The organism is Pandoraea communis, assembly GCF_902459745.1.
Classification (GTDB): Bacteria; Pseudomonadota; Gammaproteobacteria; order Burkholderiales; family Burkholderiaceae; genus Pandoraea; species Pandoraea communis.
The window spans coordinates 171,576-629,915 of the sequence record NZ_CABPSJ010000003.1; the positions used below are offsets into that span (position 1 = coordinate 171,576).

421 protein-coding genes, 8 tRNA genes, 2 other RNA genes and 5 pseudogenes (2 of these 436 running past the window's edge) are annotated in these 458,340 nt (G+C 62.4%); 266 read left to right on the forward strand and 170 right to left on the reverse strand.

All coding sequences use genetic code 11. The features are described 5' to 3' along the window. Nucleotides 1-53, forward strand: the 3' portion of a protein-coding gene (locus PCO31110_RS11560; protein WP_150690503.1) for a hypothetical protein. 415 nt of this gene lie to the left of the window's left edge; 53 of the gene's 468 nt are visible here — the last part of the coding sequence; its start codon lies off the left edge, out of view; it ends in the stop codon at nt 51-53. 28 nt (nt 54-81) lie between these two features. Here PCO31110_RS11560 and PCO31110_RS11565 read toward each other — a convergent pair whose 3' ends face one another. Together PCO31110_RS11565 and PCO31110_RS11570 are read right to left on the reverse strand one after the other, a co-directional pair. Continuing rightward, nucleotides 82-1,371, reverse strand: a complete 1,290-nt coding sequence (locus tag PCO31110_RS11565; protein WP_150690504.1) for an MFS transporter — start codon at nt 1,369-1,371, stop codon at nt 82-84. Between the two features lie 83 nt (nt 1,372-1,454). Then, nucleotides 1,455-2,348: a LysR substrate-binding domain-containing protein gene (locus PCO31110_RS11570; protein WP_150690735.1), complete on the reverse strand. Its 894-nt coding sequence runs from the start codon at nt 2,346-2,348 to the stop codon at nt 1,455-1,457. Nucleotides 2,349-2,649: 301 nt separating this feature from the next. On the opposite strand from PCO31110_RS11570, the gene PCO31110_RS11575 reads away from it, so the two are divergent. After that, nucleotides 2,650-3,249, forward strand: a complete 600-nt coding sequence (locus PCO31110_RS11575) for a LysE family translocator (RefSeq protein ID WP_010806866.1) — start codon at nt 2,650-2,652, stop codon at nt 3,247-3,249. Between the two features lie 120 nt (nt 3,250-3,369). After that, nucleotides 3,370-4,440 carry a linear amide C-N hydrolase gene (locus PCO31110_RS11580; RefSeq protein ID WP_010806867.1) on the forward strand — a complete coding sequence of 357 codons (1,071 nt, stop codon included), beginning with the start codon at nt 3,370-3,372 and terminating at the stop codon, nt 4,438-4,440. Between the two features lie 107 nt (nt 4,441-4,547). Here the strand turns inward: PCO31110_RS11580 and PCO31110_RS11585 are convergent, their stop codons facing one another. From PCO31110_RS11585 to ubiG, 5 genes are all read right to left on the reverse strand, one after another. Continuing rightward, nucleotides 4,548-6,137: a sensor domain-containing diguanylate cyclase gene (locus PCO31110_RS11585; RefSeq protein ID WP_246189816.1), complete on the reverse strand. Its 1,590-nt coding sequence runs from the start codon at nt 6,135-6,137 to the stop codon at nt 4,548-4,550. Between the two features lie 189 nt (nt 6,138-6,326). Beyond that, nucleotides 6,327-6,684: a transfer-messenger RNA gene (ssrA, locus tag PCO31110_RS11590) on the reverse strand. Between the two features lie 29 nt (nt 6,685-6,713). Beyond that, nucleotides 6,714-10,697, reverse strand: a complete 3,984-nt coding sequence (locus tag PCO31110_RS11595) for a DUF748 domain-containing protein (RefSeq protein ID WP_150690505.1) — start codon at nt 10,695-10,697, stop codon at nt 6,714-6,716. 117 nt (nt 10,698-10,814) lie between these two features. After that, nucleotides 10,815-11,540 carry an HAD-IA family hydrolase gene (locus PCO31110_RS11600; RefSeq protein ID WP_150586439.1) on the reverse strand — a complete coding sequence of 242 codons (726 nt, stop codon included), beginning with the start codon at nt 11,538-11,540 and terminating at the stop codon, nt 10,815-10,817. A 1-nt stretch (nt 11,541) separates the two neighbouring features. Continuing rightward, the gene (gene ubiG / locus PCO31110_RS11605) at nt 11,542-12,240 is read right to left on the reverse strand and encodes a bifunctional 2-polyprenyl-6-hydroxyphenol methylase/3-demethylubiquinol 3-O-methyltransferase UbiG (RefSeq protein WP_150586468.1); all 699 of its coding nucleotides are present in this window, start codon (nt 12,238-12,240) and stop codon (nt 11,542-11,544) included. A 444-nt stretch (nt 12,241-12,684) separates the two neighbouring features. Between ubiG and PCO31110_RS11610 the strand changes: the two genes are divergently transcribed. Continuing rightward, a complete protein-coding gene (locus PCO31110_RS11610) occupies nt 12,685-13,947 on the forward strand; it encodes an efflux RND transporter periplasmic adaptor subunit (RefSeq protein ID WP_150690506.1) in 1,263 nt (420 codons plus the stop codon). 27 nt (nt 13,948-13,974) lie between these two features. Continuing rightward, nucleotides 13,975-17,115, forward strand: coding sequence for an efflux RND transporter permease subunit (locus tag PCO31110_RS11615; RefSeq protein ID WP_010805125.1), 3,141 nt, complete (start codon nt 13,975-13,977; stop codon nt 17,113-17,115). A gap of 59 nt (nt 17,116-17,174) precedes the next feature. Here PCO31110_RS11615 and ald read toward each other — a convergent pair whose 3' ends face one another. Continuing rightward, nucleotides 17,175-18,308 carry an alanine dehydrogenase gene (gene ald / locus PCO31110_RS11620; RefSeq protein WP_010805126.1) on the reverse strand — a complete coding sequence of 378 codons (1,134 nt, stop codon included), beginning with the start codon at nt 18,306-18,308 and terminating at the stop codon, nt 17,175-17,177. 108 nt (nt 18,309-18,416) lie between these two features. Further along, nucleotides 18,417-19,703: a D-amino acid dehydrogenase gene (locus tag PCO31110_RS11625; protein ID WP_010805127.1), complete on the reverse strand. Its 1,287-nt coding sequence runs from the start codon at nt 19,701-19,703 to the stop codon at nt 18,417-18,419. Between the two features lie 104 nt (nt 19,704-19,807). Between PCO31110_RS11625 and PCO31110_RS11630 the strand changes: the two genes are divergently transcribed. Beyond that, nucleotides 19,808-20,296 carry an Lrp/AsnC ligand binding domain-containing protein gene (locus tag PCO31110_RS11630; protein ID WP_010805128.1) on the forward strand — a complete coding sequence of 163 codons (489 nt, stop codon included), beginning with the start codon at nt 19,808-19,810 and terminating at the stop codon, nt 20,294-20,296. 92 nt (nt 20,297-20,388) lie between these two features. Further along, nucleotides 20,389-21,474: a PA0069 family radical SAM protein gene (locus tag PCO31110_RS11635; protein WP_150690507.1), complete on the forward strand. Its 1,086-nt coding sequence runs from the start codon at nt 20,389-20,391 to the stop codon at nt 21,472-21,474. Between the two features lie 43 nt (nt 21,475-21,517). On the opposite strand, the gene PCO31110_RS11640 is transcribed toward PCO31110_RS11635, so the two are convergent. Together PCO31110_RS11640 and PCO31110_RS11645 are read right to left on the reverse strand one after the other, a co-directional pair. Beyond that, nucleotides 21,518-21,778 carry a hypothetical protein gene (locus PCO31110_RS11640; RefSeq protein WP_150690508.1) on the reverse strand — a complete coding sequence of 87 codons (261 nt, stop codon included), beginning with the start codon at nt 21,776-21,778 and terminating at the stop codon, nt 21,518-21,520. A gap of 63 nt (nt 21,779-21,841) precedes the next feature. Next, nucleotides 21,842-22,117, reverse strand: coding sequence for a hypothetical protein (locus tag PCO31110_RS11645; protein ID WP_150690509.1), 276 nt, complete (start codon nt 22,115-22,117; stop codon nt 21,842-21,844). A 12-nt stretch (nt 22,118-22,129) separates the two neighbouring features. Here PCO31110_RS11645 and PCO31110_RS11650 point away from each other — a divergent pair, with 12 nt between their 5' ends. Both PCO31110_RS11650 and PCO31110_RS11655 read left to right on the forward strand, forming a co-directional pair. Continuing rightward, nucleotides 22,130-23,050 carry an AraC family transcriptional regulator gene (locus tag PCO31110_RS11650; protein WP_246189817.1) on the forward strand — a complete coding sequence of 307 codons (921 nt, stop codon included), beginning with the start codon at nt 22,130-22,132 and terminating at the stop codon, nt 23,048-23,050. A 210-nt stretch (nt 23,051-23,260) separates the two neighbouring features. Further along, nucleotides 23,261-23,968 carry a response regulator transcription factor gene (locus tag PCO31110_RS11655; protein ID WP_150690738.1) on the forward strand — a complete coding sequence of 236 codons (708 nt, stop codon included), beginning with the start codon at nt 23,261-23,263 and terminating at the stop codon, nt 23,966-23,968. A gap of 65 nt (nt 23,969-24,033) precedes the next feature. Here the strand turns inward: PCO31110_RS11655 and PCO31110_RS11660 are convergent, their stop codons facing one another. From PCO31110_RS11660 to PCO31110_RS11705, 10 genes are all read right to left on the reverse strand, one after another. Then, on the reverse strand, nt 24,034-24,426 hold the full coding sequence (locus PCO31110_RS11660; RefSeq protein ID WP_150690510.1) for a response regulator: 393 nt from the start codon (nt 24,424-24,426) through the stop codon (nt 24,034-24,036). Nucleotides 24,427-24,941: 515 nt separating this feature from the next. Continuing rightward, nucleotides 24,942-26,384 (reverse strand): catalase, encoded by a 1,443-nt coding sequence (locus tag PCO31110_RS11665; RefSeq protein ID WP_010805135.1) that lies wholly within the window; start codon nt 26,382-26,384, stop codon nt 24,942-24,944. Nucleotides 26,385-26,734: 350 nt separating this feature from the next. Continuing rightward, a complete protein-coding gene (locus PCO31110_RS11670; protein WP_150690511.1) occupies nt 26,735-27,463 on the reverse strand; it encodes a YoaK family protein in 729 nt (242 codons plus the stop codon). Nucleotides 27,464-27,496: 33 nt separating this feature from the next. After that, the gene (locus PCO31110_RS11675; protein ID WP_081636263.1) at nt 27,497-28,645 is read right to left on the reverse strand and encodes a porin; all 1,149 of its coding nucleotides are present in this window, start codon (nt 28,643-28,645) and stop codon (nt 27,497-27,499) included. 4 nt (nt 28,646-28,649) lie between these two features. Then, nucleotides 28,650-28,943 (reverse strand): XapX domain-containing protein, encoded by a 294-nt coding sequence (locus PCO31110_RS11680; protein ID WP_010805138.1) that lies wholly within the window; start codon nt 28,941-28,943, stop codon nt 28,650-28,652. A 37-nt stretch (nt 28,944-28,980) separates the two neighbouring features. Continuing rightward, on the reverse strand, nt 28,981-30,594 hold the full coding sequence (locus PCO31110_RS11685) for an MFS transporter (RefSeq protein ID WP_150690512.1): 1,614 nt from the start codon (nt 30,592-30,594) through the stop codon (nt 28,981-28,983). Further along, entirely contained in the window at nt 30,591-31,025 is a 435-nt protein-coding gene (locus PCO31110_RS11690; RefSeq protein ID WP_150690513.1) for a DoxX family protein, read from the reverse strand. The genes PCO31110_RS11685 and PCO31110_RS11690 overlap by 4 nt, the downstream gene beginning before the upstream one ends. 79 nt (nt 31,026-31,104) lie before the next feature. Then, nucleotides 31,105-32,976 carry an amidohydrolase gene (locus PCO31110_RS11695; RefSeq protein WP_217427283.1) on the reverse strand — a complete coding sequence of 624 codons (1,872 nt, stop codon included), beginning with the start codon at nt 32,974-32,976 and terminating at the stop codon, nt 31,105-31,107. An 81-nt stretch (nt 32,977-33,057) separates the two neighbouring features. Further along, nucleotides 33,058-34,038, reverse strand: coding sequence for an alpha/beta fold hydrolase (locus tag PCO31110_RS11700; protein WP_010807547.1), 981 nt, complete (start codon nt 34,036-34,038; stop codon nt 33,058-33,060). A gap of 115 nt (nt 34,039-34,153) precedes the next feature. Continuing rightward, nucleotides 34,154-34,840, reverse strand: a complete 687-nt coding sequence (locus PCO31110_RS11705; RefSeq protein WP_010807546.1) for a hydrolase — start codon at nt 34,838-34,840, stop codon at nt 34,154-34,156. Between the two features lie 520 nt (nt 34,841-35,360). Between PCO31110_RS11705 and PCO31110_RS11710 the strand changes: the two genes are divergently transcribed. Then, a complete protein-coding gene (locus PCO31110_RS11710; protein WP_051126111.1) occupies nt 35,361-35,969 on the forward strand; it encodes a response regulator transcription factor in 609 nt (202 codons plus the stop codon). Between the two features lie 36 nt (nt 35,970-36,005). Here PCO31110_RS11710 and PCO31110_RS11715 read toward each other — a convergent pair whose 3' ends face one another. Both PCO31110_RS11715 and PCO31110_RS26020 read right to left on the reverse strand, forming a co-directional pair. Then, entirely contained in the window at nt 36,006-41,513 is a 5,508-nt protein-coding gene (locus PCO31110_RS11715) for a trifunctional serine/threonine-protein kinase/ATP-binding protein/sensor histidine kinase (protein ID WP_150690515.1), read from the reverse strand. 156 nt (nt 41,514-41,669) lie between these two features. Continuing rightward, a pseudogene (locus PCO31110_RS26020) lies at nt 41,670-41,966 on the reverse strand (integrase core domain-containing protein); the annotation flags it as partial. A 265-nt stretch (nt 41,967-42,231) separates the two neighbouring features. Between PCO31110_RS26020 and PCO31110_RS11725 the strand changes: the two are divergent. Further along, nucleotides 42,232-42,690 carry an SgcJ/EcaC family oxidoreductase gene (locus tag PCO31110_RS11725; RefSeq protein WP_150690516.1) on the forward strand — a complete coding sequence of 153 codons (459 nt, stop codon included), beginning with the start codon at nt 42,232-42,234 and terminating at the stop codon, nt 42,688-42,690. 414 nt (nt 42,691-43,104) lie between these two features. Here PCO31110_RS11725 and PCO31110_RS11730 read toward each other — a convergent pair whose 3' ends face one another. The 4 genes from PCO31110_RS11730 to PCO31110_RS11745 all read right to left on the reverse strand — a co-directional run bounded on the left by PCO31110_RS11730 (nt 43,105) and on the right by PCO31110_RS11745 (nt 46,718). Then, the gene (locus PCO31110_RS11730) at nt 43,105-44,037 is read right to left on the reverse strand and encodes a Rossmann-like and DUF2520 domain-containing protein (protein WP_150690517.1); all 933 of its coding nucleotides are present in this window, start codon (nt 44,035-44,037) and stop codon (nt 43,105-43,107) included. Nucleotides 44,038-44,052: 15 nt separating this feature from the next. Next, nucleotides 44,053-44,502, reverse strand: a complete 450-nt coding sequence (locus PCO31110_RS11735) for a TM2 domain-containing protein (protein ID WP_010807540.1) — start codon at nt 44,500-44,502, stop codon at nt 44,053-44,055. A 9-nt stretch (nt 44,503-44,511) separates the two neighbouring features. Beyond that, on the reverse strand, nt 44,512-45,324 hold the full coding sequence (locus PCO31110_RS11740; RefSeq protein ID WP_010807539.1) for an META and DUF4377 domain-containing protein: 813 nt from the start codon (nt 45,322-45,324) through the stop codon (nt 44,512-44,514). Between the two features lie 185 nt (nt 45,325-45,509). Next, a complete protein-coding gene (locus tag PCO31110_RS11745; RefSeq protein WP_150690518.1) occupies nt 45,510-46,718 on the reverse strand; it encodes a PQQ-dependent sugar dehydrogenase in 1,209 nt (402 codons plus the stop codon). Nucleotides 46,719-46,920: 202 nt separating this feature from the next. On the opposite strand from PCO31110_RS11745, the gene rpsP reads away from it, so the two are divergent. The 6 genes from rpsP (at nt 46,921) to PCO31110_RS11775 (ending at nt 51,270) form a co-directional block, all read left to right on the forward strand. After that, nucleotides 46,921-47,172: a 30S ribosomal protein S16 gene (gene rpsP / locus PCO31110_RS11750; protein WP_010807537.1), complete on the forward strand. Its 252-nt coding sequence runs from the start codon at nt 46,921-46,923 to the stop codon at nt 47,170-47,172. Nucleotides 47,173-47,301: 129 nt separating this feature from the next. After that, complete coding sequence (gene rimM, locus PCO31110_RS11755; protein WP_246189819.1) at nt 47,302-47,952, forward strand: ribosome maturation factor RimM; 651 nt, start codon at nt 47,302-47,304, stop codon at nt 47,950-47,952. A 60-nt stretch (nt 47,953-48,012) separates the two neighbouring features. Then, nucleotides 48,013-48,783, forward strand: coding sequence for a tRNA (guanosine(37)-N1)-methyltransferase TrmD (gene trmD, locus PCO31110_RS11760; RefSeq protein ID WP_010807535.1), 771 nt, complete (start codon nt 48,013-48,015; stop codon nt 48,781-48,783). A 103-nt stretch (nt 48,784-48,886) separates the two neighbouring features. After that, nucleotides 48,887-49,276, forward strand: coding sequence for a 50S ribosomal protein L19 (gene rplS, locus PCO31110_RS11765; protein WP_010807534.1), 390 nt, complete (start codon nt 48,887-48,889; stop codon nt 49,274-49,276). Between the two features lie 233 nt (nt 49,277-49,509). Beyond that, nucleotides 49,510-50,196, forward strand: a complete 687-nt coding sequence (locus PCO31110_RS11770; RefSeq protein WP_036660987.1) for a CoA pyrophosphatase — start codon at nt 49,510-49,512, stop codon at nt 50,194-50,196. Between the two features lie 135 nt (nt 50,197-50,331). After that, nucleotides 50,332-51,270: a CobD/CbiB family protein gene (locus PCO31110_RS11775; RefSeq protein WP_010807532.1), complete on the forward strand. Its 939-nt coding sequence runs from the start codon at nt 50,332-50,334 to the stop codon at nt 51,268-51,270. Nucleotides 51,271-51,345: 75 nt separating this feature from the next. On the opposite strand, the gene rsgA is transcribed toward PCO31110_RS11775, so the two are convergent. Next, complete coding sequence (rsgA, locus tag PCO31110_RS11780; protein ID WP_010807531.1) at nt 51,346-52,287, reverse strand: ribosome small subunit-dependent GTPase A; 942 nt, start codon at nt 52,285-52,287, stop codon at nt 51,346-51,348. After that, on the reverse strand, nt 52,284-53,531 hold the full coding sequence (locus tag PCO31110_RS11785; RefSeq protein WP_010807530.1) for a M48 family metallopeptidase: 1,248 nt from the start codon (nt 53,529-53,531) through the stop codon (nt 52,284-52,286). Before PCO31110_RS11785 ends, rsgA begins: the two co-directional genes overlap by 4 nt. A 102-nt stretch (nt 53,532-53,633) precedes the next feature. Between PCO31110_RS11785 and orn the strand changes: the two genes are divergently transcribed. Then, on the forward strand, nt 53,634-54,272 hold the full coding sequence (gene orn / locus PCO31110_RS11790; protein ID WP_150690519.1) for an oligoribonuclease: 639 nt from the start codon (nt 53,634-53,636) through the stop codon (nt 54,270-54,272). A gap of 95 nt (nt 54,273-54,367) precedes the next feature. Here the strand turns inward: orn and mog are convergent, their stop codons facing one another. Both mog and yjgA read right to left on the reverse strand, forming a co-directional pair. After that, entirely contained in the window at nt 54,368-54,988 is a 621-nt protein-coding gene (gene mog / locus PCO31110_RS11795) for a molybdopterin adenylyltransferase (protein WP_010807528.1), read from the reverse strand. After that, a complete protein-coding gene (gene yjgA, locus PCO31110_RS11800; protein ID WP_150690520.1) occupies nt 54,988-55,596 on the reverse strand; it encodes a ribosome biogenesis factor YjgA in 609 nt (202 codons plus the stop codon). The genes mog and yjgA overlap by 1 nt, the downstream gene beginning before the upstream one ends. 115 nt (nt 55,597-55,711) lie before the next feature. Here yjgA and pmbA point away from each other — a divergent pair, with 115 nt between their 5' ends. From pmbA to PCO31110_RS11835, 7 genes are all read left to right on the forward strand, one after another. After that, complete coding sequence (gene pmbA / locus PCO31110_RS11805; RefSeq protein WP_010807526.1) at nt 55,712-57,070, forward strand: metalloprotease PmbA; 1,359 nt, start codon at nt 55,712-55,714, stop codon at nt 57,068-57,070. Nucleotides 57,071-57,290: 220 nt separating this feature from the next. Continuing rightward, nucleotides 57,291-58,442 (forward strand): ABC transporter substrate-binding protein, encoded by a 1,152-nt coding sequence (locus tag PCO31110_RS11810; RefSeq protein WP_010807525.1) that lies wholly within the window; start codon nt 57,291-57,293, stop codon nt 58,440-58,442. A gap of 130 nt (nt 58,443-58,572) precedes the next feature. Next, a complete protein-coding gene (locus tag PCO31110_RS11815) occupies nt 58,573-59,454 on the forward strand; it encodes a branched-chain amino acid ABC transporter permease (RefSeq protein WP_010807524.1) in 882 nt (293 codons plus the stop codon). Nucleotides 59,455-59,467: 13 nt separating this feature from the next. Continuing rightward, nucleotides 59,468-60,343: a branched-chain amino acid ABC transporter permease gene (locus tag PCO31110_RS11820; RefSeq protein WP_010807523.1), complete on the forward strand. Its 876-nt coding sequence runs from the start codon at nt 59,468-59,470 to the stop codon at nt 60,341-60,343. A gap of 18 nt (nt 60,344-60,361) precedes the next feature. Beyond that, complete coding sequence (locus tag PCO31110_RS11825) at nt 60,362-61,162, forward strand: ABC transporter ATP-binding protein (protein ID WP_010807522.1); 801 nt, start codon at nt 60,362-60,364, stop codon at nt 61,160-61,162. Beyond that, complete coding sequence (locus tag PCO31110_RS11830; protein WP_010807521.1) at nt 61,159-61,872, forward strand: ABC transporter ATP-binding protein; 714 nt, start codon at nt 61,159-61,161, stop codon at nt 61,870-61,872. Before PCO31110_RS11825 ends, PCO31110_RS11830 begins: the two co-directional genes overlap by 4 nt. A gap of 407 nt (nt 61,873-62,279) precedes the next feature. After that, entirely contained in the window at nt 62,280-63,719 is a 1,440-nt protein-coding gene (locus PCO31110_RS11835) for a sensor domain-containing diguanylate cyclase (RefSeq protein WP_150690740.1), read from the forward strand. Between the two features lie 52 nt (nt 63,720-63,771). Here the strand turns inward: PCO31110_RS11835 and PCO31110_RS11840 are convergent, their stop codons facing one another. The 3 genes from PCO31110_RS11840 to PCO31110_RS11850 are packed head-to-tail and all read right to left on the reverse strand — an operon-like array spanning nt 63,772 to nt 66,220. Beyond that, entirely contained in the window at nt 63,772-64,260 is a 489-nt protein-coding gene (locus PCO31110_RS11840; protein WP_010807519.1) for a dihydrofolate reductase, read from the reverse strand. After that, nucleotides 64,257-65,051: a thymidylate synthase gene (locus PCO31110_RS11845; protein WP_010807518.1), complete on the reverse strand. Its 795-nt coding sequence runs from the start codon at nt 65,049-65,051 to the stop codon at nt 64,257-64,259. Before PCO31110_RS11845 ends, PCO31110_RS11840 begins: the two co-directional genes overlap by 4 nt. A gap of 59 nt (nt 65,052-65,110) precedes the next feature. Beyond that, nucleotides 65,111-66,220 (reverse strand): ABC transporter ATP-binding protein, encoded by a 1,110-nt coding sequence (locus tag PCO31110_RS11850; protein ID WP_150690521.1) that lies wholly within the window; start codon nt 66,218-66,220, stop codon nt 65,111-65,113. 274 nt (nt 66,221-66,494) lie between these two features. On the opposite strand from PCO31110_RS11850, the gene PCO31110_RS11855 reads away from it, so the two are divergent. The 9 genes from PCO31110_RS11855 to PCO31110_RS11895 all read left to right on the forward strand — a co-directional run bounded on the left by PCO31110_RS11855 (nt 66,495) and on the right by PCO31110_RS11895 (nt 78,272). Then, nucleotides 66,495-68,294 carry an ABC transporter permease gene (locus tag PCO31110_RS11855; protein WP_081636115.1) on the forward strand — a complete coding sequence of 600 codons (1,800 nt, stop codon included), beginning with the start codon at nt 66,495-66,497 and terminating at the stop codon, nt 68,292-68,294. A gap of 558 nt (nt 68,295-68,852) precedes the next feature. After that, entirely contained in the window at nt 68,853-69,776 is a 924-nt protein-coding gene (locus PCO31110_RS11860) for a LysR family transcriptional regulator (protein WP_010807515.1), read from the forward strand. A gap of 162 nt (nt 69,777-69,938) precedes the next feature. Beyond that, a complete protein-coding gene (locus PCO31110_RS11865; protein ID WP_174979533.1) occupies nt 69,939-71,015 on the forward strand; it encodes an ABC transporter substrate-binding protein in 1,077 nt (358 codons plus the stop codon). A gap of 128 nt (nt 71,016-71,143) precedes the next feature. Then, nucleotides 71,144-73,171: an aconitase family protein gene (locus tag PCO31110_RS11870; protein ID WP_150690522.1), complete on the forward strand. Its 2,028-nt coding sequence runs from the start codon at nt 71,144-71,146 to the stop codon at nt 73,169-73,171. Nucleotides 73,172-73,174: 3 nt separating this feature from the next. Beyond that, complete coding sequence (locus PCO31110_RS11875; protein ID WP_150690523.1) at nt 73,175-74,458, forward strand: CaiB/BaiF CoA transferase family protein; 1,284 nt, start codon at nt 73,175-73,177, stop codon at nt 74,456-74,458. Between the two features lie 102 nt (nt 74,459-74,560). Continuing rightward, the gene (locus tag PCO31110_RS11880) at nt 74,561-75,643 is read left to right on the forward strand and encodes a CaiB/BaiF CoA transferase family protein (protein WP_150690524.1); all 1,083 of its coding nucleotides are present in this window, start codon (nt 74,561-74,563) and stop codon (nt 75,641-75,643) included. A 209-nt stretch (nt 75,644-75,852) separates the two neighbouring features. Beyond that, complete coding sequence (locus PCO31110_RS11885; RefSeq protein ID WP_144265685.1) at nt 75,853-76,539, forward strand: hypothetical protein; 687 nt, start codon at nt 75,853-75,855, stop codon at nt 76,537-76,539. Between the two features lie 71 nt (nt 76,540-76,610). Then, on the forward strand, nt 76,611-77,741 hold the full coding sequence (gene dinB, locus PCO31110_RS11890; protein ID WP_036661192.1) for a DNA polymerase IV: 1,131 nt from the start codon (nt 76,611-76,613) through the stop codon (nt 77,739-77,741). Between the two features lie 21 nt (nt 77,742-77,762). Then, on the forward strand, nt 77,763-78,272 hold the full coding sequence (locus PCO31110_RS11895) for an MgtC/SapB family protein (RefSeq protein ID WP_150690525.1): 510 nt from the start codon (nt 77,763-77,765) through the stop codon (nt 78,270-78,272). Nucleotides 78,273-78,524: 252 nt separating this feature from the next. On the opposite strand, the gene PCO31110_RS11900 is transcribed toward PCO31110_RS11895, so the two are convergent. Then, the gene (locus PCO31110_RS11900) at nt 78,525-78,980 is read right to left on the reverse strand and encodes a hypothetical protein (protein WP_010807507.1); all 456 of its coding nucleotides are present in this window, start codon (nt 78,978-78,980) and stop codon (nt 78,525-78,527) included. A gap of 111 nt (nt 78,981-79,091) precedes the next feature. Here PCO31110_RS11900 and PCO31110_RS11905 point away from each other — a divergent pair, with 111 nt between their 5' ends. After that, nucleotides 79,092-80,588, forward strand: coding sequence for a cryptochrome/photolyase family protein (locus PCO31110_RS11905; protein WP_150690526.1), 1,497 nt, complete (start codon nt 79,092-79,094; stop codon nt 80,586-80,588). A gap of 280 nt (nt 80,589-80,868) precedes the next feature. On the opposite strand, the gene PCO31110_RS11910 is transcribed toward PCO31110_RS11905, so the two are convergent. The 3 genes from PCO31110_RS11910 to PCO31110_RS11920 all read right to left on the reverse strand — a co-directional run bounded on the left by PCO31110_RS11910 (nt 80,869) and on the right by PCO31110_RS11920 (nt 84,194). Beyond that, nucleotides 80,869-81,786, reverse strand: coding sequence for an urea transporter (locus PCO31110_RS11910; protein ID WP_174979535.1), 918 nt, complete (start codon nt 81,784-81,786; stop codon nt 80,869-80,871). Nucleotides 81,787-82,057: 271 nt separating this feature from the next. Beyond that, nucleotides 82,058-83,776 (reverse strand): glutamine--tRNA ligase/YqeY domain fusion protein, encoded by a 1,719-nt coding sequence (locus PCO31110_RS11915; protein ID WP_150690528.1) that lies wholly within the window; start codon nt 83,774-83,776, stop codon nt 82,058-82,060. A 220-nt stretch (nt 83,777-83,996) separates the two neighbouring features. After that, entirely contained in the window at nt 83,997-84,194 is a 198-nt protein-coding gene (locus PCO31110_RS11920) for a hypothetical protein (RefSeq protein ID WP_010807503.1), read from the reverse strand. A 147-nt stretch (nt 84,195-84,341) separates the two neighbouring features. Here PCO31110_RS11920 and PCO31110_RS11925 point away from each other — a divergent pair, with 147 nt between their 5' ends. From PCO31110_RS11925 to PCO31110_RS11965, 9 genes are all read left to right on the forward strand, one after another. Continuing rightward, nucleotides 84,342-84,857: a hypothetical protein gene (locus tag PCO31110_RS11925; RefSeq protein WP_010807502.1), complete on the forward strand. Its 516-nt coding sequence runs from the start codon at nt 84,342-84,344 to the stop codon at nt 84,855-84,857. Between the two features lie 558 nt (nt 84,858-85,415). Next, a complete protein-coding gene (locus PCO31110_RS11930) occupies nt 85,416-85,649 on the forward strand; it encodes a hypothetical protein (RefSeq protein ID WP_010807501.1) in 234 nt (77 codons plus the stop codon). A gap of 103 nt (nt 85,650-85,752) precedes the next feature. Beyond that, on the forward strand, nt 85,753-86,220 hold the full coding sequence (locus tag PCO31110_RS11935; RefSeq protein ID WP_010807500.1) for a GNAT family N-acetyltransferase: 468 nt from the start codon (nt 85,753-85,755) through the stop codon (nt 86,218-86,220). 96 nt (nt 86,221-86,316) lie between these two features. Beyond that, on the forward strand, nt 86,317-88,248 hold the full coding sequence (locus tag PCO31110_RS11940) for an ATP-binding cassette domain-containing protein (protein ID WP_150690529.1): 1,932 nt from the start codon (nt 86,317-86,319) through the stop codon (nt 88,246-88,248). Between the two features lie 294 nt (nt 88,249-88,542). Continuing rightward, entirely contained in the window at nt 88,543-90,522 is a 1,980-nt protein-coding gene (locus PCO31110_RS11945; RefSeq protein ID WP_010807498.1) for a DNA topoisomerase IV subunit B, read from the forward strand. Between the two features lie 110 nt (nt 90,523-90,632). Further along, nucleotides 90,633-91,052, forward strand: a complete 420-nt coding sequence (locus PCO31110_RS11950) for a DUF4399 domain-containing protein (RefSeq protein ID WP_217427189.1) — start codon at nt 90,633-90,635, stop codon at nt 91,050-91,052. A 10-nt stretch (nt 91,053-91,062) separates the two neighbouring features. After that, nucleotides 91,063-91,977 carry a lytic transglycosylase domain-containing protein gene (locus PCO31110_RS11955; protein WP_150690742.1) on the forward strand — a complete coding sequence of 305 codons (915 nt, stop codon included), beginning with the start codon at nt 91,063-91,065 and terminating at the stop codon, nt 91,975-91,977. Nucleotides 91,978-92,241: 264 nt separating this feature from the next. Then, nucleotides 92,242-94,578: a DNA topoisomerase IV subunit A gene (gene parC / locus PCO31110_RS11960; RefSeq protein WP_150690530.1), complete on the forward strand. Its 2,337-nt coding sequence runs from the start codon at nt 92,242-92,244 to the stop codon at nt 94,576-94,578. Between the two features lie 12 nt (nt 94,579-94,590). Continuing rightward, a complete protein-coding gene (locus tag PCO31110_RS11965; RefSeq protein WP_150690531.1) occupies nt 94,591-95,043 on the forward strand; it encodes a CopD family protein in 453 nt (150 codons plus the stop codon). Between the two features lie 7 nt (nt 95,044-95,050). On the opposite strand, the gene PCO31110_RS11970 is transcribed toward PCO31110_RS11965, so the two are convergent. Further along, the gene (locus PCO31110_RS11970) at nt 95,051-95,974 is read right to left on the reverse strand and encodes a LysR substrate-binding domain-containing protein (protein WP_150690532.1); all 924 of its coding nucleotides are present in this window, start codon (nt 95,972-95,974) and stop codon (nt 95,051-95,053) included. A gap of 131 nt (nt 95,975-96,105) precedes the next feature. Between PCO31110_RS11970 and PCO31110_RS11975 the strand changes: the two genes are divergently transcribed. Then, nucleotides 96,106-97,371: an MFS transporter gene (locus tag PCO31110_RS11975; RefSeq protein WP_010807492.1), complete on the forward strand. Its 1,266-nt coding sequence runs from the start codon at nt 96,106-96,108 to the stop codon at nt 97,369-97,371. A gap of 127 nt (nt 97,372-97,498) precedes the next feature. On the opposite strand, the gene PCO31110_RS11980 is transcribed toward PCO31110_RS11975, so the two are convergent. From PCO31110_RS11980 to PCO31110_RS12000, 5 genes are all read right to left on the reverse strand, one after another. Then, nucleotides 97,499-97,954: a RidA family protein gene (locus PCO31110_RS11980; RefSeq protein ID WP_010807491.1), complete on the reverse strand. Its 456-nt coding sequence runs from the start codon at nt 97,952-97,954 to the stop codon at nt 97,499-97,501. A 152-nt stretch (nt 97,955-98,106) separates the two neighbouring features. Continuing rightward, the gene (locus PCO31110_RS11985; RefSeq protein ID WP_150690533.1) at nt 98,107-99,297 is read right to left on the reverse strand and encodes an aminotransferase-like domain-containing protein; all 1,191 of its coding nucleotides are present in this window, start codon (nt 99,295-99,297) and stop codon (nt 98,107-98,109) included. A 143-nt stretch (nt 99,298-99,440) separates the two neighbouring features. After that, nucleotides 99,441-100,337, reverse strand: coding sequence for a DMT family transporter (locus PCO31110_RS11990; protein ID WP_010807489.1), 897 nt, complete (start codon nt 100,335-100,337; stop codon nt 99,441-99,443). Between the two features lie 85 nt (nt 100,338-100,422). Further along, nucleotides 100,423-101,109: a VOC family protein gene (locus PCO31110_RS11995; protein WP_150690534.1), complete on the reverse strand. Its 687-nt coding sequence runs from the start codon at nt 101,107-101,109 to the stop codon at nt 100,423-100,425. Nucleotides 101,110-101,183: 74 nt separating this feature from the next. Then, nucleotides 101,184-101,549 (reverse strand): DUF2917 domain-containing protein, encoded by a 366-nt coding sequence (locus PCO31110_RS12000; protein WP_150690535.1) that lies wholly within the window; start codon nt 101,547-101,549, stop codon nt 101,184-101,186. A 190-nt stretch (nt 101,550-101,739) separates the two neighbouring features. On the opposite strand from PCO31110_RS12000, the gene PCO31110_RS12005 reads away from it, so the two are divergent. The 5 genes from PCO31110_RS12005 to PCO31110_RS12025 all read left to right on the forward strand — a co-directional run bounded on the left by PCO31110_RS12005 (nt 101,740) and on the right by PCO31110_RS12025 (nt 107,566). Then, on the forward strand, nt 101,740-103,182 hold the full coding sequence (locus PCO31110_RS12005) for an aminotransferase-like domain-containing protein (protein ID WP_010807486.1): 1,443 nt from the start codon (nt 101,740-101,742) through the stop codon (nt 103,180-103,182). A gap of 255 nt (nt 103,183-103,437) precedes the next feature. After that, a complete protein-coding gene (gene htpG / locus PCO31110_RS12010; protein ID WP_010807485.1) occupies nt 103,438-105,324 on the forward strand; it encodes a molecular chaperone HtpG in 1,887 nt (628 codons plus the stop codon). A gap of 165 nt (nt 105,325-105,489) precedes the next feature. After that, on the forward strand, nt 105,490-106,086 hold the full coding sequence (locus PCO31110_RS12015; protein WP_010807484.1) for a chorismate--pyruvate lyase family protein: 597 nt from the start codon (nt 105,490-105,492) through the stop codon (nt 106,084-106,086). Between the two features lie 5 nt (nt 106,087-106,091). Further along, nucleotides 106,092-106,619 (forward strand): DNA-deoxyinosine glycosylase, encoded by a 528-nt coding sequence (locus tag PCO31110_RS12020; protein ID WP_150690536.1) that lies wholly within the window; start codon nt 106,092-106,094, stop codon nt 106,617-106,619. A 104-nt stretch (nt 106,620-106,723) separates the two neighbouring features. After that, on the forward strand, nt 106,724-107,566 hold the full coding sequence (locus PCO31110_RS12025) for a class I SAM-dependent methyltransferase (protein WP_010807482.1): 843 nt from the start codon (nt 106,724-106,726) through the stop codon (nt 107,564-107,566). A gap of 100 nt (nt 107,567-107,666) precedes the next feature. Here PCO31110_RS12025 and PCO31110_RS12030 read toward each other — a convergent pair whose 3' ends face one another. The 4 genes from PCO31110_RS12030 to PCO31110_RS12045 all read right to left on the reverse strand — a co-directional run bounded on the left by PCO31110_RS12030 (nt 107,667) and on the right by PCO31110_RS12045 (nt 111,480). Continuing rightward, nucleotides 107,667-108,005: a DUF2322 family protein gene (locus PCO31110_RS12030; protein WP_010807481.1), complete on the reverse strand. Its 339-nt coding sequence runs from the start codon at nt 108,003-108,005 to the stop codon at nt 107,667-107,669. A 106-nt stretch (nt 108,006-108,111) separates the two neighbouring features. Further along, nucleotides 108,112-109,308 (reverse strand): benzoate/H(+) symporter BenE family transporter, encoded by a 1,197-nt coding sequence (locus tag PCO31110_RS12035; protein ID WP_150690537.1) that lies wholly within the window; start codon nt 109,306-109,308, stop codon nt 108,112-108,114. A gap of 140 nt (nt 109,309-109,448) precedes the next feature. Then, the gene (locus tag PCO31110_RS12040) at nt 109,449-110,624 is read right to left on the reverse strand and encodes a vWA domain-containing protein (protein WP_010807479.1); all 1,176 of its coding nucleotides are present in this window, start codon (nt 110,622-110,624) and stop codon (nt 109,449-109,451) included. A 13-nt stretch (nt 110,625-110,637) separates the two neighbouring features. After that, entirely contained in the window at nt 110,638-111,480 is an 843-nt protein-coding gene (locus PCO31110_RS12045; protein ID WP_150619454.1) for an AAA family ATPase, read from the reverse strand. A gap of 281 nt (nt 111,481-111,761) precedes the next feature. Here PCO31110_RS12045 and PCO31110_RS12050 point away from each other — a divergent pair, with 281 nt between their 5' ends. Both PCO31110_RS12050 and PCO31110_RS12055 read left to right on the forward strand, forming a co-directional pair. Next, entirely contained in the window at nt 111,762-112,127 is a 366-nt protein-coding gene (locus PCO31110_RS12050; protein WP_010807477.1) for a c-type cytochrome, read from the forward strand. A 25-nt stretch (nt 112,128-112,152) separates the two neighbouring features. Next, nucleotides 112,153-112,566, forward strand: a complete 414-nt coding sequence (locus tag PCO31110_RS12055) for a c-type cytochrome (RefSeq protein WP_246189822.1) — start codon at nt 112,153-112,155, stop codon at nt 112,564-112,566. A 100-nt stretch (nt 112,567-112,666) separates the two neighbouring features. On the opposite strand, the gene PCO31110_RS12060 is transcribed toward PCO31110_RS12055, so the two are convergent. After that, the gene (locus PCO31110_RS12060) at nt 112,667-113,098 is read right to left on the reverse strand and encodes a DUF1841 family protein (protein ID WP_010807475.1); all 432 of its coding nucleotides are present in this window, start codon (nt 113,096-113,098) and stop codon (nt 112,667-112,669) included. A gap of 204 nt (nt 113,099-113,302) precedes the next feature. On the opposite strand from PCO31110_RS12060, the gene PCO31110_RS12065 reads away from it, so the two are divergent. Both PCO31110_RS12065 and PCO31110_RS12070 read left to right on the forward strand, forming a co-directional pair. Beyond that, entirely contained in the window at nt 113,303-114,208 is a 906-nt protein-coding gene (locus PCO31110_RS12065) for a DMT family transporter (protein ID WP_150690744.1), read from the forward strand. Between the two features lie 91 nt (nt 114,209-114,299). Then, complete coding sequence (locus tag PCO31110_RS12070; RefSeq protein ID WP_010807473.1) at nt 114,300-114,893, forward strand: malonic semialdehyde reductase; 594 nt, start codon at nt 114,300-114,302, stop codon at nt 114,891-114,893. A 119-nt stretch (nt 114,894-115,012) separates the two neighbouring features. On the opposite strand, the gene nth is transcribed toward PCO31110_RS12070, so the two are convergent. Next, a complete protein-coding gene (gene nth, locus PCO31110_RS12075) occupies nt 115,013-115,657 on the reverse strand; it encodes an endonuclease III (RefSeq protein ID WP_010807472.1) in 645 nt (214 codons plus the stop codon). Nucleotides 115,658-115,720: 63 nt separating this feature from the next. After that, on the reverse strand, nt 115,721-116,614 hold the full coding sequence (rsxB, locus tag PCO31110_RS12080) for an electron transport complex subunit RsxB (RefSeq protein WP_150690538.1): 894 nt from the start codon (nt 116,612-116,614) through the stop codon (nt 115,721-115,723). Nucleotides 116,615-116,718: 104 nt separating this feature from the next. Between rsxB and PCO31110_RS12085 the strand changes: the two genes are divergently transcribed. Continuing rightward, a complete protein-coding gene (locus tag PCO31110_RS12085) occupies nt 116,719-117,357 on the forward strand; it encodes a TetR family transcriptional regulator (protein WP_010807470.1) in 639 nt (212 codons plus the stop codon). Between the two features lie 112 nt (nt 117,358-117,469). Here PCO31110_RS12085 and PCO31110_RS12090 read toward each other — a convergent pair whose 3' ends face one another. Both PCO31110_RS12090 and PCO31110_RS12095 read right to left on the reverse strand, forming a co-directional pair. Next, a complete protein-coding gene (locus PCO31110_RS12090; RefSeq protein ID WP_010807469.1) occupies nt 117,470-118,711 on the reverse strand; it encodes a polyhydroxyalkanoate depolymerase in 1,242 nt (413 codons plus the stop codon). A 219-nt stretch (nt 118,712-118,930) separates the two neighbouring features. Next, on the reverse strand, nt 118,931-120,130 hold the full coding sequence (locus PCO31110_RS12095) for an amino acid aminotransferase (protein WP_010807468.1): 1,200 nt from the start codon (nt 120,128-120,130) through the stop codon (nt 118,931-118,933). Nucleotides 120,131-120,450: 320 nt separating this feature from the next. On the opposite strand from PCO31110_RS12095, the gene uvrB reads away from it, so the two are divergent. Beyond that, nucleotides 120,451-122,538, forward strand: a complete 2,088-nt coding sequence (gene uvrB / locus PCO31110_RS12100) for an excinuclease ABC subunit UvrB (protein ID WP_010807467.1) — start codon at nt 120,451-120,453, stop codon at nt 122,536-122,538. Between the two features lie 237 nt (nt 122,539-122,775). Here the strand turns inward: uvrB and PCO31110_RS12105 are convergent, their stop codons facing one another. Next, entirely contained in the window at nt 122,776-124,332 is a 1,557-nt protein-coding gene (locus PCO31110_RS12105) for an efflux transporter outer membrane subunit (protein WP_246189823.1), read from the reverse strand. Between the two features lie 76 nt (nt 124,333-124,408). Here PCO31110_RS12105 and PCO31110_RS12110 point away from each other — a divergent pair, with 76 nt between their 5' ends. The 4 genes from PCO31110_RS12110 (at nt 124,409) to PCO31110_RS12125 (ending at nt 130,195) form a co-directional block, all read left to right on the forward strand. Then, the gene (locus PCO31110_RS12110; RefSeq protein WP_150690539.1) at nt 124,409-125,026 is read left to right on the forward strand and encodes a TetR/AcrR family transcriptional regulator; all 618 of its coding nucleotides are present in this window, start codon (nt 124,409-124,411) and stop codon (nt 125,024-125,026) included. An 81-nt stretch (nt 125,027-125,107) separates the two neighbouring features. After that, nucleotides 125,108-126,223: an efflux RND transporter periplasmic adaptor subunit gene (locus tag PCO31110_RS12115; protein WP_150690540.1), complete on the forward strand. Its 1,116-nt coding sequence runs from the start codon at nt 125,108-125,110 to the stop codon at nt 126,221-126,223. Next, nucleotides 126,220-129,357, forward strand: a complete 3,138-nt coding sequence (locus PCO31110_RS12120) for an efflux RND transporter permease subunit (RefSeq protein ID WP_150690745.1) — start codon at nt 126,220-126,222, stop codon at nt 129,355-129,357. Before PCO31110_RS12115 ends, PCO31110_RS12120 begins: the two co-directional genes overlap by 4 nt. A 31-nt stretch (nt 129,358-129,388) precedes the next feature. Further along, nucleotides 129,389-130,195, forward strand: a complete 807-nt coding sequence (locus PCO31110_RS12125) for an oxidoreductase (RefSeq protein WP_150690541.1) — start codon at nt 129,389-129,391, stop codon at nt 130,193-130,195. 230 nt (nt 130,196-130,425) lie between these two features. Here PCO31110_RS12125 and PCO31110_RS12130 read toward each other — a convergent pair whose 3' ends face one another. Beyond that, nucleotides 130,426-130,701 carry a hypothetical protein gene (locus PCO31110_RS12130; RefSeq protein ID WP_150690542.1) on the reverse strand — a complete coding sequence of 92 codons (276 nt, stop codon included), beginning with the start codon at nt 130,699-130,701 and terminating at the stop codon, nt 130,426-130,428. Between the two features lie 240 nt (nt 130,702-130,941). On the opposite strand from PCO31110_RS12130, the gene PCO31110_RS12135 reads away from it, so the two are divergent. Both PCO31110_RS12135 and PCO31110_RS12140 read left to right on the forward strand, forming a co-directional pair. Continuing rightward, the gene (locus tag PCO31110_RS12135) at nt 130,942-131,235 is read left to right on the forward strand and encodes a hypothetical protein (RefSeq protein WP_150690543.1); all 294 of its coding nucleotides are present in this window, start codon (nt 130,942-130,944) and stop codon (nt 131,233-131,235) included. A gap of 282 nt (nt 131,236-131,517) precedes the next feature. Then, nucleotides 131,518-131,718, forward strand: coding sequence for a hypothetical protein (locus PCO31110_RS12140; RefSeq protein WP_150690544.1), 201 nt, complete (start codon nt 131,518-131,520; stop codon nt 131,716-131,718). A 165-nt stretch (nt 131,719-131,883) separates the two neighbouring features. On the opposite strand, the gene PCO31110_RS12145 is transcribed toward PCO31110_RS12140, so the two are convergent. After that, the gene (locus PCO31110_RS12145) at nt 131,884-132,483 is read right to left on the reverse strand and encodes a plasmid pRiA4b ORF-3 family protein (protein WP_150690545.1); all 600 of its coding nucleotides are present in this window, start codon (nt 132,481-132,483) and stop codon (nt 131,884-131,886) included. A 30-nt stretch (nt 132,484-132,513) separates the two neighbouring features. Continuing rightward, nucleotides 132,514-132,876, reverse strand: a pseudogene (locus PCO31110_RS12150) (transposase domain-containing protein); the annotation flags it as partial. A gap of 267 nt (nt 132,877-133,143) precedes the next feature. On the opposite strand from PCO31110_RS12150, the pseudogene PCO31110_RS12155 reads away from it, so the two are divergent. From PCO31110_RS12155 to iscX, 11 genes and pseudogenes are all read left to right on the forward strand, one after another. Continuing rightward, a pseudogene (locus tag PCO31110_RS12155) lies at nt 133,144-133,302 on the forward strand (arsenate reductase/protein-tyrosine-phosphatase family protein); the annotation flags it as partial. Between the two features lie 169 nt (nt 133,303-133,471). After that, nucleotides 133,472-135,583 (forward strand): site-specific recombinase, encoded by a 2,112-nt coding sequence (locus PCO31110_RS12160; RefSeq protein ID WP_150690546.1) that lies wholly within the window; start codon nt 133,472-133,474, stop codon nt 135,581-135,583. 116 nt (nt 135,584-135,699) lie between these two features. Beyond that, a complete protein-coding gene (gene iscR, locus PCO31110_RS12165) occupies nt 135,700-136,227 on the forward strand; it encodes a Fe-S cluster assembly transcriptional regulator IscR (RefSeq protein ID WP_010807464.1) in 528 nt (175 codons plus the stop codon). A gap of 31 nt (nt 136,228-136,258) precedes the next feature. Continuing rightward, nucleotides 136,259-137,482 (forward strand): IscS subfamily cysteine desulfurase, encoded by a 1,224-nt coding sequence (locus PCO31110_RS12170; RefSeq protein ID WP_010807463.1) that lies wholly within the window; start codon nt 136,259-136,261, stop codon nt 137,480-137,482. Between the two features lie 18 nt (nt 137,483-137,500). Beyond that, the gene (gene iscU, locus PCO31110_RS12175; protein WP_010807462.1) at nt 137,501-137,908 is read left to right on the forward strand and encodes a Fe-S cluster assembly scaffold IscU; all 408 of its coding nucleotides are present in this window, start codon (nt 137,501-137,503) and stop codon (nt 137,906-137,908) included. A 29-nt stretch (nt 137,909-137,937) separates the two neighbouring features. After that, on the forward strand, nt 137,938-138,261 hold the full coding sequence (gene iscA, locus PCO31110_RS12180) for an iron-sulfur cluster assembly protein IscA (RefSeq protein ID WP_010807461.1): 324 nt from the start codon (nt 137,938-137,940) through the stop codon (nt 138,259-138,261). Beyond that, nucleotides 138,227-138,472, forward strand: a complete 246-nt coding sequence (locus PCO31110_RS12185) for a DUF3565 domain-containing protein (protein WP_081636112.1) — start codon at nt 138,227-138,229, stop codon at nt 138,470-138,472. Before iscA ends, PCO31110_RS12185 begins: the two co-directional genes overlap by 35 nt. 209 nt (nt 138,473-138,681) lie before the next feature. Then, nucleotides 138,682-139,212 carry a Fe-S protein assembly co-chaperone HscB gene (gene hscB / locus PCO31110_RS12190; RefSeq protein WP_010807459.1) on the forward strand — a complete coding sequence of 177 codons (531 nt, stop codon included), beginning with the start codon at nt 138,682-138,684 and terminating at the stop codon, nt 139,210-139,212. Between the two features lie 86 nt (nt 139,213-139,298). Next, nucleotides 139,299-141,176 (forward strand): Fe-S protein assembly chaperone HscA, encoded by a 1,878-nt coding sequence (hscA, locus tag PCO31110_RS12195; protein ID WP_150690547.1) that lies wholly within the window; start codon nt 139,299-139,301, stop codon nt 141,174-141,176. A gap of 23 nt (nt 141,177-141,199) precedes the next feature. Further along, nucleotides 141,200-141,541, forward strand: a complete 342-nt coding sequence (fdx, locus tag PCO31110_RS12200; RefSeq protein ID WP_010807457.1) for an ISC system 2Fe-2S type ferredoxin — start codon at nt 141,200-141,202, stop codon at nt 141,539-141,541. Nucleotides 141,542-141,593: 52 nt separating this feature from the next. Further along, nucleotides 141,594-141,785, forward strand: a complete 192-nt coding sequence (iscX, locus tag PCO31110_RS12205; protein ID WP_010807456.1) for a Fe-S cluster assembly protein IscX — start codon at nt 141,594-141,596, stop codon at nt 141,783-141,785. 124 nt (nt 141,786-141,909) lie between these two features. Here iscX and PCO31110_RS12210 read toward each other — a convergent pair whose 3' ends face one another. Continuing rightward, on the reverse strand, nt 141,910-142,644 hold the full coding sequence (locus tag PCO31110_RS12210) for a glycine zipper 2TM domain-containing protein (protein WP_150690548.1): 735 nt from the start codon (nt 142,642-142,644) through the stop codon (nt 141,910-141,912). 449 nt (nt 142,645-143,093) lie between these two features. On the opposite strand from PCO31110_RS12210, the gene PCO31110_RS12215 reads away from it, so the two are divergent. After that, nucleotides 143,094-143,696 carry a hypothetical protein gene (locus PCO31110_RS12215; protein WP_150690549.1) on the forward strand — a complete coding sequence of 201 codons (603 nt, stop codon included), beginning with the start codon at nt 143,094-143,096 and terminating at the stop codon, nt 143,694-143,696. 333 nt (nt 143,697-144,029) lie between these two features. Here PCO31110_RS12215 and lysS read toward each other — a convergent pair whose 3' ends face one another. From lysS to PCO31110_RS12235, 4 genes are all read right to left on the reverse strand, one after another. Beyond that, nucleotides 144,030-145,574: a lysine--tRNA ligase gene (lysS, locus tag PCO31110_RS12220; protein ID WP_010807452.1), complete on the reverse strand. Its 1,545-nt coding sequence runs from the start codon at nt 145,572-145,574 to the stop codon at nt 144,030-144,032. A 16-nt stretch (nt 145,575-145,590) separates the two neighbouring features. Beyond that, nucleotides 145,591-146,070 carry an Ivy family c-type lysozyme inhibitor gene (locus PCO31110_RS12225; RefSeq protein WP_010807451.1) on the reverse strand — a complete coding sequence of 160 codons (480 nt, stop codon included), beginning with the start codon at nt 146,068-146,070 and terminating at the stop codon, nt 145,591-145,593. A gap of 3 nt (nt 146,071-146,073) precedes the next feature. Continuing rightward, nucleotides 146,074-147,178 (reverse strand): peptide chain release factor 2 gene (gene prfB / locus PCO31110_RS12230; RefSeq protein ID WP_174977150.1). Its coding sequence is split into 2 segments (ribosomal slippage): nt 146,074-147,105 and nt 147,107-147,178, totalling 1,104 coding nucleotides; the frame shifts between segments, so codons are not numbered across the junction. An 81-nt stretch (nt 147,179-147,259) separates the two neighbouring features. Further along, nucleotides 147,260-147,481 carry a hypothetical protein gene (locus PCO31110_RS12235; RefSeq protein WP_010807449.1) on the reverse strand — a complete coding sequence of 74 codons (222 nt, stop codon included), beginning with the start codon at nt 147,479-147,481 and terminating at the stop codon, nt 147,260-147,262. A 221-nt stretch (nt 147,482-147,702) separates the two neighbouring features. On the opposite strand from PCO31110_RS12235, the gene PCO31110_RS12240 reads away from it, so the two are divergent. Continuing rightward, nucleotides 147,703-148,599, forward strand: coding sequence for a LysR family transcriptional regulator (locus tag PCO31110_RS12240; RefSeq protein ID WP_174979537.1), 897 nt, complete (start codon nt 147,703-147,705; stop codon nt 148,597-148,599). 107 nt (nt 148,600-148,706) lie between these two features. Here PCO31110_RS12240 and recJ read toward each other — a convergent pair whose 3' ends face one another. Together recJ and PCO31110_RS12250 are read right to left on the reverse strand one after the other, a co-directional pair. Then, the gene (gene recJ / locus PCO31110_RS12245; RefSeq protein ID WP_010807447.1) at nt 148,707-150,404 is read right to left on the reverse strand and encodes a single-stranded-DNA-specific exonuclease RecJ; all 1,698 of its coding nucleotides are present in this window, start codon (nt 150,402-150,404) and stop codon (nt 148,707-148,709) included. Continuing rightward, the gene (locus PCO31110_RS12250) at nt 150,401-151,480 is read right to left on the reverse strand and encodes a hypothetical protein (protein WP_010807446.1); all 1,080 of its coding nucleotides are present in this window, start codon (nt 151,478-151,480) and stop codon (nt 150,401-150,403) included. The genes recJ and PCO31110_RS12250 overlap by 4 nt, the downstream gene beginning before the upstream one ends. 171 nt (nt 151,481-151,651) lie before the next feature. Here PCO31110_RS12250 and PCO31110_RS12255 point away from each other — a divergent pair, with 171 nt between their 5' ends. From PCO31110_RS12255 to ftsB, 9 genes are all read left to right on the forward strand, one after another. Then, on the forward strand, nt 151,652-152,905 hold the full coding sequence (locus PCO31110_RS12255; RefSeq protein ID WP_010807445.1) for a lipoprotein-releasing ABC transporter permease subunit: 1,254 nt from the start codon (nt 151,652-151,654) through the stop codon (nt 152,903-152,905). Continuing rightward, nucleotides 152,898-153,623, forward strand: a complete 726-nt coding sequence (gene lolD, locus PCO31110_RS12260) for a lipoprotein-releasing ABC transporter ATP-binding protein LolD (RefSeq protein WP_010807444.1) — start codon at nt 152,898-152,900, stop codon at nt 153,621-153,623. Before PCO31110_RS12255 ends, lolD begins: the two co-directional genes overlap by 8 nt. Before the next feature lie 210 nt (nt 153,624-153,833). Continuing rightward, on the forward strand, nt 153,834-154,682 hold the full coding sequence (locus tag PCO31110_RS12265) for a TatD family hydrolase (protein ID WP_150690551.1): 849 nt from the start codon (nt 153,834-153,836) through the stop codon (nt 154,680-154,682). Nucleotides 154,683-154,726: 44 nt separating this feature from the next. Next, nucleotides 154,727-157,627, forward strand: coding sequence for a DNA internalization-related competence protein ComEC/Rec2 (locus PCO31110_RS12270; RefSeq protein WP_150690552.1), 2,901 nt, complete (start codon nt 154,727-154,729; stop codon nt 157,625-157,627). A gap of 254 nt (nt 157,628-157,881) precedes the next feature. Further along, nucleotides 157,882-158,712: an alpha/beta fold hydrolase gene (locus PCO31110_RS12275; RefSeq protein ID WP_150690553.1), complete on the forward strand. Its 831-nt coding sequence runs from the start codon at nt 157,882-157,884 to the stop codon at nt 158,710-158,712. Between the two features lie 180 nt (nt 158,713-158,892). Beyond that, on the forward strand, nt 158,893-160,551 hold the full coding sequence (gene pyrG, locus PCO31110_RS12280; RefSeq protein ID WP_150690554.1) for a CTP synthase: 1,659 nt from the start codon (nt 158,893-158,895) through the stop codon (nt 160,549-160,551). A gap of 36 nt (nt 160,552-160,587) precedes the next feature. Beyond that, the gene (gene kdsA / locus PCO31110_RS12285) at nt 160,588-161,442 is read left to right on the forward strand and encodes a 3-deoxy-8-phosphooctulonate synthase (RefSeq protein ID WP_150690555.1); all 855 of its coding nucleotides are present in this window, start codon (nt 160,588-160,590) and stop codon (nt 161,440-161,442) included. Between the two features lie 145 nt (nt 161,443-161,587). Continuing rightward, nucleotides 161,588-162,871 carry a phosphopyruvate hydratase gene (eno, locus tag PCO31110_RS12290; RefSeq protein ID WP_010807438.1) on the forward strand — a complete coding sequence of 428 codons (1,284 nt, stop codon included), beginning with the start codon at nt 161,588-161,590 and terminating at the stop codon, nt 162,869-162,871. Between the two features lie 73 nt (nt 162,872-162,944). Next, nucleotides 162,945-163,376: a cell division protein FtsB gene (gene ftsB / locus PCO31110_RS12295; protein ID WP_150690556.1), complete on the forward strand. Its 432-nt coding sequence runs from the start codon at nt 162,945-162,947 to the stop codon at nt 163,374-163,376. A gap of 82 nt (nt 163,377-163,458) precedes the next feature. Here the strand turns inward: ftsB and PCO31110_RS12300 are convergent, their stop codons facing one another. The 3 genes from PCO31110_RS12300 to PCO31110_RS12310 all read right to left on the reverse strand — a co-directional run bounded on the left by PCO31110_RS12300 (nt 163,459) and on the right by PCO31110_RS12310 (nt 165,677). Beyond that, entirely contained in the window at nt 163,459-163,890 is a 432-nt protein-coding gene (locus PCO31110_RS12300; protein ID WP_150690557.1) for a hypothetical protein, read from the reverse strand. A gap of 110 nt (nt 163,891-164,000) precedes the next feature. Then, entirely contained in the window at nt 164,001-164,936 is a 936-nt protein-coding gene (gene hslO, locus PCO31110_RS12305) for an Hsp33 family molecular chaperone HslO (protein WP_010807435.1), read from the reverse strand. Nucleotides 164,937-165,152: 216 nt separating this feature from the next. Continuing rightward, nucleotides 165,153-165,677, reverse strand: coding sequence for a gamma carbonic anhydrase family protein (locus PCO31110_RS12310; RefSeq protein ID WP_010807434.1), 525 nt, complete (start codon nt 165,675-165,677; stop codon nt 165,153-165,155). 49 nt (nt 165,678-165,726) lie between these two features. Here PCO31110_RS12310 and PCO31110_RS12315 point away from each other — a divergent pair, with 49 nt between their 5' ends. The 10 genes from PCO31110_RS12315 to PCO31110_RS12360 all read left to right on the forward strand — a co-directional run bounded on the left by PCO31110_RS12315 (nt 165,727) and on the right by PCO31110_RS12360 (nt 174,795). Beyond that, complete coding sequence (locus PCO31110_RS12315; RefSeq protein WP_150690558.1) at nt 165,727-166,698, forward strand: ferritin-like domain-containing protein; 972 nt, start codon at nt 165,727-165,729, stop codon at nt 166,696-166,698. An 81-nt stretch (nt 166,699-166,779) separates the two neighbouring features. Further along, a complete protein-coding gene (locus PCO31110_RS12320) occupies nt 166,780-167,670 on the forward strand; it encodes an alpha/beta fold hydrolase (protein WP_150690559.1) in 891 nt (296 codons plus the stop codon). A gap of 141 nt (nt 167,671-167,811) precedes the next feature. After that, nucleotides 167,812-168,645 carry a 3',5'-nucleoside bisphosphate phosphatase gene (locus PCO31110_RS12325; RefSeq protein ID WP_010807431.1) on the forward strand — a complete coding sequence of 278 codons (834 nt, stop codon included), beginning with the start codon at nt 167,812-167,814 and terminating at the stop codon, nt 168,643-168,645. Nucleotides 168,646-168,657: 12 nt separating this feature from the next. Next, the gene (locus tag PCO31110_RS12330) at nt 168,658-169,284 is read left to right on the forward strand and encodes an L-threonylcarbamoyladenylate synthase (protein WP_150690560.1); all 627 of its coding nucleotides are present in this window, start codon (nt 168,658-168,660) and stop codon (nt 169,282-169,284) included. Nucleotides 169,285-169,356: 72 nt separating this feature from the next. Continuing rightward, nucleotides 169,357-170,022, forward strand: a complete 666-nt coding sequence (locus PCO31110_RS12335) for a site-2 protease family protein (protein ID WP_010807429.1) — start codon at nt 169,357-169,359, stop codon at nt 170,020-170,022. Nucleotides 170,023-170,047: 25 nt separating this feature from the next. Next, nucleotides 170,048-171,250 (forward strand): tryptophan--tRNA ligase, encoded by a 1,203-nt coding sequence (locus PCO31110_RS12340; RefSeq protein ID WP_010807428.1) that lies wholly within the window; start codon nt 170,048-170,050, stop codon nt 171,248-171,250. Continuing rightward, nucleotides 171,247-171,843 (forward strand): class I SAM-dependent methyltransferase, encoded by a 597-nt coding sequence (locus PCO31110_RS12345; RefSeq protein WP_150690561.1) that lies wholly within the window; start codon nt 171,247-171,249, stop codon nt 171,841-171,843. Before PCO31110_RS12340 ends, PCO31110_RS12345 begins: the two co-directional genes overlap by 4 nt. 42 nt (nt 171,844-171,885) lie before the next feature. Beyond that, the gene (gene dapA, locus PCO31110_RS12350) at nt 171,886-172,803 is read left to right on the forward strand and encodes a 4-hydroxy-tetrahydrodipicolinate synthase (RefSeq protein ID WP_010807426.1); all 918 of its coding nucleotides are present in this window, start codon (nt 171,886-171,888) and stop codon (nt 172,801-172,803) included. Between the two features lie 49 nt (nt 172,804-172,852). Continuing rightward, nucleotides 172,853-173,995 (forward strand): NlpB/DapX family lipoprotein, encoded by a 1,143-nt coding sequence (bamC, locus tag PCO31110_RS12355; RefSeq protein WP_036660962.1) that lies wholly within the window; start codon nt 172,853-172,855, stop codon nt 173,993-173,995. An 8-nt stretch (nt 173,996-174,003) separates the two neighbouring features. Next, the gene (locus PCO31110_RS12360) at nt 174,004-174,795 is read left to right on the forward strand and encodes an MBL fold metallo-hydrolase (protein ID WP_150690562.1); all 792 of its coding nucleotides are present in this window, start codon (nt 174,004-174,006) and stop codon (nt 174,793-174,795) included. A gap of 133 nt (nt 174,796-174,928) precedes the next feature. On the opposite strand, the gene PCO31110_RS25680 is transcribed toward PCO31110_RS12360, so the two are convergent. Together PCO31110_RS25680 and PCO31110_RS12370 are read right to left on the reverse strand one after the other, a co-directional pair. Beyond that, nucleotides 174,929-175,189, reverse strand: coding sequence for a hypothetical protein (locus tag PCO31110_RS25680; protein WP_081636109.1), 261 nt, complete (start codon nt 175,187-175,189; stop codon nt 174,929-174,931). Between the two features lie 178 nt (nt 175,190-175,367). Continuing rightward, nucleotides 175,368-176,588, reverse strand: a complete 1,221-nt coding sequence (locus PCO31110_RS12370) for a cupin domain-containing protein (protein ID WP_150690563.1) — start codon at nt 176,586-176,588, stop codon at nt 175,368-175,370. A gap of 215 nt (nt 176,589-176,803) precedes the next feature. Between PCO31110_RS12370 and PCO31110_RS12375 the strand changes: the two genes are divergently transcribed. Continuing rightward, entirely contained in the window at nt 176,804-177,331 is a 528-nt protein-coding gene (locus tag PCO31110_RS12375) for an FKBP-type peptidyl-prolyl cis-trans isomerase (protein ID WP_010807422.1), read from the forward strand. Nucleotides 177,332-177,469: 138 nt separating this feature from the next. On the opposite strand, the gene PCO31110_RS12380 is transcribed toward PCO31110_RS12375, so the two are convergent. Together PCO31110_RS12380 and mutS are read right to left on the reverse strand one after the other, a co-directional pair. Beyond that, complete coding sequence (locus PCO31110_RS12380; protein ID WP_010807421.1) at nt 177,470-178,819, reverse strand: hypothetical protein; 1,350 nt, start codon at nt 178,817-178,819, stop codon at nt 177,470-177,472. Nucleotides 178,820-178,825: 6 nt separating this feature from the next. Next, nucleotides 178,826-181,528 (reverse strand): DNA mismatch repair protein MutS, encoded by a 2,703-nt coding sequence (gene mutS, locus PCO31110_RS12385; RefSeq protein ID WP_150690564.1) that lies wholly within the window; start codon nt 181,526-181,528, stop codon nt 178,826-178,828. A gap of 308 nt (nt 181,529-181,836) precedes the next feature. Here mutS and PCO31110_RS12390 point away from each other — a divergent pair, with 308 nt between their 5' ends. The 24 genes from PCO31110_RS12390 to PCO31110_RS12505 all read left to right on the forward strand — a co-directional run bounded on the left by PCO31110_RS12390 (nt 181,837) and on the right by PCO31110_RS12505 (nt 204,622). After that, a complete protein-coding gene (locus PCO31110_RS12390) occupies nt 181,837-183,810 on the forward strand; it encodes a sensor domain-containing diguanylate cyclase (protein WP_010807419.1) in 1,974 nt (657 codons plus the stop codon). A gap of 246 nt (nt 183,811-184,056) precedes the next feature. After that, nucleotides 184,057-184,428, forward strand: a complete 372-nt coding sequence (locus PCO31110_RS26160; RefSeq protein ID WP_010807418.1) for a response regulator transcription factor — start codon at nt 184,057-184,059, stop codon at nt 184,426-184,428. Between the two features lie 417 nt (nt 184,429-184,845). Next, entirely contained in the window at nt 184,846-185,850 is a 1,005-nt protein-coding gene (locus tag PCO31110_RS12400; RefSeq protein ID WP_150690565.1) for an NAD(P)H-quinone oxidoreductase, read from the forward strand. Between the two features lie 181 nt (nt 185,851-186,031). Beyond that, nucleotides 186,032-186,799: a triose-phosphate isomerase gene (gene tpiA / locus PCO31110_RS12405; RefSeq protein ID WP_036661143.1), complete on the forward strand. Its 768-nt coding sequence runs from the start codon at nt 186,032-186,034 to the stop codon at nt 186,797-186,799. A 94-nt stretch (nt 186,800-186,893) separates the two neighbouring features. Then, nucleotides 186,894-187,262 carry a preprotein translocase subunit SecG gene (gene secG, locus PCO31110_RS12410; RefSeq protein ID WP_036661140.1) on the forward strand — a complete coding sequence of 123 codons (369 nt, stop codon included), beginning with the start codon at nt 186,894-186,896 and terminating at the stop codon, nt 187,260-187,262. Between the two features lie 142 nt (nt 187,263-187,404). Further along, nucleotides 187,405-187,489, forward strand: a tRNA-Leu gene (locus PCO31110_RS12415). 130 nt (nt 187,490-187,619) lie between these two features. After that, nucleotides 187,620-187,979 (forward strand): NADH-quinone oxidoreductase subunit A, encoded by a 360-nt coding sequence (locus tag PCO31110_RS12420; RefSeq protein ID WP_010807414.1) that lies wholly within the window; start codon nt 187,620-187,622, stop codon nt 187,977-187,979. 47 nt (nt 187,980-188,026) lie between these two features. Continuing rightward, complete coding sequence (locus tag PCO31110_RS12425; protein WP_010807413.1) at nt 188,027-188,506, forward strand: NuoB/complex I 20 kDa subunit family protein; 480 nt, start codon at nt 188,027-188,029, stop codon at nt 188,504-188,506. 12 nt (nt 188,507-188,518) lie between these two features. Continuing rightward, entirely contained in the window at nt 188,519-189,118 is a 600-nt protein-coding gene (locus PCO31110_RS12430; RefSeq protein ID WP_010807412.1) for an NADH-quinone oxidoreductase subunit C, read from the forward strand. A 9-nt stretch (nt 189,119-189,127) separates the two neighbouring features. Continuing rightward, complete coding sequence (locus PCO31110_RS12435; protein WP_010807411.1) at nt 189,128-190,381, forward strand: NADH-quinone oxidoreductase subunit D; 1,254 nt, start codon at nt 189,128-189,130, stop codon at nt 190,379-190,381. Nucleotides 190,382-190,551: 170 nt separating this feature from the next. Further along, nucleotides 190,552-191,052: an NADH-quinone oxidoreductase subunit NuoE gene (gene nuoE, locus PCO31110_RS12440; protein ID WP_010807410.1), complete on the forward strand. Its 501-nt coding sequence runs from the start codon at nt 190,552-190,554 to the stop codon at nt 191,050-191,052. Further along, nucleotides 191,049-192,341, forward strand: a complete 1,293-nt coding sequence (gene nuoF, locus PCO31110_RS12445) for an NADH-quinone oxidoreductase subunit NuoF (protein ID WP_010807409.1) — start codon at nt 191,049-191,051, stop codon at nt 192,339-192,341. The genes nuoE and nuoF overlap by 4 nt, the downstream gene beginning before the upstream one ends. Before the next feature lie 29 nt (nt 192,342-192,370). Further along, the gene (nuoG, locus tag PCO31110_RS12450) at nt 192,371-194,683 is read left to right on the forward strand and encodes an NADH-quinone oxidoreductase subunit NuoG (RefSeq protein ID WP_010807408.1); all 2,313 of its coding nucleotides are present in this window, start codon (nt 192,371-192,373) and stop codon (nt 194,681-194,683) included. After that, nucleotides 194,684-195,748, forward strand: coding sequence for an NADH-quinone oxidoreductase subunit NuoH (gene nuoH / locus PCO31110_RS12455; protein WP_010807407.1), 1,065 nt, complete (start codon nt 194,684-194,686; stop codon nt 195,746-195,748). Nucleotides 195,749-195,771: 23 nt separating this feature from the next. Continuing rightward, complete coding sequence (nuoI, locus tag PCO31110_RS12460) at nt 195,772-196,263, forward strand: NADH-quinone oxidoreductase subunit NuoI (protein ID WP_010807406.1); 492 nt, start codon at nt 195,772-195,774, stop codon at nt 196,261-196,263. A 79-nt stretch (nt 196,264-196,342) separates the two neighbouring features. Next, the gene (locus PCO31110_RS12465; RefSeq protein ID WP_010807405.1) at nt 196,343-196,978 is read left to right on the forward strand and encodes an NADH-quinone oxidoreductase subunit J; all 636 of its coding nucleotides are present in this window, start codon (nt 196,343-196,345) and stop codon (nt 196,976-196,978) included. 9 nt (nt 196,979-196,987) lie between these two features. Continuing rightward, nucleotides 196,988-197,299, forward strand: a complete 312-nt coding sequence (nuoK, locus tag PCO31110_RS12470) for an NADH-quinone oxidoreductase subunit NuoK (RefSeq protein WP_023596640.1) — start codon at nt 196,988-196,990, stop codon at nt 197,297-197,299. A 17-nt stretch (nt 197,300-197,316) separates the two neighbouring features. Beyond that, nucleotides 197,317-199,368 (forward strand): NADH-quinone oxidoreductase subunit L, encoded by a 2,052-nt coding sequence (nuoL, locus tag PCO31110_RS12475; RefSeq protein ID WP_010807403.1) that lies wholly within the window; start codon nt 197,317-197,319, stop codon nt 199,366-199,368. A gap of 18 nt (nt 199,369-199,386) precedes the next feature. After that, nucleotides 199,387-200,868: an NADH-quinone oxidoreductase subunit M gene (locus tag PCO31110_RS12480; RefSeq protein WP_010807402.1), complete on the forward strand. Its 1,482-nt coding sequence runs from the start codon at nt 199,387-199,389 to the stop codon at nt 200,866-200,868. Between the two features lie 20 nt (nt 200,869-200,888). Continuing rightward, nucleotides 200,889-202,358 (forward strand): NADH-quinone oxidoreductase subunit NuoN, encoded by a 1,470-nt coding sequence (gene nuoN, locus PCO31110_RS12485; protein WP_010807401.1) that lies wholly within the window; start codon nt 200,889-200,891, stop codon nt 202,356-202,358. Nucleotides 202,359-202,480: 122 nt separating this feature from the next. Further along, nucleotides 202,481-202,798, forward strand: coding sequence for a DUF2818 family protein (locus PCO31110_RS12490; RefSeq protein WP_010807400.1), 318 nt, complete (start codon nt 202,481-202,483; stop codon nt 202,796-202,798). Between the two features lie 76 nt (nt 202,799-202,874). Next, a complete protein-coding gene (locus tag PCO31110_RS12495; RefSeq protein ID WP_010807399.1) occupies nt 202,875-203,468 on the forward strand; it encodes an NUDIX domain-containing protein in 594 nt (197 codons plus the stop codon). 63 nt (nt 203,469-203,531) lie between these two features. Continuing rightward, nucleotides 203,532-204,008 carry a DUF1178 family protein gene (locus PCO31110_RS12500; protein ID WP_150690566.1) on the forward strand — a complete coding sequence of 159 codons (477 nt, stop codon included), beginning with the start codon at nt 203,532-203,534 and terminating at the stop codon, nt 204,006-204,008. 158 nt (nt 204,009-204,166) lie between these two features. Next, nucleotides 204,167-204,622, forward strand: coding sequence for a MaoC family dehydratase (locus PCO31110_RS12505; RefSeq protein WP_010807397.1), 456 nt, complete (start codon nt 204,167-204,169; stop codon nt 204,620-204,622). Nucleotides 204,623-204,685: 63 nt separating this feature from the next. Here the strand turns inward: PCO31110_RS12505 and PCO31110_RS12510 are convergent, their stop codons facing one another. The 7 genes from PCO31110_RS12510 to PCO31110_RS12540 all read right to left on the reverse strand — a co-directional run bounded on the left by PCO31110_RS12510 (nt 204,686) and on the right by PCO31110_RS12540 (nt 211,894). Then, a complete protein-coding gene (locus tag PCO31110_RS12510; RefSeq protein WP_010807396.1) occupies nt 204,686-205,021 on the reverse strand; it encodes a YegP family protein in 336 nt (111 codons plus the stop codon). 287 nt (nt 205,022-205,308) lie between these two features. Further along, entirely contained in the window at nt 205,309-206,001 is a 693-nt protein-coding gene (locus PCO31110_RS12515) for a glutathione binding-like protein (RefSeq protein WP_150690567.1), read from the reverse strand. A 206-nt stretch (nt 206,002-206,207) separates the two neighbouring features. Next, a complete protein-coding gene (locus PCO31110_RS12520) occupies nt 206,208-207,428 on the reverse strand; it encodes an acyl-CoA dehydrogenase family protein (protein WP_010807394.1) in 1,221 nt (406 codons plus the stop codon). 11 nt (nt 207,429-207,439) lie between these two features. Continuing rightward, the gene (locus tag PCO31110_RS12525; RefSeq protein WP_150690568.1) at nt 207,440-208,564 is read right to left on the reverse strand and encodes a phosphotransferase; all 1,125 of its coding nucleotides are present in this window, start codon (nt 208,562-208,564) and stop codon (nt 207,440-207,442) included. A 116-nt stretch (nt 208,565-208,680) separates the two neighbouring features. Then, nucleotides 208,681-209,397: a histidine phosphatase family protein gene (locus PCO31110_RS12530; protein WP_010807392.1), complete on the reverse strand. Its 717-nt coding sequence runs from the start codon at nt 209,395-209,397 to the stop codon at nt 208,681-208,683. 144 nt (nt 209,398-209,541) lie between these two features. After that, nucleotides 209,542-210,321 carry an oxepin-CoA hydrolase, alternative type gene (locus PCO31110_RS12535; RefSeq protein WP_010807391.1) on the reverse strand — a complete coding sequence of 260 codons (780 nt, stop codon included), beginning with the start codon at nt 210,319-210,321 and terminating at the stop codon, nt 209,542-209,544. Nucleotides 210,322-210,337: 16 nt separating this feature from the next. Beyond that, nucleotides 210,338-211,894, reverse strand: coding sequence for a 3-hydroxyacyl-CoA dehydrogenase (locus tag PCO31110_RS12540; RefSeq protein WP_051126089.1), 1,557 nt, complete (start codon nt 211,892-211,894; stop codon nt 210,338-210,340). 550 nt (nt 211,895-212,444) lie between these two features. On the opposite strand from PCO31110_RS12540, the gene PCO31110_RS12545 reads away from it, so the two are divergent. Then, entirely contained in the window at nt 212,445-213,101 is a 657-nt protein-coding gene (locus PCO31110_RS12545; protein ID WP_150690569.1) for a glutathione S-transferase, read from the forward strand. A 149-nt stretch (nt 213,102-213,250) separates the two neighbouring features. Here PCO31110_RS12545 and PCO31110_RS12550 read toward each other — a convergent pair whose 3' ends face one another. Together PCO31110_RS12550 and PCO31110_RS12555 are read right to left on the reverse strand one after the other, a co-directional pair. Next, nucleotides 213,251-214,456, reverse strand: a complete 1,206-nt coding sequence (locus PCO31110_RS12550) for a pyridoxal phosphate-dependent aminotransferase (RefSeq protein ID WP_036660947.1) — start codon at nt 214,454-214,456, stop codon at nt 213,251-213,253. A 141-nt stretch (nt 214,457-214,597) separates the two neighbouring features. Beyond that, the gene (locus tag PCO31110_RS12555; RefSeq protein WP_150690570.1) at nt 214,598-215,110 is read right to left on the reverse strand and encodes a putative toxin-antitoxin system toxin component, PIN family; all 513 of its coding nucleotides are present in this window, start codon (nt 215,108-215,110) and stop codon (nt 214,598-214,600) included. Nucleotides 215,111-215,157: 47 nt separating this feature from the next. On the opposite strand from PCO31110_RS12555, the gene yaaA reads away from it, so the two are divergent. Continuing rightward, nucleotides 215,158-215,937 carry a peroxide stress protein YaaA gene (gene yaaA / locus PCO31110_RS12560; RefSeq protein ID WP_010807386.1) on the forward strand — a complete coding sequence of 260 codons (780 nt, stop codon included), beginning with the start codon at nt 215,158-215,160 and terminating at the stop codon, nt 215,935-215,937. A 65-nt stretch (nt 215,938-216,002) separates the two neighbouring features. Then, nucleotides 216,003-217,151, forward strand: coding sequence for a M14 family metallopeptidase (locus tag PCO31110_RS12565; protein ID WP_150690571.1), 1,149 nt, complete (start codon nt 216,003-216,005; stop codon nt 217,149-217,151). Between the two features lie 83 nt (nt 217,152-217,234). Here the strand turns inward: PCO31110_RS12565 and PCO31110_RS12570 are convergent, their stop codons facing one another. Then, nucleotides 217,235-217,891: a BspC domain-containing protein gene (locus tag PCO31110_RS12570; protein WP_010807384.1), complete on the reverse strand. Its 657-nt coding sequence runs from the start codon at nt 217,889-217,891 to the stop codon at nt 217,235-217,237. 433 nt (nt 217,892-218,324) lie between these two features. On the opposite strand from PCO31110_RS12570, the gene trmB reads away from it, so the two are divergent. Further along, nucleotides 218,325-219,035 (forward strand): tRNA (guanine(46)-N(7))-methyltransferase TrmB, encoded by a 711-nt coding sequence (gene trmB / locus PCO31110_RS12575; protein ID WP_150690572.1) that lies wholly within the window; start codon nt 218,325-218,327, stop codon nt 219,033-219,035. Nucleotides 219,036-219,131: 96 nt separating this feature from the next. Here the strand turns inward: trmB and PCO31110_RS12580 are convergent, their stop codons facing one another. The 7 genes from PCO31110_RS12580 to PCO31110_RS12610 form a co-directional block, all read right to left on the reverse strand. Continuing rightward, complete coding sequence (locus tag PCO31110_RS12580) at nt 219,132-220,310, reverse strand: DUF2863 family protein (protein WP_150690573.1); 1,179 nt, start codon at nt 220,308-220,310, stop codon at nt 219,132-219,134. A 135-nt stretch (nt 220,311-220,445) separates the two neighbouring features. Further along, nucleotides 220,446-221,009 carry a methylated-DNA--[protein]-cysteine S-methyltransferase gene (locus PCO31110_RS12585; protein WP_010807381.1) on the reverse strand — a complete coding sequence of 188 codons (564 nt, stop codon included), beginning with the start codon at nt 221,007-221,009 and terminating at the stop codon, nt 220,446-220,448. Continuing rightward, the gene (locus tag PCO31110_RS12590) at nt 221,006-222,493 is read right to left on the reverse strand and encodes a DNA-3-methyladenine glycosylase 2 family protein (RefSeq protein ID WP_150690574.1); all 1,488 of its coding nucleotides are present in this window, start codon (nt 222,491-222,493) and stop codon (nt 221,006-221,008) included. The genes PCO31110_RS12585 and PCO31110_RS12590 overlap by 4 nt, the downstream gene beginning before the upstream one ends. Before the next feature lie 166 nt (nt 222,494-222,659). Next, on the reverse strand, nt 222,660-225,368 hold the full coding sequence (gene acnA, locus PCO31110_RS12595; protein ID WP_010807379.1) for an aconitate hydratase AcnA: 2,709 nt from the start codon (nt 225,366-225,368) through the stop codon (nt 222,660-222,662). 206 nt (nt 225,369-225,574) lie between these two features. After that, entirely contained in the window at nt 225,575-226,063 is a 489-nt protein-coding gene (locus PCO31110_RS12600; protein WP_010807378.1) for a hypothetical protein, read from the reverse strand. A gap of 72 nt (nt 226,064-226,135) precedes the next feature. After that, entirely contained in the window at nt 226,136-226,537 is a 402-nt protein-coding gene (locus tag PCO31110_RS12605) for a hypothetical protein (RefSeq protein WP_144265674.1), read from the reverse strand. Between the two features lie 137 nt (nt 226,538-226,674). Then, a complete protein-coding gene (locus PCO31110_RS12610) occupies nt 226,675-227,658 on the reverse strand; it encodes a malate dehydrogenase (RefSeq protein WP_010807377.1) in 984 nt (327 codons plus the stop codon). Between the two features lie 342 nt (nt 227,659-228,000). Between PCO31110_RS12610 and PCO31110_RS12615 the strand changes: the two genes are divergently transcribed. The 26 genes from PCO31110_RS12615 (at nt 228,001) to PCO31110_RS12740 (ending at nt 256,773) form a co-directional block, all read left to right on the forward strand. Then, on the forward strand, nt 228,001-228,843 hold the full coding sequence (locus PCO31110_RS12615; RefSeq protein ID WP_010807376.1) for a GntR family transcriptional regulator: 843 nt from the start codon (nt 228,001-228,003) through the stop codon (nt 228,841-228,843). Nucleotides 228,844-229,027: 184 nt separating this feature from the next. Further along, on the forward strand, nt 229,028-229,441 hold the full coding sequence (sdhC, locus tag PCO31110_RS12620; protein ID WP_010807375.1) for a succinate dehydrogenase, cytochrome b556 subunit: 414 nt from the start codon (nt 229,028-229,030) through the stop codon (nt 229,439-229,441). Between the two features lies 1 nt (nt 229,442). Continuing rightward, nucleotides 229,443-229,808 carry a succinate dehydrogenase, hydrophobic membrane anchor protein gene (gene sdhD, locus PCO31110_RS12625; RefSeq protein WP_010807374.1) on the forward strand — a complete coding sequence of 122 codons (366 nt, stop codon included), beginning with the start codon at nt 229,443-229,445 and terminating at the stop codon, nt 229,806-229,808. 3 nt (nt 229,809-229,811) lie between these two features. Then, nucleotides 229,812-231,587 carry a succinate dehydrogenase flavoprotein subunit gene (gene sdhA / locus PCO31110_RS12630; RefSeq protein ID WP_010807373.1) on the forward strand — a complete coding sequence of 592 codons (1,776 nt, stop codon included), beginning with the start codon at nt 229,812-229,814 and terminating at the stop codon, nt 231,585-231,587. A gap of 12 nt (nt 231,588-231,599) precedes the next feature. Then, complete coding sequence (locus PCO31110_RS12635; protein ID WP_023873897.1) at nt 231,600-232,304, forward strand: succinate dehydrogenase iron-sulfur subunit; 705 nt, start codon at nt 231,600-231,602, stop codon at nt 232,302-232,304. 10 nt (nt 232,305-232,314) lie between these two features. Further along, nucleotides 232,315-232,587, forward strand: a complete 273-nt coding sequence (locus PCO31110_RS12640; protein ID WP_010807371.1) for an FAD assembly factor SdhE — start codon at nt 232,315-232,317, stop codon at nt 232,585-232,587. A 29-nt stretch (nt 232,588-232,616) separates the two neighbouring features. After that, entirely contained in the window at nt 232,617-233,918 is a 1,302-nt protein-coding gene (gltA, locus tag PCO31110_RS12645) for a citrate synthase (protein WP_010807370.1), read from the forward strand. Between the two features lie 280 nt (nt 233,919-234,198). Further along, entirely contained in the window at nt 234,199-235,608 is a 1,410-nt protein-coding gene (gene leuC, locus PCO31110_RS12650) for a 3-isopropylmalate dehydratase large subunit (RefSeq protein ID WP_150690575.1), read from the forward strand. A 55-nt stretch (nt 235,609-235,663) separates the two neighbouring features. Continuing rightward, nucleotides 235,664-235,792 (forward strand): entericidin A/B family lipoprotein, encoded by a 129-nt coding sequence (locus PCO31110_RS12655; protein WP_010807368.1) that lies wholly within the window; start codon nt 235,664-235,666, stop codon nt 235,790-235,792. Nucleotides 235,793-235,911: 119 nt separating this feature from the next. Next, the gene (leuD, locus tag PCO31110_RS12660) at nt 235,912-236,562 is read left to right on the forward strand and encodes a 3-isopropylmalate dehydratase small subunit (protein ID WP_010807367.1); all 651 of its coding nucleotides are present in this window, start codon (nt 235,912-235,914) and stop codon (nt 236,560-236,562) included. Between the two features lie 35 nt (nt 236,563-236,597). After that, nucleotides 236,598-237,665 carry a 3-isopropylmalate dehydrogenase gene (gene leuB / locus PCO31110_RS12665; RefSeq protein WP_150690576.1) on the forward strand — a complete coding sequence of 356 codons (1,068 nt, stop codon included), beginning with the start codon at nt 236,598-236,600 and terminating at the stop codon, nt 237,663-237,665. Nucleotides 237,666-237,725: 60 nt separating this feature from the next. Then, nucleotides 237,726-238,856 (forward strand): aspartate-semialdehyde dehydrogenase, encoded by a 1,131-nt coding sequence (asd, locus tag PCO31110_RS12670; protein WP_010807365.1) that lies wholly within the window; start codon nt 237,726-237,728, stop codon nt 238,854-238,856. 125 nt (nt 238,857-238,981) lie between these two features. Beyond that, the gene (locus PCO31110_RS12675; RefSeq protein ID WP_150690577.1) at nt 238,982-242,041 is read left to right on the forward strand and encodes a motility hub landmark protein FimV; all 3,060 of its coding nucleotides are present in this window, start codon (nt 238,982-238,984) and stop codon (nt 242,039-242,041) included. Between the two features lie 83 nt (nt 242,042-242,124). After that, complete coding sequence (gene truA / locus PCO31110_RS12680; protein WP_010807363.1) at nt 242,125-242,925, forward strand: tRNA pseudouridine(38-40) synthase TruA; 801 nt, start codon at nt 242,125-242,127, stop codon at nt 242,923-242,925. Beyond that, nucleotides 242,922-243,578 (forward strand): phosphoribosylanthranilate isomerase, encoded by a 657-nt coding sequence (locus tag PCO31110_RS12685; protein ID WP_010807362.1) that lies wholly within the window; start codon nt 242,922-242,924, stop codon nt 243,576-243,578. The genes truA and PCO31110_RS12685 overlap by 4 nt, the downstream gene beginning before the upstream one ends. A gap of 57 nt (nt 243,579-243,635) precedes the next feature. Next, complete coding sequence (trpB, locus tag PCO31110_RS12690) at nt 243,636-244,838, forward strand: tryptophan synthase subunit beta (protein WP_010807361.1); 1,203 nt, start codon at nt 243,636-243,638, stop codon at nt 244,836-244,838. A gap of 165 nt (nt 244,839-245,003) precedes the next feature. Next, nucleotides 245,004-245,837: a DNA-methyltransferase gene (locus PCO31110_RS12695; RefSeq protein WP_144265684.1), complete on the forward strand. Its 834-nt coding sequence runs from the start codon at nt 245,004-245,006 to the stop codon at nt 245,835-245,837. Continuing rightward, the gene (trpA, locus tag PCO31110_RS12700) at nt 245,791-246,615 is read left to right on the forward strand and encodes a tryptophan synthase subunit alpha (protein ID WP_010807359.1); all 825 of its coding nucleotides are present in this window, start codon (nt 245,791-245,793) and stop codon (nt 246,613-246,615) included. Before PCO31110_RS12695 ends, trpA begins: the two co-directional genes overlap by 47 nt. Nucleotides 246,616-246,732: 117 nt before the next feature. Then, entirely contained in the window at nt 246,733-247,608 is an 876-nt protein-coding gene (accD, locus tag PCO31110_RS12705) for an acetyl-CoA carboxylase, carboxyltransferase subunit beta (RefSeq protein ID WP_010807358.1), read from the forward strand. A 188-nt stretch (nt 247,609-247,796) separates the two neighbouring features. After that, a complete protein-coding gene (gene folC / locus PCO31110_RS12710) occupies nt 247,797-249,095 on the forward strand; it encodes a bifunctional tetrahydrofolate synthase/dihydrofolate synthase (protein ID WP_150690578.1) in 1,299 nt (432 codons plus the stop codon). A 45-nt stretch (nt 249,096-249,140) separates the two neighbouring features. Beyond that, a complete protein-coding gene (locus PCO31110_RS12715; RefSeq protein WP_010807356.1) occupies nt 249,141-250,187 on the forward strand; it encodes an SPOR domain-containing protein in 1,047 nt (348 codons plus the stop codon). A 1-nt stretch (nt 250,188) separates the two neighbouring features. Further along, on the forward strand, nt 250,189-251,013 hold the full coding sequence (locus PCO31110_RS12720) for a CvpA family protein (protein WP_246189824.1): 825 nt from the start codon (nt 250,189-250,191) through the stop codon (nt 251,011-251,013). A gap of 58 nt (nt 251,014-251,071) precedes the next feature. After that, complete coding sequence (gene purF, locus PCO31110_RS12725) at nt 251,072-252,592, forward strand: amidophosphoribosyltransferase (protein WP_010807354.1); 1,521 nt, start codon at nt 251,072-251,074, stop codon at nt 252,590-252,592. Between the two features lie 247 nt (nt 252,593-252,839). Beyond that, entirely contained in the window at nt 252,840-254,027 is a 1,188-nt protein-coding gene (locus tag PCO31110_RS12730) for an O-succinylhomoserine sulfhydrylase (protein WP_036660939.1), read from the forward strand. 14 nt (nt 254,028-254,041) lie between these two features. Continuing rightward, a complete protein-coding gene (gene hisC / locus PCO31110_RS12735; RefSeq protein WP_150690579.1) occupies nt 254,042-255,112 on the forward strand; it encodes a histidinol-phosphate transaminase in 1,071 nt (356 codons plus the stop codon). Between the two features lie 227 nt (nt 255,113-255,339). Beyond that, on the forward strand, nt 255,340-256,773 hold the full coding sequence (locus PCO31110_RS12740; protein WP_150690580.1) for an NAD-dependent succinate-semialdehyde dehydrogenase: 1,434 nt from the start codon (nt 255,340-255,342) through the stop codon (nt 256,771-256,773). Nucleotides 256,774-256,862: 89 nt separating this feature from the next. Here PCO31110_RS12740 and PCO31110_RS12745 read toward each other — a convergent pair whose 3' ends face one another. The 4 genes from PCO31110_RS12745 to PCO31110_RS12760 all read right to left on the reverse strand — a co-directional run bounded on the left by PCO31110_RS12745 (nt 256,863) and on the right by PCO31110_RS12760 (nt 261,327). Beyond that, entirely contained in the window at nt 256,863-258,149 is a 1,287-nt protein-coding gene (locus tag PCO31110_RS12745) for an MFS transporter (protein WP_150690581.1), read from the reverse strand. 114 nt (nt 258,150-258,263) lie between these two features. Next, nucleotides 258,264-259,874 (reverse strand): phosphoethanolamine transferase, encoded by a 1,611-nt coding sequence (locus tag PCO31110_RS12750; RefSeq protein ID WP_144265673.1) that lies wholly within the window; start codon nt 259,872-259,874, stop codon nt 258,264-258,266. A 202-nt stretch (nt 259,875-260,076) separates the two neighbouring features. Then, nucleotides 260,077-260,415 carry a tRNA-binding protein gene (locus PCO31110_RS12755; protein WP_010807348.1) on the reverse strand — a complete coding sequence of 113 codons (339 nt, stop codon included), beginning with the start codon at nt 260,413-260,415 and terminating at the stop codon, nt 260,077-260,079. A gap of 126 nt (nt 260,416-260,541) precedes the next feature. Further along, on the reverse strand, nt 260,542-261,327 hold the full coding sequence (locus PCO31110_RS12760; protein WP_150690582.1) for a helix-turn-helix domain-containing protein: 786 nt from the start codon (nt 261,325-261,327) through the stop codon (nt 260,542-260,544). Nucleotides 261,328-261,616: 289 nt separating this feature from the next. Here PCO31110_RS12760 and ssuE point away from each other — a divergent pair, with 289 nt between their 5' ends. The 6 genes from ssuE to gltX all read left to right on the forward strand — a co-directional run bounded on the left by ssuE (nt 261,617) and on the right by gltX (nt 267,255). Continuing rightward, a complete protein-coding gene (gene ssuE, locus PCO31110_RS12765) occupies nt 261,617-262,219 on the forward strand; it encodes an NADPH-dependent FMN reductase (protein ID WP_150690583.1) in 603 nt (200 codons plus the stop codon). A gap of 14 nt (nt 262,220-262,233) precedes the next feature. Continuing rightward, nucleotides 262,234-263,385 (forward strand): FMNH2-dependent alkanesulfonate monooxygenase, encoded by a 1,152-nt coding sequence (ssuD, locus tag PCO31110_RS12770; RefSeq protein WP_010807345.1) that lies wholly within the window; start codon nt 262,234-262,236, stop codon nt 263,383-263,385. A 91-nt stretch (nt 263,386-263,476) separates the two neighbouring features. Then, nucleotides 263,477-264,328 carry an aliphatic sulfonate ABC transporter permease SsuC gene (gene ssuC, locus PCO31110_RS12775; RefSeq protein ID WP_150690584.1) on the forward strand — a complete coding sequence of 284 codons (852 nt, stop codon included), beginning with the start codon at nt 263,477-263,479 and terminating at the stop codon, nt 264,326-264,328. Further along, complete coding sequence (locus PCO31110_RS12780; RefSeq protein WP_010807343.1) at nt 264,325-265,338, forward strand: ATP-binding cassette domain-containing protein; 1,014 nt, start codon at nt 264,325-264,327, stop codon at nt 265,336-265,338. Before ssuC ends, PCO31110_RS12780 begins: the two co-directional genes overlap by 4 nt. Before the next feature lie 53 nt (nt 265,339-265,391). Further along, complete coding sequence (locus PCO31110_RS12785) at nt 265,392-265,607, forward strand: TOBE domain-containing protein (RefSeq protein ID WP_010807342.1); 216 nt, start codon at nt 265,392-265,394, stop codon at nt 265,605-265,607. 256 nt (nt 265,608-265,863) lie between these two features. Then, nucleotides 265,864-267,255, forward strand: a complete 1,392-nt coding sequence (gene gltX / locus PCO31110_RS12790) for a glutamate--tRNA ligase (protein ID WP_010807341.1) — start codon at nt 265,864-265,866, stop codon at nt 267,253-267,255. Between the two features lie 121 nt (nt 267,256-267,376). On the opposite strand, the gene PCO31110_RS12795 is transcribed toward gltX, so the two are convergent. Continuing rightward, nucleotides 267,377-268,234 (reverse strand): inositol monophosphatase family protein, encoded by an 858-nt coding sequence (locus PCO31110_RS12795; protein ID WP_150690585.1) that lies wholly within the window; start codon nt 268,232-268,234, stop codon nt 267,377-267,379. Between the two features lie 398 nt (nt 268,235-268,632). On the opposite strand from PCO31110_RS12795, the gene PCO31110_RS12800 reads away from it, so the two are divergent. After that, complete coding sequence (locus PCO31110_RS12800) at nt 268,633-269,460, forward strand: RNA methyltransferase (RefSeq protein ID WP_150690586.1); 828 nt, start codon at nt 268,633-268,635, stop codon at nt 269,458-269,460. A gap of 92 nt (nt 269,461-269,552) precedes the next feature. After that, entirely contained in the window at nt 269,553-270,332 is a 780-nt protein-coding gene (gene cysE / locus PCO31110_RS12805; protein WP_150690587.1) for a serine O-acetyltransferase, read from the forward strand. A 79-nt stretch (nt 270,333-270,411) separates the two neighbouring features. Here the strand turns inward: cysE and PCO31110_RS12810 are convergent, their stop codons facing one another. From PCO31110_RS12810 to PCO31110_RS12825, 4 genes are read right to left on the reverse strand one after another with little or no spacing between them, the layout of a single operon-like run. Then, nucleotides 270,412-271,284 carry a UDP-2,3-diacylglucosamine diphosphatase gene (locus PCO31110_RS12810; protein WP_256380687.1) on the reverse strand — a complete coding sequence of 291 codons (873 nt, stop codon included), beginning with the start codon at nt 271,282-271,284 and terminating at the stop codon, nt 270,412-270,414. Between the two features lie 28 nt (nt 271,285-271,312). Continuing rightward, nucleotides 271,313-271,807: a peptidylprolyl isomerase gene (locus tag PCO31110_RS12815; protein ID WP_010807336.1), complete on the reverse strand. Its 495-nt coding sequence runs from the start codon at nt 271,805-271,807 to the stop codon at nt 271,313-271,315. 44 nt (nt 271,808-271,851) lie between these two features. Next, nucleotides 271,852-272,448 (reverse strand): peptidylprolyl isomerase, encoded by a 597-nt coding sequence (locus tag PCO31110_RS12820; protein WP_010807335.1) that lies wholly within the window; start codon nt 272,446-272,448, stop codon nt 271,852-271,854. 52 nt (nt 272,449-272,500) lie between these two features. Beyond that, nucleotides 272,501-273,139, reverse strand: coding sequence for a tetratricopeptide repeat protein (locus PCO31110_RS12825; RefSeq protein WP_010807334.1), 639 nt, complete (start codon nt 273,137-273,139; stop codon nt 272,501-272,503). Nucleotides 273,140-273,475: 336 nt separating this feature from the next. On the opposite strand from PCO31110_RS12825, the gene cysS reads away from it, so the two are divergent. The 8 genes from cysS to PCO31110_RS12865 all read left to right on the forward strand — a co-directional run bounded on the left by cysS (nt 273,476) and on the right by PCO31110_RS12865 (nt 282,240). Next, nucleotides 273,476-274,879 (forward strand): cysteine--tRNA ligase, encoded by a 1,404-nt coding sequence (gene cysS / locus PCO31110_RS12830; protein ID WP_150690588.1) that lies wholly within the window; start codon nt 273,476-273,478, stop codon nt 274,877-274,879. 24 nt (nt 274,880-274,903) lie between these two features. Beyond that, the gene (locus tag PCO31110_RS12835) at nt 274,904-275,974 is read left to right on the forward strand and encodes a DNA-3-methyladenine glycosylase family protein (protein ID WP_010807332.1); all 1,071 of its coding nucleotides are present in this window, start codon (nt 274,904-274,906) and stop codon (nt 275,972-275,974) included. Nucleotides 275,975-276,128: 154 nt separating this feature from the next. Next, entirely contained in the window at nt 276,129-277,097 is a 969-nt protein-coding gene (locus tag PCO31110_RS12840) for an acetyl-CoA carboxylase carboxyltransferase subunit alpha (RefSeq protein WP_010807331.1), read from the forward strand. A 115-nt stretch (nt 277,098-277,212) separates the two neighbouring features. Continuing rightward, nucleotides 277,213-278,652 (forward strand): tRNA lysidine(34) synthetase TilS, encoded by a 1,440-nt coding sequence (gene tilS / locus PCO31110_RS12845; protein WP_174979540.1) that lies wholly within the window; start codon nt 277,213-277,215, stop codon nt 278,650-278,652. Nucleotides 278,653-278,848: 196 nt separating this feature from the next. Continuing rightward, nucleotides 278,849-280,099: an aspartate kinase gene (locus PCO31110_RS12850; protein ID WP_150584754.1), complete on the forward strand. Its 1,251-nt coding sequence runs from the start codon at nt 278,849-278,851 to the stop codon at nt 280,097-280,099. A 226-nt stretch (nt 280,100-280,325) separates the two neighbouring features. After that, nucleotides 280,326-280,419, forward strand: a tRNA-Ser gene (locus PCO31110_RS12855). A 121-nt stretch (nt 280,420-280,540) separates the two neighbouring features. Next, nucleotides 280,541-280,882, forward strand: a complete 342-nt coding sequence (locus PCO31110_RS12860; RefSeq protein ID WP_010807328.1) for an FKBP-type peptidyl-prolyl cis-trans isomerase — start codon at nt 280,541-280,543, stop codon at nt 280,880-280,882. A gap of 131 nt (nt 280,883-281,013) precedes the next feature. Then, nucleotides 281,014-282,240: an MFS transporter gene (locus PCO31110_RS12865; RefSeq protein ID WP_010807327.1), complete on the forward strand. Its 1,227-nt coding sequence runs from the start codon at nt 281,014-281,016 to the stop codon at nt 282,238-282,240. A gap of 68 nt (nt 282,241-282,308) precedes the next feature. Here the strand turns inward: PCO31110_RS12865 and PCO31110_RS12870 are convergent, their stop codons facing one another. After that, nucleotides 282,309-283,199, reverse strand: a complete 891-nt coding sequence (locus PCO31110_RS12870) for an aspartyl/asparaginyl beta-hydroxylase domain-containing protein (protein WP_246189825.1) — start codon at nt 283,197-283,199, stop codon at nt 282,309-282,311. 246 nt (nt 283,200-283,445) lie between these two features. On the opposite strand from PCO31110_RS12870, the gene PCO31110_RS12875 reads away from it, so the two are divergent. From PCO31110_RS12875 to PCO31110_RS12895, 5 genes are all read left to right on the forward strand, one after another. Further along, complete coding sequence (locus PCO31110_RS12875) at nt 283,446-285,413, forward strand: extracellular solute-binding protein (protein WP_150690591.1); 1,968 nt, start codon at nt 283,446-283,448, stop codon at nt 285,411-285,413. Nucleotides 285,414-285,457: 44 nt separating this feature from the next. Next, on the forward strand, nt 285,458-286,513 hold the full coding sequence (locus PCO31110_RS12880; RefSeq protein ID WP_010807324.1) for a microcin C ABC transporter permease YejB: 1,056 nt from the start codon (nt 285,458-285,460) through the stop codon (nt 286,511-286,513). A gap of 1 nt (nt 286,514) precedes the next feature. Next, nucleotides 286,515-287,621 (forward strand): ABC transporter permease, encoded by a 1,107-nt coding sequence (locus tag PCO31110_RS12885; protein ID WP_150690592.1) that lies wholly within the window; start codon nt 286,515-286,517, stop codon nt 287,619-287,621. Beyond that, nucleotides 287,618-289,213, forward strand: a complete 1,596-nt coding sequence (locus PCO31110_RS12890; protein ID WP_010807322.1) for an ABC transporter ATP-binding protein — start codon at nt 287,618-287,620, stop codon at nt 289,211-289,213. Before PCO31110_RS12885 ends, PCO31110_RS12890 begins: the two co-directional genes overlap by 4 nt. A gap of 311 nt (nt 289,214-289,524) precedes the next feature. Continuing rightward, entirely contained in the window at nt 289,525-290,235 is a 711-nt protein-coding gene (locus PCO31110_RS12895; RefSeq protein ID WP_010807321.1) for a C40 family peptidase, read from the forward strand. A gap of 160 nt (nt 290,236-290,395) precedes the next feature. Here the strand turns inward: PCO31110_RS12895 and PCO31110_RS12900 are convergent, their stop codons facing one another. Then, entirely contained in the window at nt 290,396-291,361 is a 966-nt protein-coding gene (locus PCO31110_RS12900; RefSeq protein ID WP_010807320.1) for a patatin-like phospholipase family protein, read from the reverse strand. A 577-nt stretch (nt 291,362-291,938) separates the two neighbouring features. Here PCO31110_RS12900 and PCO31110_RS12905 point away from each other — a divergent pair. Beyond that, nucleotides 291,939-292,994 (forward strand): extracellular solute-binding protein, encoded by a 1,056-nt coding sequence (locus PCO31110_RS12905; protein ID WP_010807319.1) that lies wholly within the window; start codon nt 291,939-291,941, stop codon nt 292,992-292,994. Nucleotides 292,995-293,148: 154 nt separating this feature from the next. On the opposite strand, the gene PCO31110_RS12910 is transcribed toward PCO31110_RS12905, so the two are convergent. The 3 genes from PCO31110_RS12910 to trxA all read right to left on the reverse strand — a co-directional run bounded on the left by PCO31110_RS12910 (nt 293,149) and on the right by trxA (nt 296,169). Continuing rightward, nucleotides 293,149-294,156 (reverse strand): tetratricopeptide repeat protein, encoded by a 1,008-nt coding sequence (locus tag PCO31110_RS12910; protein ID WP_150690593.1) that lies wholly within the window; start codon nt 294,154-294,156, stop codon nt 293,149-293,151. A gap of 233 nt (nt 294,157-294,389) precedes the next feature. Beyond that, nucleotides 294,390-295,652 carry a transcription termination factor Rho gene (gene rho / locus PCO31110_RS12915; protein ID WP_010807317.1) on the reverse strand — a complete coding sequence of 421 codons (1,263 nt, stop codon included), beginning with the start codon at nt 295,650-295,652 and terminating at the stop codon, nt 294,390-294,392. A gap of 190 nt (nt 295,653-295,842) precedes the next feature. After that, nucleotides 295,843-296,169 carry a thioredoxin TrxA gene (trxA, locus tag PCO31110_RS12920; protein ID WP_010807316.1) on the reverse strand — a complete coding sequence of 109 codons (327 nt, stop codon included), beginning with the start codon at nt 296,167-296,169 and terminating at the stop codon, nt 295,843-295,845. Between the two features lie 292 nt (nt 296,170-296,461). Here trxA and ffs point away from each other — a divergent pair. From ffs to PCO31110_RS12980, 12 genes are all read left to right on the forward strand, one after another. Continuing rightward, nucleotides 296,462-296,560: signal recognition particle sRNA small type (ffs, locus tag PCO31110_RS12925), an RNA gene on the forward strand. Between the two features lie 302 nt (nt 296,561-296,862). Beyond that, complete coding sequence (gene dnaX / locus PCO31110_RS12930; protein WP_150690594.1) at nt 296,863-298,758, forward strand: DNA polymerase III subunit gamma/tau; 1,896 nt, start codon at nt 296,863-296,865, stop codon at nt 298,756-298,758. Between the two features lie 101 nt (nt 298,759-298,859). After that, nucleotides 298,860-299,186, forward strand: coding sequence for a YbaB/EbfC family nucleoid-associated protein (locus PCO31110_RS12935; protein WP_010807314.1), 327 nt, complete (start codon nt 298,860-298,862; stop codon nt 299,184-299,186). A 34-nt stretch (nt 299,187-299,220) separates the two neighbouring features. Further along, complete coding sequence (gene recR, locus PCO31110_RS12940; RefSeq protein WP_010807313.1) at nt 299,221-299,817, forward strand: recombination mediator RecR; 597 nt, start codon at nt 299,221-299,223, stop codon at nt 299,815-299,817. 248 nt (nt 299,818-300,065) lie between these two features. Beyond that, nucleotides 300,066-301,424, forward strand: coding sequence for a sigma-54 dependent transcriptional regulator (locus PCO31110_RS12945; RefSeq protein WP_010807312.1), 1,359 nt, complete (start codon nt 300,066-300,068; stop codon nt 301,422-301,424). A 742-nt stretch (nt 301,425-302,166) separates the two neighbouring features. After that, on the forward strand, nt 302,167-302,724 hold the full coding sequence (locus PCO31110_RS12950) for a hypothetical protein (RefSeq protein WP_010807311.1): 558 nt from the start codon (nt 302,167-302,169) through the stop codon (nt 302,722-302,724). Between the two features lie 5 nt (nt 302,725-302,729). Further along, on the forward strand, nt 302,730-303,236 hold the full coding sequence (locus PCO31110_RS12955) for a FapA family amyloid fibril periplasmic chaperone (RefSeq protein WP_150690595.1): 507 nt from the start codon (nt 302,730-302,732) through the stop codon (nt 303,234-303,236). Continuing rightward, nucleotides 303,233-303,883, forward strand: coding sequence for a FapB/FapC family functional amyloid domain-containing protein (locus PCO31110_RS12960; RefSeq protein WP_010807309.1), 651 nt, complete (start codon nt 303,233-303,235; stop codon nt 303,881-303,883). Before PCO31110_RS12955 ends, PCO31110_RS12960 begins: the two co-directional genes overlap by 4 nt. A 30-nt stretch (nt 303,884-303,913) precedes the next feature. Then, nucleotides 303,914-305,293 (forward strand): FapB/FapC family functional amyloid domain-containing protein, encoded by a 1,380-nt coding sequence (locus tag PCO31110_RS12965; RefSeq protein WP_010807308.1) that lies wholly within the window; start codon nt 303,914-303,916, stop codon nt 305,291-305,293. Nucleotides 305,294-305,345: 52 nt separating this feature from the next. Continuing rightward, entirely contained in the window at nt 305,346-306,056 is a 711-nt protein-coding gene (locus PCO31110_RS12970; protein ID WP_246189826.1) for a C39 family peptidase, read from the forward strand. A 12-nt stretch (nt 306,057-306,068) separates the two neighbouring features. Then, complete coding sequence (locus PCO31110_RS12975; protein ID WP_010807306.1) at nt 306,069-306,830, forward strand: hypothetical protein; 762 nt, start codon at nt 306,069-306,071, stop codon at nt 306,828-306,830. Between the two features lie 306 nt (nt 306,831-307,136). Continuing rightward, the gene (locus PCO31110_RS12980) at nt 307,137-308,468 is read left to right on the forward strand and encodes a hypothetical protein (protein ID WP_036660917.1); all 1,332 of its coding nucleotides are present in this window, start codon (nt 307,137-307,139) and stop codon (nt 308,466-308,468) included. A 139-nt stretch (nt 308,469-308,607) separates the two neighbouring features. Here the strand turns inward: PCO31110_RS12980 and PCO31110_RS12985 are convergent, their stop codons facing one another. After that, entirely contained in the window at nt 308,608-309,357 is a 750-nt protein-coding gene (locus PCO31110_RS12985) for a hypothetical protein (protein ID WP_150690596.1), read from the reverse strand. 93 nt (nt 309,358-309,450) lie between these two features. Between PCO31110_RS12985 and PCO31110_RS26025 the strand changes: the two genes are divergently transcribed. The 11 genes from PCO31110_RS26025 (at nt 309,451) to rlmD (ending at nt 321,208) form a co-directional block, all read left to right on the forward strand. Continuing rightward, complete coding sequence (locus PCO31110_RS26025; RefSeq protein ID WP_010807303.1) at nt 309,451-310,176, forward strand: helix-turn-helix transcriptional regulator; 726 nt, start codon at nt 309,451-309,453, stop codon at nt 310,174-310,176. 326 nt (nt 310,177-310,502) lie between these two features. Then, nucleotides 310,503-311,705, forward strand: a complete 1,203-nt coding sequence (locus PCO31110_RS12995) for a CaiB/BaiF CoA transferase family protein (protein WP_036661091.1) — start codon at nt 310,503-310,505, stop codon at nt 311,703-311,705. A 107-nt stretch (nt 311,706-311,812) separates the two neighbouring features. Continuing rightward, nucleotides 311,813-312,844: an ABC transporter substrate-binding protein gene (locus PCO31110_RS13000; protein ID WP_010807301.1), complete on the forward strand. Its 1,032-nt coding sequence runs from the start codon at nt 311,813-311,815 to the stop codon at nt 312,842-312,844. Further along, entirely contained in the window at nt 312,844-313,656 is an 813-nt protein-coding gene (locus PCO31110_RS13005) for an ABC transporter ATP-binding protein (RefSeq protein ID WP_010807300.1), read from the forward strand. The genes PCO31110_RS13000 and PCO31110_RS13005 overlap by 1 nt, the downstream gene beginning before the upstream one ends. A 162-nt stretch (nt 313,657-313,818) precedes the next feature. After that, entirely contained in the window at nt 313,819-314,637 is an 819-nt protein-coding gene (locus tag PCO31110_RS13010) for an ABC transporter permease (protein WP_150690597.1), read from the forward strand. Nucleotides 314,638-314,810: 173 nt separating this feature from the next. Next, entirely contained in the window at nt 314,811-315,572 is a 762-nt protein-coding gene (gene surE, locus PCO31110_RS13015) for a 5'/3'-nucleotidase SurE (protein WP_010807298.1), read from the forward strand. Continuing rightward, the gene (locus tag PCO31110_RS13020) at nt 315,569-316,717 is read left to right on the forward strand and encodes a protein-L-isoaspartate(D-aspartate) O-methyltransferase (protein ID WP_010807297.1); all 1,149 of its coding nucleotides are present in this window, start codon (nt 315,569-315,571) and stop codon (nt 316,715-316,717) included. The genes surE and PCO31110_RS13020 overlap by 4 nt, the downstream gene beginning before the upstream one ends. 85 nt (nt 316,718-316,802) lie before the next feature. Next, nucleotides 316,803-317,585: a peptidoglycan DD-metalloendopeptidase family protein gene (locus PCO31110_RS13025; RefSeq protein WP_246189846.1), complete on the forward strand. Its 783-nt coding sequence runs from the start codon at nt 316,803-316,805 to the stop codon at nt 317,583-317,585. Nucleotides 317,586-317,600: 15 nt separating this feature from the next. Continuing rightward, on the forward strand, nt 317,601-318,698 hold the full coding sequence (gene rpoS / locus PCO31110_RS13030; RefSeq protein WP_010807295.1) for an RNA polymerase sigma factor RpoS: 1,098 nt from the start codon (nt 317,601-317,603) through the stop codon (nt 318,696-318,698). A 95-nt stretch (nt 318,699-318,793) separates the two neighbouring features. Then, nucleotides 318,794-319,570: a 3'-5' exonuclease gene (locus tag PCO31110_RS13035; protein ID WP_036661088.1), complete on the forward strand. Its 777-nt coding sequence runs from the start codon at nt 318,794-318,796 to the stop codon at nt 319,568-319,570. A gap of 108 nt (nt 319,571-319,678) precedes the next feature. Further along, nucleotides 319,679-321,208 carry a 23S rRNA (uracil(1939)-C(5))-methyltransferase RlmD gene (rlmD, locus tag PCO31110_RS13040; protein WP_281350622.1) on the forward strand — a complete coding sequence of 510 codons (1,530 nt, stop codon included), beginning with the start codon at nt 319,679-319,681 and terminating at the stop codon, nt 321,206-321,208. A gap of 191 nt (nt 321,209-321,399) precedes the next feature. On the opposite strand, the gene PCO31110_RS13045 is transcribed toward rlmD, so the two are convergent. Further along, nucleotides 321,400-322,101 (reverse strand): Bax inhibitor-1/YccA family protein, encoded by a 702-nt coding sequence (locus PCO31110_RS13045; RefSeq protein ID WP_010807292.1) that lies wholly within the window; start codon nt 322,099-322,101, stop codon nt 321,400-321,402. A gap of 408 nt (nt 322,102-322,509) precedes the next feature. On the opposite strand from PCO31110_RS13045, the gene ndk reads away from it, so the two are divergent. From ndk to PCO31110_RS26255, 17 genes are all read left to right on the forward strand, one after another. Then, nucleotides 322,510-322,935, forward strand: a complete 426-nt coding sequence (ndk, locus tag PCO31110_RS13050) for a nucleoside-diphosphate kinase (protein ID WP_010807291.1) — start codon at nt 322,510-322,512, stop codon at nt 322,933-322,935. Between the two features lie 59 nt (nt 322,936-322,994). After that, nucleotides 322,995-324,116 carry a dual-specificity RNA methyltransferase RlmN gene (rlmN, locus tag PCO31110_RS13055; RefSeq protein ID WP_010807290.1) on the forward strand — a complete coding sequence of 374 codons (1,122 nt, stop codon included), beginning with the start codon at nt 322,995-322,997 and terminating at the stop codon, nt 324,114-324,116. Nucleotides 324,117-324,377: 261 nt separating this feature from the next. Beyond that, entirely contained in the window at nt 324,378-325,448 is a 1,071-nt protein-coding gene (locus PCO31110_RS13060; protein ID WP_150690598.1) for a helix-turn-helix domain-containing protein, read from the forward strand. A gap of 18 nt (nt 325,449-325,466) precedes the next feature. Next, on the forward strand, nt 325,467-326,747 hold the full coding sequence (ispG, locus tag PCO31110_RS13065; protein ID WP_036660915.1) for a flavodoxin-dependent (E)-4-hydroxy-3-methylbut-2-enyl-diphosphate synthase: 1,281 nt from the start codon (nt 325,467-325,469) through the stop codon (nt 326,745-326,747). Between the two features lie 23 nt (nt 326,748-326,770). Continuing rightward, the gene (gene hisS / locus PCO31110_RS13070; RefSeq protein ID WP_010807287.1) at nt 326,771-328,147 is read left to right on the forward strand and encodes a histidine--tRNA ligase; all 1,377 of its coding nucleotides are present in this window, start codon (nt 326,771-326,773) and stop codon (nt 328,145-328,147) included. A gap of 32 nt (nt 328,148-328,179) precedes the next feature. Next, nucleotides 328,180-328,809, forward strand: a complete 630-nt coding sequence (locus tag PCO31110_RS13075; protein ID WP_010807286.1) for a YfgM family protein — start codon at nt 328,180-328,182, stop codon at nt 328,807-328,809. 57 nt (nt 328,810-328,866) lie between these two features. Beyond that, complete coding sequence (gene bamB / locus PCO31110_RS13080) at nt 328,867-330,093, forward strand: outer membrane protein assembly factor BamB (protein ID WP_010807285.1); 1,227 nt, start codon at nt 328,867-328,869, stop codon at nt 330,091-330,093. 78 nt (nt 330,094-330,171) lie between these two features. Beyond that, nucleotides 330,172-331,509, forward strand: coding sequence for a ribosome biogenesis GTPase Der (gene der / locus PCO31110_RS13085; RefSeq protein WP_150690599.1), 1,338 nt, complete (start codon nt 330,172-330,174; stop codon nt 331,507-331,509). A gap of 126 nt (nt 331,510-331,635) precedes the next feature. Further along, a complete protein-coding gene (gene hfq / locus PCO31110_RS13090) occupies nt 331,636-331,872 on the forward strand; it encodes an RNA chaperone Hfq (RefSeq protein WP_010807283.1) in 237 nt (78 codons plus the stop codon). Between the two features lie 105 nt (nt 331,873-331,977). Continuing rightward, on the forward strand, nt 331,978-333,141 hold the full coding sequence (gene hflX, locus PCO31110_RS13095; protein WP_256380688.1) for a GTPase HflX: 1,164 nt from the start codon (nt 331,978-331,980) through the stop codon (nt 333,139-333,141). 218 nt (nt 333,142-333,359) lie between these two features. After that, nucleotides 333,360-334,715, forward strand: a complete 1,356-nt coding sequence (hflK, locus tag PCO31110_RS13100) for an FtsH protease activity modulator HflK (RefSeq protein WP_036660912.1) — start codon at nt 333,360-333,362, stop codon at nt 334,713-334,715. Nucleotides 334,716-334,727: 12 nt separating this feature from the next. Next, nucleotides 334,728-335,627 carry a protease modulator HflC gene (gene hflC, locus PCO31110_RS13105; protein WP_010807280.1) on the forward strand — a complete coding sequence of 300 codons (900 nt, stop codon included), beginning with the start codon at nt 334,728-334,730 and terminating at the stop codon, nt 335,625-335,627. Between the two features lie 72 nt (nt 335,628-335,699). Then, on the forward strand, nt 335,700-335,891 hold the full coding sequence (locus tag PCO31110_RS13110; protein WP_036660910.1) for a DUF2065 domain-containing protein: 192 nt from the start codon (nt 335,700-335,702) through the stop codon (nt 335,889-335,891). Nucleotides 335,892-335,929: 38 nt separating this feature from the next. Then, on the forward strand, nt 335,930-337,090 hold the full coding sequence (locus PCO31110_RS13115) for an ATP phosphoribosyltransferase regulatory subunit (RefSeq protein ID WP_150690600.1): 1,161 nt from the start codon (nt 335,930-335,932) through the stop codon (nt 337,088-337,090). Nucleotides 337,091-337,164: 74 nt separating this feature from the next. Then, nucleotides 337,165-338,505 carry an adenylosuccinate synthase gene (locus tag PCO31110_RS13120; RefSeq protein WP_010807277.1) on the forward strand — a complete coding sequence of 447 codons (1,341 nt, stop codon included), beginning with the start codon at nt 337,165-337,167 and terminating at the stop codon, nt 338,503-338,505. Nucleotides 338,506-338,533: 28 nt separating this feature from the next. Beyond that, entirely contained in the window at nt 338,534-339,070 is a 537-nt protein-coding gene (locus PCO31110_RS13125; RefSeq protein WP_010807276.1) for a phosphoribosyltransferase, read from the forward strand. A 321-nt stretch (nt 339,071-339,391) separates the two neighbouring features. After that, nucleotides 339,392-339,970 carry a DUF4189 domain-containing protein gene (locus PCO31110_RS26255; protein ID WP_370855828.1) on the forward strand — a complete coding sequence of 193 codons (579 nt, stop codon included), beginning with the start codon at nt 339,392-339,394 and terminating at the stop codon, nt 339,968-339,970. A 120-nt stretch (nt 339,971-340,090) separates the two neighbouring features. Here PCO31110_RS26255 and PCO31110_RS13135 read toward each other — a convergent pair whose 3' ends face one another. From PCO31110_RS13135 to PCO31110_RS13150, 4 genes are all read right to left on the reverse strand, one after another. Next, nucleotides 340,091-342,169: a M3 family metallopeptidase gene (locus tag PCO31110_RS13135; RefSeq protein ID WP_150690602.1), complete on the reverse strand. Its 2,079-nt coding sequence runs from the start codon at nt 342,167-342,169 to the stop codon at nt 340,091-340,093. A 333-nt stretch (nt 342,170-342,502) separates the two neighbouring features. After that, a complete protein-coding gene (gene folD / locus PCO31110_RS13140; RefSeq protein WP_150690603.1) occupies nt 342,503-343,357 on the reverse strand; it encodes a bifunctional methylenetetrahydrofolate dehydrogenase/methenyltetrahydrofolate cyclohydrolase FolD in 855 nt (284 codons plus the stop codon). A gap of 340 nt (nt 343,358-343,697) precedes the next feature. Further along, nucleotides 343,698-344,342, reverse strand: coding sequence for a response regulator transcription factor (locus PCO31110_RS13145; RefSeq protein ID WP_010807272.1), 645 nt, complete (start codon nt 344,340-344,342; stop codon nt 343,698-343,700). Beyond that, complete coding sequence (locus PCO31110_RS13150) at nt 344,339-346,822, reverse strand: PAS domain-containing sensor histidine kinase (RefSeq protein WP_036661084.1); 2,484 nt, start codon at nt 346,820-346,822, stop codon at nt 344,339-344,341. Before PCO31110_RS13150 ends, PCO31110_RS13145 begins: the two co-directional genes overlap by 4 nt. Nucleotides 346,823-347,164: 342 nt before the next feature. On the opposite strand from PCO31110_RS13150, the gene aceE reads away from it, so the two are divergent. The 4 genes from aceE (at nt 347,165) to lpdA (ending at nt 354,033) form a co-directional block, all read left to right on the forward strand. Further along, on the forward strand, nt 347,165-349,852 hold the full coding sequence (aceE, locus tag PCO31110_RS13155) for a pyruvate dehydrogenase (acetyl-transferring), homodimeric type (protein ID WP_010807270.1): 2,688 nt from the start codon (nt 347,165-347,167) through the stop codon (nt 349,850-349,852). A gap of 97 nt (nt 349,853-349,949) precedes the next feature. Then, complete coding sequence (gene aceF, locus PCO31110_RS13160; protein ID WP_010807269.1) at nt 349,950-351,593, forward strand: dihydrolipoyllysine-residue acetyltransferase; 1,644 nt, start codon at nt 349,950-349,952, stop codon at nt 351,591-351,593. A gap of 83 nt (nt 351,594-351,676) precedes the next feature. Beyond that, the gene (locus tag PCO31110_RS13165; RefSeq protein ID WP_010807268.1) at nt 351,677-352,258 is read left to right on the forward strand and encodes an Ntn hydrolase family protein; all 582 of its coding nucleotides are present in this window, start codon (nt 351,677-351,679) and stop codon (nt 352,256-352,258) included. 20 nt (nt 352,259-352,278) lie between these two features. Next, the gene (gene lpdA / locus PCO31110_RS13170) at nt 352,279-354,033 is read left to right on the forward strand and encodes a dihydrolipoyl dehydrogenase (protein ID WP_010807267.1); all 1,755 of its coding nucleotides are present in this window, start codon (nt 352,279-352,281) and stop codon (nt 354,031-354,033) included. Nucleotides 354,034-354,456: 423 nt separating this feature from the next. On the opposite strand, the gene PCO31110_RS13175 is transcribed toward lpdA, so the two are convergent. Next, entirely contained in the window at nt 354,457-355,017 is a 561-nt protein-coding gene (locus PCO31110_RS13175; RefSeq protein ID WP_010807266.1) for a phasin family protein, read from the reverse strand. A 477-nt stretch (nt 355,018-355,494) separates the two neighbouring features. Between PCO31110_RS13175 and PCO31110_RS13180 the strand changes: the two genes are divergently transcribed. The 4 genes from PCO31110_RS13180 to pbpG all read left to right on the forward strand — a co-directional run bounded on the left by PCO31110_RS13180 (nt 355,495) and on the right by pbpG (nt 359,737). Beyond that, entirely contained in the window at nt 355,495-356,436 is a 942-nt protein-coding gene (locus tag PCO31110_RS13180) for a histone deacetylase family protein (RefSeq protein ID WP_036660907.1), read from the forward strand. A gap of 92 nt (nt 356,437-356,528) precedes the next feature. Then, nucleotides 356,529-357,422, forward strand: a complete 894-nt coding sequence (locus PCO31110_RS13185) for a DMT family transporter (RefSeq protein WP_010807264.1) — start codon at nt 356,529-356,531, stop codon at nt 357,420-357,422. Between the two features lie 129 nt (nt 357,423-357,551). Beyond that, nucleotides 357,552-358,283, forward strand: coding sequence for a nitroreductase (locus tag PCO31110_RS13190; protein ID WP_051126103.1), 732 nt, complete (start codon nt 357,552-357,554; stop codon nt 358,281-358,283). Between the two features lie 188 nt (nt 358,284-358,471). Beyond that, nucleotides 358,472-359,737, forward strand: a complete 1,266-nt coding sequence (gene pbpG, locus PCO31110_RS13195) for a D-alanyl-D-alanine endopeptidase (protein WP_010807262.1) — start codon at nt 358,472-358,474, stop codon at nt 359,735-359,737. Between the two features lie 77 nt (nt 359,738-359,814). Here pbpG and PCO31110_RS13200 read toward each other — a convergent pair whose 3' ends face one another. After that, a complete protein-coding gene (locus tag PCO31110_RS13200) occupies nt 359,815-360,645 on the reverse strand; it encodes an IclR family transcriptional regulator (RefSeq protein WP_010807261.1) in 831 nt (276 codons plus the stop codon). Between the two features lie 359 nt (nt 360,646-361,004). On the opposite strand from PCO31110_RS13200, the gene PCO31110_RS13205 reads away from it, so the two are divergent. The 3 genes from PCO31110_RS13205 to PCO31110_RS13215 all read left to right on the forward strand — a co-directional run bounded on the left by PCO31110_RS13205 (nt 361,005) and on the right by PCO31110_RS13215 (nt 364,553). Further along, entirely contained in the window at nt 361,005-362,228 is a 1,224-nt protein-coding gene (locus PCO31110_RS13205; RefSeq protein WP_150690604.1) for a hypothetical protein, read from the forward strand. 110 nt (nt 362,229-362,338) lie between these two features. Continuing rightward, nucleotides 362,339-363,064, forward strand: coding sequence for a (Fe-S)-binding protein (locus PCO31110_RS13210; RefSeq protein WP_010807259.1), 726 nt, complete (start codon nt 362,339-362,341; stop codon nt 363,062-363,064). A 79-nt stretch (nt 363,065-363,143) separates the two neighbouring features. Next, nucleotides 363,144-364,553 carry a lactate utilization protein B gene (locus PCO31110_RS13215; protein ID WP_010807258.1) on the forward strand — a complete coding sequence of 470 codons (1,410 nt, stop codon included), beginning with the start codon at nt 363,144-363,146 and terminating at the stop codon, nt 364,551-364,553. A 115-nt stretch (nt 364,554-364,668) separates the two neighbouring features. On the opposite strand, the gene PCO31110_RS13220 is transcribed toward PCO31110_RS13215, so the two are convergent. From PCO31110_RS13220 to PCO31110_RS13245, 6 genes are all read right to left on the reverse strand, one after another. Further along, the gene (locus PCO31110_RS13220; RefSeq protein ID WP_010807257.1) at nt 364,669-365,328 is read right to left on the reverse strand and encodes an amino acid ABC transporter permease; all 660 of its coding nucleotides are present in this window, start codon (nt 365,326-365,328) and stop codon (nt 364,669-364,671) included. 112 nt (nt 365,329-365,440) lie between these two features. After that, nucleotides 365,441-366,238, reverse strand: coding sequence for a transporter substrate-binding domain-containing protein (locus PCO31110_RS13225; RefSeq protein WP_150690605.1), 798 nt, complete (start codon nt 366,236-366,238; stop codon nt 365,441-365,443). Nucleotides 366,239-366,285: 47 nt separating this feature from the next. Then, entirely contained in the window at nt 366,286-367,314 is a 1,029-nt protein-coding gene (locus PCO31110_RS13230) for a quinone-dependent dihydroorotate dehydrogenase (protein WP_150690606.1), read from the reverse strand. Between the two features lie 128 nt (nt 367,315-367,442). Then, nucleotides 367,443-368,237: an arginyltransferase gene (locus PCO31110_RS13235; protein WP_010807254.1), complete on the reverse strand. Its 795-nt coding sequence runs from the start codon at nt 368,235-368,237 to the stop codon at nt 367,443-367,445. Then, entirely contained in the window at nt 368,234-368,998 is a 765-nt protein-coding gene (gene aat, locus PCO31110_RS13240; RefSeq protein WP_150587079.1) for a leucyl/phenylalanyl-tRNA--protein transferase, read from the reverse strand. The genes PCO31110_RS13235 and aat overlap by 4 nt, the downstream gene beginning before the upstream one ends. Before the next feature lie 59 nt (nt 368,999-369,057). Further along, nucleotides 369,058-369,675, reverse strand: a complete 618-nt coding sequence (locus PCO31110_RS13245) for an NUDIX hydrolase (protein ID WP_246189848.1) — start codon at nt 369,673-369,675, stop codon at nt 369,058-369,060. 199 nt (nt 369,676-369,874) lie between these two features. Here PCO31110_RS13245 and PCO31110_RS13250 point away from each other — a divergent pair. Both PCO31110_RS13250 and PCO31110_RS13255 read left to right on the forward strand, forming a co-directional pair. Continuing rightward, nucleotides 369,875-369,951 (forward strand) — tRNA-Met (locus PCO31110_RS13250). Nucleotides 369,952-370,065: 114 nt separating this feature from the next. Beyond that, on the forward strand, nt 370,066-370,530 hold the full coding sequence (locus tag PCO31110_RS13255; RefSeq protein ID WP_150690607.1) for a GNAT family N-acetyltransferase: 465 nt from the start codon (nt 370,066-370,068) through the stop codon (nt 370,528-370,530). Here PCO31110_RS13255 and PCO31110_RS13260 read toward each other — a convergent pair. Beyond that, on the reverse strand, nt 370,499-371,383 hold the full coding sequence (locus PCO31110_RS13260) for an EamA family transporter (RefSeq protein ID WP_150587076.1): 885 nt from the start codon (nt 371,381-371,383) through the stop codon (nt 370,499-370,501). The genes PCO31110_RS13255 and PCO31110_RS13260 overlap by 32 nt on opposite strands. Nucleotides 371,384-371,535: 152 nt before the next feature. Between PCO31110_RS13260 and PCO31110_RS13265 the strand changes: the two are divergent. Beyond that, nucleotides 371,536-371,829, forward strand: a pseudogene (locus PCO31110_RS13265) (transposase); the annotation flags it as partial. Between the two features lie 293 nt (nt 371,830-372,122). On the opposite strand, the gene arsA reads toward PCO31110_RS13265, so the two are convergent. The 5 genes from arsA to PCO31110_RS13295 all read right to left on the reverse strand — a co-directional run bounded on the left by arsA (nt 372,123) and on the right by PCO31110_RS13295 (nt 381,427). Continuing rightward, nucleotides 372,123-374,126: an arsenical pump-driving ATPase gene (gene arsA, locus PCO31110_RS13270; protein ID WP_150690609.1), complete on the reverse strand. Its 2,004-nt coding sequence runs from the start codon at nt 374,124-374,126 to the stop codon at nt 372,123-372,125. A gap of 1,913 nt (nt 374,127-376,039) precedes the next feature. Continuing rightward, nucleotides 376,040-376,261: a hypothetical protein gene (locus PCO31110_RS13275; RefSeq protein WP_150690610.1), complete on the reverse strand. Its 222-nt coding sequence runs from the start codon at nt 376,259-376,261 to the stop codon at nt 376,040-376,042. Nucleotides 376,262-377,219: 958 nt separating this feature from the next. Continuing rightward, nucleotides 377,220-377,603, reverse strand: coding sequence for a hypothetical protein (locus tag PCO31110_RS13280; protein WP_150690611.1), 384 nt, complete (start codon nt 377,601-377,603; stop codon nt 377,220-377,222). A gap of 714 nt (nt 377,604-378,317) precedes the next feature. Beyond that, on the reverse strand, nt 378,318-379,865 hold the full coding sequence (locus PCO31110_RS13290; RefSeq protein ID WP_150690612.1) for a hypothetical protein: 1,548 nt from the start codon (nt 379,863-379,865) through the stop codon (nt 378,318-378,320). 476 nt (nt 379,866-380,341) lie between these two features. Further along, nucleotides 380,342-381,427, reverse strand: a complete 1,086-nt coding sequence (locus tag PCO31110_RS13295) for a site-specific integrase (protein ID WP_150690613.1) — start codon at nt 381,425-381,427, stop codon at nt 380,342-380,344. Nucleotides 381,428-381,569: 142 nt separating this feature from the next. Between PCO31110_RS13295 and dusA the strand changes: the two genes are divergently transcribed. Next, entirely contained in the window at nt 381,570-382,583 is a 1,014-nt protein-coding gene (gene dusA, locus PCO31110_RS13300) for a tRNA dihydrouridine(20/20a) synthase DusA (protein WP_150690614.1), read from the forward strand. A 186-nt stretch (nt 382,584-382,769) separates the two neighbouring features. After that, nucleotides 382,770-382,845 (forward strand) — tRNA-His (locus PCO31110_RS13305). Between the two features lie 84 nt (nt 382,846-382,929). On the opposite strand, the gene PCO31110_RS13310 is transcribed toward PCO31110_RS13305, so the two are convergent. Beyond that, nucleotides 382,930-383,484, reverse strand: a complete 555-nt coding sequence (locus PCO31110_RS13310) for a site-specific integrase (RefSeq protein ID WP_150690615.1) — start codon at nt 383,482-383,484, stop codon at nt 382,930-382,932. Nucleotides 383,485-383,593: 109 nt separating this feature from the next. Beyond that, nucleotides 383,594-383,887, reverse strand: a complete 294-nt coding sequence (locus PCO31110_RS13315) for a hypothetical protein (protein WP_150690616.1) — start codon at nt 383,885-383,887, stop codon at nt 383,594-383,596. Nucleotides 383,888-384,115: 228 nt separating this feature from the next. Here PCO31110_RS13315 and PCO31110_RS13320 point away from each other — a divergent pair, with 228 nt between their 5' ends. Beyond that, nucleotides 384,116-384,373: a type II toxin-antitoxin system ParD family antitoxin gene (locus PCO31110_RS13320; RefSeq protein WP_150690617.1), complete on the forward strand. Its 258-nt coding sequence runs from the start codon at nt 384,116-384,118 to the stop codon at nt 384,371-384,373. Then, nucleotides 384,370-384,669 carry a type II toxin-antitoxin system RelE/ParE family toxin gene (locus PCO31110_RS13325; protein ID WP_010807222.1) on the forward strand — a complete coding sequence of 100 codons (300 nt, stop codon included), beginning with the start codon at nt 384,370-384,372 and terminating at the stop codon, nt 384,667-384,669. Before PCO31110_RS13320 ends, PCO31110_RS13325 begins: the two co-directional genes overlap by 4 nt. Nucleotides 384,670-385,200: 531 nt before the next feature. Here PCO31110_RS13325 and PCO31110_RS13330 read toward each other — a convergent pair. After that, on the reverse strand, nt 385,201-385,569 hold the full coding sequence (locus PCO31110_RS13330) for a hypothetical protein (RefSeq protein WP_010807221.1): 369 nt from the start codon (nt 385,567-385,569) through the stop codon (nt 385,201-385,203). 403 nt (nt 385,570-385,972) lie between these two features. Here PCO31110_RS13330 and PCO31110_RS13335 point away from each other — a divergent pair, with 403 nt between their 5' ends. Both PCO31110_RS13335 and PCO31110_RS13340 read left to right on the forward strand, forming a co-directional pair. After that, nucleotides 385,973-386,227 (forward strand): DUF1488 family protein, encoded by a 255-nt coding sequence (locus PCO31110_RS13335; RefSeq protein WP_036660901.1) that lies wholly within the window; start codon nt 385,973-385,975, stop codon nt 386,225-386,227. An 86-nt stretch (nt 386,228-386,313) separates the two neighbouring features. Continuing rightward, nucleotides 386,314-386,565, forward strand: coding sequence for a hypothetical protein (locus PCO31110_RS13340; protein ID WP_010807219.1), 252 nt, complete (start codon nt 386,314-386,316; stop codon nt 386,563-386,565). A gap of 20 nt (nt 386,566-386,585) precedes the next feature. Here PCO31110_RS13340 and PCO31110_RS13345 read toward each other — a convergent pair whose 3' ends face one another. The 4 genes from PCO31110_RS13345 to PCO31110_RS13360 all read right to left on the reverse strand — a co-directional run bounded on the left by PCO31110_RS13345 (nt 386,586) and on the right by PCO31110_RS13360 (nt 392,063). Continuing rightward, on the reverse strand, nt 386,586-388,283 hold the full coding sequence (locus PCO31110_RS13345) for an MBL fold metallo-hydrolase (protein WP_150690618.1): 1,698 nt from the start codon (nt 388,281-388,283) through the stop codon (nt 386,586-386,588). Nucleotides 388,284-388,436: 153 nt separating this feature from the next. Next, nucleotides 388,437-389,456: an alpha/beta fold hydrolase gene (locus tag PCO31110_RS13350; RefSeq protein WP_150690619.1), complete on the reverse strand. Its 1,020-nt coding sequence runs from the start codon at nt 389,454-389,456 to the stop codon at nt 388,437-388,439. A 104-nt stretch (nt 389,457-389,560) separates the two neighbouring features. Continuing rightward, nucleotides 389,561-391,144 (reverse strand): flavin-containing monooxygenase, encoded by a 1,584-nt coding sequence (locus tag PCO31110_RS13355; protein WP_150690620.1) that lies wholly within the window; start codon nt 391,142-391,144, stop codon nt 389,561-389,563. A 22-nt stretch (nt 391,145-391,166) separates the two neighbouring features. After that, the gene (locus PCO31110_RS13360; RefSeq protein WP_010807215.1) at nt 391,167-392,063 is read right to left on the reverse strand and encodes an SDR family NAD(P)-dependent oxidoreductase; all 897 of its coding nucleotides are present in this window, start codon (nt 392,061-392,063) and stop codon (nt 391,167-391,169) included. Nucleotides 392,064-392,192: 129 nt separating this feature from the next. Here PCO31110_RS13360 and PCO31110_RS13365 point away from each other — a divergent pair, with 129 nt between their 5' ends. The 4 genes from PCO31110_RS13365 to PCO31110_RS13380 all read left to right on the forward strand — a co-directional run bounded on the left by PCO31110_RS13365 (nt 392,193) and on the right by PCO31110_RS13380 (nt 395,702). Then, nucleotides 392,193-392,879 carry a TetR/AcrR family transcriptional regulator gene (locus tag PCO31110_RS13365; RefSeq protein WP_246189827.1) on the forward strand — a complete coding sequence of 229 codons (687 nt, stop codon included), beginning with the start codon at nt 392,193-392,195 and terminating at the stop codon, nt 392,877-392,879. Between the two features lie 105 nt (nt 392,880-392,984). Beyond that, nucleotides 392,985-394,187 carry a formate-dependent phosphoribosylglycinamide formyltransferase gene (gene purT, locus PCO31110_RS13370; RefSeq protein WP_010807213.1) on the forward strand — a complete coding sequence of 401 codons (1,203 nt, stop codon included), beginning with the start codon at nt 392,985-392,987 and terminating at the stop codon, nt 394,185-394,187. 183 nt (nt 394,188-394,370) lie between these two features. Next, on the forward strand, nt 394,371-394,802 hold the full coding sequence (locus PCO31110_RS13375) for a MarR family winged helix-turn-helix transcriptional regulator (protein WP_010807212.1): 432 nt from the start codon (nt 394,371-394,373) through the stop codon (nt 394,800-394,802). Between the two features lie 87 nt (nt 394,803-394,889). Next, a complete protein-coding gene (locus tag PCO31110_RS13380; RefSeq protein WP_150690622.1) occupies nt 394,890-395,702 on the forward strand; it encodes an SDR family NAD(P)-dependent oxidoreductase in 813 nt (270 codons plus the stop codon). A 258-nt stretch (nt 395,703-395,960) separates the two neighbouring features. Here PCO31110_RS13380 and PCO31110_RS13385 read toward each other — a convergent pair whose 3' ends face one another. The 3 genes from PCO31110_RS13385 to PCO31110_RS13395 all read right to left on the reverse strand — a co-directional run bounded on the left by PCO31110_RS13385 (nt 395,961) and on the right by PCO31110_RS13395 (nt 397,576). Further along, nucleotides 395,961-396,164, reverse strand: a complete 204-nt coding sequence (locus PCO31110_RS13385) for a cold-shock protein (RefSeq protein WP_010807210.1) — start codon at nt 396,162-396,164, stop codon at nt 395,961-395,963. A gap of 293 nt (nt 396,165-396,457) precedes the next feature. Then, a complete protein-coding gene (locus PCO31110_RS13390; protein ID WP_010807209.1) occupies nt 396,458-396,982 on the reverse strand; it encodes a GNAT family N-acetyltransferase in 525 nt (174 codons plus the stop codon). A 255-nt stretch (nt 396,983-397,237) separates the two neighbouring features. Continuing rightward, the gene (locus tag PCO31110_RS13395) at nt 397,238-397,576 is read right to left on the reverse strand and encodes a hypothetical protein (RefSeq protein WP_150690623.1); all 339 of its coding nucleotides are present in this window, start codon (nt 397,574-397,576) and stop codon (nt 397,238-397,240) included. Between the two features lie 527 nt (nt 397,577-398,103). On the opposite strand from PCO31110_RS13395, the gene PCO31110_RS13400 reads away from it, so the two are divergent. After that, nucleotides 398,104-399,186, forward strand: a complete 1,083-nt coding sequence (locus tag PCO31110_RS13400) for a GGDEF domain-containing protein (protein ID WP_246189828.1) — start codon at nt 398,104-398,106, stop codon at nt 399,184-399,186. A gap of 60 nt (nt 399,187-399,246) precedes the next feature. On the opposite strand, the gene PCO31110_RS13405 is transcribed toward PCO31110_RS13400, so the two are convergent. From PCO31110_RS13405 to PCO31110_RS13415, 3 genes are all read right to left on the reverse strand, one after another. Next, entirely contained in the window at nt 399,247-400,194 is a 948-nt protein-coding gene (locus tag PCO31110_RS13405) for an AEC family transporter (protein WP_036661071.1), read from the reverse strand. Nucleotides 400,195-400,196: 2 nt separating this feature from the next. Beyond that, entirely contained in the window at nt 400,197-400,940 is a 744-nt protein-coding gene (locus PCO31110_RS13410) for a GntR family transcriptional regulator (protein ID WP_150690624.1), read from the reverse strand. A gap of 127 nt (nt 400,941-401,067) precedes the next feature. Further along, entirely contained in the window at nt 401,068-401,361 is a 294-nt protein-coding gene (locus PCO31110_RS13415; RefSeq protein WP_010807204.1) for a hypothetical protein, read from the reverse strand. Here PCO31110_RS13415 and PCO31110_RS13420 point away from each other — a divergent pair. Next, nucleotides 401,360-401,770, forward strand: a complete 411-nt coding sequence (locus tag PCO31110_RS13420) for a hypothetical protein (protein WP_150690625.1) — start codon at nt 401,360-401,362, stop codon at nt 401,768-401,770. The genes PCO31110_RS13415 and PCO31110_RS13420 overlap by 2 nt on opposite strands. 5 nt (nt 401,771-401,775) lie before the next feature. On the opposite strand, the gene PCO31110_RS13425 is transcribed toward PCO31110_RS13420, so the two are convergent. The 3 genes from PCO31110_RS13425 to PCO31110_RS13435 form a co-directional block, all read right to left on the reverse strand. Continuing rightward, nucleotides 401,776-401,964 carry a hypothetical protein gene (locus PCO31110_RS13425; RefSeq protein WP_010807203.1) on the reverse strand — a complete coding sequence of 63 codons (189 nt, stop codon included), beginning with the start codon at nt 401,962-401,964 and terminating at the stop codon, nt 401,776-401,778. A gap of 112 nt (nt 401,965-402,076) precedes the next feature. Beyond that, nucleotides 402,077-402,331, reverse strand: a complete 255-nt coding sequence (locus PCO31110_RS13430) for a hypothetical protein (protein WP_010807202.1) — start codon at nt 402,329-402,331, stop codon at nt 402,077-402,079. 169 nt (nt 402,332-402,500) lie between these two features. Next, a complete protein-coding gene (locus PCO31110_RS13435) occupies nt 402,501-402,875 on the reverse strand; it encodes a hypothetical protein (protein WP_150690626.1) in 375 nt (124 codons plus the stop codon). A 151-nt stretch (nt 402,876-403,026) separates the two neighbouring features. Between PCO31110_RS13435 and fghA the strand changes: the two genes are divergently transcribed. Further along, the gene (fghA, locus tag PCO31110_RS13440) at nt 403,027-403,881 is read left to right on the forward strand and encodes an S-formylglutathione hydrolase (protein ID WP_010807200.1); all 855 of its coding nucleotides are present in this window, start codon (nt 403,027-403,029) and stop codon (nt 403,879-403,881) included. A gap of 28 nt (nt 403,882-403,909) precedes the next feature. On the opposite strand, the gene pdxY is transcribed toward fghA, so the two are convergent. The 5 genes from pdxY to PCO31110_RS13465 form a co-directional block, all read right to left on the reverse strand. After that, entirely contained in the window at nt 403,910-404,767 is an 858-nt protein-coding gene (gene pdxY, locus PCO31110_RS13445; protein ID WP_010807199.1) for a pyridoxal kinase PdxY, read from the reverse strand. Between the two features lie 143 nt (nt 404,768-404,910). After that, nucleotides 404,911-407,007 carry an elongation factor G gene (gene fusA / locus PCO31110_RS13450; RefSeq protein ID WP_010807198.1) on the reverse strand — a complete coding sequence of 699 codons (2,097 nt, stop codon included), beginning with the start codon at nt 407,005-407,007 and terminating at the stop codon, nt 404,911-404,913. Nucleotides 407,008-407,252: 245 nt separating this feature from the next. After that, the gene (locus PCO31110_RS26165) at nt 407,253-408,899 is read right to left on the reverse strand and encodes a methyl-accepting chemotaxis protein (RefSeq protein WP_150690627.1); all 1,647 of its coding nucleotides are present in this window, start codon (nt 408,897-408,899) and stop codon (nt 407,253-407,255) included. Between the two features lie 305 nt (nt 408,900-409,204). Further along, nucleotides 409,205-410,320, reverse strand: coding sequence for a VPS10 domain-containing protein (locus PCO31110_RS13460; protein WP_174979543.1), 1,116 nt, complete (start codon nt 410,318-410,320; stop codon nt 409,205-409,207). A 46-nt stretch (nt 410,321-410,366) separates the two neighbouring features. Beyond that, nucleotides 410,367-410,636: a MoaD/ThiS family protein gene (locus PCO31110_RS13465; RefSeq protein WP_036661068.1), complete on the reverse strand. Its 270-nt coding sequence runs from the start codon at nt 410,634-410,636 to the stop codon at nt 410,367-410,369. A gap of 353 nt (nt 410,637-410,989) precedes the next feature. On the opposite strand from PCO31110_RS13465, the gene PCO31110_RS13470 reads away from it, so the two are divergent. Continuing rightward, entirely contained in the window at nt 410,990-411,352 is a 363-nt protein-coding gene (locus tag PCO31110_RS13470) for a hypothetical protein (RefSeq protein WP_010807194.1), read from the forward strand. 26 nt (nt 411,353-411,378) lie between these two features. Here PCO31110_RS13470 and PCO31110_RS13475 read toward each other — a convergent pair whose 3' ends face one another. The 8 genes from PCO31110_RS13475 to PCO31110_RS13510 form a co-directional block, all read right to left on the reverse strand. After that, the gene (locus PCO31110_RS13475) at nt 411,379-411,567 is read right to left on the reverse strand and encodes a glycine zipper 2TM domain-containing protein (RefSeq protein ID WP_010807193.1); all 189 of its coding nucleotides are present in this window, start codon (nt 411,565-411,567) and stop codon (nt 411,379-411,381) included. A 193-nt stretch (nt 411,568-411,760) separates the two neighbouring features. Next, a tRNA-Lys gene (locus PCO31110_RS13480) sits at nt 411,761-411,836 on the reverse strand. Between the two features lie 54 nt (nt 411,837-411,890). After that, nucleotides 411,891-411,966: transfer RNA gene (locus PCO31110_RS13485), tRNA-Lys, on the reverse strand. A 58-nt stretch (nt 411,967-412,024) separates the two neighbouring features. Then, nucleotides 412,025-412,100: transfer RNA gene (locus tag PCO31110_RS13490), tRNA-Lys, on the reverse strand. 72 nt (nt 412,101-412,172) lie between these two features. Then, entirely contained in the window at nt 412,173-412,358 is a 186-nt protein-coding gene (locus PCO31110_RS13495) for a hypothetical protein (protein WP_010804599.1), read from the reverse strand. A 174-nt stretch (nt 412,359-412,532) separates the two neighbouring features. Continuing rightward, nucleotides 412,533-412,772 (reverse strand): hypothetical protein, encoded by a 240-nt coding sequence (locus PCO31110_RS13500; RefSeq protein WP_010804600.1) that lies wholly within the window; start codon nt 412,770-412,772, stop codon nt 412,533-412,535. A gap of 638 nt (nt 412,773-413,410) precedes the next feature. Further along, nucleotides 413,411-414,028 (reverse strand): LysE family translocator, encoded by a 618-nt coding sequence (locus PCO31110_RS13505; protein WP_010804601.1) that lies wholly within the window; start codon nt 414,026-414,028, stop codon nt 413,411-413,413. Between the two features lie 50 nt (nt 414,029-414,078). Then, nucleotides 414,079-414,546, reverse strand: a complete 468-nt coding sequence (locus PCO31110_RS13510) for a rhodanese-like domain-containing protein (RefSeq protein WP_150586747.1) — start codon at nt 414,544-414,546, stop codon at nt 414,079-414,081. Nucleotides 414,547-415,029: 483 nt separating this feature from the next. Here PCO31110_RS13510 and glnA point away from each other — a divergent pair, with 483 nt between their 5' ends. From glnA to PCO31110_RS13540, 6 genes are all read left to right on the forward strand, one after another. Then, complete coding sequence (gene glnA / locus PCO31110_RS13515; protein ID WP_010804603.1) at nt 415,030-416,445, forward strand: type I glutamate--ammonia ligase; 1,416 nt, start codon at nt 415,030-415,032, stop codon at nt 416,443-416,445. Between the two features lie 274 nt (nt 416,446-416,719). After that, nucleotides 416,720-417,826 (forward strand): nitrogen regulation protein NR(II), encoded by a 1,107-nt coding sequence (glnL, locus tag PCO31110_RS13520; RefSeq protein WP_036661067.1) that lies wholly within the window; start codon nt 416,720-416,722, stop codon nt 417,824-417,826. Nucleotides 417,827-417,888: 62 nt separating this feature from the next. Continuing rightward, on the forward strand, nt 417,889-419,472 hold the full coding sequence (gene ntrC / locus PCO31110_RS13525; protein WP_150690628.1) for a nitrogen regulation protein NR(I): 1,584 nt from the start codon (nt 417,889-417,891) through the stop codon (nt 419,470-419,472). 53 nt (nt 419,473-419,525) lie between these two features. Further along, nucleotides 419,526-420,407 carry a dTDP-4-dehydrorhamnose reductase gene (gene rfbD, locus PCO31110_RS13530; RefSeq protein WP_010804606.1) on the forward strand — a complete coding sequence of 294 codons (882 nt, stop codon included), beginning with the start codon at nt 419,526-419,528 and terminating at the stop codon, nt 420,405-420,407. A 126-nt stretch (nt 420,408-420,533) separates the two neighbouring features. Further along, nucleotides 420,534-423,395, forward strand: coding sequence for a pentapeptide repeat-containing protein (locus tag PCO31110_RS13535; protein WP_150690629.1), 2,862 nt, complete (start codon nt 420,534-420,536; stop codon nt 423,393-423,395). 266 nt (nt 423,396-423,661) lie between these two features. Continuing rightward, entirely contained in the window at nt 423,662-424,645 is a 984-nt protein-coding gene (locus tag PCO31110_RS13540; RefSeq protein ID WP_010804608.1) for a flagellar brake protein, read from the forward strand. 100 nt (nt 424,646-424,745) lie between these two features. Here the strand turns inward: PCO31110_RS13540 and xth are convergent, their stop codons facing one another. Beyond that, nucleotides 424,746-425,525 carry an exodeoxyribonuclease III gene (xth, locus tag PCO31110_RS13545; protein WP_150690630.1) on the reverse strand — a complete coding sequence of 260 codons (780 nt, stop codon included), beginning with the start codon at nt 425,523-425,525 and terminating at the stop codon, nt 424,746-424,748. Between the two features lie 328 nt (nt 425,526-425,853). Between xth and PCO31110_RS13550 the strand changes: the two genes are divergently transcribed. Further along, on the forward strand, nt 425,854-426,105 hold the full coding sequence (locus PCO31110_RS13550) for a hypothetical protein (protein WP_010804610.1): 252 nt from the start codon (nt 425,854-425,856) through the stop codon (nt 426,103-426,105). 312 nt (nt 426,106-426,417) lie between these two features. On the opposite strand, the gene PCO31110_RS13555 is transcribed toward PCO31110_RS13550, so the two are convergent. From PCO31110_RS13555 to PCO31110_RS13565, 3 genes are all read right to left on the reverse strand, one after another. After that, complete coding sequence (locus tag PCO31110_RS13555; RefSeq protein ID WP_036660894.1) at nt 426,418-426,657, reverse strand: helix-turn-helix domain-containing protein; 240 nt, start codon at nt 426,655-426,657, stop codon at nt 426,418-426,420. Between the two features lie 10 nt (nt 426,658-426,667). Continuing rightward, nucleotides 426,668-427,117, reverse strand: a complete 450-nt coding sequence (locus PCO31110_RS13560; RefSeq protein WP_168162849.1) for a DUF2975 domain-containing protein — start codon at nt 427,115-427,117, stop codon at nt 426,668-426,670. Between the two features lie 532 nt (nt 427,118-427,649). Continuing rightward, nucleotides 427,650-428,387: a riboflavin synthase gene (locus PCO31110_RS13565; RefSeq protein ID WP_010804614.1), complete on the reverse strand. Its 738-nt coding sequence runs from the start codon at nt 428,385-428,387 to the stop codon at nt 427,650-427,652. 84 nt (nt 428,388-428,471) lie between these two features. On the opposite strand from PCO31110_RS13565, the gene PCO31110_RS13570 reads away from it, so the two are divergent. Both PCO31110_RS13570 and PCO31110_RS13575 read left to right on the forward strand, forming a co-directional pair. Beyond that, nucleotides 428,472-428,759 carry a hypothetical protein gene (locus PCO31110_RS13570; protein ID WP_150690631.1) on the forward strand — a complete coding sequence of 96 codons (288 nt, stop codon included), beginning with the start codon at nt 428,472-428,474 and terminating at the stop codon, nt 428,757-428,759. 69 nt (nt 428,760-428,828) lie between these two features. Then, nucleotides 428,829-429,059 carry a hypothetical protein gene (locus PCO31110_RS13575; RefSeq protein ID WP_010804616.1) on the forward strand — a complete coding sequence of 77 codons (231 nt, stop codon included), beginning with the start codon at nt 428,829-428,831 and terminating at the stop codon, nt 429,057-429,059. A 111-nt stretch (nt 429,060-429,170) separates the two neighbouring features. Here the strand turns inward: PCO31110_RS13575 and PCO31110_RS13580 are convergent, their stop codons facing one another. After that, nucleotides 429,171-430,253 (reverse strand): calcium:cation antiporter, encoded by a 1,083-nt coding sequence (locus PCO31110_RS13580; RefSeq protein WP_150690632.1) that lies wholly within the window; start codon nt 430,251-430,253, stop codon nt 429,171-429,173. Nucleotides 430,254-430,643: 390 nt separating this feature from the next. Here PCO31110_RS13580 and PCO31110_RS13585 point away from each other — a divergent pair, with 390 nt between their 5' ends. The 6 genes from PCO31110_RS13585 to PCO31110_RS13610 all read left to right on the forward strand — a co-directional run bounded on the left by PCO31110_RS13585 (nt 430,644) and on the right by PCO31110_RS13610 (nt 435,773). Next, nucleotides 430,644-431,372: a FadR/GntR family transcriptional regulator gene (locus PCO31110_RS13585; RefSeq protein ID WP_150690633.1), complete on the forward strand. Its 729-nt coding sequence runs from the start codon at nt 430,644-430,646 to the stop codon at nt 431,370-431,372. Nucleotides 431,373-431,452: 80 nt separating this feature from the next. Further along, nucleotides 431,453-432,208: an SDR family oxidoreductase gene (locus tag PCO31110_RS13590; RefSeq protein WP_150690634.1), complete on the forward strand. Its 756-nt coding sequence runs from the start codon at nt 431,453-431,455 to the stop codon at nt 432,206-432,208. 19 nt (nt 432,209-432,227) lie between these two features. Then, nucleotides 432,228-433,088 (forward strand): fumarylacetoacetate hydrolase family protein, encoded by an 861-nt coding sequence (locus PCO31110_RS13595; RefSeq protein WP_010804620.1) that lies wholly within the window; start codon nt 432,228-432,230, stop codon nt 433,086-433,088. 121 nt (nt 433,089-433,209) lie between these two features. After that, entirely contained in the window at nt 433,210-433,971 is a 762-nt protein-coding gene (locus PCO31110_RS13600; protein WP_010804621.1) for an SDR family NAD(P)-dependent oxidoreductase, read from the forward strand. Between the two features lie 267 nt (nt 433,972-434,238). Next, nucleotides 434,239-434,901, forward strand: a complete 663-nt coding sequence (locus PCO31110_RS13605) for a DNA-3-methyladenine glycosylase I (protein WP_010804622.1) — start codon at nt 434,239-434,241, stop codon at nt 434,899-434,901. Then, nucleotides 434,901-435,773: a 23S rRNA (adenine(2030)-N(6))-methyltransferase RlmJ gene (locus tag PCO31110_RS13610; protein ID WP_150690635.1), complete on the forward strand. Its 873-nt coding sequence runs from the start codon at nt 434,901-434,903 to the stop codon at nt 435,771-435,773. Before PCO31110_RS13605 ends, PCO31110_RS13610 begins: the two co-directional genes overlap by 1 nt. Nucleotides 435,774-435,806: 33 nt before the next feature. Here the strand turns inward: PCO31110_RS13610 and PCO31110_RS13615 are convergent, their stop codons facing one another. From PCO31110_RS13615 to PCO31110_RS13655, 9 genes are all read right to left on the reverse strand, one after another. Continuing rightward, nucleotides 435,807-436,526 (reverse strand): pseudouridine synthase, encoded by a 720-nt coding sequence (locus tag PCO31110_RS13615; RefSeq protein ID WP_036660888.1) that lies wholly within the window; start codon nt 436,524-436,526, stop codon nt 435,807-435,809. 109 nt (nt 436,527-436,635) lie between these two features. Continuing rightward, entirely contained in the window at nt 436,636-437,487 is an 852-nt protein-coding gene (locus PCO31110_RS13620) for an ABC transporter permease (RefSeq protein WP_010804625.1), read from the reverse strand. Further along, nucleotides 437,480-438,664, reverse strand: a complete 1,185-nt coding sequence (locus PCO31110_RS13625) for an ABC transporter substrate-binding protein (protein ID WP_150690636.1) — start codon at nt 438,662-438,664, stop codon at nt 437,480-437,482. The genes PCO31110_RS13620 and PCO31110_RS13625 overlap by 8 nt, the downstream gene beginning before the upstream one ends. 34 nt (nt 438,665-438,698) lie before the next feature. Then, on the reverse strand, nt 438,699-439,550 hold the full coding sequence (locus PCO31110_RS13630) for an ABC transporter ATP-binding protein (protein WP_010804627.1): 852 nt from the start codon (nt 439,548-439,550) through the stop codon (nt 438,699-438,701). Beyond that, on the reverse strand, nt 439,547-440,686 hold the full coding sequence (locus PCO31110_RS13635; protein ID WP_150690637.1) for an acyl-CoA dehydrogenase family protein: 1,140 nt from the start codon (nt 440,684-440,686) through the stop codon (nt 439,547-439,549). Before PCO31110_RS13635 ends, PCO31110_RS13630 begins: the two co-directional genes overlap by 4 nt. Next, nucleotides 440,683-441,249: a carboxymuconolactone decarboxylase family protein gene (locus tag PCO31110_RS13640; RefSeq protein ID WP_150690638.1), complete on the reverse strand. Its 567-nt coding sequence runs from the start codon at nt 441,247-441,249 to the stop codon at nt 440,683-440,685. The genes PCO31110_RS13635 and PCO31110_RS13640 overlap by 4 nt, the downstream gene beginning before the upstream one ends. A gap of 176 nt (nt 441,250-441,425) precedes the next feature. Next, on the reverse strand, nt 441,426-442,400 hold the full coding sequence (locus tag PCO31110_RS13645) for an AraC family transcriptional regulator (protein ID WP_246189849.1): 975 nt from the start codon (nt 442,398-442,400) through the stop codon (nt 441,426-441,428). Nucleotides 442,401-442,832: 432 nt separating this feature from the next. Then, nucleotides 442,833-442,917 (reverse strand) — tRNA-Leu (locus PCO31110_RS13650). Between the two features lie 137 nt (nt 442,918-443,054). Continuing rightward, nucleotides 443,055-443,969, reverse strand: coding sequence for a LysR family transcriptional regulator (locus PCO31110_RS13655; RefSeq protein WP_010804631.1), 915 nt, complete (start codon nt 443,967-443,969; stop codon nt 443,055-443,057). 144 nt (nt 443,970-444,113) lie between these two features. Here PCO31110_RS13655 and PCO31110_RS13660 point away from each other — a divergent pair, with 144 nt between their 5' ends. Beyond that, a complete protein-coding gene (locus PCO31110_RS13660; RefSeq protein WP_150690640.1) occupies nt 444,114-444,362 on the forward strand; it encodes an aldo/keto reductase in 249 nt (82 codons plus the stop codon). A gap of 86 nt (nt 444,363-444,448) precedes the next feature. Here PCO31110_RS13660 and PCO31110_RS13665 read toward each other — a convergent pair whose 3' ends face one another. Continuing rightward, a complete protein-coding gene (locus tag PCO31110_RS13665; RefSeq protein WP_150690641.1) occupies nt 444,449-445,042 on the reverse strand; it encodes a short chain dehydrogenase in 594 nt (197 codons plus the stop codon). Here PCO31110_RS13665 and PCO31110_RS13670 point away from each other — a divergent pair. Further along, a complete protein-coding gene (locus tag PCO31110_RS13670) occupies nt 444,997-445,686 on the forward strand; it encodes a LysR substrate-binding domain-containing protein (RefSeq protein ID WP_174979546.1) in 690 nt (229 codons plus the stop codon). The two genes, PCO31110_RS13665 and PCO31110_RS13670, sit on opposite strands and share 46 nt — an antisense overlap. 289 nt (nt 445,687-445,975) lie before the next feature. Here PCO31110_RS13670 and PCO31110_RS26260 read toward each other — a convergent pair whose 3' ends face one another. Then, a complete protein-coding gene (locus PCO31110_RS26260) occupies nt 445,976-446,434 on the reverse strand; it encodes an FCD domain-containing protein (RefSeq protein WP_370855829.1) in 459 nt (152 codons plus the stop codon). Between the two features lie 75 nt (nt 446,435-446,509). Then, a pseudogene (locus PCO31110_RS26265) lies at nt 446,510-446,695 on the reverse strand (GntR family transcriptional regulator); the annotation flags it as partial. 220 nt (nt 446,696-446,915) lie between these two features. On the opposite strand from PCO31110_RS26265, the gene PCO31110_RS13680 reads away from it, so the two are divergent. The 3 genes from PCO31110_RS13680 (at nt 446,916) to PCO31110_RS13690 (ending at nt 449,571) form a co-directional block, all read left to right on the forward strand. Further along, entirely contained in the window at nt 446,916-448,142 is a 1,227-nt protein-coding gene (locus PCO31110_RS13680; protein ID WP_150690644.1) for an NAD(P)/FAD-dependent oxidoreductase, read from the forward strand. A 65-nt stretch (nt 448,143-448,207) separates the two neighbouring features. Further along, nucleotides 448,208-448,624, forward strand: coding sequence for a VOC family protein (locus PCO31110_RS13685; RefSeq protein ID WP_150690645.1), 417 nt, complete (start codon nt 448,208-448,210; stop codon nt 448,622-448,624). An 8-nt stretch (nt 448,625-448,632) separates the two neighbouring features. Further along, nucleotides 448,633-449,571 (forward strand): 2-hydroxyacid dehydrogenase, encoded by a 939-nt coding sequence (locus tag PCO31110_RS13690; RefSeq protein WP_150690646.1) that lies wholly within the window; start codon nt 448,633-448,635, stop codon nt 449,569-449,571. Nucleotides 449,572-449,589: 18 nt separating this feature from the next. On the opposite strand, the gene PCO31110_RS13695 is transcribed toward PCO31110_RS13690, so the two are convergent. Further along, nucleotides 449,590-450,612 carry a LysR substrate-binding domain-containing protein gene (locus PCO31110_RS13695; protein ID WP_150690647.1) on the reverse strand — a complete coding sequence of 341 codons (1,023 nt, stop codon included), beginning with the start codon at nt 450,610-450,612 and terminating at the stop codon, nt 449,590-449,592. 271 nt (nt 450,613-450,883) lie between these two features. On the opposite strand from PCO31110_RS13695, the gene PCO31110_RS13700 reads away from it, so the two are divergent. Genes PCO31110_RS13700 through PCO31110_RS13715 form a run of 4 tightly spaced genes read left to right on the forward strand, consistent with a single transcriptional unit; the run spans nt 450,884 to nt 453,705 of the window. Then, on the forward strand, nt 450,884-451,696 hold the full coding sequence (locus tag PCO31110_RS13700; RefSeq protein WP_150690750.1) for an aspartate dehydrogenase: 813 nt from the start codon (nt 450,884-450,886) through the stop codon (nt 451,694-451,696). Between the two features lie 13 nt (nt 451,697-451,709). Continuing rightward, on the forward strand, nt 451,710-451,985 hold the full coding sequence (locus PCO31110_RS13705; RefSeq protein WP_150690648.1) for a hypothetical protein: 276 nt from the start codon (nt 451,710-451,712) through the stop codon (nt 451,983-451,985). 9 nt (nt 451,986-451,994) lie between these two features. Then, the gene (locus PCO31110_RS13710) at nt 451,995-452,819 is read left to right on the forward strand and encodes a DODA-type extradiol aromatic ring-opening family dioxygenase (RefSeq protein ID WP_150690649.1); all 825 of its coding nucleotides are present in this window, start codon (nt 451,995-451,997) and stop codon (nt 452,817-452,819) included. Nucleotides 452,820-452,862: 43 nt separating this feature from the next. Continuing rightward, entirely contained in the window at nt 452,863-453,705 is an 843-nt protein-coding gene (locus PCO31110_RS13715; protein WP_246189830.1) for an alpha/beta fold hydrolase, read from the forward strand. Between the two features lie 80 nt (nt 453,706-453,785). Here PCO31110_RS13715 and PCO31110_RS13720 read toward each other — a convergent pair whose 3' ends face one another. Further along, a complete protein-coding gene (locus PCO31110_RS13720) occupies nt 453,786-454,742 on the reverse strand; it encodes a VOC family protein (protein ID WP_150690651.1) in 957 nt (318 codons plus the stop codon). Between the two features lie 231 nt (nt 454,743-454,973). On the opposite strand from PCO31110_RS13720, the gene PCO31110_RS13725 reads away from it, so the two are divergent. The 3 genes from PCO31110_RS13725 to PCO31110_RS13735 form a co-directional block, all read left to right on the forward strand. Further along, nucleotides 454,974-456,458 (forward strand): NAD(P)/FAD-dependent oxidoreductase, encoded by a 1,485-nt coding sequence (locus PCO31110_RS13725; protein ID WP_150690652.1) that lies wholly within the window; start codon nt 454,974-454,976, stop codon nt 456,456-456,458. Nucleotides 456,459-456,545: 87 nt separating this feature from the next. Then, on the forward strand, nt 456,546-457,685 hold the full coding sequence (locus PCO31110_RS13730) for a porin (protein WP_246189831.1): 1,140 nt from the start codon (nt 456,546-456,548) through the stop codon (nt 457,683-457,685). A 46-nt stretch (nt 457,686-457,731) separates the two neighbouring features. Further along, on the forward strand, nt 457,732-458,340 hold the 5' portion of the coding sequence (locus PCO31110_RS13735; protein WP_174979551.1) for an APC family permease. It continues 867 nt past the right edge of the window; the window shows 609 of its 1,476 coding nt (coding positions 1-609); the start codon lies at nt 457,732-457,734; its stop codon lies beyond the right edge, outside the window.

Genomic DNA, 458,340 nt, shown 5'->3' on the forward strand with positions numbered 1-458,340 from the left:
TGGCGCAACGCTGGACGAAGATATTCCGTCTGGCGAGCGCGCATCGTCTATAAGTCGGCAGGCCCTCAGACTCTCACACACTCACGCACTGGCCGTTAGCGGCTGCCGGACCGGCGGCGCTGCGCGTTCGTCGTTGATCGGGAAGTGCAGGGCGGCTGCCACGGCACCCAGGATCGCCGTCGCGGCCCAGATCAGATTGTAGGAGCCGGTAACGTCGAGCACGTAGCCACCCAGCCACGCACCGAGGAACGAGCCGACCTGATGGCTCATGAAGCACAGGCCGAAGAGCGTTCCCAAATGCTGTGTGCCGAAGACTTTCGCCACCAGACCGCTGGTGAGCGGTACGGTGCCGAGCCACGTCAACCCCATGATAGCGGCGAAGATCACCACGCTCGTGTCGGATTTCGGCAGCAGGAAGAAGAGTGCGATGGCCGCCCCGCGAATCAGGTACAGCCAGCCAAGGACGTGATGCTGACGATACCGTCCGCCAAGCCAGCCGCATGCCCAGCTTCCCGCCATATTGAACAGACCGATCAGCGCGAGCGCAGTGGCGCCCAGGCCGGCGGGCATGTGGCACATCACCAGATAGCCGGGCAGGTGGGTGGCGATGAAGGCCAATTGAAAGCCGCAGGTGAAGAAGCCGAGCGTCAGCAACTGATAGCCGCGATGGCTGCGCGCCCGACGGAGCACTTCGCGTAGCGAGACGTGTTCGCCGTCGTTGCCCGACGCGGGGGAGGCGGCCTTGCCGGCGGTTCCCTGTGCGGCCGCATTGCCGCGCCGCTGCAGCGTCATGAAGAGGCCGAGCGGGGCGGCACAGCACAGGATCAGTGCGAGGGCGAAGAGCGACGTCGACACGCCGTAGGTCTGACGCAGGCCTTGCGCGATAGGCACCAGCGCGACCTGTCCGAGCGAGCCTCCGGCGCTCACGAGCCCCATCGCCATCGTGCGTTTCTCCGGCGTGACGGCGCGGCTGACGGCGGGCAGCACCACACCGAACGTCGTACAACTGATGCCGAGTCCGACGAGCACGCCGAGTCCGATGACAAGCCACATTCCGGACGGCGCCAGTGCCGCCATCGCCAGCCCTCCGGCGAACGCAAACGCGCCGAAAGCAACGACGGGGGCCGGGCCGTGACGGTCGGCCATCGCGCCGGCAAACGGCTGTGCGAATCCCCATACGAGGTTGTGCAGTGCGATGGCGAAGGCCACGAGGGTGACGGGCACGCCGCGATCGTACGAGAACGGATTGATGAACAGACCGAACGTCTGCCGGGTGCCCATTGCGGCACTCAGGACGAGTGCCCCGGCAACGATGATCAGGGTGACGCGGTTTTGCAGCGAGGGCGCCGCCGAAGTCGAGGGTTTTTGCATGATGGTGAGTCCTCCTCGCGGAAGTCTGGCAACGACATGCCCTTCTGGCAAACGAGTTGTGCGTTACGGCGAGTGAATTCTATTCACCCGAAGGGGCGGGCCTGTTCGATAACCCAGTCGCGGAACGCCACGCACTCGGGGTGCGATTCGATGTCTTGCGCGCAGATCAGCCAGTAGGCCCCCTGCGCAGGCGTCGTGATGTCGTGTGTCGGTACGAGGGTACCGCTCGCGAGATAGTCGTCGACCAGCGGGCGGCGTCCGATGACCACACCAAGGCCGGTCATTGCCGCGTCGAAGGCCATTTGAATGCTGTCGAAACTCAGGCCGCCCTGGGCATCGAAATCATCGATGCCTGCGCCTTCGATCCAGCCTTGCCAGTCTTCACTGGCGCTGGTCACGTGAATTCGTGTGACGGCGCGCAGGTCGAGCTTGCCGTCGGCATCGGCATGGTTCGCACGATACGCCGGACTACAGACGGGAACGAGTCGTTGGCCGAACAGCCGGTGCCAGGCGTCGCTCGCGACCGGTGCACGCGACAGGCGGATGGCGAAGTCGAAGCCGTCGGCCGGGAAGCCCACCTGTCGCTGAGACGAGTCCATCGTGATGTCGACGTTCGGCATGCGCTGCAAGAACGTGCTCAGGCGAGGGAGGAGCCAGCGCGAGGCGAGGGTTGGGGCACAGGAAATGGCGATGGCGCGCGAGGCATCCGGCGTGGGCAGACGTCGCGTGCCGGTGAGCAGCAACGAGAACGCTTCGGTCACGTAGGCGAGATAGTCGACGCCTTCCGGAGTGAGCGAGAGACCTTGCGGCGAGCGGATAAACAGGGCGACGCCAAGCGTCTGCTCCAGCCCGACGATGCCGTGGCTGACGGCGCTCGGCGTGAGATGCAGTTCGGCGGCAGCGCGTTTGAAGCTCTGGTGGCGCCCGGCGGCTTCGAACAGGCGAAGGGCGGATAGCGGTGGCAGGCGGGGCGGCATCGGATAAGGTGTCGAGCGGTCGGTGAGCGGGGGCAAGCGCGCCGGTATCGATGGCTTTGTTCGGATGGCGTCGATTTTCGCACGACGCCGGGCGTTGTGTGTCGGCGGTGCGTCGATGGGGCCGGGTGGCTGGGCCGGCGGGATGGCGACTGTCACGGTTGGCGGCCGGTACAGGCCTGTCCGGATTTGGCGAACTGTATCGGGATTCGGGCAGCGCGCGTGCCTATCCTGTGGCTCCGCGAGTCCCAAGGTGACTGCATGAGGCGGCGCCGGCGCGGGGGGGGGCTTCAGACTTTCGAACATGACGACCGAACAATTGCTGGCCTTCTGTGCTTTCGCTGTCATCACGCTGGTGACGCCGGGTCCGAACAACATGATGATCCTCGCTTCGGGGCTGAACTACGGCTTCGCGCGCACCTTGCCGCATCTGGCAGGCATCGCCTTCGGTTTCGCGCTGATGGTGTTTCTGACGGGCACGGGCCTGCATTCGATCTTCGTGCGCTTCCCCGTGATTCACACGGTGCTGAAGTACGCCGGGGCGGCATATTTGCTGTGGCTTGCATGGCATTTGGCGCGCTCGGGGCCGATTGACGGTGAGCGTCGTGAGCGCGAGCGTCCCATGGGGTTTCTCGGCGCAGCGGCGTTCCAGTGGGTGAATCCGAAGGCGTGGGTGATGGCTGTGGGTGCGATCAGCACCTATCTTCCCAAGGCGTCGCATTTGCCCGACGTGATGGTGCTCACGCTGATCTATGGTGTGCTCTGTGCGCCGTGCATTGGTCTGTGGGCGGGATTCGGCGTTGCGATGCGACGGGTGCTCACCGATGCGCGCTCGGTACGGATCTTTAATGGGTTTGCCGCAGCAATGCTGGTGGCGTCGCTGTATCCGATTCTGATCGAGTGATGACACGAAGCGTCTGACGACGTGCCGGGAAGTGATGCGCAGGAGCGAAGAGATTCCATCGTTATACTGACGGCTTCTACGAATCTCTCCCGCCAAACGTGAGGTATCGCCATGCCCCGGATGTTCGTCAAGACACTGCCTTGTCTCGTCGCTGCCGCGACACTCGCTTTCTCCCCGCTCTCGTCGTTGGCCTGCACCCGGGTGGTATATCTCGGTGCAAACGACGACGTCGTCACGGCACGTTCGATGGACTGGAGGCTCGACGTCGCCACCAATCTCTACGTGTTGCCGCGAGGCATTGCGCGTTCGGGAGAATCCGGGCCGAACTCGCTTCGCTGGACAGCGAAATATGGCAGTGTGGTCGCCACGGGTTATGACGTATCGACGACGGATGGCGTCAACGAGAAGGGGTTGTCTGCGCAGTTGCTGTGGCTGGTGGAGTCGCAATATCCGAAGTTCGACAGGGGCGCGAAACCGGGGCTGACGATCGCAGCCTGGGCGCAATACGTGCTGGACAACTTTGCGACAGTCGCCGAAGCGGTGACCGCGCTCGAGAAAGAACCGTTCACGATCGTGACGGACAACGTGCCGGGTGAGAACCGGCTCGCGACCCTGCACCTGTCGATGTCGGACAAATCGGGTGACAGCGCCATCGTCGAGTACATCAATGGCCGGCAGGTGATTCACCACGGCCGTCAGTATCAGGTGATGACGAATTCGCCGACGTTCGACGAGCAACTCGCATTGAACACGTACTGGAAGCAGATCGGGGGCACGACGTTCCTTCCGGGGACGAATCGCTCGTCGGATCGATTTGCGCGGGCGTCGTTCTACATCAATGCGATTCCGAAAAATGAAGACCCGGTCGAGGCGCTGGCGAGCGTGTTCAGTGTGATTCGCAATGTGTCGGTGCCGTACGGGATCACGACGCCGGGCGAGCCGAATATCTCGTCGACGCGCTGGCGCACGGTGGTCGATCACAAGCGCATGCTCTATTTCTTCGAGTCGGCGCTCACGCCGAATACGTTCTGGGTGGATCTGAACAAGGTGGATTTTGCGGCAGGCGCACCGGTGAAGCGGCTCGATCTCGGTAAGGATCAACGCAATACGTTTAAAGGCGAGGTGTCGGGTGAGTTCAAGGTGGCACCACCGTTCCCATTTTTGGGGGCGAATACCGGCAAGGGGAGTTGATAAAGGAAAACGGGCCCGAGGGGCCCGTTCTTTCCCGTAGGAGACGCGACTAGGCGCGCGCAGACTTCGTACGAGCTTGCAGATCTCGCAAGAGGCTTAGACTTCGCTCAATTGACTGCGAGCAATATGTCCGACTTGGCGTTGGGCGCCATTTGATTTGGACGGGAAGAGATGACACAGTTACGCCCGGCCGACTTGGCTGCATAGAGGTACTCGTCGGCGCGGCTCAAGCAATCTTGGGTGGTTTCCATGCCAAGCGCATCGCCCGAATGTACGTAAGCACCAATGCTGACGGTGACGCGGCCATGACGGCTGAATGCATGAGGCTCACCTTTTGCCTCAATCGCGCCGCGAATCTTCTCGGCCATCCGCAAGGTACCTGCTTGATCGGTGCTTGGCAGCACCACGCAAAACTCCTCCCCACCATAGCGACCAGCGATGTCGCCCGGACGTCGAACGTTGTCCAGGATGCAGCGCGAAATCATTCGGAGCGCGACATCGCCAGCAGCGTGGCCATAATGGTCGTTATATTGCTTGAACTCATCAACATCGATCATCAGGACGCCAAGTGGCTGTTGAGTTCGATTCGCCCGTCGCCATTCGGAATCGAAGGCCGCATCAAACGCGCGGCGCGTCGCCAGGCCAGTCAGTCCATCTGTATTGGCAAGCGTCTCAAGCTGCCGCTCCATCTCGAACCGCTTGCGCAACTGCTCGGCAAAGAAGACAGAAGCCGCCAGCAACAGTACGTTCAGGGTTGCGACAATTGAACCGATCACCATCGCGCGATATCTCCAATTCCGGTAGATATCTTGAGTGGGCAATCCCACCGTCACCGCCAGTGGGTAGCCTTCGATCCGGCGCGACGTCAGCAACCGTTCAACGCCATCGCGCTTGGACGTTGCCACAACAGTGAGTATTTTTGCGTTTTCCGCAAATACGGGGCTGGGCTCGGTCGGCACAATTCGCGAATCGCTTGACCAACTGGCATAGAGGGTGCCATCCAGACCCGATAGTGCGATTGTGCCTGCAGTCCCAACGTTGACACCTTCAAACAGGTGTGTGTAATAGCTGACGCGCAGTGTGCCGACCACGATGCCGGAAAATTTTCCATCCACGTCGTTCAGGCGGCGACTCAAACCTACCGTCAATCCTTCACCCCCAACGCGCGGTACGAATGGTTTGCTGACGAAGAGACCAACATCCTTGGCAGTCTTTTGCGCGGCGAAATAGTCGCGGTCTCCGACAAATACGGAGCGTGGCGGTACCGCGCGGGAATCGGCGAAAACATTTCCCTGCGCATTCGCTACGAGCAGCGAACCTAAGTCACGTGCGGCGCTCGATCGGTCAAACAAGACCAGTTGACGGATCTCCGGTGAAAGCGCCATCACGTGGGGGTTGTGAACCGCATCAACGACCGCCTGCAGCGACAGGTCATAAGTCTCTATGTTGCGGGCAATATCCCGCTCCAGAATCAACGTGATGTTCTCGGAGAACTCCTGCGCGCGCAGCATGGCATCGGAACGCATTTCATACAGTAATGCCGCTGTCAGGATTGAGATGACGCCGGCGAGAGATGCAGTGCCAGCGATGAACAACGATGGGCGTGATGCTAGGGCAATGGCAATACGACGAACAAACATACACAGAAGCACAACCAGAAGAGTTTTTGTCTGAGATGCGGTGTCTGCAACCACCATCTGCAGTCCTTGCGCTGTGCGAATTTTACGTGACTTCTTGCTGGTATAAGTCAGTTCCCTGTATGAATGAAGTCGCTTGTCGTCACCGGAAAAGCGCGAATGGGAAGAGTCGTGGGAGGAAAAAAACCCCGAAGAGGCTTGCTCTATCGGGGTTTTGAGGAAGACTGAGACAGTCTTCGGAAGTGTTGTTGGTGGAGCCGGCGGGGATCGAACCCGCGTCCGCAAGTACTCTACGACCAGTTCTACATACTTAGTTCAGTCATTTGATTTAACCGTTTTGTCGCGGACGAACACGCTACGCAACGGCGATCCATTTAATTTTCGGCCCCGGCGCCATGGCACCACCGGAGATTATCTGACGTAAATGACCTCGCGAGGTATTGCTACCCTGGCCCGTCAGCGAGCCAGTGCGAGGAAGGCGCCCTTAGGCAGCCAGTGCGTACGAGTTATCGTTAGCAGTTACTAATTTCCCATTGATTAACGAGGTGACGGGTCCTCGGTATGCCCTGAATCGCTTCGCTACCCACGTCGAAACCATGTCGGCCCCAGTGGTATGTTAATTATGACACAAATGGCTCACTTCAGTGCGAAGTCCACCCGCGTGGTCGCTCCCTTATCCTTGATGCCGTCGGCATTGAGCTTCGGCGCCACCACGAACATGCGGTCCGACGCAATCTTGCCGTCCAGCCACGACCTCACTCGCTGTGCCCGCCGTTCCGCCAACGCCCGCAGATCGTCGTCGCTCACCTTGACGTTCGTCTCCAGCAGCTTCTCCATCTCGTCGTCCGGCAACGATTTGGCAAACCCGATCATGTTGCGCGGCTTGGCAAAGTCGGCCGCCTTGTACGCTGCCGTCAAATACTTGCTGCGTTCCTCCGGACTCACCGTCACGCTTTCGACGTCGATACTCTCGCCCTTGCCGACCATCGACTTGACCTTCTGCGCCTTGATCGCGCGCTCTACCGCCACGCTGCGCAGACCGTCGGTGTCCTTCGCCGGATCGACACGACCCACGATATCCAGCTTGAGCGCGGTGCGATCCGTCAGCGCCTTCACAAGCGTCTCGAGGCGTTTCTCGTCGTCCGCTGTCAAACGTGCGCTGCCCGGCGCGAACTCGACGTAGCCCAATTCCTGATCGCCGCCGCCAAATGCCGACGCCAGCAAACTGAACGGTGCCGTCACCGCCTTGACAATCAGGTTCACGAACGCCCGGAAAATCACACCGCCAAGGCTGAACTGCGGATCGTCGAGCGAGCCGGAAATCGGGATATTCACATCGATTTCGCCTCGCGAATTCTTCAGCAGCGAGACCGCCAGCCGCACCGGCAAATTCGTGGCCGTCGGACTTTCCACCCGATCACCGAACGTCAGTTGGTCAATGAAGATGTGGTTGTTCGCCGTGAGCTTCGCCTGATCGAGCAAGTAGTGCACGTCGACCGTGAGCTTGCCCTTTTCGATGGGGTAGCCCGCGTACTTCGTGGAATACGGCGTGAGATTGGTCAGTTCGATACCGTCGGCCTTGGCCCCCAGATCCACGAACGCCATCGGCGCGAGCGGATTGATCTTGCCGTTGATGTCGATCGGTGCATTGCGATTGACCTTGCCTTGCAGCGCCACCTCCGCGGGCTCGGTCGTCGCCGTGCCGAACGCACCGATGTGCCCGCCAATATCCGTCAGGTTGGCCGTGTAGTTCGGCTTGACGAAGTTGTCGGTGAAGTTGATGTTCCCGCCTTGCAGCGTGATACGTCCGATGCGGACATCCGCAGGCAGTGCCTTGCCGGCACCGTAGCCGGGCCCGCGCTGTACCGTTGTTTCGCCCGCTTTCTGCTCCTTCTTCTCGGGTTCTGTCGGTTGCCCCGCTTCCACCGCCGACGCGGCCGCGTCGAGCGGCGGCTTGGCCGGCGTGCCGCCAAGCGGAACGCCTTCATTGGCGCGCGTGAGCGAACGAGGTGCGGTCTCCTTGTTGCCGACCACGTCCGCCAGGTTCAGGCGCCCATTGGCGTTGATGATCAAACGCGCGTAGAAGCGCGACAACGCTATGCTGCCCAACTGCACGTTGGGCTTGCCGCTGCCCACCGCCAGATTGATCTGCTGCACCGACAACGCGTTCCAGCGCATGAAGTCGTCCGCTGTCACCTTGTCGAGCAAACGGACGTTGCCGAGCGTTGCATCGCCGCGATACGTTGCCTGCGGGGTGTCGCCTTTCATGGCGAAGGTGGCGCGTCCGTTGCTGGAGAGCAGGGCGCTGGCAATGCTCGCGTTCAGTTGATCGCTCATATAGGAGTCGAACGCTGCCAGATCGAGTTGCTGCGTCTTGATCTGGAGATCGCCTGCGAGCGGTTGCGGTGTGATGTTGCCGGAGGCGTTCAGCGAACCCTTCTTGTTGAGCGTGCCGTTGACTTCGAGCTGTAACGGTTTGCTCATGTCCTGCGATGCGCCTTGTACCTTCACGTTCAGCGGCGCGAATTTCGCATTGATCGGACGGCCTTTGACGTCGCGGTCTTCGAAGCCGATGCTCGCGTTCTCGAGCGCCACCTTCCCGACCTTCCATTGCCAACCACCAGCGCTCGCCTGCGACCCCGAGGCGCCCGTGGCCGTCCGGCGGCCGCGCTCCGTGCCGACACGCGCGTTCGCGCCCTGGCTGTTACCTGAGGTGGCCTTCGGCTGACCGTCCCCGGTCAGTGCGAGCAGGTTGATCTTGCCGTCCTTTTCGCGTCGTGCCGACACGTCCAGTCCGGTGACGGTCACCTCGTCGACGACGGCTTGGCGTGCCCCCAGATCGAAGCGCGAGAGCTTCGCTTCCGCCTTGGCGAGCTTGAGCGGTGCATCGCCCTTTTGGCCGGTGAGCCACTCGACCTTCTCCAGCGTGGCCGTGGCCGGCGAGATCTGCACGTTCGGCTGCTTGTCGGGCGCAAAGGCCGCATTGAACTTGGCCTGTGCGCCAACCGAGCCGCTCTTCAGATTGCCGGCGAGCGCGCCTTGCGCCAAGGGCAGCAACGGTGCGAGGGCGATCGACTGCGCGTCGAGTTCACCACTCGCGTTGTACGCATTCAGACTGAACTGGCCGTGCGCCTTGACCGACCCGCCGCTCTGGATGCCGAGCGAGGCGTCATACGTCGCGGGGTCCTTGCCGAGCGTCGAGAACTGCTTCACGTCGATCTGGATGTTCTCCAGCGACACGCTGGCCGGTTTTGCCCCACGTTCATCGGTGAAGCGCAGCTTGCTGTCCACGAGCGAGATGTCGCCGATGAGCAGATCGAGCGGTGCGGGCTGAGCGGCGGCCTGCGCTTTCGTTTGCTCGGCTTCGGCTGCCGAGGCGGGCGTTGCGGGGCGCGCCGTCTGCTGAGCGGGAACCTGCGGTGCGCTCTTGGCCGCCTCGCTGCCCTTCGGCGACGCCGCAGCCTGATTGACCGCCCTGCCTACTGCCTTGATCACCGTGCGCTGCGGCAGCAACGCCTTCTCGACGTTGATCGACCCGCCTTTTTCCATCGTGACCTGCTGATCGAGGCCGTCGATCCGAACGCTGTCGAAGTGATAGACGTTATTGAGCGGCTCCACCTTGCCCAGCTTCACGTCGATCTGTTTGACCGCGATGAGCGGTGAGCCGTCCGGTTCGACGACCTTGGCATCGGAGAGCCCCGCCGTGCCCGTGAGCAGAACGTGATTGCCATCCTTGTCACGCGTAAAGCGCAGCTTGAGATCGGTGCTGACGGCGCCGCTCTTGATCTGTGCGGGTACGCTGACCGGCGAATAACCGAGGTACTTGGGCACGTCGAACCGATCGAGCTTGATATCGATCGTCGATTCCATCGAATTGGCGAACGGCTTGGTCTGCCCCGAAATATGCAGCGGCGAGCCGTCGATGGACGCTTGCAGCAGCGGCTGCACGAAGATATCGGTGTCGGCCGGCAGATTCGCGATGAACGGCACACCGACCTGCAAATTGTCGATGACGTGCTTCTCGTTCTGCACGGTGTCGTCGAAGCGGATCGTGCCGTTCTTGATCTGGACGTTGTTCAGTGCAAAGCGCGCGGGTTTGGACGGCTCGGGCGAGGGCGGCCCGGACGTCGCGCGATCGACGATGTCCGAGAAGTTGAAGCGTTGCGGCGCAGTGCGCACGATGTTGACGACCGGCGTGTCGACGTAAAGCTCGTCGATGACCGGCGCGAAGCGGAACAACGACCCCCACGAGGCGTTCACGCGCAGCATGCCAACATCCACGAATGGCTGCCCCGGTGTCTTGTCGCCAATATGCACCTGATGCAGATCGAGGCGCAGCGTGTAGGGATTGAAGCTGACATCGCCCACGCTCACCGGCCGTTCCAGATAGGCCGAGAGTTTGTCGATGGCGTAATGCTTGAGGACGGCCGGCACCGTGAAATAGCCGACGACACCGAACACGGCGATGACCCCGGCGGCCCACAGGCCGGTCTTGCGCGCGCGCCGGCGCACATCAGGGTTGCGTCCAAGTGCGCTTGCGCGCGCAATGCGTTGTTGCAGGCGGGTGCCGCCTGCGGATGATTCAGAAGAGGGTTTGCGATCGTTCGCTTGCTCGGCCATGCGGTCTCCCGTAAGTCGCCAGTGAAGCACGCGCCGCGCCACTGTTGCGCGGCGGGACAGACCCGGGACCGGCCGCTGCTGCGGCGGCCCTGTCCCGGCAGGTGATGACGTGGCCGTTCAGGCCGGCGGCATCACCAGCGGGGCGATCGCACCCGCGCGTTCGACGACGGCGTCGGCCTGCCATTGGGCAGGCGCCAGCGAGTCGCCGCAATAGCCGTAAGCGGCTGCGACGGTGGCCATCCCCGCCGCTTTGCCCGCCTGAATGTCACGCAGGTCGTCGCCGACATACACAACCTGGGCAGGTGAGACACCGATGCACTCGGCGGCATACAGCAACGGAGCCGGGTGTGGCTTGCTATGCGGCGTTGTGTCACCCGACACAACGCACGCGGCACCGTCGGCGAGCCCGAGCAGCCGCACGAGCGGATTCGTCAGACGCGCGGCCTTGTTGGTGACGATGCCCCACGGGACGGCGCGCTCTGCCAAGGCGGCAAGCAGCGCGGGAATCCCATCGAAAAGTTCACTCTCTACGCACAAGGCAGCTTCGTAATTGGCGAGAAATGCATCGCGCAGCGAAGGGAACGCGGCGTCGTCGGGGCCAACGCCGAACGCGCTGCCGATCAGCCCGCGCGCGCCGTGCGAGGCCTGCAAACGCAACGTCTCGTAGGCGCCCGGTGGCAGGCCGCGGTCGGTGCGCACCTTGTTGACCGCTGCAACGAGATCGGGGGCCGTGTCGGCCAGCGTGCCGTCCAGGTCGAACAGAACGGCACGCACGTTGCCGTTGAGCAGACGCAATGCGGTACCGGTGGAATAGGTGGGCACTCGGGCGGGGGGCTCGAACATATCAGGCATCGCGCGTGCACGCGATCATGTAATTGACGTCGGTGTCGCGATTGATCGCGTAACGCTTGCTCAGCGGGTTGTACGTCATGCCGCGCAGGTCGCGTACCGTCAGGCCGCTTGCGCGGGCAAACGACGCGAGTTCCGACGGGCGGATGAACTTGGCGTAATCGTGGGTGCCGCGCGGCAGCATACGCAGCACGTACTCGGCGCCGACCACGGCCAGCAACCAGGCTTTCGGGTTGCGGTTGAGCGTCGAGAAGAAGACGTGGCCGCCCGGTTTGACGAGCGTTGCGCAGGCCGCTACCACCGACGCTGGCGACGGCACGTGTTCGAGCATTTCCATGCACGTCACCACGTCGTACGTCCCCGCGTCGCGGGCGGCAAGCGCCTCGGCGGAAATTTCCTCGTAATCGATGGAGAGGCCGGCTTCCAGACTGTGCAGATCCGCCACGCCGAGCGCCTTCTTCGACAGGTCGATCCCTTTGACTCGTGCGCCCTGGCGGGCCATCGACTCGGAGAGGATGCCGCCACCGCAACCAATATCCAGTACGCGCTTGCCTTGCAACGGCACATGTTGCTCGATCCAGTCGAGGCGCAGCGGGTTGATCTCGTGCAGCGGCTTGAATTCGCTGTGCGGATCCCACCAACGGTGGGCTAGTTCACTGAATTTATTGAGTTCTTGCGGATCGGCGTTCATCACTTGCTCATGGACATTGACGGCTGACGACAGGCAGGATGCAGCGCGGCAGCGCGTGCCGGTGTACCGGGGCTGACCGGCGGGGCCGTCGAGATGGGGCAAGTATAACGAAGTGAGCGTACCCATGTCCAAAGCGCGAGGCGTGGCGCGGGCCGGCAGCCAATGCGTCGTCCGTGCGGTGCCGGTAAAACGAGCGTTTGAAACTAGGAGTGATTCGCTCGGCCGTCTACATGGCGCGAGCATGTCCGCCCGCTGTCCGTCGCGTGGCAAAGCCTTGTATAGGCAGGGAAAATGCCAACTGCGAGCCCTGCACAGATGCGACACACTCGGGGGCACATCCCGCCATGTGGCCAGGATGACATCGTGTTTGTCGCAGCGCCTGACGGCACCGGACGTCGCGGCGGCAAGCCTCCGGCCATTCTGGATCGGACTCCCCAGGGAGGCGCCATGACACAACCCACGGCGCAAGACAATTCCGGCCCCGTGCCCGACCGCCCGCGCCGGCCTGACTTGTTGCATCGCTGGCGCTGGCTCGCACTCGTCGCGTTGGTCGTCGTTGCGCTGCTGATCTGGCGTTGGGCCACGCATCGCGCACCGCCGCCTGTTGCAGCTCCTTCTCCCGTCGCCGTTGTTTCGCGCGTTGTCGTGTCTGCGGATCTGCCGCGTTACGTCGCGGGAATCGGCACCGTGCAGGCGACGACGTCCGTCACCGTGCGCGCGCGCGTCGACGGCCAGATTGAGCGGATAGCGTTCTCGGAAGGGCGGGATGTGAAGGCGGGCGATGTGCTCGTGCAAATCGACGCAAGGCCGTACCGGGCGCAACTCGAACAGGTTCGTGCCACGAAGGCGCGCGACGTCGCACAACTCGTCAATGCGCGCCTCGATTTGAAGCGCTACCAGACGCTGGCGGCGCAAGGTGCGTCGTCACAGCAGCAAGCGGATACGCAGGCCGCGCTCGTCAAACAACTCGAAGCGGCCGTGCAGACCGATCAGGCGCAAATCGACTTCGCTTCGGTGCAACTCGATTACACGACGATCCGCTCGCCCATCGACGGACGGACCGGGGTGCGGTTGATCGATGTCGGTAACATCGTGCATGCGGCCGACGCGAGCGGCATTGTCATCGTCAATCAGATCGATCCGATTACGGTGCTGTTCACCTTGCCCGAGGATGCCGTCGGCGCCGTGAACGCCGCAGTGCAAGCGGCGGGCAATGCCGGACTGGTGGTCGACGCTTACGCGAGAAATGGCGGTGAGCGTCTGGCCTCCGGCAAACTCACGCTCATCAACAATCAGATCGACAACGCGAGCGGCACCGTGCAGCTCAAGGCGACGTTCGCCAACGCCAGCCATCGGCTGTGGCCAGGCCAGTATGTCAACGCGAGGCTGACGCTGGGGGTGATAGCCCAGGCGATTGCGCTCGACGCGTCGGTCGTGCAGAGCGGCCCTGCCGGGACCTTCGTCTACGTGGTGGACGCGCAGGGCCGAGCGGCGGTTCAACCCGTGAAGGTCGGTGTCACGCAGGGTACGCAGGCCATCATCGAGAGCGGCCTGACAACGGGCGCGCGCGTGGTCGTCGACGGACAGCTCAAGCTGCGTCCGGGCACGCCGGTTACGGAGGTGCGCAACGCGTCGGGGGGCGGGGCGATGCCGCAACCGGCCGCACCCGACGGCCGCCCGGTCGGGGCGTCAGGTCCAACGGGCCGCTAGCGCGCGCCGGCCTCCGCACCCTCGCCCATGTCCCTATCCGCCACGTTCATCAAACGGCCCATCGGCACTTCGCTGCTCGCGGCCGCGCTATTTCTGGTCGGTGTCGCGGCCTGGCCGTTGCTGCCGGTCGCACCGCTGCCGCAGGTCGATTTCCCGACGATTCAGGTGTCTGTCACCCTGCCGGGCGCGGACCCATCAACGATGGCGTCGAACGTGGCCACGCCGCTCGAGCGACAATTCTCGCTCATTGCGGGACTCACGCAGATGACGTCGACAAGTGCGCTGGGCACCACGTCGATCACGTTGCAGTTCGACTTGAATCGCAATATCGATGCGGCGGCTGTCGATGTACAGGCGGCCATCAATGCGGCGGGCGGACAGTTGCCGAGCAACCTGCCGAACCCTCCGACGTACCGCAAGATCAATCCGGCCGACTCGCCGATTCTGATCATGTCCGTCAAGTCGGACACGTTGCCGCTCACCGCCGTCAACGATTACGCGGACAACGTGCTTGCGCAACAAATCTCGCAGATCGATGGCGTTGGCCTGGTCAACATCGGGGGTGTCCAGAAACCTGCCATTCGCATTCAACTGGACCCGGACAAGGTGGCCGCGCTCGGGCTCGATCTGGAGAGTGTGCGAGGCGCGCTGGTCAGCGCCACAGTCAATGCGCCGAAGGGAAGTTTCGACGGACCGCGCCAGAGCGTGACGGTCTATGACAACGGCCAACTGCTTGACCCCGTGCTCTGGAACGACGTGATCGTCGCCTATCGCGGTGGTGCGCCGGTGCGCGTCCGCGATCTGGGACGGGCGGTCGCCGGGCCGGAAAATGCGCGCTTCGCGGGATGGGCGTTCCGCGGGGCCGCGATGCCGCAAAGCGAGACGCTCAAGAGCGGGCGCTCGGTGTTTCTGGCGGTGACCAAGCAACCGGGGGCCAACGTCATTGCCACGGTCGAGCGCATCAAGGCGGCACTGCCGCGCTTGCAGGCATCGATACCGCCTGCCGTCGAGGTGAATATTCTGACCGACAGAACGCAGACGATCCGGGCGTCGGTCGAGGACGTTGAGTTCACGCTGGTGTTGACCGGCGTGCTGGTGGTGCTGGTGATCTTCCTGTTCCTGCGTAATCTGTCGGCTACGCTGATTCCGGCGGTGACGGTGCCGCTCGCCATGATGGGAACGGCGGCCGTGATGTACTTGATTGGGTTCAGCCTCGACAATTTGTCGCTCATGGCGCTCACGATCTCTGTGGGCTTCGTCGTCGACGACGCCATCGTGATGCTCGAGAACATCTATCGTCACGTGGAAGACGGGATGCCGCCGTTGGAGGCGGCCTATCGCGGGGCGGCCGAGATCGGCTTCACCATCGTGTCGATCTCGGTGTCGCTGGTCGCCGTTTTCATTCCTCTGTTGCTGATGGGCGGCATCGTTGGGCGGCTCTTCCGGGAATTCGCCATTACGGTGACGCTCACGATCGCCATCTCGGTGATCGTGTCGCTGACGCTCACGCCGATGCTGTGCTCACGATTTCTGCGCCATACGCCGCCCGAACGGCACGGCCGCCTGTATCGCTGGTTCGAAGCCGGCTTCGACCATATGCAGAGCGGCTATCGACGCGGCTTGCAGGGGGTGCTGGCGCATCAGTTCGCAACGCTGCTGGTGTTCCTGGCGACGCTCGCCCTGACGGCCGTGCTCTATATCGTGATTCCGAAAGGGTTCTTCCCGCAGCAAGACACGGGGTTCGTATTCGGTTTCGCGGAATCCGCCCAAGATACGTCGTTCACGTTGATGAGTGAGCGCGTGATTCGTGTCGCCGACGTGGTGCGTCAAGACCCCGATGTCCTGAGCTTTGTCGCGAGCACCGGCAACACCACCGCCAATACCGCCAACTTCTATATCAACCTCAAACCGAAGGCGGCCGGACGCACGCTGTCTGCGGATCAGGTTATTGCGCGATTACGGCCCAGGCTCGCGCAGCTCGAAGGCATCAACCTATTCTTGCAGGCCGGACAGGACATCAACGTGGGCGGCCGCCTTGCTCGTACGCAGTACCAGTACACGCTGACCGATGCGGACATCAACGAACTCAATCGCTGGGCGCCGCTGCTGCTCGAACGGCTGCGCCGGTTACCGCAACTCACGGATCTCGCGACCGACCAACAGAGCAACGCCGCCACAGTGACACTGACCATCGATCGTGACCGGGCGTCGAGCTTCGGCATCTCGCCGGCGCTTATCGAGGCTACGCTGTACGACGCGATCGGACAGCGACAGATCGCGCAGTACTTCACGCAGATCAACAGCTACCACGTTGTCATGGAGGTCACGCCGGCGTTGCAGGCCGATCCGGCGTTGCTCGATAAGCTCTATCTGATGTCGCCGACGACGGGTAATCGTGTGCCGCTCTCTACGTTTGTCCGCGTTGATCGTAGCAAGACCAACTACCTGCTCATCAGCCACCAGAGCCAGTTTCCGGCGGTAACGCTGTCGTTCAATCTGGCGCCGGGCGTCTCGCTTGGCGAGGCGGTCGACGCGATTCGCCGCACGCAGGCGCAGATGAATCTCCCGCTCTCGCTCAACGGCAATTTTCAGGGAACGGCACAAGCGTTCCGCGACTCGCTGTCGACACAGCCGTACTTGATTCTGGCGGCGCTGGTGGCCGTGTATATCGTGCTCGGCTTGCTCTATGAGAGCTATATCCACCCGCTCACGATTCTCTCGACGCTGCCCTCGGCCGGGGTCGGTGCGCTGCTGATTCTGATGCTCGGCGGGTACGATTTGAGCGTAATCGCGCTGATCGGCATCATCTTGCTGATCGGGATCGTGAAGAAGAACGGGATCATGATGGTCGACTTCGCGCTCACGGCTGAGCGCGACCAGGGGCTGTCGCCGCAGGAGTCGATCTATCAGGCATGCCTGTTGCGATTTCGTCCCATCATGATGACGACGATGTGCGCCTTGCTCGCCGGGTTGCCGCTGATGCTCGGCACGGGGGCCGGGTCGGAGTTGCGGCGTCCGCTGGGGTACGCAATGGTCGGCGGGTTGGTGCTGTCGCAGGCGCTTACGCTTTTTACGACCCCCGTTATTTACCTCTATCTCGACCGGGCGAGTCTCTGGTTTCAAGCGCGCAAGGCGCGTAGAGCGAAGGCGCGGGACGCAAACGCCTGAGTGAAGTGGTCGCGGTGCCGGGCATAACGTCGTCATGCACCGCGATCGGGGCCGCGAGGTTACGCTGCGGCAGGCAAGTTCGCCAACACGGCCTGCGGGTCGTGATAGACCAGACCCAGCGCGTCGGCGACGCCTTGGTTAGTCACCATGCCGCGCGCTACGTTTAGCCCTGCCAGCAGGTGCGAATCGGCAAGCATGGCCGGAACCGGTCCGTGATCGGCCAGTTGCAGAATGAATGGCAGCGTCACGTTGTTGAGGGCGAACGTCGAGGTACGCGGCACGCCGCCCGGCATATTGGCCACACAGTAGTGCACGATGCCTTCCACCACGTACACCGGATCGGCATGCGTCGTGGCATGCGACGTCTCGCAGCAACCGCCCTGATCGATCGCCACATCGACGATCACCGCGCCTTTGCGCATCAGGCCGAGCATCTTGCGGGTGACGAGTTTAGGCGCCGCCGCACCCGGAATGAGCACACCGCCGATCACGAGATCGGCTTCGCGCAAATGGGTCTCGATGGCGTGCTGCGTTGAATAGACCGTCTGTACGCGGCCACCGAACTGGGCGCTGATGCGGCGCAACGCGTCAACCGATCTGTCGATGACCGTGACCTGCGCACCCATGCCCACCGCCACCGTTGCGGCGTTGGTGCCGACGACACCGCCGCCCAGAATCACCACCTTGCCCGCTTCCACGCCAGGCACGCCGGAAAGCAGCAGTCCCAGTCCGCCGTGCGTCTTCTCAAGCGCGGTTGCCCCGGCCTGAATCGACATGCGTCCCGCAACCTCGGACATTGGCGCAAGCAACGGCAGGCCGCCATTCGCGGACGTCACAGTTTCATACGCGATGCACGTGGCGCCGCTCTTGATCAGGTCACGGGTCTGGTCGGGATCGGGGGCGAGGTGGAGATAGGTGAAGAGCGTGTGCTGAGGGCCTAGCCGGGCGCGTTCCACCGCCTGGGGCTCTTTGACCTTGACGATGAGTTCGGCGTGCTCGAACACCTCGACAGCGTTGGCGGCGATGTGCGCACCGGCGCCAGCGTAGACCGAGTCGTCCATGCCGATGCCGGCACCCGCCCGCGTCTCGACCCACACTTCGTGCCCGCGTGCCACCACTTCGCGTACGGCTGCGGGCGTCATGCCTACGCGGTATTCGTGGTTCTTGATCTCCTTCGGTACGCCGATTTTCATGATGTGTCTCCTTTGTCGTGATGTGACAGCAAAAAGCGGGTACTTCTCATACACCTGCCTTTCGGCGGCACCAACAAAAAACGGCACCCGAAGGTGCCGTTTGTGGGGTCAGGCAAAGGCCGGTTGGGCCTGGGCCTGAGACGCGCCGCTGTAGCGCGCCACCGACAGATCGTCGGCCAGAATCGCCGGCCGGCGCCCAGACATCAGATCGGCCAGTAACTGGCCGGAACCGCAGGACATCGTCCAGCCCAGCGTGCCGTGCCCCGTATTCAGGAACAGATTGCGCAGGGCGGTGGCGCCGACAATCGGCGTGCCGTCCGGGGTCATGGGGCGCAGGCCGGTCCAGAACGACGCTTCAGCCGTGTTGCCGGCGCCCGGATACAGATCGTTCACCACCATTTCGAGCGTTGCGCGGCGTGCCGGATTGAGCGTCTTGTCATAACCGACCACTTCGGCCATGCCACCGACGCGGATGCGGTCGTCGAAACGGGTGACGGCGATCTTGTAGGTCTCGTCGAGCACGGTCGACACCGGGGCGCGCGATGCGTCCACGATCGGCACAGTGATCGAGTATCCCTTGAGCGGGTAGACGGGAATGTCGACAAGGCCGCGAAGGAACGGCGTGGAATACGAACCGAGCGCGACCACGAAGGCGTCGGCGCGCTGCATCGTGCCCGCGCAGACCACGCCTTCGATCTTGTCGCCGGCGACTTGCAGGCCGTCGATCGGCATGTCGTAACGGAATTTCACACCGAGGGCTTCGGCCATTGCCGCAAGACGCGTCGTGAACAACTGGCAGTCGCCCGTCTCGTCGTTCGGCAATCGGAGGCCGCCCGTGAGTTTGTGCGACACCGTTGCCAGCGCGGGTTCTGCGCTGGCGAGCGCCGTGCTGTCGAGCAGTTCGAAAGGCACACCCGCCTCTTCGAGCACTGCAATGTCCCGTGCGGCGTTCGCCAGTTGCTCGTCGGTACGGAACAATTGCAGCGTGCCCGCTTGGCGGCCCTCGTAGGGAATGCCGGTCTCGGCACGCAGCGAACGGAAGCAGTCGCGGCTGTATTCGGCGATCCGCACCATGCGTTCCTTGTTGACGGCGTAACGCTCAGGCGTGCAATTGCGCAGCATCTGATAGAGCCACTTGAGCTGCGTGAGCGTACCGTCCGGGCGGATGGCGAGCGGGGCGTGCTTCTGGAACAACCACTTGACGGCCTTCGTCGGAATGCCCGGCGCCGCCCACGGGGAGGCGTAGCCCGGTGAAATCTGGCCGGCGTTACCGAAGCTGGTCTCGAGCGCAGGGCCGGCCTGGCGATCGAGCACCGTGACGTCGTGCCCGGCCTTGGCCAGATAGTAGGCGCTGGTGACGCCAATGACGCCGCTTCCGAGAACGATGACCTTCATTGCGTTGACTCCTGTAAAACCGTGGATATCCAGTAATAATTCGCATGCTATTCTTGGATTGCCAGGTTTAGTTAATGTATATCGTCAAGATTCAGGAATAAATCATGAGAGTCCAACAGCAATCGGTCCGGACGCTGGATCGGCTCGACCGGCGCATCCTCACATTGCTTCAGCAAGACGGTCGGATGTCGATGAAAGACCTCTCGGAACAGGTCGGTCTGTCGATCACACCCTGCATCGAGCGCGTGAAGCGCATGGAGCGCGACGGCGTGATCATGGGCTACTTCGCGCGGGTAAATCCGGCGGCGCTGGGGGCGTCGTTGCTGGTATTCGTCGAGATCACGCTCGATCACAAGTCCGGCAACATGTTCGATCAGTTCCGCAGGGAAGTGCTGAGGATTCCCGAGGTGATGGAGTGTCACTTGATCTCGGGTGACTTCGATTACCTGATCAAGGCGCGCATCCGGGAGATGTCCGAGTACCGCAAGTTGCTCGGCGACATTCTTTTACAGTTGCCCGGCGCCGTGCAGTCGAAGAGCTACGTCGTGATGGAGGAGATCAAGGAGACGCTGACCATCCACGTCGAGGAGTGAGCAGGGAGGGGGGGCGGCGGGGTGAACATTGTCTTTCATGGTGGAATACTGTATATATGTACAGTATATTGAGACCATTAGGAGAGGCGTTGATGACATCACTTCGCCGGGGACTTCGCAAAGGTCGAGGCGCGCTGTCCAATATTGAATCCAGATTCGACAATTGGAACAGAGCGCCCGACGACGATGGACTTGCCGCCATCTTGGCGCTTGAGGGTGAGCGCCCCGCGCCCAAAACAACGGTTGCATTTGAGGATGCAAAATCAATCATCTCGAGAAACCAGTCGCCAGACCTCCCATTTAATCAATCGATTAATGCTTACCGGGGGTGTGAACATGGTTGCTCGTACTGTTTTGCGCGGCCGACGCATGCCTATCTCGGGCTATCCCCCGGTCTTGATTTTGAGACCAAGCTTATTGCGAAGCCAAATGCGGCTGCATTACTCGAGAAAGAGCTTTCGAAGCGCACCTACATACCGAGCGTAATTGCCCTCGGTACGAATACCGATCCGTATCAGCCGATTGAACGAGAGCACCAACTGACTCGCAGAATCCTTGAGGTTCTCGAGGCGTTCAATCATCCGGTGGCGATCACGACCAAGTCGCATCTCGTGACACGCGACATCGACATCCTCTCGCGGATGGCGGAGAAGGGGCTCGCTCGGGTTTATCTCTCCGTCACGACGCTGGACGCGGAGCTTGCTCGGAAGATGGAGCCGCGTGCCAGCACCCCGTCGAGGCGGGTGGACGCTATTCGCCTGTTGACGGCTGCCGGGATACCTGCCGGCGTATTGGCCGCGCCGATGATTCCCGCGCTCAACGACCATGAACTGGAGAATATCCTGAGCGCAACGGCAAATGCCGGTGCGTCCGCCGCCGCTTATGTGTTGCTCAGATTACCGCTGGAGGTGCACGACATCTTTATCGAATGGCTCGAACAACACTACCCCGGGCGGAAGAATCATGTTCTGAGCATTATTGAAAGCATGAGAGACGGCAAGCATTACGACGCTGAGTTCGGGCGCAGAATGCGCGGCACGGGCATATTCTCGGAGTTGATTGCCAAACGATTCGAACTTGCATGCAAACGGCTCGGCCTCAATCAGGAACGCAGCAAGCTGCGCACCGACCTGTTCCAGGTACCCATTAAGCCTTCTGCTCAGGGAAGCTTATTCTGAGGCCAACCCCGTGAGTCGCAGCGCGTACATCGCACCGGCTCGTCTACAAGGCGCTCATTGCGCGGCAAAGGATGTAAGCGGCGCGAACTGCCAGGTCGAAGGACGGGTCGCGCGCCAACTCGCGACCGGCCACGCAAATGATCCAGTCCCCCTTTTTGCGTTCGCAGCTCATCGTCCGGTCCTCCATCTGATCCGAGAACCAGCGCCACAACGTCGCGTCTTGTTCATTGGCACGGGCCGCAGCCTGGAGCTGGGCCATCCTCAAGCGGATGTTGCCATTCGTGAAATCTCCGTGTTTGCTCATCCCGTGTCTGTCTCAAAGTGCCGGCCCCGCGCAGCCAAATGCCGACTTGGGGGCTTGTGTACTTTATTCGGATGAGTCCACGGTTTCCATCGTCTTCTGGTATGACTGGCCTACACGTTTGGCGCGTCCGTTACCGGAAAGGACGGGCGCATAAGGGCTCGGCATCGCCCGCGGCGACATGAAATCGACAGCCTTAATTCCTTCATGGTTGGCGATGATAGTATTTGCCAGGCAGCCGTTTGACTGCAGGAAGACGGGCGCTTTTCGAGCTGCCAGCGTCAATGGTGTTTTCAGTAACGCAAGGTCGCCCAGTTGTGTCTGGATTGGCGCGACGATCATGAGTACCTGGCCATGCAACTCTCCACATCGACTCACGAATCTGCCAAACCGGCCATTCAGCGCGACTCATTGGGGTGCTTGTCGGCGGCATTGCGATACGATCAGGCGCTTACCGCCGGCGATCTTCATTTCTACCGCAAGAGTTCCGTGATTGAGCGGACGAGTCAGGTCGTGAACCCAGCTTCAGCGCGAGGGTTTCTGGTTGGCGTCTCTCTGATGGAAGGCCATCGCCGACGCATTTTCCGTCCGAATCAGGCAAACATGCATGCATTCGAGGCGGGTTCCATCTATCTGCGAAACTTCCAGGACGACTACAAGGCGGATATGTATGGGACGTTCGATTTCGTACTCATCGAACTGCCGCGCCCCTTCATGGAGCGTACCGCGCTAGAACTCGGCTGCCCGGGAGGTCTCGAACTGCAACATGCCGCAGCGCAGACGGATACCGTGCTGGCCCATCTCGCTCAAGCGCTCTTACCTGCGCTCGCGCGGCCTGAAGGCGCCAGCAGGCTGTTCATCGATCAGCTCGGACACGCGATCGGTACATATCTGGTTGAACACTACGGAGGTGTCAACCCGGGACACATTCACGCCATGGGCCGCCTTTCGCCTCGCGTACTCGCGCGGGCGCAGGAGTACCTCGCGGCGCGACTTGACGACGGAAATGTGTCCATTGCAGCCGTCGCCGATGCGTGCCAATTGTCCCGAAGCCATTTTTCCCGGGCATTTCGGCAGAGTACCGGCAAAACACCGCACGAATGGCTGCTGGAGCGTCGCCTCGAGCGCGCGGCGGCGCTACTGCGCACGACTGATTTGCCGATCGCCGGGATTGCTGCGTCGTGCGGCTTTGCGGATCAGAGCCATCTCACGCGCAACTTCTCCAGGAAGCTTGGCCTGACGCCGGGTGACTGGCGGAGCGGTCGGCACGACTAGGCTCGCCTGAGTGCCAGCACATGCCAGCCATCATCCAGTTCGCGCTGAGCACAAAACGACAATAGAGCGCACACGCGTTCAAGCCAAAGGGCCGGGGTAACACTACATTGCTGTCGGGCGCGTCCCATCTCCCCAGATGTCGTCATGGGGAGATTCGCGCCTCTGATGTCGATGCTATGTGGAGGCTCTACCGTGACTGCTGTACTACCGATGCGCGCCGAACCAGCGCGGCAGGACGACGCGGTGGTCCTTGTTGTCGATGATGACTTGCAGGTGAGAAACGCGCTGGGAAGTCTGTTTCGTTCAGTCGGCATACAAGCTGTGCTGCTCGGCTCTGCGGCCGAGCTTTTCGACTTCGGCTTTCCCGATGCACCTTGTTGTCTGGTGCTCGATGTGCGCCTGAAGGGGCGAAGCGGCTTGGATGTGCAAGCCCGTATGGCAGAGCTTCGCATTCATATCCCTATCATCTTCATGAGCGGCCACGGGGATATTCCGATGACGGTTGCTGCGATGAAAGCGGGAGCGGAGCACTTTCTTTCCAAGCCGTTCCGTGAGCAGGAATTGCTCGATGCCGTCACGGAGGCACTACGCAAGGAGCGCTTGCGACGTGAGCGCATGCGCCGGTTGGCTGCGGTGCGCGACTGCTTTCGTTCGCTGACGCCACGAGAGAGTGAGGTCATGACGCATGCCGCATCGGGTTTGACAAACAAGGAGATTGCCGCCGCCATGTGCATCAGCGTGGTGACTGTCAAAGTTCATCGATGCCAGGCAATGCGAAAAATGAGGGCTCGGAGTTTCGCCGATCTGGTGCTTCTTGCGCAAACGCTGGGTCTCGTGCTGCTTTCCTCTGGGGCCGACGCTGATGAGCCGCTTGCCATCGGATTGCAGGCGCGGCGCCTCGGGGCCGCAATAGCGTAGGGCAGGCATCGGGCAGAGGACGACGATCGTCTAGGGACGTCTCGTCGATCCACTGAACGACACGCTCACGATGGAGAAGAACCCGTCTTGCGAAGATGTAATGCGCTTTCAATGCACTGGATGATGTCCGTGTCCTGGAAGGGCTTGTAAAGAACGCACGTCGCACCCAATGCCTTGGCACGCTGATCGAATCCCTCATGCGCAAAGGCAGTCATGAAAATGACCGGTATATCGAGATTGCGTGCGCGCAGGGCCTCAATCAAAGCGAAGCCGTCCATGCCGGGCATTTGCGCGTCTGTGATCACGCAGGCCAGGCAAGGCAGTGAAACGCACCGCAGTAGCTCCTGACCCCCTCCGAACAGTTGCACGCCAAGATCGAGCGAACGCAGCAGCCCCCCCATGGCATTTCTGACGGCGACATCGTCGTCGACTATGGCGATCGTGGGGCGAGCTATCACACTGACTCCTGGTATTCGCGCTGAGCGCTGGCAATGCTCTGCTGGGAGCGTAACGCCGAATCCGTGCGCACCCCATCACACGATGGTATTGCCGATTCCTCGGGGGCACGTCTCACGTGATGTTGCGATGAAGTCGCGCCGGCTGTGAAGATCAGTTCCCCTGCAATCGTGCGCGAGCCAGCCATTCCGTCCGATTCATACCAAGGTATTACATGCATATCTGCGTCGAAATGGCGCCGCATATGGAAAAGTCCCCGTAGGTGTAGGCGCCGCCGGGGCCGTTTGATGATTGAGAGTAGGCGGCGCTATTTTTATTGTCGATGCTGCCCTGGCCGGGGAGCAACATGGCGCGCTTAGCCAGCGGCCAGCCTTGTTCGCCCGCAGTGACGCGTTATCTTGCTGAAATGCTCGAAGTTTGGTACCGCTACTACAGACCGCAAGAGAGTGGCTGCCTTGTTCGTACCGCCTCAAATGCCCGCTGTCCTCCAGAGAAGGACAGCGGTGGATCGGACAGCTTACTTCAGATCGTCCAGTGCACGCCGGGTTCCTTCACCATAGGCCGGATCGGCCTTGGTGAAATGCGCAATCTGCGCACGCACGATGTCTTCGGGCACGCCCTGCATTGCCGCCGCGATGTTGGCGAACAGGCGCTGCCGCTGACCCTCGTCGAACAGGCGGAACAGTGCCCCCGGCTGACTGTAGTAGTCCGTGTCGACGCGGTGATCCCAGCGGTCTGCCGCACCCTCGAGTGCCAGTGGCGGCTCGAGTGCGCGCTCGCTCGCCGCGAAGGCGCCCTGGCGGTTCGGCTCGTAGTTGAGCTTGCCACCCTGATTGCCGTCTACGCGCATCGCGCCGTCACGATGGAAGCTGTTGTGGAACGGGCATTTTGGCGCGTTGACCGGGATCTGGTGGTGGTTGATCCCCAGACGATAACGCTGCGTGTCGCCGTACGAGAACAGCCGGCCCTGCAGCATCTTGTCCGGCGAGAAGCCGATGCCCGGCACGATGTTGGCCGGATTCATCGCTACCTGCTCCACCTCGGCGAAATAGTTCGCCGGATTACGGTTCAGCTCTAGCACGCCGACGTCGATCAGCGGGTAGTCCTTGTGCGGCCACACCTTGGTCAGATCGAAAGGATTGATGGGGTATTTCGCCGCATCGGCTTCCGGCATGATCTGCACGCGCAGGTTCCAGCGCGGGAAATTTCCATTCTCGATGTTTTCGTACAAGTCGCGCTGCGCGCTCTCGCGGTCAGCGGCCACGACCTTCGCCGCTTCGTCGTTGGTCCAGTTCGCGATGCCCTGCTGCGACTTGAAGTGGAATTTGACCCAGAAGCGCTCGTTGTTCGCGTTGACGAACGAGTACGTGTGCGAGCCGAAGCCGTGGATCTGACGGTAGTTCTGCGGCAGGCCGCGCTCGCTCATGAGGATCGTGACCTGGTGCAGCGACTCCGGATGCTTCGACCAGAAATCCCACACGGCGATCGGGTCGCGCAGGTTGGTGCGCGGATTGCGTTTCTGCGTGTGGATGAAGTCGGGAAACTTGAGCGGATCGCGTACGAAGAACACCGGCGTGTTGTTGCCGACGACATCCCAATTGCCTTCGTCCGTATAGAACTTGATCGAGAAGCCACGCACGTCTCGCTCGGCATCCGCCGCGCCACGCTCGCCGGCCACGGTCGAGAAGCGAATAAACAGCGGCGTCTCTTTGCCGATCTCGGCGAAGATCGACGCCTTCGTGTACTTCGTGATGTCGTGCGTCACGCGGAACGTGCCATACGCGCCTGAACCCTTGGCGTGCACACGGCGCTCTGGAATCACCTCGCGGTCGAAATGGGCCAGTTTCTCCAGGAACCAGACATCCTGCAGCAGCATCGGCCCGCGCGGCCCGGCGGTTTGTGAGTTCTGATTGTCGGCAACCGGGGCACCCGCAGCCGTGGTGAGAGTATCTCTGTTCATCGTGGATCTTCTAGTTGGGGAAGGATATTGGGGCGGGATCTGTCTAAGGCCAACCCTGGTCTGGGGGCGAACGCCAGGCTCGCGCAATAGGGTGACTGGCCGGTCTTCCAGGCACCGGTTCAGGTCAATGGCAGTTGCAGCGTGCCGTGAGCGTGCAAAACCAGGAGAGATTAATGGGCGGCGCAGGCCATCACTATTGTCTGTTTGTATTACCCGGCTGGATCTTCGGCCGGGGTGCGGACTTTGGAACGCTGTTTGCTCAGATCTGATCGGCTCGGCACTGACGGCGCGGATGTGAGGGGGGGAACCGCAAGAAGGCGAGGGCGTCTCGGGTTCACTCGTCTGCCGATTCACTTCTGAAGGCTGTTGGCTTCATCGCGCCAGGTCGAGAGACTGAGCGCCAGCAGCAATACGATTGGCAGAACTACACACCAGAGCGAAAGCACTGAATAGCCAAGGGCGCCGAGCGCAGCGCCCGATGCGAAACCCGCGAGCGCCGGCACCATTTTCTTGAGCCGGCCGCGTATGGCTTTGCGTTCCACCTCGGATGCGGATGGCAGGTCCACCAGATCAATGACGATTTGCGTGGTATTCCCCGTCATGATCGTAGTGGGGCCCAGGTCTGACAACGACGTCCTGGATAGTGCGTTCTGAATCCCCATGGCCACGACGGCAAGCGTCCCGGCGCCGATGGCCATCGGCGTATCCGGGTCGGAAATGGGGGAGGCTTGCAGTCCGGCAATCATGAAAAGAACCAGCGCGGTGGCCTCGGCAAATAGCAACAGCGGCGGTGCCGATTGGCTGTTCCGTACCATGCGTGACTCGGTCAGCCGGGTGGCCGCAACTGCCAGTGCGAACGTGGGCAGCGCGAGCAGTTTGGCGAGCAGGCCCGCCGAATCGCCAGCGATGTCGACGCCGATCATCACGAAGTTCCCTGTCACGTGCGCCGTGAACAGGCCGAACAGTGAAATGAACCCGACCACATCGACATAGCCTGCGACGAAAGCCAGGATGCCGCCGAACGCTGGTCCCGAAAGCGCAGGGCGGCGGCCCGTGTCTGGGAGCTGTATGGGGGTCAATGCGGTCTCCCGCGAGAGTGGGTCAACTGACGCTCAGAAGCTGTGGCGCAGCGCAATGGCGAACGTCTGCGGGTCGGCGCCGGCCTTGATGCCGACGTTATTGATGGCGAAGTCATAGGTCGCGTTGCTGCGGTTGTTGATGCGGCTGTAGTAAGCGTAAAGCCCGGTTCGCTTGGAAAGGGGGTAGTCATAGCCGACGGTTACCTGAAATGCGCCGGTCTGCGAACCGCTTCGAACGGCGCCGATGGTTTCCGTCGCCGTGCCGGTGCCGTTGCCGACGAAGGCGAGGCCTGCACGTAGGCTGCCGGTGCCAAGCTGCTGTATCAGCGAGACATAGTAGCCATTGCGCGTCAGGTCTCCCGTGGCGGTGCGATAGTGCAGGCGTTCATACACGGCACTGATGCGCGTCGACGGGAACTGGTAGGAAACGCCTGCCTTGATGGCATCGTCGTTGCGGCCGCTGGTCTGGTAGTGCTGGTGGATTTCGTAGGCCAGCGTCAGGTTCAGGTTGCCCTGGTCATAGGCAGAGGCAAAGGAATACAGCGCTGGATTGCGCGGCACCGTTGTCTTTTCCTGCGGCAGTCCCCAGGCGATGGCGCCGCTGAAGCCGTGCCACTTCGGCGACTGATAGTGCAGCGAGTTCTTCTGCCGTCGATCGAATGCGCTGGTGTTCTGAACATTGTCGCTGGTGGCCGCAGAGCCATTACCCATCAGCGCCATGTAACCCGCAGTGGTGGCGTAATACGGGTCGTAACTCTTGGTTGCACTTGTGTACGGTGTGTCCCAGTTGCCCATGAAGAGGGTGCCGTACGGGCCCTGAAGGCCAAGCCGGCTATCTCGCCCGGCAATTTCCCCGGAGCCGTTGTTGATCGACAGGGCGCTTTCAATTTGCCAGATCGCCTTGATCCCATTGCCTAGCGGTTCTTCGCCCACCATGCCGAACACGGAGCGGTTATTCGTGAGGCGCGCCGCATCGCCCAATTTGGTTCCATCGGTTGCGGGGGTCACGGTCACATACTCGACTGCCGTGTTCAGCCGGCCATAGATCGTGACGTTGCCGTCTGCCACGGCAGGTGCTGCGGCTGCGGACAACAACACCGCCAAGGCGACGTGAATGCGCCGGGGCGCGATTGCGTGAGTACGGCGGGAATGGGCCTCTGGCTGCTTTCGGGAACGACGCATGCTGTTATTGGCTCCCTTCTTTGCTACGCGCGGGGAGGGATGCCGACTGCTCGACGGCCGTGGCCGCATTGGGCGGGGTGCCCGTAATCTTAGGGACGCATTCGCCGCGGAACCATGCCATGGTGACGGGCTCTCCCGCCAGCATGCGCTTGACCGGCGGCACAACCTGCTCGCCAAGGAGCATGCCCAGCAGCCCGATCAAAGCAATTGCGGGGGGGGCAGGCGAGCGGACCTGCATCAGTGCATAGATGATGCCGACCAGAATGCCGGCGCCGAGGGAGACGATATAGAGTTTCATATAAGACCCGATGAAAAAGGGGGGAATCGGCGTGGTGCTACGCTGGCGGCAGGCCCACCCCGAGCAGGTGCCGGACGTGTGGCGGCTCGGCGCCCACGTGGAAACCGATCACGTCGCGCTGCAGATCGGCATCGGCATTGGGTACTCGCTGGTGCTGGCGCAAATGTTCGGCCCAGGACTCGACCAGAAACCACTCGGTCAGTAGTTCGGGGTCGGCCGGATCTTCCATCACGCCCCAACTGAACGCGCCGTCGCGCAGACGCTCTTCCGAGAGCTTGTGCACCACGTGCAGGAACGCATCGCGATTGGCGGGCGGGATGCAGTACTCGATCAGGATCATCACCGGACCACGGTCATGCGCAATCTCGTCGGCCATTTCCGGTTCGGGCCAGCGACGTGCGGGGCCGAGGTCCTCTTCACCGCTCGGCAGCCGCATGCGGCGCAGGATCAGCGCGGTAACGGCCAGCCCCGCCGCGGCAATCAGTAGCGCGTGCGGTGTACCCAGCGCCTGTGCCACAAAGCCCCAGATCAGGCTGCCACCGGCCAGCGCGCCGTTGAACACCATTTGGTAGACCGCCAGCGCCCGGCCGCGCACCCAGTTCGGCAGGATCGCCTGTGCCGCGCCGCCAAGCGTGGTCAGCGCAATGATCCACGCGGCGCCGAGCAGCAGCAGTAGCGGCAATGCCAACCCTATCGGGGGCGCGCTCGACAGTGCCGCCATGACAACCGCCGTGACGATCGCGGACAACAGCACCATGCCGTCGGCATCAAGCCGCTGTTGCAGTCTGGGCATCGTCAGCGCGCCGAGGATTGCGCCAGCGCCCACTGCACCCAGCAACACGCCATAGAGACTGGCACCGCCATGCAACAACTGACGGGCGACCAGCGGCAACAACGCCCACACGCCGCTGCCGAAGGCAAAGTACACGGCGGCGCGCGCCAATACGATGTGCAGCTTGCTGTGCGCGCGGGTGAAGCGTAAGCCTGCGCGGAAAGCGCTGAAGAAGTGCTCGCGCAGCGGATCGCTGGGTTGTTCGGGGCGCTTCCACCAGATCAGCGCAGCGACGACGAACACGTAGCTGATCACGTCTGCGCTATACGTGGCGGCCGCGCCGAATGCCGCGAGCAACAGACCCCCGGCAGCCGGACCGATCGCACGGGAGACGTTCACGCCCAGCGAGTTCAGCGCCACGGCCTGTCGCAGCGTGCTCGGCGGCACGAGTTCGGGCACGATCGACTGCCACGTCGGCCCCATCATCGCCGCACCCACACCGCCGACGAACGCCAGCGCAATCAGGATTTCGATGGTCAGCGCATGGCGCCATGCCAGCAGCATCAGCGTGCCGCTGACCATGGCCAGTCCGACCTGGACCACGATCAGAAAGCGGCGCCGGTCGAGGATGTCGGAGAGCACACCGGCCGGAATCGCAAGCAGGAAGACGGGTAGCGTGGCGGCCACCTGAATCGTGGCGACCGCTGCCGGTGACGTGGAAAGATCGGTTGCCAGCCAGGCGCTGGCCACGTCCCGCATGAAGCTGCCGATGTTACCGAGGATCGTGGCCACCCACATGACCGCAAACGTGGGTAGGGCCAGCGGGGCAAACGTGCCCCCCGATGCAGGCTTGGCCGCCGAGGTGGCGGGTTGCGTCATGGTTGCCTCCGCGTGCGAAGGTCATCCCACGCCACGAGCAGGAATCCACCCACCAGACCCAGATGTTCGAAGAAGGCGTTAGCCATCGCGAACTGTGCCTCGGGCGGTGCGCTCCAAAACCGGTTGGCAAGGAACGTGGCCATGAATGTGAACGCTGCCAGCGCCAGTGCACCGAGCCAGCGCCAGACGCCGGTCAGGATCGCGGCCGACGCACCAAGCTCCAGCGCAATTGTCGCCGTCGCCAGCGGCCCGGCGGGCGACAGGCCGAAGTGCTGCATTTCGGCCACTGCGCTGGAGAAGTCGAACAGCTTGACCAATCCCCCCTGCAGGTAGGCGGCGCACAGCAGGAGCAGGGCGATCCAGCGTAGCCAGCGAGGCAGCCGGTGTGTGTTGTTGCCGGCCGCACCCGGCGGGGGTGTCGAGATGGTCATGGCCGCTCTCCAATGGGGGGGGTAACGTGGATCCGTGGATCCGTGGATCTGTGGATCTGTGGATCTGTGGATCAGCGGATCAGAATGCCCAGCACGAGCAGCCCAGCGCGCCCCAGAACGTGCTTTCGTCCGACGCCGGCACGCCCGAGGTCCAGGCCTTGGCATGCGCGTGGCCATGCACGCCGCACGAACTGGCGCAGCCGCACGCGGTGTTCAGCGCCATTGCGCGCGCCTGGGTCTGCGGGCGCGGCTGGTACTGGCTGCCGTGGCGGGTCGGCGACCAGTCGGGCATCGCGGGCGGGATGTCGGGCGAATGCTTGCCGAACTCGCTGTCGCCATAGACCACCTTGCCGCCGAGCACGGTCAGCACCGACGTGATGTCCTGAATGTCGTCGCCCGGCACCGAGAAGTAGTCGGCCGACAACACGGCCAGGTCGGCCAACTGGCCCACCTTGATCTGGCCCTTCTTGCCCACTTCGGATGAGAACCACGTGTTGGCCTCGGTCCACAGGCGCAGCGCCGTGTCGCGATCGAGCAGGTTGGCCGGCGGATACATCGACATGCCGCCCACGGTCTTACCCGTGGTCAGCCAGTACAACGATACCCACGGGTTGTACGACGCCACGCGCGTGGCGTCGGTGCCGGCGCCGACCTTGACACCCTTCTCGAGCATCTTCTTGATCGGCGGCGTGGCTTCGGCCGCCCGGGCACCGTAGCGCTCGACAAAATATTCGCCCTGGTAGGCCATGCGGTGCTGCACGGCGATGCCGCCGCCAAGCGCCGCAATGCGGTCGATGTTGCGATCGGAGATGGTCTCGGCATGATCGAAGAACCAGTTCAGACCATCGAACGGGATGTCCTTGGCGACCTTCTCGTAGACATCGAGCGCGCGCGAGATGGTCTGGTCATAGGTCGCATGCAGACGCCACGGCCAGCGCTTTTCCGCCAGCAAGCGGATCACCGGCTCCAGATCGGCTTCCATCGACGGCGCCATGTCGGGACGCTCGACACGGAAGTCCTCGAAGTCGGCCGCCGTGTACACGAGCATTTCGCCGGCGCCATTGTGGCGATAGAGGTCATCGCCCTGGCCGGGCTTGACGGTCGACGTCCAGGTCTTGAAGTCGCTCAGCTCTTCCTTGGGCTTCTGCGTGAACAGGTTGTAGGCCAGGCGCACGCTCAGGTGGCCTTCCTTGTGCAGTTCCTCGATGACGTTGTAGTCGTCGGGGTAATTCTGGTAGCCGCCGCCGGCGTCGATCACGCCGGTCACACCGAGGCGGTTCACCTCGCGCATGAAGTGGCGCGTCGAGTTCTTCTGATACTCGATCGGCAGCTTCGGGCCTTTCGCCAGCGTGGCGTAGAGAATGGTCGCGTTCGGCTTGGCGAGCAGCAACCCGGTCGGATTGCCCGACGCGTCGCGCACGATCTCGCCGCCCGGCGGGTTGGGCGTGTCTTTCGTGTAGCCCACGGTGCGCAGCGCGGCGCCGTTGAGTATCGCGCGGTCGTACAGGTGCAGGATGAACACCGGCGTGTCGGGGGCGACGGCATTCAGTTCGTCGATGGTCGGCAGACGCTTCTCGGCGAATTGATGTTCGGTAAAGCCGCCCACCACGCGAACCCATTGCGGCGCCGGCGTGCGGTCGACCTGGTCTTTCAACATGCGCATGGCGTCGGCCAGCGAACGAACGCCGTCCCAGCGCAACTCCATGTTGTAGTTCAGGCCACCCCGGATGATGTGCATGTGACTGTCGATCAGTCCGGGAATGGCCCGCCGGCCATTCAGGTCGATCACCTTGGTCTGCGGTCCTGCCAGTTTCATGATGTCCTGGCGCGTACCCACTTCCACGAAGCGGCCGTCCTGGATGGCCACGGCGTCGGCCTGCGGATTGGCACGGTCGAGCGTGGTGAACTTGCCGTTAACGAGAATGAGGTCGGGAGTCAGGTTCGATGACATGGCGAAGGATTCCGAAGAGGCTGCCGCCCCGGAGGCGGCAGCCGAGGCGATGAAAGGCCGGCGGGTTGAGGACATTTCGGCTTACGTGTTCAGGAAGGCCAGCAGGTCGGCATTGACCTGGTCGGCGTTGATCACGCACATGCCGTGCGACGCACCCGGATATACCTTGAGCGTGGCGTTCTTGACGATCTTGGCCGACAGGCGGGCCGAATTATCGATGGGCACGATCTGGTCGTCGGCACCGTGCAGGATCAGCGTCGGCACGGTGATCTTCTTCAGGTCCTCGGTGTAGTCCACTTCCGAGAACTCCTTGATGCAGGCGTACTGGCCCAGAATGCCGCCGCTCATGCCCTGTGCCCAGAACGCATCGATGGTGCCTTGCGAAATCTTGGCGCCGGGCCGGTTGAAACCGAAGAACGGCGTGGTCAGGTCTTTGTAGAACTGCGAGCGGTTTTCCGCGACACCCTTGCGAATGCCGTCGAACACTTCCATCGGCAGGCCGTTCGGATACGCCGCAGTCTTGAGCATGATGGGCGGCACCGCGCCGATCAACACCGCCTTGGCCACGCGCTTCGTGCCGTGACGGCCGATGTAGTGCGCCACTTCGCCGCCGCCGGTGGAGTGACCGACCAGCGTTGCGCCTTTGATGTCGAGGGCGTCCAGCAGCGTGGCCAGGTCGTCGGCGTAGGTGTCCATGTTGTTGCCCTGCGCGGGCTGGTCCGAACGGCCATGGCCGCGACGGTCATGGGCGATCACGCGAAAACCTTTCTGCACCAGGAACAGCATCTGGGCGTCCCAGGCGTCGGCATTGAGCGGCCAGCCGTGCGAGAACACCACCGGGGTGCCCGAGCCCCAATCTTTGTAGAAGATGCGCGTGCCGTCTTTGGTCGTGACGAAGTGGTCTTGCTTCGTGGCGTGGCCGCTGGCCGGTGCGGCTTCTGCGGCCGTGGGCGTCAGTGCGGCAAGCGATGCTGCCGCAGCGCCGATAGTGCTACCTACCAGCAGTTGCCGGCGCGATGCATCGACGTTGTGACCTGATTCCTGGGTATGTTCTGTTTGCATGATTAGGGCTAGCGGAAAGTTGGCGCGAAATCCTGGAGGACGAGATCGCGGGTTGCATCGGCCCGGGCACGGACGTCGTGCGCAGGCCGATGCCTATCTCTTCTTGAACTGCTGTTTAGCGTGCGGGCACCGGGGCGATGGACTCGTGCCCCGTCGCCGTGCGCTGGGCGGCCTTGTGGACCATCGTGTAGGCGTAGTCGACACCCATGCCATAGGCGCCCGAGTGTTCCTTCGCCACCTTCATCACGGCGTCATACGTGTCGCGGTGGGCCCAGTCGCGTTGCCATTCGAGCAGCACTTGCTGCCAGGTCACCGGCACCACGCCAGCCTGAACCATGCGTTGCATGGCGTAGTCGTGGGCTTCCTTGGTGGTGCCGCCCGAAGCGTCGGCGACCATGTAGATCTCGTAGTCGCCTTCGAGCATGGCGCACAGCGCGAAGGTGGTGTTGCAGACTTCCGTCCACAGACCGGCGACGACGACCTTCTTGCGGCCGTTGGCGGCGAGCGCATCGCGCACCTTCTGGTCGTCCCACGAGTTCATCGAGGTGCGTTCCAGCGTCTTCTGGTTCGGGAACACGTCGAGCAGTTCCGGATAGGTGAAGCCCGAGAACGACTCGCTCTCGACGGTGGTGATCGTCGTCGGGATATTGAAGATCTTCGCCGCCTTGGCCAGGCCGACGACGTTGTTTTTCATTGCCTGGCGATCCATCGACTGGACGCCGAAAGCCATCTGCGGCTGATGGTCGATGAAGATCAACTGGCTGTTCTGCGGGGTGAGGACTTCAAGCTTGGGGTTCGACATTGCGTTGCTCCTGTTAGGGGGGCGAGAGTGAGGCTGCCGTGGCGTCCCCGCCGGGGCAGAGCCGCATCGGGGCGGCTTGGCATAAGGGCTGCGACCGGCGTTCGTATTCGGAGCGCAACCTGAGGCGAAGCATAGTCGGCGCTGTTGGCCGTCGCTATTGTCGAATCGTATTAGCCGCCCGCTATCTCGATTTCATCGTGACGCCGCAAGGCCGTGCTACAGCCAATAGGGAATGGCTTCGCCACCCTTGCTGTGTCGGGATGCACCGGGGCTGCGTGCGAGTTCGATGTGCGTTAGTCTGTAATGAGACCGGCTGGATCAGCCACCCACTGTCACGCCCGACTAACCCCATGGTATAAGTGGCCCACGATCCCGGCCGTGTGCTGTAATGAACAGTTTTGCGGGGTCATGGCGGCGAGAGCGAGCCTGCCCAAACCGCGCGCGCCGATGGGTGCGCTGGAGATAGACTGTGACAATCGACGGCTTCGTAACCGCAGACACCCGTGCGAGTGATGAAGCGATGGTGCTGATCGTTGATGACGACGCGATGCTTCGCGGCGCGTTGGAGAACCTCTTCCGCTCCGTCGGGATGCGCGTCACACTGTTCGCATCCGCTGCCGAACTGCTGGCGTTCGCATTCCCGGACGCACCCACTTGCCTTCTGCTCGATGTCAGGCTTCGCGGTCAGAGCGGCCTGGACCTACAGACCCGGCTGTCCCAAATGGGCATCCAGATCCCGGTCATCTTCATGACGGGTTATGGCGACATCCCGATGACGGTTGCCGCCATGAAGGCGGGTGCCGAAGATTTTCTGGCGAAGCCATTCCGCGAGCAGGACCTGCTCGATGCCGTGGCGGCCGCCTTGCAAAAGGATCAGCATCGCCGCCATGGCATGCGTAAGCTGGATGAACTGCGAGCCAGCTACCAGGGCCTGACACCGCGTGAGGCGGAGGTCATGCGCAAGGCAGTGGCCGGTTTGTTGAATAAACAGATCGCCGGCGAGCTAGGGATCAGCGAGGTCACGGTGAAAATTCATCGTGGTCAGGCCATGCGCAAGATGAAGGCGCGCACCTTCGCCGAGCTTGTCCTGATGGCACAGCAACTCGGCATTTGCGAGGCGCCGCTTTGAGTCCCCGTCGCCTCCCGCCATCGGCGTGAGGTGTATCTAGTCGTGAGGCGGCAGGGTGAACTGAAACACGGCCCCGTAAGGCACATTGGGGCTCGCCCACAGCCGCCCTCCGTGTGCCTCGACGATCAACCGGCAGATCGCCAGGCCCATACCCAGGCCCTCCGCCTTGGTCGTGAAGAAGGTTTGGAAAACCCGCTCCAGATCTTTCTGCGCCAACCCGATGCCGGCATCCTGAACGGCAACCCGCACAGCCCCCGATGCGTCGAGGTGCGAGCGAATCAACAGTTCCCGCGGCCGCCCGGTCACCGCTTTCATTGCCTCGATGCCATTCATCATCAGGTTCAGGAGCACCTGCTGCAACTGCACCCTGTCACCGACAACCGGCGGCAGGTCAGGCGCCAGCGCCGTGCGGAGCAGGACTTGATGGCGGCCGACCTCTCCCTGGATAAGGGCAATCGTGTCTTCGATCAGGGGGAGCACGTCAATGCGCGCCGTGACGGCGGCGGTCTTCTTGAGCAGCGCACGCATTCCTGAAATCACCGCGCCGGCCCGGTGGCCATCCTGAACGATGCGCCCCAACGACTCTCGCACCTCGGCGAGATCGGGGGGCTGGCGAGCAAGCCAGCGCAGGGCCGCATTGGCGTTGGTGACGATGGCGGCCAACGGCTGGTTGACCTCGTGAGCGATCGAGGCGGTCAGTGCGTTCAACGTCGTCACGCGGGTCACGTGTGCCAGCTCGGCTTGTGCCTGACGCAGCGCCTCTTCGGCGCGCTTGCGCTCGGTGAGATCCAGCGTGTAGGAAACACCTTGATCCCCACCCTCTTCGAATGTCGCACACCCTAGCAGGACGAGCACGCGGCTTCCATCCTTGCGGAAGAACTCTTTTTCGAACGGCGGCAAGGTCCCGCTGATCCGAAGGTCCTGGATCAACCTGGTATCACGCTCGCGCCAGTCGGGAGGCGTCAGGTCTGTCCAGAGCAAGGGGCCCGAGGCGAGGTCTTCGCGGTCGTAGCCCAGCATGTTGAGGAACGCGTCGTTGGCCTCGAGGATTCGGCCGTCCAGGTGCCAGATGCAGATCCCGATGATGTTGGCCTCAACCAGGCGCTGGATCTTTGCTTCGCGTTGCGCGAGATCCCGATACAAACACGTTATCTCCAGCGCGATCGCGGCCTGGGAGGCGAGCATCTTCAGCACGGCGGTCCGGCTCGGTGCGAAGACGCGTGGCGAGAGGTTGTTCTCGAGGTAGAGCACCCCGATGAGCTTGGCCCGTGTGAGCAATGGCAGGCAGAGAATCGATCGGGCATGATGCTGCCGAACGTAGGGATCGGCAGAAAACGGGTGCTGTGCCGCGGCATTGTCGAGAATGATGTTCTCGCGGGTGCGCAAGACATAGTGGAGCACCGATTCCGGCAGCGCCGTCGCAGTCACGCTCTCGTCGCGGAGCTGCACCTTGACAATATCGCCACCGGTCGTCGCCTCTGCCGCAATGCGCTGCTCGTCCCCTTGGGGCAGGATCAGCAGTCCCCGTTCCGCACCGGCCTGTTCAATCGCGGTGCGCATGAGTGTGTCGAGCAATTTGTCCAGGACGATCTCGCCGGACACCGCTTGCGAGACGGCGATCACAGTGGTGAGGTCCAGGTGATCGACCGGCGCCCCGATCGTCGTCGTCGGCGCGGGTGCCCGCTCTTCTCCACTGAGGTGCGGATACAGCGCATCGAGTTGCCGCACCTTGGCGCTGGCGCCCCAGTGGAGATAGCCATGCCGAGCATCCTGCAAATACACGCGGGCAATCTTCTCAAAACCACGTGCGGCATAAAATCGCCCGGCCAACTCGTTGGCGAGTGCCTGGTTATGGATGAAATCACTGTCCTGTGCGGCGCGGATGGCCGACTCGTAGAGGCGCATGGCATCCGCTTCGCGCCCCTCGATGCGCGCGATTTCTGCGCCAACCAATGCGGCTCGGTTCTCGAAATTCTCTGGACAATGCTCGGACCAGACAAGGAGCTGGCGATGATGTGCGGCCAGTGCCTCCCGGTGCCGGGTTCGCTCCGGTGTGGCGGCCGTGCCGCAGTATGCGGCACGCGCCAACGCCGCGTAGAAGTGGTATTCCGCCTGCTCGAAGAACGATGGCGATGTCCAGAGAAGACTCGCTGCCCTGTCTGCCGCCGTTATGGCAGTCGCGTAGTCGTCGGCGAGCAAGCGTGCCTGCAGTTTCCGGATCCAATACCAGCAGGTGGCGAGGGCAGGGCTCGGTGCCTCGTCCAGATACCGCTCGAACTGCGCTTCGTTGAATTCATCGTCATCGAAGACGCCGAATACCGGGGTCAGTCCGCGTAGCGTTCGCGCTAGCTGGCGTTGGGGGACAACCCGGTCGACGGTGAGACCGAAGCTCGCCCGGCGCGCGAAGCCGATCGTGGCCTCGGCTTCGTTCTGCACTTCCCCAAGCGGATCGCCACAGGCGAGCAATTGCGTAATGAGGTTGTTACGCGCGAAGGACGCATAGGTCAGGTCACCGGCCTTGCTGGCCACGTCGAACGCGCGCCGCACCAGACTGCGCGCGGCACGGATGGGTTGGGTCCATTGCATCACGTGGCCCGCGAAAGCCTGGTAGACACGAGCCCGGAAGCGGTCCAGGCCACGCTGCTCGACGAGGTTCAGTCCGAGCTGGCCGAAGCGGAATGCCGCTTTGTAGTCGCCGGACTGAGGCCCCAGGAGCATGCCGAGCCAGGTATAGGCGAGGCACGACGCGTCGCTGTTGCCATGCTCGAGGCTGATGTTTGCCATCCGCGCGATGATGAGAGCGCCCAGGTTCACGTCGGTGTACCAGGCCGGCAGCATCAGCGCGGTCAGGACATCCATCGTCTCGCATGCGACCGCATTGGTCATCATCGGCAGATCGAGCAGTGCCTCGATCGGCCGGTCGCCAAGTTGGCGCCACATCCGATCGTATTCTTGCAGGACCTCTTCATCTGTCGGGTGTGCCGGGCACTGGACGCCGGCGCGGTACAGGTAGTCGAGGCCCACCTCGACGGCGCGCTCGCGCTGGCCGAGGGCCAGAAACAGCTCCAGCCGCAGTTGGGTGACGGAGGCCAGGTCGGGGAGGTTCGCGGCACGGCCCGCAAGCTCGGCCAGACGTGCGTCTGCCGCAGCCACCGCGCCGGTCAGAAATTCGCATTCGGCGAGGTGGAATTCGAGCGCGAAAGCAAACTTTGGCCGGTGCTTCCAGGCGTCCCCCTGCACGAGCGCCGCGCCGGCGGTGAGATAGGTCAGCGCCGAGGCATAGGCCGAGGACGCCTTAGCACGCTGGCCGGCGAGCAGATTCAGCTCTGCCACTTGCTCCCGCTCATGGGGCGCGGTGATAAGACCGGCGCCACGGTTGAGCTGGCCGACGATCTCGAAGACACACTCCGCTATGGCCTCAGGCGGCGTGCCCGCAACGAGCCGTCTGCCAATCGCGAGGTGCGCTGTCGGCCGCGCGTCTTCAGGAATCAGGGCGTAGGCCGCCTCCTGGATACGATCGTGCAGGAATCGGTAGATATTTCCCAAACGTAATACAAGTCCGGTGCGTACCGCCAGCCACAGCGCCGCGTCCAGTTCCGCCTCGCTGGCATCCTGGACCATGGCCAGGGTAGCGATCGTCGCGTCATTCCCGAGACACGCCAACTGCTTCAGGGCGTTACGGGTCGTGGTGGGAAAGCGCCTCAGCTTGGCGAGCATAAGATCAACCACGTTGTCGGTGAAGCCCTTGGCCCGAATCTGCTCAAGGTCCCAAGACCAGCGCGCGCCACGATGATCGAAAACGAGCAGCCCCTCTTCGGTCAGAGCGGTAAGGAACTGAATGGCGAAAAACGGGTTACCTCCGGTCTTCTCATGCACCAGGCGGGCCAGAGGTGCGGCGTCTCCGGGGGCGCAATGCAAGGCATCGACGATGAGTCGGCTCACATCGTCGAGCCCAAGCGGGAAAAGTGCGATGTCATTGATTCGCCCCCCGGCCTGGCGGATGGCCGGCAATCGCAGTAGCAAAGGGTGTCCGGGCTTGACGTCGTCGTTCCGATAGGCGCCGATAAGCAGCACGTGGCGTACCTCCGGCTGGGTCGCCAGATACTCGAGCAGATCGAGGGTCGCCGCGTCCAGCCACTGCAGGTCGTCGAGAAAGAGCGCGAGCGGATGCGTGGGTTGGGCAAAGACGGCAAGCAGGCGCTGTAAAACCATCTGGAATCGGTGCTGTTCGTCGCGCGGCGGCAGCTCCGGAACCGGGGCCTGCGGCCCCAGAATTAGCTCGAGTTCGGGGATGAGCGGCACCATGAGGCCGCCGTTCGGGCCCAGCGCCTCCGCCAGTGCGGCGCGCCAGGGCGCCAAGTCGGCCTCGCTCTTGCCCAGTAGTGGGCGGATCAGACTCTGGAAAGCCTGCGCCAACGTCGCATACGGGATGTCTCGCTTGTACTGATCGAACTTGCCCGAGGCAAAGAGGCCATTCCTGTGAGCCAGTGCGCTGCGCAATGCAAGCACGGCCGAGGTCTTCCCGATACCGGCGTAGCCGGAGACCAGCACAATCTCCGGCGTGCCCTGGGTGACGACTCTGTCGAAGGCAGCGAGCAAGGTCTCAATCTCGCGTTCTCGTCCATAGAGGCGCTCTGGAATCAGTGGGCGATCAGGCAGGTCGTGTTCGCCGAGCGGGAAAGCGTCGATGCTTCCCTGGCATGCCCATGCAGCCAGACTGCGCCGTAGATCGGCCTCCAGCCCCGCTGCGGTCTGGTAGCGCTCCTCCGCCGTCTTGGAGAGCAGCTTCATTACGATGGCGCAAAGCAATGGCGGGATCGACGGTACCCGTTCCGCCAGCGGCACTGGCTGCCGGGCGAGATGGCTATGCAACAGGTCCATCGGATCGTCGGTGGCGAACGGCAGCACACCCGTGAGCATTTGATAGAGCGTGACGCCGAGCGAATAGAGGTCGCTACGCGCATCGATCGACCGGTTCATGCGTCCCGTCTGCTCGGGGGCCATGTAGGCCGGCGTGCCGGCGATCTCTTCCGGTGGCGTCAGTGCCTGACGCTTGCGCGACTGGCGCGAGGTAATGCCGAAGCCCGTGAGCCGCGCCTCGACAAGGGAATCGTTCACCAGGATGTGGACCGGCTTGATGTCCTTGTGTATAAGACCCCGCTGGTGGAGCTGGTCCAAGGCCGCCGTGATGCTGACGGCCAGGCGCAAGAAACGGCCCACCTCCATGGGGGCGCCCAGTTGCGCGGCAAGTGGATTGCCGCCGGGGTCCTCAAGCAGCAAAACAGTCCGGCCATGTTCCCGCACAAGTTCCAGCGGCCGCACTGCCCAACTGCCGTCCAACTCGCCCCTCAAGCCGTATTCGTGTGTGAGGCGAGCGAGGCTGGAGGGCATCGGGTGCTCGGCTGCGGGCCACACAGCCAACACAGCCCTCGGCACGCCATCCGGGCCGGGTCGTGAGCCCCGACCGACAACGCGATCGCCGTCCTCCCACGCGACTTGGAAGCCGGCGGCCGTCTCGTTGCCGAAAGAAAACAATGAGTTCATCTGCTGTAATTCGCTCTCAATTCCGTCACTGCTTTTGGGGTTTCTGCACCGGATGCGTCGAACAACTGTCCCCGCAACTGTCATACCGGCGAGCGGGTCACGGCGGCCGGGCGAAGCAACTTTCGCCATATCGAGGCCTCAACTGACCCGCCCCCTTCAGTAGGGCAAAAGCGCTTCCAGCAAAGTCCCATAAATCAGTTCCTGGAAAGCGGCAGGAGCATCCGCTGTCGCCCAATGTTGCGCCGCAAATGCTGCGGGCGAAAGATCGTTCAGTGCGCTGCGTGGCCTTGGCTCGTTGTCGTCCCGGCGTCGTGTCGCGACGACCGCCCGAGCCTGTGCCAGGCGCGTGAATCAGCGCTCGTTCACGCACGCATCGCGGAACTCGCCGCTGAACGATTCGATGTACGCATTCTGCGTTGTATTGCCCGTCGGAAGCAACTTCAGAGTGACGCCACTTGCCTACGCCTAGTGTTCGAGCGCGCGGCTGGTGTCAATGCCCTGGCGACATACAACGATGAGATGCCGTGGTCGATGACGATGTCGACGGGGTTATGTTCAAGGCCGCTCCCGCAGCGAGATCTCCGAGCGTAACCATTTAGAACCGCCGATGCTATTATCGGCGTTGCGTTTTCAATAGAACTTGCCCCCAGCGGCAAGAGGCACTCACGAAGTTCAGCTCTCCAACTGCAAAATCAACTTCGTTTTACTGGGGAATTTCATGCGTCTTTTGCGTTCTCTTCCTTTGGCAGCTCTTGCGCTTGTCGCGGCAACAAATGCCCATGCCAGGTCTGAGGTATGTCATGCGACTTCCAAGAAGGAAATCGCCTCCTTATTCGATCGCTGGAATACATCGTTGAAAACTGGCGATCCGAAGAAGGTTGTTGCCAACTATGCCAAAAATTCAATCCTGTTGCCGACTGTCTCTAACAAGCCGCGCCTGACAGCAGAAGAGAAGGAAGACTACTTCGCACATTTTCTCTCGGGTAAGCCAGTGGGGGCGATTGACAGCCGTTCCATCGAAATTGACTGCAATAGCGCGATCGACGCAGGCTTATACACGTTCAAATTTGCGGACGGTGCGGAAGTGAAGGCCCGCTACACATTCACCTACAAATGGAATGGTAAGCAGTGGCTTATTTCTAGCCATCACTCGTCCGCCATGCCGGAAAAGAACTAGGGGCATGGCGTAACGATGGTTGAAATGCCGGAAAGATTTAAAGGCTGAATCAATTCAATTTGTTTGAAGTGGAAATTAAGGTAATCCGTAAATATGAAATTGAGGGGTGGCTGAAGGATTGAGTTAATTCTCTGAGCGGTTTGACTTCGAGATATCCTGCTTTGCCTATTCAGAGGAGTGCTGTTTTATTGATTTTTGGAGTGAGCTGTCATCTCCGCACTCGTTGCCTATAAGCACGTCGCCAACAAAGAAAATAAATCAAAAATAGGTGCGGTGGAGCTAAGAAGATAGCCCATGTTTTTGTGCGGTATTCAGGTGGGAGGCAAGCGTGATGGTGATCGGGCTGGGATGCGTGGCAGGTTGACCCTGACGGTCGGCATCCGGCCGGTTTCGTGCTGGATGCCGGGGGTGTCGTTATGCGTCGCCTTTGGGGGCGAACGGCGGCAGATAGGGGGCGATGCTGTGCGCGATCACATCAAGTGCGGCGTTGTCCGCAGTCGGCCGCTGACGAGCGAGGTGAATGGCGCGCAGCGTCAGAAGCGAGTACAGGGTGGCGTGACTGCCGCCCATGGAGGCAAGGGCTTCGGTGTGACGTGTGACGATGCCGGCATCGCCGCGTGAGACCGGGCCCGCAAGTGCTCCGGACAGTCCGCGCTCGCGAGCCGCATTGAGGGTGCCCATGACGAGCGGCCACATGGCTTCGCGGGCGTCGTCTTCGGACATGCCGATCGCTTTCCACAGCAAGGTGGCTTCGTCGAGCAGGCAGAGCAGAAAACTGGCGGCGTAGTTGGCCCCTGCGTGATAGCGCATCCGCTCGCCGGCGGGGATCGACAGGGCGCGACAGCCGATGGCGTCCGCGAGGGCATGCAACGTGGCGCTCAGCGGCGCGTCAGCCTCGATGGTGATCGCGCTGCCTGCCATGCGCGCAGCGTCGTCGTCGAGCCCCGCGAAGAGAAACAGCGGATGAAAGCCGCCGATCTGCGCGCCTTGTTGCGTCGCGGGCGCGAGCAACTCGACCTCGGAGGCACCGCTGCAATGCACCAGCGCCTGACCGGCACGCGGGTTGAGATGCGCCGCACATATGGCGATGGCATCGTCGGGAACGGTCAGAAAAACCAGATCCGCGCGCGAGAAGACGGTATTCATATCTTCCGGACGGTGGACTGACAGTGCCTCACATCCTGGCTGTGCGGACGCGATGCGTTGCGCGGCGTCAATCCGGCGGCTTGCAACCGCCGTCACCTCATAACCGGCGCGACTGGCCGCAGCGGCAAGCGCACGAGCGACGCGACCGGCACCGATGAAACCCAGTGTCGGCCGATGGGCGAGGGCGGGGACGGGGGGCATTGTCACGGTCGCGTGTTATTGCGACAGCCGGTTGGGCGTGTCGTGTGTTTCGAAATAGGTCTGAAACGCGACGGCGAGGCCGACCATCATCAACAGCGCACCGACGAACAGCGACAGGCTGACGATGATGACGGCAATCCAGCCCGAGCGCGACTTGTGCCCGGCGCGGCTATTGAACTGGGCATCCCAGCGTTCATCGGGGCGAAGTCCGTAGACGATGGCCGCGAGGAACGCCGAGAACAACGAGATGGCACCGAGAATCGTGAGCCCCCATCCTGCCGGAGAACGCAGTTCGCTCGTCACCAGGAGCCCCCAGCCCGCCACGCCGCACGCCGAACCCGCGATGTGGGCCCAGCCGAAGCGGTCTCGCAGACCATACAGATAGAAGCGATGCAGGCCGAGCGTGCCGAACAGCATCGCCAGGCCAGCGGTCAGGGTCTTCGATTTATAGGCGACTGCGTTCATTTGTAATGGTTATCGGGCAGGCGTTTCGCGAATGACTTCGACGAGCGTCCAGCGCATGCTCGAAGCGTCGGCGGGCGGATTGGCGACGGGTTCGCCGTGAATTTTCACGCGGTATTCTACGCCGGGCTTCCACTCGAATCCATCGATGTGGGCATACCAGAGTTCCCACTGCGTCTTGCCGGAATCGTCGGCATTACGCACGCGCAGACACTTGCGTGGCGCCACGCCGACGCAATCCGCCATTTGCGAATCGACATCGAGGATGCGGTCTTCCGTCTTGCTCGAGGCGCCGGTATCCGCGACAGGACGATTGAGCAACGTCTGCGCGGCGTAGGTCAGCGTTTCGCCATTCGAGGTGCTCAGCGTCAACTGCGTGTCGCGGCGCTCGAAGCGGGTGACAAGAGGAAGTGTCTTCAGATAGCGATCTTCGAACGCCATGGAATCGGGGCACGCCATCCGGGTGGTGGCCGGGGCCTTGAGGGTGACGTTTCCATTGCCCGGGCCAATCGTGTATTGACCGAAGATGCGGTTGCATCCGCCCGTGCCCGAGAACGCTCCCTTGTCATTGAAGGTGAGGTTGATCGCGCGGCCCTCCGGCAGGCTCGGAACGTCGCTCGTGCCCTCCCATCTCACGAGTTGCCAGGTGCCGAGAATGTCGGCCGGGGCCGTTGCCGCAGCGGTGGCGCCAGACGTATCCGAAGGCGGCGTGGCGCCGCCGCCTGACGGCGCGGCACAGCCTGCCAGCATGGCCGCCGGCACCAGCAGCATAGCCATATAAGAGGCAAAGGAGGACGGCAGGAACGAGAGTGGGCGTTGGGTCATGATCTTGTGTCGACGTAGTTACGAAGATGGCGGGGACGGGGGAGGTCACGAGGGATCGGGGAGGCATGTCCGAACAGTGCCGTAAGTACCGTGAAAGATTGACCGGGCAGGGAGCGGGACAGTTCCTTGCGCAGTTGTTGCAGCCAGATTTCCGTATCGATGCCGGGGCGGGTCATCAGCATGCCTCACGGTTTTCGGTAGGTAATGCGATAAATGGCACCTGCATGATCGTCACTGACTAACAGTGAGCCGTCCGGCAAGGTGAGAAGATCGACGGGACGGCCCCAGACCGATTCGTCGTTCCCTAACCAGCCTTGCGCGAATACTTCCTGCTTCGCGACGTTGCCTTTGGCATCGAGTACGACGCGCACGACCCGGTAGCCCACCTTGCGGCTCCGGTTCCAGGAGCCATGCTCGGCAATAAAGATGCTACCGCGATAGGCATCAGGGAACTGCTTGCCGGTATAGAACTTCATGCCGAGCGCAGCAACGTGCGCGCCCAGCTTCGCCATTGGCGGTGTGAAGGCCGAACAGCGCGTCTCCTGTCCGAATTCCGGATCCGAAACGTCGCCGGCATGGCAATAGGGGAATCCGAAGTGCTCGCCAACACGAGTGAGTCGGTTGAGCTTGTCGTCGGGGATGTCGTCGCCGAGCAGGTCGCGGCCGTTGTCGGTGAACCAGAGGGCATTGGTCCCGGGTTGCCAGTCGAATCCTACGGTGTTGCGCACGCCGCGAGCGACGACTCGCCAGTCGGTGCCGTCCGGCTTTATGCTGCCGATCATCGCGTAGCGGTTCTCGTCGCGTTTGCAAACATTGCAGGGGGCGCCAACGCCAATGTATAGACGTTGATCGGGCCCGAATGCCATATACCGCCAGCCGTGATGACTCTCGCTCGGCAGCTTGTCGTAGACGACGGCTGGCTTGCCGGGATTGTCGAGACGGTTCTCGATGTCGTCGAGCTTGACGATGCGGGAAACGGCAGAGATATAGAGTGCGCCGTCACGCATGGCTACCCCAACGGGCATGTTCAGCCCGGAGGCCACGATCCGGACTTTGGCGGCATAGGCGCGAGATGGGTCAAGGGTAATGGCATAAACGTCGCCTTGCGCCCGGCTACCGACGAATAACGTGCCCTTCGGGCCGAGCACCATGCCTCGTGCGCCGGGAATCTGGTCCGAGAGAACCTCGACGTGAAATCCGGGAGGTAGCGTGAGGCGTTCGATGGGCAGGGCGTCGTCGCGTGCGGTCGCAAACTGTGGCGCGACTGCCAGAGCTGCGCCGAGAATCAGGCCGGTCCGGCGCGCGTATTGAACAAGGCGGCCGACTGGCGTGCAGACCCGCGTTGGCCCTTGCGGCCGGAAGGGGGGGCGCCATCCATCGAGAAATCGTCGCATGCCTGACTCGCTCCGCTCACAGGATGGGTGCATTGTAGTCCAGTGCCGGTGGGGCGCTTGTGTTCCCCGCGTCGGTGGCCCAATAGGGGCGTGGCTGGGCGGGATGTGGCCGGTGCCGGGGGAAGTGTTTGTTTTGACGAGGGTTTTGCGCTATAATCACGCGTTTTCTGTCCGAACACTTCTGGATTCACAAGGATTTATTATGGTCGTTATCCGCCTGGCTCGCGGCGGCGCGAAGAAGCGCCCGTTCTACAACATCGTTGCAACCGACTCGCGTAACCGTCGCGATGGCCGCTTCATCGAGCGTATTGGCTTCTACAACCCGGTCGCTGCCGAAGGCACGGAAGGTCTGCGTATTGCTCAGGACCGTCTGACCTACTGGCAAGGCGTTGGCGCACAACTGTCGCCGACCGTGGCTCGTTTGCTCAAGCAAGGCGCCAAGGCTGCTGCCTAAGCGCTTCAGCTAGTCGAGCTGTACGCATTGCTGTCGGTTTGCCGGCGGCATGAGAATTGAACGGCGGTGCCTGTTCCCGGGTGATCTGGGGCGGGCATCGCCGTGTGTTCGTCACAACGTTGGATTGGCATGGTTCGTTCCGCTCGACCCGCGCGTGAGCGGGTACCGCTGAAAATCGGTGCTGAGGCACGGCGTGCCGCTGGCATGCGCGCAGAGCAGGTGCTCGCCCCGGTGGCCGAAGTGCCCGGCGATCTCGTCGAGCTGGGTTATATCGGCGACGCCTATGGGATTCGCGGCTGGATTAAGGTGCAGCCGCACACGGGCAAGGGCGATGGGCTCTTGGCCGCGGAATGCTGGTATTTCCGTCGTCCCGGTGAGTCGGTCTACACCAAGGCCGATGTGCTGCACAGCCGGGGGCATTCGGGTACGGTCGTCGCGCAATTGCGCGGCAGCGACAGCCGGACTGCCGCCGAGGCGCTCAAGGGCCTTCAGGTCTGGGTGCCGCGCAGTGCGTTCCCGAGCGCTGGCGAAGACGAGTTCTACTGGGTGGACCTGATTGGCGCCCAGGTGACGAATTTGCAGGACGAATCGCTGGGTAAGGTCGTCGGTTTGCTCGATAACGGCGTGCACACTGTGCTGCGTGTCGTCTATGACGTGCCTGCCGTCGACGATAAGCCGGCGAAGACCGCCGAGCGGTTGATCCCGTTCGTAGGCCAATATGTGCAGACGGTCGATGTCGAGGCTGGGCGCATTGTGGCTGACTGGGGTCTCGATTACTGAGATACCGATTGATCGCCCGGCCGTTGTTGCGTCCGGGCACCTCTGGACGGAACCGGTCTGATGCAGTTTGACGTCGTCACGCTCTTTCCCGAGATGTTTCGGGCGCTGACCGACTGGGGCGTCACCAGCCGGGCGTTCAAGCAGTCGCGCTACGGTCTGCGGTTTTGGAATCCGCGTGATTTCACGCATAACAACTACCGCACGATCGACGATCGGCCCTATGGCGGCGGCCCCGGCATGGTGATGCTCGCCAAGCCGCTTGACGATGCGATCGCCGCAGCGAAAGCGGCGCAGGCCGAAGCCGGCGTGCCACGGGGGCGTGTGCTGTTGATGTCGCCCCAAGGCAAGCCGCTCACGCACCGCCGGGTTGTCGAGTTGCGCGAACAGGAGCAGGGGTTGATTCTGCTCTGTGGCCGCTACGAAGCCATCGATCAACGTTTGATTGATCGGGTGGTGGACGAAGAGGTCAGTGTTGGCGATTTCGTGCTGTCGGGTGGGGAGTTGCCCGCCATGGCATTGATGGACTCGCTGATCCGGCTGTTGCCGGGTGCGCTGAACGACGAACAGTCGGCCGAGCAGGACAGTTTCGTGAACGGACTGCTCGATTGCCCGCATTACACGCGGCCGGAAGAGTACGAAGGTGTGCGCGTGCCGGACGTGCTGTTGGGCGGGCATCACGCAGAGATTGAAAAATGGCGGCGCCGCGAGGCGTTGACCAATACCTGGCGCAAGCGCCCCGATCTGATCGAGAGTGCACGCGCCAACGGATTGCTCAGTCGTGCCGATGAGGCGTGGCTGGCAAGCCTGCGGGCCGATACGTCGGCCAAGTAGGTAGCGGGTGTCGTCATGGGGACGGCATTCGGTTTGAACCCATCCTCTGTCGGGGCCGGCATGCCGGTATATAACGCCGATACGATGGCACAAGGAGTGGTAAATGAATCTGATCGCTAAGATCGAGCAGGAAGAAATCGCGCGTCTGACCGCGAACAAGACGATCCCCGACTTCGCCCCGGGCGACACCGTGATCGTCAACGTGAACGTTGTGGAAGGCACGCGCAAGCGTGTGCAGGCTTACGAAGGCGTTGTGATCGCCAAGCGTAACCGTGGCCTGAACTCGGCGTTCATCGTTCGCAAGATTTCGTCGGGTGAAGGCGTTGAGCGTACGTTCCAGACGTACTCGCCGCTGATCGCCAGCATCGAAGTCAAGCGTCGTGGTGATGTTCGCCGCGCCAAGCTGTACTACCTGCGCGAGCGTTCGGGCAAGTCGGCACGTATCAAGGAAAAGCTCACGTTCAAGAGCAAGACCACTGCTGCTGCCGAGTAAATCGGACGCCGCTACGTCTGGCGACCTCGTGGCCGGGCGTAGCCAAAGCCGCATGGAAAAAGCACCCTTCGGGGTGCTTTTTTCATTGTGCTATGCCGCATGTATTCAAATGCGGCGGCGCGCCATCGCCATCGAATGCGTCGAATTGCCGGGGGATTGGTATTTTCTTCGCGTGTACGTCTTTCCGGCTTCCTCGCTAAAATAGCGAAGTTCTCCCTCGTTCAAAGGTCTACGTGGCGCCACCTCTCATTCTGCATCCTGAAGCGTTACCCATCGTCTCAACGGGCGAAGGGGAGCCCACGGTGCCGGCAGAGCGGTTGACCCCCGAAGCATTGCGAGACCGCCTTGCCAGTCCGCCGATCTGGACACCGGAGTCGGGTGCTATCGAAGTCGTCTCCCCGTCGCTGTTCACGCCGCGCGCCGCTGCCGTGCTCGTGCCGCTGGTCATGCGTCCGCACGGCACCACGGTATTGCTCACCAGACGAACGCAACATCTCAGCACGCATGCCGGACAGGTGAGTTTTCCTGGCGGCAGCCGCGAGCCTGATGACCCTACGCCGATCGCGACCGCCCTACGCGAATCGCGAGAAGAAATCGGGCTTGATTCGGGAGCGGTGGAAGTGATCGGCCGCTTGCCGGACTACATCACGGGAACGGGTTTTCGCGTCGCTCCGGTCGTGGGCCTGGTCAAACCGCCATTTGATCTTGTCGCCGATGCCGGTGAAGTGGACGAGATTTTCGAGGTCCCGCTCAATTTCCTGATGGACCCTGCGCATCACCAGATCCGTGTCTTCAACTATCAGGTGGGCGAGCGTCGCTTTTACGCGATGCCGTATCCGAAGCCAACAGGGGGAGAGTATTTCATCTGGGGCGCGACGGCGGGCATGTTGCGTAATTTCTACCAACTCTTGCGGGCCTGACGCGAAAGGCGAATCGTTTTTGCGCGTTGTCTGCTTGAATGGTGAAGTGAGTGCGCCGCAGAGGCGCTTGGGGCGGGCATTCGAGAGAAGCTGTGCTATCGTTACACCATTCCGTCTGGTGACCTGAACGCACGCATGACATTCTTTTCGGTACTCCTCGCGCTGATCCTCGAGCAGGTGCGTGCGCTCTCCACGCAAAACCCGATCTACAACCTGATTCGCTCCCACGCGACCCACACGTCGCAGACCTTCGATGCGGGGCAGCCGCGTCACGGTGTGCTGGCGTGGATGGTCGTCGTGTTGCCGTTTGTGCTGGCGGTTGGCGTCATCTATTACCTGCTCATGCGGGTGAATATTTTCCTGGGCTTTGCCTGGAACGTGTTCATCGTCTATCTGACGATGGGATTCCGTCAGTTCAGCCACTACTTCACTGACATTCACGTCGCACTGAACAACGACAATGTGAACGAGGCGCGTGAGATCTTGCGCCAGTGGATTGGTATCGACACGGTCGACATGCCGGTGGACGAAATCGTGCGCCACACGCTGTTGCATGCGGTCATTGCCTCACATCGCCACGTATTCGGCGTGTTCTTCTGGTTCCTGATGCCGGTGGGTCCGGCGGGGGCGGTGCTGTACCGTCTTGCGGAATACCTGTCGCGACGCTGGACGGAAAACGCGCCGGATCGTAGCCCGGCGTTCGGCGTCTTTGCACGCAAGGCGTTCTATGTCATCGATTGGGTGCCGGCACGTTTGACGGCGATCGGTTTCGCCATCGTCGGCAACTTTGAAGACGCGATTTATGCATGGCGTCACTACGCGAAGCAGTGGCCGAATGAAAACGAAGGCATTCTGTTGGCGGCGGGTAGCGGTGCTCTCGGCGCGCGACTCACGGGGCCGTTGGCGGAAGTCTCCAGCGTCGATGCGCTGAATCAGGTCGATGATGCCGTTCTGCCGGTCGGCAGCGAATGCACCCCTCGCACGCTTCAAGCGGCTGTGGGTCTGGTGTGGCGCGCTGTTCTGTTGTGGATGCTCCTGCTGTTGCTCCTGACCCTCGCTGTGTGGCTGGGCTGATAGTTCAAGCGGCAGCACCTATGAAAAACCCCGCAGAAGCGGGGTTTTTTTGCGGATCGGGTTCTGACAGACACCTCAATATGGGATCTGTTGCTCCGATTCGTGGACGAGCTGTGCATAAAGCGCATGCCGCTGTTTCGAGATCCGTCCGTCGGCGACGGCCTCGAGAATGGCGCAACCCGGCTCTTTCAGGTGATGGCAGTTGTAGAACCGGCACCCGGTGAGCAGTGGACGAAACTCGGGAAATGCGCGCTCCAGTGCCCCTTCTTTGAGGTGGTGCAGACCAAACTCCTGAAAGCCCGGTGAGTCGATGAGCAAGCCGCCTTCGGGCAGATGGAAGATGCGCGTGAAGGTGGTCGTGTGCTTGCCTGAGTTCAACACCGTGGAGATTTCGCGCGTTGCCGCGTCGGCATCGGGCACTACGAGATTCACGAGGCTGGATTTACCCATGCCCGACTGCCCAAGCAACAACGACGCCTGATGCGCGAGGCGCGGCAGCAACAATGTCTTCGAAGTGTCCGGATCGGCGCGCACGGAAAGCTCCAGCACCTCATAACCCAACGCGCGATACGGCGCCAGACGCTCGCGCGCTGCGGGCAGGGCATCCACCACATCCGTCTTGTTGAGGACGATCAACGGGCGCAACTCATTGGCTTCTGCTGCCACGAGCGCGCGGCCGAGCAGATCCTCGCTGAAATACGGCTCGGTCGCCAGCATGATGACCAACTGGTCAATGTTGGCGGCGAAGAGCTTGCTTTTGAACTGGTCCGAACGATAGAGCAGATTACGGCGCGGCAGAATCTCCTCGATGACCCCCTGATCGCCCGTGCGTGCCCAGGCAACTTCGTCGCCAACGGCAATTTCGCTTTTCTTGCCGCGCGGGAAGCACAGCACGGTTTCTCCATTGTCGGCTTCCACGACATAGTGGCGGCCGTGGGCTGCCGCCACACGGCCGTGGCGTCGTTCGTGGTCTGTCGTCTCGACCGGCGTAGCCTTACTTTTGCTGCTCCGCTTCATGCGTGCCCCAGCAGACGGTCGATGCGCTGGGATGCAGGCGGATGCGAGTAGTAGAACGCGGTGTAGACCGGGTCGGGGGTGAGCGTTGATGCGTTGTCCTGGTACAGCTTTACGAGGGCATTGATCAGATCGCTCGCTTGGGTCTGGCTGGCGGCGAACGCGTCGGCCTCGAATTCGTGCTTGCGAGACGTCAGGCTGTTCAGCGGGCTCGCGAAGAAGCCGAACACAGGCAGTACAAGGAAAAACAGCACCAGTGCCAATCCATTGTTGCTGCCGGTCATCGACGGCATCACGCCGAGTTCGGTGTAGAACCATGTGCGTCCGGCCAGCCATCCAAGCAGAGCAAGGAACGCCAGCGACAACGCGAAGGCGGCGATCAGCCGTTTCGTGATGTGGCGACGCTTGAAGTGGCCCAATTCGTGCGCCAGCACAGCTTCGATTTCTGCGGGGGAGAGTCGCTCGATCAGCGTATCGAAGAACACGATGCGCTTGGCGCGGCCGAAACCGCTGAAATACGCGTTGCCGTGTGCCGAGCGTTTCGAGCCGTCCATCACGAAGAGGCCGCGGGCTGCGAAACCGCATCGCCGCATGAGTCCTTCTATGCGTTGTGCCAGCGATGCGTCCGAGAGCGGCTCGAACTTGTTGAACATCGGGGCGATGACGTGCGGGAAGATGAACTGCACGAACAGGTTGAATGCGACCCAGACGACCCAGGTGTATAGCCACCACAGTGGCCCCGCGCGTTCCATCAGCCACAGCACGACGAAGAGCAGCGGCAGCCCGAGCACAATGCCGATGGCAGTGCCCTTGACCAGGTCGGCAATGAACAGCCCGAGCGACATGCGGTTGAAGCCGAACCGCTGTTCGATCACGAACTGCCGCACGTAAGTGAAGGGCAGGTCGACGATGCCGGAGATCAGCAGGACGGCGGCGATCAGCGCGATCTGGCCCACATAGCCTTCACCGAGCCATTCCGAGATGCCGATGTGCAGCACATTCAGCCCGCCAAGCAGCGTGAATGCGACGAGCAGCACCGCCTGAGCGAAGATCTCCGCCATGCCCAGGCGCGTGCGAGCGACCGTGTAATCGGCGGCGCGCTGGTGGTCTGTCAGCGTGATCGTGTCGGCGAACCGCTCGGGGACGGCTGCCCGATGGGCGACCACATGGCGAACCTGACGAGCGGCCAGCCAGAGCTTGGTCATGACCATCGCCAGCAGGAAGATCACGAAGAGATAAGTGAACATGCGCTTAAGAAGAATCCGAAGTATGCGAGAATTATAAGTTCTTTCGACCGGCCAGGCGCCGCGCCGGTCGCCCACCGATGCGTTTTCCAGAGTCTTCCGATCATGTCTGTCACTCCATCCCAAAATCCCACGTCTGCCGCGACAGAGACGACGCTTGCACGGGCCGAGTTCAATTTGGTCTGGCTCGACATGGAAATGACCGGTTTGCAGCCCGATAGCGACCGCATTATCGAAGTGGCGGTCGTCGTCACGGATTCTGCGCTGACGCGCCGAATCGAAGGACCGGTCTTCGCGATTCATCAGTCGGACGCCGTTCTGGACGGCATGGACGACTGGAACAAGTCGACGCATGGCCGTTCGGGGCTGATCGACCGCGTGAAGGCGTCAATCGTTGACGAAGCGTCGGCCGAAGCCCAGTTGATCGAGTTCCTGTCTCAGTACGTACCACCGAACAAGTCGCCGATGTGCGGTAACTCGATCTGTCAGGATCGCCGTTTCATGGCGCGGTACATGCCCAAGCTCGAGGCGTTTTTCCACTACCGGAATCTGGACGTCAGCACGCTCAAGGAGCTATGCCGGCGCTGGGAACCCACGGTCTATAAGGGCTTTACCAAGCGCGCGGCTCACACCGCGTTGGCCGACATCCACGAGTCGATCGACGAACTGGTGTATTACCGCGAGCATTTCCTGAAAACGGCCGTGCCCGGCGCACCTGACACTCCGAGATCGGCCCCGGCCTGATGTCCGCAGCATGACAAAGAACGCCAGCGAAATCGCTGGCGTTTTGTTTTGGATCACTGAAACGGGCGATCCGGGAAGTCTGGATGGCGGACGGGTCACGCCGATTTCGGCGCGCGAATCGCGCTCTTGGGGCGGAAGGCTTTGCAGATGCCTTCATCCGTCTCGATGTACGGCCCGCCGATCAGGTCGATGCAATACGGCACGGCGGCAAAAATGCCGGGCACGACCGATTTTCCGTCGGCGTCGCGCAGCCCTTCGAGGGTTTCCTTGATCGACTTGGGCTGACCGGGCAGGTTGACGATGAGGGCGGCGTGATCTGCCGTCTCGCGGATCACGGCCACCTGACGCGAGAGGATAGCGGTCGGTACAAAGCGAAGGCTGATCTGGCGCATCTGCTCCCCGAAGCCTGGCATTTCCTTCGTGCCCGCGCGCAGCGTGGCTTCCGGCGTAACGTCGCGCCGCGCGGGTCCTGTCCCTCCGGTGGTGAGCACCAGATCGCACGCCATGGTGTCGACAAGTTCGATCAGCGTCGCGGTGATGCCATCGGCGTCGTCGGGAATCAGGCGGGTTTCGGCCACCCACGGTGAGGCGAGCGCGCTGGCAAGCCAGTCCTTGAGCGCCGGGATGCCTTGATCCTCGTACGTGCCCTGACTCGCCCGGTCACTGATCGAGACGAGGCCTACGCGGAGTTCGTCCGGATGTGAGCGCGCGATCATCAATCTTCCTCACGGGTTGGGAATTCCGGCAATTCGTTATCCGCATCGTCCGAAGATTCGGCGGTACTGGGCGATCCGGTGCCAAGCAGGTCCTTGAGGGCCTGGAACAGTTCACGGAAGGCCTTGGGCGGCTTTTGCGCAGCCTGTTCACGGCGGGCGTTGCGAACGAGCGTGCGCAGTTGCTGGGCATCGGCCCCCGGGTGCTGGGCGAGCAGTTCGGTGAGGGCTTCGTCCTTGGCCAGCAGGCGTTCGCGCCAGCGTTCGAGCGCGTGCAGCTTGGCCGTTTCCGCCTTCGAGACACCATTGATGACGTCCAGGGCGCGACGAATTGCCTCGACTTCGGACTCATCGAGGGTACGCATTTGCTTGCCCACGTACTGCATCTGTCGACGGCGGCCTTCGTGTGCCGTGATCTTGCGGCAGTCCCGGACGGCCCGTTCAAGGTTATCGGGCATGGGCACGCGGGCGAGCGCGTCCTTGCCAAGGTTGACCAGTTCTTCGCCCAGATCCTGGAGGGCATGCGATTCGCGCTTGCGCTGGGATTTGCTCGGGCCTTCGTCGGCAAGCTCGCTGTGGGCGATACGGTTAAAGCGTTGAATGTGCGTCATGGGCGCTATTGTAACGCGGCGCGCGCCGTCCAAATAGTTGCCGGGCCCACGCACGACGGTGAGGAAGTCGCGCTAAGATGGCGGTTCCTATTCAGCCACTGACCCAATCGCGCCGATGTCCCAAGCGACCCAGCATTTCACGCATACCCAGGACCAACTCAAGGAAATCGTCAGCGACGTACTGCAATACGCCCGTTCGCTCGGCGCCACCGATGCGGCCGCCGAAATCTCCGAGGGCGACGGTCTGTCGGTCTCGGTGCGGCGCGGCAAGGTCGAGACCATCGAGCGCAACCGCGACAAGCTCGTGGGCGTGACGGTCTTCATCGGTCAGCGTCGCGGCAACGCCAGCACGTCGGACTTCTCGCGCAAGGCATTGCACGACACGGTCGACGCCGCCTACAACATCGCCCGTTTCACTGCGGAGGACGACTGTGCCGGGCTCGCCGAGTCCGAACTGCTGGAAATGCATCCGCAGGATCTGTCGCTGTTCCATCCGTGGCGCATCGCTGCGGATGAAGCGGTAGAACTGGCGCGTCGTGCCGAGAAGGCGGCGCTCGACGTGAGCCCGGTCATCCGCAATTCCGAAGGCGCGAGCGTGTCGGCGCAGCATTCGCAGTTCATGCTTGGCACGACCCGCGGTTTCCTTTCGGGCTATCCGTATTCGCGCCATTACCTGTCGGTCTCGCCGATCGCGGGTTCGGGCAGCCATATGCAGCGCGACGACTGGTATTCGTCCAAGCGCGCTGCCGAGGATCTGGCGTCGCCCGAGGCGGTGGGCCGCTACGCCGCCGAGCGTGCGCTGGCGCGCCTGCATGCCCGCAAGCTCTCCACACGCAAATGTGCGGTGCTGTTCGAGGCACCGCTCGCCGCCGGTCTGCTGGGGGCGTTCGTGCAGGGGGTGAGTGGCGGTGCGCTCTACCGCAAGGCCACGTTCCTTGTCGACACATTGGGCAAGCCGGTGTTCGCCGACCACGTGGGCATTTACGAAGATCCGCATGTGCCGCGCGCCATGGGCAGCGCCCCGTACGACGAGGAGGGTGTGAAGACGCGCGCACGGGACGTCGTGAGCGACGGCGTGGTCCAGGGCTACTTCCTTTCCACCTACTCGGCGCGCAAGCTGGGTATGCAGACGACCGGCAACGCCGGCGGCTCCCACAACCTGCGCATGTACAGCAAGCTCACGGCGCCGACGGACGACTTCCGTGCGATGTTGCGCAAGCTGGGCACGGGCCTGCTCGTCACCGAACTGATGGGGCAGGGCGTGAACTACGTGACGGGCGACTATTCGCGTGGCGCGTCGGGCTTCTGGGTCGAGAACGGTGAGATTCAATACCCGGTTGAGGAAATCACGCTGGCGGGCAACCTGAGCGACATGTTCCGCCAGATCGTTGCGATCGGGGCCGACACGCTCGTACGCGGTACCAAAGAAGTCGGGTCAATCCTGATTGAACAAATGACCATCGCCGGTCATTGATGCTGCAAAAAGCGGTTATGGCGCGATAAACGCGTTGCATTTATGCGCCATAACAAGGCAAAAACCCTTTTGCCCCGTGTCCGGCACAGGCGGTTTGCGTTATCCTTAGGAGTTTTCTTAAGCCGTGGCTTAAGAACAGACACGGTAGTTAGGGTAATGGGCGCGCTCATAAGGCGCGCCTTCTCATAACTAGAGACTAGGTATTGGAGGAAGAAGACTCATGAAAAGCACCATGACCAAGTTGCTGAGCGCGCTTGTCGCTACGGGGATGGTGGCTGCGGCCCACGCAGCCGATCTGAAGATTGGCGTGGCCGAAGCACTGTCGGGCGGCGCTGCGCAATATGGCGCGGCCATCAAGAATGGTTTCCAACTGGCCGCTGACGAAATCAACGCTGCCGGCGGTATCAATGGCAACAAGCTCGTCCTTCAGGTCGAAGATGAGCAGGGCAAGAAGGAAGAGGCGATCAACGTCTTCAAGAAGCTGATCTTCCAGGACAAGGTACTCATGGTGTTCGGCCCGACGCTGTCGAACTCGGCACAGGCTGCCGATCCGATCGCACAAGCCGGCAAGACGGTGGCTTTCGGTACGTCGAACACGGCTGACGGCATTACGTCGATCGGCGACTTCATCTTCCGCAACTCGGTGACGGAAGCCGACGTGCTGCCTGAGACCATCAAGGTGGCGGCCAAGCACACGGGTATCAAGAAGGTTGCCGTGCTGTATGGCAACGACGACGTGTTCACCAAGAGCGGCTACGACAACTTCAAGAAGGCCCTTGAGGATCTGAAGATCCCGGTCACGACGACCGAAACGTTCGCCAAGGGCGACGTGGACTTCAAGGCGCAGCTCACCAAGATCAAGGCCAGCAAGCCCGACGCCATCGTGCTGTCGGCGCTGATTGCCGAAGGTGCGCCGATCATGGTGCAGGCCCGCCAACTGGGTATCAACGTGCCCTTCATTGGTGGTAACGGCATGAACTCGGTCAAGGTGTTCGATCTGGCCAAGGGCAGCTCGGATGGCCTGTGGGTGGGTAGCCCGTGGTCGATCGAGAACAACACGCCGGCCAACACGAAGTTCATCGGTGCCTACAAGGCCAAGTACAACGTGGCTCCTGATCAGTTCGCGGCGCAGTCGTATGATGCGATGTACATTGCAGCCGCTGCCATCAAGAACGTGAAGATCTCGGGCAACCTGGAAGCTGACCGTAAGGCACTGCGCGACGCGCTGCCGAAGGTCACGCACGAAGGCGCTACGGGCAAGTTTGCGTTCCGTCAGGCCATGGGCAAGAACGGCAAGCCGGCCGGCTACGATGCGCAACAGGCGCCGATCGTCAGTGTGACGAAGGGTGGCAAGTACGTCATCGAGAAGTAAGCAGCCCGGCAGTACTTGAAGAAGTCAGCATGGGCGTAGGGCCGAAAGGCGCTACGCCCATCGGCGTTTCTGGCACACGCCGTGCCCCCAAGCGGCGCGTGCCTTTGTCCCTCAGGCTGGAATACACACCATGCTGGAACAGCAACTCGTCAACGCGCTCTCCCTCGGGTGCGTGTACGCCTTGTTCGCGCTCGGGTTCACACTCGTGTTCGGCATCCTCGGCGTCATCAATCTTTCGCACGGCGCGGTCTTCATGGTCGGTGCCTATGCGGCGCTGCAAGCCGTCGTGCGCCTTCATCTGCCGCTTTGGGCGGCCATCCTGACGGCGGTTATCGTTGCCGGCTCGCTTGGTTTGCTCATCGACGTGCTGGTGCTCAAACCGTTGCGCAAACGCGGCGCGCCTCACCTGATCCCGATGATCGCCACCATTGGCGTGGGCATTCTGCTCAACAACGGTGTACAGGGCATATTCGGTGCGGAGAATTTGCGTTTCCCGTACGACGTCGTGTCGCAGGAGACCCTGACCGTCGCTGGCGTTCACATGACGGTGCTCGAACTCGCGATCATCTTCATCTCGTTTGCGCTCATGGCCGTGCTTATCACCACGATCAAGAAGACGCAACTGGGCCGCGCGTTGCGTGCCATTGCCGAATCGCCGAAGGCAGCCTATTTGCTCGGGATCAACGTCGAGGGCCTGTTCCTGGCGACGTCGTTCGCTGCGGCGGGGCTGGGTGGCATGGCTGGCGTGCTGATCGGGTTGTACTCCAACGCGGTGTTCCCGCTGATGGGGCAGCCGATGCTGCACAAGGGTATCGCGGTGATCATTCTGGGCGGTATGGGCGACATCCGTGGTGCGATGATCGGTGGCTTGTTCCTTGGCTTTGCCGAGGTCATGTCGGTCGCGTACATCGGTTCGAACATGCGCGACGCCGTGGCGTTCGGCCTGCTGTTTCTGATCCTGCTGGTGCGTCCGCAGGGGTTGTTCGGCAAAGTGCTCGAACGCAAAGCGTAATCACGGGGGCGCAATGGACTGGTTCAATAATTTCTGGGCGGTTTACAGCAATCTGGTGTTGACGCTTGGCACCAACGCGTTGCTGGCCCTGTCGATATACCTCACGCTCTCGTGCGGCATGCTGGCCATGGCCAACGCGGCGTTCATGGGCATTGGTGCATACACTGCCGCGTTGCTCACGATGAACTACGACACGCCGTTCGCCGTGTCGCTCGCGGGTGGCATGGCGGCGCCGGCGCTTGTCGCGTTCATCATCGGCAAGCCGACGCTGCGTCTGTCGGGGGTGTATCTGGCGATGGCGACGCTCGGCTTCGGTGAAGTCGTGCGGGTGCTGATTCTCAACACCGAAGACCTGACAGGCGGTGCGTTGGGCCTGAACGGCATTCCGCAGCTCACCCAGTGGTGGCATGTGGCGGCAGCGGTGGTAATCGTACTGGCCGCGCTGTGGCGTTTGCGCCGCTCGAAGGTCGGTCGTGCCTTCGAGGCCATCAAGGAAGACGAGACGGCGGCGGGCCTCATGGGCATCAATGTCACGGGCTACAAGATGTTGGCGTTCGTGCTGGGGGCGGTGCTTGCCGGGTTGGCAGGGGCGCTCAATGCGCATCTGACGTTCTTCATCGGACCGAACGAATTCGGTTTCGACCGTGGCGTCGAGATTCTGACGATGGCAATTCTGGGCGGCATCAACGGATTGGCGGGGCCCGTACTGGGCAGCACCATTCTTACGTTGTTGCCTGAGTTGCTGCGTGCGTTCAACGACTTCCGCCTTGTGGTCAACGGCCTGATTCTGGTGCTGATCGTGCTGTTTCTGCCCAAGGGTATCTGGGATCCGATGCGATTTCGCCGCTGGTTCCGTGCCGACAAGGCGCGTTCGGCCTCTTCCACGTAAGCGGACGAGGGACACGACATGCTCAAGCTTTCCAATATTTCCAAACGATTCGGTGGATTGCACGTTCTGCAGGACGTGAACATCGAGGTGCCGCAGGGCACCATCTTCGGCCTGATTGGCCCGAACGGTGCGGGTAAGACGACCGTTTTCAACCTGATCACCGGCCTGTTGCAGCCGACGGGCGGCAGCATTACGTTCGACGGCGAGAGTCTTGTGGGGCAGAAGCCGCACAAGATCACGCAGCGGGGCATTGCCCGCACGTTCCAGAACATTCGCATCTTCAAGGAGATGACGTTGATCGAGAACGTGGTGGTTGGCATGCACCGCCATCTTTCCTACGGCCCGGCTGGCCTGCTGCTTTCGCTGCCGGGTTTTCGGGAGATGGAGAAGCGTTCGCGCGAGCGCGCCCACGAGTTGCTTTCGTGGGTAAAGCTCGATCACAAGGCGTACGACATTGCCGACAACCTCTCGTACGGCGACCAGCGCAAGCTCGAACTGGCGCGTGCGCTTGCGACCGAGCCCAAGCTGTTGCTGCTCGACGAGCCGGTGGCGGGCATGAATACGGGTGAGAAGGTCGATCTCATGAGCGAGATCGAGAACATCAAGGCGCGTGGTTACACGATCTTCATGATCGAGCACGACATGCGCTTCGTGATGGGGTTATGCGAACGCATCGCGGTGTTGAACTTCGGCCGCATCATTGCCGAGGGCAAGCCTGACGAGATCAAGCACAACCCGCAGGTCATCGAGGCATATCTTGGCCGTGATGACGACGATGATATGGCTGCGCTTGCGGCTGGCGCGGAGGACAAGGCATGAGTGTGTTGCTCGAAGTGAAGGGCCTGAAGGTGGCCTATGGGCATATCGAAGCGGTGAAGGGCGTCGATTTCTCGTTGCGCGAGCATGAGATCACCTCGCTTGTTGGGGCCAATGGCGCGGGCAAGTCGACGACGCTGCTGGCGCTGTCCGGACTCATCAAGAGGCAGGCCGGCTCGATTCTGTTCCAGGGCGAAGAGATTGGTGGTTTGGCGCCGAACAAGATCGTGCAGCGCGGTTTGGTACAGGTGGCGGAGGGCCGAGCCACGCTTACGACGATGTCGGTGCGCGAGAACCTTGAGCTAGGCGCCTACACGCGTCGAGACAAGCAGAACGTGAAGCCGGATCTGGACAAGGTGCTGGAGCGATTCCCGCGACTGGCGGAGCGAATCGACCAGATGGCGGGTAACTTGTCGGGGGGCGAGCAGCAGATGCTGGCGATTGGTCGTGCATTGATGGCGCGTCCGCGCTTGCTGTTGCTCGACGAGCCGTCGATGGGTCTTGCGCCGATCATCGTGCAGGGCATTTTCAGCACATTGAAAGAGATCAACGCGGATGGGTTGACCATCTTCCTGGTGGAGCAGAATGTGCGGCAGGCGTTGAAAATTGCGCAACATGGTTACGTGCTGGAGACGGGCAAAGTGGTGTTGGAAGACACGGGCCGCAACCTGCTGGGTAACCCTCGAGTACTGGAAGCGTACCTAGGCGGATGAGTTTCTAAGAAAGAGCACATAACCCCTCATTCATGTGGGGGAGGGGAAGAGCAGACGACGTAGCCAGCGCGGCGTCGACGGGTTATCTGACGATAGCTGGTCGACGCCGTTTTTCGTATAGGGGGGGATAGAAGGCCCCCTTCGAAGGCGAGGGTGGAGACGGATCGGGGCCCCTTTCTGCAGCGAGTTGGGTTTATGTCTGAGAGGCGGAAAGGGGCTCCGATCCGTCTGGAGGGGGGTGTTAAGGGTAAGTCAGAGCGACAATCGAAGAGAAAAAAAGGCACATTGGCAGGGGGGATGAATTGGTGCATGCTGCGGCTAAACGGTAGTCGGAAGGGGGGGGCGTTCCCGGTGCCAGATGATGCCGGGGCTGCATGGGGCTTCGAAAAAACGGCGAAGGGGGCGACATGGACGGCTTTCTGATGGAGCGGGCATCGAGGGGGCAGCGGGCATTGGCGGGCTGTCTGGCGATCGCGATCCTTGCCGCTTTGATATTGACGGCACCGCAGGCGACGGCAGCGTTGCCGGCGGTCGCGCCATTTTTGCCCATGTGCGGGTTGACCGTGTTCACGACGGCGGCGATTGCATCGTTTCTGTTGGCGGCGCAGTTTCAGGTAAGTCGGCTGCCGGTGTTCGGGCTGCTTGCCGGTGCCTATGCGTTCACGGCGTTGACTGTTGCCATGCAGTTGTTGACGCTCCCGGGCCTGTTCTCGCCGCAGGGCTTATTCGGTGCGTTTCCGACGACATCCGGCTGGATCTGGGCGATTTGGCACATGGGTTTTCCCTCGCTAGTGCTCATCGCCATGATTTCGCGGCGTCTTTTCGTGTTGCAGTCCGTGACGCAGATGCTGCCGACGGGGCGGGCGTTGTGGCTCTTCGTCGGTTTGCCGCTGGTGGTGGGGGCGTTGCTCTGCGTGACGGTATTGGCCGTGCAGTTGCCGCCTGCGCTGGCGCCGGCGACGGCACCGGGGGACTTCTCTGCGCGGGGCGCGGGCGTGGTGTTGCTGGTGGTGAATCTTGTTTCGTTGGGCGCCGTGCTGGCGATCGGCCGTCTGCGTACCGTGCTGGATTTGTGGATGGCGCTGGCAGTCCTTGCGTGCGTGACGGACACCGTGCTCAGCCTGATGAGCACCGTGCGATTCTCGCTGGGCTGGTACCTGGCGCGGCTGTTCAGCATGTCGGCGCCGGGGTTACTCGTTTGCGTGCTCGTGTGGGAAGTCTCGCGGTTGTATCGAGAACTCACGCGTGCGCATCTGAGATTGATCGAATACAGCAACCGCGATGCGCTCACCGGCATCTTCAATCGCCGCTACTTCAACGACCGGTTTCCGCAGGATTTCGAGCAGGCGCGCCGCTCTGGGCACCCGTTATCGCTGTTGATGGTCGACGTCGATTATTTCAAGCGTTACAACGACCAGTACGGCCACCCCGTGGGTGACGAGTGCCTTGAGCATGTCGCACTCGCCATCATGCGGGCGACGCATCGGCCAGCGGATATCGTGGCGCGTTACGGTGGCGAAGAGTTCGTGATCGTTCTGCCCGAAACCGACGCGAATGGCGCATATTTCGTCGCCACGCGCGTAACGGAGGGCGTGCGGGCGTTGGCGAGGCCCGCTCCGGGGCCGCAAGGGATTGTGACCGTCAGTGTCGGGTGTGCGACGCACGTGCCACAGCAGGGGAATGCCGGCGATACGCCGGAGCGCCTGATCGCATTGGCCGATGAGGCGTTGTACACGGCCAAGCGTCTCGGCCGTGACCGCGTGTATGTTTCCGAGGGCGTTGCGCTGGCGGCTGACGGCAAAGGCGGTGCGGCGGAGCATGTGCCGCACGCCAACCTGCACGCCTGATCCGGATGCCCGGCGTGAGAACGAGAACGGCGCGCGCGTGCGCGCCGTCAGATCAAATTCGCTCGTAGGTGACGAACGCGTAATCGAAGTCGTTCGGGGCGGGGGAGTGATGCGTCTCACGTGCCGTTTCCCGCCATTGGGCCGAGGGTAGATCGGGGAAGTGAGCGTCGCCCTCGAACGCTCTGGCAATCTCCGTGACGATCACCTTGTCCGCGCTCGCCAGCGACTCAGCGTACAACTGCGCGCCGCCGATCAGGCAGACTTCCTCGGTGCCCACACACAGCCGCATCGCGTCGACAAGCGAGCCGGCCACCTCGCAGCCATCGATTTTCAGATCCGGATTGCGCGACACCACGATATTGCGGCGCCCCGGCAGCGGACGGCCGATTGAATCGTAGGTCTTGCGTCCCATGACGATCGGCTTGCCGAGCGTCGTCCGCTTGAAGTGGGCGAGATCTTCCGGCAAACGCCACGGCAATTGATTGTCGCGCCCGATCACGCCGTTTTCGGCGCGGGCAACGACCAACGTGAGAATCGTCATACGGCCACCGGCGCCTTGATATGCGGATGCGCTTCGTACCCGGTGATCTGGAAATCTTCGAAACGGTAATCGAAGATCGAGTCGGGCTTGCGCGCGATCTCGAGCTTCGGCAGCGGGAGCGGCTCGCGCGCGAGTTGCGTGGCGACCTGTTCCAGATGATTGTTGTACAGATGGCAGTCGCCGCCCGTCCACACGAAGTCGCCGACATCCAGCCCGGTCTGCTGCGCCATCATGTGCGTGAGCAGTGCGTAGCTTGCGATATTGAACGGCACACCGAGGAAGATATCCGCGCTGCGCTGGTAAAGCTGGCACGACAGCTTACCGTTTGCCACGTAGAACTGGAAGAACGCGTGACACGGCGGCAACGCCATGCGCGGAATCTCTCCGACATTCCATGCAGAGACGATCAGGCGGCGGGAGTCCGGTGTGGCGCGAATTTGGTCAACGAGCTGCGTGATCTGGTCGATATGACCGCCGTCGGGCGTCGGCCACGAGCGCCACTGGGCACCGTAGACCGGACCGAGTTCGCCGTTGGCATCGGCCCATTCGTTCCAGATCGACACCCCGTTTTCCTGCAGATAGCGCACGTTCGTGCTGCCCTGCAGAAACCACAGGAGTTCATGCACGATGGACTTGATATGCACTTTCTTGGTCGTGACGAGCGGAAATCCTTCCTGCAGGTCGAAGCGCATTTGATAACCGAACACCGAGCGCGTGCCTGTGCCCGTGCGGTCGGTCTTGTCGGTGCCATGTTCGAGTACATGGCGCATGAAGTCGAGGTACTGTTTCATAGGCCCATCCGTTTTGCCGGATTCTACCAGCCTCAGCGTGAGGGTGTGCTTCAGGGGCGTCAGACCGGGGCGCCACCGACCGTGAATGCCACCGGATGCCGCACCGCCAGACGTAACCCCACGCGCTCCCCCGCCTCGTGCGCCAACTCGCCGTCGACACGTGCGATCACCTCCCGGCCCGACGCCAGACGCAGCGTATAAAGCTGGTCGGCGCCACGGAACGCACGCCTCACGAGCGTGGCTTCGAACGGACTGGCGGGGTCGTGCACAATGTCGTCCGCTCGCAGCAGAACGTCGACGTTCACCGGATAGGCGTCTTTCGCCGCCGCGCGCAACAACTTTTCCGCCAGCGCCGGCACGACGGCAATTTCCCCCAGTTCGAGTGAGATGCCGCCACCCTCGGTATTGCCCCGGAACGTGCCCGGAATCAGCGCGCCGCGGCCGATGAAGTCCGCAACCACACGATTGGCCGGCGTACGCCATAGCTCACGCGCGGGCGCCCACTGGGCAACGGCACCCGCATGCATCACCCCGATGCGATCGGCCATTGCGAAGGCTTCGTGCTGATCGTGCGTGACGAGAATCGCCGTCGCACCGCTCTCCCGGATGATCTCGCGCACCTCCACGGCCAGCCGTTCACGCAGATCGAGATCGAGATTCGAAAACGGCTCGTCGAGCAGCAGCAGGGCGGGGGAGGGCGCCAGCGCGCGCGCAAGCGCCACGCGTTGCTGCTGGCCGCCGGAGAGTTCATGCGGATACTTGCGCAACGCGCCCGCCAGACCGACCCGTTCAGCGAGTGTCTGCACCCGGTCATGACGCTCGGCCCGTGCCATGCGCCCAAGGCCGAAGCCGATATTCTGGGCCACGTTCAGATGCGGGAACAACGCGTAATCCTGAAACACCACGCCGACGTGACGACGCTCGGGCGGCTCGCTCATCTGCGCATTGGCCACCTCGTGCGCGTCGAGGACGATGCGGCCACCCGCCAGCGGCTCGAAGCCGCACACGGCACGCAGCACCGTCGTCTTGCCACAACCGGACGGGCCAAGCAGGCAGCCGATTTCGCCGCGTGCAAGCGATAACGACAGGTCGCGAACGGCCGTATGGACGTGGCCGGCGGCGTCGTAATTCACACAGATGTGGTCGAGCAGCAGATAAGGCAGAGGCATTGGCGTGGCGTAGCGTGTGTCGACGCGAGCACGTCAACGGAAACAGATGAACAGGCGCGAATCGGCGGCTTGGTTTGACGGCCGGGCACTTTCCATTTCCGGCCGCGTCAGAGTCCTAATCGCGAATGCGTATAATTTACACCGCTTTAGACCGGTGAACGCCTGCCGGTTCCCTTGCGGCGATGCAGGGCATACGGCGACTGGCCGTCACCGGCGTATTTCAAGCCGCCACCTGATCGTCCACCCATTGACTGCTACCCGTCTCGATCTGCCGATGTCATCGACGCCTCCGTCACGCGCCGCCACCGATTCTGTTTTCGTCGATACTTCGTCCGGGGCAAGTGATCCGGCTGAGGGTCTGGTCACGTCCGCCGCGCTCGCCGGTGCGGGACAGACGCCGTCACCCGGCGGTTCGTTTCATGCTTCCCCTGCCGCCCGGCGTGGGCGTGCACGCCGGCTGTGCAGCGTGTGGGCGTGGCGGTGGGTGGCGTGGGCCCCGGCGCTGATCGTGCTTGTGCCGATGTTCGGCATCGTGGCGGCGCTGGGGGCGGGAGATGCTGGCACGCGCGCCATCCTCACCCATATGCTGGATACCGTGCTGCCCGAATACGCCCTCAATTCGCTGCGCATCTCGTTGGCGGTGAGTGCCGGGGTACTCGTCATGGGCGTGGCAAGTGCATGGCTTGTCGTTCACTATGCGTTTCCCGGACGACGTCTGCTCGAGTGGGCACTGATCCTGCCGCTCGCGATGCCCGCGTACGTGACGGCCTACGCGTACACCGACTTCCTCCAGTTCGCCGGGCCGGTGCAGAGCGTATTGCGCAAGCTGCTCTCGGTCGACCGTGTGGCGTGGTTTCCGGAGGTGCGCTCATGGTATGGCGCGGCGTGGGTTTTCACGGGGGCCTTCTATCCCTACGTCTATCTGCTGGCCCGCACCGCTTTTCTGGAGCACAGCCAGCGCTTCTTCGAGGCGGCACGCTCGCTCGGGTGTACGCCCGTGCAGGCGTTTGTGCGCGTGGCATTGCCGCTCGCGCGACCCGCGTTGGTCGCGGGGGTGGCGCTCGTGCTCATGGAGACGCTCGCCGACTACGGCGCCGTCGCTTACTTCGGGGTGCCGACCTTTACGACCGGTATCTACCGTGCGTGGTTGTCGATGGGGGACCGGGTGGCAGCGGCGCAACTCTCGGCGTGCCTGCTGTTCGCCGTCCTTGTCCTGTTGATCGCGGAAGCACGCAGCCGGGCGCGGCTGCGGTATTACGGGGCGCCGGGACGCTCGCCGACGACGTCGAGACGCACTCGCCTGCGAGGCGGACGTGCGGCGCTGGCAACGCTTGCCTGTGCGCTGCCGCTCGTCATCGGCTTCCTGTTACCTGCGTTCATCATGCTGCGGCTCGCGGTCTCCGAACTGGATCAGGTGCCTTGGCCACGCTATGGCGAATGGGTCTACAACACCGTGCGTCTGGCGGGCGTGGCGGCGTTCGTCGCGAGCGCCTTTGCCATCGTGCTCGGTTACGCCCAGCGACTGGCGCCGGGACGCGTGACACGCATCGCCGTCCGGCTCGTGGGCGTTGGCTACGCGATCCCCGGTGCGGTCATCGCCTTGGGCATTCTCACGCCGGTGCTGCATCTCGACACCTGGCTGGGCAACGTATTCGGCGCGGACGGCCTGGTGCTCGCGGGCACGGGGGGCGTGCTGATCTATGCCTATGTCGTGCGATTCCTGCCGGCGGCGCTGCAAAGTGTGGATGCCGGTTTCGCTCGCATCGCCCCCAATCTCGACGCCAGCGCCCGCAGCCTCGGCGTGGGCGGCTGGTCGATGCTGCGCCGGGTGCATCTGCCGCTGCTGCGCGGCAGTGTGCTGACGGCGGCACTGCTGGTATTCGTGGACGTCATGAAAGAACTGCCTGCCACGCTCGCGCTGCGGCCGTTCAATATGGACACGCTGGCGGTCGTCACGAGCCATTTGGCGGCCGACGAGCGCCTTGCCGAGGCCGCCGTGCCGGCCTTGACGCTCGTGCTCGTGGGACTGTTGCCGGTGCTCGTACTGGCCCGTGCCATTGCGCGGCGCGGGTGAGCGTGCAACGCCCTCCGGTCCCGTAAACTCTCGACAGGATTGGTGGTTGCCGCGCCGATAGCGCCGCACTATAGTCAAAGCAGACCCGGCAACGAAGCCGGGATGATTGAGCGTCAACAAAATGATTGCGATCGTCATTTGCAAATGTTGGCTGTTCATGGCCTTGGCGTCGGCACCACCGCCCGAGGTATCGTTCGACACGGCGGACGGCGGCTGGGCTGCCGTTCTGCTCGCAGGAGCGATGCGCTAGTGGTTGTCCTGGGAGGGGCCGGCGCAGGCACTTGAGACGGATGCCCGACGTCCGATGGCAGTCTGCAACCTGCTGCCTTGAAGTCGGTTTCGTGCCGTTCGACGCCTGACGCGTTCTCCCCCCCTTGCGTCGTCGAATCACCGGTTTTTCCCGGATTCCGCGTTCGTTCACAGTCATTCATGATGGTTTGCGAACGTTCGCCGGCGGTTCGGTGTTGTTTTCCGGCGTCGTCAGGGGCGGTCGCGAGTGGCGTTTTTGCCACATGCACCGCAAAATCGCTGTCAATGCAGTGCCTTGGGGAGATAGGCATGGCGCTATGGCGGATCGATCTTGTCTCGCTGCGACTGTTCGTCGCCGTTTGCGAAGAGAGCAGCATTGCCCGCGCTGCCGAGCGCGAATTCATCGCGCCCTCGGCCGTCAGCAAGCGTATCAACGACCTCGAATCACTTGTCGGTTCCGCACTTCTTCAGCGCCACAAGTGGGGCGTGCGTGCCACTCCGGCGGGCGAGGCCTTGTTGCATCACGCGCGCAACGTGCTGCGAAGTCTGGAGAAGATGCAGGGCGATCTGTCCGAGTACACCAGCGGTGTGCGTGGCCACATCCGCATCTTCGCCAACGTTTCCTCGATCGTCGAAACCTTGCCCGATGAACTCGGTGCTTTCCTGCGCCGGCATGATGGGGTCAAAGTCGACCTCGAGGAACACACCAGTGCGCAGGTCGTGCGCGGCGTGGCCGACGGCGCCACGGACATCGGCATCTGCTGGGACGCCGTCGATACCCGCGACGTCGAAGTCTTTCCCTATCGCCACGACCAGATCGTGACCGTGCTGCACCGTGAACATCCACTGGCCAGCGCGGAGCAACTCGCATTCGTCGAAACGCTCGATTTCGATCAGGTCGGCGTGCATCCGGACAGCGCCATGTACACCGTGCTGCGGCGCCTGGCCGCCGAGCAGGGCAAGACCGTCAAATTCCGCATTCATGTATCGACGTTCGAAGCCGTGTGCCGCATGGTGCGCGCCAATCTCGGGCTGGCGGTGGCGCCGCGCGAGGCGGTCGGCATCTATTCGCAAGTGACCGACGGTGAGGCGCTGCGCATCGTGCCGCTCACCGACCCGTGGGCGCAGCGGCGTCTGATCGTGTGTGTGCGCCGCTACGATGCCTTGCCTGTGGCATCGCGCATGCTGGTCGATCATTTGTGCGCGCGTAACGTAACAGAGGGTAACGCCTGAAGCAGGGGGGAGCGGCAAGCATCGTGATTGGCGATGTCTGGCATGCCGAAACACAACTTGTCGTGGCATTGGTGGCAGCGGATGCTTTGCAGGGCCGATAGCGATTCCGGCCGACGAGCCGGAGCGCGCCTGTGTCCCGCATTGCGCGGGAGGAGACACGCGATGACACATACCGAAGCGCGCCGAGTGCGCGATGCCGTGGGACGTCTGATTTTCGTTCTCACACTGATTGCGTTAGGCCTTGTCGCATTGAGCCTGAGCGCCGGGGCATCTGCCGCCCCCGCCCAGCCGCTCGAAAAGCCGAAGATTACGATTGCCGTCGGCGGAAAGCCCGGCCTCTATTACCTGCCGTTGACCATTGCCGAACAACTCGGCTACTTCAAGGATGAAGGGCTCGACGTCACCATCGACGACTTCGCCGGCGGCTCGAAGGCCTTGCAGGCCGTTGTCGGCGGCAGTGCGGACGTGGGCACCGGCGCCTTCGAACACACGCTGCTGATGCAGACCAAGGGGCTCACCTATCAGGCGTTCGCCGTGTTGGGCGCGGCGCCGCAACTGGTGCTCGGTGTGGTGAAGGCCAAGGCCGGTGAGGTCAAGTCCGTCAAGGATCTGAAGGGGATGCGCATCGGCGTCAGCGCGCCGGGATCGAGCACGCACATGCTGGTGAACGTGGCGCTCGCGAAAGTGGGCCTCAAGCCGAGCGATGTGTCCATTGTCGGTGTCGGGAGTAATGCGACGGTGGTGGCCGCAGCCCGTGGCGGACAGGTCGACGCGATCTCCAACGTCGATCCGATGATGACGCTGTTGCAGGAGTCGGGCGACCTCAAGGTGCTCGTCGACACACGTACGCAAGCCGGCACCCGCGCCATGTTCGGCGGACCGATGCCTGCCGCCGTAATGTACGCGCCGCAGAGTTTTATCCAGAAGAATCCACGTACGGTGCAGGCACTGGCCAATGCCATCGTGCGGGCGGACAAATGGCTCCAGCACGCCTCTGCCGCCGATCTCCTGAAGACGGTGCCGGAGCCCTATCTGCTGGGCGACAAGACACTCTATCTGAAGGCCTTCGCCAACTGCCGCGAGGCGTTTTCGCCGGACGGCATGATGCCTGCCGACGGTCCCGCCACGGCGCTGAAGGCGCTTGCGTCGTTCACCCCCGAGGTCAAGCCGTCGCAGATCCGGTTGAGCGACACGTGGACCAACACTTTCGCGATACAGGCGAATCGACAGTACCCCTGAGCGTTTGCTGACGAACGCGCGTTTGGACGTCATGACTTCACATTCCCCACGTTGCCGCACGACAATTCGGCACGGAACTTGCGATCGAAACGGGTGAGCCCATGCGGGAACATTCGAGGAGCGATCTCATGCAAGCTACCGTGAAACTGAACGGACGTGTGCTGTGGTTGAGCGACCGTGCCGACGTCATGGCCCGGCAACTTGCGGGCGAATCACTGACGCGGGCCGAAGCCGGGCCCTTGCGCGACCAGATTTCCACCGACGAGATGACGCCCGCATGGGCCTGTCTGGCGTTCGACGAAACGCTGGGCGACTACGTTTACGTCGGATTGCGATGCAGTGACGACTCGGCAGATCTTGCCGGAGTGTTTCCTGTCAGGCCAAAGGCGGTGCGTGAAGGCGGTTTTGCACTCTCCGTCGCGGGGCTGCGCCGGGGTAAGGGATCGTCGCGCGAGGCCAGTCCGTTTGCCGAGTGGTGTGCAGGCATCCGCGTGGTGATTGCCGAGAGTTTCGAGCGCATCTACGCGCAGAACTGTCAAAACCTCGGGCTGCTGATGTCGACCGATGTGGCGCTTGCGGAGCGCTTGCAGGCGGGCGAAGCGGTGCCGATCGAGGTCTTTCTCGAGGACTGCGATCCGTTGGGTGAAGCCATTGTGCGCAGCGGGGGACTGTTCGGCTACACGCGGCGGCGTCTGGCGGGAGACACCGTACCGCCACGTCCCGCCCATGCGCCGGGCCCGATGACCTACGGCGAGAAGCTCATTGCCAAGGCGCTTGGCGTGGCTCGCGTGCGCGCGGGCGATGCCGTGTTCGTGCCCGCCGACTGGCGCTTCTCCCATGAATATGTGACGCCCATGGCCGTGAGCTTCCTGCGCCACGCCTTCGGCGATGCGGTGCCCGAGTTGCACGATCCGGCGTCGATATTGTGCTTCGAGGACCACCTCACCCATCTCGACGCGGTGTCCGCCGACGCCAGCCGGCCGCCGGCATTGGTGGATGCGGCGAAACGTCTTGGCACGGTGCAGCGTGAATTCTGCGCGCAGCACGATCTGCGCCTGCACGGGCGCGCGGCCGGCGGCGGCTCGGAAGGCATTTGCCACGCGCTGATGCTCGAGCGCTACGCCTTGCCGGGGCAGGTGATCGTCGGCACCGATTCGCACACGCCGCATTGCGGTGCCATTGGTGCGTTCGCCTTCGGTGTCGGGGCGACGGAAATGGCGAACGCCTGGCTGACGGGGGACGCGCGTCTGGCGGTACCCGGCACCTGCCTTGTGCAACTGCGCTCGTCTTTGCCGGCGGGCGTGGGGGCGAAGGATCTGGCGCTGCATCTGCTGCGTCTGCCGTATATCCGCGACGGCCGCGCCATCGGCCAGATCATCGAATTCGCCGGTGAGGCGGTGGCGCACCTATCGACCGACGAGCGCGCCACCCTGACCAACATGGTCGCGGAGATCGGCGGGTTGACAGGGCTGATCGTGCCTGATGCCGAGACCGTCCGGTATCTGCGCGAGCGGCGCGGCATCGACTTCTCGCTGGCGCCGTGGATGACCAACGATGCGCAGGCGTCATACGCGCACGTCATCGAGATCGATTGCGCATGTCTCGGGGCGATGGTGGCGAGTCCCGGCGATCCGGGCAACGGCGTAGCGCTGATCGATCTGACGGCGGCGGTGCCCATCGATATTGCTTACGGCGGGTCTTGTACGGGCAGCAAGCGCGACGATCTGCGGGCTTGTCACGATGTGCTCGCATGGGGGCTGTCGCATGGACATCGTGTGGCCGATGGGGTGCGCTTCTACCTGCAATACGGTAGCGAAGACGTGCGGGCATGGTGCGAGGAACAGGGTTACGCCGACGTGTTCGCGGCGGCAGGCGTGACGATGCTCTCGCCGGGGTGTGGCGCGTGTGTGAACGCCGGTCCCGGCGTGTCGCGCGCCCCGGGCGAAGTGGTCATCAGCGCGCAGAACCGGAATTTCCCCGGACGTTCCGGGCCGGGACAGATGTGGCTGGGGAGTCCGGCCACGGTGGCGGCGAGTGCCCTGGCAGGGTACATCGTCGGCTTCGATCAACTACGACGCGACGGATTCGTCCCGCATGCTGCGAGGCCGCCAGGCCGGCCGTGTGGCGAAGCGTCGAGAGTAGGTTCGGGAGGGTAGTCGATGCCGCAAGAATCTCCTGCGGCGCCAATGCCGTTGCAAGGCATTCGCGTCGTGGAGTTTTCCCATATGGTCATGGGCCCCACGTGTGGCATGGTGCTCGGCGATCTCGGCGCCGACGTCATCAAAGTGGAACCCGTGGGCGGCGACGCGACGCGGCGTCTGCTGGGCACGGGGGCGGGCTTCTTCCGCGCGTTCAATCGCAACAAGCGCAGTCTGGCCGTGGATATCACCCGGCCCGAAGGGCGCGAATTGATTCTGCGTCTGGTGGGCACGGCCGACGTGCTGACCGAGAACTTCAAGCCGGGGCGAATGCGTCAGATCGGGTTGGATTACGCGACGTTGTCGCGTCTGAATCCGGCGCTCGTCTATGTCTCGCTCAAAGGCTTCTTGCCGGGCCCTTACGCGGCGCGCACCGCGCTCGACGAAGTGGTGCAGATGATGGCCGGGCTGGCCTATATGACCGGGCCGCCCGGGCAGCCGCTGCGCGCAGGGGCGTCGGTCAACGACATCATGGGCGGTGTGTTCGGTGCCCTCGCCGCGCTGGCGGCGCTGTATGAACGCAAGACGACCGGGCGCGGGCAGGAGGTGCAAGGCGCGCTGTTCGAGAACTGCGTGCTGCTCGCGGCGCAGCACATGCAGCAGTATGCCGTGACGGGAGTGGCACCCGACCCGATGCCTGCGCGCCTGTCGGCCTGGGGGATCTACGATGTGTTCACGGCACGCGACGGCGTGCAGATCTTCCTCGCTGTCGTGAGCGACACCCAATGGCGAACGTTCTGCGACGTGTTCGGCCGTCAGGATCTGGCCGACGATGCGCGGCTCGCGACCAATAACGACCGGGTACTGGCGCGCGACTGGCTACTGCCCTTGTTGCGCGAGATGGCGCAAGGGTTCGACGCGAGCTATCTGGCGGCCGCGTTCGAGCGTCACGGTCTGCCGTTCGCGCCGATCGTCGCGCCGCAGGCGCTGTTCGACGATCCGCATCTGCTCGCGAGCGGCGGATTGGGCGATCTGGTGACTGAGAACGGCGAACACACGCAGGTGCCGCTGCTACCGATCACGATGGCGGGGCAACGCTTGCCGGCGCGCCGTGCCCTACCGGCGGCGGGTGAGCATACGGGTGAAATCCTGCGCGATCTGGGGTATCTGGATACCCAGATCGCCCGTCTGTTGAGCGAGGGGGTGGTGGCGGGACCGGTGCATGAAACCCTGCCGGACAATGCCTCCGGCGCCAATGATCACACCGGTCCCGTTTTGTGGGAAGACGGCGCCAGTCGAGGCTGAATTCGGCATTTTCCGAGCGAGGATGGCGTGTCGTCTGCTTGCGGGCGGACGGCACGGCGCGGTACGGTGTGGGCATCGCCGCTCACTCCTTCTCTGCACGCCATGACCGCATCGTTCGATCTATCTCACGCACGTGAATCGTCGGCACCGTCTGCCTTGGCCGACGCACCGCTTGCCGGCATTACCGTTCTGGATCTCACCCGTCTGTTACCCGGTCCGCTCGCCGGCCTTCGTCTCGCCGAACTGGGCGCGCAGGTCATCAAGATCGAGGACAAGGGCGCTGGCGACTACGCCCGCGAGATGATGCTCGGCGAGGACGAGCCACCGCCGAGCGCGTTCTGGCGTCTGCTCAATCGCGGCAAATCGGTGGAGCGGCTCGACCTCAAGAACGATGCCGATCGCGCGACGTTTCAGGATTGGGTGTCTCGTGCCGACGTACTGCTCGAAGGATTTCGCCCCGGCGTGATGGCACGGCTTGGCTTCGGCTATGAGACGCTTGCGCGCCTCAGACCCTCGCTGGTGATGGCGTCGATTTCGGGCTACGGGCAGCATGGACCGATGGCGCAGGCGGCGGGGCACGATATCAACTACATCGGCTATGCGGGGGTGCTCGACCAGCTGGGGGACACGGCGGACGCGCCTATCGTCCCGAACTTCCAGATTGGTGACTTGTACGGCGGCGGGCAGGCGGCGGCGCAAGCCGTGTTGGCGGCGCTCGTCTTCGCACAGCGCACAGGGCGTGGCCGGTGGCTGGATATTTCGATGACGCACGAGGTGTTTCGCGCGAACCTCGTCCCCGCCGTGGCGTTGCACCGGCAGGGGCACGTGTCGCGGGCGGGCACAGATTTGCTCAACGGCGGTGTGCCTTGCTATCAGGTGTATCGCACTCAGGACGAACGCTACATGGCCGTGGGGGCACTCGAACTCAAGTTCTGGCAGACCTTGTGCGACGTACTCGGGCGCAGCGACTGGAAGTCGCGGCACTGGTCGCTGGGCCAGGTCATTGGCGGCGACGATGCGCGCGCCCTTCAGGGTGAGCTTGCGGCGGTGTTTGCAAGCGCATCGCAGGCCGATTGGACGTTGCGCTTTGCCGATGCCGATTGCTGCGTCACGCCGGTGTTACGTCTGGAGGAAGCCATGACGCACCCGCTGTTTGTTCAGACACGCGAGGCGCTCATGCCCTGATGCCGGGGCACGGCAGGTTACCGAATGTCACAATTTTTCAGGGAGGTGAGGCGCGAGGTGCGGCCTTCCATCGCGTAGAGTCGTCGCTTACCGACACCGATACGCTCATGACTCGACGGCTCGCCTTACATCGACATCGACACTGGTTCACCCGCGCTGCGAGAGGACGATTGGCGTTCGCGCTCGTCAGTACGGTGGCAAGCGCGGCGATGACCGGATGTGTGTCCTATCAGGACGCACCGGCAGATCACGGGAAAGTTCGCTCGACAGCGATGACGGCGGCCGATCTTGCGCAGACGGATATCAATCGCATGGCGACATTGGGTATGCGGGCCAATCTCGAGAGCTTGTACGTGTTGGCCGACAAGCTCTACAGGCGTAACCCGCGCGAATGGCGCAAGAGCGGGGCCACGAGTCAGGCCCAGGCGATGACGCAATTGCGCGCTGCCGTCGAAGGGCGGCGTAGCGTGCCGGCGCTACAGGATCTGCGCGACGTGAAGGCGCTGTCTCTCTCGCTCGCCCCGACGTTCGATGGCGATCGCGTGGCCGCTTTCGTCTTCAGCCTGTCGGACACGATCATCACCGCGCACGGTGGAACGACCGTGTTTTATCTGAGCGATGGTCTCGATGCGCAGCGGATCTATAACGCGGCGCGCAACGTGGAAATTGCCGCGTGGCTGTTGGCGAGCCGTCGTGACCCCGCAGGCAATCCGTTATTGCTGGCGAACGAAATCGCTGATGTGCGCAACGTGAGCTTTGAACGGGAGTTCGGCAAGGTCATCGGCCGCCTCGACCTGCTGGCCGAGATGCTCGACGAAAAGTACCGCCGTGCGGGCATCGGCTATGCCCAGAATTTACTCGGCGCGCAGTTTCTCCAGTTCCTGCCTGTGCGATGATGGGACGTCACTGATGGGGCGCAAATGTTGCGCGAATGCTGTATATTTGCACAGTGTTTTCGCCGCCTGCCATGTCCTCCCCAATACGCAAGATCATTCACTGCGACGCCGACTGCTTTTACGCTTCTGTCGAGATGCGTGACGATCCGTCGTTGCGGGGAATTCCACTGGCCGTCGGTGGCCAGCCGGATCAGCGAGGTGTGGTCGCCACATGCAATTATGAGGCGCGCGCCTTTGGCGTGCGCTCCGCCATGCCGTCGGCTCAGGCGATCAAGCTGTGTCCGGTGCTGCGCATCATTCCCCCGAGGATGAGCCGGTATCAGGAAGCCTCGCAGCGCATCATGGCGATCTATCGCGATTACACGGATCTCGTTGAACCGCTTTCGCTGGACGAGGCGTATCTGGATGTCACAGATAGCGCGCATTGCGATGGCTCCGCGACGTTGATTGCCCGCGAGATTCGCGCTCGCGTTGCCGCAGAAGTCGGGCTGACCGTCTCGGCCGGGGTGGCGCCGAACAAGTTCATCGCCAAGATCGCCAGCGATTGGCGCAAGCCCGACGGCATGTTCGTCGTCAAGCCCGCGCAGGTCGATGCGTTCGTGGCTGCGCTGCCCGTCGAGCGCCTGTTCGGCGTGGGCAAGGTGACGGCGGAGAAGCTCCGCGCACTGGGCGTGGATTCGTGCGGTGACTTGCGAAGTCACTCGATGACCAATCTCACCGAGCGGTTCGGCGTGTTCGGCCAACGTCTGTTCGAGCGCTGCCGTGGCATCGACACGCGCGAAGTGAGTCCGGATCGCGAACGAAAATCGATCAGTGTCGAGACGACCTACACGCGCGATCTGCGAACGCTCGCCGAATGCGAGACGGCACTCGAGCCGCTGCTTCGTCAATTGTTCGAGCGCGTTGAGCGCGCGCGTCGCAGCGAGCCGCTGGCCATCGCGAAGATCTTCGTGAAAATCCGTTTCGCCGACTTCTCGCGCACGACTGCCGAAGCCGGTGCACTGGGTGTCGACCCCGTGCAATGCCGGGAGTTGCTGGCGGAAGCGGTGGGCCGCAAACGCCGCCCGGTGCGCCTGATGGGCGTGGGCGTGCGCCTGCTGGAAGCGCAGGCGGCACGCCAGTTGCGACTTTTCGACGACGAGCAGAGCTGCACCTCACTCACCGCGCCGCCGCTGGGCGATAATGCGGCATCACAGGCATAGATCGCGCGAGCGAGATGAGGGATGGCGGAGATCATCGAAGTCACATTGCGGCTGGCGGCGGCATTGATTCTTGGCGGCCTCGTCGGGCTCAATCGAAATTTGCATCACAAATCTGTCGGCTTGCGAACGCTGGCAATCGTGTCGTTCGGCTCGGCGTTGTTCGTGCTGGCGGTTGTGCCGTTTCCGGGGTCGTCGCTGAGCTACGACAACTCGTCGGTCAGCCGGGTGATACAGGGCATCGTCGCCGGCATCGGTTTTCTTGGCGCGGGTTGCATCATCCGTCCGAGTCACAGTGCGTCGGTGCATGGGTTCACCACGGCGGCGGCGTTATGGAGTACGACCGGGATCGGCATCATTTGCGGTCTGGGCCGCTGGCATATCGCGCTGGTGGCGATGCTGCTACTGCTTATCGTGTTAGCACTCGGCGGGCGGATCGAAGCGCTCGCGCACCGTTGGCTGGGGCACGACGAGTTGCAAGAGCCTTCGTCTAACGGGGACGCGCCGGCGCCGCATGAGCGCGACGGCAAGTGACATCCATCCTGCGTCTGCAGAAGATGCACATCGTAGCCTCCTCGTCCCGGACGTCACGGCCAAAATCCTGCGGATACCGAAGAAAAATGCCCGCCGAAGCGGGCAAATGACGTTGTCGCAGTACCCTCAAAAGGACGTAAGAGGGCGATTTCATTTTGGTCAGCGACGGGTCATTCGCCAATCGGGGCTTGCCCGATTAGGGAAAGCACGTCGGGGGGACTACGTAGGTTTGCCGAGAGATCGCACGCCCCCTCACCGTAGCGCGCGCAACTCCGTGGCGCGAGCCCGCGCGACCCGCAAGCCGTCGGCCTTGAGCGAGAACGTGGCGGCATCGGCTTGCTGCGAGGCGTCGGTTGCTGAGGTGTACGTCACAATGGCGGCCTGCCGCTCGCGGTGGAATCGCTCGGTGATCGGCGCGCACTCTGCGGCAGCTTCATCCGCCAGCCGGGCAGAATCGGGCACAAGATCGATATAGCGCGCGACATGGCCGTAGAGGCATGTCCGGTACTGGTCGGCCGCGGCGTCGGCGGCGGCCAGATGACGCTCACGCAAGGTGGCGGGGTCGGGCGCGGGAGGACGCGTCGCAGCAGGCGTGGTGTTCGGTTTCGATGGGGTGGCGCAGCCAGTGACAAGCAGCACGGTGGCGACACAGAACAGGGCGGGCACGACAAGGCGCGTGCGGGCCAAATTCGGAAACTTCCGAGTCATGAGGTAATCGAGGCCGATGGCATGAAGTCCGCGATCTCGCTATGGTAAGGGATTTGGCGGATTCGTCCCGAATCAACCGACAACGGCGCGCGGATGTCGCGCAAATCCGACATGAGCGAATTCGAAAAAGGGCTGGTCTGGATGCGGCGCGATCTGCGCTGCACCGATAACGCAACGTTGACGCAGGCGCTGTCAACGTGCCGCGAGGTGTATGTCGTGTTTGTTTTCGACACGACGATTCTTAAATATCTGCCGTCCGACGATCGCCGTGTCGCATTCATTCACGACAGCGTGGCCGAATTGGCTCGCACCCTGGAGGATGCCGGGGGCGCACTGATCGTGCGTCACGACGATCCCGCCGTAGCGATTCCCTCGCTGGCGAAGTCGCTTGGCGTTCAGGCCGTCTTTGCCGGCCGGGACTACGAACCGGCGGCGGTAGCGCGTGATCGTTCCGTGGCGCGCTCGCTCGACGATCTCGGCATTGCATTCGAGGCGCTCAAGGATCAGGTGATCTTCGAGGCCAGCGAGATTCTCACGGCGCAGGGTGAGCCGTACAGCGTGTTCACGCCTTACCAGCGGGCATGGTTGAAGCAGGTGCGTCCGGTCGATCTGGCGCCTCACGGGCGCACGCGTGATCTGGAACATCTGGCCGTGCCGCCGAACGGCGCCGAGGCACTTCCTTCGCTCGCGTCATTGGGTTTCGACGTGCCGGAATCTCGCCGGATGTCGGTTCCGGCCGGGGAGTCAGGCGCTCGCCAACTGCTGGACGATTTTCTGCCGCGTATGGCGCATTACCACGAGCGACGCGATTATCCCGCCGTGCGCGGACCGAGCTATCTGTCGGTGCATCTGCGTTTCGGCACGGTCTCGATTCGCACGCTCGCTCGCGAAGCCCATGCTGCAATGCTCCGGGAGGGGGATGCCGGAAGTGGCGCCCAGAAATGGCTGAGTGAACTCATCTGGCGCGAGTTCTATTTCATGATCCTGCACCATTATCCGCATGTCGCCGGGCAAGCGTTCAAACCCGCTTACGACGCTATCGAATGGGCTTCGGGGACGGCAGCCGACGCGAATTTTCAAGCCTGGTGCGAGGGCCGAACGGGGTATCCGCTGGTGGATGCCGCCATGCGTCAGATCAACCAGACGGGCTATATGCACAACCGCCTTCGCATGGTCACGGCAAGCTTTCTGGTCAAGGACCTGGGCATCGATTGGCGACGGGGCGAGGCGTATTTTGCACGCGCCCTGAACGATTTCGATTTGGCGGCGAATAACGGTGGCTGGCAATGGGCGGCGTCGACCGGGTGCGATGCGCAACCGTATTTCCGCATCTTCAATCCGACAACCCAGTCGGAGACGTTCGACCCACACGGCCGTTTCATCCGGAAGTATGTGCCGGAGCTGGCCGATCTGCCGGACAAGGCGTTGCATGCGCCGTGGCGAGCGGATGCGCAGACGCTGCTTGACGCCAAGGTCACGCTGGGGCGCGACTATCCGCAACCGGTAGTTGCTCACGACGTGGCCCGAAAGGAGACACTTGCACGGTACGCTGTCGTGAAGACACCGGCCGTTTCCGGCAAGCGCGGCGACGACATGGGCGCGGAGTGATGAAAGATCGGTGTATACCCCCGTCAACTTTTTCCGCTTCTGGCCGTTGATACGAGTAGGGCACTCAAGAGGCCTGGGCTTCGGTAGCGGTTCACAACGTCGGGGGGCGTTCGTGGGCGTCAGGGAGGAAGCAGTACAACAAGAATTGCTCGGAAACGAGCGAAGGCAGGCCAAAACCACACGGGGAAGCTGAAGAATGCTTTGCCGCACAGACGGCGGCTTCACCACACGGGGTTTGCGATGAGCGAGTGCCCGGAGCGTTAACGTTCCGGGCATTTTTTTATGGGGAGTCAGGCTGTCGGCGTTGGGCTGTTGCGCTCAGGACGATCCAGACCGCCAGATTGAACGGCAGGGTGAAGTACGGCCAGCCCAGCGAACCGAGCGTCTGGCCAAGCGTGATGCAGATGGCGCTGGCCAGAACGGCGCCGGCAAAGCGCAAGGCGGGGCACCGTGCAAACACGCCCAATCCGAGTGCCGCAAGAAACGCATTCACGCCAATCCCGCCGGCTTGTCCGGCCATCGCGGGCCATATCGTTGCCAGCGCGGAGAGACCCGACCAGACGGTGCCGCCCGCTGCCAGCGCCCACAACGTGGTGCGCACATTCCAGAGCGCGAGCACGTACCAGGTGAGCAGACCCAGTACTAGCGGTGCCATGAAGACGACCTGACCAACCGAGCAGAAGACGACGCCGGGCGTGCCGGTGTCGCACGAGAGTGCCCCGGTGCGCGGTAACAGCGCCAGCCAGGGCTGCGCCGCCCATGTGAGCGCCATGACTCCCACAAACGGGCCGGTCAGGGCAGGGAGTCTGTAGCGGGCGAGTGCGGCCGTCGTGAAGACGGTCAGGCAGACGCAAACCACCAGCCATGCGGCGCACGCGGCGTCGGGTTGCCACAGAGCGCCGAAAGCGATGCCGGTCAACGCGCCGTTGTACCCAAGTGTCCCGCTGCGGTGCTGCTCACGCGGCAGCCGTAGCATGATCGCCAGACACGATGCGGCGACACTTGCCGCCAACCCGGAAAGGGCGGCAGGTAAGTCAGCCAGCGCGAGCACGGCGAGCAACAACAGGCCGATGCCTGCCGATGGAATGAAGTAGATCTGTGCGAAGTTCGCGACCGTGCCGTGAAGCGCATCGGTCAGCCAGCGGCGCTCAATCGCAAAGTGCACCGGGGATGCCGGCATGGGCGAAGGATGAGGCATTGGCATGGTCGGACCGCGGCGGTTCGGGAGGGCATTGACGGTGAGCTCGCGACGTGAGGCGCCTGAGTGGGCGCCCCCCCCCCCCCCCCGAAAGACACACGAGCGATGAGCGCGAGCTTACGCCGAACCGGTCTGTCCTGGCGCTTCGGCGCCTTATAGTCGGTATTTCATCGCATGCGGCGGCCGCCTGCCGCGAATCAATCGCGCCCGGAAAAGCAAAACCCGCGCACGAAGGCGCGGGTCTTGTTCGGCGGGCGTCGCTATGCGGCGATTACTTGCCGCCGCCCTTTGCCGGTTTGACTGCCCAGCTATCCTTGAGCGATACGATCCGGTTGAACACCGGCTTGCCCGGCACCGAATCGTGGCGGTCGGCGACAAAGTACCCATGACGCTCGAACTGCACGCGATCTTCCGGTGCAACGTGCATCAGACCCGGTTCGACAAAGGCTTGCGTGACATGCTTCGCGTTCGGATTGATGGCGTCGAGGAAGTTCTTGTCGCCAGCATCCGGGTTCGGGTCGAGGAACAGCCGGTCGTAGATGCGCACCTCGGCGGCAACCGCATGCGGCGCACTCACCCAATGGATGTTGCCCTTGACCTTGTAGTTGTCCGCGCCTGGCGTGCCCGAACGGCTGTCTTCGAAGTAGTTGCAATGCACGGCGGTGACGTTGCCGTTGGCATCGGTATCGAAGCTCGTGCACTCCACTACGTAACCGTAGCGCAGACGCACCTTGTTACCGGGGAACAGTCGGAAGAAGCCCTTCACCGGCTCTGCCTGGAAGTCTTCGCGCTCGATCCACAACTCGCGCGAGATCGGGAACGTGCGCATGCCGCGCTCCGGGAAGTGCGGATGCACCGGTGCCTGACAGTCTTCCTGCTTGCCTTCCGGGTAGTTGTCGATGACGAGCTTGAGCGGATCGAGCACTGCCGTCGCACGCGGGGCCTTCGGATCGAGGTCGTCGCGCAGGGCCTGCTCGAGAATGCTCATATCGATCCACGACGCCGACTTCGCCACGCCGATGCGCTCGCAGAACAATTGCAAGCTTTCGGGCGAGAAGCCGCGACGGCGCAGTCCGACAAGTGTGGGCATGCGCGGATCGTCCCAACCGTCGACGTGTTTTTCGTCGACCAACTGGCGTAGCTTGCGCTTGCTCGTGATGGCATAAGTCAGTTGCAGACGCGCGAATTCGATTTGCTGCGGCGTCGGACGCGTGAACATGCCGGCATCGGCCAGTTCGCCCAGCACCCAGTCGTAGAACGGACGCTGATCTTCGAACTCCAGCGTGCACAGGCTGTGCGTGATGTTCTCGATGGCATCTTCGAGCGGGTGCGCATAGGTGTACATCGGGTAGAGGCACCAGGCGTCGCCCGTACGATGGTGATGCGCGTGACGGATGCGGTAGATGGCCGGGTCGCGCAGGTTGATGTTCGGCGAGGTCATGTCGATCTTGGCGCGCAGCACGTGCGTGCCGTCGGCAAATTCGCCTGCACGCATGCGGCGGAACAGATCGAGGTTCTCTTCGACCGAACGGTTGCGGAACGGCGAATCCTTGCCCGGCTCGGTCAGCGTGCCACGGTTGGCGCGCATGTCGTCGGCGCTTTGGCTGTCGACGTACGCCTTGCCGCGCTGAATCAGGATCTCGGCGCCCTGATACAGCTTATCGAAGTAGTCGCTTGCGAAGTAGAGGTGTTCCTTCTTCGGCGTCTGATAGCTGAAACCGAGCCACTTGACCATTTCAATGATCGAGTCGACGTATTCGGTTTCTTCCTTTTCCGGGTTTGTGTCGTCGAAGCGCAGATGGCACACGCCATCGTAGTCGCGCGCCATCCCGAAGTTCACGCAGATGGCCTTGGCGTGACCGATGTGCAGATAGCCATTGGGCTCAGGCGGGAAGCGCGTCTCAACGCGCTGGCCCCATTTGCCCGAGCGATTGTCTTCGTCAATGATATTGCGGATGAAATTGGATGCCGCGTTCAGCTCTGTGCTCATGCCTGACCAGTGTTTGGAGTTTGGCGAATATTCTACCGTACCGCATTGCACCACGGGCGAGCGTTCGCGCGGCAACACGGCGGGGATGTGGAGGCTGCGTGGAGTTGACCCCTGGAAACGCGGAGAACGTGGCGTCGGGAAGTGGTCCGGACGGGCATCCACTCGCACATGCGGGCAGGCGGCCGGTGCCTCGCGCGCGCGGGGCACCGGCGCTCAGGGGTCAGACGTTCGGTGCCTGGACTGCGGTGCGCTGTGCCGGCCAGTCGGCGTAGGACAGCAGCCAGAGAGAAATGATGTTCACGACCGGGATGAAGGCCAGTACCGTCAACCATGGCGACAGGCCGAGCCGGGTCAGAATGCGCCAGACGGGAATCCCAACGAGCACGATAGCGACGAGCAAGCCTATAAGACTGGACATGCGATATCTCCCGAAAGTCCCGCCGGCGGCGGGCTGCGACACCAAGTATATAGCGCGGGCCAGCCGTTGCCGCGCCCGGATTGTTCTATCCTGAAAAGACTGCCGGTGCTACCGGCGGCCTGTGAGTGACCCTCAAGGGAGGACATCATGGAACTGCACCTCCATTCGCATCGCTACACGCACCGCTCGCCCGACTGGGTGGCGGCCGCTATTGCCGGCTTTGTCGCCTGCGCCTTCTTCTCTGCGGTGGAAATGCTCATGGTGCTGCTGGTCTCAGGCCAGAGCCCGTGGGTGCCGCCTCGAATGGTCGCGGCCATTGTGCTGGGCCCGGGCATTCTGTCTCAGCCGGCCACGTTCGACCTTTCCATCGTCTCCATGGCGCTCCTGGTCCACGCGGCCATCGGCGTCGTGCTTGGCGTGGTGCTGGGCGCGATCATCGCGCCGTTCCGGCTGGACTCGGATGTGGTCACGGTGTCGGTTGCGGGCGGGGTCTTCGGGCTCGTCGTCTACGCCGTCAACTTTCACATCATGACGCAGTTGTTTCCGTGGTTCATCGAGTCGCGCGGCTGGACGATGGTCGCCGGGCACGTGATCTTCGGGGCGTTCGCGGGCTATATGTACTGGGTACTGGCCCAAATAGAGGACCGCACGGCCACGCCGTAGCCACAGTTCGGGATTGCGCCGCTTCGGTGCACGAGCAGGATTTTTCTGTTATCATTCGCGAACTGTACTCATTTTTCCGTCATCTTCGGATTCAATGAGTGGCAGTCCCCCGTGGCATGAATTGCCGGGCAGGTTCAGACCCCGTCCGGAAGATAGCCAACGTGTGGCACGATTATCACTACACATGTGCCGCACGACCGTGCTACCCCATGTCGCCCTGAATGATTGGCGCGATTCCACGTGACCAACGTTCTTGTTGCTGCCCTCGACCGGGCGGCAGTGCATCGTTCCCCGAAACAGGAAGTCGTACACAGAACGCCCCCCGTTGCGCCTTACGTTGCGCAATGACGGTGTGCATAGGGTCTTGTGCCGTATGCAGCGTTCAGCAGTGCCGTCTGTCGTATGTCAGTCACGCGAATGTCGTGTGCTTGTCATATTTGCCCGATAGGCTGCGTGCACTTCACGGAAACATTTGTGCAAATCTGCACTCTCATCACCGTAAGCCGATTCGAGAGGGATAGTTATTAGTCAAATTTTATGCAGTAAGAAGGATACAAAATGAAAACAACGCAATATCAAGAATTCCAGTACATCGTCCATGCCGTGGAGCGTGACAACGCCCGGTGGGACGCGTTTTACGAGATTCATCGTCCGACCCGTCAAGGCATGAAAAAAGTAGGTGCCTATCAGGTGCAGACTGCCTACGGCTTTGCTACGCAAGGTAACGCCCTTGATGACGCCGAGCGTAATGCCCGTGCCGACATCGAGCAAGGCATCGTCTACTATCAGTAAGTCGGATTCCCAGCAGTTCATTCCATGTGCGCGATGCTGGCATCGTCGCTTTGCGACGGTGCTATAGTCCGGCCTTTCACAACGAGAGGCTGGAGCGTCGGGAATGGAATGGATTTGCAAGTCGTTCGACGAGTTGGGCAGCACACTGCTTTATCGCATTCTGGCGGCGCGAAGCGCCGTATTCGTGGTCGAGCAACAGTGCCCCTATCAGGACGTCGACGGACGCGATCTCCATAGCCTGCATCTCGTCGCGCAAGTGCGCGACGCATCGGATCAGCCGCAAATTGCTGCGTATCTCCGCCTGTTGCCGCCGGGGCTTGCTTATGACGAAGCGTCGATCGGGCGCGTGATCACGGCGGCGTCGCATCGCGGCACCGGGCTCGGGCGCGAGTTGCTGACCCGGGCGATCGCCATTGCCGAGGTGCAGTGGCCGTCGGCCCCGCTGCGCATCGGCGCTCAAGCCTATCTGGAAGCGTTTTATGGCGCGTTCGGGTTCGTCAAGGTCAGCGAGCCGTATGACGAAGACGGCATCATGCATATCGAAATGCTGCGCGCGCCGGCGGCGCAATGACAGTACCGTCGCCGTGCAATAGCAGTGCAATATCGGCCGGGCCTTCGCGCCCGGCACTACAATACCTCCCATCGCAGTTCTCCCGTTCCCCGACACATGGCCTTGTATTCCATCACGGGCGCCCAACTGGCGTTCGGTCACGTGGCATTGCTCGACAATGCCGATTTTTCGCTCGAAGCCGGTGAGCGCGTCGGGCTTATCGGGCGCAACGGCGCAGGTAAATCGTCGCTGCTCAAGATCGTGGCGGGCTTGACCGTGCCCGACGACGGGCTGGTCGCTCGTCAGGCCGGGCTCAATACGGTCTATGTGCCGCAAGAACCCGAGTTCGACGCCGATCAGACGGTGTTCGACGCCGTCGCGCTCGGCCTCGGCGATTTACATCTGCTGCTCTCCGATTATGATCGCACAGCCGAGGCGCTGGCCGACGCCCCCGACGGGGCCGAGCACGATGCGCTGCTCGCGCGTCTCAATACCCTGCAGTCGTCGCTCGACGCCGCCGACGCATGGCAAGTCAAGACGCGCGTCGAGACGACCATCGCTCAGCTTGGCCTCGACGGGCACGCGCGCGTGGGAGCGCTCTCCGGCGGGATGCAAAAACGTGTCTCGCTGGCACAGGCGTGGGTAGCCAAACCCGACGTGTTGCTGCTCGACGAGCCGACCAACCACCTCGATTTCGAAGCGATCCGATGGCTGGAAGACCTGCTCATCGGTTATCGCGGTGCGCTGCTGTTCATCACTCACGATCGCAGTTTCCTCGACCGCGTTGCCACGCGTATCGTCGAACTCGACCGCGGGCGCTTGCTCTCGTACCCCGGCAACTTCACGCAGTATCAGGAGCGCAAAGCCGCGCAGCTTGAAGTCGAGCGGGTGGAGAACGAGAAGTTCGACAAGCTGCTCGCGCAGGAAGAAGTGTGGATTCGCAAGGGCGTCGAAGCGCGCCGCACGCGCAGTGTGTCGCGTATCGAGCGTTTGAAGACGATGCGCAACGAGCGCGCCGAGCGTCGTGAAATTCAAGGCAACGTGCGCATGGATGTGGCGCAGGCCGAGAAGTCCGGCAAGATCGTGGCGGAACTGACCAACGTCACAAAGTCGTATGGCGAGCGCGTCATCGTGCGCAATTTCACGGCGACCCTCATGCGTGGCGACAAAGTCGGCCTTGTCGGCCCGAACGGTGTCGGCAAGACGACGATGCTTAAGCTCATCCTCGGCGAAATCGCGCCGGATAGCGGGCAGATTCGCGTCGGCACCAATTTGCAGGTGGCGTATTTCGATCAGATGCGCGCGCAACTCGACCCCGAGAAGAGTCTGCTCGATACGATCAGTCCGGGCAGTGACTGGATCGAAATCAGCGGCGTGCGCAAGCATGTCATGAGCTATCTCGGCGACTTCCTGTTCTCGCCGGAGCGTGCCCGCTCCCCGGTGAAGTCGCTCTCGGGCGGCGAGCGGAACCGTCTGCTGCTCGCTCGATTGTTCGCGCGCCCGGCCAACGTGCTGGTGCTCGACGAACCGACCAACGATCTGGACATCCCGACCCTGGAACTGCTCGAAGAACTGCTCGAGGATTACAGCGGCACGGTGTTCCTCGTGAGCCACGATCGGACGTTCCTGGATAATGTGGTGACTTCGGTCATCGCAGCGGAAGGCGACGGCAACTGGCGCGAGTATGTCGGCGGGTTCACCGACTGGCAGGTGCAGAGTGAACGCTCCGCCGCGCTTGCTGCGCAGCGTGCGCCGGCCGACGAGGCCGCCAGGGAAGCGCCCGGCGCGTCGAAGCGCAGCGCCAATCGCACGGTCAAGCTGAGCTACAAGGAGCAGCGCGAACTCGACGGTCTTCCGGAGCGCATTGCCGCATTGGAAACGGAACAAAAGGACGCCGCTGCGAAGATTGAAGATGGCTCGATCTTTGTGAAAGATCCGGCAGCCGGGGCGGCGTTGTCCGAACGTTTCGAGGCCATCGAACTAGAGTTGCTCGAAGCGCTCGAACGCTGGGAAGTGCTCGAAGCCAAGCAGCGCGGCGAGAGCGCCTGACGATTGAACGAAGCGCTTGCGGCCGGATATCCGGCCGCATCGCGTCGACTGGCACGGGTTGTCATTCGAGCGCGTTGCGAGTGACAGTACAATAGGCCGCGATTCATCAGGCGCGGCTCGCCTCCCGGCTCACCCATGCCGGGCGCCGAGCGCGCAGAGTGCCCATTATGTGGGCGCCGCAACTCAAGTCGTTGATCCGGCGTCGCTTTTTTCATGTGTTAATGGGTTTTCCCCGTGGTTGTCCACAGGATGTGTGGATAATCACGGGGCGTCGTACCCCAATTTAGTCACGCTATGTCGAAAAAAAATACGCCTGCCCAGTACAGCGAAGCGTCCATCAAGGTCCTGAAGGGCCTTGAGCCGGTCAAGCAGCGCCCGGGCATGTACACCCGCACCGAAAATCCGCTGCACATCATTCAGGAAGTCATCGACAACGCGTCCGACGAAGCGCTTGGCGGTTTCGGCAAGCAGATTCTCGTCACGCTGAACAAGGATGGTTCGGTGAGCGTCGAGGATGACGGCCGGGGCATTCCCGTCGGCATCCACCCGGAAGAGGGCGTGCCGGTCGTTGAAATCGTGTTCACGCGTCTGCATGCAGGCGGCAAGTTCGACAAGGCTGCCGGCGGCGCCTACACCTTCTCCGGCGGTTTGCACGGCGTTGGCGTATCGGTGACGAACGCGCTGGCGACACGTCTGGCCGTGACGGTCTGGCGTGAGGGCCAGGTCTCCGAACTCGAATTTGCCAACGGCGGAAACGTCAGCGTGCCGTTGCATTCGCGCGCCGCACAACGTGGCGAGAAGAAGAGCGGTACGCGCGTCACCGTCTGGCCGGACACGAAATACTTCGACAATCCTGCGCTGCCGCTGGGTGAACTGCAACGCTTGCTGCGCTCGAAAGCCGTGCTGTTGCCGGGCGTGCGCGTCACGTTGCGTCAGGAGAAGAACGGCGAAGAACAGACGTGGTTCTACGAACATGGTCTGCGCGGCTATCTGGTCGAATCGCTGGGCGGCGCAGAGCCGCTCATCCCGTTGTTCGAGGGCGAGCGATTTGCCGATGGCAGCGAAGACAGCTTTGCCGAAGGCGAGGGCGCAGCGTGGGTCGTGGCATGGACCGAAGACGGCGCGCCGGTGCGTGAGTCGTACGTCAACCTGATTCCCACACCGGCAGGCGGTACCCACGAATCGGGGTTGCGCGAAGGGCTGTTTCAGGCCGTGCGCGGCTTCATCGAACTGCATAATCTTCAGCCCAAGGGCGTGAAGCTGCTGCCCGAGGATGTCTTTTCGCGCGTGTCGTTTGTGCTGTCCGCGAAGGTACTCGATCCGCAATTCCAGGGGCAGATCAAGGAGCGTCTGAACAGCCGCGACGCTGTGCGTCTCGTGTCGTCGTTCACGCGTCCTGCGCTTGAACTGTGGCTCAACCATCACGTCGAGCACGGCAAGAAGCTTGCCGAACTCGTGATTCGTCAGGCGCAGGCGCGCACGCGTGCAGGCCAGAAGATCGAGAAGAAAAAGAGTTCCGGTGTGGCCGTGTTGCCGGGCAAGCTGACCGATTGCGAGACCGAAGACATCACGCGCAACGAACTGTTCCTGGTTGAAGGTGATTCGGCGGGCGGCTCGGCGAAAATGGGGCGCGACAAGGAGTTCCAGGCGATTCTGCCGTTGCGCGGCAAAGTCCTCAACACCTGGGAAACCGAGCGCGACAGGCTCTTCGCGAACAACGAAGTGCATGACATCGCCGTGGCCATCGGCGTCGACCCGCACGGCGCGAACGACACGCCCGATCTGTCGAATCTACGCTACGGCAAGATCTGCATCCTCTCGGACGCCGACGTTGACGGTTCGCACATTCAGGTGTTGCTGCTCACGCTGTTCTTCCGTCATTTCCCGCAATTGATCGCGAAGGGGCACGTGTATGTGGCACGTCCGCCGCTGTACCGCGTAGACGCACCGGCACGTGGCAAGAAGCCCGCGCAGAAGCTCTACGCGCTCGACGAAGGCGAACTCGAAGCGATTCTCGACAAGTTGCGCAAGGACGGTGTGCGCGAATCCGCATGGTCGATCAGCCGCTTCAAGGGGCTGGGAGAAATGAGCGCGGCGCAGTTGTGGGAAACCACCATGAATCCCGACACTCGCCGGTTGAGCCCCGTGGCACTCGGCGGGCTCGATTTCGACGCGACCGTGGCGCGGATGAACATGCTCATGGGCAAGGGCGAAGCGGCGCAACGGCGTAGCTGGCTCGAGGCCAAGGGCAATGAAGTGGAAGCCGACATCTGAGCGTTTTTGCGGGTGTCGTTCCAATGACGGGGACCTCACGCATGTGCAGACCAGCGTGAGCGTTCACATAGTGGGATAATCCGAGTCTTACTCTTACCGGGAGTCGCGTTATGTTGCGTTCAATGCGTTGCATTTTCGTGCCGTTGCTGCTTGCGGGCGCAAGCGTTACCGCTTTGGCACAATCGCCTCAACCGCGCGTCTTTTTCGTTGCTCCGGCGGACGGGGCAACGGTGGCAAACCCGGTGGTGGTCAAGTTTGGCGTCGAGGGAATGGCGATCAAGCCGGCGGGCGATATGACGCCCAACACCGGTCATCACCACCTCATCATCGACGGCGGTTCCATTCCTGCAGGTCAGGTCGTCCCCACCGACGATACGCACCTGCATTTTGGCAAAGGCCAGACCGAGACGAGCGTCAATCTGACGCCGGGCGATCACACGTTGACGATGCAGTTCGCCAACGGTGCGCACCAGTCGTACGGTCCGGCGATGAGCCAGACGATCAAGGTGCATGTCAAAGGTCAGCAATAACCACTTCTCGATGACGTCTCGCCTTAGCGCGCTGCGCCGGCAGGTCTCTCTGCGCAAGTTCGCAGGGCTGGCGCTGGCGGCCGCGCTGCTTGGCGCGACGCCATTTGCGCACGCCGAACTCTACGGTTACGTCGACGAGAATGGCGTCGCCCATCTGGCGGCGCGCAAACTCGATGCGCGTTACCGTCTGGTCGTCGGAGCGGGCGGGAATGCCGATCTGCGGGCGTCGCAGGGCGGCGTTGTCAGCGGTACCGATCGCTCGCGTCTGTACGACGCCCTTGCGCGTCACCCCAATCTGAAAAAACTGGCGCCCCTGATCGCGCAGGCGGCGCAGCGTTTTCAAGTGGACGCTGCGTTACTCAAGGCCGTCATTGCGGCAGAGTCAGGATTCGACAGCGCGGCGGTGTCGCCCAAGGGAGCCGTCGGTCTGATGCAGGTACTTCCGGCCACGGGCGAGCGTTACGGTGTGCGTGCCGACGCGAAGCGCACGGTCGCGGAAAAACTCGCCGATCCGGATATCAACGTCCTGACCGGAGCGCGCTATCTGCGCGATCTGCAGGCGCGCTATCCCGATCGTCTCGAGCTTGTCCTCGCGTCGTACAACGCCGGCGAGGGCGCCGTGGCGCGTCACGCCGATCAGATCCCGCCTTACGCGGAGACGCGCGACTACGTGGCTGCCGTGCTCGAACTCTATCGACGTTTCAATCCCGAGGCGTCGAACGCTGCGCCCGGCAGTGGTGTGATACGGGCCAGTGGCGACGTGGGACAAGTCGGCCGCGCTCGCGTGAGCGGTTCGCGCAACGGCCGCATTCACGTCATTCTCGGTGCGCCGTCTGGCCTTCCTGTCGTGCCCGCTACCCTGCCGAACGCGTCGGTGCGTGACTCGGCGCCCAAGGTACTATCTTCCGCGCTGCCGACCGACTGAAGCACCATTCCACCGACTTTGCCACCGGAGGTTCGCGGGCGCGATGGCTGTGTTGCCGCATGTCGATTCCACGGTCTCGATGCTTGGATTCGTCTGAAATGTGAGCGGAGTCATCCCGATTCCCATCGCTTCCTCGCTGAAATCGCGTCTCGCTTTGTCAATCGGACGTGTTTTTGCCGAAATGTGCCGACGAGCTTGGTATGATCTCGCGGTCAACGTCCACCCGAACTCTCGTCAAACGTTCGCAGCAAACCCACAGGTTTTATGGAACAAGTAGAAGATCTCTTTACGCAACCGTCGGATGACGACACGCTGACGCTTGGCGCCTATGCCGAGCGCGCTTATCTGGACTACGCAATTAGCGTGGTTAAAGGCCGTGCACTGCCGGACGTCTGCGATGGCCAGAAGCCGGTGCAGCGCCGGATTCTGTTCGCGATGAACGAAATGGGCCTTGCGGCCGACGCCAAGCCGGTGAAGTCGGCGCGTGTGGTCGGCGACGTGCTCGGCAAGTTTCACCCGCACGGCGACCAGTCCGCCTATGACGCGTTGGTGCGTCTTGCGCAGGATTTCTCGATGCGCTACCCGCTCATCGACGGCCAGGGCAACTTTGGCTCGCGCGACGGCGATGGTGCGGCAGCCATGCGTTACACCGAAGCGCGTCTGACGCCGATCGCGAAACTGCTGCTCGACGAAATCGATGCGGGCACCGTGGACTTCGTGCCGAACTACGATGGCTCGACAGAAGAGCCGCGTCTGTTGCCCGCCCGCCTGCCATTCGTGCTGCTCAATGGGGCCTCGGGGATTGCTGTGGGGCTGGCGACCGAAATCCCGTCGCACAATTTACGTGAAGTCGCGTCGGCGGCGGTTGCGTTGATCCGCTACCCGAAGCTCGACGATGCCGAGTTGATGACGTACGTGCAGGGCCCGGACTTCCCGGGCGGCGGTCAGTTGATTTCGAGCGCTGCGGAGATCCGCGCCGCCTACGAGAGCGGCCGTGGCAGTCTCAAGATGCGTGCGCGCTGGAAGATCGAAGAGATGGCCCGCGGCCAGTGGCAAGCCGTCGTGTACGAGCTGCCGCCGAACACTTCGGGTCAGAAGGTGCTCGAGGAAATCGAGGAAATCACCAATCCGAAGATCAAGCTCGGCAAGAAGACGCTTACGCCGGAGCAGCAGAACCTCAAGCAGTCGGTGCTCGGCATGCTCGACACGGTTCGCGACGAATCGGGCAAAGACGCGCCCGTGCGGCTGGTGTTCGAGCCGAAGTCGAGCCGCATCGACCAGCAGGAATTCGTCACGATGCTCCTGGCGCACACGAGCCTGGAGTCGAGCGCCTCGGTCAACCTCGTCATGGTGGGCGCCGATGGCCGCCCGGCGCAGAAGTCGTTGCGCGACATCATCACCGAGTGGATCGGATTCCGCTTCGAGACGGTGACGCGCCGCTCGCGCCATCGTCTGGGCAAGGTCAATGACCGAATTCATATTCTCGAAGGCCGGATGATCGTCTTCCTGAATATCGACGAGGTCATTCGTATCATTCGCGAGTCGGACGAGCCGAAAGCCGCGCTGATGAGCGCGTTCAAGTTGAGCGAGCGGCAGGCGGAAGACATTCTGGAAATCCGGCTGCGTCAGTTGGCGCGTCTCGAAGCGATCAAGATCGAGCAGGAACTGGCCTCGTTGCGCGACGAGAAGGCAAAGCTCGAAGAGTTGCTTGCCAACGACAGCACGATGAAGCGATTGATCATCAAGGAGATCGAAACCGACGCGAAGCAGTTCGGCGACGATCGCCGTACGCTGATTCAGGAAGAAAAGCGCGCCGTCGCCGAGGCCCGCGTGGTCGATGAGCCGGTCACGGTCGTGGTGTCTGCCAAGGGCTGGGTGCGCGCCTTGAAGGGCCACGGCCTGGATGCACAAGGCTTCTCGTTCAAGCAGGGCGACGCCCTGTACGGTGCCTTCGAATGCCGCACCGTCGATCCGCTGATTGCCTGGGGCAGCAATGGCCGCGTCTATTCGGTGGCCGTGGCGCAATTGCCGGGCGGGCGCGGCGATGGTGTGCCGCTCACGTCGCTGATCGAACTGGAATCGGGTTCGCGGTTGCTGCACTACTACGCGGCATCGGGCGATCAGCAACTGTTGCTGGCCACCTCGGCGGGTTTCGGTTTCACGACGAAGCTGGGCGACATGGTCAGCCGTGTGAAGGCCGGCAAATCGTTCATGACCATTGACGACGGCGCTGAGCCGCTGGCGCCGACGCCAATCTGGCAGGGGGCGAGCGCAGTAGCCTGTCTGTCGAGTGACGGCCGTCTGCTTGTGTTTGGCATGGACGAGATGAAGTCGCTCACGGGCGGCGGACGCGGTGTCACGCTGATCGGTCTCGAAGACAAACAGACGCTGGTGTCGGCTGTGCCCATCAGCCAAGCCGGTGTCACGGTGTACGGCGAAGTTCGCGGCGGCAAGGTGCAGTCCGAGACGCTCTCGGGCGCATCTCTGGCGCCGAACATCGGCAAGCGCGCCCGCAAGGGGCGCTCGCCAGCGGTCAAGTTCGCCACATTCAAGCCACGTTCGCTCGAGCCGGTGTTGCCGGCCGCGCCCTCGGCATCCTGACGGGAGTCATGCATGAGCGTTTATGCCTTCAGCCTTTTCTTGCATCTGGTCAGCGTTGCCGTCTGGATCGGGGGGATGTTCTTTGCGCTGGCCTGTTTGCGGCCAGCGTCGTCCGAACTCTCGCCGCAGCAACGCCTGCCGTTGTGGGAGGCGGCGCTCACGCGATTTTTCACATGGGTGAGCGTGGCCATCGTGGTGATCCTGCTGTCGGGCGGTCACATGATGCTTGCGATGGGCGGTTCGTACGCCCGTTGGCCCGTGCACGCGATGGCAGGCATCGGCGTACTGATGATGCTCATCTTCGGTCACGTCCGCTTTGCCCTGTTCCCGCGTCTGCAACGTGCGGTGCAGGCGCAGTCGTGGCCTGACGGTGCGGCTGCGGTGAACGGCATCCGCCGGCTGGTGATCCTCAACCTCGTGTTGGGCGTCGTCGTTATCGGTCTGGCAGCTTCTCTGCGCGGCTGATCGCGGGTCAGCCGGCTGGCCGGCTTGTCTCGTGAAGACTACCTGCCACTTCGTGGCACATCGCGACAAACGCCAGCACTAAGGGGCTGGCGTCGTCGCGGCGCTTGGCCACCAGCAGGGGCGTGTGGGCATCGGGCTCACTGAGGTCCATGAAGCACGCCCCCTCGATCTGAATGCATCGCACGGCGGCGGGGAGCACGGCAACACCCAGCCCGCTTGCCGCGAGCGCGACGATGGTTGTCGACTCGCGCGCTTCCTGCACCACGCGTGGCGTAAACCCCGCGCGCTCGCACATCTGCCGGATTTTTCCGTCGACGGCGGTACCGACATCGTGCGGATGCATGATGAACGCTTCGTTGGCCAGATCTGCAATGGATACGCTAGTACGGCCGGATAGCGCATGCCCCTGATGCAGAACCACAACCAGCGCTTCATCGATCAACGTCTCGAAACTCAATCCCGCCACCGGGGGGGCGTTGTCCGCCTGACGCAATAGGCCAATGTCGAGCGTGCGCTCGGCGAGCGCGTCCCGCTGGCGTTCCGACGGGGATTCGCTCAGTGTCAACGTCACACGTGGATACCGCTGCCGATAGCCGGTGAGCACGCGTTTCATCAGATTCGTCATCGGTGCGGAGGTTGTGAACGCGATGCGCAATTCTCCGGCGTCGAGTCCCGCAATTTGCTGCACCTCCAGACGGGCTGCGGCGGCATCGGCCAGGATCTGACGCGCTCGCACGAGAAACGCGCGTCCGGCGGCGGTCAGGAAGACACGCCGCTGCGAGCGCTCGAAGAGCGGTACGCCAAGCGCTTCCTCCAATGCACGAATCTGCATCGAGAGCGGCGGCTGCCCAATATTGAGTTTTTGCGCCGCGCGGCTGAAATGCAACTCTTCAGCAACGGCGACGAAGTAGCGGAGATGGCGCAGTTCCATACGTCGAGCCTCGATTGATCTGTTTTATATATGGAAATATCGCTTAAATATATATTGGACGTGGGGTAACGGCAAACTTATCATTGGTTCCATACCTTTCATCCTTGGTTCGCACGAGGCGAGCCAGCATCATGGCATCAACGAACTCCCTTCCTCTTCCCAGCGGCGTACCGGCCGGTAGCGTGCCGGCATCCAAGCTCCCGGCAGGTGTTGCACGCGGCACGCGCGAATATGCCGTCATCAGCCGAGCGCTCTTTTTCGGTGGTTTTTCGACGTTTGCGCAGTTGTATTGCATGCAGTCGCTGCTACCGCTGTTGACCACCACGTTCGGCATCACGCCAGCGCAAGCGAGCTGGTCGGTGTCGGCCGCCACGATGATGATGGCACTGGGTTTGCTCGTCACGTGCGTTGCGGCAGATCGCGTGAGCCGCAAGCGGATGATGACGATTGCGCTGCTTAGCTCGTCGGTGCTGACGCTCGCGAGTGCGTTCTCCACCAACTTCGAGACGCTTGTGATTCTCGGTGCTCTCAAAGGGTTGGCGCTCTCCGGATTGCCGGCAATTGCGATGGCGTATCTGAGCGAGGAAATCGATCAGCGATCGCTTGGCATGTCGATGGGGCTGTACATCGGGGGCAACATCCTCGGCGGCATGGCCGGACGCGTGCTTGCCGCATTCGTGGCGGACATGTTCTCGTGGCGCGTGTCGGTCGCGGTGATCGGGCTGGTGTGTCTGGCGATGGGGCTGGAGTTCGCTCGCAGCCTGCCGCATTCGCGCCGCTTTACCCCGCGTCATATGACCGTGCGCGACGCCCTCGGCCATGCACGTCGCCATCTGGGCGATCCGGCGCTGTTGGGGCTGTACTTGTTCGCCGGGCTGATGATGGGCAGCTTTGTCAGTGTCTACAACTATCTGGGCTTCCATCTGTCGGCATCGCCGTTCCATTTGCCGCATGCCGCGATCGGCGCGATCTTCACGATGTATCTCATCGGCGTGGTCGGCTCGTTCATCGCCGGGCCGCTGTCGGATCGCGTGGGCCGCCCCCGCCTGTTGTGGGTGCTGGTGGCGTTGGCCTTCGTGGGACTCATCACCATGCTCTCCTCACAGGTGTTGGGGGTGGTGATCGGCTTGGCGATTTTCACGTTCGGCTTCTTCGGCGCGCATACCGTGGCCAGCAGTTGGGTGGGACGCCGCGCAACGGAAGGGCGGGCGATTGCCTCGGCACTGTACCTGTTCTTCTACTATCTGGGCTCGAGCCTCTTGGGCAGTTACTCTGGCGTGATGCTCAAGTCGCATGGCTGGCAGGGTGTCGTGGCGTTGCTCGCCGTAGCGGTGGTGTTGTCGCTTGCCGTTGCGATGGCCATGCGCCGCGCTTACGGCAGCGGTCAGCCGCGCTGATCTACGCGGACAACGCACACGCCGCACATCCCCGAGCGCCCACAAAACAACAGCCACCCGAGGGTGGCTGTTGTCATTGGGTGTGCGAGGATGGCCGCGACGCGGCGCATCTCACACGGCGCTGTCGTTACGCGAGTTCGGCGATCAGCTCGATCTCGACGCACGCGCCCAGCGGAATCTGCGCGACGCCAAAGGCCGAACGCGCATGCTTGCCGGCGTCGCCGAACACTTCCGCGATCAGTTCCGATGCGCCGTTCGTGACCAGATGCTGATCGGTGAATTCCTGCGTCGAGTTGACGAGGCTCATCAGCTTCACAACGCGCTTGACCTTGTTCAGGTCGCCCGTGTGGGCGTGCAGCGTGGCGATCAGCTCGATGGCGACGGCACGGGCGGCAGCCTTACCCTCGTCGACGCTGACGTCTTTGCCGAGCTTGCCGGTCCAGACCTTGCCGTCCTTCTTGGGCAGATGGCCCGAGAGGAATACGGTATTGCCGGTTTGTGCGCTCATCACGTAGGCGGCCGCAGGGGCGCCGGCGCTCGGCAGTTCAATACCCAGTTGCTTCAGTTTGTCGTAGACGGACATGTACGGCTTCCTTGCAGATGCGTTGAATCGGACCGATCGATCGGTCGGACAGGTCGGTATGAGGCTGGTGCGGCGACTTGCGCCAGACGCGCCGTCGATCGCCGGCCCGAATTCCCTTCAGGCCGGCAGATAAGACGCGCTGGGCAGACGATTCAGGCGGCGCGACGCGTGAGCGCTTCGGCGACGAGGGCGCCAAGGCGCGCAACGCCCGCCTCGATCTTCTCGGGCGGCACGGTGACAAACGACAGCCGCAGCGTATTCGATTGCGGCGTGCCAACGTAGAAAGGCGCACCGGGCACGAACGCCACATTCTGCGCAATCGCTTTGTCCAGCAACTGCATGGTGTCGATGCCGGCGGGCAATGTCAACCAGATGAACATTCCGCCTGCCGGCGTCGTCCAGGTGGCGTCAGCCGGCATATGCTTTGCCAGCGAGGCGAGCATCGCCTTGGCCTGTGCCGCGTAGAGCTTGCGGATCGACGGGATGTGCGTATCGAGGAAGCCGTCTTTCACCACTTCGTACACGATGCGTTGCGTGAGGCCCGGCGTGTGCAGATCGGCGGCCTGTTTGGCCTGCACGAGCTTGGAAATCACGGCCTGCGGGCCGATGATGAAGCCGAGCCGCAATCCCGGCGCGAGGACCTTCGAGAACGAACCCATATACAGCACGTGCTCAGGGGCGAGCGACATGAGACTGGGCAGACGCTGTCCTTCGTAGTCGAGTTCGCCGTACGGATCGTCTTCGATGATCGCCAGGCCGGCCCGCTTGGCAACGGCGGCCAGCGCCTCGCGGCGCGCCATGGACAAACGGCGCCCGGTCGGGTTCTGGAAGTTCGGCATAGCGTACAGAAAGCGTGCGCCATCGACGATCTCGGGCGTGAGCGCTTCGGGCAGCAGGCCTTGGTCGTCGGTCGGCACCGGCACGTACTTCGGCGCGAACAGCGAGAACGATTGCAGCGCGCCCAGATAGCTCGGCGCTTCCACCAGTACGCGGCTACCTTCATCGATGAAGATCTTGCCGATGAGGTCGAGGCCTTGTTGCGAGCCAGTCGTTATCAGGATGTTCTCGGGAACGAGCGTCAGGCCGTCGCGCGAGTAACGCTTGGCGATCCACTCACGCAGCGGCGCGAAGCCTTCGGTGGGGCTGTATTGCAGCGCAGCCTGCGGCGATTCGGTCAGTACGTGCTCGGCAGCGGCACGCATTTGGGCGATGGGGAAGGTGGCGGGGGAGGGCAGGCCGCCGGCGAACGAAATGACTTCGGGGCGTTCGGTGACCTTCAGAATTTCGCGAATGGCCGAGCTGGTCAGATTGCGGGCACGTTCGGAATATTGCCAATCATGCATGATGGTCTCGCTTTGAGGATGCGGCCTTTCTGAGCGGCCGCGAGTATCGGGCGTTGCGCGTGCCGGGCACGTGGGGGCAAGCGCAAAACGCCGGGGGGGCAGACGCGCCGCGGTGCAGGGATCACATGCACCGCGACGTGCCTTCAGACCGGTTTGCTCGTGAGTCGCGAGGCGCCGATCTTCATGTTTTTGCCGAGTGCGATGGTCAGTACGACGCCGGCGGCGAACAGCCACGTTGCCGTGTCGACCTGTTCGCCGAAAAAGAGGGCGGACAGCGCAATCGTGAAGAAAATCTGAAGCAATTGTACTTGGCCCACGCGCGCGATCCCGCCCATGGCGAGACCGGCATACCAAGCGAAAAAGCCGATGAATTGAGAGAAGAGGGTGACGTAGGCAAACGCGCCCCAGGCTTTGCCGCTCACAGGCCACGGTTGCTGCCACGCGAGCCAGCCCACTGGCAGCACCAGCACCGGCGCACACACCACGAGCGCCCAGCAGATCACCTGCCAGCCACCCATCTCGCGAGCGAGCTTGCCGCCTTCGGCATACCCGAGGGCGCCGATCACCACGGCGAGCAGCATCAGGCCGTCGGCCGCGTGCAGACTGCCGCCTCCGGCGCGCAGTGCGAACGCAATCACCAGCGCGCTGCCAGCGAGCGCAAAGACCCAGAAGCCGCGCGACGGCCGTTCACCGCCGAGCCAATAGGCGTAAATCGCGACGAAAAACGGCTGCAAGCCGTTGACCACCGCGCCGTGCGACGCCGGAATCGTCTGCATCGCCCATGCAGAGAACACGGGGAACGCGACGATCACGCCCAGCGAGGTGATGGCAAGACTCTTGAGTTGCGGCAGCGTGGGCCACGGTTCCCGGCGCCACCAGAGCAGGGCGCCCGCGAAAACGGCGGCAACCAGCGCACGTCCCAGTCCGTTGAGCAGTGGATTGACTTCCGCGACGACGATACGCGTCATCGGCAACGTCAGACTGAAGATCAGCACGCCGATCAGCCCGATCAGCATGCCCCGGGATTCGCGCGAATTCATGGTGTTGCCTCGTGTATCTCGTTCTCGGTTGTCCGCCCGGCAGGCATTGTGCCGGGCGCTCGGTGTCACTGGGTGTTGCCCGGCCCTAGCGCAGCGTGCGCGGCCCTTCGGGCGTATCGATTTCTGCTGCGAGCGACGGCTCGACCAGTGTGGCTTCGACATTGACGAGGGTGTCCGCGCCAAGCCATTGCAATTGTTCATTGATCGCTGTCGCCTGCGGATGGAAGCCGCGCAATAACGTGACGGCACAATCGGCGCTGGGCAGCATGTCGGCCGGGTGCTGCGGGGAGTCCCATTGGATCAGCGTCGGCAGTACACCGTGTCCAGCGCCTTGCCATGCGGGCAGGCTGCCGTCGTCGGGTACGCCGATCTGCCAGGTCAGCGCGCCGCGTTGCATTTCGATGACCGGCGCCAGCCGCTGCGGATATTGCGCCTGCCAGCGCGGCAGCGAGCGCGGACGGTCCACCCGGGCCACCCAATGCGCCAGATACGGTCCACGGGCGAGACGGGCCTGAACAGCCTCGTCGTCGAGCCCGAACCAGCGCGCACGGCCGGGCGGCGGGGCGTCCGGATCGATGGCGATGATCTCCAGATAGGCGCCGCCCCACAGCCCTAGCAAACTGTTATGCGTGCCCATGCGTGCGTGCTTGCCGCCACGCTGTGGCACAACGTCCGTCAGGCCGAGTTGCTCGATGACATGGGCTTCGCCCGCCTCCAGCGTTTGCGCGGCAACGACGAGATGATCCAGTTTCAGGGCGTGAGGTGCAGACATAGTGGGTTCGGGCGATAAAACCGATAGCTTACTCCGCGTCGTTCGTCGCCTTGTGCCTTTAACGGGTCATCGATTCATCCGCGCGAGAGCCGCGCCACCGTCCGATTGGCCACACGCGCCGCCAGATCGCGCAACGCGAGGCGCCAGCCGAGGCGTCCGCCCGCACGACGGGCCGGCTTGTCGGCCAGCGGCGAGAGCGTCTTCGCCGGCTGACTCACGCGCAGGCGCACGCCATCCTGCCATGTGCCGAGCCACACCCGCTGACCGTGGCGAATCTCGAAGCTCTCGCCGGCCCGCAGCCAGTGGTCGGCGGGCTCGCCTTCCACGGTCAGCCACAACACGCCCTGCAGCACCTGAAGCGATTGTGGCAACTCGGCAGCCGGACTCTGCCAGAAGACAGTCCGTTCCCGGTCCAGTTCGAAGAGTCGGATTTCACGCATAGCGGTCTCCAGTTGAGGAGACACTTTATCGTTTAACTCCGGTACAGTACCGGTACAGATGTCAATGAAATTTTCGGTACAGTTCGGGATTGACAGGGAATTTGGCTGGCGTAGAGTGGCGAGCCATGAGCGGCAATGGGCAGACACTTCGGTAGTGAGGTGCCGTCAGCCGGGCAGAGGTGGACAGACGATGACGACGAACCATATTTCTCCGTTGGCGCTGGCGGACAACGCCGCGCTCGACACCGCACGCATGACGCTCGTCGACCAGCTCGTGCACTGGGCGAGTCTGCGCATCGAGGAGCGAGTATTTCTGCCGGGCATGCGCATGCCGTCGATCCGTTCGCTCGCGGAAGACAAACGCGTGTCGCGCTTTTCTGTCGTCGAGGCGTACGAGCGGCTGGTTGCGCAGGGGTATCTCGAGGCACGCCGCGGTTCGGGGTTCTACGTGCGTGAGCGGCCCGTGATGCCGCCGCAGAACGCCGCTGTACCGATGGTGGCAAAGGGCCCCATCGACGTGGCCTGGCTCGTGCGCAGCATGCTGCACTCGGTGGCGCCGGAGCGCGGTCCCGGCATGGGCTATCTGCCGCCGGGCTGGCTCGACGCCGACATGATGACGTCGGCCATGCGTTCCATGAGCCGTCAGTCGAGTGCGCATCTGCTGCAAACCGGCAATCCGCACGGCTTCCTGCCGTTGCGTGTTCAACTTCAAACGCAACTCGCGGAACTCGAAATCGGCGCACGGCCCGAGCAGATCGTGCTGACGTCCGGCATTACGCAGGCGGTGGATTTTCTGCTGCGTCTGTACGTGCGCGCGGGCGATACCGTGCTGGTGGGAGATCCGGCCTGGTTCGTGATGTTCGGCCGCATTGCGTCGCAAGACGCCCATACCGTTGGCGTGCCGTACACGCCGGACGGGATGGATATGCAGGCACTGGAGCGTCTGGTGCAGCAGCATCGCCCCAAGTTGCTGATCATCAATTCGATTCTTCAGAATCCGACCGGCACGTCGCTGACGCCGGCGCGCGCTTTCCAGATTCTGCGTCTGGCGGAGCAGTACGACTTCATGGTGCTCGAAGACGACATCTACTGCGACCTGTGCCCGCCGCACCAGCAAGTGGCGCGTCTGGCGAGCCTCGATCAGCTCAAGCGAGTGATCTACCTGGGCAGCTTCTCGAAGACCCTTGCCGCGAATCTGCGCGTGGCGTTTGTGGCGTGTTCCCCCGAGTTGGCGAAGACCTTCATCGATCACAAGATGCTGTCGGGGTCGACCACCCCGGAGATCAACGAACGGATCGTCTACAAGGCGCTCACCGAGGGGCATTACCGGCGTCACGTGGAGCGGTTGCGCTCGCGTCTCGACGACGTGCGCGACAACACGCGGCGGCATCTCGAGCGCATCGGCCTGCGTATGTTCGGCGATCCGACCTCCGGCATGTTCCTCTGGGTCGACACCGGCGTCGATACCAGTGCGGTGGCCGCTGCCGGGCACGAAGCGGGTTTCCTGTTTGCGCCGGGGGCATTGTTCTCGCCGCGTCAGACGCCGAGTACGTGGATGCGTATGAACGTCGCCTGCTCCAGCGATCCCGCCATGCTGACATTCCTCTCGCGACAGCTCGAACTGGCCGCCTGAACGGTCGGAAGACGGCCCGCCGGCCGGCCTGGCGGATGGCCCCGACAGCCCCGGATTCCGACGGGGCCCGCTGCAATTTTCCGTATCTTCGCGCAACTCGCACCGAAATAACCCTGCTGGCGGCCTTGAAATGCCGGCTGCCTGTCCCTATGTTCCGATCTGTACCGTCGTTTTGGCAGCGCGCGCGCAAGTGCGCCGGGCGGCGGTCAGCGTCGATATTCCATTCATCTCACCGATTCATGAGGGTTCCCGACCATGGCGCAAGAAACCATGAGCTTTCAGGCAGAAGTCAAACAGCTTCTGCAACTGATGATTCATTCGCTGTACAGCAACAAGGAAATCTTCCTGCGCGAATTGATCTCCAACGCGTCGGACGCCGCTGACAAGCTTCGCTTCGAGGCCATCAACAACGCTGCGCTGTACGAGCAGGATCCGGAACTCAAGATTCGCGTGTCGTTCGACAAGAACGCCCGCACCGTCACCATCGAGGACAACGGCATCGGCATGAGCCGCGAGGAAGCGATCTCGCATCTCGGCACGATCGCCAAGTCCGGCACCAAGGAGTTCTTCTCGCGCCTGTCGGGCGATCAGCAGAAGGACGCCGCGCTCATCGGCCAGTTCGGCGTGGGCTTCTACTCGGGCTTCATCGTCGCCGACCGTATGACGGTCGAATCGCGCCGCGCCGGTTTGCCGGCGTCGGAAGGCGTGCGCTGGTCGTCGACCGGCGAGGGCGACTTCTCGGTCGAGACCATCGAGCGTGCCCCGCGCGGCACGGCCATCACGCTGCACCTGCGCGAAGGCGAAGACGAACTGCTCTCGTCGTGGCAACTTCAATCGATCATCCGCAAGTATTCCGATCACATTTCGCTGCCGATCGTCATGCGCGGCGAGACGTGGGACGAAGAGAAGAAGGAGATGGTGCCCGCCGAGACGGATGAGACCGTCAATCAGGCAAGCGCGCTGTGGACACGCAGCAAGAGCGAGATCAGCGACGAGCAGTACACGCAGTTCTACCAGCACATCGCTCACGACATGCAGGCCCCGCTGGCCTGGACGCACAACCGTGTCGAAGGCCGCAGCGAATATACGCAATTGCTGTATGTGCCGGGCCACGCCCCTTACGATCTGTGGGATCGCAATTCGCAAGGCGGCCTGAAGCTGTACGTCAAGCGCGTGTTCATCATGGACGACGCGGATCAACTGCTGCCGAACTATCTGCGCTTCGTGCGCGGGGTGGTGGACTCGGCCGATCTGCCGCTGAACGTCTCGCGCGAAATCTTGCAGGAAAGCCGCGATGTGAAGGCGATCCGGGAAGGCTGTGCGAAGCGCGTGCTCAGTCTGCTCGAAGACCTGGCAGAGAACCAGCAAGACAAGTACACGCAGTTCTGGGGCGCGTTCGGTCAGGTGCTCAAGGAAGGCACGGGCGAAGATCATGCAAACCGAGAGCGCATTGCCAAGCTGCTGCGTTTTGCCAGCACACATAACGACTCGGCCGAGCAAAGCGTATCGTTGGCCGACTACGTCAGCCGGATGAAAGCAGGTCAGGACAAGATCTACTACGTCACGGCCGAAAGCTGGGTGGCGGCAAGCCACAGCCCGCATCTGGAAGTCTTCCGCAAGAAGGGCGTGGAAGTGCTGCTGCTCACCGATCGCGTGGACGAATGGATGCTCTCGTACGTGCATGAGTTCGACGGCAAGGCACTCGTGAGCGTGGCGCGTGGCGATCTGGATCTGGGCGCGCTCGAGGATGCCGGCGAGAAGGCGGCACAGGAAAAGACCAGCGACGACCTTAAGCCGCTTGTCGAGAAGATGAAGGAAGTGCTCGGCGATAAGGCTAAGGACGTGCGCGTGACGTTCCGTCTGACCGATTCGCCGTCGTGCCTGGTGTCGGACGAGAACGATATGAGCGGCACGCTCCAGCGTTTGATGAAGGCGGCCGGGCAGAAGATGCCGGAATTCCGTCCGATTCTCGAAATCAACCCGGAGCATGCGCTGATTCAGCGCCTCAAGGCGGATAGCGCCGATCTCTCCGACTGGACCGAACTGCTGTTCGATCAGGCGTTGCTTGCCGAAGGTGGCAGCCTCGAAGATCCGGCCGCGTTTGTGAAGCGTACCAACGCGCTGCTGCTCGCCGCACGTTAATCGCAATCATCGCGTAGTTCAAAGGCCCCCGCGTCGACATGTCGCGGGGGCCTTTGTATTTTCGGTGAGCCTCCTGCTGGCCGGGTCGCAGTGGATTTCCCGCGTCGGGGGACGGCCGTTTTGTGCACGGCACGCCGTCGCGCAGCGCCTTTATAATGCCGAGCCATGACTTTTCGATTCGATGTAGGCGGGCGGCGCTGGCAGGCTGTCCCGGCACCGGCGCTCTCGCGTCGTCATAAGGACTGGCTGACCCGGGGCGGTGCGCTCACACGCCATTTGTCGGCACTTGGCCGGGTGAGTGTGCGCGTCGTGGCAGAACGGGTGATGCCCGCCGACGCCGACCAGTGCCGCGCCATCGGCGTGCCGTTGCGTACGCCGATGTGGGCTCGCGATGTCATCCTGCTGATCGATGACGAGCCCGTGGTCGTGGCGCACAGCGTCACGCCGCTCACGTATAGCCGTTCGATCTGGCAGGCGATGCGTCGTCTGCGTACGCGTCCGCTGGCCGATCTGCTCTATCACGACCCTGCGGTCATGCGTTCCATGCTGGTGTCGAGCCCGTTGGGGCCGCGCCATTTGCTGCATGGCCGTGCGCGGCACGACGCCCGCGATCCGCTCGTTGGCGCAACGCCGCACGCGCGGCTGTGGGCGCGCCGCTCGGTGTTCGTGCGGCACGGGGCGCCGCTGCTGGTGACCGAAGCGTTCCTGCCGCGATTCTGGCGGCGTCTGCAGGCTGCGCACGGTGTGCCGGCGCACGACTGAATGCCATGGCGACGTCTCCCACCCCTGATCTCAAGCGCAATTTTCCGCCCGTGGCGGACGCGCAGACGCGCGTGCTTGTTCTCGGCAGCCTGCCCGGCGAGGTGTCGCTCGCGCACCAGCAGTACTACGCGCATCCGCAGAATCGCTTCTGGCATCTGGTAGGCGAGGTGATCGGTGAGCCGTTGCCGTCACTGCCCTATGCCGCGCGGCTGGCGATGCTGCGCACGCACGGCGTCGGACTGTGGGATGTGGTGGCGGAGGCGCGCCGCGAAGGCAGTCTCGACAGCAACATACGCTTGCATGCCGGCAGCGATCTCGCGGGCCTGATCGCCACGTTGCCGTCGCTGCGTGCCGTGGCATTCAACGGCGGGACGGCAGCCCGTATCGGGCAGCGCGCGTTGGCACAAAGCCGCGTGACGATGCCGGTACTGCTGCTGCCGTCGAGCAGTCCGGCCTATACGATTCCGTATGCGACGAAACGCGACGCGTGGCTCGCATTGCGCGACTGGCTGGGGGCGAAGGCGTCTGCCTGAATCGCAGGGCGGCCGGTGGCGATACGGCAGGCCTGACGGCTGTCTTGCGCGAACCCGGTACAATGCGAACCCATCGGAATTTCCCGAGTTTCACAGAAGGACACATGACCCTCATCAAACGCAAATCCATCGAAGCCGAAGCGTTCGTCAGCGACGAGCGCACCACGCGTGCTCCCCGTCCCGCTTATAAGCCGCGCTTCGCGCCGGTGACATTCTCTGAACTGGGTGGCGTGCGTTACCTGCATTTCGGCACGGAGTGGGTGCAAGGGGCGATGCGTCTGTCCAAGCCCGACCGTATCGAGCTGGAATATGCGCAGCAGATGATGGCATGGTTGCTGTTCATGCGCGCGCCGAAGCATGTGGTGCAACTGGGTCTCGGCACGGGCTCGATCACCAAGTTTTCGCACCAGCATTTCCCGCGCACGCAGGTCACGGCCGTTGAACTGAACCCGGCCGTGGTTGTCGCCGCGCGCACGATGTTCAGCCTGCCGGACGACTCGCGTTATCTGAAGGTGGTGGAAGCGGACGCGTGGGATTTCGTCACCGATCCGGCGAATCACGGCGCGCTCGACGTGCTGCAAGTCGACCTCTACGATGCGACCGCACGCGGCCCGGTGCACGACACGCCTGCGTTCTACAAGGCTTGCCGTGCCACGCTGCGTGAGCCGGGCATGCTGACGATGAACCTGTTCGGAGATCACGACAGCTATCCGAAGAACATCCGTCGTCTGCGTCAGGCTTTCGATAACCGCGTGATCGAATTCCCGGAAGTGCACGACGGCAATGTCATCGTGCTGGCGTTCAACGGCCCGCTGCTGTCGGTCGAGTGGAAGGACGTGGAAGCTCGCGCGAAGGTGGTGGAAGCCGCCACGGGCCTGCCGGCCAAGCGTTGGGTCAAGCAGCTTCGCTCGGCCAACGGAGACGGTGGCCCGGTGTTGACGATCTGACGTCAGCCCGCCAACCTGCGCCGCACGATGCGCGCGCAGGAGACGTAAAAAAGCCAGCCGAGAGGCTGGCTTTTCTTTTGGCGCGACGCGAGCCGCTGTCTCAGGCCGCGATTTCGTTGATGCTCAGCGCTTCGCCGCCGGCCACGATGGCCAGCAGACGGTCGACGTTCGGATGCGCGCCCGGACGGTGGCGCGCGTCGGCGGTGTGCTCACCGAAGACGGTCAGGCCGTGCTCGGCAGCCTTGGCGTCGAGCGTGCCGAAGGCCTGCTTGAGATAGTGGTACACGGCGAGCGAGCCTTGCTTGCCCGGTGCGTTCTCGATGGTCGCCACGACCGCGCCCTTGCCGTCGCGCAGTTCGATACGAGCGATGCCCTCGATGCTGCCGATGGCGGCCATCTGTGCGAGGTTGTCCTTGAAGACCGGGGTCGGTTCGATCACTGCCATGGTTGCGCTGCTCCTGCGGTTACGTTGAATTCGAAAAAACGGTGCGGGCCGAATGGTATCACCTCGGCCCGCGGGGCTTGCTGCCGCGTTCACACGCCAATCATGCACGCCGCCATTGCAGGATCGCCAGCGTGAGCCCGCCCGCGATCAATCCCCAGAACGCCGAGCCGATGGACAGCAGCGTCAGGCCCGAGGCCGTCACCATGAACGTGATGAGCGCGGCTTCGCGTTGCTTCGTGTCGTGCATGGCATTGGCCAGACCGTTCATGATCGAGCCGAACAGGGCGAGGGCGGCGATCGAGACCACCAGCGCCTTCGGGAAGGCGGCGAACAGGGCGGCGATGGTCGCCCCGAACGTGCCGGCGATCAGATAGAACACACCCGACCACACGGCGGCGGTGTAACGCTTGGCCGGATCTTCGTGCGCTTCGCGTCCGGTGCAGATGGCGGCGGTGATGGCTGCCAGATGAATGCCGTGCGAGCCGAACGGCGCGAGCAGTACCGACGCGATGCCCGTCGTCGAAATGAGCGGCGACGCCGGCACTTTGTAGCCGTCTGCGCGAAGCACGGCCAGACCGGGTACGTTTTGCGACGCCATCGCCACCACGAACAACGGGATCGCGATGCTGACCGTCGCCGATAGGGAGAACGACGGCGTGGTCCACACGGGCTTGGCGAGCGAGACGTCGAAGTGACTGAAGTCGAGCAGGCCGAGCCCGCCCGCGACCGTCGTGCCCACGATCAGCGCGAGCAGAATCGCGTAGCGCGACGCAAAGCGCTTGACGACGAGATACGTGAAGAACATCGAGAGCACGAGCGCCGTCTGATGCTGGGCCGCGACGAAGATTTCCAGCCCGATGCGAAACAGAATCCCGGCGAGCAGCGCCGACGCCAGCGCGGGCGGCACGCGGCGCATGATCGTCTCGAAGCCGCCCGTAAGCCCGCACAGGGCGATGAGCGCATTGCAGACGATGAACGCGCCGATGGCTTCGCCATAGGGCACGCCGGGCAGCGAGGTAATCAGCAGGGCAGCGCCCGGCGTCGACCACGCGATGACCACCGGAGTGCGATAGCGCAGCGATAGCCCGATGGTCGTCACGCCCATGCCGATCGAGAGCGCCCAGATCCATGACGAAATCTGCGCAGCGCTGAGGTGGGCGGCCTGTCCGGCCTGGAACATCAGAACGAGCGAACTGGTGTAGCCCGTCATCATGGCCACGAAGCCGGCGACGATCGCCGACGGCGACGTATCCGCCAATGGCCGAAGGGGGGGCAAGGGAGTGGTGCTGGACGTCATGGTGGAAGGGGGCCTCTCGTTGCGTTGTTATTGTGATGCTGCGCCACGTTACGCGATGCCGGGTGGCGAGACATGCCGCCGGCAGTCTCGGGCCGGGCGTTCGATCTGCGGTGATGAGGTTGGGCGGTTTGGGTTCGGGCTCACTTGCTCAGCACGCGCATGGCCGATTCCAGCCCGGCCAGCGTCATCGGATACATGCGGCCTGCAAAGAGCTGCCGGATGACCGAGATCGACTGACGATATTGCCATATCGGCTCGGGCTCCGGATTGAGCCATGCGTGATGCGGGAAGCGGTCGATGAAGCGGCGCAGCCACACGGCGCCGGCTTCCTTGTTGTTGTACTCGACCGAGCCGCCCGGTTGCAGCACCTCGTACGGACTCATCGTGGCATCGCCCACGAAGATCAGCTTGTAGTCGGCCGGGTACTTGCGCAGCACGTCCCACGTCTCGAAGCGTTCGTTGTGACGGCGTCGATTCTGCCGCCACAGATAGTCGTAGACACAGTTGTGGAAGTAGTAGAACTCGAGATGCTTGAATTCGGATTTCGCCGCCGAAAACAACTCTTCGGTACGTGCGATGTGGTCGTCCATCGAGCCGCCGACGTCGAGCAGCATCAGCACCTTCACGTTGTTGTGACGCTCCGGCACCAGTTTCAGGTCGAGCCAGCCGGCGTTGGCCGCCGTCGAGCGAATCGTGTCGTCGAGATCCAGCTCCTGCACCGCCCCCTCGCGCGCAAACTTGCGCAGGCGCCGCAGCGCGACTTTGATGTTGCGGGTGCCGAGTTCGACGGTGTCGTCGTAGTCGCGATAGGTGCGTTGATCCCACACCTTCACCGCCGTGCGGTTGCCGTTGCTCTCGCCGCCGATGCGGATGCCTTCCGGATTGAAGCCGCCGTTGCCGAATGGCGACGTGCCGCCCGTGCCGATCCATTTGTTCCCGCCTTCGTGGCGGCCTTTCTGCTCGTCGAACAGTTGCCTGAGCCGCTCCATGAGCTTGTCGATCCCGCCCAGCGCCTGAATGCGCGCGCGGTCTTCGGGGGACAACTCACGCTGCATGCGCTTCTCGAGCCACTCGAGCGGCACCTCGCCCGAGGCGTCGACAATTTGCTGCACGCCTTTGAAATACGCACCGAACGCCTGATCGAACTTGTCGTAGTGCTTCTCGTCCTTGATGAGCGAGAGGCGCGCCAGATAGTAGAACTCGTCGAGCGAGGGCGCGATCACCTGACGGTGCAGCGCTTCGAGCAACGTCAGGTATTCCTTGACCGAGACCGGCAGTTTCGCCGCGCGCAAGGTGTAGAAGAAGTCGATCAGCATGACGGTGGCGCGCTTACCGGTTGGCGCGGTTCATGAAGACGAGGCGCTCGAACAGATGCATGTCCTGTTCGTTCTTGACCAGGGCGCCTGCAAGCGGCGGGATCGCCAGCTTGTTATCGGCGCTGCGCAACGCTTCGGGGCCGATTTCCTCGGCCATCAACAGCTTGAGCCAGTCGATAAGCTCCGACGTCGACGGCTTTTTCTTGAGCCCCGGAATCTCGCGCACCTCGAAGAACGTCGCCATTGCGGCACCCACCAGTTCGCGGCGAATGTTCGGGAAATGCACGTCGATGATCGACTGCATCGTCGCGGGATCGGGGAATTTGATGTAGTGGAAGAAGCAGCGGCGCAGGAAGGCGTCAGGCAGTTCTTTCTCGTTGTTCGACGTGATGATGACGAGCGGCCGGTGGCGCGCTTTCACGAGCTGGCGCGTCTCGTAGACGTAGAACTCCATGCGGTCGAGTTCGCGCAGCAAGTCGTTGGGGAACTCGATGTCGGCCTTGTCGATTTCGTCGATGAGCAGCACGACGGGATGATCGGCCTCGAAGGCCTGCCAGAGCACGCCCTTGACGATGTAGTTCGCGATGTCGCGCACCCGCTCGTCGCCCAGTTGCGAATCGCGCAGACGCGAGACGGCGTCGTACTCGTACAACCCTTGCTGGGCTTTTGTCGTGGACTTCACATGCCATTGCAGCAACGGCATATCGAGCGCGGCGGCGACTTCCTCAGCGAGCATGGTCTTGCCGGTGCCGGGTTCGCCCTTGATGAGCAGTGGTCGTTGCAGCGTGGCCGCCGCGTTCACGGCGAGCTTGAGGTCGTCGGTGGCGACGTACTGGGAAGAGCCTTCGAAGCGCATTGTCTGTGCCGTCCGCAAACAGCCGGCCAACCGGCCGGGCAGGGAAAAAGTTCAGTATAAGACATTGCGCATGAGCTTCGCCGTGACAGTCAAAATCTGTCTTTGCATCAAGGGCTTGCGGAAAAACTTCGGAGAACTGTGCGGGTCAGCCCCGAGTTTCCGGGGGCGGAGGTGTGGGTTACAATCGATTGCTTTTTTCACAGGTCGGCGGCCTTGGAGTCGGGACGTCGATCTGCGTGTTGCGGGCCGGTATTCCAACCAAAAACGTTCCCAAGAAGACCATGAAAAAGTTCCTCACCATGATGGCGCTGGCGCTTGGCAGCACGTCGCTCACGTCGCTTGGCGCGCTTCACGCGGCCGAACTCAAGCCCAATCTGGACGCGGCAAAGGACAAGGTGGCCATGTGTATCGGCTGCCACGGCATTCCCGACTATCGCACCGCATTTCCCGAGGTGTATCACGTGCCCCGGATCGGCGGACAGAATGCGAAGTACATCGAAAACGCGCTGAAGGAGTACGCGAAGGGCGACCGCAAGTTCCAGACGATGCATGGCATCGCAGCCACGTTGACCGATCAGGACATCGTCGACATTGCCGCGTACTACGCGGCGCAATCGGCGTCGACGCCGGTCAATCCCCAGAAGTAAAACGTGCGTGGCTGAGGAGAACACGATGAAGCATTCGATGGTAAAGGCCGCCGTTGCGGCATCCCTGGCGCTCGGCGCCATGCTCGCGGGTGGCGTCAGCCCGGCGTACGCCGCCGGCAATATCGCCAACGGCAAAGCGCTTGTCGACAAAGGCATGTGCGTAAGCTGCCACGGCGCCAATCTGAACGCGCCGATCACGCCGGAGTATCCCAAGCTGGCGGGGCAATATGCGGACTACGTGTATAACGCGCTGCGTGCCTATCAGAACGAAACCAGTCTGGTATTTGGCCGCAGTAACGCGATCATGAAGACGCAGGTCATGTCCAATCCCGCGACGCTCGGTAAGGACGGTAAGCCGCGTCCGTTCACCTCGCAGGAACTCAAGGATATTTCGGCCTATATCGAATCGCTGCCCGGCGATCTCGTGACGAAGAAGTGAGCGGTCCGGCACCGGCATAAAAAAACGACGGTTGCGCCAAGGGCAACCGTCGTCTGCTTTGGTGTCTTCGCTTGCGGGTCGGGTTCGTGCCTGTCTTCGCTCAACGCGACGCTTGCTGCTCGATGCGCTGCAGATAGGCATCGGAGTCCGGCGGCTGACCGGTGCGTTGCGCCTCCCAGAGCGTTTGCCCCAGGCATTCCATGATGCGGTGCTGTGCGTCATGCGGCGAGTCGAGGCGCTGGGTCAGCTTTTCGTACGCGGCACGAATGCCCGGCGGCTGATCGATGGAGACCTGCTCGCTGATCGCCAGATGCATCGACAGATGCAGGAACGGGTTGGTCTGCCCGGCTTCGGGCGAGTAATCGCGGGCGCTGGCTTCTTCGGTGTCGGACAGGGCGTCGTGATACTCGGGATGTTCGTGGATCCAGTCGGCGGCAATCGTCTCGAGCGGCGTGAGGATGCTGCCGCTGCGCTGCTTTTGCCAGGTGGTGCAGAAGAATTGCCGGACTTCGTCGCGGCTCGGATTGAACATGGGGACTCCGTGGGGTTCGGGTGAGGCATCTTGCGGCGCGCCATCCCATGACTACAATGGCGGATCGATGGCCGCAGTGCGCCGGGCGAGCCGTAGTGGCGGAACACGCCGATATCGCATGAAAACTGGCCGTATTGTCGCTCAATTTTCCCAATCATGTCGCAAAGCCCCCGCGTGCCGGCCGCCACCGGCGACACCCCCATCATGCACTCGGCGCCCCCGCCTTCGGCCTGGATCGGCGTCGCATTGATTGCCGTGTCGGCATCCGCATTCGGCGCCATGGCCATCTTTGCGCGAGCGGCCACGGCCTCTGGTGCGGATATCTTCGCGATGCTGCTGTTTCGCTTCTTCGTGGCCGCCATCCTGCTGCTGGTCTGGTGCCGGTTGCAGCGAGTGCGCTTCCCGTCGCGCCGCCGTGTGCTTGGCATTGTGCTCATGGGCGGCATCGGCTACGTCGGCCAGTCGCTTTGCTTCTTCGGGGCATTGCAGTACGCGCAGGCGTCGCTGGTCGCGCTACTGCTTTATCTCTACCCGGTGTTCGTGACAATACTGGCGGCCATCTTTCTGCATGAGCGCCTGACGCCCGTGAAGCTGGGCGCACTCGTGCTCTGCTCGCTTGGCACCGCGCTCACGGTTGGCGGCGGGCACGGGCAGCCGCTTGGCATGGTGCTGGCCGTGGCCTCGGCACTGATCTATTCGGGCTATATCGTGGTGGGGGCGAGGCTGACGAAGGGCGTCGATGCCCGTGCCACCGCCGCGCTCGTCTGTCTGGCGGCAACCATCTCCTTCGGTGCGATGGCCGCAGTGCGTATGTCGCAGGGGTTGCCGTTGCGGTGGCCGGCCGGGTCCGGGGGCTGGGCGGCGCTCGTTGCCATCGCGGTGTGTTCGACGGTCATTGCCATTCTGACGTTCTTCGCCGGATTGCAGCGTCTCGGGGCAGGGCGCGCCTCGATGCTCTCGACGCTGGAGCCGGTGGTCACGGTGCTGCTCGCCGCCGTGCTGCTGGGTGAAACGCTCACTGCGCCGCAGCTTGCCGGCGGCGTGCTGATTCTGGCCGGGGTGGTCTGGCTATCGGCGCGCGGGGCACGCGGCGCGTCTGCAAACGCCTGAACTCGCGGGGATTTTTATCGCGTCAGCGCGTGTTGCATGGCGACGGTACAATCGCGCATCGTTCGCCATTCATCTGCCGAGGTCTATCGTCATGAGCAGTATTGCCAAAGAAGCTATCGCCCAACTATTCACCCATGCCCGCACGCACAATGTGTGGCTCGACAAGCCCGTCAGCGACGAAACGTTGCACGAGCTGTACGACCTCATGAAATGGGGCCCGACGTCGGCCAACACCACGCCCGCGCGCATCGTCTTCGTGAAGAGTGCAGAAGCGAAGGCCAAGCTGCTCGAATGCATGGCGCCGGGTAACGTCGACAAGACCCGCACGGCGCCCGTGACGGCCATTGTCGCATTCGACCTGAAGTTCTACGAACATCTGCCCAAGCTGTTCCCGAATGGGGCCGAGAAGATGGTGCCGATGTTCTCGGGCGATGCTGCGAAGGCCGCTGGCGCTGCACATATGAACAGCTCGCTGCAAGGCGGTTACTTCATTCTTGCCGCCCGCGCGCTGGGCCTCGATTGCGGCCCGATGGCCGGTTTCGACGCACAGAAGGTCAACGACACGTTCTTCGCCGGCACTGACTGGCGTGTCAACTTCATCTGTAATCTGGGGTACGGCGATCACGACAAGCTGTTCCCGCGCAATCCGCGTCTGTCGTTCGACGAGGCGGCCCGCATCATTTAAGCCGGACACGCGACGCGCCGAGGATGTTATTACGGCGCGCCAAATAAGACGGGCGGTCCCGATGCCGGGACCGCCCGTTGTCGTTCAAGGTGTTTGCGTTTGTCTGGGGAGGGGGCGGATCAGGCCTTCGGTGCGGGCGTTTTGGGCCGGAAGTCGCACAGCGGTTCGATGGCGCAATGCCAGCACTCGGGCTTGCGCGCCTTGCACACATAGCGGCCGTGCAGGATGAGCCAGTGATGCGCGTCGTGTTTGAATTCGCGCGGGGTGACGCGTTCGAGCGCCAGTTCCACCGCCAGCGGGTCCTTACCGGGCGCGAGGCCCGTTCGGTTCGCCACGCGGAAGATGTGCGTATCGACGGCAATCGTATCCTCGCCGAACGCGGTGTTGAGCACCACGTTCGCCGTCTTCCGGCCGACGCCCGGCAGTGCTTCGAGGGCCTCACGCGAGCGAGGCACCTCACCGCCGTGCCGATCGAGCAGCAACTGACACGTCGCAATGACGTTCTTGGCCTTCGTGCGGTACAGGCCGATCGTCTTGATGTAATCGGACACCCCCGCCTCGCCGAGCGCGAGCATCTTCGCCGGCGTGTTCGCCACCGCGTAAAGCTTGCGAGTGGCTTTGTTCACGGAGACGTCGGTCGCCTGTGCCGAGAGCAGCACGGCGATCAGCAATTCGAACGGCGACGTGTACTCCAGCTCCGTTGTCGGATGCGGATTGAGTTGTTGCAGCGTCTCGAACAGGGCACGGCGTTTGGCGTCGTTCATGGCGGGTGGCGCGAGGGGTTGGGGCGGTCTTGTTGTTGGAGGACGGGGCGTGCAGCCGCGCGTCTAGGCCTTGCCCGAGGTGTCAGGGGTATCCGGGGGAGGCGCGTCAGTGTCGGTCGCAAGACCCAGCCGCTTGCGGCGTGCTTCGGCCTCGTCGATCTGCGCCTGCACGGCAGCAGAGACATTCTCCGTATTTTTCGGGCCAAGCCCTTCGGCGGCCAACGTGGCTTTCTTCTGACGTGCGCGCGCCAACGCGGCCTGAATGATGGCCTGCTTGCGGGCTGCGGCGGTCGACGCCTCGTCCAGCGCCGGCGACGAATCCGGTGTCTGTGTGCCACCCGATGAAACCGGCGAAGCCGTCGTCAGTGTCTCGGTGGCTTGCGATGCACCGGGCGCGCCCGGTGCGACGCGGGCCGCGCGCGCCGCCAGGCGCGCTTCACGTTGCGCCTTTTCCTTCTCGAGGCGTGCCTGATGAGCCTCGAAATGCGAGCGGGCCTCGTCGGCCTGTGCCTGCGACCAGGCCTGCCAACCGGTGCGCTCGCCGGTGACCGGCACCATGTCGATGCAGTCGACGGGGCAGGGCGGCACACACAGGTCGCAGCCCGTGCAGCGGTCTTCGATGACCGTATGCATCAACTTGGCGGCACCCACGATGGCGTCGACAGGGCAGGCCTGTATGCAGAGCGTGCAGCCGATACACAGCGACTCGTCGATGATGGCGCGCGGACGGGGACGCTCTGCACCATTCTCCGGATTGAGCGGAATCACGGGGCGGTCGAGCAGCCTGGCGAGACGCGCCACACCCTCGGCGCCACCCGGCGGGCACTGGTTATAGCTGGCTTGCCCGCTGGCGATGGCGTCGGCATACGGACGGCACCCTGCGTAACCGCACTTGGTGCACTGCGTCTGGGGCAATAGGGCATCGATGCGCTGCGCGAGCGCGCTGACTTCGGACACGTCTTTAGTGGGGGATTCGGCGGAAAGTCGAATTATCCTGCATTTTGCAGAAACACTGAAACCGTTGTGCCATAATTCCGCCGGTTGAGAACGACCGTCCGATCATGACGACACCAGAAACCAAGATCAAACGGGACCCCGAACGCACCCGACAGCGCATTCTTGCCGCTGCGATCGAGGAGTTTGCCGAACGTGGTTCGAGCGGTGCGCGCGTGGACAGCATCGCGCGCCGAGCGGATATCAATGAGCGCATGCTGTATTACTACTTCGGCAACAAGGACCAGCTCTATCTGGCCGTGCTCGAAGAGGTCTACGGTGAATTTAACCGTGCGGAGCACGCGCTGAAGCTCGACGTGCTTGCCCCGCTCGACGCCGTGGCCGAACTGGCTCACTTCGTGTGGGACTATTACACCGATCATCCGGAACTGATTCAGCTCATCAACAACGAGAATCTGCACGAAGCGAAGTCGATGCGTCAGTCGACGGAGATTCGTCAGCAGGTCTCGCCGATTATCGAGTTGCTCACACAGACGCTCAAGCGAGGTGAGGCCAGTGGCGAAATCCGCCTGGGCGTGGACCCTGTGGATCTGTACGTGACGATCTCGGCCATGGGCTATTACGTGATGTCGAACCGTCATACGCTCTCGATCGTGATGGGGCGCGACATGATGGCCGCCGATTCGCGCAAGACGCACTCCGCGTTCAATACACAAATGCTGCTGGATTCGCTACGAATGCGATGATCTGAGCGCCGCGGTCTGCATTAGCTGCGCTGCCAGTCAAAAACAAAACCGCCGCGTGGGCCTGAGCCCACGCGGCGGTTTTGGTATGGCAGTCGAAAAAAACGAATGCCGTTCAGGCGTGCTTCGCGATGAAGTCGCGAATCTGCGGATAGATCACGTTGCGCCAGCGGCTGCCGGAGAAGATCCCGTAATGGCCGCACGACGGCGCGGTGAAATGCGCCCGGCGCTTGACCGGGATGCCGGTGCACAGCTCGTGTGCCGCCTGCGTCTGACCGCTGCCCGAGATGTCGTCCAGCTCGCCCTCGATGGTGAAGAGCGCAGTCGTCTTGATGTCCTGCGGACGGACACGCTGGCCTGCCACATCCCACGTGCCACGCGCGAGGCTGAAGTCCTGGAACACGGTCTTGATCGTGTCGAGGTAGTACTCGGCCGCCATGTCGAGCACGGCGTTGTACTCGTCGTAGAACCGGCGATGCGAGTCGGCATCGTCGTTGTCGCCACGCATCAGGTCGAGATAGAAGTCCCAGTGCGACTTCACATGGCGATCCGGATTCATGGCGACGAACCCGGCGTGCTGCAGGAACCCCGGATAGACCAATCGGCCCGAACCCGGATAGTTGGCCGGCACCGGATGGATCACATGATTCTCGAACCACTCGTAGGACTTGTTCGTCGCGAGCGAGTTGACCGACGTCGGGCTCTTGCGCGCATCGATCGGGCCACCCATCATCGTCATGGTCTTGGGCGTCTTTTCGCCGTTCGAGGCCATGAGCGAGATGGCGCCAAGCACCGGCACGGTGGGCTGGCACACCGAAATGACGTGCAGATTTTCCGCGCCGATGTGGCGAATGAAATCCTGGATGTACGCGACGTAGTCGTCCAGATGGAACTCGCCGTCTTCAAGCGGCACCATGCGTGCATCGACCCAGTCGGTGATATAGACCTTGTGGTCCTTGAGCAGCGTCGTGACGGTGTCGCGCAACAGCGTGGCGTGGTGCCCCGACAGCGGAGCCACCACCAGCACGACCGGATCGTCCTTGAGTTGCCCCACGGCGCTCGCGTCGTCCGCGTATCGCTTGAATCGCAGCAAGCGGCAGAACGGTTTCTCCATCGCCGTCATTTCCACGACGGGGATGTTATGACCGTCGACTTCGACTGCCTTGATATTGAATTCGGGTTTTTCGTAGTCCTTGCCGAGCCGATACAGCAATTCGTATCCGGCGGCGATGCGGGGTGCGCCCGGCATCATGGCAAGCAGGCTGCCCGGGTTGACGAAAGTCGTCGCAGCCGCCTTAGCCCACGTCGTGAGGGGATTCAGCCACGCGCGGTTGTACTCATGAATCTGATACAGCATGTTATGTGCCCTGGGGCGGATGATGTAGGGAATTATGCAACCGTTTATCGCGGCGGTGCAACGCAGCATAACCCTGATATATGGCATTTCCGCATCATCGCTATAGTTTTAGCTTATTCCGCCGATTGTTATTAACTATCGTTGCTGCGGTGCAACAAACGAGGAGCAAAAAAAGCCCGCCGGATGGGGCGGGCTTTTCATCGATGACGCCAGCGGCGATCAGCGCAGCACTTTGGCGATGGCCGAAGCGACGACGTCGATGTTCTTGTCGTTGAGCGCGGCCACGCAGATACGGCCCGTGCTCACGGCATAGATGCCGAACTCTTCACGAAGACGCTCGACCTGATCGGCGGTGAGGCCTGAGTAAGAGAACATGCCGCGTTGCTTGATCACGAACGAGAAATCGCGTTGCACGCCATGGGCGCGCAGCTTCTCGACCAGTGTCAGACGCATGGCGCGGATGCGCTCGCGCATTTCGGCCAGTTCCTCTTCCCACATGGCGCGCAGTTCGGGGTTGCCCAGCACGGCGGCGACGACCGAGCCGCCGTGCGTCGGCGGGTTCGAGTAGTTGGTGCGGATCACGCGCTTGAGTTGCGAGAGCACGCGGGTCGATTCGTCCTTGCTGCCCGTCACGATGGACAGGGCGCCGACACGTTCGCCATACAGCGAGAACGACTTGGAGAACGAGCTGGACACGAAGAAGTTCAGGCCGGCGGCTGCGAACAGGCGCACCACGGCGGCGTCGGCGTCGATGCCGTCGCCGAAGCCCTGGTAGGCGATGTCAAGGAACGGCACCAGCTTGCGGGCCTTCACGACTTCCACCACCTGCGCCCACTGGTCCATCGTCAGGTCAACGCCCGTCGGGTTGTGGCAGCAAGCGTGCAGCACGACGATGGTGCCTTCCGGTTCCTTGCCGAGCATGTCGAGCATGCCCGGCAGGTTCACGCCGTGCGATTCGGCATCGTAATACGGGTACGAGACGACGTTGAAGCCGGCTTGCGTGAACAGGGCACGGTGGTTTTCCCAGCTCGGGTCGCTGATGGCGACGGTGGCGTTCGGGTTAAGTTGCTTGAGGAAGTCGGCGCCAATCTTGAGGGCGCCCGTGCCGCCCAGTGCCTGGGCGGTGATCACGCGGCCTTCGGCCAGCACGGGGGAATCCTTGCCGAACAGCATTTCCTGCACGGCCTTGTCGTACGCGGCAATGCCTTCGATCGGCAGATAGCCGCGCGGCAGACCCGCGGCGACGCGTTGTTCTTCCGCTGCTTTCACGGCCTTGAGCAGGGGCAGCTTGCCTTCCGCATTGAAATACACGCCCACACCCAGATTCACTTTTTCGGTACGGTGATCGGCGTTGTAGGCTTCGTTCAGGCCAAGGATGGGGTCGCGCGGGGCGAGTTCGACAGCGGAGAAGAGAGTCATTTCGACGGCTCGAGGCAGGTAGAAGGAAAATGCAGCGGGTCGGCCGCCACTTACGCGGGATCGGCCCAACGGGGTATTTTAGCGAAGATTGCCTGCGCTTGTGGTAAACGCCGCTTCGCAAAGCGTGAATTCATGCGATTTCGACACGAAAACTGCCACGGATTGCCAGAATTTGACGAAGTCTGAGCAAGGTGAACCGTGCGACTTCGCCGCAGGTTGCCGAGTGTGCTGCCGATGACCCCGTTGTCACCCATCGAACTCAGGGAATCGTCCGACGCGCTAGAATGCCAAATTACGTCTCTCATGCTCGCACCCCCGCCATGACCCCTGCGGCTGAACACGACCTCGACGAAAGCAAGTTCCTGACGTTCCCGGATTCTCCCTACCAACTCTATTGCCCGTTCCCGGCCGCCGGCGATCAGCCCGCGGCCATTGCGCAGTTGACCGAAGGCGTGGAGGACGGGCTCGCGTTCCAGACGTTGCTCGGCGTGACCGGTTCGGGCAAGACGTTCACGATGGCGAACGTGATCGCACGGCTTGGCCGCCCGGCCATCGTGTTTGCGCCTAACAAGACGCTTGCCGCCCAGCTTTACTCGGAGTTCCGAGAATTCTTCCCGCGAAATGCGGTGGAGTATTTCGTCTCGTACTACGACTATTACCAGCCGGAAGCGTATGTGCCGCAGCGCGATCTCTTCATCGAGAAGGATTCGTCCGTCAACGAACACATCGAGCAGATGCGTCTTTCGGCGACGAAGAGTCTGCTCGAGCGCCGCGATGTGGTGATCGTGGCCACCGTCTCCGCCATCTACGGTATCGGGAATCCGACCGAATACCACCAGATGATTTTGACGGTGCGTCAGGGCGACAAGATGGGCCAGCGCGACGTCATCGCGCGACTGATCGCCATGCAATACACGCGCAACGAAACGGACTTCGGACGGGGTACGTTCCGTGTGCGCGGCGACACCATTGATATCTTTCCGGCGGAGCACGCCGAACTGGCGTTGCGCGTCGAGCTGTTCGACGACGAAGTCGACACGCTGCAACTCTTCGACCCGCTCACCGGGCGCGTGCGGCAGAAAGTGCCACGATTCACGGTGTATCCGTCCTCACACTACGTGACCCCGCGAGATACGGTGCTGCGCGCCATCGAGACGATCAAGGCCGAATTGCGCGACCGGCTCGATTTCTTTTACAAGGAAAGCAAGCTGGTCGAGGCGCAGCGGCTGGAGCAACGCACCCGGTTCGATCTGGAGATGTTGCAGGAGCTGGGTTTCTGCAAGGGCATCGAGAACTATTCGCGGCATTTGTCCGGCGCCGCGCCGGGCGAGCCACCGCCGACGCTTGTGGACTATTTGCCGCCCGACGCGCTGATGTTTCTCGACGAGTCGCACGTCCTCATCGGGCAGTTCAACGGCATGTACAACGGCGACCGGGCGCGCAAGGAAAATCTCGTCAACTACGGCTTTCGTCTGCCGTCGGCGCTGGACAACCGCCCGCTCAAATTTGCCGAGTACGAACGCAAGATGCGTCAGGCGATCTTCGTCTCCGCAACCCCGGCAGATTACGAGGCCAAGCGCACGGGCCAGGTGGTGGAGCAGGTGGTGCGTCCGACCGGGCTGATCGATCCGATCATCATGGTGCGTCCGGCACGTACGCAGGTGGACGACGTCCTCACGGAAATCAACAAGCGAGTGGCGGTGGGAGAGCGCGTGCTCGTCACCACGCTCACGAAGCGCATGGCGGAGCAACTCACCGAGTATCTGTCCGATAACGGTGTGAAGGTCCGTTATTTGCATAGCGACATCGATACCGTCGAACGCGTAGAGATCATCCGCGATTTGCGCTTGGGCGCATTCGACGTACTGGTCGGGATCAACTTGCTGCGCGAGGGGCTGGATATTCCGGAGGTGTCGCTCGTGGCGATTCTCGACGCGGACAAGGAAGGTTTTCTGCGCGCCGAGCGGTCATTGATTCAGACGATCGGGCGTGCGGCGCGCAACGTCAATGGAACGGCCATCCTGTACGGCGACAAGATGACCGACTCGATGAAGCGTGCGATCAGCGAGACGGAGCGTCGCCGTGCCAAGCAGATGGCGCACAACGAGGCGAATGGCATCGTGCCGACGGGGGTGAAGAAGCGCATCAAGGACATCATCGACGGTGTTTACGATCCGCAGGATGCCAAGGCGGAGCTGGCCGAGGCCAAGGAGCAGGCGCACTACCAGGACATGTCGGAAAAGCAACTGGCGCGCGAGATCAAGAAGCTCGAGAAGCAGATGCAGGAGCACGCCCGGAACCTGGAATTCGAGAAGGCTGCCAAGGTGCGCGATCAATTGCTGCACGTCAAGGCGCTGGTGTTCGGGACCGACGGCGCGAGCGAGGCGGAGCTGGGGCCGAAGATCTGATGGCCGACGGTTGAATCCATCGCACCAAATACACGGAGCGGCTTGCTGAGAGCGGATTGTCTAATATCCGAGTTGATTTATCGGCGAACGCCGTGGGAAAGCACGGGATCGGTGGGTCTCGCCGATGCGTCGGTTTTCACTTAAACCCATCGACCTTCTCGAAAGCCGGGGCGATTCAAATAGTGCGCGCAGTACCCAGACGACCCACACATCTTTTTCCAGTAGGTGGGCGGGCCGTCAGGATTGCTCACGCGAGAATGCCAGAGCTTCGTACTGTTCGTTCTTGCTGAGGTCAAAGAAGTACTCAGCCACGTAACGACTCCTGCCCGATAGCCTTCGCCATCCAACGGTCTGAGGACCCGCGGGTTGCCACCCCCCGCCGAGCGCCTTGAATGCGGCGACCGCTGCGCGCGCCGACTCCGTTTTCGCCTGAACCCGCTCGTCGGATACGCGCAGCAAGTTCTGATCGGCCTGCAGGACTTCGATCAGGCTGACGACGCCTTTTTGGTAGGCCGCAAACGAGGCGGCTCGCGCCCGGCCGAGCGAATTCACTCCCTGCGCGAGAACGGCAGCCTGTTCTTCGCGCTTGACGAGTGCCGAGAAAGAATTCTCGACGTCCTCCGTTGCGTGCAATGCGGCAAGTCGGTACGCGGCGAGCATCTCGGCGTCTTGGCCTTTGGCCTCATTGATCTGCGCATTGATGCGGCCGAAATCGAACAGACGCCAGCGCAGCCCCAGCACGCCAGCGGCCTGACTGGCGCCACTGCTGAACAGGTTGCCGCTGGCCACCGAAGTGGCGCTCCCAATCAGCCCGCTGAGCGACACCTTGGGGAAATATTCAGCGATTGCCACGCCGATACGCGCGTTGGATGCAGCAAGGCGACGCTCGGCCGCGATCAGATCGGGCCGACGCCTGAGTAACTCACCGGGCGAGCCAGTACCCGCGATTCGCGGAGCGGCCGGGATATCGCCCCCCTCGATGAGTTCCGCCCGATGCGTGCCGGGCTGTGTGCCCAGCATTACATCCAGCGCGTTCATCGCCGTATCCAGCCCCGCTTCGAGGACTGGGACGGATGCCCGAACCTGCGCAAGCGCACCTTCAGCCTGGCTCACCTGAAGGTCGGCCGCCAACCCTTTGCCATAGAGGAGGTTGATGGTCGAGAGCAGATCTCGCTGCGTCTGCAACTGCTTGCGGGCCACCTGCAGGCGAGCCTGCAATCCACGAATGGTGATGTAGATGTCTGCGGTCTGTGCTGCCACAGTCAGGCGCGTGGCCACTGCGCCGGCCTCTGAAGCCTGGTAGTCGGCAAGTGCAGCTTCCCGCCCGCGACGCAGGCCACCAAATACATCCAGTTCCCAGCTTGCGCTGAAATTGGCCTCGTAGTCGTTGCCGTAGCGATCGAAACCGGGCGTTGAACTCAGGACACGTCCCAGCGGCGTTTCAACCGACTGGTGGACCCGGGCCGCCTGGCCGCCGACATTGCCGGAAGGCAGCAACGCGGCATTCGCTGCCCCGAGCCCAGCGCGCGCCTGCGAGACGCGAGCGGCGGCCTGCGCGAGGTCTAGGTTCTGTGCCAGCGCGAGCGTAACGAATCGTGTCAGTTGCGGATCGCCGAAACCGGTCCACCACGTGACTAGGTCTGCGCTCTCCACCGCCTGCCGGTGAGCTACCGCGGCCTGGCCCTGGAAATGGTTCGGCATGGCTACATCGGGCCGGACATAGTCGGGGCCGACAGCGCAGGCCGCCGAAAGGCTGGCGACAATGACCGCAGCAAGGAGGTGTTTGGGTAGCATGAGCGTCTTAGCGATGTTTCGTGTGTGACTATAATACCAAATAGTCACTTGTTGTCCATTTCTGTATGCTATGCCCATGAAAAACACCACCACTCCCTCCGCCCCCCCGCGAGGCCCGGCTGATCACGAGGTGCGGGACCAGATCGTTGCCGCCGCCACCGAGCACTTCAGCCGGTATGGCTACGAGAAAACGACGGTCTCCGACCTTGCCAGGGCGATCGGATTTTCAAAGGCTTACATCTACAAGTTCTTCGAATCGAAGCAGGCCATTGGCGAGATGATCTGCGTCAACTGTCTGCGCGAGATCGAAAACGAGGTCACGACAGCCGTCGCGGAGACGGATCTGCCGCCGGAGAAGTTACGACGGATCTTCAAGGTCTTTACCGATGCGAGCCTCAGGCTATTTTTCCGGGATCGCAAGCTATACGACATTGCCGCATCAGCCGCCACGGAAAACTGGCGGGCGGTGCAAGCCTATGAGGCACGTGTGCAGAAGTTGCTCCAGGAAGTTTTGCAGGAAGGTCGGCAAAGCGGAGACTTCGAACGCAAGACGCCGCTGGACGAAACTGCAATGGCGATATATCTGGTGCTGCGCCCCTACCTCAATCCGTTACTCCTGCAGTACAACCGCGATACCACCGATGTTGCGCCTGCGCAGCTGTCCAACCTGGTACTCCGAAGTCTGTCGCCCTGATACGTTTTGGTTGTGACTATTGACTAAAATAGTCACTGGAAACATAATGAAAGCCATCGTCACTTTATCGATGGGACTTTCATGTTCTCGCGACGCCTCACCACCTCTGCACTCGCCTGTGCGCTGCCGCTTGCGCTGGTGGCCTGCAGCGAAAAAGCACCGTCCGATCCGCGCACCGAGGTGCCGCTGGTGCGCACGGCCATCGTTCACCGCGCGGTCCCCGCGTCCCGCTCGTTTACGGGGGCCGTCGCGGCACGCGTGCAAAGCGACCTGGGTTTCCGTGTTTCCGGCAAGGTGCTGGAACGGCTGGTGGATGCCGGCCAAACTGTCAAACGCGGCCAGTTGCTGATGCGCCTCGATCCCATTGATCTCAAGCTCGCCGCGCGGGCCCGGCAGGAGGCGGTCACCGCTGCGCGGGCGCGAGCGCAGCAGACCGCGCAGGATGAGGAGCGGTATCGCGACCTGCGCGGCACGGGGGCGATCTCGGCTTCGGCCTACGATCAGGCCAAGGCGGCCGCCGATGCAGCCAGGGCGCAGCTCAGCGCGGCCCAGGCCGACGCCGACGTGGCGCGCAATGCGACGAGCTATGCCGAGCTGCTCGCGGACGGCGATGGCGTCGTAATGGAAACGCTGGCCGAACCCGGCCAGGTCGTCAGCGCCGGACAGCCCGTGGTGCGCCTGGCCCATGCCGGGCGCCGCGAGGCCATGATCCAGCTACCGGAAACCTTGCGCCCGGCCATCGGCTCGGTCGCCCAGGCAACCCTGTTCGGCAACAGCGGCGTCAGCGTGCCAGCTACGCTGCGCCAGCTCTCGGATACGGCAGATCCGCGTACCCGCACCTTCGAAGCGCGTTACGTGTTGCAGGGTGCGTTGGCCGACGCGCCGCTAGGCGCAACCGTCACGATCGAGATGCCGGACGCACGCGTGGCGCTCCAGGGCGGCATGCAGGTGCCGATCGGCGCGGTGCTCGATGCGGGCAAAGGGCCCGGCGTGTGGGTCGTCAACGGCAAGCCGGCCAGGGTTGCATGGCAGCGGGTGACGGTCCTGCACCTGGACGACGACAGCGCGCGCGTGTCTGGCACGTTGAAGCAAGGCGATCGCGTCATTGCGCTCGGCGCTCAGTTGCTGCACGAAGGCGAACAGGTCCGCGTGTCCGGTCAGGCCGTCGCGATGGCGAACGAAGGAGCACGTCCGTGAGCGAAGGCCGATTTAATCTGTCGGCGCTCGCCGTGCGCGAGCGTTCCATTACCCTGTTCCTGATCTGCCTAATCTCGCTGGCCGGGCTCCTGTCGTTCTTCAGGCTGGGTCGCGCCGAAGACCCGGCGTTCACAATCAAGGTGATGACTATCATCACCGTATGGCCAGGGGCCACTGCGCAGGAAATGCACGATCAGGTCGCAGAGAAGATCGAAAAGCGCATGCAGGAGCTGCGCTGGTACGACCGGACCGAGACCTACACGCGGCCCGGCCTCGCCTTCACGACGCTGACCTTGCTCGACAGCACGCCACCTTCGGAAGTGCAGGAGCAGTTCTACCAGGCCCGGAAAAAAATCGGCGACGAAATAGCCAACCTTCCGGCTGGCGTGGTCGGGCCGATGGTCAACGACGAATATGCTGACGTCACGTTTGCGCTCTTCGCACTGAAAGCCGCGGGCGAACCGCAACGGTTGCTCGTGCGCGATGCCGAGATGCTTCGCCAACGGTTGCTGCACGTGCCTGGCGTGAAGAAGGTCAATATCATCGGCGAGCAGGCCGAGCGCATCTACGTCCAGTTCTCGCATGACCGGCTGGCAACACTCGGTGTCAGTCCGCAGGACGTGTTCGCCGCGCTCAATGGCCAGAACGCCCTGACGCCAGCCGGCTCCGTGGAGACCAAAGGTCCGGAGGTGTTGATTCGCCTGGACGGCGCCTTTGACAACCTGCAGAAGATCCGCGACACGCCGGTCGTCGTGCAAGGTCGCACGCTGAAGCTCTCGGACATGGCCACCGTCGAGCGCGGTTATGAAGATCCGGCGACATTCATGATCCGCAACAACGGAGAACCCGCGCTGCTGCTCGGCGTCGTGATGCGCGATGGCTGGAACGGGCTCGATCTCGGCAAGGTACTGGATAGCGAGGTCGGCACAATCAACGCCGGGCTGCCGCTGGGGATGAGCCTGACCAAGGTCACCGATCAGGCCGTCAACATTCATTCGGCGGTCGACGAGTTCATGCTCAAGTTTTTTGTTGCTCTGCTGGTGGTCATGCTCGTGAGCTTCGTGAGCATGGGCTGGCGCGCAGGCCTGGTGGTTGCCGCCGCCGTGCCGTTGACGCTGGCCATCGTGTTCGTGGTGATGGCCGCAACAGGCAAGAACTTCGACCGCATCACCCTGGGGTCCCTGATCCTGGCGCTTGGCCTGCTGGTAGACGACGCGATTATCGCCATTGAAATGATGGTGGTGAAAATGGAGGAAGGCTACAGCCGTGTGGCCGCCTCTGCCTATGCCTGGAGCCATACTGCCGCACCCATGCTGTCGGGCACGCTGGTGACGGCGGTCGGCTTCATGCCTAACGGCTTCGCGAGGTCCACCGCAGGGGAATACACCAGCAACATGTTCTGGATCGTCGGCGTTGCGCTGATCGCATCCTGGGTCGTTGCCGTGGTCTTCACGCCCTACCTCGGCGTAAAGATGCTGCCCGACTTCAAAAGGGGCGAAGGCGGCCACGACGCAATCTACGACACGCCGCGCTACAACCGCTTCCGTCAGTTGCTCACACGCGTCATCGCGCGCAAATGGCTGGTCGCCGGTTCGGTCGTCGGCCTTTTTGCTCTGGCCATCCTCGGTATGGGCGTGGTCAAGAAGCAGTTCTTCCCGATCTCGGACCGTCCCGAAGTGCTGGTCGAGGTGCAGATGCCCTACGGCACGTCGATTTCACAGACCAGTGCCGCCACACATAAGGTGGAGGCATGGTTGGCTAAACAGAAGGAGGCCAGCATCGTCACCGCGTACGTCGGCCAGGGGGCACCGCGCTTTTTCCTGGCGATGGGGCCGGAACTTCCCGATCCGTCCTTCGCGAAGATCGTGATCCGCACGGACAGTCAGGAGGAACGCGATGCTTTGAAGGCGCGACTGCGGCGAGCCATTGCCGACGGTCTTGTGCCCGAAGCGCGCGTACGCGTCACGCAACTCGTGTTCGGGCCATATTCGCCGTTCCCGGTCGCCTATCGCGTCACCGGTCCGGACCCGGACAAGCTGCGCGCAATCGCGGCTGAAGTTGAGCAGTTGATGGAGGCCAGTCCGATGATGCGCACGGTCAACACCGACTGGGGCACGCGCACGCCAACGCTGCACTTCGCGTTGCAGCAGGACCGTCTGCAGGCGGTAGGGCTGACGTCCAGCGCCGTCGCCCAACAACTGCAGTTCCTGCTCACCGGCGTGCCTGTCACCGCCGTGCGCGAGGACATTCGAACCGTACAGGTTGTGGCGCGTTCGGCTGGCGATGCGCGCCTCGATCCTGCCCGGCTCGGCGATTTCACGCTGGCCGGTGCGGATGGACAACGCATCCCGCTGTCGCATGTGGGCAAGGTCGACGTGCGCATGGAGGAGCCGATCATGCGCTGGCGCGACCGCGTGCCGACGATTACGGTGCGCGGCGACATTGCCGACAACCTGCAGCCGCCGGACGTATCAGCGGCAATCACCAGGCAGCTTCAGCCGATCATCGCGAAGCTGCCCAGTGGCTATCGCATCGAGCAGGCGGGCTCCATCGAGGAATCGGCCAAGGCGACGACCGCCATGTTGCCACTGTTCCCGATCATGCTGGCGATCACGCTGGTCATCATCATTCTCCAGGTTCGGTCGATCTCGTCGATGGTGATGGTGTTCCTGACCAGCCCGCTTGGCCTGATCGGCGTGGTGCCGGCGCTGATCCTGTTCAGGCAGCCGTTTGGCATCAATGCGCTGGTCGGCCTCATCGCGCTTTCGGGGATTCTGATGCGCAACACGCTGATCCTGATCGGGCAGATTCACCAGAACGAACATGCCGGGCTGGATCCATTCGATGCGGTCGTCGAAGCCACGGTGCAACGGGCGCGCCCGGTGATCCTCACGGCTATGGCGGCGATCCTGGCCTTCATACCGCTGACGCATTCGGTGTTCTGGGGAACCCTCGCCTACACGCTAATCGGCGGCACATTGGCCGGGACAGTGCTGACGCTGGTGTTCCTGCCGGCCATGTATTCGATCTGGTTCAGGATCCGGCCCGGCAGCGCTGCGGGTTCACACAAGAGCCGGGATCACCACTCATCGCATCCCGAACCGATGACGCAGGATGCGCTCGACGCGCGTTGAAACACCATCAATTCACCAAACGGAGCTGTTCATGTCGAATTCCACGGTTGTTATTGTGACCGGCGTGTCATCGGGTATCGGACGTGCCACCGCCGAGAAGTTCGCGATGCGAGGTTGCCGCGTGTTTGGCACAGTGCGCAGCATCGCAAAAGCGGTGCCTATCTCCGGAGTCGGGCTCATCGAGATGGACGTTCGCGACGATGCTTCGGTCCAGGCTGGAATCCAGTCCGTCATCGAGCGCACCGGGCGAATTGATGTACTCGTCAATAATGCGGGAACCAGCCTGATCGGTGCCGTCGAGGAAACTTCGACTGCCGAGGCCTTGTCGCTATTCGATACCAACGTCTTCAGCGTTCTGCGCACGACGCAGGCAGTACTTCCCCATATGCGGGCACAACGCGGCGGAAGGATCGTCAATGTCAGTTCCGTGCTTGGATTCCTGCCCGCCCCCTACATGGGACTCTACTCCGCATCCAAGCATGCCATCGAAGGGCTGACCGAGACCCTGGACCATGAGGTGCGTCAGTTCGGTATCCGGGTAGCGTTGGTCGAACCATCCTTTACCAGGACCAATCTGGACACCAACGCCCCTCTGGCTCGCTCGAAAATCGCCGGCTATGATCGCGAGCGGGATCTTGCATCCAGCGCAGTCGTCAACAGTGTCAAAGGTGCCCCCGCGCCCGACGGCGTAGCGGGGACAGTAGTTGAAGCGGCGCTTGGCACCTGGCGTATGCGACGCACACCAGCCGGCGAAGCGTCCCTGTTGCGCAAGTTGCGGCGCTTCATGCCCTCCGGCCCCGTGGATGCGAGCTTGAGGAGAACATTCGGGCTCGCGTGAAGTCCTCTCGTCTGCCGCGCCGGTGGAATACTGGCAGCGCGGCGACGATCTTTCTCCCGCGATAGTCGTCTGCACGGGCAGTACCGGGGCGAGGTATTCAGCGGGCATTTCGCTGGCGTCGGCGTCAACTCAGTATTTCGCGCCACCGACGAGTAGAAAGAACACGATCGGGATGAAGAGGACGCGGCCGTAGAATGTGCCGAAGTCACGGGCCAGAAGGGCGAGGAGGCTCATACCCGCACCTCAGCTTCGGCAAAAACGTTGATCTCGACCTCGAACGCGACCTGCAGGATCTCGCCGGCGTGCTTTATGTCCTGCTTGATGAGCGCATCCTGCAATGCGCAGTAGCCGTCGTAATCGGTGTCGATCAGGCGCTGCACTGCGTTCTGGACGTCGGCTGATTCGGCGGCACGCTCGCGGGCCGCACGCTTCAACTCGTCGAGCGTTTGCTGACGAACGTGTGCGCCGGTGTTTCGCGACACCGCGCATTCGAGTTGTGTGTACATGGGGATTCCTTCTGACGTGCGGGGGGCGCCCCGGCAGAACACCGTGGCGATGCGGCTTTAACCATGTCCGCCATGGGCCTGTGAGCGGTCAGGCTCGCTCTGGTGCAATGGAACCGTCTACTGGACCGAACCGGAGTACTGGAAGGCTAGTGCGTTACTGCTCGGCCAAGCCCGCGCTTATACTTTCTTGAACTAACAACAAGGAAACTCCTGATGCGCCGGGGCACCAACGAGCATTTGATGTGGTCCATGATCGACCGTCGGCGGCGCGCCGTCTGGATCCGACTAGGCTTTTTTGCCGGCGCAGCGACGTTCCTTGGCCTCAGTTACTACCTTCTATTCCACGCGTATGAGGCGTTTGCGTTTCACAAGCCGCTGTCGTGGGGGCGTTACTCGGTCAGGACCTATCGGTTCGAGGATGGGGCCAGAGCGTACTTCTACGTGGCAAGCCTGCACGTTGTCGGTGGGGTCATATTCGTTGGATTGAGCGTCTGGTACTTGCTCAAGGGGATATTCGAACGACCATGGGTGTAAGACCCTCAAGACAGCAGACCCGAGATCCTGATCAGATCGGGGAAGGTGGGTACGGGCAATAATTTAACGTCGCCGCGCCGACGCGGATCTGCTCACTTGGAGGTATAGCCAGAATTCGAACGCGCGACTGGAGAGGGACGTCCCAAAGCTGGCGCGTATGGCGAAATCCACCTGTCGGAAAATGGCCGGATTGCGAATTACTACGCATCAATCCCTGACTGCCGTGGCCGTCATTGCGGCCGGCGCAAGGTTCGGTTGAACTGATCCACAACGGAGCTGGATATGACACGCTACGAACCGCTGATATGGCTCGCGCTATCTGTCGTTGGGCTCTATGCGCTACGCCGCTTGTACCGGCGCGGGTTCAATCTTTACGATCCTGTCCTCACCGAGAAGGAAAGCAGGCGGCGCGATATCAGATTCGCGGCATTCGTGGTGCTCTATATCGCTGCTGCGGTAGGCAGTTTTTTCGCCAAGCAATAGGGCGCCTCACTCTGTTCACCGTGAACCGCGCTTTGGCGGACTGGATACGGCAGGGGCACCGCGCAGCGCTGCGGCCATGCCCGCAGATGCGATTGAGCCGGACGAACACCCACGTAGGCGGGTGAGCAACATCGTAAGCGCGTCGTCAGTACCGTCTTGACAACGTTATCGGTTGCCCCAGCGGTTGGATGCCATACGCATTAACGTGGCGTTTGCCGCGCGCATATCGAACAGTTCGGGGTCGAAGACAGGGCCAACCCAACTACGGTAATGGTCGGCTTCTTCGCTATCTGGGTGGTCGCGTAACGCGGCGAGGAATGCCTCGTACCCAGGCGGTCCGCCCACGTCCTCGGGGGGGGGGCAAGCGCGTGCGCCGTCGATGACCTGGGCGACTCCCCAGGGCTCTCGGCCGATGGTCTCAATTTTCTCGACGACGATGTCGTGATCCCAGCCGTCGCCGAAGTCGTATCGGTAGAGGATGCGGGATCCCGGTCGCAGTGCCTTATGCACTTTGGCTTTCCGGTCGTCGAGCGTTTTGTCCAGGTTCATGAACTCCAAGCCCGCTTCAGTGTCGAGCTGGGCATAGGTCTCGTCGTCGATCAGGAAGTCGTGTAGATGGGCATCCGACCAGCCGAAGGCGGCTTGCAGGATGTGGTGCAGCTTGCGCAGTGACTCGGTTCCTTCGACGGTGATCCGGCGCCAGATCGCCGGTCTGATGTACTGCAATTGCACACGCAGGGTGTAGAGCTGGAACGACTTGGCCATCGGGTCTCCGGGGTATGGATGTCGATGGCATTATCCCTTTACTGTGCTGAGGCGGTCATGCTGCCACGGCAGTAACGCGTTGATCCGGTTGATCGGTTGATCCGCGATGCACGCCAGGACATAGCGCAGATAGGCCTCGGGATCGATGTTATTGAGTTTGCACGCGCCGATCAGGCTGTAAATCGCGGCAGCACGTTCGCCGCCCGAGTCCGCGCCAGCGAACAGGTAATTGCGCCGGCCGATGGCCACGCCACGCAATGCCCGCTCAACTGGCAGATTGTCGGTTTCCAGTTGTCTGTCGTCGCAGTAGCGCGTCGGAGCTTCCCACCGGTTCAGAGCGTAGAGAATCGCCTGACTCGTGTCGGATTTGCGCGAGAGCGTTGCCAGCGTCGCGCTCAAGCAGCAAGGCTTTGAGCGCTTCAACATCATCCGGATAGGTGTCGGCCGTGGGCATGCCCGCAGTTTACGCGGGCGCCGGCACGTTTACAGCGCCGAACTCGGCTCGGTCGTGCGCACCGGTTGCCGCCAGTCGATACCTTCGAGCAGCATTGGTAACTGTACCTGGCTCAGGCAGACCACGCTCCAGGCGCTTCATGAGTAGACACATGCCATCACCGCTCCACCACAGCACTTCTCACGGCACGTTGTCCGGTTGAGTATCGTCACAAGGTCGTGCGCCTGGTGGACTTTGCAACGTGTCACGACGCCACTGAAGTACCCGACCCATACTACGGTGGTGCGCAAGGCTTCGAAACTGTGCTCGACTATATTGAGGACGGTCTCGACGGCCTGCTTGCGCGACTGGAAAAAGAGACCTGAAGCATTGGCGTTCGACGGATGAACGGTACGGGACGAAAGACTGAGCATCTTCCGCGACACGCGTCGATGGGGATATCATTCGCCCCAGCATCGGCGCGGTTGCGCCGGTTCGGCGGGTATCCCCTGTCTTTCGTCACCTCGGTGTCTCTCATCACCCGTTCCCCAATCGATGCTCAATTCGCTCAATTCGTACTGGCGTAAATGGCGCGCCTCTCGTCACGCCGGCCATCAGCTCGACGAACTGCTTGCACACGCCGACCCATCTGCGCCGCTGGCCGTCCGTAATCAATGGCTGATCGAATTGGCGCATTGGGTGCAAAAGCGTGGCGCGCTCGTCAATGAAGTGGAAGTGCGCGAGGCGGGCGAGGCGGCGCGTTATCGTCCGCATACCCGCCTGCGCTATCTGCTGCAAATGCTCGACCGGAATCCGGCATGGCGTTTGCCTGTTGCTCGCACGCTGCGTAGTGTCATTCACGAGAGCGACGCGATTTCGTTGCTGTGCGATACGGGCTTGCCCGTGCGGCCGGGATTTTGGGGCGCGCTGGTCGAGCGTATCGAGAAGGCGCTGATTCCGCCGCCGCCGACACGACGCGATCTCTCCGCGTTGTGCTCGCTCATGTTCCCCGACGGCGACGCGGCCGATTGGATCGCCGCCATGCCCCCCGAACTGCTGGTCGATCTCATCGCGCTGCTGCATTACGGCGAGGACGAGGATGACGACGCCGACTGGAATCCGTTCGCCGACGATCTGCTTGCCGCAATGCATCACCTCGTCGACCAGATTGCGTCGACCGGGCTGTCGCAGGCGGTGCGTTCCCGTCTGACATATCCGCGTGCCACCGAATCGCCGTTCTACCGGCTCGGACGCGCCATGCAGGAACTCGAAGATGCCGGGCAGGCGTTCGCGCATGGTGCGCCGCCGTCACAGCACTTCGTGCAGCACATCAACGTGTTTCGCGCATTGCTCGACGATTGCGGCCGCGCGGCGCGTCAGGTGTATGCGCATCTCGACGAGAACGGCGTGAGCGTGGATATCGTGTTTCAGGTGGAGCGGGCCAAGGCGCGTATTCGCCGGCTCGAGCGTCTGCTCGAGGCGTGGCTGACCCAGGCCGATGAGGATCGCGCTACGGCGCGCGTGCGACTGTTCGCCGATCTGGTGCGCGCGAATCGGGCGAGCCAGAGCGTGGGTGAACTGGCACGGACCTCGTTCGGACTGCTGGCGCGCAAGGTCGTGGAGCGCAGTGCCGAGACGGGCGAGCACTACATCGCCCGCAATCGCAGCGAATACTTCGCCATGTTGAAGATGGCCTGCGGCGGTGGCCTCGTGACGGTGGTGACCGTCTACGTGAAGTTCCTGATTGTGAGCATGCACCTGCCGACCGTTGTCGAGGGCTTCCTCGCCGGTGCCAACTACGCGCTTTGCTTTCTTTTCATGCACTTTTGCCACTTCACACTGGCGACCAAGCAGCCTGCAATGACGGCACCGGCCATCGCCAGCAAGCTTGACGACGTGGACACGCCCGCTGGCATGGACGCCTTCGTCGGCGAGGTGATCGCCCTCGTGCGTACGCAGGCGGCGGCCATCTTCGGCAATCTGGCGATGGTGTTTCCGTTCTGCCTGCTGGTGCAGTGGGCGGTGTCGGCGGCGCTAGGTATGAATACGATTTCGCCCGAAAAGGCTCACGCGACGCTCACGTCGTTCTCGATTTTTGGTGTCACACCGCTCTTTGCGATCCTGACCGGGGTGCTGCTGTGGTTCTCGAGTCTGATTTCGGGCTGGGCGGACAACTGGTTCGCGCTACACGGCATCGGGGATGTGCTGGCCTACAACCGGCGTCTGCGCTTCGTCTTCGGCCGCAATGGCGCGGCGCGGCTGGCGGATGGGTGCCGTCGTCACATCGCCCCTGTGCTTGGGAATCTGACCCTCGGCTTCATGCTGGGGCTGGTGCCGGCCGTGTTGACAGCGTTCGCGCTGCCATTCGAGGTGCGCCACGTGACGTTGTCGACAGGCTCGATTGCCACCTCCATTGGGGTGCTGGGCATCCCGGTGCTGCACGATTCAGCCCTTTGGCTGGCGGTGGCTGGTGTCGGGTCGATGGCCCTGCTCAACGTTGGCGTCAGTTTTGCGTTAGCATTCCACATGGCGCTCCGATCACGTCCACTGCGATTGGGCGACCGCCGGCAAATCCATCGCGCCATCTGGCGCGCCGTGCTGCGCAATCCTCTGGTGCTGTTGTTCCCTCTGCGCTCCCCGCAGAGGGATGCCCGTCCCGAAAAATAAGAAATTTCACGAACGGGTGAGGGAACTTCCGCAAAAAATGGGCCAGAAGTACTTGACTAAATTCGTAGGGAATTTATACTTGACGAAAATAGTCGAGATTAATCCCCTGCATCATCATGAGACTTACCACGAAAGGCCGTTTCGCCGTTACGGCGATGATCGATCTGGCCATGCGCCAGGACGCGGGTCCCGTGACGCTTGCGGGCATTAGTCAGCGTCAGCGAATTTCCCTCTCTTACCTGGAACAGTTGTTCGGTAAGCTGCGTCGCCACGAGATCGTGGAGAGCGTGCGCGGGCCGGGCGGCGGTTACAGCCTTGCGCGTCGAGCGGAAGAAGTGACGGTTGCTGACATCATCATTGCGGTCGACGAACCGCTCGATGCCACCCAGTGCGGCAGCAAGGGCAACTGCGAGAAGGGCCAGGACGGCCATCGCGGCCACTGCATGACGCACGAGCTGTGGGCGACACTCAACCAGAAGATGGTCGAGTATCTCGATTCCGTTTCGCTGCGCGACCTTGTCGAGCAGCAACGTAGCAAGCAGGCCCAGCAGGCCGTTCTGCGCGACACCCGCGAGTCCGGCACCAACAGCCAGACCATCGCTACGCGCATTCCCAATTCGGTCTTCGATATGGCCCGTTCATAACAGGCGCCACGGCACGATCCTGGAGCACCCCATGAAAAACGACACCCTCAACCTCCCCATCTATATGGACTACAGCGCCACGACGCCGATTGACCCGCGCGTCGTGGACAAGATGTTGCCCTACCTGCGCGAGCAGTTCGGCAACCCGGCATCGCGCAGCCACTCGTTCGGCTGGGCTGCCGAGCAAGCCGTGGAGGAGGCGCGCGAGGAAGTCGCCAAGCTGGTGAACGCCGATCCGCGCGAGATCGTCTGGACGTCGGGCGCCACCGAGTCGAACAATCTCGCCCTCAAGGGCGCAGCGCACTTCTACCAAGGCAAGGGCAAGCACCTCGTCACGGTGAAGACCGAGCACAAGGCCGTACTCGATACGATGCGCGAGCTTGAGCGCGAGGGCTTTGAAGTCACGTATCTGGACGTGAAGGACGACGGTCTGCTCGATCTGGACGTTTTCAAGGCGGCATTGCGTCCGGACACGATCCTCGTCTCGGTCATGGCCGTGAACAACGAAATCGGCGTCATTCAGGATATCGGCACTCTCGGTGAGATCTGCCGCGAGAAGGGCATCATTTTCCACGTTGACGCCGCCCAGGCGACCGGGAAGATGCCGATCGATCTGGACAAGCTGAAGGTCGACCTGATGTCGTTCTCGGCGCACAAGACGTATGGCCCGAAGGGTATCGGCGCGCTGTATGTGCGTCGTAAGCCGCGTGTGCGTATCGAGGCACAGATTCACGGCGGCGGTCACGAACGCGGTATGCGTTCGGGCACGCTGGCCACGCACCAGATCGTCGGCATGGGCGAGGCGTTTCGTCTCGCACGTGAAGAAATGGCAGCAGAGAACGAGCGCGTGCGTATGCTGCGCGATCGTCTGCTGCGCGGTCTGACGGAAATGGAAGAGGTGTATGTGAACGGCGACATGGAACAACGTGTGCCGCACAACCTGAACATCAGCTTCAATTTTGTCGAAGGCGAATCGCTGATCATGGCGATCAAGGATGTCGCGGTGTCGTCGGGTTCGGCGTGCACGTCGGCCTCGCTGGAGCCTTCGTACGTATTGCGTGCCCTGGGTCGTAACGACGAACTGGCGCACAGCTCGATTCGCTTCACGGTGGGTCGTTTCACGACTGAGCAGGAAGTCGACTACGTGGTCGAACTGCTCAAGGGCAAGATCGGCAAGCTGCGCGATCTGTCGCCGCTGTGGGAAATGTACAAGGACGGGGTCGATCTGAAATCGATCCAGTGGGCCGCACACTGAGCATTCAAGGAGTTAGCCATGTCGTACAGCAAGGAAGTTCTGGATCACTACGAAAACCCGCGTAACGTTGGCTCGTTCGAAAAGGGCGACGACGCTGTCGGTACCGGTATGGTCGGTGCCCCGGCTTGCGGTGACGTGATGAAGCTGCAGATTCGTGTGAACGAAGCCGGCGTGATCGAAGACGCCAAGTTCAAGACCTACGGCTGCGGTTCGGCGATTGCTTCGTCGTCGCTCGTGACCGAGTGGGTCAAGGGCAAGACGCTGGATCAGGCGCTCGACATCAAGAACACCCAGATCGCGCAGGAACTGGCGCTGCCGCCGGTGAAGATTCACTGCTCGATTCTGGCCGAAGACGCCATCAAGGCGGCCGTGGCCGACTACAAGCAGAAGCACGGCCAGTCGGCCGAGCCGGCAAAAGCTGCCTGAGCGGCACGACGGATAAAGGAATCGGCACGATGGCCATTACATTGACCGAGAAGGCCGCGCAGCACGTTTCGCGTTATCTGACGCGGCGCGGCAAGGGCGTAGGCCTGCGGCTGGGCGTGAAGACGACCGGTTGCTCGGGCCTGGCCTACAAGCTGGAGTACGCCGACGACGTGGCGGGCGAAGACACGGTCTTCGAGAGCCATGGCGTGAAGGTGATCGTCGATCCGAAGAGCCTGCCGTACATCGACGGCACCGAACTGGACTTCGCGCGCGAAGGCCTGAACGAAGGGTTCCGCTTCAATAATCCGAACGTCAAGGATGAGTGCGGCTGCGGCGAGTCTTTCCGCGTCTGACGCCGCGCCGTTGCGCGAGATCGTCGGTTTTCGGCAAGACGATGAAGGCCAATGGGTCGCGCGACTGGCGTGTGGGCATGGGCAACATGTCCGGCATCTTCCCCCGTGGCAGATCCGGACGTGGACGCAAACTCCCGCAGGCCGTGAAGCGATGCTCGGCACCACACTGCCCTGTCGCAAGTGCGAACGCGGCGAGCCGGCGGAGGCGTGAAGCGCGTCGGGTGCGCTGAGTATGTTAGGCGACGCAGTGAGATCGCAGCGGACGCCGTCAACGACGGCAGACGTGGCGAGAGCCTGCCGGGCGGTGAGCAGTAGCGTAGGCAGCAAGGCGGCGCGAGCCGCTTTTTTTACGGGCCGAAGGCGGGTGGCGTGACGCGACGGCATATCGCATCGACGCCCGTGACGAATGAAGAGTGCGCGATGAGTGCGTTGACTGACAACTATTTCACGCTGTTCGATTTGCCGCAGCGCTTTGCGCTCGATACCGAGGCGCTCGAGACGGCTTACCGTGCCGTCCAATCGCGCGTGCATCCGGATCGATTCGCGAGCGCGAGCGACGCCGAACGGCGCGTGGCCATGCAATGGGCTGCGCAGGCGAACGCTGCCTATCGCACGTTACGCGACCCGTTACAGCGCGCGACGTACCTGCTTACGCTGCAAGGCATCGATGTGGGCGCGGAGAACAACACCGCGATGGCCCCCGATTTCCTGATGCAGCAGATGGAGTGGCGCGAAGCGATCGACGACGCCGTCGCTGCACGCAATATCAACGCCCTCGAAGCGCTTGCCCGGTCTCTGCGCGACGATCGTCGCGTGCGGCTCACCAAGCTGGGCGACTGGCTCGAGAGCAGCGCATGGCAGCCGTCGGCGGAAGCCGTGCGGCAACTGATGTTCATTGCGCGCGCCGAAGACGACATCGCGCAGCGCATCGAAATGCTGGAAAACGCGTGACGGCCCGGTGCGGCGCCGTCACATGTCATTGAGAACTGCTTGAGAACAGGGTGCACGCGCGAGCGCGTCGCCCGCATTGCAAAGTCATGGCCCTTCTGCAAATTTCCGAACCCGGCATGTCCCCTGCGCCGCACCAGCGGCGGCTCGCCGTGGGCATCGACCTGGGCACGACGCATTCGCTCGTGGCCTCCGTGCGCAGCGGTGTGGCCGAAGTCCTCCCCGACGACCAGGGCCGCGTGCTGCTGCCGTCCGTCGTGCGTTATCTGGGCGGTCACCGTACCCAGATCGGCCACGACGCCAAGGCGGCTGCGGCTACCGATCCGCGTAATACCATCGTCTCCGTCAAACGCTTCATGGGCCGGGGTCTGGCCGATGTCGCTCACGCCGATAATGCGCCGTACGAATTCGTCGACGCGCCCGGCATGGTGCAGATGACAACCGCAGGTGGCGTGAAGAGTCCGGTGGAAGTGTCTGCCGAAATTCTGGCCACACTGCGTCAGCGCGCCGAAGACACGCTCGGCGACGATCTGGTGGGCGCCGTGATTACCGTGCCCGCGTACTTTGACGACGCGCAGCGTCAAGCCACCAAGGACGCCGCGCGTCTGGCCGGCCTCAACGTTCTGCGTTTGCTCAATGAGCCGACGGCAGCGGCGATTGCGTACGGGCTCGACAATGGGGCGGAAGGCCTTTACGCCGTCTACGATCTGGGCGGCGGCACGTTCGATATCTCGATTCTTCGTCTGACGAAGGGCGTGTTCGAAGTGCTCGCTGCGGGCGGCGATTCCGCGCTCGGCGGCGACGACTTCGATCAGGTGATCTTCCGCTGGGTGCTGGAAGCCGCCGGTCTCGACGCCGCCTCGCTCACGCCCGAAGACGTACGCGGCCTTCTCGATCATGCGCGCACCGCGAAGGAAGCGCTGACCGATGCCGAACAGGCCCCCATCTCGCTTGCGCTGTCTGGCGGGCGCAACGTTGCGCTGCAACTCACGCGCGAGCAATTCACCGCGCTTGGCGCGCCGCTCGTGCAACGCACGATCGGCCCGATGCGCAAGGCGTTGCGTGATGCCGGCATGGGGCAGGAAGACGTGAAGGGCGTTGTCCTCGTGGGAGGCGCGACGCGCATGCCGCAAGTGCGCGCGGCCGTCGCAGGCTTCTTCGGCCGTGAGCCGCTGATCGATCTCGATCCGGATCAGGTGGTGGCGCTCGGCGCCGCCGTGCAGGCCAACTTGCTGGCCGGCAACCAGGCGGAAGGGGACGATTGGCTGCTGCTCGACGTTATTCCGCTCTCGCTCGGTGTCGAGACGATGGGCGGCCTCGTCGAAAAAATCATCCCGCGTAACGCGACGATTCCGGTGGCCCGCGCCCAGGAATTCACCACCTTCAAGGACGGCCAGACGGCGATGGCCATTCACGTGCTGCAAGGCGAGCGCGAACTGGCCTCGGATTGCCGCTCGCTGGCCCGGTTCGAGCTGCGGGGCATTCCGCCGATGACGGCCGGTGCGGCGCGTATTCGCGTGACGTATCAGGTCGACGCCGACGGGCTGCTTTCCGTCTCGGCACAAGAAGTGCATTCGGGCGTGGCGGCCTCCATCGAGGTCAAGCCGTCGTACGGTCTGGCAGACGACGACATTTCGCGCATGTTGCAGGACAGCTTCGGTTCGGCCGAACAGGACATGCGTGCACGCGCGCTGCGTGAGCAGCAGGTGGAAGCCGAGCGTCTGCTGGTGGCGATCGATAGCGCTTTGCAGGCCGACCCGGAATTGCTCGATGCCGGTGAGCGCGCCAAGATCAATGGCCTGCTGGCCGACTTGCGCCAGAAGGCCTCTGGTGACGATCAGACCGCGATCAAGGCAGCGACCGAAACGCTCTCGCACGCGACGGACGAGTTTGCCGCACGCCGCATGGACAAGAGCATCCGCGCAGCGCTGGCCGGCCGGCGCGTGGCGGACATCGACAAACTGTAAGACACACACGGAAATTCAAAGTTATGCCTCAAATCGTTGTATTGCCTCACGTCGAGCTGTGCCCGGAAGGCGCCGTGCTGGAAGTTCCGACGGGCATCTCCGTGTGCAGAGCACTGCTGGACAACGGCATCGAGATCGAGCATGCATGCGAGTTGTCGTGCGCGTGCACCACGTGTCATGTGATCGTGCGCGAGGGCTTCGAGTCGCTGGCGCCGGCGGAAGACGAAGAGGAAGATCTGCTCGACAAGGCCTGGGGCCTTGAGCCGACGTCGCGCCTGTCGTGTCAGGCGCTGGTGCCTGCCGACGGGGATCTGGTTGTCGAGATTCCGAAGTACACGATCAACCACGCCAAGGAAAATCACTAAGCAACGCCGTTGGCGTCGTGTGGTGACAAGTCAGGAGAAAAGGAGCCTGCCCATGAAATGGACTGACATTCAAGACATCGCGATTGCGCTTACCGAGGCCCATCCCGATATCGATCCGCAGTACGTTCGCTTCACCGACCTTCACCAATGGGTGATGGCGCTCGACGGTTTCGACGATTCGCCGGACCGTGCCGGTGAAAAGGTGCTGGAAGCCATTCAGATGGCGTGGATCGACGAAGTCTGACGACTGTCTATCGCGTTGGAATCAACGATTCCGCCAAAACAAAAGCCGCTCTGTCGAGCGGCTTTTGCGTTTTCTGCGATGCGGGTTACGGCAGACATCGATGATGAGGCATCGGCTGCCGCGATCATCCCGCGCGCACTAGCCCGTTGTTCTCGAGGCGCACACGGTCGCCCGGCTGCACGCCCGGTGCCGACTGATACGTCCAGTAGCGCGTCGTGCCGGTGTCCATGCGCACGTACACACGATAGACAGTCTCGGAGCGCACGCGCTTCTCGACTTCATTGCCGGCCAGACCACCGCCCAGTGCGCCGACCACCGTCATTGCGGTACGGCCGTTACCGGCGCCGAACTGATTGCCCAGCAGACCACCCGCGACTGCGCCACCGACGGCGCCCAGACCTGAAGCGCTACCCTGCGTGCGGATCGGTTCGATCGACTGCACGGTGCCGCACGTCGAACACGTTGCCGCCCGTTGCTTGGCGGGCGCTTCTGACGTTTGTGCGTACGACCGCTGCGGGGCAGGGGCACGTTGTGCCGGCGCCTGCGGCGGCGCGTACTGCGCTTGTTGGGGCGGTTGCTGCGGTGCCTGTTGCAAGGCCTGCTGCGGTGCTTGTAACGGCGCCTGTTGCGAGGCTTGCGGCTGCGCCTGCGGCGATTGCAGCGAAGGCGATGACGGTTGTGCCGCCGAGGTCAGTGCGTACTGCGAACTGTTGCTGGTCGGCGTGGGGCCATCCGTACTCTTGGCCACAGGCAGCACGCCTGTGATCGCGGCGACGCCGAGCAGACTGACGACGACGATACTGCCGGCAGCCGCAGCGGCCAGGGGATGCATGCGACGCGGTTGCAGATCGTTATCCATGTTGTTTTCTCCATCGTGCGGTTGTTGCGAACCCCTTTCTACGTGCTGGCGGGCACGGGCGTTTCGCATGAGAAAAGTTTCCGTCAAGGCAAGCGCGGCGTACGTTTCATTTTGTAACGCGATGTAAGATGTGCATCGTAGCGACACCTCCTCAGGTGCGCTGCAATGGCAGGATAAGTCTATGAGATATATGGAGATTTTCCTAGGGTGACGGCATTCATCGCACCCGTCGTGAGGGCGTGTCTTAACAAATGAAACAAGTCGTGCGGGAGGGCAGACGTGAATCGTCAGGCGACGTCATCCGATGGGGCCGTGGGCCGTGCGGCGTATAGCTGTTAGCGGTGACGTTGACGATGCAGTTGATTGCACTGCATGTGCGGCGGCGGTGGCGCGCGCATAATGGCGCGTATTGTCTGTGAACGTCATTTTCGCCTATTTGCGCCAACGTCATGATCGATACATTGCCCCCGCTGGATACTCCGTTCGATGTGGCCGCCCATCCGCACGTCTATCCGTATGTGGTGCAACGCACCTGGGTCGACACGAATGATCCGTCGGGCGACGTCAGCGAGCCGTTTTCCGACGACGTGTTCGTCACGCTCGTGCTCGATGGCCCGACAGGGCTGCGCCGGTTGCAATCCCAGGATCTGCATGACGCCGGTCTGACGTTCGAAGCGGCGTTTGCGCAAGCGGCATCGAACCTCTCGCGCGCCTGGTCGGCGCGGCACTTCGAGTTTGGCATTGCCCGGCTGGACGACGGTACCCTGATCGGTGGCTGTCGCGGTAACTGGATGGCACCTGCAGGCGGTCTGGTGCTGGGCAATCTCTACCAGTCGATGGTCGAACACTTCGACGTGGACGAGTTTGCCGCCGTCGCCGTTAATCGCACATTTCTTCTCGCATTTCCGACCGACACGAAGACGCTGTCCTCGCTCGCGCTACGCCAGTTGGTGGAGGAAGGCGCGAGCGGTGCGATTCTGCCCATCTCGCGTCGCTGGCTGCGACTGGATGGCGACTGGCCGTCCGCTTATCGCGGTGAACAGGTATTTTAGAAATATTTTGCGCCGGTTGGCGCGGGTGATGGCCTCGGCGCCGGCGCGCTCGAATTCGGCGAAGGCGCACGTGTTCGATCAGCCGGGCGGGCCATGCAATACAGCTCGCGCTGCCGCGCAAGGTCATAGGCGTGGCTATCACCCTTGGCGAGCAAGGCGAGGACGCAGAGGTCAAGCACGCCTTTTTTTAGTGCGCGGCCACGCAGCGAGACTTAACGTGCTTGGTTTTCCAAATTCCGAGGACAAAAAAATGCCGCAGCGCCCTGACGAGGGCTGCGGCATTTTCATGGTGACCGTAGTGCGAGGCGAGGGGACCCGCCTGCTGCCCTGCGATCAGTCTTCGCGGCGCAGGTGCGGGAAGAGCAGCACGTCGCGAATGTTGGGGCTGTCGGTGAGCAGCATGATCAGACGGTCGATGCCGATACCGCAGCCGCCCGTGGGGGGCATGCCGTATTCGAGCGCGCGAATGTAGTCGGCGTCGTAATACATGGCTTCTTCGTCGCCGGCGTCCTTTTGCTCGACTTGCGCCCGGAAGCGGGCAGCCTGATCTTCCGGATCGTTCAGTTCCGAGAATCCGTTTGCGATCTCGCGCCCCGTGATGAACAGCTCGAAGCGCTCGGTGATGCCCGGCAGCGTGTCCGATGCGCGTGCCAGCGGCGAGACTTCCACCGGGTAGTCGATGATGAAGGTCGGCTCCCACAATTGGCTCTCGGCCGTCTCTTCGAACAACGCCAGTTGCAGCGCGCCCAGACCGGCGTTCTTGAACTGAGGCGCATCGACCTTCACGCCGTACTTGCCCAATGCGCCGCGCACGAAGTCGATATCGGCCAGTTGCGCGTCGGTGAACTCCGGCGCGTACTTGCGGATGGCTTCGACGATCGTCAGGCGATGGAACGGCTTGGACAAGTCCAGTTCGCGACCCTGATACTGGATGGTTGCGGTGCCGCGCGCATCGATCGCCGCATTGCGGATCAGCGATTCGGTGAAGTCCATCAGCCAACGGTAGTCCGTATAGGCTGCATAAAACTCCATCATCGTGAATTCCGGATTGTGGCGCGGCGACACGCCTTCATTGCGGAAGTTACGGTTGATCTCGAACACACGCTCGAAACCGCCGACGATCAGGCGTTTCAGATACAGTTCCGGCGCGATACGCAGATACATTTGCATGTCGAGCGCGTTGTGATGCGTGATGAACGGCTTGGCTGCGGCGCCGCCCGGGATCGGGTGCAGCATCGGGGTTTCGACTTCCATGAAGTCGGCGTCCGTCATGTGCTTGCGGATCGAGGCGATGGCCTTGGCGCGAGCGCGGAACGTGCTGCGCGTCTCGGGCGAGGTGATCAGGTCGACGTAGCGTTGACGGTACTTCGTTTCCTGATCCGACAAGCCGTGGAACTTGTCCGGCAGCGGGCGCAGGGCCTTGGCGAGCAGGCGCAGCTCCTTCACCTTAACCGACAGTTCGCCGGTGCGCGTGCGGAACAGCGTGCCGGTTGCGGCGATGATGTCGCCGATGTCCCAGCCCTTGAAGGCAGCCATGGAATCGGTGCCGACGTCGTCACGGCCGATGAAGAACTGGATCTGACCGCTGCCGTCCTGCACCGTGGCGAAGGCGGCCTTGCCCATCACACGCTTGAGCATCATGCGCCCGGCCACCGACACGGGAATGGGTTCGGCTTCGAGCGTTTCGTTATCCACGTCCTGGAAGCGCGCCTGCAGATCGCCGGCCTGATTCTCGGGACGGAAATCGTTCGGGAACGCGACGCCGTTGGCGCGCAGTGCCTGCAGCTTCTCGCGACGCTCCGCGATGAGCTTGTTGTCGTCCTGCGGCAGGTCGCCAGCCGGAGTGGCCGTTTGGGCCGGAGTGTTTTGATCGGTCATGATGCGAGCGATGAGGTTATTCGGTAAAACGTAGCGTGTGCAGCAGGGCATTCTTGAGCGAGCCGTCGGGCGCGCCCAGCCAGATCAGTTCGGTGCGATCCTGATGCGCTCCGGCATTGGCCGCCGCACTCGGGTCTCGCACGAACAGCGCCGCGATCGCCTGTGAGCGCGGCTCATACAAAATGTGGACGTACTCGCTAGGGCAGTCGTGCGGCTTGCAGCTTTGCACCAGCAACCAGGGCTTGCCGGCCACACTCACGCGTTGCGACGGCGTCGACGTACCCCCCTGACGCACCCACGCGGGAACACCGCGCGGCGCGACAATGCGCGCATACGCGCCCGAGAAGTCCGGGCGCTTGAGCAGTTCATGCAGGTACGGTCCCGTCTCGGGATTTGCACCGGGTGCGCCCGGCGTGCTGGCCGGGGCAGCAATGGCGGCGCGCTGCATGCACAACGCACTCACCACCCACACGGCTAGCGTGCGGACAAACGCCATTCCTTACACTCCCTGCTTGAGACTCGCGGAGATGAAGTCGTCCAGGTCGCCGTCGAGTACCTTGCCGGTATTGCCGGTTTCCACCCCAGTGCGCAGGTCCTTGACGCGCGACTGGTCGAGCACGTACGAGCGAATCTGATGGCCCCAGCCCACATCGGTCTTGCTCGACTCCAGCTTGTCCTGCTCGGCGCGACGCTTGCGCATCTCGTGTTCGAACAGGCGCGAGCGGAGCATGTCCCATGCTTCGGCGCGGTTGCGGTGCTGCGAACGGTCGTTCTGGCAGGCCACGACGATGCCGGTCGGGATGTGCGTCAGACGAACAGCGGAGTCGGTCTTGTTGATGTGCTGACCGCCTGCACCGGAGGCGCGATACGTGTCGGTGCGCACGTCGGCCGGATTGATGTCGATGTCGATCGAATCGTCCACTTCCGGATACACGAACAGGCTGGCGAACGACGTGTGGCGACCGCCCGACGAGTCGAACGGCGACTTGCGCACCAAACGATGCACGCCGGTTTCCGTACGCAGATAGCCGTAGGCGTAGTCGCCAGTGACCTTCAGCGAGGCGCTCTTGATGCCCGCGACGTCGCCGTCCGACACTTCGAGCACTTCGGCCTTGAAGCCCTTGCGTTCGCAATAGCGCAGGTATTGGCGCAGCAGCATGCCGGCCCAGTCGTTGGCCTCGGTGCCGCCGGCGCCGGCCTGGATGTCGATGAAGCAGTTGTTCGGATCGGCCGGGTTGTTGAACATCCGGCGGAACTCCATCTCGCCCACGCGTGCGGCGAGACCCTGCGTGTCGCTCTCGAGCGCCAGCAACGAGTCTTCATCGCCCTCGTCGCGGGACATTTCGAACAGTTCCTGCGTATCGGAAAGGCTGGCGTCGAGTTCGGTCAGGTTGGTGACGATGCTGTCGAGCGCCTTCTTTTCCTTGCCCAGTGCCTGCGCACGTTTGGAATCGTTCCAGATGTTGGGGTCTTCGAGTTCTTTGTTGACTTCAATCAGGCGAGCTTGCTTGACATCGAAGTCAAAGATACCCCCTGAGCTCGCCAACGCGGGTGCGCAGGTCGGCGAGCAGGGATTCAAGGGCGTTAAGGCGTTCGGCTTCCATGAGCTATGACGGTTGCGAATTCGGGAAAACCGCAATTATAGCGCAGCGAAGCCCCCATTCCCCCTACATTTCAGGGATATCTCAGCGCGCGGCGCGACGCAGACCGAAGGCGTCGCGGGCGTAGCCGGCGTCCGCGAGCGACGTGTCGTCGAACGAGGCGAGGGCTTCCGCCTGCAACGTCTGCTCATAGTGCTGGCGCCATTGATCGACGGCGCGGAAGAACAGGCCGAGCGGCGTGACCGGCGCAGCCACCACCGGTGTGAAGGCGTTGACTTGGGCAGCGGCGGACAGAGGGCGGAGCATGATGTGACTTCCTTCGGGAGTGGCGATGGACTGACCGCGGCGGGATGCCGTGGCAGACGTCGCACTAGGGATAACCCGAAGCTTATGCCTTTCCGTTACGCTAAAAAAGTGAAATGTTGAGGCGATTTTGTTCACTATTATTGAAGTGTTGCCGCTCGTCGCTTAACATGGGTCGATTCGATCCAATTCCTGTTGTCTGCGGCCTGGCCCGGGAGACGTTCATGGATTTTCTGCAACTTCAGACCTTCAAGGCCGTCGTCGACGAAGGCGGCGTGCTTGGCGCTGCCGAAGCACTGCACTGTGTGCAGTCGAACGTCACGGCGCGCATCCGGGCGCTTGAACACACGGTAGGCGTCAAGCTCTTTCACCGGCAGGGGCGACGTCTGCAACTCACCCCGAGCGGGCGCACGCTGCTGGGCTATGCGGAGCGGATTCTGGCACTCGCGCGCGAGGCCAGCGCGGCGCTCAATCCGGCCAGCGAGCCGTCCGGCGACTTTTCGCTGGGGGCCATCGAGTCGTCGGCGACGTCGCGCTTGCCTGCGGTGCTGGCGCGGTTCCATGCCGCGTATCCGAAGGTTCGTTTGAATCTGGTGACCGATACGTCGCTCAACTTGCTCGACGAGATCCAGCACGGCCGTGTCGACGCCGCCCTGATTGCGGGCACGGCCTGCCTCGAAGCGCAGGCGCAGGCCGTTGTCGTGTCCGATGAGGTCTACCGCGAGCCGATCGTGTTGGTGGCGCCGGCGCGGGCGGGACGGGTGCTCGAAGCGTCGGACCTGTCGGGCGCCACGCTCCTGATGTGGCCGCCGGGCTGCCCGTATCGCGCCACGATGGAGCAATGGCTGGCGGCGAACGCCGTCACGCCGGGCCGCATTCTGAGCTACGGCAGTTACGCGACCATCGTAGCCTGTGTCGGCGCGGGCGTGGGTTACTCACTCGTGCCGCGCGGCATCTATCTGCGATACCGGCAGGAGGCGAACATCGTGGGACATGCGATGGAGGACCTCGCTGCCGTGCCGAACTTCTTCGTCCGGCATCGCGGTGTCGACGTGCATCCTGCGCGCGAAGCCTTCCTGCGCGTGATGCACGAGTACGTCGCCGAGGCGCAGTCCGCGTAGTTTTCCCGCCAGACGGGAACGCAGGCGAGTCGTTGCGTGAAGTGCTCGCCGGGGGGGCGGAGAGTCCGACACGGTGCGCTGCGGATCTGCAAGCGCTTCGCGTCGCGTCAGGCCTGCGCGTGCTCGACGATCATCTGCACGCGCGACACGCCGTTGAAGGTGTCTGCGGCCAGTCGATACGCGAACCGCGCACGGCTTGGCAACGTGTCGGCGTGATTGAACCAGATGGCATTGAAGCGCATGCGTCCACGACCGAGTTGCAGCTTCAGGTGCTTGTCCTTGAGGATGGCTTGCGAGAGCACATCGAACTCGCCCGAGAACACCGGTGGCGGGAAGCCTTGCCCCCACACTTGCGCGTCGAGCAACGCGACGAACGGCGGCACGAAGCACTCGTCGCCAATGTCGCCATCCGTTTCGATCACCCGAGACAGTGTCTTCTCGTCGAGCCATGCCTGTCCAACCGCCTCGAATGCCGCCTGAAAGCGCGGCAGGGCGTCGGCAGCTATCGTGAGGCCAGCGGCCATCGCATGGCCGCCAAACTTGCCGATCAGGCCCGGTTCGCGTTTCGTGACCAGATCGAGCGCGTCGCGCAGGTGGAAACCGGGAATCGAGCGGCCGGAGCCCTTGATCTGCCCGTCGTCGCCTGGGGCGAACACGATGGTCGGACGATAGAACTTCTCTTTGAGGCGCGCGGCAACGATTCCGATGACGCCCTGATGCCACGTTTCGTTGAAAGCGCAGAGCGTGGTGGCGGCGCGAGGATCGAAGCGCGCCAGGTCGGCCAGCGCTTCCTGCTGCATTCCGGCTTCGATTTCGCGGCGTTCGCGATTCATTGCATCGAGTTCTTGCGCGAGCGTCCACGCGCGGCCGTCGTCGTCCGTGAGAAGACACTCGATGCCGAGCGACATGTCGGCGAGGCGTCCGGCGGCGTTCAGGCGCGGGCCGAGGCCGAAGCCCAGATCGAAGCTGCCTGCCTGCCGTGCATTGCGGGCGGCCGCGCGAAAGAGGGCGTTGATGCCCGGATGCATGCGGCCTGCGCGCATCCGCGAAAGTCCCTGCGCCACCAGAATGCGGTTGTTGGCGTCAAGTTTGACGACGTCCGCGACCGTGCCCAGTGCGACCAGATCGAGCAATGCGTCGAGACGGGGTTGTTCGCGCGCATCGAACGCGCCGCGTGCACGCAACTCGGCCCGAAGCGCGAGCAGGACGTAGAACATCACGCCGACACCGGCCAGATTCTTGCTCGGGAATTCGCAGCCCGGCTGGTTCGGGTTGACGATGCAGCGCGCGTTGGGCAATTCGCTGCCGGGCAAGTGGTGATCCGTCACCACGACTTCGATGCCGAGCGCCTGCGCGGCAGCCACGCCGTCGAGGCTGGCAATGCCGTTGTCGACCGTGATCAATACGTCGGGTGGCCCTTGTTTGCCTCGCGCGGCCAACGCCACGATTTCGGGCGTCAGGCCGTAGCCGTATTCGAATCGGTTCGGCACCAGATACTCGACCTTCGCACCGAACATACGCAGACCGCGCACGGCCACGGCGCAGGCGGTTGCGCCGTCGCAATCGTAATCGGCCACCACCAGCATGCGTTTGCCTGCGGCGATAGCGTCGGCAAGGAAAACGGCGGCGTCTTGCGCCCCTTTGAGCTGTGCGGGCGGTATCAGGCGGGCGAGCGCCGTTTCCGTCTCGGCGCTCTCGGCCACCCCGCGCGAGGCGAACAGGCGGGCGAGTACCGGGTGGACGCCGTCGCGCGAGAGGGCGTCGGCCGTCGCGTCGTCGACATGGCGGGTGACGATGTCGGTCATGCCACTTCCTCGCCAAGCCGGGCGAGCGGCACCATGCAGGCGCCGAGCGGCTGTCGGCGCCAGAACTTGCGCAGGTCGCTGCTGCGCGAGCGGATCGTCACGCTGTGGCTGTCGCCGCACAAAGTGAGTGCGACTTCGCGCGCTTGCCCCTTGGCGATGCGCTCAAGCGCGGGTGCCAGCCACATGCGGTCGATGTCGACGAGGGCATCGCGCCAGCGCGCCCAGTCTTCCACGAGGAAATACGGCGTGAGGGTGTCGATCTGCACAAGGGTGCGGCCGTCTGCGGCGGCGAGACCGGCGTCGGTGCCGTGCAAGGCGATTTGCAGGTGGGTGGCCAGGCCGCGTGTCGCGGGGTCGTCCGCCAGAATGGTCACGCAAGGCCGGTTCAGACGCGGGGCGGCGATACGCTGGCCCCCGGCGTACAGCCAGAGGGCATTGACCGGCGGCAGGCGGCGTGCTTCGCGAGCCTGATTGGCCGGATGGTCGTACCAGGCCATCTGCACTTCGTTCTGCCACTTGCGCCACGTCAGTTCGGCCTTGCCTTGCGGCAGCCAGATATCGACGTTCCGGCCGGCAGCCCGCGCGGGCGACGCGGTGAGCAGGTCGCCCAGCGCCGGCGCGCTCAGATACCACCGGTCGGGACGCGGGGCGATCAGCTCGGCGCCTTCCTCGGCAAACAGCGCGTGCGCCGTGGTGAAGAGGGCCGCCGATTCCTCGGCGCTCAGCGCCAGTTCAGACGGGGCCGTCAGCACCAGATGGTCGGTGGCGATATGGATGTGCGCGGGCTGCGCGCAGTACCAGAAGCGGGTGTCGAGCGTGCCGCTGTCTTCCAGCAGCATGAAGGGGGCTAGTGGCGCGCGCGAGGGCCCGCCGGGCAGGCCAAAGGCGTCGGCCAGCCAGCGTTCATGCGGCAGCGTGGGAACAAACGGGTCTTCCGGCACGTCTTGCGCCGACTGGACGCCGCGCGCGAGCAACTTTTCGAGCGCGGGCAACTCCAATCCGGCCAGCAGTGCGGGCAAGTGGGCCGACGCGGGCAGCGCGAACGGCAAGAGAAAGTGCAAGGCAGGTGTATCCATGTCGAGGCGAATTGTATGGCAAACTTCGCGCTGGCAGTTGGGTGACCCTGACGTCAGGTACGGAACGTACCGTCCTTCGCGCCGGGCAGGGGCCGGGCGCGGAGCCCGGACGCCAGTGCAGACCGGCGCCGCTACGCTCCGATCGATCCTTATCAAGAATCAGGAATCCGTTTGAAATTCCCATACGAATGGCAGATCGGCTGGCGCTATACGCGCACCGGCAAGCGATCATCCGGCAACGGTTTCATTTCCTTCATTTCCTTCATCTCCATGGCTGGCATTGCGCTGGGCGTGGCAGCGCTCATTGTGGTGCTCTCGGTGATGAACGGCTTTCAGAAGGAAGTTCGGGACCGCATGCTCTCCGTGCTGGCACACATCGAGGTCTTCGCCGTCGACGGCAATCTGCCCGACTGGCAGCGCACGGCCGCCGAGGCGCTACAGAACAAGAACGTCATTGCTGCCGCTCCCTATGTGGGCGAGCAGGCCATGCTCACGCGTGACGACAACGTGCGCGGCGTGGTGCTGCGCGGTATCGTTCCCAGCGAGGAAGCCAAGGTTTCCGATCTCGGCAAGCAGATTACGGACGGCACGCTCGCCAACCTGACACCGGGCGGATTCGGTATCGTGCTCGGACGCGAACTGGCCCGGGCGCTGGGGGTGACCATCGGCGACAAGATCACACTGGTGGCGCCACAGGGAACCATTACCCCGGCCGGGGTGCTACCGCGCGTGAAGCAATTCACCGTGGTGGCCATCTTCACGGCGGGACACTATGAATACGACAGTTCGCTCGCGCTCATCGATCTGCACGACGCCGAGACGCTGTTCCGTCTTGATGGCCCGACGGGCGTGCGTCTGAAAATTCAGGACATGGAGCAGGCGCCGCTTGTCGCGCGTGACCTTGCCAAGACGCTGACCGGCAACATGTGGGTGCGCGACTGGACGCAGCAGAACAAGAACTGGTTCATCGCCGTGCAGACCGAAAAGCGCATGATGTTCATCATCCTGACGCTCATCATCGCCGTGGCCGCTTTCAATCTGGTGTCCTCGCTCGTGATGACGGTGACCGACAAGTACGCGGATATCGCTATTCTGCGCACGCTCGGTGCACAGCCCGGTTCGATCATGAAGATCTTCATCGTGCAGGGCGTGACCATCGGCTTCGCCGGGGCGTTGCTCGGGGTGGCGCTGGGCTGTCTGGTGTCGGTCAACATCGGCACCATCGTGCCGTTCATCGAGCGCTTGCTTGGCATACACTTCCTGCCGCAAGACATTTACTTCATCTCCGAATTGCCTTCGGATCTGCAATCGACGGACGTGATCCGCATCGGGGTGATTTCCTTCATCCTTTCCGCGCTCGCGACGATCTACCCGAGCTGGCGTGCTTCGCGTGTCAAGCCGGCGGAGGCCCTGCGCTATGAATGACGCCAACAAACCCATGGCTCCCGTGTCGAACCTTGCTTACGACGGCCCGGTGCTGAGCGCGCGCGATCTCCACAAGACGTTCCGGCAAGGCGAACTGAATGTGACGGTGCTCAGCGGCGCGAGTCTCGACGTGTTACCTGGTGAGAAGGTGGCGATCGTGGGCGCGTCGGGGTCGGGCAAGAGCACGCTGCTGCATGTGCTGGGCGGGCTCGACGACCCGTCGCGTGGTGAGGTGTCGCTGCTGGGCAAGCCGTTCTCGTCGCTCAAAGAGCGTGACAAGACGGCGCAGCGCAATCGGTCGCTCGGCTTTGTCTATCAGTTTCACCATCTGCTGGCCGAATTCTCGGCGCTCGATAACGTGGCGATGCCGCTGCGGATTCGTCGCTTGCCGACCGAGCAAGCGCGCAAAACGGCGCAGGCGATGCTTGAGCGCGTCGGGCTGGGCCCGCGCGTGAAGCATCGCCCGTCGGAGCTGTCGGGGGGCGAACGTCAGCGCGTGGCGATGGCGCGAGCCCTCGTGACGCAGCCGGCTTGCGTGCTGGCCGATGAGCCGACCGGCAACCTTGACGGCCATACCGCCGAGACGGTGTTCGAACTGATGCTCGAGTTGTCCGAGACGCTGAAGACCAGCTTCGTGATCGTGACGCACGATATCGATCTGGCCCGTCGTTGCGATCGCGCGTTGCGGCTGCGCGAAGGCGTGCTCGAACCGGCCTGAACATCGGGCGAGCGCGCTGGCCCCGGATGTCGGGCGAAATTGGCGAAGCGCCGGGGGATCCCCGGCGTTTTGCTTTTCAGGCGCGAGCGAAGCAACGTCAGTTTCGGCAACGTCCTAGACTGTAACGCGGTGTTTTCCGATGGTCATCAACGGCGCGGCGTGCGAGCCTTGTCATCGACCCGTAGAATTGACGCTCAAGGACACCTGACCATGTGGATCGATACCCATTGCCATCTCGATGCGGCCGAGTTTGACGCCGACCGTGCGACTGTAATTGCCGACACTGCCGCTGCGGGCGTGGTGGGGTTGGTGGTACCCGCTGTTGAATGCGCGACGTTCGACGCGGCGCGCGCTGCTGCCGGGGCGATCTCCGGCGGCGCCTATGCGCTGGGCATTCACCCGCTCTACACGCCGCGTGCGCGTGATGAAGACATTGCCACGTTGCGTCGCGCCGTCGAGCGGGCGATGGGCGATCCGCGTTTTGTCGGTATCGGCGAGATCGGGCTGGATTTTTTCGTCAGGACACTTGATCCCGAGCGTCAGCAGTTCTTCTACGTCGAGCAATTGAAGATCGCGCGCGACTTCGATTTGCCCGTCATCCTTCATGTACGCCGCTCGCAGGACGCATTGCTCAAGCAACTGCGCATCTTCACGCCGCGCGGCGGTATCGCTCACGCCTTTAACGGCAGCCGCCAGCAGGCGGATATGTTTGTCGAGCGCGGCTTCTGCCTGGGGGTTGGCGGTCAGATGACGTTCGATCGTGCCTTACAGATTCGTCGTCTCGCAGTGGACGTGGCGCTCGATGCCCTCGTGCTGGAGACCGACGCACCCGACATTGCGCCGGCGTGGCGTTACAAGCAACGCAATAGCCCGGTCGAACTGCCACGCATCGCGCAGGTGCTGGCGGATCTTCGCGGCGTGTCGATCGACGCGCTGTCGAAGGCGACGTGTGCCAATGCGTGGCGCGTGCTACCGCGTCTGCCAGGGGCCATGGCCATGACTCCCGGTGACGGGCCTGCCGCAGACACCTCCCTCATCTCCAACGAACCTGCGCGCTGACGCTGCGGCGTTGCGCGGTCTTTGAGACATGACGTGGTGACGTCATGAGAGTTGTGCTGCTTGCGTGGGTCGCGGGCGTCTGGTGGCTGCAACAGGCTTCGGCCTTGCCAGGCGGGCGGGTACTCGCTACGGCCATGGGTCTCGCCGGGGGCGTGTTGTTGGCGTGCGCACTCTGGGCGGTGACACGGAGCGGGCGCGCTGGCGCGGGCGCGTCGACGGACACTGGTGGCGCTGACCCGGCACGAAGTGCGGTGTGTGCCGTTCAAGGATGGCGTCAGCGGTGCGTGGTGACAGCGCTTGCGTTGTGTGCGGCGACGCTCGGGTATTCATGGGCGGCGCTTCGGGCAGAAGTGCGATTGAGCGATCGTTTCTCCACCGTGCTTGAGGGGGAAGACCTGTTGGTCGTCGGCACCGTGGCTGAGCTGCCCGTGTCGGCGGGCGACGGACTGCGGTTCGCGTTCGATGTGGAACACGCGTATCTCACTGGCGATGGGTGCGCGTTGCCAGTCATGGAGACGCCGGAAGCAGTGTCCGGGACGCGTGGCGAGCGACACGATTCGAAGCGCGGAGCGGCGTCGTGCGGGCCAGTGCATGTGCCGGCGCACATCGAACTGGTCTGGCCGGGGCATTCGTTTTTCGGTCGCCAGAAAGTGGTGCGAGTTGCCGACGTCGGGCAAACGCAAGGGCCTGCCGAGCGTGCGGGTCCGACAGGCCCCGGACGTCCGCGGGCAGGTGAGCGATGGCAATTGCCCGTGCGACTGACGTCCCCCAGAGGCTTTGCAAACTGGTACGGATTCGACGCCGAATTGATGGCGCTTGCACGGGGCGTCCGTGCGACAGGATATGTGCGCACTTCCTATGGCGGGGGCAGGGCGTCAAACGTAGGCGGCGCACGGCGTCTGCAATCCGGGCCGATGCCGGGATACCGTTTCGCTGCGTGGCGCGAGCGGCTGCGCGACGACTTTCGGATCGCGCTCGGACCGTCGGCGCGATATGGCGGCGTGTTGATGGCGCTTGCACTGGGAGAGCGTGGCGACATTGCAGACGACGACTGGCAGGTGTTTGCCGATACGGGGGTGAGTCACTTGCTGGCGATCTCGGGGCTGCACGTATCGCTGGTTGCCGGGGTGTTTGCCGCGCTCGCCGGCGCGCTGTGGCGTCGGGCATGCGGGAGGCATTTCGGCTTGCCACTATGGTGGCCGGCGCCGAAGGCCGCGGCGGTTGCGGGTCTGCTTGCCGCAGTGGCATATGGGGCGGTCGCCGGGTGGGGCGTGCCGGTGCGTCGGGCAGTAGGCATGGTGGCGATTCTGGTTCTGGCGCTGCTCAATGGCCGATTCGCTGCGCCGTCTTACGTGCTGATGTGGGCGCTGGCCGTCATCGTCGCGCTCGATCCGTGGGCCGTGGTCACACCGGGCCTGTGGCTCTCATTCGGCGCAGTCGCCGCGCTGGTGTTGGCCGCGAGACATCGCGACCGATGGCGGGTAGCACGGCGGCGCGGGGCGTCTGAAGGGGTGCATGCCTCCACTACGCCCGGTGCGCTCAATGCGCTGGACGCGTCAGAGGTGTCCCACCGGTCTCTTTCGTCCCTTGCGTCCGAAAGGCCGCTTAGCGCGCGAGACGCTGCGAGCAGCACGCGCAGCATCGGCGTGTTTGGCCGCTGGCGAGCCGCGGCATTTGCCTCTCTGTGGCAGGCGGCGCGCGCGCAATACGCGGTCACGATAGGACTCGTGCCGTTGACGCTTGCGTGGTTTGGTGCGGTGCCGTTGCTGGGGCCGTTGGCAAACGCCGTCGCTATTCCGCTGATGACATTGATCGTGACGCCGCTGGCGCTGGCTAGCCTGCTCTTGCCCGCGACGTTGTCACATTGGGCGTTGGCGCTGGCGCATGCGGTGGTCGTCTGGCTGGCGGATTGGCTCGGCATGCTGGCGGCATTGCCATGGGCCGTGTGGCGTGCAGGGGTTGCGCCGCCTTGGGCACAGGTGGCGGCGGTCGGCGGTGTGATCGCGTGCCTGATGCCGCTGCCTGTCGGAATGGGAATGCGCAGGGCGAAGGCTTGGCGGGGTGGTGTTCGCTTCGCGGGTTTTGCGCTGATAGTGCCGGCATGGCTCGCTTCGTCGCCGCGCCCCGGTGCCGAGGCGTTTCGCGTCACCATGCTCGATGTCGGGCAAGGCAATGCCGTGCTCGTCGAGACGGCAACGCGCACGCTGCTCTTTGACGCCGGCCCGCCGTTGGGACGGCGCAGCGATGCGGGGCGCCGTGTGATCGTCCCCTATCTCCGGGCGCAGGGTGTCGAGCGGCTCGACCGTTTCGTCGTCAGCCACGCCCACGACGATCACTTTGGCGGCGCGTTGAGTGTGTTGAGGGCGTATCCGCACGCACAGGTGTTTTCGTCGCTGCCTGCGACGCATCGGGTGCGCCGCGCCGCCGCTGCTCATCGAACTTGCCTCGCGGGACAGCAGTGGACGTGGGATGGCGTGACGTTCCGGTTTCTGCACCCGGACACTGCGACGTTGCGCGATGGCTGGGGCGGGCGCGTCGGGCCAAACGGTGTGAGCTGCGTGTTGCGCGTATCGAGCGGGAAGCACAGTGCGCTACTCGCAGCGGACGCCGAAGCACCCCAGGAGCGCACCATGCTGGCGCGCTTCGGGGCGGATTTGCACTCGGACGTCCTGCTCGTGCCGCATCACGGGAGTTTGACCTCGTCGACGTCCGAATTCGTGGAGGCGGTGTCGCCGGGCCATGTGGTGTTTCAAACGGGCTATCGGAATCGATTCGGACATCCGAGGCCGGCTGTGGTTGCGCGCTATCGGGCAGCAGGCGCTCGGATTTGGCAAACGGTGGCGCACGGAGGCGTTCGGTTCTCGATCACCGGAGATGGGATCGAGGCACTGTCCTACCGCGAGCAATACCGCCGGTACTGGCACGCCACTGATCCGGACGTGTAGGGGCGGTGCCTGACGGCGCGGGTGTGGGGACGTGGCGCCGGTCCGGCCCAGGTTTCGCGATTCGACTGAAACCTCTACCGGCACTCAATGCACTCGACGGGCGGTTCGCTAGAATGGTTCGACAAGTGCCAGACGGCCGGATTGGCCGACAGTGGATTCGGGGGGGGTAGACTGGGCGGGCAGGGGCGGTAGCGTCGCGCCTTCCGACTCCGGTGAAATTCCCATCGGGCTGGTTTGGCAACATGAAGAATTCCATGACAAGAGAGATCATCCATTTTTCGCACGGCAATGGCTTCCCCGCAGGCGTCTATCGCAAGATGCTCGGCGCGTTGGCCGACGAGTACGACGTGCGTGCCATCGACCGTATCGGTCACGACCCGCGCTATCCGGTCACGCCGGGCTGGCGCTATTTGCGCAACGAGTTGGTCGACACGCTCGAGCGCGAATATCACGGGGAGCCGGTCTGGCTCGTCGGGCATTCGCTCGGCGGCTTCCTGAGCCTCATGGCTGCGCTCAAGGCACCACAGTGCGTGCGGGGCGTGGTGATGATCGATTCCCCCATCGTTACGCCGGGGTGGCGCACGCAAATGCTGCGGCTGGGGATGCTCACCGGACTTTACGAACGGCTCTCGCCTGCCGGCGTGACCAAGCGGCGCCGCGATCGCTGGCCCGACTGGGAGGCGGCATGGCGGCATTTCGCCAGCAAGCCGGTGTTTGCCAATTGGGATCCGGACGTGCTGCGCGACTACATCGATTGCGGCACCTTGCCGACGGGGGAGGGCGAGGCCCGGCGTCTGGCATTCGCCCGCGAAATCGAATATCGAATCTATCTGACGCTGCCGCCGCAGCTTGCCGCACGGGCCATGCGCGGCGTGCCGGTGCCGGTCGGCTTTCTGGCAGGTACCGAATCGCGCGAGTTGCGGCAGGCGGGAATCGGGGCGACGCGGCGTATCGTGGGCACTCATCTGCGTTATGTCCACGGCACCCATCTCTTTCCGATGGAGCACCCGCTGGAGACCGCAGCGGCGGTGCGCGACATGCTCGCGGAGCTGCGCGGCGAACACCGGCACCCGCTCGCGGCATGAGACTTATGCGGGCGGCCCGCGCCTGAAGGTAGCCGAGCCGGGCAGATTCATGCCGTAGTGTGCCTGCCGTACCGGGGCGGTGCGCGCGATGGCCTGTCAAGGCCAAAATTTGCCGCGCCGCACCTCGAGGGCAAGGAAGCTTTCGGGTATAATCCGGCTTTCCCGCGAGCAATTACTGCGATGACCAAATTCGTTTTTGTCACGGGCGGCGTGGTTTCCTCTCTTGGTAAGGGAATTGCTGCCGCATCTCTGGCCGCGATTCTAGAATCGCGTGGCCTCAAAGTCACCCTCCTCAAGCTTGATCCCTACATCAACGTCGACCCGGGCACGATGAGCCCGTTTCAGCACGGCGAGGTGTTTGTCACTGAGGATGGTGCGGAAACCGACCTCGATCTGGGCCACTACGAGCGCTTCATCAGCGCCAAGATGCGCCGTGCGAACAACTTCACGACAGGCCAGATCTACGAATCGGTGATCCGCAAGGAGCGCCGTGGCGAATATCTCGGCAAGACCGTTCAGGTCATTCCGCACATCACCAACGAAATTCAGGCCTTCGTCGAGCGCGGCGCGCGTTCGACCTGGGACGGCCATCCGGACGTGGCCATCGTCGAAATCGGCGGCACGGTGGGCGATATCGAATCGCTGCCGTTCCTCGAGGCCGCACGTCAGATGAATCTGCGCCTGGGGCGCAACAGCGTGGCCTTCGTGCACCTGACGCTCGTGCCGTACATTGCGACGGCAGGCGAACTCAAGACCAAGCCGACGCAACACAGCGTGCAGAAGCTGCGCGAAATCGGTATTTCGCCGGACGTGCTGCTGTGCCGTGCCGACCGTCAGATTCCGGAAGACGAGTGCGCCAAGATTTCGCTGTTCGCGAACATTCCGCAGGACGCCGTGATCTCGGTCTGGGACGTCGACACGATCTACAAGATTCCGCAGATGCTTCATGACCAGGGCATGGACAAGATCATCTGCGACGAGCTGAAGATCGAAGCCAAGCCGGCCGACTTGTCCATGTGGACGCGTCTGGTGCACGCCGTCGAGAATCCGAAGCATGAGGTCACCATCGGCATGGTCGGCAAGTACGTCGATCTGACCGAGTCGTACAAGTCGCTTATCGAAGCGCTGCGTCACGCCGCCATCCACACGGAAACGCGCGTGAATATCGAGTACATCGATTCCGAACAGATCGAGAAGGACGGCACGGATGCGCTTAAGCATCTGGACGCCATTCTCGTGCCGGGCGGTTTCGGTCGCCGCGGTACCGAAGGCAAGATCAAGGCGGTCCGCTACGCTCGCGAGAATCGCGTGCCGTATCTGGGCATCTGTCTCGGCATGCAGCTCGCCGTGATCGAGTTCGCACGCGACGTGGCCAAGCTGGCCGAGGCCAACAGCACGGAGTTCGATCCGTCGACGCCGCATCCGGTCGTCGCCCTCATTACCGAGTGGCAGGGCCGCGATGGCAAGATCGAGCAGCGTACCGAAGATTCGGATCTGGGCGGCACGATGCGCCTGGGCTCGCAGCGCGTGCCGATCAAGGCCGAAACGATGGCCTCGCGCATCTATGGCGACACGGTCAACGAGCGCCACCGCCACCGCTACGAAGTCAACAACTACTACGTTCCGCAGCTCGAAGCTGCCGGCATGGTGATTTCGGCGCGTACGCCGACCGAGAACCTGCCGGAGATGATGGAACTGCCGCAGCAGGTGCACCCGTGGTTCGTGGGCGTTCAGTTCCACCCGGAATTCACCTCGACGCCGCGCGACGGCCATCCGCTCTTCAAGGCTTATGTTGAAGCGGCGCTGGCAGGTCAGCAAGCGCGCAAGAAGGCTGCCTGAGACTGAGCTGCCGCGAGCGAGAGACAAGGAGTTCCCATGAAACTGTGCGGTTTCGACGTTGGCCTGGATAAGCCGTTTTTCCTGATCGCAGGCACCTGCGTCGTCGAGTCGGAGCAAATGACCATCGACGTCGCGGGGCAGCTCAAGGAAATGACGAGCGCGCTCGGCATCCCGTTCATTTACAAGTCGTCGTTCGACAAGGCGAATCGCAGTTCGGGCAAGTCGTATCGCGGCCCTGGGCGCGAGGCTGGCCTGAAGATTCTCGAGGAAGTGCGCCGTCAACTCGGCGTGCCGGTGCTGACCGATGTGCACACCGAAGAAGACGTGGCCGTGGCCGCGCCCATCGTCGATGTGCTGCAAACGCCTGCGTTCCTGTGCCGTCAGACGGATTTCATCCGTGCCTGCGCCCAGTCCGGCAAGCCGGTGAACATCAAGAAGGGGCAGTTTCTCGCGCCGCACGACATGATCAACGTCATCGACAAGGCCCGCGACGCCGCGCGTGAAGCCGGTCTGCCCGATGACGTGTTCATGGCCTGCGAGCGAGGTGTCTCGTTCGGCTACAACAATCTGGTTTCGGACATGCGCTCGCTCGCGATCATGCGCGAGACCAGGGCGCCGGTCGTGTTCGACGCAACGCATTCGGTACAACTGCCGGGCGGTCAGGGCACCAGTTCGGGCGGCCAGCGCGAGTTCGTGCCGGTGCTGTCGCGTGCGGCCGTGGCCGTGGGCGTGTCGGGCCTGTTCATGGAAACACACCCGGACCCGGCCTGCGCCCTTTCGGACGGCCCCAATGCCGTGCCGCTCGGACGCATGCGAGAACTGCTCACCACGCTCAAGACGATTGACGCGGCGGTGAAGCAGGGTGAGTTTCTGGAAAATCATTTCAACTGAAGTTCGGCCGGTGTGCGCAGAAGTGCGGCATCGGTGCCCACGTCAGGATTCGGCGCATGCGCCCGACGTGCGCGCGGCATGTGACGGGCTGCGGCGCGATGCAGGTTCCCTTTAGCGTTTTTGTCATTCAGTTACCGAGGAATACATGAGTGCAATCGTAGATATCATCGGGCGCGAAGTGCTGGACTCGCGCGGCAATCCGACGGTCGAGTGCGACGTGCTGCTGGAGTCGGGCGTGATGGGCCGTGCGGCAGTGCCGTCGGGCGCATCGACCGGCTCGCGCGAAGCGATCGAACTGCGCGACGGCGATAAGGAGCGCTATCTCGGCAAGGGTGTGCAGAAGGCAGTCGAGCACATCAACACCGAGATTTCGGAAGCGATCATGGGCCTGGATGCAGCAGAACAAGCCTTCCTGGATAAGACCCTGATCGAACTCGACGGCACGGACAACAAGTCGCGCCTCGGCGCGAACGCCACGCTGGCCGTGTCGATGGCCGTGGCCAAGGCGGCGGCGGAAGAAGCCGGTCTGCCGCTGTACCGCTACTTCGGCGGTTCGGGCGCCATGCAAATGCCGGTGCCGATGATGAACATCGTCAACGGCGGTGCGCACGCCAACAATAGCCTGGACATCCAGGAGTTCATGGTGATGCCCGTCGGTCAGACGAGCTTCCGCGAAGCCCTGCGTTGCGGCGCCGAAATCTTTCACGCGCTGAAGAAGATCATTTCCGAGAAGGGCATGAGCACGGCCGTGGGCGATGAAGGCGGTTTCGCACCGAACTTCGCGTCGAACGAAGAGTGCCTGACGACCATTCAGCAAGCCGTCGAAAACGCAGGTTACCGCCTGGGTGACGACGTGCTGCTGGCCCTGGACTGCGCCTCGACCGAGTTCTTCAAGAACGGCAAGTACGAACTCGCCGGTGAAGGCCTGTCGCTGACCTCGGAAGAGTTCGCCGACTACCTCGCCAACCTGTGCGACAAGTTCCCGATCGTCTCGATCGAAGACGGCATGTCGGAAGACGACTGGGCCGGCTGGAAGATCCTGACCGAGAAGCTGGGCAAGAAGGTGCAACTGGTCGGTGACGATCTGTTCGTGACCAACACGAAGATCCTGAAGCAGGGTATCGAGCAAGGCGTCGCCAACTCGATCCTTATCAAGATCAACCAGATCGGTACGCTCACCGAGACCTTCGCCGCCATCGAAATGGCCAAGCGCGCCGGTTACACGGCCGTGGTGTCGCACCGTTCGGGCGAAACCGAAGACTCGACGATCGCCGACATCGCCGTCGGTACGAACGCCGGTCAGATCAAGACCGGTTCGCTCTCGCGCAGCGACCGTATCGCGAAGTACAACCAGCTGCTTCGTATCGAAGAAGATCTTGGCGATATCGCTTCGTATCCGGGTAAGGAAACGTTTTACAATCTGCGCTAATTCCGTTTCCCCGGGAAGCTGAGCCCCGCCTCCGGTCGGGACGCACTTCCCGGAATTCTTGCCAGGCGAAAGCATGCGAATGGTGACATTGGTACTGGTGCTGCTTCTGGCGGCCATCCAGTATCCGCTCTGGTTCGGCCACGGTGGTTGGTTGTACGTGCACGAACTGCGCGACGAGTTGAGCGCCGAACAGCAAAAGAACGAGCAGTTGAAGGAACGTAACGATCGCCTTGCCGGCGAAGTGCAGGATTTGCAGGAAGGCACGGCGGCGATCGAGGAACGCGCTCGTTTCGAGCTGGGCATGGTCAAGGACGGCGAAGTGTTCGTGCAGTTCGTCGCACCCGACGGCACTGGTGGTCCGCAGGCGGCATCCGGCGCCGATGCGCCGCTGGTGTCGTCGACCGAGCCGGCGCACAAGTCGGTCGCGGCTGCCCCGCCTGCCGCTACGCCATCGTCGCAAACGAAGGGCAAGGCGCAGTCGGCGCACAAGACTCAGCATCACTGATCGTCGCTGGCATGATGTGCGAACGGTAAAACGAAAAGGCGTTCCCTCGGGAACGCCTTTTTTATTTCATGCACGGTGTCGCTCAGAAGCCGATGCCGATGCCAACCGACGAGCGCGGGCCATACCATCCGGGGCCGTACCAGCCTGGCCCATACCAGCCGGGGCCGTACCACCCAGGGCTTCCCCAGCCGCCATAGAAGTAGGCGTTGCTGTTATAGCTGCGCATGGCGTCGTCAAACGCGCGTTGTGCGCGTTCGCGCTCGATGGCCGTTTCCTGCTCGTCGTAGATGCGCTTGTTCAGGCGTGTCAGGTCTTGTTTCTGCGCTTCGGTCAATGCAGGGGCGTCTTGCGTCTGCGGAAGACGCGCCGCCGGCGCGTCAGGGGGCGGTATTTGCAACGGCGCGCAGCCGGCGACGAGCATCAGCGCCGATGCGCCGAGCGCGCCGGTGACTGACCGAATTCGCCGGACGCGCAGCGAACCGGCGGCGTGTGCGTTGGGAGCGAGTCGCGACATGAACGAATCCCCGTGGATTGGCAGCGCAGCAGTGAGACCGAAGGCCTCATGACATGACGTGAGATTCACCGGCACGCGGGTCGTTCCGCGCCCGGCGATCTCAACGCCTCTCAATGCTGCACGGACGGTGCGGTGTGCGGCTGCTCGGCAAAAAGCTGCGCCGCATCCACCTTGTCGAAATGATAGGTCTGGCGGCAGAATTCGCACGCCACTTCGACGTTTGGACGCTCGTCGAACACGCTCATGACCTCCGCCTCACCTAGCGTACGCAGCATGTTGGCGACCCGCTCGCGCGAGCAAGTGCAGCGAAACGACGCGACTTGCGGCTCGAATACACGTACCGTTTCTTCCCAGAACAGGCGATGCAGCAGCGTTTCCCGATCGGTACTCAGCATTTCGTCGCGCTTGAGTGTGTTACCCAACTGACAGACGCGATTCCAGGTGTCCTCATCGAACTCGGGGGCCAGCTCGGCGCCGGCCCCTGCCGTACCGCCATGCCCCGGCAGCTTCTGCAACAGAATCCCGACCGTGTGGTTGTCGTCCGATGCCAGCCACAGGCGCGTATCGAGTTGCTCCGAATGGTGCATGTAGTGCTCGAGTACCGATGCCATGTCGGGCAGGGGGCCATGTTCGTCGGACAGCGGCACGATGCCTTGATACGGTTGCTGGCCCGGTTGTTTGACGCGGGGGTCGAGCGTGATGGCGAAGTGCGCATGGCCATTGACGTTGACGAGCGACTTGAGCGTCGCATCTTCAGGAATCTCGCCGCTGTACTTCGCCGTGGCGCGCATCGTCAGGTCGGCGTTGCATTCGACCACGATCATGGTGACGGGGCCGTCGCCGTGCAGTTGCAGAATCAGGGCGCCGTCGAATTTGACGTTGGCCGTGAGCAGCGCCGCTGCAGCCATCATTTCACCGAGCAGATGGCGTATCGGCAGCGGGTAGTCATGGCGCTCCAGCACCGCGCGCCAGGTGGCGTCGAGGCTGACGTATTCACCGCGCACCGGGGCGGCGTCGAACATGAATTTCTGAAGTTGATCGGACACGGTTGAATTCCTGAAAAATGCGGCAACGGCGGTCAATATGGCGAGTGGCGGTGTAGGGAACAAAAACCGCACGAACGGGCCAGATGTCGCACAAAAAGCCGGTGATTGGCGCGTTAATGTTGCGTTATTTGGGGGCGCGCACCGCATTTTCAACACGTCGGGCAGCCCAGGCCCGTGCGCCGGGCCGCCGGCGCGCGTTGGCGCCGGTGGTTCGCATCAGCCGATGCGCACCAGTTGTTCCTTGAAGACCTGACGGCGTGTCGCGTAGACGTCCGCGTTGCGCTTCAGGTTGGCGACTTCCTCATCGGTCAGCTCGCGTACGACCTTGGCGGGCACGCCCAGAATCAGGGAGCGGTCGGGGAAGGTCTTGCGTTCGGTGACCAGCGCCCCTGCGCCCACCAGACTGTCGCGGCCGATGACTGCGCCATTGAGCAGCACGGCCTGAATGCCGATCAGCGAGTTCTCGCCCACCGTACAGCCGTGCAGCATTGCCTGATGGCCGATGCTTACGCCGTTGGCCAGCGTGAGCGGATAGCCCGGGTCGGCATGCAGGACGGCACCTTCCTGTACGTTCGTGCCCACACCGACCTTGATCGGCTCGTTGTCGCCGCGGATCGCCACCCCGGGCCAAACGCTGCTGTTCTCTGCGAGGATCACCTCGCCGATGATGGTGGCAGTGTCGGCCACGAAAGCACTCTCGTGGATCTGCGGGGTCTTGTCTCCAAGTTTATAGATCGGCATAGCGGCTTCGGTTCGCGGTTAAAATCGACGAAATAGCTATTGTAACGTCATGGCCGACTTCACTCCCGCGCCCGGCGGCGATACCGCCTGCAACGCCTTCTCCGGCAGTTCCACCCAACACGTCCCGTCTGGCGACGCCTCCTACGCGCCCAATTGTGCCCGCGAGCGCGCGCTCGGCCTTCTGCGCCTGTGCGATCCGTATCAGAAGGCTGAGGGCGTGGCGGCGCTTCGCGATGCCGTGCGCGAAGGCGCCGCGCACTGGCGCCCCGAACGGCGCTTCGATGCGGCTGAAGCCGCTGAAGTGAACGGGGTGGCGAGGGCGTCCGATCCGGCTGGCGAGGCCGAAGCGCACGATGCGGGCATTCCGGGACGTCCGGCATTACCCCGGTTGGTGTCTCCACGTGAGCTGAAGCACCGCGCTGTCACGTCGGTGGAGGGACGCGCCGCTTTGCTGCACGCGCTCGCCCATATCGAATTTAACGCGATCAATCTCGCGCTCGACGCCCTATGGCGCTTCGATGGCCTGCCTGCCGCGTATTACGACGACTGGCTGCGGGTCGCCGCAGAGGAGGCGTATCACTTCACGCTGCTCTCGACGCATCTGAAATCGTTAGGCGATGCCTACGCCTACGGATGCTTCCCGGCGCACGACGGTCTGTGGGAGATGGCGCGCAGGACGTCCGGCGACTGGCTGGCGCGTCTCGCCCTGGTGCCGCGTACGCTGGAGGCGCGCGGATTGGACGCCAGTCCGCCGATCAAGGCGAAGCTGGCCAGCGCAGGCGACGCTGCCGGTGCGGCCATTCTCGACATCATTCTGCGCGACGAAATCGGGCATGTCGCCATCGGTAACCGTTGGTATCGCTGGGGCTGCGAGCGCGCCGGATGCGATCCCATCGAGACGTATTCCCGGCTGGCCGTCCAGTACCGTGCGCCGCGTCTGCGAGGACCGTTCAATCTGGAGGCGCGCCGGGCGGCGGGCTTCGACGATGACGAACTCGCGGCCCTTCAGGCGAGCGAGTGACGGCGCAGTCGATGCACCAATTTTGAAGCCGATATACTCGGCGTTCCCCAATCCTTTCGCTCTTCACTATCCGCCAGCGTCATGACCGATTCGCGATCCGAATTTCTGACTGTGCGCGGCCTGCGCCACCATGTCCGGCAGTGGGGCACGCCCGGTGCACCGAAGCTGTTTTTACTGCACGGGTGGATGGACGTGTCGGCGTCGTTCCAGTTCGTGGCCGAAACGCTGGCGCAGCGCTGGCATCTGCTTGCCCCCGACTGGCGCGGCTTCGGCCTCACGGACTGGCCGGTGGCCGACGGCCGCTGCGGCAGCTACTGGTTTCCCGACTATCTCGCCGATCTCGAGGCCTTGCTTGACGTCTACACCGGGCCCGGCGACGCCATTAACCTGATCGGACACAGCATGGGCGGGAACGTCGCCTGCCTGTACGCCGGGGTGCGGCCGGCGCGGGTTCGGCGGCTTGTGAATCTGGAGGGTTTCGGTCTGCCGCCGTCTCAGCCGATTGCGGCGATCCGTCAGTTGGGGCGGTGGCTCGACGATCTGCAAAGCGTGCCGACGCTGCGCCCCTACGCCACGCTTGACGCGGTGGCCGCGCGGCTGCGCAAGACGAATCCACGGCTCACTCCCGAACGGGCGGCGTGGCTGGCCCAACGGTGGGCGCGCCAGGCGCGCGACGGGCAATGGCATTTGCTTGCCGATGCGGCGCACAAGATCGCCAATCCGTATCCGTACCGGCTCGATGAAGCGATGGCGGTATGGGGCAACGTGAGCGCACCGGTGCTGCATGTGGAGGCAACGGATTCGGAAGTGCTGCAACACTTCGTCGGGGCGCAGGGGAAGGAGGCGTTCCGCGAGCGTTTTGAGGTCTTTCCGAATTTGACGGAAGCCTTCGTGGCCGATGCGGGCCACATGCTGCATCACGATCAACCGGAAGCTGTGGCACGGCTGATCGACGACTTCTGCCGGGCGTAAACGGGATATGAGCGGGACATAAGCGGGCGTCGGCGCGCGAGCAACTCGCGCAGCGTGCACTTGCGCGGTAGAATGAAGCCGTCATTACAACGTCACTCGCTGGTGTCCGGCGGGGCAGACGTGTCACAGCCTGGCCTCATCATGCTCAACGCGGATCTTCATTGTCATTCCAAAGTCTCGGACGGTACGCTTACGCCGTCTGAAGTCGCGCAGGTCGCTTTTGAGGCCGGTGTCGACCTGTGGGCATTGACGGATCACGACGAGATCGGCGGCCAGCGTGAAGCGCGTGCGGCGGCCGAGGCGCTTGGCATGCGTTACGTGAGCGGTGTGGAAATTTCCATCACATGGGCCAATCGCACGGTGCACATCGTCGGGTTGAACATCGACCCCGACAATCCCACGCTGATCGACGGCCTTGCGGCCACACGCGGCGGGCGGGCGACACGCGCCGAGCAGATGAGCGAACAACTGGCCGCGGCGGGTATTCCGAACGCCTACGAAGGGGCGCTGCGCTACGTTGGCAATCCTGACCTGATTTCGCGCACCCACTTCGCGCGGTATCTGGTGGAAATAGGCAAATGCGCGTCGGTCTCGGACGTGTTCGCGAAGTATCTTGCCGAGGGGCGTCCCGGCTATGTGCCGCACCGCTGGGCAACGCTTGAAGATTCCGTGAAATGGATTCGTGGCGCGGGCGGCATTGCCGTCGTGGCGCACCCGGGCCGTTATAAATTCTCACCGCTCGAATTCGGGGTACTGTTCGATCAGTTCCGCGAACTGGGCGGCGAAGCGATTGAAGTGATTACCGGCAGCCACACGCCGGAGCAGTACCGCGAGTATGCCGATGTCGCGCGTCAGTACGATTTTCTGGCGTCGCGCGGCTCGGATTTCCATGGACCGACCGAGAGCCGCGCGCTCCTCGGCAAGCTGCCTGCGTTGCCCGACGATCTCACCCCGGTCTGGAGCCGCTGGCAGTAACCTCCCGACGCTATGTCGCAATTCTTCCAGATTCATCCGGAAAATCCTCAGTCACGACTCATCAAGCAGGCCGCCCAGATCATCGACAAGGGCGGCATCGTGGCCTTACCGACCGATTCGAGCTACGCGATCGCCTGTCATATCGACGACAAGCAGGCCGTCGATCATCTGCGCCGCGTTCGTGGTCTTGACGAGAAGCAACTGCTGTCGCTGCTGGTGCGCGATCTGTCGGAGCTGGCGGAGTTCGCCATGGTGGACAACCGGCAGTATCGATTGATCAAGGCGACCACGCCGGGGCCGTACGTTTTCATTCTCGAGGCGACGAAGGAGGTGCCGCGCCGTCTCTCCCATCCATCGCGAAAGACGATTGGTTTGCGGGTGCCGGAGCATGCCATTACGCTCGCGTTGCTTGAGGAGCTGGGCCAGCCGCTGCTCGCCACTACGCTGATTTTGCCGGGCGAAACCGAGCCGCTGAACGACCCTGAAGAGATTCGCGAGCGGCTGGAAAAGCAACTGGATCTGGTGATCGATGGCGGCGCTTGTCCGAAAGAGCCGTCGACGGTGATCGATCTGACGGTGACGCCGCCCGAGGTGCTGCGCCGCGGGCGCGGCTCGCTGGCGCCCTTCGGGCTGTCGTGACGGGGCGCATATCGCCGCTTTGCAATGCGCGGTAATACTGGCGTGCGGGTCTGCTTGTTACAATAGCAGGCTATGAATGCAGACCTGATCCAGACCATTGCGGTCTACGCGCTCCCCGTCCTCTTTGCGATTACGTTGCACGAGGCCGCGCATGGCTACGTCGCCAAGTATTTCGGCGACCCCACGGCCTATCTGATGGGACGTGTGACGCTCAATCCCTTCAAGCATATCGACCCGATCGGTACGGTGCTCGTGCCGCTCGCGCTTTACTTCATGACGAGCGGAGCATTTCTGTTCGGCTACGCGAAGCCGGTGCCGGTGGCGTTCGGCAGCCTGCGCAATCCACGCGTCGATACGATCTGGGTGGCGCTCGCCGGCCCGCTCTGCAATTTCGTTCAGGCGATACTTTGGGCCGTGTTCGGACTAGGCTTGCAAGTGATCGGCGTTCACGAGCCGTTCTTCATGATGATGGCGCAGGCGGGCCTGCTGGTGAACCTCGTGATGTGCATGTTCAACCTGTTTCCGGTGCCGCCGCTCGATGGCGGCCGCGTGCTCGTGTCGCTGCTGCCGGCGCGCGCTGCCTACACGCTGTCGCGGGTGGAGCCCTTCGGCTTTTTCATCGTGATGGCGCTGGTGGTGAGCGGCGTGCTTGGCCGTGTGTGGCTGTGGCCGCTCATCCAGTGGGGGCGAGACCTCATCGTCTGGATGCTCACGCCGCTGTTTTTGCTGGTTTCCTGAAGCTTTTGCAGAAGACAACAAGACCATGTACCCCGAACGCGTTTTTTCCGGCATGCGACCGACCGGTCGTCTGCACCTCGGCCACTATCACGGCGTGCTCAAGAACTGGATTCGGCTTCAGTCGGAGTACCCGTGCTATTTCTGCGTGGTCGACTGGCATGCGCTCACCACGCACTATGAAACGCCGGAAGTCATCGAGCAGAACGTTTGGGACATGCTGATCGACTGGCTGGCGGCAGGCATCGATCCGAACCAGGCCACGCTCTTCATCCAGAGCAAGGTGCCCGAGCACGCCGAACTGGCGCTGCTCATCGGCATGAGCACACCGTTGGGCTGGCTCGAACGCGTGCCGACGTACAAGGAACAGATCGAGAAGCTCAAGGAAAAAGACCTGTCGACGTACGGCTTCCTGGGGTATCCCGTGCTTATGGCGGCCGACATTCTGCTTTACCGCGCGCTGCATGTGCCGGTGGGGGAGGATCAGGTGCCGCACGTGGAAATGACGCGCGAGATCGCGCGTCGTTTCAACTACCTTTACGGCCGCGAAGCCGGCTTCGAGGAGAAGGCGCTGGCGGCTGCGCGCAAGCTTGGTGGCAAGCGCTCGAAGCTGTATCTGGAACTGCGTACGGCCTATCAGGAGCAGGGGGACGACGAAGCGCTCGAGCAGGCCCGTGCGATGCTCTCCGAGTCGCAGTCGCTGTCGCTGGGAGACCGCGAACGGCTCTTCGGTTATCTCGAAGGCGCGCGCAAGCTGATTCTGGTCGAGCCGCAGGCCTTGCTCACGCCGGCGTCGCGCATGCCGGGGCTCGACGGCCAGAAGATGTCGAAATCCTATAACAACACCATCGGTCTGCGCGAAGACGCAGAATCGATCACCAAGAAAGTGCGCACCATGCCGACCGATCCGGCGCGTGTGCGTCGCACCGATCCGGGCGATCCCGAGAAGTGTCCGGTGTGGCAACTGCATCAGGTCTACAGCGACGACGATACGCGCGACTGGGTGCAGAAGGGCTGCCGCAGCGCCGGTATCGGTTGCCTCGAGTGCAAGCAGCCGGTCATCGACGGCATTCTGCGCGAGCAGCAACCGATGCTCGAGCGCGCGCAAAAATACATGGACGATCCGTCGCTGCTGCGCGCCATCGTGGCCGATGGCTGTGAGAAAGCTCGAAAATCTGCGCAGGAAATCATGCGCGACGTGCGCGAAGCCATGGGGCTGCAATATTCATGACGGATGCTGGCGTTCCCGGCATGATGCACGGCGTGGGCGCTCCGTCGCCGTGGCTGGTGCGTTGGACGCATCTGATTCCATCGGGGGCGCGTGTCCTCGATCTGGCGTGCGGCCACGGACGTCACGCGCGCTGGCTTGCGGCACGAGGTGCGCAAGTCACCGCCGTCGATCGCGACGAGGTGGCACTTGCCACCATGTCAATGCTGGCGAACGTCACGACACTGGCGGCCGATCTCGAAGGCGCGCCGTGGCCGTTGGCCGAGGGCGCAACGTTCGATGCCGTCGTTGTCACGAATTATCTGCACCGGCCGCTGCTCTCGCACATTGCCGCCAGCGTGGCACCGGGCGGCGTGCTGATTTATGAAACCTTTGCGCAGGGAAACGAAAGATACGGAAAACCGTCCAATCCACTGTTTCTGCTGGCGCCGGGTGAGTTGCTTGATACGGCGCGCACGGCGGATTTGCGCGTGGTCGCCTTCGAGGATGTCACGTTGCCTGCGCCGCGTGCGGCGTGCGTTCAGCGTTTGTGCGCGACGCGCGCTGCCCCCGGGGAAAACCCCGGCGCTGCCGCGCTGTACGAGGCGACCGCGTAATCCGCTACAATCCACCCTTATCGCTGAATTGTTCGATCAACCATGACTACCCAAACTCCGATTCAAGGCAGTATCGTCGCGATTGTCACGCCGATGGCAGAAGACGGCAGCCTTGACCGTGAAGCACTGCGTAACCTCATCAATTGGCATGTCGATGAAGGCACTGACGGCATCGTGATCGTCGGTACGTCGGGCGAATCGCCGACCGTGAACGTCGAAGAGCATTGCGAACTCATTGAGATCGCCGTGCAGCAAACGGCGGAAGCCGGTGCTTCGCGCGGGCGTAAGGTGCCGGTGATTGCCGGCACGGGCGGCAATTCGACGGCGGAAGCCATCGAACTGACGAAGCATGCGAAGCAGGTCGGTGCCGATGCATCGCTTCAGGTCGTGCCGTACTACAACAAGCCCACGCAGGAAGGCCAGTACCAGCACTTCCGCGCCATTGCCGAAGCCGTTGAGCTGCCGGTCATCCTCTATAATGTGCCCGGCCGTACCGTGGCAGATGCCAGCAACGATACGCTGCTGCGTCTGGCGCAAGTGCCCGGCATCGTCGGCGTGAAAGACGCCACGGGTAATCTGGATCGTGGTATCGACCTGATCCGGCGTGCCCCGAAGCACTTTGCCGTGTATAGCGGCGACGACCTGACGGCAGTTGCGCTCATGCTCATGGGCGGTCAGGGTAATATCTCGGTCACTGCCAACGTGGCACCGCGTGCGATGCACGAATTGTGCGTCGCTGCGCTGGCCGGCAATGTGGTCAAGGCACGGGAACTGCAATTCCAGTTGTTCGAACTGCACCGTGCCATGTTCGTCGAAGCCAATCCGATCCCCGTGAAGTGGGCGCTGCAACAAATGGGCATGATCGCGTCGGGCATCCGCCTGCCGCTCACGCCGCTTGCGCAGGCGTATCAGGACACGGTGCTGGGTGCTCTCAAGTCGGCCAACATCGCCGTTGTCTAAGCTGTCGTTCAAGCCCCCGGGTTCGATTGCCCACCTTTTTTTGCGACTCATGAAACGAATCGTCAGTAATTCCGTAGCTCGTCCCGTGCTGGCATGGGCCGCTATTGCCTCGTTGGCCCTCGTCGCCGGATGCAGCTCCCTCTCGAGTGCCTTGTCCTCCGATAAGGTGGACTACAAAAGCTCGAAGACCGGCCCCTCGCTCGACGTTCCCCCGGATCTGACGAATGTTCAGGCCGCTGATCGCAAGTACGTGACTCCGGCCGGTACCGCCACACTGTCGACCTACGAGACGCAGCAGAAGGTCGTGGCGACGAACCCGACGGACACCGTGCTGCCGGCTGTGCCTGGCATGAAGGTCGTGCGCGACGGCAACGAGCGCTGGCTGGTGATTCAGAAGGCTCCCGGCGATCTGTGGCCGACGCTGCGTGAATTCTGGCAAGAGAACGGCTTCGTGCTGACGATCGACTCGCCTGACACGGGCGTGATGGAAACCGATTGGGCAGAGAATCGTGCAAAGCTGAATCAGGACATCATCCGCGATCTGCTCGGCAAGGTGCTCGACGGTCTGTACTCGACCGGCGAACGCGACCGCTTCCGCACTCGCGTGGAACGTGATCCGAACGGCGGCACGGACATCTACATCACGCATCGCCGTATGGTGGAAGTGTTCACGAACTCGCAGAAGGACACGACCAAGTGGGAGCCGGCACCGAATGATCCGGGCCTCGAGGCGATCTTCCTGACCAAGCTGATGCAACGCTTCGGCGTGCAGGTGGAGCAGGCTCAGGCTCAGGTTGAGGGCGCCAAGACGGGCGTGCCGACGAGCCAGGTCGTGAAGACGGCAGACGCGGCCTATCTTGATATCAACGAGCCGTTCGATCGTGCATGGCGTCGCGTTGGTGTGGCGCTCGACCGCGGTAACTTCACCGTGGACGATCGCGACCGCGCGAAGGGTCTGTACTTCGTGAGCTACGTCGATCCGGCAACGCTCGCCAAGGACAATGGCTTCTTCTATAGCCTGTTCCATGCGAAGGAAGTGCAGGACAGCAAGAAGGCCAAGAAGTACAGCGTGAACGTGCAAGGGCGCGGCGACAGCCAGACGCGCGTGCAGGTGCTCGACGACAAGGGTAACGTCGACAATTCGCAGATCGCGCAGACGATCATCAGCGTAATTGGCAACCAGCTCCGTTAAGGCGGGGCGTGCGATTCGCCAGTTTAGGCAGTGGCAGCGAAGGTAATGCCCTGCTGGTGGAGGCGTCGGAAGGCGCCTCCACGACACGTATTCTTCTCGATTGCGGTTTCTCGATGCGGGAGGTCGAGCGGCGTCTTGCGGCACGCTCGATCGACGTGACGTCGCTCGACGCCATCGTCATCACGCATGAGCATGCCGACCACATCGGCAGTGCCCTTTCCCTCACGCGCAAGTACCGGATTCCTCTCATCATGAGTTGGGGAACGGGGCAGGCCGTCAAAGTACACGCAACCCTCAAGGCTGGCGACGACGATGCGCTCGTGCGCTGGTGTCGTTCCGACGAGCCTTTGGCGGTAGGCGGTATCGAGCTTCACCCCTACACCGTGCCTCACGATGCGCGTGAACCGCTTCAGTTCGTGTTTTCCGACGGCGTGCGCCGCTTGGGGGTGCTCACGGATGCCGGGTGCCCGACCGCTCACTTGATCGCCACACTGGGCGGCTGCGATGCCTTGGTGCTCGAATGCAACCATGATCGCGAGATGCTGGCCAATAGTAAGTATCCGGCGTCGCTCAAAGCGCGAATCGGTGGCATCTATGGTCATCTGGCGAACGAGGCGGCCGCAGAGATTCTGGCGGCGATCGACAGAGCGAAGCTGCAGCGCGTGATTTGCGCGCATTTGAGCGAGCAGAACAACACGCCTGAACTGGCCATGGCGGCGATGTCCGCTGTCATCGGCACCGAGACAACGGAGATACTCGTGGCGACGCAGGCAGGGGGCTTTGACTGGTTGGCGTGCTAGCGGCGTAGGCCCGTCGCATTGAGCTGTCGGCAGGGCGGGGTGGCCAGGGCGGATGCGATACGACGCGCAGGAATAAAAAAAGCCGGTCGAAAGACCGGCTTTTTTTGCTCAACTGCCTTGCGGCAGCGAGAGCTTACTTGCTGGCAGCAGCGTCAGCAGCCGAAGCAACGGCGTCAGCGGCAGCACCAGCAGCCGAAGCGACCGTGTCAGCAGCAGCACCAGCAGCCGAAGCAACCGTGTTGGCAGCAGCGCCAGCAGCCGAAGCGGCCGAATCAGCAGCAGCCGAGGCAGCCGAAGCGGCAGCGTCAGCGGCCGGAGCGGCGGCTTCTTCCTTCTTGCCGCAGGCGGTCAGGGCGATAGCCAACAACGAAGCGACGAGGAGAGACTTCTTCATGATCACGTCCTTTTATGGTAGAAGACAAGCGAATGAATATTAATTACGGTAATACGCTCTTGCCAGCGCAAAGCCGATTGCGAGACATTGGCAATTGAGGATTACCCTTGGTCATGCAAGCTGCTTGGCGAGAAATTATATTGGGTTTTCCCCAACGCGTCACGTCAATCTCGCGCATTTACCCCGCTTTTTTCCTTACAGCGCGCAACTTTCGCACGGTCTTCGAGTCTGGTTCGAGTTGCAGCCATCCCGAAGTATACCAATCGTACAGAATTTCGACGATTTCTTGGCTATTTTGCTCGAAACTCGCACATTCCTCGGCATCCAGTCGACGGAGGTCGGCGAGGCGCCGTAACGTCGATCTTGCACTGACGGGGACTTCGAGCGGCTCACCGTTGACGTAGTATCGGTTGCGTCGATACAACAATTGTGTCTTCGCCGAGAGCGCCAGGCCGCGCGACGACGCTTCGCGGACGAAACGCGTCTCTGAAAGCGGCGTTTCCGGCGGGTCGAAAAACACATGCGACTTCGGTTCGCTCAACCAGCGCCCAAGGAAGTCCTCCACCTCTTTCTGTCCCCAGCGCACCTTTTCGAGTTGCGAGACGAGTGTGTCGATCATGGCATCGGGCAGCGCGGCAGGATGCTTGACGGCAGATTGCGACGGGTCGGCGTATCGGCCAGCGAAATGACGTGCGAACGGCAATTCGGGGGCGTTCTCGGCAAGGTAGTGCAGGAAGTTCTGAAGCATCTCCTGCTCGAGCGGCGCGCGAAAACCGATCGAGTACGTCATGCACTCGCCTTCGGCGACACCGTCGTGTGCATAGCCTGGCGGCAGATACAGCATGTCGCCTGGCTCGAGCACCCATTCCTCTTCGGCTTCGAAGTGCTTCAGGATGCGCAGCGGCACACCCTCGAGCCATGTGGTGTCACGTTGCGGCCCGATGCGCCAGCGACGCTTGCCATGGGCTTGCAGCAGAAAGACATCGTAGGAGTCGAGATGCGGTCCCACACCGCCGCCATCGGTGGCGTAGCTGATCATCACGTCGTCGAGACGAGCGTCGGGAATGAAGCGAAACTGTTGCATGAGGGCATCGACGGCCGGCGCGTGCAGATTCACACCTTGCACGAGAAGCGTCCATTGTTTGCGCGTGAGCGGCGGCAAATCGGTGGCATCGAACGGGCCGTGCTCAAGTTGCCAGCGCTTGCGCGCATGGCTGATGAGTCGAGATTCGACGTCGTCCTGCGCGGCGAGTGCGAACAGCGCGTCGCGCGAGAGCGGCGCGGTAAAGCCGGGGATCGCTTGCCGGATGAGTAGCGGGCGCTTGTGCCAGTAGCGCTTCATGAAGGCCTCGGGCGCGAGACCGCCGAGCAGGGGCGATGTGGGGCGGGATGTCGTCATGCGTAGATCGATGCGTTAAAAGTGACAGCGGGAGGCAACGGCGCCGGTGTCTGTCATCCGATGGCAGCCCGGCGCGTGCTTGCGCGAGGTGCAGGAATGAACACAATGCGAACACGCGGTGCGCCCGCTTGCGGACCTCGATGTCGCTTCAGGTTACTGCCGGGGCGCTGTCATACGGCTGCGCGTATAATGCGGGCTGTTTTCCGGAGAGTTTGATGAAGATCGAAAAGAATACCGTCGTCTCGGTGACTTACAAGTTGTCGGACGCTCAGGGCAACCTGATCGAAGAAAGCGGCGCCGAGCCGATGGTTTATCTGCACGGCGGCTATGATGGCACGTTCCCCAAGATCGAGGAAGCGCTCGATGGCCAGGACGTTGGCTATGAGGCGCAACTGCAACTGGAACCGGCCGACGCGTTCGGCGACTACGATTCCGAGTTGATCAAGGTCGAAGAGCGTGGCCGTTTCCCGGAGCCGCTGGAAGTCGGCATGCAGTTCGAAGGCACGCCGGAAGATGGTGACGATGAGTCCGACACGTTGATCTACACGGTGACGGACGTTGCCGACGACAAGGTTGTGCTCGACGGCAATCATCCGCTCGCGGGCATGGCGCTGCGTTTCGATCTGAAGGTGACCGACGTGCGTCAGGCGACGGAAGAGGAAATCGAGCACCAGCACGCGCATGGTGCGTCGGGTCTCGAGGTCGTCGACGAAGACGAAGACGACGCACCGACGCTGCACTGAGTTTCGGCGTCGCACTGCTGTCTAAGGGCAGTGCAGGCGACGCACGACGCGCGAAAGCCGTATCAGGACATTCGCCGGGTCCGGCGCATTGCATATCGCGATGCGCCGGACCCGGCGTTTGCGTTTCCAGGGCCTCGCTCAGCGGCTGTGCGCGGCGGGATGTGTCGCCGTGTTGGGCGTGCGTGCGGGGCCGATGGGCGTGACGCCCTGATTGGGGTCCGAGCTGACCGAACTGGCTCCGGTGACCAGACCGGACGACGGATAGACGGCGGAGTACGGCGCGGCGTAGGGCGCAGCGCCTGAGGGGCTGGCGGACGTTCTGCCGGGTTCGGGGTTCGGCGCGACGACCGATGCCGGCGCCGCGCCACTGCTGCGCTGAGCATTGGCCGCTGCCGCGCTATTGGGGGCGAGCGCCACGCTCTCGAAGCGGAACAGTTGCGGCGTACGCGGATCGACGCGCACGCGCACCCAGCGGTCTGCCGCGGGCGAGCCATAGCTGCTCAGTTGCGTGAATGACTTGACGGGCGCGCCGTGGGTATCGCGCAGCGGTTGCGTGTGACGCATCGTCTTGCCGCTGTCGATCAACAGGATTGGCGCTTTGAAGCGATTGGCAAGGCGCAGCAACTGCGCACGGAAATCCTTATAGCCATCGATCCCGTGCCGTCCGGACCGCTCCGAGAAGATGCCGCCCAGACCACCGCTGTGCGCCGGTTCGAACTCCGGATCGGCTTGCGCGACGATGACCATGCCAATAGCGTCCTTCTGTTGTGCGTAGACCGCCGCGTGCTGCAACCAGACGCGCGTTGCAATGACCCGATCTTCGTATTCGCCGTTGCGTCCTCCGGCCGAGCGGTAATTGTTGTTGTTACCCGGAAGGTTCAGGCCGACGAACACCACGCCGCGATAGAACCACCGCACGTTCTCGTGATACTGGCGAAAGCGTGCCATGTCGCTCTGACGCGTGATGTCGAACTGTGCGTAACCCACGGGGCCCGGGCCGAGCAGCGCATCGTCGTTGAATGCGTGATCGCGCAGAAAATCGAGGCGCTCCACGGGGTTGTAGCTCCCCTCGCTGGCGCGCTGGCAATCGGCCCAGTCGTTAGCGCCGGGCACATAGAGAAGCGGCTTGGGAGAACTGGCGAGCAGACTCAGGCGCTGCGTGATGAGTTCGTCACGGCACGACTCCGTGACGTCTTTGATATTGCCCGCGTGAACGACAAATGCAGCCTGCGTGTCGCCAATGTTGGTCAGCACGCTGCGCACCACGGGCACTTCGGCATTCCCGAACGGGGTATTGCCGAGCACGGCAAAATCGAACGGCGGCGGTTTGGGTGCGCTCTTGGCCACGGCTTTCGCGGCGGGCTTCGCGTTGCCCTGCGACGCTGCTGCCAACGTTGAACCCGTCGCCAGCGCAAGTGCCACGAAGCACACCGCGAACAAGCCGACGCGGGGGTGGCGAGGGGCGCGCAGGCGACGCAGCTTCAACACGGGAAGTCAGTGGTTCGCGCGGCCGTCCATCAGGCCTCGCAGTTCATACAACAGTTCAAGCGCTTCGCGCGGACGAAGGTCGTCCGGATCGATCTGTGCCAGACGCGCCAGCGCGGCCTCGGCGTCCAGGTCGAGTGCGGCGGCCCGACGTGTCGTATCAGGTGTCCCCTGATGTGCCGCCACGCTGCCGGCATCGTCGTCGAGATCGTCCTCGATGGGCGCGCGGGGCGCGAACAGATCGAGCTGCGGTGCGGCCGGATCGAGCGCCTGCTGTTCGAGCAACGCAAGATGCTTGCGCGCCGCGCGAATGACCGGCATCGGCACCCCGGCAAGCTGCGCGACCTGCAAGCCGTAGCTCTGGCTCGCGGGGCCATCCTGAACCGCGTGCAGGAACACGATGCCTTCACCATGCTCTACGGCCGACAGATGCACGTTCGCGCATTGCGGGAATTCGTCCGGGAGTTGCGTCAGTTCGAAATAGTGCGTGGCGAACAACGTGTAGCAGCGATTGTGACCGAGCAGATGCCGCGCAATCGCCCATGCTAGCGCGAGGCCATCGAACGTCGACGTGCCGCGTCCGATTTCGTCCATCAGCACGAGGCTCTGGTCGGTTGCCGTATGCAGAATCGCCGCCGATTCGGTCATCTCGACCATGAACGTCGAGCGTCCGCCCGCGAGGTCGTCCGAGGCGCCGATACGCGTGAAGATGGCATCGAGCGGCCCGAGGCGTACGGCCTCGGCGGGCACGTAGCAGCCCACGTAAGCGAGCAGGGCGATCAGCGCGGTCTGACGCATGAACGTCGACTTACCGCCCATGTTCGGGCCGGTGATGAGCAGCAGGCGGCGGGCATCGCCCAGCGAACAATCGTTGGCGATGAAGCGCTCCACCTGTTGCTCAACGACCGGATGACGACCCTGACGAATGTCCACCACGCGATCTTGCACCAGCTCGGGCTTTACCCAGCCCAGTGTCTCGGCGCGTTCGGCCAGGGCGGAGAGAACGTCCAGTTGGGCGAGTGCCTGCGCAATGCGCTTGAACTCGGTGATGTGCGGCAGCAGGGCTTGCAGCAGCGCGTCGTAAAGCAGTTTTTCCCGGGCGAGCGAACGTTCCTGTGCAGACAGCGCCTTGTCTTCGAATGTCTTCAGTTCCGGCGTGATGTAGCGCTCGGCATTCTTGAGCGTCTGACGGCGACGATAGTCATCGGGCACCTTGTCGGTCTGGCCGCGCGTGACTTCAATATAAAAGCCATGCACCTTGTTGAACTCGACACGCAAATTGTTGATGCCGGTACGGGCACGCTCGCGCGTTTCCAGATCGATGAGGAACTGTCCGCAGTTCTCCGAGATGTCCCGCAACTCGTCGAGGTCGGCATCGTAGCCGCGCGCGATGACGCCGCCGTCGCGCACCATCGCAGCCGGGTCTTGCGCAACGGCGCTCGTGAGCAGCGCGAGCGCGGCGTCGGGAATGGCAAGGTCTTCGTGCAGGATGGCAAGCAGCGGCGAACTTGTTTCGACGGCGCGCAGTGTGGTGTGCAGCTCGGGCAGACGGCGCAAGGCATCGCGCAGGCTCGACAGATCGCGTGGACGCGCCGTGAGCAGTGCCAGACGTGCCGTAATTCGCTCGACGTCCGCCACATGTCGCAGTTCGCTGTTCAGCGCGCGCCACGTGCCGGGGCCTTCGAGCAACGTGGCGATGGCCTGTTGGCGCGACTGCGGCACCTGCTGATCGCGCATCGGGTGGTGAAGCCAGTGACGCATCAGGCGGCTGCCCATCGTGGTGCCGCAGGTGTCGAGCAACGAGAGCAGCGTTGGCGATTCGGTGCCGCGCAGCGTCTCGGTGAGTTCCAGATTGCGCCGGGTCGCGGCGTCCAGGCCAATATAGGCCGCTTCCCGCTCCACGTTCAGACTTTGCACATGGCGCAGCGACTGGCCCTGCGTAGCGGCTGCGTATTGCAGTAGCGCACCGGCCGCACCTAGCGCGGGGTTCAGGCCATCGCAGCCGAAGGCCGTCAGGCTGGCAACGCCGAGTTGATCGCGCAGTCGCTGCGTGCCGGCAGCCGTGTCGAAATGCCAGTCGGGCACCCGGGTCGTGGTGCCGAGGGAAAGGCCCTCGAACGTTTTCAAGGCGCTATCCGGCACGAGTGTCTCGGCCGGGCGGATGCGCTCCAGCTCGCGCGGCAGCTTATCGGCGGCCACTTCCATCAGGCGCAGTTCGCCGCTGGCGAGCGACAGCCACGCGAGGCCGGCGATGCATTCGCTGGCGCGCCGGGCCGGGGGTATCTGCACGGCGAGCAGATACTGATCGACCTTGTCGCTGAGCAGCGCGGCGTCGGTCAGCGTGCCGGGGGTAACGATGCGCACGACTTTGCGCTCCACGGGGCCCTTGGCGGTGGCCGGGTCGCCGATCTGCTCGCAGATGGCGACCGATTCGCCTAGCTTGACCAGCTTGCCAAGATATTGCTCCACGGCGTGATGGGGAACGCCGGCCATGCGGATCGGTTGACCGCCGGACTGGCCGCGCGCGGTAAGCGTGAGGTCGAGCAGGCGTGCCGCCTTGGCCGCGTCATCATGGAACAGCTCGTAGAAGTCGCCCATGCGATAGAAGACGAGCATGTTCGGATGCTCGGCCTTGATGCGCGTGTACTGCTGCATCATCGGCGTCATCGGTGCGGTGGAGGCGGGGGCAGGGGTAGCTTGGGTGCTCGTCATGAATGAATTCGGGTCGGGCGAGTCGGGTCACGATGCCTTGGGCAGGTGGCACCTGCCGGAGGATCTCGCGGTGAGCCGGCATGCAGCGCGCCGGTTCGCACCATCGTGGCGCGTTGGATGCGCAATTTTACGACGGGTTTGACCCGGCCCGTCATGCGACGTGCTGCGATGTTGCCTTCAGGTGTCGGTAAACATGTCACATGAAGGGGGCGAATTATTCTCAAGTTTCCCGAAAATGTGCCGTTTCGGGTGGTAAGCTCCGCAAAAATTACCAAAAAGCAGCGCAAGCTACTCTCGCACGGGTCAGTATGGTGAAGTCGTTGAAGGGACGAGTCGCGTTGGCGACAGCGCTCGTCTCGATGGTATTGATCGTCGGTGTGGCCGTTGGCATCGAGTTTTTCGTTTACGGGGAATTGCGAAACTCGATGCAGGCGCAGCTGGACTCGCAGGTCAAGCTCGTGGCCGACCAGCTCGACGACAAATTGCGGGGAAAGTTTCTCGCGCTGCATCGTATGTCCCGCCATATTGGCGATCTCCACGCCATGACGCCCGCGCAGTTCGACACCTTTGCCGGCATGTCGGTGTCGATGCCGGAGACGTTCAACACACTTTTCGTGGCCGCTCCCGACGGCCGCGTGCTCTACGACTCGACGTTCCCCGCCACGCCCTTCAATATTGCCGATCGCGATTACTTCCAGCAACTGCTCGCGGGCGCGCCGCAGGCCGCCTCAAGCGTGATTGCGGGCAAGATCACGCGCTCGCCGGGCATCGTGCTCGCTGTGCCTGTCACCGATGCGCAGGGTAAGGTGATGGCCGTGATCGGCGGGGCAGTCAATTTGCTGCGGCAGAATTTTATCGTTGATCTGGCGAGCAACGCGATCGGCGAGACGGGGCGTTACTGTCTGGTCACCAACGAGAATCCGGCGCGGTACGTCATTCAGGCCGATGTGACAAAGATTCTCACCCCGGTGGGGCCGGAGCAGACGTTGTGCGGTATACGCGATCCCGGCCAGCACGAGATCGTCCACATGCACCCGCTGGTCGCGCGCGCGACCATGACGACGACGGGGTGGTCGGTCGTGGCGGTAGTGCCCGGTGCCGAAGCTTTCGATCCGCTCGCGCGGGTGCGGCGGCGCGTCATCATGCTCGCGATCGCCGCCATCGGTATTGCGGCGTTTGCGATGTGGTGGATGGCGCGGCGCATGTTGCATCCGCTCGACACGCTGCGCAACCTCGTACAGCGCAGCGCCGGCGATATGCGTGCCGTGCAATCGCTGCCCGTGCAGCGTGCCGACGAGATCGGAGCGCTCGCGAACACGTTTCGCGACATGATGGAACAGTTGGGCGATCGTACGGAGGCGCTGGAAATATCGCGCGAGGCGGCACGCGCGCACGTGCGTCGCATGCAGGAGATCGCAGATCGCGTGCCCTATTTGGTGGCGTTTCTCGACGGTGAAGAGCGCTTCGCGTTCGTGAACCGGGCCTGTGAGCAGCGATTGCGCCACTCGCGCGAGCGCATTCTCGGCGCGACGGCGCGCGAGTTGCTTGGCCCGTCGCTGTATCGTGAATTTGCGCCTTACCTGTCGCGGGCATACGCCGGCGAGGCCGCCACCTTCGTCTGGGATTTCGGCGAAGACGCGGCGTATCGCTGCTTCGAAGTGAGTTATCAACCGGAGTGGGCGTCGCAGAATGTGCTCGCCGGCGTTCACGTATTTGTGCGCGACATCACCGTAGAGCGTTCGAACGAGCGGCGCTGGCGACGTGAATCGCACACCGATCACCTCACTGGGCTGCTCAATCGCAAGGGATTCGATCAGGCGCTGGCCAACGCCGTGCGACGTGCGCGCGAAGGCGCCGGGGCGCAGGCGCTGCTGTTCGTCGATCTGGATCGCTTCAAGGTGGTCAACGACACCTGGGGCCATGCGCTGGGTGACGAACTGCTTCGGCGGCTGGCCAAGCGGCTTGTGGCGAGCGTGCGTGAGAGCGATGCCATCGCCCGTTTCGGCGGCGACGAGTTTGCCGTCATCATGGGGGATGTTCAGGATGTCGTCGACGTCGAGCGCACGGCGATGTCGATTCTCGATCTGGCGTCGCGGCCAATGGTGCTGTCCGTCGGTGAGGTGAGTGTGGGGGCCTGTGTCGGCGTGGCGATGGTCGCGCGTGGTGAGGACAAGACGCCCGACATGCTGTTCCAGGCCGCAGACCGCGCGCTCTACAACGCGAAACACGGCGGACGCGGGCGCTTCGTGCTCGGCGATGGTGCGCCCGGCCGATTCGCGTGAGCGGGCGCTCACCGGGGCGGCGAGATGTCTCGCGGATGTCGACGGTAATGCGCTGGCGTTTGCCGGGAGGGTTGGCCTGCGGTGAGCGTCGCGTATTAGGCAACGGCAATCGAACACGCCATTGCGATGAGCTTCTGTGAAGTTACGAGCGTGAATTGTCTGTCGCACAATGAACGACGCCGTACGTTGACTGCTTACCGCAGTCGATGGAGCCGGCGAGCGAAAGTGTTCATACAGGAGGCGGGCATGAAACTCGAAGGCGGACGAAGCCGGGTAACCACGCGGGCGGCTTCCGACGCAGGGTGGCGCGAGGCTGGGGCGCGCCGTGAGCCACCGCGGGCATCGCATCGGGCGCCGCGGTCGCGGCAGCGTACCGAGGGACGCGACGACAATCCGAGGTATCTGAGTTTGTCGGTTCGCGAAAACGAAGTGTTTCATATGCTGGTCGACGGCCTGGCCGTCAATGAGATCGTTGATGTCATGCATTCGAGCGAGCGAACGATCGCAGCACACGTCGCAAATATCCTGCACAAACTCGCGCTCGACGATAGTGCAGACCTGATCGGCTACGCCATTCGGCACGGGCTGATCGACGAAGGGGGGGAAGGCGTCGCCTGACGGTCTTTCCGAGGTAGGCGTCGCTGGCTTGCCCCGAACCGCCGGCTTCTTCCTTTTGGGCACAATCCGGCGCGTCGCACAAGGTCGTTACGATCCCACGCGACGCGCCCGTCAACCAGACAGTGAGCGCGTCGGTTCACGTCGCGCAAACCAAACCAACTGCGAGCACGTTGCCAATGTCGTGCCAACGTCCCGAATAATTCCGATTGATCGAGAACGAGCGCGAGGTTCGCTTCGTCGGCCAACACGATCGCGCTGTCGGTGATAAGGTACCGGCTCGACACAATTTACCGAGGGTGCGTGTCATGGCCGGTGCGCTTGAAGGCGCGCGGCGCAGGCATCATCCTCACGACCCCAACGAGACGGGCGACCCGCTTCGATGCGAGGACTTCGCCCCCGAAACCGAGGACAGACACGATGAAGGCGATCGAGATCACGCAGTACGGCGCACCGGAAGTGCTCAAGCCCACCGAGCGGCCGCGTCCCGAACTCAAGCCGGGCGAAGTGCTTATCAAGGTGGCGGCGTCGGGAGTGAACCGTCCGGACGTGCTTCAGCGTATCGGTCAGTACCCGGTGCCGCCGGGCGCCTCGGATCTGCCCGGACTCGAAGTCGCTGGCGAGATCGTCGAAGGCGCGCTCGATGGGGCAGACAACCGCTGGGGTCTGAAGATCGGTTCGCGCGTGTGCGCGCTGGTGCAGGGCGGTGGCTATGCCGAGTATTGCGCCGCGCCGCTCGCACAGGTGCTGCCGGTGCCGGAAGGGCTGTCGGACGTGGAGGCGGCGTCGCTGCCGGAAACGTTCTTCACGGTGTGGAGCAACGTGTTCGATCGCGCTCACCTCGGTGAGACCGAGACGGGCGAGAAGGAGACGCTGCTGGTGCAAGGGGGAACGAGCGGTATCGGCGTGACGGCGATCCAGCTTGGCGTGGCGCTCGGCCATCGCGTGTTCGCAACCGCCGGTTCCGACGAGAAGGCTCGCGCATGCGAAGCACTTGGCGCGGAGCGGGGCATCAATTACAAGACCGAGGATTTCGTCGCCATCGCCAAGGAACTCACCCAGGATCGCGGCGTGGACGTCGTGCTCGATATGGTGGGCGGCGACTATCTGCCGCGTGAAGTACAGGCGCTGGCCTTTGACGGACGCATCGCCATCATCGCGCTGCTCGGCGGGAGCAAGGCCACGCTGGATATGGGCGCGCTATTGCGCCGCCGCCTGACAGTGACCGGCTCGACGCTGCGCCCGCGCTCGGTAGCATTCAAGGCGGCCATCGCGCAGCGCCTGTACGAGAACGTCTGGCCGCTGTTTGCGGCAGGCAAGATTCGTCCGGTGATTTATCAGACGTTCCCGGCCGAACAAGCGGACAAAGCCCATGCTTTGATGGAAACCAGTACGCACGTCGGCAAGATCGTGCTGACCTGGTAAGCACGCCTGCGTCGATTGATGGTGGGAATCCGCGTGAAATGCGTGTTTCATGCGGATTCTCGCGTTAGAAAGCCATCGAAATTGACCCCCATGCCCTGGACGCACTAGAATGAGAGGTTTTTCGTCCATACGCATTGGGGGATAAGGCGTGACAACTGGTACCGCAGCTTCGGCTCGCACCATCAGCCGCAAGGCTGGCAAGCTCGTCGTGGGCAATTGGAAACTGCATGGCAGTCTGGCCGGCAACGAGGCGCTTCTGGGCGACCTGCTGGCATCGCCGGTGCTGAGCGCGCCGGGCGTGATTGCGGCCGTGTGCGTGCCGTTCCCCTATCTCGCACAATGCCAGACTCGCCTCTCGGGGCAGGTGTTGGGCTTTGGTGCGCAGGATGTCTCGGCGCAGTTGAGCGGTGCCTTCACGGGCGAAGTCGCGGCGCCGATGATTGCCGAGTTCGGTGCGCAGTTCGTGATCGTGGGGCACTCGGAGCGTCGCACGTATCACGCCGAGACCGATGCGAATGTTGCTGGCAAGACGGTGCGCGTGCTCGATGCGGGCATGACGCCGATCGTATGTGTGGGTGAGACGCTTGCCGAGCGCGAGGCCGGTGAGACGACGGCGGTGGTGACGCGTCAGCTCGAGGCGGTACTCGCAGCGCTGACGGTGGAGCAGGCCGAGCGGATCGTTGTCGCTTACGAACCGGTTTGGGCGATTGGTACGGGCAAGACGGCAACCTCGGCCGAGGCGCAGGAAGTACATGCCCATCTGCGTTCGCTGTTGCGCGCGAAGGGTGAGGCGGTCACGGATGTGGCGGTGTTGTACGGTGGCAGTGTGAAGCCGGACAACGCGGCCGAGCTGTTCTCAATGGCGGACGTCGATGGCGGTCTGATCGGCGGTGCGGCATTGAAGGCGGTCGATTTTCTGGCGATTTGCGAGGCGGGACTGTCGCGCTGATTGCCAATGCCATGCTTCGTCATGGCACGAAATAGTCATGATGCGGTGCATCAAAAATGCACTGCAAATCGGATTTTTCTATACGGGTGATGAGATGGGGTTGTTGAAAACGTTGTTGATCGTGGTGCAGGTGCTTTCGGCGCTGGGCATCATCGGTCTGGTGTTGCTTCAGCATGGCAAAGGCGCCGACATGGGCGCTGCATTCGGTAGCGGTTCGTCGGGCAGTCTCTTCGGTGCATCGGGCTCTGCGAACTTCCTGTCGCGTACCACGGCAGTTCTGGCGGCCGTATTCTTCGTGACCACGCTGGGTCTCACGTATCTCGGTTCGTATAAGCCGGCAGCAAACATCGGTGTCCTTGGTAATTTGCCTGCCGCGACTTCGCCGGCAACGGCGTCGGCACCTGCTGCGGCAAGCATTCCGGCACCGGCTTCTGTGGCCAATCCGCAGGGCGTGCCCAAGTAATTGACGATAGCTTTGTGACAAGTAATAAGCTGTAAAGAAAATCGAAAAAAAATCGATTTGTGCATTGAACAAAAGGTGGAAGGGCGCTACTATAGCGGTCTTGAAGCGATTCGTAAGTGACAGCGGATTGCAGACTATGAATGCCGACGTGGTGAAATTGGTAGACACGCTATCTTGAGGGGGTAGTGGCGAAAGCTGTGCGAGTTCGAGTCTCGCCGTCGGCACCACAGTTCTACGATGCCAGCCTTGCGTTTATGCTTTGGCTGGCATTTTATTTTGTGCTCACCGTTCATCCGCTTTCCGGTCCCCACGCCATCGACGAGAGCGGTTCTTTGAACTAACCGAAAGAGGGTAGAGTTGAACCTCGGAACCTATTATCCCGTCCTGCTGTTTCTTCTGGTAGGTGGCGGTCTTGGGGCGGTACTGATTGGGGTTGGTAAATTCCTCGGCCCCAACAAACCCGACAGCGAAAAACTCTCTCCGTACGAGTGCGGCTTCGAGGCTTTCGAAGACGCGCGCATGAAGTTCGATGTGCGCTACTATCTCGTCGCCATCCTTTTCATCCTGTTCGATCTGGAAACGGCATTTCTGTTTCCGTGGGGCGTGGCCCTGCGCGATATCGGCTGGGTGGGCTTTATCTCCATGATGGGTTTCCTGCTTGAGCTGCTCGTCGGTTTCGTGTTCCTGTGGAAGCGCGGTGCGCTTGACTGGGAATAAGACCGTCAACGTATTGGCAGCATTGCAGAAGGATTCAGGGTAAGCATATGAGCATCGAAGGGGTTTTGCGCGAAGGGTTCGTCACCACCACGGCTGACAAACTCATCAACTGGACGCGCACGGGTTCGCTTTGGCCGATGACGTTCGGCCTTGCGTGTTGTGCCGTTGAAATGATGCACGCCGGCGCGGCGCGTTACGATCTGGACCGGTTTGGCGTGGTGTTCCGCCCGAGCCCGCGTCAGTCGGACGTGATGATCGTGGCCGGCACGCTGTGCAACAAGATGGCGCCCGCGCTGCGCAAGGTGTACGACCAGATGGCCGAGCCGCGTTGGGTGATCTCGATGGGGTCGTGCGCCAACGGCGGCGGTTACTATCACTATTCCTACTCGGTGGTGCGCGGTTGCGATCGCATCGTGCCAGTCGACGTCTACGTGCCGGGCTGTCCGCCCACGGCCGAGGCGCTTGTCTACGGCATCATCCAGTTGCAGTCGAAGATCAAGCGGACTGCGACGATCGCGCGTAAATAACCGCCCCCGCCCATGTCTACACTAGAACAACTCAAGACCACCCTGCAAAACGTGCTTGGCACTCGTGCCGAGCAGTTGGTGGAAGCCCTCGACGAGCTGACGTTGACCGTCAAGGCAAGCGACTATCTCGAAGTGGCGCGCACGCTGCGCGATCATCCCGAGCTGAAGTTCGAGCAATTGATGGATGTTGCCGGCCTGGACTACTCGGCCTATGGCGAGGGTGCCTACGACGGCCCGCGCTATGCCGCCGTCTCGCATCTGCTCTCGCTCACCCACAACTGGCGTCTGCGTGTGCGCGTGTTCGCACCGGAAGACGATCTGCCGGTCGTGGCATCGCTGATCGATCTGTGGAGTTCGGCCAACTGGTTCGAGCGTGAAGCCTTCGATCTGGTCGGTATCGTGTTCGAGGGTCACCCGGATCTGCGCCGTATTCTGACGGACTACGGTTTCATCGGTCACCCGTTCCGCAAGGACTTCCCGACGTCCGGTTATGTCGAGATGCGTTACGACCCGGAACAGAAGCGAGTGATCTACCAACCGGTGACGATCGAGCCGCGCGAAATTACGCCGCGCATCATCCGCGAAGAGCATTACGCCGGTCTGAAACATTAAGGTGGCCTTGTGGCAGACATCAAGAACTACACTCTGAACTTCGGTCCGCAGCACCCGGCAGCGCACGGTGTGCTGCGCCTGGTGCTGGAGCTGGACGGCGAAGTGATCCAGCGCGCCGATCCGCACATCGGCCTGTTGCACCGCGCGACCGAAAAGCTCGCCGAATCGAAGACGTTCCTGCAATCCGTGCCGTACATGGATCGTCTGGACTACGTCTCGATGATGTGCAACGAGCACGCCTATGTGATGGCGATCGAAAAGCTGCTCGGCGTCGAAGTGCCGATTCGCGCACAATACATCCGCGTGATGTTCGACGAAATTACGCGCGTTCTGAATCACCTGATGTGGATCGGTTCCCATGCGCTCGACGTGGGCGCGATGGCGGTGTTCCTGTACGCCTTCCGTGAGCGCGAAGATCTGTTCGACGTGTATGAAGCCGTTTCGGGTGCACGTATGCACGCGGCTTACTACCGTCCGGGCGGTGTGTACCGCGATCTGCCGGACACGATGCCGAAGTATCGTGCGTCGAAGTTCCACAACGAGCGTGCGATCAAGAAGATGAACGAAGCGCGCGAAGGCTCGCTGCTGGACTTCATCGAAGATTTCGCCATTCGCTTCCCGAAGTGTGTCGACGAGTACGAAACGCTGCTCACCGACAACCGTATCTGGAAGCAGCGTCTGGTCGGTATCGGCGTGGTGTCGCCCGAGCGTGCCATGCAGCTCGGCTTCTCCGGTGCGATGCTGCGCGGCTCGGGCATTGCCTGGGATTTGCGCAAAAAGCAGCCGTACGAAGTGTACGACCGCCTCGAGTTCGACATCCCGGTGGGTAAGGAAGGCGATTGTTACGACCGTTATCTGGTGCGCGTTGAAGAAATGCGCCAGTCGGCCAGCCTGATTCGCCAGTGCGTGAAATGGTTGCGTGCCAATGAAGGTCCGGTGATTACGGACAATCACAAGGTGGCGCCGCCGTCGCGAGTGGAAATGAAGTCGAACATGGAAGAGCTGATTCACCACTTCAAGCTCTTCACCGAAGGCTTCCACGTGCCCGCCGGCGAGACGTATGCCGCTATCGAGCACCCGAAGGGCGAGTTCGGCATCTATCTGGTGTCGGACGGTGCCAACAAGCCGTACCGCCTGAAAATTCGCGCGCCGGGCTTTGCCCACCTTTCTGCGCTCGACGAGATGGCAAAGGGTCACATGATTGCAGATGCTGTCGCAATCATCGGTACCCAGGACATCGTGTTCGGCGAGATTGATCGCTAAATGCGCAGCGGGCGCCCCAGGCGCCCGCAGTGTTAATTCGGCAGGGTTTCGCAGGTCGATACCATTGCCGTTCCAGTTGCCGTGCCTGTGAGTTGCGGGCAGCCGAGATGATCGGCTCGCCCGCGCTGGCACGAGCGGGGATAACGTTTTAGAGAACCGTCGGATCGGAAATGCTTTCTCCCGAAGCCCTGAAGAAAATCGACCGTGCCGTTGCCAAATACCCTGCCGAGCAGAAACAGTCGGCGGTAATGCACGCACTTGCCGTAGCGCAGGTCGAGAAAGGCTGGTTGTCGCCCGAAGTGATGCAATTCGTGGCGGACTACCTCGAGATGCCCGCAGTCGCGGTGCAAGAGGTCGCAACCTTCTACACCATGTTCAACACGAGCCCCGTGGGCAAGTTCAAGTTGACCGTGTGCACGAACCTGCCTTGCCAGCTCACGCGCGGCGAAGAGATGGCCAAGTACCTGAAGGAGAAGCTGGGTGTCGAGTACAACGACATCACGCCGGATGGTCTCTTCACGGTCAAGGAAGGTGAGTGCATGGGCGCTTGCGGCGATGCCCCCGTCATGCTGGTGAACAACCACCGCATGTGCGGCTTCATGAACGAAGCCAAGGTCGACGCGCTCATCGACGAGCTCAAGGCCAAGGGTGCCGCGGGAGAGAAAGCATGACGTCGCTGCACAACCGTCACATCAAGCCGCTGATTCTCGCTGGCCTCAATGGCGATAACTGGCATCTGGAAGATTACGTCAAGCGCGGTGGTTACCAGCAGCTCGCACGCATTCTGAAGGAAGGCCTCACGCCGGAGCAGGTCATTGCCGACGTCAAGGCATCGGGCCTGCGTGGCCGCGGAGGCGCAGGCTTCCCGACTGGTCTGAAGTGGAGCTTCATGCCGCGCGCGTTCCCGGGTCAGAAGTACCTTGTCTGTAACTCGGACGAAGGCGAACCCGGCACGTTCAAGGATCGCGACATCCTGCGCTACAACCCGCATGCGCTGATCGAAGGCATGGCCATCGGCGGTTTCGCCATGGGCATCACCGTCGGTTACAACTACATCCACGGCGAAATCTACGAAGTGTATGAACGCTTCGAAGCGGCGCTCGAGGAAGCGCGTGCCGCCGGTTATCTGGGCGAGAACATCCTCGGCACAGACTTCTCGTTCCAGTTGCACGCTCACCATGGCTATGGCGCGTACATCTGCGGCGAAGAAACCGCATTGCTCGAGTCGCTCGAGGGCAAGAAGGGCCAGCCGCGTTTCAAGCCGCCGTTCCCGGCGAGCTTCGGTCTGTACGGCAAGCCCACGACCATCAACAACACCGAGACGTTCGCGGCGGTTCCGTTCCTGCTGGCCACCGGCCCTCAGCAGTATCTGGAAATGGGCAAGCCGAACAACGGCGGCACCAAGATTTTCTCGGTGTCGGGCGACGTCGAGCTGCCGGGTAACTACGAAGTGCCGCTGGGCACACCGTTTCCCGAGTTGCTGGAACTTGCCGGTGGCATGCGCGGCGGCAAGAAGCTCAAGGCCGTGATTCCGGGCGGCTCGTCGGCACCGGTCGTGCCGGCCGGGTTGATGATGGAAACCACGATGGACTACGACAGCATCGCCAAGGCTGGATCGATGCTGGGCTCTGGCGCCGTGATCGTGATGGACGAGACACGCTGCATGGTGCGCTCGCTGCTGCGTTTGTCGTACTTCTACTACGAAGAATCGTGCGGTCAGTGCACGCCGTGCCGTGAAGGCACGGGCTGGCTGTGGCGCGTGGTCAATCGTATCGAGCACGGTGAAGGCCGCAAGGAAGATCTGGACCTGCTCAACTCGGTGGCCGAGAACATCATGGGCCGTACCATTTGCGCGCTGGGCGACGCCGCAGCGATGCCGGTGCGCGGCATGCTCAAACACTTCTGGGACGAGTTCGCCTACCACGTCGAGCACAAGCATTGCTTGGTCGGCGCTCACTAATCCCTTTTGACGCTTGGCATTGAACCGCTATGGTTGAAATCGAAATTGACGGCCAAAAGGTCGAGGTGCCCGAAGGCAGCATGGTGATCCAGGCTGCCAAGAAGAATGGCACCTATATTCCTCACTTCTGCTACCACAAGAAGCTGTCCATCGCTGCGAACTGCCGCATGTGCCTGGTCGAGGTCGAAAAGGCCCCGAAGGCCGTGCCGGCCTGTGCAACGCCGGTGGCCAACGGCATGATCGTGCGCACCAACTCCGAGAAGGCTGTGAAGGCACAGCAATCGGTGATGGAGTTCCTGCTGATCAATCACCCGCTCGACTGCCCGATCTGCGATCAGGGGGGTGAGTGCCAACTGCAGGACTTGGCCGTCGGTTACGGCAAGTCGGCGTCGCGCTATCAGGAAGAGAAGCGCGTGGTGTTCCACAAGAACGTGGGCCCGCTCATCTCGATGGAAGAGATGTCGCGCTGCATCCACTGCACCCGCTGCGTGCGTTTCGGTCAGGAAGTGGCCGGCGTCATGGAGTTCGGCATGCTGGGGCGCGGCGAGCACTCGGAAATCACGTCGTTCGTCGGCAAGACGGTCGACTCCGAACTCTCGGGCAACATGATCGACCTGTGCCCGGTCGGTGCGCTGACGTCGAAGCCGTTCCGTTACAGCGCCCGTACGTGGGAGCTGTCGCGCCGCAAGTCGGTGAGCCCTCACGATGGCGTGGGCGCGAACCTCGTGGTGCAAGTGAAGAACAACAAGGTCATGCGCGTTGTGCCGCTCGAGAACGAAGCGGTCAACGAATGCTGGATCTCGGACAAGGACCGTTTCTCGTACGAAGGTCTGAACAGCGACGATCGCCTCACCAAGCCGATGCTCAAGCAAGGCGGTGAGTGGCACGAAGTCGACTGGCAGACGGCGCTCGAATACGTCGGTCACGGTTTGACGGACATCATCCGCGACTTCGGCGCCGACGCCGTCGCCGCACTGGCCTCGCCGCATGCCACGCTCGAAGAACTGCACCTGTTGCAGAAGTTCGTGCGCGCACTGGGCAGCGAGAACGTCGACTTCCGTCTGCGTCAGACGGATGTATCGGGCGGCACCCAGGGCGCACCGTGGCTCGGCCTGCCGATCGCAGAACTCGACACGCTGCAAAGCGCACTGGTCGTCGGCTCGTTCCTGCGCAAGGATCATCCGCTGTTCGCCTCGCGTCTGCGCTCCGCTGTGAAGGCCGGTGGCCAACTCAACGTGCTGCACGGCTCGGACGACGATCTGCTGGTGAAGCTCGCCAACAAGATCATCGCCGCACCGAGCGCCTGGGTGAGCGAACTGGCCGGTATCGCCGTGGCGGCTGCCGCTGCCAAGGGCGTTGCCGCTCCGGCAGAGCTGGCCGGTGTGAGCGCTAGCGATACGGCCAAGGCCATCGCTGCGTCGTTGGTGAACGGTGAGCGTCGCGCAATTCTGCTGGGTAACGCCGCTGTGCAGCATCCGCAGTTCTCGCAACTGCACGCCATCGCGCAAGTGATCGCTGACATCACCGGCGCCACGCTGGGCTTCCTGACCGAAGGCGCCAACACGGTCGGCGGCTACGCAGTGAAGGCCACGAACGCGAAGGGCGCTGCCGCGCTGTTCGCGCAGCCGCGTCAGGCATACCTGCTGCTCAACGCCGAGCCGGAGTACGACTCGGCCGATGCGAAGCAAGCACTCACGGCTTTGAGCGCCGCGAAGATGGTTGTCTCGCTCTCGCCGTTCAAGCATGGCCTCGACTACGCCGACGTGCTGCTGCCGATCGCGCCGTTCACGGAAACCGCCGGTACGTTCGTCAACGCCGAAGGTCTGCCGCAACACTTCAACGGTGTGGTGCGTGCGCTGGGCGAAACGCGTCCGGGCTGGAAGGTGCTGCGCGTGCTGGGTAACCTGCTGAAGCTGCAAGGCTTCGAGCAAGACACGGCCGAGCAGGTTCGCGACGAAGCCCTCGCCGGTTTCTCGGCGGCCTCGCTTGATAACCGCGCCAAGGCTGCACTGACTGCGCCGAAGGCGGCGGGTCAGGGGCTGGAGCGTCTGGCCGATGTGCCGATCTACGCTGCCGATGCACTGGTGCGCCGTGCGCCGTCGCTGCAACTGACGAACGATGCCAAGGCAGCGCTGCGTGCCACGCTGCCGGCGGCACTGTTCGACAGCCTGGGCCTCGCTGCCGGCGACGCCGTGCGCGTGCGTCAGGGCGATGCCGTGGTTACGCTGCCGGCCGCTCGCTCGGAAACGCTGCCTGCCAACGTGGTGCGCGTTCCGGCAGCCACGCCGGCGTCCGCCGCGCTTGGCGCGATGTTCGGTGAAATTTCGGTGGAGAAGGCGTAAATGAGCCTGAACGAAGTCATCAATCAATACGGCACGCAACTGCTGGGCGTGGCCTGGCCGACGGTGTGGGCGCTGGTCCGCATTCTCGTTGTGGCCGTGATCCTGCTGCTGTGCGTGGCGTACCTGATTCTGTGGGAGCGTAAGCTCATCGGCTGGATGCACGTGCGTCTCGGTCCGAACCGTGTGGGTCCGGCCGGTCTGCTTCAGCCGATCGCCGACGTGTTGAAGCTCCTGCTCAAGGAAGTCATCACGCCGTCGCAAGTCAGCAAGGGCATTTACGCCATCGCTCCGGTGATGGCGGTGCTGCCGGCCTTTGCGATCTGGGCGGTGATCCCGTTCCAGCCGGGGGCGGTGCTGGCCGACGTGAACGCCGGTCTGCTGTACGCCATCGCGATCTCGTCGATCGGTGTGTACGGTGTGATTCTCGCCGGTTGGGCATCGAACTCGAAGTACGCCTTCCTCGGCGCCATGCGCGCGTCGGCCCAGATGATTTCGTACGAAATCGCCATGGGCTTCGCGCTGGTGACGGTGCTGATGACGGCTGGCTCGCTCAATCTGTCGGACATCGTGCGCTCGCAAGAGCACGGCATGTTCGCCGGCATGGGGCTGAACCTGTTGTCGTGGAACTGGCTGCCGCTGCTGCCGATGTTCCTCGTCTACTTCATCTCGGGTATTGCGGAAACGAACCGCCACCCGTTCGACGTGGTGGAAGGTGAGTCGGAAATCGTGGCCGGTCACATGATCGAGTACTCGGGCATGGGCTTCGCGCTCTTCTTCCTGGCCGAGTACATCAACATGATCATCATCTCGGCGCTGGCTTCGGTGTTGTTCCTGGGTGGCTGGAGTGCGCCGTTCGGCTTCCTGTCGTTCATCCCGGGGGTATTCTGGCTGGCGTTCAAGGTGTTCCTGCTGCTGTCGGTGTTCATCTGGGTGCGTGCGACGTTCCCGCGCTACCGCTACGACCAGATCATGCGTCTGGGCTGGAAAGTTTTCCTGCCGTTGACGATCGTTTGGGTGATCGTGGTGGGTGGCTGGATCATGTCGCCCTGGAACATCTGGGGCTGAGGCGAACGGAGTAGAGGAATCCCATGGTAAGGGCAATCAAGGACTTTTTCGGCAGTTTCCTGTTGTTGGAACTGCTCAAGGGCATGGCGCTCACGGGGCGCTACACGTTCGCTCGTAAGGTGACGGTGCAGTTTCCGGAAGAGAAGACGCCGCTGTCGCCGCGTTTTCGCGGTCTGCATGCGCTGCGCCGTTATCCGAACGGTGAAGAGCGCTGCATCGCCTGCAAGTTGTGCGAAGCGGTGTGCCCGGCAATGGCCATCACGATCGAGTCGGATGTGCGTGACGACGGCACTCGCCGTACCACGCGTTACGACATCGATCTGACCAAATGCATTTTCTGCGGCTTCTGCGAAGAAAGCTGCCCGGTGGACTCGATCGTCGAGACACACATTCTCGAGTATCACGGCGAGAAGCGTGGCGATCTGTACTTCACCAAGGAAATGTTGCTCGCGGTGGGCGATCGTTACGAAAACGAAATCGCGGCGGCCAAGGCGGCCGATGCGCCGTACCGTTAAGCAGGGCAGGGCGCGGCAGATCGATGGCGCGCCCGGTACGGCAATTGACGTTGGCTAATTCTCGCGACACCCGGTGATTATGGAATTCACAACCTTTCTTTTCTACGTGTTTGCGCTGATCCTCGTGGTCTCAGGCCTGAAGGTCGTGACCTCGCGCAACCCCGTGCAGTCGGCACTGTTCCTGGTGCTGGCCTTCTTCAACGCCGCGGCGATCTGGATGCTGCTAGAGGCCGAGTTCCTGGCGATCATGCTGGTGCTCGTCTACGTCGGCGCGGTGATGGTGCTGTTCCTGTTCGTGGTGATGATGATCGACATCAATCTCGACGAACTGCGACGGGGCTTCGGCAAGTTCATTCCGCTGGCGAGCACGGTCGGCGCGATCATGATCGTCGAAGCGTCGCTGGTGCTGATGCGCGGCTACGGCGCCACGCGCGCGCCGGTCAAGGCTGTGTCGGCCCCCGATGTGCCGAACACCAAAGCGCTCGGTATCGCGCTGTACACCGACTATATCTTTGCCTTCGAAGTGGCAGGTCTGATCCTGCTGGTGGCCGTTGTGGCAGCCGTTGCGCTCACGATGCGTACCCGTAAGGATCACAAACAGACCGACCCGAGCAAGCAGGTACGCGTGAAGGCGCGCGACCGCGTGCGTCTGGTGTCGATGCCCGCCGAAGCCCGGCAGCAATCCACCGGCACTGACAAGCCGGCGGCGGAATAAGGAGACAGCATGATGTCGTTGTCGCTAGCGCATTACCTGGTGTTGGGCGCGATTCTCTTCGCGATCAGCATTACCGGTATCTTCCTCAACCGCAGAAATGTGATTGTGCTGCTGATGGCCATCGAGCTGATGTTGCTCGCGGTCAATCTGAACTTCGTCGCGTTCTCGCACTACCTGGGCGACATTGCCGGCCAGGTATTCGTGTTCTTCATTCTTACGGTGGCCGCCGCGGAAGCCGCGATCGGTCTGGCCATTCTGGTCACGCTGTTCCGTAAGCTCGAAACGGTCAACGTCGAAGATCTCGACCGCCTTAAGGGTTAACAAAAGCGAACGCTGTTATGGCATCCACATTGAATCCCAACCTGCTGCTCGCGATCCCGCTGGCGCCGCTCGCCGGCTCCCTGATTGCCGGTCTGTTCGGCAAGCAAGTCGGACGCGCGGGCGCCCACACGGTCACGATCCTCGGCGTGCTGGTCGCGTTTGTCCTGTCGGTCATGACCTTCATCGACGTCATGAACGGTGCGAGCTTCAACGCCACCGTTTATGAATGGGCTCGCATCGGCGAACTCAAACTCGAGATCGGCTTCCTCGTCGACACGCTCACCGTCACCATGATGTGCGTGGTCACTTCCGTCTCGCTGATGGTGCACATCTACACCATCGGCTACATGGCGGAAGACCCCGGCTACCAGCGCTTCTTCTCGTACATCTCGCTGTTCACGTTCTCGATGTTGATGCTCGTGATGAGCAACAACTTCCTGCAACTGTTCTTCGGCTGGGAAGCGGTGGGTCTGGTCTCGTACCTGCTGATCGGTTTCTGGTACACGCGTCCGACCGCAATCTACGCCAACATGAAGGCGTTCCTGGTCAACCGTGTCGGTGACTTCGGCTTCCTGCTCGGTATCGGCCTGCTGCTGGCCTTCACCGGCACGCTGAATTACGGCGAAGTGTTCGCCAAGGCCAACGATGTCGCGGCCCTGTCGTTCCCGGGCACCGACTGGCGCCTGATTACGGTGGCCTGTATCTGCCTGTTCATCGGCGCGATGGGTAAGTCGGCACAGTTCCCGCTGCACGTCTGGCTGCCCGACTCGATGGAAGGCCCGACCCCGATCTCGGCACTGATTCACGCGGCCACGATGGTGACCGCAGGTATCTTCATGGTGAGCCGCATGTCGCCGCTGTTCGAGCTGTCGGACACCGCGCTGTCGTTCATCACGATCATCGGTGCGATCACGGCGCTGTTCATGGGCTTCCTGGGCATGATCCAGAACGACATCAAGCGTGTCGTGGCCTACTCGACGCTCTCGCAGCTCGGTTACATGACGGTCGCGCTCGGCGTGTCGGCCTACCCGGTGGCCATCTTCCACCTGATGACGCACGCGTTCTTCAAGGCGCTGCTGTTCCTCGGGGCCGGCTCGGTCATCATCGGTATGCACCACGATCAGGACATGCGCAACATGGGCGGCCTGTGGAAGTACATGCCGATCACGTGGATCACGTCGCTGCTCGGTTCGCTGGCGCTGATCGGCACGCCGTTCTTCTCGGGCTTCTACTCGAAGGACTCGATCATCGAAGCGGTGGCAGCCTCGCATCTGCCGGGTTCGGGCTTCGCTTACTTCGCAGTGGTCGCCAGCGTGTTCGTCACGGCGTTCTACTCGTTCCGTATGTACTTCCTGGTCTTCCACGGCAAGGAGCGTTTCGGTCTGGCGCACCATGACCATCACGACGCGCATCACGAGGAAGAGGAAGAGGATTCGCACGGCGAGCACCATGGTCTGGCACCGGGTCAGAAGCCGCACGAGTCGCCTGCTGTCGTGACGATTCCGCTGATTCTGCTGGCGATCCCGTCGGTCATCATCGGTGCGATTGCGATTGCCCCGATGCTCTTCGGCGAATTCTTCAAGCAGGGCGTGGCGTTCAAGGACGTGATCTTCATCGGCGAGAACCACCCGGCGATGGAAGAACTGAGCCATGAGTTCCACGGTTGGGTAGCGATGGCGCTGCACTCGTTCGGCACGCTGCCGATCGCGTTGTCGGCACTGGGTATCGTGCTCGCAGCCTTCTTCTACCTGAAGCGCCCGGACATTCCGGAAGCACTGAAGAACAAGTTCTCGGGTATCTACAATCTGCTCGACAACAAGTACTACATGGACAAGATCAACGAAGTGGTCTTCGCCAAGGGCGCGCTCAAGATTGGCCGCGGCCTGTGGAAGGCGGGCGATCAGGGTCTCATCGACGGTGCCGTCGTGAATGGCAGCGCGCGTCTGGTGGGCTGGTTCGCCGGTGTCATCCGCTTCGCACAATCCGGTTACATCTACCACTACGCGTTCGCCATGATCATCGGCATGCTCGGGCTCCTGACGCTGTTTGTGACGTTGAACGGCAAGTAATAGGGGGAGCCAACAATAATGCAATCGCTACCGCTTCTGAGTCTGGCCATTTGGCTGCCCATCCTGTCGGGGATCGTTGTCCTCGCAGTGGGGAATGACCGTAACCCGACGGGCGCACGCGTGCTGGCGCTCATCGGTTCGCTGGTGAGCTTCCTGGTCACGCTACCGCTGATCTCGAACTTCGACGCCAACACGCCGGCGTTCCAGTACGTCGAAAAGACGAGCTGGATCGAGCGTTTCCACATCAACTACTTCCTGGGCATCGACGGCATCTCGCTGTGGCTGGTCGTGCTGACCGCGCTCATCACGGTGATCGTGGTGATCGCGGGCTGGGAAGTGATCACGGAGCGTGTGTCGCAGTACATGGCCGCGTTCCTGATCCTCTCGGGGCTGATGATCGGTGTGTTCTCGGCGCAAGACGGCCTGCTGTTCTACGTGTTCTTCGAGGCCACGCTGATCCCGATGTACCTGATCATCGGTGTGTGGGGGGGGCCGAACCGTGTGTACGCAGCGTTCAAGTTCTTCCTGTACACGCTGCTCGGCTCGCTGCTGATGCTGGTCGCGCTGATCTATCTGTACACCGCAACGGGTTCGTTCACGCTGACCGACTGGTACGCGGTGAAGTTGCCGATGAACGTGCAGATACTGCTGTTCGTGGCGTTCTTCATGGCCTTTGCCGTGAAGGTGCCGATGTGGCCGGTGCACACCTGGTTGCCGGACGCTCACGTGGAAGCGCCGACGGGCGGCTCGGTCGTGCTGGCCGCCATCATGCTGAAGCTTGGTGCGTACGGTTTCCTGCGCTTCTCGCTGCCGATCGCCCCGGACGCCAGCCACTACCTGTCGGGCTTCATGATTGCGCTTGCGCTGATCGCCGTCGTCTACATCGGCCTCGTGGCGCTGGTGCAGACCGATATGAAGAAGCTGGTGGCATACTCGTCGATTGCGCACATGGGCTTCGTGATCCTCGGCTTCTTCATGTTCAGCGAAATCGGCATGCAGGGCGCGCTGGTTCAGATGATCTCGCACGGTTTCGTGTCGGGCGCCATGTTCCTGTGTATCGGTGTGCTGTACGACCGCATGCACTCGCGCAACATCGCCGATTACGGCGGTGTGGTGAACACGATGCCGAAGTTTGCGACGTTCTTCATGCTGTTCGCGATGGCCAACAGCGGTCTGCCGGCGACGTCGGGCTTCGTGGGTGAATTCCTGGTGATTTTGGGCGCCGTGAAGCTGAACTTCTGGGTGGGCCTGCTGGCGGCCACTTCGCTGATCACCGGTGCGGCTTACTCGCTGTGGATGTACAAGCGCGTGATCTTCGGTGCCATCGCCAACGACCATGTGCGTGAGCTGATCGATATCAACAAGCGCGAGTTCTTCATGCTGGCCGTGCTGGCTGCACTCACGCTGTTCATGGGTATCTATCCGAAGCCTTTCACGGACCTGATGCACACCTCCGTGGTTAACCTCCTCGCCCACGTGGCGCAGACCAAGCTGCCGTAATCGGGGAGGACATCTAGATCATGCAAAACATTAATCTGCTGCCTGCGTTGCCGGAGGCCATCCTGCTGCTCATGATCCTCGTGATCATGATGTGCGACGCGTTCCTCGGCCAGACGCGCAAGCTGAACTACGTTCTGGCACTCATCACGTCTGCGGTCGTGTCCGTGCTGTGGGCTTGCAATGCCGGGGACCCGGCATCGCACTACCTGTTCGGCAATATGTTCGTCGCCGATCCGATGTCGAACCTGCTCAAGGCCTTCGGTGGTCTGGCAACGTTCGTCACGTTCATCTACGGCCAGAAGTATCTGGAGGCGCGCGGCCTTGCCCGTGGCGACTTCTATGTCCTCAGCCTGTTCTCGCTGCTGGGTCTGTCGGTGATGATCTCGGGCAACAACTTCCTGACGCTGTATCTGGGTCTGGAACTGATGTCCCTGTCGCTGTACGCCCTCGCTGCCGTGTGGCGCGATTCGACGAACGCGACCGAGTCGGCCATGAAGTACTACGTGCTGGGCGCGCTCGCTTCGGGCTTCCTGCTGTACGGCATGTCGATGATGTACGGCGCGACCGGTTCGCTCGAACTGGCCAAGGTCTTCGAAGTCATCGCTTCGGGCGCCGTGAACAAGATCGTGCTCGTGTTCGGCGTGGTGTTCGTGGTCGCCGGTCTGGCGTTCAAGCTGGGCGCTGCTCCGTTCCACATGTGGGTGCCGGACGTCTACCAAGGCGCACCGACCCCGGTCACGCTGCTCATCGGTGGCGCGCCGAAGCTGGGTGCGTTTGCACTGCTGCTGCGTTTGCTCGTCGAAGGCATGCTGCCGCTGGCGATCGACTGGCAACAGATGCTGATCATCCTGGCGGTGCTCTCGCTGGTGATCGGTAACCTGACGGCCATCGTGCAGACCAACGTCAAGCGTCTGCTGGCGTATTCGACGATCTCGCACATGGGTTTCGTGCTGCTCGGCATGCTCTCGGGCGTGGTCGGCGGCAAGATCGACGGTATCGCCGACGCTTACGGTTCGTCGCTGTTCTACAGCGTGATCTACCTGCTGACGACGCTGGGCACGTTCGGTATCGTGCTGCTGCTCTCGCGCAAGGGCTTTGAAGCCGAGAACCTCACGGATCTGAAGGGCCTGAACCAGCGTAGCCCGTGGTTCGCCTTCGTCATGCTGATGCTGATGTTCTCGCTGGCCGGCATTCCGCCGCTGGCGGGCTTCTATGCCAAGCTGGCTGTGCTGCAAGCCGTGGTCAACGCCGGTATGGTGTGGCTGGCCGTCGTGGCCGTGATCGCATCGCTGATCGGCGCGTTCTACTACCTGCGTGTCGTCAAGCTGATGTACTTCGACAAGCCGGAAGACGCCAATGCGCTGGAAGGCAGCGGTACGATGCGCTTCGTGCTGTCGCTGAACGGTCTGGTGCTGGTTTATCTGGGCCTGATGCCGGGCTCGTTGATGGATTGGTGCCTGCGCACCATCAAACTGACGCTGGCCAGCTAAGCGGCCGGGGACGTTCGGAAGCGCGACGTCGGCGAAGGCAACGACGCCGACAGGAAACCGGGCAGGGCGGGCCGAGATGGCCGGCCCGGCTCAAGAGAGACAAACAGGCGGAGGCAAGAACGATGGGCATGTCGGCAGGGGGTACGCTTGTGATTCTGCTGGCCGCGCTGGGCGCGAACCTGCCGTTCGTGAATCAGCGCCTGTTCGGCCTCATTGCGCTCAAGCGGGCGATCAAGCCGCTGTGGCTGCGTCTGATCGAACTGGTGGTGGCCTATTTCGTGGTGCGCGCCCTCGGATATCTGATCGAATCGGGCATCGGCAACGTGTTTTCGCAGGGCTGGGAGTTCTACGCCGTGACGGCGAGTCTGTTTGTCGTGTTCGCGTTTCCGGGCTTCGTTTACCGATATTTGTGGCGTCATCGACCGGCGGTGGCCGCTTGAGATGTCTGCTTTGCAAAACGCCGCCCTTGGGCGGCGTTTTGTTTTGGGTTCGCCAATTTTCAGCCGTGGAGGGCTTATGACCCAACGTCAAACCGACGATCAACATCTGATTGAGACATGTGTTACGAGTGAGACGGTCTACGACGGTGCATTCCTGACCATCAAGCGCGATCGCGTCCGTCTGCCCGATGGCAAGACAGCCGTGCGCGAGTACACCACCCACCCGGGGGCGGTCATGGTGATTCCGCTTTTCGAAGACGGTCAGGTGCTCATGGAGCGTCAGTATCGTTACCCGCTCGAGCGTGTGATGACGGAATTGCCCGCAGGCAAGCTCGACGACGCCGAAGGCGGTCTGGCCTGTGGTCAGCGTGAACTGCTGGAAGAGACCGGGTACTACGCCAAGCGCTGGGACTACCTCACGCGTATTCATCCGGTGATTTCGTATTCGACGGAATTCATCGATATCTGGCTCGCACGCGACCTCACGCTTGGCGAGCAGCGTCTCGATGAAGGCGAGTTTCTCGACGTGTTCAAGATGCCTGCGACCGAACTGCTGCAGTGGGTGCGCGACGGGCGCATAACGGACGTAAAATCGATCATCGGCGCGTTCTGGCTGGAGAAGATATTATCGGGAGTCTGGCAGCCGAACGAGCGTTCGCCGCTGCGCTGATCCATCGTCATTATTTCAGCTCGTGCCTTGCGACTGGCGGGGCCGGGACACATTCATAGCGTCATGAAGGTTTTTGATTTGCGTTGTGCACACGAGCACACCTTCGAGGGCTGGTTTGGCTCGGAGGACGATTACCTTTCGCAGCAAGCGCGGGGGCTGGTGACTTGCCCCGTTTGCGGTGATACGGCGATCGTTCGCATGCCGTCTGCGCCGCGCCTGAACTTGTCGGGGGCGACCTCGCGAGCCGATGCCGCGCCGCCAGCGGCCATGCCGGGGCAGCAAGGCGCTTCGGGCGGCGCCATCGAGGCGAAACGCGAATTGCAGACGCTGTGGATGAAGGCTGTGCGCCACGTCATGGCGAACACGGAAGACGTCGGCAGCAACTTCGCGGAGGAAGCCCGCAAGATCCATTATCGGGAAGCCCCGGAGCGCAATATCCGAGGGACGGTGTCTCGGGAAGAGACCGAGGCGCTGGCGGAGGAGGGCATCGACGTGATGCCGCTCCCCATTCCCGACGGCTTCAAGGATACGTTACAGTAAGCCCATCGCCGGAGCCGGTTCGGGGTGCGGCAGCGCCGGCATCCGGTGCAGTCCTGGCTTTTGCTGGCGATCGCTGCGCTATTTCCACGCATTTGCACGCATTTCCATTCTCACGCGCCCGACAGACGACGCCGGCGCGCCGTACGGAGGAGTTCGCGATGGCAACGTTCGAGTATTACTTCGAGGATTTCGCAGTAGGCGACACCTTCGATCTGGGCGAATACACGTTCACGGCAGACGAGATCGTGCACTTTGCCCGGCAGTTCGATCCCCAGCCGTTTCACGTCGATGAGTTGGCCGGCCGCGAGTCTCATTTCGGCGGACTGGTGGCCAGTGGCTGGCACACTTGCAGCATCATGATGCGGATGAATGTCGACAAGCTGCTCTCGCGCTCGGCGAGCATGGGGTCACCGGGCGTCGAACAGATCGAATGGCTCAAGCCGGTGCGCCCAGGGGACACGATCAACGTGACGAGCAGCACGCTGGAGGTTCGCGCGTCGAAGAGTCGTCCCGATCGCGGTATCGTGCGGCAGCTCTGGACAGCCACGAACCAGCATGGCGAGGAAGTGTGCCGGTTCCGGGGAACGGGGCTCTATCTGAAGCGCGTCGTCTGAAGCCAACTGAAAAAAAACGGCAGACGGCTTGGCCGGCGGGCGTTTCGGCCCGCCGCGCAGCACTCAATGCGACAAATCGCTCACCGACGCCGCCGGGGCGTCGCGTTTGACCTGAGTGATGCCGTCTTCCATCTGCTCGGCTGTCGAGAACATCTGGCTCTGGCCGATGATCTCGCCATTGCGCGCCTTGAGCACGAAGTAGGGGCGGCCTGACGTCGATGTCTTGCGCTCGAAACGATGATCCTCGACCGAGTTTTTGCGAACGGACTCGATGCCGTTCTGCGCAGAGGCACGCGCCTTATAAGTCTCGGAAGAGAGGATGATGTGCCCGCTGTCGGCCAGCAGGTGAAAGTGAAATTCACCGTTCGGGCTACGCTTGAGTTCGAACTTGCCTGACATATGTGGATCTCCCGGATCTTCCAAAAGCCAGCGGCGAGGGACTGCGAACTGCAAGAGACGACGGCAGAGGGCCGCGTCGGAGAAACCTTGAAAACCTCTTGATATACAGACTCGGTGGCGCCTACGTATCGAGCGGATTGCGCTTAGATTAGCACCGCCCGCGTCCCGGCGATACCGCAGTTTGTTTCGAAGTGTAAACCACTTCCCGCGATGGCCTGCCGAACCGGGACTTGAGGTGCGGCAAGGCACCGGCGGGAGATTGTGGTGCCGGCGTTGCGGCGCACGCTTTAGTGGCGCGCGTACTGTGTCGCGCCGAACAGCATTTCGCGGGCCTTGTCGTCTTGCAACGGCTTGCGCGCGTCGGCCAGCACCTTGATACCGCGCTGCACCGCCGGACGTGCCTCGATGGCCTCGAACCATGTCTGCACGTTGGGGAAGTCCGAAAGCTCGACGCCCTGGTTCTTCCATGAGCGCAGCCACGGCCAGATGGCGATGTCCGCGATGGTGTACATATCGCCAGCAACATACGGATGGCTGCTCAGCCGCTTGTCGAGCACACCATACAGACGCCGCGCCTCGTTCGTGTAGCGCTTGATCGCGTAATCGATCTTCTCGGGGGCGTAGATCCGGAAATGGTGCGCCTGACCGAGCATCGGCCCCACGCTGCCCATCTGGAACATCAGCCATTCGAGGGTTTCGTACTTGCCACGCACGTCTTCCGGCAGGAAGCGGCCGGTCTTGCCCGCCAGATACAACAGAATCGCGCCCGACTCGAACAGCGAGATCGGTTTGCCGTCCGGACCGTCTTCGTCGACGATGGCCGGGATCTTGTTGTTCGGCGAGATGGCGAGAAAGGCATCCTTGAACTGATCGCCTGCGCCGATATCGACGGCATGTGCGTGGTAGGGCAACCCGCACTCTTCGAGCATGATGTGGACTTTGTGGCCGTTAGGCGTAGCCCAGGAATAGACCTGAATCAATTGCGGCTCCTCATTGGGGCGTCGGTCGACGCCGTTCCCCGTCAAGGCGTGGCGACGATCGCGTCAGGCGCCCGGCACGGTGGTGTCTCAGATGACGAAACGGGCCGGGGGGCGAGCGTCGCCCCCCGGAAAAACTGCCCGGAAATTACACCACAGAACGTTTTTCTCTGCCGGGCGCGAGGTCAGCAAGCAGTGCCGGTGTCGGCCTATGCGTTCAGGTAACGCGCCAGTTCCAGTTTGGCGATGGCATTGCGGTGAACTTCGTCCGGGCCATCCGCGAAGCGCAAGGTGCGGGCGCTGGCATAGGCGTAAGCCAGTGGGAAGTCGCCCGAAAGCCCTGCCGCGCCGTGTGCCTGCATCGCCCAGTCGAGCACCTGACATGCCATGTTCGGCGCGACAACCTTGATCATCGCGATTTCCGCCCGCGCCGCCTTGTTGCCCACCGTATCCATCATGTAAGCCGCTTTGAGCGTGAGCAGACGCGCCTGCTCGATCTGGCAGCGTGCTTCGGCGATGCGCTCTCGCGTTACGCCCTGCGCGGCGATCGGTTTGCCGAATGCCACGCGCGCGAGTGTGCGTTGACACATCAGCGACAGGGCGCGCTCTGCCAGGCCGATGAGCCGCATGCAGTGGTGGATGCGTCCCGGTCCGAGACGTCCCTGCGCGATCTCGAAACCGCGTCCTTCGCCGAGCAGGATGCTGCTCGCGGGCACGCGAACGTCGTCGAGTTCGATCTCCATGTGACCGTGCGGAGCGTCGTCGTAACCGAACACGGTGAGCGGGCGAACGCGCGAGATTCCCTTGGCATCCGAGGGCACGAGAATCATCGATTGCTGTGTGTGCTTGGGGGCATCCGGGTCGGTCTTGCCCATCACGATGTAGAGCGCACAACGCGGGTCGCCTGCGCCGGTCGACCACCATTTGCGTCCGTTGATAACGTAGTCATCACCGTCACGGCGAATCCGGCATTGCACGTTGGTGGCGTCGGACGAGGCGACGTCCGGTTCCGTCATCAGAAACGCGGAACGAATCTCGCCGCGCAGCAGCGGTTCGAGCCATTGCGCTTTTTGCGCGTCAGTCGCGTAGCGCTCGAGCGTTTCCATGTTGCCGGTGTCGGGGGCATTGCAGTTGAAGACTTCGGGGGCCCACGGCACTTGTCCCATGATCTCGCACAGGGGCGCGTACTCGACGTTGCTCAGGCCCGCACCGCGCCCGGAGTCGGGCAGGAATAGGTTCCAGAGCCCTGCCTGCCGGGCGAGCGGCTTGAGGCGTTCGATGACCTGCGACGGTTGCCACGCGTCGCCCTGACGGCGCGCGATCTCGATTTCTTCGAGATAGCGATGTTCATTCGGGAAGATGTGTTCGTCGAAGAAGGCGGAAAGGCGCGCACACAAGGCTTCGACTTTGGGGCTGTAGCTGAAATCCATGAGGTCTCCGTTCAGTGTCTGTCTGCGTGACCAGGGGCCGGGGCTGTGCTGCGTTGTGCGCGCAGTGCATATGCCCACGCGAGTTCGGCCATCGGACGCGCGCGCTTGCCTGCGTCGAGCGCTTGCTGGCTGGCCGCAGTGCCGTCGACGACGCGTTTCATGATGCCTTGCAGAATCGCGGCGATACGGAACATGTTGTATGCGAGATAGAAATGCCACTGCGCGGGCGGCTTGATGCCCGTGCGCTCGCCATATCGGGTGACGTAGGTGCTTTCGTCGGGAATGCCGAGCGCTTGCCAGTCGAGTCCGGCGATACCGCGAAACACGCCGGGGCTCACATGCCACGCCATGCAGTGGTAGCTGAAGTCGGCGAGCGGGTCGCCGAGTGTCGACAGTTCCCAGTCGAGCACAGCGAGTACACGGGGTTCGGTGGGGTGGAAGATCAGGTTGTCCAGACGGAAGTCGCCGTGCACGATGGTCGTGCGCTCGGGCACGTCGGCAGGCAGATGTGCGGGCAGCCACGCGATGAGCTGGTCCATGGCGTCGATGGTTTCAGTCTCCGACGCGCGGTACTGCTTGCTCCACCGGGCGATCTGCCGGGCGATGTAGTCGCCGGGTTTGCCGTAGGACTCAAGCCCGACGGCGCGATAGTCGACCCGGTGCAGTGCCGAGATGACGCGGTTCATTTCGTCGTAGATGGCGCTGCGCTCGGCCGCCGTCATGCCGGGCAGCGAGGGGTCCCAGAATACGCGTCCCGGCACGAAGTCCATGACGTAGAACGCCAGTCCGATCACGCTTTCGTCCTCGCATAAGCCTCGCATGCGAGCGACGGGGACGTCGGTGCCTGCGAGCGCATCCATCACGCGGTACTCACGCTCGATGGCGTGGGCAGACGGAAGGAGTTTGGCCGCCGGCGCAGGCTTGGTACGCAGCACGTAGGCGGCGCCGGGGGTGGACAGGCGATAGGTGGGGTTGGACTGGCCGCCGTTGAATTGGGTGACGGTCAACGGCCCGGCGAAGCCGCCGACGTGTGCGATGAGCCAGCGCTCGAGCGCGACGGTATCGAAGGGCGCGTGCTCGCCAAGTGCGCGTTCGCCTGCAAATGCGGAAAAGTCCTGTGGAAGCTCCTCGGCCATGCTGTCTCCTGCATTTCCGGTGCTACGTTGATCGTGACGATTCGACTGCGTGATGCACTTGCCGCGCGGCCGCCTCGAAGCGTGCGGCCGCCGAAAATCCTGAGCCTGCTGCGAACTTATCCTCGCTTTCGCGTGCGCAGGAACGACGCAAAAATCTTCTCCATGACCGTCAGCCGGTTATCGCGATGCAGCGGCTGCGGCGGCGCGAAGTTCATCAGGCGCACCACCCAGTCTTCGGGCTTGTCGCCCACGTCGAGCGCGTTGATGCACGCGGGCGTCTGGGCGAGTTGGCCCAGAAAAAGGCGTCCGAGCGGATGCATGGCATGCGACAGAATCGCGCGATTCACGCCGCCGTGCAACACCAGCAGCACGGTGTCCCATGACGTATCGGCCCGGAGTTCCGCCAGCGGCGGCACCACGCGATCGAGCAGTTCGCGCACCGACTCGCCGTTCATGAATCGGGTGTCTTCGGGCACCAGGCCGTCGAACGCACTGAGAAACGCCTGCGCGAGTTCGGCCGGCGGCAGGTCGGAAACGCTGCCGGCACGAATTTCTTCCCAGCACGACCACGTCTCGATAGCGATCTGCTGCCCAGTCTCGGCAAGCACACGCTCGGCAGTCTCGCGCGTACGCGGGAGGCCACTCACGATGACCCGGTCGAAGCGGATCTTCTCGGCGGCGAAGGCGCGTCCGGCGGCGCTGGCTTGCGTGCGCCCGAGTTCGTTGAGCGGGACGGAGTCGGCGTCGATGGGCTTGCCGCTATCGTCGAAGTAGGTGACGTCGCCATGGCGCATCAGATAGATGCGGCGGCGCTGCGGTGGTGAGAAGGTCAAGGGACCGGTATCGGGGCCCGGATGGCCGAGTGAACGCATGCGGAAATTCTCCTGAACGGACCGGCAGCCGATCGGCGACTGCGGCAAAGCGTTGACCGGCGGCGCACGTCGAAGGTTCGCGTGCGCCGCGCGTCTGTCACACGCTCAGGCGTATTTTGCCGGACGTTTCTCAAGGAAGGCACTGATACCTTCCAGACCGTCGGCGTGGTGCAGCGAGGCGACAAAGTTGTCGCGCTCCGCCCCCAACTGCGATGTCAGCGTCTCGCGGGCGCCGGTCTCGATGAGCGTCTTGATACGGCCGACGGCGTTCGGCGAGAGCTGTGCGAGATCGGTCGCCCAGTTCAGCGCTTCGGCGCGGGCTTGTCCGGGCGCGACCACGCGGTTGACGAGTCCCGCAGCAGCCAGACGCGTCGCTGCCACCGGCTTGCCCTCGAGCAGAATTTCGGTGGCGAGCGGGCGGGGCAGGGCTTGCGAGAGGAACCACGAGCCGCCGCCGTCGGGCGTGAGGCCGACCTTCACGTAGGCCATCACGAACTTGGCGTTGTCGGCCGCAACAAGCAGATCGCACGCCAGCGCGAGCGAGAAACCCGCGCCAGCGGCCGCGCCTTCGACGGCCGCGATGATCGGCTTCGGGCACGCGCGCAACGCATCGATCCATTCGGCGAGCGCATCGATGCTTGCCGCTTGCACCGACGGATCTTTCTGACGATTCTCCAGCAGCCGGTTCAGGTTGCCGCCCGCGCAGAAGAAGTTGTCGGCGCCGGTCAGCACTACGGCCCGTACGGAGGCGTCGCGCTCGGCGGTGGCCAGCGCTTCGACCCCGGCGGCATACATATCCGGATGCAGCGCATTGCGTGCTCCGGGGTTGGACAGCGTCAGCACCAGTGTCTGGTCGACGCGTTCGGCAAGCAGTTCGGCGCTCATGAGTCGAGTCTCCGGATCACTGTTCTTCGGTAAGCAGCGACACGCCAAGCTGCGCACGACGCGAAAGCCACGGCGACGGGCGATAACGCGGGTCGCCATAGAACGATTGCAGATTGCGCAGGACGGTGAGCAACTGGCGCGCACCGACCGCATCGCCGAGCGCAAGCGGCCCCTTGGCGTAGCCCAGACCCAGCGTCACGGCGCGATCGATGTCGCCCGGTGTGGCGATGCGCTGTTGCGCGATATCGGCACCGATGTTCACGATGGTGGCGATCACGCGTTGCGCGACGAAGCCTGCCGAGTCGCGGATCACCGTGACGGGTGTGCCCTCGTATGCAAAGAGCGCATGGGCGGCGTTGCGCGCGTCGGGTGTCGTGACGGGCGTGGTCATCAGGGTGTGACGCTTTGCGCCCGCGAGCGGCAGCAGCGTGTCGATAGCTACCGTGCGCGTAGCGTCAAGCCCTTGTTCGACGGCGCAGGTCGTGGCGTCGAGGCCGAGCGGCGTGACAACGATCAGTGCCGTCTCTGATGGCTTGTCGCCGTTTTCGATGGCAACGCCCGTCGTCCCCAGCAGTTCGACCACTGCGGCGAAGCCACGCGCATCGGCGCGGCTCACCCAGACGCTGGCCGGCAGGGTGTCGGGGGCGGGAGCCTCGGCCGGCACCTGTTGCTTGCCGTCGACGTAGCGATAGAAGCCTTCGCCCACTTTGCGGCCGAGCAGCCCGCCGGCGAAACGCACGGCCGTGATCGGCGACGGCCGGAAGCGCGCCTCTTCGTAGAATTGGTGGTAGATCGATTCCATCACCGGGTGCGAGACGTCGAGTGCGGTGAGGTCGAGCAGTTCGAACGTGCCGAGGCGGAAGCCCGCTTGCTCGCGCAGGATGCGATCAATGTCGGCAAAACTCGCCACCCCTTCGCTCGCGACGCGCAGGCCTTCGGTGTTCATGCCGCGTCCTGCGTGATTGACGATAAAGCCCGGCATGTCCTTGCAGCGCACGGCCGTGTGCCCCATGCGCCGGCCCAGCGCGAGCAGGGCGTCGCCGACGTCGGGGGCGGTGCGCAGGCCGTCGATGACCTCGACCACCTTCATGAGCGGCACCGGGTTGAAGAAGTGGTACCCGGCCACGCGCTCCGGACGCTCGCACGCCGCGGCAATGGCCGTGATCGACAGCGAGGAGGTGTTCGACGCGAGGATGGCATCGGCCGCGACGATACCTTCGAGCGAGCGGAACAGGTCGCGCTTGATCTCGAGCTTTTCGATGATGGCTTCGACCACGAGATGGCAGTCGGCCAGGTCCTCGAGCGCACTGCACGCCTGCAAACGGCCCATCGTCGCCTCGACGCTGGACGCTTCGATCTTGCCCTTCGCCGCGAGCTTGTCCAGCGTGTCGCGCAGGGCGTCCAGTGCGGCTTGCACGGCCTTCGCGTTGGTGTCGTACAGCTTCACGCGCAGACCGGCCTGTGCGGCGATCTGGGCGATGCCGCGGCCCATGGCGCCAGCACCGACGATGCCCAGCACGTCGATAGCCTTGGCCGGAGAGTGAGCGGATGCCGGGGAGGAAGATGCAGTCATTCGGAGTGTCTCGAAGTTGATGTCGATTGTCGTCGATCGGTGTCGTGCTGCCGGCGCGCATGGCACCGTACGGCGTGATGCGTCATTCTATCGTCCGACCGGTCGGTCGGGAAATGAATTTCCTGCCGAGTTGCGCGGCGATGCAAACCGATGCCCCTATTGTGTTGCCGCTATTGTCGCCGATCTCGTTGCGGCTGCCAGCGCTTGTTCCGCTGGGCGGTCGGCAGCGGGGCGGGAGATGGCCGGTTCGCTGGCGGATTTCGGGACGCCGTTCGCGGCGTCATTGATGCGAACGATCGTGCGATACCGTTACAATGCGCGAAGCCGCTAGTCGCACTCGCTACCCTCTCCGCCTCTGTAGACGCGGGAAACGCTAGGTCGCGACGGTGTAGCCGGGCGATGACACTGCAAGTGCGAGCCGCGACCGGCAGCCAACGAGACGCCGCCGCTGCACTGAGGCGGTGCACAAAGGACGCATCATGAAACTGCGCATGGACGGTGGCGCCTCACCGACAAACCGGGGCGCTGGTCATGCCGCATGGGAGACATCATGTTGAAGCTGTACGGCTTTCCAATCAGTAACTACTACAACAAGGTCAAGGTTGTGCTGTACGAGAAGGGCTTGCCCTTCGAGGAATCGGAATCGACCCCCTGTCAGGAAGAGTGGATGCTGCAATCGTCGCCGCTTGGCAAGGTGCCGTATCTGCAGACGGAAAACGGTTTTCTGTCCGAGTCGCAGGTGATTTGCGATTTCCTTGAGTTGGCGTATCCGTCTCCCGCGCTCTTCTCCAGCGATCCGTGGCAGCAAGCCAAGGAGCGCGAGTTGCTGGCGATGACGGAGTTGCATCTGGAACTCGTGGTGCGCGAGGTGTACACGCAGGCGTTCTTCGGCGGCACGGTGTCGGAAGGCACGCGCAATCGCACCGAGAAGCTGCTGCGCCGGAACATCGTTGCGTTCAAGCGGCTGGCGAAATTCGCCCCCTACGTGGCGGGTGACACGTTCTCGATGGTGGACATTGCCGCCGCCATCCATTTGCCTATCCTTGGCATGGCCACGCAAGCGGTCTATGGCGAAGACTTCCTGCAGGCGGCCGGCATCGACTGGAAGGCGTACAGTCAGCGGCTCGCCGAACGTGAATCGTTCCAGCGTATGCGCGCAGAACAGAAGGCCTACCAACAGGCGCAGCAGGCGAAGAAGGCGGGATAAATCAGCCGACGCCTGACAGTCAGGCAGGGTGGGGCCTCCCCCCTGATCCGCCTGCGTTACCGCGATAAAGCAAAAGGGCCGCAATGTTCCAGATTGCGGCCCTTCGTTTTTCTGACGGCTGACACCTGACAACCGGCGGTCGTTGGTGGTCAGATCTTCGCCAGTCGAGCCAGCGCTTCACGCAGCGTGTCATCCTTCTTGGCGAAGCAAAAACGCACGACGCCCGATTCGTGCGGCTCGTGATAGAACGCCGAGACGGGAATTGCCGCCACGCCGATCTCGCCGGTCAGCCACAGCGCGAAGTCGTTTTCGCTCATGTCGCTGATTGCGCTGTAATCCACGCATTGGAAGTAGGTGCCTTCGCACGGCAGCAATTTGAAGCGCGTGCCTGCCAATCCTTCGCGGAACAGGTCGCGCTTCTTCTGGTAGAAGCCCGAGAGTTCGAGATACGGAGCAGGGTCGCGCATGTAGTCCGCCAGCCCCACTTGCATCGGTGTGTTCACGGTGAACACGTTGAACTGATGCACCTTGCGGAATTCCGCCGAGAGGGCGGCCGGTGCAGCGACGAAGCCGACCTTCCAGCCCGTCACATGGTACGTCTTGCCGAAGCTCGACACGATGAAGCTGCGGCGCGCGAGTTCCGGATGGCGCGCCACGCTCTCGTGCCGCTTGCCGTCGTACACCATGTGTTCGTAGACCTCGTCAGAGATCAGCAGAATGTCGGTGCCCGCCACGATCTCGGAGAGCTTCGCGAGATCTTGCTCGTGCCACACGGTGCCACTCGGGTTGTGCGGCGTGTTGAACAGGATGAGACGCGTGCGCGGCGTGATCGCGGCGGCCAGCTTGTCGAACGGAATGCGGAACTCGGGGGCTTCGAGCGTGATGAACACCGGTTTGCCACCGGCCAACTCGATCGACGGGACGTAGCTGTCATACGTCGGCTCGAACACGATCACTTCGTCGCCCGGATGCACGCTCGCGAGAATCGCCGTGAGCAGCGCCTGCGTCGCGCCGGCCGTTACCGTGATTTCCGTGTTCCAGTCGTAATGCTGCCCGTAGAGATTGCCGATCTTGCCGGCAATGGCCTGACGCAGCGCGGGTACACCCGCCATCGGCGGGTACTGGTTGTGGCCTTCGCGCATGGCGCGCGAGACGGCGTCGACGATCTTCGGGTCGCAAGCGAAATCGGGGAAGCCCTGTCCGAGGTTCACCGCCTGTTTCTCGGCCGCCAATGCCGACATCACGGTGAAGATGGTGGTGCCGACGTTCGGCAAACGCGAGGCGAGCGGCGGGGCAACCAATGCCTGAGCGGCAGGTGTGGTGGCGGCGAGGGAGGCTGGGTGGGGCGCGTTCATTTATGCGATGGACGATGCAGTGATCAGGCCGTCATTCTAACGCCGCTGCGCGCTGCATGCGGGCGACACCCGGTCACCCGGCTTCCGATTTCGGACATTCCTTGGTCCGTTCTCCGGCCATTCCGATCGGGCTCTCGGAATTCATGCGCTCGGGACGAGCAACGACGTGAAAGCACTCGCCGTCACGATACGAAAACCGAACTGACGCGCCACGCGGCTGCGCAGCTTCAGCACGGCCTTGTCCTTGCTGACAAGCCAGTGTGCGTGCCCGTCACGGGCAGCTTCGAGGAATTTCTGATCGTCGCGGTCGCGGCATAGCGGCAATTGGGCGGGCGGCGGCGCGTCTTCCGGCACCACGATGCGCTGCGTATGGGCATCGACCCAGGCGAGGGCGGCGGCGTTGTCGATCTCGCGCGCGGAGAATTGCGGGTACGTGAGCACCACGGCGAGTTCGTCGCGGCAGCGCGGCGCCATGAGCGCGGTGAGGCGGCGCTCGACGAGGGCATCGCGCATGGGACGCACAATGGGGTCGTCGAAGACCAGCAGATCGATCCAGACATTGGTGTCGAGGACCACGCGCGGTGGGGTGGCGAGCGTATCGAGGTGCTCGGCGAAGGCCCGCTCGGCGGGCGTGGCAACAGCGTTTTGAAGCATTGGATAGAATGGCGGTTTCTCGTTTTCGCAGGAACGCTGCACCCCATATGATAATTGTTCTCTCGCCGGCCAAATCGCTCGACTACGAAACGCCGCCGCACGTGAGCACGCACACCGTGCCGCAGTTCGTCGACGACGCTGCCGAACTGATCGAAGGCCTGCGTGAACTGAGCCCCGCTCAGGTCGGCTCGCTCATGAGCATTTCCGATCAACTCGCGTCGCTGAACGCCACCCGTTATGCCGACTGGTCGCCTCGTTTCGACACGAGCAACGCCAAGCAGGCTGTGCTCGCCTTCAATGGCGACGTGTACGAAGGCCTCGCCGCCCGCTCGCTGAACGCCACGCAGCTCGACTTCGCGCAGAAGCATCTGCGAATCCTGTCAGGCCTGTATGGCGTGCTGCGTCCGCTCGATCTGCTGCAACCGTATCGACTGGAGATGGGCACGCGTTTCGTCAACAAGCGCGGGCGCGATCTGTATGCGTTCTGGGGAGAGCGCGTGACGCAGACGATCAACGCGTCGCTCGCGGAGCATGCCGAGACGCGTCGCGTGCTCGTGAATCTGGCGTCCGAAGAGTATTTCAAGGTCATCAAGCGCCGCTTGGTCGCGGCGCCGGTGATCACACCGGTGTTCGAAGACTGGAAGAGCGGCAAGTACAAGATCATCAGCTTCTACGCCAAGCGCGCACGCGGTCTGATGGCGCGTTACGCGATCGAGCGTGGTGTGACCGATGTGCAGCAGCTCAAGGCCTTCGACAGCGAGGGCTATGCGTTCGACGACAGCGTGTCGAACGATTCGCTCTGGGTGTTCCGCCGTCGCGTGGCCTGACGCCAGCCGATCCCGGCCCCGTGGCAATGTCACGGGGCTTTTCATTTCCGCCAGTGAGACAAGTCATGACCGTGCGCATCAGCAGCAGGTTCGACAGCGGCGCCATCCATGTGGTGAGCGCCGAGCGTGCCGACGACATTCACGTTCGCGTTCCGCAGGACGGCGCCGCGGAGTTTGCGCAGTGGTTCCATTTCCGCGTGCAGGGCGTGGGTGGCGCACCGTGCCGCATCGTGTTCGACAACGCGGGGCAGACGTCCTATCCGCGCGGCTGGGAGAACTACCGCGCAGTGGCATCGTACGATCGAGTGACCTGGTTCCGCGTGCCGACTTCCTACGACGCTCAGGTCATGACCGTGTCGTTCACGCCCGCGCACGACAGCGTCTATCTGGCGTATTTCGAGCCGTATCCCGAGGAGCGTCATCTGGCGCTGCTCGGCACGGCGCAGAACTCGCCACGCGTGAGTTCGCGCTCACTGGGGCAGACCGTCGACGGGCGCGATATGACGTTGCTTACCGTTGGCGAGCCGCGCGCAGGCAAGCGCAACATCTGGGTGATCGCGCGTCAGCATCCCGGCGAGACGATGGCCGAGTGGTTCGTGGAAGGGCTGCTGCGCCGTCTGCTGGGGGCAGGGGATTGGGCGGGTGATCCGCTCGCCACGGCCGTGCTTGACGAAGCCGTGCTGCACATCGTGCCGAACATGAACCCCGACGGGGCGGCGCGTGGCAATCTGCGCACGAATACGGCGGGCGCGAACCTCAATCGCGAGTGGCTCGAGCCGGATCTGCAACGCAGTCCCGAGGTGTATCACGTGCGTGCGGCCATCGAGGCGGTGGGCTGCGATATGTTTTTCGACATTCACGGCGACGAAGCGCTGCCCTATGTGTTTCTCGCCGGGAACGATGGTGTCGAGTGGGCGACCGACGCAGTGCTTGCGCGTGAGAAGGCGTTCGGCGAGCGCCTGAAAGCCGCGAGCCTCGACTTTCAGGACAAGTTCGGCTATCCGCCGGGCAAGCACGGTCTCGAGTCGCTCAAGCTCGCGTCGAAGTGGGTCGCCCGCCGCTTCGGCTGTTTGTCGCTCACGCTGGAAATGCCGTTCAAGGACAACGCAAATCGTCCGGACGCGCAGGTTGGCTGGAGCGGCGCACGAAGTGCTGCCCTGGGCGCGTCGATGCTTGCCGCGATCTGGTCGCAGATGCAGGCGGACAACGCGTAACGCCTAAGGCAATGTCGGGGCGCAGCAAAGCACGACGCGCCATGCGTCGTGCTTCCTTTGGCGAGCCGATCGCGTTGATGCGATCAGTTCGACTTCTTCTTCGCCGTGCTCTTCTTGGCCGTGCTGCCGCTCGATTTGGCCGAGGACGATTTCGCCGACGACTTACCGCTTGACGACTTGGCAGTCGTGCCACGCTTGCCCGACTTCGCGGTGGCGTGAGACGCCTTGCCGCGCGTATTCCCGCGTGTTGCCCGCTTCGCGGGTTGTTCGACCTGCGCCAGCGGCGATGTGTAATCGAAGCCCATCATGCGGCCATCGACGTAGCCACAGCGAATGTGGATGTTGTCCGTCTGACCGTTGGTGCGTTTGCCGATGCCGTCGAGTTCGACCATCTGCGTGACGTCGACGCGTTGCTTGCGGTCGCCGAACGGACCGGACCAGGGGGCGACCTTGGCATGCTCCGGGTCGAGCGCGTGCTCGCCGTACTCGACACTTTCGTAGCCGGGCAATGTGGCGACGACGAAACTGGCGTGCGCCGCGCAATCGGCCACGAGCGGATCGGCTTGGCGGGTGTTGATGAACTGCTCGACCAGCGCGCGATGCTGTTCGAGCGTGAAGGCCTGTGCGGGGGCCGTAAAGGCCGACAGGCAGAGCGGCGCGGTGACGGCGGCGATACCTGCGACCTGGCGCACGGCTCGCAACACGACGCCTGCGGCGCGTTGAAAAAATCGATTCGACATTCTGTAATGAATTCTCGGGGGCGCTAAGGCATTGCAGAGCAATGCGGGCATGCGGTGACTCACCGGGTAAGTCGCTGGCACGCGCCGCTCGCGAAGAGGCTTGACCGCATTTTGAAAAACAACGGCAAAGCGGCTCTCATCTTAACCGAAAAAAAGGCGCTGACGCCCGCCGGGTAAGCCGGTAGACGTAACACGGCGCGTCGCGAAAGTTACAGCACGCTACAATGCGTGCCTGACCGACGCTCCGATGCAGCGACGACCTCGCGGATTTCGCGCGAATCGCGGCTGTCCGGCGAGGGTAGGGGGCGCATTGTGTCATCGGCTGGCGCAGCGCAATCGCTCGAATAGCGGCGCATTTCGAGAGGTTTCGAGCGACTCGCCCAATTTGCATTCAGGTATCGACTCTGCACGCCCCACGTTTTTCTCATTTCGCATGTTCGCAAATTCGCGCACTGTCGACAGTGCTCAAACCGGCCCGCACGACAAACTGGCGGATCTCGTGAACCGTCATCGCAATGCGGTGTTTCGCAAGCCGTTGGCCGCCTATAGTGCGGGTGCGTTCGATGCCGCCGTCGCCGCGTGGCGCGACGCCGGAGCCGCACCCCTCATCATCGATGCGGGATGTGGCGTCGGTGAAAGCACCTTGCGACTGGCCACACAATTCCCCGATCACTTCGTCATCGGTATCGATCAATCGGAGAGCCGCATCGTGCGCGGCAAAGATTGGTGGGACGGCGTGTGGCCCGAGAACTTCGTGTGGGTGCGCGCCGATCTCGTCGACTTTTGGCGGCAATTGTTCGACGCCGGTATTCGTCCGGCGCGTCACTACATCCTCTATCCCAATCCGTGGCCGAAAATCGGCCAGCTCGCGCGACGCTGGCACGCTCACGCAGTCTTTCCCACCGTGGTGGCCCTTGGCGGCGTGCTGGAGTGTCGCAGTAACTGGAACATCTACATCGACGAATTCGCGCTGGCGGTCGAGTGGCTCAGCGGTGTGCGTCCGGTCGTCGAAGCGTGGTCGCCCGACGCCGCGAGCGTTGCCCCCATCACGCCGTTTGAGCGCAAGTATCTGGCATCGGGGCATGGGCTTCATCGATGCGTCGTGACGCTGCTGCCGTCGCCGCTCGCCTCATCATCGAACTGATTCGGCGGGCGCCTCGCACCAACAAAAATGGCCGGGCGCTGATAACGCACGGCCATTTTTTTACCATCGACACGCGTCATGGCGACGCGACGGCGATCAGTGGAAATGCGGACGGTTCGGTTCGGCGTCTTCCGGCATTTCCGCATGGACGACTTCGCCCACCGGGTCGGGATACAGCGGCACGCCACAATCGTCGCAATACTCCGGATCGAAACGGCCCGGATGCTTGCGAATCTCGGTCACGCCACAGGCCTTGAGCAGGTCGGTGACTTCGTCGAGTGCACCGCCTTCGACTTCGCCATTCTCACGGCCATACAGCGGCCACACGACGCCGTAGATGACGTCGTTGCTGCCGCGCTGTGTGAAGCCGATGCGGTACTCGTCGATGTTCTGCTCACCGAAGCCGGCGATGACAGCGCGCAACTCGGCCGGGGTCAGCGTCAGCACGTCTTCGAGATAGCGCAGCGCCGTGCGGATCGTGTGCGGACGAATGCGCTCGTCTGCCTCGCGGCAACTCGCGTAATACGCGTCGGGCAGCAAGCACTCGATTTCGCAACCTGGCAGTAGTGCATTCAGATTCGGCCCGCCCTGAGCCGACCATGCCTCCTGACATTGACCACGCTCTGCGTGACGTGCGCCGTCTTCTTGCCAGCGGAACATCGGCGCTCCCTTGGGGACCGTGACGGCCGCCAGCAAAAAGCGCGGGTCGGCAAGAATCGGCGCCGTCTCCGGCAGATCGTTGCTCGGCTGCTTGACTTCGGCATTATCGACGGCCGCGCGCACGAGTTGCTGCGTGACCTTCCACGATTCGCAATGCGTGCGCGGCAGTTGATCGATGCTGTAGAGATACGGCGAGATGGCCACGCGCGCCGATTCCGCGAGCACATGGGCGTGCAGATGAGCGCGAACGGGCATGAGCGCGTCGGTCTTCACGGGGCCCGAGGGGATTGCGTAACGCGTCCAGGCCAGGATCGGGATGGCGACGAGCAGACCGTCCCACACCTGACCTTCAGCTTCCGGCTCGGCGGATTCGCTTTGCGATTCGATCAGGTCCGCCAGCGCGCCATAAGCCTCGCTGTGGTTGGCCTGAAGGTGATCGAGCGCCGCGTCGATGGCCGGCTGGTTGCCGGTGCGCAGCACGCGCGTGAGCAACGTGTCGAGCTGGGCCTCCCAGAAGCGGTCTTCGATACGGCTGCCTGAGGCGGCAAGCGCAAGCGCGTGGCCGACCAGTTTTTCGGCGTCGGGAGTCAGTCGTTTGGCGGTGCGTGAGCGCATAGTGTGTAAAGCAGAAATGCATGAACTCACGATTGTACGGCATGCGTGAACGCGATTGATGGGACGCTTGCACCAATCGCGTTGTCCCCGGGGCGCGCGCCCGCCGGGCGCCATGACACCGGCGGCCGGATATCGTCAGAAATCGAACGCAAGATTGGCCGGCGCCGACAGCCTCGTGCGACGCGTCGCCCCCGTGCCTGCGCCGGCGACCGAGGCCAGCGCAGCGCCTTCGAGCGAGAGCAGCGCGAGTTTGCGCTCGACGCCGCTGGCATAGCCGGTGAGGGTGCCGTCCGCGCCGATCACGCGGTGACAAGGCACGATGATCGTTATCGGATTGCGCCCGTTGGCGGCACCGACGGCGCGTGATTTGTTCGCGTCGCCCAACGCGTGAGCGAGATCGCCATAACTGCGCGTCTCGCCGAACGGGATGCGGCAAAGCGCCGCCCAGACGCGCTGCTGGAACGGGGTGCCTTCGGGGGCCAGCGGCAGTTCGAAGGTGCGGCGTCCTTCGCGAAAATACTCGTCGAGTTGGCGCTTTGCTTCGTTGAGCAGGGCAAGATCGTCGCCCTTGCGGCGCACGTCCTCGTCTTGCGGAAAGTACTTCTGATGCGAGAAATACACGCCGGTGAGCGCGTCGCCGTTCGCGACGAGCAGCATTTCGCCCAGCGGGCTGTCGTAATACGTTTCGTAGCGGATCATGTGTCCACCTCCTGCAAAGTCTCGACCGGCTGGCCGGTCGGTCCCTGCGCCGCCGCCCGCCAGATGTGCAGCGCTGCGTACGCGCGCCACGGTGCCCACTGGGTCGTGCGTGCGGCGACGGCACGTCCATCGGCCACGCCCAGCGCCTGACGCAGTACCAGGTCGTCGACAGGTATCGCGTCGGGCGAGCCAAGGGCGCGCATGGCGATGTACTGCGCTGTCCATGGCCCAATGCCCTTGATCGCGAGCAGCGCCTTCACGGTGGCTTCTAGTGGCGCTAGCGGGTCAAGCCGCAGGTGAGCATCGACGATCGCCTGCGCGACCCCGTGAATGGCGGCAATTCGGCTTCGAATGATACCGGCTTCGCCCAGTGCCTCGGGGGGCACGGCGAGCAATTGTGCGGCACTGGGGAAGGTGTGCGTCAGACCTTGCGCCGGCACGGGCAGGGGCGTGCCGAAACGTTGCGCGAGCCGCCCGAGCAAGCGCCGGGCACCCTTGACCGTGATCTGCTGGCCGACGACGGCGCGCACGGCCATCTCGAAGCCGTCGACGGCCCCCGGCACCCGCAGGCCCGGTGTCGTTGTGGCGAGCGGCCCGAGGTGCGCGTCGATGACGTCTGGACGCGCGCCCAGATCGAACAGATGGCGCAGTTTGCCCAACACCTGCGGCACGCTGCCGGCCAGCACCGGCGGCAACGTCACTTGCAGGGCGTGACGATCCGGCAGCAGCGCGATGCGGCACCATCCGGCGACCGTTTGCCCGTCTTGTCGCTCGATACTCAGTGCGCGCGTGTAGACGTCGCCCTCTCGTAGTTCGACACCTTCAATTGCCCGGTCGCCCAGAAAGTCGAGCAGTGCGTGCCAGGCGAAGGGCGGCCGGTAGGCAAGCTGGAAGACGAGATCGCCGTCGGGCAGGGCGGCGTGACGAGCGTTCAGGCGAAGCCGGCCGGGGGCGAAACCGTAGCGTGTCTTGAACAGGCCGTTGAAGCGTCGAACGCTGCCGAAGCCGGAGGCGAGGGCGATCTCCGTGACCGGCAAGGCGGTATCGGTGAGCAGGCGCTTGGCGAGCAACAACCGTTGCGTCTGCGCGTACTCGACGGGAGAGACACCGAATTCGTCGGCAAAGATACGGCGCAGGTGGCGCTCCGTGATGCCGATGCGGGCAGCGAGGGCCGGGAGTCCGGCGCGGTTCAGGAAGCCTTCGTCGATCATGGCTGCGGCAGCATCGGCGAGTTCGCGGCTGGCATCGAAACGTGCGCCGCCGGGCGCGAGTTCGGGGCGGCACTTCAGGCAAGGGCGATAGCCGGCCTTCTCGGCAGCGGCGGCGCTGCCGTAGAACGAGCAGTTTTCAAAGCGCGGCGTGCGAACGTTACACACGGGGCGGCAGTAGATGCCGGTGGACGAGACGCCGACGAAAAACCAGCCGTCGAAACGCCGGTCGCGAGCGGAGACGGCCTTGTAACAGACTTCGGGATCGAGCGTCATGGGCAAGGCAGCCGGCAAGGCAAGGGGGAGGACATGGCTGTCACTCTACGCGCGAGACCGAAGCGGTGCTAGTCATTTTCGGACATGACAGCGCCCTGCGCGCAATCGTCTCCAATAACGACAAAACCCGGCGCGAGGCCGGGTTTTGCTTGCTACCAACCGCCAATCAGGCCGCGGCGAGCAGTTGACGCAGCACGAACGGCAGGATACCGCCGTGCTTGTAGTAATCCACTTCGATCGGCGTGTCGATGCGCAGCAGGACTTGCACCTTTTGCGTTTCGCCGTTCTTGCGATGGATCACCAGCGTGACATCCTGTTGCGGCTTGATGTCGGCCGTCAGACCTTCGATGTCGAACGTTTCTTCGCCCGTGATGCCCAGCGACTGTGCGCTGTCCGAGCCCTTGAACTGCAGGGGCAGCACGCCCATGCCGACCAGGTTCGAGCGGTGGATACGCTCGAACGAACGCGCGATGACCGCCTTCACGCCCAGCAGTTGCGTGCCCTTGGCTGCCCAGTCACGCGACGAACCCGTGCCGTACTCTTCGCCGCCGAACACCACCGTGGGGGTGTTTTCGCCGACATACTTCATGGCGGCGTCATAGATCGACAGTTGTTCGCCGCTCGGCTGGTGAATCGTCAGGCCGCCTTCGACGCGCGAACCGTCTTCCTTCGCCGGGATCATCAGGTTCTTGATACGGACGTTGGCGAACGTGCCGCGCATCATCACTTCATGGTTGCCGCGACGCGAGCCGTAGCTGTTGAAGTCGGCCTTGAGCACGCCGTTTTCGAGCAGCCACTTGCCTGCCGGCGACGTTTCCTTGATCGAACCGGCCGGGCTGATGTGGTCGGTCGTGACCGAGTCGCCGAACACGCCCAGGGCGCGTGCGCCGTGAATCGGCTCGATATCGGTCTTCGGATCCATGGAGAAACCGTCGAAGAACGGCGGCTCGGCGATGTAGGTCGACGTCGGCCAATCGTAGACCTGACCCTTCGACCCCTTGACCTTGGCCCACAGCGGGCTCGGTTCCTTCACCGAATCGTAGTTGGTCTTGAAGACCTTCGCGTTCATCGCGAACTTCATCAGTTTGTGGATTTCTTCGCTGGTCGGCCAAATGTCGCCCAGGAAGATCTCGCGGCCTCCCTTGCCCTTGCCGACCGGCTCGGTCATCAGGTCGCGACGCACATTGCCGGCAATGGCGTAGGCCACAACGAGCGGGGGCGAGGCGAGGAAGTTGGCGCGGATGTTCGGGTGAATACGCGCTTCGAAGTTACGGTTACCCGAGAGCACGGCCGCCGCGACCATATCGTTCTTCACGATCGTGTCGTTCAGTTCGGCCGTCAGATCGCCGGCGTTGCCGATACAGGTCGTGCAGCCGTAGGCCGTCACGCCGAAGCCCAGCTTCTCGAGGTACGGCAGCAGGCCGGCGGCTTCGAGATACTCGGTCACCACGCGGCTTCCCGGGGCGAGCGACGTCTTGATGTGCGGCGCCACCTTCAGACCGGCTTCCACGGCCTTCTTGGCCAGCAGACCGGCGGCGAGCAGCACGCTCGGGTTCGACGTGTTCGTGCACGACGTGATGGCCGCGATCAGCACGTCGCCGTTGTTCACGTCGATACCGCTGTCGGTCTTGTAGGTCGTGTCGAGTTGTTCTTCGGTCTTGTTGAAGCCGTTTTCAGCCACCGGCTTCGTGAACAGATCCTTGAAGGTCGATTTCACGTTACCGATTTCGATACGGTCTTGCGGACGCTTCGGACCGGCCAGCGACGGCGCGACCGTGCCCAGGTCCAGCTTGAGCGTCTTCGTGTAGTCGATGTCGTTCGACTTCGGAATGCCGAAGAGCTTCTGCGCCTTGAAGTACGATTCGAAGGCGTCGATTTCGCTCTTCGTGCGGCCCGTACCCTTGAAGTAGTCGATGGTCTTTTCGTCGACCGGGAAGAAGCCCATCGTTGCGCCGTATTCCGGCGCCATGTTCGCGATGGTGGCGCGGTCCGGCAGCGTCAGGCTGGACGTGCCTTCGCCGAAGAATTCGACGAACTTGCCGACGACCTTCTCGCGGCGCAGCATTTCCGTGATCGTGAGCACCAGATCGGTGGCGGTCACGCCTTCGCGCAGACGGCCCGTGAGTTCCACGCCGACCACGTCAGGCGTCAGGAAATACACCGGCTGACCCAGCATGCCGGCTTCGGCTTCGATGCCGCCCACCCCCCAGCCCACCACGCCGATGCCGTTGATCATGGTCGTGTGGCTGTCGGTACCCACGAGGGTATCCGGGTAGAACACGTCGTCCTTCTTGTGCACGCCACGTGCGAGGTATTCCAGGTTCACCTGGTGCACGATGCCGTAGCCCGGTTGCACGACGCCGAACGTATCGAACGCCTGCATACCCCACTTCATGAACTGATAACGCTCGTTATTGCGCTGGAATTCCAGCTTCATGTTCAGGTCGAGCGCTTTCTTCTCGCGGAAGTGATCGATCTGGACCGAGTGGTCAACCACCAGATCCACCGGCACGAGCGGCTCGATGCGCTTCGGGTTTTTGCCCTGACGCTCGGCGACATTGCGCATGGCGGCCAGGTCGGCCAGCAGCGGCACGCCGGTGAAATCCTGCAGCACGACGCGTGCCACGACGAACGGGATTTCGTCGGTACGCTCAGCGTTCGGCTTCCAGTTGGCCAGTTGCTTGACGTGCGCTTCCGTGACTTTCTTGCCGTCGCAATTGCGCAGCACGGATTCGAGCACGATACGGATCGACACCGGCAGGCGCTCGACATTCACACCCAGGGCTTTTCCCAGTTGGGGCAGCGAGTAGAACTTGCCTTTCTTGTTGCCGCTGAGTTTGAACTCTTTAAGCGTTTTGTGGAGGTTGTGGGCCATGATCTTTCCTTGAGTGATACAGAAAAACGAAGCGGTGGTGATGCGTTTAGCAGAAGGCGGCGTCGCGCGGGCACTCTCGCGGGTGCCCGCTACGACGCCAGTGCGCCGGGTGTCCGGCGTACCGGGGACTACGGGTATGGCTGAGGCTGCAGCAGGAAAGCGGCTGGCGCATCATGCAATCGGCGTCCGAGTCGACCGGACAAGCCTCAGTTGGTCACCTTGATCAGTTCGACCGATTGGGTCGGGGCGAGCTTGTTCTGCTCCGCCATCGCTTGCGTTGCGCATTCGTCAGCCAGACGGCTGCCGCCATCGCGGTGCGTGAACAGCATGGCCTTGGCCGGGATCACGACCAGGTCCATTCCGCTTGCCGCATCGTAGAAACGGTCGGCGCCAGTCGTCGTCTGTTGGCGCGGCAACTTGTAGTTGCGGCCATCAAAGAACATCGTGAGGATCTGGTCGCGCTTCATGTCGCCCTTGATGAACAGCTTCTGGTTCTCCTTGCAGCTCCACTGTTCAGACCCCTCGTCCGGTTGCACCGGCGCCGCAGCAACGGTCGCTTTCTTCTTGGCCGGTGCTTTCTTCTTCGGTGCGGGCTTCTTGGCCGTCTGGGCGGCCGATTGCTCAGCAGCAAATGCAGTCGGCACAAGGGTAGCGGAACACAGGGCGACCAGTGCGGTCAGGCAAAGCTTTTTCATGATGAATCTCCAAACAATGGGTGAGAGCCGACAAAAGCGCAGATTATCGTACGAAGTTTGCGTTGTTCGGCGTCACCATACAAATTTTTTCAATTCCCTTGCGCCAAGCACAGCGGGCGGCGGCGGTACGAACCGGCGTCGCTGGAGGGGTGTTGCAGTGTGGAATTCGGCATCACGCCGGATCGGACTACGCGAGCTCATGTTGCCGCCCTTGAGGACGGTCATGACGCGAAGGGGGCGGGATGCTTGGCGAAGCAAACGCTGAACGGGGCGCGAAACGTTGCGCCGCACGGTCGCCGCAGGCATTACGCACACGCCGGGCATCCGGTCCGGTGCGCTCTGTGCGGCAGTGAGGCGTTGCATTCGCTTGGCCAAGAAGTCGCTCGGTATTCTCGGTGTTGCTTGGGGCGGTGCCAGGGTCATGGTGCGATAGACGGCGCGGTCTTTTGCGCTAAATGTCGTCACTTCGATCATAGCTCCGGTCGACACGATGACTGCTGGAAACGTTCCCTCTGTCGGGAGGGGGTGCGCCGGCACTGGGGGTAGCCGCCGGCGCAGTTTCGGCCCCTTGCGACGCTTTTGGCATCGCGTGGGGTCGAGTCCCCGGGGGATTAGCCCAGCAGATGTGCCACGCCGGCGCGCTCTTCCTCAAGCTCGTTCAGCGTGATGTTCATCTTCTCGCGCGAGTAGGCGTCGATCTCGAGGCCTTCCACGCGCTTGTACTTGCCGTTTTCGCAGGTCACGGGCACGCCGTAGATCACGTCTTGCGGAATGCCGTACGAGCCGTCCGACGGAATACCCATCGTCACCCACTTGCCGTTCGTACCCAGCACCCAGTCATGGATGTGGTCGATAGCAGCGTTGGCAGCCGAAGCGGCCGACGACAGACCACGGGCTTCGATGATGGCGGCGCCGCGCTTGCCGACCGTCGGCAGGAACACGTCGTTGTTCCACACGTCGTCGTTGATCATCGACTTCACGTTCTTGCCGTCGATCGTGGCGAAGCGGTAGTCGGCGTACATCGTCGGCGAGTGGTTGCCCCACACGGCCAGCTTTTCGATGCTGGCGACCGGCTTGCCGGTCTTGGCGGCGATCTGCGACAGGGCACGGTTGTGATCCAGGCGCAGCATTGCGGTGAAGTTTTCCTTCGGCAGATTCGGTGCCGACTTCATGGCGATGTAGGCGTTGGTGTTGGCCGGGTTGCCGACCACGAGCACCTTGACGTCGCGCTTGGCGACTTCGTCCAGAGCCTTGCCTTGCACCGTGAAGATTGCGCCGTTGGCTTCGAGCAAATCCTTGCGCTCCATGCCCTTCGAGCGCGGACGGGCACCAACCAGCAGGGCGACGTCGGCATCCTTGAAGGCGACCTTCGGGTCGTCGGTCACAACCACGCCAGCGAGCAGCGGGAACGCGCAGTCTTCCAGCTCCATCACGACGCCCTTGACGGCGGCTTGAGCTTGCGGGAGGTCGAGCAGTTGCAGGATGACGGGCTGATCCTTGCCGAGCATGTCGCCATTGGCGATGCGGAACAGCAGGGAGTAGCCGATTTGGCCAGCGGCGCCGGTGACGGCGACACGCATTGCGGGTTTTGCCATGAGAATCTCTCCAGACGTGTACAAATTCCTGCGAAGCTTAAGGTAAGCTCGCCGTCCGGGTGGCATTTTTTTGCCAGGCTGACAGCGCCGCGTCACATGAAGCTTCTAAAATTCCTTGACCTACGGAAGCTTGCGGGCTGCGGGGTGTGCTGCCGTCGATGAGTGCGAAGCACCGGACTCTCTTATATGATAGCCGTGCTGCGGCTGCAGGCCCCTGTTAGCCCGCGCCAGTGTAGGAGCCGTCGCAACGAATGTCAACTCTATCTTATGTCTTATATAAGACATAGGATTATTGCTGTTATTCGATGGACGAGGGCCTTGATTTGTGGTCAAATCGCCGCCATGAATGCGAACGTTCGCGACACATCCAACACTACGCCGCCTGTCGATGCCCCGCAGCGACAGGACAGCACGCGCGACGCCGCACCGGCCTCCCAGGCCCCGCAGGGTGCCGCCGCCCCGGGAGCGTCGCCGACATTCAGTCCACTATATCAGCAGATCAAAGGGCTCATCACGCAGAGCCTGCAGGCCGGCGAATGGAAGCCCGGCGAGATCATTCCAAGTGAGGTCGACCTGGCTGCCCGCTATAAGGTGAGTCAGGGAACGGTGCGCAAAGCCATCGACGAGTTGGCCGCCGAGAATCTGCTGGTGCGCCGGCAAGGGCGTGGCACGTTCGTTGCGACTCACCATGAAGACCGGGTGCAATTCCGGTTTCTGCGTCTTGCGCCCGATTCGGGCGAACCCCATCACCCGCCCAGCCGCCTGATCGAGTGCCGCCGCATGCGTGCACCGGCGGAAATCGCGCGTCAGCTCGATCTGCGTGCGGGCGATGGCGTCATTCTCATTCGCCGCATGATGGATTTCTCGGACCGTCCGACGGTGCTCGATGAAATCTGGCTGCCGGGCGCGCTGTTCCGCGGACTGACGGCAGAGCGGCTCAATGATTACAAGGGGCCGATGTACGGCCTGTTCGAAGATGAATTCGGTACCCGCATGATCCGCGCCGTGGAAAAAGTCCGCGCTGTGGCCGCAGACGACGTGACTGCGGATCTGCTCAAGGTGCCGAAGGGGTTCCCGCTGCTGAGTGTGGAGCGCGTTTCCTACACTTATGGGGACAAACCGGTGGAAGTGCGCCGGGGCTGGTACGTCACCACGGAACATCACTACCAGAACGAATTGAGTTGAGAGGGCAGGGCGACTTCCCAGGTGCGAGCCGGCGTCGTGGCCGGTCAGTGCCTGAAGTCTAGGCATGAGGGGCGGCGTGTCGTGCGCCGTTGGCGGGAATTTCCGGAGCATTGGAACCGGTATGGTGCAACGCACTAGAATCGGCGCTAAAATCCGGGGCTGATGTAACTACATGGGGTCTAGCATGGCTGAAGTGGTAAAAAAAGAGCGGCCAGTCTACAGGAATATCGGTATCGGACAGATTGTCACGTACCGTCTCCCGCCGGCTGGTATCGTTTCCATTCTGCACCGTATTGCCGGTGTGATCTTGTTCCTTCTGTTGCCGTTCGCGCTTTATTTGTTCGAACAGAGCCTCACGTCGGAACTCAGCTTCGACGTTCTGCGAAGCATCGCCTCCAACTGGTTTGTCAAGCTTGTCATCCTGGCATTGTCGTGGGGCTTCCTGCACCACTTCTGCGCCGGCTTGCGCCATCTGCGCATGGACTTCAATCACGACGCGGTGAGCAAGGAAGGCGGTAAGAATTCGGCAGTGGTCGTTCTGGCCGTGTCGCTGGTGCTGACGCTGGCCGTCGCCCTCAAGCTGTTCGGAGCGTTCTAAGATGGCACAGAACAATATCGGTTCGAAGCGCCTCGTCGTGGGCGCGCACTATGGCCTGCGCGACTGGATTGCGCAGCGCATGACTGCGGTCATCATGGCCGTGTACACCGTGATCCTGTTGGTGTGGTTCTTTGCCGCCAAGGATTTCTCCTACGAAGGCTGGGCCAGCATCTTCGCGCATCAGTGGATGAAGCTGGCCACGTTCGTTACGCTGCTCGCGCTGTTCTATCACGCGTGGGTCGGCGTTCGCGACATCTGGATGGACTACGTCAAGCCCGTCGGTGTGCGACTGGCGCTGTACGCGCTGACGATCGTCTGGCTGCTGGCTTGTGCCGGCTATGCCGCACAGATTCTGTGGAGAGTGTAAAGAATGGCTGCAATTAAAAATTCGCTGCCGCGCCGCCGCTTTGACGTCGTCATCGTGGGCGCAGGTGGTTCGGGCATGCGCGCGTCGCTGCAACTGGCCAAGGCCGGTCTGTCGGTGGCTGTGCTGTCCAAGGTGTTCCCCACCCGTTCGCATACCGTCGCTGCTCAGGGCGGCATTGGCGCTTCGCTCGGCAACATGAGCGAAGACAACTGGCATTACCACTTCTACGACACGATCAAGGGTTCCGACTGGCTCGGCGACCAGGATGCGATCGAGTTTATGTGCCGTCAGGCACCGAACGCCGTCTACGAACTGGAACACTTCGGCATGCCGTTCGACCGTAACCCGGACGGCACGATTTACCAGCGCCCGTTCGGCGGCCACACGGCCAACTACGGCGAGAAGCCTGTCCAGCGCGCTTGCGCGGCTGCCGACCGTACCGGTCACGCGCTGCTGCACACGCTGTATCAGCAAAACGTGGCAGCCAAGACCCACTTCTTCGTAGAGTGGATGGCGCTCGATCTGATCCGTAACGAAGAGGGCGATGTCCTCGGCGTGTCGGCGCTGGAACTCGAAACCGGCGACGTCTACCTGCTCGAAGGCAAGTGCACGTTGTTCGCAACCGGCGGTGCCGGCCGTGTGTACGCCGCTTCGACCAACGCGTTCATCAACACCGGTGACGGTCTGGGCATGGCCGCGCGTGCGGGCATTCCGCTCGAAGACATGGAATTCTGGCAATTCCACCCGACCGGCGTGGCCGGTGCGGGCGTGCTGATCACCGAAGGCGTGCGCGGCGAAGGCGGTATTCTGCGTAACTCGAACGGCGAGCGCTTCATGGAGCGTTATGCCCCGACGCTGAAGGATCTGGCGCCGCGTGACTTCGTGTCGCGTTCGATGGACCAGGAAATCAAGGAAGGCCGTGGCTGCGGCCCGAACGGCGACTACGTGCTGCTCGACCTCTCGCACATCGGTGCCGAGACGATCATGAAGCGCCTGCCGTCGATTCGCGAAATCGCACTCAAGTTCGCCAACGTCGACGCGATCAAGGAACCGATCCCCGTCGTGCCGACCATCCACTATCAGATGGGCGGTATTCCGACGAACTACAACGGTCAGGTCGTCCTGCAGAAGGACGGCACATCGACGCCGGTCAACGGCTTCTACGCTGTGGGCGAATGCTCGTGCGTGTCGGTCCACGGTGCGAACCGTCTGGGCACGAACTCGCTGCTCGACCTGGTGGTGTTCGGCCGCGCGGCCGGTAACCACATCGTCGACTTCGTGAAGAACCACGGCGACCACAAGCCGCTGCCCGCCGATGCCGGCGAGAACGCACTGGCGCGTCTCGGCCGTCTGGAAGCCTCCAGCTCGGGCGAGTACGCACAGGACATCGCCAACGACATCCGTGCAACGATGCAGAAACATGCGGGTGTGTTCCGTACGTCGGATCTGCTCAAGGAAGGCGTGGACGAGATCAAGCAAGTGGCCGAGCGTGTGTCGCACGTCCACCTGAAGGACAAGTCGAAGGTGTTCAACACGGCGCGTATGGAAGCGCTGGAAGTCGACAACCTGATCGAAGTGGCCAAAGCCACCATGATCGCGGCCGAAGCCCGCAAGGAAAGCCGCGGGGCGCACGCGCACAGCGACTATCCGGAGCGCGACGACGCCAACTGGATGCGCCACTCGCTGTTCTTCAGCGAAGGCAACCGTCTGGATTACAAGCCGGTGCAGTTGAAGCCGCTGACCGTCGACTCGGTTCCGCCCAAGGCGCGGACGTTCTAAGGGATTCGCAAGATCATGAAACGCATTTTTGAAGTCTACCGCTACGATCCGGACAAGGATGCCGCACCGTACATGCAGACCTACGAGGTTGAACTCGACGGTCACGAGCGCATGCTGCTCGACGCCCTGGTCAAGCTCAAGAAGCTCGACGAAGGCATCGCATTCCGCCGCTCGTGCCGCGAAGGTGTGTGCGGTTCGGACGCGATGAACATCAACGGCAAGAATGGTCTGGCCTGTCTGACCAACATGAACGATCTGCCGAACAAGATCGTTCTGAAGCCGCTGCCGGGTCTGCCCGTCATTCGCGATCTGATCGTCGACATGACGCACTTCTTCAACCAGTACCACTCGATCAAGCCGTACCTGATCAACCCCGAGCCGGCACCGGAGAAGGAGCGTCTTCAGTCGCCCGAGCAACGTGATGAGCTTGATGGTCTGTACGAGTGTATTCTGTGCGCATCGTGCTCCACGTCGTGCCCGAGCTTCTGGTGGAACCCGGACAAGTTCGTCGGCCCGGCGGGTCTTCTGCAGGCCTACCGCTTCATCGCCGACAGCCGCGATACGGCAACCAGCGAGCGTCTGGACAACCTGGAAGATCCGTATCGCCTGTTCCGCTGCCACACGATCATGAACTGCGTGGATGTGTGCCCGAAGGGTCTGAACCCGACGAAGGCCATCGGCAAGATCAAGGAGCTGATGGTGCGTCGCGCCGTCTGACCAAGCGATCATGCCGGATATCAATCACCAGTCCGATCCGGTCAAGCGTGCCCGCCTTCGCTGGCGGGCACGCCGCGGTTTGCTGGAAAACGACCTCATCCTCGAACGATTCTTCGCCAGGTACGAAGCCTCGATGACTGACGAGGATGTGGGCGCCCTCACGAAGCTGCTCGATTTGAGCGACAACGATTTGATGGATCTGCTACTAGCGCGCAAAGAGCCCGAGGCGGATCTGGACGGGCCGGACGTGCGGCGCCTGTTGGCGCTTTTGCGTGCCGTGTAGGGGTTTAAGTATTTTTTTGAGGAAGCGATATGACTCCGTCTGATGTTAAAGCCACCCTATCTTTCTCTGACGGTTCGCCCAGCGTCGAACTGCCGATCTATCAGGGAACGATGGGCCCGGATGTAATCGACATCCGCAAGCTGTACGGCCAGACCGGCAAGTTTACGTATGACCCGGGCTTTATGTCGACGGCGTCGTGCAATTCCGCCATCACCTACATCGATGGCGACAAGGGTGAGCTGCTGTACCGCGGTTACCCGATCGAGCAGTTGGCCACCAACTGCGACTTCCTCGAGACGTCTTATCTGTTGCTCAAGGGCGAACTGCCCAACGCAAAGGATAAGGAAGAGTTCGTCAAGACCGTGACCCGTCACACGATGGTGCACGAGCAAATGAACTTCTTCTTCCGCGGTTTCCGTCGCGATGCTCACCCGATGGCTGTGCTGACCGGTTCGGTCGGTGCGCTGTCGGCGTTCTATCACGACTCGTTGGACATCAACAATCCGACGCACCGTGAAGTTTCGGCCATTCGCCTGATCGCCAAGCTGCCGACGCTCGTCGCCATGGCGTACAAGTACAGCATCGGCCAGCCGTTCGTGTATCCGCGTAACGACCTGTCGTACAGCGCGAACTTCATGCGCATGATGTTCGCCAACCCGTGCGAAGAGTACGAAGTCAACGACGTGCTGGTGCGCGCCCTCGACCGTATCCTGATCCTGCACGCCGATCACGAGCAGAACGCTTCGACGTCGACCGTCCGTCTGGCCGGTTCGTCGGGTGCGAACCCGTTCGCCTGTATCGCTGCCGGTATCGCATGTCTGTGGGGCCCGGCGCACGGTGGTGCGAACGAAGCCGCGCTGAACATGCTCGAGCAGATCGGTTCGCCGGACAAGATCCCCGAGTTCATCAAGCAAGTGAAGGACAAGAACTCGGGCGTGAAGCTCATGGGCTTCGGTCACCGCGTGTACAAGAACTACGACCCGCGCGCCAAGCTCATGCGCGAGACGTGCTACGAAGTGCTCAACGAACTCGGTCTGCACGACGACCCGCTGTTCAAGCTGGCCATGCAACTCGAGAAGATCGCTCTGGAAGACGAATACTTCGTGTCGCGCAAGCTGTACCCGAACGTCGACTTCTACTCGGGTATCGTTCAGCGCGCGCTCGGCATTCCGACGTCGATGTTCACCTGCATCTTCGCCCTGGCACGTACCGTGGGCTGGATCGCGCAGTGGAATGAAATGATCGGCGAGCCGGATCAGAAGATCGGCCGTCCGCGTCAGCTGTTCATCGGCCACACGCCGCGCGAAGTCGCGTCGATCGACAAGCGTTAAGCCTGTCGAGGCGTTCGGCACGGCTCCCGCTTGCCGTGCCGGCACCTCAACCTTGCCGAAACGGCAAGGCGGTGCGGCCCGCAACGAGCCCTCGTTGCGCTATATTCGAAGCCACGGCACAAGCTGCCGTGATTCGCACAAATCCCCGGTTGATCGTGCGTTTACCGCCCGGTTTCCCGGGGATTTTGTATTCCGCCGGCGCGAAAGCGCTATGGCATAATCAAAAGTTTACAGAACGATATTTGTTCTCGGAACGATAATTTAGCCCCGCGTTTTTATCATGGCCAAGACGCTGTATGACAAATTGTGGGATGCACATGTCGTGCATACCGAGGACGATGGCACTACGTTGCTCTACATCGACCGTCACCTGTTGCACGAGGTGACCAGTCCGCAGGCGTTTGAGGGGCTAAAACTCGCGCAGCGTCCGGTCTGGCGACTTTCTGCCAACCTCGCGGTGTCGGACCACAACGTGCCGACGACCGATCGTACGCAAGGCATTGCCGATCCGATTTCGCGTTTGCAGGTCGACACGCTCGACACCAACTGCGACAACTTCGGCATCACCCAATTCAAGATGAACGACGTGCGTCAGGGCATCGTGCACGTGATCGGCCCGGAGCAGGGCGCCACGCTGCCCGGCATGACGGTGGTTTGCGGCGATTCGCACACGTCCACGCATGGCGCGTTCGGCGCGCTGGCGTTCGGCATCGGCACATCGGAAGTCGAGCACACGCTCGCCACGCAAACCTTGCTCATGAAGAAGAGCAAGAACATGCTCGTGAAGGTTGAGGGCACGCTGCCGCGCGGTTGTTCCGCCAAGGATATCGTGCTCGCCGTCATCGGCCGGATCGGTACTGCGGGCGGCACGGGCTACACGATCGAATTCGCCGGATCGGCGATCCGTTCGCTCACGATGGAAGGCCGCATGACCGTGTGCAACATGGCTATCGAGGCCGGTGCACGCGCCGGTCTGGTGGCCGTGGACGATACGACGATCAACTACGTGAAGGGCCGTCCGTTTGCGCCCACGGGCGTGGAGTTCCAGCAGGCCGAAGCCTACTGGCGTACGTTCCACACCGATCCGGGGGCCCATTTCGACCATGTAGTCGAGATCGACGCGAATACGCTGGTTCCGCAGGTGAGCTGGGGAACGTCGCCGGAAATGGTCGTGAGCATCGAAGACCGCGTGCCCGATCCCGAGAAGGAGAAAGACCCGGTCAAACGCAGTGCCATGGAGCGTGCGCTCGAGTACATGGCGCTCACGCCCGACACACCGATGGCGAGCATCAGTGTCGACAAGGTGTTCATCGGCTCGTGCACCAACTCGCGCATCGAAGATATTCGTGCAGCGGCTTACGTCGTGAAGAAGCTTGGCCGTCGCGTGGCGTCGAACGTGCGTCTGGCGATGGTGGTGCCGGGCTCGGGTCTGGTGAAGCGTCAGGCCGAGCAGGAAGGGCTGGATCAGGTCTTCAAGGCCGCAGGCTTCGAATGGCGCGAACCGGGCTGCTCGATGTGTCTGGCGATGAATGCTGATCGTCTGGAGCCGGGTGAGCGCTGCGCGTCGACCTCGAACCGCAACTTCGAAGGCCGTCAGGGCGCGGGTGGGCGTACGCACCTTGTGAGCCCGGCGATGGCCGCAGCGGCTGCCATCGAAGGCCATTTCGTCGACGTGCGACGCCTCGTCTGACGCTTTAGCATCGGTTTAACCGTCGTTTGACATCGTTTTTGACAGAGAAAGAATCATGAAAAAACTGTGGATGCTGATCGGTGCGGTGCTGGTGCTGGGTGTGGCGGGGTGTAACACGATGGCAGGCCTCGGCAAGGATACTCAAGCCGCCGGCTCGGCCCTCGAGAACGCCGCGAAGAAGTGATGCGACGGTGCGTGTCGCGGGCAATCGCCTCGCGCATGCACCTACGAAATTTCCGGCTTTGACGGCTCCGGTTTTCCGGGGCCGGACGTAGCCGAACTGTTTTGATCAGGTGGTTCGTGATGGAAAAATTTACTGTCCATACGGGGTTGGTGGCACCGCTGGATCGCGAAAACGTCGATACCGACGCGATCATCCCCAAGCAATTCCTGAAGTCGATCAAGCGCACGGGTTTCGGCCAGAACCTGTTCGACGAATGGCGTTATCTCGATGTCGGTCAACCGGGTCAGGATTGCAGCGCGCGTCCGCTCAATCCGAACTTCGTGCTGAACCAGCCTCGGTATCAGGGCGCGACGATTCTGCTTGCCCGCAAGAACTTCGGCTGCGGCAGTTCACGCGAGCACGCGCCGTGGGCGTTGCAGCAATACGGCTTTCGCGCCGTCATTGCGCCGAGTTTTGCCGACATCTTCTTCAACAACTGCTACAAGAACGGGCTGCTGCCGATCGCGCTGTCCGAGTTGCAGGTTGACCATCTGTTCAATGAGACGGCGGCGTTCAACGGCTACCAGTTGACGATCGATCTGGACAAGCAGGCAGTGGTGACGTCCGATGGCCGCGCTTATGAGTTCGACATCGCACCGTTCCGCAAGTACTGCATGGTGAACGGATTCGACGATATCGGCCTGACGCTGCGTCACGCCGACAAGATTCGCGCCTACGAGGCCGAACGGCTCACGAAGCAGCCGTGGCTCGCAACGCGTCTGCCGGGCTGAGTCCCGAGCACTCAAGGCACATCCAAGGAGATTGCATGAAAATCGCTGTGTTGCCGGGTGACGGCATTGGTCCGGAAATCGTGACGGAAGCCGTCAACGTGTTGAACGCACTTGGCGAAAAGTTCGAGCTTGAAGAAGCGCCCGTCGGTGGCGCCGGCTATGCGGCCGCGGGTCATCCGCTGCCGGACACCACGCTCAAGCTCGCGAAGGAAGCGGACGCCATTCTGTTCGGCGCCGTGGGCGACTGGAAGTACGACTCGCTCGAACGCGCGCTGCGTCCCGAGCAGGCGATTCTGGGGTTGCGCAAGCATCTTCAACTGTTCGCCAACTTCCGTCCCGCCATTCTGTACAAGGAACTGGCCGACGCGTCGAGCCTGAAGCCGGAAATCGTGGCAGGGTTGGATATCCTGATCATTCGCGAGCTGAACGGTGACATTTACTTCGGTCAGCCGAAGGGTTTCCGCCAGTCGCCGGACGGTGCTTTCGAAGGCGCGCGCGAAGGTTTTGATACCATGCGCTATAGCGTGCCCGAAGTGGAGCGTATCGCGCACGTCGCATTTCAGGCCGCAGCCAAGCGTGACAAGCGTTTGTGCTCGGTCGACAAGGCCAATGTTCTCGAGACGTCGCAACTGTGGCGCGACACGATGATCGAGGTCGCGAAGCAGTATCCGGAGGTCGAACTGTCGCATATGTACGTCGATAACGCCGCGATGCAACTGGTCAAGGCGCCGAAGAACTTCGACGTGGTGGTGACTGGCAACATGTTCGGCGATATTCTCTCGGATGAGGCGGCGATGCTGACGGGGTCGATCGGCATGCTGCCGTCGGCGTCGCTCGATGCCAACAACAAGGGGCTGTACGAACCGTCGCATGGTTCGGCGCCTGATATCGCCGGCAAGGGTGTGGCCAATCCGTTGGCGACGGTTCTGTCGGCGGCCATGATGCTGCGTTACACGTTCGGCCTCGCAGAACAAGCCGACCGCGTGGAGAGCGCAGTGAAGAAGGTGCTGGCGCAAGGCCTGCGCACGCCCGACATCTGGCGGGAAGGCGCGACCAAGGTCGGTACGCGCGAAATGGGCGCGGCGGTCGTCGCCGCGCTTTAACGCGGACGGGGCGTCGTGAGACGCCCCTCTGCGCAATTGCAACGATAAGAGAGTGGATAAATGAAAACCGTAGGTCTGGTAGGTTGGCGGGGCATGGTCGGTTCGGTTCTGATGCAGCGCATGCAGCAGGAGAACGACTTTGCTTTGATCGAGCCGGTGTTTTTCAGCACCAGCAACGCGGGCGGCAAAGCCCCGTCGATGGCGAAGAACGAGACTTCGCTGAAAGACGCCAATGATGTCAATGAGCTGAAAAAATGCGACATCATCATTACCTGCCAGGGCGGTGACTACACAACCGAGATCTTCCCGAAGCTGCGCGCTGCGGGCTGGAACGGCTATTGGATCGACGCAGCCTCGACGCTGCGCATGGCGAACGATGCCATCATCGTCCTGGATCCGGTCAACCTCGATGTGATCAAGAATTCGCTGACGAAGGGCACCAGGAACTTCATCGGCGGCAATTGCACGGTGAGCTGCATGCTGATGGGCCTGGGCGGTCTGTTCCAGCATGGTCTGGTCGACTGGCTGACGTCGATGACGTATCAGGCGGCGTCGGGCGGTGGCGCACAGCACATGCGCGAGCTGCTCACGCAGTTCGGCAGCATCAACGCCGAAGTCAAGGCGCTGCTGGATGATCCGCACTCGGCCATTCTCGAGATCGACCGTAAGGTGCTCGCCAAGCAGCACGCGCTCACCGCCGACGAGACCAAACAGTTCGGCGTGCCGCTGGGCGGCAACCTGATTCCCTGGATCGACAAGGATCTGGGCAACGGCCAGTCGAAGGAAGAATGGAAGGGCGGTGCCGAGACCAACAAGATTCTGGGTCTGGGCGACGGCTTCCCTGGCACGCGTGCCATTCCGGTGGACGGTCTGTGCGTGCGCATCGGTGCAATGCGTTGCCACAGCCAGGCGCTGACTATCAAGCTTACGAAGGATGTGCCGTTAGATGAACTGACCGACATCATCGGCCAGGCCAATGACTGGGTGAAGGTGGTGCCGAACACGCGCGAGGCGTCGATGAAGGATTTGACGCCTGCCGCGGTGACCGGCACGATGACCATTCCGGTGGGGCGTCTGCGCAAGATGTCGATGGGGCCGGAGTACCTGTCGGCATTCACGGTGGGCGATCAACTGTTGTGGGGCGCAGCGGAACCGCTGCGTCGCATGCTACGCATCCTGCTCGACGCTTGAGCGTCGACGCGTATTGGTAAGGCGTGAAGAACGGCGGCCCGCGGGGCCGCCGTCCGCGCTTTGGGAGGCGCCCCATTTTGCTGGGGCGTCCAGAGAAAATCGACTGACAGGCTTGACAAGACACAGTGCGGAAATACTCGATCGGCAAGCGTGCAAACTCGTCCCGTAACTCGTTTCGCCTGAGCGCGGCGGCGGCCGTCCTGTGGAGCCTCGGGCTTCTCAATGCCGGTGCAGCAGAGTTCGGCCCGCAGCAGGTGCGCTCGGGTCCGGGCCAGCCGCTGCGCGCAGTGATCGTGCTGGGCAACGTGTCGCAAGCCGAAGCCGACGGATTGTCGGTGAAGCTCGCACCGCGCGATGCCTTCAGGCAGGCAGGTCTGCGTTACGACCCTACGCTCGAGAAGCTCTCCGTCTCGGTCACGCCGACTGCGGGACGCGAGCCGGGGTACAGCGGCACGTATCTCGTCCATGTCGATTCGGCTGAGCCGGTCAGTACCTCGTTCCTCGATCTGTTGCTGGTGCTCGAATGGCGCACCGGCCGGCAGTCCAACGCGGTCACGCTGTCCGCCATCCCGGAAGCCAGTGCTGCGCAACCGCAGGCGGTCGTGCCCGCGCAGACGTCGAATAGCGGGGCGCCCGCGACGGCTACCTCTCCCGCGTCTTCCCCGGCACCGGCACCGGCTCCTGCGGCGTCTGCTCAGCCGGGCAACGCATCGGGGGCGGCCGCAGAGGGCGCGCGTAAAGTGGGCCGGGGAGACTCGCTCTCGTCGATTGCCCGCGAATTCACGGGCGGCGAAGGTGGCGCAACGCTCGCGCAGATGATGACCGCGCTGTTTGAATCGAACCGCTCGGCGTTCATCGGTGACGATCCGAACCGGCTGCGTCAGGGGGCGACGTTGACACGCCCGGCCGATGCGCAGGTGCAAAGTATTCCTCCCGCCCAGGCACGCAAGTTCGTGTCTTCGGCGCGGGAACAGTTTGACGCGTATCGCGCGCGGCTGGCCGAATCGACGGCGCAGCAGGCAGCACCGGCCGGTGGCCGCAGTGCACAGGGCGCGATCGAAGCGGGCAAGGCACCGGAAGCGGCCGCCCCCGCCACGCGCGATGAATTGAAGCTGTCGCGACCCGGCAAGGGGGGGGCGGGCGGCAAGGCCGGTCGAACCGGCGGCAGCGAGGAAGAGCAAATCGCCCAAGGCAAGGCGCAAGCCGAGGCTCAGGGCAGGGTGAATGAGTTGCAGAAGAACGTAGCAGATCTCCAGAAGCTGTTGGCGATGAAGAATCAGGCTGTCGCCAATCTGGAGGAGCAGGCCGCCGCCGCTTCCGGGGCGACTGCGCAGGACAAGACGGCGAAATCCGCCGACGGCAAGACCACGACACCCGCGGCTGCCGCTGCGGTACCGAATACCGCGAAGGGCGCGGCTGACGTGAAGGACGCCGCCGCAGCAGACAGTCCGGCCACGGCGGCCGTAGCGTCGGAGGCTGCGGCCACCGATACTGCCTCGGCCGCATCGGCGAGTGCGACAGCATCGGACGCTACGGCCGCCGTGGCGGCACCGGCTAGCGAGGTCGCAGCGGCGTCTGCCGCCAGCGCGCCGACAGCCGAGTCGAAGCCCGCGCCCAATGCCGCCATGAATTGGCGTGCCGTGACGCAGAATCCATATGTGCTGCCGGGCGCTGGCGCGCTGGTGGTGTTGCTCGGCCTGTGGTGGCTGATGCGTCGCCGCCGTGCCGAGACACCGGCCGGGCAGCCCGGCCCGTATGACGACGGGCACGACGCGCATGCCGGCCAGGATCACGATGCGCCGCACGATGGCTCGCAGGCTGACGAGCCGGCATCAGGTGTGGCAACGGCGGGTGCCGTGGCGGCTGCCGGTGCCGTAGGTGCTGCGGCGCTATATGCCGCCAATCAGGCGGAAGCCGATGAGCATCTGCATCCGGCTGCCGAGGACACACGGTCGGCGTCGGACGATGGTGTGGCTGCCGTCGAAGACGTTCAGCCGGCCCCCGAGGCGGCCGAAGCCAGCGTGCCGGAAGAATGGGATGTCGAGCCGTCGCCTTTGGACAACACGTCGGCGGAAGCGGCTCACGCTGAAGGTTCCGACAACTCGCCGGTGACATTCGAGGCGCCGGAAGTGGCCGCTGAACCGCTCGTCGGCGAGGTGGCGTCCGATGTGCCGGATGCCTCGTCCGAAGCTGCCAGCGAGCCGGAAATCGATTGGAATGCCGCGTTTGCCGAGCAGGCGGGGGAGGCAGGCGAAGTGGCTGCCGCTCATGACGATCCGGCGGCTGCCACGTTGTCGTCGCTGGAAGCGCTTGACGCTGCGGCGGCCATCGGTGGGGTTGCGGCTGCGCACACGGCACAAGCCGAGCCGACGCCTGCCGCGCCGGTAGAAGCAGCGGAACCGGCAGAAGCCATGACGCCGATTGCCGACGCGACGCCTGACGGCGGCGTGGCAGGCATGGTGGGCGATCTGGATCTGGCGATTCCGGGGCAGCCGGCGCATGTGGGTACGATTTCGAACGATGCGTTGCCTTCCCTGAGCAAGGGGCTGGGCTCGGTACAGTTCAAGATGGAGCCTAAGGACGATCCGAGCCACCCGCAAACCAGCGCGGATGAAGCGGGCGACGATACCTATCCCGAACTGAGCGACGCCGATTTCGACGCCGCGATGGAACAGGCACATCGCCCCCCCGAGGCGCCGCGCAGCTACACCGATACTGCACACGAAGCACCGTCGCTCAAGCCGCTGTCGTTCGATCTGTCGGACTTCAGCCTCGATCTGAAGGGAGACGAGGCCTCAGCCGCACCGTCGTTCGTCAGCGCGCCGGCGCTGCCCGCCGACATCGGCGTAGAGGCGTTGGTCGAGCACGAGACGCTGGATTCGACGCCGCCGGAAACGCCGTTCGCGGCCGAACCCGCTGCGCCGCAGGTGCCGCAAGTGATCGTACCGACGCCGGAGCCGATCGTCGCGGGATCGTCTGCCGAATCTGCGGAGTCAGCCGCGCCTGCCGCGTCCGCCACGCCGAACGTGCCTGACGAATTCCATACGAAACTCGAACTGGCCGTCGCGTACCAGACCATCGGCGACGACGATGGCGCGCGAGAATTGCTTGAAGAAGTGATCGCCGGAGGGGATGCGGCACAGCAGTCGGCCGCTCGCACACGGCTGGCCGAGCTTGGCAAGTGACGCCACGGCACATCGACGATCACACCACTGATTGACCGTAGTTTGGGGCGCTCGTAGGTTGGGCGCCCATTTTTCTTTTTCATATGCGAATTGCACTGGGCATCCATTACGACGGTACGGCGTTCTCCGGCTGGCAATCGCAGCCGCATGGCAACACCGTGCAGCAAACGCTCGAGGCCGCACTGCGCGAGTTCGGCGGCGTAGCGCTGCCCACGACGGTCGCAGGACGCACCGATACCGGCGTGCATGGCATCGGTCAGGTGGTGCATTTCGATACCGAACTCGATCGCGCGATGTTCTCGTGGGTGCGAGGCGTGAACGCCTTCCTGCCCAAGACGGTTGCCGTGCAATGGGCGCAAGCCATGCCCGGCGACTTCCATGCGCGTTTTGCCGCCTTCGAGCGCACGTATTTCTACGTGCTTTACGTGCATCCCGTGCGTTCGCCCTTGCTCGACGGCCGTTGCGGCTGGCTGCACACCCCGCTCGATCTCGACGCGATGCGCACCGCGAGTCAGGCGCTGGTGGGCGAGCATGACTTCTCGGCGTTCCGCTCGTCGGAGTGTCAGGCCAAGACGCCGGTCAAGCACCTGTACGCTATCGATATCGAGCAGCAGGGACATTTCTTTGTGTTCCGCTTTCGGGCGAGCGCGTTTTTGCATCACATGGTGCGCAACATCATGGGGTGTCTGGTCGCCATTGGCCGGGGACGTCAGCCCGCGAGCTGGATGCCGCAAGTGCTCGCGAGTCTCGACCGGCGTCAGGCCGCCCCGACGTTCATGCCGGACGGCCTGTATCTGGCCCGTGTGGGGTATCCTGAGCGTTTCGCCGTACCCGAGCCCAACTGGGCCGCGTGGCCGTTCCCGATGCCGTGGGCAAGCTTATGAAATCCCGTACCCGAATCAAGATTTGCGGCCTGTCGCAGCCGGCGGATGTCGACCATGCCGTGGCGCTGGGGGTCGACGCCATCGGCCTCGTTTTCTACCCGCCGAGCCCGCGCTATGTGGATCTGGCGCGCGCGGCCGAACTCGCCCGCCGGGTGCCGCCTTACGTGAGTCTGGTCGGCTTGTTCGTCAATGTGACGGCCGACGAGATCGCGCGTACCGTCGAGGCGGTGCCGCTGACGACGCTGCAGTTCCACGGTGACGAAACTCCCGAGGAATGTGCAACGCTGTCGGCGGCGGCAGGCAACCGTCCGTACATGCGCGCCATGCGTATTGGCCCGGAGACGAAAGACAGTGGCGATTTGCTACAATTCGCCAACGCATACACCGCCGCACAAGGCATCTTGCTCGATGCTCTGGTTGAGGGCTATGGCGGTGGAGGAAAGGTTTTCGATTGGTCACTTATTCCAAAAGACATCGCGCGTCGGGCCGTTTTGAGTGGTGGCTTGAACGCACACAACGTTGCTGAAGCCATCGGCCGGGTGACGCCTTACGCCATCGACGTGTCGAGCGGTGTGGAGGCGTCGCGGGGCGTGAAGGATCACGCCCGCATGACGGCGTTCGTGCAGGCAGTGCGTGCTGCCGACGCCGAATAGGCAACCCGCCGGGGCGCCCGCCAGGGCCGCTCACCGGTAATGCGAAGAGTGACGACCATGTACGATTTACCTGACGCCCGAGGCCATTTCGGCCAGTACGGCGGTGTCTTTGTGGCTGAGACGCTGATTCACGCGCTCGACGAACTGCGCGAGGCCTATGCCAAGTATCAGAACGATCCGGCTTTCCTCGAAGAATTCCATTACGAACTGAAGCACTACGTCGGCCGTCCGTCGCCGATTTATCACGCCAAGCGCTGGAGCAGCGAGCTGGGCGGTGCGCAGGTGTATCTCAAGCGCGAAGACCTGAACCACACCGGTGCGCACAAGGTGAACAACGTGATCGGGCAGGCGCTGCTGGCGCGTCGCATGGGCAAACGCCGTGTGATCGCAGAGACCGGCGCCGGTCAGCACGGTGTGGCCACGGCGACCATCGCCGCGCGCTTCGACATGGAGTGCGTGGTGTATATGGGCGCTGAGGACGTGAAGCGTCAGGCGGCCAACGTCTATCGCATGCAACTGCTCGGTGCGACCGTGGTGCCGGTGGAGTCGGGGTCGAAAACCCTCAAGGACGCGCTCAACGAAGCCATGCGCGACTGGGTCACGAACGTCGAGAGCACGTTCTACATCATCGGCACTGTGGCCGGGCCGCATCCGTACCCGATGCTCGTGCGCGATTTCCAGAGCGTGATCGGCGAAGAGTGCAAGGTGCAGATGCCCGAACTGGCCGGACGTCAGCCGGATTACGTGCTCGCCTGCGTGGGCGGCGGCTCGAATGCCATGGGTATTTTCTATCCGTACATCGACGAGCCGAACGTGAAGCTCGTGGGGGTGGAAGCGGCCGGCGACGGCATCGAGACCGGCCGTCATGCGGCGTCGATCATCGGCGGCACGCCCGGCGTGCTGCACGGCAACCGCACCTATTTGCTCCAGGACGCCAACGGGCAGATCACCGAGACGCATTCGATCTCGGCGGGGCTGGACTACCCGGGGGTGGGGCCTGAACACGCGTGGCTGCATGACATCAAGCGCGCCGAGTACGTGGGCATTACCGATACCGAAGCGCTTCGGGCGTTCCATGACTGCTGCCGGATCGAGGGCATCATCCCGGCATTGGAGTCGAGCCATGCGCTCGCTTATGCGTGCAAGTTGGCGCCGACGCTGCCGAGCGACCAGATCGTGCTGGTCAATCTTTCGGGGCGCGGCGACAAAGACATGCACACCGTGATGGCGCTGGCCAAGCCGGCGCCTGCGGGCGCATAAGCGGCGCTGCGAGATGCCATTGATCCCTAGATCCCTGTTCCCAGATCCGTTGAGGACACCAGAACCAGCATGACCGATCTGACTGATCGCAAGGCACAAAATGACATCCTCGGGGCAGAGCGCCCCGTGGACGCCACCGAAGCCGCCGCCGCGCGTCTCGAGGCCATGGAAGCGGCCGGGGAGCTGCGCGCGCGTTGGGCGCCGGGCGACATCACATTGCGTCATGCCGACTTCCTGCATCACTTGCACGAATTGGAAGACGGCAGCGTCGACCTGATTCTTGCCGACCCGCCTTATGGACTCGGCAAGGACTACGGCAACGACTCCGACAAGCGCTCCGGCGAGGACTTCCTCGGCTGGACGTACGGCTGGCTCGAGGCGGCGGTTCCGAAGCTCGCGCCGCGCGGCTCGCTTTACCTGTTCTGCACGTGGCAGTACGCCCCGGAGCTGTTCGTATTTCTGAAGCAGCGCATGCTGATGATCAACGAGATCATCTGGGATCGCCGCGTGCCCAGCATGGGCGGCAGCACCCGGCGGTTTTCGTCGGTCCACGACAACATCGGCTTTTTCGCGGTCTCGAAGGATTACTACTTCGACCTCGATGCCGTGCGCGTGCCGTATGACGCCGCAACGAAGAAGGCGCGCTCGCGCCGTATCTTCGAGGGCAGCAAGTGGCTGGAACTGGGTTACAACCCCAAGGATCTGTGGTCGATCTCGCGATTGCACCGGCAAGACCCCGAACGCGTCGATCATCCGACGCAGAAACCGCTGCATATCATCGAGCGCATGGTGCTGGCCAGTTGTCCGCCCGGCGGTCTCGTGCTCGACCCGTTCATGGGCAGCGGCACGACTGCCGTGGCTTGCGCGCTGCATGGCCGGCGATTCGTCGGCTACGAGCTGAACGCGCATTACCACGCGCTCGCCAATCAAAGACTTCAGAGACTTTCCGATCATGTCCCGCATTCAAGCGACGTTCCAAGCCTTGCAAGCGCAGGGTAAGAAGGGCCTCATTCCGTTCATCACCGCCGGCGATCCCGAGCCGGGCTGGACGGTCAAGCTGATGCATGCGCTGGCCGACAACGGTGCCGACGTCATCGAACTCGGCGTGCCGTTCTCCGACCCGATGGCTGATGGCCCGGTGATTCAGCGCGCCTCGGAGCGTGCACTGGCCCGTGGTGTGAGCCTGGCCGAGGTGCTCGGCTATGTGGCCGTATTCCGCCAGACCAACGACCGCACGCCAGTCGTCCTCATGGGCTACGCCAATCCGATCGAGGCGATGGGCCTCGACACCTTCGCCGAGCGTGCCGCGACGGCCGGTGTGGATGGCGTGCTGGTGGTCGACTACCCGCCAGAGGAAGCCGAGGCGTATGTGAGCGCCGTGCGTGCCCGTGGCATCGATCCGATCTTCCTGCTCGCGCCGACATCGACCGATGCGCGTATCGCCGCCGTGGCGCGTCAGGCGAGTGGCTATCTGTACTACGTTTCCCTCAAGGGGGTGACGGGCGCCGCGAGCCTGGATATGGACAGCGTTGCCGCCAAAATTCCCCAGATCAAGGCCGCTGCGGCCCTGCCGGTGGGCGTGGGCTTCGGTATTCGCGACGCCGCAACGGCCCGTGCCGTGGCGAGTGTGGCGGACGCCGTGGTCATCGGCAGCGCCATCGTCCAGCGACTGGAAAACACGCCGCGTGATCTGACGGGCCAGAACGCGGTAAAATCGCTGGCTGAATTCATCGGCGGCATTCGCCAGGCGCTCGACGAGGGCGCCAAATCGGCGTAAATTCGCGGCGTAATTTTGCCGCACCGTCCGGTGAAACGCTGAATTGAAACGGCCGTGTCATACGGTCGCCCCGAAACGCCCGCCCCTGATGGTGCGGGCGTTTGCCAAGGAGAAACTATGAGCTGGCTCGATAAGCTGCTGCCCCCGAAGATCAAGCAAACCGATCCGACGCAGCGCAACAAGAGCATCCCGGAAGGGCTGTGGATCAAGTGCCCGTCGTGCGAAGCCGTGCTGTATCGCAACGACGTGGAAGCGAATCTGCACGTTTGCCCGAAGTGCGACCATCACATGCGCATTGGCGCGCGTGCACGTCTCGATGCGCTGCTCGATCCGGAAGGCCGTTACGAACTCGGCCAGGAGATCGTGCCGGTCGATGCGCTGAAGTTCAAGGACAGCCGCAAATATCCGGATCGCATCAAGGAAGCGATGGACGACACCGGCGAGACCGATGCGATGGTCGTCATGGGCGGTGCCATCCACACGCTGCCGGTCGTGGTCGCGTGCTTCGAGTTCTCGTTCATGGCCGGCTCGATGGGTTCGGTGGTCGGCGAGCGCTTCGTGCGCGGCGCGCAGAATGCGCTGGAGCAGGGCGTGCCGTTCATCTGCGTGACCGCTTCGGGCGGTGCGCGTATGCAGGAAAGCCTGCTCTCGCTCATGCAGATGGCCAAGACCACGGCCATGCTCACCAAGCTGACGAACGCCAAGCTGCCGTTCATCTCCGTGCTGACCGACCCGACGATGGGCGGTGTGTCCGCCAGCTTCGCCTTCCTCGGCGATGTGGTGATGGCCGAGCCCAAGGCGCTGATCGGCTTCGCCGGCCCGCGCGTGATCGAGCAGACCGTGCGCGAAAAGCTGCCGGAAGGCTTCCAGCGTTCGGAGTTCCTGTTGCAGAAGGGCGCGATCGACATGATCGTCGACCGTCGCAAGATGCGTGAAGAGATCGCTCGCCTGATCGCTTTGATGCAGTGCCAGCCGGCTGACGCTGTCGCCTGAGCACGGCAAATTCACGCGTGCGATGGCGCGGCGCTCGCCGTTGCAGTGCCCCCAAGGGCGGTGCAACAGCGTAGAATTACGCAACGCCACGCAGTGCCGCGCGAGCGGCGCCTGAACGCATCACTTAGCAGGAATGAAGCGCGGACGTTAGTGACGTCCGCGTTTTTGTTTTTCTGCCTCGCACATCCATGCCGATATACTCCACTCTCGACGCCTGGCTCGCCCATCTCGAAACCGCTCACCCCGTGGGCATTGATATGGGCCTCACGCGCATTGGCCGCGTGAAAGAGGCGCTCGGACTGCAATTCCCGTGCCCCGTTTTCACGATAGGCGGCACCAACGGCAAGGGTTCGACCTGCGCAATCATCGAAGCTATTCTGCTTTCTGCGGGGTACCGCGTTGGTTGCCATACGTCGCCGCATCTGCTGACCTTCAACGAACGCGCGCGCCTTAACGGCGAGGTCGTCGACGACGCCACGCTGCTGCCGCACTTCGAAGCCGTCGAAGCCGCACGCACGAGCTTCGATACGCCGGTCTCGCTCACGTACTTCGAGTTCACCACGCTTGCGATCATGCACATGTTCGCCACGGCCGGCCTCGACGCCGTGATTCTCGAAGTCGGTCTGGGCGGACGGCTCGACGCGGTGAATATCGTCGATGCCGACTGTGCCGTGATCACGAGCATCGACATCGATCACGCGCAGTATCTGGGCAATACGCGCGAGGCGATCGCCATCGAGAAGGCCGGCATTTTCCGGCCCGGGAAGCCTGCGATTTGCGGCGATCCCATGCCGCCGGCCACGCTTGTCGCCGAGGCGGAGCGCATCGGCGCAGACCTATGGCTGTTCGGCCGCGATTTCAACTATCAGGGCGACAAGCAGCAATGGAGCTACGGGGGACGTCAGATGCGCCGTCCAGCGCTGGCGTATCCGGCGCTGCGCGGCGCGAACCAGTTGCTCAACGCGTCGGCGGCGCTTGCCGCCCTCGAGTCGATGCGCGATCGGCTGCCGGTCTCGGCGCAGGACATTCGTCTGGGGCTTGCATCGGTCGAACTGCCGGGACGTTTCCAGGTGCTGCCGGGGCGTCCGGCGGTGGTGCTCGATGTCGCGCACAATCCGCATGCGGCCGCAGCGCTTGGCCACAATCTCGATGGCATGGGCTTCTTCCCGTACACGTATGCCGTGTTCGGTGCGATGGCCGACAAGGACATCGAAGGCGTGCTGCGCCATCTCGTCGACAAGGTCGATCACTGGCGTCTGTGTGCGCTGCCGACCGAGCGTGCCGCCACGCCGGCGTTGCTTGAAGAGAAGTTGCGGGCCGTGGGGTTCGTGGAAGATGCGGATCATTCGGTCGAGACCTTCGAATCCCCCGAGAAAGCCTATGCCGCCGCGCTCGAGCAGTGCGGGGAGAATGATAGAATTGTAGTTTTTGGATCGTTCTTTACGGTGGCGGGTGTGATGTCGCACCGCAAATTGCAGCGCCACTGAGGTGTGAAGGTGCGTTTGCCGTGACATTTTCTTACGAGAAATGTCATGCGTATGACGCACCACATGCGCGATGATCAGTCCAACGACGCGAGTTACGACCTGAGCCAAGGCCCTATGGGATTGTTTTCCTTCCGCAAGAAAGACGCCGAAGCCGTTCCCCCGAAGCGCGGTAGCCGCAGGAGCGGCCGAACCGGCACCCGTACGGCGGGAGGGGGCGAGTACAGCGAGCACGAGCAACTCGACCCGCTGCTGCCCGAGAAGCAACGCGCGCGCCGCCGTCTGGTCGGCGCGTTGGCGTTGGTGCTCGCGGCCGTCATCATTTTGCCGATGGTACTCGCGCCCGAACCGAAACCGGCCGCCGACGACATCGCCATCCAGATCCCCGGAAAGGATGCCAACTCGCCGCCCGTGCGCGTGAAGCCGAATGCGGCGGTTGCCGTTACGCCGCCGTCCGACGCTTCGCTCGACAAGGGTGAGGAAGCGCTCGACAGCAGCACGCTGGCCGGCGCCAACCCGGTCAAGCCCGCGCCGACGCCGGCCCCTGCACCGACGGGCGTGCCCCCGGCCACCGCCGTGGCGCCTGCTCCCGCACCGAGCGCCGTGCCGGAACCGCAGGTGGCGCAAGCAAAGCCGGAGCACAAGCCGGACGTCAAACCCGACGTCAAGAAGCCCGAGCAGCGTGCCGAGACGAAGCCTGCTGCGAAGCCGGACTCGCACGACACGGCCAAGGCGCAGGCCAAGGCGCAGCCGAACAACAACGTGGCCGACCCGATTGCGCAGTTCGCGCAGAACAATACGACGTCCAAGGCCACCAAGCCGGCCGATAGCCACGACAACACGCAGAAACCGGCGTCGTCGAGCGGCAAGTATCTGGTGCGCATCGGCGCTTTCTCGACGCAGGATCGCGCACAGGCATGGCTCGTCAAACTGAAGCTCGTGAACGTGCCGAGCTACATGGTGAAGAGCACGGTCGACGGCCGTGAGCTGTATCTGCTGCGCGCGGGGCCGTTCCCCGATCGCAACAGTGCCGAAGCGGCCGGCAAGAAGATTCGTGACGCCGGACTGACGGCGCAGGTCGCCGAGGCGGGCTGAGTTGGGCGATACGGTGCATAGCGGTCTGTTGACCGTCGTGGATTACGCGGCAATTGCCATTCTGATTGGCTCGATGCTGCTGGGCATGCTGCGCGGACTCGTGCGCGAGCTGTTCAATCTGGTGGGCTGGGTGGTGGCGTTCTTCGTGGCGCGCGCGTTCGGCCCGGCGGTGGCGCATTGGTTACCCGCCGACCTGCCCGGTGGCGAGATGACGCAGGGCGCACTCGGTTTCCTGCTGGTGCTCGTCGCGGTGGTGTTCGGCGCAGGCATCGTCAGCGCGCTCGTGGGCCGCATGACCGATATGATCGGCTTGCGCCCGGCCGATCGCGGTTTAGGGATGTTATTCGGTATCGTTCGCGGCATTCTGCTCTTGATGTTGTTGATGGTCGCCGCCAAGTTAACGGCATTGCCGCAACAACCGGTATGGCAGCACTCGTTGGTACGCCCGTGGGTGGACGCGGGGCTGGAGCGGCTCATGCCTTACCTGCCCGAGCCTGTGCAGCACTACCTGCATAAGCCTGAGGCCGCGATGCCGAGCGTCAATCCGCTGGGAACGCCAATTCCCTTGCCACAACTGGAACCCTATCGGGGAACGCCGGATGCCGGCGGGCAGGGCGGTAACGGTACGCAGGGGCATTCGGGCAGCCAGAGCGGCGGCGCGATGTCCGGCGTGTCGAGGCTGATGGGTGGCGGCACCCTGCGGGAGGGCAGCGCCGGCAACGGTTTGGCGGGCGATGGCTTGGGCGGTGCGCAGCAGCAGGGGTGGGGCATGCGCAGCAGTGGATCGGGCACGCCGTCGACCGGCCTGCACAAGGTTGCCGAATGACGGATAATACGGTCCTCCGTTTGACACAGATTTCGCTGTTTTTTGAAGGATTTATGCCATGTGTGGCATCGTCGGTGTAGTCTCCAAGTCCCCTGTCAACCAGTTCATCTACGATAGCTTGCTGCTGTTGCAGCACCGCGGGCAGGACGCCGCCGGTATCGCCACGACGGACGGCCAGTCGTTCTACATGCACAAGGGCAACGGCATGGTGCGCGACGTGTTCCGCACGCGCAACATGCGCGACTTGCCGGGCACGGTCGGCATCGGTCAGGTACGTTACCCGACGGCCGGTTCGTCGAGCGCCGCACAAGCCCAGCCGTTCTACGTGAATGCGCCCTACGGCATCGTGCTTGCGCACAACGGCAACCTGACGAACTGGGAACAGCTCAAGGACGAGATGTTCCGCGTCGACCGTCGCCATATCAACACCACCTCCGATTCCGAAGTGCTGCTCAATGTGCTCGCGCACGAATTGCAGCAAAGCGCGCGCGACGGTCTGAGCGTCGCGTCGCTGTTCGAAGCGGTGGGTAAGGTACACGGCCGTCTGCGCGGCTCGTACGCTATCGTCTCGATCATCTCCGGCTTTGGGCTGCTCGCGTTCCGCGATCCGAACGGTATCCGTCCGCTGTGCATCGGCCGCTTCGATGGCCCGAACGGCACGGAGTGGATGGTGGCGTCGGAGTCGGTGGCACTCGAAGGCATGGGCTTCGCGTTCGAGCGCGACGTCAAGCCGGGCGAGGCGATTTTCATCAGCAACGACGGCGAACTGGTGTCGCAGCAGTGTTCCGAGTCAGTGTCGATGCACCCATGCATTTTCGAACTCGTGTATCTGGCGCGTCCGGATTCGGTGCTCGACGGCGTGGCGGTCTACGACGCGCGTCTGCGCATGGGCGACTATCTGGCCGAGAAGATTCGCCGCGAGATCGACTATCAGGACATCGACGTCGTGATGCCGATTCCGGACTCGAGCCGTCCGGCGGCCATGCAGGTTGCCAAGCGACTGGGCCTGAACTATCGCGAGGGCTTCTTCAAGAACCGTTACGTTGGCCGCACCTTCATCATGCCCGGTCAGGCGATGCGCAAGAAGTCGGTGCGCCAGAAGCTCAACGCCATGCGCGTCGAGTTCAAGGACAAGAACGTACTGATCGTGGACGACTCGATCGTGCGCGGCACCACCAGCCAGGAAATCGTGCAGATGGCGCGTGACGCCGGTGCGCGCAAGGTGATCTTCGCGTCGGCTGCACCGCCGGTGAAGTTCCCGAACGTGTATGGCATCGACATGCCCACGCGCAGCGAATTGGTGGCCTATGATCGCAGCGACGAAGAAGTGGCGCGCATCATCGGTGCCGACGAACTGATTTATCAGGACGTCGAGGACATGAAGGCCGCCGTGCGTGACATCAACCCGGCGCTGTCCGATTTCGATGCGTCGTGCTTCGACGGGAAGTACATCACGGGCGATGTGACGACCGAGTACCTGAACCGCCTGGAGCAACAACGCAAGGCACGGAAGGCGCCGGTCGCGGAAGCGAATGAGGGCGACGATAACGAGCCGCGCGGGGCTCAACTTGGCCTCTGAGCGGCGCCTGAGGCCGACCAGTCGGGCGAATGCCCAGTGGGCAGGGGGGATTTTCCTTCCTCGCCTGCAACGTGCTACACTGCATTTCACGTCGATTTGATTTCAGCTTGCGGACGTGGGGGAACATCCCCGAAACAGCTAAAGCGAGGCCTAGACAGATGGATTTCGAGCCCGTTTTGCTGAACAGCGAAACGGGCTTTTCTTTTTTTTGGCCGGCGATCGGGCCAACCCAATCACGAGATACACGATGGACTCCTTCGACTTCGATACCCTGGCGGTGCGCGCGGGGACGCAGCGCTCCGAGTTTGGTGAGCATTCCGAGGCGCTTTACCTGACCTCGAGTTTCGTATTCAAGAGCGCGGCCGAGGCCGCCGAACGCTTTGCGCATTCGGAGGAGGGATTCACGTACTCGCGCTTCACCAATCCCACCGTGTCGATGTTCCAGGATCGTCTGGCGGCGCTCGAAGGCGGCGAGGCCTGCATGGCGACCGCCTCGGGCATGAGCGCCATTGTCTCGGTGGTCATGGCCACCCTCTCGGCGGGGGATCACCTCGTCAGTTCGCAGAGCATTTTCGGCTCCACGCTGAACGTCTTCTCCACGATTTTCAGCCGCTTCGGTGTCGAGACGACCTTCGTCGATCCGACCGATCCCGAGGCGTGGCGCGCCGCGATTCGTCCGAACACGAAGATGTTCTTCCTCGAAACGCCGTCCAACCCGCTCACGGATATTGCCGACATCACCGCCATCGGCAAGATTGCCAAGGAGGCGGGGGCCCTGTTCGTCGTCGATAACTGCTTCTGTACACCGGCATTGCAGCGTCCCATCGAGTATGGTGCGGACGTCGTCGTGCACTCGGCAACGAAGTACCTCGACGGGCAAGGCCGTGTGCTGGGCGGCGCGATCGTCGGCAAGAAAGACTTCATCATGGGCAAGATCTTCACGTTCGTGCGCAGTGCCGGCCCGACCCTCTCGGCGTTCAACGCCTGGGTGTTGCTCAAGGGCTTGGAGACGCTGTCGCTGCGCATCGAGAAGCAGTCGGCCAATGCGCTCGCCATTGCGCAATGGCTGGAACAGCAACCGCAAGTGGCTCGCGTGTTCTACCCCGGGCTGCCGTCGCATCCGCAATACGAACTCGCGCAGCGTCAGCAGAAGGCGGGCGGGGCGATTGTCGCGTTCGAACTCAAGGGGGCGACGCCCGCCGAGCAGCGCGAGAACGCGTGGCGCGTGATCGACAACACGCGCGTGTGCTCGATCACCGGCAACCTGGGCGATACGCGTACGACGATCACGCACCCGGCGAGCACGACGCACGGTCGCATCACGCCGGAAGCACGCGCCGCCGCGGGCATCACGGAAGGGCTGATTCGTCTGGCGGTGGGGCTGGAGTCGCCCGCCGACATTCGGGCCGATCTGGCTCGCGGTTTCGTTAGCTGAGCGGAGCCGTCTCCATGAGTCGATTCTGGAGTACGGGCGTTGCCGATCTGACGCCCTATGTTCCCGGTGAGCAGCCGCAGATGCAGCGTCTCATCAAGCTCAACACCAACGAGAATCCGTACGGTCCGTCGCCGCGTGTGCTGGCTGCGATTCGCGAGGCGCTCGGCAGCGATGCCGACGCGCTCAAGCTGTATCCCGATCCCGACGCGCGCCGTTTCAAGCAGGCCATCGCTACGCGCTTCGGGCTCGAAGTGGCCAACGTGCATGTGGGCAACGGGTCGGACGAAGTTCTGGCGAATGTCTTTCAGGGGTTGCTGAAGCACGACAAGCCGATTTTGTTTCCGGACATCACGTACAGCTTCTACCCGGTGTATTGCGGGCTTTACGGCGTGGCGTTCGAGAACGTGCCGCTGACCGAGACGTTCGAGATTCGCGTCGACGATTATCTCAAGCCGAATGGCGGCATCATTTTCCCGAATCCGAACGCGCCGACCGGCCGCGTGCTGGCCTCCGGCGAGATCGAGCGTCTGCTGGCGGGGAATCCGGATTCCGTCGTGGTGATCGACGAGGCTTATATCGACTTCGGTGGCGAGAGTGCTGCGGGGCTGATCGCGAAGTATCAGAACCTGCTGGTGGTGCAAACACTGTCGAAATCGCGCTCGCTGGCCGGCTTGCGTCTGGGTTTCGCCATCGGGCATCCGGATCTGATCGAAGCGCTCGAGCGCGTGAAGAACAGCTTCAACTCGTACCCGCTCGACCGTCTCGCGCAGGCGGCTGGTGTGGCGGCCATCGAAGACGACGCGTATTTCGAGCAGACGCGTCAGGCCGTGATCGCGAGCCGTGAGGGATTGGTGACGCGTCTGAAAGCGCTTGGCTTTGACGTGCTGCCGTCGACGGCGAACTTCGTGTTCGCGCGTCACCCGTCGCACGATGCGGCACAACTGGCCGCCGCCCTGCGGGAGCGCTCGATCATCGTGCGGCACTTCAGGCACGCGCGCGTGGCGCAGTTCCTGCGCATCACCGTGGGCACCGAGGCCGAGTGCCAGAGCTTCACGCAGGCATTGAAGGAAATTCTGGCGGGCTGAAACGTGGTCCGGGGCGATGTCTTGTCGCAGAAGGCAAGGCCGCGTAATCCGGGCCCGAGAGGGCCGGTAGCGTTGGGGGAAAATAGTCCCTGCGCCGCCGGCTTTTTTTTCGTTTTCGTGTGATGACATGGCTGCCCACGCTGCAGCGCCCGGCTGCGCGGGGAGGGCAACAGGAATCCCCAGCCTGCGTTATTCTGTCGGGCGTGTTGCCAATCGGAGACTTCAGCATGTCGCACAACGTAGAACTTTTCATCAATGGACAGTGGAAGGCGGGCGCAGAAGGCCTCACGCTGCCGATCGAGAACCCGGCGACGGGCGAAATCATCGGTACGGTGGCGCGCGCTACCCAGCCGGACCTGGACGCAGCCCTGGCCGCCGCCGAAGCCGGCTTCGCCAAGTGGCGCGAAATCGCTCCGTTCGAGCGCGCGAAACTCATGCGCAAGGCTGCGGGTCTGCTGCGCGAGCGTGTCGGCGATATCGCACGTCAGATGACGATGGAGCAGGGCAAGCCCATCGGCGAAGCCAAGGGCGAAGTGCTCTCGGCTGCCGACATCATCGAATTTTTCGCGGAAGAAGGTAAGCGTGCCTATGGGCGTTTGATCCCGGCTCGCGTGCCGAACGTCTACCAGATGGTGATCCAGTCGCCGGTCGGTGCGGTGGCGGCATTCACGCCGTGGAATTTCCCTGTCAATCAAGTCGTGCGCAAGGTCTCGGCTGCCTTGGCTGCCGGTTGCTCGGTGATCGTGAAGGCCGCGGAAGAGACGCCCGCGTCGCCGGCCGCGCTGATTCGCGCTTTCGCCGATGCCGGTCTGCCCGACGGTGTGCTTAACCTCGTGTACGGCGTGCCGGCCGAAATTTCGTCGTACCTGATTCCGCATCCGGCCGTCCGTAAGGTGTCGTTCACGGGCTCCACGCCGGTAGGCAAGCAACTGGCCGCGATGGCCGGTCTGTACATGAAGCGCGTGACGATGGAACTCGGTGGCCATGCCCCGGCGCTGATTTTCAACGACGCGGACATCGCTGCGGCCGTGCGCAACCTCGCGGCAGGCAAGTTCCGCAACGCCGGTCAGGTCTGTGTTGCCCCGACGCGTTTCCTCGTGCAACGTGGTGTCTACGATCAGTTCGTCGACGCCTTCGTGAAGGCCGCCGAATCGTTGCGCGTGGGTAACGGTCTGGACCCGGAGACGACGATGGGCCCGCTGGTCAACGGCAAGCGTTTCGAAGCGATCAGCGCCATCGTGGACGACGCCGTCGCCAACGGTGCGCAGCTCAAGACCGGTGGTAAGCGTGTGGCCGAAGGCGGCCACTTCTACGCGCCGACGGTGCTGTGCAACGTGCCAATGAGCGCGAAGATCATGCACGAAGAGCCGTTCGGCCCGGTGGCCATCGTCAACCCGTTCGATACGGAAGAGGAAGCCATCGCCGAGGCGAACCGCTTGCCGTATGGTTTGGCGGCCTATGCGTATACGACGTCGCAAGGCACGGCGCATCGTCTGTCGGCGCGCATCGAGAGCGGCATGCTGACGATCAACCATGCGGGTCTGGCGTTGCCGGAGGTGCCGTTCGGCGGCGTGAAGGATAGCGGCTACGGTTCTGAGGGTGGACCGGAAGCCCTCGAAGCGTATCTGCAGCCGAAGTTCGTGACGCGTCTGGAAGTCTGACGCGTACCCGCTAAGGGAGAAAGCCGATGCGAGTTATCGCATCGGCTTTTTTTGTCGCTCACCGCTTGCCGGTGGCGATGACGGGCCGCCTATCTGGCGGGTGCGGCGTCGAGTGAGGTGAGCCGTGCGGCGGGAGAGCACAGGATGATGCCGAGTTGTGCGGCAAATCCGGCTGACATGCCGATCAGGCAGGCCTTGGTGCCGAAGCTCGCCGCGAGCCATGCGCCGAGAAACGCACCGAGAGGACGCGCACCGAACGTCGCGGTCATGGTTGCCGCCGACACGCGGGCTACTAGTCTGACTGGCGTGACGACCTGCCGCAGCGATGTCGTCGAAATCGTCCATACGATGGGGCCGAAACCGAACAGGAAGAAGGCACCAAAAACCACGCCATAGATCGTCATGCCGCCGGACAGCGGCAACGTTCCTGCCATCAACAGCGCCGCGACAGTAGCGCAAGCCGGCCCGAGAACGATTTGTCTGCCAAATCGGAAGTGTGCTGCGATGCGCGCATAGCCAAACGCGCCGCACACCATGCCGAAGCCGTAAACGCCCAGCGCAATGCCCACCATCTGAGCCGTGAACGCGAGCGAGTGAATCGCGTAGTACGCAAAGACTGCCAGCAGCAGGTACCACGAGGTATTGAAGACGAAGGCTGTCGCGACGATGGGGCGCAGGTATCGGTTCATGGCAATGAAGCGGACACCTTCCATCAACTCATGGAAAAAGTGACGCCGCGATATCGGTCGAGGTGCCTCGTGCGGTAGCCGCGACAGGCAATAGGCGCTGGCGAGCGAGAGCAGGAAAGCGCCGGAGAAGGCGGGGGTGCCCGAGGCCCACCCCGCGAGCAGGCCGCCGAGTGCTGGGCCGGCGGTGAATGCCACGCTGCGGGCAATCTCCAACCGTCGGTTCGCGGCGAGCAAGTCCCCTTGGCCCACGAGCGCGGCGACCAGCGAAGGGGCCGCCGCACCGAACACCACCGTGCCCGTTGCCATGGCAAAGCCGAGAACGGCCAGTGCGGTGAGCGTCAGCATGCCGCTGCGGAACAGCGCAAACAGAAGCAGCAGCGCAAGAGCGCGCAGCAGTTCCGTCGCGATCATGAGCGGTTTGCGCCGGTATCGATCGGCGAGCACGCCGGCGGGCAGCGACAGCAGCAGAAACGGCAATGTCGTTGCCCCTTGCAGCAACGCCGTCTGCGCTGCCGATGCGCCTAGCGCGATAACCGCCATGATCGGTATGACAGCAAGCGTCATCTGTTCGCTGAACTGCGCCGCCAGATTGGCTTGCGAGAGATTGTTCACCAGTGACGGGATACGCGGGGCATCGACGCGTTTTCCGGGCGAGACGGTTGCTTGCTGTGGGGTGCCATCGGCCATTGCGGCTGCTCCGTTTTTTGGGGGGGAAATCCCTTTGGCGCAGTCTAGTCCGATGCACAGGCGCAAACGCTCCGCTTCTTGCGCTTGAATTCGGGCGAAAACGCGGGCTTTGCCTCAGTAGGCCCGTCCGTTGATGCTGCGCGGGCGCGGCCGAAACGCGTCGCTCAACACATCGTGCGAGGCGTCGTAGTACGCCGAGTCGATATCGAGCATGCCCAGCATCGTGTGTTCGATCTGGTCGGTCTGATACGGCCGGGATTCAAGCGCGGCGCGTGTTTGCGAATTGATCTTGTCGCGAGTCCAGACAAGCATCGGAATTTCGTAGCCCGAGGCATCGGCGACCGACTGCCCCGTGTGATTGCGCGTATGACCGACTTCCTGCGCGTGATCGGAACTGAATAGCAGGCTGGCATCGGCCGATGCCGTGGCCGACATGGTCTTGCGGATCAGACTGGCGACGACGTAATCGTTGTATGCCATGGCGTTGTCGTATTCGTTGCGCAGACGGCGTACCCATAGCGAGCGTCCTTGTGCCTCAAGCGTGGTCATGACGGCATCGTCGCTGTTGTCGAAGCGCGCGAACTCCTCGGGGTAGCGCATATCGTAGGTCGGATGCGCGCCCAGCAAATGCACGATGATGAGCTTGCGAGGCGCGTCGCTCGCGAGTGCGGCGTCGAACTCGGGCAGCAGATTGCCATCGAAATTGTTCTCGCCCCGCCCAAACCCCTTGTTGATGAAGACGCGCTCGTCGGCGCGATTGGCCACCAGTCCGAGCCAGCCGTCGTTGGGCACCTGATTCGAGATCCAATAGGTGCGATACCCGGCTTCCCGGGCGAGCATCACGAGATCGGGCTGACGCGTCCAGGCCTCGGGATCGTCGAGGCTCGCCGGCGTGAGCATCTTCATGAGCGACGCCATCGTCGCCGGCTCCGACGACACCACATCGCGGAACACGGTGAGGTCGTCGCGCATCGAGTTGAGCATCGGTGTGGTATTGCGCGCGTAGCCGTAGAGCGACATGTTATTGCGGTTCAGGCTCTCACCGATCACCCACACGACAGTCTTGCGCTCAGGCCCGTGATACTGCACGCGCCAGTCGGCGCGCTGCGCCATGTTGCGTTCGAGTTCGCGTTGCAGCTTGGCGGCGTGGGCCAGTTGTCCCTGATAGTCGAGATAGCGAATAGGCCAGTAAAGCAACGGGTTTTCCTTGGCCATCGTCGGATTCAGGTGCAGCGCGAGAAAGCCGGTGAGCAGGCTGGCAACGGCAATCTTGCCGCTGCGGCGCAGCGAAGGCGGGGCGCTCGTCGCCTCAGCGCGCGACAGGCGGCGCTCCAGCACGATCACGGCTGACATCAGTATCACGAAGACGGTGCTCGCCTCGACGATGTCGCGCCAGTTGTGACGGAAAAACTCGCCAGCCTCCGACGGGTTGGTGTTGAACACCGCCTGCAACACCAGCAGATGATTCGGACGCAGGCCGAAGTAATCGCGCAGGAACCCTTTGGTCGCCGCGTCGAGGAAGAAGGCGGCAATCACGCAGAGCGTTGTCGCGCTCAACCACGCCGCACGCGAGCGCAATAACAGGCAAAGGCCGGCGAGTCCGGGCAGGGCCGTCGCCATGAGCGCCGCACTCTTGCCGTATTCGCTGGCGCCGAGCATGCCGAATGCCCAGAACAGGGCGAGTCCGCCCAGTCCGAGACAAAGGCGATAAAGCAGTGATTTCAAGATGATGTCCCCCATGACTTCGCGCACGTCGTTGCGTGCCTGTCGATCACCGGCGGACCTGTGCCGGCCGATGTTGCGATTCGACCGAAGTTTTGGGAATTGGTGTCGCATGTCCGAAAAATTTTCGGACGAATGCCATTCGGCATTCGGATGTCTCCGACCGGCGACGCCCGGCTGTTAGCGATGCGCCGGGCGGCCCCGGTCAGTGCAGTCGCGCGCCGTTGGGGACGGGGCGTTCGACACCCGCGAGGACAATGGCGCCGCCGGTGTCGGCAAAACCGGTAATCAGGACTTCCGAGACGACCCCGGCGATGCGCTTCGGCGCGAAGTTGCACACGCACAGCACCTGCGTGCCCACCAGCGATTCCGGGGCGTAGTGCACGGTGATCTGTGCGCTTGACGTCTTTACGCCCAATTCCCCCAGATCGACTTCCAGCACATAGGCGGGCTTCTTCGCTTTCTCATTGACGCGGGCCGCCACAATCGTGCCCACGCGCAAATCGATCCTCTCGAAGTCCTGCCACTCGATGGTCTCGGCCATGTCCTGTTCCCTATTTCTTTGTCGACGGATGAATAGGCGCAAAGCGTAGCGCGTTGCCGCCGGTCCTGGCTTGTGAATTTCGGCAGACGGAAGCCGGCCCGGGGCGGCGCAACGGGTGCAGTCGGATCAGTTGACTGAGGCGGTGACGCCGCACCCGGTGTGTTCGCGACGCCAGACAGCGGGCGTTTTACCGAAGTGTCGACGGAAGGCATGGGTGAGGGCGCTCTGGTCGTTAAAGCCCACATCGAGGGCGATGTCGGCGAGCGTCGCGTCGTTCGCGGCCAGCAGAGACGCCGCGCGCGCGAGCCGAAGGCGCATCAGATGCCGATGAGGTGTCTCGCCGCTCAGCGCGACAAAGCAATCGTGAAAATGCCGCACGCTCATTCCGGCCTCTCCTGCCAGCGTGGCGATATCGGGCGGTTTCGCCAGTTCGGCTTGCAGCCGGGTGTCGATGCACGCCAGATCCAGCCGGACAGTGCGCAACGCGGGCCGCGCCGGTGCCAGGCGCGCCACAAGCGCGGTAAGCCACTCACGCACGACCGGATCGTCTGCACTCAGGGGGTGTCCGTCGTCCACGCTCGCGCTCACCTGCTGGACCAGTGCCAGCAGCTTTGCGTCGAGTGCAAAAAACGCTTCATGTGAGAACGCCCGTTCTGTGCCTGTCATTGTGGCGAGGTGCGACGGCACATCCAGCACGACCTGACGATTGGGCCCGTCGCCCCGGTAATCGTGCCGCACGCCCGCCGGGATCACAACACCGTTGCGCGCCCCCACGCGACCGGACTGCGTGGCGTCGCCATCCAGCGAAATCGACATGCGTCCCGAGAGTCCGATCACGACCTGATGAAAATCGTGCGTGTCGGTGCTGTCGGTCGGACGGTACTCGCGCAGTTCGAGGATCGGGGCAGACATGATGGAGGTGACGTGAAAACGGCAAACGCTCGGGAATCAAACGTTAGCACCGTCCTGAGGAATAAGGCGTGGAAGGTGCATGACTTCAGGTTATGAAAAAACGCGCAAAGCAATCCCGGATTCATTGGTTCGGGTGCACAGGGCGGATCGCTACACTGATTCTCCAGTAGCCGGGACGATCCGGTAAGCACTGCGCAAGCCGCCCGTCGGGCCGTTGTGCGCCCGGTGCGCTTTGATTCCTCAGGGCCAGCGTGCCAGCACGCATACGGCCCGTCTTTGGCAGGGAAGTATGACATACGCCGTCACGATCTCGGGCAGCCCGTCGGCCGCCTCGCGCAGCGCCCGTTTGCTGCGGTTTGTCGAATCCGAACTGGCTGCGGCCGGCATTGCGGTGCGCCGCATCGACATACGTGCGCTCTCGCCGGCAGCGCTACTCGCCGCCGACACGTCGCACGACGACCTTCGTCATGCGCTTGCGCAAGTCGCCGGTGCGCAAGCCGTGATTGTCGCGACGCCGGTGTACAAGGCCGCCTACAGCGGTCTGCTCAAAGCCTTTCTCGACGTGCTGCCGCAAGACGGTCTCGCCGACAAGCTGGTCGCACCGTTTGCCACCGGGGGCAGCCCTGCACATCTGCTCGCACTCGATTACGCGCTCAAGCCGGTGCTTTCCGCTCTCGGCGCGCAGCACATCCTGCGCGGCGTGTTCGCTGTCGATCAGCAGGTGCCGAAGGAAGAGGGCGCCACGCTCGATGCGTCGATCGCCCAGCGACTGGGCGCGACGGTCGATCAGCTCTCGCAGTGGCTGCATGAACGCGAGGTGATTCGTCAGTGGCCGGTCGCGGCGGCCGCTGCCGCACGCACGGCTGCGGCCCGGGCAACGCTCGCCGCCTGAGTGCCGGAGTTCGCATGCAAGTCTTCTGGTTCATTCCGACACACGGCGATACGCGTTACCTGGGGACCTCCGACGGCGGACGGGTGTTCGATTTCGATTACGCGCGGCAGATCGCCAGCGCCGTCGATTCGCTCGGATACGAGGGGGTGTTGCTGCCCACGGGACGTTCTTGCGAAGACGCCTGGGTGACGGCATCGAGCCTCATTGGCGCCACACGCCATCTGAAGTTTCTCGTCGCCGTACGGCCGGGGATCGCTTCGCCCGCGCTTACCGCGCGTATGGCGTCGACGTTCGATCGCCTGTCGGGGGGCAGGTTGTTGATCAACGTCGTCACAGGCGGTGACGCGGGCGAACTCGAAGGCGACGGCTTCTTCGCCGGCCACGCCGAGCGTTACGCCGTCACCGACGAGTTCCTGCGCATCTGGCGTTCGCTGTTCGAGAAATCGCACCGCGGCGAGCGCGTCGATTTCGAAGGCAAGCATCTGCGAGCCAAGGGCGCGAAGCTGTTTTTCCCGCCGGTACAAACGCCGCATCCGCCGCTGTACTTCGGTGGCTCGTCGGAGGTGGCGCGCCAGATCGCGGCCGAGCAACTCGACGTCTATCTGACGTGGGGTGAGCCGCTGGCCGACGTGGCCGAGAAGATCGCCGACGTGCGTGCGCGCGCCGCCAGACTCGGGCGCACGTTGCGCTTCGGCCTGCGTCTGCATGTGATCGTGCGCGAGACGGAAGACGACGCATGGCGCGCGGCCGACGCCCTTATCAGCAAGCTCGACGACGAGACCATCGCGGGTGTTCAGGCGCAGTTCGCGAAGATGGATTCGGAAGGCCAGCGGCGCATGGCGGCACTGCACGGCGGACGCCGCGACAAGCTCGTGATCGCGCCGAATCTGTGGGCGGGCGTGGGGCTCGTGCGCGGCGGGGCAGGTACGGCACTCGTGGGCGACGGGCCAACCGTGGCGCAGCGTCTGCGCGAGTACGCCGATCTGGGCATCGATACCTTCATTCTGTCGGGATATCCGCATCTCGAAGAGGCGTACCGCTTCGCCGAACTGGTGTTCCCGCATTTGCCGCGCAACGTGCGCGAACGGCTCGGCAATGTTCCGCTGGCTGGGCCGGTTGGCGAAGTCATGGCCAACAACATCGTGCCGAAGGCGTCGCAAAGCTGAGCGCGCGGAATGCGCTGCACGGCGTCGAACCCGCCTCACCATGAATTGAATTGAAGAGAAGCGAGGCTGCAATGCCTCGGGGAGAATTGGTATGACGCAAACGACCTTGACCGACACACAGGCTGCGGTCCCCCTCGCTCGCGGCGGAGGTGCGCTGCAACGCTACCGGCGCACGGTAGCGAGACGGCTTGCGCCGTGGGCCGTGCCCATCGTGCTGGTGGCGCTATGGCAATTGGCCGCGCAGCAAGGCTGGCTGTCGACACGGGTGCTGCCCGCGCCGTCGGCCGTGGTCGACGCTGCCTGGCAACTCGCCGTGAGCGGCCAGATCTGGCGCGATATCGGCGTGTCGACCGGTCGCGCAGTGATCGGCTTTCTGATCGGCGGCGGCCTCGGCCTGTTGCTCGGCATGCTGACCGGCTTGTCGCGTGTGGCGGAAACGGCACTCGATTCGTCGTTCCAGATGCTGCGCAACATCCCGCATCTGGCACTCATTCCGCTCGTGATCCTGTGGTTCGGCATCGACGAGAAGGCCAAGTTGTTCCTGGTGTCCATCGGGGTGTTCTTCCCGATGTATCTGAATACGTATGCCGGCATTCGTGCCGTCGATCCGGCGTTGGTGGAGATGGCGCGCAGTTACGGTTTGCGGGGATGGGCGCTGTATCGAGACGTGATTCTGCCGGGCGCGCTGCCGTCGATTCTGGTCGGCGTGCGCTTCTCGCTGGGCTTGATGTGGGTGACGCTGATCGTTGCGGAAACCATCTCGGCACAGTCGGGTATCGGTTATCTGACGATGAACGCTCGTGAGTTCCTCCAGACCGACATCGTGCTCGTGGGGATTTTGCTGTACGCGTTGCTCGGCAAGCTGGCCGATGTGCTGGCCAAAGCACTGGAATTTCGCTGGTTGCGTTGGCATCCGGCCTTTCAACGAGGAGCCGCCGCATGAGCGCACAACAATTGGCCCCGGTCGCGGGCGTCGACATCGAGGCCGAATGGACGGCCGAGCAGCGCGCCGCAAGCCGCTTGCCGCTCGATCCGCAAGCCGATCCGTTCGGCACGCAACTGCCGCTCGGTCCGAACGTTGCCGGCCACGCCGTGCCGCGCACTACGTCGGGGACGAATCTTAAAGTGGTGCATCCGGCGAGCGACGTGGATGCCCCGGCATCGACGGCTGGCCTGCATATCGACAGTGTCGGCAAGCGTTATGGCGCCCGTCCGGTGCTTTCCGACTTCTCGCTGACGATTCCGCGCGGCGGGTTTGCCGCCATCGTGGGGCGCAGCGGCTGCGGCAAGTCGACACTGCTGCGACTGATCGCGGGCCTCGAGACGCCCGACGCGGGGCACATCACGCTCGACGGACATGCGCTCGGTGGCGCATCCGGTGCGGTGTCCACGCGCATCATGTTTCAGGACGCGCGTCTGCTGCCATGGCGCACGGTGCTGGAAAACGTCGCGCTCGGGCTGCCGAAATCGTCGCACGCCAAGGCACTCGACGTACTGGGCGAAGTCGGTCTGGCCGAGCGCGCAAACGACTGGCCGAGCCAGTTGTCCGGCGGACAGCGCCAGCGTGTGGCGCTCGCGCGGGCCTTGGTGCATCAACCCGACTTGCTGCTGCTGGACGAACCGCTCGGTGCGCTCGACGCGCTCACGCGTATCGAAATGCACGCCCTGATCGAACGTCTGTGGCGTGCCCATGGCTTCACGGCATTGCTTGTCACGCACGATGTGCAAGAGGCGGTGGCGCTGGCCGATCGCGTGGTGCTCATCGAGCAAGGGCAGTTGGGTCTTGATCAATCGGTGCCGCTGGTGCGTCCGCGCGCCCGCGGCAGTGTCGAGTTTGCCGGACTTGAGGCCCGGGTACTCGCACGTGTGCTTCAAACCGAGCCCTTAGCCAGCGCCCACATTCCCGCACCCGAGCCGCTGTGGCCGGCGGCAACCGTGCGCTGGGCTGTCTGACGGCATTCGTTCACTCGTTTCTTCGCTCTCTTTTCCGAACACAGGAGTTCATCATGGGTATCACCGCTATCAACGTCCGTAACCAGTTCAAGGGCCGTATTCGAGAAATCCTGCGCGGCCCGGTGCTGTCCGAAGTGGATGTCGAAACGCCGAGCGGCATCGTGACGTCGGTCATCACCACGCGCTCGATCGACGAACTGCGGCTGGACGTCGGCTCCGAAGTCGTGGCCCTCGTCAAGGCGACCGAGGTCTCGCTCGCCAAGCTCTGAAACCTTGGCACAGCGTCGCGCCCGGCGGCGTTTTGCCGGCCATCGTTCCGGGGTGACGGGGCCGCATCGGACGCGCGCGCGGGGCGGCGTCCGATGCAGGTGGAGGGAAATTCCGATCCCTCGCTCGGACTGTGCCGCGAATGCACGCACTCGGCTGATATAATGACGGCTTCCGAATGTTGGCGACCCGCCTGCGCGAGACCCTCCGCCGCGGGCGTTTTTGTTTGTTGCCAACGCGATGCACCGAAGCCAAACCATGACCACTGTCCGCACCCGCTTTGCGCCTAGCCCGACCGGATTCATCCATCTGGGCAACATCCGTTCCGCTCTCTATCCGTGGGCCTTCGCGCGTCACAACAAAGGCACGTTCGTGCTGCGCATCGAAGACACCGATCTCGAGCGCTCGACCCCGGAAGCCGTGCAGGTCATTCTCGAAGGCATGGAATGGCTCGGCCTCGATTATGACGAAGGCCCGTTCTACCAGATGCAGCGCATGGATCGCTACCGCGAAGTGCTCGCGCAACTGAAGGCGGCCGGGCATGTTTATCCGTGCTACATGAGCGTGGAAGAACTCGACGAGTTGCGCGAGCAGCAGCGCGCGCGCGGTGAGAAGCCGCGTTACGACGGCCGCTGGCGCCCGGAGCCGGGCAAGGTGCTGCCCGAACCGCCCGCTGGCGTGCAGCCGGTGCTGCGCTTCAAGAACCCGCTCAGCGGCAACGTGGTGTGGGAAGACGCCGTGAAAGGCCGCATCGAGATCTCGAACGAAGAACTCGACGACCTCGTGATCGCGCGCCCGGACGGCACGCCGACGTACAACTTCTGTGTCGTGGTCGACGACATCGACATGGACATCACGCACGTGATTCGCGGCGACGACCATGTGAACAACACGCCGCGTCAGATCAACATCTTCGAAGCGCTCGGCAAGCAGCCGCCGGTGTATGCGCACTTGCCCACGGTGCTCAACGACCAGGGCGAGAAGATGTCCAAGCGCAATGGCGCCATGAGCGTGGTTCAGTATCGCGAAGAGGGGTTCCTGCCTGAAGCCGTGGTGAATTACCTGGCGCGTCTGGGCTGGGCGCACGGCGATGCGGAAGTCTTCACGCGCGAGCAGTTCGTTGCGTGGTTCGATCTCGACCACCTGGGCAAGTCGCCGGCGCAGCACAATCCCGAAAAGCTGCTGTGGCTGAACAACCAGTATCTGAAGCAGGCCGACAACGAGCGTTTGGCCGGGCTGACCGATCCGTTCTTGCAAAAGGCGGGCGTGTCGGTCGAAGGCGGTCCGTCGCTCACCGGTGTGGTTGCGCTGTTCAAGGATCGTGCGAACACGATCAAGGACATCGCGCAAAGCGCCGAAATGTTCTATCGCAAGCCTGAGCCGTCGGAAGCCGATCTGGCCCAGCACATGACGGATGCGGCGCGTGCGGCGGTGAAGGACCTGGCCATCGCACTGGCGGCGCTGCCGGAGTGGAAGAAGGAAGCGATTTCGCCCGCTTTCAAGGCTACGCTCGCGCAGCACGGCATGAAAATGCCACAGCTCGCGATGCCGGTGCGCCTGCTGGTGGTCGGCACGACGCACACGCCGGCCATCGACGCCGTACTGGAACTGCTTGGCCGCGATACGGTGCTCACGCGTCTGGGCGCGTAAGGCGTTACGTGTGAGTCGTTCCGGGGCTGCCTGCAGCCGCGCCGGAAACCAAAAAACCCCGGGATGCGTGAGCATCGCCGGGGTTTTTTTACAGGGGGCGTCGTGCCCCCGTATGCGCTTCTTACGACTGTGCGCTGTCTTGCGTGGCCGCAGTGCTGGCGCGTGCCGGCGTGGCCGGACGTTTGGCGCGCGAATAGCCTTCAAGCAGCTTGACCATCTGCGCGTAGATCTTCGGGTTGCCCGCGAGGATTTCGCCTTCGAACAGGAAGTCCGACTCGCCGGTGTAGTTACCGACCAGACCACCGGCTTCGGTAATCAGCAGGCTGCCGGCGGCCATGTCCCACGCGTTCAGGCCTTGCTCGAAGAAGCCGTCCATGCGCCCGGCAGCGACGTTGGCCAGGTCGAGTGCCGCAGCACCCGGACGGCGGATGCCGGCGCAATGCTCGGTCATCGTGCCGAACATCTTCAGATAGTTCTCAACGCCTTGCAGATCGCGGAACGGGAAACCGGTGCCGATCAGGCCGTCGGCCAGACGATCGCGGCGCGACACGCGAATACGCTTGCCGTCGAGGAATGCACCACGCCCACGCGAGGCGGTGAAGAGTTCGTTGCGGGTCGGATCGTAGACCACGGCCTGCGAGACGATACCCCTGTGCGCGAGGGCGATCGACGTGCAGTAGTAGGGCAGGCCGTGAATGAAGTTGGTGGTGCCGTCGAGCGGATCGATGATCCATTGGTATTCCGAACCCGTCTTGCCGTGCTCCTCGCCCGTTTCTTCGGCGAGGATGGCGTGGTCCGGATAGGCTTGCAGGAGGGTTTCGATGATCGCCAGCTCAGCCGCTTTGTCCACTTCCGTCACGAAGTCGTTGTGCTGCTTCTTGCTGACCTTGACGGTGTCGATGTCGAGAGAGGCGCGGCTGATGATGTTGCCGGCGCGGCGCGCGGCCTTCACCGCGATATTGAGCATGGGATGCTGCATGACAGATTCCTGTTAAGGCCATTGCCGACGGTACGCGCGACCCTTTCTGGGCCGGCCGGCAGGCATGGCAGACAAAGCGAACAAATTGAGCAAGAGCGATGCCCCGCAAGCGCCGCACACTGGGTGGCGGCTCGTTTGCGAGGACGAAAACGCGTATTTTAGCAAAAACACGGCCTATGCGCTGTGCCGTCTTTGTCTTCCGACCCTTTTTTCGTCGGAAGGATCTTCCCGCGCGTGGTGCGGTGTGACGGCACGCAGCGCTCGCGATTCAGGGCAAAATAGCGACGTTTGCCGCTGTGCCGCCCGTTGTGTTGCAATGTTGTTGCGCCGATCCAGGGCCGGCGTTTTCTGCGGTGCCATTCCGTTCACTGCCTCTGGTTTCTCATCTGCGCTGTCTCATGTCCCAATCTGCTGCTGCCGTACCTTCGCCACGGTTGTTCGATCAAGTGCGTTTCGTGCTCAACGAGACCAGCCACCCCGGCAACGTCGGTTCGGCGGCGCGTGCGATCAAGACGATGGGCTTTGGCCAGTTGGTGCTGGTCGCGCCGCGTGCCGGAGAGGCCGTGCTGGGGGATCCGGAAGCCGTGGCGCTTGCGAGCGGCGCCGACGACGTGCTGGCGAACGCGCGAATCGTGCCCGATCTGGGGGCGGCGTTGCAGGGCGTGAACTGGGCTGTGGCCCTTTCGGCGCGCTCGCGCGAATACGGCCCGCCCAATGCCGAGCCACGCGAGAGTGCCGCGATGGCCGTGCAGCATGCGGCGCAGGGCGAGGCGGTGGCGTTTGTCTTCGGCAGCGAGCGTACGGGGCTGTCGAATACGGATGTGGAGCGTTGTAATGCACTCGTGCATATTCCGGCCAACCCGGTGTACAGCTCGCTGAATCTGTCGCAGGCAGTGCAGTTGATCGCCTACGAAGTGCGCATGGCGTGTCTGGCGCGCGAGCGCGGCGAGGCAGCTCCCGTCGCGGCGATGGTGGCGATGGCGTCGCTGCCGTCAGGGCTGGATGGGCAACCCCCGGAGGCGCTCGCCACCCGTGACGACGTCGAGGGCATGCTGTCCCATCTGGAGCGAGCGCTCGTCGACCTCGATTTCCTCGATCCCGATAATCCGAAGAAGCTGATGACGCGCCTGCGCCGGCTTTTCGCGAAGAGTCATCTGGCGCGCGAGGAAGTCAACATTCTGCGCGGCATCGCGAAACACATTCTCGAGCGCAAGCGCCGGCATTGATGCGACACTCTCTCGTGCCGCCTGCTTTCCGGTAATTGCGCAGCGATCCGCCCCAAGACGGCCGGACGCAAACGACAGGATCGAATACGTTCATGTTTACCCAACTTCGCGAAGACATCGCAGCCATTCGGCAAAAGGACCCTGCGGCCCGCAGCAACTGGGAGGTCTTCACCTGCTATCCCGGCCTGCATGCGGTGATGCTGCACCGGGTGGCGCACAGCTGCTGGCAGTCCGGCTTCAAGTGGCTCGGCCGTTATGTGTCGCAGTACGCGCGCTTTCTCACGGGCATCGAGATTCATCCCGGTGCGACGCTGGGCCGCCGCGTCTTCATCGATCACGGCATGGGGGTGGTGATCGGCGAGACGGCGGTGATTGGCGACGATTGCACGATTTATCAGGGCGTCACGCTTGGCGGCACGTCGTTGTCGCGCGGTGCGAAGCGTCACCCGACACTCGAACCCGGTGTGATCGTCGGCGCCGGGGCCAAGGTGCTCGGTGGCTTCACGGTAGGCGAGGGCGCAAAGATCGGCTCGAACGCCGTGGTCGTGAAAGCGGTGCCTGCCGGTGGCACGGCGGTGGGCAATCCCGCGCGCATCATTCGTCCCGATACGCCTCGCGAGGGGGGCGAGGCCAAGCCGCAGGGCGGCGGTCGCAAGACGGAATTCTCTGCGTACGGTATCACCCCGAACGCCGACGATCCCGTCTCGCTTGCCATCCACGGGTTGATCGAAAATGCCACCGACCAGTCGCACAAGATCGACGTGATGGTGGCGGCGCTCAACCAGCTCGGTGCCCATCTCGAAGCCCTCGGGGCAAGCAAGATCGACACCGCCGAACTGCGCAAGCTCGGCAAGGAAATTCAGGATATGTGAGGCGATACGGCGTCACATCGTCGATAGATCAACGGCCCGTCATCAGCGCGGGCCGTTTTGCATCGAGACGACGCGGGCCTTAGATGCTTGACGTCGTGGAAGGGGCGAGATCGATGGCGCGCAGGCCGTGCGCGTCCCATTGCAGATACCCGCCGCGCGGCGGCTCCACGTCGAACTCCCAGTCAGGCAGCACCCAGCGCACGCGACGGCCATCGGCATGCCGCGCCGGACGATGCGTGTGCCCGTGGACGAGAGTGCGTTCGCCGGCAGCGTCGAGCAGGGCTGCGATGGCGTTCGCGTTGGCATCGGCGTAGGCCATGCGATGCGCGCCCTTGGCGGCGCTGCGTCTGCGGATGCGGTTTGCAATGGCCATGCGCAATCGCAGTGGAAGCCTCAGGAAAAACGCCTTGCCGAGCGGCGAATGGGCGACGCGGCGAAAGCGCTGATAGCCCACGTCGTCGGTACATAACTGGTCGCCGTGGCTGAGCACCAGCGCCTGCCCGAGAAACGAGAAGACGCACGGGTCGTCGAGCATGACGGCACCGGCCGCACGTGCAAATCGCTCGCCGAGCAGGAAATCGCGGTTGCCTCGCATCACGGCGATGGGCACGCCGCTCGCCGACAATTCGGCCATGGCCGCCGTCATCCGGCGGGCGAATGCACCCAGGGGTTCGGTGGCGGGCGATGGGCAGGGGGCAGCGGCGGCGTCGGTACGGTTCGGTGCGGCCGGCACGTCGACATCGAGCATGTCGTCGCCGATCCAGTATTCGAACAGATCGCCGAGGATGAACAGGACGGACGCTTCACGTGCAGGGCCGCGAAGGAAGTCCTCGAAGACTTGCACCGTGCGCGGCAGCGCCGGCGACAAGTGAAGATCGGAAATGAAAAGCGCGGGCCCGTCGCCCCGGGGTGTTATGGGGCATTGCGGGCACCGCGCAGTCGATACTGGCATCGAATGTCGCAGTTGGCGGTGGCGGCGCTTACGCGACGATCACGGCCTTTTCGATGACGACGTCGTCAACCGGCACGTCCTGGTGGAAGCCCTTCGAGCCGGTCTTCACGCCCTTGATCTGGTCGACGATGTCCTGACCTTCGACAACCTTGCCGAACACGGCGTAGCCCCAGCCTTGCGGCGTCGGTGCGCTGTGGTTCAGGAAGTCGTTGTCGCTGACATTGATGAAGAACTGTGCTGTGGCCGAGTGCGGATCGTTCGTGCGCGCCATGGCCAGGGTGTACTTGTCGTTCTTCAGGCCGTTGTTGGCCTCGTTCTCGACCGGTGCTTCGGTCGGCTTTTGCTTCATGCCAGGTTCGAAGCCGCCGCCCTGGATCATGAAGCCGTTGATCACGCGATGGAAAACGGTGTTGTCGTAGAAGCCGTTCTTGACGTAGTTGAGGAAGTTCTCGACCGTCTTCGGGGCCTTGTCTGCGTCGAGTTCGATGCGAATGACGCCGTGATTGGTGTGCAGTTCAACCATGATGCTTTCCTTCTGATGAAATGGTTCCGATGGGCCGGCGGATTTCAGTGCTTGACGACGCTGGCCGATTCGATCACGACGGGCTTGGCCGGCACGTCGTCGTACATGCCCTTGCGGGTCGTGGCAACGCCCTTGATCTTCTCGACGGTATCCATGCCGGACACCACCTTACCGAATACCGTATAGCCGTAGCCATCCGGGCTGGGGTAATCCAGTGACGCATTATCCTTCACATTGATGAAGAATTGCGCGGTCGCGGAATTCGGGTTCGACGTCCGGGCCATGGCAATGGCGCCTTTCACGTTTTTCAGGCCGTTCTGCGATTCGCTGGGAATCGGTGCGCGCGTGGTTTTTTCATTCATCTCGGGCGTGAAACCGCCGCCCTGAATCATGAAGTTGTTCATGACGCGGTGGAAGATCGTGCCGTTATAGAAGCCACTGTTGACGTATTGAAGAAAGTTCTCGACCGTCTTCGGGGCCGCCTTCGGGTTGAGTTCGACCACGAAGTTGCCGGCCGACGTCTTGAACTGCACTTGCGGCTGGGCGCTTTGCGCGAACGCGCTCAGGCTCGTGCCCGACAGGGCGGCCGCAGCGATCACGCTGCCGAGCAGTGCGCGCCGCAGGCGATTCGGAAAGGGCATGCGTGTCTCCGTATGCAATGAGGGTTCGGTTAGAGGGAAGACGCGGCGCGTCTCAGTTGCCTGACTTGCCGACATTCTTGAGCGCGGCGTCGTCGCTGGCCTTGGCCGGTGCCGGCGTCTGGCTCACGGGCGCCGCGCGCTGCGGGGCAAGCATGTTGGACAGGATTTTCTCGCGGTTCGATACGCGTGCTGTCGGCGCGAGCTTCAGCGATTTCTGGTAAGCCTGCTGGGCGAGCTTGGCATAGATGTCGCCAAGGTTCGAGTAGGCCACGGCGAAGCCCGGATTGTTGCGAATCGCGCTCTCGAGCGCGGCACGCGCCTTATCGTACTCACCTGCCTGCGCGTAGAGCGCCGCGAGGTTGTTGAACGGCTCGGGCAGTTCCGGGAAGTCCTGCGTGAGGGCGGTGAAGGCGTCGATGGCTTCGGCGTTGCGACCCATCTCCATGAGCACGCGACCGCGCGTAAAGCGCACCTGCGCGTCGCGAGGATACTGCTTGAGATGGTCGTCGATCTTCGCCAGCGCGTCGCTGAACTTGCCGGTGTCGGCCAGCTTGTTGATAGCCGATTCGCTGGCTTGCTGCGGCGTTTGCAGCGGGGCGGGCGGTGGCGGATCGGTGATGGCCTGAGCACCGGCGGGCAATGCGAACAACGTGCCCGCGAGGCCGAGGGTGGCGCCCGCAAGCGCCAGCACACGGGCGCTGCGTACAGCAGCTGCGACCGGGCGGAGTCGGGAGACAAGGCGCGTTGCGGGGGACAAAAGTGACCGGCTTCGTTGCGTCATAGTGGGTGCTTGGGATACCTGAGAGGTGCGCAAGAGATGCTATACTCGGCCGCATTCTAACAAAACACCTGCGCCCGGCCCGCGCCATTTCTCGTAGTGGCGGTGGATGCGGTTCGCAGGTTCGTTTTTTCTACCGCACGGCGCGCAGCCCGCCTCGCGATGTCGCTCTCGCCACGAAGTCCGTGACGTCCCCGAGAACATCGTCGCAGCGTCCGGCGCTGTTGCCGCCCGGTCAAGCGCTTATCTATGGATTCACTCCGTGTCTACAACTCGCTCGCGCGAGACAAACAGCCGTTCGTACCCCTCGTTCCCGGCGAAGTCCGCATGTATGTCTGCGGTATGACGGTGTATGACTACTGTCACATTGGTCATGCGCGCGTGATGGTGGTGTTCGACATGGTGCAGCGCTGGCTGCGTACGCTTGGGTATCAGGTGACCTACGTACAAAACATCACCGACATCGACGACAAGATCATCAAGCGCGCCGTCGAGAACGGCGAGACGATGCGCGAACTGACGACGCGTTTCATCGCGGCAATGCATGAAGATGCCGCCGCGCTCGGCGTCCAGCGTCCCGATCACGAGCCGCGCGCGACCGACTTCATCCCGCAGATGGTCGACATGATCGGTGCGCTGCAACGTAACGGTTACGCCTATCAGGCCGAAGACGGCGATGTGAACTATGCCGTGCGCAAGTTCTCCCGCTATGGCCAGCTTTCGGGCAAGTCCATCGAGGATCTGCGTGCCGGTGAGCGCGTTGCCGCCAATACCGCGAAGCAGGACCCGCTCGACTTCGTGTTGTGGAAGCGCGCGAAAGACACTGAGCCGGACGAGTCGAAATGGGCCTCGCCGTGGGGCGCGGGCCGTCCGGGCTGGCATATCGAATGCTCTGCGATGAGCTGCCAGTTGCTGGGCAATCATTTCGACATTCACGGCGGCGGGGCCGATCTTCAATTCCCCCATCACGAGAACGAGATTGCGCAGAGCGAAGGCGCCACGGGCGAGACGTTCGTGAATTACTGGATGCACAACGGCTTCGTGCGCGTGGACAACGAGAAGATGTCCAAGTCGCTCGGCAACTTCTTCACGATTCGCGAAGTGCTCGCGAAGTTCGATGCGGAAGTCGTACGCTTTTTCATTCTGCGCGCACAGTACCGCAGCCCGCTCAATTACAGCGATGCGCATCTGGACGACGCACGCGGCGGCCTCACACGTCTGTACACGGCGCTCAAGGATGCGGCAGGCGATGGCACACCGCTCGACTGGAACGAGTCATACGCGCAACGCTTTGCGGCGGCGATGAATGACGATTTCAACACGCCGGTGGCGATTTCCGTGCTGTTTGAACTCGCCGGTGAAATCAACAAGCAGCGCGATCCGGTGCTCGTGCGTCAGTTGCAGGGACTCGCCGGTACGCTGGGGTTGCTCGGCCGTGACCCGCAATCGTTCCTGCAAGGGGCGGCGGGCGGTGAGGGCGCGGACGATGGCGACGCGTTGCGTATCGCCGTCGAAGCGCGCATCGAAGCGCGCGCCCAGGCCAAGCGTGAACGCAATTTCGCTGAAGCCGATCGCATTCGCGCCGAACTGCTGGCCGAAGGCATCGTGCTGGAAGACCGTCCCGGAGGCGCCACCGAATGGCGTCGTGCCTGAGCGCGGCGCATCGAGGCAAATCTCATGGTGACTCGTAAATCCGTGGCCGCTAAGGTTGCAACCAAGACCGCTGCGGCCAAGACAGCGCAGAAGGCGGCCAAGGCCGTCAAATCGGCGCAGGCCGTCGAGAGCGCACGTCGCGCGCCGGCCAAGGCAGCCGTCGGCAAGCCTGCGGCCGTCAAGACCGGCAGGAAGACCGCCGCCGCCAAGACGACCGAAAAGGCGGTGAAAGCCGGTACTGCTGGCAAGGCCGCACAGCCGGCGGCATCGAAGGTCGCGCAAAAGGCGGTGCCGAAGTCCGCAACGAAGGTCGCGCGTAAAGCGCCTGCGAAGTCAGCGCCCGCGACCTCGCATCGCGTTATCGCCAAGCGCGATGGCGAGACGCGTATCGTGACGCCGGCGATCGCGCGAATCGATCACGACGTCGTCGAGCAGGTCGTGACCGGCGCCGTGCCGCTGCCGGTGGCCTCGGGCGCGACGCGTCCCGGCTTCTGGGATCAGGCGTGTGCCGATCTGATGAAGCGCGACCGCATTCTCAAAAAACTGATTCCGCAATTCGGTCCGGCGCATCTGACCGGACGCGGCGAACCGTTCGTCACGCTCGCGCGCTCGATCGTCGGTCAGCAGATCTCCGTGAAAGCGGCGCAAGCCGTGTGGGACCGTGTGGCGGCGGTCTGCCCGAAGCTCACGCCGGCCCAGTTCATTAAGGCCGGGCACGACGCGCTCGCCGGTTGCGGGCTGTCGCGCCGCAAGGCAGAGTACATCCTCGATCTGGCTACGCATTTCAAATCGGGCGCGCTGCACGTCGACGCCTGGGCGAGCATGGACGACGAGGCCGTCATCGCCGAGTTGACCGGCATTCGCGGCATCGGCCGCTGGACCGCCGAGATGTTCCTGATGTTCAACCTGGTGCGCCCCGACGTGTTGCCGCTCGACGATGTCGGCCTGATCAACGCGATCAGCGTCAACTATTTCAGCGGTGAGCCCGTCACGCGCAGCGAAGCGCGGGAAGTGGCCGCCAATTGGGAGCCGTGGCGCTCCGTCGCCACCTGGTACATGTGGCGTAGTCTCGAACCGGTGCCGGTGGAATACTGATTGTTCTGCCGAGGACGTATAATCCGCGTCCATTCCGTCTCATTCAGTCATTATTGGCGTCTATTGCGGGTTGAACGACAATGAAAGTTGTCTATCTCGGCCGGGTAGACGTTGCCGGCGGTACAATACGCTGCCGCATTTCCGGGGAAACCTGATGAAGAACACCTTTTTGGATTTTGAACAGCCGATCGCCGAACTCGAAGCGAAGATTGAAGAGCTGCGCTTTGTGCAAGACGATTCAGCCGTCGACATTTCCGAAGAGATCGAGCGCCTCTCCAAGAAGAGCCAGCAGCTCACCAAGGACATCTACACGAACCTGTCCCCGTGGCAGGTTTCGCAAATTTCGCGTCATCCGCAGCGTCCCTATACGCTCGATTATGTTCGCGACATCTTTACCGACTTTCACGAACTGCATGGCGATCGCGCCTTCTCGGACGATCACGCCATTGTGGGTGGCATGGCGCGTTTCAACGGTCAGGCCTGCATGGTCATCGGTCACCAGAAGGGCCGCGACACGAAGGAGCGCGCGCTGCGCAATTTCGGCATGCCGCGTCCCGAGGGGTATCGCAAGGCCATGCGGCTGATGAAGCTCGCCGAGAAGTTCGGTCTGCCCGTCTTCACGTTCGTCGATACGCCGGGCGCTTATCCGGGGATCGACGCCGAAGAGCGTGGCCAGTCGGAAGCCATCGGTCACAACCTGTACGTGATGGCCGAACTCAAGACGCCGATCATCACCACGATCATCGGTGAGGGCGGTTCGGGCGGTGCGCTGGCTGTCGCCGTGGCCGATACGGTCATGATGCTGCAGTTCTCGACGTACTCGGTGATCTCGCCGGAAGGTTGCGCGTCGATTCTGTGGAAGAGCGCTGCCAAGGCACCCGAGGCGGCCGAAGCGCTGGGTCTGACGGCTCACCGTCTGAAGGCGCTGGGCCTGATCGACAAGATCATCAACGAGCCGCTGGGTGGTGCGCATCGCGATCCGCTCGGCATGGCCGGCATGCTCAAGCGTGCGCTGGCCGACTCGCTGCGCCAGTTCCAGGGCATCAGCCACAAGGAGCTGCTCGAGCGTCGTTTCGAGCGTCTGATGAGCTATGGCAAATTCAAGGAAGCCGTCGCGAAGTAAAGCGTCCGTCATTGCGTCGTCGCCCGTCGTGGCGATGACGCCGAATCCGATGCCTCATCACGATTCTTCTGCTGCCGCGTTCGCATCTGTCCGATGCGACGCGGCAGTTGCACATGTGGACGTTGCTTTGCGTCTGGCGCTGGCGGCGCACGTCACCGCTTGCGACGCCCCCACACCCGCACCTGCACCCGGCAGCACCCTTGCCCTCGCGCTGAGCGGCGGCCTCGACTCGATGGTGCTGCTCGATGCGCTCGCACATTGGGTTCGGACGCGTCGTGAGGCCGGCGAGACGGTTGCGCCGCCGCTGGCCGTCCACATTCATCACGGACTGTCCGAACACGCGGACGACTGGCTAGTCGTGTGCGAGCGCGAAGCGCGTTTGCGCGGTTTTGTGTTCGAGGCGCGGCGCGTGAATGTGCCGCGCGACGCGCGTCAGGGTATAGAAGGCGCGGCACGTGCGGCGCGCTATGACGCCCTTGCGGCGTCTTGCGTCGCGCACGGCGTGGGATGGCTTTTGAGCGCTCATCACGCGAACGATCAGGCCGAGACGGTGCTGCTGCAAATGTTGCGTGGTGCTGGGCTGCCCGGTGTGGCGGCGATGGCGGTGGAAGGCGCGTTGCCGGTTGCGGGCGGCGAACCGTGTCGCGTGCGCTTGCTGCGCCCGCTGCTCGACATCTCGCGCGAGACGATGCGTGCGTATGCCAAGGCGCGTTCGCTATCGTGGGTCGAAGATCCGTCCAACGACGATCGCCACTACCTGCGTAATGCGTTGCGTCACGATGTGATGCCTGCGATCGCCGCACATGTCCCTGCGTACCGGGAGACCTTGGCGCGGTTTGCACGACATGCCGCGCAGGCGCAGTCGCTGCTCGACCAACTTGCGCAAGCCGATTTCGACATGGCGCGTTCGCCATCGGCTAACGGAGACGAGCGTTTGCAACGCAGCCGTTTGCGGACATTGGACCCATCTCGACTGGCGAATCTTCTGCGGTACTGGACTGCGCGCCGCGGGTTGGTCATGCCGCCGGAAGCGCGGCTGGAGGAGTGGGTGCGGCAGATTCGCGATGCGCAGGCCGACGCTTCGCTCGAGTTGCCGCATGGCGACGCCGTCTTGCGGTTGTATCGCGACGAATTGCAATGGACGGCGGTCTACGGTTCGGCAGATCTGGACGATGTGGCGCCTGACGCCGTATTGCGATGGTCGGGCCAGCGGGAATGGCCTTTGCCGCAATGGCAGGGGCGCATCGTGTTCGCGCCGGTCGCCGAGGGCGAGTCTGTCGAGGGCACCATCGATGAGCACATGTTGCGCGCCCATCCCCTCGTGGCAAGGTCGCGTGCGGGCGGAGAGCGATGGCGCGAGCGTGCGGGTGGCCATTCGCGCTCGCTCAAGCACTGGTACCAAAATCGCGGGGTCGCCGCGTGGTTGCGGCATGTGCCGATCGTCTGGCAGGGGAGCGAGATCGTTTTCGTTGCGCGTCTGGGGATCGATGGTGCGGCACAAAGTGACGAGAGCAGCGGCGTGCGCTGGCGGATGATGTGGTGCGACGAGGCATAAGGCGCGCAAAACAGCATAATCTGCTGCCGGATGCGGCATCTCGTGGCAACGGCAGCGCAATCTGCGCCAAACCGGCTCAGGCGCGATACATTCGTGCGATAATGAAAAGTTCCGCGAATCGAAACGTCACCGATACTCATGGCGGGTATCTGCGCAGGATTCATAAACGGTTTTAAATCAATGTGTTAGCAATGTTATGGCTCTGATCGTACACAAATACGGCGGCACGTCGATGGGCTCGGTGGAGCGCATCAAGAATGTCGCCAAGCGCGTGGCCAAGTGGCATAAGGCCGGTCACAAGATGGTGGTGGTGCCGTCGGCGATGTCCGGCGAGACCAATCGTCTGCTGGGTCTGGCCAAAGAAATTTCGGCCCATCCCGATCCGCGCGAACTCGACGCCATTGCCGCCACAGGCGAGCAAGTGAGCGTTGGCCTGCTGGCGATAGCGCTCAAGGACGCCGGCGTCGATGCCGTGAGCTACGCCGGCTGGCAAGTACCGATCAAGACCGACAGCGCTTTCACCAAAGCCCGCATTTCGGAAATCGACGACAAGCGTGTGATGGCCGATCTCAACGCCGGCCGCGTAGTGGTCATTACCGGCTTCCAGGGGATCGATCCGAACGGCAACGTGACTACGCTGGGTCGCGGGGGCTCGGACACGTCGGCAGTGGCGGTGGCTGCTGCGCTCAAGGCCGACGAGTGCCTGATCTACACCGACGTCGACGGCGTGTACACGACCGATCCGCGTGTGGTCGACGAAGCGCGCCGCCTCGACAAGGTCACTTTCGAAGAGATGCTGGAAATGGCCAGTCTCGGATCGAAGGTGCTGCAGATCCGTTCGGTGGAATTCGCAGGCAAGTACCAGGTCAAGACTCGCGTGCTCTCGAGCCTGACCGATCCGATGATTGCGCTCGACCAGGAAGCGCGCTCGGGCACGCTGATTACTTTTGAGGAAGACGAACAAATGGAAAAGGCCATCATCTCGGGTATCGCATTCCAGCGCGACGAGGCCAAGATCACCGTGCGCGGCGTGCCGGATCGTCCGGGCATCGCGTACCAGATCCTCGGCCCGATCGCCGACGCGAACATCGATGTCGACATGATCATCCAGAACCTGAGCGTGGAAGGTAAGACCGACTTCACGTTCACCGTGCCGCGCGGCGACTATCAGCGTGCCATGGCGCTGCTGCAAAACGATGTCCAAGGTCACATCGGTGCTGCTGAAGTCGTGGGCGATCCGAAGGTCTCGAAGGTGTCGATCGTCGGCGTGGGCATGCGCTCGCACGTCGGTATCGCCAGCAAGGCCTTCCGCACGCTGTCGGAAGAGGGCATCAACATCCAGCTCATCTCGACCTCGGAGATCAAGATCTCCGTGTTGATCGACGAGAAGTACATGGAACTGGCGGTGCGTGCGCTGCATAAGGCGTTCGAACTCGATCAGGCGTAAGCGCCCTCGGTGGAGTCGCGCGGCGTGTTGCATGCTTGCGTGGAGCATGCGGCGCGCAGCGCGAATTTCGCGATGTGATGCGGGGAAAACTCCCCGAACGTGTCGAGTGCATGACACCTGTGCAAAAAATGTTGGATTTTGATGCGCATAATGTTTGACGGCATCGAGAACAGTAGGTAATATCACGCCTTCGTTACATCACCTCCCTGATGTGACGACAAGTTTGGGAGACGTGGCCGAGAGGTCGAAGGCACTCCCCTGCTAAGGGAGCATCTGGGCCAAAACCTGGATCGAGGGTTCGAATCCCTCCGTCTCCGCCAAGTCGCCTTGGCGGAACACCCCCGGCTCTTCGCGGAGAGCCGGGGGTTTTTTCTTTCTCGAGTTCGCGCGTTGGCGATACCTCGCGCGTCGATACCATCTCTTCTTCCAGCGAGGACAACGATGTCGACCATCACCACCGATTCCGGCCTGCAATACGACGATCTGCAAGTGGGCGACGGCACCGAAGCCACGCCGGGCAAGACTGTCACCGTTCACTACACGGGTTGGCTGACCGACGGCAAGAAATTCGATTCGAGCAAAGACCGTAACGACCCGTTCGCCTTCGTGCTCGGTGGCGGCATGGTCATTCGCGGTTGGGACGAAGGCGTTGCCGGCATGAAGGTCGGCGGCAAGCGCAAGCTGGTCATTCCGCCCGAACTGGGCTACGGCGCGCGCGGTGCCGGCGGCGTGATTCCGCCGAACGCGACGCTGGTCTTCGAGGTCGAACTGTTGGACGTCTGAACGATCGAATGCCGTAACGCAAACGGCATCACCGGTACCACAGACACCCCCGGTGCCTCGCAGGCACCGGGGGTGTTTTTTTTCGAAGGTCATCGTCATGCGCGCTGGCCTTTCATAGGAGCCTTTACGAGGTGTCTCACTCAGTCGCGCCGGTTTCCAGATTCTGGTTTCCCTTCTCGCTTGTGCTCTTCGAGTTTGCCGTCTACATCTCGAACGACATGATCATGCCCGGCATGCCGCTGGTAACGCGCGAGTTCGGCGCGTCGGCGGACATGACCACGCTGGCGCTCACCGCCGCCATGCTCGGCAACGCCAGCCTGCAATGGCTGCTCGGACCGCTGGCCGATCGCTTCGGACGCCGTCGCGTGCTGCTCTGCGGCCTCGCGATGTTTGTCGTGGCGTGTCTGGCGATGCACTACGTACAGACGATGCCGCAATTCATCCTGCTGCGTTTCCTGCAGGGCATGGGCTGCTGCTTTGTGCTGACAGTGGGGTATCCGACCGTGCACGAAGCCTTCGAAGAGAAAACGGCAGTCCGTGTCATGGCGCTCATGGCGAACGTGTCGCTGCTCTCGCCGCTGTTCGGGCCGCTGGCGGGCGCCGCAGTTGTGTCGTATTGGCCGTGGCGCAGCATCTTCTGGCTGATCGCCATCGTGGCCGTGTTCTCGTTCATCGGGTTGTATCGCACCATGCCGGAACTCTCGCGCCATGACCGTGGTGCGTTGAACGCGAAGCAACTCTGGGCGGGCTACAAGCTGCCGCTCTCGAGTGCGCGTTTCTGGCGTGGCGCCGTGCTGACGGGGCTTGCCGTGACGCCGCTGCTCACCTGGATCGCACTGGGTCCGGTGTTCCTGATCGAGCGAGCCGGTTTGTCGCAGATGCAGTACGCCGTGTTGCAAGTGCCGGTGTTCGCGGCGTTGATTCTCGGCAACGTGTTGCTCGCGCGTCAGGTCGGCCGCTGGTCCAATGGACGGTTGCTGGCGACCGGCGTGGCGGCCATGTTGATCGGGGCGGCGGTATCGCTCATCGGCACGGCGATTCTTGCGCCGGGCTATCCGGCGTTGCTCGTCGGCACGTCGCTGCACGCGTTCGGGATGGGCATGTGCTACGGCGTGGTCTATCGGCAGTCGTTGTTCGCCGTCGACAGCCCCAATCGCGCCACGGTGGCCGGCATGCTCAGCATGATCACCATCGTTGTCGCGGTCGCCGTGATCGAGGTGATGAAGGTGGCGTATCTGCGCTTCGGGGACCCCGCGCTCGGCATTGGTGCGATGATGGCGGCGGCGCTCGTCGCGGTGCTGGCGGCGAACTTCGTGCCGCCGCCCGCGCAGGACGCGCTTGCACAACCCGGACGGTAGTCGTCAGTCAGACCTGAAATGAAAAACGTCAGCAGAAAGTTCGCTGGCGTTTTTTTGTGCGCGAGATTTCAACCGTGGGCGCGTTCGTCGGTGACGGCTTGCGCCCGATGCGAGTCCGCATGTTCGACCTGTGCCGCCGGGGTGACCTCAGGCGCGTTTGCTGCCGGTGTGCCGGCAGCGCGCTGCGTGGTTGCGGCGGGCGTGGCGTAGTAGTCGCGCTCCCACTTTTCGTGATTGGTCTTGGCCTGCTGCAACTCCGGTGTTAGCGGGGCGAAGGCGAGCAGCAATCTGTTGAGCCAGGACACCGGCGCTTTGCATGGGCGCTCGAAATCGACGAACAGCACCACGCGGGTCTCGTCGGTATCGTTATGCACCTGATGCGGGTACGCGTCGTCGAAGATTACCGCGCGATTCGCCTGCCAGACATAGCGTTGGCCATCGACTTCGATCCAGCAATTCTCGCGCTGGCGTGGCACTTTCAGCGCGAGATGCAAGCGCAGTACGCCGTTGTAAGGTCCGCGATGCAGCGGGATCTGCTTGCCGGGCGAGAGGATGGAGAAGAACGCCGTGCGCAGACCGGGAATGCCTTCGAGGGCAGCTGCCGTGGCCGGGCAGCGGGAGAGATTGCGTTCGGCACGCATGCCGTAGCCGAGAAAGACGAAGGTCTGCCACTGATGGTCTTGCGTGATGGTGGCGACGTCGGGCGAGATCTCGTGAAATGCGGGCAGGCGTCCGGGAGTGGCCAGGACGGTTTCAAGCTCTTTGGCGATTGCCGGGGCCTGTGCTTCGATGGCTTCGACCCAGGGGAACTGGGCATTATCGAAGATGGGTTTGTCGCCGACCAGCGAGCTGAGAGCAATGCGGCGTTGCGCGGCTTCAACACACTGAAAGAAAAACTTGGCGAGCCAGCGGGGAAGAGTACGGTTGGGGTTCTGCACGGGCGATCGTGTAGCACTCAACGTCGGCCTCCAGGGCGGAAATAAGGGAACCGGGCCGGCGAGCATGTGCCTTTCAGTGCGGTGAACGCCGGGCTTTTGGGTACAATTGTCGCGCGGTCCGACCGTGCCGCCAACCCTCATGCGGGAAATGTGCGTGATGGTGTGGTTACGAGACGTTACCAGATGTCGCGGCGGAGCGAAGGGGAGGGGCTGGATGCGTCCGGGCCCTGACAGTCTGGCGCACGCGCCGACCAATACAGGAGACGCATGAACGCGCGCACCACACGGCATCCACACTCAACGCGGGGCTCGCTCCGTGGCTTCGTGTTTTCTCTGACGGTTGTTCCGGTGCTTGCCGCGGGTCTGTTGCTGGCCCCTGCGGCCCACGCCAAGTACGCCATCGCGCAATACGGTGAGCCCAAGTATCCGCAGGGGTTCACGCACTTCGATTACGTCAATCCCGATGCGCCGCGTGGCGGCACGCTGACACTGGCGAACCCCGATCGCCGCACCAGCTTCGACAAGTTCAACCCGTTCACGCTGCGCGGCACATCGCCGCCGGGGGTGCTCGGTCTCATGTTCGAGACGCTCGGCATTGGCAGTGCGGACGAACCCGCGACCGTCTACGGCCTGCTCGCCGACGACATCGCTGTGGCCCCCGACGGCACCTCGGTCACGTTTCACATCAATCCGGCGGCACGTTTCAACAACGGCGATCCGGTGACGGCGCAGGACGTCAAGTATTCCTTCGATACCCTGATGAGTCCGCAGTCGGCGCCGGGCTTCAAGGTCATGCTCTCGGACGTGAAGGGTGCGACGGTCATCGACAATCGCCGCGTGCGCTTCGACTTTCGTCGTGTGAGTCCTGATCTGCCGCTGCTCGTGGCAACGGTGCCGGTTTTCTCGCCCAAGTGGGGCGCCGGCGCCGACGGCAAGCGCAAGGCATTCGACGCCCTGACGTTCGAGACACCGATTGCGAGCGGCCCCTATCTGATCGAGTCGTACGACGGCGGGCGGCGTATTACTTTCCGGCGCGATCCGAAGTACTGGGGGCGCGACCTGCCGGTGCGACGGGGCACGTACAACTTCGATCGCATCGTCTACAAGCTGTACTCCGACGACATCGTGCGACTCGAAGGCTTCAAGGCGGGCGAGTTCGACGCGATTACCGAGTTCCGCGCCCGAAGCTGGGTGCGCAGTTACGTGGGCAAGCGTTTTCGCGATGGCGAGCTGATCAAGCGCGAGTTCGCGCATCACAATGCGGCCGGCATGCAGGGCTTCATCCTGAACGTGCGGCGCGACATGTTCCGCGACGTGCGTGTGCGCCGCGCGCTGGACCTCGCGCTGGACTATCAGTGGCTCAACCGGCAACTGTTCTACAACCAGTATCAGCGCATCTACAGCTACTTCACCAACAGCGATCTCGCGGCGCGCGGCATGCCGAGCGAGGCGGAGTTGAAGCTGCTCGAGCCGTTGCGCAAGAAGCTCGATCCGGCCGTGTTCGGGCCGATGGTCGTGCAGCCCACGACGAACCCGCCTGCGAGTCTGCGCGAGAACCTGCGCGAGGCGCGGCAACTGCTGGCGCAAGCGGGCTGGACTTATCGCGATGGCGCTCTACGTAACGCGAAGGGTGAGCCGTTCGTGTTCGAGTTTCTCGACGACGGCGGTGCGATGGGACCGGTCGCGTCGGCTTACGCGCGCAATCTCGCGAAGCTCGGCATCACACTGAACTTCCGCACGAGCGACTTTGCGTTGTATCAGAAGCGTATCGAGACCTTCGACTTCGACATGATTTCGTTGCGCTATCCCGATTCGCAGATCCCCGGCACGGAGTTGATCGACCGCTTCGGCAGTCAGTCGGCCAACGTGGACGGCTCGGACAACGCCATCGGTCTGAAAGACCCGGCCGTCGATGCGCTCGTGGCTTCACTCGTGCGCGCGCATACCTACGAGGATCTCGTGGCCTCCGCGCGTGCGCTTGACCGGGTGCTGATGCACGGCTACTACATCGTCCCGAACTGGTTCTCGTCGACGCATCGCATGGCGTACCGGCAATATCTGCGGTTCCCGGAAAAATTGCCGCAGTACTACACCGCGGAAGGCTGGCTCGTGTCGATGTGGTGGGATTCGCGCATCGAGCCGGGCAAGGCGGCAACGTCCGCTGCGTCTGAGGTGCCCGTGGCGTCCGGTGCGTCCGTTCCCCCGGCCTCCGCCGCATCTGCGGCGTCCCGATAGATTCACCCTGAGCGTCAGGCACCGACAGGAGCTGTCCCCCAACCATGTGGTCCTACATACTCAAACGGCTGTTGATCATGATTCCGACGCTGCTCGGCGTGATCACGCTGACCTTCGTCGTCATTCAATTCGTGCCGGGTGGTCCGGTCGAGCAGGTGATGCTCGAACTCAAGGGCCGCGCGGGCGGTGGCGGCGAGGCGAGCGGCTCAGGCGGCAGCGATTATCGCGGGCGGCGCGGTATCGACGCGCAACAACTCGCGCAGATCAAGGCGCTCTACGGCTTTGACAAGACGCCGGCGGAGCGCTACTGGCTGATGCTCAAGCGCTTCGCGAAATTCGACCTGGGCGAGAGTTACTTCCGTCACCAGAGCGTGTGGTCGCTGATCGTCTCGAAGTTGCCGGTGTCGATTTCTCTCGGGCTGTGGACGTTTTTCCTGACGTACCTGATATCGGTGCCGTTGGGCATCGCCAAGGCGGTGCGCAACGGTTCCCGATTCGACACGCTCACGAGTCTGGTCGTGCTTGTCGGCTATGCCATCCCCGGCTTCGTGCTCGGGGTGCTGTTGCTCGTGCTCTTCGGCGGCGGCACGTTCTGGCAGTTGTTCCCGCTGCGCGAACTCGTCTCCGATAACTGGAGCGATCTGTCGTGGCCGGCGAAGATCACCGATTATCTGTGGCACATCACGCTGCCGGTGACGGCGTCGGTCGTCGGCAGTTTCGCCGTGATTACCATGCTCACGAAGAACGCCTTCCTCGACGAGATTCGCCGGCAGTACGTGCTGACCGCGCGCGCCAAAGGTCTCTCGGAGCGCAAGGTGCTGTTCAAACATGTCTTTCGCAATGCGCTGATTCCGCTGATTACCGGCTTTCCGGCGGCGTTCATCGGTGCATTCTTCGCTGGGAGTCTGCTGATCGAGACACTGTTCTCGCTCGACGGGCTCGGCCGCCTGTCGTACGAATCGGTGCAGCGCCGCGACTATCCGGTCGTGCTCGGCTCGCTGTATCTGTTCACGCTCATCGGCTTGCTGACCAAGCTCATCTCCGACCTGTGCTACGTGCTGGTCGACCCGCGCATTCAATTCGATCGACTGGAGCACTGACGTGACCCGATCTGCCACGCCATCGCCACGCCCGTCGTCGTTCGCCTCAACGCCTTCGCCATCGCGTTCGCCGCGCTGGCGCGTCTGGCGGCGCTTTCGCAGCCACCGAATGGGCTATTGGAGCCTTGTCGCGTTCGTCGTGCTGTTCGGCATCAGCCTCTTTGCCGAGGTGATTGCCAACGACAAGCCGTGGGTCGTTCGCTACGACGGGCAGTGGTATTTCCCGCTCGTGAAGACGTATCCCGAATCGACCTTCGGCGGCGACTTCCCGACGCCGACCGATTACCTCGATCCGTTCATCGAAGGCCGTATCCGCGCAGGCGAGAACTTCGCGATCTATCCGCCGGTGCGCTACAGCTACGACACCATCAACTATTTCGCGAAGGTGCCCAATCCTGCGCCGCCGTCGTCGGAGAACTGGCTGGGCACGGACGATCGCGGGCGCGACGTCTTCTCGCGGCTGCTCTATGGGTTCCGGCTATCGGTCATCTTCGCGCTGGCGCTGACCATCTCCGGCACCTTGCTTGGCGTGCTGGCGGGGGCCGTGCAGGGCTACTATGGCGGGCGCATCGACCTGACGCTGCAACGCCTCATCGAAATTTGGGGATCGCTGCCCGAGCTGTATTTGCTCATCATTTTTGCGTCGATTTTCGAGCCGCATCTGTGGCTGCTCTTCGTGCTGCTCTCGCTGTTCGGCTGGATCGGGTTGTCCGACTATGTGCGTGCCGAGTTTCTGCGCAATCGTCAGCTCGATTACGTTCGCGCGGCGCGGGCGATGGGGCTTTCGAACTGGCAGATCATCCGGCGTCACGTATTGCCCAACAGCATGACGCCCGTAATCACGTTCCTGCCATTCCGCATGAGCGGGGCGATTCTGGCGCTCACGAGTCTCGACTTTCTCGGGCTTGGCGTGCCGCCGCCCACGCCAAGCCTCGGCGAGTTGCTCAATCAAGGGAAGGCGAATCTCGACGCGTGGTGGATTTCGCTGGCCACGTTCGTCGTGCTGGTGCTCACACTTCTGTTGCTCACCTTCATGGGAGACGCCTTGCGGAATGCGCTCGACACGCGTATCGCGGACAAACAGGCCGCGGCCGGGGGGGCGATGTGACCGCGCCGCTGCTCAGTATCGAAAACCTGTCGGTGCGCTTCGGTGACACCGAAGCGGTGAAGGGCGTGAGCCTTGCTATCGAGCGCGGCGAGCGCGTCGCGCTGGTCGGTGAGTCGGGTTCCGGCAAGAGCGTGACGGCACTGGCCATCCTGCGCCTGTTGCAGGACGCACAGATCCAGGGACGCGTCATGCTCGACGGCGTGGACCTGGCGTCGTTGAGCGAGCGTGCCATGCGTGGGGTGCGCGGTAACGACGTCGCCATGATCTTTCAGGAGCCGATGACCGCGCTCAATCCGCTCTATCCGATTGGCGAGCAGATTGCCGAGGCGCTCGAACTGCACGAGGGACTCTCTTCCAGAGACGCCAAGACACGTGCGGTAGAGTTGCTGCGCCGCACGGGCATCCCTGAGCCGGAACGCCGTGTGTCCCACTTCCCGCATGAGTTGTCCGGCGGCCAGCGCCAGCGCGCCATGATCGCCATGGCGCTCGCCTGCCGTCCCAAGTTGCTGTTGGCGGACGAGCCGACCACGGCGCTCGACGTCACCATTCGCGCACAGATCATCGAGCTGCTGCTCGAATTGCAGCGCGATGCCGCCGAGAAGCGTGGCATGGCTGTGCTGCTCATCACGCACGACCTGAATCTGGTGCGGCGGTTCGCGCAACGCGTGGCGGTGATGGAGAAGGGCGTGCTCGTGGAGTGCGCAGATACCGAGACGCTTTTTGCGAATCCGCAGCATCCGTACACAAGGAAACTCATCGACAGCCGCCCGCAACGCGAGATCCATCCCGTGCTGCCGATTGCGCCGGTGTTGCTCGAAGCGCGCGGCGTCGCGGTGGATTATCCGATCTCGCTGCCCGGTATGCGCGGCTGGTTCCGGCGCGGGCAGTTCCGCGCCGTGCATCCGGTCGATCTGGCATTGCGTCAGGGAGAAACGCTCGGTGTGGTGGGTGAGTCGGGCTCCGGCAAGTCGACGCTCGCGATGGCGTTGCTCGGGCTTCAGCACGCAAGCGCCGGACAGATCGAGTTTCAGGGCGAGCCGCTTTCGTCCTATCGCGGCACCGCGCAGCGCACGTTGCGCTCGCGCATGCAGATCGTATTTCAAGACCCGTTCGGCTCGCTGTCGCCGCGTATGACTGTCGAGGAGATTGTGGGGGAGGGGCTCGCGCTGCATCGTCCGCAGCAGACGGAGGACGAGCGGCGCGCTCGCGTGGCGGGCGTGTTGCGCGAGGTGGGGATCGATGCGCGCGCCATGTCGCGTTATCCGCACGAGTTCTCGGGCGGTCAACGGCAGCGGATTGCCATCGCGCGTGCGCTCGTCGTCGAACCGCAGATTCTCGTGCTCGACGAACCAACCAGCGCACTCGACGTCTCGATTCAGCAGCAGGTGCTTCATCTGCTCGCCCAATTGCAGATCAAGTACAACCTGAGCTACCTCTTCATCAGTCACGATCTGGCGGTTATGCGAGCCATGGCGCACCGCGTTCTGGTGTTCAAGGATGGGCATCTGGTGGAGCAGGGGGATACGGAATCGGTATTTTTTGATCCGCAAAACGATTACACCCGGGAACTGGTCGCGGCGGCCATGTTGTAGGCTCATGACATGGTAGTGAAACGTCACATAACGTCGCGGAACGTCGTCTAAATCGCAAAGGCTTGATTGGAAATGAGAATTTTCTGGTTGTAGTGATTGTTTTTTTCTATTACCTTTTGACATCATGTGACGTTCACATTACTATCGCCTACCAATAAAGTTGAATATTCAACGAGTTAACAGGTCAGTTCAGACGACAAGTTCGGCGGTGGGTCTAGCCGGGCGTGACTCGAGGGTGTTCGACACGGCAGCATCCTGTTGCACCTGACGAGCTACTCATCGGCCATCCGACACACTCAACCCGGCGACCAATGCAGACGACGACCCCTTCGCGCACCCGCAAGACTCTCCTTCTCGCGTTCACTGCCGCTGGCCTCGTCACCGCTTCGTTGACAGCGAAGGCTGACGATTACAACAGTGGCCCGAGCCCCGCTGCTCGTGCTGCCGCCGCCGCCATTCAGGCCGCCAACGCTTCCCAGAATGCCACGGCCAACGCTGCCACGGCAGGCATGTCCGATGCCCCGCAGGCGGCTGTCGAAGAGTCGCGTGTGCAACGTGCGCAGAAGCTGCTCTCGAACGTTACCGACAAGGCATCAGACGTCGTACTTGGCGCGTTGAACTACATCGGCGTGCGCTACAAGTACGGCGGGAACACGCCGGACAGCGGTCTGGATTGCAGCGGCTTCGTGCGCTATGTGTTCCAGGACACGCTCAATTTCATGCTGCCGCGCCGCTCGGAAGAAATGAGCCAGGTGGGCGAGCGTATCGCCAAGACCGATCTGAAGCCGGGCGATCTGGTGTTCTTCAACACGATGCGCCGCAGCTTCTCGCACGTTGGCATCTATATCGGCGGTGACAAGTTTGTGCATGCCCCGGCCACGGGCGGCAAGATTCGCGTGGAAGACCTGCGTGAGTCGTACTGGTCGGCCCGTTACAACGGCGCTCGCCGTGTCGAAACGCTCAAAGCCAGCGCCGAACTGACGCGCGTCGAGCAACTCTTCAAGAACGACCACCCGATGTAAGCTGCGGTGTCCGCTGAGTCAGTGGACATCGACGCGAATGAGAAAGCCGCCCGATGGGCGGCTTTTCTTTTGATGCATCCGGTCCTCTATGGGGCTGGCCAAATGCGTTCTGGCGCCTGGCGGGCCGCGCGCGTGGCGGCCCGCCAGCGAGGGTACCCCTTTAGCGCGAAGCCTGAGGCATGCCGCGCGTAGCATCCGTCTGGGCGTCGGCCAGCTTGCGCTGTATCTGCGGCCACAGCTTCGCGACGGCTTCCTCACCGGCCAGAATCGCTCGGTTGCGGCCCTGGAAATCCGAGGCGGCCATCTTTGCCAGCGACGGGCGAATCACGATGTCGGCGTTCTTCTCCAGTTCGTACTGCTTGATCGACTGTCCCATGATCGTGAACGTCTGCATGAGGATGTCGAACTGGCCTTGTGTCGCCTGCGCGGTCGGATTGGCCGAGATATCGACTGCAATCACGAAGTCGGCGCCCATCTGCCGGGCGTATTCGGCCGGCACCGGGGCGACGAGACCGCCATCGACATAATCGCGTGCGCCAATGCGTACGGGTTCGAACACGCCCGGCACGCTGCTTGAGGCCCGCACTGCCTGGCCCGTGTTGCCGCGACGGAACAGGATGGGCGCGCCGCTCTGCAAGTCGGTGGCCACGATGCCCAACTGACGCGGCATCTGCTCGATCGGACGGTCCTTGAGGATCTTGTTGACGTAAGACTGCAGCGCTTCGCCTCGCAACATGCCGCGCGAGCGGAAGGGCATCGTCCAGTCGCTGATCGACGCCTCATCCATCGTGGAGGCCAGACGATTGAGCTGGAAGCCGTTCAGCCCCGAGGCGTACATCGCACCAACGACGCTGCCCGCGCTGGTGCCGACCACGATGTCTGCGTGAATGCCGCGGGCTTCCAACGCCTTGATCACACCCACATGCGCGAAGCCACGAGCCGCGCCGCCACCGAGTGCCAGGCCTATCTTCAGCGGCCGTACAACCTTGGGGGGCGCGATCGGCGTGGCGGGCACTGCCGGCGTCTGCGCAACCGGCGGTGTCGGGCTGGTGGGCGTGGCAGGTGCATTGCTGCCCTGCGAGTCGACCGGCGGGGCGCTGGCACACCCGGCCAGCACGGCAGCCATGGCGAGGGCGCTCAGGGCCGTGCGCGGGGACGTGACAAGCCGGCGGGGCACAAGGGCGGGCCGGAGGGAAGACGACATAACGGGGGCGGTATGGGTGGTCGGCGTGAGCGCGCGACGCATAACTCGAATCAACGACAACAAGAGGAAACTCCGGCTAGGCAGGACTAACGCTCGCGGTACCGTTTATCGTAGGGAAGAGAGGGCACTGGCGCGCGTCGACTTGCAATTTTACGGCGATTGGAGCGGCGCAGGCGCCATTCGGTTCACTTTTCGAGGGGGGCATCAAAGTGCGGCACCTGTTGTGGAACCCTTCGCGCCATGGCCCGTCTTATCAGCCGCAACACGCGTAATCTACGGTCGCCCACCGGTGCCTTGATGCGCAATGGCGTCAACCGCGTTGGCGAACCCGACGCCTCTTGCTCTCGCGGTGGTTATCGCGGTAAATCCCGCACTGCGCTGCATCCTTGCTCTGAATAGTGAATATCGAAATCAATGAAAATGGGAATCATTTGCGTTGATGATCGTTTTTCATTATGCTGTTCCTCTCTACGAAACTACGACTGCGGGGGAATGGCCCATGAAGGCGAAGACGATCGGCAAACTGGCACGACTGACGGTGCTCGGCATCGCGATGACGGCGGCATTCGGCGTGCAAGCGGACACCGCTGGCGTGCTGAACCTGTACTCGGCGCGCCACTATCAGACCGACGAACAGCTTTTCGGCACGTTCACCAAGCAGACCGGCATCAAGATCAATCGGATCGAAGCGGACGATGCAGCGTTGCTGGAACGCCTGAAGAGCGAGGGTGCCAAGAGTCCGGCGGATGTCATCCTGATGGTCGACGCCGCGCGTCTTGCGAAAGCCGACGAAGCGGGGCTGTTTCAGCCGACCAAGTCGGCCATACTCGATGCACGCATTCCGGCCAAGCTGCACGCCGCGAGCACCAAGGCGGGCACCGACTGGTACGGCTTTTCGACGCGCGCCCGTGTGATCGTCTACAACAAGGACAAGGTCGACCCGAAGACGGTCCAGACGTACGCGTCGCTCGCCGAGCCGTCGCACAAGGGACAGGTCTGCACGCGCTCGGGCTCGCATCCGTACATGCTTTCGCTGGTAGGCGCGCTGATCGCCCGTGAAGGGGCTCAGGCGACGCAGAAGTGGGCCGAAGGCATGGTGGCGAACTTCGCCCGCGCCCCGCGAGGTGGCGACACCGATCAGATCAAGGCAGTAGCGACCGGTGAGTGTGGCGTCGCCCTGGCGAACTCGTACTACTACGTGCGCATGGCGCGCTCGGACAAGCCGGAAGACAAGGCCCTGATGTCGAAGGTCGGCTTCATCTGGCCGGATCAGGCAGGTAAGGGCACCCATGTGAATGTGGCGGGCGCCGGCATTGCCAAGCATGCGCCGAATCATGCGAACGCCGTGAAATTCCTCGAATATCTGGCGAGCGACGAAGCCCAACAATACTTCGCAAACGGGAACAACGAGTGGCCGGCGGTGACGACGACCAAGGTCGACAATCCGGCACTTGCCGCGCTTGGCGAATTCAAGGCGGAAGACGTGCCTATCGGCACGATTGCGAAGCATCTGCCGGAAGCGCAGCGCATTCTGGATCGCGCAGGCTACAAGTAAAACGACAGGGTGACAGGGGAGGCTCCTCTGTCGCTGATGTGCGTCGTTGGCGTGAGCCAAAAAAAACCAAAAGGGCACCGGGAGAATTCAGGTGCCCTTTTGGTGTTTACGGTGTTTGCGGCGTTATCGTCCGCCGCCGGCCACGACGACCGGCTTAGCCGACTTCTTCGTCTTCGCCCGGTTGATACATGTGGTAATCGCCCGTGGCGTAGACACCCTTGTAGGGCGTGGGCGACTCGTCCTCGTGATCAATCGGATGCGTCTCGGCGATGCGCAGCGATTCGCGGACTTGCGGCGGCTCGCATTCGGCGATCAAACGCAGTGCTTCTTCTGCATCGTCGGCCACGACATCGTAGGTGGTGACGAATTCGGGCGCCGGGCCATCGGGATCTTCGTCTTCCAGCGGTTCATACCACTGACCTTCCACGATCAGATGCATCGCGCGGGCAGTGTCCGACTGGGCGTCGCGCACGGCACGCAGCGCCCACAGGGCGGCGTCGCTCCACTTGTACAGTTGCACGGCTTCCAGCGCGCTGGCGAGCGCCTTGTCGTTCTCACCCGACTGCTTGTAGGCGAGCGACAGCTCGGCAACGACGTCGGCCATCGAGACGTTGCTGCCTTCGTCGTCGGCTTCGTGCTTGTGCAGCGCCTCGTAGGTGGCGATGGCGGCTTTCGGCTCGCCTTGCGCATTGAACAGATGCATGCGCAGGGCGATAGCATTTTCGATGAAGGCGCGGCCGGCCTGTGCGAGGTGCGGGCTTTCGAGCACACGATCGAGACGCGTTTGCGCCGACGCCAAATCGCCGTGGCGGGCGAGGGCGTTGGCGTGATTGAAGTCGACGATCACGAGGTCTTCGTCCGGCGCACAGTTGCCGGCGGCCTCGTAGGCCTCGATGGCGGCGGGGAAGCGTCCGAGATCAGAGCGATAGTTGCCGAGCAGTTGCCAGAGCAGCCAGACGCCCGGCGCATGGGCGACGCCAGCTTCGAGCACGGCCACTGCCTGTTCCATTTCGTCCATATCGGCGTAGGCCATTGCCTGCACCTCATAGGCGCCCGAGTACTGCATCGACTCGAGCCGTTTGCCGACCTCCAGGGCCGATTCGGGATCGCCGGCTTCGAGGTGGGCAAAAGCTTCCGCCATCAATTCGTCTTGCTCGGACATTGCAAATTCTCCTTCGGGAACAGCTTTAGGGGGAAGGCGTACCGACGGCCAGTGCGCGGTACCGTCCCATCATATAACAGTCATCGTGACAGCCCGCACCGCCGCCGCATGGGGCCGGTGATGCCGAAACGGGCGAGACACTGGGGGGAGGGGCGGCGCCGGGAACGCGCGCCGTAAAGAAGAAAAAGCCGCGACAGGCGTCGCGGCTTTTCGCTTGATGTGCCGGGGTGGAATCAGCCGCCGCGGCGCATCAGGTCGAAGAACTCTGCGTTGTTCTTCGTCTGCTTGATCTTGCCAAGCAGGAATTCCATGGCTTCGGCCTCGTCCATATCGTAGATGAGCTTGCGCAGCACCCAGATCTTTTGCAGGATTTCCGGCTTGATGAGCAGTTCTTCGCGGCGCGTACCCGACTTGTTCAGGTTGATCGACGGGTAGACGCGCTTTTCCGCGAGGCGGCGCTCAAGGTGCACTTCCATGTTGCCCGTGCCCTTGAATTCTTCGTAGATCACGTCGTCCATGCGGCTGCCGGTTTCAATCAGCGCCGTGGCGATGATCGTGAGCGAACCGCCTTCTTCGACGTTACGCGCCGCGCCGAAGAAACGCTTCGGGCGTTGCAGCGCGTTGGCGTCCACACCGCCGGTGAGCACCTTGCCAGACGCGGGGATTACCGTGTTATAGGCGCGAGCCAGACGCGTGATCGAGTCGAGCAGAATGATGACGTCCTGCTTCATTTCGATCAGGCGCTTGGCCTTTTCGATCACCATTTCGGCGACTTGCACGTGACGCGTGGCCGGTTCGTCGAACGTCGAAGCGACCACTTCGCCCTTCACCGAGCGCTGCATTTCGGTCACTTCTTCCGGGCGCTCGTCGATGAGCAGCACGAAAAGCTTGGCTTCCGGATGGTTGGTGGCAATCGCGTGAGCGATGTGTTGCAGCATCACGGTCTTGCCCGACTTCGGCGAGGCCACGAGCAGACCGCGCTGGCCCTTGCCGATCGGGGCAATCATGTCGATGATGCGGCCCGTCACGTTCTCTTCACCGCGAATGTCGCGCTCGAGCAGCAACGGCTTGTTCGGGTGCAGCGGCGTGAGGTTCTCGAACATGATCTTATGTTTCGAGGCCTCGGGCGGATGGTCATTGACCTTGTCGACCTTCACGAGCGCGAAATAACGTTCGCCGTCCTTCGGCGTGCGCACTTCCCCTTCGATCGTGTCGCCGGTATGCAGGTTGAAACGGCGGATCTGCGACGGGCTGATATAGATATCGTCCGTGCTGGCCAGATACGACGTCTCAGGCGAGCGCAGAAAACCGAAGCCGTCCGGCAGCACCTCGAGCGTACCGTCGCCATAGATGGTTTCGCCGGTCTTTGCGCGCTTCTTCAGAATGGCGAACATCAGCTCCTGCTTGCGAAGGCGGTTGGCGTTCTCGATCTCGAGGCCATTCGCCATTTCAAGCAGTTCGGAGACGTGCTGGGACTTTAGTTCGGATAAATGCATACGGAGGTGCCGTCCGTTGGACGACAAGTGAAGTATCAGGGAAAAAAGATGAGCGAACGCTCGAAGAACTTTGAGATGCTTTCCGCCGGATTATATAGCAAGCAGCGCGGGGCGCAAGCGCTGTGCCGTGTATTGGGCGCCGGGGTGTCGCACGGCGACGACAAAGGCCCCGGCTGCCTTCGGCTCAGGATTACAGATGCTGGTCGAGGAATGCGGTCAATTGACCCTTGGCCAGGGCGCCGACCTTTTGGCCCGCGACGGCGCCGTTCTTGAACAGGATCAGCGTCGGGATGCCGCGGATGCCGAACTTGGCCGGGGTCGCCTGGTTGTCATCGACGTTCATCTTGGCGATCTGCACCTTGTCGCCGTACTCCTTGGCCACGTCTTCCAGGATCGGGGCGATCATCTTGCACGGACCACACCATTCTGCCCAGAAGTCGAGAAGGACCGGCTTGTCGGAATTCAAAACGTCCGCGTCGAAGCTGGCGTCGGAAATGTGCTTGATTTGTTCGCTCATGAGTAAAGTTGCCTCGTCTGACTATTCGGAAACGTCCGGCGAAAACGGCTCGCTTTCACCGACGCTAGAGATGTCACCCGGTTTAGCTGGGCGTGCATTCTCCATATGGAGGCTGCAATCGCGTGCTTCAATAGCGTGCGCCAATGCAGTTTGTGCCCATCTTAGCGGAAATCGCAAACGCTTGCGCGCGGTGCCTCACATGCCGCAATACCCCCCGGCGGGCGGTCATATACGATGCTCTCGCGGAAATTGAGCTTCTGTTGGAGCGGCGACTCTGGTAGAATTCGTTCCTGACGGGCCTCCTCGCATGGTGGCGCGGCCAATCTGGTCAGGTCGGGAACGAAGCAGCCACAGCCGTTTTCTACCAGTGCCGAGGGTCAGGCTCGTCACCTACCTCCTTGTTTTATCGATGTTCTCCGCGCGTTCTGCGCAAATTCTTCTCTCGTTTGGCGCTGCCGTTTATCGTCCCCATTGTGAACGGACGCGACGTGACTCTCGTTGTCTGCGGACGCTTACCGCCGATCGATATCCTCGCTGTTTCACCGCGTATCGCGTGGGCTCGATGGCCTTGGTAGAATCGCGCAACATTTTTTTCTATCGGGCCGATAGCCTGCCGGATTTGGCAGGCCGCGAACGCCTGATTGGGCGTTGACATCGGTGCTGAAGCACACCGCCGAACTGTTACAATTTGGCATGACCTATCAAGTACTCGCGCGCAAATGGCGCCCCAAAGGCTTCTCGACCCTGGTGGGCCAGGAGCATGTCGTGCGTGCGTTGACGCACGCGCTCGAGCAACAGCGTCTGCATCACGCCTATCTGTTTACCGGTACGCGCGGCGTCGGCAAGACCACGCTCTCGCGCATTCTGGCCAAGGCGCTCAATTGCGAGACGGGGATTACGGCGCAGCCGTGCGGCGTCTGCAAGGCATGCCGTGCCATTGACGAGGGGCGCTTCGTCGACTACGTCGAAATGGACGCGGCGTCGAATCGCGGCGTCGACGAGATGACGTCGCTGCTCGAGAAGGCCGTCTATGCACCGGCGGACGCGCGCTTCAAGGTCTACATGATCGACGAGGTGCACATGCTGACGGGCCACGCGTTCAACGCGATGCTCAAGACGCTGGAAGAGCCGCCCGCGCACGTCAAATTCATTCTGGCGACGACCGATCCGCAGAAGATTCCCGTCACCGTGCTGTCGCGCTGCCTGCAATTCAATCTGAAGCAGATGCCGGCCGGGCACATCGTGTCGCATCTGACGAACATCCTTGGCGAAGAAGGTATCGAGAGCGAGCCGCAGGCGTTGCGCCTGCTCGCCAAGGCGGCGGGCGGCAGCATGCGCGACGCGTTGTCGCTCACCGACCAGGCCATCGCCTACGCGGCGGGCCCGCTGAGCGAGACCGCTGTGCGCGGCATGCTGGGCGCGATCGATCAGAGCGTGCTCGTGCGTCTGCTCGATGCCCTTAAGGACGAGTCGCGCTCAGACCTGCTGGCCGTTGCCGACGAAATGGCCGAGCGCAGCTTCTCGTTTGCCGCTGGATTGCAGGATCTCGGCAGCTTGCTGCACAAAATTGCACTGGCGCAATACGCGCCGCAGGCGGTCTCCGACGACTGGCCCGAAGCGGCCGACGTGCGGCGTCTGGCCGAAGCGTTGTCTCCCGAAGCCGTGCAACTCTATTACCAGATCGCTACGCGGGCGCGCGGTGAACTGGGCCTTGCCCCCGACGAATACACCGGTTTTTCGATGGCGCTGCTGCGTATGGCAGCGTTTACGCCGTTGCTCGCGGGCGGCACGCTTGCCGAGCCGCCGACGCCGCAATCGGCTGGCGTCGCGCGCGCCGCCGCACCGTCGCGTGCGCCTGCGGGTGAGCCGACTCGCCCGTCCGCGGCATCTGCTCCCGCCGCTCCCGCTGCTCCAGCGGCACAGCCCGAAGCACGTCGGGCCCCGGCAGCTCGCGCCAGCGCGCCGACCGACGGTGCGCCGATGTCGCCCGCCCGTGCTGCGCTCGCGGCGCTCAATGCGGGCCGTAAGGGCACGGCTGGGCGTACGGGGGGCGGTGCCGCCAGCGCGAATCGCGGCAGCGCCTCGCGTGCGTCGGATGATGCGCCGGCCGGCGCCGATCCAGAGCCCGAGCCTGCCGGATCTGCGACACCACCGCTTGCACCTGCCGCGCCGCAGCGAGCCTGCGTCTACCGGGAAGCCGACGGCGTTGCACCGGTCTTTGCCGGTGAATGGCCGGCGTTGGCTGCAGAACTCCCGGCGCGAGGCCTCGCTCAGCAGCTGGCCTTCCAGAGCGAACTGACGGAAGTGGCAGGGCGCGCGCTTCGTCTGCGCGTGCCGTTGCGTCAATTGGCGGATGCGGCCACCACCGACAAGCTGCGTCAGGTGCTTACAGAGCACTTCGGCACCGAGGTGCAATTGCACGTTGAGCTCGGGCAAGTGGGCACGACGGCGGCGTCGCTCGCGGCAGAAGCGGCCGCCGCGCGTCAACGGGCGGCGGAACAGGCGATTGCCGGCGATCCGGTGGTGCGCGAATTGATCGACGAATTCGACGCGCAGATCCTGCCGGGCAGCATTCGCCCGGTACAATAGGCAAATTCGCTTTCGCGAAACGGCACGAGGTTTCGAACTATCCTCCCAAACGCGCGTTACACACGCTGCATGCCCCTCATACGATTTACTCAGGAGTCAAGATGCTGAAAGGAAACATCGCGGGTCTGATGAAACAGGCTCAGCAAATGCAGGAAAACATGAAGAAGGCGCAGGAACAGTTGGCTCAGATCGAAGTCGAGGGTCAGTCCGGCGCCGGTCTGGTCAAGGTGGTGATGACGTGCAAGAACGACGTGCGCCGCGTGACCATCGATCCGAGCCTTCTGGCGGACGACAAGGACATGCTCGAAGACCTGGTGGCGGCTGCGTTCAACGACGCCGTGCGCAAGGCTGAAGCGACCGCGCAGGAAAAGATGGGTGGCCTGACCGCCGGTCTGCCGCTGCCGCCGGGCTTCAAGATGCCGTTCTGAGCATCGCTCGCCAGTCCCCAGAGAAAGACGACGCATGCCCCAGCTCTCGAGCCTGCAGGAACTCGTCGACGCCTTGCGCGCGTTGCCGGGTGTCGGTCCGAAGTCCGCGCAGCGCATCGCTTACCACCTGCTGCAACGTGACCGCAAAGGCGCGGTGCGGCTGGGCGAAGCGCTGGTGCATGCCTCCGAGCAGATCCGCCATTGCGCGCGCTGCAATACGTTTTCCGAAGTCGAAGTCTGCGAGACGTGCCTCGATCCCGAGCGCGATACGAGCCTGTTGTGTGTCGTGGAAACGCCTGCCGACCAGAACATGCTCGAGCAGACGATGACCTTCAAGGGGCTGTATTTCGTGCTCATGGGCCATCTCTCGCCGCTCGACGGCGTGGGGCCGGGCGAAATACATTTCGAGCAGTTGATTCGCCGCGCCACCGACGGCGTGGTCAAGGAAGTGGTGCTTGCCACCAACTTCACCAACGAAGGCGAAGCCACCGCCCACTACCTCGGACAGATGCTCAAAGCCCGCGGTCTGCGCGTGAGCCGACTGGCGCGAGGCGTGCCTGTTGGGGGCGAACTGGAGTATGTGGACGCCGGCACCATCGCTCGCGCAGTCCTCGACCGGCATACGCTCTGAGCATGACGCGGACGTGACGCCGCCCGCACTTGCGCGTAGGTACTGGTACCAGTCATCCAATCGGATTAGCTGTTTTTCGCTATACCTGCGCCCACCCCTGTCTTCTAGACTGAACCTGCCGACTTGAGGACCCAGTTGCGGGGGAACACCATAACTCTCGAGCGGCGTGGGGCCGTATATCTGTTGTGCAGATCCGGTCGAAGACCAAAAAACTGTACGCAGGCACTGCTTAGGCAGGGAGTTAAGGTATGGCTAACGATACCGGGCGCACCCTGATTTACGCCTCCCGAAAGCATAACGATGGCTTGCTGTCGTTTCTGGGAGAGCAAGGCTGGCAAGTCGTGCCGGCCAAGAGCGCCAGCGACGTCGGTCGCATTTTGAATCCGGGGGTCACCAGTGCAGCACTCATTGACCTGGCGAGCGGTTATAGCGACCGCGAGATGGGGGCATTCGAGTCCTGCATGCAACCTGCCACTGTCGGTTGGGTGGCGGCCACGAATCCCGAGCAACTCACGACAACAGCCATTCGCCGGCTGATTCGCGATTACTGCTTCGACTACGTCAACGTTCCGTGTACGAACGATCAGCTCGCGCATTCGATCGGTCATGCGTGGGGCATGGCGTCGCTCTCGGAAGTGCCGACCTTCACGCCGCAAGTGGGCGGCGATCAGGAGATGGTCGGAACGTGCGAGGCGATGCAGCAACTCTTTCGCACCATTCGCAAGGTTGCCAATACCGATGCTCCCGTGTTCATCTCGGGCGAGTCGGGCACGGGCAAGGAGCTGACTGCGGTGGCTATCCACGAGCGCTCACTGCGCGCGAAGGGGCCGTTCGTGGCGATCAATTGCGGGGCGATTCCTCCGCATCTGATGCAGTCCGAACTATTTGGCTACGAGCGCGGTGCCTTTACCGGCGCGAATGCGCGCAAGATCGGCCGGGTCGAGGCTGCTAACGGCGGTACGCTGTTGCTCGACGAAATCGGGGATCTGCCGTTCGAGAGTCAGGCGAGTCTGTTGCGTTTTCTGCAGCAGGGCGCGATCGAGCGTCTGGGCGGTCACGAGGTGATTCCGGTCAATGTGCGCATCATCTCCGCAACGCACGTCGATCTGGAGGAGGCTGTCAAGGAAGGCCGTTTCCGCATGGATCTGTACCACCGCCTGTGCGTGCTGCGCGTGGAGGAACCGCCGCTGCGCGCTCGCGGACAGGACATCGAGATTCTGGCGCACCATGTGCTGCAACGCTTCAAAGGCGACAACCATCGCAAGATCCGTGGCTTCACGCAGTGCGCGGTGCAGGCGATGTACGAATATCACTGGCCGGGCAACGTGCGCGAGTTGATCAACCGCGTGCGCCGCGCCATCGTGATGGCCGACAGTCGCACAATCTCGGCGAAGGACCTTGATTTGCTGCCGTGGGTACCGACGTTGGTGCGCACGTTGGAAGAAATTCGCGCGGAGGCCGAGCGAACGGCCATCGAGCAGGCATTGCTGCGCCACTGTCACCGGCTGACGGACGTGGCAGCAGAGTTGGGCATTTCACGCATTACCCTCTATCGGCTCATGTGCCGGTACGGGATGCGTGGCGACGAATCGGGCGTGCCGGCCTGATATCTTCTGGCGAAGAGAGGGCGGCCGTCCTGTGATGAGCAGGGCGGTCGTTTCTTTTTGGGCTCCTGAGTATCGCCGTGTCGAATCCCCCGAAGGCGCCGCAAACCATCGATATGCTTCCCGCTGTCCTCTCGTTCCACGATTGTTGCCATCGCCAATAACGACGGGCGATTCGAGCGATGTCTGTGGCATTCCCAATATGTCATTCCCATACGCATTGCGTTGTCTCACGCATCGAGCGAACGCGTCCCGAGATGTCGCGCGTGCTTTCAGGCGATGGAGCATCGGGCATCTCTCCCGACGCCATCACGAGGCGATGTTCTGTGGCTTCGCCGTGCCGCGAAACCGGTGTCGAGGGGTGTCTCGCGAACACATCAAAGATGAAACATCCGGGGGAGCGCACGCCATCGTGCCACGCACGATCCCATGTGACAGCGCCATGTCGTTATCCCGTTGCCCGGCAATTTCGACGCAAATCCGTCACACGAGCCCCTTGTAAGCCGGGCCTCTTCGGCACCCGTCGCTGGTGACGTCGATATCGTTCGCAGTTCGGAAGGTCCGGCGCTCGCACGATGGTGCTGACATTCGCGGCCAGACGCAGGCTACGTATCAATGCTGAAACGTTTTCGCACACTTGCCCTCGCATGCCATCCGTTCGAAAAAACTAACGCCAATATTTTCAATCACTTAAGGCGGGTGGCACGGAAGTCGCTTTATTGAGCCGGGCAAGGAGGGCTTAGCGATGCGAATTCTCACCACCGAAATGCAGTACCGCGTACGACAAAGCGCCAGCGCACTAAGCGCAGCCGTCGTCGTGGCGCTCGGTCTGTGTGCCGTACCGGCGCACGCTCAGGACGTCTCGCGCTCGCCGCTCATGCATGTCGCGATGCTTACCGGCTCGATGGTGCCGGCATCGTTTGGCACGACGGTGCGTCCGGTCATGTCGATCTCCGACGCCGATACCAGCGTCGTGGCGCCGGTTGCTGCACAGCCGTGCGCAGACGAAGCCGCGGCTGTCGCAAGCAGCGACGACTCGGGCAACGCCGCCGATGGCAATCGTATGGGCGAAGCCGGCATGCCACTCGCTGCCGCCCGCATCGACGACGAACAACTCGGAAGCCAGCGCGGCCGCAATCTGCAAGGCGGCGCGATGGTCAAGTCACCCGGAATGGCGCTCGCCAACGGCGTTACGTTGTGGGACGAACTGCCCGGCGCCGTGACGCCGACGCCGCGTCCGCAACAACTGTCGAATGGCGTGAACAACATTCAGGTGACGCGTGTGACTTACACGACGCGGTGAACAAGATGACCCCCATTTCCATGACCCATGCCGGCAGTCTGCTCGCCACGATGATCGTGGCGCTGACACCGGCAATGTTGCCCGGACGTGCACATGCCGAACCGGCGGCGCCCGGCGACATCGTGGTCGAGCGCAGCATCGGCCCCGAGATCGCGTACCGCGGTCTGCCGCGCGTCGAGAACCCCATCGCCGTCTCGGTGCCTGCCTTCCCGACGGGGCCCTTCAATACCGCCATGGGGGCCGTCAATCAGGTCACCGATGGTGAATTGACAGGGCGCGGCAATGTGGGGCTCGTGACGAGCGCCGTGCAATCCGGCATCAACCCGGTGATGGGCGTGCTCGTGGGCAATGCCCGTGGGGGTAACGGGCTCAATACCTCGAACGGTGTCGGCGGCGGGTTCGGCGCCGGGGCCGGCGGTGGTGTCGGCAGCATCGGCACGCTCGTGCCGTCGGTGATCAACTCGGCGTTGGCACCGCTCACCAGCATCGGTGCGGCGGGAGCGGCGAAATGAGCGCACATCGCGGGTTGTGCGGCGCGCAGCGCGCCCTCCCTCTGGCCGTCGCGGCGTTACTGGCGACATTTGCCGGCGTGTCGTCGGCACAGGACGTATGGATTGTGAACGGCGAACTGGCCGGCACGCACGCCACGATCGAGAACGGTGTGGCGGTGGGCGTGACCGGGGCGCTGGGGGTGAACCAGGCGGCGGGTGTCAACAACGCCCAGGCCAACAGCGCCGTGATCGCGAACGGCGGCGGGCTGACGGTCGGTGCGTCGAGCACTAATCAGCAAGCCCTCGTCACATCGACGACCGGCGCTGCCAGCGCCGCGATTCAAGGCAACGCATTTTCAGGCACCTCGGGGCTGACGCAAGTCAACCAGGCGAGCGGTGCCGGCAATCTTCAACGCAACGCGACCGTCATTGTGACTGGCGATGCGTCTGGAGTGGCGAGCGTATCGGATACGGCACTATCCGCTGCGATCTCCAAGGGTGGCCCGGCTGGGCGCGACAACCTCAACGATCGGTTCCGCACGGCGTCGATATCCGGTGACGCTTTTCGCGGGGCGAGCGGTGTGGTCCAAGTCAACCAGTCGGCTGGGATAGGCAATGTAACCGCAAATGTTTTTGTGCTCCGTCCCCCGGCGGGCACATCTTTTTAACTGGGTAACTCTCTCGTCAAGGAGATGGTCATGAAAACGAAAGCAATTGCAGCGGCTGCACTGCTGGTTGCAACGGGTAGCGCCCTGGCGTCGCCCAATCACCAGCAATATAGCTTCTCGTTCATCGGCAACGAGACCAACGTTCTGAATCTGGTCGGCATTTTCGGGCTGATCGGCATCAGGGGCTGCGTCACGGTGGATAACACCGGCAACGCCGTCGTGCAAAGCAATCAGAGCGTAGACGTACACGGCGTGAATCTGAAGGGGCCGCTGCTTGGCAGCTTTGTGACGGGCAAGGTCACGTATGGCGTCGACTCGAAGACGACGACGGTGTCGGATCAGGGCAGCGCTTACCTGTTGGCAGGCAAGACGACCACGCACTACGACAACTCCACGTCGTGGGTGAGTGCCAGCGCGAGCGGCCACCTGAACACGAGCCAATCGTTCCAGGCCGGTGCCGCTTACGTGGCAGGGCAGTCTAGCTCGGGTTCGGGCAGTTTCATCACAGGTGGCGGGTATCAATACTCGAATATCGCTGGCGGTGCAGGTATTGTCGGCGGCGGCGTGATTCCCCTGCCGGGCGGTTGGGCCGTGTATGGCGGCTACCTCTTCGGTAACTTCGGTGCTGGTGAGCACTCGGCCTGGGGCGGCTATGCCTACCAACAGCAGTCGCAGCAGGCCGCCGGGTTCCTGGCAGCAGGCTTCCTGAACACGCAGAAGAGCTTTGATGCATCGTTCCATGCCGTCCTGAACCACGGCAATGAATCGGTCGAGAGCGATACGGTTGCCGCAGCCGCACTGTGGGGCTTCACCAACACGTTCACGAAGTCCACCGTATGGACCAAGGGAGCGATTACGTACCACTTCAACACGGCGCAGTACCAGACGATGGGCGCAACGCTCGGCCATGGTGCGCTGGCTAACGCCAACGGCAACATCGGTGTGAACGTGGCAGCAGGCGCCGACAACGCGCAGGCCAACAATGTCGCGATCGCTTCGCTCAATGCTCAGCCGGTGTATGCCTCGGCTCAGGTGTTCGCGAACCAGTCGTCGAAGGGCTCGGCCAGCATCTCGCAGTTCTATGTCAACTCCAGCGTGGGTGATGGTGCTCTCGCCGGTGCAACCGGGAACGTGGGTGTGAACGTGGCTGCGGGCGTCGGCAACGTGCAGGAGAACGGTCTGTCAGCAGCAGTCTCGCAAGGCGGCAGTGGCTGGCACAAGGGCGGCGCAGCCAACTCGACGGCGCAAACCGACCAATCGGCAAGCATGAAGGCCTCGGGTGACTTCATCGCCAACGCTTCGCTGGGTAACGGCGCACTCGCCTTTGCTAGCGGCAACGTCGGCGTGAACGTGGCTTCGGGTATCGGCAACGTGCAGGCCAACAACCTCGCCATCTCGGCAATCAAGTGATGTCGCTAACCGGTCCGGGAATTCCCGGGCCGGTTTTTTCATGAGGTGTGTCATGAGTGAAGCGCGTCGTGCCGCTGTAAGGATCGCTACGGTTTGCGCTCTGGCGTGCGCAAGCGTGGCCGGGCACGCGCAGTACGCATCGGTGAATCTCGAGTCTTCGACGGGTGTACCGGCGGTCAAGAAGATGCGTTCGTTCAAATCGATGCGCTACGTGAATCTGGTCCAGCAGGAATACGACTTCAGTTGTGGATCGGCAGCCCTGGCAACACTGCTGCGTTATGGCTACGGGATCGATATTCCCGAGCCGGAATTGATCCAGAAAATGATGGTGTTTTCCAATCCGGAAACGGTCATCAAAAATGGCTTCTCGATGCTCGACATGAAGAAATTCGTGGAGACGCTTGGACTCGAGGGCCGAGGTTTCAAAGTTGACGTGAACGCGCTTTACGACCTGAAGATCCCGGTTATCGCGCTGATCGACGTCAACGGCTATCAGCATTTTGTGGTCATCAAGGCAGCGAAGGACGGACGCGTGTTCGTATCCGATCCGGCGCTCGGCAATCGCATCATCGAGCAAGCCGATTTTGCCAAGCAATGGAACGGCTTGGTGTTGGCGGTCATCGGCAAGCCGTTTATGGAGGATTCACCGCTGCTCAAAGGAAACGAATCCCTGGCAGTCAAGCTGCGCGACAGTGCGCTGGCGACCGGGACGTCACCGACCCCGATGGTGGATTTCGGCATCATCCGGGCGGACCTGTTTTGAGATCAGACCATCATGAACCGATATGTTCCGATGCTGGCAATACCGCTGTTTGCGAGCGCCCTGCCGGCATTTGCATCGAGCGTGGTGCCCGAGACGTGGACGCCCGTGAGCGACGAAGTGCTCGCGCATGCGACCGGCAAGTACGCGCAACAAAACATGATCACCGGCTTTCAGCTCGTGATGCAGTCGCAATGGCAGATGCCGACCGGGGCGAGCCTGGCGGCCACCGGTGTGCTCGGCGTCAGCCAAGGGAGTTCCGGCTTCCAACTGCAGACTGGCGCAGCCACCGGCATCATCCCCGGCTTCGTGAGCGCGACCACACCAATCACACAAGCCGTAGCGGGTGGGATGAGCGTGCTCGTGAATGGCGTGGCTCAGATTACGCAAGTTGCGGGAGATGCAAACAATGCCTTGAACAAAGCCACAATTCAGTTCGGCCCTGGGATATTGATTACCACGCTGGTACCGGTCAGCGGGCAGGGCGCGAACAGTTCGCGCACGACGGTGGGCAACCTGAACGCGAGCGTGGCCATTACGTCCGCAGGTATGCAGATCTCGCTCAATACGCCGAACGGCAATCTCGGTCAGAGCGTGGGCGGCGGTGCCGGCGCGGCGATGAACCAGATCATGCAGGTCGTGCAGGTCGCGGGTAATGCTCAGCAGGTCATGAACACGATGCAATTGAACCTGCAGACGAGTCCGCTCACGTCGAACGCGCTGCGTCAGGCCGGCATTCAGAACGCAATGGCGAACATGGTCGCCCTGCGCCGATGAAGTGAAGAGCAAGTGAAGTAACGGCGTCGCGCTGCCGTGTGTGCACGGGGCGACGCCGGCAGCAGTGTCCGGCAATGCAAGTCGTCGCCGGACACGATGAAAACTAGAAGTGGGGCGTCGCCGCAGCAACACCCGCGGCGCAAAGCAGGTGATGTCGGCAGGGCCCGCGCATGACATATCGAGGTGAATGGCAACGGGTTTCGCACGCGTCACCCCGCAGTCGAGCAGCAAGGACAACGTTGTTGGTAATACACGTTTGTTGGATTGCGCGCGGACGCCTGTCCGCACTTTTACCCGGGGGGGATCATGAAGACTCACCGCTTTTTTCCCGTTGCCGCTATTCCGTTGGGGGTACTGCTTTTCACGCTATCGGCCCAGGCTCAGGAGCATACGAACCCATCGCCGGACGACCGTCTGCAAATGTTGATGGACATGGTCGACCGGCAGCAGCGGGAAATTTCTTCTCTGAAACAGCGCCTCACCGACATTGAGATGGCGCAACGCGGTCGCGGTTTGACCGCGTGGGACACTGCGCAGATTGCGCAGGTCTCTCCCGGCGATGGTTCGGCCGCTGGCTCTGCAGGTACCCCCGGCGGCGGTGCTGCCGGGGCTGCGGGCCCGACAACGGCCACGCCGATCGGCGAGACGCAGCAGATGCAAAAGAGCGAGAGCGACTCGCAGCGCACGCCGGCCGAAGAGGCGGTGGTGCAGGCGCAGCATGCGCCGCTGTTCGACCGCAAGCTCACTATCGACGCCGGTATCAGTTACAGCTACTACGACCGTCGCCAACTCGTGTTGAGCGGTTTTCTCGCCCTCGACGCCATCTTCCTCGGTCAGTTGAACCTCGGCCAGACCAAGGCCAATGTGTGGACGTTCGACGTCAACACGCGCTACGGTATCAACGACCGGTTGAGTGTGGCGTTCGACGTGCCGTACCTCTACCGCAATTCCGACTTCATTTCGGGTGGGGTGGGCGGCGCGGCGTCGTCGATCAGCGATATCAGCAAGAATTCGGCGAACATCGGCGACGTCAATGCATCCCTGTATTACCAGATCGTCAAGGAGAATGCGAACTGGCCCGATATCGTGGCGTCGTTGCGGGTGACCGCGCCGACCGGCACGTCGCCGTTCGGCATCAAGCTCGGTACGCCCGATCCGACCAACAACAACCTGACGACGCCCTCGCGTCTGCCCACGGGGAACGGGATCTGGGCGGTCACGGCCGGCCTGTCGTTCTTGCGCACCTACGATCCGATCGTGCTGTTTGCCAACGTGGCGTACACGTACAACGTGGCTCGCACGTTCGACGACATCTCGACCATCGAAGGCACGACGCAGCCCGCGAAGGTCAAGTTGGGCGACATCGTTCAGGTTGGCGCCGGGATGGCGTTGGCGCTCAACGACAAGACCGCGTTATCGATCTCGTACTCGACGGCGATCTCGCGTGCGACCAAGACGGCCACGCCGGGTGGCTCCTGGACCACGGTGGCGGGCAGCACGACCAACGCGGCATCGCTCAACTTCGGCATCAACTACGCGATCAACAAGCACTGGACCGTGAATGGTTACGTCAACGCCGGCATGTCGCCGGATGCACCGAACTATGTCGTCGGCCTGCGCTTCCCGTACACGTTCTGATGATGCTTTCGGCGCGTGGCGCCGAGCAGAAGTCGATTGTGCAAAGCGTGTGCTGCGCGTCACCTTGATCGGGGGCGCGCAGCAATACGAGGTAAAGAGAACGGGTCTTGAAGGTGTCGCGGTGCTACCGGCCCATCGGTCAATGTGAGATGCCGACAGGTACGCGGCCGACGCTGGCATTGACTTTCAGGCTCGTCGTCTGCAAGCCCGGCGCGAGGGACGGCGGCGAGTTGGGTGAGTAGGCCGACGCTGTCACAGTCGGGCGTGGCTGGGCCGGCAAAGTCGCTGATGCCTGAGTTGGCTTGGGTGCCGGCGCTGGAGGAATGACTTCGTCCCACAGACGAACGTTGTTGGCTGTGGTTGTGGTGGTGTTGACGGGTACGACGACGACCGGTGTCGCGCCAGACAGATTGGCGACGACACTTTGCTGCAGGTTCGCCGCACGAGTGTTGGCGAGCAGCATGTCGCTCACGGCGACCGGGACACCGGCAATGCCGGTAATGTCGGCCTGCGCAGCACTTGCAAAGCACGCAGCTGCCAAGCTGAACGTGGCACTGCGCATCGTCTTGATGGTGATCTTGAACATAGCGTGCCCCCCGGCCTCCGCGTGCTGTCCTCCCAACACTGCTTGTATTCTATTGCGCGATTTGAGAAAAGAAAGGGAAAAAAGTAATAGCGGAATCTCCGAAAATTGAGTAAATAATTTACGCAGATCGCGGTTTGTCGCGCTGAGGCAACAATGATCGGCATTATCGAGAGGGGAACGTGCCGCCATGCGGGCTTCACGCGTAAACTCGGCCGAAAGCGAGGTGACGCCTGATGCGTAAAGTATGACGAACACCTGAGGATTTCCTCGGTTTTCGTGCTGGCGACGGGGGATGTTTACCATTCCTGAGCTGGCAAATGAGGCATGCGGCGGGCGTGACAAAAAAAAGCGGGGGACGGCAGTACTACGGTGCTGACCGGAACGACAGGGGAAACCATGCGTGTGCTGGTCGTAGGTGAGGCTGCCACCTGGCTGGGCGGCCTGCAAATCGCGTTGCAAACCGAAGCGAACGCGATACCGCCGGTCTTGCGTCATGTCGGCGATGTGACGGTGCAGGACTGGCTCTGGTTACGCGAATTGCCTTCGCGGCGCGCGCTCGTACTCGAAGAATCGGTGGCCCGTACGCCGGCTGTCGACACCCTGTGTACGACGGCGGCCGAATGTGTGCCGCCGGTGCCCGTCATCGTCATCGGCGATGCGGGTTTTCCCGATGAGATCATTCGCTGGCTCCAGGCGGGCGTTGCCGCATGCCTGCCTTGGCCGAATTCGGTCGCGCGAATTCGTTCGGTCTTCGATCTTGCGTTCTCGGGGGGACGATTCGTGCCGGAGGAAGCGCTCTCGGCGTTACTCGTGCTCTGGCGGCAGGAGGCCATGGGAGAGGCGTTGCCGCTCTCGCGTTTGCCGGTGTTCCCGCTGGGGGGCGACAAGGCGACACAACTGGCCGAATCGGCGCTGCTCGGCATCTCCCAGCGGCAGTACGAAATTCTCGCGCTGCTCTCGCGCGGGTTATCCATCAAAACGATCTGCCAGCAACTGGTGATTTCCGAGGGGACCGCCAAGACGCATGTCTCCGCCCTGTATCGGCGGCTCGGCGCGCGCAATCGCGGCGAGGCCATTTATATTGCAGCGCAGCGCGGGGCGCGTCATCTGTTCGAAACATGAGATATCGCCGATGCGCCGTTCGATCGGACTTCGGATCGATTTGACTCGGAACTTTCCAGGATCTGCTGCGAGGTTATTGGCCGATAGCCGAGTGTCGAATTACTATACGAACTTCATTTGCCACCCATTTGCACAGGCGTTGCCCTCGGGCGGCGTCGCGAAGTCGATGGTGATGGCCGTCGCAAGGCACAGGAGTCTACGCGTTGTCCAAGTCGTCCAAGCCGTTTGAATCTGCATTGCCGCAAGGTCCTGCCACGGCGTCTACGGCCTTCGCCGCCGGCACGTCTCCCGAATCTTCCGCCTCGCCTGCCGCCAGTGGCGCCGGCTTGCCGGCGCGTGGTGCGCTCGCTGGCGTGAAAGTCCTTGAACTCGGCACGCTCATCGCCGGCCCGTTTGCCGCGCGCATGTTGGGCGAGTTCGGGGCCGAAGTCATCAAAATCGAAGATCCGCAGCATGGCGATCCGCTTCGCAAGTGGCGCAAGATGCACCCCGATGCAGGAGGCACATCGCTCTGGTGGGCAGTGCAGGCTCGCAACAAGAAATCGGTGACGATCAACCTCAAGTCCCCCGAGGGGCAGGAGATCGTGCGTAAGCTCGCGGCACAGGCCGACATCGTGGTCGAGAATTTCCGTCCCGGTTTGCTCGAGCGGTTCGGGTTGGGGTACGAACAACTGTCGGCCGAGAATCCGGGGCTCGTGATGGTGCGCCTGTCGGGATATGGACAGACGGGGCCGTATCGCGACCGGCCCGGCTTTGGCGCGATTGCCGAGTCGATGGGCGGGCTGCGTCACATTACGGGCTATCCCGATCTGCCGCCGCCGCGCATCGGTATCTCCATTGGCGATTCCATTGCGGCATTGCACGGCGTGATCGGCGCGATGATGGCGCTGCATCACCGCAACGTGAACGGCGGGCGAGGACAGGTGGTCGACGTCGCATTGTATGAGGCCGTCTTCAACCTGATGGAAAGCGTGGTGCCGGAATACAGCGTGGCCGGCATGGTGAGAGAACGAACGGGCGCGTCGCTGCCCGGCATCGTGCCCTCGAACACCTATCCCTGTGCCGACGGCATGATCGTCGTGGGGGGCAACAGCGACCCGATCTTCAAGCGCCTGATGCATGCCATCGGGCGCTCCGATCTGGCAGAAGATCCCGCGCTGGCGCACAACGATGGCCGTGTGCCGCGCACGCAGGAAATCGACGAGGCGATCGGCCACTGGACGCGCGGGCGCTCCATCGACGAAGCGCTGGCCGTGTTGCAAGGGGCAGATGTGCCTGCGAGCCGTATCTACACCGTAGCCGACATGTTCAAAGATCCGCAGTTCATCGCGCGTCAGATGATCCAGCGACACACGTTTCCGGATGGCACCCCTATCGATTTGCCTAACGTCACGCCGAAGCTATCGGACACGCCTGGCCAGACACAATGGCTCGGCCCGGCACTGGGTGCTCACACGGACGAAGTGCTTGGGCAACTGGGTTATGATGCCGGGCAAATCAAGGCACTGCGCGAGGGTGGCGTCATCTGAACCGACGCGATCACGCGCAGTATCACGGGGCGTGGCACTCGCCGCGATCCGCGAATAACAAGCACGTCAGACGAAGAAAGAACGCTGCAACCACGGAGACAAACACTATGCAAAGACGTCAGTTCGTCACGGCACTGGCCGCCACCGGCCTGATCGGCACGGGCATTCGCCCGGGCTTCGCCCAGGGCAAGCCTGAAAAGACCAAGGTCGCGATTGCCGTCGGCGGCAAGAATCTGTTCTATTACCTGCCGCTTACGATTGCCGAACGTCTGAATTACTTCAAGGACGAAGGGCTCGACGTCGAGATTTCCGACTTCGCTGGCGGCTCGAAGGCATTGCAAGCCCTCGTGGGCGGTAGTGCCGATGTGGTATCGGGTGCTTACGAACATACGATCCTGTTGCAGGCGAAAAATCAGTACATCCGAGCGTTTGTCCTGCAGGGACGCGCGCCGCAGATCGTCTTCGGTGTGTCGAACAAGACCATGCCGAACTACAAGTCGCTGGCCGACCTGCGCGGCAAGAAGATCGGCGTGACGGCGCCGGGTTCGTCGACGAACATCATGGCGAACTTCGTGCTTGCCAAGGGCGGTGTCAAGCCCAATGAGGTGGCGTTCGTCGGCGTCGGTGCGTCGTCCGGGGCGCTTGCTGCAATTCGCTCGGGCAATATCGACGCCATCGTCAATCTCGATCCGGTGATCACCATGCTGGAGCGCGGTAAGGAGATTCGTGTGATCTCGGACACGCGTACGCTCAAGGAAACGGTGTCGGTGTTCGGCGGAAACATGCCGGCGGGGTGTCTGTATACGAACGAATCGTTCATTCAGAAGAATCCGAACACGACGCAGGCGCTCACGAATGCCATGGTGCGTGCGCTGCGCTGGCTCCAGACGGCAGGGCCGTCGGACCTCATCAAGACGGTGCCCGACGCCTATCTGCTCGGTGACCGCGCGCTGTACCTCGATGCGTGGAGCCGCGTGAAAGAAGCCATTTCGCCGGACGGCCTGATTCCTGCGGATGGCCCGGCGACCGCGCTACGCACGTTGCAGGCGTTTGACGAGACGGTCAAGGGCAAGTCGATCGACCTGTCGAAGACGTTCACGAATGAGTTCACCAAGAAGGCCGATGCCAAGTACAAATGATGACTGCGCCGGCGCTTAGTTTCGACAGTATTTCGTGTACGTTTGTCGCGCGAGACGATCGCTCGAAACGTTACACCGCGGTGGCCGATACCTCGCTCGATATCGCGCCGGGCGAGTTTGTCTCGGTCGTTGGCCCGACGGGGTGCGGCAAATCGACGTTGCTCAACGTCGCTGCCGGGCTGTTGGCGCCATCGTCCGGCACCGTCAAGGTGTTTGGCGAAACGCTCAAAGGCATCAACTCGCGCGCGGGCTATATGTTTCAGGCCGAAGCATTGATGCCTTGGCGCAACGCCATCGACAACGTGAGCGCAGGTCTCGAATTCCGAGGCGTGACGCCCGAGGAAGCGTCGGTGCGCGCAAACGAGTGGCTCAAGCGTGTGGGGTTGGGCGGGTTCGGTGATCGTTATCCGCACCAACTCTCGGGCGGCATGCGCAAGCGTGTCGCCATGGCGCAGACGCTGATTCTCGATCCGGACATCATTTTGATGGACGAACCGTTCTCGGCACTCGATATCCAGACGCGTCAGCTCATGGAAAACGAGTTGCTCGAGTTGTGGGCAGCCAAGCGCCGTGCGGTGCTGTTCATCACGCACGATCTGGACGAAGCGATCGCGCTATCGGACCGTGTCGTGGTGCTTGCGGCAGGGCCGGGCACGCATCCCATCGGGGAATTCCGGATCGATCTGCCACGTCCGCGAGATGTGGCGGAAATTCGGAATCATCCGCGCTTCACCGAACTGCATGCTCAGATTTGGGACGTGTTGCGCGAGGAGGTGCTCAAGGGCTATGCGCAACAGTTGAAGGCTGTCTGAATCGTCATGTGTGATATCTCAGGGCTCGTGATAGGTGTGTGCGGCTGGGCGCGCTGGCTGGACTGGATGGAATGGTTCAATTTGCCGGACGGCTTTGGCTTGTTCGATTGGCCCATCTGATTCGCCTGGTGGCTTGTCTGATATTCCCGGAATTCGTTCGTCATGCGTAATCGTTCGTTCATGCGCCACCTGCGTTTGTGGCAATGGCTGCTGCTGGTGGTGGGTTTTCTCGTCTGGTACGTTCTCACGAGCCCGACGCTGCTGCCCGCGTTCTATTTCGACAGCCCCGACAAGGCGGCTTTTTTCTTCGGTGAGCCGCAGAAGGTGCTGCTCCAGATCTGGCAATGGTTTGTCAGTGGCGAGATCTATCTTCATCTTGGCGTCACGCTGGTGGAGACGGTGCTCGCCTTCGCGATCGGTACCGTGTTCGGGTTGGCTGTGGGGCTTTGGCTTGCACTCTCGCCAAGTGCGGGGGCGCTGCTCGATCCCTACATCAAGGCGGCCAACTCGATGCCTCGCGTCATCCTCGCGCCGATCTTCGGTGTGTGGTTCGGGCTTGGCATTTGGTCGAAAGTGGCGCTGGGCGTGACGCTGGTGTTCTTCATCGTGTTCTTCAACGTCTATCAGGGCGTGAAAGAGGTGAGCCCGGTCGTGCTGGCGAATGCGCGCATGCTAGGGGCGAATCAGCGTCAGTTGTTGCGTCGCGTGTACCTGCCGAGCGCTACCAGTTGGGTGTTCTCCAGTCTGCACAACTCCGTCGGACTCGCGTTCGTGGGGGCCGTGGTCGGGGAGTACCTCGGCTCGGCGCGAGGCGTCGGTTATCTGATCCTGCAAGCGGAAGGAACCTTCGACATCAACGCGGTCATCGCCGGGGTGCTGATTCTGACGGCGTTTGCGCTCGTGCTCGATGGGCTGGTGGGGGTGGTTGAGCGGCGTTTGCTTGTCTGGCAGCCGCAAGCCGGAGAGACCGAGAAGATGTAACGGCGTGTCGGGCCGTTCGGCGGGCGTAGTTTCACCGCCGGCGGCCATGACCGATTGGCGGCAAACTTGTGGCAGGACCGTGGCAAAACTGTCGACGCCGTGCCGTGGCGAAGACGCGACCGATGCCGCTATGGCGTCATATCCGAGCACCTTTCCTCGGTTACAATTGCCGCATGCGAATCCTGCTCAGCAACGACGATGGGTATCAGGCGCCGGGCCTGGCCGCGCTATATGAGGCGCTGGCACCGCTTGGCGACATTACCGTGGTGGCACCCGAACAGAACTGTAGTGGTGCGTCCAATTCTCTGACCCTGCAACGACCGCTTTCCGTGTTCAAGGCGGGCAACGGTTTCACGTTCATCAACGGCACGCCGACCGACTGTGTGCACGTGGCGCTGACCGGGCTGCTCGACGAGCGGCCCGATATCGTGGTCTCCGGCATCAACAATGGCCAGAACATGGGCGAAGACACGTTGTACTCCGGTACCGTGGCAGCGGCCACCGAGGGTTTTCTCTTCGGCGTTCCTTCGTTCGCGTTCTCGCAAGTCAACAAAGGCTGGGATCATCTGGAAAGCGCAGCGCGTGTAGCGCGCGAGATTGTCGAGCGTTATATGGAGCGCCCGCTGGGGGCCCCCTTCCTTTTGAACGTCAATATCCCCAATTTGCCGTACGACCACCTGAAGGGCTCGCTCGCGACGCGTCTTGGGAAAAGACACCAATCGCAGCCAGTGATCCGTCAGGAAAGCCCGCGCGGCGAAACGATTTACTGGATCGGTCCGGCCGGCGATGCTCGCGATAGCAGCGAAGGCACGGATTTCCATGCCGTGGCGCACGATTACGTCTCGGTCACCCCCTTGCAACTGGATCTCACGCATACCGCACGACTTGGCGTCGTGCACGATTGGCTGGCCAGCGCAGGGGTGGCCCAACGATGACGACATCGCCGAAGCGTTTTCCTCTTCCTCTTGCCGAAGTCATGACGCGCCGGCAACGCAAGGCGCCGGTGCTCGACAAGGCGTCGCGGGCCAGTCCCGCCGGTGCACCGCCTGCCGCGATGACGCGGGGCACTGCGCCTGCGAACCCGGGAAATGGAAAGCCGACGGCGAACGGAAGTGCTTCCGCCGCGACGCATAACAGCCTGCGAGCTGCTTCCACGCCGATGGCAGGGGCTTCGGCCCGGCCCGGCGGCGCGCACGCGCCGCACTCGGTCGTGCCGAAAGGACTTGCAAGACCAGCGTCGGCACCGCATGCTCAGCCAGCGTCGCATCCCACGAAAAGCGCTCCTCGGCCCGCCGCCAAGGTGCCGGGCGCGGGTGTCGCTCAGAAGGGGAGTGCGCCAGGTGCGAAGAGCGCGGTGCGCAGTGCGATGCCTGGGAAGGTTTCGACTGGCGGCACAGCCCGTGCCGGCACATCGGCCCTTGGCAGTTCGCCCGATGGCATCGGGCTGACGTCGGATCGGGTGCGGGCGCGAATGGCTGAACGCGTGGCGGCGTCGGGCGTCAAACACCCGGGCGTGCTGGCGGCGCTGGCGACGGTGCCGCGTCATGGGTTCGTGGATGCGGCGCTTGCTAATCAGGCTTATGAAGACGCCGCGTTGCCGATCGGGCACGGACAGACCATTTCGAAGCCGTCGGTCGTCGGGCGCATGATCGAATTGCTGCTTGGCGGGGGGCGTCCACTGGAGAAAGTGCTGGAAATCGGCACGGGTTGCGGCTATCAGGCGGCGGTGTTGTCATGCGTGGCACGCGACGTCTATTCCATTGAGCGCGTTCGTCCGCTGCATGAGCGGGCAAAGGCCAACCTGCGGCCCTTGCGGGTGCCCAATATTCGCCTGCACTACGGCGATGGGCGTCTGGGCCTGCCGGCCGTCGCGCCTTTCGACGGCATCGTCATCGCGGCTGCCGGACTGGAAATTCCGGACGCGCTGATCGATCAGCTTGCGGTCGGCGCACGTCTTATCGCCCCGGTGGGTGGTGAGCAACAGATTTTGACCCTCATCGAGCGCGTCGGTGCGCGCCAATGGCGCGAGACGCAGCTTGATAGGGTGTTATTCGTCCCCTTAAAATCGGGCATCATTTAAGCCCGTCGGGCCTATTCTGCGGAGGATTTGAGTGAATTTGCGAGCGGGTTTCCAACAACGCGTCGCCAGTGTCCTGTTGCTGAGCATGCTGGCAGCGTGTGCATCGCGACAAGTCGGGGCGCCGGTCGTCGACCGTACCGTAGGCGGTACGACGACCGACAGCAATGTGCCGGGCACCGCGCCCGTCATTGACAACACACCGGTGCCGGCCGGGTATTATCGCGTCAAGCCGGGTGATCGCCTCTATCGCATCGCGCTGGAGAACGGTCAGAACTATCGCGACATCGCGCGATGGAACAATATTCAAAACCCGGACCAGATCGAAGTCGGTCAGGTACTGCGTGTGAAGCCGCCGGCAGGCGACACAGGTACGCCGGTGCCGGCACCCGTGGCCAGCACGCCGTCGTCCGCGAGCAGCAATCCGGCATCGGTGCCGCCCGCTGTGGTGACACCGCCGGCCAGTTCGTCGGCATCGGCGGCACCGTCTGCCGTGTCGAGTGGCGAGTTGCAGCTTTCGTGGCCGGCCAAGGGCAGTGTCGTGGGCCGTTTCGACGATTCGAAGAATAAAGGCCTGAACATCGCTGGCAGCACCGGCGATCCCGTCTATGCGGCGGGCGCGGGTAAAGTGGTGTACTCGGGAGCCGGCCTGCGTGGCTATGGCAACCTTGTCATCATCAAACACGATGCCACCTTCTTGACGGCGTATGCGCACAACCGCACACTGTTGGTCAAGGAAGGCGACTCCGTGACGCGGGGTCAGAAAATTGCCGAAATGGGTAACTCGGATGCAGATCGTGTCATGCTGCACTTCGAGGTGCGCCGTGACGGCAAGCCAGTGGATCCGATGAAGTATTTGCCGCCTCAATAAACTAGGCAGGGTCGAATGCTCAAGAGAAAGCGTCGTACTTCGCAAGAGGAAGACCTCGCTGCCCCGGAGACCGATCAGGACGTTGACGATCGGCAATCCCGGCAGGACGAGGACGTGGACGACGCTTTCGACGAGCGCGAGGCGGAGGAGGAGGACGCCTCGCCGTCCGACACCGCCGAGGAGGGGGGAGGCACTGCCGCCACCGGCCGCAAGCGCAAAGCTGCCGCCGGCGACGACTTCGGCACCGTGTTGCAAGCCGAGCTCACCGCCGACACCGTCCAGCACTATCTTAATCGCATCAGTGTCAAGCCGCTGCTGACGCCCACCGAGGAACTTGATTTCTCCACGCGTGCGCAGGCGGGCGAGTTTGCCGCGCGCCAGGTCATGATCGAGCGCAATCTGCGCCTCGTTGTGAGCATTGCCAAGGGCTATCTCAACCGCGGAGTGCCGTTGCTCGATCTGATCGAGGAGGGCAACCTCGGCCTGATGCACGCCATCGAAAAATTCGACCCAGGGCGCGGTTTCCGTTTTTCGACGTATGCCACGTGGTGGATTCGCCAGAGCATCGAACGCGCCATCATGAATCAGGCGCGCACGGTACGCTTGCCGGTGCATGTCATTCGCGAACTCAATCAGGTACTGCGCGCAAAGCGTCACCTTGAAAAGAGTGCGGCGTATGTCGACGGCGGTGAGCAACGGGATGCGCGCGTCGAGGATATTGCCGATCTCACCGGCAAGACACCCGAGGAGATCATCGACATCCTCGCGCTCAACGAGCATGTGGCGTCGCTGGACGCACCGCTGGAAATCGATCCCGGCAGCAGTCTGCTCGACCTGCTTTCTGACGATCATAGCCAGGCCCCCGAGCAGGAGGTGCAGCATCGCGAGCTGGAAGACCTCATGCGCCTGTGGCTCTCGCGACTGTCCACCAAACATCGTTATGTCATCGAGCGCCGGTTCGGCCTCAATCGCGTGGAACCTGCCACGCTCGAGGAACTCGCCGACGAGATGGGATTGACCCGCGAGCGCGTGCGTCAGATCCAGCAAGAGGCGCTCGTCAAACTCAAACGCTATTTCGCGTCGAACGGCGTTCGTAAGGACGCGGTGCTCTGATAGATGTGGTGGCCTGTATCCCGCGTTGAATGCGAGCGGGCAGGGCGACGATGCCGAATTGCGATGCTCGCTGATTCTTTCTTTTGATTTTCATCATGCCATCTCCCGTACTCGTCTTCGACATTGAAACGATTCCCGACGTCGACGGTTTGCGCAAGCTCGAACCGGCGTACGCAGGGTTTTCCGACGACGCCGTTGCCGAAGCCGCTTTCGCCGCGCGCCGTGAAAAGGTCGGGCACGACTTCCTGCCCCTTCACCTGCATCGCATCGCCGCCATCTCGTGCGTGTTCCGCGATCGCGACGGGTTCCGCGTGAAGTCGCTAGGCACACTCGACGATGGCGAGGGAGCGCTTGTCTCGGGCTTTTATCGCACTATCGAAAAATACGCGCCGCAAATCGTGTCGTGGAATGGTGGTGGCTTCGATCTGCCGGTGTTGCATTACCGCGCGATGATTCACGGCATTGCCGCGCCCCGTTATTGGGACATGGGTGAAGACGACCGCGAGTTCAAGTGGAATAACTACATCAGCCGTTATCACCAGCGCCATCTGGATTTGATGGACTTGCTGGCGATGTATCAGGCGCGCGCGAATGCCCCGCTCGACGACCTCGCCAAGCTGTGCGGATTCCCCGGCAAGCTCGGGATGGACGGCAGTAAAGTCTGGGAGGCTTATCGCGGCGGCAAGCTCGAAGAGATTCGCAACTATTGCGAGACCGACGTCGTCAATACGTACCTTGTTTACTGTCGTTTTCAGTTGATGCGCGGTGGTTTGCGCCAGGCGGAGTACGATCAGGAAATCGAATTCGTAAAGCGCTCGCTCGAGCAGGAAGCGGCGCCGCACTGGAAGGAATATCTCGCCGCTTGGGTGTGATTCCGTTCATTTGCGACGAATTAGGCAGGATCGCCTTGCGAGTGCTGCATGAATGGCGGGCGAATCGATTAAAATGTCGGGTTTGCTGTCGCATATGAGAATGAAGACGTGACCCGCTCCTCCCGAAACTCCTCGCGCAATCGGCCCAGCGCCGAGCCCGGCATCATCGATATCGAATCGCTCGACATGGAGGCGCGCGGTGTCGGCCGCACCGCACCCGAGGGAGAGCCAGGTACGCCGGACTTTAAACCCGGTAAAGTGATTTTCGTCGAAGGCGCGCTGCCGGGCGAACGCGTCACGTATCTCAGCTATCGGCGCAAGCCCAAGTTTGAGCAGGCGGAAGCCATCAATGTGCTGCGCGCGAGTTCGATGCGCGCCAAGCCGCAATGTCCGCATTTCGGCAAGTGCGGGGGGTGCTCGATGCAGCATCTCGAACCGCGTGCGCAAATTGCCATCAAGCAACGGGTGCTCGAAGATAATCTGGCGCGCCTTGGCAAGGTGAAGGCCGAAGCCATACTTCGCCCGATTCAGGGGCCAGATTGGGGTTACCGATTCCGTGCGCGCTTGACGGTGCGCTATGTGCCGAAGAAGGGGGGGGTCCTCATCGGATTCCACGAGCGCAAGAGCAGCTATGTGGCCGACATGGACTCGTGCGAAGTGTTGCCGCGTCACGTGTCGGATATGCTTGTGCCGCTGCGGCGTCTGGTCGAATCGCTATCGATTCGCGAGCGTTTGCCGCAGATTGAGTTGGCGATTGGCGCGGACGTGACGGCACTGGTGTTGCGTATTCTCGAGCCTCTCACGCCGGCGGATGAAGACATGCTGCGCGCGTTTGCAGACGCGAATCGCGTGCAATTCTGGGTGCAGACGAAGGGGCCGGACACGGCGGTACCCTTCTATCCGCTTGAGCCGGAGTTGCACTACACGCTTCCGGAGTACCAGATCCGGATGCCGTTCAAGCCCACCGACTTCACGCAGGTCAATCACCAGATCAACCGCGTTCTCGTGCATCGCGCGCTGCGATTGCTCGCGCCGGAGTCGCATGAACGTGTGCTCGATCTGTTCTGTGGTCTGGGCAACTTCACGCTGCCTCTGGCGCGCCGTGCCGGATCGGTTGTCGGGATCGAGGGCAGTACCGCGCTGACCGAACGCGCGCTCGCCAACGCGCAGCGCAATGGGGTGGCGGACCGCACCGAGTTCGCTTGCCGCAATCTGTTCGATATCACGGCAGACGATATTCGTGCCTTGGGCGCCTTTGATCGTTACTTGATCGATCCGCCGCGAGAGGGCGCCCTGGCGGTATCGAAGGCGCTGGCCGAACTGGCGCAGCAGGGGTGCGAAGGCCTGCCTAAGCGCATCGTCTACGTTTCATGCAGTCCCGCGACGCTTGCCAGAGATGCTGGCCTTCTTGTGCATGAGGCGGGGTATCGTCTGACGCTGGCCGGTGTGGTGAATATGTTCCCGCACACCTCGCACGTCGAGTCGATGGCGGTTTTCGAGCATGAGAGCATCGGCCAGCCCTGGGTGCCGCGCATGCGAGTGTCGGAATCTGACGTCGCCGAGCATCAGGCAGATGAAGGTCTTGAGGCGATTGCCGGGGCCACCGGCGGTGAGGGCGTGATTCACGAAGCGGCCTGACGACATTGCGTGATTGGCCGCGGACTTTGCGAAATGAGTTGCGGCCGGTTGGCTGAGGTGCCGAGCAGGCAGGGCGGCGAGGCGAGCTGGAAAATCACGCCGCGTAAATAAAGAAAAAAGCCAGTCCCGAGGGACTGGCTTTTTTGCGTCTCCGGTGACGCGGGGATGTCCGCGCCGCCGCGACGGGGGCGTCAGTTGCGATTGCCGCCCAGCACACCGAGGATGGCGAGCAGGTTGGTGAAGATGTTGTACAGGTCGAGATAAATCGCGAGCGTCGCCGTGACATAGTTCGTCTCGCCGCCGTTCACGACGCGCTGCACGTCGAACAGAATGTATGCCGAGAAGATGGCGATGGCGAGGACCGAGACCGTCAGCATCAGCGCCGGCAGTTGCAGCCAGATGTTGGCAACCGAGGCCAGCAGAATCACGAGCACGCCCATGAACAGCCATTTGCCCAAGCCACTGAAGTCGCGCTTGCTGACCGTGGCGACCGTTGCCATCACGCCGAAAATCACGGCGGTTCCGCCGAACGCCAACATGATCAGCGATGCGCCGTTCGAGAAGCCGAGCACGAAGCTCAGCAGGCGCGTAAGCATGAGGCCCATGAAGAACGTGAAGCCCAGCAGCAACGCCACGCCTACGCCGCTATTCTTGAAGCGCTCGATGGCGAACATGAAGCCGAAAGCAATGGCAAGGAATGCGATCACACTGACCATCGGGCTGCCCGCGAACAGCGAGAAACCGTAATTCACGCCCAGCCAAGCCCCGGCAATCGTCGGCAGCATCGACAGCGCGAGCAGCCAGTATGTATTGCGCAGTACCTTGTTGCGCACCTGTACGGTTGTGGCGCCTTGCGTCCCACCGTAGCCGAAACGTTGGAAATCCTGGTTCATATAATGTGTTCTCCGTGGTCATTGTGCCCGCCGGCGGGGCCGGCAAGCGCCTCTTGACGCTTACGATGACCGGCTCTCGTCGCCGGCAAATCCCCCGCAGCCGTTGGTCTGGCTTGTCGTCGAAGTCAAAGGATACCGAAAGACTCCCGGGAAAGCGCTCAGACGATTCTCGAAATCTCAGGGCGAATGCCTGAATTTCAAGCCGCCGGCACGCCATCCGACCTTCCCATTTGGGTAAGGTGCCGGAATCACACCCTTACGTCAACTTCTTGAAAAGCCGGATCGTCCCGGCCGTCTTGCGTTTGAGCGGTACGCGTACCGTAGGTTCCATCACCATCATAACAGCCTTCGTGCTACAATTACGGGTTCATGTTGGTTATATAACTGCTTAATTTTTTGGAGTTTTTCATGGCAGTCGAACGCACTTTGTCGATTATCAAGCCCGATGCCGTTGCCAAGAACGTGATCGGCCAGATTTATAGCCGTTTCGAAGGCGCAGGCCTGAAGATCGCAGCCGCCAAGCTGGTGCACCTGTCGCGCGCCGAAGCCGAGCAGTTCTACGCCGTGCACAAGGAGCGCCCGTTTTTCAAGGATCTGGTCGACTTCATGATCTCCGGTCCGGTGATGATTCAGGTGCTGGAAGGTGAGAACGCCATCGCGAAGCACCGCGAACTGATGGGCGCTACCGATCCGAAGAAGGCTGAGAAGGGCACGATTCGCGCCGACTTCGCCGACAGCATCGACGCGAACGCCGTGCATGGTTCGGATGCCGCCGAAACGGCTGCTGTCGAAGTGTCGTTCTTCTTCGCCGGCCTGAACGTCTACGCGCGTTAATACGCGTTTAGCCGCTCAATCGCAGGAAGATACCGAAGGGATGTTGACGGACCAGGGCCATGACCAACCTCACGAATCTGCTTGATTACGATCCGGACGGTCTGGCCGCCTATTGCGGCACGCTCGGCGAGAAGCCGTTCCGTGCTCGCCAGCTCCAGCGCTGGATCCACCAGATGGGTGCCGCCGATTTCGACGGCATGACCGATCTTGCCAAGTCGCTGCGCGAAAAGTTGCACACACGTGCGATCATCGCTGCGCCGGCGGCCATCACCGACCACGTGTCGACCGATGGCACGCGCAAATGGCTGTTGGACGTGGGTAACGGCAACGCCGTCGAGACCGTCTACATCCCCGAAGAGACGCGTGGCACGCTTTGCGTTTCATCGCAAGCGGGCTGCGCCGTCAACTGCCGGTTCTGTTCGACCGGCAAGCAGGGTTTCTCGCGCAATCTGTCGCTTGGCGAAATCATCGGTCAATTGTGGATGGCCGAGTTTGCGTTGCGCCGCGACCTCGGGCGAGAAGGCAAGAACGAGCGTGTCATCACCAACGTGGTGATGATGGGCATGGGCGAGCCGTTGCTCAATTTCGACAATGTCGTGGGTGCAATGCGCCTGATGCTCGACGATAACGCCTATGGGCTGTCGCGTCGCCGTGTCACACTGTCGACCTCGGGTGTCGTGCCGATGATGGATCGTCTGGGGCAGGAACTCCCTGTGGCGCTGGCCGTGTCGCTGCATGCGCCGAACGACGCACTGCGCGATGTGCTCGTGCCGCTCAACAAGAAATATCCGTTACGCGAACTGATGGGCGCGTGCGAGCGTTACCTGGAAGTGGCGCCGCGCGATTTCATCACGTTCGAGTACTGCATGCTCGACGGTGTGAACGACACCGAGGCGCATGCGCGCGAGCTTGTCGCCCTGACGCGCGACGTGCCGTGCAAATTCAATCTGATCCCGTTCAATCCGTTTCCCGAATCCGGCCTGCTGCGCTCGAAAGACCCGCAGATCAAGCGCTTCGCGCAAATTCTGCTCGACGCAGGGCTCGTGACAACCGTGCGCAAGACGCGCGGCGACGACATCGATGCGGCATGCGGTCAGCTCGCTGGAGAGGTGCAGGATCGCACGCGGCTTGCGCAGCGCGGCAAATTTGGGAAAATCGCGGTCGAGGTGCGTACCGTATGAGGTTGCGCATGAGCGGGCGCGGACCGTGGCGAGGGCCGTCGGCCCCGCACGCGCCATGCCGCCCGTCGGATCAGTCTCGCACTACAGCATTCCTTGCGCGGGGCGCGTATCGTGTCCCGCGCGATTCCGTCAGTTCCTCGCTGAGTCGTCCGATGCGCCGTGCAGATCTTCACGCCGCGTGCACGGGAGGTGAGGTAGTGGAACTGTCGCCAGCATATCCTCAGCCGCTGCAGGCGGCTGTCTACGAACGGGGGCGTATCGATGGATAACCAGAATCAGGCGGATGCATGCGGGCAAGCCGGGGCCGAGAGCCAAGGATTGCCGCAGGGAGCGACCGTCGGATGGACTGAGCTGGGGGCGCAGGTGGGTGCGCAACTGGCAGCATTGCGCGAGCAGCGCGGCATGTCGATCGAAGACGTGTCGGCGCGCTTGAAAGTCTCGGTGCAAAAGCTCAAGCGTCTTGAAGCCGGCGAGTGGGATGCCTTGCCGGAAATGCCATTTATTCTGGGTGTCGTGCGCAGCTACGCACGCATGCTCGGGGCCGATCCGGAGCCGATGATCGAGCCGCTGCGCCGTTTTGGCCGCGCTGCGCCCATCGATATTCCGCAACCCCCGACGGGCCAGCCGAGTATTCCGAAGAGCCCGGTGCGCTTCCGCTCGCCGGTTGCCGCGTCGCAGGCCAAATGGCCTTGGGCGTTGGCTGCGCTCGTCGTGATCGCCGGCGCTGCCTGGTATTTCGGCAATGCCCACAAGCCGGGGCGTGGTTCCACCGAGCCGGCAGAGTTGGCCAGTGCTGCATCGGCCCAGGGAGCGACAGACGTTGCCGAACCGGCCAGTCAACCTGTGGTGGCCGATGCCAATGGCACGCCGCCCGGCGCAGACGGTACGAATAGCGTCAACACCGGCAATACCGAGGGTGCCGTCAATACTGCACCGGCCAGCGCTGCCGCAGCGGGCCCGGGCCTGATTGCGGCTACCGATCCGACGCACGTGGTTGCCGGGCTGACGGGCGCCAGCGCTGCAGCCGCGCCGGTGGCGCCGACGCCGGGAACCCCGGCCGATGGCAAGGCGTCCATCCCGGGTGCGCCAGGTAATGGCAAGATTGCGTTGCACCTGAAGGCGGATAGCTGGGTCGAAGTACGTTCGAAGGACGGCAAGGTGCTGTTCTCCCAGTTGATGCGCGCAGGTGCCGAACAGGTAATTACGGGCGATGCGCCGCTCAAGGTCGTTGTGGGTAACGTCGCGGGCGTCGAGTCGCTGGAATTCAACGGTCAACCGGTCGAGATCAAGTCCCGCAACGCGGGCAATGTGGCGCGTCTGACGCTCCAGTAAGACCGAAAGAGGGTAATCATGGCTTCTGTAGAATGCATGCCGATCATCGGCGGTCCGGCACCCCGCCGTCAGTCGCGCAAGGTCGAGATTCGCTGGGGTGGGCAACTGGTGACGGTCGGTGGCGACTCGCCGATTCGCGTGCAATCGATGACCAACACCGATACGGCAGACGTGATCGGTACGGCCATTCAGGTCAAGGAACTGGCGCAGGCAGGCTCCGAGCTGGTACGCATCACCGTGAATACACCGGAAGCCGCCGCCGCGGTGCCGGCAATTCGCGACCAACTTGACCGCATGGGTGTGATGGTGCCGCTGGTCGGCGACTTTCACTACAACGGCCATAAGCTGCTTGCCGACTATCCGGCATGCGCCGACGCGCTGTCGAAGTACCGCATCAACCCGGGTAACGTCGGGCAAGGCGCCAAACGTGATACGCAGTTCGCGCAAATGATCGAAATGGCGATCAAGTACGACAAGCCTGTGCGTATCGGCGTGAACTGGGGCAGCCTGGATCAGTCGCTGCTCGCGCGGATCATGGACGAGAACGCGGCACGTGCGACGCCCTGGGATGCACAGAGCGTGATGTACGAAGCCCTTATCACGTCGGCGCTGGAGTCGGCGGAACTGGCGCAACGCGTGGGTTTGTCGGCCAACAAGATTTTGCTCTCCTGCAAGGTGAGCGCGGTGCAGGACCTGATCGCCGTTTATCGCGAACTGGCCAAGCGTTGCGACTACGCCCTGCATCTGGGGCTGACCGAAGCCGGCATGGGGTCGAAGGGTATCGTGGCGTCGACGGCCGCACTGTCGGTGCTGCTGCAGGAAGGGATTGGCGACACGATCCGTATTTCGCTGACGCCGGAGCCCGGCGGCGCGCGTACCGGTGAGGTCGTGGTGGCGCAGGAAATCCTGCAGACGATGGGCCTGCGCGCGTTTGCGCCGATGGTCATCGCCTGCCCTGGGTGCGGCCGCACGACGAGTACGGTGTTCCAGGAACTGGCCTCGAATATTCAGGCATATCTGCGTGAACAAATGCCGATATGGAAGGCGCAATATCCGGGCGTCGAGAATATGAACGTCGCGGTGATGGGGTGTATCGTGAACGGCCCCGGAGAGTCGAAGCACGCGAACATCGGCATCAGCTTGCCGGGGTCGGGCGAATCGCCGGCGGCCCCCGTGTTCGTCGATGGTGAAAAGGTGCGCACGCTGCGCGGCGATCATATCGCCGAAGAGTTCCAGCAGATCGTCGACGCGTACGTGAAGACCCGCTACGGTCAGGCCGAAGGGGCGGTCGCCGCATAAGCAGGCAGGACACACAAGAGAATATGACTGACGCAAAGAAGAAGCGCCCCGCCAAACTGGCCGGGGTCAAAGGCATGAATGACATTCTTCCGCAGGACGAAGCCCTGTGGGAGTTCTTCGAGGAATCGGTGCGCGCCATGTTGCGTGCGTACGGCTATCAGCAGATCCGTACGCCGATTCTCGAGCACACGCAATTGTTCACGCGCGGTATCGGTGAAGTGACCGATATCGTCGAGAAGGAGATGTACAGCTTCACCGATTCGCTCAACGGCGAGCAATTGACGATGCGCCCGGAGGGCACCGCAGCCGCAGTGCGTGCGACGCTCGAACACAATCTGCTGTACGGCGGTCCGAAGCGTCTGTGGTATTTCGGCCCGATGTTCCGTCACGAGAAGCCGCAGCGCGGCCGCTATCGCCAGTTCCACCAGGTGGGCGTTGAGGCGCTCGGTCTTGCCGGTCCGGACGCGGATGTCGAAATCATTCTGATGTGCCAGCGCCTGTGGGACGATCTCGGGCTGACCGGCATTCATCTGCAACTGAACTCGCTGGGGCAGGGCGAAGAGCGTGCACGTCATCGTGCCGATCTGATCGCGTATCTCGAGAAGCATGTCGACTTGCTCGATGAAGACGGCAAGCGCCGTCTCTACACGAACCCGCTGCGCGTGCTCGATACGAAGAACCCGGCGATGCAGGAGATGGTCGAAGGGGCACCGAAGCTCATCGACTACCTCGGTGAGGACTCGATCAAGCATTTCGAAGGCGTGCAGTCGCTGCTCAAGGCGAACAACATTCCGTTCACGATCAATCCGCGTCTGGTGCGCGGGCTGGATTACTACAATCTGACCGTGTTCGAGTGGGTGACCGACAAGCTGGGTGCACAGGGCACGGTTGCCGGTGGCGGCCGTTACGATCCGCTGGTCGAACAACTGGGTGGCGATGCCACGCCGGCGTGCGGCTGGGCCATGGGAGTTGAGCGCATTCTCGAATTGCTGCGCGAAGACGATCTCGTGCCGCAGGCCGAAGGCGCCGACGTGTACGTCGTGCATCAGGGTGACGCGGCTGTCGCGCCTGCGCTGATCGCGGCCGAACGTATGCGTGATGCCGGTTTGAACGTCGTATTCCACTGCAGTCCGGACGGCAAGGGCAGCAGCTTCAAGTCGCAAATGAAGCGTGCGGACGCGAGCGGCGCGAATTTCGCAGTGATCATCGGCGAGAACGAAGTGGCTTCGGGCACGGCCGTGGTCAAGCACCTGCGTGCCGCCGATCAGGCGAACAATCAGACGAGCGTAGCGTTCGACGGCCTCGCGGAGCACTTGATCGACACGATCGTCGCCAGTGCCGACGAAAGCGTGAACGAAAGCCTGGCCGATGTCGGCGCGGGTAACGAAACCCTTCATTAATTCAAGACGCCAGACACGGAGAGCACCGGCGAATGAGCAGCTATCACGAGGAACAGGAACAGATCGAGAACGTAAAGGCCTGGTGGAAGCAGTACGGCAATTACGTTATCTGGACGCTGGTCGTCATCATGCTGGCCTATGGTGGCTGGAACCTTTGGCGCTATTACGACCGCAAGCAGACGGTCGAGGCGGGCGTACTGTATGGCGAGTTGGAGAATGCCATCGACGCGAAGGACAAGGCGAAGGTGGCCCGTATCGCGTCGGACATGGAAAGCAAGTTCAGCGGTACGCCGTACGCACAGATGACGGCAATGCTTGCAGCCAAGTCGCTTGCAGATGCGGGGGATGCGGCGGGTTCGAAGGCGCAACTGCAGTGGGCGGTGTCGAACGCGAAGGACGACGAGTACAAGCAACTTGCCAAGCTGCGTCTGGCCGGTGTGTTGCTCGACGAAAAAGCGTACGACGAAGCGCTCAAGCTGCTCGACAATCCGCCCGCCCCTTACGCCGGTCTGTTCGCCGATCGCCGTGGCGACGTGCTGGTCGCGCAGAGCAAGGTGGCCGATGCGCGTACCGCGTACAAGCTGGCACTCGAAAAGCTCGACAAGCAGGATTCGGGCATGCGCCAGTTCGTTCAGTTCAAGCTCGACGCGCTGGGGGCCTGACGCGCGTTTGGCACTCCGTTGGCAAGTATTACCCTCCCATAACGCATAACCGGGTACATGATGATCTTTAACGACTTCCGTCGATCGATGCCGCAAACGATGGCCATGTCACAGTCCGCGCAGGCGGCGTCGACGCGCCGTGGCATTTTCAAGCGCGCGGGCAGTGCCGTGCTGACGCTGGCAGTGCTGGGTACGCTGGGTGGTTGCGGAATCTTCGGCGGCAAGCCGGCGCACGAGCCGACGCCGCTCACGGAGATCAAGCAGGCGTTGACCGTCAAGCAGATCTGGACAGCCAGCGTTGGCAAGGCCGGCGCTTACAGCTTCGCACCGGTCGCGGTGGGCAACGCCGTGTTCGCCGCAGGCGCGAACGGCAGCATCGTGCGCGTGGATGCGGATACGGGGGCATCGACCTGGTCGGCCAAGGCGGATACGAACATCACCGCCGGTCCGGGCAGCGACGGCGAGACGACCGTCGTCGCCACGCACAAGGGCGATGTGATCGCGTTCGATCACGACGGCAAGCAGTTCTGGAAGGCCAACGCCGGTAGCGAGGTACTCACGGCGCCGCTGGTTGGTCGCGGCATCGTTGTCGTGCGTGCGATCAACAATCGCGTGACGGCGTTCGATTCGGGTACGGGCTCGGTGCGTTGGTCGTATTCGCAGCCGTCGTCGACGCTCACGCTGCGTACCGGCACGGGCATGACGTTCGTGGGTGACCGTGCCGTCGTGACGGGCTTCCCTGGCGGCAAGATGGTGGCGCTCGACGCCAATACCGGCAACCCGCTGTGGGTCACGCCGCTGTCGTACCCGAAGGGTGTGACGGAAGTGGAGCGTGTGAACGACGTAACCGGCTCGCCGGTCGTGTTCGGCCGTCAGGTGTGCGGTGCGACGTTCCAGGGCCGTGTGGGCTGTGCCGATGTGCAGACCGGCAATGGCTTGTGGGCGCGCGATTTCTCGTCGCCGAACGGTGTTACGCAGGATGAACGTGTGGTGGCGGCAGTGAACACCGATGGCGCCGTCTACGCCTTCAGCGCTGCCGATGGCAGTACACTGTGGCAGAACGACAAGCTCAAGTACCGCGACCTGTCGGCGCCGTTGGCGCTCGGCCGCGTGGTGGTGGTGGGCGACAAGCAGGGCTATCTGCATTTCCTGTCGCGTGACAATGGTGAGCTTCTGGCTCGCGTCAAACTGAGCGGTGCGATCGGTGCGCAACCGATCCTTGCCGGCCAGACACTGGTTGTGCAAACGCGCGACGGCAACATCTACGGCTTCCGTCCGGATTAACCGGTTACCGGCAGCACCCGGGCATTTTCCGGGAACGGCCGGCGCGCTGCCGGCCGTCTTCGTTTTTAGGGCTTATTCATGAAACCCGTGATCGCGCTCGTAGGGCGCCCCAACGTCGGCAAATCGACGCTATTCAACCGTTTGACCCGCTCGCGCGACGCGCTCGTCGCCGACATGCCCGGGCTCACGCGCGACCGTCACTATGGCGAGGGGCGCGTTGGCGAGCATCCGTACCTGCTGATTGACACCGGTGGCTTCGAACCCGTGGCCAAGGAGGGCATCTTCCACGAAATGGCCAAGCAGACGCGTCAGGCCGTGGTTGAGGCCGACGTGGTGATCTATATCGTGGACGGACGTCAGGGTCTCACGCCGCACGATCAGATCATTGCCGATTATCTGCGCAAGACAGGGCGCAAGATCATGCTCGTGGTCAATAAGGCCGAGGGCATGAAGTATTCGTCGGTCGCGAACGAATTCTACGAACTCGGTCTGGGCGACCCGCTCGCCATCTCGGCCGCGCATGGCGACGGTGTGAAGGAAGTCATCGACGAAGCCATCGCACCGTTTTACGCGAGTCAGGACGAGAGCGAAGAGGATAAGCAGAACGACGGGCGAGTGAGGATTGCCATCGTCGGGCGTCCGAACGTCGGCAAATCGACGTTGGTCAATACACTCCTCGGTGAAGAGCGCGTGATCGCATACGACATGCCGGGCACCACGCGCGACTCGATTCATATCGAATTCGAGCGTCAGGGACGCAAATACACGCTGATCGATACCGCCGGTCTACGCCGTCGCGGCAAGGTTTTCGAGGCTGTCGAGAAGTTCTCGGTTGTGAAAACGCTGCAATCGATCGCCGATGCGAACGTCGTGATCCTCATGCTGGATGCCCGTCAGGACATCTCGGATCAGGACGCACATATCGCCGGTTTTATCGTCGAATCGGGGCGTGCGCTGGTCGTTGGCGTGAACAAGTGGGATGGACTGGACGAGTACACGCGTGAGCAGACCAAGCAGGAATTGGAGCGAAAGCTCAAGTTCCTCTCTTTTGCGAACTTTCACTTCGTTTCGGCCGCGAAGGCCACGGGCATTGGCCCGCTGATGCGCTCGGTGGACGAGGCGTACGCTGCGGCGATGAGCAAACTGCCGACGCCGAAGCTGACCAAAGCCCTCATCGAGGCGGTGGAGCATCAGCAGCCGCGACGTTCGGGGTTCTCCCGTCCGAAGCTGCGCTACGCCCACCAAGGGGGCTCGAATCCGCCGATCATCGTCATTCACGGGAATAGTCTCGATGGGGTGACCGATACCTATCGGCGTTACCTCGAGAACCGTTTCCGCGAAACTTTTAAGTTGAAGGGCACTCCATTACGCATAGAGTTCCGGAACAGCGCGAACCCTTACGCCAAGGGCGAGTGAAAGCCAGTCCAGGGCGGGGTTTTGCTGGCGACGCTAGCAAAATCAGCTATAGTGTGGAAGTCAGGGTGGGAAGCGCGCACACGCCTTGGCTTACGGTCATTTGCTAAAAATACAATGGAGTAACTTATGAGCAACAAAGGGCAACTTTTACAAGACCCGTTTCTGAACGCCTTGCGTAAGGAGCATGTTCCCGTCTCGATCTATCTGGTCAACGGTATCAAGCTGCAGGGAAACATCGAGTCGTTTGACCAGTATGTCGTCCTGCTGCGCAACACGGTTACCCAAATGGTCTATAAGCATGCCATTTCGACGGTCGTACCTGCGCGTCCGGTGAATTTCCATCCGGAAGCCGAGCAGTCCTGATTCAGGCTCGCCCGACCGGGAGTCTCTCCGGCCGGGCGAATTTCTCTTCCCCACCGCCCGCTCTTGTCCAACAGCCCCAATACCCATCCCCAGCGTAGCTTGACGATCAACGCCGCGCTCGTCGGCATCGATTTCGGCAAACTCGATTTCGAAGCCAGCCTCCAGGAACTCGACCTTCTGACGCAATCCGCAGGCGCCACGCCTGTCGTGACCATTACTGGTCGCCGTCACAGCCCGGATGCAAAGCTCTTCATCGGCAGTGGTAAAGCCGAAGAGCTGCGTGCCGCCATCGAAGAGTACGACGTCGAACTGGTCATTTTCAATCACGCCCTGACGCCTGGCCAGCAGCGTAACCTCGAACACCTGTTGCAGCGTCGGGTGGTCGATCGCACCAGCCTGATCCTCGATATCTTTGCCCAACGTGCCAAGAGTCATGAGGGCAAGCTGCAGGTCGAACTCGCGCAGTTGCGGTACCTGTCCACGCGCCTGGTGCGTGCCTGGACCCACTTGGAACGTCAGAAGGGCGGTATTGGCTTGCGCGGACCGGGTGAAACGCAGTTGGAAACCGATCGCCGACTGCTCGGCGACCGCGTGAAGTCGCTCGAGGTTCGCCTCGAGAAGCTTCGACGCCAGCACGACACGCAACGTCGTGCGCGCCAGCGCAGCGGCACCGTGTCGATTTCGCTGGTGGGCTACACGAATGCGGGCAAATCCACGCTGTTCAATGCGATGACGAAGGCCAATGCCTACGCCGCAGATCAGTTGTTTGCCACGCTCGATACCACCTCCCGTCGTGTTTATCTTGGCGATGTCGGGAACATCGTGCTGTCTGATACTGTCGGATTCATCCGCGAGCTGCCGCACCAATTGGTTGCGGCATTCCGGGCGACGCTTGAGGAGACGGTACACGCCGATATGCTGCTGCATGTGGTGGATGCCTCAAGTCAGGTGCGCCAGGAGCAGATGGCCGAGGTCAACGCCGTTTTGGCAGAGATCGATGCGGCCGACATCCCGCAGATTCTCGTCTGGAACAAGATCGACGCGGTGCCGGAACTGGCCGCACAAGGGCCGAGAATCGAACGGGATGAAGCCGGGCGCATTACGCGAGTCTTTTTGAGCGCGCGCACCGGCCAGGGCCTCGACCTGCTGCGCGAGGCCATTAGCGAGGCGGTTGTGGCCGGCACTGCTGGGTTACAATCGCAGATCGAAGCGCCCGATGTCCGGCTTATCGACCGTTGGGGCGATGTGCCGCGCGCAGAAGACAGATAACACGAGACGTCACACCGTGAAGGGTGACTGCCACGGGGAACACCGGCAGCGCACAACACGGGTGACGAACTGGCAAGAGACTAGACGGAGGCCGGGCAAGGCCACCGATCGGCACACCAGAGATTCGGGAACTACGCGCGAACCGGCAGCATGCGCGCTCCGAAGTGAGGCGCGCCGGTCGCAACGCCAAGACCGCTTCAGTCACCACGCTTCTACCTATGCTTCCAAGAGCTTTGATGCGACGAGTTGGCTTGATATTCTCCCTGAACGACCCGCGCTGGGGGCGGGACGGCGGCGATACGCCGTCCGGTAATCAGGAGCCGAACCGCCCCGATCGTGCGAACAATCCGAATCCGCAGGATCCGAAGGAGCCACAGCGCGGACCGCAAGGTCCGCAGCAGGACGGCCCCCCCGATCTCGACGAACTGTGGCGCGATTTCAATCGGCGTCTTAACCGTATCTTCGGCCGCAAGAGTGGCGGAGGCGGCAATAACGGCGGTTCGAGCAATTTCTCCGGCGGCTCGCGCGGATCGAGCATCGGCGCCGGCGTTGTCATCGCGCTGGCATTCCTGATCTGGCTGGCCACCGGCGTCTTCATCGTCCAGGAAGGTCAGGTCGGCGTCGTCACGCAATTCGGCAAATACAAGTACACGACGACTTCGGGTATTCAATGGCGCCTGCCGTACCCGTTCCAATCGGTCGAGATCGTCAACATGTCGCAGATCCGTTCGGTCGAAATCGGCCGCTCGAATACGATTCGCGATACCGATCTGAAGGATTCGTCGATGCTCACGGGCGATGAAAACATCATCGACGTGCGCTTTGCCGTGCAGTACCGCATCAAGGATGCGACCGAATTCCTGTTCAATAACGTGGACGCCGAATCGTCGGTGAACTTGGCAGCGCAAACGGCGGTTCGCGAGATCGTCGGCAAGAGCAAGATGGACTTTGTGCTCTACGCCGGTCGCGAAGAGATCGCCAACGACCTGGTCACTTCGATCCAGCGCATTCTTGACGACTACAAGACCGGCATTCTGGTCACGAGCGTGACGATGCAAAGCGTGCAGCCGCCTGAGCAGGTGCAGGCCGCTTTCGACGATGCCGTGAAGGCTGGGCAGGATCTGGAGCGTGCGAAGAATGAAGCGCAGGCCTATGCCAATAACGTGATTCCGCGTGCCAAGGGTACGGCGTCGCGTCTGACGGAAGAGGCTGCCGGCTACAAGGCGCGTGTCGTGTCGCAAGCGCAGGGCGATGCCGATCGCTTCAAACTGGTGCAGGAAGCCTATGCCAAGGCGCCCGGCGTCATTCGCGAGCGGATGTACCTGGACACGATGCAGCAGATCTATTCGCGCACCACGAAGATCATGGTGGATTCGAAGAACAACAGTCTGTTGTACCTGCCGTTGGACAAGATCATGGAGCGCACCCGCAGCGGCGATGCGTCGCCGCCGGCCCCGGCCTCCGGTGCGGCAGCGAATGCAGCCACTGGATCGTCTGCTGCTGATGACAGCTCGGACGCCGACCATGATCGATCGCGCGCGGCATTGCGCAACCGCGACCGCGATTCACGCTAAGGGGATAAGCGCATGAACCGTATTGGAACCGTAATTGTTGCGCTGATCGTTCTGTTGATCGTGCTTGCCTCGACGATGTTCGTGGTGGATCAGCGCCGTTTTGCCGTGGTGTTTTCGCTGGGCGAGATCCGCGACGTATATAGCCAGCCTGGCCTGAAATTCAAGTTGCCGCCGCCGCTCCAGACCGTGCTGTATCTGGACAAGCGCATCATGACCATCGATAACCCGGAGCCGGAGCGCTTCATCACGGCCGAGAAGAAGAACCTGATCGTCGACTCGTATGTGAAGTGGCGTATCGTCGACCCGCGCAAGTTCTACGTGAGCTTCAAGGGTGAGAGCCGTCTTGCTCAGGATAGATTGACGCAGCAGATTCGCTCGGCATTGCAGGAAGCGTTCACCAAGCGCACGGTGACGGAGGTGGTGTCCTCGCAGCGTGAACAAGTAATGCAGTGGGTGAAGCAGAAGGTCGGCGAAGACGCTGCGCAAGTGGGCATCGAGATTGTCGACGTGAGGATGCGCCGCGTGGATCTGGCCGCTGGCATCAGCGATTCGGTCTATAGCCGGATGGCTGCCGAGCGTAAGCGCGTGGCGAACGAGCTGCGTTCGACTGGCGCTGCCGAGGCCGAGCAGATTCGTGCCGATGCCGACCGCCAGCGCGACGTGGTGGTGGCGGAAGCCTATGCCAAGGCCCAGCAGGTCAAGGGCGAGGGCGATGCCGCTGCGGCGGGTATATACGCGCAGGCATTTGGCCGTGATCCGCAGTTCGCGCAGTTCTATCAGAGCCTGGAAGCGTACAAGGCGACGTTCCGCGACAAGGCGGACGTCATCATTGCCGACCCGAACAGCGATTTCTTCCGATTTATGCGCGGCTCCGGTGGTGCTGGCGCGCCGAGCGGAAAAGCGGGAAAATAACGCCTTTGACATCCGAGTAGCTGCCACCGCCCGCGTCAAACGCGGGCGGTGGCGTTTTGGCCGAGTCCCCCTGTGACCAGCAGCACGATAATTCTCGCTTTGGCCCTCATGCTGATCGTCGAGGGGTTGTTTCCGTTTGTCGCTCCGGAACGGTGGCGGCAAAGTTTTCGTAAAATAACGGAAATGCCGTCCGGCCAGATTCGCTTCTTCGGCCTGGCCGCCGTCTCGTTGGGGCTGATTCTGATGCTGCTGGCCGACCACTAAAAGGTGCTTCCCTGCGCCGCCTGAGTACCGAAATATCCATGCCGAACTGGCTCCTTCCCGAAAATATCGCCGACGTGCTGCCGTCCGAGGCGCGCAAGATCGAAGATCTGCGCCGGCTCATGCTCGATCGCTTCCGTACCTACGGGTACGAACTCGTGATGCCGCCGATGCTCGAGTACGTCGAGTCGCTGCTGACCGGCACCGGCCACGACCTCGATCTGCGCACGTTCAAGCTCGTTGACCAGCTCTCGGGCCGTACGATGGGCCTGCGCGCCGACATCACCCCGCAGATCGCCCGTATCGACGCCCACTTGCTCAATCGCAAGGGCGTGACGCGTCTGTGCTATGCGGGGAGCGTTCTGTTTACGCGTCCGCGCAATTTGCTGGCAACGCGCGAACCGTTCCAGATCGGCGCTGAAATCTTCGGGCATAGCGGGCTGGAAGCCGATCTCGAGATTCAGGAGCTGTTGCTCTACTGCCTGCAACTTGCCGGCCTAAAGCAGATTCGGATCGATCTGTGCCATGCAGGCGTTCTGGAGGCGCTGATCGAGCGTGTGCCGGCTGCCGAGGCTATTGAGAGCCAGTTGTTCGGTGCCCTGGCAACCAAGGATGTGCCGCAACTCGAAGCGCTGACTCGTGACCTGCCTGTGCCCCTTCGCGACGCGCTGCTGGCGTTGACCACGTTGTATGGTGAACCGGCCGAGACACTCGCTCGCGCCCGCAAGGTGCTGCCGGATCTGCCCGGTGTGAAGGCTGCATTGGACGATCTGGCCTATCTGGCGGCGTCGCAGAGCAAGGATGGCCCGGCAGTGCTATCCATCGATCTGGCCGATCTGCGAGGCTATCAGTACCACAGTGGCGTGATGTTCGCCGCATATGTCGATGGCATCCCCAATGCGATTGCGCGCGGTGGACGCTACGACAAAGTGGGGCAGGCGTTCGGGCGAGACCGTCCGGCAACCGGTTTTTCACTTGATTTGCGTGAATTGGCAGCAATTTCGCCGGTTGAAGCGCGCAGTAACGCCATTTTGGCGCCGGCGGACGACGTCCCTGGGTTGCGTGCCAAGATCGAGAGCCTGCGAGATGCGGGCGAGGTCGTCATCCGCATGCTGCCGGGGCACGATCAGGATTTCGAGGAGTTCACAGGGGACCGTGTACTTGTCGAGAAAAATGGTCAGTGGGTTGTGACGCCCCGGTGAACTTCGCTGAAAAAAGCGGCACTAGCGCCCGTCAACACGGGTAGAATACGTTTTTAACCAAACCAACTATTGTTATGTCCGGCAATGCTTTGAATCAGGGACGCAACGTCGTCGTTATCGGAACCCAGTGGGGTGACGAGGGCAAAGGTAAGGTCGTCGACTGGCTGACCGATCACGCGCAAGGCGTGGTGCGATTCCAAGGGGGCCATAATGCCGGACATACGCTCATCATCGGTGGCAAGAAGACGATTCTGCGCCTGATCCCGTCGGGCATCATGCACAAGGACGTAACTTGCTACATCGGCAACGGCGTGGTGCTTTCGCCCGAAGCGCTGTTCAAGGAAATCGATGAGCTGGAAAGTGCCGGTCTGAATGTCTGCGGCCGTCTGCGTATTTCCGAAGCCTGTACCCTGATCCTCCCGTACCACATCGCCATCGACCAGGCGCGCGAAGCGCGTCGCGGTGCTGGCAAGATCGGCACGACCGGTCGCGGCATCGGTCCGGCGTACGAAGATAAGGTCGGCCGCCGTGCGTTGCGCGTGCAGGACCTCTTTGATCCGGAGACATTCGCCACCCGTCTGCGTGAAAACCTCGATTATCACAACTTCGTCCTGACGCAGTATCTGGGCGCGAAGGCTGTCGACTTCCAGGAAACGCTGGACACGATGCTCAGCTATGCCGCGCGTCTGAAGCCGATGATTTCAGACGTGTCGCAGATGCTCTATGCCGCCAACCGCGAAGGACAGAATCTGTTGTTCGAAGGCGCACAAGGCACGCTGCTCGATATCGATCACGGCACGTACCCGTTCGTGACCAGCAGCAACTGCGTCGCAGGTGCCGCTTCCGCTGGCGCTGGCGTGGGGCCGCAGCAATTGCACTACGTGCTGGGCATCACCAAGGCATATTGCACGCGCGTTGGCGCCGGTCCGTTCCCGAGCGAGCTGTACGATGCGGACAACCCCGCACGTCAGGAAGCCATTGGCCTGAAATTGGCGACTGTTGGCAAGGAATTCGGCTCGGTGACGGGCCGTCCGCGCCGCACGGGCTGGATGGATGCCGCAGCACTCAAGCGTTCGATCCAGATCAACGGCGTGACGGGCTTGTGCATGACGAAACTCGACGTGCTCGACGGCCTCGAGACCGTGCGTCTGTGCGTGGGCTACAAGATTGACGGCAAGATGATCGACATTCTGCCGCGCGGCGCTGTGGACGTGGCGCGCTGTGAGCCGGTGTACGAAGATTTCCCCGGTTGGACGCAGAGCACGTTTGGCGTGACGTCGTGGGATCAACTGCCGGTTCAGGCGCAAACCTACCTGAAGCGTATTGAAGAGGTGAGCGGTATTCCGATCGATATGGTGTCGACCGGACCTGACCGTGACGAAACCATTCTGTTGCGTCATCCCTTCAAGAACTGAAATACCAGTAGGACTGGCAAGGCACACCATGAATCTGCCCCAAAACGACGATAAGAACCTCTGGGTCTCGTGGGAAGAGTACCACCGGCTGATCGAGCGTCTGGCGCTCAAGGTCTATGAGTCCGACTGGAAGTTCGACAAGATCCTGTGTCTGGCCCGTGGTGGTTTGCGTGTAGGCGATCAGCTTGCACGCATCTATGACGTGCCGCTCGCGATTCTGGCGACCAGTTCGTATCGTGAAGCCGAAGGCACTGTTCGTGGCGATCTCGACATTGCCCAGTACATCACCATCACGCGCGGCGAGCTGGAAGGCCGTGTGCTGCTGGTCGACGATCTGGTCGATTCGGGGGTGACGCTCGAACGCGTTGGCAAGCACCTCAAGGAGCGTTTCCCGAAGGTGACCGATGTGCGCTCCGCAGTGCTGTGGCACAAGGCTTGCTCGAAGGTGGCTCCGGATTACGCGGTCGAATTCCTGGCAACGAATCCGTGGATTCACCAGCCCTTCGAGGAGTACGACACGCTGCGTCCGCACAACTTGTCTGCGTGGATCAAGCGCGGCACCTGAGCGATATTGGTAAGGCCGGGTGTGCTGAGAGACGCAGTTCGGCAGGGAAGCCCAACAAACAGGCGGTGACATCGAAAGATGCCCCGCCTGTTTCGTTTTGTGTGTCCGTTTCCGAAGTGCTTGCCGTGGATTTGACATGCGATAGCGCGGTGAGGCCATTTGGCGGGCAATCTCCCCTCTGCTCAAAGCTTCAGTGCCCCGGGTGACGTGATTTCATACGATATCAGTCACGACCTGTGCAGATTCTTCGACTGCGATTCCGTCACGATGAAGTGGTTTGGCCACTATTCCGCGATTTTCTCCGCATGTCTTGTTGGCGTGATGGCACTGATCAGCACGCCAAGTCTTGCCGCGTCCGCCGTGGCGGGAGTGCGTACGGCAAACGGACTTCGATATGTCTATGTGACCAACCAGACATCGATGGCCAAGGCCAAACTGGCAGTGCTGGACCGATGTAGGACCCAACTCGCGTCCGGTAGCCGGGGAGGGCAATGCGAGGTGTTGATGGCCGGGAACGGGCCCGCATACTGGGCGGTTGTGCGTGCAAGTAACGGGGAGGTTGGCGTCGCGCTCGGCGATACCCAGACATCTGCCGTTCAGGACGCATTTGTCGTTTGTCAGCGCGGGGGCGAATGCTCTGCCGATAACGCGCACATCTGGTTCGATAACGGCCAACGTCCAGGCAAGCGCTTGCCGCCGCCTCCCGCGGCTCAGGCATCGCCCGCGCAGTGCCGGATTCCTACGGGGCAGGTCGTACGCATGCAGACGCGATGTATCAACGGCGAGTGCATCCGGACGTATGAGAACGGGTGCACGGTTCGCTTCCAAGCGGCACGCTGTCTGGACCCGGAGACGAACAGCTACGTGTGGAGACCGAACGGTTGCGGCGATGGGGGCTGATGATTCTGCATGCTGCGGGCGGATCGCCCGGTGCGTGATGTGTTGTTCCGTGCATCCCGCCATCAATGAAAAATGGGCGCCTTCGAGCGCCCATTTTTCATTGAAGACTCCCGTTGGGCGTCAGCTTGCCGACATGCCGCTGTGACGCAGCAAGGCATCAACTTGCGGCGCGCGGCCCCGGAACGCGATAAACGACTCCATTGCCTCGCGGCTACCACCCACCGCGAGAATTTCATCGCGATAGCGGGCACCCGTTGCCGTGTCGAGTACCGATCCGCTGACCTGCGCGGCCTCTTCAAACGCTGCATACACGTCGGCAGACAGCACTTCGGCCCACTTGTAGCTGTAGTAGCCTGCCGCATAGCCTCCCGCAAAGATGTGGCTGAACGTATTCGGCCAACGTGAGAACTCCGCTTGCGGTGTGACGTGCAGCCGATCATTGATGCGTTTCGAAAGCGCCAGCACCGACTCGTTGCCACGCGGATCGAAGTCGTAATGCAGGTGCATGTCGAAGTCGGAGAAGACCAACTGGCGCAGCATCATCAGGCCGCTCTGGAAATTGCGCGCTGCGATCATCTTGTCGAACAGCGTGCGTGGCAACGGCGCGCCTGTATCGACGTGCGCCGTCATGTGTTCCAGTACATCCCATTCCCAGCAGAAGTTCTCCATGAACTGAGACGGCAATTCGACGGCATCCCACTCGACGCCATTGATGCCCGCCACGCCAGCATCTTCCACTTGCGTGAGCATGTGGTGCAGGCCGTGTCCGAATTCATGGAACAGCGTGATGACGTCGTCGTGCGGCAGTAGCGCGGGCTTGTCGCCAACGGGGGCGGGGAAGTTGCAAACGAGGTAGGCTACCGGTGTTTGCAGCTCGCCATCGTGCAGGCGCTTGCGGGTGCGGGCGCTGTCCATCCATGCGCCACCGCGTTTGCCTTCGCGGGCAAACAAGTCCATGTAGAACTGCGCGACCAGTTCGCCATCGCGCTCGATGCGGAAGAAGCGCACATCCGGATGCCAGGTTTCGGCATCTTGCGGACGAATCGTGACACCGAACAACGCGCCAGCGACGCGGAACAGGCCGTCAAGCACCTTGGGCAACGGGAAATATTGGCGGACTTCCGTTTCCGAGAAGGCATAGCGTTGCTGGCGCAGCTTTTCCGACGCGTAGGCTGTATCCCACTGCTGTAACTTATCGATGCCAAGCGAGGCAGCGGCGAACGCCTGCAGTTCTTCCCAATCCTTTTCGGCGTACGGACGCGCGCGGCGGGCGAGGTCTTCGAGGAACTCAAGGACTTGCGCGGGCGATTCGGCCATCTTGGGTTCGAGCGATACCTCGGCATAGTTCTTGAAGCCGAGCATGTGGGCTTCTTCGCGGCGCAGCGAGAGTTGTTCGACAACGATCTCAGTGTTGTCCCAACCGGCTTCGCCGTCGCCGAATTGCGGGCCAAGTTCAGATGCACGCGTGACGTTGGCGCGATACAGCTTCTCGCGAAGCGCACGATTGTCCGCGTATTGCAGCACAGGGAAGTACGACGGGAAGTGCAGTGTGAATTTCCAGCCTTCGAGGCCGTCGCGTTCGGCTGCGGCGCGCGCAGCGGCCTTGTCGTCGTCAGGCACGCCGGAAAGCGCCTGCTCGTCGGTCACGACAAGTGAAAACTTGTTAGTGGCGTCGAGCACGTGGTCCGAAAAACTCTTGGCCAGATATGCCTGCCGCTCCTGAATTTCGGCGAATCGCGGTTTCTGATCTTCGGGAAGTTCGGCGCCGCCGAGGCGGAAACCGCGCATCTCGTTGTCGAGAATCTTCTTGCGTGCTGGCGACAGACCTGCGAATTCCGAACCCGCAGCGATGGCCTTGTACTTTTCGAACAGCGCTAGATTCTGACCGACGCTCGCTGAGAACTCGGTGACGCGCGGCAGGTTTTCGCTGTACGCCGCGCGTAGCTCCGGTGTGTCGGCGACCGCGTTCAGGTGCCCGACGATTTCCCAGGCACGGCCCAGTCCTTCGGTACCGTCTTCCACGGCGTCGAGAATGTTGGCCCAGGTCGCCGGCGTGGATGGGGCTGCTGCCCGGTCGACGGCCACGCGCGCTTGCTCCAGCAATACGTCAACGGCGGGCGTCACGTGTTCGGGGCGGATCTCGGCGAAACGCGGGAGTCCTTCGATATCGAGCAGAGGATTGGTTTGCGGCGTATTCATGCGTTCGGTGTCCACTGGAAGGGGCTTACAAGGAGTGTGGGGGCATCCAGTCGAATTTTCCAGTCGTTTTTTTCAACTGGTACGATTGAGATGGCTGATGGGGAACCGCCTGAAACCCCCTGTCGGGCATGCGTTCGCCGGGTTTTGCTGGGTAGCGGCGACGGCGGCTGAGGACGCTGCCGATACGCGATACAGACAGGATTTTCGGGACATTCTGACCCTGGCATCGGCCCTTTCGCGTGGGGCACTGGCGCGGGGCCTGGAAAAACAATAAGGGCGCAGCCGGCCTGTCGGTCGGCTGCGCCCTGCGAGTAGCGCGGAACTGCCTGACGCTCAGGCGCCGAGCGCGCGCTCAGCTGCCTCGATGGTATTCACGAGGAGCATGGTGATTGTCATCGGACCGACACCGCCCGGCACCGGCGTGATGAAGCCGGCGACATCCTTGACGCCGTTGAAATCGACATCGCCACACAGCTTGCCTGCGTCATCGCGGTTCATGCCAACGTCGATCACCGCTGCGCCCGGCTTGACCATGTCGGCCGTGACGATGTTGCGCTTGCCCACGGCTGCGACGATCACGTCGGCGTTGCGGGTGTGAGCGGCCAGATCGCGCGTCTTGCTGTTGCAGATCGTGACGGTGGCGCCAGCCTGAAGCAGCATCATGGCCATCGGTTTGCCAACGATGTTTGATGCACCGATCACCACGGCCACTGCCCCACGCAGCGGGAAATCCACCGATTCCAGCATTTTCATGCAGCCATACGGCGTGCAGGGGCGGAACAGCGGCGCGCCGGTCATCAGGGCGCCGGCATTCGAAACGTGAAAGCCGTCGACATCCTTTTCCGGGGCGATAGCCTCTAGCACCTTGTGGCTGTCGATATGTTTCGGCAGGGGCAGTTGCACGAGGATGCCGTTGATCTTCGGATCGCGGTTGAGTTCATCGATGCGGGCGAGCAGGGCGCTCTCCGTCAGGTCGGCCGGGTAGCGGTCGAGCGACGAATGCAGGCCGTTGTCTTCGCAAGCCTTGACCTTATTGCGTACGTAGACCTGGCTGGCAGGGTCCTCACCGACCAGAACCACGGCAAGACCGGGCTGATGGCCACGGGCGGTGAGGGCGGCGGCGCGCGTGGCAACTTCGGCGCGAATGCGTTTGGCGAGGGCGTTGCCGTCGATGAGGGTGGCGGTCATGATGCGTGGGTATCGTATGAAGGAAGGGGGCTGGCCCATAGGGCCGGATACGGCAGCGACAGTCAGGCGGTGACAGACGCGAAGACCGTATTATAACGGCGCGCCGGAACGGGCGGGAGGGGGCAAGTTGCCCCGGAACGAGCATCGACGGGCATGCCTTCGGCTGTCATTCGACCGCCTGGGAAGCGAAGTGCTTCGTCGAATTGGCGTCGCTCGATATTGATGGCGAGCAACGCCATGCAAATGCGGCCGGAAGACAATCCACCGGCCGCTAATCCGACACCCCGTCAGTGGGCCGACGCGGTGCGATGCATACGGCATACGGCAGTCTACGACACGGTCAAGGGCGAGGTGAGCCGCTTGAGCGCTTGGAGAGTGCAAGGCGGAGCAAGTCGGCGACGGTATTGACGTTGAGCTTCTCCATGATGTTGGCACGGTGTGCCTCGACCGTTTTGATGCTGATGCCAAGATCATCGGCAATCTGCTTGTTCAGGCGGCCGGCAATAATGCGCTCCAGCACCTGATGCTCGCGGCTCGTGAGCTTCGAAAGCAGGTCTTCGGCAGCTTGCTGCTCACGTTGGCTGCTCGCGTCTTGCCGGGCCTTCGAGAGCATCCGTTCGACTTGAGCGCGGAGTTCCGCTTCGTCAAAAGGCTTTTCGATGAAGTCCATCGCACCTTTTTTCATCGTGTCGACCGCCATCGGCACGTCGCCGTGGCCCGTCACGAAGATGATCGGAATGTTGAACCGGTTTTCGACTAGTTTTTCCTGTAGCTCCAGCCCGCTCATGCCGGGCATGCGAACATCGAGAATCAGGCAGCCCACCTGATGTCCGTTGTAGTGCGAAAGAAACTCCTCTGCGCTTGCAAAGCCTCGCACATGGTAGCCATTGGCCTCGAGAAGCCAGCGAAGCGAGTCACGGACCGCTTCGTCGTCATCGACAACGAAGACGGTTTCTTGGTCGATATTGGTGTTGGGTGTCGTCATAGTCCTCCCCCGGATCCGGATGTCGTATCGCCTTCTAACGGTAACAGAATACAAAATGTACAACCATTCCGCACGCCATCGATTTCATTGTTTTCTACCCAAAGACGGCCGTGGTGCGATTCGATGATCGAACGGCAGATGTTCAGGCCCATGCCCATGCCGTCCGACTTAGTACTAAAAAAGGGTTCAAACAATCGTTCGATTGTCGCTTCGTCTACGCCGGGCCCGTGATCCGAGACCTGGAATTCGACCGATTTGTCGCGACGCTCCACGTGCAGACGCACCGTGGAGTCACGTCGCTGGCCTGGCGGCGGCGTGTAGCCGTGCATCGCCTCGGCGGCATTCTTGAGCAGGTTCACGATCACCTGTTCGATAAGAACCGGATCGACGTTGATCTGTGGCAAACCTGCGGGCAACTCGGTGACGATGCGAATGCGGCGTTTGCGCGCCTCGATCTCGGCGAGGCCCACGGCATCCGCCACGATCTCATAAATCGATGACGGTTGGCGCTTCGGCTCGCTGCGTTTTACGAATGCCCGGATCCGCTTGATGATCATGCCTGCGCGAACCGCCTGTTGGGATGTTTTCTCCAGGGCAGGCAATAACGTTTCCGGCGAGGTGCGGCCGGCACGCACGAGGGCCGCAGTGCCCATGCAGTAGTTATTGATGGCGGCGAGAGGCTGGTTCAGTTCGTGAGCGAGCGACGAGGCCATCTCGCCCATCGTCGTCAGACGTCCCGTGAACTGCAGGCGCTCTTCTTCCTGACGGGCCAATTCTTCCGCATGACGCCGCGCCGTAATGTCGGTTGCCACCTGCAACTGTGCCAAGTGGCCGTCCACCCACTGAATATATTGGCGTCGGACTTCGAACCATTTCTGGTGTGCGGGCAGATAGATTTCCTGCGTCTCGGCCGCCGTGTCGGTAAGCGAGGCAGCCGGCAATCCGGCAAACGCGTCGACCATGTCGATGTGGTCGAGCGAGGCCGGCGAGAGTTCGCCACCGCCCGACAACTCCAGATGGCCTTCAGGGCGCGTGCCGAACAATTGGCGGTAGTAGCGGTTCGCAAACAGCAACTCGGCCTTGTCGACGGCGAGCACGGACACCGACGCGTCAAGGCTTTCGAGCACGGTCGTAAAGCGCTCGTGGGCTGCGGCGAGTTCCTCACGTGCCCGCTTCGGTTCGCTGATGTCGGTCAGCGAGGACATCCAGCCTGTCTGGCGGCCATGCGCATCCACGAGCGGTGAGACGAACATGCGTGCGTAGAAGATCGTGCCGTCCTTGCGCTGCACACGAATTTCGAACCCGTGCGAGGGGGCCTTGCCGCGCAGCGTCATGTCAATGCGACGCTGCATCTCGTGGATGTCGTCCTTGGGCCAGTAAGGGTAGGGCGGTGCCCGGTTCATGAGGTCTTGCTCATCCCACCCCGTCATCCGGCAGAACGCCGGGTTCACATAGGTGATATGGCCCTGAAGGTCGAGCACCCGCATGCCGATCACGATGGAGTTTTCCATCGCTCGCCGGAACGATGTCTCGTTGAACAGCGCTTGTTGGGCCTCGAATCGTTGGCGCGTATGCCGCCACAGGCTCCAGAGACTCCAGAGGACGAAGCAGGACAATCCGGCAATCAACCAGACCAGTGTGTTGTTGACGAAATTGCCGACCGCCGGATACGAATAGATCCGTACGGCGAGGCTGTGGCCGGGCGGGTCGAGCAGTAACTCGTACGAGACGTCGCGCGGCAGAGGCGGTCGTGTCGATGTCGTCGCCAACTCGTTGTTGTGGGTGTCGATGAAGGACACTTTGAATTTGTCGCCAAGCTCTTGCGGCAATTCGTGAATCAGCAGGCCCTCGACGGAATACACGGCGCTGATCGTGCCGAGAAATTCACGTTCGCGCAGCACGGGGACCTGAACGACGATGTAGCTCGCGCCGGACGCGTCGTAGATCAACGTGGAATAGGCCGATCGGCGCGAATCGCGGGCGGCACGAAATGCGACCAGGAGTTCGTCCTCCATCGGATGCTGAGCCGATCCCTGCAAACGCGAAGCGAAAGGCGAGTCGGCCGGCACTGCCCACTTCGGGCGTTGCGACGCATCGAGCCAGTTCATGAAGACGATGTCCGCATGATTCTGCATCAGCTCGCTCGCCGTATTCTGGAAGTGCGCAACGTCCTGCGGCTTTGCCGCCGTATCGCGGGCAAGTGAACTGATCTGGTCCTGAATGGCCAGCATATTGAGGCGGATCTGCTGCTGCGCCCAAGCCACGTTCCGATACAGCGTGTCCTGCTGCTGCTCCGTCTCTCGCCGATTCAGGCTCCACAGGATCAAACTCATCACCACGAGGAAGATCACAATGGAGACCAGCGGGACCAGCAGGTAGTAATGCGACTCCGCGAACCCCTGCAACCAGCGATTGGAGCGGGCAGGCGCGGTGGCGGACCGGGACGGCGGAGCGGAGTTGGCAAGGCGTGGCGAAAGCATGGCGAGATTGTAGCGCAGGCGCGCCGGTTTCCCTCTGCCGCGACCTGTTAAGGATGGCTTTTCGGAAGGGTCCGATGTTTTCGGTAAGACACCAGCGCAAAGTGCAACGGAGACCGATCGGTACGCTTTCAAATCGTGGTGTGATAGTGCCCGCAACCCTTTGATTTTATGTGCACTGCAACAGAATTCCGTATTATGAAATTTGCTATCGTAATCTGAAATTTCGCTTGCGGAGGCAGGAATAACCTTCGTACAATGCCCCGGTAAAAAAGCCGGTGGGCCCGTCCATGAAGCGGGTATCGACCGTTACGCCAACCCGCTAACGACAGACAAGGAGACACCATGTCCGCCGTACCTGAAGAAGCCCTGAAGATCGTATCCCCTGCGGACGCTGATCCCCAAGAAACGCAAGAATGGCTGGCCTCGCTCGAAGGCGTGCTGGCTGCTGAGGGCCCGGAACGTGCCCACTACCTGCTCGAGAAGCTGATCGAGTTCGCTCGTATCAATGGCGAACATCACCCGTTCTCGGCCAACACCCCCTATATCAACACCATCCCCGTCGAACAGCAGGCCCGTATTCCGGGCGATCAGGATGTCGAGCACAAGATCCGCTCGTACACCCGCTGGAACGCGATCGCGATGGTGCTGCGCGCCGGGAAGGACACGAACGTCGGCGGCCACATCGCTTCGTTCGCCTCGGCGGCAACGCTTTATGACGTCGGTTTCAACCACTTCTGGCACGCACCGTCCGACAAGCACGGTGGCGATCTGGTCTTCGTGCAGGGGCACTCGTCGCCGGGTGTGTACAGCCGTGCATTCCTGCTGGGCCGTCTGGAAATGACCCAACTCGAAAACTTCCGTCAGGAAGTGGACGGTGGCGGTCTGTCGTCGTACCCGCACCCGTGGCTGATGCCGGACTTCTGGCAATTCCCGACGGTGTCGATGGGGCTGGGCCCGATCATGGCGATCTACCAGGCTCGTTTCATGAAGTACATCGAGTCGCGCAACATCGTGAAGACCGACGGCCGCAAGGTCTGGGCATTTCTTGGCGATGGCGAGACGGACGAGCCGGAGTCGCTGGGTGCCATCGGCATGGCCGGTCGCGAGCAGCTCGACAACCTCGTGTTCGTGATCAACTGTAACCTGCAGCGCCTCGATGGCCCGGTGCGCGGTAACGGCAAGATCATCCAGGAACTCGAGTCGGAATTCCGTGGTGCCGGCTGGAACGTCATCAAGGTCATCTGGGGCAGCCGCTGGGATTCACTGCTGGCCCGCGACAAGAAGGGCCTGTTGATGACGCGCATGATGGAGTGCGTGGATGGCGAGTATCAGACGTACAAGTCGAAGGATGGCGCCTATGTGCGCGAGCACTTCTTCAACACGCCGGAACTCAAGGCAATGGTCGCCGATTGGTCCGACGAGGACATTTGGGCGCTGAACCGCGGTGGCCACGACCCGCACAAGATCTACGCAGCGTATCAGTCGGCCACGCAACACAAGGGGCAGCCGACCGTTATTCTGGCCAAGACCATCAAGGGTTATGGCATGGGCGAAGCCGGCCAGGCCATGAACATCACCCACCAGCAAAAGAAGATGCCGGTGGAGTCGCTCAAGAAGTTCCGCGACCAGTTCAAGCTGCCGATTTCGGACGATCAGATTGTCGAGGTGCCGTATCTGAAGTTCGAGGAAGGCTCGAAGGAACTGGAATACATGCGCGCTCGCCGCATGGAGCTGGGTGGCTACCTGCCGCAGCGCCGTACCAAGGCCGCTTCGCTGCCGGTGCCTGCGCTGGGTGCGTTCGACGCACTGCTTAAGGCGACGGCAGAAGGCCGCGAGATTTCCACGACGATGGCGTTCGTGCGTATTCTCAACGTGCTGCTCAAGGACAAGGCGCTGGGTCAGCGTATCGTGCCGATCGTGCCGGACGAGTCGCGCACCTTCGGTATGGAAGGCCTGTTCCGCCAGATCGGTATCTGGAGCCAGGTGGGGCAGCGTTACATTCCGCAGGATCAGGATCAACTGATGTTCTACCGCGAATCCGAAAGCGGTCAGATTCTTCAGGAAGGCATCAACGAAGCCGGCGGTATGTGCGACTGGATCGCTGCCGCGACGTCGTACTCGACGCACGGCGAGACGATGATCCCGTTCTACATCTTCTATTCGATGTTCGGCTTCCAGCGTATTGGCGATCTGGCCTGGGCGGCCGGCGATATGCGTGCTCGCGGCTTCCTCGTGGGTGGCACGGCCGGTCGTACGACCCTGAACGGTGAAGGTCTGCAGCACGAAGACGGACACTCGCTGTTGTGGGCGTCGTCGATCCCGAACTGTCTGCCGTACGATCCGACGTTCGCGTACGAACTCGCCGTGATTGTTCAGGACGGTTTGCGCCGCATGGTGCAGGATCAGGAAGATGTGTACTACTACCTGACCGTGATGAACGAAAACTACGCGCATCCGGCCATGCCGGAAGGCGTGGAGCAGGACATCCTGAAGGGGATGTACGCGTTCCGTCGCGGTGCAGACAACAGCAAGGCGCCGCGCGTGCAACTGCTGGGTTCGGGCACGATCTTCAACGAAGTGATCGCCGCCGCCGAAATGCTCAAGGACGATTGGGGGGTCGAATCGGATCTGTGGGGCTGCCCGAGCTTTACGGAGCTGGCCCGCGAAGGCAACGATGTCGCGCGCTACAATCTGCTGCACCCGACCGAGACGGCGCGTCTGACGCATGTCGAGAAGTGCCTGAACGATACCCGTGGTCCGGTCATCGCATCGACCGACTACATCCGTACGTACGCTGACCAGATTCGTCCGTTCGTCCGTGGTCGTTACGTGGTGCTTGGCACCGACGGCTATGGCCGTTCGGATACGCGTGAGAAGCTGCGTCACTTCTTCGAGGTGGATCGTAACTGGGTCACGGTCGCTGCCCTCAAGGCGCTGGCCGATGAAGGCACGCTGCCGGCGAGCAAGGTCGCCGAAGCGATTGCCAAGTACAACCTGGATCCGAACAAACCCAACCCGATGACCGTCTAAAGGCCGCTTCGCGCGGTGTGCGCGACCGTCAGCCGCCCCTTGGCGGCAGGCGGGCGCACGCCGCACGTCAAGCGCAGCCTCGAGGAGACTGTGGAAAATGAGTCAAGTGATCGAAGTGAAAGTCCCGGATATCGGTGACTTCAAGGACTTGCCCGTCATCGACGTGCTGGTCAAGGCGGGCGACAAGATCGATGCCGAGCAGGCCCTGATCACGCTGGAGTCGGACAAGGCCACCATGGACGTGCCCAGCCCGGCCGCCGGTACCATCAAAGCGTTGAGCCTGAAGGTCGGCGATGAAGTATCCGAGGGTTCGCTGATTCTGACGCTCGAAACAGCGAACGGCTCGGGCGCCCAGGCAAACGGTGCCGCTGCCCCCGCGCCAGCCCCGCAGGCCGCTGCCCCGGTATCTGCACCAGCGCCGGCCGCCAGCGGCGGTACGAGCACGATCGACGTGAAGGTGCCGGACATCGGTGGTTACGACGATGTGCCCGTGATCGACGTGTTGGTCAAGGTGGGTGACACCGTGACGACCGAGCAATCGCTCGTCACGCTGGAATCCGACAAGGCATCGATGGACGTGCCGAGCCCGGCGGCAGGTGTCGTCAAGGAACTGAAGATCAAGGTTGGCGACAAGGTGTCGGAAGGCACGTTGATCGTTGTGCTCGAAGGTGCTGCCACGGTGGCTCCGGCTAAGGCCGCAGCACCGGCGCCGGCACTCACTCCGGCTGCCCAGAGCGCGGCACCGGTAGCGCCGGCTCCCGCCGCTGCTCCGGCGCCTGCCGCCGGGCCGGCGGTTGCTGCTGCGGCCGGCAATCAGCCGATCAGTCACGCCAGCCCGTCGGTGCGTAAGTTTGCCCGTGAACTGGGTGTGGACATTACGCAAGTGAAGGGCTCGGGTCCGAAGGGCCGCGTGGTCGTTGACGATGTGCGCAATTTCGTCAAGAGCGCACTCGCGGGCAACCGCCCGGCGGCTGCGGGTGCCGCACCGGCGGGGGGGGGCGAGCTGAATCTCCTGCCGTGGCCGAAGGTCGACTTCTCGAAGTTCGGCCCGGTCGAGCCGAAGGCACTTTCGCGTATCAAGAAGATTTCGGGCGCGAACCTGCATCGCAACTGGGTCATGATCCCGCACGTCACGAACAACGACGAAGCGGATATCGGCGAACTCGAAGCCTTCCGTGTGCAGTTGAACAAGGAAAACGAAAAGGCCGGTATCAAGGTGACGATGCTTGCTTTCGTTATCAAGGCCTGCGTCCTGGCCCTGAAGAAGTTCCCCACGTTCAACGCGAGCCTCGACGGCGACAACCTCGTCTTCAAGCAATACTTCCATATCGGCTTCGCGGCAGACACGCCCAACGGTCTCGTTGTGCCCGTTGTTCGCGATGCCGACAAGAAGGGGGTGTTCGAGATCGCACGTGAGACCTCGGAACTGGCCAAGCTCGCTCGCGAAGGCAAGCTCAAGCCGGATCAGATGCAGGGCGGTTGCTTCTCGATCTCGTCGCTCGGCGGTATCGGGGGCACGACCTTCACGCCGATCATCAACGCGCCGGAAGTGGCGATTCTGGGCTTGTCGCGTTCGTATCAGAAGCCGGTGTGGGACGAGCGCAAGCAGCAGTTCCTGCCGCAACTGACGCTGCCGCTGTCGTTGTCCTACGATCACCGTGTGATCGACGGCGCCGAAGCCGCACGCTTCAACGCCTACCTGGGCCAACTGTTGCAGGACTTCCGTCGCGCAATGCTGTAACAGGCGGACGCCGCCGGTAGCGCATAGGCGCAAACCGGCGGCGCTCGCGCGACAGCTTCAGGATCTGGACGGGGAGGGGCATCATGACCACCGTGGTAGTCGTCAAGAAGGCAGGCGAGATCGCCATTGCCGCCGATTCGCTCGTGACGTTCGGCGACACAAGACTCTCGCAATCGTACGAGGAGAATCGCAAGGTTTTTCTCGTGGGCGATTCCTATGTCGGCCTGGCCGGCACGACCGCGCACTTTCCGGTCATGCGCGCCATTCTTTCCGGTATGGCAGACGAGTGCCGTCTGCACTCTCGCGACGAAGTGTTCCGCACGTTCTGTCGCGTCCATCAGAAGCTCAAGGAAGAGTATTTCCTCAACACGAAGGAAGAGGAGGACGATCCGTACGAGTCGTCGCAGATCACCAGCGTGATCGCGAATCCGACGGGTATTTACGGGGTCTATTCCTACCGGGAAGTGTTTGTTTTCGATCGGTTCTGGGGGATCGGTTCGGGGCGCAACTTCGCGCTCGGTGCCATGTATGCCCTCTACGACCAGGATCTGAGCGCTAGCGCCATCGCCGAAGCGGGCGTGAAAGCGGGGGCGGAGTTCGACAAGAGTTCCGCCGGCCCGTTTCAGGTGCATGCGTTTCCGATCGATACCACCATCAAGTCATAAATGCGACAGGGAGACCCCGCATGAGTCTCATCGAAGTCAAGGTACCGGACATCGGCGCAGAGGGCGTGGATGTCATCGAAGTGATGATCAAGCCGGGCGACAAGATCGCCAAGGAAGCGTCGCTCATTACGTTGGAATCCGACAAGGCCTCCATGGAAGTGCCGTCCGAAGTGTCGGGCACGGTCAAGGAGGTGAAGATCAAGGTGGGCGACAAAGCCAGCCAGGGCACACTGATCGCGCTGATCGAAGCCGATGATGCGGGGGCCGCCAAGGTCGCCGCTCCGGCGGCTGCGCCGGCACCGGCAGCGCCCGCTGCGCCTGCGGCTCCCGCGCCGGCCGCCGCCAAGCATAGCGGCGGCGCAGATACCGAATGCGACGTGCTCGTGCTGGGTGCCGGTCCGGGAGGTTACTCGGCCGCGTTCCGCAGCGCTGACCTGGGCCGCAAGACGGTGCTCGTCGAACGCTACGCAACGCTCGGTGGTGTGTGCCTGAACGTAGGTTGTATTCCGTCGAAGGCGCTGCTCCACACGGCGGCCGTCCTCGAAGAGGCGCAATCGCTGGGTCATCACGGCATCTCGTTCGGGAAGCCCGAAGTCGATCTCGACAAGCTGCGCGCCTATAAGGAAAGCGTTGTCGGGAAGCTCACGGGCGGTCTGGCCGGCATGGCCAAGATGCGCAAGGTGGAAGTCGTTCGCGGCGTAGGCAAGTTCCTCGACCCGAACCATATGGAAGTCGTGGCCGAAGATGGCAGCAAGCGTACGGTGAAGTTCGCGCAGGCGATTATCGCTGCGGGCTCGCAGGCGGTGAAGTTGCCTTTCCTGCCGGAAGATCCGCGTATCGTCGATTCGACCGGCGCGCTCGAGTTGCGCCAATTGCCGAAGAAGATGCTGGTGATCGGCGGGGGCATTATCGGTCTGGAAATGGCGACGGTCTATAGCGCCCTGGGTACCGAGATTGACGTTGTGGAAATGCTCGATGGCCTGATGCAAGGTGCTGACCGCGATCTGGTCAAGGTTTGGGAGAAGATGAACGCGAAGCGATTCGGTCGCGTCATGCTCAAGACCAAGACGGTGGGTGCCGAGGCCAAGCCCGATGGCATCTATGTGAAGTTCGAGGGCGAAGCTGCACCGGCTGAGCCGCAGCGCTACGACCTCGTGCTGGTCGCGGTGGGCCGCAGCCCGAACGGCAAGAAGATCGGTGCCGAGAATGCGGGCGTGTCGGTGGGCGATCGCGGCTTCATCTCCGTCGACAAGCAGATGCGCACGAATGTGCCGAATATCTTCGCGATCGGCGACATCGTGGGGCAGCCGATGCTTGCGCATAAAGCCGTACACGAAGCGCATGTGGCGGCCGAAGCGGCGGCAGGAGAGAAGGCATACTTCGATGCCATCCAGATTCCGTCTGTGGCCTATACCGATCCGGAAGTGGCTTGGGCCGGCAAGACCGAGGACCAACTGAAAGCGGAAGGCGTGAAGTACGGCAAGGCCGTGTTCCCGTGGGCAGCATCGGGCCGCGCTATCGCCAATGGCCGCGACGAGGGTTTCACGAAGCTGTTGTTCGACGAAGAGACGCATCGCATCGTTGGCGGCGCGATCGTTGGCACGCATGCGGGCGATCTGATTGGTGAGCTGTGCCTGGCCGTCGAGATGGGGGCAGACGCCGTCGACATCGGCAAGACGATTCACCCGCACCCGACGCTGGCCGAATCGATCGGCATGGCAGCGGAGATCTACGAAGGCGTTTGCACCGACGTACCGCCTGCGCGCAAAAAGTAACTCGCGTCGGCACTGGCGCTTGGCATCGAGTGTCGAGCATTTGCGGTGCAAGCGTCGAAGGCCGATGCGCTGGCGGACGCCCTCAATCGCGCCGTTCGCCATTGTGGCGTCTGTCAGAAGAAAGCCGTCATCCCATTCAGGGGTGGCGGTTTTTTTATGTGCGGATGTCGGCTGCGAAATGTCTGGCGCGAACGCCTGCCGCATGCGTCGCGACTGGCGTTCGATCGACCCCGTCGCGGCGGGAAGGGCACAGGAGCGGGGGGGGGGGCGTCAAACCGCTGCCCCAAAAAGAAACCCGGCGCGGGCCGGGTTCGAAAGGTACTTAAAGTACCGAGGAGACAACTGGGTGTCGCTGTATCACTTTGAGACACAGCGACAGATTTTCAAGCGTCCCTCGCGACAGCGCTATAAAAGCGCTATCGATTACTTCTTGGTGCTGGCAGCGCGCGAAGCCTGAGCGGCAGCCTTCGATGCAACGTTGGTCGCAGCAGCGAAGTTCGTCTCAGCGATCTCCACGGCTTGCTTGGTTGCCTTCTGCACGCTGTCGAAAGCGCTATTGGCAGCCGACAGTGCCGACTTGGCGAGTGCAACCGCCGACTCGGAACCGGCCGGGGCGTTCTTGGCCAGGTTGTCGAACAGCGCTTGGACATTGTGCGAGCCTTCAGCCAGTTGGGCTTCAGCCACCTTGGTCACTTCAGCTTGCGTCGACGAAGCGATTTCATACAGGTGGCGGCCGTACGCGAGTGCCTTTTCGGCAGCCGGCTGGACGAGGTTGGCTTGCAGAGCGAGCAACTCTTGCGCGTCCTTCACAGCGAAAGCCTTCTGCGCGGTCGAAGCGGATTCGGCCAGCGATGCCTTGACGGCTTGCAGGTTCAGCTCGACCAGCTTTTCAACGCCTTCGAAGGCTTTGTTGGTCAGGCCAAACAGGGTTTCGAGGTTGGCTTTATGGGCGGCAGCGAGTTGCTCGGGGGTCAGAAACGACATGGCGTTCTCCTATGGTGTCATACACAACATATCGACCCACTCCGTGTTCGCTGGTTGGTTCTCACCTTATGTCGGTGAAAACACGGTTGGGGCCTCTCAAATCGATGCATTCTCTTTTGTGCATCGCACAATTGCAAGTGTAGAGATATTTTTGGCAGTGTCAAGTCTTTTTTGTGCGCCGCAGCAATTCAACAAAAGCTTACAAAATCAAAAGCTTGAGATCCCATCAGGGGCGAGTGACACTGCGTCGCGGCGACGTTTTCACGCTCCCCGGAGAGCCTTGATTGGTGCGGTTTTGCACTGTTTTGGCGCCCGGCGCACCATGCACGGCGATGGTACTATCAATAGGTTCCGGCACCGGCGGGACGGTAACGCATGCAAGATTGCTCTCGCTTTCGAAGGGGGCGCGTGCTGTCCGCCAGTGCCGATATTCTTCACCGCCTTTTTGCGTGCCGCATCTGCCGGCCACTCGCGTCGATGCAAGCGTTTTACAGCGACCATTTCGTCTTGCCATTGCCGCCGGGGCATCGGTTTCCCATGGAGAAGTATTCCCGTCTGCGCGAACGCGTTACCGGCGAACTCCCGGAAGTCGCGCTGGCCGAGGCCTTGCCCGCAGACGACGCGATGCTGGGTCGCGCCCATTCGCGGGAGTACGTGGCGCGCGTGAGCGCCGGTGAGCTGAATCCGAAAGAGCAGCGCGATATCGGATTTCCGTGGTCGCCGCAGATGGTCGAGCGCTCGCGCCGGTCTGCCGGGGCGACAGTGGCCGCCTGCCGTGCCGCGCTCTCCGATGGCGTGGCCGTGAATCTCGCTGGCGGCACCCATCACGCGTATGCCGATCGTGGGGAAGGGTTCTGTGTATTCAACGACGCCGCCGTCGCCGCCCGCACGATGCAGGCCGAACTCGGCCCCCACACCCGTGTCGCGATCATCGATCTCGATGTGCATCAAGGCAACGGCACCGCCGCCATTTTCGAGCGCGACCCCAGCGTCTTCACGTTGTCGCTGCACGGCGAACACAATTATCCGTTTCATAAGGCGAACGGCGACCTCGATGTGGCGCTGCCCGACGGCTGCTGTGACGACGAATATCTCGTCGCGCTCGGTCATGCGCTGACCGATCTTTTCGCGCAGTTCACGCCGTCGCTCGTGATTTATCTCGCGGGGGCCGATCCATTGGAAAACGACCGGCTCGGCCGGCTGGCCCTGACGCAAGATGGATTGCTCGCGCGCGACCGTCGTGTATTGACGGCGTGCGCCGAGCGGGGACTGCCGGTCGCTATCGCGATGGCGGGTGGCTATGGCCGAGACATCGGGCAGACGGTCGCCGCGCATTTCGCCACGATCCGGCTCGCCAGCCAATTCCAGCGCGCGAGCCGCCGTGTCTTCCGCGCGCCGGCGGGCGGCGTTCTCGTATGAGCGAACGTCAAATGGCAGCCCGGCCCCCCTCGCATTCGGCCAAGGGGCACGCAACGGCGAGCAACGCACGCCTGAGCCTCTGGAGCGCGACCATGCCATGGTGGTTCGTGCTGATCTGGAGCACGGGCTTTATTGTCGCCAAATACGGCATGCCGAATGCCGAACCGCTGACGTTTCTGGCGTTGCGCTTCGGCGGCACGCTGCTGGTCATGCTGCCCGTCGCGTTGTTGACGGGCACACCTTGGCCCATGCGGCGTGAGGGCGGCGGCGCCGGGCGCATCGACTGGCCGCTCATTGCGCATCTTGCCGTGTCCGGCATCCTGATCCAGGCGGTATATCTCGGCGGCGTGTGGGCCGCGATCAAACAGGGCGCACCGGCGGGACTGGCAGCATTGATCGTCGGTATTCAGCCATTGCTGACGGCACTTTTTGCGCGCGTGGTCGGCGAGCCGGTCTCGCGACGCCAATGGCTCGGGCTGCTGTGTGGATTTGTCGGCGTTGGGCTGGTCGTTGCCAACAAGGTCGGTGTTCGCGGCATCGGCGTGGGACCCGTGGCTTTGTGTGTGCTGAGCCTGTTCGCGATTACGGCCGGCACGCTCTATCAGAAACGTTTCTGTGCGCATTTCGATTTGCGCGTCGGTACGCTCGTGCAGTTCGGCGCGGCTTTCGTCGTGACGCTGCCCGCGGCGTGGGCGCTTGAAACCATGCAAGTGCGCTGGAACGTTGAAATGCTTGGCGCGCTCGCATGGTCGGTGCTGGCGTTGTCGATCGGTGCAATTTCTTTGCTGTTTTTGCTGATCCGGCATGGTGCCGCGACCAAGGTTTCCAGCCTTATGTATCTGACGCCGCCGACCACCGCTGTCATGGCCTGGCTGCTGTTCGGCGAGATGCTGTCACCGCTGAGTGCTGCCGGGATGGTCGTTGCGGCCCTCGGCGTTGCGCTTGTGATCGAGCGGCGGGCGGTGCCTGTCGCGTCAGCGTCTTGAGCCAGACGCCATTTCCCTTTCATTGTTTGGCGCGAGCAAAAGTCTATGAAACAAGAACACCCGCGTGCGCAAGCTGCGCAACCCTCGCAAAGCGACAACGCCCCAACATCCGGCCTGCCCATGCAACCCATGGTTGGGGAAAGTACCCATCGCCCGGCTGTCAACGATAACGCCAGGCTGCGCGTGGAATATGTTGACGAGGCGATTCGCAGCCGGCGTTCGATTCGAGCCTACCTGCCGACGCCCGTGCCGCAGGCTACCGTGGCGGACATTCTTTCGGTTGCGTCGCGTGCGCCTTCGGGCAGCAACATTCAGCCGTGGCAGACCTATGTGCTGTCCGGTGAGGCGTTGAAGTCGCTCACGACGCGGCTGTTGGACGCGTTCAACGACCCGGCCCAGCGATTGATGCACCAGGAGGAGTACGCGTATTACCCGCGCGAGTGGAGTGAGCCTTATCAGGCGCGTCGTCGCAAGGTGGGATGGGATCTGTATAGCCTGCTGGGCATCGGGCGCGCCGATAAGGAGCGCATGCACGGGCAGCACGCACGTAACTTCACGTTCTTCGGTGCGCCGGTGGGTTTGATCTTTACGATCGATCGGCATCTGGAGCAGGGCAGTTGGCTGGACTACGGCATGTTCCTGCAAAGCGTGATGGTCGCGGCGCGCGCGCGAGGGCTCGATACCTGTCCGCAGGCGGCGTTTGCCACGTTCCACCAGGTCATTTCGGCGGAACTGCGATTGCCCGAGACCCGGATGGTCGTGTGCGGTATGGCGTTGGGTTACGCAGATCCGGAGGCGGTCGAGAACCGGCTCGTCACCGAGCGTGCGCCTCTGAATGAGTGGGCGCATTTTTTGAACTGATTGATATCAAGGGGTTGGCATAATTTGGCAAATTTTGGCGATCATGTGATTTTTTGCGTTGCGTCGCACAAAACTGCCAGATGCCGGTTTAAGTATTTCCGCTAAGTCATTCATATTGCTTATTTTTTCGGAAGTTACTAAACTTCTCACAACCTCGTTGTCTGCCAACCTCACGCTACCCCCAATTTATGTACGCGATCACGACTCTTGCGCGTCTGTGCCGCTCCCGCCTCTGGGGTGCTGCCGTCGTGGCGATTTCACTCGCCGCCGGTACCCCGGCAGTCACTTACGCCGCTGGTAAGACGAGCGAATGCTCGCCCAAGACGGCCAAGACTGCTGCCCAGAAGCGCGCATGTGCCAATCCTAAAGCGACGAAAGCCGTCGCCGCTTCCAAAACCGGTGCCAAAGGTGCCGTCGCCACGACCGCCGCTCGCGATACCAAGAGCGTGAAGGCGGGCGGCAAGGCGCGTAAGCTGGCCACCGTCGACGACGACGCTGCTGCCAAGCGTGTCGCCGTCAAACGTGTCGTCTACAAAAACGGCAAGCGCCGTGTCGTGACGTCGTATCGCACCGTCAACTTTACGCCGCAAGCACCGGAGCGTCTGTCGACGGGCCGTGCGTTCGGTCTGCACGAAACGCCTGACACTCTCGCGCTGCGTTCCTCGGTGGCTTATGTGATTGACGAGCGCACCGGCGAGTCGCTGTTCGACAAGAACTCGCAAGCGGTGCTGCCGATCGCCTCGATCTCGAAGCTGATGACGGCGATGGTGTCGCTCGACGCCGGTATCCCGATGACCGACGTCATGGAAGTGACGGACGAAGATCGCGATTACGAAAAGGGCACAGGTTCGCGCCTGTCGGTGGGTTCGCGCCTGTCGCGCGAAGACATGCTGCACATTGCGCTGATGTCGTCGGAGAATCGTGCGGCCGCTGCGCTGTCGCGCTACTTCCCGGGGGGCCGTCCCGCCTTCCTGGCGGCGATGAATCGCAAGGCCAAGCAACTCGGCATGAACGACACGCACTTCAACGATCCGACGGGGTTGTCGAGCCAGAACGTGTCGAGTGCGCGTGATCTCGTGAAGATGGTCAAGGCCGCTTATCAGTACCCGATGATTCGTCGTTTCTCGACGGATACCAATTACGACGTCAATACCGGCCGCCGTGAATTGCACTACGTCAGCACGAATCACCTGATCGGTCATCCGGGCTGGGAAATCGGTCTGCAGAAGACGGGCTATATCAACGAAGCGGGTCAATGCCTCGTGATGCAGGCCAATGTCGAAGGCCGTCCGGTGATCATGATTCTGCTTGATTCGACCGGCAAGTATTCACGCTTCGCCGACGCCACGCGCGTTCGTAAGTGGCTGCTCGATGGCGGCGGCACTACGCCGCAGCGTACGGCGGGCACGACGCCGACGGCACAGGTCGCAACCAACAGCGAACACGCGCTGTAAGCCGTGTCTCGTTAAGTTGCGCGGCGCACGTCGCGCCAACTATGAAACAAAAGGCGCTCCCGAGGGAGCGCCTTTTGTTATTCGGCCGTGCTGTTCTGCGACTGACTGCTGCCGCCAGCATCCGGGTTCGGCACGTGAAAGCCCAGCGACGTCGAAATGTGCAACGCAGTCTCGTTCAGGTTGGCGAGCCACGCGTCCTGTAAGCGGTCGGCCGGCGCAGACAGCGAAAGCCCCGCAACGAGCTTGCCGCTATCGTCGTAGATCCCTGCCGCAATGCATCGCACACCCAGCTCGAGTTCCTCGTTATCGCGTGCATAGCCCGACTTACGCACGTGAGTCAGTTCACGCTCGAGCTTTTGCAGATCGGTGATGCTATTGCGTGTATGTCCAGACAGGCCGGTGCGTGCGGCGTAGGCGCGTACGCGCGAGGCTTCGTCGGCGGCGAGGAAGAGCTTGCCGACCGAGGTGAGGTGCAACGGCGCATGGCCGCCGATGGCGCGCACCACCTGCATGCCCGAGCGCTCGCTATAGGCACGCTCGATGTAGACGATTTCGTCGCCTTGACGTACCGACAGATTGACCGTTTGACCGGTAATGCGATGCAGGCCGCGCATCGGCGCGAGCGCGGCATCGCGTACCGACAGGCGCGCTTTGACCAGATTGCCGAGTTCGAGCAGACGCATGCCGAGACGGTACGTGCCCGGATCGCAACGATCGACAAAGCGGCAAGCCACCATGTCGTTCAGGATGCGGTGCGCGGTCGACGGATGAAGCTCGGTAGCTTGCGCCAGTTCCTTGAGGCTCACGGGATCGGCGTGGCCGGCAAGGGCATCGAGCAGACGCATCATGCGCTCGATTACCTGAATGGACGTGCGCGACTCCGCGCCTGGATTGCTTTCGTCTTTCATGGGGTAGGGCCGAGTTTCGTATAGAAGTGATTCTATATCATATTGTGAAAAATTCGCAGAGTTCGCATAGAGGACTTCTGCGAAAAATCCAGCCGTCCGATGCGCTGGCGCCATCGACGGTTGACGCATCTGGCGCGTCCGGCGAGCCGTAACGGGCGTGTTACAGGAAAGCGTCGTTGCCGCAGTAACTGCCGGCCTAAACCAAAAGTGGTCTTTCGCTCGCGTGCCTATCATTCCCTTGCCATTTAATTCGGTGTCTGACCGGATCGGAAGATGTGGTCGGCACCATAAAGGAGGCGCTGGGAATGTATGGGTATGTTTATGCGCCGGCGGCCCCATGGTCGCAGGGGAAGTGCGAGTTGAAGCAGAAGGCCGCCACAAGCGGAAAGTCGATTGCCGAGAAGCACGAGGAAATCGTCCGGCAGTTTCAACAGATTGCAAACACAAAGGCGCAGTTGGGATTGAGCAGTGAGTCGATCACCCGGCTGGAGAGCGCATTTGCTTCGACGTACAAGAAGGCGACCTCAGGCTACTGGGGCGGCGGGCTTTGGGACGGGTTTTATCGTTATACGTCCAACCCCAGCCGTCAGGGGTTGTACTTCCTGGTTGGCGAGCAGTTACATGACCGCGACATCGACAGTCTCACACCGTCTGCCAGGCGGTTTTCGATGATCCTGGGGCATTTGGCGGATGCGCTGCGCAAAGAAGAGGAGATGCTGCACAAATGCGGCGAGATGGTTGAACGCTCGACGGCGCTCAGGAGTGCGACTTTTGAGGACGCCGCTGCGCAAAGAGCCGAGTACGCGAAGATCGGTGCGGAGTGTATGGACGTTCTGGCCGAAGTCGAGCAGTGCCTGAACGCTGCACGCGAGACGATCAGGTGCGGGTCGAAGGAAGTGTGGCCGGAGAGGAAGCATTTCGGCAAGCGCTTTGCGATGTCGGCCGTCCTGTATTGCATCGCGGGTGGCCTTGCGATTGCGGCGCTGATTGCGTCGAGCGGCACACTCGCCATCGTCGGGGTGGTGTTGGCGATAGTGATTCGTGTCGTCAGTCTGGGAAGCATTCGCGGGTTCGACCGCGAGCGGGGGTGGAAGTCTGTCGAGAGTCTGTTGGCGAGTGCAAAACAACTTATTGAAACGGAGGGGGCAACGATGAAGACGTATTTGGATATCAGCGACCGGCGTGCTGCTTTGGCACGTGAGGACATGATGTGGAATCTGCTGCAGGATGTGAGGACCCAGACGCAAGGTACGGATGCCCGGGTCAGCGCCATGGCGGAGCAAATGAGCGGCGTCGTTTCCAGTGTGGACTCGCTGCGAGGCGATGTCAGGCGGCAATCCCAGGCATTAAACACGACGCAAGAAACGCTGGTGTCTGGCTTCAGTGCGGTTGAGCGCAAGCTCGACGATTTCAGAACCGATCTGCAGCGGCTGTCGCGTTTGCAAGAGGTCACGTCAATGCGTTCGGCGATGGTAGCGCTCTCCACATTCCCTGCGGGCGATGCATCGTACCGCAACCGGCAGATGCCCGAACGCGCGAATTCCTGGAGTCCATATACACACGCCGGCGCTCGCATGGCCTAGTCGGCGGTGAGCGTCTGCGCACATCTGCGCGAGATGCGGGAATCCACGCTGGGCCGGTTCGGCCCAGCGACTTATAATGGCGCATTATTCCCGAATAGAGGATTCCCCCAATGCGCGTCGGACTCTTTGTCACGTGTCTAATCGACATGATGCGTCCGGAGATCGGTTTCTCGACACTCAAGCTGCTCGAGACAGCCGGCTGCGAGGTCGTGATTCCCAATTCCCAGACTTGCTGCGGTCAGCCCGGCTACAACTCTGGCGAACGGGCCATCGCCCGAGATCTCGCTCAGAAATTTCTCGATGAATTCGAATCGTTCGACTATGTCGTCGTGCCGTCAGGGTCATGCGGTGGCATGGTCAAGGCGCATTACGGCGATCTCTTTGCCGACGACCCCGAACTGATGGGGCGTTACGAGCGGCTGCGTCCTCGTGTGTTCGAGCTGACCGATTTTCTCGTCAACGTGCTGCATGTCGATACGGTGCCCGGCGATTACAACGGCGAAGTCACGTATCACGACGCCTGCTCGGGGCTGCGTGAGCTTGGCGTCAAGGCACAACCGCGCGCATTGCTCGCAAAAATGCCCGGCGTGAAGATGACCGAGATGAAGGACTGCCAGGCTTGCTGCGGCTTCGGGGGTACCTTCGCGCTCAAGTACGGCAACATCTCGACGGCCATCGTCGACGAGAAGTGCGCCAATATCGCAGCGAGCGGTGCACCGGCAGTGGTGCTCGGCGACCTCGGGTGCATGCTCAACATCGAAGGGCGTCTGCGCCGCACCGGCGACACGAAGACGCGCGTGCTGCACATCGCTCAGGTACTTGCCGGCGATGCGTGAGTTCGCCGCAGTCCTCCCGACAATCACGCTTGTGCGCGCGGTGATGCGCGCCGGCGGCCATCACCTTTCGTGAGTCGCGATGCAAGTTCAATCGATGCAATTCAAGGCGCGGGCCGGGCAGAAGCTTGCCGACCAGCGTTTGCAAGCCAACCTCAAGAAGCTCTCGACCAAGTTCGTGACGGCGCGTGCTGCCGCCATCGAAGAGATCGACTTCGAGGCGACACGCGAGGCGCTCAAGGAGCGCCGCAATCGCGGGCTCGAGACGCTCGACGTCTGGCTGGAGATCTTCGAGCGCGAAGCCACGCGACGCGGTGCGACCGTGTTGTTCGCGGAATCGACGCAGGATGCAGCACGTCTGATTGCGGAGATCGCCCGCAAGCACGATGTGAAGAAGGTGATCAAATCGAAATCGATGGTCACGGAAGAGTTGCAGCTCAACAAGGTGCTCGCCGACATGGGCGTGCAGTCGGTTGAGACTGACCTTGGCGAGTACATCCTTCAGATCAACGACAACGAGCCGCCGTCGCACATCATTGCGCCGGTGGTGCACAAGGATAAGGACGAAGTCGCCGACCTGTTTGCCCGCGTTCACCACAAGCCGCGTCTGACCGAAATTCCGGCGATGACGCGTGAAGCCCGCGAGATGCTGCGCCCGCAGTTCCTTTCGGCGGACATGGGCGTGACAGGGGGCAACTTCCTCGTGGCAGAAACCGGCTCCGTGGCCGTGGTGACGAACGAGGGGAACGAAGGCATGTGCACGATCATGCCGCGTGTGCACGTGGCGGTGACGGGCATCGAGAAGGTGTTGCCGACGCTTGAGGACCTGGCGACGGCGATGCGTCTGCTACCGCGCTCGGCAACCGGGCAAGGCACATCGAACTACTTCTCGCTGCTGACCGGCACGCGAGCCGAGGGCGAGGTCGATGGCCCCGACCACATGTACTTCGTGCTGGTGGATGGCGGCCGCTCGGGTCTGATCGGCGGCGCGTTCCAGGAGATGCTGCGTTGCATCCGCTGCGGCGCGTGCATGAACCATTGCCCGGTCTATCAGAAGATCGGCGGTCATGCTTACGGATGGGTGTATCCGGGGCCGATGGGATCGGTGCTCACGCCGAGTTACGTCGGGCTCGAAAAGACGCTCGATCTGCCGCAGGCGGCGACGTTGTGTGGTGAGTGCAATCGCGTCTGCCCGGTGGGAATCCCGATTTCCGATCTGCTGCGCAAATTGCGCGAGCGTCAGGTCGATCGTGGTCTGCGGCCGTGGCAGGAGCGGGCGGCGCTCGCCGCGTGGGCATTCGCCGCGCGTCGCCCGCGTCTGTATGCAACGCTCTCGAGGCTGGGCGCTTGGGCATTGCGACGGATGGGGCGCGATCGCGGCAGCATCTCGAAGCTGCCGTTTGCCGGCGGTTGGACCGATACGCGTGAGATGCCTGCGCCGAGCGGCAAGACGTTCCGTGCGATGTATCGCGAGCGTCGCGCACCGCGATAAGTGTGGTGTGATGATGCGCTGGTGCCGTTGATGCGCCGGTGATGCAGCAAGAAGGCCGGGCCCCGGATGTCAGAGACAGGCAGCAGGGGTGCCGGCTTTTTTGTGTCCGTGAGACTTAGCTTCGGGCGGGTAACGCGAGACGCTTTTCGATGCGCCGCTGCAACGCCGACAATCCGGTCGACAGTACCCAGTAGATGGCAGCACACGCGAGATAGAGCGGCAATGGCTGATACGTCGACGCGATGACCTCCTGCGCGGAGCGCAACAGCTCCGTTACCGTAATGACCGAGACCAGCGACGTGTCCTTGATCAGGCTGATAAGGCTATTGCCGAGGCTCGGCACGGCCATGCGCAGGGCTTGCGGCGCGATGACATAGCGCAGCGTTTGCCAGTAAGACAGGCCGAGGCTGTACGCCGCCAGCCACTGGCCGCGCGGCATGCCTTCGAGGGCGCCGCGCATGCTCTCCGACAGATACGCGCCGACGTTAAGACTCAGCGTGAGAACACCGGCCGGTGTCGGCTCGAGCGAGATGCCGATGCCTGGCAAGCCGTAATAGATCACGAAGATCTGCACGAGCAGTGGGGTGCCGCGCATGACGCTGACGTAGGCGCGGGCGATACCGCGCAGCACGCGGATCTTGCCGATGCCCATGATCGCCACGATGACGCCGATCACCAGACCGAATACCATCGACAGCAATGCGAACTTGATCGTGAGCACAGTGCCTTGCAACAGCACCGGCATGGATTGGGCGGCGAGTTCGAATGGATTCATGGGGGATTTCTGGTGGTGAATCGTGAGCTGAAAAGACGACGGCCGGCACTCGCGTCATTTGCGTAGTGCCGGCCGTGATGCGACCGAAATGTGTCGCTGCGCGGCTTGCGTATTACTTCGCAGGCTTGGACACGTCCTCACCAAACCACTTTTCCGCGAGCTTCGCGAGCGTACCGTCCTGCTTCATGCTCGAGAGCGCATCGTCGATGGCCTTGGCGAACTTCGGATTGCCCTTGCGGAACGGGATGCCGACCGATTGGTTGGTGTCTTGCAGCACGGCACCGGGACGCAGCGGCAGGTTCGACGTTTTGATCAGATACGCCAGCATCAAGCGGTCGTTGAGGGCCGCATCGACGCGCCCGGCCGCAAGATCGCGCAGATACTCGGGGGCGCCCGGGTATGTACGCACATCAATGCCTGGCACCGCTTTCGCGAGCTTGTCGTAGTTGCTGCCGAGGCTGACGCCGAGCTTGTGGCCTTTGAGCGCTTCGAGCGAAGCGAATTCGCGCTTGTCGTCCTTGCGTTGAATGAGCTGGGCGGCGGAGTAGGTGTACGGCTGGCTGAAGTCGAGCGATTTCTTACGCTCGTCCGTGATGGCGACCTGATTGACGATGACGTCGAACTTGCCCGCCACGAGTCCACCGATAATGCCGCTCCATTCCGTCGTCACGAACATGGGCTTCACGCCGAGACGCTGCGCGACGGCCTTGGCAACGTCGACATCGAAGCCGTCGAGCTGACCATCGGTGCCGCGATAGTTGAACGGCGGGTACGTGCCTTCGATGCCGATTTTCAGCACACCGGCGGACTTCACGGTGTCGAGCAGATCGGCCGCGCGGGCGGGCGTGGTGCCCACCAGGGTGGCGGCGGCCAGTGGTACGAGGCACAGCGTCTTGAGCCAGGCTTTCATGATGATGAAGTCTCCCTGAGGCAGATGAAGGGGCAACGTTCAGCCAGTCAGGCCGTACGCAGCGCTTGCACACATTCTCGCACCAGCTCGGGGCCGCGGTAAATCAGACCACTGTATACCTGAACGAGGCTGGCCCCCGCATCGAGCTTGGCTCGTGCATCGGCACCCGACAGAATGCCGCCAACGCCGATGATTGGCAATGCGCCACCCAGTTCGGCGGCGAGCGCACGGATCACGCGATTCGAGGCGTCGAACACCGGGCGTCCCGATAGGCCGCCCGTTTCGTTAGCGTACGGCAGGCCCGCCACGGCTTCGCGCGAGAGCGTCGTGTTGGTGGCGATCACGCCGTCGAAGCCGTGACGCGTTAGCGTATCGGCGATGACCTTGATCTGTTCGTCGTCGAGATCCGGCGCTATCTTGAGTGCGATCGGCACGTACTTGCCGTGACGATCGGACAGTTCGCGTTGCTTGTCCTTGAGCTTGCCGAGCAGCGCATCGAGTTCGTCGGCGCCCTGCAATTGGCGCAGATTCTTGGTGTTGGGCGACGAGATGTTGACCGTTACATACGTGGCGTACGGATACACCTTCTCGAGGCAGATGAGATAGTCGTCGACCGCGCGCTCGATCGGCGTATCGGCGTTCTTGCCGATGTTCAGGCCCAGCGGTCCTTTGTAGCGCGCCGACTGCACGTTCTGAAGAAACTGCTCGACGCCGCCGTTGTTGAAGCCCATGCGGTTGATGATGGCTTCGGCTTGCGGCAGACGGAAAATGCGAGGCTTCGGATTGCCCGGCTGCGGGCGCGGCGTGACGGTACCCACTTCCACGAAACCGAACCCCAGCGCGGCGAGGCCATCGATGCAACTGCCGTCCTTGTCGAGGCCGGCGGCAAGACCGACGGGGTTCGGGAAGCGGATACCCATAACCGTACGCGGATCTTCGGGCAGCGTCTGACCAATGAGGCCGGCCAGTCCGAGCGAGGCGGCAGTGCGCAGCGTGGCCAGTGTCAGATGGTGGGCTTGTTCCGCGTCGAGGCAGAACAAGGCGCGACGGGCCAGGGGATAGAGGGGCGCAAGCACGATGTCGGGTTCGGCAGAATCGGAAAGTCGCCATTTTACCGGTATCCCGGTCGCAGAGCGCGTCTTTTTCTACGCTCTGCGTACTCTTGTTTTGCGCAGTGCCGGGGGGTGGATGAGCGCGATGCGCACTACTGGTGTGATTGAGGCGATTGGCCGGCGGCGTCGAGCATGGCTTCAGGCATGTCTTGCCATTGACCGTCGAGCAGGCCTTGCAGCGGCCGGAAGTTGGCCTTGTACACCATCTTGCGGCTCGCCTGAATCCAGTAGCCGAGATAGACGTGCGGCAGCCCTAGGGCGCGCGCCTGTTCGATCTGCCACAGGATGTTGTATGTGCCGTACGATGCGCCTTCGACGTCGGGGTCGAAGAACGTATAGACCGACGACAGGCCGTCACTCAGGATGTCCACCATGCTGATCATGCGCAGCGTGCCTGCGCCCTGATGGCCGGGCGGCTCGCGGAATTCCACCAGACGGGAGTTCACACGGCTTTGCAGCAGGAACTGCTCGTATTGCTCGCGGCTGTCGTGATCCATGCCGCCGCCCGCGTGGCGCCGCGACTGATAGCGCATATAGAGCTGGTAATGCTCTTCGGTGTAATGCAGGCCCGATACGTTGACGGCGAGGCCGGCGTGGCGTCGCCAGATGCGGCGCTGCGTACGGTTTGGCACGAAGCGCGCGATCGGCACGCGCACCGGCACGCACGCGCGGCAGCCGTCACAGTACGGGCGGTATGTGAAGACCCCGCTGCGACGAAATCCGGAGCGAACGAGTTCGCTATAGACGTCCGAATTGATTAGATGACTGGGTGTGGCGACCTGCGAGCGGGCCGTGTGATTATCGAGATAGCTGCAGGGGTAGGGCGCCGTTGCGTAGAACTGAAGGGCAGACAGCGGAGAGAGCGGCAGTTCGTTCGGATGGGTCACTGGGAAACCTCGTGAGCCTTATCTGCTGCGTTACCGTAGGCCAGTGCGCTGAGCACCTGTTTGTCCAGGCGCCAGACCGGCGCGGGGGCCATGACCGCCGTCTTCACGTGCGCGAGAAACGCCTGGCGGGGAATTTCGCCGCCGCCGAGCGACGCCAGATGCGCGGTACTTTGCTGGCAGTCTATCACCTCTATTGCGTGTGTGCGTGCAAACGCGACGAGCGCGGCAAGCGCGATTTTCGACGCGTCGGTGCGCTTGGCGAACATCGATTCGCCGTAGAACATGCGGCCGAGTGCCACGCCATAAAGGCCGCCGACACGCTCGCCTTCATAGAAGGTTTCCACGCTGTGGGCGAGCCCGGCGTCGTGCAGCGAGCGGTAGGCGGCAACGATGGCCGGTGTGATCCATGTGCCGTCCTGGCCGCGACGCGGTGCTTGGGCGCATGCCTGCATGACTGCGGCAAAGTCGACGTCCAGGCGGATCTCCCAGGCGTCGTCGCGTAGCACGCGGCGCAGCAATTTGCGGAAGTTGTGGCTGACGACGAAGTTCTCGGGGCGCAACACCATGCGCGGGTCGGGGCTCCACCAGAGAACGGGCTGGCCCTGCGAGTACCACGGGAAGATGCCCTGCCGGTAGGCGGCGAGCAGACGTTGCGCAGAGAGGTCGAGTCCGGCCGCGAGCAGCCCCGGCGCTTCGCTCGATGCATCGAGCGCTTCGTCCACCGGCGGGAACGGATCGTTTGCTTCGAGCCAGACGACCATGGTGAGGTTAGCGCTCCGGAGCGGCAGTCGGCTTCATGCAACGCGCGATGAGCGTGCGCTCAGACACGCAGCATCGGCGTGAGGATGTCTTCGGTGTGCGCCGTATTGACGGGCAGCGACGGTACCGGTGTACCCGGCACGGCGGCCTCGTCTTGCGAGGCTTCGAGGTGTACGCCGAATGCCCCTGCGCGACGGTCTTCGAAGAAGAAGCGCAGGGTCTTCGCCACGGTCGGGAAGGCGATCTCGTCCCAGGGGATCTCGTCTTCCGAAAACAGGGCGACTTCGAGGCTCTCTTCGCCGGCGGCGAACTGCGGCTCGCACATCTGTGCCAGATAGAAGATATGAACCTGATTGACATGCGGTACGTTGAGCAACGAGAAGAGGGCGCCGACTTCGACGACGGCGCCAGCTTCTTCGAGTGTCTCGCGTGCGGCGGCCTGCGACGTCGTTTCGCCAATTTCCATGAAGCCTGCGGGCAGCGTCCAGTAACCGAGACGCGGCTCGATGGCGCGTTTGCAAAGCAGCACCTGATCGCCCCACACAGGCACCGTGCCGAGCACGTTGCGCGGGTTCTGATAGTGGATAGTGCCGCAATGAGTGCAGACATGCCGCTCGCGATTATCGCCGGGCGGAATGCGCAACTCGACCGGGTGGCCGCAGGCGGAACAGAATTGGATGGGAGGACGTCGGTTCATGGTTGCTGCGAGTGTATCATCGGCAACGCACGCTGTGCGGCAAGGCCAACAGCGCGTTGGGATAACCCGTGTTGGGGCACATGCGGCGGTTTTTTCCCGACCCCCAGACCTGGGCCAGAAAAATAATCGGCCAGTTATGTTGCGCTGCGATGGCAATTGCCATATAATTCAATTCTTCAGACGCGGGGTGGAGCAGTCTGGCAGCTCGTCGGGCTCATAACCCGAAGGTCACAGGTTCAAATCCTGTCCCCGCAACCAAATTCGAAAGCCTGATTTCCACAAGAAATCAGGCTTTTTGCGTTTTGCCTCCGTCGCGCATATTTGTCATGGGTACGCGTGCACGTCTCTCGACATATCCAACTGCGGGTTTCCATGTCAGGCATCTTCACTACGCACGAAAACGAATTCGACGCCATCGTCGAGCTTTGGGAGGCGTCCGTGCGCGCGACGCACGATTTCCTGGGCGACGCCGATATCGCCTGGTTGCGTCCGCGCATTCGTCATGACTATCTGGGGGCGGTCACGCTACGTGTATTTCGTGACGACGCTGGCGTCCTTCGTGGTTTTCTCGGGGTGGCGCAGGGCAATGTGGAGATGTTGTTTGTCGCGCCCGACGTGCGCAGGCAAGGCATTGGTGCTGCGTTGCTGGCTTACGCCGTGCGTGAGCTGGGTTGCACGAGCGTCGACGTGAACGAGCAGAACCCGCAGGCGCTGGCGTTCTATCGGCGCGAGGGGTTCGAGGTGACGGGGCGATCGGAACTCGACGGGCAGGGCCGGCCGTTCCCGCTGCTGCACATGAGACTCGCTAGCGCGAAGCCGGCAGCAGGCGCTGTTTGATCTTCGCGCCGAATACGTTCACCACGAGGCCAGTCATCACCAGCGCGGCCCCGGCGATTTGAGCTTCGGCCAGTTGTTCGTCGAGCAGCAGAGCGGCGGATGCAAGGCCGATGATCGGCACGAGCAGCGAGAACGGCGCGACCTGACTGGCGGGGTAGCGCGTCATCAGGCGGCCCCACAGCGAATAGCCGACGAGCGTTGCGATGAAGGCGAGGTAGGCGATGGCGAAGATCGATGTTGCGGAGATATGCGACAGCGAGTTCGCGATTTGCTGCGGGCCTTCGAACCAATAGGAGAGCAGGGCGAACGGAATCGGCGGAATCAGGCTGGCCCAGACCACGAGGCCGACGAGATCGACATTGCCGATCTTTTTCGTGATGACGTTGCCTGTCGCCCAGCTAAGCGACGCGCAAAGCGTGAGCACGAAACCGAGTGGCGTCATCGCGCTGCCGCCGTGCATGCCGATGACGGCGAGGCCCGCTGCCGCGATGAGTAGGCCGTAGATGTTTTGCGCGCGGAAGCGTTCTCCGAGGCACAGCACAGCGAGCCCCAACGTGAAGAACGCCTGCGCCTGAAGCACGAGTGACGCCAGGCCGGCGGGCATGCCGACGTACATCGCGGTAAACAACAGTGCGAATTGCCCGAACGAAATCGTGATGCCGTAGGCGACCAGCCAGCGCCAGGGCACCTGCGGGCGTCTGACAAAGAAGATCGCGGGGAAGGCGGCGAGCAGGAATCGAAGGGCGCCCAGCAACATTGGCGGCACGCCATGCAGGCCGACCTTGATGACGACGAAGTTCACGCCCCAGGCGAGTACGACGATAAGTGCCTGCAACAGATCCTTCGGTGCCATGCCGGCGTCTCCTTGTGCTGCATCGAGGTTATTGGAGGAAGGCGAAAGTGTACTCCTGGGGCGTCGACGTGTCGTGTGAAAAACCGGCGCCATGGCTCGTGGGGCCGGACTCATGCGGAGTAGAATTTTTTCGTTACGAGGGAGTTCTGCCAATGAAGAAGTCGAGACTCACGGACGGCCAGATACTGGGGGCGCTCAAGCGAGCGGAAGCGGGTCTGGCGATGGCTGCGTTGTGCGGGGAGCCGGGTATCAGCTCGGCGACGTTTTATAAATGGCACTCGAAGTACGGTGGCATGGACGTCCCGATGATGTCGCGCATGAAGGAACTGGTGGCAGAGAACGCGCGGCTACGCAAAGATGTACATCGAGGAGAAGCTCAAGGCTGAGATCGCCTCGGAGGCGCTGCAAAACAGGTTCTAAAGCCGTCTCGCCGACGGGAGATGGCAAAGCTGGTGGCGACGTCGGTGCCGCAAAACGTCCAATGAATTCGCACAATACTCATGGTTGCCCGACGTCCGGCACCAATCCAGGGATGGCGCGTGTTGCAGGCGATTCGCTTTACCGCAAATCGGGGACGGCGGCACCACATCTCATTCAATCTCGGTGGTTTCTCGCCAGTCGGCGATTAGGGTTTGCTGGCTGCCATCGTAGGGCCTAAGCGAAGCAGCAGCGGGTCACGTCAAATGGCTTTCGCTCCGTCAGCACGTGGAAGCAAGCGCCAGTTTGTGTGCCGGTGCCGTCATGAGGACAGCAACGCCGACAGCGCTGCCAGCCCAACCGGTGCTTGAGCTACCCATGGCACGGCAAACGTACGCTGAGCCAGTCCACCTGACAGCCTGGCCATTTGCCGCCGCTCGCCATCCAGACGGGCTTGCAGCAAGGGGTCATGCGTGCCTGAAGCCAGGATGGATTTGTTGACTACCCATGCATAAGGCTCGATCTTGGCGCGACGCAGGTCGTCTTGCAACGCGGCCGCTTGGGACACCGGCGTCACCTCCGGCAAGGTGACCAGGATGATGCGGGTGTAGCTGGCATCTTGAAGGCGCATCAGCGGCGTGACCATATGAAGAGGGCCCTTGCCTTCAAACTCGCGCGTCATCTGACGGTGATAGGCGCCCGTGGCATCCATCAACAATAGAGAGTGCCCGGTGGGCGCCGTGTCCAGCACTACAAAGGCGGTGCGGGCTTCGGCCACCGTGCGCGAGAACGCGTGGAACACGGCCACCTCTTCGGTGCAGGGCGATTGCAGATCCTCCAGCAGCAAGGCTTTTTCCTGCTCATCCAGCCCGGGCGAGCGCGCCGCCATGATCTTGTCGATGTAGCGCTGAGTCTCCACCTTGGGATCGATGCGGCCAACTTGCAGGCCCGGCAACTCGCCATCGAGCGTCATGGCCAGGTGGGCCGCCGGGTCGGTGGTGCTGAGGTGAACCGCGTGACCGCGCTTGACCAGGCCGATGGCCAGCGCCGCTGCAATGGTGGTCTTGCCGACGCCACCCTTGCCCATCACCATGATCAGGCCTTTGCCGGCAGCAGCCAGTTCATCCACCAGCTTGTCAATGTGCTCTGTGGATAGTGGCGTTTCATCGATCATGGATCTACCCTGCCCATTGGCTGGAGGCGCGTCGGTCAACAAGGCGCGCAAGGCGGGCAAGCCGACCGTGTCAAAGGCCCGCAAAGGCACAGTGCTTTGGGGCAAGGCGCGCAAGGCCTCGGGCATGGCATCCAGCGCTTGTTGGCCTAGGGCCTCGATGGCGCGTGCCACAGCATCGTTCGGGTCGGTGGCTTTGAACACGCCGTTGATCATCAACTGCTGGTTGTTCAAGCCAAGCCCCCGTAACTCTTCAGAAGTACGAGCCGCCTCGGCCAATGCGCTGCGGTCGGCGCGCGCCACCAGCACGACGGTGGTGAGCGCTGGATCGCACAAGGCAGTGAGGGCTGCATTGAAGCGCACTTCCTGCATCTTCAGGCCCGAATGCGGCCCCAAGCAGGAGGCGCCCCGGTCGTTGTCCTTGAGAAAGCCGCTCCAGGCTTTGGGCAGGCTCAGCAGGCGCAGCGTGTGCCCCGTGGGCGCCGTGTCGAACACGATGTGGTGGTATTCAGCCGCATCACCCGCAAGAAGGTTTGAGAACTCGTCGAACGAGGCGATCTCGGTGGTGCATGAGCCAGAGAGTTGCTCACGCACCGTGGCGCGCTCGGCCTCAGTGGCTTGCGCCTCCATCTGCGCCAGCACGCGCTGGCGGTAGGTCTCGGCCGCCACGTCGGGGTCGATGTTGAGCACCGACAGGCCCGGTGCGCCTGGCACGGGGGTGGGGATGTTGCGAAGCTCGATGCCCAGCATTTCATCGAGGTTCGATGCGGCGTCGGTGCTGACCAGCAGCACCTTCTTGCCCGCGTCTGCCAGCTTCAGCGCGGTCGCAGTGGACAAGGACGTCTTGCCAACCCCGCCTTTTCCTGTATAGAAGAGGTGCCGGGTCGGATGGTTCAGAAAGGCCAAGGGTTGTGACTGGGGCTGTGGCCTGAGCCAGGCCTGCACTTCTTCATGCGATGGCAAGCCGCCGCTGTGCACGATCTGGCCACCGATCATGACGGCAGGTGTGGCCTTGACGCCAAAGCGCTTGATCTCGTCGGGGTTCTCGATTTTGGTGATCTCCACCGCGACACCAGCGGCGTTGGCCACCCGCTTGATCATCTCGATGGTGACGTGGCACTTACTGCACCCCAGACCCAAAACTTTGATTTCCATGACGATGATCCTTGGTTTGATTTCTTCCAAGCTGCTCGCGCAGATACGATTGCGCGGACAGCGGAATTACTGTGCGCCGGTTGGCGTAGCCCGACAGGTGCTTGCATCCACAAAACGCAAGAGACGCAAGGCGTTGAGCACCACCAACACCGTGGCATTCTGATGAATCAACATGGCAACACCGCGTGCGAGGCGCGGCTCAAGGCAATGGCAAACGACAGCCTGGCCAGATCACCGCCCATCAGTGCCACATCGGCGGTTTCCAAGGCTACGTCAGTGCCTCTGCGTCACCCATGCCGGAGATCACAACTGACGGTTTGCTGACAGAATATGGCGGCCAGAACCGCGAGATGAATGACCGGTTACAAGCGCAACGACAGGCCGATTCGGGTCGAAAATCGTCGTCTCAGAGCCTTCTTTTTCGGCCCTATCAGCCGCCGCCACCCTTACTAATACCCAAAATCCCCTCTCCTTAAAAATCAAAAGCTTCCCTTCCGCAGCCGACACCCCGAAAAAGTAAAGCCCCCACCCGAAACCCCTTACCCCACAAGCCTCCCAGCCACCAACAGCCAAGGGTAAATAGCCTATTGAGTCAAAACCTGGGCCTTCGTCCGTCCGCACCTCGTCGAGCGGCGGGTCGGCTTGCGCCGTGGCTTCGAGAGCGCCAGGCCGAGCAGTTCCTTCTCTCTTGGCAATCCGCATGGCCGCAGCGGGTTTGCGATCGAACGTCCGCGCCTCGGAATAGATCACCCGGCCGCCTCGCTTGAGGCGGATCTGTGCGGTATCCCCTATGCTTTTGTCCTTTCGTTCCTGTATCGCGATTGCGCCTATAGGTTATGTCGGTGGGTACATGGCTTTTTTGATGTTACAGCGTAGCACTCGGGTGCCAACACGGGCGAAAATGAGCAAAAACAATGGAAATGAGCTGCTATGTTTTCGCCGCACTCGCCTGTTTTGTAAGGGATTTTGCATGAATTCAACACCCCGCCGCGTCAGCGTCGCGCCGATGACTGCTTGGGGGTAGGTGTTCCTGTCGTGCCTGATCTGGCCGGCGATTCCGATGACTTGTACGTTAAGTATTAGTAGTACAAGTCTATGGGCGCACTTCGTGCGCCCGCCGTCCTCGCCCCTGCGGGCGGCGGGCGCGCGCAGTGCTTCCAAACTTCTGTCCGTAACCCTTCGCGTACAAGACGAGCGATAGCGCGCCATTGAGGCTGAAAGGTTCGGCATGAGAGCCGGGATGCAAAGGAATGAGGTAGTGGCGAACGCGCGAGGTCATACCCGCTGCTCGGTCACGCGGGCCGCGCTGAGCCGCGCGATAACCGCCCGGACTCCGCAAGCACGCATACGCAACCCTCTCTCCGGGTACGGCGCTGACACTCCCGACGCTAGACGCCTTGAAAGACGACCGGCTTACGGAAATACAAACGTCAACGAACGAACCAACGGATGAGGTTGGGTTACGACGGTGTTACCTGCTGGGTGAGATAGGGAATTTTGGATGATGGCCGCAGTACGACGATGGACACTGCCCGCGATGGGATCTTGGCCGAGCTCTCGTTTAATTGCCCCAGCATACGCTTTTGAGCGCAGATCGACTTCTGGCTTCTGCCGCCGGAAGTGGAGATAGGCCAGTGCGCGCCCGTACTGCTATGCACTGAAAAAACTAAACCCAAACGGAAGCCACGTATGGAAGCGTGGCGCGAATGTGGAGTTATTAAAGCAGCGCGCGAACGCACCGTATATGGGGAAATTCCGATTGGGTCAGAGGTGAGGGGAGTGATGGCTTGCATGGCGAATGGCGTGGCGTGGATTTGAGATAGCGAGCGCCGTAAAGCGCAGCGCTATGAATGCAGCCGAAACATGCGGGGGGCCATGCCGTTGGCAGAGTCAGATGAACTGCTAGGTGACGACTATACGTCGAGAAAGTCAGCTTTCAACTTGTGGCATTCGCAGACGAGTTCGACTGTCATTTCGCCAAGCTCTTCGAAGATCGCGAGAAGGAAGCGGTGAGGCATTTCCTTGCCCGCGTCTGTGGTCGTACATGTCGTGAGCACGAGGATACGTTCGGCGAGAGTGCTGAGCTTGTCTACGGACGAGCGGATGGGGAAAACTGCTGGGGGATTACAGGTCATGTGGGGCACCTCGATCTAGCCAATCTGAGAACCCCGCCACCCGCTGCATTGCGCAGGGGTGGGCGGGCACTGGACTAGGTTGGCGAACCGCTGATGATTCGGATTAGGCGGCACACCCGAAGGTGTCCCAATCCAGGCCCGCCCGTTGACGCAGAGGCGCGGCACAGCGCACACGAAAGCCGCAAACATCGCGGCTGTGTGCCCGAAAACATCTTTCGGGTCGCCAAACCCGGCCGCGTTTGGAGCGCGACGGGAATTAGATTAACGATCCGATTTCGAGGGCACCACTCGGTCGGAGTTGCATTCTAGGTCACTCGCTGCAATTCAGAACATTCCGATGCCTCAATAGGGATTCTTCTTGGTAGACGAGAGGATCTGCGAGCTACCGGGCACCAGAAGCGTAAACAGAGCCAAGTGGCCCCATTTACGTGTAAACAGCGGAAGTGGACCGGCCAGGTTGAGATGCTGCATCAACGAATGCCTTCTCACCCGCAATGAATGTCGTCGTTACGGTACCTGGCCGGAGAACTACGCCGCGAAGCGGCGATGTCACCAACAGACAGTCATCCAAATTCAATTCAAACCAATCTGCCCCCTGAAACGCTTCGATTCCGGCGCTAGTGGAAGGAAACTCATACCCCCTGATCAATGCGCTAGTGGGGAGAAGTTCGCTCACTTTCACCACGTAAAAGTGCTCTGCGCCTACGGCCCGAAACGCGGCCCCAATACGGTCGGCGTCTCCATCGAATAGGGCTTTGTCATCGATTTCGATTGCCTTCCACGACATCTGACTCAACACGGCCGAATCAAGTGTCCAATCCGCAGCTAGCAAGCGCCGAAGTGACGTGGCCTCATCTCTATCGATCGTTCGGACTCGCGCGCTTGGTGTCATGCAGGATTCTCCGTCGCGATTCTTGATTCAATCGATATCGACAGTATTCAGGCTGCGGTAGGGTCACTATTCGGGCGCCAGGCGCCACTGAACAAATGACGGATACGGTGTTCCATTGAGGAACGCCAAGAACACTTCGACAACTTGATCGGCCATGAACCATTCATCTGCGCGCATCGGAATGTGGCCTGCTCCGAAGACCAGGATCGTGCCGTCTGGGCGTACCGGCGAGGGCTTGTCATGGAACGCCCTCCATCGTTTCGCGCCGAATTCGAAGCGCTCAATCATGCAACTGACGCCACCACCGGCTACCTGCACGTAGTTGCCCGAATCATCGGTTAACGACGCATAGGACGACTTTCCGTAGCTTCGCAGCGCTTTGAGCGCACGAGCCACCTGTGCAGGAGTCGGCGCGTCGTTTGCCAGCTTTCGCTCGACGTCGAGTTTCATTGTTGGTTCGTCTCGATTTCTCTCATTAAGACGGGAATCATATCAGTGTGTGGACCGTATATCGAACGACTGCTTTGGGTCGGAACCGCCGTCGCAAAGGCTTCTTTGCGGTGACCTCCCCCGGATACCCGAGCACCTTGAATTAGAAAATTCCGGCTTCAATGTGGGAGATTCGGAACTCGCTCGGAGTGCATGGTGTGGCGAGGGCTGCTTTTGCTGCTATAGCAAGCAGGGCGTCGCTCCCCCAATGGCGGCCGAATGTGGTCGTCGCCTATCGGCCATCAAGGGTCATTCGCCCGCTCTGCCGCTCGGACCTTCGGGCGTCGCCTCCCATCCGAGAAGCGGTCGTTCAGTTCATGATGTTCGCCGCCACCCCGACCAAGAGTTCAATTAGGGTCTGCGTGCGAAGGCGGGGACCGACAAGCGCGCCTCGTCCGGGAAGATTCGGGCCGCTCAGCGACAGCTTGGTCATCTGTCGCTGACGATGACGGAGCACTACGTGCAGGAGCGGAAGGGTGACAGGGTAGATCCTACGAAGTGACCTCATTTCCTAGGGTAAATGGGTAGCCCTTGGATGAGCACGAAGTGTTGTTGAGAGTCGCCTCCGCGAAAAACCCAGGCGTCGGCTTGCCAGGTCCAGGTATAGCTGAAGGAGGCAAGCCGATTCATGTTTTAGCGCCTTGTGCGTACCTCGAGGCTTTTTTGTTTTAACAATCAGTCGCTTTTTGGTGGGACTGGCTTGAGTCGCGGTTTCGGCTTTTTCCGGGGAGCAGACTCACCTGCAGCGGAATCGATTTCAACAGGCGCAGCGACTGCCTCGGTGCCGATATCTAACACCTCCGCTGCCGCTATGTTTGGTAAGCGGCTTGGTACGGTGAGAGCGTCGGGTTCCTCGTCGCGTTTTGCATGATAATCGTGCCCATATACGTCGAGATACGCCTTAAAAAATTCGTCCCGATCGCGGAATTCGGAAAATAGCGGCCAATCGTGGTACGCCCCTTGATGAACCAGTTCTCCACATTTCCCGATTTGTCTCATCAAATCCGCTGCCGTTTCGTATTCGTCTTTTAGGACGGCAACAGCAAGCTTGAAATCTCTTATGGAGGCGGTCCAGTCGCAGGATTTCAAAACTCTTAAGCATTCGTCGGTTTTTTTGATTTTTTTATATGCAATTGCTAGATTTATGTTTCTAATTCTAATGTTTAGTTCGTCTGCACCTTTTTGCATTTCAGGTGAAAGTGAAAATGCTCCCATACTTGCTGCAAGCTGCCAGTTTTTCCTGCGAAGCTCATCGTAGACTGCTAAGCGTATATGTTCGTTTGCAATGTCAGATTCTGCAGGCAAGACCTTTCGCCACAAGGTATATACAAGCATAAAAGCGACAAGTGAAAGTACATGGCAAGCCCTGAAATAATATGAGGCGCCGACGGTTAGTGTTTCGCCGGCCGTGAGCTTCGGATCAAGTTGGCAACCCTCTTTTTTGCAGACACCAAGATATTGCTCGCTAACGATCCCATCGTTGTGCGTCATCAGGTTCCGGCGCTGCCCGATTTCAACGAATTCATGCCACTCGGGGAATTTTTTCAGCGTTTTTAAGCCAAATTTGTTTTCGAGAAGCGAGAATTGTTCTACATAGCTTTCCCTCCTGAAAGAGTCGATCTCCTTTTCAAGCATGTCTTTTTTTGCGGCGTCTAGCGTGTCAAATTCCAGTAGCTCTGCTAGCGTAACCTCCCGCTTTACACTCTTTAGTAACTCGGGTTGTTTCTCATAAATTATTGTAAGTAGGTTTCCGATAAAAGCATCGAATTCGCTAAACAAACCAATGAACAAGCTTCGCTCAACAATAGTTCCCATCTTGGATTTATTGAGGCGTGTGTACTCGGTCAACGCCGCGATGAGCGCGGTACGCTCTCGGATGTCGTCGGGCATTCTGACGGTAAAGCTGTCAGTTTCTTTCTCATCTATATGCGGGCTAATAGTTTCTAGGCACTCATCGATTTTCGCTTTGAAATGCGCAAGGATCGCATTCATCGTAATCCTTGCGGCGCGACGCATGTCGTCAGTCCGGCTCACGAATTCGCCCGCTAGTTGCGCCAGTGGCGATTGCGGAGGGCGATCTGGGGGCGCGCCGGAAGGCGAGGTACCGGGAGCATTAGTATCGACCGGTGGTTTGCCGACACCACCGCCGTCCCCATTTGGGCTCGGCGTCAGTGCTTCTTCTTCATCAAGGACGTAATTCGCTGATTTTTCACCCGGTTTCATGTTTCCCCCGTTGGTCTTCGGCCGGTTTATAGCGCTGTAAATCCCAAAGTGTAGCGTTGGTTTTGTAGTGAGGTGAATTGAAACACGGCCGTCTAGCGTTTCGGTGCGGCCAACCGGCAAAAACGGCTCCCCCGTTGATCGCATCGTTGGACGGCATCGAGCACGCCGCGCGATTGGGTCGAGCCACGCGAATGGCCGTTGTACGTCGGAAACGCCCATGGATGGGAAGGCGGGTCGACCGGCAGAAGTGGGTCGAAAGCCGCCATCGCAATGCCGACCTTTTCGACCCAATTCCGCACCACGCCTCAAATCCCCCCTACCATAAAATCAACGACTTATCCTCGCGCCGTAACACCCCAAAATAGTTAACGCCCCATCCGCAACCCCATAAGCCTCCCAACCACCCCCACCCAAGGTTAATAGCTTACGAGTCAAATCTTGGCGCTGCGCTTTGTCACGCTCAGGTGCTTGCTGAGTCATGCGTCCATTGCCGGGGCTAGTCTCGCAAGCCAGGGCCAGTCGGCGAATCGATTGCCCGTCTGGCGGATATGCGTGTATCTCTTTAGGCTTGCCCAACTCCGGTGGCCGGTTACGGCGGCCACACGAGGTATCGACAGACCTTGCTCGAACAGCCAGCTAGTGCCCTCATGGCGCAGGTCGTGAAATCTAAAGTCTTCAATTTGTAGAAACTTGCATGCGCGCGTGAACGCTGCGCCGACCGCATCCGTGGTGTGGGGGAAAATTCGGTCTTCCCCTTCGTGTCGCGGTATCGCCGAAAGAATGCGCATGGCTTCTGGGGGAAGGTCGCACCAAACGTCGTTGCCGATTTTCTGACCGGGGTGTTTCATGTCCCGAACCAATATCCGCGATCCCTCCCTATCCAAGTTCGACCACTTGATCGTAACGATCTCCTCTTGACGCCGAGTCGAGAACATAGCGAACGGGACTATGTATTGCATCGGTGCGCTATTCGGATGCCTTTTGCGGATGCCAACGAAATGCTCAAGTAGCAGATCCAGTTCAGCAAAGCTTGCGCGTCTTTCCCTTTTTGCGGACTTGGCCGTATGACCGAGATGAGATAGGACTCGTCGCGCATCCTTCAAGGCTTGCTCAGACAGTGGATAGCCCCAAGCGGGGCGGGCGACATTGACGACTGCCCCGATGTGGGACATATAGTTGCTCGCCGTTTGTGGAAGGACGTCGAGGCTTTTGGCAAATTCAACGTAGTCGGCACTCCCCAACTCGCTGCAACGCTTTTCGCCGATTGGCGCTCGCGCGACGGCGTTCAGAACTTGGGCCTTCGTGCGTCCGATTTCCTTGATGGACTCGCGGACGTACTTCCCGATGACCTCGCTAAAGAGGGGATCGGCTTGCGCTGCGGCTTCGAGCCCGCCAGGTCGAGCTAACTCCTTCTCTCTTTTGATGATCCACGCCGCCGCAGCTTGCCTGCGGTCAAACGTCCGTGCCTCGGTATACGCCACCCGGCCGTCCCGCTTCAGGCGGATCTGTGCCGTATACCCTATACTTTTGTCCTTTCGTTCCCGTACTGAGATTGTTCCCATAGGTTTTCGTCGGTGCTACACGGCTTTTTTCGGTGCTACACCGTAGCACTTGTGTGCTAAAACGAGCCTAAATGGCGTCTAAAATTGGGAAATCGGGCACTACGCTTTTTGCTGTAATCGACTGTTTTGTAAGAGATTTTCAATGAATTTACCCTCCCGCCGCGTCAGCGTCGCGCCGATGATGGATTGGACGGATTCGAACTGTCGCGTCTTTCATCGTCAGCTTTCGCGCCATATGTGGCTGTATACCGAGATGGTCACGACCGGTGCGCTGCTGCATGGCGACGTCGCGCGCCATCTCGACTTTGATGCCGTGGAGCATCCCGTTGCACTGCAGCTTGGCGGAAGTGAGCCGCAGGATCTCGCGCGCGCCGCGACGCTAGGCGAGCAGTGGGGGTACGACGAGATCAACCTGAACTGCGGTTGTCCGTCGGAGCGTGTGCAGCGCGGTGCGTTCGGCGCTTGTCTGATGGCCGAGCCGGAACTGGTGGCCGACTGTGTGAAAGCGATGCGCGACGTGGTGCAGGTGCCAGTGACGGTCAAACATCGCATCGGGATCGACGACGTCGAGTCGTTCTCGTTCGTCGAGGACTTCGTCGGCAAGATTGCAGAGGCCGGTTGCACGACGTTCATCGTTCATGCGCGCAATGCGATTCTGAAGGGATTGAGTCCGAAGGAGAATCGCGAGATTCCGCCGCTCAAGTACGACTATGCGTATCGTCTCAAGCAAGTCTTCCCGCAACTCGAGATTCTGATTAACGGCGGTGTGAAGACGCTTGATGAAGTCGAACTGCATTTGCAGCATGTCGACGGCGTGATGCTGGGCCGGGAGGCATATCACAATCCCTACGTGCTGGCGCACGTCGACGCGCGCTTCTATGGCGACACGTCGCCGGTGAAATCACGCGAGGAAGTGGAAGACGCGCTGATCGAGTACGCTGCGGCACAAGTGGAGAAGGGTAAGTATCTTGGCGGGATCACGCGTCATGCTTTGGGGCTATATCGGGGCGTGCCGGGCGCACGCGGATGGCGTCGTGTGCTATCCGATCCGAAGCGTTTGAAGGCAGGCATCGGCGCGTTCGAAGAGGCGCGTGCACAGTTGCGTGCGGGTGCGGTTTCCGAGCGAGACGATGCAGAGTCGTTAGCAGCAGCGTGATCTTGAGGCGGCGAACGAACCTGCTTCGCGTGCGTTCGCCGCGTTAGATGACGATGTCGCGCATCGATCGTGCACGAGAGCGAAGAAATATTCCGAAGCGGTGAAAAAAGTGCTTGGCAGCGCAATAAAAACGTCGCTATAATCTTGTTTCTGTTCAGCAAGCAAGTCAAGTTGCTGATCACGGCGGTGGCCGTAGCTCAGTTGGTAGAGTCCTGGATTGTGATTCCAGTCGTCGTGGGTTCGAGTCCCATCGGTCACCCCAAAATTCCCTTGTAGTTCGTAGCGTTGCCGCTATCTCAATCGTTCCATGCAGTGAAATTCGGAACGAAAATCCCAAATTCGGAATTCATTCAGTAGCATCAGCGATCTTCGTTCTGCGTCGATCGTAGTGTCGGTGCGTTGTCGACGGGTTCGTGTGTGCGGCAAAATCGTACGCATCGGCGGCACGCTTCTCGAGCTTTTTCGTGATGGCAGTGGGGCGGATGTCGAGAAGCGAGAAATAGGCCGGACGCTTCGTGAGTTTGAGCGCCAAGTCATCCACATTTTCCCCCTTGCGCTGTGCAGCTTCGCGGGCCTTCTTCGCCTTGAATTCTTGCGCGATCGTCTCATCCTTCTCGCCGATATACGAGTACATCGCGTCCTGCCACACTGAGTTCCAACCGCTTTTCGTGTAAGGCCACCCCCTGCGATTCGGGAACAGGAACACGCTCGACACTTTCCGCTCGCGCTTCGCACGCTCGACGACCACCCGCAAGCGAGGCGACCACTTCCGCAGTTTGCGCGTCACTGCCTCGCCAAGCTTTCGCTTTGCGCTGACGACCATCACGCCGTCGTCACTTATTCCGGATATGTGGTACGGGCGCACCTCTGCGGCCCGGAAGCCGGTGAGATAAGTGAACATGCCGGCTACGCCCATCGTGCGAAACGCCTGTGGCCGCATAGCAAAATGCGAGGGTGAATCTAGAGATAGCGGATAACGGCCCACCGCATTGGATGGGCCGCAACAACGGTTACCGCACCAATCGCGGTTTCTCGCCCCGCTTCGCCGCGTGAAGAATGACGTGGGGCCCCATCAACCTATCCGTCGCTACCATCGCTTCTGCGAACGTCTCGAAGTAAATCGCATGCTCAGGGTCGGACACATGTGCTCGCCTGATTTCTCCTGCTGTCTCGTCCCAAGCGTAACCGAGGTACTTCCTGTATTCGTGGAACCAGACAACATGCCCTTCACGCGTCAACGACTTGGGGAGGTCGAGTTCGCCGTTTCCTCCATCCTTTCCGCCATTGTCGTTTGAATCGCTCATCAAAGTCTCCTTAGATGCCAGTGGATTTAGCCGTGTTAGCGGCTGAATTCATCATCGCAGGCGTGCTGTGCCCTGAGTTTCAGTAACTTCCGAATATTCTGAGTACTCGGTCGGGACTCGACAAACAACTCCCGTTCCCGACATCGGGCTGGGCATGCAATTTGATAACTATTATCAATGGTGATAAAATTCCAACTATTCCAGCCAAGCCCCCTAACTGAGGAAATCATGATTAGCGCTGAACTTGGGCGACAGCTTGAGAGCTACATTGCCGAGCTTGTGGCGACGGGCCGTTACGGCTCGAAGAGTGAGGTTTTGCGCGAAGGCGTGCGACTCATTCAGGATCGTGAGACCCAGCTTGCTGCGCTCGATGCCGTCGTTGAGAAGGGCATTGCCGACGCGGAAGCAGGTCGGGGCCAACCGGCCGCCGACGTGTTCGACCGTCTCGAAAAGAAGTATCAGGCGATGGTGAACGACAAGGCATGATCGTTCACTTACTGCCCGAAGCCATCGTCGACCTCGAAGCCATTGGTGACTACATCGCGCGGGACAATCCGCGCCGTGCCGTGACGTTCATTCAGGAACTGCGAGACAAGTGCTTGAGTCTTGCTGAGATGCCGCTAGCGTTCCCCGTGGTACCGCGTTATGAGCGTTACGGTATCCGCCATCGCGTCTATGGCAACTACCAGATCTTCTATCGTGTGGTCGAGTCGGACGACCGAATTGACGTCGTCCATATCCTCCACAGCGCTCGCAACTACGCCGCAGTTCTGTTCCCGTGAGCCGATGCCGGTGGGGCACGTAGGGGGAGGATCGCGCTGCTTCCCAATCGCGCCTAATACCGGCTCGTAAACTCCTCGCAGAGCCCCGAATTTTCGTGCTGAATTTTTGCGCAGGCCATTGGGGGTATCTTTGGGACGCACTGGCAAATACGGCTTCAAGCGTTGGCCCCTCTCTGTCGATTTCTTGTCAACGGGCGGCCGGAAAGCCTTGTCGCACCGTTGCATGTCCAGCTATGAGAATTGACAATCGGGACACCCTAACAGCCTAAAAAAAGAAAAATTGCTATTTGATAACCGGATTGTGATTCCAGTCGTCGTGGGTTCGAGTCCCATCGGTCACCCCGAAATTCCCTTGTAGTTCGTAGCGTTGTTCGCGACAAGTCCTCTCCCGGTCAGGGAAAATTTCCAAGAAATTCATGTGCCGGGCATTGAGGTGGCCGCGTCATTTTTGCATCCTCTGAAGCACGCTGCACACTCGCGAATCGGTCGGACAGTTTTGCGCCACCCGTGAGGGGCGCTTCCGACGAGTCTTCAGATCTTATGCAGGTGGCGCTTTACCACTTCACCCGCTTTGATCCGATGATTCGCGAACTGTTCGGCCTTGGACGCCCAACTCTCGATCTCGGCGTAATGTCCTTCATGCCTTGCGCACAACTCGGCGACTTCGGTACTGCTCAGCGATTTGTCAGCGGTGATGACGTCACGCAAGGCGTCGCATGCTTCATGCATCTTGGCTGCGAGATGGGCGCGATGGTCCGGCGTCGTGACGAACATCTTGACCGCAATCGCCTGAATCCCCTCGCTTAACCTCTGCAATCGCTCCTGGGAGGTGATCCCTTCGTTCGCATTGGTCGCAATTTCAAGTAGATTCAGGCCGACTTTAACCTCGTCTTCGTACATAAAACACTCCGGTGAGAATGATCCAGCCAGGTGGATTGGCCGCCTGCGGGCGTGACGTCGTATGAGAGCGATTCATAGCATCCCTTGGCGGGGCCCCCCCCCTGAACAAAGACTGACAAAGTTTGATCTATGTCTAATACCGCGTCCGGCGCCTGCCGCCAGTGCGAGCGAGGCCGTCCATAATGAATCCGTCATGTTCACATGACCCTGTCTTCCCGGGTGGTCATGGTGCCCCATGCGACCCGGTTTCAAGACCCACCCCCAGGTGGGTCTTTTTTCGTCTGCGCCGCCCTCCGCCGTGTGCTAGGTGAAACGTGCCGATGTCACTTATTGAATTCGAACGTGCTACGCTTTTTGAAAGCGTAAGGTGTTTTTCGACTTTCAGGGCGCAGCGGAGGTGGCAATGAGTTCCTTTCTGCACGGCGGCATCGGACTCGGAAACGACGGCGAGTTCGTGCGTTTTTACGTCAACGTCGATGGCAGCGTTTTCAACTGCCAGATAGGGCGGGCCGCACTCAATCGTCTCGCAAATGCCGACGCCAGCGGCGAAGCACTCTTCGATCAGTTCATGGATGCCGAAGACGAGATCGTCAAGCTTGCCGCCAACGCGATTGCCAGTGGCGTGCGCACCGAGCCCATCGTCGTCGATGTGCCATGAACCCATGCGAGTCAACCTTTTCGCGCCGAACACGAGCCACCCCGTTCGACATGCCATTTCCTGCATCCCGCCAACCGGAGTCTGTTATGAACTACGCATCGCATGAGCAGGTCTACGAATACCGCGCAGGTTATCAAGTTCGCGTGCGCGCCTTTCAGAAGGAGTACGCCGGACCCTGGGACTATCTGGTGCAGGTCATCAAACACGGCAAACCGGAGGGGCCGGAGGTGCGATCCCCTGACGGGCATCGCGACAATCGTGTCGACGCCGAGATGGCCGGGCGTAAGGCCGGAGAGCGCATCGTCGACGAGTTGCTTGGCGGCGATTCGTACGAATGACACCAGTCCCGGGGGCAGTCTCAATTCCCCGTCGCAGCACCGGCATGTCGCCGCCATTGACCGTCTGCCGACACCGACGCGAGACCGTCCTCCGCGAGTTTCTCCAGATGCGCCTGCAAGGAGCGCCGAGCGACGGCGTGCCGTGACACGGGCACATCTGCATACACCACCGGTATGAGCGTCTCGATCGTCGTCGGCCCTATCTGCGCAAGCGCATTGAGCGCGCGGGCCTCGCGCGCGAGCCGATGCGCAATGAGCCGGGCAATTCGTTGCGCCGGCCGATCCATCACAAAGCCATGCCCAGGGGCGAGCCACTCGGGCGCGAGCGCGGCCAGTTTCGCAAGCGACGCCAGATAGGTCGCCATATGCCCGTCAGGCGGGTTGATGACGACTGTCGAGCCTTGCATGACGTGGTCGCCGGTGAAGACCAGCTCAGCGCCTTCCAATGCATAGCAAAGATGATTGGTCGCATGCCCGGGCGTATGAATCGCGCGCAGGATACGGCCGTCCGGCAACGTCACCGCGTCGCCGTCTGCCAGCGTCACGTCGGGCACGAAGGCTGTGTCTTGCCCTTCGTCATGACGCGCGCGCATGCCATAGGTCGTTGCCCCCGTCCGCGCTTTTAACAGGCGCGCGCCGGGTGAATGATCGCGGTGCGTATGGGTGACGAAAATCTGCCGGATGGGGCCGCGAGCGGCGCGCAGGATCGCGTCGATGTGCGCCGGGTCGTCGGGGCCCGGATCGATCACCGCCCACGCGTTGTCCGGGCTGCCGCCCACTAGATACGTATTCGTGCCGGGGCCAGTCATCATGCCTGGATTCGGCGCGGTCAGACGCAGCGTGCCGGGCATCAGTGTCACCACGCGCCCAGGCACAATCTCGTAGCTGCCCGCGCCTTGTTCGTGCGGATCGGTCAGGGTCAATTCGGCCCAGGCCGGCTCGTCCGGTGTGACCGGCCAGCGACCCCGTTTGCCGCTGGCAAGACGCGGCTGAATGCGCGGTACCCCTTTCAGTGCCGCTGCGGCGGCTATCGCCTGATCCGAAGTGCCCATGCCCTCCAGCCATTGCAGCAGCTTGCGCGTGGGCGGCAGCAGGCGAAGTTGATCGGCATGCGTGAGGGCGTACCGGGGGCGCATCCATCGGTGCGCCGCCGTCTCGATCTGATCGACTTCGACCTGTTGACCCTCGGGAAGCCTCGCCAGAAAGAACCGTGTGTCAAAACGCTTTGCCAAGCCCAGCGGCGTGACCCAATGACTCAGATAGTGCAGACGTTGCGCGGCGAGTTGCACGTCGAACGAGCGGCATAGCGATGCAATATCGACTCGCCCCTCGTGCAGCGCCTCGCGTTCGCCGCGCATGATGCCGAGGCGATGTTGGTCGACGGGGGTGCCAGAGCCATCGTCGGCGAACAACACGCCCGTTTCCTCGAAGCATTCCCGCATGGCGGTCACGTAGTAATCGAGGCCCCCCTCGGGCAGTTGCAGACGCCGACTGGCCGTCGCGTCGTCGAGGGCATCGCACACGAGGTGGCCCAGCCGGTCGCCAGCATCGACTACGCCGCCGGGGAACACGTAGGCATCGGAACTGAAGTCGGTCGCGCGTACGGCGCGTCGCAACAGCAAGACTTCCATGCCGCTGGCTCGTTCGCGCAGCACGACGACGCTGGCGGCCATTCGGAGGCTGGGTGGCGCCGGGTGGGCTTCGTTGCGATCGGACATGAGGCGTGCGCACGCAAATCGCGCTGAATCGGGAAGCGTCTAGTTTGCCACCGGAAGGCCCCCGCCGCAGGCGGGGCTACCCCCGATGTGCGGCCTGAGTGGAGTGTGCGGTGTTCGGGGCGAGCAGGGTGAGCCGCGTGTGTCGGGGCGGCGTCATGACGCAGTGCCATTCGCCGCGTGCACCGACACCGTCATGGCGGGCTGGGGGGCACCGTACTGTGGCGCGGGCATGCGTGCCGCAACGTCCTTCAGCCATTGCATCGTCGCCTCGGGCTGCGTAACGGGCAGCATGTGGCCGCCGTCCACGAGCGTCAACTGCACGCGTTCGCTGGCGAGCGGCATGGTCTCGCCTTGCAGGCGGTAATCGAGGATGCGGTCGCCACGTCCATAGAGGATGTCGACGGGGACCGACAAGGCTGGGTAACGTGCTGCAAGGCTGGGCATGTCGCGTTCGGCGGCGAGGATGTCGACGCTGCCCGCCTCGAAGTTGCCCGGCCGGAAGCCGAGCACGCCGCCGCCGCGAACGAGGAAGTCCTTCGGGGCGTCTTCCGGGCCGAAGACATGGGTGAGTGTCGTGCGGCCCGTCATCATGCCGATAGGCACGGCGAGGGTGCGTCCGACCCAGCGGCGCCAGCGGGCGCTGCGAATGGCCAGGGCGCGAAAGGCCGCAGGCACCTCGGACACCGGCTGCGTCAGCGGTGCGATCAAGGCGAGTGCCCCGACGCGTTGCGGATGGTCGAGCGCCAGCGCCAGCGATACCGCCCCGCCCAGCGAGTGCCCTACGACAAGCGGACGTTCAAGTGCGAGGGTGTCGATCAATCGGGCGACGACGTTCGCCTGCGAGGCAATCGCGCCATCGTGTTGTGCGGCACGCGTCGAGTAGCCGGACCCTGGCCGGTCGACGAGCACGATGCGATGCGTGCGCGCGAGCGCTGCCAGCGGCAAATAGGCGAAGTTGCGCAACTGACCGCAAAGGCCGTGAATGAACACGACGGCCGGACCCTGGCCGAAATCGACGTAATGCAGACGCTCGCCATCGATATCGAGATATTGGCCGTCTGGCGGCACGGCCGCTTCGGCGCGGCGTGCAACGCGATGCGTGAAACGCATCAACACGACCGCAACTGCGGCAAACGCAATGACGAGGCAACCGAACAAATAAGCAATGAGCATGATGGCGTATCGAGCAGCAGGCAACGGGAGTCAGGGTGCATCGTAACAACGCGGGGCGCAAGCGGGTTACAACGTGGCGCGTCACCCATCGCGGCGCGTGCGGGCTAATAACGTGTCGCCGATGCCGCGACGCCCGTCGTATTCGATGCATGCGTGGCCGTGGTCGCGTCCGGCCCGACCGGTCGCGTCGCGCGACGCTCGAAACGCATGGCGCCATCGTCGACGCTGCCCCAGCGCATCAATCGCAGGTCGCGCAGGTAATTCTGATAGAACACCCACGGCTTGCGGCCACCCTGTTTTGGCAGCGCTCCGGCGGCGCGCTGAATGTAGCCCGACGTCAGGCCGATGGCCGGCATCTCGCCATGCTCGCCGTCGCGCAACTGCGGTACGCAGGTGTCCGCCCCCTGCGCATTCATATGATTGATGAGACGGCAGACGTATTGCGCGATCAACTCGGCTTTGAGTGTCCACGACGCATTGGTGTAACCGAAGACCGATGCAAGGTTGGGCACGTCGCTGTACATCATGCCCTTGTAGGCGACCGAGTCGGAGAGTGCCACGGGTTTGCCGTCGACCAGCAGACGGGCGCCGCCCATCAACTGCACGCGCAAGCCGGTCGCCGTCACGACGATGTCGGCGTCGAGCGTCTTGCCGCTTTTGAGCGCGAGTCCGTTCGCAGTGAAGGACGCGATCTCGTCCGTCACGATGGTGGCTCGTCCGTCGCGCAACGCCTTGAAGATGTCGCCGCCCGGTGCGAGGCAAAGCCGTTGATCCCACGGTTGATAGCGGGGCGTGAGGTCGCGTTCGACGTCGACATGGCCTTGTGCCTGCCGCGCTGCGCGGCGAATCAGTAAGCGACGGATGGCGTGCGGCCAGCGTCGCGCCGCATTGTAGAAGCCGAGGGCGATGAGCACGTTCTTCGCGCGCACGATGCGGTGCGCCATGCCCGCCGGCAGCCACGTGCGCAAACGTTCGGCGACGCCGTCGCGACTCGGCATCGACAGGATGTAGCTCGGCGAGCGTTGCAGCATGGTGACGTGCGCCGCCGTCGCCGCCATGCTCGGCAGCAGCGTTACCGCCGTGGCGCCGCTGCCGACGATGACGACGCGCTTATCGCGATAGTCGAGATCCTGAGGCCAGTGCTGCGGATGCACGATGGTGCCGGTGAAGGCGTCCATGTCCGGCCACGTCGGTGCGTGTCCGGCATCGTAAGCGTAATACCCGCTGCACATGAAGAGGAAGCGGCAGGTGAGCGCCTGCGTGTCCTGACGGCCGTCGGCGTGTGTGCGTTCGATGTCCACCGTCCAGCGCGCGATAGTCGAATCCCAGCGGGCCTCACGAACCTTGTGGCCGTAACGGATCAGGCTGTCGAGCCCCTCTGCGCGAGCGGTGTCCTTGAGATACTCGAGAATCTCGCCGCCATCGGCAATGGCCCGGGGGCTGGCCCAGGGACGGAAGCTGAAGCCGAGCGTGAACATGTCGGAGTCGGAGCGCACGCCGGGATAGCGGAAGAGATCCCATGTGCCGCCGAGCGACTGGCGCGCTTCGAGCATGGCGAATCGCGTGCCCGGACAGCGCTCGCGCAAGAAATGCGCGGCAGCGATGCCGGAGAGTCCTGCGCCGACGATGATGACGTCGAGGTCTGTGCCGACACGGTCGACGTCGGTGGCTGTCGTGTTTGCCGTCATGGCGATGGTCTCCGGGCGTTGTCTATTTGGTTGCCGTGGAGCGAGCCGCTGCGTCGTGCGCTTTCGACGAAGGCTTGCGAGCCATGGCAGAGCGCCGGTAGAGCCAGGCCACCACGGTCTGATAGCGCGCGCCGAGCAGACGGGCCAGTTTATCGATGCGGTGCGCGTCGTCGCCGACGAGCACGCGTCGTGCATTACGCTCGACGCCCGCGAGGATCTGCCGTGCAGCGGCGTCCGCACTCGTCGCGTCGATGAGCTTGTTGGCACGCCGGCGGTGCGTGTGGGCGTCCACACCGGTGAGCAGGGTGATGCTGTCGTCGATACGCGAGGTCAGCACAATGTTGGTCGCGACGCCGCCCGGATGCACACACGTACATGAGACGGGCGCGTGCGCCAGTTCCAGCTCCATTCGCAACGCTTCTGTGAAGCCGCGCACGGCGAACTTGCTGGCGTTATAGGCCGATTGGGTCGGCATGGCGATGATGCCGAACAGGCTCGACGTATTGACGATATGCCCTTCGCCGGACGCCATCAGGTGGGGGAGGAACGCCTGCGTGCCATGCACGACGCCCCAGAAGTTGATGTCCATCAGCCATTTGAAATCTTCCTGGCGCATGGTCGCCACCGGCACCGACAACGAAACGCCGGCATTGTTGAAGACGAGGTTGACCTTGCCGTGGGCTGCAGCCGTCTCGTGAGCCCAGGCGAAAACGGCGTCGCGATCGGCGACGTCGAGCCGCTGCGTCGTGACGCGAACGCCCAACGCGCGGCAGGCGGTGGCCGTGTTCGTCACGCTGCTTTCGTCGATATCCGATAACGCGAGATGCGTCCCGCGGCGCGCCAGTTCGAGTGCCAGCGAACGGCCCATGCCCGACCCGGCACCGGTAATGGCTGCCACTTTGTCCGTCAACGTCTTCACCGTGTTTGTCTCCGATTTGTGACGCGTCTACCCACCGTCGGGTGACGGACGTCGCATGATCTGTAATCTTTAATTTGGTGTTGATCGTCACCACTTTAGTTTTACACTCAGGTGATGTCAAATAGCGAAATGGAACAAGGGCTCGAATCGAGAGATGCCGCATCGACGGCATCGCCACCTGCGGGGCCGGGTGTGCCGCCAACGGCGACCGGCGGGCGGCGCTATGGCGGGGTGGGGCAGGCCCAGCGGGAGCAGGCACGCCTTACTGCACTGATCGATGCCGCCACGGAAGTTTTCGGCACGGTCGGATTTCGTCGCGCGACGGTGCGTTCGGTGTGCCGTCTGGCCAAGCTCAACGACCGGTATTTCTATGCGGCGTTCGAGAACCTGGAGCATTTGTTGCGAGCGACGTACGCGCATCATGCGCAAACCTTGCTCGGGCAATTGCAAGCTGCCATTACCGAGAGCGCACCAACGCTCGACGCGCGGCTCGACGCCAGTCTGCACAGTTTTTTCGCGTTTCTGCGCAACCCGCATGCGGCGCGTGTCTTGCTGCTCGAGGTGATGGGCGTGAGTTCCGAGATGGACCAGACCTATCACCGCTATATCTCGGAATTCGCAAAGCTGATCCTGAGCATGGCCAACGTGCCGCCGCCGGCCAGTGAGGACGCGCAAGCGCAGGCGAGAATTGTCGGCGTGGCGCTGGTGGGCGCGATGACCAACGCCGGCACCGCCTGGGTGCTCACGGGCTATCAGGAGAGCGAGGCATGCATGGTGGCGAGTTGCCGCCGTGTGCTGCGAGGTGCGCTTGTTTGACGTTGCCGGCGGCGCAGCGGCGGTCATGCTCGCTACAATACGGCTTTCGCGTACGACGCCAAGTCGCGTCGACGCTTCTGATTTCTTACTCTCCAAAGGTCGAAAATGACCACTATCGGAACACCGCTGTCGCCGAACGCGACGAAGGTCATGCTGTTGGGCGCGGGCGAACTCGGCCGTGAAGTGCTGATCGCATTGCAGCGTCTGGGGGTTGAGACGATTGCCGTGGATCGCTATGACAACGCGCCGGGGCAGCAGGTTGCCCACCACGCCCGCACCATCGCGATGACCGATCCCGAGCAACTCAAAGCGTTGATCGAAGCCGAAAAGCCGGATCTCGTCGTGCCCGAGATCGAAGCCATTGCCACACCGATGCTCGAAGCGCTCGAAGCAGACGGTGTGGTGCGCGTGATCCCGACGGCTCGCGCCGCGCGTCTGACGATGGATCGCGAAGGCATTCGCCGTCTGGCCGCCGAGACGCTGGGGTTGCCGACGAGCCCGTATCGGTTCTGCGATTCGCTAGAGCAATTGCAGGCCGCGATCGATGGCGGCATCGGCTATCCGTGCATCGTCAAGCCGGTGATGAGCAGTTCGGGCAAGGGGCAGAGCAAGATCGACGGCCCCGCCGACGTGAAGGCGGCATGGGATTACGCGATGGCCGGTGGCCGAGTGAGCCACGGTCGCATCATCGTCGAGGGCTTCATCGACTTCGACTACGAAATCACGCTGCTAACCGTGCGTGCGCGTGGTGCCGACGCGCAGATCGAGACGCACTTCTGTGCCCCGATCGGTCACAAGCAGGTGAGCGGCGATTATGTCGAGAGCTGGCAGCCGCATCCGATGTCGTCGGTGGCGCTCGAACGCGCCCGTCTGATCGCGCGCGACGTCACGAACAACCTCGGCGGACAGGGCATCTTTGGTGTCGAGCTGTTCGTGAGGGGGGAAGACGTGTGGTTCAGCGAAGTCAGTCCGCGTCCGCACGACACGGGCATGGTCACGATGATTACCCAATGGCAAAACGAGTTCGAGCTGCATGCGCGCGCCATTCTCGGTCTGCCGGTCAACACCACGTTGAAGACGCCCGGCGCGAGTGCCGTCATTTACGGCGGCGTGGACGCGACAGGCATCGTGTTCGACGACGTGGATCGCGCCCTGCAAGTGCCGCAAACCGACATTCGTCTGTTCGGCAAGCCGGAGAGCTTCGTGAAGCGCCGTATGGGGGTTGCACTGGCGTATGACAACGATCTGGATGTCGCTCGCAGCAACGCGCTCGAAGCCGCCAGTCGTGTGAAGCCGCGAGCGGTCTGAACCGAGGCGGATCACTACGCCAGCATCGCGCAGTACTGCGCATTGAAGCGGTAGATGGGCATCGTGGGCAGCGGCTCACGATGCTTTTTTTATTTTTGCGGTTGCGAAACGCAACTATTAAGTTGTATTGTGCAACTATGTTGAGGTAGATTTCAGCGAAATGCCAATGGGAGCGTTTGCACAGTGAGTCCCGATCCGTCGTTGGTCGAAGCCATTCGCACCGTATCGCGCGAGATGGTCCGGGAGCTGGGTTTCATGGGCGGCAATTTTGCCGGCACCGATCTTTCGCCGTCCGCTGTCCACGCGTTGATCGAGATCGAGCGCGGGGGTATTACGGCGCGCGACCTCGGCGCCCGGCTTCATCTCGAGAAGTCGAGCGTCAGCCGGATGCTGCGCAAGCTGGTGCAGTCCGGCGATGTCGGCGAAGCGGTCTCGGAGCACGATGCCCGTGTGAAGCGGTTGTTCCTGACGCCGGCCGGCAAGAAGCGCGTGGCAGGAATTCACGCGTTTGCTCGCGCGCAGGTGATGGAGGCGCTAGGTCGTCTGGCGCGCGGGCAGGATCGCATCGTACTGGACGGAATGCGGCTTTACACCGCCGCGTTGAAGCAGCGGTGACGAGCGCGTGCCTGGGCGTGTGGCGCAGGCCCGGAAACGTTACCCGGACGAAGTCGTCCTGAAACAACATCTTGAGAGGTCGCTACCATGAACGATTTCCCCTCGCTGACCGAACTTGCCGGGCCGATACCCGTCAGTGTGCCGGCAGGAAGACTCGACGGCCGCGTATGCCTCGTCATGGGCGGCACCAGCGGTATCGGCCGCGCCACGGCCTTACGCATGGCTCAGGAGGGGGCGCGTGCCGTGATCGCCACTGGACGGCGCAAGGCACTCGGAGACGCGCTGGCGGAGGATATCCGGCGGCTCGGGGCAGAGGGCATGTTCGTCAGCGCGGATTTGACGTGCGAAGCGGATATCGTCAGCGCAATAACGCAAACGATGACGCAATTCGGCCGGCTCGACACAGTGTTCAACAACGCCGGTTTCCAGGAGCCGCGCGCGCGATTGGCTGACCAGACCGACGCCGTCTATTCGCAGGTGTTCGACACTAATGTTCGCGCTGTCTTTCACGCGATGCGTCACGAGATTTCCGCGCTTCTCGCCTCCGGTGGCGGCACTATCGTCAATAACACGAGTGTGAGCGGTGTACGCAATCCCAATGCCGGGCTCGCGCTCTATGGTGCCTCCAAGGCGGCGCTCAATTCGCTCACTCGCGCAGCCGCGATGGAATATGCCCCTTCGGGTATTCGCATCAATGCGGTCGCACCCGGGCGTGTGGTGACCGCCATGATGCTCGCCTCGGGCATTGCCGATATGCGCAGCGTTGCGGCGGGTCTTCCGCTCAAGCGAATGGGGCATCCCGAGGAGGTGGCCGCCGCCGTCGTCTGGCTGAGTTCCAGTGAGTCCAGCTATGTCGTCGGACACGTTCTGGCAGCCGATGGCGGCTTTCTTGCGGGCTGAACTGGCGCTGACTCAGGGATTCGGCAAGGTCACCCTCTGCGCGCGGTCATGCGGTGCATCGAAATCCTGCAACGGGCCTTTCGGTGTGCCATTCGCCGTCTACCGGTAAGCCCATCGCCACCTCCGGATCGAAAAGTTCAGCATACCTGCAAAAATGAAAAAACCCCGCGTGAGCGGGGTTTTCAGTTCGGGCAGGCCTTGCGGCACTACCCGAGGCGCGTCGATCGCGTTAGCGATCAGCAGCGAAACATCCGTCGCTTACAGCGGCTGGATGTTGCTGGCCTGACGGCCCTTCGGTCCCATCTTCACTTCGAAGCTGACCTTTTGGTTCTCTTGCAGGGACTTGAAACCCTTCGATTGGATTTCCGAGAAGTGAGCGAAGAGATCTTCACCACCTTCGTCCGGCGTAATGAATCCAAAACCCTTGGCGTCGTTAAACCACTTGACGGTACCAGTTGCCATTTCTTAAATCCTTAAAGTTTTCAAATGAGCGAGCGAGAAGCTCAGCGAGCGCATGACATTAAAGCTGATCAGGTACAACCGAGTTGACGCAGAGGGCGACATTAGATGACACAAGACTCGCCATACAACGTTCATGCACCCGTTTTTTTACGGGAAAGGTGGGAAGGTGTCAAGCAGGGAAACTTTAGATTGTTGATCCACGCCAGTTTCAAGCCATTTTTCGCTGCGTTGCGGCATGCATTCGGTACTGCCGGACGACCGGTCTGACTACCCTTGTGGCGGCACGTCCGAGGTCATGTCTTTTCGGTCTGCCAGACGTAACGCAATGCCGGCACTTCAATGCCGGGTGACACCGCAATCGGATGAACCCTACCCGCGCGGCCGCCCAGCCGGTCGTAGAACTGCCGGGCGCGCGTATTACGCGCGAGTACCCAGAGATAAAGTGCAGCGTCGGGATCGAGGGCACTCGCCCAGTTCCTTACCTGATGAAACAAGGCCCGGCCAACGCCCCGGCCTTGCCACGTGGCGGCCACATGGAGGTTATCGAGCAAAATGCCGTCACCGCCGGATAACGCGCACACGAATCCGGCGAGCGGTCCATTCGCCATGTCGGGACACGCTTTCCATATACGCATTGCGGGGTCGTCGGCGCGCATCAAACGGTCGCGCCACAACGCAGCGTGTTCCTGCATGAGATGATCGCGCACATGTTCCGTCGGCAGCATATGCGCATATGTCGCTTGCCAACTCCGCGCATGCAACTCTGCGATAGGTGCAACGTCCTCCATCGTCGCCGGCAGGATGTGGGGCGACGTCATGCTGGCGCTCCCATCGAACGGGAAGCATGCCCGGCAAAATGAGAACCGCCGTCACCGAAAACGGCGAGCGCAAAAATATCATCGAGCGAAGTGATGGAAGGTGTGTCTTGTGGCGTGGACGCAACGCGAGCGCTGGCTTGCCGGGGTGTCATGGACGTGTCACCGCGCTATGCGGTTTGAGTGAAAGAGACCGGTAGAGAGCGTCGCCTTGCTATGCGCGCTCACTTAACGTTCACTATAACGCGGTGCACGACTTCAGGCACGCGAATGCGGATGCCGATGGCTGGCCACTGTCGGGTGTGTCCGGTGCGTCGTTTTGGGCGGCAACGTGTGATGCGCCTTCATGGTTTTCTTCTTGCCGTGTGCTGTCTTGTGTGCGTGATATTTCTTAAGCGCAGACGTCTTCGCCGACGCTTTCGTCGCTGCGCCGTGACGGCGATGCTTCGATGACGAGGCATGCTGCGTTTTGGCGTGATGACGGGACTGGGTGTGGGAGGCGGAAGCGGCGAATGCCGAGGCCGAGAACATCGCAAACGTTGCCAGCGCAAGAGCGACGCCGACGTTGCGCAGGGTGCGCGGGTAGAGCATGGACAACAAGGTCTCCGTAGGTTTGAGTGCCGGCGCCGTCGGCGGGTGTGCCGCGCTGCCGCCCGATCGGGCCGGATCGCACCGTCAGCTTTGTCACTGGCAGTGCGTTCGAGCGGCCGCGATTGTAGGGCTGCAAAAATGACTTGTCGAGATGGTCGGCCGACCGTCCGAATGATGCGCTGGGGTGCAGCCAACGAATTTGGTGCGCCGCCACATGGTCTGCTAATGAACTAGGTATTTTCCCTAGCATCACAAAAAACCCCGCCACGGCTCGATTTCATGGCGGCAAAATTCACTGGCACCACCCTACAATTTGACGGGCGGGTGCCGTTAACGGCCTCATGATCGTCTCCCTTGCAGACGTTATCATGACGGCCTCACCACGGGCTCGGCGAACGCGTTCGATACATTCGTTCCGGCCTGTTACTTGTCCTTCGGCGCCCATGATGGGCGTGATGTCGAAGCGCCAAGGCACGATGCAAGGCAAACACGCTAGGCGGCCGCGAAGTGCCGCGTGTCTCTCGAGACCTTACGTGGCAACCAACCAGGCACCGACGCTCGACTCCTTGCAATCGCTGCTGGCGACCGTCCAGCGCAATGAGCGCTCGCTCAAACGTTTTCAGGACATCGAGTTGGCGCTGATGGGTGCGCCCGACTTCAGTCAGTTTCTGGAAGTGATGCTTAACCGCTTGCGCCACGATTTCGATCTGTCGGGGGTGCGTCTGATGCTCGCCGAGGTCGACGACACGTTGCGCGATCTTATCGACACGGCCGAAGGTATTCGTGCGCTCGACGCGGGTCTTTGCATCGCGCAGGACGCCGGAACGTTCTCTGCCGTGTGTGGCGATGGCCAACTCTGGATCGGCTCGCCGCGTGAGCGCCACGCGTCGCTCTTCGGGCCGCGCGCGCCAGCAAGTGCCGTCGTTATGCCGCTTGCCCGCAACGGCCGCTATCTGGGCGTCATCGCACTGGGCAGCCGCGACGTGCGCCGCTTCTCGCCGGAAATGGCGACCGATTTTCTCGAGCGCTTCGGCGCGGTTGTTGCCGTGTGTCTCGAGAACATGTGGAATCGCGAACGCCTCAAGCGTATCGGCCTGACCGATCCGCTCACCGGGCTGTCGAATCGCCGCTATTTCGATCAGCGTTTGCGTGAAGAAGTGGTGCGCGGCGCACGTTATGGTGCGCCGCTCGCGTGTCTGCTGATCGATATCGACCATTTCAAGCGCGTCAACGATAGCCATGGTCACGCCACCGGCGACCGTGCGTTGCGTGCCGCCAGCGTGTGTATGCGTGCGCAATTGCGAGTGACGGATACCCTCGCCCGTTACGGGGGGGAAGAGTTCGCCGCACTGCTCGTGCAGACGGAACAGAACTGGGCGGGGACGGTTGCCGAGCGAGTCCGTCGCGCTGTGGCGCGGTTGGAAGTTCCGGACGACGACGGTGCGCTCGTGCCGCTCACGATTTCCATTGGCCTGGCGAGTGTGGACCCGCGTGATAGTCACGACCCAGAGACACTTCCGATGCGTTTGCTTGGCGCTGCCGACGCGGCGCTGTACACAGCAAAGCGTTCCGGTCGCGACCGCGTCGTCGCGGCCTCTGCGGCGACGCTGCGTTGAGCGTATCACCGGCGGGCAGCGACAAGCCCGAAATGACGCCGGGGCCTGCTTGCCCTTGTCTTATCGTCCGCTGAACCAGCCGATCAGCAGCGACACCGTCACCACCGAAAGCACCGTCGAAATCAGAATCGCGCGCGAGGCGACAGCGGCTTCGCGTCCGTACAGTTGCGCCAGCATGAACGGCCCCGTGCCAATGGGCAGGGCCGAGAGCAGCAGTGCGCTGTGCGCCCAGATCGTCGGAAGATCGAAGACACGGAACGCCAGAAATGCCGTGACCGCCGGTTGAAAGATGAGCTTGAGTCCGACGAGACGTCCCACCGCGCGTGCAATCCGGGGCTCCTTGGCCGCCCCGGAGCTTTGCGCGAGAAACATGCCGATCGCCACCAGTGCGCACGGACTGGCCGCCCCGCCGAGCAACGTGGTGAAATGCAACACGGGCGCAGGCAGTGCAACACCTGCGGCCGCAAACGCCATGCCGGCGAACGGCGAAACGACGAGCGGATTGCGCACCAGCGCCCGGGCGACGAAGCCCGCCGTGCGACGCCAGTTCGGCGTGGCTTGCAGATCCGTCTCGATGATCGCGATGGAGATGGCGAAGAGCACGGTTGCTGTGAGCAGCATCGCGACGACCACCGCCGGTACGCTGGCCGGACCGAAGGCCACGAGACACAGCGGCAATCCCATGAACCCGGCGTTCGGATAGGCCGCGCCCATGCCTTCGATGCTGGCGTCGGTCAGACGTCCGCGCACTGCGCGATCGAGCATGAAAGACAGCGCGAACGTTGCGGCCATGCCGCCGCCGAATGCGCCCAGAAACCCAGGGTTGACCAATTCCGCCCACGTGATCTGCGCCATCGACTGGAACAGGACGGCAGGCAGCGCGAGATAGACGACAAAGCGGTTGAGCGCGTCGAGCGCGGTCTCGCCGAGCCAGGCACGACGGGCGCACAGATAGCCGACGAAAATCAGCCCGAAGACGGGGAGGGCGGCGGAGATGACGGCTTGCATGATCAGTGCGACGCGGCCAGCCGCGCGAGCCACTCGCGGCGCGCATTGCCGCCATCCGCTTCGGTGTGTTCGCGGGCGGCGGCCTCGGCGCCATCGGCATCCCCAGCCGCGATGCGCGCGACGATTTCCCCGTGTTCGAGCCAGACAACTTCCTGCATCGGCATGGCCCCAAGCGTCGCGGCCATCGCCCGCATGATGTGCGGCCATTGCGGCGCGACCGTCTGCGCGATCAGCGGGTTGCCCGACGCGTCGTGCAACGCCGTGTGGAAAGCCACCTCAATGCGGACCTGACGCGCCACCGGTGTGCCTCGCGTCATCGCCATGCCAGTCGCAACCGCCTCCTGCAGACGTCGCAGTTCCGGTTCGCGCAACGTGCCTTGTGCCATACGTGTGGCCGCGAGCCGTGCGGCGAGACCGTCAAGGGCCGTGCGCACCTGGTAGAGCTGGCGCAGGTGATCGGCGTCGATGGGGGCGACCTCCAGACCCTGACGCCCGCTGTCGCAAACCAGACCGTCGCGTTTGAGCAACTGCAAGGCATGGCTGACGGGCTGACGCGACACGCCTAGCGAATCGGCCAGTTCGGCCTGCCGGATGCGCTCGCCCGGGGGCAGCGTGAGATCCGCAATGGCGTCGCGCAGACGCGAATAGACCTGATCGATCAGTACGGGCGTGCTCGTCAGGGGTTCAAGCGGCGCGAGGGGCCGGTCGGTTGCTGTCGAGTCGGGGGATGCAGCGGGGTTCGACATGGAATTCCGGTGCTCGCCGGTCTTCGTGATATCTGGAATTCCGAATTCTACACTTGCGAACAGACGCTGGCGTGCTTTTTTTGACCCATGGCAGTCGTGAAGGAGGGCGAGGCGGGCGGGGCTTACGTCAGTCGCTCGGATCCAGTTCGGGAGGGGCGACGAATGCAGCGCGCGCGGGTGTCTGAAGCAGGGCCTGAACGGTCGTGCGGGTGCGCTGGAGGCGGCGGGCGAGCGCCCATGCGTCGGCCTCGTGTTCGAACAAACCGACGATCAGGTGCGGTTCCGCGGCAAAGCCGTCGGAAAACAAGCCGATATTCTTCGCGATCATCTCGCTCGCCCGCTCCACCGACACAGTGTATTGGCGCGGCGAACGGTATTGATTGATGACTACGGCAAAGGCGCGGGAGAACGCGTCGGACATGCGGGAACCTCCTCTGTCGGCGTCGCGCGAAGTCTCCGATCTTGATCATTGGAACTACGCACTCGGCGTTGCACTTCCGGTGATTGTAGGCGATGGCGAGGCGCGTGTCGGGACAAAAGCGATGCGCGTGCGCATGACCGGCGGCGCGTGCCGGCGGCAGCAAAAAAAAGCCGCCGAGCGGGTCGGCGGCGCAACAGAGAGGGTGACAGCGCAACCGAAGTTGCCGAAGACCAGCATAGGTGGCGGCGATGACAGCGTCGTGACCGTCGTATTTGACGATGGGCTCAACGCTTGCGGTGATCGACTGCCGGATCGCGCCGCGAAATTCGGAAAAATTTTCGGGAAAAGCGCTCACCGCGCGCGCCGCGCGCCAGAGACCTTCCGTTGTTCGATGCGCTCGAACGCGTAGGCCGGCTATACGAGCACGGGCAACGCCTCCATGACAAGGAGTGCAACGAGCGCTCCGGCCACCGCACCGGCCGCGCGCAGGCCGTAGCGCGTGCTGCGGGTCGCGACGGGGATACCGCCAACGAGCAGCGCGCCGGCCACCGCCATCGGCAGGAACAACGTCAAGTCGTAAAGGTTGAAGTGGAATATGGGCATCTTTCTTGTCTCCTCACCTGAGTCGCGTTTCCACTATAGGACGGCGGCGGAGGATGCCCAAATTTGGTGCGACGCAGCATGTTGCTGCGCGGAGAATGATGCTTTGGCGGTATCAGTCTTCTTGACGCACGGCGTGCATCTTGCGGCGTGCGTTCCACATCGCCATGTCTTTGCGAGTGCGTACGCGGTCGCTGACGTTGATGTCTGCGGGCCGGGCGCCCGGGGTAGAGGCGGCAACGTCGTTGGCTTCGCTGCGCGCCTGCACCATCATGACGAGCGTAAGCAGCGAGGCGGCAAGCGCCAGCAAGATCAGCTTCATATGACCCCCGAGGGTGAATCTCTGGTGAATCTGGTCGGTGTTATGCATCGTCGTCTTCGTCCTGACCGGTCCGCCAAAGGGGACCGTGCCGGCGAGGGTGGCGCGATGCTTCTGTGATGCACTGCTGACGGACTACGTTGCCGCAACTGCCTGACGGGAGGGGGGGCTTCGGTGCGTCTGACGCTGGCTGAGGCCACGTCTCATATTGCGCGACGCATCATAGCCAGCGATTATGACAACGCGCTGCGGAGATCGAATTCTCACCGGCTGTGTAACGCGTCACCTCACGTCCTTTAACGTATAGCGACGGCTGCGGCGAAAAGTTTAGAAATCCTGACACTTTTTTTTCGACACGGACCCAAAGCGCGATGCCACCGCGTTTCGGTCCGTGCCTCGCCTGCGGCGCGCTTACGGCTGATGCGATGTCGTCGCGCGGACCGCCGGCCTGACCGGCCCGGCGGGCACCGCGCTCAGGCAAGACCATGTCGGCGACGTTGGCCGAAGTGGCGATCGGGATCTCGACGTCCTTGCGCCCTGCCGCAACGAGTGCTTTCTTCAGATCGCCGACGAGTGCCGCGTAGTTGGCAGTCATCCGGCGCACACCGACATGCGTTGTACGCCCTGGGCGCCTTGGCGATGTCACGCGCCGTCGCGCGAGGTAAGATAGCTGCCGTATCGCAATGGTGGCCAGATGGCTGGTAGCGATGCCATTACCGGCTTCCCGAACTTTCCCGGATTTCGTCATGCTCGAACTCATTTCAGAACACCGTTGTTTCGGCGGCGCGCAGCGCTTCTATCGTCACGCCTCGACCACCATCGGTCTGCCGATGCGCTTTTCGGTGTTCCTGCCGCCGCAAGTGCGCGACGGCCGTGCGGTGCCCGCGCTGTTTTATCTTGCGGGGCTGACCTGCACGGAAGAGACGTTCATGATCAAGGGCGGCGCACAGTGGCTGGCCGCAGAGCATGGCGTGGCGCTGATTACCCCCGACACCAGCCCGCGCGGTGCGGACGTGCCGGGCGAGGCCGATGCGTGGGATTTCGGCGTCGGCGCAGGCTTCTATCTCGACGCGACGCAGGCGCCATGGTCCAAGAACTATCGCATGTACAGCTATCTTGTCGACGAACTCTACGCATTGGTGACGCAATCGCTGCCCATCGACGCGGAGCACATCGGCATCTTCGGTCACTCGATGGGGGGGCATGGTGCGTTGACGCTAGCGCTGCGCAACCCTGACAAATTCCGCTCGGTGTCGGCGTTTGCGCCGATTGCGGCGCCGATGCGTTGCCCGTGGGGCGAGAAGGCGTTCACCGGGTATCTGGGGACGGATCGAGAAGCGTGGCGAGAGTACGACGCCAGCGAACTGATCGCGAAGGCCGGTCAGATGGTGTTCCCGGGCGGTATTCTGATCGATCAGGGCCTGAACGACCAGTTCCTCGAAGCGCAACTGCACCCGGACATCTTCGAGCAGGCATGCCGCGACGCCGGCCAGCCGCTGACGCTGCGACGTCACAACGGCTACGATCACGGCTACTACTTCATCCAGACCTTCATGGCGGATCATCTGTCACATCACGCCGAGCAACTGCGCACGTATTGATCCGCCCGGCGCCGTACTGCCTGCGCAGTCAGACCGCCCGCGCCTCGTAACGGCGCGGCGGCGTGACGATCTCGTCTTGCGCCCGAACGATTTCCAACTCATAACGGCCAGCGAGATGCGTGGCGCGCAGCACGGCGTCGACTGCGGCAAGCGTGTGCTCGAACGCCGCACGAGCCGTATCGCCCTTGAGCAAGCGCGCGAGGAAGACACCCGAGGTCAGGTCGCCCACGCCCACAGGCTGACGCGAGAACGGATACAGCGGACGGTAGCCATGCCAGGCCTCGTCGTTCGTCACCACCAGCATGTCGAACCGGTCGGCAGGCTTGCCGGCGTATTCCAGATGCTTGACGAGCACCATCTTCGGCCCGCGTGAGAGCAGGGCGCGGCATGCCGCGACGGCATCCTCAAGCGTGTCGATCGGATGCTGCGAGAGTTTTTCCAGCTCGAGATGATTGGGGGCCATGATGTCGGCCGCCGCAGGCATGTGTTCGACGAGATACTGCTCGATGCCCGGCTTGACCTGGCACCCTTTCTCGGGATGCCCCATCACCGGGTCGCACAGGTAGATCGCTGCGGGATTGGCCTGTTTAACGCGCTGCACCGCCGCGAGCACGAAGCCCGCCTGCTCCGGCGCACCGAGATAGCCGGAAAGTACGGCATCGCAATGTCCCAGCTCACCGATGTCGTCGATGCCATCGACGAGCCGCAGGATTTCTTCGCTGGGCAACGCTTGCCCGGTCCATTTGCCGTATTGGGTGTGATTCGAGAACTGCACCGTGTTGATCGGCCAGACATTGACACCAAGACGCCGCATCGGGAACTCGGCGGCGCTGTTACCGGCGTGGCCGAACACGACATGAGACTGGATGCTGAGAATGTTCTTCATATTGATGTGGCGCGCTAAGGCAAAAAGGACAACGCCCGCTAGCGGAACGATCCTGTCGCGAGACGAGAGCGTGCCAGTTGCGGGCGTTGATCGTCAGCGCGGTGTGCAGTCTGTTCTGCTCACCGCACCCGACGTCTGCTGCGTTACTTCTTGGACGAAATGATGGCGTCGGCCACGTTCTTCGGCGCCTCGGCGTAGTGCTTGAATTCCATCGTATAGGTGGCGCGCCCCTGTGTGAGCGAGCGCAACGATGTCGAGTAGCCGAACATTTCCGAGAGTGGCACTTCGGCGCGCACGATCTTGCCGCCGCCCACGATGTCGTCCATGCCCTGCATGATGCCGCGACGCCCTGAGAGGTCGCCCATCACGTTGCCCATGAACTCTTCGGGCGTTTCGACCTCCACGGCCATCATCGGCTCGAGCAGCACCGGATCGGCTTTGCGCATGGCCTCCTTGAAGGCCATCGAACCTGCCATACGGAACGCGTTCTCGTTCGAGTCCACGTCGTGGTACGAACCGAATGTGAGCGTGACCTTCACGTTGACGACCGGATAGCCGGCCACCACGCCGCTGTTGAGCGTCTCGCGAATGCCCTTGTCCACGGCCGGGATGTACTCGCGCGGCACCACGCCACCCTTGATCGCATCGACGAATTCGTACGGCTTTTCCTTGTCCGGTTCGAGCGAGATGACGACGTCGCCGTACTGGCCGCGGCCGCCCGATTGCTTGACGAATTTGCCCTGCACGTCTTCGACTTTCTTGCGCACCGTTTCGCGATAAGCGACTTGCGGCTTGCCGACGGTCGCTTCCACGCCGAACTCCCGGCGCATGCGGTCGACCAGAATTTCGAGGTGCAGCTCGCCCATACCGGAGATGATCGTCTGCCCCGATTCTTCATCGGTTTGCACGCGGAACGACGGATCTTCCTGCGCCAGACGATTGAGCGCGAGGCCCATCTTTTCCTGATCGCCCTTGGTCTTCGGTTCGACGGCCTGCGAAATCACCGGCTCCGGAAATTCCATCTTCTCCAGAATGATGACGTTGTTCGGGTCGCACAGCGTGTCGCCGGTCGTCGCTTCCTTCAGGCCGACGGCGGCGGCGATGTCACCCGCGCGCACTTCCTTGATTTCCTGGCGCGTGTTCGCGTGCATCTGCAGAATGCGGCCCAGTCGCTCTTTCTTGCCCTTGAGCGGGTTGAGCACCGTGCCACCCGACTCGATCACGCCCGAGTACACGCGGAAGAAGATCAACTGGCCGACGAACGGGTCGGTCATGATCTTGAACGCGAGGGCGGCGAACGGCTCGTCATCCGACGGATGGCGCTCGATTTCCTTGTCGTCCTCATCGTGACCGGCAATGGCGGGCACGTCGACGGGCGAGGGCAGGTAATCGATCACGGCGTCGAGCATGGCCTGCACGCCCTTGTTCTTGAAGGCGGTGCCACACAGCATCGGCACGATCTCGCCCGCGACAGTGCGCTTGCGCAATCCCGCCTGGATTTCCGCCTCGGTCAGCGTTTCGCCGCCGAGATACTTCTCGAGCAGCGCCTCATCGGCCTCGGCGGCGGCTTCGATCATCTTCTCGTGCCATTCCTGCGCCGTGTCCTTGAGGTTGGCGGGAATGTCGACATACTCGAACTTCACGCCCTTCGACTCTTCGTCCCAGACGATGCCTTTCATCTTCACGAGATCGACCACGCCCTGGAAATTGTCCTCGGCGCCGATGGGAATCTGGATCGGCACGGCATTGCCGCGCAGACGTTCGTGAATCTGCTTGTAGACACGGAAGAAGTCGGCGCCCACGCGGTCCATCTTGTTGACGAACGCGATGCGCGGCACCTTGTATTTGTTGGCCTGACGCCAGACCGTCTCGGATTGCGGCTGCACACCGCCGACCGAGTCGTAGACCATGCACGCGCCATCGAGCACGCGCATCGACCGCTCGACTTCAATGGTGAAGTCGACGTGGCCCGGCGTGTCGATGATGTTGATGCGATGTTCGGGGTAGTTGCCGGCCATGCCGCGCCAGAAGCAGGTTGTCGCGGCGGACGTGATCGTAATGCCGCGTTCTTGTTCCTGCTCCATCCAGTCCATCGTGGCAGCGCCTTCGTGGACTTCGCCCAGCTTGTGGTTGACGCCCGTGTAGAACAGGATGCGTTCGGTCGTCGTTGTTTTGCCAGCGTCGATGTGAGCGCTGATGCCGATGTTGCGGTAGCGCTCGATGGGGGTCTTTCGGGCCACGGTACACCTCTTTTCCGGACGGTGGGGAGAAAGCATAACAGCAGCCATCATACTCCAATGTTGCAATGCCGCGCAGGCGGCGATATCGCGCGAAAGGCCAGCAAGCATGGGGATTTGCGAGGGGCTGCGGCCCCATGTCACAAGCCTTCTCAACCGTGCGCACCCCCTTCGCAACCCCATGCAATTCGCCGTGCCTCGGCGGGGTTGCCCGCACAGCGGGCATCACACCGTCACGCTGTCACTCGTCAGGCAACCTGGCGCTGACGGGCGAACGCGAGTACGGCCCCGCGCGAACCATTGGCGGCGACGTCCGTGTCGCCATCTTGACTGGACGTGTAGGCGTCTCCCTCCGAGAGCCGGAACACGGCGACGGCTTCGCGCAGTTGACGCGCCTGGTCCTCCAGCGACCCGGCGGCAGCCGTGGCCTCTTCGACGAGTGCAGCATTCTGCTGCGTGACCTGATCCATCTGCATGACGGCCGTGTTGACTTGCTCGATGCCGCCCGACTGCTCGCTCGATGCCGCAGAGATCTCACCCATGATGTCGGTCACGCGCTGCACGGCTTGCACGATTTCCGTCATCGTGCGACCGGCATCGCGCACTTGTGCCGAACCGTCTTCCACCTTGCCGACGGAGGTCTCGATGAGGGTCTTGATCTCCTTCGCTGCGGCTGCGCTGCGCTGGGCGAGCGTGCGAACCTCGCCGGCGACGACGGCGAAACCGCGTCCTTGTTCGCCGGCCCGCGCGGCCTCGACGGCGGCGTTCAGCGCAAGAATGTTCGTCTGGAAGGCGATGCCGTCGATCACCCCGATGATGTCGTTGATCTTTGTCGAGCTGGTGGCAATTTCCTGCATCGATGCGACGGCGCGTTCGACGACGCGTCCGCCTTCGCCTGCGATGTCCGATGCGTTCGACGCCAGTTGCCTTGCCTGGCGGGCGTTGTCGGCATTCTGGCGCACGGTCGCCGTTAGTTGTTCCATCGACGAAGCGGTTTCTTCGAGCGACGCCGCTTGCTCTTCGGTGCGTGCCGACAGATCGGTATTGCCTGAGAGCAATTGCCCCGAAGCCGATGCGATGGCCGCCGTGCCGCTACGCACACGCCGCACGATCTGGTCGAGGCTTTCATTCATGTGTTTGAGCGCTGCCATCAGTTGGCCGGTTTCGTCGCGACTCGTCACGTCGATGCGGCTCGAGAGATCGCCCTGCGCCACGCGTTCGGCCACTTCGACAGCGCGCGCGAGCGGACGCGTGATGCTGCGTGTGACCGACCAGGCGGCGACGATGCCTGCGACGGCCGCCGCAGCGCCAAGGGTGGTGAGCAGCCATTTGGCGAAGACGATGTCGGCGCTCGTGGCGGCACTGGTTTCGTCGACGATCTTTTGCTGGAGCGTGACCAGTTCGACGGCCTCGGCCTGCATGGCGTCGAGTGCGGGCAGGGCGTCCTGCTGTGCGATGCGCAGCGCGGTGTCGCGTTGGTCGGCGCTCAACGCCGAGATCACGCCGCCGCGTGCCTTCAGAAAGGCATCGTTGTGTTGCCGCACGCCGTCGAGCAACTGCTTGCCTTTACCCGACGTCACGTACTTGTCGAGCACTTCCTGCGCCTTGGCGATGCGGGCGAGGTTGGCGTCGATGCGCTCATTGAGCGCGCTGCGTTGGGTGGCGTCCGTGGTGACGATGGCTTCCATCAGGCGGCGGGCATTGCCGCGCACCATGGCGTCAATGCGGTGCGCCGCATCGGCTTTGGCCCACGCGCGGGTGAGCAGTTCTTCGTTGGCACGTTCGATGGCGACGAAACGCATCAGCGTGATGATCAGCATGCTCAACAACAGGATTAGCAACGTACCGAAGCCGATGGACAGCCGGGTTCGGATCTTCAGGTCGGCGATTCGCATAGGTATGACTCCTTTTAGGGATTTGATGCCGGGGCAACACGGATGACGTGTGGCGCATGGCGTTTCGAGGAGTGGTCGCCGGTTTGCCGCAGAGCGCTTCGATACGGCGGGTGAAGCGTGACGCGACGTTGGCTCACGCGCCGAGAACGACACGTGCGAGATGTCCGGCGACGCGTGACGGGGGATTCTATGAAGCCTGTCCGTCTACCTTCGTATACGACGAAAAATACGATAACTGAAGGTATTCCTACACACAGGCGGGGTAGACGACGGGATAGGCAGTGCGGCGAATTCCGACAGGAAGGTTAGATAAAGCGCACCGCATAGATCGGAGGCAGGTGCGCCGAGACGCACTCCCATTGTTCGCCGGCGTTGTTGCTGATCCATAGCGCACCGGTCGTCGAGCCCATGGCAAGCGTGCGGCCGGTGGCGTCGATATCCAGCCCGTGGCGATAGATGAGGTCGTAGGACGGTGTCTCCGGCAGCCCGTGCGAGAGCGCGGTGAACGACTCGCCGCCATCGCGCGTGCGAGTGACGACGAGCCGGGCGTCGACCGGAATGCGGCACGCATCGCGCTGTGCCGGCACGAACCACGCCACGTCGGGGTCGTGCGGATCGACCGCAACGGCAAAACCGAAACTCGACGGCGCCGCCTGAATCCGTCGCCAGGACGCGCCGTAATCAAGGGTGCGGAAGATCCCGTTGTGATGCTGTGCCCACAAGGCGTTTGGTGCGTCGTGGCATTGCACGAGGCGGTGAACGTCCTGCGCATTCGGATCGAGGCGTCGTTCGGGCGGCATGTAATCGGCTTCCATGCCGCTGGCTGCCAATGCCCAGGTGTGTCCGTCGTCGCGCGTGCGCCAGACACCGCCGGTCGACACGGCCACCATCACCTGCCGGCTGTTGTGCGGATCGATGCAGATCGAATGAATGCCTGCATGGTCGTAACCGCCCCCCATCCACTCGGCGCGCTCAGGGCGATCCCACAAGCTTTGCACCAGTTCCCAGTGCTGCCCATGGTCGCCGGAGCGAAACAGGCCGCCGGGAATCGTGCCGGCCCACAGGACGCCGGGCGCGTCCGGGCCGGCCGCTTCGAGCGACCAGATCAACTCCACCGAGGGGGCCTGCACGTCGCTGGCAGATGATTCGGACTGCTGCGTTTGCGGGGCGAAGGCGGGCGGGGTGAGTTCGGTCCATTCGTTCGCGTCGCGAGTGCGGCCCCAGAGTTTCACGCCGAAATGTCCGAGATTGAGCGCAGCGTAATCCGTGCCGTCGCGCGCGTCGTGCAACACCATGCTCACCGGCTCGCCGGGAAAGTCGGGAGTGTTCGACATTAATCGCCAGGCAGTGCCCTCACGTTGCCACGTGAATAATCCCTTGCGGGTGGCAACCAGCAGCGTGGCTCCGGTGACATGTTCCACGGTTTTCCTCCTTGATGCGGGCGGGTCTTGTCGGGCGCCCGCCGGTTCATCCCCCCGAGAGCGCTTGCGCCACGTACACGCGGCTGGCGTCCTCGAGCGGGTCGCTCAGCGAGCGACGGTCGCGAATCAGCCATCCATCGACGAAGACGGCGACGTGCGCCCGCAAGCGCCCCTGGTCGTTGAACAGATAGCCACGTAGCTCGGGTGTGTGAGCGACGCATTGGGCGAGCACGTCGCGGACGGTCGGTCCATCGACGGACTGGGCGTCCACGCTGACGTGGCGCTGGATTGCGGGTGCAAAGGTGACGGTCGCCATATCCCGGCCATGCGGATGCCGTGGCGACACACGAATCCGCAATGCGATGAGAACGAGACTTTCAGTGTAGACAATGAGGATGGCTCGCGCAGTGTGCATTGCGGCATCGTTGCGTGGCCGCAGCGCTATGTTCCGCAGGAAATAACGCGCGTTGCGTCCCTATGCGCGATAGCAGGGCCGCAGTCTGGTGTCCTTTGGATGACGATCTGTGAGTGTCTATGCCTTGGAAAGCGTCGTCACAGGGTGTGGCATCGCATATCGGACACTCCCCATCCCCCATTCACCTCGTTATTGTTCACCATTATCGGAGTGCCCGCGAGCGCAGTGCCGCAGGTAAATCCAAGGAGGGAGCAATGGCAAAAGGCAAAGCAAAAGACATTGGCATGGGGCGTTGGTCCGATGCGGCGATCAAGCGTCAGTGGCGGCTACACCGGGCGGGGGAGGAATCGCAGAAGGAGGATGTGACGGTCAGGCGCCCGCCGGAGATGGCGAAATGCGAGGGCTATTTCTTGTGGAGCGTGCGTCAGGCGGCGTTCGTCGGTCGTCACGACGGCACCCTCAAGGGCGGCGGGCGGCATTACGCGATGTGCACGGCGCAAGCGAAACGGTATGCGAGCGCGGCGCAGGCGAGGGCGGCGGGAGACGCGATCGTGGGTGGCGTGCTGATCATGTACGGCTACGCCGTCAACACCCCGCTCTATGTCGTGGGGCGGTGACGGCAAGCGATGATCTGCGGGGGGGGTTACTTACCCAGTTCGTGACCGACGACACCACCGACGACGGCACCGCCGATGGTACCGGCGGTGCTGCCGCCGGTGGCCTCGTGACCGATGACACCCCCTGCGACTGCGCCGCCGAGCGTGCAACCGAAGATCGACGAGCCTATGGCGAGCGCGGTGATGACAACGAAAATCGACTTCGCCGTTTTCATGATGAATCTCCTGTGGCATGTGCGCGTTGCGCGCGGCGCAGCGACATGAGTCCAGCTTAGATGGCCCGCGTTGCGTGCACTATCGGCCGCGACTGAATCGACTGTAGGAATAGGACGACAGGCCCAAGGGCGGGCAGCGGAATCGACGATAGAAACGACAAGGGCCGCACGATGTGCGGCCCTTGTGAGCATCTGGTGGGGCGTGAGTGACTCGAACACTCGACCTACGGATTAAGAGTCCGCTGCTCTACCAACTGAGCTAACGCCCCTGTGCTACCGGGAGCAAAAAAGACCGCAGGCGATGCAGCCTTTCCTGTCGTACTTGGTGGGGCGTGAGTGACTCGAACACTCGACCTACGGATTAAGAGTCCGCTGCTCTACCAACTGAGCTAACGCCCCGATGCAACCGGGAATAAAAAAGGCTGCACGGCAAAGCAGCCTTTTTTCAGAATTCGTTTGGTGGGGCGTGAGTGACTCGAACACTCGACCTACGGATTAAGAGTCCGCTGCTCTACCAACTGAGCTAACGCCCCAACGAGACCGAGATAATATCGATTCTTCCGCAGGGGGTCAACCCTAAATGGTGAAAATCCGCAAAAAAGGTCTCAGGCGAGAAGCGGAACCAGCTCGAACGCCAGTACCGCGAGCACGGCGCCGACGACCACGAGCAGCGAGCGCCAGCACATTCGAATGGTGCCCTTGCAGGGCATCGCGCCCACGACGATCGCGCCGAAGACTGCGATCGCAAACATGCTGATGAGTTGGGCGTTGGAAAGGTGGGGCATGATCATGATCGATCTCTCCGCCGTTATCGCATGAGTTAAGACGCGATTCCAGTATAGAAAGCTGCCCTTTCCAAGCAAAGCGGCGCGACAACCGGGATTTCCCCAGTGGCCGCGCCGTGCGTTGTTGCTCTGCGATCTGTCCGATTCAGTCGACTCGAACGCCGCGTATGGACATCAACGTTATTCGGGCAGATCGAGAATCAGGACGATCGTCCATGCGTCTTCGCCTTCGTGATGGTACTGACGCTCCACCACGATAAACGGTTGCTTCTTGTCGCCCTGACCGAGGAACAGCACGTCGCCTTCGGCCGGCATGCATTCGATCGGCGGCAACGCCAGAGGGGTGCCTTTGGGGACGAGCTTTTCGGCCTTCTTCGCCGCGCGCTCGGTCCATTCGATATCGAATTCGATCTGACTCACCGGATGATCCTGTCTATGCAAATTGAAACGGCTGCATGGTAGCACGCAGCTTGCGCGGCACAGGAAAAAAAGCCCGCTCCCTAGGCGGGGAACGGGCGAAGGTCCCATGCGATAACGGGGTACGCATGGCGACAGGAGATGCGCCCGAGGGAAACCGTCGGTGCCCGCCCGGCCAGAGGGGAAGTGAACTGGTCCGCAGGGGTATGACGGTTTGCTGCCCGGTATGGCGTGGGCGCGCGCCTGTCGGCGGGACAATACGAGGTGACGCAACACAGGCAGGCGATGCCGTCCCGCCTGTGTGCGTCACGTCATGCTGCCGGGGTACGGCAACACGACGAGGGGCAATGTGGGCCGACGCACCACGCAACTATCAGTGGCGAGCGCCGACCCGTGTCGGGGGAGAGAACGTTTGTGCCACCCATGCGAATTGAGTACCTTCTGGATACGCATCGCTAAGGTGAGCGTTGTGTGCAACCGTTGAAGAAAGTCTAAGCGTCTGGCTATTGCGGAAAAACGGCAATCAAGCGAATAGATACTTACGGGATTCGCAACAATGCGCTCTCCCAGAAAAAACGCCACCCGTGAGGTGGCGTTTGCGATGCTGCCGGTGGCGTCGGCGTCGGCGTCGGCGTCGGCGTTCAGCGTGTAGCGATGGCGACTGCGGCGCCGGCCATGACCGTGCCGGTCGCGCGATTCAGGCGTCGCACGGCGTGAGCCGAACTGAGCAGCCGACGGGCGCGGGCGGCGAGCACGATGTAGCTGCCGAACACAATCGCGAGCACGGTCAGCGTGACACCCACGACTTCGATATAGCCGAGCGCCGTCACCTTCTGGAGATCAAGCAGGTTGGGCAGCAGGGCGAAGTAGAACACCACGACCTTCGGGTTGCCCATCGTGACGGACAGGCCTCCCAGAAAGAGCCGCCACGATTTCTCACGTGGTGCAGTGGCCATCGGCTCTGTGGGGGCGATGGCCGGGGCGTGCCACATCTTCCATGCGAGATAGAGGAGGTAAGCGGCGCCCGCATATTTGATCGCGAGGAAGACACCCGAGAACGTATGCGCCAGCGCGGCTACGCCGAGCACTGCCAGGGTGAGCCAGACGACGTCTCCGATCGCCACGCCTGCCGAGAACGCGATCGCGCCCTGCATGCCGCGTCCGAGGACGCGCGCGACGATCGCTGCAATGCCCGGGCCTGGTGTGCCCGCGCCAACGAACAGCGCGAGGGCGAAAGTCAGCAAATGTGTCCATTCCATCTCGGCGTCTCCTCGCGTTGATGACGATCAGCGTGATCTGAAAAGGCGGCTCATGCGCCGAGCCAGGGAAGGCCGCGGAAGCACCAGCCGCTCACATGCTTGCGATGGCCTTCGCTATCCTTATCACCTTCGAAGCCTTCGAGAATGTCGAACGACTGGGTGTAACCTGCTTCGAAGGCAACTTTGGCCGCCGCTTTAGAGCGGGCGGCGCTACGGCACAGGAACAGCAGCGGCGTGTTCTTGTCAGGTGTTTGCGAGGCGAGTTGTTCGAGGAAGTGCTCATTGGGCACCCCGCCGGGGTAACGCACCCATTCGACGTTGGCGTACTGACCGTCGGGCACTTGCGGGCGGCCGACCCAATCGAGTTCGGCGCGTGTGCGCACGTCGATCAGACGAACGTTTGCATCGGCGTTGAGCAGCGCCAACGCTTCTTCCGGGGTCACGGCGCCCGCATAAGCGAGCTGGCCGCTGGCGCGGCGTTGGGTGGCTTGATCGAGAATGGCTTTGGCGCTTGTCATATTGCTGTGATCTCGCTAGTCGATGGTTGTCCTTCATTCTAGCGTGCACTTCGCGCGAGATGCGCTTTTGGCGACATTGGAAATCGGCGCGGCGTAGGATGTTCGGCGCATACGCGTTAAACGCGCGATATTTGGCGGTGCATTAGGACGGTGCATTGCGATGCACAATTCCGGTTCGCGACATTCGTCCGATGGCACCTTAAAGGTGCATAATCGATAAATGCACCACTATGGGTCTATTTTGATGTGGCTTGCACCGAAATGGAGAATTTAAGTCCGTGAGCGGGAATTCGGGGCTGGACGCACCAGAATCGATTATTTCCTTAGAAATCAGAGGGAGAGGGTGGGGTAAGGCGAGTTGGCCAGATCTTGGCACGCTTCCTGCTTTACTCAGGCGAATCCGAACACGGAGTTCGTTAAGAGGGTGCGGCGACGCGGGCGATAAGCGCCAGCAGCGCCAGATTGAATCTTTCGGGAGATAGCATGAGCAAATCTGTGGCAGATGTGATTAACCTGGTCAAGGAAGAAGACGTCAAGTTCGTCGACTTCCGCTTTACCGATACGCGCGGCAAAGAGCAACACGTCTCGGTGCCGGTGTCGCACTTCGACGCCGACAAGTTCGAGAGCGGTCACGCTTTCGACGGTTCGTCGATCGCCGGCTGGAAGGGCATCGAAGCCTCGGACATGCTGCTGGTGCCGGACCCCAACACTGCCTATATCGACCCGTTCTATGAAGAAAGCACGCTGGTGCTGACCTGCGACGTGATCGAGCCGGCCGATGGCAAGGGTTACGACCGCGATCCGCGTTCCATCGCCAAGCGCGCTGAAGCCTACCTGAAGAGCACGGGCCTGGGCGACACGGCCTTCTTCGGTCCGGAGCCGGAATTCTTCATTTTCGACTCGGTCCAGTGGAGCACGGACATGTCGGGCACGTTCGTCCGCGTGAGTTCGGAAGAAGCCCCGTGGTCGTCGTCGAAGGACTTCGAAGGTGGCAACACGGGCCATCGTCCGGGCACGAAGGGCGGCTACTTCCCGGTCGCACCGGTCGACACGTTCCAGGACATGCGCTCGGAAATGTGTCTGTTGCTCGAACAACTGGGCGTGCCGGTTGAAGTGCACCACCACGAAGTCGCCGGTCAGGGCCAGAACGAAATCGGCACCAAGTTCTCGACGCTGGTTCAGCGCGCCGACTGGACGCAGATCCTGAAGTACGTCGTGCACAACGTGGCACACAGCTACGGCAAGACGGCCACGTTCATGCCGAAGCCGATCGTGGGCGACAACGGTTCGGGCATGCACATCCACCAGTCGGTCTGGAAGGATGGTCAGAACCTGTTTGCCGGTAACGGCTACGGCGGTCTGTCGGAATTCGCGCTGTACTACATCGGCGGCATCATCAAGCATGCTCGCGCGCTGAACGCCATTACGAACCCGTCGACGAACTCGTACAAGCGTCTCGTGCCGCACTTTGAAGCCCCGGTAAAGCTGGCCTACTCGGCGCGTAACCGTTCGGCCTCGATCCGTATTCCGTACGTTGCCAACCCGAAGGGCCGCCGCATCGAAGCGCGCTTCCCGGACCCGATGGCCAACCCGTACCTGGCCTTCTCGGCCATGCTCATGGCCGGTCTGGATGGCGTGCAGAACAAGATCCACCCGGGCGAAGCTGCCGACAAGAACCTGTACGACCTGCCGCCGGAAGAGGATGCAAAGATCCCGACCGTGTGCTCGAGCCTCGAACAGGCGCTGGAATACCTGAACGAAGACCGCGAGTTCCTGACCCGTGGTGGCGTGTTCACGGACGGCATGCTCGATTCGTACATCGCGCTCAAGACGGAAGAAGCACGTCGTGTGGCAATGACCACGCACCCGCTCGAGTTCGAACTGTATTACTCGCTGTAATCGAATCGCTGCGCAGGGAATGCGCCGGCATGACGGAACGCCAGCGGCCGACCGTCATGCTCGACAAGCAAGGGGGATGGCCGCGGCCGTCCCCCTTTTTTATCCGCAGCGCGTATTCACCTCGTAGCCATCCATGAACCTATCGCCTCGATCCTTGATGAAAAGTGTCCGTGCTGGTGCGAAAGGGCAGACGAAGCGTGCTTCGCCTGCCGCTGCCGATGAAGACACCCGTGCCACCGAAGTGACGGCTGACGCCACCGGGTTGTCCGGTCACATGTCGGCGCTGCACACGAGTATTGAGCCCTGGGAGGCGAAGCTCGCGGCGACCGGTATCCTGCCCGGTCTCGAAGCGTTGCCGACCGTATTGCTGGTGCTCGAGAAGCACACGATGCGCGTCGTGTTCGCCAACCCGGCCGCAGAGGCGCTGCTTGCGCTCTCGCGCCGTTCGCTGTCGCAGATGACGTGGAACGACGTTTTCGCAAACGGCGAGGTGCTGACCTCGACGATGGCCGACCTGATCGCCAACCACTTTCAGGCGACACGCCTCGATCTGGTGCTTGAACGCACCGCGCAGGAACCGTTGCATACGCACGTGATCGTGGCTGCGCCCGAGTCGGCGCCTGACTTCGTGATCGTCGAGCTGATCGAGAACGAGCAGAAGATCAAGAACGAGCGAGAAGAACGCATCATCGACCAGGCGTTGATGAACAAGCAGCTCATCCGCAATCTGGCGCACGAGATCAAGAACCCGCTGGGCGGGATTCGTGGCGCGGCGCAGTTGCTGGAGTTCGAGCTGGATCAGCGAGAGTTGCGCGAGTACACGCAGGTCATCATCAAGGAGTCCGACAGACTTCAAACGCTGGTCGACCGCCTGCTCGAGCCGCATCGTCACCCCTATATCGCCACGGACGTGAACATCCACGAAGTGTGTGAGCGTGTGCGTTCCGTGGTGCTTGCCGAGTTTCCGCAGGGCTTGTCGATCGAGCGCGACTACGACGTGAGCCTGCCGGATTTTCGCGGCGACAAGGAGCAACTCATTCAGGCGCTGCTCAACATCGTGCGCAATGGTGCCGAAGCGTTACGCGAGCAAATCGCCCGAGGCGACGCACGTATCGAATTGCGCACGCGCGTGGCGCGAAAGATCACGATCGCCAAGCGATTGCACAAGCTGGCATTGGAATTGCATGTGATCGACAACGGGCCCGGCATTCCCGCCGACATTCGTGATCGCATCTTCTATCCGCTCGTTTCCGGGCGAGAGGGGGGAAGTGGTCTGGGACTGACGCTGGCGCAATCGTTCGTGCAGCGCCACGATGGTCTGATCGAATGCGAAAGCCGGCCCGGACGAACGGATTTCCGAATCCTGCTGCCCCTGGGCTGATATTGCCCTCACGCCGTTGGCCGTAGCACCTGCGGCCGGGCATAGACGTTATACGGTGAACAATGAAGCCGATCTGGATAGTAGACGACGATCAATCGATTCGATGGGTCCTGGAAAAGGCGCTCTCGCGCGCCAACCTGCCGGTGCGCAGTTTTACCGGCCCGCGCGAAGCCAGTGCGGCGCTCGAACACGACTCGCCACAGGTGCTGGTCTCGGACATCCGCATGGCGGGCGGCTCCGGGCTCGAACTGCTGCAAATGGCCAAGCAACGGCATCCCGGACTGCCGGTCATCATCATGACCGCGTTCTCGGATCTCGACAGTGCGGTTGCGGCCTTTCAGGGCGGCGCGTTCGAGTATCTGGCCAAGCCGTTCGACGTGGATCGGGCCGTCGAACTGATTCTGCGCGCGGTCGAAGAGAGCTTGCGCGAAGCGACGGACGACGAGCGCATCACGGAAGAGCCCGAAATCCTCGGGCAGGCCAGTGCGATGCAGGACGTGTTTCGCGCCATCGGACGTCTATCGCATTCGAGCGCGACGGTGCTCATCACAGGCGAATCCGGTTCGGGCAAGGAACTGGTCGCGCGTGCGCTGCACCGGCATTCGCCGCGCGCGTCGGGGCCGTTCATTGCCCTCAATACGGCGGCGATTCCGAAGGATTTGCTGGAATCGGAATTGTTTGGCCACGAGCGCGGGGCTTTCACCGGCGCGCAAGCCACGCGGCGCGGACGCTTCGAGCAGGCCGAAAGCGGCACGCTGTTTCTCGATGAAATCGGCGATATGCCGCTGGATTTGCAAACGCGTCTGTTGCGCGTGCTCTCGGACGGCAATTATTACCGTGTCGGCGGGCATAGCCCGATCAAGGCGAACGTTCGTGTGATCGCGGCCACGCACCAGAATCTGGAAGATCGCGTGCGTCAGGGACTCTTCCGGGAAGATCTGTATCACCGCCTGAACGTGATTCGCCTGCGTTTGCCGTCGTTGCGCGAGCGTAACGAGGATATTCCGCTGCTGATACGTCACTTCCTGCAGAAGAGCGCGCGTGACCTGGGGGTGGAGACGAAGCGCATCAGCGAAGCGGCATTGGCGCATCTGACGCGCTTCCCGTTCCCCGGCAACGTGCGTCAACTGGAAAATCTGAGCAACTGGCTGACTGTCATGGCCCCGGCGCAGACGGTCGAGATCAAGGATCTGCCACCGGAGTTTCAGACACTGACGCCGACATCGATGACCGGCGCGGGCACGTCGGCGGGGGTGCCGGCATATGCTGCCGCGTCGACCACCGCTGTGGCGGCGTCGGTACCCGCGGGTGCCGCAACCGGGTACGGTGGCGTGGGCGCCGGGCCTGCGGCCTCCGGTGTGGCTTCGAGCGTCAATGGTGTGCCTGCGGCGGCCGGCGTTGGTGGCGCGTCGGCAGACGTGACGGGGGCCGAGAGCTGGGAGCCGATCTTGCGCCGTGAGGTGGCCCGTTTGCTTCGTTCGGCATCGCCCGACGTGATGGATCAACTGACGCGCCGTTTCGAGACCGCCCTGATCAACGAGGCACTCGATTTCACTCGCGGGCGCAAGGTCGAAGCGGCGAGCCGTCTCGGCATCGGCCGAAACACCATTACGCGCAAGATTCAGGAGTTGGGGCTGGAAACCTGAAGCCAATCGGGTTAGGCTCCCCGATTCACGGATAACGACAAGGGAGTCGGACCATGGCAAGACGCATCCTGTTGACCGGTGCCACCGGGCAGGTGGGCTGGGAGCTGGCACGTAGCCTGCAAGGCTTGGGCGACGTGCACGCCCCTGGGCGCAACGAGATGGACCTGCTCGACACCGACAGCGTGGTGCGTACGTTACGTGACTTCGCGCCTGACTTGATTGTCAATCCGGCGGCCTACACGGCGGTCGACCGCGCCGAGACGGACGAGGCAGCGGCGTATCAAGTCAACGCCGTCGTGCCGGGCATCATGGCCGAAGAGGCCAAGCGTCTTGGTGCACTTGTCGTGCATTACTCCACCGACTACGTTTTTGACGGGACGTCCTCGACGCCGTATCGCGAGGACGAACCCACCAATCCGCAGAACGCCTACGGCCGCACCAAGCTTGCCGGTGAAACGGCCGTTGCGGCGAGCGGCGCGAATCATCTGGTGCTGCGCACGAGCTGGGTGTATGGGGCGCGCGGTGCGAATTTCCTGCTCACCGTCCAGCGCCTTGCCCGTGAGCGCGACGAGTTACGGATCGTGGCTGACCAACATGGTGCGCCAACGTGGTGCCGGACGATCGCCGAACTGACGTCGCAGGTTCTGGTGCAGGGATTCGGCGAGCGCGGTGTCGACGCGGATTTCTGGCGCGAGCACGGCGGTCTGTATCACTTGACGGCCGCGGGGCAGACGACCTGGCACGGATTCACCGAAGCGATTCTCGATCTGAGCGCGCCGGAAAAGCGGCCTAACGTTGTGGCGATTCCGACTTCTGCCTATCCGCTGCCGGCCAAACGTCCCGCTTACTCAATCCTCGACAACGACAAGCTCGCACGCACCTTCGGCGTTCGGGCGCCCGACTGGCGTGACGCGCTGACGCTCTGTCTCGCCTGAGACAACGGCATCCCCCGACGGGGTCGCGCACTAAATCGGAAATTCCTCAGCGCGCGACACTGAATTCCTTCGGCAACATGGTGGCTTTTTCGCGCATACGCATAAGCGTGTGCCAAGGAGCGACGCATGTTGTCGGTTCAGAACCAGATATCCGGCGGGGAACAAACCTCGGCGGCAGTCCGCGATGTCGAGGGCAGTGCCGTCAGTCGCGGCTCATTATCGTCTTCCGATATCGCAGCGCTCAGTGCGGCACCGCCCGAGGCGCTGCGCCGTGCGATTCTGCGAGCCGACGAAGATGAGCGGCGTGCGATCGCGCAGCAAGTCGCGTGGCTGGTGAACATTCTCCCGTCCTCGCCGGACGCGCTGGGACGATACGCAAGCATTGAGACGCTTGGGGCAACGGCGGATGCCTCGTCGGGGGCGTTGCCGTTTGACAAGGGCGCGCTCAAACAGGCATGGGTCACTCGCTTTTCGCACCTGCTCGATGGCGAGCGTGCCGCAGCGGTGGCGCGCGATCTGGTGAAATGGTGCGGCACGCAGCATTGTCAGACGCCAACGGCTGCGCTATGGCATTGGCTGCCGTCGGCCGACGAGGCCTCGGACGACGTGCTGGCATGTGAGCGCCTGCCCATGCGCGAATGGCCGATCTCTGTGTTGAATACTGCATTGACACTGTCGAATCTGCGCAATGCCAGACTTCCCGATCTGTGGATGCCCAATGCCGATTTGCGCGGCGTGATGGCGCCGGGCGCGCAGTTTTGCGGCGGGCATTTCAATGGTGCTTGGTGGGGCGGGGCATCGTTACCCAAGTCGGGGTTCGCCTGCTCGAAGCAGATCGGTGCGGATTTCGAAGGCGCAAATCTGCGTGGTGGGAATTTTCGGGCGGCGGATCTGAGCGATGCGAGGCTTGTGAACGCCGATCTTCGTGGCGCCGTGATCTTGCACACCGTCATGTGTGGTGCCGACATGAGTGAAGCCAAATGTGCAGGAGTGACATTCACGAAGGCGCGTCTCGACGAGGCTTCTTTCCAACAAGCCACATTGCACGGTGCCCGCTTCGTCGGTGGCAGCGCGCACGGCATGAAACTGGTTGGGGTTAAGGCAAAGCGTTCGCAATGGATGTCGATGGCGATGCGCAAAGCGCAGGCGTTGGGTGCCGATCTTCGCGGGGCCGAATTCCGCCAGTGCACGCTCACCGAATGGGACGCTCGCGGGGCGAAGCTCAACGACGCGTTCTTTGCGTCTTGCGATCTGCGTAATGCCCGGTTTTGCGGCGCGAGTCTGAAACGTCTGCGTATCGGGCCCGATTGCAATCTGGCCGGTACGCGGTGGCAGGACGCCCGAATTCGTCTCGACGTGACATGGCTGCGCAGCTTGACACCGCCGGAACTGGATAACGTCGTGCAGTCGTGGATGACACTTCCGCCCGATCAGCCGACGGCGCGCGCGAATGTCTTCATGCAACTGCTGGTCGCGTTGGGCCGCAAGCCGGGCATGCTCAACATGGGGCACGAAGCGGCGCCGCCTTTGCATCGGCTGCCGGAACATGTGCGGCGCAGCGACTGGCTCGGATGCTTGCTGGCTGCATTGGGCGAGACGGGGGGCATTGGCGAGCATGACGGACTCTCCGAACTGCGTGCTCAATGGTTGAACCAAACGCTTCAGGATTTGACCGACGTCCCGCTATGGCGTGGACGAGCGGAATGGGTCACACCGTCGCTGATGCGGGCGCTGCACGGAGGCTGTGGGCCTGCCTCACAGAAGGCGCCCTGGTCACTCGCCGGGGCAATGTGTCAGACGCTCTACTGGGCGGGTGAGGGCGCGGGTGGTGTCGGCCCGGTGGGCACTCAGGCGTTGCGTGAAGCATGGTTCGATGCGTTGCCGGCACAGGTGCCCATCGCCCTCTCTGCGGACGGGATCAATGCGTCCGACGCGAGTTTTGCCGTGTTGATTCGGGCGGACGGCAACGTCGCGGCGCGACTACCGGTGCATCTGCTGGCCAGACTTCTTGGCTCGCATAACGGTGGTGATCCGAAGGAAAGTGACGCGCCTTTCGTTCGCGATACGCTGCCGGGTTGGCATTGGCTTGGCACGCGAGTGGTGGTGTGCGATGCCGAGTCGCCCGAGGATTATCTGCCCGGCACCATGGCACAGCTCCCGGGACTGCTGCGAGAGTTCGGATTTCTCGCCGGACTCTGGCCGGTAGAACGTCGTCTGGATGGCTTCGTCAGGCTGATCGGACGTTGGTGTGGGAAGGAAGGCGCGCACCGTGCCAATGCCGCATGTCATGGAACGTGGGACACCACGCATACCGACGCTACTACTGCCGGTACCGACATCGGTACTCCCGAGGATGCGGCACGTGCCTTGTTGAGTGCGACAGACCGGCTGAACGCACTGGTGAGTTCGGCTCGCGCGCCCGGTCATGTGCAATTGCGGCCCGCCGGACATGCCGATATCGAGGACATTTTCCGCGATGTCCCGCTCGTGATGCCTGTTGAGCAGACACCCCTGAGCTCATTGATGACGCGCCGGGTCCGGCTGATTTCTCTCGTGGCCGGACTGAGCTGGCTGGCGACCCAGCCGCAATGGCAGCGGCCTTGGTCGACAGCCAAAGACGAGTCGAGTGCGCTCCGGGGGACGACGACTTCCGCAGATGCGCCTCGCCTGTATCGCTACTACGCGCTGGCGCTGCTTAACGAAACAATGAACGGTGACCCGGCATGGCGTCATCTGCCTCAGGCGATCGCGTTGCGCATGTGCTTGTCGAGCGAAGCGGGTTCGGCGGAATCGTTAGCGGAGCGGTTGGCCGATTGGCTGACATGTCCTGAAATACGTTACCTGCCGGGGCTGGCGCAAGCATGTCGTCACACACTTCCCTGGTTCTGGGCCATTCGGCTGCCGCTTCGGGCCGGCACGATTCGTCAATCCATGATGGTGCGGCGAGGGGCCGCGGGTGCTTCGTCCGTCGACCCAAGCGGAGATTGACGGGCCTTTTGCCCGATATTCCGTCGTCAGAACAGGCGTGCTTTCGTGGTAAAAATACGTACACGCAATGCGTTGCTCCTTGTCGGGAGCGGCGTTTCCAGCCGGCTGGATGCGTGGCATTTCTGTAGTTGGCGACATTTGTTGGGTGTTGGCCGCGGATGCCAGCGCGAAGAGGGCCGCCCAAGACGCGGCCCCGCGTGCCGGAATGCGGGGAAGGCCAATGCCTTGTTCCCAAACTATCAAGGGTTTCGTACCCGACAGGCACCATGCACTCGACTTGTATTGCGTCAGGCTATCCGGGGTTCGTGGCAGTCAACCGCCGCGAGCTTGATGCGCATGTTCCACTCTCGTGGCCTTTGTTCGATGCCGACGGCACGCCGTTGCTGGCGGCGGGCGAGCGTTTGCCGTCCGAGGCCGATCTCGATTGGCTCTTCACCATGTTCGCGCCGCACCGGCCGCTGCCCGACGGGGCCACCACGGGCGAGGCGGCAGGCCGCACGGAGGCGGCGAACTCAGCATCGCCGCTGGGAGCGGGGGCGTCGACGGTATATCTCCACGGTTTGCCTGTGCCATTGCCCATCGGTGCGTGGATACAGGTGCGCGTCGCGCCGGAAGCGCAGACTACGCGCGTGCGTGCACGGCTGATCGGCCGGGCGCCCAACGGCATGTTGATCATCACGCCGCCCACGGCGGGGGAGATGCGTTTGCCGGTGACCGCAGGCGATAGGCTCGCCCTCTGGACGTTCCCCGGCGACAACCTGTACGAATTCACCTGCGACGTGCATAGCGTCCATCATGGACCGTTCGACTATTTGTTGGTCTCGCGTCCGTCTCAGGTCCGTGAGACACCGGTGCGTCGCACGCCTCGTGTCGATACGCGGCTGGTCGCGCGACTGTCGCCACTGGACGAAACGACGCGGGCGTCATTTACCCGCATGCTGGCCGATCCGCAGGACACGCCCGAGTGGCTGGTGATGGTGCGAGACATCAGCGCCGATGGGGCGGGGATCCTGGCGAAGGCGCCGTTACCCGATGGCTGCCATCATGTCGCGTTGCAGTTCCGCGTGCCGATCGGTGCGGACGTCGTCCCGATTCTCGGCATGGCGGCGGTGCGCGGCGTCGAGGGGCCGCTTGTCGATGGCACCTGGGCTTACGGGCTGGAATTCATGCAAATGGACACGCGCAACAAGGCGGCGATTCGCTGCTTCGTCTATGAGTCGCGTCTGACGGACCCACGCGCCGGCCAGTAACCTGCCAAGTGACCTGTCAAGGCCTTGCCCGATGAAAAAACGGCACCTGACTCAGGTGCCGTTTTGCATTGCCGAAGGGAAACGAGCGCAGGCGCGTTCGTTAGTCCTTGAACGTGGCAACGACCGGGGTGTGATCCGAAGGCTGCTCCCATGTGCGCGGAACGCGGTCGATTTCACAGGCGGTGCAACGCTCTGCCAATGCGGCCGATACGAGGATGTGGTCGATGCGCAGGCCGGCATTGCGGCGGAAGGCGCCCATGCGGTAGTCCCACCAACTGAATGTCTTTTCCGGTTGATCGAACATGCGGAACGTGTCGCGCAAGCCAAGCCCTTGCAGACGCGCGAACGCCTGACGTTCTTGCGGCGACACCAGATTCTGGCCTTCCCATTTCGCGGGATCGTGCACGTCGCGGTCTTCGGGCGCGATGTTGTAATCGCCGAGAAGCGCGAGTTTCGGATGCTGCTCCATTTCATCGGAGAGCCAATGGGTGAGGGCGTCGAGCCAGTTCAGCTTGTAGGCGAACTTGTCCGAACCGACCGCCTGTCCGTTCGGGAAGTAGCCGCAGACCACCCGCACGTCTCCGATCGTTGCCGTGATGAGCCGCTGCTGCTCGTCGGCGAAGTTCGGCAAATTCTTGACGAGATCCTTGGCTTCGCCCACTTTCGTGTGGTTGACCAGCAGTGCGACGCCGTTATACGTCTTTTGCCCCGTGAAGTGCGAGGTGTAGCCGAGCGCGGCGATTTCCGTGATCGGGAAATTCTCGTCGGTGAGCTTCAGTTCCTGAAGACAGAGAACGTCGACCGGATTGCTGCGCAGCCAATCCTGTACGTGGCCGAGACGAACCTTTAGCGAGTTGACGTTCCAAGTGGCAAGTTGCATGAAGAATCGTATCTCTTGATTTGGCGAGGGTTGGGTGGGTGCTTCGTTACGCCGGTTTCTAGCGGACTGTCCTTGTCTCGCCCGGTAGGCGGATCACGGCGAAACACTATGCCCGCATTGTAGGCGACTATCCTTCGGGCCGCGATTGTCCGACTCACCGCGCAATGCCTTCTGCTGCGATGTTGCAGTCATGTTGACGACAACACGAACCTGTCATTGGGGGGCGACGGTGTCTGAAGGAGTACCATCACTGCGAGCGTTGCAGCTCGAGAGACGGCTGTGCTGTTGTTTTCCGCAGGCTGTGTCCTTGACGATGCCGGAGGTGACGATGGAAAGAACGATTGCGTACCGTGGCTTTGAGATCTACGTAGCGTTGAAGCCTGCCGCGCAGGACACGTTCGACGTATGGTTTCGCGTGGATGGCCCGATCAAGCTGGCAGGCATCGTGGCCCTTGGTACGCCCATCAAGGTTCGCAACGGACCGTTTTCGCGGCGATGGGCTTATCTGGTCGCGGAAATCGCCGGCCAGGCAGCGATCGACGTCATACTCGGCGCCCCAGAGCAGGGGGACTCGTCGTGACGAGTCTCCCGCTTCATGAATTGACGGCGTGCTCTCCCATACGAAGCGAAGCTCACCGCACAGCGATAACGGGTCAATCCGGCTTTGCGGGTGTGGTGTCGCGCCGGTACATGTCGTAGTTTCTGTTCGCGTCGGCCTGACACCGACTACGCATATCGACGGGCTGTTCGTTGCAAAGACTTCTGTGCCACGCCTGTCCTGTGGCGTGCATTTGTTGCGACGAGCAGCCACCAAGCCAGCCAGACACCGCAATGAGGGCGATGGCGAACGAATGTCGCTGTGCGGAACGGCGCAGCGGATTTGTGTTGGGCATCATGTGTCGGTGTTTTCACCGTCTTCGGTGTGAACGGCGGGTTCGTAGCGAAGCAAGTCGCCGGGCTGGCACTGAAGATAGACGCAGATTCGCTCGAGCGTTTCAAAGCGAATGCCCTTGACCTTCCCCTGCTTGAGAAGGGAGAGGTTGGCTTCCGTGATCCCCACGAACTCTGCCAATTCCTTGGACTTGACGTTGCGCTCGGCGAGCATCACGCCCAGCGTGACTCGTATTGGCATGAACCTTCCCTCAGACGAACTGTCGATGCTCGTCCGCGATTTCGGTCGCGTCAACGAGAACCCAGGCGATCACGGCGACGATTCCGGAGAATAGCAATTGCAGCAGCGTGTCCGATCCCACGTTCACGGCGAGGCTCCATGTCCGTTCGGGGCTCAATGCGCTAAGAAGCACACTGAGCGCCGCACCTGCCAAAGGCTGCAGCGCGGCCGATACCGCCATGGCCACGGCAAATGTCCGAAGTGAACGCACGGCCGCGGCAGTGAGCGCCTGATCGTTCGCAAACAACCGGAAGCATTGACGGGCGGCCAGGAGGCCAAAGACCAAGGCGGCGAGCGGCACCATCGAAATCGCAAATCCCCCGACCCGTGACAGCGCGTCAAGCGTTGCGGGGGGCGCGATGCCCAGGCCTGCGTGACGAAAGACGTCTGCAGCGGATGTCGCCGTCCAATAGCGCAGCATGCCAAGTACAAGCAACACGGGAACCGTGAGGCAGGCCCACGCCATCACGTTGCTCAGGCGACGGATTCGCGCGATTCGCCGCAGATGTTCCGGCAGGCCTGCGGAAGCGCCGGGCGGTAGCGTTTTGTTCGTGACCATGGGGAGGCGCAACGCGTTGTTGAGATGAAAATTATTATTTCACGATAATTTGTTTTCGTTAAGCGAAATTTTATCGGAGTAAGTCATCGACATCCTCACTCGCCTTACTGCGCGCCGGAACATAGACGAATAGGGGCGTCATCGACGGCATCGCGCTATCGAGCCAGGGCCGGGGGGGAATCGATAGCCAGTGCGTCAGCGGCGCGCGGGCCACCCAACTGGCCCCCATTTCGGCGAGCCATATCGAGACGCGTTGTGTCGGTGCGAGACGAACAGTTCCGCTATACCCGGCGCATCGGGGAGAAGCCCCTCGGCGGGGCGTGTTGAGGCACTCGTAAAACCTGCCGTTGGCAAGTTGGCGCAGTGTCTTCGATGCCGGGCGGCAGGTTCAGGCTCAGGCCTTGGGCGCCGGTTTGTCGTTTGCATTGCCCGAGGGCAATTGCGGCGCACTGACGAAGTCGTCGAGCGAAAGCCCCTTTTCCTTGAGCAGGGCTTCGAGCACCGGTTGCAGACGGCCAAGACTTTCCTGAACCGCTTCACGTACCGTGTCGACCACCACCTGCGTGCTACGTTCGATCTCGATGTTGATGCGCGTGCCGGCGACTTTGTCTTCGAACGTTGTCATCCGACGTGTCTCAGGAATCAGCCACACTTCGAACCAGCCTTCCTGCCGATTCACTTCCGAGACGGTCAGGCTCGCGCCATTGATCGCGATGTAGCCCTTTGCAAAGATGTACTTGCGGAACGCTTCGGGAATGGCGATGCGCAACACGCGATTGGTGTCCGACGTGCGTACGCTGAGAATTTCCGTCGAGAAGTCGATGTGACCCGAAAGCGGATGGCCACCGATTTCGGCACCATCCTTTGCCGCGCGCTCGACATTGACCAGCGCGCCGGTGCCGAAGCTGCCGAGCGTGGTGACGTTCAGGCTTTGGAGGATGACGTCGAACGATGCGGCGGTTGGCGAGAGCAGTTGGGTGACCGTCAGGCAGACGCCATCGACCGAGACGCTGGCGCCGAGTGTCAGGTCTTCGCAGAAGCCTTCGGGAAACGCCAACTCGAGGGTGCGCATGCCGTCGCGATCTTCGATGGATGACAGCGTGGCCGTGCCTTGAACAATTCCGGTGAACATCGTGATGTCTAGAGTCGTGGGTTGCTATGCCGCCGTATTCTACTGCCTTGCGCGGGTATGCCGCTCGTCGTGCGGCGTGCTACGATGCCGCCTTTTCACCGGATCGACAGGATCGATATGGGTTTCGAGGGCTGCCTGCTGGCGGAGGACTTCTACTATTGGGCGGAGACGTCGCCCGCGCCGGACGGGCAGTTCCACGGGGTGGTGCATTTCACCGGCTGGCGCGATGTAGATGATGTCATCGAAACGCTGGACCCGCCGCTCACCCACACCACGCCTGACGGCTACCGATGGGCTGGCGATGCGCTCGAAGCCGCTCACACGCTGGCAAAGGCGCTGGCCGCCGATGGCAGCCTCGGTATCGACCTCTGACCCTCCGGAATCCCTGAATTTGATTCAGCCTGCCTGATGCCTGGCGGGCAGCCCACAACGGACAGCATCATGACCCAGACAAAATTTGAAATTCAGAAACGCAAGGGCCTGAAGATTGACGCCGGTGTGCGTCGTGGCCCGCAAGGCGGCAAGCAGGTCGGTGCGCAAGGCAAACGCAATGCGGCCGGCAGCAAGCTGTTGGGGGCATTGCTCGGTGTCCCGTCGGACAAGACGGACGCTGCCGACACGGCCAGCACAACCCCGAGCGAGACGAAGAAGCAGGACGCCGGCCAGTCCTGAGCGGACACTGGCGCGCGGCTGACACCGCCGCGCTCAGCCCGCTGCGTCAGCCGGGCTATTGACGGGTCATCAGGGAGCCACCTCGCCCGACGGGGCGGGGCGGCCCGCAAATCAGGGCACTATCGCCAGGAACAGGAAGGTGGCGAACAGCACCAGGTGAACGGCCCCTTGCAGCACGGTTGTGCGTCCGGTGCCGAGCGTGATTACGCCGACGAGCAGCGTGACGGCGAGCAACACCATATCTTTCGGTGCCAGACCGAGTTCGATAGGCTGGTCGAGCAGCAACGAGACAGCCGCTACGGTCGGGATGGTCAGCCCGATACTCGCCAGTGCCGAGCCGAGAGCGAGATTCAGACTCGTCTGAAGTTTGTTCGCACGCGCGGCGCGCAGGGCCGCCAGGCCTTCCGGCAACAAGACCAGCGCTGCAATTACGATACCGACGACCGCCTTCGGCGCGCCGGCCACCGCCACGGCATTTTCCACGGCGGGGGAGAGCTTTTTCGCGAGGCCCACGACGGCCAGCAGCGCCACCACCAGCAGCCCCAGACTCAGAATGGCCGTGCGACGCGACGGCGGCGGCACGTGAATCTCTTCGCCCGGCGCTTTCGCAAGGAAGTAGTCGCGATGGCTCACCGTCTGCACGAACACGAACACTATGTACAGCACGAGCGAAATCATGCCTTCGAAGGCCAGTTGCGACGCTGTGAGCCCTGGGCCCAGCACCGAACTGGTGTAGTTCGGCAGAACCAGCGTGAGCACCGACAAGGCGCACAGCACCGCGAGCGCCGCACTCGCGCCTTCGACATGAAAGCCCTGTGTGTGGTGACGCACGCCGCCGAAAAGCAGGCACAGTCCCACGATCCCCGTCGACACGATCATGATGGCTGCGAACACTGTGTCGCGCGCCAGTCCCGCTTTGTCGGGGCCACCCGAGAGCATCACCGAGACGATCAGCGCCACTTCGATGATGGTCACCGCGACCGCGAGCACGAGTGTGCCGAACGGCTCGCCGACCCTGTGGGCGACGGTTTCGGCGTGATGAACGGCAGAGAACACGGCGCCGGCCAGTGCGACGCCGCATAGCGCAAGCGATGCACCATAAGGCAGGAACCCGGCGACGCCGAGTGCAACGAGGGCCAGGATTGGCATGTACATGGTCCAATGGACCAGCTTGGCGGTCTTTGAGGAGGACATCGTCGGAGACTCCAGAATTCGGGGAACGGATGCGGCTTGAGGTACGGCTGGTCAAGCAACGGCGGGAACGTTGCCCCGGTGAGAATGTTGGGGCGGCGACTCATGGTCGCAGAAAAGTGACACACCGACAACAGAAAGGCGTGGCATCGCCAGGTCGCCGGACGGGGCACACAGGTCTGCGCGAGAGGCGCATGGACAAACGATCTTCCGGGATGACGCTTCTGACGCCGAGCCGGAGGACGTCGGGAAATTCCATAGGACGAATGAGGAATTCGGAAGACGCCGCACTCACGTTGACACACGATGGACGTCAGGCGTAATGTTTCGTTCATTGGTCTTACCACTGAATGGCATTGTTTGGTGCTGCCGTTCGCCTTTATCGCCGACGCCATGTCCTTCGACCCCATCGTGCAGGTTTCCGTCTCTGAGCAAGTTGCGCAGCGTCTGCTCACGATGATTCGCAGCGGGCTGCTCAAGCCCGGTCAGCAGCTTCCGCCCGAGCGCGATCTCGCGAGCATGCTGGGTGTCGGTCGGCCGGCGGTACGCGAAGCGATTCGGGGGCTCGCGTTGCTTGGCTTGCTGCGTATCCGGCAAGGAGAGGGGACGTTCGTCGGATCGCTCGAGATGCGCGAATTGCTCGAGCCGCTCGAGATGGTCATCGAACTCAATGCGGGCACGCTCGAAGCGCTATTCGATGCGCGGCTGGTTATCGAGCCGGGTGTCGCGGCGCTTGCCGCCATGCATATCGGCGATACAGAGATCGCACGGCTGCACGCGCTCGTCGACGACGAACAGGCGCTCCTGGGCAATCCGGAAACGTTCTCGGCGGCGGATATGGCATTTCACGAGACGATCGTCGACGCCTGCGAGAACCCGTTCCTGCAAAGCATCTCGAACAGCCTCTATGTGCTGGGCAAGAAGAGCCGCCGCGTAACGTCGCAAGTCGAGGGGGTGCTGGCGCGCAGTCTTCAGGACCATCGCCATATTCTCGACGCCTTGGAGGCTCGCGACCCCGAGCAAGCGTCGCAAGCGATGCGGCGCCATCTTTGCCGCGTGCGCGACGCTTATGCGGCGTCGGGCAGCCTGGCAAAGGCGGCAGAAGGGACTGTCGACGTCTGATCTGCCCAACGACCGTCAGCGTACCCACCCCTATTCCAAACCTATTCGAACCGAATCCACAGGCCCACGAGGAGGCATCCATGACAGGCCGGCTGGCGGGTAAGACCGCCGTCATTACCGCTGCGGCACAGGGCATCGGCCGCGCAAGCGTCGAAGCCTACTTGCGCGAAGGCGCACGTGTGATTGCAACCGATCTGAACGCCGAGACGCTCGCGCAACTCGACGATCATCCCCATCTGCTGCGGCGTCCGCTCGACGTGACCGATGGCGCTGCGGTCACGGCACTTGCCCAGGAACTCGGTGCGATCGACGTGCTGTTCAACTGCGCGGGTTTCGTGCATCACGGCTCGATTCTGGAATGCGACGAAGCGGCGTGGGACTTCTCGTTCGATCTGAACGTCAAGAGCATGTACCGGACGACGCGCGCCTTCCTGCCCGCCATGCTGGCCGCAAGAGGTGGGGCGATCATCAACATGTCGTCGGCGGCGTCGAGCGTGAAGGGCGTGGCCAATCGCTGCGTCTACGGCGCGAGCAAGGCCGCTGTGATCGGGTTGACGAAGTCGATTGCGGCCGACTTCGTGACGCGTGGCATTCGGTGCAATGCCATCTGTCCCGGCACGGTGGAATCGCCATCGCTGCGCCAGCGCATCGCAACGCAAGCCGATGCGGCGGGCACGAGCCTCGCGGCAGTGCGCGAGCAGTTCGTGGCGCGTCAGCCGATGGGGCGCGTCGGCTCGCCGGGAGAGATTGCAGCGCTGGCCATCTATCTGGGTTCGGACGAATCCGCCTTTACCACCGGCGCCATCCATCTGATAGACGGTGGCTGGTCCAACTGATTTCGCAAGGAGAATTGCTTTGAAACTGCTGCGTTTTGGCCCGAAGGGCCGGGAAAAGCCGGGCTTGCTCGATGCAGACGGCCAAGTGCGTGACCTCTCCAACGTGCTCGCCGACATTACGCCGGAGACGCTGAGTCCGCAGGGGCTGGCAGCGTTGCGCGCGCTCGATGTGAGGTCGTTGCCGGTGGTGGCCTCGCCGGGACGTCTGGGTGTGCCGTTCTCGGGGCTGGGCAAGTTTCTGGCCGTCGGCCTGAACTATAGCGATCACGCGGCCGAGGCGGGGCTGGCCGTGCCGACCGAGCCGGTGCTCTTCACCAAGTGGGAGAACTGTCTGAACGGACCGAACGATCCCGTGGTATTGCCCAGGAATTCCGTGAAAGGCGACTGGGAGGTCGAGCTGGGTTTCGTCATCGGCACCACGGCACGCTATGTGCCGCTTGAACGGGCGCTTGATTACGTGGCCGGTTATTGCATTGTGAACGATGTGTCCGAGCGCGAGTACCAGATCGAGCGAGGTGGCACGTGGGACAAGGGCAAGGGCTTCGATACGTTCGGACCGGTTGGCCCGTGGCTCGTGACGACCGATGAGATCCGCGATCCGCAGCAACTCGGGCTGTGGCTCGACGTGAACGGCGTGCGCCGTCAGACGGGGAACACGTCGACGATGATCTTCAGCGTGGCGTATCTCGTGCACTACCTGAGCCAGTTCACCACCCTGAAGCCGGGCGATCTGGTGACGACCGGCACGCCCCCGGGCGTGGGCCTGGGTCAGAAGCCGCCGGTGTTCCTCAAGCCGGGAGACGTGATGCGTTTAGGCGTCGATGGTCTGGGCGAGCAAACACAGGAAGTCCACGCCTACGACACGCGCTGGCTCGATTGAGTGCGTGCCAGATTTTCTTCACATCCATCCTGTACGGTGACGAGTGTCGGGCGGCGTTGGCCGCCGTCATGTCAGTCATATACATCACATTCGTCATCGACAGCATTGGGAGCGATCCATCATGCAAGACCTGAGAGGTAAATTCGTTCTGATTACCGGCGCGAGCACCGGTATCGGCGCGGCGGCGGCCAAGGCCTTCGCCGCGCAGGGCGCAAACGTGGCTGTGCACTACAACCGCTCTGCGGACAAGGCGGAAGCGGTGGCCGAGGCGGTACGGGCATACGGCGTGAAAGCGATGACGGTCGCCGCCGATGTGGCGGATACCGGCGCTATCGATGCTGCGGTGGCGCATGTGCTCGATGGTTTCGGGCGCATCGACGTGCTCATCAATAACGCTGGCAGCCTTGTCAAACGCACGCCCTTCACCGAAGTCTCCGATGCCTACTTCGAAGATGTGCTCAACGTCAACGCGCGCTCGGTCGTCGCATTCTCTCGTGCTGTCGTGCCCGCGATGCGCAAGCAGGGCGGTGGTGCGATCGTCAACGTGACATCCATTGCCGCGCGTCACGGTGGCGGTCCGGGGGCCCTGATCTATGCGGCGGCCAAGGGGTTCGTGAGCACGCTCACGCGCGGTATGGCGAAGGAACTGATGCCGGATCGCATTCGTGTGAACGCCGTGTCGCCGGGCGTCATCATGACGCCGTTCCACGAGCAATTCAGCACCGAGGCGCAGATCGAGGCTTTCCGTCAGAGCATTCCGATGGGACGCCTCGGCGATCCGGACGAGTGCTCCGGCGCATTTCTGTATCTCGCATCGGAGACGTTGGCGAGTTATGTGACCGGACAGATCATCGAGGTCAACGGCGGGCAGTTGATGCTCTGACGCGGTTCGACGTCAGCCGTAAGGGCGACGCGGGCGATTGCCGCCACGCGTCCGGGCCCGGCGGGTCGCTCGTCTGAGGGCGGCGGTCCGCCGGGACAAATTCCGCGTTTCCCCCGGAAAATTCTGCATCGGCATTGCCGCACGACGCAAAATTGCGTCCAGCACGGCATTGCCGATTCGCTCCGCCGGCAAATGCTGGCACACTTGCTCCATTCGTCTGAATTTGGTCTGCGGCACTTGCGCGCAGGCACAACTATTGAGGGGCAAATGGAACGCTGTCCGTGGAGCGAAGGCTTCGACCAGTATCGCCGGTATCACGACGAGGAATGGGGGGTGCCGCTGCGAGATTCGCGCGCGTTGTTCGAGTTGCTGATGCTCGAGGGGGCGCAGGCCGGATTGTCCTGGTCCACGATTCTCAAGAAGCGCGATACCTACCGCAAGGCGTTCGACGACTTCGATCCGGCGCGCATCGCGGCATATGGCCCGGAGGACGAGGCGCGATTGATGGCGGACGCCGGTATCGTGCGCAACCGTCTCAAGATCAATGGTGTCATCAAGGGTGCCCGCGCCTTTTTGGCGATGGAAGCGGCGGGTACGCGCTTCAGCGAATTCGTGTGGCAGTTCGTTGGCGGTGAGCCGTTGCAGAACCGCTGGGCGGCGCTTAGCGAGGTGCCGGCAACCACGGCCGTCTCCGACGCAATGAGCAAGGCGCTGAAGAAGGCCGGATTCACCTTTGTGGGATCGACCATCTGCTATTCGTTCATGCAGGCAGCGGGGATGGTGAACGATCATCTCGTGGCGTGTCCGCGTCACAAGGCGGTGAAGGCACATGCGTTACCGGGCGGTAAGAGCGGTGTCGCGCAGGGCCGGAAACGCCGTGCGGGGGCGTCGTCGGCTACAATCGCGCCTGACGAATCAGGATCTGCCTAATGTTCAGCTACCGCCACGCCTTTCACGCCGGCAACCATGCCGACGTGCTGAAACACTTCATCGCCGTTGAATGCATCGATTACATGCGCCAGAAAGACACGGCGTTCTGGTACATCGACACGCATGCGGGCGCAGGCGGCTACGCGCTCGACGGCAAGTGGGCCGACAAGACGGGCGAGTTCGAGACCGGCATCGGCCGCCTCTGGACGCGCGACGACCTGCCGCCGCCTCTCGCGGACTACGTCGCGCTCGTGCGCGAATTCAATCCGGACGGCAAACTGCGCTATTACCCCGGCTCGCCATACTTTGCGCTGCAATTGCTGGGCGACCGCGACCGGTTGCGTTTGTTCGAGGCGCACCCGACCGAGCAGGAGGTGTTGCGTGAGAATTTCGAAGCGCAGGGCCGGGCTGTGGCGCGTCGCACGATGATTTTTGGTGCCGACGGTTTTGCGGGCCTCAAGACGATTTTGCCGCCTGCGCCGCGCCGGGCGTTCACGTTGATCGACCCATCGTATGAAGACAAGCGCGATTACACGCGCACGACGCAGACTGTGCAGGAAGGTCTCGATCGTTTCCCGACGGGAATGTATGCCGTGTGGTATCCGCTGGTGCAGCGCCGTGAGGCGTCGCAATTGCCGGGGCGCATGAAGCGTCTCACGATCGACGGACGACCGATCAAGAGTTGGGTGCATGCCGCGCTGACCGTTTGCAGTCCGGTGCCGGGTGGCATGGGGTTGCACGGCAGCGGCATGTTCATCGTGAACCCGCCGTACATGTTGCAGGACACCCTCAAGGCGACCCTGCCGTATCTGGTCAAGACGCTTGGTCAGGATAAGGGGGCCCAATTCCTGCTCGAAGGCCGGCAGAACTGAGGCGTTGCATCGAGCGCGCTCGGTGCGCGGCGCTCATTTGCCTGAAGCCGGTGCTTCGTACGGCAGCGACAGAAGCTCTTCCGGCGACAAATAGCGCCATTCGCCCAGCGCGAGATTGCCCATCGGCAGGCCGCCGATGGCGATTCTGACCAGCCCCTCCACCCGATTGCCTGCCGCTGCGACCATCCGTTTGACCTGGTGGTATTTACCTTGCGTGATCGTCAGGGCGATCTCGTGCGACGAGGGACTCATGACGTCGGTCGCGGCGAGCCTTTCGGTTTCGTCGCGCAGCAAAACGCCCTCGCGCAACGCCTGCAACATCTCCTCGGTGACCGGATGCTTGGTGGTCGCCACGTAGCGTTTGGGTACGTGGCGGCGCGGCGACATCATGGCATGCAGGAACGGCCCGTCGTCGGAGAGCAATAGCATGCCGGTCGTATCCTGATCGAGCCGGCCGGCCGGCTGCACACCACGCACCGCCAGCGGCAGGGGCAGCAGCGAATGCACGCCTTCGTGATGCGTCGGACTGGTGGAGCACTCAAAGCCCTCGGGCTTATTGAGCAGCACGTAGACGTGTTCGCGGTATTCCCACGGTTCGCCGTCAAGCGTGAACTGCAGGCCCAGCGGGTCTACCGTTTCGCGCGGATTGTCGTGCACCACGCCGTCGATGGCGAAAGCACCGGTTTGGATGAGCTTGCGGCACATTTTGCGACTGCCGAAGCCCTGCGATTGCAGTAGGCGATCTAACTCGATGATGCGTTCTCCGTCAGGCCATGTGAATTCAGGCCGCTATTGTAGCGGCCTGGACTCATGTGCCATAGCCTCGACGCCTGACGCTCATGCGCATGGGCGTGTTTGTCGCTTACTCGTCCTGCGTGGCGCCGCTGAAACGGCGGTAGATGAAGCGCGCGGCCCAGTCGAGCAGGAAGCCAAGGACGCCGATCACGAGAATGACGGCCGTCAGTTCCGAGTACGCAAGGCGATCGCGCGTGTCGAGGATCAGGTAGCCCAGTCCTGCGTTGACCCCCAGCATTTCTGCCGGTACCAGCACGATCCAGAGAATGCCGATCGCCAGCCGCACGCCGGTGAGCACGTGGGCGGCGATGCCGGGAACGTAGACATGCCAGAGCATTTCCCACCGTGTTGCGGCAAGGCTCTCGCCCAGTTGCACCCAACGGCGGTCGATATGGGTCACCCCCGCGGCCGTGCTCATGACCAGTGGCCACAGCGCCGCGAACGCGAGCAGGAAGTACACCGCCGGGTCGCCGACGCCTAGCGACATGACGGCAATCGGCATCCATGACAGTGGCGAGACCATCCGCAGGAACTGCAGCGAAGGCGTGAGCGCTTTATCCAGCCAGCGAATGCGTCCGATCAGAAAGCCCAGCGGAACGCCAAGGACGACGGCCCATGCCAGCCCGACGCCGATACGTCGAAGGCTGGACAACATATGCAGACCCAATTGTTCGTCGCGGATCAGGTCGGGCAGGGCGCTCAGGGCTGCCGCGGGCGAGAACTGTGCGGCGAGCGAGCCGGGCGTGGTGAAGGCCGCGATCCCGAGCCACCAGATCACAACGATGCCGGCCAGTCCCGCCAGGCCGAGCCATGTTTGCCGACCGAAACGTCCGATCGATTCACTCGTCGGCAAGTCGCGGGTTGCTGAGTTCGCCGTGTTCGCGTTCTCGGCGGCACGAGCGGACGCGAGATCAGACAACGATCACCTCCTGACGCGTGAAACCATCCGGCAGACCGAACGCCTTCATGCCGCCCACCGCCGCGATGCTCTTCTTGACGAACCGGTCGTCGACAAGATCGCGCGCAACAAATGCCGGATCGAGCTTCGCGAGGAATTGCGCATTGCCTTCGACCTGCGTCTTCTGCATATGACGCACGAGTGCTTCGGTATAGCTCGGATACGGGTACGGCTGGAAGTCGATACGCTTCTCGTGCCAATCGGCGTGAACGATCGCCTTGTCGGCGAGGTAGCGGCCCTGCTCCGACGCGGCCGGCGCCAGCACGCGCTGCAAGACCTGGAACGGATGCGGGGTATAGCGATTTTCGCCTTCCTTCGATAGCAAACGCGCCGCGTCTTCCGGATGCGCCCGCGTCCATGCCTGCGCCTTGACGATGGCATCGACGACCTTCTGCGACCATTCCGGGCGCGACGTCAGATCGCGCTCGTGCATCGTCACCACGCAGCACGCATGGTTCTTCCACACATCGCCGGTAAAGCGAAGCACCTTGCCGACCTTCAGGTTTTCGGCTGCCGCGTTGAACGGTTCGGCCACGATGTAGCCGGCGATCTGCTTGGCGGCGAGTGCCGGCGGCATGTCCGACGGCGCCATGACGATCAGGTTGACCTCGTTGGCCGCAGGCGCACCAGACTTCTTGAGGACGGGCGTGAGGCCGTTGGCGGCGAGCAAGCCTTGCAGCACGACATTGTGAATGGAATACCAGAACGGCACGGCCACCGTCTTGCCGCCAAGGTCGCTGAACTTGTTAATGTCGTTCGTCACGGTGATCGCGCTGCCGTTGACGTGATTCCATGCCACCACCTTGGCTTGGGCCTGACTGCCGTACCGGGCCCACACCGTCATCGGGGAGAGCAGGTGAACGACGTTGACCTGTCCCGAGAGGAAGGCTTCGATCAACTGGGCCCAACTGCGCAGCAGTGTTGGCTTTTCCGCCTTGATGCCAGCCTGCTCGAAATAGCCGTTGTTGTGAGCGACCAGTAGTGGCGTGGCGTCGGTAATCGGCAGATAGCCGATGCGCAACGGCGCGTCCGGTTCGGCGGCGGCGCGTGCGGCGGCTGAAGCCAGCAGCGGTGCGGCACCGGCCACGGTCATCATCGAAGCGAGTTTGAGCCATTCACGGCGGGAAATTTGGCACATGGTCTGGGAATCCCCGTAGGTAGGACGGTGTGGTCTATTGTGTTTTATGCGTCGTCGCATCGCGGGACATCGCATGTTGCAACGCTTGCAGTATTTCGATGCGCAATGTGCCCAACGCTTGCACTTGCGCTTCACGCGGCGATGGCAGGTCCACTCGCCATTGCGCCAGCGTGCGGCCCTGATTGCCGAGCAGCACGATACGATCGGAGACGAGCAACGCTTCGTCGATATCGTGTGTCACTAGGACGGTAGCGGCGCCAGTGTCCCGAACGACGGTGACAAGCAGGCGCTGCATGTCGGCGCGTGTCACTTCGTCGAGCGCGCCGAACGGCTCATCGAGCAGCAGCGCGCGAGGTTGACGTGCGAGACAACGGGCAAGTGCGACGCGCTGCGCCATGCCGCCGGAGAGCTGGCGGGGATGCAGTTGATGGGCATGTGAAAGTCCCACTTCGGCCAGCGCAGCATCGATTCGCGCACGTCGCGTTTCGCGCGAGAGTACCGGCTGTCGCGCGAAGGTCAGCCCGAAGGCAACGTTGCGTTCAACGGACAGCCAGGGCAGCAGGCATGGGTCTTGAAACGCCAGCGCAATGTCTGGCCGAGGGCCGGACAGCGGTGAGCCATCCACCTCGACCGTACCGTCACTCGGGGGGAGAAGGCCTGCGGCAATGCGCAGCAGTGTCGATTTGCCGGAGCCGCTGGGCCCGAGGACGGAAACGAGTTCGCCGGGGGCGACAGACAGGTCGACGCCTCGCAGGATTGCCCGGTTGCCGTATGACAGACCGATGCTGCGCAGCGTCAGAAAGGACGGCGCGCGCGAGTCATCCTCGCGCGCGGTGGCGATGAACGTGTCGGTATGCGCGCGTTGCGTCGCCGTAGGTTGGGTCATGAAGCCGTTCCGGTCTTGAGTTGTTGCGCGCGTTGTGCCGCGAGCTGGTTCTTCAGTTGCACGAGGCTCGGTGTGACGATGGGAACAAAGGCGGCCTCGCGCTGACGTCGTGCCACGCCCGACAAGCCGCGCAGATACCCGTGTCCGCCTCCCGTTTGGACTTCCAGCGTAGCAGCGCCATGGACGACGTCCGCGAGGGCAATGCGCAGTTCGAACAGACGCGCGGGTGTCTCGACGAACTCGCCTTGTGCGACCCCCGCCTTCAGGCGAGCCTTGAGTGTATCAAGTTGCTCTGACAGCGCGGTGACCTCATCGGCTACGGCGGCACGGGCGCTCGGCCCAGCGTCGTTGGTGCCCGCGAGACTTCGCCGTGCGAGGCCCAGCGACATGCCACATTGCAGCCCGAGGAATGCCGGGCGCACACGCACGAGCCACGCCGGCGCGTTGTCGGTGATGCGTTCGTCGTCGGTGAGCAGTGTGTCTGTCATTCGCAACGCCGCCGTATTGGTGCCGCGCAAGCCGATCAAATCCAGATCGTCGCTGCGTGTGACACCCGGCGCATCGTGCGCGATGGCGAAGATCGATGGCGGGCCACCTGCTTCGTGATCTGCTGCCGCTGCGGCGACGAACCCCTGCTTGCGCAGGTTGGTGATCCACGGCAGCGCGCCGGTCACGTGCCACGCCGTTTCGCCGATCGCGCCATGCTCGCCCGGCGCTTGCGTCGCGCGGATCTGCAGTGGTTCGATGGCGGAAAGGAATTTCATGGCGTTCGATAATCCCGTCGCGCCTGCGAGTTCGCCTGAAAGCAGGGCAGGCAGGAGACGCTCGCGCAGCCCCTGATTTGGGCTTTGCAACAGATATTCGATGAACGTGCGTTGTCCCCACAGGACGAAGGCTGCCGCAAAGGAGTGTTGCGCAACATCGGCGACACTGTCGATCGCGTCGCCAATCGTGCCGCCAGCCCCACCCAGCTCGGCCGGCACGCCAATGCGCAGCAGGCCGGCCGTGGCCAGTTGCGGTAAGACGTCGCCGCAGAGCGTGGCTTCCGTGTCGAGCGTTTCGGCGTGGGTGTCGAGCCAGGCCGCGAGCGCGGGGGCGCTTGCGGCGAGTCCGCGCAGGCTGGCGTGTGTGCTCATGCGGCTTGTTCCTTGGGCTCCCAGCGGTATGCCGCCAGTTGCGGATTCAGTTCGTTTTGCGAAAGATTGTTCGCGAAGTTGCATAGTGTAGCCAATGACACGCCGAGCACCACCTCGAGTGCTGCGGCGTCGTCGAAGCCGGCCGACTTGAAATCGGCGAATTCCGCGTCCGACACGGCGCCACGCGTCGCAATCACGGCGCGCGTGAAGACGGCCACGGCGTCGAGCTTGGCGTCAGACAGTCTGTTTTGGTTGCGAATGTCATTGACGAGGGCCTCGGGCAATTGCGCCTTCTTCAGGGCAACGGCAGTGTGGCCTGCGACGCAGAAGCCGCAGCCATGAATGCCGGCTGCCGTGATCTGCACGACTTCACGCTCGGCGAGCGTCAGGCTGGCGCGGCCGTTGATTGCGCCCACGCTCAGGTACGTTTCGAGCGCCGTCGGGGCGTTGGCGAGCGACGCCACCAGATTCGGCAGGAATCCGTTTGCCGCTAGCGATTTTTCCAGAAACGGACGGCTCGCCTCCGGGGCGGTCTCAAGGGTATGCAATGGCAGTCGGCTCATATCGGGCTCCTTACAGTCGAGCCTCCATTGTGCGCAGGCGCGGCCGAATGCTCAATGCGCGCGTGTCTGGAAATTCTGCGGATTTGTCTCGGCGTGCCTCGGAGATGTCTCAATGCACGCCGTGTCGCTGCCGCGGGAGTGCGGCATGGCATCGGCGGACGAGGCCGGCTCGCGGGTCAGTGCAGTGCGTAGGGAGCAGCGGGTATGAGAGCCGAGTGTGTCGGGGCGGCGTCTGGCGCGGCACTGCGGGTGGCCTGACGTCGCCATGCGCCCGGCTGGATTCCTGTTACCCGTTTGAAGGCCTGTGCGAAGGCCGATTCCGATTGGTAGCCGACGTGTTCCGCAGCTTCGGGCAACGAGACGCCCTCGCGAAGCAACGCTGCTGCGGTCTTCATTCGAACCAGCGTGACGAATTGTGCCGGCGGTTGGCCGCCAATCTCGACGAACTGCTTGCAAAAGCGCGCCCGCGACATGTGGACGAACTCGGCCATCGCATCCGTCGTCCACCGCTCGCCCGGCGACTCGATGATCGCCGCAGCCAAGCGCCCGAAGGCGTCGCGTCGCATCAAACGCCACATGCCCGGTGCAACGTCTTCGGCATGCACGGCTTCACGTAATGCGTAGTAAAAGAGGAGGTCGGTCAGGCGCGCCAGCAGCGGTGATGGCGTCTCGCCGGGGCGGCGCGCCTCCGCCTGAATCAGCGAGAAGATCTGCGTCATCCCCTCGATACGCCCGTTAGCGCGACGCGCCACGATCGGGTTCGGCAACATGCCCAGTACCAACGCGTCGAGGTCGGTACGGAATTCGAAAAAGCCGCAGGCCAGAGAGACGGACGACGGGGCGGTTGCGTGAGGGCGTGGTTGTGTTGGCAGCGGTGTCATCTCGCCGGCGCGTGCCGACAGGTCCGCAGGAGGTGCCGCATCCGGCGACAGGCAGTGCGGCACGTCGGATAGCAGGAAGACAGCGTCGCCCGCGCCGAGCGGGATCGTACGTGCCATCTGCCCACCCTCGGCATCTATGTGCAAATAGCATCCGCCTTCCAATAGCACGTGGAAACTCGCCCGTTGATGACCCGCCGTCGACGCCTGATAAACGCCGCAATACTCGCCCACGTGAAAGAGCGTGCTCTTCAACTCAAGCCCAGCCAACAACCAATCGGCAACCCGATCCGGATGTCCTGAGTTCTCTTCGGAAAAGCCCTGTTGGCTCTCTCGCCGCTTTCTCGCGTCCTGCGTCTCGTCCCGCATCGCTACCCACCCGTATATGCCAATCCCTCAGCAAAGCGACCATCCTCCCCATGCACATAACGTTGGGCAACTATTTTTTCGTTGGATGCTTATTACGAGGGTGGGGTGGTGACGGGGGATGGAAACCGAACCTTCGATAAGGCCCGGATCGGTGGTGGTGCCAGCCCCCATACGGCGCCTGCGGCACCGAGAGGACTCGGTCACGTTCCGCGACCCCGGCATCGCTTGCAAGCGATGCCTTTCGAGTCCCCACGCAATGTGCGCAGGCACATTGCTTTCTGGGCAGATATGAAAAAAGCCGACGATCTTTCGATCGTCGGCTTTTTTGGAATTTTTTGGTGCCCAGAAGAGGACTCGAACCTCCACGGTGTTACCCGCTAGTACCTGAAACTAGTGCGTCTACCAATTCCGCCATCTGGGCCCCGTCAGCTTGCTAACTGCTTGCTCGCTGCGAAGAAACAAGATTATGCCGAGAGGGAAGTGGGCTGTCAACAGGTTTGCGCCGGAATTTCAAAAATCTTTCTTGCGCCCGCACAACCCCCACAGCCCCTCAACTCGCTACGCCGCTCGCCCCATATGCTCCAACCGAATCATATCGATCAAGTGACGCAATCCCGGTAACGTCTGACGCCGGCTCGGGTAATACATCGACAACGGCGGCCCATCCACCGCCCAATCCATCAGTACCGCCTCCAACGTGCCATCGGACAATTCCGCCGACACGTTGCGCTCCAACACATAGCCCAACCCCAAACCACCCACCGCCGCAGCGATCACGCCATCGCTCTCGTTAATGCTCAGCGCACCCGGCACATCCAATTCCAACGCCGTTGACCCATTGCCCAATTCCCATTTGTACAACGTGTTGTCGCCTAATCGCATCCGGATGCAATTGTGCGACATCAAATCCTGTGGCACTTTCGGCCGTCCATGCCGCGCAAAGTAGGCCGGCGCCCCCACCACGATCCACTTCAGCGCGGGCGTCAACGGCGTCGCAATCATGTCGCCCGGCACCGTGTCGCCATAACGCATCCCCGCGTCAAAACCCTCCGCCACAATATCCAGCATCCGGTCATCCACCGTGACATCGAGTTCAATGTCCGGATACGACGCCACGAATCGGGGGAGGATCGGGTCGAGCAGCAAGCGCGCCGCATCGCGGGGTACGTTCAGGCGCAATCGTCCGGCAGGTGATGCGCGATAACGATCCAGCGCGCCAATCGCCGATGCAATCTGCTCAAGGCCCTGTTCCAATTCCTTCGCCAAAGCCGCGCCTGCCGCCGTCGGCGACACAGACCGGCTCGTGCGGTTCAGCAATTTCACGCCCAGGCGCGCTTCCAGATTGCGCATCGCGTGACTCAGGGCAGAGGTCGTCACGCCCAACTCGGTGGCGGCCTCCCGGAAGCTCTGCCGGCGGCAGATCGTGACAAAAACATTCAAATCGGCAAGCTCGCCGCGAGTGAAGGCAGGCATGAAATTCCCAACAAGTATCAAGCAACAAAATCCAGAAACACCCGACAAGCCCAACGTATTAAGCATCCGTTGAGCATTATTCATTTTTTTGTGAGGTAAATTTTACCGACTTCCTTTTGATTCTGTAGCGACGCCACGGGCGGCGTGACGGAAACGCTACACATTCTCAGTATCGGTAAACCGGTGAGCCGTATCGTGCTTGGTACCTGGGCCATTGGCCGGGCGATGCGGGAGGGCTCGGACGATGCCGAATACATTGCCACGATTCATCACGCCATCGATCGCGGCATCAACCTGATTGATACCGCGCTTGTGCGTTGGGTGGGGCGCTCGGAAGAGGGGGGGCGCTGGAAGGGCTGCGCGAGACTGGTCGGATGCGTGAAATCGGCGTGAACGACTTTTGCAACACCCTATGGGTGACTGATTGGGGCGATTCCGTGGGAGCCGCCCCATCTTTTTGTCGTTCAATGGACGGCCAATCAGGCGTCCACGAAAATCACCTGTCCAGTAATGAAGCTGTCGACCGATCGCTCGAATGCCTTGCCAACCAACGCACCCGGCACCGGCTGATAGCCCGGCATCATCTCGCCATACATTCCCCACGCTTCCTCGATCACCGTCGGATTGACCGCGTTGATCCGAATACCGCGCGGCAATTCAAATGCAACGCATTTCACGAACGTGTCGATCGCACCGCTGGTGGTGGCATCGGCAATGGCCAGCGGCATGGGTTTGATGTTGAGAATGCCGGAGATCAGCGTGAAAGAACCGCCGCTCTCGATGTAATCGAGACCCACTTTCACCACGTTCATCTGACCAACCAGCTTGCTCTGGATTGTGGCTTGCCACTGATCGTCGGTCATGGATTCGAACGGTGCGTATTCGCAATGGCCCGCAGCGCTGATGACGGCGTCGAATTTGCCCGCGGCTTCGCGATGCCTTTCCTCGCGAGATCTTTCTGCGGCATAGCAGTGGGTTCGAGCCGACGGAGTTTGCACTCGGTATCGCGCGGAAGTTCGAGCAGATCGTGGCGGATGTGGATGATGTTTTTCAGGCGGAAGTGTTTGATCCACGTTCTCTGAATCGCTGGGTTACCGTTATCGCCAATGAATATGCTCAATTGTCGATTGTCCCGAAGCTTCTCGCGAAAATTCGGCAACTCGCGCCGGATTTGAAAGTGCGGATTGTGGATTTTGACCGGCGCGCGCACGCGAAAAGACTTGCCGACGGCGATGTTGAGTTGGCGATCGGATTTTCAACGTTTGTCGACGATTCGCTCCCGCGCATCTCGCTGATCGATGAGCACTATTGCTGCGTCGCAGGCGAGAGGTCCGAGATTGCACGGGCAGTTCGGAGTCCGGTGGATTTGGCTGGGTTCGCTTATGTCGATTTCGCAGATAGTGCCAGCTATTCGGGGAATGCTGTCGAGAGGTTTCTGGCCGCGAATGATGTGCCCCCGCGTACGCCCGTCGCCACGCTCGCCTGCTACACGTCGCTGCGGCCATTCCTCGAACACAACGATGTCGTCGCCTTCGTTCCCTCCGCCGTCGCCTCCGCCTGTCAATTCAAACGCATTGAATTCGAGGTGAAACCCGACTCCTTTTCCGCCGTCGTCGCATGGCACCGGCGTACGTCAGGAAGCGCGCTAGGGCAGTGGCTTCGGGATCTGGTCAGGGAATGTGTGGGGGACGCCTCTTCAACACCGAACCTTCGATAAGGCCCGGATCGTCCGCGCCAGTGCTCTCGCTCGTTGGTGTAGCGCGCACGATTGGCACCGTAACACAACGACCGGGAAACGCCGTTCCGTGGGGCATCGTTGTATCGTTGGGCACCATCGGTGCCGGTGGTGGATTCGTGATGCCGCCGAACCGGACACTGGTGCATTTCGAAGTCGTGGTCATTCATGTTGGCGTTGCAGGCACAGTCCCGTCGTGCCGCGACCGCGTCGGAGAGGGGAGCGCTGCATGCGTGACACGGGGAGGGGTAATCATGCGCCGAGAGTATGGTCACGCTGTTATCGTGCCGTCGCCCTGGGAAGGCTGCCGTGGGGCAATCCAGAGCGCCGGGGCGTTTGTGATGGATTCTCCGAGCAGCCGGATCACGGCTTCCATATACTCGCGCGCGACCCGAGCCGCTGCGTCCGGGGCCGATTGCTTGATGGCGTGGAATAGTTTCTCTTCGAACTGTATGGCCAATGCCCGATTGTCCTCGTCCCGATACTGCTTGTTCCTCATGATGAGAGATTGATCCTCAATGACCCTGCATACGCGATCAAGCGCTATGTTGTGTCCCGCTTCGATCAGGGCAATGCGGAACAGATGCGCGTGATTGGCGAACTCCTTGAAGTCGTTTGCTTCGTGTGATTCCCGCATCCTTGCGAGGAACAGTTCAAGTTCGTGGACCTGCGAGGGTGTCGCACGCAGCGCTGCGTGTGCGGCAAGAAGTGGATCTAGATTTCTACGCACCGCCAGTCGATCGAGAAAGTCGTCATGCGTGTCTACAGGCAAGCTGTAGCCACGATCGGAGTCGGTGATGAGGCCTTCCCGCGCAAGCTGAAAGAGCGCTTCCCGTACCGGCGTGCGTGAAACACCATAATGGGCGGCCAGTTCAAGTTCGACCAGTCGCTGGCCGGCATAGAAGCTGCCGTTGCGCAGATCTTCCCGAAGCATCCGATAGACTTGATCACGCAAACGATCGCTTTGCACAACGCGTCGTGGGCTATTCATACCAGTATTCGACCGAGAGAAAAGATGACCAGGCTAGCTTGTCGACAGACCTGGATTTCGGCCCAGTATATCGCGCAGTTTCCGACAGGCGGCGACCGGAAGTCGGCGGATATGCATGATTTATGCTCATGGGTGTCGAGTCGAAAAATGATTTGATAACACTCACGGCTGCCCGTTACGCTGCATCGTCTGAAATCTACAGAGCAGAGAGTACGGAATCATGGATCGCCCGATTGTCATCATTGGTGGGGGAGTGGCCGGCGTTTCGGCGGCAGAAGCGCTCCGGGACGGAAAGTACGAGGGGCGCATCGTACTGCTCAGCGACGAAGCGGCTGCCCCGTACGACCGGCCGCCCCTCTCGAAGGATGTGCTGCGTGCCGACGAACTTCCGGCAAGCGTCTGGTTGCGTGATGAGGCCTTCTATCGCGCAAAGGGAGTCGAACTTTTGCTCGGTGCCCATGCGATTTCCATCGACGCGTCAGGTCATTCCGTTGTGTTGTCCGACGGTCGCCGGATCGACTATGACCAACTGCTGCTGGCAACAGGATCTCGTGCCCGAGTTCTCGACATATTTCCTCCCGGGGCCGCGCACGTGCATTATCTGCGCACGCTGGCGGATGCGCAGGCATTGCGTCGCGAGATGGTGAAGTTGGGCGGCGCAGGCCATTTGCTGGTGGTCGGCGCCGGTATCATCGGTCTGGAAGTTTCTGCGGCCGCCCGCGCGGCCGGATTTCGGGTGAGCGTGATCGAACCGGGTGCGCGGCCGCTCGGTCGCTCGGCGAGCCCGATACTGTCTGCCTTCCTGGCCCGCACACACGAGAACCACGGTGTCGATATCCGGTGCGCGATACATCTGTCACGCGTCGAAGCACGGGACGGGCGATATCGCGTGATGCTCTCCGACGATTCAACGCTGGACGTTGATCTCGTGCTCGTCGGCATCGGCGCGGTGCCGAACATGGAGCTCGCGCGGGATGCCGGGATCGAGACCCGTCCAGAAGGGATTCTCGTCGATGGTCAGGGGCGCACGAGTGCGCCAGACATCTATGCGGCGGGGGAGGTCGCCTTCCACTTTAACGAACGTACCGGTGGGCATCGTCGCGAAGAGACGTGGCAGCACGCCGCCGATCATGGGGCACATGTGGCTCAGTGCATGATCGGTATCTGCCAGCACGCATACGCCGCGATGATGTCGTACTGGACGGATCAGTACGATTACAGCGTGTTGGTGTTCGGCAATCCGCATGGGACAAGCGAAGTTGTCCGCGGGGATTGTGCCACGGGTTCGTTTTCAATCTTCCACCTCAACCAGTCGGCTATCTGCGGCGTCACGACGGTCAATGCGGCACGTGAGATGCGGAAAAGCCGACCGTTGGTCATGAAAGGGGCGGTAGTGCCTGGAGACGTCATCGCGGATCCGGCCGCAGACCCCTATCAATACGGCTGATCCCCGCCATCATCTATCAACGACGTCACGTCATCTCACCGCTTCAGGCGCCAGGAGTGTGAACCATGCAGGCAGCACCTTTCCATCTCGCGTTTCCCGTTCATGACCTCGACACGGCGCGCCATTTCTACGGCACGGTCCTGGGATGCGAGGAAGGTCGCAGTACCGATCACTGGATCGATTTTTCCTTGTTTGGCAACCAGATCGTGACTCATCTGTGTGCAGACGGCGGCAATTCGTCGAAGAGCGACGTCGACGGACATGGTGTGCCGATTCCGCACTTCGGGGTGGTGTTGTCGATGGATGCCTTCCATGCACTGGCCGAACGAGTGCGCGTGGCCGGTATCAGGTTCGAACTTGAACCGCAGATCCGATTCAAGGGGCTGACGGGGGAGCAGGCAACGATGTTCTTCAAGGATCCCTCGGGCAATGCGCTCGAATTCAAGGCATTCGCCGACATGAGCCAGTTGTTCGCGAAGTAAGGTGGGGCATGGAAATTCTGTTTGCAATGAACGGGGTGAATCCCTCCCTCTGGCTTGATGCTCTACGAAAGGCGATGCCGGCCGCGAATATCCGGACTTGGTTGCCAGGTGACAGTGCGCCTGCGGACTATGTCATTTTCTGGAAGGGCGATCCAGCCGCGTTATCCGCGCGCACGGGCCTGAAGGCGATCTTCAATATGGGGGCTGGCGTTGACGCGCTGATGGCCCTGGTTGGCGAGCATCCGGGGCTTATCGATGACCATGTGCCGGTAGTTCGTCTTGAGGATGCGGGCATGGCTCGCCAGATGGTCGAATATGCGATCTATTGCGCGCTCCGGTTCGCCCGGCATTTCGACATTTACGAGGCACATGCGCGTGAGCGTGTCTGGCAACCGCTCGACGCCTGCTCGTTCGACGCCTTCCCCATCGGCGTGCTGGGTGCGGGCAAGCTTGGGCTGCCCGTGGCCACGGCACTGGCCGGACTCGGTTTCCCGGTTCGCCTCTATAGCCGGAGCGAGAAGGAGGTGCCCGGTGTCACCACTTATGCTGGCCCGGAGAGACTCATGGAGTTCGCAACGGGTACGAGCCTCATGGTCAACCTGCTGCCGAACACGCCTGAGACCGAGGGGATCCTGGGAAAAAGCCTATTCGATGTGATGGCCGACAGCAGCTATATCGTGAACCTCGCGCGCGGCAGCCACGTCAACGATACAGAACTCATTGCAGCGCTCGACAGTGGCAAGCTGGCCAGGGCAGTACTCGACGTGTTCCGGGCCGAACCACTCGCTGCCGACCATCCGTTCTGGTCGCACCCGGGCATCGATATCACGCCTCATATCTCGGCGCGAACGTTGCTTGCCGAAAGCGTTGCGCAGGTCGCGGAAAAAATCGCCCGGCGCGAACGCGGCGAGCCTCTTGCAGGCCTCGACTTCCGTCGAGGGTACTGAAAGCCTGCAGGGGCAGGCCTAGACAACCTGCCCCATCCGCCCGGCTTCGGCGCGCAATATGATCGGTACCGACTCCACGAGAGTCTCGCCCGGGTGCTCCGGGCGCCGGAGCGCCTCTTCCAGCAGCCAGTCGCGCATCGCGACCACAGCCGGATCGTGCTGGCCGGTTTCCCGCATGAGCAGATAGTATTCACCGGCACTCGGAACGCGAGTCTGGATTGGGCTGCAGAGGTGTTCCCTGTCGTCCAGGCTCTCGTAAATGATGCTGGGGACCAGGGCAACGCCTTCGCCTTCCCGTGCGGCCTGCAGTGCCATAAAGAAATGGCCATAGTCGACCATGTTGAGCGAGGGTAGCGGGCTGATCCCATGGCAGGCAAACCAGTCGGTCCAGGCGTTCTTGCGCGTGGCATTGTTGATCAGCCGGAATTTCAGCAGGTCGAGAGGCTCGACCACCGGAGACATCTGAGCCGCGAGGTGGCGCGACATGACCGGCACCAGCGTGTCCTCGAATAGCGGCCATGCGTCGAGACCCCGCCAGTGGTCCGTCATGACCAGGTCAATGCGCGGGCAGGAGGGGTTGTATCGCTTCCCTGGCAGCCTGCCCACCCGGATTGCGATGTCGATCTCCTTGTTCTGCAGGTTTGCCGGTTCTATCGACGATACCAGCCGCACCTCAATGTCGGAATGCATCTTCGTGAACCTGGCGAGCCTCGGCATGAGCCAATATGACGCGAGGGTCGGTAACACGTCGATCGTAAGGATCCGGTGCTTGTCCCGCAGGCACCGCCGCGTCGCGTTCTCGACCACGCCGAGTGCGAGTTGCACCGACTCCAGGTAGTCGCGCCCGGCGTCTGTGAGCTCGATACGTCGAGTGAGGCGGATAAACAACTTCTGGCGCAGGAACTCTTCGAGCTGGCGCACCTGTCGGGAGATGGCGCCCTGGGTCAGGTGTAGCTCGTCTGCAGCCAGAGTGAAGGAGAGCAGGCGGCCAGCCGCCTCGAACGCGCGTAGTGCAAGAAGTGGTGGAAGACGTTGCGCCATCGTGAGCCTCTAGCGTGGGGAATCCAGGGTATGCACACGTAATCGTGCCGCCATGCACGTCACTGTATACAGCACACAAAAAAAGGAAAAGTGGAAAATTGGTCTATTGGGGGAGCATGAGGGAAAGTCCCGATCCGATCCATGACTGAGAGGAATGCATCACGACCAACAAATGGTTTGTCGCCCTGTTTGCGCGCTTCTACCATCGCTGCACGAGTTCCCCGGAGAGCGTATCGAGGAGCGGGTCTTATTTTTTGGATGTGGGAAGAACATGCAAAGACAAGCAACAAAGGTCGGGATCGCAGTGCTGGGTACGGTTGGCAAGACGGTGGCCGCCGCAATCGATCAGGGTGTGCCGGGCGTTAGCCTGGTGGGCGCAGCAGCGCGCAACACGGAGGCGGCGCGGGCGTGGCTCGCGCAACTGGACAGCAGGCCGCGCCTGATGTCCTTCGAGGAAATGGCGCAGGAGTGCGACGTCGTCGTCGAGTGCGCGCCGGCGGCCCTGCTGCCCGATATCGTCGAACCGGCCCTGCGTGCCGGCAAGACGGTTGTTGTGCTCAGTTGCGGTGCGCTGCTGGCCCGCCCGGACCTGATTGATCTCGCACGCGAGACGGGGGGGCATATTCAGGTGCCAACCGGTGCCTTGCTCGGCCTCGATGCGGTGACCGCAGCGGCGGAGGGCAAGATCTCATCGGTCCGGATGATTACCCGCAAGCCCGTGAAGGGTCTGGTTGGGGCGCCGTTCCTTGAGGAAAACAAGATCGACATCAGCGACATCCAGGCGCCGATGCAGATCTTCGCCGGTACAGCTCGTGAGGCGGCAGTGGGTTTCCCCGCCAACCTCAACGTGGCGGTGGCGCTTTCGCTGGCGGGTATTGGCCCGGATGAGACGCGGCTCGAGATCTGGGCAGATCCGGCATTGACGCGGAACACCCATACGATTGTGGTCGACTCCGATTCGGCTCGCTTCGAGATGACGATCGAGAACATACCGACAGAAAACCCGAAGACCGGACGCATCACGGCGCAAAGCGTGCTGGCTGCGCTGCGCAAGATCGGTGCGCCGCTTCGCGTGGGCACCTGAGGAGGCTTGCTCCATGAGACCTCCCGTCGAACTTCACCGCCTCATTTCTGCGGCGCTCCGAGACAGCGACCTGACGGCCCGGCTTCGTGCAAACCCGGGCGAAGTGTACGCGGCCTATTGTGTACCGGACTGGCAGCAGGCTCTGCTGGGTTCAGATATTTCCCTGGCCATGGAGCAGATTGGTGTTCATCCGAATCTGCGCTTCAAGTTTCTCGCGCTGCAGGGACTGCTTCGGCTGAAGTCCGTCTCGGTTGCACCTTTTCTCGACTCGCTGAAAGAACGCCACTGAAGGAAAGCCATGGGACAAATCGTCGGTGTAGCGGCTACCTCGCATACGTTCGGTACAACGGAGGATGCTCCGGAGACCGTGGAACGAGTGAGTGCCGGCATGGCGGAGATCGGGCGGGCGATCGCCGATAGTCGTCCGGATGTTCTGGTGATTGCATCGAGCGATCACCTGAACAACTTCACCCTGGATGCGCAGATCGCATTGGCGGTGGGGATTGCTGACGAGTACCAGCCGCTCGGTGATATGGGGGTGCCGCGAACACCTTTGCGTGGCAATCGCGAGTTCGGTGCGGGCTTTGCCGAATTCTGTGCGGAAGTTGGTTTCGATCTCACGCCGGTCGAGAACATCCTCCCCGACCACGGCATTGCATTCCCTAATGCGTTCAGCAACCCGGACGGGCGGGCCGCACTGGTGCCGCTTTATTTGAATACCGTGATGTCGCCGACGCCATCTTGCGCCCGTGGATATGCATTGGGCCTGGCGTTGCGGCGATTCGTGCAGACGCGCCGTCCGGAAGCGGAGCGGGTGGCAGTCATCGGCAGCGGAGGGTTGTCGCACTGGGTCTGCCATCCCCGTTCAGGCGAGGTCAACGAGGCGTGGGACCGGCGCGTGATCGCCAGCATGATCTCTGGCCAGGGCGCTGAACTCGCAGGGCTCACGCGATCCGACATTCTTGAGGAGGGCGGCAACGGGGGGCTCGAAATTGCCGCCTGGGCATTTGCGGCGGGTGTGGCGGGAAATGCGACCGGCCGCGAGATTTACTACGAGCCGCTGACTTCGTGGTGGACGGGCATGGGCGGAGTATTGATGAACCTCGACAGCGAGCTCGCCTGATGGTCGGTACAAGCGAGGGATTTATTTTCTGGACATGAATGCGATGAATGAACTGAAACTGCCAGCCTGGGCCGAGAGCGCTTCCCGAGCGATCACCGTGGACGGGATCGAGACACATTACTTTGAACTCGGCAGCGGGCCGCCCCTGATCCTGATCCACGGCGGTGGTCCGGGCGCGGACAGTTGGGGCAACTGGCATGGGTGCTTGCAGGAATATGCGAAGAACTTCCGGGTCATCGCGTACGACATGCCGGGCTTCGGGCGCTCGTCCAAACCGTCGCCGGAGCTTTACCCATATGATCAGGCGAGCCGCAACCGGCATCTGATCGGCCTTATCGAGGCGCTCAAGCTGGCTCCCGTCAACCTGATCGGCAATTCGATGGGGGGGGCGACTTCACTAGGCGTGTGCATCGAGCGTGCGGATCTGGTCGACAAGCTGATTCTCATGGGCAGCGCAGGACTCGCGGTCAATAATCCGGACCCGGGCGCCAAGGAGATCCTGAAGCAGTATGACTACACGCTCGGGGCGATGCGAGCGGTGATGGAGACTCTGACCGGATCCCGGTTCAAGGTGGAGGAGCATGTGTTGCAATACCGGCATGCTCTGATGCAGGACCCGGCCGCCCAAGCGGCGATTGTCAGGATCGTTCGCTCGGACCTGAGCTACCCCGAGGAGCGCATCGCAAGCGTCACGACACCGACGCTCGTGGTAGGCGGGAAGGAGGACAAGATCGCAGTGCCTGCGCGAAATTTCCGCTATCTCGAACTGATCGAAAACTCGTGGGGCTTTTTCATTCCGCACGCGGGTCACTGGGTCATGCTGGAGGCGCCCAAAGTGTTCGTCGGCGTGACGACGAAGTTCCTGCTCGAGAACTGGGCGGAATAGAACGGCTTAGGCCGGATACGACAGCCCGCGCCGTCATCCCTTCAAGGGGATGGCGGCGTTTTTTTGCATTGAAGGGCGCGTCAGAGCAGGAACGGCAGATCCTCGCTGCTGGCCGTGGCAATGGTCCCCGGCGTCCAGTCCTTGTTGACGTACAACTGCATCACGAGTCCGTCGGCATCCTCGACGCAGACCGCGTGACGCGATGCGTGATTCACGTCACGGACGACTTTCCCGCCGAATTCGGCGACACCTTCCACCGCGGCCCGAAGATCTTCCTCCGACCAGACTTCCACGCCGACGTGACGTAGGCCGGGGGTGACCCGTTCGTCGCGGATCAGTGCGATGTCACCGGTACTCACCGTCCCCGCCAGCAGTACCGAGGTGCCATCCCGGCTGCTGAAGAACGGCTGCAGGCCGGCCACCTCGGTATAGAACCGGAACATGGCTGCGAAATCCCGCGTGACCAGTGCCATGTGGGTGACGCGTTTGCCGTGGATCAGCGTGTCCGCAAGGCGTTTGAGGTTCGGGTTCGGGTTGTAGAGGTGCCGCGTGTCGGGCACGTTCGTCTCGCCAGGCACCCACTTCGGCTTTTGCTTGACGATAATTCCCTTGCGCGCTTCTTCCCAGTTTTCTACCACGTCGGCATAGAACTCAACCTCGTTTCCGTCCGGATCCTTCAGGTAGATCGAGTGGGCGACGTCGTGGTCGGCCGGGCCGATGAACTGGATGCCGGCAGCAAGTGCCGCCTTGTATGCGTGGACGAGATTTGCCTCCGAGTCAACCTCGAAAGCCAGGTGGTTCAGGCCCGGCCGTTGCCCCGCTTTCGCGTATTTGCTCCGAATGTCGACGAGCGCGAAGTCGTGATAGGTGTTGCCGTTGCTCAGGAAACTGGCGAGGTTATCCGGTTGCCGGTAAGCCTCGGCAAAGCCGAATACATTGCGATAGAAATCGCACGCCTTGACATAGTCGGAGACAAACATATTCGCGTGCGCGAGACGGCGTGAAGAAAACAGTTTCTGGGAGACGTCGCTATCCATAAAGAAATACCCGTAGATGAGTGGAGGAGCAGATGGCCGGATTGGTCAGCAGCCTGCTCTCCCAACCCTAATCTTTCGTGTCCGACACGTACAAACGATTTATGCGCGTATTGCGCATGAGCGAAGCTCAGGTATCGACTAAAAGCAGGGGATTTTTCACTACAAGGGTTCACGCGAAACGTCGATTTTGATGCATGACTCAACGTAATCCATGGTGACACTTTAATTCTGTTGTCCACCAATTTCGGCGGGGCTAGATTTCGCCCATCCTGTGAAATGAATTTATCAAATTACGTCCTCATGCCGGAATACTCCAACTCCTTCTCTGTCTCGAGTGACTCTCGCGTAATTGTCGTGGGTGCGGGCCTGACTGGTCTGTCTGCGGCGATCGAGCTTGCGGAAGCCGGCGTACCGGTCCTGGTCGTAGAAAAGGGCGATGTCGGCGGTGAACAGAGTCAGTTTGCCCTGGGATGGGTACGAACAACGGGCCGCCCACCGGTGGAAATTCCACTAAGCCTGCTTAACCGCAGCCGCTTCGATGCGTTGATGCCGGATGCCTCCAGGCTTGCGTACGGCGTGCTGTTTTGCGCGAAGGACGAGACTCAACTCACGAGGCTTGAGCAATGGGCAGATGGTGCGGCGCGGTACGGCGTGAAGACGCGCCTGCTTGACGCTGCGGATACGGCCGCACGCCTGCCAGGTTGCGCCACGGGAACGGTGGGCGGCCTTCTGACTGAAGTCGACACATCGATCGATCCACGACACCTCGTGCAGGTGCTCGTCGCGCGCGCGGCAGCGCTGGGTGTCGAGATTCGTACCCGCTGTGCGGTACGCGCACTCGACACGGCAGCGGGGGAAGTCCGCGGCGTTCTCACTGAGAGGGGAATCGAGCGCGGTGCGTCCGTCGTTCTGGCAACCGGAGCATGGACACGTCTGATGCTGCGCGATGCGGGGTACACATTGCCGTCAGTGAAGGTACGTTCCTCTCTCGTACGTATTCGCACTGCCGCGCATTTACCGCCCGGGTGCATTGGCTGCGCCGGTGTGGCAGGCGTTGGCTATCGCGCGGCGCCGGACGGCACCTTTGTCGTCGGGCTGGAGAACAACAACCGGCTGGAGGTGACGCCGGATGCATTGCGTTTCGCGTCGCGATATCTGCCAATGTGGTGGGCGCATCGCGGGGAGATCAAACCGTCGTTCGGGCGTGCGTTCTTCGACGAACTGGGTGTTGGCCGTGCGCGCCATCAGGATCAGACCTCTGTCTACGAACAAAAACGCATCTTGCGCCCCGAGCCCGGGCAAGCGTTGACCCAACTGACGATAAGCCGTTTTGCCGAACTTTTCCCATCGCTGGGCGATATCGAACTGCTTGAGAGCTGGGCTGGCTACCTTGACATGACGCCTGACGGTTTGCCGGTGATTTCCGCGGCTGAGCGAACGCCTGGGCTATTCGTCGCCACCGGATTGAACGGTAGCGGACTCGGTACCGGTCTCGCAGCGGGCAGACTCATCGCCTCCCTCGTGACGGGGCGCATGCCGGAAACAGACATTTCCCCGTTCCGGCTCGCACGGTGGTCCCGCGATGGGCCGCACGGAGTAGATGACCCCGAGAAACACGCAGCGCAATCAACGCAGAGCACAACTGGATTCCCCGATGTTGAGGGACTATCCGACCCGACTCCGGCGCAGCCACGCACGGAAAAATTACGCCAGTGAACAGCAGCAACGGCGCCGTTTCCTTCCCTAAATTTTGAAATCATGCAAACAAAACATATTCGGAGAAACCTGTCCATCAGGTGCGCGATGGCGAAAACCGGCGTTGCCACGGCAGCGATCCTGGGCTGCCTGCCAACAGTGCATGCACAGAGCAGTGTCGATCTCTACGGCAGTGTGATGAGTGGTGTGATCTGGACGAACAACGTGGCAGGTGGCAAGAGCACCGGCATGGCCGAAGGGCCGAGCCGTTGGGGCCTGCGAGGTAAGGAAGATCTGGGCGGTGGCATGAAGTCCGTGTTTCAACTGGAAAGCGGCTTCGCGCCCAGCACGGGTCAGTCGTTTCAGGGCGGACGTCTTTTCGGGCGCCAGGCTTATGTCGGGTTGAGCAATGACGCGTGGGGCACACTGACGCTTGGCCGGCAATACGACATGTCCGCCAGTTGGCTCGCGCAGACGAGTGCGACGTATCGCTGGAACGGCTACTTTGCGCATCCGGGCGACAACGACAACTTCAACTACCAGTTTCGCGTGAACAATGGGGCGAAGTATGTGAGCCCGGATCTGAACGGTTTGCAGTTGGGCGCGATGTATAGCTTTGGCGGCGTAGCGGGCAGCTTCGGTAACCAGAGCGCGATGAGCTTCGGCGCGAAGTACGAGAGCGGGCCCGCGAAGATCCAAGCTGCGTATTTCCACATGAATCACCCGGCGCTCGCGGCTTCCGAGGGGAACTGGAGCACGATCCTGTTTCCGCAGATCTCGCCGACTTCGCCACTCAATAACAACGCACTGAACCCGTCGAGCATGGACATTTACGGCATTGGTGGGACGTATCAGATCGGCAAGACGACGCTCGGCCTGCTGTGGAGTCACAGCGACTACAGGAAGCTCGGCGATACCACGGGCGGTCTCGCTGATGCGAACGTGCGCTTCGACAACATCGAAGCCAACGTCGCATACAACGTCACGCCGCAGGTGCAAGTTGTGAGTGCCTACACGTACACCATGGGCAAGGTTAACCAGACGGGCTTCGCGCCACAGTATCACCAGATCAATGCGGGCGTGAACTACTTCCTCTCGAAGCGGACCATCCTGTATCTCGCCGGTATTTATCAGCGTGCCGCCGGTGACGCAACCAACGCCAACATCGAATGTGCGGGCTCGTCATGCGAGGCGAGCAGCTCAAAGAACCAGGTTTCGGTGCTCAGCGGAATTTTCCATACTTTCTGAGTCCGGTCGGCGCATGCGCCGCATTCAATCTGTCAAAGGAAACGATATGTCTTCCACTGCGTTTGAGAACGTCGAAGAGACGGGTTCGTTGAAGAAAACATTCAGTTCGATGTCGCTCTTCACGCTGTCGTTCGGCGTGATGGTCGGTTCCGCCTGGATTGTCATCATAGGTGACTGGTTTGGAAAGGCAGGTCCGCTTGGCGCAATCGTCGGGCTCTCTGCCGCAGCGCTGATGATGTGTATCGTGTGTCTCGTCTATGCCGAACTCGCTGCACGCATTCCGGCTTCGGGCGGCGAGATCGTCTACACATTCGAGGCGTTTGGCGCATCAAGCGCGTTCTGGGTCTCGTGGATCTACACGATGCCGATTCTCACGGTCACCGCGTTCGAAGGCATTGCGCTCACGTGGATGGTCAATACTCTCGTGCCGCAGTTCGGCAGTACCGTGCTCTACCACGTACTCGGCCACGATGTGTCGGTGGGGCAGGTGGGCCTGGGCGCAGCTATTACCGTATTCATGATGGTGCAGAACTACTTTGGCGCGAAGTTTGCGGCGGGTTCACAGAAGCTGCTCACCGTTTCGTTCCTGCTGATTGCACTAGGCGCCGTCTTCATTGCCCTTTCGAAGGGGAGTGTCGCGAATCTTGCGCCACTC

Bases quoted from the DNA above. Each gene is read 5' to 3' on its own strand.
- rsgA (WP_010807531.1), bottom strand. From the start codon at position 52,287: ATGAAGCGGAGCAGCAAAAGTAAGGCTACGCCGGTCGAGACGACAGAC.
- PCO31110_RS13410 (WP_150690624.1), bottom strand. From the start codon at position 400,940: ATGTCGAACCCCGCTGCATCCCCCGACTCGACAGCAACCGACCGGCCC.
- PCO31110_RS12210 (WP_150690548.1), bottom strand. From the start codon at position 142,644: ATGGATAACGATCTGCAACCGCGTCGCATGCATCCCCTGGCCGCTGCG.
- trmB (WP_150690572.1), top strand. From the start codon at position 218,325: ATGTTCGCAAATTCGCGCACTGTCGACAGTGCTCAAACCGGCCCGCAC.
- PCO31110_RS12320 (WP_150690559.1), top strand. From the start codon at position 166,780: ATGACCGATTCGCGATCCGAATTTCTGACTGTGCGCGGCCTGCGCCAC.
- PCO31110_RS12140 (WP_150690544.1), top strand. From the start codon at position 131,518: ATGACACGCTACGAACCGCTGATATGGCTCGCGCTATCTGTCGTTGGG.
- PCO31110_RS13220 (WP_010807257.1), bottom strand. From the start codon at position 365,328: ATGAATCCATTCGAACTCGCCGCCCAATCCATGCCGGTGCTGTTGCAA.
- sdhC (WP_010807375.1), top strand. From the start codon at position 229,028: ATGGCTGAAGTGGTAAAAAAAGAGCGGCCAGTCTACAGGAATATCGGT.
- aceF (WP_010807269.1), top strand. From the start codon at position 349,950: ATGAGTCAAGTGATCGAAGTGAAAGTCCCGGATATCGGTGACTTCAAG.
- pmbA (WP_010807526.1), top strand. From the start codon at position 55,712: ATGTCCCAAGCGACCCAGCATTTCACGCATACCCAGGACCAACTCAAG.
- glnA (WP_010804603.1), top strand. From the start codon at position 415,030: ATGAGCAAATCTGTGGCAGATGTGATTAACCTGGTCAAGGAAGAAGAC.
- pyrG (WP_150690554.1), top strand. From the start codon at position 158,893: ATGACCAAATTCGTTTTTGTCACGGGCGGCGTGGTTTCCTCTCTTGGT.
- PCO31110_RS13700 (WP_150690750.1), top strand. From the start codon at position 450,884: ATGCAAAGACAAGCAACAAAGGTCGGGATCGCAGTGCTGGGTACGGTT.
- lysS (WP_010807452.1), bottom strand. From the start codon at position 145,574: ATGACCGATCAAAACACTCCGGCCCAAACGGCCACTCCGGCTGGCGAC.
- PCO31110_RS13325 (WP_010807222.1), top strand. From the start codon at position 384,370: ATGATCGTTCACTTACTGCCCGAAGCCATCGTCGACCTCGAAGCCATT.
- PCO31110_RS11575 (WP_010806866.1), top strand. From the start codon at position 2,650: ATGACGACCGAACAATTGCTGGCCTTCTGTGCTTTCGCTGTCATCACG.
- PCO31110_RS12605 (WP_144265674.1), bottom strand. From the start codon at position 226,537: ATGATCGAAGTGACGACATTTAGCGCAAAAGACCGCGCCGTCTATCGC.
- PCO31110_RS11845 (WP_010807518.1), bottom strand. From the start codon at position 65,051: ATGAAACAGTACCTCGACTTCATGCGCCATGTACTCGAACATGGCACC.
- PCO31110_RS11745 (WP_150690518.1), bottom strand. From the start codon at position 46,718: ATGCGACGATTTCTCGATGGATGGCGCCCCCCCTTCCGGCCGCAAGGG.
- PCO31110_RS13730 (WP_246189831.1), top strand. From the start codon at position 456,546: ATGGCGAAAACCGGCGTTGCCACGGCAGCGATCCTGGGCTGCCTGCCA.
- hisS (WP_010807287.1), top strand. From the start codon at position 326,771: ATGACTGACGCAAAGAAGAAGCGCCCCGCCAAACTGGCCGGGGTCAAA.
- PCO31110_RS12585 (WP_010807381.1), bottom strand. From the start codon at position 221,009: ATGATCCGCTACGAAACGTATTACGACAGCCCGCTGGGCGAAATGCTG.
- pbpG (WP_010807262.1), top strand. From the start codon at position 358,472: ATGTACGCGATCACGACTCTTGCGCGTCTGTGCCGCTCCCGCCTCTGG.
- fghA (WP_010807200.1), top strand. From the start codon at position 403,027: ATGCTCGAACTCATTTCAGAACACCGTTGTTTCGGCGGCGCGCAGCGC.
- PCO31110_RS12325 (WP_010807431.1), top strand. From the start codon at position 167,812: ATGCTCAACGCGGATCTTCATTGTCATTCCAAAGTCTCGGACGGTACG.
- PCO31110_RS13640 (WP_150690638.1), bottom strand. From the start codon at position 441,249: ATGAGCCGACTGCCATTGCATACCCTTGAGACCGCCCCGGAGGCGAGC.
- PCO31110_RS13200 (WP_010807261.1), bottom strand. From the start codon at position 360,645: ATGAAAGACGAAAGCAATCCAGGCGCGGAGTCGCGCACGTCCATTCAG.
- PCO31110_RS11645 (WP_150690509.1), bottom strand. From the start codon at position 22,117: ATGATCGTCGCGCCAATCCAGACACAACTGGGCGACCTTGCGTTACTG.
- PCO31110_RS26165 (WP_150690627.1), bottom strand. From the start codon at position 408,899: ATGCGAATCGCCGACCTGAAGATCCGAACCCGGCTGTCCATCGGCTTC.
- PCO31110_RS13535 (WP_150690629.1), top strand. From the start codon at position 420,534: ATGTTGTCGGTTCAGAACCAGATATCCGGCGGGGAACAAACCTCGGCG.
- PCO31110_RS12610 (WP_010807377.1), bottom strand. From the start codon at position 227,658: ATGGCAAAACCCGCAATGCGTGTCGCCGTCACCGGCGCCGCTGGCCAA.
- PCO31110_RS13025 (WP_246189846.1), top strand. From the start codon at position 316,803: ATGCTGGCAGCGTGTGCATCGCGACAAGTCGGGGCGCCGGTCGTCGAC.
- PCO31110_RS12695 (WP_144265684.1), top strand. From the start codon at position 245,004: ATGGAAGCGGCCGGGGAGCTGCGCGCGCGTTGGGCGCCGGGCGACATC.
- rpsP (WP_010807537.1), top strand. From the start codon at position 46,921: ATGGTCGTTATCCGCCTGGCTCGCGGCGGCGCGAAGAAGCGCCCGTTC.
- PCO31110_RS13405 (WP_036661071.1), bottom strand. From the start codon at position 400,194: ATGCAAGCCGTCATCTCCGCCGCCCTCCCCGTCTTCGGGCTGATTTTC.
- PCO31110_RS11655 (WP_150690738.1), top strand. From the start codon at position 23,261: ATGCGCGCCGAACCAGCGCGGCAGGACGACGCGGTGGTCCTTGTTGTC.
- trxA (WP_010807316.1), bottom strand. From the start codon at position 296,169: ATGAGCGAACAAATCAAGCACATTTCCGACGCCAGCTTCGACGCGGAC.
- PCO31110_RS12105 (WP_246189823.1), bottom strand. From the start codon at position 124,332: ATGCTACCCAAACACCTCCTTGCTGCGGTCATTGTCGCCAGCCTTTCG.
- PCO31110_RS13430 (WP_010807202.1), bottom strand. From the start codon at position 402,331: ATGCATAACACCGACCAGATTCACCAGAGATTCACCCTCGGGGGTCAT.
- PCO31110_RS12050 (WP_010807477.1), top strand. From the start codon at position 111,762: ATGAAAAAGTTCCTCACCATGATGGCGCTGGCGCTTGGCAGCACGTCG.
- PCO31110_RS12555 (WP_150690570.1), bottom strand. From the start codon at position 215,110: ATGCTTCAAAACGCTGTTGCCACGCCCGCCGAGCGGGCCTTCGCCGAG.
- PCO31110_RS11855 (WP_081636115.1), top strand. From the start codon at position 66,495: ATGTCATCGACGCCTCCGTCACGCGCCGCCACCGATTCTGTTTTCGTC.
- PCO31110_RS11595 (WP_150690505.1), bottom strand. From the start codon at position 10,697: ATGGCCGAGCAAGCGAACGATCGCAAACCCTCTTCTGAATCATCCGCA.
- PCO31110_RS12935 (WP_010807314.1), top strand. From the start codon at position 298,860: ATGCTGAAAGGAAACATCGCGGGTCTGATGAAACAGGCTCAGCAAATG.
- PCO31110_RS11835 (WP_150690740.1), top strand. From the start codon at position 62,280: ATGGACGGCTTTCTGATGGAGCGGGCATCGAGGGGGCAGCGGGCATTG.
- PCO31110_RS12375 (WP_010807422.1), top strand. From the start codon at position 176,804: ATGAAGATCGAAAAGAATACCGTCGTCTCGGTGACTTACAAGTTGTCG.
- PCO31110_RS13290 (WP_150690612.1), bottom strand. From the start codon at position 379,865: ATGAAACCGGGTGAAAAATCAGCGAATTACGTCCTTGATGAAGAAGAA.
- PCO31110_RS13655 (WP_010804631.1), bottom strand. From the start codon at position 443,969: ATGCCTGCCTTCACTCGCGGCGAGCTTGCCGATTTGAATGTTTTTGTC.
- PCO31110_RS13505 (WP_010804601.1), bottom strand. From the start codon at position 414,028: ATGGAATGGACACATTTGCTGACTTTCGCCCTCGCGCTGTTCGTTGGC.
- yjgA (WP_150690520.1), bottom strand. From the start codon at position 55,596: ATGACGCACATTCAACGCTTTAACCGTATCGCCCACAGCGAGCTTGCC.
- PCO31110_RS12085 (WP_010807470.1), top strand. From the start codon at position 116,719: ATGACGACACCAGAAACCAAGATCAAACGGGACCCCGAACGCACCCGA.
- PCO31110_RS11730 (WP_150690517.1), bottom strand. From the start codon at position 44,037: ATGCCCCCCGTCCCCGCCCTCGCCCATCGGCCGACACTGGGTTTCATC.
- PCO31110_RS12300 (WP_150690557.1), bottom strand. From the start codon at position 163,890: ATGTCGCGACTCGCTCCCAACGCACACGCCGCCGGTTCGCTGCGCGTC.
- recJ (WP_010807447.1), bottom strand. From the start codon at position 150,404: ATGACCGACATCGTCACCCGCCATGTCGACGACGCGACGGCCGACGCC.
- PCO31110_RS13465 (WP_036661068.1), bottom strand. From the start codon at position 410,636: ATGGCGACCGTCACCTTTGCACCCGCAATCCAGCGCCACGTCAGCGTG.
- hscA (WP_150690547.1), top strand. From the start codon at position 139,299: ATGGCCCTTCTGCAAATTTCCGAACCCGGCATGTCCCCTGCGCCGCAC.
- kdsA (WP_150690555.1), top strand. From the start codon at position 160,588: ATGAAACTGTGCGGTTTCGACGTTGGCCTGGATAAGCCGTTTTTCCTG.
- PCO31110_RS13555 (WP_036660894.1), bottom strand. From the start codon at position 426,657: ATGCCAATACGAGTCACGCTGGGCGTGATGCTCGCCGAGCGCAACGTC.
- PCO31110_RS12425 (WP_010807413.1), top strand. From the start codon at position 188,027: ATGAGCATCGAAGGGGTTTTGCGCGAAGGGTTCGTCACCACCACGGCT.
- PCO31110_RS12730 (WP_036660939.1), top strand. From the start codon at position 252,840: ATGGACTCCTTCGACTTCGATACCCTGGCGGTGCGCGCGGGGACGCAG.
- PCO31110_RS12015 (WP_010807484.1), top strand. From the start codon at position 105,490: ATGACTTTTCGATTCGATGTAGGCGGGCGGCGCTGGCAGGCTGTCCCG.
- ispG (WP_036660915.1), top strand. From the start codon at position 325,467: ATGGCTTCTGTAGAATGCATGCCGATCATCGGCGGTCCGGCACCCCGC.
- recR (WP_010807313.1), top strand. From the start codon at position 299,221: ATGCCCCAGCTCTCGAGCCTGCAGGAACTCGTCGACGCCTTGCGCGCG.
- pdxY (WP_010807199.1), bottom strand. From the start codon at position 404,767: ATGAAGAACATTCTCAGCATCCAGTCTCATGTCGTGTTCGGCCACGCC.
- PCO31110_RS11675 (WP_081636263.1), bottom strand. From the start codon at position 28,645: ATGCGTCGTTCCCGAAAGCAGCCAGAGGCCCATTCCCGCCGTACTCAC.
- PCO31110_RS13590 (WP_150690634.1), top strand. From the start codon at position 431,453: ATGACAGGCCGGCTGGCGGGTAAGACCGCCGTCATTACCGCTGCGGCA.
- PCO31110_RS11915 (WP_150690528.1), bottom strand. From the start codon at position 83,776: ATGAGCACAGAGCTGAACGCGGCATCCAATTTCATCCGCAATATCATT.
- purF (WP_010807354.1), top strand. From the start codon at position 251,072: ATGTGTGGCATCGTCGGTGTAGTCTCCAAGTCCCCTGTCAACCAGTTC.
- PCO31110_RS12510 (WP_010807396.1), bottom strand. From the start codon at position 205,021: ATGTCAGGCAAGTTCGAACTCAAGCGTAGCCCGAACGGTGAATTTCAC.
- dinB (WP_036661192.1), top strand. From the start codon at position 76,611: ATGTCCTCCCCAATACGCAAGATCATTCACTGCGACGCCGACTGCTTT.
- PCO31110_RS12910 (WP_150690593.1), bottom strand. From the start codon at position 294,156: ATGTCCGAGCAAGACGAATTGATGGCGGAAGCTTTTGCCCACCTCGAA.
- PCO31110_RS13470 (WP_010807194.1), top strand. From the start codon at position 410,990: ATGGCAAAAGGCAAAGCAAAAGACATTGGCATGGGGCGTTGGTCCGAT.
- PCO31110_RS13330 (WP_010807221.1), bottom strand. From the start codon at position 385,569: ATGTACGAAGACGAGGTTAAAGTCGGCCTGAATCTACTTGAAATTGCG.
- PCO31110_RS12760 (WP_150690582.1), bottom strand. From the start codon at position 261,327: ATGTCTGCCCCGATCCTCGAACTGCGCGAGTACCGTCCGACCGACAGC.
- PCO31110_RS13175 (WP_010807266.1), bottom strand. From the start codon at position 355,017: ATGTCGTTTCTGACCCCCGAGCAACTCGCTGCCGCCCATAAAGCCAAC.
- hfq (WP_010807283.1), top strand. From the start codon at position 331,636: ATGAGCAACAAAGGGCAACTTTTACAAGACCCGTTTCTGAACGCCTTG.
- PCO31110_RS11970 (WP_150690532.1), bottom strand. From the start codon at position 95,974: ATGGAACTGCGCCATCTCCGCTACTTCGTCGCCGTTGCTGAAGAGTTG.
- PCO31110_RS12070 (WP_010807473.1), top strand. From the start codon at position 114,300: ATGAGCAGTATTGCCAAAGAAGCTATCGCCCAACTATTCACCCATGCC.
- PCO31110_RS11945 (WP_010807498.1), top strand. From the start codon at position 88,543: ATGTCGAAAAAAAATACGCCTGCCCAGTACAGCGAAGCGTCCATCAAG.
- folD (WP_150690603.1), bottom strand. From the start codon at position 343,357: ATGACCGCCACCCTCATCGACGGCAACGCCCTCGCCAAACGCATTCGC.
- PCO31110_RS11950 (WP_217427189.1), top strand. From the start codon at position 90,633: ATGTTGCGTTCAATGCGTTGCATTTTCGTGCCGTTGCTGCTTGCGGGC.
- PCO31110_RS12545 (WP_150690569.1), top strand. From the start codon at position 212,445: ATGTTGAAGCTGTACGGCTTTCCAATCAGTAACTACTACAACAAGGTC.
- PCO31110_RS12025 (WP_010807482.1), top strand. From the start codon at position 106,724: ATGACCCTCATCAAACGCAAATCCATCGAAGCCGAAGCGTTCGTCAGC.
- ndk (WP_010807291.1), top strand. From the start codon at position 322,510: ATGGCAGTCGAACGCACTTTGTCGATTATCAAGCCCGATGCCGTTGCC.
- PCO31110_RS12540 (WP_051126089.1), bottom strand. From the start codon at position 211,894: ATGACTGCATCTTCCTCCCCGGCATCCGCTCACTCTCCGGCCAAGGCT.
- PCO31110_RS13510 (WP_150586747.1), bottom strand. From the start codon at position 414,546: ATGACAAGCGCCAAAGCCATTCTCGATCAAGCCACCCAACGCCGCGCC.
- PCO31110_RS13605 (WP_010804622.1), top strand. From the start codon at position 434,239: ATGGAACGCTGTCCGTGGAGCGAAGGCTTCGACCAGTATCGCCGGTAT.
- PCO31110_RS13435 (WP_150690626.1), bottom strand. From the start codon at position 402,875: ATGACTGCCAACTACGCGGCACTCGTCGGCGATCTGAAGAAAGCACTC.
- rpoS (WP_010807295.1), top strand. From the start codon at position 317,601: ATGCTCAAGAGAAAGCGTCGTACTTCGCAAGAGGAAGACCTCGCTGCC.
- PCO31110_RS12400 (WP_150690565.1), top strand. From the start codon at position 184,846: ATGAAGGCGATCGAGATCACGCAGTACGGCGCACCGGAAGTGCTCAAG.
- PCO31110_RS13210 (WP_010807259.1), top strand. From the start codon at position 362,339: ATGCGCGTCGGACTCTTTGTCACGTGTCTAATCGACATGATGCGTCCG.
- PCO31110_RS13255 (WP_150690607.1), top strand. From the start codon at position 370,066: ATGTCAGGCATCTTCACTACGCACGAAAACGAATTCGACGCCATCGTC.
- trpA (WP_010807359.1), top strand. From the start codon at position 245,791: ATGTCCCGCATTCAAGCGACGTTCCAAGCCTTGCAAGCGCAGGGTAAG.
- PCO31110_RS12835 (WP_010807332.1), top strand. From the start codon at position 274,904: ATGGTGACTCGTAAATCCGTGGCCGCTAAGGTTGCAACCAAGACCGCT.
- PCO31110_RS12980 (WP_036660917.1), top strand. From the start codon at position 307,137: ATGAAGACTCACCGCTTTTTTCCCGTTGCCGCTATTCCGTTGGGGGTA.
- PCO31110_RS11850 (WP_150690521.1), bottom strand. From the start codon at position 66,220: ATGCCTCTGCCTTATCTGCTGCTCGACCACATCTGTGTGAATTACGAC.
- PCO31110_RS12270 (WP_150690552.1), top strand. From the start codon at position 154,727: ATGAGAGTTGTGCTGCTTGCGTGGGTCGCGGGCGTCTGGTGGCTGCAA.
- PCO31110_RS11565 (WP_150690504.1), bottom strand. From the start codon at position 1,371: ATGCAAAAACCCTCGACTTCGGCGGCGCCCTCGCTGCAAAACCGCGTC.
- hscB (WP_010807459.1), top strand. From the start codon at position 138,682: ATGAGTGCGTTGACTGACAACTATTTCACGCTGTTCGATTTGCCGCAG.
- PCO31110_RS12315 (WP_150690558.1), top strand. From the start codon at position 165,727: ATGGCCGACTTCACTCCCGCGCCCGGCGGCGATACCGCCTGCAACGCC.
- nuoK (WP_023596640.1), top strand. From the start codon at position 196,988: ATGATGTCGTTGTCGCTAGCGCATTACCTGGTGTTGGGCGCGATTCTC.
- PCO31110_RS12715 (WP_010807356.1), top strand. From the start codon at position 249,141: ATGCGTATGACGCACCACATGCGCGATGATCAGTCCAACGACGCGAGT.
- PCO31110_RS11830 (WP_010807521.1), top strand. From the start codon at position 61,159: ATGAGTGTGTTGCTCGAAGTGAAGGGCCTGAAGGTGGCCTATGGGCAT.
- aceE (WP_010807270.1), top strand. From the start codon at position 347,165: ATGTCCGCCGTACCTGAAGAAGCCCTGAAGATCGTATCCCCTGCGGAC.
- PCO31110_RS13180 (WP_036660907.1), top strand. From the start codon at position 355,495: ATGCAAGCGTTTTACAGCGACCATTTCGTCTTGCCATTGCCGCCGGGG.
- PCO31110_RS11625 (WP_010805127.1), bottom strand. From the start codon at position 19,703: ATGAAGGTCATCGTTCTCGGAAGCGGCGTCATTGGCGTCACCAGCGCC.
- PCO31110_RS13425 (WP_010807203.1), bottom strand. From the start codon at position 401,964: ATGCCCATATTCCACTTCAACCTTTACGACTTGACGTTGTTCCTGCCG.
- PCO31110_RS13600 (WP_010804621.1), top strand. From the start codon at position 433,210: ATGCAAGACCTGAGAGGTAAATTCGTTCTGATTACCGGCGCGAGCACC.
- ssuE (WP_150690583.1), top strand. From the start codon at position 261,617: ATGACATACGCCGTCACGATCTCGGGCAGCCCGTCGGCCGCCTCGCGC.
- arsA (WP_150690609.1), bottom strand. From the start codon at position 374,126: ATGGAAATCAAAGTTTTGGGTCTGGGGTGCAGTAAGTGCCACGTCACC.
- PCO31110_RS13475 (WP_010807193.1), bottom strand. From the start codon at position 411,567: ATGAAAACGGCGAAGTCGATTTTCGTTGTCATCACCGCGCTCGCCATA.
- PCO31110_RS13005 (WP_010807300.1), top strand. From the start codon at position 312,844: ATGACTGCGCCGGCGCTTAGTTTCGACAGTATTTCGTGTACGTTTGTC.
- PCO31110_RS13585 (WP_150690633.1), top strand. From the start codon at position 430,644: ATGTCCTTCGACCCCATCGTGCAGGTTTCCGTCTCTGAGCAAGTTGCG.
- PCO31110_RS13275 (WP_150690610.1), bottom strand. From the start codon at position 376,261: ATGACCTGTAATCCCCCAGCAGTTTTCCCCATCCGCTCGTCCGTAGAC.
- PCO31110_RS13385 (WP_010807210.1), bottom strand. From the start codon at position 396,164: ATGGCAACTGGTACCGTCAAGTGGTTTAACGACGCCAAGGGTTTTGGA.
- PCO31110_RS12955 (WP_150690595.1), top strand. From the start codon at position 302,730: ATGACCCCCATTTCCATGACCCATGCCGGCAGTCTGCTCGCCACGATG.
- rplS (WP_010807534.1), top strand. From the start codon at position 48,887: ATGAATCTGATCGCTAAGATCGAGCAGGAAGAAATCGCGCGTCTGACC.
- PCO31110_RS13035 (WP_036661088.1), top strand. From the start codon at position 318,794: ATGCCATCTCCCGTACTCGTCTTCGACATTGAAACGATTCCCGACGTC.
- PCO31110_RS12580 (WP_150690573.1), bottom strand. From the start codon at position 220,310: ATGCGCTCACGCACCGCCAAACGACTGACTCCCGACGCCGAAAAACTG.
- PCO31110_RS12745 (WP_150690581.1), bottom strand. From the start codon at position 258,149: ATGGCCGATGGCACCCCACAGCAAGCAACCGTCTCGCCCGGAAAACGC.
- htpG (WP_010807485.1), top strand. From the start codon at position 103,438: ATGGCGCAAGAAACCATGAGCTTTCAGGCAGAAGTCAAACAGCTTCTG.
- PCO31110_RS13695 (WP_150690647.1), bottom strand. From the start codon at position 450,612: ATGGCGCAACGTCTTCCACCACTTCTTGCACTACGCGCGTTCGAGGCG.
- PCO31110_RS13075 (WP_010807286.1), top strand. From the start codon at position 328,180: ATGAGCAGCTATCACGAGGAACAGGAACAGATCGAGAACGTAAAGGCC.
- PCO31110_RS12970 (WP_246189826.1), top strand. From the start codon at position 305,346: ATGAGTGAAGCGCGTCGTGCCGCTGTAAGGATCGCTACGGTTTGCGCT.
- PCO31110_RS13350 (WP_150690619.1), bottom strand. From the start codon at position 389,456: ATGCTCATTGCTTATTTGTTCGGTTGCCTCGTCATTGCGTTTGCCGCA.
- truA (WP_010807363.1), top strand. From the start codon at position 242,125: ATGCGAATTGCACTGGGCATCCATTACGACGGTACGGCGTTCTCCGGC.
- PCO31110_RS11640 (WP_150690508.1), bottom strand. From the start codon at position 21,778: ATGAGCAAACACGGAGATTTCACGAATGGCAACATCCGCTTGAGGATG.
- PCO31110_RS12480 (WP_010807402.1), top strand. From the start codon at position 199,387: ATGCAATCGCTACCGCTTCTGAGTCTGGCCATTTGGCTGCCCATCCTG.
- PCO31110_RS11925 (WP_010807502.1), top strand. From the start codon at position 84,342: ATGGAACTGCACCTCCATTCGCATCGCTACACGCACCGCTCGCCCGAC.
- hflK (WP_036660912.1), top strand. From the start codon at position 333,360: ATGCTTCCAAGAGCTTTGATGCGACGAGTTGGCTTGATATTCTCCCTG.
- PCO31110_RS13575 (WP_010804616.1), top strand. From the start codon at position 428,829: ATGACCCAGACAAAATTTGAAATTCAGAAACGCAAGGGCCTGAAGATT.
- PCO31110_RS12655 (WP_010807368.1), top strand. From the start codon at position 235,664: ATGAAAAAACTGTGGATGCTGATCGGTGCGGTGCTGGTGCTGGGTGTG.
- PCO31110_RS13705 (WP_150690648.1), top strand. From the start codon at position 451,710: ATGAGACCTCCCGTCGAACTTCACCGCCTCATTTCTGCGGCGCTCCGA.
- PCO31110_RS13295 (WP_150690613.1), bottom strand. From the start codon at position 381,427: ATGGGAACAATCTCAGTACGGGAACGAAAGGACAAAAGTATAGGGTAT.
- PCO31110_RS12495 (WP_010807399.1), top strand. From the start codon at position 202,875: ATGACCCAACGTCAAACCGACGATCAACATCTGATTGAGACATGTGTT.
- accD (WP_010807358.1), top strand. From the start codon at position 246,733: ATGAGCTGGCTCGATAAGCTGCTGCCCCCGAAGATCAAGCAAACCGAT.
- PCO31110_RS12145 (WP_150690545.1), bottom strand. From the start codon at position 132,483: ATGGCCAAGTCGTTCCAGCTCTACACCCTGCGTGTGCAATTGCAGTAC.
- PCO31110_RS11690 (WP_150690513.1), bottom strand. From the start codon at position 31,025: ATGACCATCTCGACACCCCCGCCGGGTGCGGCCGGCAACAACACACAC.
- PCO31110_RS11860 (WP_010807515.1), top strand. From the start codon at position 68,853: ATGGCGCTATGGCGGATCGATCTTGTCTCGCTGCGACTGTTCGTCGCC.
- ntrC (WP_150690628.1), top strand. From the start codon at position 417,889: ATGAAGCCGATCTGGATAGTAGACGACGATCAATCGATTCGATGGGTC.
- PCO31110_RS13690 (WP_150690646.1), top strand. From the start codon at position 448,633: ATGGAAATTCTGTTTGCAATGAACGGGGTGAATCCCTCCCTCTGGCTT.
- PCO31110_RS13685 (WP_150690645.1), top strand. From the start codon at position 448,208: ATGCAGGCAGCACCTTTCCATCTCGCGTTTCCCGTTCATGACCTCGAC.
- PCO31110_RS12310 (WP_010807434.1), bottom strand. From the start codon at position 165,677: ATGCCGATCTATAAACTTGGAGACAAGACCCCGCAGATCCACGAGAGT.
- PCO31110_RS12800 (WP_150690586.1), top strand. From the start codon at position 268,633: ATGTCCCAATCTGCTGCTGCCGTACCTTCGCCACGGTTGTTCGATCAA.
- PCO31110_RS13115 (WP_150690600.1), top strand. From the start codon at position 335,930: ATGCCGAACTGGCTCCTTCCCGAAAATATCGCCGACGTGCTGCCGTCC.
- PCO31110_RS11955 (WP_150690742.1), top strand. From the start codon at position 91,063: ATGACGTCTCGCCTTAGCGCGCTGCGCCGGCAGGTCTCTCTGCGCAAG.
- PCO31110_RS13340 (WP_010807219.1), top strand. From the start codon at position 386,314: ATGAACTACGCATCGCATGAGCAGGTCTACGAATACCGCGCAGGTTAT.
- PCO31110_RS11650 (WP_246189817.1), top strand. From the start codon at position 22,130: ATGCAACTCTCCACATCGACTCACGAATCTGCCAAACCGGCCATTCAG.
- PCO31110_RS13720 (WP_150690651.1), bottom strand. From the start codon at position 454,742: ATGGATAGCGACGTCTCCCAGAAACTGTTTTCTTCACGCCGTCTCGCG.
- sdhA (WP_010807373.1), top strand. From the start codon at position 229,812: ATGGCTGCAATTAAAAATTCGCTGCCGCGCCGCCGCTTTGACGTCGTC.
- leuD (WP_010807367.1), top strand. From the start codon at position 235,912: ATGGAAAAATTTACTGTCCATACGGGGTTGGTGGCACCGCTGGATCGC.
- PCO31110_RS13120 (WP_010807277.1), top strand. From the start codon at position 337,165: ATGTCCGGCAATGCTTTGAATCAGGGACGCAACGTCGTCGTTATCGGA.
- PCO31110_RS11885 (WP_144265685.1), top strand. From the start codon at position 75,853: ATGACCGGATGTGTGTCCTATCAGGACGCACCGGCAGATCACGGGAAA.
- PCO31110_RS13150 (WP_036661084.1), bottom strand. From the start codon at position 346,822: ATGCTTTCGCCACGCCTTGCCAACTCCGCTCCGCCGTCCCGGTCCGCC.
- PCO31110_RS12340 (WP_010807428.1), top strand. From the start codon at position 170,048: ATGTACCCCGAACGCGTTTTTTCCGGCATGCGACCGACCGGTCGTCTG.
- yaaA (WP_010807386.1), top strand. From the start codon at position 215,158: ATGATAATTGTTCTCTCGCCGGCCAAATCGCTCGACTACGAAACGCCG.
- PCO31110_RS12965 (WP_010807308.1), top strand. From the start codon at position 303,914: ATGAAAACGAAAGCAATTGCAGCGGCTGCACTGCTGGTTGCAACGGGT.
- PCO31110_RS13610 (WP_150690635.1), top strand. From the start codon at position 434,901: ATGTTCAGCTACCGCCACGCCTTTCACGCCGGCAACCATGCCGACGTG.
- PCO31110_RS13165 (WP_010807268.1), top strand. From the start codon at position 351,677: ATGACCACCGTGGTAGTCGTCAAGAAGGCAGGCGAGATCGCCATTGCC.
- PCO31110_RS13495 (WP_010804599.1), bottom strand. From the start codon at position 412,358: ATGATCATGCCCCACCTTTCCAACGCCCAACTCATCAGCATGTTTGCG.
- PCO31110_RS11580 (WP_010806867.1), top strand. From the start codon at position 3,370: ATGTTCGTCAAGACACTGCCTTGTCTCGTCGCTGCCGCGACACTCGCT.
- rlmN (WP_010807290.1), top strand. From the start codon at position 322,995: ATGACCAACCTCACGAATCTGCTTGATTACGATCCGGACGGTCTGGCC.
- PCO31110_RS12005 (WP_010807486.1), top strand. From the start codon at position 101,740: ATGACGACGAACCATATTTCTCCGTTGGCGCTGGCGGACAACGCCGCG.
- PCO31110_RS12500 (WP_150690566.1), top strand. From the start codon at position 203,532: ATGAAGGTTTTTGATTTGCGTTGTGCACACGAGCACACCTTCGAGGGC.
- PCO31110_RS11725 (WP_150690516.1), top strand. From the start codon at position 42,232: ATGCGTCTTTTGCGTTCTCTTCCTTTGGCAGCTCTTGCGCTTGTCGCG.
- PCO31110_RS12840 (WP_010807331.1), top strand. From the start codon at position 276,129: ATGAAGAACACCTTTTTGGATTTTGAACAGCCGATCGCCGAACTCGAA.
- PCO31110_RS11740 (WP_010807539.1), bottom strand. From the start codon at position 45,324: ATGACCCAACGCCCACTCTCGTTCCTGCCGTCCTCCTTTGCCTCTTAT.
- PCO31110_RS13190 (WP_051126103.1), top strand. From the start codon at position 357,552: ATGGTTGGGGAAAGTACCCATCGCCCGGCTGTCAACGATAACGCCAGG.
- cysS (WP_150690588.1), top strand. From the start codon at position 273,476: ATGGATTCACTCCGTGTCTACAACTCGCTCGCGCGAGACAAACAGCCG.
- PCO31110_RS12250 (WP_010807446.1), bottom strand. From the start codon at position 151,480: ATGGATACACCTGCCTTGCACTTTCTCTTGCCGTTCGCGCTGCCCGCG.
- PCO31110_RS13145 (WP_010807272.1), bottom strand. From the start codon at position 344,342: ATGACGACACCCAACACCAATATCGACCAAGAAACCGTCTTCGTTGTC.
- PCO31110_RS12225 (WP_010807451.1), bottom strand. From the start codon at position 146,070: ATGGCGTTTGTCCGCACGCTAGCCGTGTGGGTGGTGAGTGCGTTGTGC.
- PCO31110_RS12335 (WP_010807429.1), top strand. From the start codon at position 169,357: ATGAATGCAGACCTGATCCAGACCATTGCGGTCTACGCGCTCCCCGTC.
- PCO31110_RS11815 (WP_010807524.1), top strand. From the start codon at position 58,573: ATGCTGGAACAGCAACTCGTCAACGCGCTCTCCCTCGGGTGCGTGTAC.
- PCO31110_RS11995 (WP_150690534.1), bottom strand. From the start codon at position 101,109: ATGTCTGCACCTCACGCCCTGAAACTGGATCATCTCGTCGTTGCCGCG.
- PCO31110_RS12850 (WP_150584754.1), top strand. From the start codon at position 278,849: ATGGCTCTGATCGTACACAAATACGGCGGCACGTCGATGGGCTCGGTG.
- PCO31110_RS11685 (WP_150690512.1), bottom strand. From the start codon at position 30,594: ATGACGCAACCCGCCACCTCGGCGGCCAAGCCTGCATCGGGGGGCACG.
- PCO31110_RS12905 (WP_010807319.1), top strand. From the start codon at position 291,939: ATGAAGGCGAAGACGATCGGCAAACTGGCACGACTGACGGTGCTCGGC.
- PCO31110_RS11910 (WP_174979535.1), bottom strand. From the start codon at position 81,786: ATGCCTCATCCTTCGCCCATGCCGGCATCCCCGGTGCACTTTGCGATT.
- PCO31110_RS13010 (WP_150690597.1), top strand. From the start codon at position 313,819: ATGCGTAATCGTTCGTTCATGCGCCACCTGCGTTTGTGGCAATGGCTG.
- nuoF (WP_010807409.1), top strand. From the start codon at position 191,049: ATGACGTCGCTGCACAACCGTCACATCAAGCCGCTGATTCTCGCTGGC.
- PCO31110_RS12505 (WP_010807397.1), top strand. From the start codon at position 204,167: ATGGCAACGTTCGAGTATTACTTCGAGGATTTCGCAGTAGGCGACACC.
- hisC (WP_150690579.1), top strand. From the start codon at position 254,042: ATGAGTCGATTCTGGAGTACGGGCGTTGCCGATCTGACGCCCTATGTT.
- PCO31110_RS12490 (WP_010807400.1), top strand. From the start codon at position 202,481: ATGGGCATGTCGGCAGGGGGTACGCTTGTGATTCTGCTGGCCGCGCTG.
- PCO31110_RS11875 (WP_150690523.1), top strand. From the start codon at position 73,175: ATGCCGCAAGAATCTCCTGCGGCGCCAATGCCGTTGCAAGGCATTCGC.
- PCO31110_RS12130 (WP_150690542.1), bottom strand. From the start codon at position 130,701: ATGTACACACAACTCGAATGCGCGGTGTCGCGAAACACCGGCGCACAC.
- PCO31110_RS13560 (WP_168162849.1), bottom strand. From the start codon at position 427,117: ATGCTGCGCTATTGGACGGCGACATCCGCTGCAGACGTCTTTCGTCAC.
- PCO31110_RS12950 (WP_010807311.1), top strand. From the start codon at position 302,167: ATGCGAATTCTCACCACCGAAATGCAGTACCGCGTACGACAAAGCGCC.
- PCO31110_RS12275 (WP_150690553.1), top strand. From the start codon at position 157,882: ATGACAAGAGAGATCATCCATTTTTCGCACGGCAATGGCTTCCCCGCA.
- ssuC (WP_150690584.1), top strand. From the start codon at position 263,477: ATGACGCAAACGACCTTGACCGACACACAGGCTGCGGTCCCCCTCGCT.
- PCO31110_RS13415 (WP_010807204.1), bottom strand. From the start codon at position 401,361: ATGTCCGACGCGTTCTCCCGCGCCTTTGCCGTAGTCATCAATCAATAC.
- aat (WP_150587079.1), bottom strand. From the start codon at position 368,998: ATGGTCGTCTGGCTCGAAGCAAACGATCCGTTCCCGCCGGTGGACGAA.
- PCO31110_RS11585 (WP_246189816.1), bottom strand. From the start codon at position 6,137: ATGGTGGTTGCAGACACCGCATCTCAGACAAAAACTCTTCTGGTTGTG.
- PCO31110_RS12115 (WP_150690540.1), top strand. From the start codon at position 125,108: ATGTTCTCGCGACGCCTCACCACCTCTGCACTCGCCTGTGCGCTGCCG.
- PCO31110_RS11900 (WP_010807507.1), bottom strand. From the start codon at position 78,980: ATGACTCGGAAGTTTCCGAATTTGGCCCGCACGCGCCTTGTCGTGCCC.
- PCO31110_RS12265 (WP_150690551.1), top strand. From the start codon at position 153,834: ATGTGGATCGATACCCATTGCCATCTCGATGCGGCCGAGTTTGACGCC.
- PCO31110_RS26160 (WP_010807418.1), top strand. From the start codon at position 184,057: ATGAAACTCGAAGGCGGACGAAGCCGGGTAACCACGCGGGCGGCTTCC.
- PCO31110_RS12820 (WP_010807335.1), bottom strand. From the start codon at position 272,448: ATGCCCTTTCCGAATCGCCTGCGGCGCGCACTGCTCGGCAGCGTGATC.
- folC (WP_150690578.1), top strand. From the start codon at position 247,797: ATGCCGATATACTCCACTCTCGACGCCTGGCTCGCCCATCTCGAAACC.
- PCO31110_RS12000 (WP_150690535.1), bottom strand. From the start codon at position 101,549: ATGCGTGAAATCCGACTCTTCGAACTGGACCGGGAACGGACTGTCTTC.
- ftsB (WP_150690556.1), top strand. From the start codon at position 162,945: ATGCGAATGGTGACATTGGTACTGGTGCTGCTTCTGGCGGCCATCCAG.
- PCO31110_RS12590 (WP_150690574.1), bottom strand. From the start codon at position 222,493: ATGACGCTCGATCCCGAAGTCTGTTACAAGGCCGTCTCCGCTCGCGAC.
- PCO31110_RS12780 (WP_010807343.1), top strand. From the start codon at position 264,325: ATGAGCGCACAACAATTGGCCCCGGTCGCGGGCGTCGACATCGAGGCC.
- PCO31110_RS12345 (WP_150690561.1), top strand. From the start codon at position 171,247: ATGACGGATGCTGGCGTTCCCGGCATGATGCACGGCGTGGGCGCTCCG.
- xth (WP_150690630.1), bottom strand. From the start codon at position 425,525: ATGCAACTTGCCACTTGGAACGTCAACTCGCTAAAGGTTCGTCTCGGC.
- PCO31110_RS13225 (WP_150690605.1), bottom strand. From the start codon at position 366,238: ATGAAAGCCTGGCTCAAGACGCTGTGCCTCGTACCACTGGCCGCCGCC.
- PCO31110_RS12875 (WP_150690591.1), top strand. From the start codon at position 283,446: ATGAACGCGCGCACCACACGGCATCCACACTCAACGCGGGGCTCGCTC.
- PCO31110_RS12430 (WP_010807412.1), top strand. From the start codon at position 188,519: ATGTCTACACTAGAACAACTCAAGACCACCCTGCAAAACGTGCTTGGC.
- PCO31110_RS12900 (WP_010807320.1), bottom strand. From the start codon at position 291,361: ATGGCTGCCGTGCTGGCCGGGTGTGCCAGCGCCCCGCCGGTCGACTCG.
- PCO31110_RS11600 (WP_150586439.1), bottom strand. From the start codon at position 11,540: ATGTTCGAGCCCCCCGCCCGAGTGCCCACCTATTCCACCGGTACCGCA.
- PCO31110_RS13540 (WP_010804608.1), top strand. From the start codon at position 423,662: ATGCACTCGACTTGTATTGCGTCAGGCTATCCGGGGTTCGTGGCAGTC.
- purT (WP_010807213.1), top strand. From the start codon at position 392,985: ATGACCACTATCGGAACACCGCTGTCGCCGAACGCGACGAAGGTCATG.
- PCO31110_RS11570 (WP_150690735.1), bottom strand. From the start codon at position 2,348: ATGCCGCCCCGCCTGCCACCGCTATCCGCCCTTCGCCTGTTCGAAGCC.
- PCO31110_RS11700 (WP_010807547.1), bottom strand. From the start codon at position 34,038: ATGCAAACAGAACATACCCAGGAATCAGGTCACAACGTCGATGCATCG.
- nuoL (WP_010807403.1), top strand. From the start codon at position 197,317: ATGGCATCCACATTGAATCCCAACCTGCTGCTCGCGATCCCGCTGGCG.
- PCO31110_RS11865 (WP_174979533.1), top strand. From the start codon at position 69,939: ATGACACATACCGAAGCGCGCCGAGTGCGCGATGCCGTGGGACGTCTG.
- PCO31110_RS13565 (WP_010804614.1), bottom strand. From the start codon at position 428,387: ATGTTCACCGGAATTGTTCAAGGCACGGCCACGCTGTCATCCATCGAA.
- PCO31110_RS13315 (WP_150690616.1), bottom strand. From the start codon at position 383,887: ATGAGCGATTCAAACGACAATGGCGGAAAGGATGGAGGAAACGGCGAA.
- ssuD (WP_010807345.1), top strand. From the start codon at position 262,234: ATGCAAGTCTTCTGGTTCATTCCGACACACGGCGATACGCGTTACCTG.
- PCO31110_RS12215 (WP_150690549.1), top strand. From the start codon at position 143,094: ATGATCGATACATTGCCCCCGCTGGATACTCCGTTCGATGTGGCCGCC.
- PCO31110_RS13625 (WP_150690636.1), bottom strand. From the start codon at position 438,664: ATGTGCCAAATTTCCCGCCGTGAATGGCTCAAACTCGCTTCGATGATG.
- PCO31110_RS12125 (WP_150690541.1), top strand. From the start codon at position 129,389: ATGTCGAATTCCACGGTTGTTATTGTGACCGGCGTGTCATCGGGTATC.
- PCO31110_RS13060 (WP_150690598.1), top strand. From the start codon at position 324,378: ATGGATAACCAGAATCAGGCGGATGCATGCGGGCAAGCCGGGGCCGAG.
- PCO31110_RS11715 (WP_150690515.1), bottom strand. From the start codon at position 41,513: ATGAACTCATTGTTTTCTTTCGGCAACGAGACGGCCGCCGGCTTCCAA.
- PCO31110_RS12170 (WP_010807463.1), top strand. From the start codon at position 136,259: ATGAAAAACGACACCCTCAACCTCCCCATCTATATGGACTACAGCGCC.
- nuoN (WP_010807401.1), top strand. From the start codon at position 200,889: ATGCAAAACATTAATCTGCTGCCTGCGTTGCCGGAGGCCATCCTGCTG.
- mog (WP_010807528.1), bottom strand. From the start codon at position 54,988: ATGATCGCGCGCTCACATCCGGACGAACTCCGCGTAGGCCTCGTCTCG.
- PCO31110_RS12945 (WP_010807312.1), top strand. From the start codon at position 300,066: ATGGCTAACGATACCGGGCGCACCCTGATTTACGCCTCCCGAAAGCAT.
- PCO31110_RS11785 (WP_010807530.1), bottom strand. From the start codon at position 53,531: ATGTTCACTTATCTCTTCGTGATCTTCCTGCTGGCGATGGTCATGACC.
- uvrB (WP_010807467.1), top strand. From the start codon at position 120,451: ATGACCCCTGCGGCTGAACACGACCTCGACGAAAGCAAGTTCCTGACG.
- PCO31110_RS12810 (WP_256380687.1), bottom strand. From the start codon at position 271,284: ATGCCAGTATCGACTGCGCGGTGCCCGCAATGCCCCATAACACCCCGG.
- PCO31110_RS11820 (WP_010807523.1), top strand. From the start codon at position 59,468: ATGGACTGGTTCAATAATTTCTGGGCGGTTTACAGCAATCTGGTGTTG.
- acnA (WP_010807379.1), bottom strand. From the start codon at position 225,368: ATGGCCCACAACCTCCACAAAACGCTTAAAGAGTTCAAACTCAGCGGC.
- PCO31110_RS11630 (WP_010805128.1), top strand. From the start codon at position 19,808: ATGAGAGTCCAACAGCAATCGGTCCGGACGCTGGATCGGCTCGACCGG.
- PCO31110_RS13000 (WP_010807301.1), top strand. From the start codon at position 311,813: ATGCAAAGACGTCAGTTCGTCACGGCACTGGCCGCCACCGGCCTGATC.
- iscX (WP_010807456.1), top strand. From the start codon at position 141,594: ATGAAATGGACTGACATTCAAGACATCGCGATTGCGCTTACCGAGGCC.
- der (WP_150690599.1), top strand. From the start codon at position 330,172: ATGAAACCCGTGATCGCGCTCGTAGGGCGCCCCAACGTCGGCAAATCG.
- PCO31110_RS12535 (WP_010807391.1), bottom strand. From the start codon at position 210,321: ATGAGCGCCGAACTGCTTGCCGAACGCGTCGACCAGACACTGGTGCTG.
- PCO31110_RS13310 (WP_150690615.1), bottom strand. From the start codon at position 383,484: ATGTTCACTTATCTCACCGGCTTCCGGGCCGCAGAGGTGCGCCCGTAC.
- PCO31110_RS11710 (WP_051126111.1), top strand. From the start codon at position 35,361: ATGGTGCTGATCGTTGATGACGACGCGATGCTTCGCGGCGCGTTGGAG.
- surE (WP_010807298.1), top strand. From the start codon at position 314,811: ATGCGAATCCTGCTCAGCAACGACGATGGGTATCAGGCGCCGGGCCTG.
- PCO31110_RS13320 (WP_150690617.1), top strand. From the start codon at position 384,116: ATGATTAGCGCTGAACTTGGGCGACAGCTTGAGAGCTACATTGCCGAG.
- PCO31110_RS13715 (WP_246189830.1), top strand. From the start codon at position 452,863: ATGAATGAACTGAAACTGCCAGCCTGGGCCGAGAGCGCTTCCCGAGCG.
- PCO31110_RS12060 (WP_010807475.1), bottom strand. From the start codon at position 113,098: ATGTTCAATCCGAGCCGCGACGAAGTCCGGCAATTCTTCTGCACCACC.
- PCO31110_RS13045 (WP_010807292.1), bottom strand. From the start codon at position 322,101: ATGAACCAGGATTTCCAACGTTTCGGCTACGGTGGGACGCAAGGCGCC.
- PCO31110_RS13630 (WP_010804627.1), bottom strand. From the start codon at position 439,550: ATGACCCAACCTACGGCGACGCAACGCGCGCATACCGACACGTTCATC.
- PCO31110_RS13380 (WP_150690622.1), top strand. From the start codon at position 394,890: ATGAACGATTTCCCCTCGCTGACCGAACTTGCCGGGCCGATACCCGTC.
- mutS (WP_150690564.1), bottom strand. From the start codon at position 181,528: ATGACGAGCACCCAAGCTACCCCTGCCCCCGCCTCCACCGCACCGATG.
- PCO31110_RS11775 (WP_010807532.1), top strand. From the start codon at position 50,332: ATGACATTCTTTTCGGTACTCCTCGCGCTGATCCTCGAGCAGGTGCGT.
- PCO31110_RS12235 (WP_010807449.1), bottom strand. From the start codon at position 147,481: ATGCTCCGCCCTCTGTCCGCCGCTGCCCAAGTCAACGCCTTCACACCG.
- sdhD (WP_010807374.1), top strand. From the start codon at position 229,443: ATGGCACAGAACAATATCGGTTCGAAGCGCCTCGTCGTGGGCGCGCAC.
- nuoE (WP_010807410.1), top strand. From the start codon at position 190,552: ATGCTTTCTCCCGAAGCCCTGAAGAAAATCGACCGTGCCGTTGCCAAA.
- PCO31110_RS12185 (WP_081636112.1), top strand. From the start codon at position 138,227: ATGAGTGCGGCTGCGGCGAGTCTTTCCGCGTCTGACGCCGCGCCGTTG.
- PCO31110_RS13680 (WP_150690644.1), top strand. From the start codon at position 446,916: ATGGATCGCCCGATTGTCATCATTGGTGGGGGAGTGGCCGGCGTTTCG.
- gltA (WP_010807370.1), top strand. From the start codon at position 232,617: ATGACTCCGTCTGATGTTAAAGCCACCCTATCTTTCTCTGACGGTTCG.
- PCO31110_RS11635 (WP_150690507.1), top strand. From the start codon at position 20,389: ATGACATCACTTCGCCGGGGACTTCGCAAAGGTCGAGGCGCGCTGTCC.
- PCO31110_RS12035 (WP_150690537.1), bottom strand. From the start codon at position 109,308: ATGACGTCCAGCACCACTCCCTTGCCCCCCCTTCGGCCATTGGCGGAT.
- PCO31110_RS13335 (WP_036660901.1), top strand. From the start codon at position 385,973: ATGAGTTCCTTTCTGCACGGCGGCATCGGACTCGGAAACGACGGCGAG.
- PCO31110_RS25680 (WP_081636109.1), bottom strand. From the start codon at position 175,189: ATGAAGAAGTCTCTCCTCGTCGCTTCGTTGTTGGCTATCGCCCTGACC.
- nuoI (WP_010807406.1), top strand. From the start codon at position 195,772: ATGGTAAGGGCAATCAAGGACTTTTTCGGCAGTTTCCTGTTGTTGGAA.
- rimM (WP_246189819.1), top strand. From the start codon at position 47,302: ATGGTTCGTTCCGCTCGACCCGCGCGTGAGCGGGTACCGCTGAAAATC.
- PCO31110_RS12110 (WP_150690539.1), top strand. From the start codon at position 124,409: ATGAAAAACACCACCACTCCCTCCGCCCCCCCGCGAGGCCCGGCTGAT.
- PCO31110_RS12020 (WP_150690536.1), top strand. From the start codon at position 106,092: ATGGCGACGTCTCCCACCCCTGATCTCAAGCGCAATTTTCCGCCCGTG.
- fdx (WP_010807457.1), top strand. From the start codon at position 141,200: ATGCCTCAAATCGTTGTATTGCCTCACGTCGAGCTGTGCCCGGAAGGC.
- PCO31110_RS13260 (WP_150587076.1), bottom strand. From the start codon at position 371,383: ATGGCACCGAAGGATCTGTTGCAGGCACTTATCGTCGTACTCGCCTGG.
- iscU (WP_010807462.1), top strand. From the start codon at position 137,501: ATGTCGTACAGCAAGGAAGTTCTGGATCACTACGAAAACCCGCGTAAC.
- PCO31110_RS12860 (WP_010807328.1), top strand. From the start codon at position 280,541: ATGTCGACCATCACCACCGATTCCGGCCTGCAATACGACGATCTGCAA.
- trpB (WP_010807361.1), top strand. From the start codon at position 243,636: ATGTACGATTTACCTGACGCCCGAGGCCATTTCGGCCAGTACGGCGGT.
- PCO31110_RS11990 (WP_010807489.1), bottom strand. From the start codon at position 100,337: ATGAATTCGCGCGAATCCCGGGGCATGCTGATCGGGCTGATCGGCGTG.
- PCO31110_RS11895 (WP_150690525.1), top strand. From the start codon at position 77,763: ATGGCGGAGATCATCGAAGTCACATTGCGGCTGGCGGCGGCATTGATT.
- PCO31110_RS12600 (WP_010807378.1), bottom strand. From the start codon at position 226,063: ATGAAAAAGCTTTGCCTGACCGCACTGGTCGCCCTGTGTTCCGCTACC.
- PCO31110_RS12795 (WP_150690585.1), bottom strand. From the start codon at position 268,234: ATGCAGCATCCCATGCTCAATATCGCGGTGAAGGCCGCGCGCCGCGCC.
- PCO31110_RS11840 (WP_010807519.1), bottom strand. From the start codon at position 64,260: ATGACGATTCTCACGTTGGTCGTTGCCCGCGCCGAAAACGGCGTGATC.
- PCO31110_RS11985 (WP_150690533.1), bottom strand. From the start codon at position 99,297: ATGCATGATTGGCAATATTCCGAACGTGCCCGCAATCTGACCAGCTCG.
- PCO31110_RS12040 (WP_010807479.1), bottom strand. From the start codon at position 110,624: ATGCTGATCGACTTCTTCTACACCTTGCGCGCGGCGAAACTGCCGGTC.
- nth (WP_010807472.1), bottom strand. From the start codon at position 115,657: ATGAACGACGCCAAACGCCGTGCCCTGTTCGAGACGCTGCAACAACTC.
- PCO31110_RS12640 (WP_010807371.1), top strand. From the start codon at position 232,315: ATGCCGGATATCAATCACCAGTCCGATCCGGTCAAGCGTGCCCGCCTT.
- PCO31110_RS12615 (WP_010807376.1), top strand. From the start codon at position 228,001: ATGAATGCGAACGTTCGCGACACATCCAACACTACGCCGCCTGTCGAT.
- PCO31110_RS12240 (WP_174979537.1), top strand. From the start codon at position 147,703: ATGGATTTTCTGCAACTTCAGACCTTCAAGGCCGTCGTCGACGAAGGC.
- PCO31110_RS13345 (WP_150690618.1), bottom strand. From the start codon at position 388,283: ATGTCCGATCGCAACGAAGCCCACCCGGCGCCACCCAGCCTCCGAATG.
- PCO31110_RS11680 (WP_010805138.1), bottom strand. From the start codon at position 28,943: ATGAAACTCTATATCGTCTCCCTCGGCGCCGGCATTCTGGTCGGCATC.
- PCO31110_RS13710 (WP_150690649.1), top strand. From the start codon at position 451,995: ATGGGACAAATCGTCGGTGTAGCGGCTACCTCGCATACGTTCGGTACA.
- PCO31110_RS12090 (WP_010807469.1), bottom strand. From the start codon at position 118,711: ATGCTGTATCAGATTCATGAGTACAACCGCGCGTGGCTGAATCCCCTC.
- lolD (WP_010807444.1), top strand. From the start codon at position 152,898: ATGAATGACGCCAACAAACCCATGGCTCCCGTGTCGAACCTTGCTTAC.
- PCO31110_RS11665 (WP_010805135.1), bottom strand. From the start codon at position 26,384: ATGAACAGAGATACTCTCACCACGGCTGCGGGTGCCCCGGTTGCCGAC.
- iscR (WP_010807464.1), top strand. From the start codon at position 135,700: ATGAGACTTACCACGAAAGGCCGTTTCGCCGTTACGGCGATGATCGAT.
- PCO31110_RS12095 (WP_010807468.1), bottom strand. From the start codon at position 120,130: ATGACTCTCTTCTCCGCTGTCGAACTCGCCCCGCGCGACCCCATCCTT.
- PCO31110_RS13390 (WP_010807209.1), bottom strand. From the start codon at position 396,982: ATGACGTCGCCCCACATCCTGCCGGCGACGATGGAGGACGTTGCACCT.
- PCO31110_RS13355 (WP_150690620.1), bottom strand. From the start codon at position 391,144: ATGACGGCAAACACGACAGCCACCGACGTCGACCGTGTCGGCACAGAC.
- PCO31110_RS12465 (WP_010807405.1), top strand. From the start codon at position 196,343: ATGGAATTCACAACCTTTCTTTTCTACGTGTTTGCGCTGATCCTCGTG.
- PCO31110_RS12880 (WP_010807324.1), top strand. From the start codon at position 285,458: ATGTGGTCCTACATACTCAAACGGCTGTTGATCATGATTCCGACGCTG.
- PCO31110_RS11695 (WP_217427283.1), bottom strand. From the start codon at position 32,976: ATGTCATCGAACCTGACTCCCGACCTCATTCTCGTTAACGGCAAGTTC.
- PCO31110_RS12525 (WP_150690568.1), bottom strand. From the start codon at position 208,564: ATGGCCGAGGAGCTTCCACAGGACTTTTCCGCATTTGCAGGCGAACGC.
- PCO31110_RS13580 (WP_150690632.1), bottom strand. From the start codon at position 430,253: ATGTCCTCCTCAAAGACCGCCAAGCTGGTCCATTGGACCATGTACATG.
- PCO31110_RS12520 (WP_010807394.1), bottom strand. From the start codon at position 207,428: ATGGATTTCAGCTACAGCCCCAAAGTCGAAGCCTTGTGTGCGCGCCTT.
- PCO31110_RS12390 (WP_010807419.1), top strand. From the start codon at position 181,837: ATGGTGAAGTCGTTGAAGGGACGAGTCGCGTTGGCGACAGCGCTCGTC.
- iscA (WP_010807461.1), top strand. From the start codon at position 137,938: ATGGCCATTACATTGACCGAGAAGGCCGCGCAGCACGTTTCGCGTTAT.
- leuC (WP_150690575.1), top strand. From the start codon at position 234,199: ATGGCCAAGACGCTGTATGACAAATTGTGGGATGCACATGTCGTGCAT.
- PCO31110_RS12135 (WP_150690543.1), top strand. From the start codon at position 130,942: ATGTGGTCCATGATCGACCGTCGGCGGCGCGCCGTCTGGATCCGACTA.
- PCO31110_RS11610 (WP_150690506.1), top strand. From the start codon at position 12,685: ATGACACAACCCACGGCGCAAGACAATTCCGGCCCCGTGCCCGACCGC.
- PCO31110_RS12960 (WP_010807309.1), top strand. From the start codon at position 303,233: ATGAGCGCACATCGCGGGTTGTGCGGCGCGCAGCGCGCCCTCCCTCTG.
- rho (WP_010807317.1), bottom strand. From the start codon at position 295,652: ATGCATTTATCCGAACTAAAGTCCCAGCACGTCTCCGAACTGCTTGAA.
- PCO31110_RS12330 (WP_150690560.1), top strand. From the start codon at position 168,658: ATGTCGCAATTCTTCCAGATTCATCCGGAAAATCCTCAGTCACGACTC.
- secG (WP_036661140.1), top strand. From the start codon at position 186,894: ATGGGGTTGTTGAAAACGTTGTTGATCGTGGTGCAGGTGCTTTCGGCG.
- PCO31110_RS26025 (WP_010807303.1), top strand. From the start codon at position 309,451: ATGCGTGTGCTGGTCGTAGGTGAGGCTGCCACCTGGCTGGGCGGCCTG.
- PCO31110_RS11705 (WP_010807546.1), bottom strand. From the start codon at position 34,840: ATGTCGAACCCCAAGCTTGAAGTCCTCACCCCGCAGAACAGCCAGTTG.
- lpdA (WP_010807267.1), top strand. From the start codon at position 352,279: ATGAGTCTCATCGAAGTCAAGGTACCGGACATCGGCGCAGAGGGCGTG.
- PCO31110_RS13020 (WP_010807297.1), top strand. From the start codon at position 315,569: ATGACGACATCGCCGAAGCGTTTTCCTCTTCCTCTTGCCGAAGTCATG.
- gltX (WP_010807341.1), top strand. From the start codon at position 265,864: ATGACCACTGTCCGCACCCGCTTTGCGCCTAGCCCGACCGGATTCATC.
- ald (WP_010805126.1), bottom strand. From the start codon at position 18,308: ATGAAAATCGGCGTACCGAAGGAGATCAAGAACCACGAATACCGCGTA.
- PCO31110_RS13365 (WP_246189827.1), top strand. From the start codon at position 392,193: ATGGAACAAGGGCTCGAATCGAGAGATGCCGCATCGACGGCATCGCCA.
- PCO31110_RS12985 (WP_150690596.1), bottom strand. From the start codon at position 309,357: ATGGTAAACATCCCCCGTCGCCAGCACGAAAACCGAGGAAATCCTCAG.
- PCO31110_RS13635 (WP_150690637.1), bottom strand. From the start codon at position 440,686: ATGAGCACACACGCCAGCCTGCGCGGACTCGCCGCAAGCGCCCCCGCG.
- bamB (WP_010807285.1), top strand. From the start codon at position 328,867: ATGATGATCTTTAACGACTTCCGTCGATCGATGCCGCAAACGATGGCC.
- PCO31110_RS12815 (WP_010807336.1), bottom strand. From the start codon at position 271,807: ATGGTTGAACTGCACACCAATCACGGCGTCATTCGCATCGAACTCGAC.
- PCO31110_RS12785 (WP_010807342.1), top strand. From the start codon at position 265,392: ATGGGTATCACCGCTATCAACGTCCGTAACCAGTTCAAGGGCCGTATT.
- PCO31110_RS12160 (WP_150690546.1), top strand. From the start codon at position 133,472: ATGCTCAATTCGCTCAATTCGTACTGGCGTAAATGGCGCGCCTCTCGT.
- PCO31110_RS13215 (WP_010807258.1), top strand. From the start codon at position 363,144: ATGCAAGTTCAATCGATGCAATTCAAGGCGCGGGCCGGGCAGAAGCTT.
- glnL (WP_036661067.1), top strand. From the start codon at position 416,720: ATGTCGGCGCTGCACACGAGTATTGAGCCCTGGGAGGCGAAGCTCGCG.
- cysE (WP_150690587.1), top strand. From the start codon at position 269,553: ATGTTTACCCAACTTCGCGAAGACATCGCAGCCATTCGGCAAAAGGAC.
- PCO31110_RS11930 (WP_010807501.1), top strand. From the start codon at position 85,416: ATGAAAACAACGCAATATCAAGAATTCCAGTACATCGTCCATGCCGTG.
- trmD (WP_010807535.1), top strand. From the start codon at position 48,013: ATGCAGTTTGACGTCGTCACGCTCTTTCCCGAGATGTTTCGGGCGCTG.
- PCO31110_RS12045 (WP_150619454.1), bottom strand. From the start codon at position 111,480: ATGCGCTTCGAAGGCTCTTCCCAGTACGTCGCCACCGACGACCTCAAG.
- PCO31110_RS11975 (WP_010807492.1), top strand. From the start codon at position 96,106: ATGGCATCAACGAACTCCCTTCCTCTTCCCAGCGGCGTACCGGCCGGT.
- hflC (WP_010807280.1), top strand. From the start codon at position 334,728: ATGAACCGTATTGGAACCGTAATTGTTGCGCTGATCGTTCTGTTGATC.
- PCO31110_RS13125 (WP_010807276.1), top strand. From the start codon at position 338,534: ATGAATCTGCCCCAAAACGACGATAAGAACCTCTGGGTCTCGTGGGAA.
- PCO31110_RS12065 (WP_150690744.1), top strand. From the start codon at position 113,303: ATGCACTCGGCGCCCCCGCCTTCGGCCTGGATCGGCGTCGCATTGATT.
- PCO31110_RS11940 (WP_150690529.1), top strand. From the start codon at position 86,317: ATGGCCTTGTATTCCATCACGGGCGCCCAACTGGCGTTCGGTCACGTG.
- PCO31110_RS11825 (WP_010807522.1), top strand. From the start codon at position 60,362: ATGCTCAAGCTTTCCAATATTTCCAAACGATTCGGTGGATTGCACGTT.
- PCO31110_RS12550 (WP_036660947.1), bottom strand. From the start codon at position 214,456: ATGAACGCGCCCCACCCAGCCTCCCTCGCCGCCACCACACCTGCCGCT.
- PCO31110_RS12685 (WP_010807362.1), top strand. From the start codon at position 242,922: ATGAAATCCCGTACCCGAATCAAGATTTGCGGCCTGTCGCAGCCGGCG.
- PCO31110_RS26255 (WP_370855828.1), top strand. From the start codon at position 339,392: ATGGCACTGATCAGCACGCCAAGTCTTGCCGCGTCCGCCGTGGCGGGA.
- PCO31110_RS11880 (WP_150690524.1), top strand. From the start codon at position 74,561: ATGACCGCATCGTTCGATCTATCTCACGCACGTGAATCGTCGGCACCG.
- dapA (WP_010807426.1), top strand. From the start codon at position 171,886: ATGACTACCCAAACTCCGATTCAAGGCAGTATCGTCGCGATTGTCACG.
- bamC (WP_036660962.1), top strand. From the start codon at position 172,853: ATGAAACGAATCGTCAGTAATTCCGTAGCTCGTCCCGTGCTGGCATGG.
- PCO31110_RS12755 (WP_010807348.1), bottom strand. From the start codon at position 260,415: ATGGCCGAGACCATCGAGTGGCAGGACTTCGAGAGGATCGATTTGCGC.
- leuB (WP_150690576.1), top strand. From the start codon at position 236,598: ATGAAAATCGCTGTGTTGCCGGGTGACGGCATTGGTCCGGAAATCGTG.
- eno (WP_010807438.1), top strand. From the start codon at position 161,588: ATGAGTGCAATCGTAGATATCATCGGGCGCGAAGTGCTGGACTCGCGC.
- PCO31110_RS11735 (WP_010807540.1), bottom strand. From the start codon at position 44,502: ATGAACGCAGTCGCCTATAAATCGAAGACCCTGACCGCTGGCCTGGCG.
- parC (WP_150690530.1), top strand. From the start codon at position 92,242: ATGGAACAAGTAGAAGATCTCTTTACGCAACCGTCGGATGACGACACG.
- nuoG (WP_010807408.1), top strand. From the start codon at position 192,371: ATGGTTGAAATCGAAATTGACGGCCAAAAGGTCGAGGTGCCCGAAGGC.
- PCO31110_RS11920 (WP_010807503.1), bottom strand. From the start codon at position 84,194: ATGTCCAGTCTTATAGGCTTGCTCGTCGCTATCGTGCTCGTTGGGATT.
- PCO31110_RS13185 (WP_010807264.1), top strand. From the start codon at position 356,529: ATGCCATGGTGGTTCGTGCTGATCTGGAGCACGGGCTTTATTGTCGCC.
- PCO31110_RS11935 (WP_010807500.1), top strand. From the start codon at position 85,753: ATGGAATGGATTTGCAAGTCGTTCGACGAGTTGGGCAGCACACTGCTT.
- PCO31110_RS12565 (WP_150690571.1), top strand. From the start codon at position 216,003: ATGACCGTGCGCATCAGCAGCAGGTTCGACAGCGGCGCCATCCATGTG.
- PCO31110_RS13570 (WP_150690631.1), top strand. From the start codon at position 428,472: ATGCCGCCTTTTCACCGGATCGACAGGATCGATATGGGTTTCGAGGGC.
- PCO31110_RS12975 (WP_010807306.1), top strand. From the start codon at position 306,069: ATGAACCGATATGTTCCGATGCTGGCAATACCGCTGTTTGCGAGCGCC.
- nuoH (WP_010807407.1), top strand. From the start codon at position 194,684: ATGAGCCTGAACGAAGTCATCAATCAATACGGCACGCAACTGCTGGGC.
- PCO31110_RS11615 (WP_010805125.1), top strand. From the start codon at position 13,975: ATGTCCCTATCCGCCACGTTCATCAAACGGCCCATCGGCACTTCGCTG.
- PCO31110_RS11965 (WP_150690531.1), top strand. From the start codon at position 94,591: ATGAGCGTTTATGCCTTCAGCCTTTTCTTGCATCTGGTCAGCGTTGCC.
- PCO31110_RS12740 (WP_150690580.1), top strand. From the start codon at position 255,340: ATGTCGCACAACGTAGAACTTTTCATCAATGGACAGTGGAAGGCGGGC.
- PCO31110_RS11905 (WP_150690526.1), top strand. From the start codon at position 79,092: ATGAGCGAATTCGAAAAAGGGCTGGTCTGGATGCGGCGCGATCTGCGC.
- PCO31110_RS11810 (WP_010807525.1), top strand. From the start codon at position 57,291: ATGAAAAGCACCATGACCAAGTTGCTGAGCGCGCTTGTCGCTACGGGG.
- PCO31110_RS11980 (WP_010807491.1), bottom strand. From the start codon at position 97,954: ATGTCCGTCTACGACAAACTGAAGCAACTGGGTATTGAACTGCCGAGC.
- asd (WP_010807365.1), top strand. From the start codon at position 237,726: ATGAAAACCGTAGGTCTGGTAGGTTGGCGGGGCATGGTCGGTTCGGTT.
- PCO31110_RS13420 (WP_150690625.1), top strand. From the start codon at position 401,360: ATGCGGGAACCTCCTCTGTCGGCGTCGCGCGAAGTCTCCGATCTTGAT.
- PCO31110_RS11870 (WP_150690522.1), top strand. From the start codon at position 71,144: ATGCAAGCTACCGTGAAACTGAACGGACGTGTGCTGTGGTTGAGCGAC.
- PCO31110_RS13135 (WP_150690602.1), bottom strand. From the start codon at position 342,169: ATGAATACGCCGCAAACCAATCCTCTGCTCGATATCGAAGGACTCCCG.
- PCO31110_RS12055 (WP_246189822.1), top strand. From the start codon at position 112,153: ATGAAGCATTCGATGGTAAAGGCCGCCGTTGCGGCATCCCTGGCGCTC.
- dnaX (WP_150690594.1), top strand. From the start codon at position 296,863: ATGACCTATCAAGTACTCGCGCGCAAATGGCGCCCCAAAGGCTTCTCG.
- PCO31110_RS13550 (WP_010804610.1), top strand. From the start codon at position 425,854: ATGGAAAGAACGATTGCGTACCGTGGCTTTGAGATCTACGTAGCGTTG.
- orn (WP_150690519.1), top strand. From the start codon at position 53,634: ATGTCTGTCACTCCATCCCAAAATCCCACGTCTGCCGCGACAGAGACG.
- dusA (WP_150690614.1), top strand. From the start codon at position 381,570: ATGAATTTACCCTCCCGCCGCGTCAGCGTCGCGCCGATGATGGATTGG.
- PCO31110_RS13280 (WP_150690611.1), bottom strand. From the start codon at position 377,603: ATGAAACTCGACGTCGAGCGAAAGCTGGCAAACGACGCGCCGACTCCT.
- PCO31110_RS12895 (WP_010807321.1), top strand. From the start codon at position 289,525: ATGCAGACGACGACCCCTTCGCGCACCCGCAAGACTCTCCTTCTCGCG.
- PCO31110_RS12570 (WP_010807384.1), bottom strand. From the start codon at position 217,891: ATGTCGAATCGATTTTTTCAACGCGCCGCAGGCGTCGTGTTGCGAGCC.
- rfbD (WP_010804606.1), top strand. From the start codon at position 419,526: ATGGCAAGACGCATCCTGTTGACCGGTGCCACCGGGCAGGTGGGCTGG.
- PCO31110_RS12370 (WP_150690563.1), bottom strand. From the start codon at position 176,588: ATGACGACATCCCGCCCCACATCGCCCCTGCTCGGCGGTCTCGCGCCC.